The organism is Cedecea sp. Ae19-4, from assembly GCF_059801165.1.
The window spans coordinates 973,268-1,425,456 of sequence record NZ_JBCHWG010000001.1; the positions used below are offsets into that span (position 1 = coordinate 973,268).

433 protein-coding genes, 3 tRNA genes, 1 other RNA gene, 9 pseudogenes and 1 other annotated feature (1 of these 447 cut by a window edge) are annotated in these 452,189 nt (G+C 55.4%); of the genes and pseudogenes, 232 read left to right on the forward strand and 214 right to left on the reverse strand.

The genetic code is table 11. The features are described from left to right. The 8 genes from phoQ to rluE all read right to left on the reverse strand — a co-directional run. Positions 1-536, reverse strand: partial view of a two-component system sensor histidine kinase PhoQ gene (phoQ, locus tag AAIE02_RS04600; RefSeq protein ID WP_039292058.1) — the 5' end (the start) only. The gene continues 934 nt to the left of window position 1, outside the view; 536 of the gene's 1,470 nt are visible here — the first part of the coding sequence; it begins with the start codon at positions 534-536; its stop codon lies off the left edge, out of view. Further along, positions 537-1,208, reverse strand: coding sequence for a two-component system response regulator PhoP (gene phoP / locus AAIE02_RS04605; RefSeq protein ID WP_008453365.1), 672 nt, complete (start codon positions 1,206-1,208; stop codon positions 537-539). 272 nt (positions 1,209-1,480) lie between these two features. After that, complete coding sequence (purB, locus tag AAIE02_RS04610) at positions 1,481-2,851, reverse strand: adenylosuccinate lyase (RefSeq protein WP_008453363.1); 1,371 nt, start codon at positions 2,849-2,851, stop codon at positions 1,481-1,483. Between the two features lie 16 nt (positions 2,852-2,867). Further along, positions 2,868-3,497 (reverse strand): high frequency lysogenization protein HflD, encoded by a 630-nt coding sequence (gene hflD, locus AAIE02_RS04615; RefSeq protein WP_498532065.1) that lies wholly within the window; start codon positions 3,495-3,497, stop codon positions 2,868-2,870. Positions 3,498-3,519: 22 nt separating this feature from the next. After that, a complete protein-coding gene (gene mnmA, locus AAIE02_RS04620) occupies positions 3,520-4,629 on the reverse strand; it encodes a tRNA 2-thiouridine(34) synthase MnmA (protein ID WP_008453359.1) in 1,110 nt (369 codons plus the stop codon). A 53-nt stretch (positions 4,630-4,682) separates the two neighbouring features. Continuing rightward, positions 4,683-5,144: an NUDIX hydrolase gene (locus AAIE02_RS04625; protein ID WP_008453357.1), complete on the reverse strand. Its 462-nt coding sequence runs from the start codon at positions 5,142-5,144 to the stop codon at positions 4,683-4,685. Between the two features lie 13 nt (positions 5,145-5,157). After that, positions 5,158-5,487, reverse strand: coding sequence for a lysozyme inhibitor LprI family protein (locus AAIE02_RS04630; RefSeq protein WP_336982464.1), 330 nt, complete (start codon positions 5,485-5,487; stop codon positions 5,158-5,160). Next, positions 5,484-6,149: a 23S rRNA pseudouridine(2457) synthase RluE gene (gene rluE / locus AAIE02_RS04635; RefSeq protein WP_336982466.1), complete on the reverse strand. Its 666-nt coding sequence runs from the start codon at positions 6,147-6,149 to the stop codon at positions 5,484-5,486. The genes AAIE02_RS04630 and rluE overlap by 4 nt, the downstream gene beginning before the upstream one ends. A 107-nt stretch (positions 6,150-6,256) precedes the next feature. Between rluE and icd the strand changes: the two genes are divergently transcribed. Beyond that, positions 6,257-7,507 carry an NADP-dependent isocitrate dehydrogenase gene (icd, locus tag AAIE02_RS04640; RefSeq protein ID WP_498532066.1) on the forward strand — a complete coding sequence of 417 codons (1,251 nt, stop codon included), beginning with the start codon at positions 6,257-6,259 and terminating at the stop codon, positions 7,505-7,507. Positions 7,508-7,540: 33 nt separating this feature from the next. Beyond that, positions 7,541-8,476 carry a hypothetical protein gene (locus tag AAIE02_RS04645; RefSeq protein ID WP_498532067.1) on the forward strand — a complete coding sequence of 312 codons (936 nt, stop codon included), beginning with the start codon at positions 7,541-7,543 and terminating at the stop codon, positions 8,474-8,476. Positions 8,477-8,480: 4 nt separating this feature from the next. On the opposite strand, the pseudogene AAIE02_RS04650 reads toward AAIE02_RS04645, so the two are convergent. Next, a pseudogene (locus AAIE02_RS04650) lies at positions 8,481-9,213 on the reverse strand (tyrosine-type recombinase/integrase); the annotation flags it as partial. Between the two features lie 54 nt (positions 9,214-9,267). Beyond that, positions 9,268-9,945, reverse strand: coding sequence for a hypothetical protein (locus AAIE02_RS04655; RefSeq protein ID WP_498532068.1), 678 nt, complete (start codon positions 9,943-9,945; stop codon positions 9,268-9,270). A 264-nt stretch (positions 9,946-10,209) separates the two neighbouring features. Between AAIE02_RS04655 and AAIE02_RS04660 the strand changes: the two genes are divergently transcribed. Then, positions 10,210-10,296, forward strand: a complete 87-nt coding sequence (locus AAIE02_RS04660) for a hypothetical protein (protein WP_498532662.1) — start codon at positions 10,210-10,212, stop codon at positions 10,294-10,296. A 600-nt stretch (positions 10,297-10,896) separates the two neighbouring features. Continuing rightward, positions 10,897-11,010 (forward strand): annotated as a pseudogene (locus AAIE02_RS04665) (hypothetical protein); the annotation flags it as partial. A gap of 72 nt (positions 11,011-11,082) precedes the next feature. Here the strand turns inward: AAIE02_RS04665 and AAIE02_RS04670 are convergent. Then, positions 11,083-12,708: an ABC-F family ATP-binding cassette domain-containing protein gene (locus AAIE02_RS04670; protein ID WP_498532069.1), complete on the reverse strand. Its 1,626-nt coding sequence runs from the start codon at positions 12,706-12,708 to the stop codon at positions 11,083-11,085. Positions 12,709-13,078: 370 nt separating this feature from the next. Between AAIE02_RS04670 and AAIE02_RS04675 the strand changes: the two genes are divergently transcribed. Continuing rightward, positions 13,079-13,282 (forward strand): DUF6434 domain-containing protein, encoded by a 204-nt coding sequence (locus AAIE02_RS04675; RefSeq protein ID WP_498532663.1) that lies wholly within the window; start codon positions 13,079-13,081, stop codon positions 13,280-13,282. A gap of 78 nt (positions 13,283-13,360) precedes the next feature. Here the strand turns inward: AAIE02_RS04675 and AAIE02_RS04680 are convergent, their stop codons facing one another. After that, a complete protein-coding gene (locus AAIE02_RS04680; protein WP_498532070.1) occupies positions 13,361-14,569 on the reverse strand; it encodes an MFS transporter in 1,209 nt (402 codons plus the stop codon). Between the two features lie 102 nt (positions 14,570-14,671). On the opposite strand from AAIE02_RS04680, the gene AAIE02_RS04685 reads away from it, so the two are divergent. Continuing rightward, positions 14,672-15,580 (forward strand): LysR family transcriptional regulator, encoded by a 909-nt coding sequence (locus tag AAIE02_RS04685; RefSeq protein WP_336707975.1) that lies wholly within the window; start codon positions 14,672-14,674, stop codon positions 15,578-15,580. A gap of 150 nt (positions 15,581-15,730) precedes the next feature. Here AAIE02_RS04685 and AAIE02_RS04690 read toward each other — a convergent pair whose 3' ends face one another. Both AAIE02_RS04690 and AAIE02_RS04695 read right to left on the reverse strand, forming a co-directional pair. Beyond that, the gene (locus AAIE02_RS04690) at positions 15,731-16,615 is read right to left on the reverse strand and encodes a GGDEF domain-containing protein (protein ID WP_498532071.1); all 885 of its coding nucleotides are present in this window, start codon (positions 16,613-16,615) and stop codon (positions 15,731-15,733) included. A 224-nt stretch (positions 16,616-16,839) separates the two neighbouring features. Beyond that, entirely contained in the window at positions 16,840-17,061 is a 222-nt protein-coding gene (locus AAIE02_RS04695; RefSeq protein WP_498532072.1) for a DUF7661 family protein, read from the reverse strand. Between the two features lie 252 nt (positions 17,062-17,313). Here AAIE02_RS04695 and AAIE02_RS04700 point away from each other — a divergent pair, with 252 nt between their 5' ends. From AAIE02_RS04700 to AAIE02_RS04730, 7 genes are all read left to right on the forward strand, one after another. Continuing rightward, on the forward strand, positions 17,314-17,511 hold the full coding sequence (locus AAIE02_RS04700; protein WP_008456727.1) for a hypothetical protein: 198 nt from the start codon (positions 17,314-17,316) through the stop codon (positions 17,509-17,511). Between the two features lie 141 nt (positions 17,512-17,652). Then, entirely contained in the window at positions 17,653-17,925 is a 273-nt protein-coding gene (locus AAIE02_RS04705) for a hypothetical protein (protein ID WP_008456726.1), read from the forward strand. 293 nt (positions 17,926-18,218) lie between these two features. Continuing rightward, a complete protein-coding gene (locus tag AAIE02_RS04710; RefSeq protein WP_336707979.1) occupies positions 18,219-18,650 on the forward strand; it encodes an ASCH domain-containing protein in 432 nt (143 codons plus the stop codon). A 99-nt stretch (positions 18,651-18,749) separates the two neighbouring features. Then, positions 18,750-18,965, forward strand: a complete 216-nt coding sequence (gene fumD, locus AAIE02_RS04715; RefSeq protein ID WP_008456724.1) for a fumarate hydratase FumD — start codon at positions 18,750-18,752, stop codon at positions 18,963-18,965. 40 nt (positions 18,966-19,005) lie between these two features. After that, a complete protein-coding gene (locus AAIE02_RS04720) occupies positions 19,006-19,359 on the forward strand; it encodes a DUF1304 family protein (protein ID WP_205246474.1) in 354 nt (117 codons plus the stop codon). 338 nt (positions 19,360-19,697) lie between these two features. Further along, positions 19,698-19,856, forward strand: coding sequence for a YqaE/Pmp3 family membrane protein (locus AAIE02_RS04725; protein WP_008456722.1), 159 nt, complete (start codon positions 19,698-19,700; stop codon positions 19,854-19,856). Positions 19,857-20,217: 361 nt separating this feature from the next. Beyond that, a complete protein-coding gene (locus tag AAIE02_RS04730; RefSeq protein ID WP_498532073.1) occupies positions 20,218-21,327 on the forward strand; it encodes an SDR family oxidoreductase in 1,110 nt (369 codons plus the stop codon). A gap of 80 nt (positions 21,328-21,407) precedes the next feature. Here the strand turns inward: AAIE02_RS04730 and AAIE02_RS04735 are convergent, their stop codons facing one another. Continuing rightward, positions 21,408-22,256 (reverse strand): Vmh family MBL fold metallo-hydrolase, encoded by an 849-nt coding sequence (locus AAIE02_RS04735; RefSeq protein ID WP_008456719.1) that lies wholly within the window; start codon positions 22,254-22,256, stop codon positions 21,408-21,410. A 132-nt stretch (positions 22,257-22,388) separates the two neighbouring features. On the opposite strand from AAIE02_RS04735, the gene AAIE02_RS04740 reads away from it, so the two are divergent. After that, entirely contained in the window at positions 22,389-23,267 is an 879-nt protein-coding gene (locus tag AAIE02_RS04740) for a LysR family transcriptional regulator (RefSeq protein ID WP_008456717.1), read from the forward strand. Positions 23,268-23,360: 93 nt separating this feature from the next. Next, positions 23,361-23,666 carry a hypothetical protein gene (locus AAIE02_RS04745; RefSeq protein WP_061272831.1) on the forward strand — a complete coding sequence of 102 codons (306 nt, stop codon included), beginning with the start codon at positions 23,361-23,363 and terminating at the stop codon, positions 23,664-23,666. On the opposite strand, the gene AAIE02_RS04750 is transcribed toward AAIE02_RS04745, so the two are convergent. Together AAIE02_RS04750 and AAIE02_RS04755 are read right to left on the reverse strand one after the other, a co-directional pair. Then, on the reverse strand, positions 23,660-24,013 hold the full coding sequence (locus AAIE02_RS04750; protein WP_336982489.1) for a DUF488 domain-containing protein: 354 nt from the start codon (positions 24,011-24,013) through the stop codon (positions 23,660-23,662). The genes AAIE02_RS04745 and AAIE02_RS04750 overlap by 7 nt on opposite strands. Next, positions 24,010-24,513: a 2-thiouracil desulfurase family protein gene (locus tag AAIE02_RS04755; RefSeq protein WP_166993944.1), complete on the reverse strand. Its 504-nt coding sequence runs from the start codon at positions 24,511-24,513 to the stop codon at positions 24,010-24,012. Before AAIE02_RS04755 ends, AAIE02_RS04750 begins: the two co-directional genes overlap by 4 nt. Before the next feature lie 162 nt (positions 24,514-24,675). Here AAIE02_RS04755 and AAIE02_RS04760 point away from each other — a divergent pair, with 162 nt between their 5' ends. Next, on the forward strand, positions 24,676-25,383 hold the full coding sequence (locus AAIE02_RS04760) for a CTP synthase C-terminal region-related (seleno)protein (RefSeq protein WP_008456709.1): 708 nt from the start codon (positions 24,676-24,678) through the stop codon (positions 25,381-25,383). 233 nt (positions 25,384-25,616) lie between these two features. On the opposite strand, the gene AAIE02_RS04765 is transcribed toward AAIE02_RS04760, so the two are convergent. Continuing rightward, positions 25,617-26,357 (reverse strand): class I SAM-dependent methyltransferase, encoded by a 741-nt coding sequence (locus tag AAIE02_RS04765; RefSeq protein ID WP_336707988.1) that lies wholly within the window; start codon positions 26,355-26,357, stop codon positions 25,617-25,619. Between the two features lie 22 nt (positions 26,358-26,379). Next, entirely contained in the window at positions 26,380-27,582 is a 1,203-nt protein-coding gene (locus tag AAIE02_RS04770) for a CynX/NimT family MFS transporter (protein WP_336707990.1), read from the reverse strand. A gap of 98 nt (positions 27,583-27,680) precedes the next feature. On the opposite strand from AAIE02_RS04770, the gene AAIE02_RS04775 reads away from it, so the two are divergent. After that, a complete protein-coding gene (locus AAIE02_RS04775; RefSeq protein ID WP_336707992.1) occupies positions 27,681-28,481 on the forward strand; it encodes an AraC family transcriptional regulator in 801 nt (266 codons plus the stop codon). Here the strand turns inward: AAIE02_RS04775 and AAIE02_RS04780 are convergent. Both AAIE02_RS04780 and AAIE02_RS04785 read right to left on the reverse strand, forming a co-directional pair. Further along, positions 28,471-29,109 (reverse strand): methyl-accepting chemotaxis protein, encoded by a 639-nt coding sequence (locus tag AAIE02_RS04780; RefSeq protein WP_498532074.1) that lies wholly within the window; start codon positions 29,107-29,109, stop codon positions 28,471-28,473. The genes AAIE02_RS04775 and AAIE02_RS04780 overlap by 11 nt on opposite strands. 12 nt (positions 29,110-29,121) lie before the next feature. Beyond that, positions 29,122-30,006 (reverse strand): hypothetical protein, encoded by an 885-nt coding sequence (locus AAIE02_RS04785; protein ID WP_498532075.1) that lies wholly within the window; start codon positions 30,004-30,006, stop codon positions 29,122-29,124. Between the two features lie 294 nt (positions 30,007-30,300). Between AAIE02_RS04785 and AAIE02_RS04790 the strand changes: the two genes are divergently transcribed. From AAIE02_RS04790 to AAIE02_RS04805, 4 genes are read left to right on the forward strand one after another with little or no spacing between them, the layout of a single operon-like run. Then, on the forward strand, positions 30,301-31,158 hold the full coding sequence (locus AAIE02_RS04790; protein WP_498532076.1) for an ABC transporter substrate-binding protein: 858 nt from the start codon (positions 30,301-30,303) through the stop codon (positions 31,156-31,158). Between the two features lies 1 nt (position 31,159). Then, positions 31,160-31,978, forward strand: coding sequence for an amino acid ABC transporter ATP-binding protein (locus tag AAIE02_RS04795; RefSeq protein WP_498532077.1), 819 nt, complete (start codon positions 31,160-31,162; stop codon positions 31,976-31,978). Continuing rightward, positions 31,975-32,733, forward strand: a complete 759-nt coding sequence (locus AAIE02_RS04800) for an amino acid ABC transporter permease (protein WP_498532078.1) — start codon at positions 31,975-31,977, stop codon at positions 32,731-32,733. Before AAIE02_RS04795 ends, AAIE02_RS04800 begins: the two co-directional genes overlap by 4 nt. After that, the gene (locus tag AAIE02_RS04805; protein ID WP_336982503.1) at positions 32,723-33,418 is read left to right on the forward strand and encodes an amino acid ABC transporter permease; all 696 of its coding nucleotides are present in this window, start codon (positions 32,723-32,725) and stop codon (positions 33,416-33,418) included. The genes AAIE02_RS04800 and AAIE02_RS04805 overlap by 11 nt, the downstream gene beginning before the upstream one ends. On the opposite strand, the gene AAIE02_RS04810 is transcribed toward AAIE02_RS04805, so the two are convergent. Further along, positions 33,399-33,845 carry a DUF441 domain-containing protein gene (locus AAIE02_RS04810; protein ID WP_498532664.1) on the reverse strand — a complete coding sequence of 149 codons (447 nt, stop codon included), beginning with the start codon at positions 33,843-33,845 and terminating at the stop codon, positions 33,399-33,401. The two genes, AAIE02_RS04805 and AAIE02_RS04810, sit on opposite strands and share 20 nt — an antisense overlap. Before the next feature lie 150 nt (positions 33,846-33,995). Between AAIE02_RS04810 and yoaI the strand changes: the two genes are divergently transcribed. Continuing rightward, positions 33,996-34,100 carry a small membrane protein YoaI gene (gene yoaI / locus AAIE02_RS04815; RefSeq protein WP_336982504.1) on the forward strand — a complete coding sequence of 35 codons (105 nt, stop codon included), beginning with the start codon at positions 33,996-33,998 and terminating at the stop codon, positions 34,098-34,100. Here the strand turns inward: yoaI and AAIE02_RS04820 are convergent, their stop codons facing one another. Next, positions 34,101-34,604, reverse strand: a complete 504-nt coding sequence (locus AAIE02_RS04820; RefSeq protein ID WP_166993962.1) for a YbaK/EbsC family protein — start codon at positions 34,602-34,604, stop codon at positions 34,101-34,103. A gap of 93 nt (positions 34,605-34,697) precedes the next feature. Here AAIE02_RS04820 and AAIE02_RS04825 point away from each other — a divergent pair, with 93 nt between their 5' ends. Further along, complete coding sequence (locus AAIE02_RS04825) at positions 34,698-35,501, forward strand: phosphotransferase family protein (protein ID WP_336708004.1); 804 nt, start codon at positions 34,698-34,700, stop codon at positions 35,499-35,501. Here AAIE02_RS04825 and AAIE02_RS04830 read toward each other — a convergent pair. Next, positions 35,498-35,944, reverse strand: coding sequence for an NUDIX hydrolase (locus AAIE02_RS04830; RefSeq protein WP_336708006.1), 447 nt, complete (start codon positions 35,942-35,944; stop codon positions 35,498-35,500). The two genes, AAIE02_RS04825 and AAIE02_RS04830, sit on opposite strands and share 4 nt — an antisense overlap. A gap of 104 nt (positions 35,945-36,048) precedes the next feature. On the opposite strand from AAIE02_RS04830, the gene AAIE02_RS04835 reads away from it, so the two are divergent. Then, positions 36,049-36,474: a GNAT family N-acetyltransferase gene (locus AAIE02_RS04835; protein ID WP_008456684.1), complete on the forward strand. Its 426-nt coding sequence runs from the start codon at positions 36,049-36,051 to the stop codon at positions 36,472-36,474. Between the two features lie 52 nt (positions 36,475-36,526). On the opposite strand, the gene AAIE02_RS04840 is transcribed toward AAIE02_RS04835, so the two are convergent. The 3 genes from AAIE02_RS04840 to ycgZ all read right to left on the reverse strand — a co-directional run bounded on the left by AAIE02_RS04840 (position 36,527) and on the right by ycgZ (position 37,530). Beyond that, positions 36,527-36,805: a biofilm development regulator YmgB/AriR family protein gene (locus tag AAIE02_RS04840; RefSeq protein ID WP_034808453.1), complete on the reverse strand. Its 279-nt coding sequence runs from the start codon at positions 36,803-36,805 to the stop codon at positions 36,527-36,529. 37 nt (positions 36,806-36,842) lie between these two features. Beyond that, positions 36,843-37,121, reverse strand: coding sequence for a hypothetical protein (locus AAIE02_RS04845; RefSeq protein WP_336708010.1), 279 nt, complete (start codon positions 37,119-37,121; stop codon positions 36,843-36,845). Positions 37,122-37,281: 160 nt separating this feature from the next. Beyond that, the gene (ycgZ, locus tag AAIE02_RS04850) at positions 37,282-37,530 is read right to left on the reverse strand and encodes a regulatory protein YcgZ (protein ID WP_336708012.1); all 249 of its coding nucleotides are present in this window, start codon (positions 37,528-37,530) and stop codon (positions 37,282-37,284) included. A 307-nt stretch (positions 37,531-37,837) separates the two neighbouring features. Here ycgZ and AAIE02_RS04855 point away from each other — a divergent pair, with 307 nt between their 5' ends. The 3 genes from AAIE02_RS04855 (at position 37,838) to AAIE02_RS04865 (ending at position 41,034) form a co-directional block, all read left to right on the forward strand. Then, positions 37,838-39,028, forward strand: coding sequence for an EAL domain-containing protein (locus tag AAIE02_RS04855; RefSeq protein WP_166993970.1), 1,191 nt, complete (start codon positions 37,838-37,840; stop codon positions 39,026-39,028). A gap of 129 nt (positions 39,029-39,157) precedes the next feature. Then, complete coding sequence (locus AAIE02_RS04860) at positions 39,158-39,886, forward strand: MerR family transcriptional regulator (RefSeq protein WP_336708014.1); 729 nt, start codon at positions 39,158-39,160, stop codon at positions 39,884-39,886. Positions 39,887-40,284: 398 nt separating this feature from the next. Further along, on the forward strand, positions 40,285-41,034 hold the full coding sequence (locus tag AAIE02_RS04865; RefSeq protein ID WP_498532079.1) for an SDR family oxidoreductase: 750 nt from the start codon (positions 40,285-40,287) through the stop codon (positions 41,032-41,034). 125 nt (positions 41,035-41,159) lie between these two features. Here the strand turns inward: AAIE02_RS04865 and AAIE02_RS04870 are convergent, their stop codons facing one another. Together AAIE02_RS04870 and yeaG are read right to left on the reverse strand one after the other, a co-directional pair. Further along, positions 41,160-42,443 carry a YeaH/YhbH family protein gene (locus tag AAIE02_RS04870; RefSeq protein WP_039292166.1) on the reverse strand — a complete coding sequence of 428 codons (1,284 nt, stop codon included), beginning with the start codon at positions 42,441-42,443 and terminating at the stop codon, positions 41,160-41,162. A gap of 71 nt (positions 42,444-42,514) precedes the next feature. Beyond that, the gene (gene yeaG, locus AAIE02_RS04875) at positions 42,515-44,449 is read right to left on the reverse strand and encodes a protein kinase YeaG (protein WP_008456669.1); all 1,935 of its coding nucleotides are present in this window, start codon (positions 44,447-44,449) and stop codon (positions 42,515-42,517) included. Between the two features lie 424 nt (positions 44,450-44,873). On the opposite strand from yeaG, the gene AAIE02_RS04880 reads away from it, so the two are divergent. Then, positions 44,874-45,620, forward strand: a complete 747-nt coding sequence (locus tag AAIE02_RS04880) for a MipA/OmpV family protein (protein WP_008456668.1) — start codon at positions 44,874-44,876, stop codon at positions 45,618-45,620. Between the two features lie 98 nt (positions 45,621-45,718). Here AAIE02_RS04880 and AAIE02_RS04885 read toward each other — a convergent pair whose 3' ends face one another. Both AAIE02_RS04885 and gapA read right to left on the reverse strand, forming a co-directional pair. Continuing rightward, on the reverse strand, positions 45,719-46,609 hold the full coding sequence (locus AAIE02_RS04885) for a D-hexose-6-phosphate mutarotase (protein ID WP_498532080.1): 891 nt from the start codon (positions 46,607-46,609) through the stop codon (positions 45,719-45,721). Between the two features lie 83 nt (positions 46,610-46,692). Then, positions 46,693-47,688, reverse strand: coding sequence for a glyceraldehyde-3-phosphate dehydrogenase (gene gapA / locus AAIE02_RS04890; protein ID WP_008456666.1), 996 nt, complete (start codon positions 47,686-47,688; stop codon positions 46,693-46,695). A 344-nt stretch (positions 47,689-48,032) separates the two neighbouring features. Here gapA and msrB point away from each other — a divergent pair, with 344 nt between their 5' ends. After that, positions 48,033-48,446 (forward strand): peptide-methionine (R)-S-oxide reductase MsrB, encoded by a 414-nt coding sequence (gene msrB / locus AAIE02_RS04895; RefSeq protein WP_008456665.1) that lies wholly within the window; start codon positions 48,033-48,035, stop codon positions 48,444-48,446. A gap of 39 nt (positions 48,447-48,485) precedes the next feature. Beyond that, positions 48,486-48,767 carry a YeaC family protein gene (locus AAIE02_RS04900; protein WP_008456664.1) on the forward strand — a complete coding sequence of 94 codons (282 nt, stop codon included), beginning with the start codon at positions 48,486-48,488 and terminating at the stop codon, positions 48,765-48,767. Positions 48,768-48,814: 47 nt separating this feature from the next. On the opposite strand, the gene chiD is transcribed toward AAIE02_RS04900, so the two are convergent. From chiD to sppA, 4 genes are all read right to left on the reverse strand, one after another. Continuing rightward, positions 48,815-50,089 (reverse strand): chitinase ChiD, encoded by a 1,275-nt coding sequence (gene chiD, locus AAIE02_RS04905; protein WP_498532081.1) that lies wholly within the window; start codon positions 50,087-50,089, stop codon positions 48,815-48,817. 204 nt (positions 50,090-50,293) lie between these two features. Then, entirely contained in the window at positions 50,294-50,929 is a 636-nt protein-coding gene (gene pncA, locus AAIE02_RS04910; protein ID WP_498532082.1) for a bifunctional nicotinamidase/pyrazinamidase, read from the reverse strand. A gap of 9 nt (positions 50,930-50,938) precedes the next feature. Continuing rightward, complete coding sequence (gene ansA, locus AAIE02_RS04915; protein ID WP_008456661.1) at positions 50,939-51,955, reverse strand: asparaginase; 1,017 nt, start codon at positions 51,953-51,955, stop codon at positions 50,939-50,941. 97 nt (positions 51,956-52,052) lie between these two features. Continuing rightward, a complete protein-coding gene (sppA, locus tag AAIE02_RS04920; protein ID WP_498532083.1) occupies positions 52,053-53,903 on the reverse strand; it encodes a signal peptide peptidase SppA in 1,851 nt (616 codons plus the stop codon). Positions 53,904-54,135: 232 nt separating this feature from the next. Here sppA and AAIE02_RS04925 point away from each other — a divergent pair, with 232 nt between their 5' ends. Next, positions 54,136-54,687: an NAD(P)H nitroreductase gene (locus AAIE02_RS04925; RefSeq protein ID WP_498532084.1), complete on the forward strand. Its 552-nt coding sequence runs from the start codon at positions 54,136-54,138 to the stop codon at positions 54,685-54,687. A 42-nt stretch (positions 54,688-54,729) separates the two neighbouring features. Here AAIE02_RS04925 and phoC read toward each other — a convergent pair whose 3' ends face one another. Continuing rightward, positions 54,730-55,479 carry an acid phosphatase PhoC gene (gene phoC / locus AAIE02_RS04930; protein WP_498532085.1) on the reverse strand — a complete coding sequence of 250 codons (750 nt, stop codon included), beginning with the start codon at positions 55,477-55,479 and terminating at the stop codon, positions 54,730-54,732. 230 nt (positions 55,480-55,709) lie between these two features. On the opposite strand from phoC, the gene selD reads away from it, so the two are divergent. Genes selD through AAIE02_RS04945 form a run of 3 tightly spaced genes read left to right on the forward strand, consistent with a single transcriptional unit; the run spans position 55,710 to position 58,950 of the window. Then, complete coding sequence (gene selD, locus AAIE02_RS04935; RefSeq protein ID WP_498532086.1) at positions 55,710-56,750, forward strand: selenide, water dikinase SelD; 1,041 nt, start codon at positions 55,710-55,712, stop codon at positions 56,748-56,750. A 3-nt stretch (positions 56,751-56,753) separates the two neighbouring features. After that, positions 56,754-58,748: a DNA topoisomerase III gene (locus tag AAIE02_RS04940; protein ID WP_498532087.1), complete on the forward strand. Its 1,995-nt coding sequence runs from the start codon at positions 56,754-56,756 to the stop codon at positions 58,746-58,748. After that, the gene (locus AAIE02_RS04945; RefSeq protein WP_231560128.1) at positions 58,705-58,950 is read left to right on the forward strand and encodes a YnjH family protein; all 246 of its coding nucleotides are present in this window, start codon (positions 58,705-58,707) and stop codon (positions 58,948-58,950) included. Before AAIE02_RS04940 ends, AAIE02_RS04945 begins: the two co-directional genes overlap by 44 nt. On the opposite strand, the gene AAIE02_RS04950 is transcribed toward AAIE02_RS04945, so the two are convergent. Then, positions 58,916-59,326, reverse strand: coding sequence for a pyrimidine (deoxy)nucleoside triphosphate diphosphatase (locus tag AAIE02_RS04950; protein ID WP_498532088.1), 411 nt, complete (start codon positions 59,324-59,326; stop codon positions 58,916-58,918). The two genes, AAIE02_RS04945 and AAIE02_RS04950, sit on opposite strands and share 35 nt — an antisense overlap. A gap of 70 nt (positions 59,327-59,396) precedes the next feature. On the opposite strand from AAIE02_RS04950, the gene AAIE02_RS04955 reads away from it, so the two are divergent. Both AAIE02_RS04955 and AAIE02_RS04960 read left to right on the forward strand, forming a co-directional pair. Beyond that, positions 59,397-59,963: a carboxymuconolactone decarboxylase family protein gene (locus tag AAIE02_RS04955; protein WP_008456646.1), complete on the forward strand. Its 567-nt coding sequence runs from the start codon at positions 59,397-59,399 to the stop codon at positions 59,961-59,963. Continuing rightward, complete coding sequence (locus tag AAIE02_RS04960; protein ID WP_498532089.1) at positions 59,964-60,590, forward strand: CDP-alcohol phosphatidyltransferase family protein; 627 nt, start codon at positions 59,964-59,966, stop codon at positions 60,588-60,590. It abuts the gene before it with no gap. Positions 60,591-60,645: 55 nt separating this feature from the next. Here AAIE02_RS04960 and AAIE02_RS04965 read toward each other — a convergent pair whose 3' ends face one another. The 5 genes from AAIE02_RS04965 to AAIE02_RS04985 all read right to left on the reverse strand — a co-directional run bounded on the left by AAIE02_RS04965 (position 60,646) and on the right by AAIE02_RS04985 (position 66,085). Continuing rightward, positions 60,646-61,935: a sulfurtransferase gene (locus AAIE02_RS04965; RefSeq protein ID WP_498532090.1), complete on the reverse strand. Its 1,290-nt coding sequence runs from the start codon at positions 61,933-61,935 to the stop codon at positions 60,646-60,648. Positions 61,936-62,019: 84 nt separating this feature from the next. Next, positions 62,020-62,643, reverse strand: coding sequence for an ATP-binding cassette domain-containing protein (locus tag AAIE02_RS04970; protein ID WP_498532091.1), 624 nt, complete (start codon positions 62,641-62,643; stop codon positions 62,020-62,022). Continuing rightward, positions 62,643-64,217 (reverse strand): ABC transporter permease, encoded by a 1,575-nt coding sequence (locus tag AAIE02_RS04975; protein ID WP_498532092.1) that lies wholly within the window; start codon positions 64,215-64,217, stop codon positions 62,643-62,645. The genes AAIE02_RS04970 and AAIE02_RS04975 overlap by 1 nt, the downstream gene beginning before the upstream one ends. Next, positions 64,214-65,371, reverse strand: a complete 1,158-nt coding sequence (locus AAIE02_RS04980; RefSeq protein ID WP_498532665.1) for an ABC transporter substrate-binding protein — start codon at positions 65,369-65,371, stop codon at positions 64,214-64,216. The genes AAIE02_RS04975 and AAIE02_RS04980 overlap by 4 nt, the downstream gene beginning before the upstream one ends. A 51-nt stretch (positions 65,372-65,422) precedes the next feature. After that, the gene (locus tag AAIE02_RS04985) at positions 65,423-66,085 is read right to left on the reverse strand and encodes a TVP38/TMEM64 family protein (RefSeq protein ID WP_336982540.1); all 663 of its coding nucleotides are present in this window, start codon (positions 66,083-66,085) and stop codon (positions 65,423-65,425) included. A gap of 207 nt (positions 66,086-66,292) precedes the next feature. On the opposite strand from AAIE02_RS04985, the gene AAIE02_RS04990 reads away from it, so the two are divergent. Continuing rightward, positions 66,293-66,721, forward strand: a complete 429-nt coding sequence (locus tag AAIE02_RS04990; RefSeq protein ID WP_008456632.1) for an organic hydroperoxide resistance protein — start codon at positions 66,293-66,295, stop codon at positions 66,719-66,721. Positions 66,722-66,751: 30 nt separating this feature from the next. Here AAIE02_RS04990 and AAIE02_RS04995 read toward each other — a convergent pair whose 3' ends face one another. Both AAIE02_RS04995 and xthA read right to left on the reverse strand, forming a co-directional pair. Beyond that, complete coding sequence (locus AAIE02_RS04995; RefSeq protein WP_166994000.1) at positions 66,752-67,420, reverse strand: VTT domain-containing protein; 669 nt, start codon at positions 67,418-67,420, stop codon at positions 66,752-66,754. A gap of 78 nt (positions 67,421-67,498) precedes the next feature. Then, entirely contained in the window at positions 67,499-68,305 is an 807-nt protein-coding gene (gene xthA, locus AAIE02_RS05000) for an exodeoxyribonuclease III (protein WP_008456628.1), read from the reverse strand. Positions 68,306-68,749: 444 nt separating this feature from the next. Here xthA and AAIE02_RS05005 point away from each other — a divergent pair, with 444 nt between their 5' ends. From AAIE02_RS05005 to hutH, 8 genes are all read left to right on the forward strand, one after another. After that, positions 68,750-69,970, forward strand: a complete 1,221-nt coding sequence (locus tag AAIE02_RS05005; RefSeq protein WP_166874910.1) for an aspartate aminotransferase family protein — start codon at positions 68,750-68,752, stop codon at positions 69,968-69,970. Continuing rightward, complete coding sequence (gene astA / locus AAIE02_RS05010) at positions 69,967-71,001, forward strand: arginine N-succinyltransferase (RefSeq protein ID WP_039302203.1); 1,035 nt, start codon at positions 69,967-69,969, stop codon at positions 70,999-71,001. Before AAIE02_RS05005 ends, astA begins: the two co-directional genes overlap by 4 nt. Beyond that, positions 70,998-72,476 (forward strand): succinylglutamate-semialdehyde dehydrogenase, encoded by a 1,479-nt coding sequence (gene astD, locus AAIE02_RS05015; RefSeq protein ID WP_498532093.1) that lies wholly within the window; start codon positions 70,998-71,000, stop codon positions 72,474-72,476. Before astA ends, astD begins: the two co-directional genes overlap by 4 nt. Beyond that, positions 72,473-73,804, forward strand: a complete 1,332-nt coding sequence (gene astB, locus AAIE02_RS05020) for an N-succinylarginine dihydrolase (protein WP_498532094.1) — start codon at positions 72,473-72,475, stop codon at positions 73,802-73,804. Before astD ends, astB begins: the two co-directional genes overlap by 4 nt. 10 nt (positions 73,805-73,814) lie before the next feature. Continuing rightward, positions 73,815-74,780 carry a succinylglutamate desuccinylase gene (gene astE, locus AAIE02_RS05025; RefSeq protein ID WP_498532095.1) on the forward strand — a complete coding sequence of 322 codons (966 nt, stop codon included), beginning with the start codon at positions 73,815-73,817 and terminating at the stop codon, positions 74,778-74,780. 334 nt (positions 74,781-75,114) lie between these two features. Beyond that, positions 75,115-75,600 carry an ATP-independent periplasmic protein-refolding chaperone Spy gene (gene spy / locus AAIE02_RS05030; protein ID WP_166874898.1) on the forward strand — a complete coding sequence of 162 codons (486 nt, stop codon included), beginning with the start codon at positions 75,115-75,117 and terminating at the stop codon, positions 75,598-75,600. A 472-nt stretch (positions 75,601-76,072) separates the two neighbouring features. Next, positions 76,073-76,618, forward strand: coding sequence for an environmental stress-induced protein Ves (gene ves / locus AAIE02_RS05035; RefSeq protein WP_008456615.1), 546 nt, complete (start codon positions 76,073-76,075; stop codon positions 76,616-76,618). A gap of 263 nt (positions 76,619-76,881) precedes the next feature. Beyond that, positions 76,882-78,426, forward strand: a complete 1,545-nt coding sequence (gene hutH / locus AAIE02_RS05040) for a histidine ammonia-lyase (protein WP_498532096.1) — start codon at positions 76,882-76,884, stop codon at positions 78,424-78,426. A 29-nt stretch (positions 78,427-78,455) separates the two neighbouring features. Here the strand turns inward: hutH and cho are convergent, their stop codons facing one another. The 3 genes from cho to nadE all read right to left on the reverse strand — a co-directional run bounded on the left by cho (position 78,456) and on the right by nadE (position 81,169). Beyond that, positions 78,456-79,319, reverse strand: a complete 864-nt coding sequence (gene cho, locus AAIE02_RS05045) for an excinuclease Cho (RefSeq protein ID WP_498532097.1) — start codon at positions 79,317-79,319, stop codon at positions 78,456-78,458. Positions 79,320-79,385: 66 nt separating this feature from the next. Then, positions 79,386-80,276: an aromatic amino acid DMT transporter YddG gene (yddG, locus tag AAIE02_RS05050; protein WP_498532098.1), complete on the reverse strand. Its 891-nt coding sequence runs from the start codon at positions 80,274-80,276 to the stop codon at positions 79,386-79,388. A 65-nt stretch (positions 80,277-80,341) separates the two neighbouring features. Next, positions 80,342-81,169 (reverse strand): NAD(+) synthase, encoded by an 828-nt coding sequence (gene nadE / locus AAIE02_RS05055; RefSeq protein WP_008456608.1) that lies wholly within the window; start codon positions 81,167-81,169, stop codon positions 80,342-80,344. A gap of 267 nt (positions 81,170-81,436) precedes the next feature. Here nadE and osmE point away from each other — a divergent pair, with 267 nt between their 5' ends. Together osmE and cedA are read left to right on the forward strand one after the other, a co-directional pair. Further along, positions 81,437-81,778, forward strand: a complete 342-nt coding sequence (osmE, locus tag AAIE02_RS05060; RefSeq protein WP_008456607.1) for an osmotically-inducible lipoprotein OsmE — start codon at positions 81,437-81,439, stop codon at positions 81,776-81,778. Positions 81,779-81,929: 151 nt separating this feature from the next. After that, complete coding sequence (gene cedA, locus AAIE02_RS05065; protein ID WP_008456606.1) at positions 81,930-82,166, forward strand: cell division activator CedA; 237 nt, start codon at positions 81,930-81,932, stop codon at positions 82,164-82,166. 45 nt (positions 82,167-82,211) lie between these two features. Here cedA and AAIE02_RS05070 read toward each other — a convergent pair whose 3' ends face one another. The 3 genes from AAIE02_RS05070 to hxpB all read right to left on the reverse strand — a co-directional run bounded on the left by AAIE02_RS05070 (position 82,212) and on the right by hxpB (position 85,116). Beyond that, positions 82,212-83,603, reverse strand: coding sequence for an L-cystine transporter (locus AAIE02_RS05070; RefSeq protein ID WP_336982557.1), 1,392 nt, complete (start codon positions 83,601-83,603; stop codon positions 82,212-82,214). Positions 83,604-83,735: 132 nt separating this feature from the next. Next, a complete protein-coding gene (locus AAIE02_RS05075; RefSeq protein WP_008456602.1) occupies positions 83,736-84,326 on the reverse strand; it encodes a metal-dependent hydrolase in 591 nt (196 codons plus the stop codon). A 121-nt stretch (positions 84,327-84,447) separates the two neighbouring features. Next, entirely contained in the window at positions 84,448-85,116 is a 669-nt protein-coding gene (gene hxpB / locus AAIE02_RS05080; RefSeq protein WP_008456600.1) for a hexitol phosphatase HxpB, read from the reverse strand. Between the two features lie 168 nt (positions 85,117-85,284). Here hxpB and AAIE02_RS05085 point away from each other — a divergent pair, with 168 nt between their 5' ends. Continuing rightward, a complete protein-coding gene (locus AAIE02_RS05085) occupies positions 85,285-85,821 on the forward strand; it encodes a YniB family protein (RefSeq protein WP_166874878.1) in 537 nt (178 codons plus the stop codon). Positions 85,822-85,857: 36 nt separating this feature from the next. Here AAIE02_RS05085 and AAIE02_RS05090 read toward each other — a convergent pair whose 3' ends face one another. From AAIE02_RS05090 to pfkB (AAIE02_RS05100), 3 genes are all read right to left on the reverse strand, one after another. After that, entirely contained in the window at positions 85,858-86,718 is an 861-nt protein-coding gene (locus AAIE02_RS05090) for a fructosamine kinase family protein (RefSeq protein WP_166874875.1), read from the reverse strand. Between the two features lie 98 nt (positions 86,719-86,816). Further along, positions 86,817-87,098 (reverse strand): type V toxin-antitoxin system endoribonuclease antitoxin GhoS, encoded by a 282-nt coding sequence (gene ghoS, locus AAIE02_RS05095; protein WP_008456593.1) that lies wholly within the window; start codon positions 87,096-87,098, stop codon positions 86,817-86,819. Positions 87,099-87,197: 99 nt separating this feature from the next. Further along, the gene (gene pfkB, locus AAIE02_RS05100; protein WP_336982563.1) at positions 87,198-88,127 is read right to left on the reverse strand and encodes a 6-phosphofructokinase II; all 930 of its coding nucleotides are present in this window, start codon (positions 88,125-88,127) and stop codon (positions 87,198-87,200) included. A 291-nt stretch (positions 88,128-88,418) separates the two neighbouring features. Between pfkB (AAIE02_RS05100) and AAIE02_RS05105 the strand changes: the two genes are divergently transcribed. The 18 genes from AAIE02_RS05105 (at position 88,419) to selO (ending at position 104,643) form a co-directional block, all read left to right on the forward strand. Then, complete coding sequence (locus tag AAIE02_RS05105; protein WP_008456590.1) at positions 88,419-89,177, forward strand: DUF481 domain-containing protein; 759 nt, start codon at positions 88,419-88,421, stop codon at positions 89,175-89,177. A 124-nt stretch (positions 89,178-89,301) separates the two neighbouring features. Next, positions 89,302-89,556: a hypothetical protein gene (locus tag AAIE02_RS05110; RefSeq protein WP_008456587.1), complete on the forward strand. Its 255-nt coding sequence runs from the start codon at positions 89,302-89,304 to the stop codon at positions 89,554-89,556. A gap of 257 nt (positions 89,557-89,813) precedes the next feature. Next, the gene (thrS, locus tag AAIE02_RS05115; protein WP_008456585.1) at positions 89,814-91,742 is read left to right on the forward strand and encodes a threonine--tRNA ligase; all 1,929 of its coding nucleotides are present in this window, start codon (positions 89,814-89,816) and stop codon (positions 91,740-91,742) included. A gap of 3 nt (positions 91,743-91,745) precedes the next feature. Beyond that, positions 91,746-92,288: a translation initiation factor IF-3 gene (gene infC, locus AAIE02_RS05120; RefSeq protein WP_071530481.1), complete on the forward strand. Its 543-nt coding sequence runs from the start codon at positions 91,746-91,748 to the stop codon at positions 92,286-92,288. A gap of 91 nt (positions 92,289-92,379) precedes the next feature. Next, entirely contained in the window at positions 92,380-92,577 is a 198-nt protein-coding gene (rpmI, locus tag AAIE02_RS05125; protein ID WP_006118955.1) for a 50S ribosomal protein L35, read from the forward strand. Between the two features lie 44 nt (positions 92,578-92,621). Beyond that, the gene (gene rplT / locus AAIE02_RS05130; protein WP_000124850.1) at positions 92,622-92,978 is read left to right on the forward strand and encodes a 50S ribosomal protein L20; all 357 of its coding nucleotides are present in this window, start codon (positions 92,622-92,624) and stop codon (positions 92,976-92,978) included. Between the two features lie 240 nt (positions 92,979-93,218). Further along, positions 93,219-93,342 (forward strand) — a sequence feature (Phe leader region). Beyond that, positions 93,224-93,268: a pheST operon leader peptide PheM gene (pheM, locus tag AAIE02_RS05135; protein WP_106120997.1), complete on the forward strand. Its 45-nt coding sequence runs from the start codon at positions 93,224-93,226 to the stop codon at positions 93,266-93,268. It overlaps the preceding feature by 45 nt. A gap of 60 nt (positions 93,343-93,402) precedes the next feature. Next, the gene (gene pheS / locus AAIE02_RS05140; protein ID WP_008456562.1) at positions 93,403-94,386 is read left to right on the forward strand and encodes a phenylalanine--tRNA ligase subunit alpha; all 984 of its coding nucleotides are present in this window, start codon (positions 93,403-93,405) and stop codon (positions 94,384-94,386) included. Positions 94,387-94,400: 14 nt separating this feature from the next. Next, complete coding sequence (pheT, locus tag AAIE02_RS05145; protein WP_336982578.1) at positions 94,401-96,788, forward strand: phenylalanine--tRNA ligase subunit beta; 2,388 nt, start codon at positions 94,401-94,403, stop codon at positions 96,786-96,788. A gap of 4 nt (positions 96,789-96,792) precedes the next feature. Next, positions 96,793-97,092 carry an integration host factor subunit alpha gene (ihfA, locus tag AAIE02_RS05150; protein WP_001229265.1) on the forward strand — a complete coding sequence of 100 codons (300 nt, stop codon included), beginning with the start codon at positions 96,793-96,795 and terminating at the stop codon, positions 97,090-97,092. Between the two features lie 134 nt (positions 97,093-97,226). After that, positions 97,227-98,186, forward strand: coding sequence for a bifunctional helix-turn-helix transcriptional regulator/GNAT family N-acetyltransferase (locus tag AAIE02_RS05155; protein ID WP_498532099.1), 960 nt, complete (start codon positions 97,227-97,229; stop codon positions 98,184-98,186). Positions 98,187-98,288: 102 nt separating this feature from the next. Next, entirely contained in the window at positions 98,289-99,269 is a 981-nt protein-coding gene (btuC, locus tag AAIE02_RS05160) for a vitamin B12 ABC transporter permease BtuC (RefSeq protein ID WP_008456557.1), read from the forward strand. Between the two features lie 26 nt (positions 99,270-99,295). Next, positions 99,296-99,847, forward strand: a complete 552-nt coding sequence (locus AAIE02_RS05165; RefSeq protein ID WP_336982588.1) for a glutathione peroxidase — start codon at positions 99,296-99,298, stop codon at positions 99,845-99,847. A 10-nt stretch (positions 99,848-99,857) separates the two neighbouring features. Then, positions 99,858-100,595 (forward strand): vitamin B12 ABC transporter ATP-binding protein BtuD, encoded by a 738-nt coding sequence (gene btuD, locus AAIE02_RS05170; RefSeq protein WP_498532666.1) that lies wholly within the window; start codon positions 99,858-99,860, stop codon positions 100,593-100,595. A 76-nt stretch (positions 100,596-100,671) separates the two neighbouring features. Continuing rightward, positions 100,672-101,133, forward strand: coding sequence for a C40 family peptidase (locus AAIE02_RS05175; RefSeq protein ID WP_008456552.1), 462 nt, complete (start codon positions 100,672-100,674; stop codon positions 101,131-101,133). Between the two features lie 125 nt (positions 101,134-101,258). Further along, positions 101,259-102,233, forward strand: coding sequence for a LacI family DNA-binding transcriptional regulator (locus AAIE02_RS05180; RefSeq protein ID WP_008456550.1), 975 nt, complete (start codon positions 101,259-101,261; stop codon positions 102,231-102,233). A 168-nt stretch (positions 102,234-102,401) separates the two neighbouring features. After that, entirely contained in the window at positions 102,402-103,133 is a 732-nt protein-coding gene (locus AAIE02_RS05185; protein WP_498532100.1) for an EAL domain-containing protein, read from the forward strand. 64 nt (positions 103,134-103,197) lie between these two features. Continuing rightward, positions 103,198-104,643 (forward strand): protein adenylyltransferase SelO, encoded by a 1,446-nt coding sequence (gene selO, locus AAIE02_RS05190; protein ID WP_498532101.1) that lies wholly within the window; start codon positions 103,198-103,200, stop codon positions 104,641-104,643. On the opposite strand, the gene AAIE02_RS05195 is transcribed toward selO, so the two are convergent. From AAIE02_RS05195 to ppsR, 8 genes are all read right to left on the reverse strand, one after another. Beyond that, positions 104,644-105,423: a heme ABC transporter ATP-binding protein gene (locus AAIE02_RS05195; protein WP_166874848.1), complete on the reverse strand. Its 780-nt coding sequence runs from the start codon at positions 105,421-105,423 to the stop codon at positions 104,644-104,646. Continuing rightward, positions 105,420-106,379, reverse strand: coding sequence for a FecCD family ABC transporter permease (locus AAIE02_RS05200; RefSeq protein ID WP_008456543.1), 960 nt, complete (start codon positions 106,377-106,379; stop codon positions 105,420-105,422). The genes AAIE02_RS05195 and AAIE02_RS05200 overlap by 4 nt, the downstream gene beginning before the upstream one ends. A 35-nt stretch (positions 106,380-106,414) precedes the next feature. Further along, on the reverse strand, positions 106,415-107,230 hold the full coding sequence (locus AAIE02_RS05205) for a heme/hemin ABC transporter substrate-binding protein (protein ID WP_498532102.1): 816 nt from the start codon (positions 107,228-107,230) through the stop codon (positions 106,415-106,417). Further along, positions 107,227-108,258 carry a hemin-degrading factor gene (locus AAIE02_RS05210; RefSeq protein WP_498532103.1) on the reverse strand — a complete coding sequence of 344 codons (1,032 nt, stop codon included), beginning with the start codon at positions 108,256-108,258 and terminating at the stop codon, positions 107,227-107,229. Before AAIE02_RS05210 ends, AAIE02_RS05205 begins: the two co-directional genes overlap by 4 nt. 11 nt (positions 108,259-108,269) lie before the next feature. Then, positions 108,270-110,249: a TonB-dependent hemoglobin/transferrin/lactoferrin family receptor gene (locus AAIE02_RS05215; protein ID WP_008456539.1), complete on the reverse strand. Its 1,980-nt coding sequence runs from the start codon at positions 110,247-110,249 to the stop codon at positions 108,270-108,272. 102 nt (positions 110,250-110,351) lie between these two features. Further along, complete coding sequence (gene hemP / locus AAIE02_RS05220; protein WP_008456537.1) at positions 110,352-110,516, reverse strand: hemin uptake protein HemP; 165 nt, start codon at positions 110,514-110,516, stop codon at positions 110,352-110,354. A gap of 187 nt (positions 110,517-110,703) precedes the next feature. After that, a complete protein-coding gene (gene aroH, locus AAIE02_RS05225) occupies positions 110,704-111,750 on the reverse strand; it encodes a 3-deoxy-7-phosphoheptulonate synthase AroH (RefSeq protein ID WP_498532104.1) in 1,047 nt (348 codons plus the stop codon). 170 nt (positions 111,751-111,920) lie between these two features. Beyond that, the gene (gene ppsR, locus AAIE02_RS05230; RefSeq protein ID WP_008456534.1) at positions 111,921-112,754 is read right to left on the reverse strand and encodes a posphoenolpyruvate synthetase regulatory kinase/phosphorylase PpsR; all 834 of its coding nucleotides are present in this window, start codon (positions 112,752-112,754) and stop codon (positions 111,921-111,923) included. Between the two features lie 327 nt (positions 112,755-113,081). Here ppsR and ppsA point away from each other — a divergent pair, with 327 nt between their 5' ends. Then, positions 113,082-115,460 carry a phosphoenolpyruvate synthase gene (gene ppsA, locus AAIE02_RS05235; RefSeq protein ID WP_008456532.1) on the forward strand — a complete coding sequence of 793 codons (2,379 nt, stop codon included), beginning with the start codon at positions 113,082-113,084 and terminating at the stop codon, positions 115,458-115,460. Between the two features lie 80 nt (positions 115,461-115,540). Here the strand turns inward: ppsA and AAIE02_RS05240 are convergent, their stop codons facing one another. Then, the gene (locus AAIE02_RS05240) at positions 115,541-117,103 is read right to left on the reverse strand and encodes an alpha/beta hydrolase-fold protein (protein WP_498532105.1); all 1,563 of its coding nucleotides are present in this window, start codon (positions 117,101-117,103) and stop codon (positions 115,541-115,543) included. A gap of 151 nt (positions 117,104-117,254) precedes the next feature. On the opposite strand from AAIE02_RS05240, the gene AAIE02_RS05245 reads away from it, so the two are divergent. Further along, the gene (locus tag AAIE02_RS05245) at positions 117,255-119,417 is read left to right on the forward strand and encodes a TonB-dependent siderophore receptor (protein WP_442892760.1); all 2,163 of its coding nucleotides are present in this window, start codon (positions 117,255-117,257) and stop codon (positions 119,415-119,417) included. Between the two features lie 9 nt (positions 119,418-119,426). Continuing rightward, positions 119,427-120,329 carry an alpha/beta hydrolase gene (locus tag AAIE02_RS05250; protein ID WP_498532106.1) on the forward strand — a complete coding sequence of 301 codons (903 nt, stop codon included), beginning with the start codon at positions 119,427-119,429 and terminating at the stop codon, positions 120,327-120,329. On the opposite strand, the gene rprA is transcribed toward AAIE02_RS05250, so the two are convergent. After that, positions 120,326-120,432: antisense sRNA RprA (gene rprA / locus AAIE02_RS05255), an RNA gene on the reverse strand. The two genes, AAIE02_RS05250 and rprA, sit on opposite strands and share 4 nt — an antisense overlap. A 299-nt stretch (positions 120,433-120,731) precedes the next feature. Continuing rightward, positions 120,732-121,850, reverse strand: a complete 1,119-nt coding sequence (gene ydiK, locus AAIE02_RS05260; RefSeq protein WP_494493484.1) for an AI-2E family transporter YdiK — start codon at positions 121,848-121,850, stop codon at positions 120,732-120,734. Between the two features lie 203 nt (positions 121,851-122,053). On the opposite strand from ydiK, the gene ydiJ reads away from it, so the two are divergent. The 3 genes from ydiJ (at position 122,054) to AAIE02_RS05275 (ending at position 126,487) form a co-directional block, all read left to right on the forward strand. Continuing rightward, positions 122,054-125,110, forward strand: coding sequence for a D-2-hydroxyglutarate dehydrogenase YdiJ (gene ydiJ / locus AAIE02_RS05265; RefSeq protein ID WP_166994086.1), 3,057 nt, complete (start codon positions 122,054-122,056; stop codon positions 125,108-125,110). Next, entirely contained in the window at positions 125,107-125,517 is a 411-nt protein-coding gene (gene menI, locus AAIE02_RS05270) for a 1,4-dihydroxy-2-naphthoyl-CoA hydrolase (RefSeq protein ID WP_008456522.1), read from the forward strand. The genes ydiJ and menI overlap by 4 nt, the downstream gene beginning before the upstream one ends. Positions 125,518-125,662: 145 nt before the next feature. Further along, complete coding sequence (locus AAIE02_RS05275; RefSeq protein ID WP_336984892.1) at positions 125,663-126,487, forward strand: CPBP family intramembrane glutamic endopeptidase; 825 nt, start codon at positions 125,663-125,665, stop codon at positions 126,485-126,487. 40 nt (positions 126,488-126,527) lie between these two features. Here AAIE02_RS05275 and AAIE02_RS05280 read toward each other — a convergent pair whose 3' ends face one another. After that, positions 126,528-128,168, reverse strand: a complete 1,641-nt coding sequence (locus tag AAIE02_RS05280) for an ABC1 kinase family protein (protein WP_498532107.1) — start codon at positions 128,166-128,168, stop codon at positions 126,528-126,530. Positions 128,169-128,652: 484 nt separating this feature from the next. On the opposite strand from AAIE02_RS05280, the gene AAIE02_RS05285 reads away from it, so the two are divergent. From AAIE02_RS05285 to ldtE, 8 genes are all read left to right on the forward strand, one after another. Continuing rightward, a complete protein-coding gene (locus tag AAIE02_RS05285; protein ID WP_498532108.1) occupies positions 128,653-129,540 on the forward strand; it encodes a YadA C-terminal domain-containing protein in 888 nt (295 codons plus the stop codon). A gap of 437 nt (positions 129,541-129,977) precedes the next feature. Beyond that, a complete protein-coding gene (gene sufA / locus AAIE02_RS05290; protein ID WP_039292468.1) occupies positions 129,978-130,346 on the forward strand; it encodes a Fe-S cluster assembly scaffold SufA in 369 nt (122 codons plus the stop codon). 8 nt (positions 130,347-130,354) lie between these two features. Next, a complete protein-coding gene (sufB, locus tag AAIE02_RS05295) occupies positions 130,355-131,836 on the forward strand; it encodes a Fe-S cluster assembly protein SufB (protein ID WP_498532109.1) in 1,482 nt (493 codons plus the stop codon). Positions 131,837-131,852: 16 nt separating this feature from the next. Continuing rightward, entirely contained in the window at positions 131,853-132,599 is a 747-nt protein-coding gene (gene sufC, locus AAIE02_RS05300) for a Fe-S cluster assembly ATPase SufC (protein ID WP_008456510.1), read from the forward strand. Beyond that, a complete protein-coding gene (gene sufD, locus AAIE02_RS05305) occupies positions 132,574-133,854 on the forward strand; it encodes a Fe-S cluster assembly protein SufD (RefSeq protein WP_498532110.1) in 1,281 nt (426 codons plus the stop codon). Before sufC ends, sufD begins: the two co-directional genes overlap by 26 nt. Next, positions 133,851-135,071 carry a cysteine desulfurase SufS gene (gene sufS / locus AAIE02_RS05310; RefSeq protein WP_498532111.1) on the forward strand — a complete coding sequence of 407 codons (1,221 nt, stop codon included), beginning with the start codon at positions 133,851-133,853 and terminating at the stop codon, positions 135,069-135,071. The genes sufD and sufS overlap by 4 nt, the downstream gene beginning before the upstream one ends. A gap of 11 nt (positions 135,072-135,082) precedes the next feature. Continuing rightward, positions 135,083-135,499 carry a cysteine desulfuration protein SufE gene (gene sufE / locus AAIE02_RS05315; protein WP_008456507.1) on the forward strand — a complete coding sequence of 139 codons (417 nt, stop codon included), beginning with the start codon at positions 135,083-135,085 and terminating at the stop codon, positions 135,497-135,499. A gap of 109 nt (positions 135,500-135,608) precedes the next feature. Further along, the gene (gene ldtE, locus AAIE02_RS05320) at positions 135,609-136,607 is read left to right on the forward strand and encodes a L,D-transpeptidase LdtE (RefSeq protein ID WP_166874780.1); all 999 of its coding nucleotides are present in this window, start codon (positions 135,609-135,611) and stop codon (positions 136,605-136,607) included. A gap of 66 nt (positions 136,608-136,673) precedes the next feature. Here the strand turns inward: ldtE and AAIE02_RS05325 are convergent, their stop codons facing one another. The 3 genes from AAIE02_RS05325 to AAIE02_RS05335 all read right to left on the reverse strand — a co-directional run bounded on the left by AAIE02_RS05325 (position 136,674) and on the right by AAIE02_RS05335 (position 139,080). After that, complete coding sequence (locus AAIE02_RS05325) at positions 136,674-136,910, reverse strand: major outer membrane lipoprotein (protein ID WP_008456504.1); 237 nt, start codon at positions 136,908-136,910, stop codon at positions 136,674-136,676. Between the two features lie 309 nt (positions 136,911-137,219). Further along, positions 137,220-138,632 carry a pyruvate kinase PykF gene (pykF, locus tag AAIE02_RS05330; protein ID WP_008456501.1) on the reverse strand — a complete coding sequence of 471 codons (1,413 nt, stop codon included), beginning with the start codon at positions 138,630-138,632 and terminating at the stop codon, positions 137,220-137,222. Between the two features lie 371 nt (positions 138,633-139,003). Further along, positions 139,004-139,080, reverse strand: a tRNA-Val gene (locus tag AAIE02_RS05335). A 215-nt stretch (positions 139,081-139,295) separates the two neighbouring features. Here AAIE02_RS05335 and AAIE02_RS05340 point away from each other — a divergent pair. Further along, the gene (locus tag AAIE02_RS05340) at positions 139,296-140,396 is read left to right on the forward strand and encodes an FAD-dependent oxidoreductase (RefSeq protein WP_498532112.1); all 1,101 of its coding nucleotides are present in this window, start codon (positions 139,296-139,298) and stop codon (positions 140,394-140,396) included. Between the two features lie 36 nt (positions 140,397-140,432). On the opposite strand, the gene AAIE02_RS05345 is transcribed toward AAIE02_RS05340, so the two are convergent. After that, positions 140,433-141,356: a LysR family transcriptional regulator gene (locus AAIE02_RS05345; RefSeq protein ID WP_498532113.1), complete on the reverse strand. Its 924-nt coding sequence runs from the start codon at positions 141,354-141,356 to the stop codon at positions 140,433-140,435. A gap of 72 nt (positions 141,357-141,428) precedes the next feature. Between AAIE02_RS05345 and AAIE02_RS05350 the strand changes: the two genes are divergently transcribed. Together AAIE02_RS05350 and AAIE02_RS05355 are read left to right on the forward strand one after the other, a co-directional pair. Then, positions 141,429-142,361 (forward strand): alpha/beta hydrolase, encoded by a 933-nt coding sequence (locus AAIE02_RS05350; protein WP_498532114.1) that lies wholly within the window; start codon positions 141,429-141,431, stop codon positions 142,359-142,361. 64 nt (positions 142,362-142,425) lie between these two features. Then, on the forward strand, positions 142,426-142,824 hold the full coding sequence (locus AAIE02_RS05355) for a RidA family protein (RefSeq protein WP_498532115.1): 399 nt from the start codon (positions 142,426-142,428) through the stop codon (positions 142,822-142,824). A 34-nt stretch (positions 142,825-142,858) separates the two neighbouring features. On the opposite strand, the gene AAIE02_RS05360 is transcribed toward AAIE02_RS05355, so the two are convergent. The 4 genes from AAIE02_RS05360 to mdtK all read right to left on the reverse strand — a co-directional run bounded on the left by AAIE02_RS05360 (position 142,859) and on the right by mdtK (position 144,898). Continuing rightward, on the reverse strand, positions 142,859-142,999 hold the full coding sequence (locus AAIE02_RS05360; protein WP_008456485.1) for a hypothetical protein: 141 nt from the start codon (positions 142,997-142,999) through the stop codon (positions 142,859-142,861). A gap of 200 nt (positions 143,000-143,199) precedes the next feature. Further along, positions 143,200-143,276, reverse strand: a tRNA-Val gene (locus AAIE02_RS05365). A gap of 17 nt (positions 143,277-143,293) precedes the next feature. Then, positions 143,294-143,370 (reverse strand) — tRNA-Val (locus AAIE02_RS05370). Between the two features lie 154 nt (positions 143,371-143,524). Then, positions 143,525-144,898: an MdtK family multidrug efflux MATE transporter gene (gene mdtK / locus AAIE02_RS05375; protein WP_498532116.1), complete on the reverse strand. Its 1,374-nt coding sequence runs from the start codon at positions 144,896-144,898 to the stop codon at positions 143,525-143,527. A 237-nt stretch (positions 144,899-145,135) separates the two neighbouring features. Here mdtK and AAIE02_RS05380 point away from each other — a divergent pair, with 237 nt between their 5' ends. Continuing rightward, a complete protein-coding gene (locus AAIE02_RS05380) occupies positions 145,136-145,780 on the forward strand; it encodes a riboflavin synthase subunit alpha (protein WP_336817672.1) in 645 nt (214 codons plus the stop codon). 59 nt (positions 145,781-145,839) lie between these two features. Here the strand turns inward: AAIE02_RS05380 and AAIE02_RS05385 are convergent, their stop codons facing one another. The 3 genes from AAIE02_RS05385 to punC form a co-directional block, all read right to left on the reverse strand. After that, on the reverse strand, positions 145,840-147,231 hold the full coding sequence (locus AAIE02_RS05385) for a glycoside hydrolase family 1 protein (RefSeq protein ID WP_213715784.1): 1,392 nt from the start codon (positions 147,229-147,231) through the stop codon (positions 145,840-145,842). 226 nt (positions 147,232-147,457) lie between these two features. Further along, entirely contained in the window at positions 147,458-148,606 is a 1,149-nt protein-coding gene (gene cfa / locus AAIE02_RS05390) for a cyclopropane fatty acyl phospholipid synthase (RefSeq protein WP_166994113.1), read from the reverse strand. Between the two features lie 296 nt (positions 148,607-148,902). After that, positions 148,903-150,105 carry a purine nucleoside transporter PunC gene (gene punC, locus AAIE02_RS05395; RefSeq protein WP_498532117.1) on the reverse strand — a complete coding sequence of 401 codons (1,203 nt, stop codon included), beginning with the start codon at positions 150,103-150,105 and terminating at the stop codon, positions 148,903-148,905. Positions 150,106-150,219: 114 nt separating this feature from the next. Here punC and punR point away from each other — a divergent pair, with 114 nt between their 5' ends. Beyond that, positions 150,220-151,251, forward strand: coding sequence for a DNA-binding transcriptional activator PunR (gene punR, locus AAIE02_RS05400; RefSeq protein WP_498532118.1), 1,032 nt, complete (start codon positions 150,220-150,222; stop codon positions 151,249-151,251). Here the strand turns inward: punR and purR are convergent. Then, on the reverse strand, positions 151,154-152,179 hold the full coding sequence (purR, locus tag AAIE02_RS05405; RefSeq protein ID WP_008456478.1) for an HTH-type transcriptional repressor PurR: 1,026 nt from the start codon (positions 152,177-152,179) through the stop codon (positions 151,154-151,156). The genes punR and purR overlap by 98 nt on opposite strands. A 292-nt stretch (positions 152,180-152,471) precedes the next feature. Here purR and cydH point away from each other — a divergent pair, with 292 nt between their 5' ends. Then, on the forward strand, positions 152,472-152,561 hold the full coding sequence (gene cydH, locus AAIE02_RS05410) for a cytochrome bd-I oxidase subunit CydH (protein ID WP_008456477.1): 90 nt from the start codon (positions 152,472-152,474) through the stop codon (positions 152,559-152,561). An 82-nt stretch (positions 152,562-152,643) separates the two neighbouring features. Here cydH and sodB read toward each other — a convergent pair whose 3' ends face one another. Together sodB and AAIE02_RS05420 are read right to left on the reverse strand one after the other, a co-directional pair. Further along, entirely contained in the window at positions 152,644-153,225 is a 582-nt protein-coding gene (gene sodB / locus AAIE02_RS05415; RefSeq protein WP_498532119.1) for a superoxide dismutase [Fe], read from the reverse strand. Between the two features lie 170 nt (positions 153,226-153,395). Next, complete coding sequence (locus AAIE02_RS05420) at positions 153,396-154,241, reverse strand: C40 family peptidase (RefSeq protein WP_498532120.1); 846 nt, start codon at positions 154,239-154,241, stop codon at positions 153,396-153,398. 362 nt (positions 154,242-154,603) lie between these two features. Here AAIE02_RS05420 and AAIE02_RS05425 point away from each other — a divergent pair, with 362 nt between their 5' ends. Continuing rightward, a complete protein-coding gene (locus tag AAIE02_RS05425; protein ID WP_008456474.1) occupies positions 154,604-154,948 on the forward strand; it encodes a Grx4 family monothiol glutaredoxin in 345 nt (114 codons plus the stop codon). A 41-nt stretch (positions 154,949-154,989) separates the two neighbouring features. Here the strand turns inward: AAIE02_RS05425 and rnt are convergent, their stop codons facing one another. The 5 genes from rnt to eptA all read right to left on the reverse strand — a co-directional run bounded on the left by rnt (position 154,990) and on the right by eptA (position 159,871). Further along, entirely contained in the window at positions 154,990-155,649 is a 660-nt protein-coding gene (rnt, locus tag AAIE02_RS05430) for a ribonuclease T (RefSeq protein ID WP_008456473.1), read from the reverse strand. A 275-nt stretch (positions 155,650-155,924) separates the two neighbouring features. Beyond that, positions 155,925-156,332, reverse strand: a complete 408-nt coding sequence (gene gloA, locus AAIE02_RS05435; protein ID WP_039292495.1) for a lactoylglutathione lyase — start codon at positions 156,330-156,332, stop codon at positions 155,925-155,927. A gap of 88 nt (positions 156,333-156,420) precedes the next feature. Continuing rightward, entirely contained in the window at positions 156,421-157,518 is a 1,098-nt protein-coding gene (locus tag AAIE02_RS05440) for an alkene reductase (protein ID WP_336817668.1), read from the reverse strand. A 53-nt stretch (positions 157,519-157,571) separates the two neighbouring features. Continuing rightward, a complete protein-coding gene (locus tag AAIE02_RS05445) occupies positions 157,572-158,171 on the reverse strand; it encodes a TetR/AcrR family transcriptional regulator (RefSeq protein ID WP_498532121.1) in 600 nt (199 codons plus the stop codon). A gap of 71 nt (positions 158,172-158,242) precedes the next feature. Beyond that, complete coding sequence (gene eptA / locus AAIE02_RS05450; protein WP_498532122.1) at positions 158,243-159,871, reverse strand: phosphoethanolamine transferase EptA; 1,629 nt, start codon at positions 159,869-159,871, stop codon at positions 158,243-158,245. A gap of 167 nt (positions 159,872-160,038) precedes the next feature. Here eptA and AAIE02_RS05455 point away from each other — a divergent pair, with 167 nt between their 5' ends. Together AAIE02_RS05455 and AAIE02_RS05460 are read left to right on the forward strand one after the other, a co-directional pair. Further along, positions 160,039-160,278 carry a DUF1289 domain-containing protein gene (locus AAIE02_RS05455; protein ID WP_008456463.1) on the forward strand — a complete coding sequence of 80 codons (240 nt, stop codon included), beginning with the start codon at positions 160,039-160,041 and terminating at the stop codon, positions 160,276-160,278. A gap of 57 nt (positions 160,279-160,335) precedes the next feature. Next, complete coding sequence (locus AAIE02_RS05460) at positions 160,336-161,232, forward strand: aldo/keto reductase (protein WP_008456461.1); 897 nt, start codon at positions 160,336-160,338, stop codon at positions 161,230-161,232. A 3-nt stretch (positions 161,233-161,235) separates the two neighbouring features. Here AAIE02_RS05460 and AAIE02_RS05465 read toward each other — a convergent pair whose 3' ends face one another. Genes AAIE02_RS05465 through AAIE02_RS05475 form a run of 3 tightly spaced genes read right to left on the reverse strand, consistent with a single transcriptional unit; the run spans position 161,236 to position 164,355 of the window. Next, entirely contained in the window at positions 161,236-163,257 is a 2,022-nt protein-coding gene (locus tag AAIE02_RS05465) for an FUSC family protein (RefSeq protein ID WP_008456459.1), read from the reverse strand. Next, positions 163,257-164,114 (reverse strand): efflux RND transporter periplasmic adaptor subunit, encoded by an 858-nt coding sequence (locus AAIE02_RS05470; protein WP_166874735.1) that lies wholly within the window; start codon positions 164,112-164,114, stop codon positions 163,257-163,259. Before AAIE02_RS05470 ends, AAIE02_RS05465 begins: the two co-directional genes overlap by 1 nt. Positions 164,115-164,118: 4 nt before the next feature. Continuing rightward, complete coding sequence (locus AAIE02_RS05475; protein ID WP_008456455.1) at positions 164,119-164,355, reverse strand: DUF1656 domain-containing protein; 237 nt, start codon at positions 164,353-164,355, stop codon at positions 164,119-164,121. Between the two features lie 176 nt (positions 164,356-164,531). Here AAIE02_RS05475 and slyA point away from each other — a divergent pair, with 176 nt between their 5' ends. From slyA to AAIE02_RS05520, 9 genes are all read left to right on the forward strand, one after another. Beyond that, positions 164,532-164,978 (forward strand): transcriptional regulator SlyA, encoded by a 447-nt coding sequence (gene slyA / locus AAIE02_RS05480; protein ID WP_034808293.1) that lies wholly within the window; start codon positions 164,532-164,534, stop codon positions 164,976-164,978. A gap of 219 nt (positions 164,979-165,197) precedes the next feature. Next, entirely contained in the window at positions 165,198-166,199 is a 1,002-nt protein-coding gene (locus tag AAIE02_RS05485) for an MsnO8 family LLM class oxidoreductase (protein WP_166994127.1), read from the forward strand. Continuing rightward, positions 166,196-167,317: an amidohydrolase gene (locus AAIE02_RS05490; protein ID WP_498532123.1), complete on the forward strand. Its 1,122-nt coding sequence runs from the start codon at positions 166,196-166,198 to the stop codon at positions 167,315-167,317. Before AAIE02_RS05485 ends, AAIE02_RS05490 begins: the two co-directional genes overlap by 4 nt. Before the next feature lie 47 nt (positions 167,318-167,364). After that, complete coding sequence (locus AAIE02_RS05495) at positions 167,365-168,678, forward strand: LLM class flavin-dependent oxidoreductase (protein WP_498532124.1); 1,314 nt, start codon at positions 167,365-167,367, stop codon at positions 168,676-168,678. Between the two features lie 20 nt (positions 168,679-168,698). Beyond that, positions 168,699-169,631 (forward strand): ABC transporter substrate-binding protein, encoded by a 933-nt coding sequence (locus tag AAIE02_RS05500; protein WP_166994133.1) that lies wholly within the window; start codon positions 168,699-168,701, stop codon positions 169,629-169,631. Between the two features lie 10 nt (positions 169,632-169,641). Beyond that, positions 169,642-170,151, forward strand: a complete 510-nt coding sequence (locus AAIE02_RS05505; RefSeq protein WP_166874724.1) for a GNAT family N-acetyltransferase — start codon at positions 169,642-169,644, stop codon at positions 170,149-170,151. A gap of 9 nt (positions 170,152-170,160) precedes the next feature. Next, positions 170,161-171,087, forward strand: coding sequence for an amino acid ABC transporter permease (locus tag AAIE02_RS05510; protein ID WP_498532125.1), 927 nt, complete (start codon positions 170,161-170,163; stop codon positions 171,085-171,087). Then, a complete protein-coding gene (locus AAIE02_RS05515; RefSeq protein WP_498532126.1) occupies positions 171,071-171,844 on the forward strand; it encodes an amino acid ABC transporter ATP-binding protein in 774 nt (257 codons plus the stop codon). The genes AAIE02_RS05510 and AAIE02_RS05515 overlap by 17 nt, the downstream gene beginning before the upstream one ends. Before the next feature lies 1 nt (position 171,845). Continuing rightward, a complete protein-coding gene (locus AAIE02_RS05520) occupies positions 171,846-172,739 on the forward strand; it encodes a transporter substrate-binding domain-containing protein (protein ID WP_166994139.1) in 894 nt (297 codons plus the stop codon). A 47-nt stretch (positions 172,740-172,786) separates the two neighbouring features. Here AAIE02_RS05520 and AAIE02_RS05525 read toward each other — a convergent pair whose 3' ends face one another. Further along, positions 172,787-173,251 carry an outer membrane lipoprotein gene (locus AAIE02_RS05525; protein WP_008456437.1) on the reverse strand — a complete coding sequence of 155 codons (465 nt, stop codon included), beginning with the start codon at positions 173,249-173,251 and terminating at the stop codon, positions 172,787-172,789. Positions 173,252-173,542: 291 nt separating this feature from the next. Between AAIE02_RS05525 and anmK the strand changes: the two genes are divergently transcribed. The 5 genes from anmK (at position 173,543) to pdxY (ending at position 178,150) form a co-directional block, all read left to right on the forward strand. Next, a complete protein-coding gene (gene anmK, locus AAIE02_RS05530; protein WP_336709520.1) occupies positions 173,543-174,667 on the forward strand; it encodes an anhydro-N-acetylmuramic acid kinase in 1,125 nt (374 codons plus the stop codon). A 91-nt stretch (positions 174,668-174,758) separates the two neighbouring features. Continuing rightward, positions 174,759-175,082 carry a C-type lysozyme inhibitor gene (gene mliC, locus AAIE02_RS05535; protein WP_498532127.1) on the forward strand — a complete coding sequence of 108 codons (324 nt, stop codon included), beginning with the start codon at positions 174,759-174,761 and terminating at the stop codon, positions 175,080-175,082. A gap of 57 nt (positions 175,083-175,139) precedes the next feature. Next, positions 175,140-175,796 (forward strand): pyridoxamine 5'-phosphate oxidase, encoded by a 657-nt coding sequence (gene pdxH / locus AAIE02_RS05540; RefSeq protein WP_008456433.1) that lies wholly within the window; start codon positions 175,140-175,142, stop codon positions 175,794-175,796. Between the two features lie 140 nt (positions 175,797-175,936). Continuing rightward, positions 175,937-177,211, forward strand: coding sequence for a tyrosine--tRNA ligase (gene tyrS / locus AAIE02_RS05545; protein WP_008456432.1), 1,275 nt, complete (start codon positions 175,937-175,939; stop codon positions 177,209-177,211). A gap of 78 nt (positions 177,212-177,289) precedes the next feature. Then, positions 177,290-178,150 carry a pyridoxal kinase PdxY gene (gene pdxY, locus AAIE02_RS05550; protein ID WP_008456431.1) on the forward strand — a complete coding sequence of 287 codons (861 nt, stop codon included), beginning with the start codon at positions 177,290-177,292 and terminating at the stop codon, positions 178,148-178,150. A 171-nt stretch (positions 178,151-178,321) separates the two neighbouring features. Here pdxY and gstA read toward each other — a convergent pair whose 3' ends face one another. From gstA to ydgT, 11 genes are all read right to left on the reverse strand, one after another. Further along, positions 178,322-178,924 (reverse strand): glutathione transferase GstA, encoded by a 603-nt coding sequence (gene gstA, locus AAIE02_RS05555; RefSeq protein WP_166874700.1) that lies wholly within the window; start codon positions 178,922-178,924, stop codon positions 178,322-178,324. A gap of 109 nt (positions 178,925-179,033) precedes the next feature. Further along, positions 179,034-180,539, reverse strand: coding sequence for a dipeptide/tripeptide permease DtpA (gene dtpA / locus AAIE02_RS05560; RefSeq protein ID WP_336709516.1), 1,506 nt, complete (start codon positions 180,537-180,539; stop codon positions 179,034-179,036). A 607-nt stretch (positions 180,540-181,146) separates the two neighbouring features. Continuing rightward, on the reverse strand, positions 181,147-181,782 hold the full coding sequence (gene nth, locus AAIE02_RS05565; protein WP_498532128.1) for an endonuclease III: 636 nt from the start codon (positions 181,780-181,782) through the stop codon (positions 181,147-181,149). Next, positions 181,782-182,471, reverse strand: a complete 690-nt coding sequence (locus AAIE02_RS05570; protein ID WP_008456427.1) for an electron transport complex subunit E — start codon at positions 182,469-182,471, stop codon at positions 181,782-181,784. Before AAIE02_RS05570 ends, nth begins: the two co-directional genes overlap by 1 nt. Next, the gene (gene rsxG / locus AAIE02_RS05575; protein WP_039302429.1) at positions 182,468-183,094 is read right to left on the reverse strand and encodes an electron transport complex subunit RsxG; all 627 of its coding nucleotides are present in this window, start codon (positions 183,092-183,094) and stop codon (positions 182,468-182,470) included. Before rsxG ends, AAIE02_RS05570 begins: the two co-directional genes overlap by 4 nt. Positions 183,095-183,103: 9 nt before the next feature. After that, positions 183,104-184,156: an electron transport complex subunit RsxD gene (gene rsxD / locus AAIE02_RS05580; protein ID WP_008456425.1), complete on the reverse strand. Its 1,053-nt coding sequence runs from the start codon at positions 184,154-184,156 to the stop codon at positions 183,104-183,106. Beyond that, a complete protein-coding gene (gene rsxC / locus AAIE02_RS05585) occupies positions 184,157-186,325 on the reverse strand; it encodes an electron transport complex subunit RsxC (protein ID WP_498532129.1) in 2,169 nt (722 codons plus the stop codon). Then, positions 186,318-186,896, reverse strand: coding sequence for an electron transport complex subunit RsxB (gene rsxB, locus AAIE02_RS05590; protein WP_008456423.1), 579 nt, complete (start codon positions 186,894-186,896; stop codon positions 186,318-186,320). Before rsxB ends, rsxC begins: the two co-directional genes overlap by 8 nt. Further along, the gene (rsxA, locus tag AAIE02_RS05595) at positions 186,896-187,477 is read right to left on the reverse strand and encodes an electron transport complex subunit RsxA (protein WP_008456422.1); all 582 of its coding nucleotides are present in this window, start codon (positions 187,475-187,477) and stop codon (positions 186,896-186,898) included. Before rsxA ends, rsxB begins: the two co-directional genes overlap by 1 nt. A gap of 77 nt (positions 187,478-187,554) precedes the next feature. Next, the gene (locus AAIE02_RS05600; RefSeq protein WP_008456421.1) at positions 187,555-187,995 is read right to left on the reverse strand and encodes a DUF2569 family protein; all 441 of its coding nucleotides are present in this window, start codon (positions 187,993-187,995) and stop codon (positions 187,555-187,557) included. Positions 187,996-188,073: 78 nt separating this feature from the next. Beyond that, the gene (gene ydgT / locus AAIE02_RS05605) at positions 188,074-188,307 is read right to left on the reverse strand and encodes a transcription modulator YdgT (protein WP_008456420.1); all 234 of its coding nucleotides are present in this window, start codon (positions 188,305-188,307) and stop codon (positions 188,074-188,076) included. A 339-nt stretch (positions 188,308-188,646) separates the two neighbouring features. On the opposite strand from ydgT, the gene AAIE02_RS05610 reads away from it, so the two are divergent. Next, complete coding sequence (locus tag AAIE02_RS05610) at positions 188,647-189,687, forward strand: oxidoreductase (RefSeq protein WP_498532130.1); 1,041 nt, start codon at positions 188,647-188,649, stop codon at positions 189,685-189,687. A 35-nt stretch (positions 189,688-189,722) separates the two neighbouring features. Here AAIE02_RS05610 and AAIE02_RS05615 read toward each other — a convergent pair whose 3' ends face one another. Together AAIE02_RS05615 and AAIE02_RS05620 are read right to left on the reverse strand one after the other, a co-directional pair. Then, a complete protein-coding gene (locus AAIE02_RS05615) occupies positions 189,723-191,438 on the reverse strand; it encodes a ShlB/FhaC/HecB family hemolysin secretion/activation protein (protein ID WP_498532131.1) in 1,716 nt (571 codons plus the stop codon). 89 nt (positions 191,439-191,527) lie between these two features. Then, entirely contained in the window at positions 191,528-192,763 is a 1,236-nt protein-coding gene (locus AAIE02_RS05620; protein WP_498532132.1) for a collagen-like triple helix repeat-containing protein, read from the reverse strand. 445 nt (positions 192,764-193,208) lie between these two features. On the opposite strand from AAIE02_RS05620, the gene AAIE02_RS05625 reads away from it, so the two are divergent. Further along, positions 193,209-194,207, forward strand: coding sequence for a bile acid:sodium symporter family protein (locus tag AAIE02_RS05625; protein ID WP_498532133.1), 999 nt, complete (start codon positions 193,209-193,211; stop codon positions 194,205-194,207). An 18-nt stretch (positions 194,208-194,225) separates the two neighbouring features. On the opposite strand, the gene add is transcribed toward AAIE02_RS05625, so the two are convergent. From add to AAIE02_RS05665, 8 genes are all read right to left on the reverse strand, one after another. Beyond that, a complete protein-coding gene (gene add, locus AAIE02_RS05630) occupies positions 194,226-195,227 on the reverse strand; it encodes an adenosine deaminase (RefSeq protein WP_008456411.1) in 1,002 nt (333 codons plus the stop codon). 118 nt (positions 195,228-195,345) lie between these two features. Next, on the reverse strand, positions 195,346-195,807 hold the full coding sequence (locus tag AAIE02_RS05635; protein ID WP_166994163.1) for a GNAT family N-acetyltransferase: 462 nt from the start codon (positions 195,805-195,807) through the stop codon (positions 195,346-195,348). A 128-nt stretch (positions 195,808-195,935) separates the two neighbouring features. Continuing rightward, positions 195,936-196,766, reverse strand: a complete 831-nt coding sequence (locus tag AAIE02_RS05640; protein WP_336982663.1) for a class I SAM-dependent methyltransferase — start codon at positions 196,764-196,766, stop codon at positions 195,936-195,938. Between the two features lie 281 nt (positions 196,767-197,047). Next, entirely contained in the window at positions 197,048-198,109 is a 1,062-nt protein-coding gene (locus AAIE02_RS05645) for a terpene synthase family protein (RefSeq protein ID WP_498532134.1), read from the reverse strand. After that, positions 198,109-198,678, reverse strand: coding sequence for an isopentenyl-diphosphate Delta-isomerase (gene idi, locus AAIE02_RS05650; RefSeq protein WP_166994169.1), 570 nt, complete (start codon positions 198,676-198,678; stop codon positions 198,109-198,111). The genes AAIE02_RS05645 and idi overlap by 1 nt, the downstream gene beginning before the upstream one ends. A gap of 50 nt (positions 198,679-198,728) precedes the next feature. Continuing rightward, complete coding sequence (locus AAIE02_RS05655) at positions 198,729-199,796, reverse strand: methyltransferase (protein WP_166994171.1); 1,068 nt, start codon at positions 199,794-199,796, stop codon at positions 198,729-198,731. A 379-nt stretch (positions 199,797-200,175) separates the two neighbouring features. Continuing rightward, positions 200,176-201,651 carry a peptide MFS transporter gene (locus AAIE02_RS05660; protein WP_336982668.1) on the reverse strand — a complete coding sequence of 492 codons (1,476 nt, stop codon included), beginning with the start codon at positions 201,649-201,651 and terminating at the stop codon, positions 200,176-200,178. Positions 201,652-201,841: 190 nt separating this feature from the next. Then, positions 201,842-203,272, reverse strand: a complete 1,431-nt coding sequence (locus tag AAIE02_RS05665; protein ID WP_166994175.1) for a CehA/McbA family metallohydrolase — start codon at positions 203,270-203,272, stop codon at positions 201,842-201,844. A gap of 210 nt (positions 203,273-203,482) precedes the next feature. Here AAIE02_RS05665 and AAIE02_RS05670 point away from each other — a divergent pair, with 210 nt between their 5' ends. Continuing rightward, a complete protein-coding gene (locus AAIE02_RS05670) occupies positions 203,483-204,016 on the forward strand; it encodes an Ail/Lom family outer membrane beta-barrel protein (protein WP_498532135.1) in 534 nt (177 codons plus the stop codon). A 58-nt stretch (positions 204,017-204,074) separates the two neighbouring features. On the opposite strand, the gene AAIE02_RS05675 is transcribed toward AAIE02_RS05670, so the two are convergent. Further along, on the reverse strand, positions 204,075-205,247 hold the full coding sequence (locus AAIE02_RS05675) for a MalY/PatB family protein (protein WP_498532136.1): 1,173 nt from the start codon (positions 205,245-205,247) through the stop codon (positions 204,075-204,077). Positions 205,248-205,337: 90 nt separating this feature from the next. Next, positions 205,338-206,927: a maltose/glucose-specific PTS transporter subunit IIBC gene (malX, locus tag AAIE02_RS05680; RefSeq protein WP_498532137.1), complete on the reverse strand. Its 1,590-nt coding sequence runs from the start codon at positions 206,925-206,927 to the stop codon at positions 205,338-205,340. Between the two features lie 186 nt (positions 206,928-207,113). Here malX and AAIE02_RS05685 point away from each other — a divergent pair, with 186 nt between their 5' ends. Next, on the forward strand, positions 207,114-208,148 hold the full coding sequence (locus AAIE02_RS05685) for a Mal regulon transcriptional regulator MalI (RefSeq protein WP_008456398.1): 1,035 nt from the start codon (positions 207,114-207,116) through the stop codon (positions 208,146-208,148). A 550-nt stretch (positions 208,149-208,698) separates the two neighbouring features. Here the strand turns inward: AAIE02_RS05685 and AAIE02_RS05690 are convergent. Both AAIE02_RS05690 and manA read right to left on the reverse strand, forming a co-directional pair. Continuing rightward, positions 208,699-210,282: a YdgA family protein gene (locus AAIE02_RS05690; RefSeq protein WP_498532138.1), complete on the reverse strand. Its 1,584-nt coding sequence runs from the start codon at positions 210,280-210,282 to the stop codon at positions 208,699-208,701. Positions 210,283-210,413: 131 nt separating this feature from the next. Then, positions 210,414-211,589: a mannose-6-phosphate isomerase gene (gene manA, locus AAIE02_RS05695; protein WP_498532139.1), complete on the reverse strand. Its 1,176-nt coding sequence runs from the start codon at positions 211,587-211,589 to the stop codon at positions 210,414-210,416. A gap of 206 nt (positions 211,590-211,795) precedes the next feature. Here manA and fumA point away from each other — a divergent pair, with 206 nt between their 5' ends. Both fumA and fumC read left to right on the forward strand, forming a co-directional pair. Beyond that, positions 211,796-213,442, forward strand: a complete 1,647-nt coding sequence (gene fumA / locus AAIE02_RS05700; protein WP_336982677.1) for a class I fumarate hydratase FumA — start codon at positions 211,796-211,798, stop codon at positions 213,440-213,442. A gap of 53 nt (positions 213,443-213,495) precedes the next feature. Further along, positions 213,496-214,893, forward strand: coding sequence for a class II fumarate hydratase (fumC, locus tag AAIE02_RS05705; RefSeq protein WP_008456388.1), 1,398 nt, complete (start codon positions 213,496-213,498; stop codon positions 214,891-214,893). A 3-nt stretch (positions 214,894-214,896) separates the two neighbouring features. On the opposite strand, the gene tus is transcribed toward fumC, so the two are convergent. The 6 genes from tus to ydgH all read right to left on the reverse strand — a co-directional run bounded on the left by tus (position 214,897) and on the right by ydgH (position 221,356). After that, positions 214,897-215,826 (reverse strand): DNA replication terminus site-binding protein, encoded by a 930-nt coding sequence (gene tus, locus AAIE02_RS05710; protein WP_008456386.1) that lies wholly within the window; start codon positions 215,824-215,826, stop codon positions 214,897-214,899. A gap of 128 nt (positions 215,827-215,954) precedes the next feature. Further along, positions 215,955-217,250: a two-component system sensor histidine kinase RstB gene (gene rstB / locus AAIE02_RS05715; protein WP_008456385.1), complete on the reverse strand. Its 1,296-nt coding sequence runs from the start codon at positions 217,248-217,250 to the stop codon at positions 215,955-215,957. A gap of 28 nt (positions 217,251-217,278) precedes the next feature. After that, the gene (gene rstA, locus AAIE02_RS05720; protein ID WP_008456384.1) at positions 217,279-218,007 is read right to left on the reverse strand and encodes a two-component system response regulator RstA; all 729 of its coding nucleotides are present in this window, start codon (positions 218,005-218,007) and stop codon (positions 217,279-217,281) included. Positions 218,008-218,084: 77 nt separating this feature from the next. Beyond that, complete coding sequence (gene folM, locus AAIE02_RS05725; RefSeq protein ID WP_498532667.1) at positions 218,085-218,816, reverse strand: dihydromonapterin reductase; 732 nt, start codon at positions 218,814-218,816, stop codon at positions 218,085-218,087. A gap of 24 nt (positions 218,817-218,840) precedes the next feature. Further along, positions 218,841-220,223 (reverse strand): amino acid permease, encoded by a 1,383-nt coding sequence (locus AAIE02_RS05730; protein ID WP_008456382.1) that lies wholly within the window; start codon positions 220,221-220,223, stop codon positions 218,841-218,843. Between the two features lie 188 nt (positions 220,224-220,411). Then, positions 220,412-221,356, reverse strand: a complete 945-nt coding sequence (ydgH, locus tag AAIE02_RS05735; RefSeq protein WP_008456381.1) for a DUF1471 family protein YdgH — start codon at positions 221,354-221,356, stop codon at positions 220,412-220,414. 544 nt (positions 221,357-221,900) lie between these two features. On the opposite strand from ydgH, the gene pntA reads away from it, so the two are divergent. The 4 genes from pntA to potE all read left to right on the forward strand — a co-directional run bounded on the left by pntA (position 221,901) and on the right by potE (position 229,089). Then, positions 221,901-223,430 (forward strand): Re/Si-specific NAD(P)(+) transhydrogenase subunit alpha, encoded by a 1,530-nt coding sequence (pntA, locus tag AAIE02_RS05740; protein WP_498532140.1) that lies wholly within the window; start codon positions 221,901-221,903, stop codon positions 223,428-223,430. Between the two features lie 10 nt (positions 223,431-223,440). Further along, positions 223,441-224,829, forward strand: coding sequence for a Re/Si-specific NAD(P)(+) transhydrogenase subunit beta (pntB, locus tag AAIE02_RS05745; RefSeq protein WP_008456379.1), 1,389 nt, complete (start codon positions 223,441-223,443; stop codon positions 224,827-224,829). A 500-nt stretch (positions 224,830-225,329) separates the two neighbouring features. Next, a complete protein-coding gene (locus tag AAIE02_RS05750; protein ID WP_498532141.1) occupies positions 225,330-227,633 on the forward strand; it encodes an Orn/Lys/Arg family decarboxylase in 2,304 nt (767 codons plus the stop codon). Between the two features lie 31 nt (positions 227,634-227,664). Beyond that, positions 227,665-229,089, forward strand: coding sequence for a putrescine-ornithine antiporter (gene potE, locus AAIE02_RS05755; RefSeq protein WP_008456377.1), 1,425 nt, complete (start codon positions 227,665-227,667; stop codon positions 229,087-229,089). A 111-nt stretch (positions 229,090-229,200) separates the two neighbouring features. Here potE and uspE read toward each other — a convergent pair whose 3' ends face one another. The 3 genes from uspE to ogt all read right to left on the reverse strand — a co-directional run bounded on the left by uspE (position 229,201) and on the right by ogt (position 231,745). Further along, a complete protein-coding gene (gene uspE / locus AAIE02_RS05760) occupies positions 229,201-230,151 on the reverse strand; it encodes a universal stress protein UspE (protein ID WP_008456376.1) in 951 nt (316 codons plus the stop codon). Between the two features lie 133 nt (positions 230,152-230,284). Beyond that, the gene (fnr, locus tag AAIE02_RS05765) at positions 230,285-231,037 is read right to left on the reverse strand and encodes a fumarate/nitrate reduction transcriptional regulator Fnr (RefSeq protein WP_008456375.1); all 753 of its coding nucleotides are present in this window, start codon (positions 231,035-231,037) and stop codon (positions 230,285-230,287) included. Positions 231,038-231,229: 192 nt separating this feature from the next. Beyond that, the gene (gene ogt / locus AAIE02_RS05770) at positions 231,230-231,745 is read right to left on the reverse strand and encodes a methylated-DNA--[protein]-cysteine S-methyltransferase (RefSeq protein WP_498532142.1); all 516 of its coding nucleotides are present in this window, start codon (positions 231,743-231,745) and stop codon (positions 231,230-231,232) included. Between the two features lie 438 nt (positions 231,746-232,183). Between ogt and smrA the strand changes: the two genes are divergently transcribed. Then, complete coding sequence (gene smrA / locus AAIE02_RS05775) at positions 232,184-232,747, forward strand: DNA endonuclease SmrA (RefSeq protein WP_008456373.1); 564 nt, start codon at positions 232,184-232,186, stop codon at positions 232,745-232,747. A gap of 24 nt (positions 232,748-232,771) precedes the next feature. Here smrA and AAIE02_RS05780 read toward each other — a convergent pair whose 3' ends face one another. Next, a complete protein-coding gene (locus AAIE02_RS05780) occupies positions 232,772-233,695 on the reverse strand; it encodes a LysR substrate-binding domain-containing protein (RefSeq protein WP_039302512.1) in 924 nt (307 codons plus the stop codon). Between the two features lie 378 nt (positions 233,696-234,073). On the opposite strand from AAIE02_RS05780, the gene hglS reads away from it, so the two are divergent. Together hglS and AAIE02_RS05790 are read left to right on the forward strand one after the other, a co-directional pair. Then, positions 234,074-235,417: a 2-oxoadipate dioxygenase/decarboxylase HglS gene (gene hglS, locus AAIE02_RS05785; protein WP_498532143.1), complete on the forward strand. Its 1,344-nt coding sequence runs from the start codon at positions 234,074-234,076 to the stop codon at positions 235,415-235,417. A gap of 41 nt (positions 235,418-235,458) precedes the next feature. Then, positions 235,459-236,961, forward strand: a complete 1,503-nt coding sequence (locus AAIE02_RS05790; RefSeq protein ID WP_498532144.1) for a carboxylesterase/lipase family protein — start codon at positions 235,459-235,461, stop codon at positions 236,959-236,961. Here the strand turns inward: AAIE02_RS05790 and AAIE02_RS05795 are convergent. Continuing rightward, entirely contained in the window at positions 236,948-237,802 is an 855-nt protein-coding gene (locus tag AAIE02_RS05795; protein ID WP_498532145.1) for a LysR family transcriptional regulator, read from the reverse strand. The two genes, AAIE02_RS05790 and AAIE02_RS05795, sit on opposite strands and share 14 nt — an antisense overlap. Before the next feature lie 118 nt (positions 237,803-237,920). Between AAIE02_RS05795 and AAIE02_RS05800 the strand changes: the two genes are divergently transcribed. From AAIE02_RS05800 to rimL, 4 genes are all read left to right on the forward strand, one after another. Beyond that, positions 237,921-239,090, forward strand: coding sequence for a pyridoxal phosphate-dependent aminotransferase (locus AAIE02_RS05800; RefSeq protein WP_498532146.1), 1,170 nt, complete (start codon positions 237,921-237,923; stop codon positions 239,088-239,090). Positions 239,091-239,102: 12 nt separating this feature from the next. Beyond that, a complete protein-coding gene (locus tag AAIE02_RS05805) occupies positions 239,103-239,879 on the forward strand; it encodes a transporter substrate-binding domain-containing protein (RefSeq protein ID WP_166994236.1) in 777 nt (258 codons plus the stop codon). Positions 239,880-240,133: 254 nt separating this feature from the next. Continuing rightward, positions 240,134-241,789 (forward strand): glucan biosynthesis protein D, encoded by a 1,656-nt coding sequence (locus tag AAIE02_RS05810; protein WP_166874622.1) that lies wholly within the window; start codon positions 240,134-240,136, stop codon positions 241,787-241,789. 194 nt (positions 241,790-241,983) lie between these two features. Next, entirely contained in the window at positions 241,984-242,538 is a 555-nt protein-coding gene (gene rimL / locus AAIE02_RS05815; RefSeq protein ID WP_008456362.1) for a 50S ribosomal protein L7/L12-serine acetyltransferase, read from the forward strand. Here the strand turns inward: rimL and ydcK are convergent. Beyond that, positions 242,535-243,461 carry a YdcK family protein gene (gene ydcK / locus AAIE02_RS05820; RefSeq protein ID WP_205246493.1) on the reverse strand — a complete coding sequence of 309 codons (927 nt, stop codon included), beginning with the start codon at positions 243,459-243,461 and terminating at the stop codon, positions 242,535-242,537. The genes rimL and ydcK overlap by 4 nt on opposite strands. Before the next feature lie 113 nt (positions 243,462-243,574). Here ydcK and tehA point away from each other — a divergent pair, with 113 nt between their 5' ends. Beyond that, on the forward strand, positions 243,575-244,567 hold the full coding sequence (tehA, locus tag AAIE02_RS05825; protein WP_498532147.1) for a dicarboxylate transporter/tellurite-resistance protein TehA: 993 nt from the start codon (positions 243,575-243,577) through the stop codon (positions 244,565-244,567). After that, a complete protein-coding gene (gene tehB, locus AAIE02_RS05830) occupies positions 244,564-245,157 on the forward strand; it encodes a tellurite resistance methyltransferase TehB (protein ID WP_498532148.1) in 594 nt (197 codons plus the stop codon). Before tehA ends, tehB begins: the two co-directional genes overlap by 4 nt. Before the next feature lie 167 nt (positions 245,158-245,324). On the opposite strand, the gene pepT is transcribed toward tehB, so the two are convergent. Beyond that, entirely contained in the window at positions 245,325-246,554 is a 1,230-nt protein-coding gene (pepT, locus tag AAIE02_RS05835) for a peptidase T (protein WP_336982700.1), read from the reverse strand. Between the two features lie 119 nt (positions 246,555-246,673). Between pepT and AAIE02_RS05840 the strand changes: the two genes are divergently transcribed. Then, positions 246,674-248,269, forward strand: a complete 1,596-nt coding sequence (locus AAIE02_RS05840; protein WP_172741887.1) for an ABC transporter substrate-binding protein — start codon at positions 246,674-246,676, stop codon at positions 248,267-248,269. 127 nt (positions 248,270-248,396) lie between these two features. Here the strand turns inward: AAIE02_RS05840 and celB are convergent, their stop codons facing one another. The 3 genes from celB to AAIE02_RS05855 all read right to left on the reverse strand — a co-directional run bounded on the left by celB (position 248,397) and on the right by AAIE02_RS05855 (position 251,479). After that, positions 248,397-249,764, reverse strand: a complete 1,368-nt coding sequence (gene celB, locus AAIE02_RS05845) for a PTS cellobiose transporter subunit IIC (protein WP_008460739.1) — start codon at positions 249,762-249,764, stop codon at positions 248,397-248,399. 91 nt (positions 249,765-249,855) lie between these two features. Continuing rightward, positions 249,856-251,157 (reverse strand): 6-phospho-beta-glucosidase, encoded by a 1,302-nt coding sequence (locus tag AAIE02_RS05850; protein ID WP_498532149.1) that lies wholly within the window; start codon positions 251,155-251,157, stop codon positions 249,856-249,858. A 16-nt stretch (positions 251,158-251,173) separates the two neighbouring features. Then, positions 251,174-251,479, reverse strand: a complete 306-nt coding sequence (locus tag AAIE02_RS05855; RefSeq protein ID WP_008460736.1) for a PTS sugar transporter subunit IIB — start codon at positions 251,477-251,479, stop codon at positions 251,174-251,176. Positions 251,480-251,728: 249 nt separating this feature from the next. Between AAIE02_RS05855 and AAIE02_RS05860 the strand changes: the two genes are divergently transcribed. Together AAIE02_RS05860 and AAIE02_RS05865 are read left to right on the forward strand one after the other, a co-directional pair. Continuing rightward, positions 251,729-252,844, forward strand: a complete 1,116-nt coding sequence (locus AAIE02_RS05860) for an SIS domain-containing protein (protein ID WP_166994216.1) — start codon at positions 251,729-251,731, stop codon at positions 252,842-252,844. Positions 252,845-252,932: 88 nt separating this feature from the next. Further along, a complete protein-coding gene (locus AAIE02_RS05865) occupies positions 252,933-253,601 on the forward strand; it encodes a DUF3313 domain-containing protein (protein ID WP_166874594.1) in 669 nt (222 codons plus the stop codon). Positions 253,602-253,650: 49 nt separating this feature from the next. Here the strand turns inward: AAIE02_RS05865 and AAIE02_RS05870 are convergent, their stop codons facing one another. Beyond that, a complete protein-coding gene (locus AAIE02_RS05870) occupies positions 253,651-254,550 on the reverse strand; it encodes a DMT family transporter (RefSeq protein ID WP_498532150.1) in 900 nt (299 codons plus the stop codon). Positions 254,551-254,722: 172 nt separating this feature from the next. Between AAIE02_RS05870 and AAIE02_RS05875 the strand changes: the two genes are divergently transcribed. Beyond that, complete coding sequence (locus AAIE02_RS05875; RefSeq protein ID WP_498532151.1) at positions 254,723-255,595, forward strand: helix-turn-helix domain-containing protein; 873 nt, start codon at positions 254,723-254,725, stop codon at positions 255,593-255,595. On the opposite strand, the gene AAIE02_RS05880 is transcribed toward AAIE02_RS05875, so the two are convergent. After that, a complete protein-coding gene (locus AAIE02_RS05880) occupies positions 255,575-256,741 on the reverse strand; it encodes a benzoate/H(+) symporter BenE family transporter (RefSeq protein ID WP_498532152.1) in 1,167 nt (388 codons plus the stop codon). The genes AAIE02_RS05875 and AAIE02_RS05880 overlap by 21 nt on opposite strands. 94 nt (positions 256,742-256,835) lie before the next feature. Here AAIE02_RS05880 and AAIE02_RS05885 point away from each other — a divergent pair, with 94 nt between their 5' ends. The 11 genes from AAIE02_RS05885 (at position 256,836) to AAIE02_RS05935 (ending at position 268,039) form a co-directional block, all read left to right on the forward strand. Then, a complete protein-coding gene (locus AAIE02_RS05885; protein ID WP_008460728.1) occupies positions 256,836-257,375 on the forward strand; it encodes a helix-turn-helix domain-containing protein in 540 nt (179 codons plus the stop codon). A 71-nt stretch (positions 257,376-257,446) separates the two neighbouring features. Further along, positions 257,447-259,411 carry a peptidase U32 family protein gene (locus tag AAIE02_RS05890; RefSeq protein WP_166994222.1) on the forward strand — a complete coding sequence of 655 codons (1,965 nt, stop codon included), beginning with the start codon at positions 257,447-257,449 and terminating at the stop codon, positions 259,409-259,411. Positions 259,412-259,779: 368 nt separating this feature from the next. Continuing rightward, complete coding sequence (arnB, locus tag AAIE02_RS05895; RefSeq protein ID WP_008460726.1) at positions 259,780-260,919, forward strand: UDP-4-amino-4-deoxy-L-arabinose aminotransferase; 1,140 nt, start codon at positions 259,780-259,782, stop codon at positions 260,917-260,919. Position 260,920: 1 nt separating this feature from the next. Further along, positions 260,921-261,901, forward strand: coding sequence for an undecaprenyl-phosphate 4-deoxy-4-formamido-L-arabinose transferase (arnC, locus tag AAIE02_RS05900; RefSeq protein WP_008460725.1), 981 nt, complete (start codon positions 260,921-260,923; stop codon positions 261,899-261,901). Then, positions 261,901-263,883: a bifunctional UDP-4-amino-4-deoxy-L-arabinose formyltransferase/UDP-glucuronic acid oxidase ArnA gene (gene arnA, locus AAIE02_RS05905; protein WP_008460722.1), complete on the forward strand. Its 1,983-nt coding sequence runs from the start codon at positions 261,901-261,903 to the stop codon at positions 263,881-263,883. The genes arnC and arnA overlap by 1 nt, the downstream gene beginning before the upstream one ends. Continuing rightward, positions 263,880-264,776, forward strand: a complete 897-nt coding sequence (arnD, locus tag AAIE02_RS05910) for a 4-deoxy-4-formamido-L-arabinose-phosphoundecaprenol deformylase (protein ID WP_336982714.1) — start codon at positions 263,880-263,882, stop codon at positions 264,774-264,776. The genes arnA and arnD overlap by 4 nt, the downstream gene beginning before the upstream one ends. A 4-nt stretch (positions 264,777-264,780) precedes the next feature. After that, the gene (gene arnT, locus AAIE02_RS05915; RefSeq protein ID WP_008460717.1) at positions 264,781-266,442 is read left to right on the forward strand and encodes a lipid IV(A) 4-amino-4-deoxy-L-arabinosyltransferase; all 1,662 of its coding nucleotides are present in this window, start codon (positions 264,781-264,783) and stop codon (positions 266,440-266,442) included. Next, positions 266,439-266,762 (forward strand): 4-amino-4-deoxy-L-arabinose-phosphoundecaprenol flippase subunit ArnE, encoded by a 324-nt coding sequence (gene arnE, locus AAIE02_RS05920; protein ID WP_008460715.1) that lies wholly within the window; start codon positions 266,439-266,441, stop codon positions 266,760-266,762. Before arnT ends, arnE begins: the two co-directional genes overlap by 4 nt. Next, the gene (gene arnF, locus AAIE02_RS05925) at positions 266,762-267,157 is read left to right on the forward strand and encodes a 4-amino-4-deoxy-L-arabinose-phosphoundecaprenol flippase subunit ArnF (protein ID WP_008460713.1); all 396 of its coding nucleotides are present in this window, start codon (positions 266,762-266,764) and stop codon (positions 267,155-267,157) included. The genes arnE and arnF overlap by 1 nt, the downstream gene beginning before the upstream one ends. Before the next feature lie 55 nt (positions 267,158-267,212). Beyond that, complete coding sequence (locus AAIE02_RS05930; RefSeq protein WP_166994226.1) at positions 267,213-267,800, forward strand: flavin reductase; 588 nt, start codon at positions 267,213-267,215, stop codon at positions 267,798-267,800. Next, complete coding sequence (locus tag AAIE02_RS05935) at positions 267,797-268,039, forward strand: DUF2164 domain-containing protein (RefSeq protein ID WP_498532153.1); 243 nt, start codon at positions 267,797-267,799, stop codon at positions 268,037-268,039. Before AAIE02_RS05930 ends, AAIE02_RS05935 begins: the two co-directional genes overlap by 4 nt. Before the next feature lie 62 nt (positions 268,040-268,101). On the opposite strand, the gene AAIE02_RS05940 is transcribed toward AAIE02_RS05935, so the two are convergent. The 3 genes from AAIE02_RS05940 to AAIE02_RS05950 all read right to left on the reverse strand — a co-directional run bounded on the left by AAIE02_RS05940 (position 268,102) and on the right by AAIE02_RS05950 (position 270,696). Next, positions 268,102-268,917 carry a MetQ/NlpA family ABC transporter substrate-binding protein gene (locus tag AAIE02_RS05940; protein WP_498532154.1) on the reverse strand — a complete coding sequence of 272 codons (816 nt, stop codon included), beginning with the start codon at positions 268,915-268,917 and terminating at the stop codon, positions 268,102-268,104. A gap of 95 nt (positions 268,918-269,012) precedes the next feature. Then, positions 269,013-269,681, reverse strand: coding sequence for a methionine ABC transporter permease (locus AAIE02_RS05945; RefSeq protein WP_336982716.1), 669 nt, complete (start codon positions 269,679-269,681; stop codon positions 269,013-269,015). Beyond that, positions 269,674-270,696 carry a methionine ABC transporter ATP-binding protein gene (locus tag AAIE02_RS05950; protein ID WP_336982718.1) on the reverse strand — a complete coding sequence of 341 codons (1,023 nt, stop codon included), beginning with the start codon at positions 270,694-270,696 and terminating at the stop codon, positions 269,674-269,676. Before AAIE02_RS05950 ends, AAIE02_RS05945 begins: the two co-directional genes overlap by 8 nt. 508 nt (positions 270,697-271,204) lie before the next feature. Between AAIE02_RS05950 and AAIE02_RS05955 the strand changes: the two genes are divergently transcribed. Continuing rightward, positions 271,205-272,893 (forward strand): LytS/YhcK type 5TM receptor domain-containing protein, encoded by a 1,689-nt coding sequence (locus AAIE02_RS05955; RefSeq protein ID WP_336982720.1) that lies wholly within the window; start codon positions 271,205-271,207, stop codon positions 272,891-272,893. Then, complete coding sequence (gene btsR, locus AAIE02_RS05960; RefSeq protein ID WP_008460700.1) at positions 272,887-273,606, forward strand: two-component system response regulator BtsR; 720 nt, start codon at positions 272,887-272,889, stop codon at positions 273,604-273,606. Before AAIE02_RS05955 ends, btsR begins: the two co-directional genes overlap by 7 nt. Before the next feature lie 10 nt (positions 273,607-273,616). Here the strand turns inward: btsR and yjiA are convergent, their stop codons facing one another. Genes yjiA through AAIE02_RS05975 form a run of 3 tightly spaced genes read right to left on the reverse strand, consistent with a single transcriptional unit; the run spans position 273,617 to position 277,009 of the window. After that, positions 273,617-274,582, reverse strand: coding sequence for a GTPase (gene yjiA, locus AAIE02_RS05965; protein WP_166874547.1), 966 nt, complete (start codon positions 274,580-274,582; stop codon positions 273,617-273,619). 13 nt (positions 274,583-274,595) lie between these two features. Further along, positions 274,596-274,799, reverse strand: a complete 204-nt coding sequence (locus AAIE02_RS05970) for a YbdD/YjiX family protein (protein WP_008460696.1) — start codon at positions 274,797-274,799, stop codon at positions 274,596-274,598. Positions 274,800-274,855: 56 nt separating this feature from the next. Continuing rightward, a complete protein-coding gene (locus tag AAIE02_RS05975) occupies positions 274,856-277,009 on the reverse strand; it encodes a carbon starvation CstA family protein (protein ID WP_498532155.1) in 2,154 nt (717 codons plus the stop codon). Positions 277,010-277,773: 764 nt separating this feature from the next. Here AAIE02_RS05975 and AAIE02_RS05980 point away from each other — a divergent pair. The 6 genes from AAIE02_RS05980 to cueP all read left to right on the forward strand — a co-directional run bounded on the left by AAIE02_RS05980 (position 277,774) and on the right by cueP (position 283,611). Beyond that, positions 277,774-278,490 carry a hypothetical protein gene (locus AAIE02_RS05980; protein ID WP_498532156.1) on the forward strand — a complete coding sequence of 239 codons (717 nt, stop codon included), beginning with the start codon at positions 277,774-277,776 and terminating at the stop codon, positions 278,488-278,490. A 43-nt stretch (positions 278,491-278,533) separates the two neighbouring features. Further along, a complete protein-coding gene (locus tag AAIE02_RS05985; protein WP_336982727.1) occupies positions 278,534-279,022 on the forward strand; it encodes a CS1 type fimbrial major subunit in 489 nt (162 codons plus the stop codon). Between the two features lie 179 nt (positions 279,023-279,201). Then, positions 279,202-281,634 carry a CS1-pili formation C-terminal domain-containing protein gene (locus AAIE02_RS05990; RefSeq protein ID WP_498532157.1) on the forward strand — a complete coding sequence of 811 codons (2,433 nt, stop codon included), beginning with the start codon at positions 279,202-279,204 and terminating at the stop codon, positions 281,632-281,634. Then, on the forward strand, positions 281,634-282,173 hold the full coding sequence (locus tag AAIE02_RS05995) for a hypothetical protein (protein WP_498532158.1): 540 nt from the start codon (positions 281,634-281,636) through the stop codon (positions 282,171-282,173). Before AAIE02_RS05990 ends, AAIE02_RS05995 begins: the two co-directional genes overlap by 1 nt. A gap of 22 nt (positions 282,174-282,195) precedes the next feature. Further along, positions 282,196-282,909: a hypothetical protein gene (locus AAIE02_RS06000; RefSeq protein ID WP_498532159.1), complete on the forward strand. Its 714-nt coding sequence runs from the start codon at positions 282,196-282,198 to the stop codon at positions 282,907-282,909. Positions 282,910-283,062: 153 nt separating this feature from the next. Next, positions 283,063-283,611 (forward strand): copper-binding periplasmic metallochaperone CueP, encoded by a 549-nt coding sequence (cueP, locus tag AAIE02_RS06005; protein ID WP_498532160.1) that lies wholly within the window; start codon positions 283,063-283,065, stop codon positions 283,609-283,611. A 37-nt stretch (positions 283,612-283,648) separates the two neighbouring features. Here the strand turns inward: cueP and AAIE02_RS06010 are convergent, their stop codons facing one another. Further along, positions 283,649-284,212 carry a helix-turn-helix transcriptional regulator gene (locus AAIE02_RS06010; protein WP_336707363.1) on the reverse strand — a complete coding sequence of 188 codons (564 nt, stop codon included), beginning with the start codon at positions 284,210-284,212 and terminating at the stop codon, positions 283,649-283,651. 698 nt (positions 284,213-284,910) lie between these two features. On the opposite strand from AAIE02_RS06010, the gene pgaA reads away from it, so the two are divergent. The 5 genes from pgaA to AAIE02_RS06035 all read left to right on the forward strand — a co-directional run bounded on the left by pgaA (position 284,911) and on the right by AAIE02_RS06035 (position 291,687). Next, positions 284,911-287,352, forward strand: a complete 2,442-nt coding sequence (gene pgaA, locus AAIE02_RS06015; RefSeq protein ID WP_498532161.1) for a poly-beta-1,6 N-acetyl-D-glucosamine export porin PgaA — start codon at positions 284,911-284,913, stop codon at positions 287,350-287,352. Positions 287,353-287,360: 8 nt separating this feature from the next. After that, complete coding sequence (pgaB, locus tag AAIE02_RS06020; RefSeq protein ID WP_336980937.1) at positions 287,361-289,376, forward strand: poly-beta-1,6-N-acetyl-D-glucosamine N-deacetylase PgaB; 2,016 nt, start codon at positions 287,361-287,363, stop codon at positions 289,374-289,376. Next, positions 289,369-290,697 (forward strand): poly-beta-1,6-N-acetyl-D-glucosamine synthase, encoded by a 1,329-nt coding sequence (gene pgaC, locus AAIE02_RS06025; protein WP_498532162.1) that lies wholly within the window; start codon positions 289,369-289,371, stop codon positions 290,695-290,697. Before pgaB ends, pgaC begins: the two co-directional genes overlap by 8 nt. Next, a complete protein-coding gene (gene pgaD / locus AAIE02_RS06030) occupies positions 290,697-291,131 on the forward strand; it encodes a poly-beta-1,6-N-acetyl-D-glucosamine biosynthesis protein PgaD (protein ID WP_166993004.1) in 435 nt (144 codons plus the stop codon). Before pgaC ends, pgaD begins: the two co-directional genes overlap by 1 nt. Before the next feature lie 169 nt (positions 291,132-291,300). Continuing rightward, positions 291,301-291,687 carry a hypothetical protein gene (locus AAIE02_RS06035; RefSeq protein WP_336980942.1) on the forward strand — a complete coding sequence of 129 codons (387 nt, stop codon included), beginning with the start codon at positions 291,301-291,303 and terminating at the stop codon, positions 291,685-291,687. Between the two features lie 3 nt (positions 291,688-291,690). Here the strand turns inward: AAIE02_RS06035 and AAIE02_RS06040 are convergent, their stop codons facing one another. Further along, positions 291,691-292,779, reverse strand: coding sequence for an AbrB family transcriptional regulator (locus AAIE02_RS06040; RefSeq protein ID WP_336980944.1), 1,089 nt, complete (start codon positions 292,777-292,779; stop codon positions 291,691-291,693). Positions 292,780-292,970: 191 nt separating this feature from the next. On the opposite strand from AAIE02_RS06040, the gene AAIE02_RS06045 reads away from it, so the two are divergent. Then, complete coding sequence (locus AAIE02_RS06045; RefSeq protein ID WP_336707371.1) at positions 292,971-293,603, forward strand: TetR/AcrR family transcriptional regulator; 633 nt, start codon at positions 292,971-292,973, stop codon at positions 293,601-293,603. 57 nt (positions 293,604-293,660) lie between these two features. On the opposite strand, the gene AAIE02_RS06050 is transcribed toward AAIE02_RS06045, so the two are convergent. The 3 genes from AAIE02_RS06050 to AAIE02_RS06060 all read right to left on the reverse strand — a co-directional run bounded on the left by AAIE02_RS06050 (position 293,661) and on the right by AAIE02_RS06060 (position 296,261). Further along, positions 293,661-293,981 carry a hypothetical protein gene (locus AAIE02_RS06050; protein WP_336980946.1) on the reverse strand — a complete coding sequence of 107 codons (321 nt, stop codon included), beginning with the start codon at positions 293,979-293,981 and terminating at the stop codon, positions 293,661-293,663. A gap of 105 nt (positions 293,982-294,086) precedes the next feature. Next, the gene (locus AAIE02_RS06055; RefSeq protein ID WP_008459313.1) at positions 294,087-294,764 is read right to left on the reverse strand and encodes a hypothetical protein; all 678 of its coding nucleotides are present in this window, start codon (positions 294,762-294,764) and stop codon (positions 294,087-294,089) included. 357 nt (positions 294,765-295,121) lie between these two features. Next, complete coding sequence (locus tag AAIE02_RS06060; protein ID WP_336980948.1) at positions 295,122-296,261, reverse strand: DSD1 family PLP-dependent enzyme; 1,140 nt, start codon at positions 296,259-296,261, stop codon at positions 295,122-295,124. Between the two features lie 93 nt (positions 296,262-296,354). Between AAIE02_RS06060 and AAIE02_RS06065 the strand changes: the two genes are divergently transcribed. After that, complete coding sequence (locus tag AAIE02_RS06065; RefSeq protein WP_336980950.1) at positions 296,355-297,263, forward strand: LysR family transcriptional regulator; 909 nt, start codon at positions 296,355-296,357, stop codon at positions 297,261-297,263. Positions 297,264-297,363: 100 nt separating this feature from the next. After that, positions 297,364-297,768, forward strand: coding sequence for a cell envelope integrity TolA C-terminal domain-containing protein (locus AAIE02_RS06070; protein WP_498532163.1), 405 nt, complete (start codon positions 297,364-297,366; stop codon positions 297,766-297,768). A gap of 179 nt (positions 297,769-297,947) precedes the next feature. Here AAIE02_RS06070 and AAIE02_RS06075 read toward each other — a convergent pair whose 3' ends face one another. Then, on the reverse strand, positions 297,948-298,424 hold the full coding sequence (locus AAIE02_RS06075; RefSeq protein ID WP_336707375.1) for a GNAT family N-acetyltransferase: 477 nt from the start codon (positions 298,422-298,424) through the stop codon (positions 297,948-297,950). Positions 298,425-298,938: 514 nt separating this feature from the next. On the opposite strand from AAIE02_RS06075, the gene AAIE02_RS06080 reads away from it, so the two are divergent. Next, on the forward strand, positions 298,939-299,793 hold the full coding sequence (locus tag AAIE02_RS06080; RefSeq protein WP_498532668.1) for an aminoglycoside phosphotransferase family protein: 855 nt from the start codon (positions 298,939-298,941) through the stop codon (positions 299,791-299,793). A 10-nt stretch (positions 299,794-299,803) separates the two neighbouring features. Then, complete coding sequence (locus AAIE02_RS06085; protein WP_336707377.1) at positions 299,804-300,286, forward strand: glutathione peroxidase; 483 nt, start codon at positions 299,804-299,806, stop codon at positions 300,284-300,286. A gap of 207 nt (positions 300,287-300,493) precedes the next feature. On the opposite strand, the gene AAIE02_RS06090 is transcribed toward AAIE02_RS06085, so the two are convergent. The 9 genes from AAIE02_RS06090 to AAIE02_RS06130 all read right to left on the reverse strand — a co-directional run bounded on the left by AAIE02_RS06090 (position 300,494) and on the right by AAIE02_RS06130 (position 310,902). Then, a complete protein-coding gene (locus AAIE02_RS06090; protein ID WP_353621168.1) occupies positions 300,494-301,507 on the reverse strand; it encodes an Imm63 family immunity protein in 1,014 nt (337 codons plus the stop codon). A 35-nt stretch (positions 301,508-301,542) separates the two neighbouring features. Continuing rightward, entirely contained in the window at positions 301,543-302,118 is a 576-nt protein-coding gene (locus tag AAIE02_RS06095; RefSeq protein WP_336710389.1) for a hypothetical protein, read from the reverse strand. Positions 302,119-302,319: 201 nt separating this feature from the next. Then, complete coding sequence (locus AAIE02_RS06100; protein ID WP_166865036.1) at positions 302,320-302,613, reverse strand: YciI family protein; 294 nt, start codon at positions 302,611-302,613, stop codon at positions 302,320-302,322. 173 nt (positions 302,614-302,786) lie between these two features. Beyond that, on the reverse strand, positions 302,787-303,818 hold the full coding sequence (locus tag AAIE02_RS06105; protein ID WP_008459294.1) for a methionine synthase: 1,032 nt from the start codon (positions 303,816-303,818) through the stop codon (positions 302,787-302,789). 25 nt (positions 303,819-303,843) lie between these two features. After that, positions 303,844-304,821, reverse strand: coding sequence for a DUF1852 domain-containing protein (locus AAIE02_RS06110; RefSeq protein ID WP_498532164.1), 978 nt, complete (start codon positions 304,819-304,821; stop codon positions 303,844-303,846). A 243-nt stretch (positions 304,822-305,064) separates the two neighbouring features. After that, the gene (locus AAIE02_RS06115) at positions 305,065-308,133 is read right to left on the reverse strand and encodes an efflux RND transporter permease subunit (RefSeq protein ID WP_498532165.1); all 3,069 of its coding nucleotides are present in this window, start codon (positions 308,131-308,133) and stop codon (positions 305,065-305,067) included. Continuing rightward, complete coding sequence (locus AAIE02_RS06120; RefSeq protein WP_498532166.1) at positions 308,133-309,245, reverse strand: efflux RND transporter periplasmic adaptor subunit; 1,113 nt, start codon at positions 309,243-309,245, stop codon at positions 308,133-308,135. Before AAIE02_RS06120 ends, AAIE02_RS06115 begins: the two co-directional genes overlap by 1 nt. Positions 309,246-309,323: 78 nt before the next feature. Beyond that, positions 309,324-309,941, reverse strand: coding sequence for a TetR/AcrR family transcriptional regulator (locus AAIE02_RS06125; RefSeq protein ID WP_008459285.1), 618 nt, complete (start codon positions 309,939-309,941; stop codon positions 309,324-309,326). An 82-nt stretch (positions 309,942-310,023) separates the two neighbouring features. After that, a complete protein-coding gene (locus AAIE02_RS06130) occupies positions 310,024-310,902 on the reverse strand; it encodes a LysR family transcriptional regulator (RefSeq protein ID WP_008459283.1) in 879 nt (292 codons plus the stop codon). Positions 310,903-311,009: 107 nt separating this feature from the next. Here AAIE02_RS06130 and budA point away from each other — a divergent pair, with 107 nt between their 5' ends. From budA to AAIE02_RS06150, 4 genes are all read left to right on the forward strand, one after another. Then, the gene (gene budA / locus AAIE02_RS06135) at positions 311,010-311,789 is read left to right on the forward strand and encodes an acetolactate decarboxylase (protein WP_498532167.1); all 780 of its coding nucleotides are present in this window, start codon (positions 311,010-311,012) and stop codon (positions 311,787-311,789) included. Between the two features lie 23 nt (positions 311,790-311,812). Further along, positions 311,813-313,492, forward strand: a complete 1,680-nt coding sequence (gene alsS / locus AAIE02_RS06140; protein ID WP_498532168.1) for an acetolactate synthase AlsS — start codon at positions 311,813-311,815, stop codon at positions 313,490-313,492. 19 nt (positions 313,493-313,511) lie between these two features. After that, the gene (locus AAIE02_RS06145; protein WP_498532169.1) at positions 313,512-314,282 is read left to right on the forward strand and encodes a (S)-acetoin forming diacetyl reductase; all 771 of its coding nucleotides are present in this window, start codon (positions 313,512-313,514) and stop codon (positions 314,280-314,282) included. A gap of 143 nt (positions 314,283-314,425) precedes the next feature. After that, entirely contained in the window at positions 314,426-316,318 is a 1,893-nt protein-coding gene (locus tag AAIE02_RS06150) for a potassium transporter Kup (RefSeq protein WP_498532170.1), read from the forward strand. On the opposite strand, the gene AAIE02_RS06155 is transcribed toward AAIE02_RS06150, so the two are convergent. Together AAIE02_RS06155 and AAIE02_RS06160 are read right to left on the reverse strand one after the other, a co-directional pair. Continuing rightward, positions 316,315-316,896: a TetR/AcrR family transcriptional regulator gene (locus AAIE02_RS06155; RefSeq protein ID WP_008459273.1), complete on the reverse strand. Its 582-nt coding sequence runs from the start codon at positions 316,894-316,896 to the stop codon at positions 316,315-316,317. The genes AAIE02_RS06150 and AAIE02_RS06155 overlap by 4 nt on opposite strands. A gap of 41 nt (positions 316,897-316,937) precedes the next feature. Continuing rightward, a complete protein-coding gene (locus AAIE02_RS06160; protein ID WP_498532171.1) occupies positions 316,938-318,443 on the reverse strand; it encodes an MFS transporter in 1,506 nt (501 codons plus the stop codon). 189 nt (positions 318,444-318,632) lie between these two features. Between AAIE02_RS06160 and AAIE02_RS06165 the strand changes: the two genes are divergently transcribed. After that, a complete protein-coding gene (locus tag AAIE02_RS06165; RefSeq protein ID WP_498532172.1) occupies positions 318,633-319,247 on the forward strand; it encodes an alpha/beta hydrolase in 615 nt (204 codons plus the stop codon). A 98-nt stretch (positions 319,248-319,345) separates the two neighbouring features. Here AAIE02_RS06165 and AAIE02_RS06170 read toward each other — a convergent pair whose 3' ends face one another. Beyond that, positions 319,346-320,380 (reverse strand): AI-2E family transporter, encoded by a 1,035-nt coding sequence (locus tag AAIE02_RS06170; RefSeq protein ID WP_008459267.1) that lies wholly within the window; start codon positions 320,378-320,380, stop codon positions 319,346-319,348. A 253-nt stretch (positions 320,381-320,633) separates the two neighbouring features. Here AAIE02_RS06170 and AAIE02_RS06175 point away from each other — a divergent pair, with 253 nt between their 5' ends. The 6 genes from AAIE02_RS06175 to mrdB all read left to right on the forward strand — a co-directional run bounded on the left by AAIE02_RS06175 (position 320,634) and on the right by mrdB (position 325,901). Next, positions 320,634-320,732: a protein YdgV gene (locus tag AAIE02_RS06175; protein WP_442892170.1), complete on the forward strand. Its 99-nt coding sequence runs from the start codon at positions 320,634-320,636 to the stop codon at positions 320,730-320,732. Between the two features lie 106 nt (positions 320,733-320,838). Next, positions 320,839-321,216, forward strand: a complete 378-nt coding sequence (gene mdtJ / locus AAIE02_RS06180) for a multidrug/spermidine efflux SMR transporter subunit MdtJ (RefSeq protein ID WP_157141423.1) — start codon at positions 320,839-320,841, stop codon at positions 321,214-321,216. After that, positions 321,203-321,532 carry a multidrug/spermidine efflux SMR transporter subunit MdtI gene (mdtI, locus tag AAIE02_RS06185; RefSeq protein ID WP_008459264.1) on the forward strand — a complete coding sequence of 110 codons (330 nt, stop codon included), beginning with the start codon at positions 321,203-321,205 and terminating at the stop codon, positions 321,530-321,532. The genes mdtJ and mdtI overlap by 14 nt, the downstream gene beginning before the upstream one ends. A 134-nt stretch (positions 321,533-321,666) precedes the next feature. Beyond that, positions 321,667-323,820, forward strand: coding sequence for a bifunctional diguanylate cyclase/phosphodiesterase (locus AAIE02_RS06190; protein WP_336980975.1), 2,154 nt, complete (start codon positions 321,667-321,669; stop codon positions 323,818-323,820). 192 nt (positions 323,821-324,012) lie between these two features. Continuing rightward, positions 324,013-324,654 carry an ATP-dependent Clp protease proteolytic subunit gene (locus AAIE02_RS06195; protein WP_336980977.1) on the forward strand — a complete coding sequence of 214 codons (642 nt, stop codon included), beginning with the start codon at positions 324,013-324,015 and terminating at the stop codon, positions 324,652-324,654. Positions 324,655-324,788: 134 nt separating this feature from the next. Beyond that, on the forward strand, positions 324,789-325,901 hold the full coding sequence (gene mrdB, locus AAIE02_RS06200; RefSeq protein WP_336980979.1) for a peptidoglycan glycosyltransferase MrdB: 1,113 nt from the start codon (positions 324,789-324,791) through the stop codon (positions 325,899-325,901). A gap of 51 nt (positions 325,902-325,952) precedes the next feature. Here the strand turns inward: mrdB and AAIE02_RS06205 are convergent, their stop codons facing one another. From AAIE02_RS06205 to ynfM, 5 genes are all read right to left on the reverse strand, one after another. Next, the gene (locus tag AAIE02_RS06205; protein WP_008459256.1) at positions 325,953-326,759 is read right to left on the reverse strand and encodes a trypsin-like serine peptidase; all 807 of its coding nucleotides are present in this window, start codon (positions 326,757-326,759) and stop codon (positions 325,953-325,955) included. Between the two features lie 98 nt (positions 326,760-326,857). Next, positions 326,858-326,938, reverse strand: coding sequence for a small membrane protein YdgU (ydgU, locus tag AAIE02_RS06210; protein WP_483862443.1), 81 nt, complete (start codon positions 326,936-326,938; stop codon positions 326,858-326,860). A 115-nt stretch (positions 326,939-327,053) separates the two neighbouring features. Then, positions 327,054-327,479: an acid resistance repetitive basic protein Asr gene (gene asr / locus AAIE02_RS06215; RefSeq protein WP_008459254.1), complete on the reverse strand. Its 426-nt coding sequence runs from the start codon at positions 327,477-327,479 to the stop codon at positions 327,054-327,056. Positions 327,480-327,631: 152 nt separating this feature from the next. After that, positions 327,632-329,116: a carboxypeptidase M32 gene (locus AAIE02_RS06220; protein WP_498532173.1), complete on the reverse strand. Its 1,485-nt coding sequence runs from the start codon at positions 329,114-329,116 to the stop codon at positions 327,632-327,634. A gap of 74 nt (positions 329,117-329,190) precedes the next feature. Further along, positions 329,191-330,441, reverse strand: a complete 1,251-nt coding sequence (gene ynfM, locus AAIE02_RS06225; RefSeq protein WP_008459250.1) for a multidrug efflux MFS transporter YnfM/SxtP(Kp) — start codon at positions 330,439-330,441, stop codon at positions 329,191-329,193. A gap of 99 nt (positions 330,442-330,540) precedes the next feature. Between ynfM and ynfL the strand changes: the two genes are divergently transcribed. From ynfL to bioD, 3 genes are all read left to right on the forward strand, one after another. Continuing rightward, a complete protein-coding gene (gene ynfL / locus AAIE02_RS06230; protein ID WP_336980983.1) occupies positions 330,541-331,443 on the forward strand; it encodes a multidrug efflux transcriptional activator YnfL/SxtR(Kp) in 903 nt (300 codons plus the stop codon). A gap of 125 nt (positions 331,444-331,568) precedes the next feature. Next, a complete protein-coding gene (gene mlc, locus AAIE02_RS06235) occupies positions 331,569-332,786 on the forward strand; it encodes a sugar metabolism global transcriptional regulator Mlc (RefSeq protein WP_008459245.1) in 1,218 nt (405 codons plus the stop codon). Between the two features lie 123 nt (positions 332,787-332,909). Continuing rightward, positions 332,910-333,605, forward strand: a complete 696-nt coding sequence (gene bioD, locus AAIE02_RS06240) for a dethiobiotin synthase (RefSeq protein ID WP_008459243.1) — start codon at positions 332,910-332,912, stop codon at positions 333,603-333,605. Here the strand turns inward: bioD and clcB are convergent. The 9 genes from clcB to AAIE02_RS06285 all read right to left on the reverse strand — a co-directional run bounded on the left by clcB (position 333,558) and on the right by AAIE02_RS06285 (position 342,573). Further along, the gene (gene clcB, locus AAIE02_RS06245) at positions 333,558-334,850 is read right to left on the reverse strand and encodes a voltage-gated ClC-type chloride channel ClcB (protein ID WP_498532174.1); all 1,293 of its coding nucleotides are present in this window, start codon (positions 334,848-334,850) and stop codon (positions 333,558-333,560) included. The two genes, bioD and clcB, sit on opposite strands and share 48 nt — an antisense overlap. A gap of 96 nt (positions 334,851-334,946) precedes the next feature. After that, positions 334,947-336,092 (reverse strand): osmoprotectant ABC transporter ATP-binding protein OsmV, encoded by a 1,146-nt coding sequence (gene osmV, locus AAIE02_RS06250; protein WP_166992781.1) that lies wholly within the window; start codon positions 336,090-336,092, stop codon positions 334,947-334,949. Positions 336,093-336,125: 33 nt separating this feature from the next. Further along, positions 336,126-336,323, reverse strand: a complete 198-nt coding sequence (locus tag AAIE02_RS06255) for a hypothetical protein (protein ID WP_008459237.1) — start codon at positions 336,321-336,323, stop codon at positions 336,126-336,128. 11 nt (positions 336,324-336,334) lie between these two features. Then, positions 336,335-336,973 carry an osmoprotectant ABC transporter permease OsmW gene (gene osmW / locus AAIE02_RS06260; RefSeq protein WP_008459235.1) on the reverse strand — a complete coding sequence of 213 codons (639 nt, stop codon included), beginning with the start codon at positions 336,971-336,973 and terminating at the stop codon, positions 336,335-336,337. 9 nt (positions 336,974-336,982) lie between these two features. After that, entirely contained in the window at positions 336,983-337,888 is a 906-nt protein-coding gene (locus AAIE02_RS06265) for a glycine betaine ABC transporter substrate-binding protein (protein WP_008459234.1), read from the reverse strand. Positions 337,889-337,906: 18 nt separating this feature from the next. Continuing rightward, positions 337,907-338,623 (reverse strand): osmoprotectant ABC transporter permease OsmY, encoded by a 717-nt coding sequence (gene osmY, locus AAIE02_RS06270; protein ID WP_008459233.1) that lies wholly within the window; start codon positions 338,621-338,623, stop codon positions 337,907-337,909. 312 nt (positions 338,624-338,935) lie between these two features. Further along, positions 338,936-339,562, reverse strand: coding sequence for a Tat proofreading chaperone DmsD (gene dmsD, locus AAIE02_RS06275; RefSeq protein ID WP_498532175.1), 627 nt, complete (start codon positions 339,560-339,562; stop codon positions 338,936-338,938). 90 nt (positions 339,563-339,652) lie between these two features. Then, entirely contained in the window at positions 339,653-342,094 is a 2,442-nt protein-coding gene (ynfE, locus tag AAIE02_RS06280) for a selenate/tellurate reductase subunit YnfE (protein WP_336980988.1), read from the reverse strand. Between the two features lie 206 nt (positions 342,095-342,300). Further along, positions 342,301-342,573, reverse strand: a complete 273-nt coding sequence (locus tag AAIE02_RS06285; RefSeq protein WP_008459230.1) for a DUF1161 domain-containing protein — start codon at positions 342,571-342,573, stop codon at positions 342,301-342,303. 106 nt (positions 342,574-342,679) lie between these two features. On the opposite strand from AAIE02_RS06285, the gene AAIE02_RS06290 reads away from it, so the two are divergent. After that, positions 342,680-343,390, forward strand: a complete 711-nt coding sequence (locus AAIE02_RS06290) for a YnfC family lipoprotein (RefSeq protein WP_336980990.1) — start codon at positions 342,680-342,682, stop codon at positions 343,388-343,390. 52 nt (positions 343,391-343,442) lie between these two features. Here AAIE02_RS06290 and AAIE02_RS06295 read toward each other — a convergent pair whose 3' ends face one another. The 4 genes and pseudogenes from AAIE02_RS06295 to AAIE02_RS06310 all read right to left on the reverse strand — a co-directional run bounded on the left by AAIE02_RS06295 (position 343,443) and on the right by AAIE02_RS06310 (position 347,447). Continuing rightward, the gene (locus AAIE02_RS06295) at positions 343,443-344,231 is read right to left on the reverse strand and encodes an HPr family phosphocarrier protein (RefSeq protein ID WP_336980992.1); all 789 of its coding nucleotides are present in this window, start codon (positions 344,229-344,231) and stop codon (positions 343,443-343,445) included. After that, a complete protein-coding gene (locus tag AAIE02_RS06300; protein ID WP_498532176.1) occupies positions 344,218-345,642 on the reverse strand; it encodes a PTS fructose transporter subunit IIC in 1,425 nt (474 codons plus the stop codon). Before AAIE02_RS06300 ends, AAIE02_RS06295 begins: the two co-directional genes overlap by 14 nt. A gap of 10 nt (positions 345,643-345,652) precedes the next feature. After that, positions 345,653-346,568 (reverse strand): annotated as a pseudogene (gene pfkB / locus AAIE02_RS06305) (1-phosphofructokinase). A gap of 24 nt (positions 346,569-346,592) precedes the next feature. Then, complete coding sequence (locus AAIE02_RS06310) at positions 346,593-347,447, reverse strand: tagatose bisphosphate family class II aldolase (protein WP_498532177.1); 855 nt, start codon at positions 347,445-347,447, stop codon at positions 346,593-346,595. Between the two features lie 352 nt (positions 347,448-347,799). Between AAIE02_RS06310 and AAIE02_RS06315 the strand changes: the two genes are divergently transcribed. The 8 genes and pseudogenes from AAIE02_RS06315 to paaY all read left to right on the forward strand — a co-directional run bounded on the left by AAIE02_RS06315 (position 347,800) and on the right by paaY (position 355,435). Next, positions 347,800-348,594, forward strand: a complete 795-nt coding sequence (locus AAIE02_RS06315; protein ID WP_498532669.1) for a DeoR/GlpR family DNA-binding transcription regulator — start codon at positions 347,800-347,802, stop codon at positions 348,592-348,594. A gap of 10 nt (positions 348,595-348,604) precedes the next feature. Further along, positions 348,605-349,558, forward strand: a pseudogene (locus AAIE02_RS06320) (sugar kinase). A 74-nt stretch (positions 349,559-349,632) separates the two neighbouring features. Next, the gene (locus AAIE02_RS06325) at positions 349,633-351,030 is read left to right on the forward strand and encodes an ATP-binding protein (protein WP_498532178.1); all 1,398 of its coding nucleotides are present in this window, start codon (positions 349,633-349,635) and stop codon (positions 351,028-351,030) included. Next, positions 351,017-351,679 carry a winged helix-turn-helix domain-containing protein gene (locus AAIE02_RS06330; protein WP_166992750.1) on the forward strand — a complete coding sequence of 221 codons (663 nt, stop codon included), beginning with the start codon at positions 351,017-351,019 and terminating at the stop codon, positions 351,677-351,679. The genes AAIE02_RS06325 and AAIE02_RS06330 overlap by 14 nt, the downstream gene beginning before the upstream one ends. After that, the gene (locus AAIE02_RS06335; protein ID WP_498532179.1) at positions 351,676-352,494 is read left to right on the forward strand and encodes a DUF2861 family protein; all 819 of its coding nucleotides are present in this window, start codon (positions 351,676-351,678) and stop codon (positions 352,492-352,494) included. The genes AAIE02_RS06330 and AAIE02_RS06335 overlap by 4 nt, the downstream gene beginning before the upstream one ends. A gap of 89 nt (positions 352,495-352,583) precedes the next feature. After that, on the forward strand, positions 352,584-353,771 hold the full coding sequence (locus AAIE02_RS06340; protein ID WP_498532180.1) for a glycoside hydrolase family 5 protein: 1,188 nt from the start codon (positions 352,584-352,586) through the stop codon (positions 353,769-353,771). 126 nt (positions 353,772-353,897) lie between these two features. After that, positions 353,898-354,824, forward strand: coding sequence for a phenylacetic acid degradation operon negative regulatory protein PaaX (gene paaX, locus AAIE02_RS06345; protein ID WP_008459212.1), 927 nt, complete (start codon positions 353,898-353,900; stop codon positions 354,822-354,824). A gap of 14 nt (positions 354,825-354,838) precedes the next feature. After that, on the forward strand, positions 354,839-355,435 hold the full coding sequence (gene paaY, locus AAIE02_RS06350) for a phenylacetic acid degradation protein PaaY (protein ID WP_166874186.1): 597 nt from the start codon (positions 354,839-354,841) through the stop codon (positions 355,433-355,435). Between the two features lie 123 nt (positions 355,436-355,558). On the opposite strand, the gene azoR is transcribed toward paaY, so the two are convergent. Next, complete coding sequence (azoR, locus tag AAIE02_RS06355; RefSeq protein WP_008459208.1) at positions 355,559-356,164, reverse strand: FMN-dependent NADH-azoreductase; 606 nt, start codon at positions 356,162-356,164, stop codon at positions 355,559-355,561. A 213-nt stretch (positions 356,165-356,377) separates the two neighbouring features. Here azoR and hrpA point away from each other — a divergent pair, with 213 nt between their 5' ends. Next, positions 356,378-360,277: an ATP-dependent RNA helicase HrpA gene (gene hrpA, locus AAIE02_RS06360; protein WP_498532181.1), complete on the forward strand. Its 3,900-nt coding sequence runs from the start codon at positions 356,378-356,380 to the stop codon at positions 360,275-360,277. 33 nt (positions 360,278-360,310) lie between these two features. Here the strand turns inward: hrpA and AAIE02_RS06365 are convergent, their stop codons facing one another. Beyond that, positions 360,311-360,967 (reverse strand): O-methyltransferase, encoded by a 657-nt coding sequence (locus AAIE02_RS06365; RefSeq protein ID WP_498532182.1) that lies wholly within the window; start codon positions 360,965-360,967, stop codon positions 360,311-360,313. Between the two features lie 67 nt (positions 360,968-361,034). Further along, the gene (locus AAIE02_RS06370; protein WP_498532183.1) at positions 361,035-363,332 is read right to left on the reverse strand and encodes an FdhF/YdeP family oxidoreductase; all 2,298 of its coding nucleotides are present in this window, start codon (positions 363,330-363,332) and stop codon (positions 361,035-361,037) included. A gap of 186 nt (positions 363,333-363,518) precedes the next feature. On the opposite strand from AAIE02_RS06370, the gene AAIE02_RS06375 reads away from it, so the two are divergent. The 9 genes and pseudogenes from AAIE02_RS06375 to cybB all read left to right on the forward strand — a co-directional run bounded on the left by AAIE02_RS06375 (position 363,519) and on the right by cybB (position 371,137). Beyond that, the gene (locus AAIE02_RS06375) at positions 363,519-364,061 is read left to right on the forward strand and encodes a GNAT family N-acetyltransferase (RefSeq protein WP_498532184.1); all 543 of its coding nucleotides are present in this window, start codon (positions 363,519-363,521) and stop codon (positions 364,059-364,061) included. Between the two features lie 397 nt (positions 364,062-364,458). Next, positions 364,459-364,710, forward strand: a complete 252-nt coding sequence (locus tag AAIE02_RS06380) for an HTH domain-containing protein (RefSeq protein ID WP_008459199.1) — start codon at positions 364,459-364,461, stop codon at positions 364,708-364,710. A gap of 106 nt (positions 364,711-364,816) precedes the next feature. Further along, complete coding sequence (locus AAIE02_RS06385) at positions 364,817-366,466, forward strand: EAL domain-containing protein (RefSeq protein ID WP_166992735.1); 1,650 nt, start codon at positions 364,817-364,819, stop codon at positions 366,464-366,466. A 163-nt stretch (positions 366,467-366,629) separates the two neighbouring features. Next, the gene (locus tag AAIE02_RS06390) at positions 366,630-368,324 is read left to right on the forward strand and encodes a methyl-accepting chemotaxis protein (protein WP_498532185.1); all 1,695 of its coding nucleotides are present in this window, start codon (positions 366,630-366,632) and stop codon (positions 368,322-368,324) included. Between the two features lie 124 nt (positions 368,325-368,448). Beyond that, entirely contained in the window at positions 368,449-368,727 is a 279-nt protein-coding gene (locus AAIE02_RS06395) for a VF530 family DNA-binding protein (RefSeq protein WP_166992729.1), read from the forward strand. Between the two features lie 2 nt (positions 368,728-368,729). Further along, positions 368,730-369,128 (forward strand): annotated as a pseudogene (gene fos / locus AAIE02_RS06400) (fosfomycin resistance glutathione transferase); the annotation flags it as partial. Then, complete coding sequence (locus AAIE02_RS06405; protein ID WP_498532670.1) at positions 369,120-369,575, forward strand: GNAT family N-acetyltransferase; 456 nt, start codon at positions 369,120-369,122, stop codon at positions 369,573-369,575. The pseudogene fos and the gene AAIE02_RS06405, both read left to right, overlap by 9 nt. 86 nt (positions 369,576-369,661) lie before the next feature. After that, entirely contained in the window at positions 369,662-370,456 is a 795-nt protein-coding gene (locus tag AAIE02_RS06410) for a YdcF family protein (RefSeq protein WP_336981019.1), read from the forward strand. 144 nt (positions 370,457-370,600) lie between these two features. Then, on the forward strand, positions 370,601-371,137 hold the full coding sequence (cybB, locus tag AAIE02_RS06415) for a cytochrome b561 (RefSeq protein ID WP_336709606.1): 537 nt from the start codon (positions 370,601-370,603) through the stop codon (positions 371,135-371,137). Positions 371,138-371,147: 10 nt separating this feature from the next. Here cybB and AAIE02_RS06420 read toward each other — a convergent pair whose 3' ends face one another. Next, complete coding sequence (locus AAIE02_RS06420) at positions 371,148-372,044, reverse strand: AraC family transcriptional regulator (RefSeq protein WP_008459185.1); 897 nt, start codon at positions 372,042-372,044, stop codon at positions 371,148-371,150. A gap of 124 nt (positions 372,045-372,168) precedes the next feature. On the opposite strand from AAIE02_RS06420, the gene AAIE02_RS06425 reads away from it, so the two are divergent. Continuing rightward, positions 372,169-373,056 (forward strand): SDR family oxidoreductase, encoded by an 888-nt coding sequence (locus tag AAIE02_RS06425; protein WP_498532186.1) that lies wholly within the window; start codon positions 372,169-372,171, stop codon positions 373,054-373,056. Positions 373,057-373,097: 41 nt separating this feature from the next. On the opposite strand, the gene AAIE02_RS06430 is transcribed toward AAIE02_RS06425, so the two are convergent. The 5 genes from AAIE02_RS06430 to AAIE02_RS06450 form a co-directional block, all read right to left on the reverse strand. Continuing rightward, positions 373,098-375,365 (reverse strand): TonB-dependent receptor domain-containing protein, encoded by a 2,268-nt coding sequence (locus tag AAIE02_RS06430; protein ID WP_498532187.1) that lies wholly within the window; start codon positions 375,363-375,365, stop codon positions 373,098-373,100. A 90-nt stretch (positions 375,366-375,455) separates the two neighbouring features. After that, positions 375,456-377,564 carry a S9 family peptidase gene (locus AAIE02_RS06435; RefSeq protein ID WP_336981024.1) on the reverse strand — a complete coding sequence of 703 codons (2,109 nt, stop codon included), beginning with the start codon at positions 377,562-377,564 and terminating at the stop codon, positions 375,456-375,458. A gap of 81 nt (positions 377,565-377,645) precedes the next feature. Continuing rightward, complete coding sequence (tolA, locus tag AAIE02_RS06440; protein ID WP_336709597.1) at positions 377,646-378,434, reverse strand: cell envelope integrity protein TolA; 789 nt, start codon at positions 378,432-378,434, stop codon at positions 377,646-377,648. A 6-nt stretch (positions 378,435-378,440) separates the two neighbouring features. Continuing rightward, positions 378,441-379,313, reverse strand: coding sequence for a ChaN family lipoprotein (locus AAIE02_RS06445; protein ID WP_336981027.1), 873 nt, complete (start codon positions 379,311-379,313; stop codon positions 378,441-378,443). Between the two features lie 209 nt (positions 379,314-379,522). Beyond that, entirely contained in the window at positions 379,523-380,320 is a 798-nt protein-coding gene (locus AAIE02_RS06450) for an SDR family NAD(P)-dependent oxidoreductase (RefSeq protein WP_336981029.1), read from the reverse strand. A gap of 117 nt (positions 380,321-380,437) precedes the next feature. On the opposite strand from AAIE02_RS06450, the gene AAIE02_RS06455 reads away from it, so the two are divergent. The 4 genes and pseudogenes from AAIE02_RS06455 to AAIE02_RS06470 all read left to right on the forward strand — a co-directional run bounded on the left by AAIE02_RS06455 (position 380,438) and on the right by AAIE02_RS06470 (position 382,753). Beyond that, positions 380,438-381,382 carry a GlxA family transcriptional regulator gene (locus AAIE02_RS06455; protein WP_336981031.1) on the forward strand — a complete coding sequence of 315 codons (945 nt, stop codon included), beginning with the start codon at positions 380,438-380,440 and terminating at the stop codon, positions 381,380-381,382. Positions 381,383-381,453: 71 nt separating this feature from the next. Then, complete coding sequence (locus AAIE02_RS06460; protein WP_336981033.1) at positions 381,454-382,005, forward strand: dihydrofolate reductase family protein; 552 nt, start codon at positions 381,454-381,456, stop codon at positions 382,003-382,005. Positions 382,006-382,086: 81 nt separating this feature from the next. Beyond that, a pseudogene (locus tag AAIE02_RS06465) lies at positions 382,087-382,278 on the forward strand (antitermination protein Q); the annotation flags it as partial. 142 nt (positions 382,279-382,420) lie between these two features. Then, positions 382,421-382,753, forward strand: a complete 333-nt coding sequence (locus AAIE02_RS06470; RefSeq protein ID WP_336981035.1) for a hypothetical protein — start codon at positions 382,421-382,423, stop codon at positions 382,751-382,753. Here the strand turns inward: AAIE02_RS06470 and AAIE02_RS06475 are convergent. From AAIE02_RS06475 to AAIE02_RS06485, 3 genes and pseudogenes are all read right to left on the reverse strand, one after another. Beyond that, on the reverse strand, positions 382,738-383,535 hold the full coding sequence (locus tag AAIE02_RS06475) for a DUF4225 domain-containing protein (RefSeq protein WP_336981037.1): 798 nt from the start codon (positions 383,533-383,535) through the stop codon (positions 382,738-382,740). The two genes, AAIE02_RS06470 and AAIE02_RS06475, sit on opposite strands and share 16 nt — an antisense overlap. Before the next feature lie 186 nt (positions 383,536-383,721). After that, positions 383,722-383,958, reverse strand: a pseudogene (locus AAIE02_RS06480) (integrase core domain-containing protein); the annotation flags it as partial. Then, positions 383,942-384,070: pseudogene (locus tag AAIE02_RS06485) on the reverse strand (transposase); the annotation flags it as partial. The pseudogenes AAIE02_RS06485 and AAIE02_RS06480, both read right to left, overlap by 17 nt. Before the next feature lie 190 nt (positions 384,071-384,260). Here AAIE02_RS06485 and AAIE02_RS06490 point away from each other — a divergent pair. Together AAIE02_RS06490 and AAIE02_RS06495 are read left to right on the forward strand one after the other, a co-directional pair. Continuing rightward, positions 384,261-384,536: a metal/formaldehyde-sensitive transcriptional repressor gene (locus AAIE02_RS06490; protein WP_008459160.1), complete on the forward strand. Its 276-nt coding sequence runs from the start codon at positions 384,261-384,263 to the stop codon at positions 384,534-384,536. A 28-nt stretch (positions 384,537-384,564) separates the two neighbouring features. Next, positions 384,565-385,683 carry an S-(hydroxymethyl)glutathione dehydrogenase/class III alcohol dehydrogenase gene (locus tag AAIE02_RS06495; protein ID WP_008459158.1) on the forward strand — a complete coding sequence of 373 codons (1,119 nt, stop codon included), beginning with the start codon at positions 384,565-384,567 and terminating at the stop codon, positions 385,681-385,683. Positions 385,684-385,758: 75 nt separating this feature from the next. Here AAIE02_RS06495 and katG read toward each other — a convergent pair whose 3' ends face one another. The 3 genes from katG to AAIE02_RS06510 all read right to left on the reverse strand — a co-directional run bounded on the left by katG (position 385,759) and on the right by AAIE02_RS06510 (position 389,218). Further along, positions 385,759-387,933 carry a catalase/peroxidase HPI gene (gene katG, locus AAIE02_RS06500; RefSeq protein ID WP_166874122.1) on the reverse strand — a complete coding sequence of 725 codons (2,175 nt, stop codon included), beginning with the start codon at positions 387,931-387,933 and terminating at the stop codon, positions 385,759-385,761. 263 nt (positions 387,934-388,196) lie between these two features. Beyond that, on the reverse strand, positions 388,197-388,754 hold the full coding sequence (speG, locus tag AAIE02_RS06505) for a spermidine N1-acetyltransferase (protein ID WP_008459155.1): 558 nt from the start codon (positions 388,752-388,754) through the stop codon (positions 388,197-388,199). A gap of 65 nt (positions 388,755-388,819) precedes the next feature. Continuing rightward, positions 388,820-389,218, reverse strand: a complete 399-nt coding sequence (locus tag AAIE02_RS06510) for a DUF1283 domain-containing protein (RefSeq protein WP_008459153.1) — start codon at positions 389,216-389,218, stop codon at positions 388,820-388,822. A gap of 103 nt (positions 389,219-389,321) precedes the next feature. Here AAIE02_RS06510 and AAIE02_RS06515 point away from each other — a divergent pair, with 103 nt between their 5' ends. Then, on the forward strand, positions 389,322-389,648 hold the full coding sequence (locus AAIE02_RS06515) for a YnfA family protein (RefSeq protein WP_008459149.1): 327 nt from the start codon (positions 389,322-389,324) through the stop codon (positions 389,646-389,648). A 78-nt stretch (positions 389,649-389,726) separates the two neighbouring features. Here the strand turns inward: AAIE02_RS06515 and ydfG are convergent, their stop codons facing one another. Further along, a complete protein-coding gene (gene ydfG, locus AAIE02_RS06520; RefSeq protein ID WP_008459146.1) occupies positions 389,727-390,476 on the reverse strand; it encodes a bifunctional NADP-dependent 3-hydroxy acid dehydrogenase/3-hydroxypropionate dehydrogenase YdfG in 750 nt (249 codons plus the stop codon). A gap of 135 nt (positions 390,477-390,611) precedes the next feature. Here ydfG and dcp point away from each other — a divergent pair, with 135 nt between their 5' ends. Further along, on the forward strand, positions 390,612-392,660 hold the full coding sequence (dcp, locus tag AAIE02_RS06525) for a peptidyl-dipeptidase Dcp (protein WP_336981041.1): 2,049 nt from the start codon (positions 390,612-390,614) through the stop codon (positions 392,658-392,660). A 233-nt stretch (positions 392,661-392,893) separates the two neighbouring features. Here dcp and AAIE02_RS06530 read toward each other — a convergent pair whose 3' ends face one another. Further along, on the reverse strand, positions 392,894-393,550 hold the full coding sequence (locus AAIE02_RS06530) for a methyltransferase (protein WP_498532188.1): 657 nt from the start codon (positions 393,548-393,550) through the stop codon (positions 392,894-392,896). Between the two features lie 98 nt (positions 393,551-393,648). Continuing rightward, positions 393,649-394,317, reverse strand: a complete 669-nt coding sequence (locus AAIE02_RS06535; protein WP_008459139.1) for an epoxyqueuosine reductase QueH — start codon at positions 394,315-394,317, stop codon at positions 393,649-393,651. Positions 394,318-394,419: 102 nt separating this feature from the next. Between AAIE02_RS06535 and AAIE02_RS06540 the strand changes: the two genes are divergently transcribed. Then, on the forward strand, positions 394,420-394,971 hold the full coding sequence (locus AAIE02_RS06540; RefSeq protein ID WP_498532189.1) for an AAA family ATPase: 552 nt from the start codon (positions 394,420-394,422) through the stop codon (positions 394,969-394,971). A gap of 32 nt (positions 394,972-395,003) precedes the next feature. Here the strand turns inward: AAIE02_RS06540 and AAIE02_RS06545 are convergent, their stop codons facing one another. Beyond that, complete coding sequence (locus tag AAIE02_RS06545) at positions 395,004-395,393, reverse strand: acyl-CoA thioesterase (RefSeq protein WP_008459134.1); 390 nt, start codon at positions 395,391-395,393, stop codon at positions 395,004-395,006. Between the two features lie 117 nt (positions 395,394-395,510). On the opposite strand from AAIE02_RS06545, the gene AAIE02_RS06550 reads away from it, so the two are divergent. Beyond that, entirely contained in the window at positions 395,511-395,699 is a 189-nt protein-coding gene (locus AAIE02_RS06550) for a YdiH family protein (RefSeq protein ID WP_008459131.1), read from the forward strand. 43 nt (positions 395,700-395,742) lie between these two features. Here the strand turns inward: AAIE02_RS06550 and AAIE02_RS06555 are convergent, their stop codons facing one another. Beyond that, positions 395,743-396,366 (reverse strand): LysE family translocator, encoded by a 624-nt coding sequence (locus tag AAIE02_RS06555; protein WP_008459129.1) that lies wholly within the window; start codon positions 396,364-396,366, stop codon positions 395,743-395,745. A gap of 79 nt (positions 396,367-396,445) precedes the next feature. Then, entirely contained in the window at positions 396,446-397,309 is an 864-nt protein-coding gene (locus AAIE02_RS06560; RefSeq protein ID WP_498532190.1) for a LysR family transcriptional regulator, read from the reverse strand. An 88-nt stretch (positions 397,310-397,397) separates the two neighbouring features. Here AAIE02_RS06560 and AAIE02_RS06565 point away from each other — a divergent pair, with 88 nt between their 5' ends. From AAIE02_RS06565 to AAIE02_RS06575, 3 genes are all read left to right on the forward strand, one after another. After that, positions 397,398-397,853, forward strand: coding sequence for a multidrug/biocide efflux PACE transporter (locus AAIE02_RS06565; RefSeq protein ID WP_166864233.1), 456 nt, complete (start codon positions 397,398-397,400; stop codon positions 397,851-397,853). 102 nt (positions 397,854-397,955) lie between these two features. Continuing rightward, complete coding sequence (locus AAIE02_RS06570; RefSeq protein WP_498532191.1) at positions 397,956-399,374, forward strand: aldehyde dehydrogenase family protein; 1,419 nt, start codon at positions 397,956-397,958, stop codon at positions 399,372-399,374. A gap of 1 nt (position 399,375) precedes the next feature. Continuing rightward, positions 399,376-400,305: an AraC family transcriptional regulator gene (locus AAIE02_RS06575; protein ID WP_008459121.1), complete on the forward strand. Its 930-nt coding sequence runs from the start codon at positions 399,376-399,378 to the stop codon at positions 400,303-400,305. On the opposite strand, the gene tam is transcribed toward AAIE02_RS06575, so the two are convergent. Beyond that, a complete protein-coding gene (gene tam / locus AAIE02_RS06580) occupies positions 400,302-401,060 on the reverse strand; it encodes a trans-aconitate 2-methyltransferase (RefSeq protein WP_166992673.1) in 759 nt (252 codons plus the stop codon). The genes AAIE02_RS06575 and tam overlap by 4 nt on opposite strands. 66 nt (positions 401,061-401,126) lie before the next feature. On the opposite strand from tam, the gene AAIE02_RS06585 reads away from it, so the two are divergent. Continuing rightward, the gene (locus AAIE02_RS06585; protein ID WP_008459118.1) at positions 401,127-401,417 is read left to right on the forward strand and encodes a hypothetical protein; all 291 of its coding nucleotides are present in this window, start codon (positions 401,127-401,129) and stop codon (positions 401,415-401,417) included. A gap of 39 nt (positions 401,418-401,456) precedes the next feature. Here the strand turns inward: AAIE02_RS06585 and ydfZ are convergent, their stop codons facing one another. Then, positions 401,457-401,660 (reverse strand): putative selenium delivery protein YdfZ, encoded by a 204-nt coding sequence (gene ydfZ, locus AAIE02_RS06590; protein ID WP_039296773.1) that lies wholly within the window; start codon positions 401,658-401,660, stop codon positions 401,457-401,459. Between the two features lie 270 nt (positions 401,661-401,930). Here ydfZ and AAIE02_RS06595 point away from each other — a divergent pair, with 270 nt between their 5' ends. Continuing rightward, complete coding sequence (locus AAIE02_RS06595) at positions 401,931-402,833, forward strand: alpha/beta hydrolase (protein ID WP_498532192.1); 903 nt, start codon at positions 401,931-401,933, stop codon at positions 402,831-402,833. Positions 402,834-402,981: 148 nt separating this feature from the next. Beyond that, the gene (locus AAIE02_RS06600; protein ID WP_008459113.1) at positions 402,982-403,239 is read left to right on the forward strand and encodes a MafI family immunity protein; all 258 of its coding nucleotides are present in this window, start codon (positions 402,982-402,984) and stop codon (positions 403,237-403,239) included. Positions 403,240-403,284: 45 nt separating this feature from the next. Here AAIE02_RS06600 and AAIE02_RS06605 read toward each other — a convergent pair whose 3' ends face one another. The 3 genes from AAIE02_RS06605 to ftrA all read right to left on the reverse strand — a co-directional run bounded on the left by AAIE02_RS06605 (position 403,285) and on the right by ftrA (position 405,058). Beyond that, positions 403,285-403,644: an RcnB family protein gene (locus AAIE02_RS06605; RefSeq protein ID WP_008459111.1), complete on the reverse strand. Its 360-nt coding sequence runs from the start codon at positions 403,642-403,644 to the stop codon at positions 403,285-403,287. 192 nt (positions 403,645-403,836) lie between these two features. Then, the gene (gene mgtS / locus AAIE02_RS06610) at positions 403,837-403,932 is read right to left on the reverse strand and encodes a protein MgtS (RefSeq protein ID WP_008459108.1); all 96 of its coding nucleotides are present in this window, start codon (positions 403,930-403,932) and stop codon (positions 403,837-403,839) included. Positions 403,933-404,053: 121 nt separating this feature from the next. After that, positions 404,054-405,058 carry a transcriptional regulator FtrA gene (ftrA, locus tag AAIE02_RS06615; RefSeq protein ID WP_498532193.1) on the reverse strand — a complete coding sequence of 335 codons (1,005 nt, stop codon included), beginning with the start codon at positions 405,056-405,058 and terminating at the stop codon, positions 404,054-404,056. A 65-nt stretch (positions 405,059-405,123) separates the two neighbouring features. Here ftrA and AAIE02_RS06620 point away from each other — a divergent pair, with 65 nt between their 5' ends. Further along, a complete protein-coding gene (locus AAIE02_RS06620; RefSeq protein ID WP_498532194.1) occupies positions 405,124-405,513 on the forward strand; it encodes a rhodanese-like domain-containing protein in 390 nt (129 codons plus the stop codon). On the opposite strand, the gene AAIE02_RS06625 is transcribed toward AAIE02_RS06620, so the two are convergent. Together AAIE02_RS06625 and AAIE02_RS06630 are read right to left on the reverse strand one after the other, a co-directional pair. Continuing rightward, the gene (locus AAIE02_RS06625; protein WP_166992658.1) at positions 405,510-406,253 is read right to left on the reverse strand and encodes a sulfite exporter TauE/SafE family protein; all 744 of its coding nucleotides are present in this window, start codon (positions 406,251-406,253) and stop codon (positions 405,510-405,512) included. The genes AAIE02_RS06620 and AAIE02_RS06625 overlap by 4 nt on opposite strands. Next, complete coding sequence (locus AAIE02_RS06630) at positions 406,246-406,605, reverse strand: antibiotic biosynthesis monooxygenase family protein (protein ID WP_336981063.1); 360 nt, start codon at positions 406,603-406,605, stop codon at positions 406,246-406,248. The genes AAIE02_RS06625 and AAIE02_RS06630 overlap by 8 nt, the downstream gene beginning before the upstream one ends. A gap of 75 nt (positions 406,606-406,680) precedes the next feature. On the opposite strand from AAIE02_RS06630, the gene AAIE02_RS06635 reads away from it, so the two are divergent. Beyond that, complete coding sequence (locus AAIE02_RS06635; RefSeq protein ID WP_498532195.1) at positions 406,681-407,361, forward strand: ArsR/SmtB family transcription factor; 681 nt, start codon at positions 406,681-406,683, stop codon at positions 407,359-407,361. 103 nt (positions 407,362-407,464) lie between these two features. Here AAIE02_RS06635 and AAIE02_RS06640 read toward each other — a convergent pair whose 3' ends face one another. Together AAIE02_RS06640 and AAIE02_RS06645 are read right to left on the reverse strand one after the other, a co-directional pair. Further along, positions 407,465-408,382, reverse strand: coding sequence for a bestrophin family protein (locus tag AAIE02_RS06640; protein ID WP_336707014.1), 918 nt, complete (start codon positions 408,380-408,382; stop codon positions 407,465-407,467). Between the two features lie 124 nt (positions 408,383-408,506). After that, positions 408,507-410,045 (reverse strand): methyl-accepting chemotaxis protein, encoded by a 1,539-nt coding sequence (locus AAIE02_RS06645; protein WP_498532196.1) that lies wholly within the window; start codon positions 410,043-410,045, stop codon positions 408,507-408,509. A gap of 194 nt (positions 410,046-410,239) precedes the next feature. On the opposite strand from AAIE02_RS06645, the gene AAIE02_RS06650 reads away from it, so the two are divergent. Both AAIE02_RS06650 and AAIE02_RS06655 read left to right on the forward strand, forming a co-directional pair. Further along, positions 410,240-411,577: an esterase-like activity of phytase family protein gene (locus AAIE02_RS06650; protein WP_498532197.1), complete on the forward strand. Its 1,338-nt coding sequence runs from the start codon at positions 410,240-410,242 to the stop codon at positions 411,575-411,577. Between the two features lie 144 nt (positions 411,578-411,721). Then, positions 411,722-412,480 carry an alpha/beta fold hydrolase gene (locus tag AAIE02_RS06655; RefSeq protein ID WP_498532671.1) on the forward strand — a complete coding sequence of 253 codons (759 nt, stop codon included), beginning with the start codon at positions 411,722-411,724 and terminating at the stop codon, positions 412,478-412,480. Between the two features lie 195 nt (positions 412,481-412,675). Here AAIE02_RS06655 and AAIE02_RS06660 read toward each other — a convergent pair whose 3' ends face one another. The 4 genes from AAIE02_RS06660 to AAIE02_RS06675 form a co-directional block, all read right to left on the reverse strand. Next, entirely contained in the window at positions 412,676-414,412 is a 1,737-nt protein-coding gene (locus AAIE02_RS06660) for an ABC-F family ATP-binding cassette domain-containing protein (protein WP_498532198.1), read from the reverse strand. 432 nt (positions 414,413-414,844) lie between these two features. Continuing rightward, positions 414,845-416,986 (reverse strand): virulence factor SrfC family protein, encoded by a 2,142-nt coding sequence (locus AAIE02_RS06665; protein WP_498532199.1) that lies wholly within the window; start codon positions 416,984-416,986, stop codon positions 414,845-414,847. Then, entirely contained in the window at positions 416,983-419,955 is a 2,973-nt protein-coding gene (locus AAIE02_RS06670) for a virulence factor SrfB (RefSeq protein ID WP_498532200.1), read from the reverse strand. Before AAIE02_RS06670 ends, AAIE02_RS06665 begins: the two co-directional genes overlap by 4 nt. Before the next feature lie 2 nt (positions 419,956-419,957). Continuing rightward, on the reverse strand, positions 419,958-421,334 hold the full coding sequence (locus AAIE02_RS06675) for an SrfA family protein (RefSeq protein WP_498532201.1): 1,377 nt from the start codon (positions 421,332-421,334) through the stop codon (positions 419,958-419,960). Between the two features lie 279 nt (positions 421,335-421,613). Between AAIE02_RS06675 and AAIE02_RS06680 the strand changes: the two genes are divergently transcribed. The 4 genes from AAIE02_RS06680 to AAIE02_RS06695 all read left to right on the forward strand — a co-directional run bounded on the left by AAIE02_RS06680 (position 421,614) and on the right by AAIE02_RS06695 (position 424,932). Further along, positions 421,614-422,165: a flavodoxin family protein gene (locus AAIE02_RS06680; protein ID WP_008459077.1), complete on the forward strand. Its 552-nt coding sequence runs from the start codon at positions 421,614-421,616 to the stop codon at positions 422,163-422,165. Between the two features lie 147 nt (positions 422,166-422,312). Further along, positions 422,313-422,771 carry a MarR family winged helix-turn-helix transcriptional regulator gene (locus AAIE02_RS06685; protein ID WP_166992629.1) on the forward strand — a complete coding sequence of 153 codons (459 nt, stop codon included), beginning with the start codon at positions 422,313-422,315 and terminating at the stop codon, positions 422,769-422,771. A gap of 48 nt (positions 422,772-422,819) precedes the next feature. Continuing rightward, positions 422,820-423,881, forward strand: coding sequence for an HlyD family secretion protein (locus tag AAIE02_RS06690; RefSeq protein ID WP_166874051.1), 1,062 nt, complete (start codon positions 422,820-422,822; stop codon positions 423,879-423,881). Beyond that, positions 423,871-424,932 carry a DUF2955 domain-containing protein gene (locus AAIE02_RS06695; protein WP_166992624.1) on the forward strand — a complete coding sequence of 354 codons (1,062 nt, stop codon included), beginning with the start codon at positions 423,871-423,873 and terminating at the stop codon, positions 424,930-424,932. Before AAIE02_RS06690 ends, AAIE02_RS06695 begins: the two co-directional genes overlap by 11 nt. 2 nt (positions 424,933-424,934) lie before the next feature. Here the strand turns inward: AAIE02_RS06695 and AAIE02_RS06700 are convergent, their stop codons facing one another. Then, positions 424,935-425,453 (reverse strand): Lrp/AsnC family transcriptional regulator, encoded by a 519-nt coding sequence (locus AAIE02_RS06700; RefSeq protein ID WP_039293892.1) that lies wholly within the window; start codon positions 425,451-425,453, stop codon positions 424,935-424,937. 90 nt (positions 425,454-425,543) lie between these two features. Here AAIE02_RS06700 and AAIE02_RS06705 point away from each other — a divergent pair, with 90 nt between their 5' ends. From AAIE02_RS06705 to AAIE02_RS06775, 15 genes and pseudogenes are all read left to right on the forward strand, one after another. Next, entirely contained in the window at positions 425,544-426,743 is a 1,200-nt protein-coding gene (locus AAIE02_RS06705) for an MFS transporter (RefSeq protein ID WP_498532202.1), read from the forward strand. 89 nt (positions 426,744-426,832) lie between these two features. After that, a complete protein-coding gene (locus AAIE02_RS06710) occupies positions 426,833-427,552 on the forward strand; it encodes a glutamine amidotransferase (protein WP_166992616.1) in 720 nt (239 codons plus the stop codon). Between the two features lie 135 nt (positions 427,553-427,687). After that, positions 427,688-429,286 carry an ABC transporter substrate-binding protein gene (locus AAIE02_RS06715; protein WP_498532203.1) on the forward strand — a complete coding sequence of 533 codons (1,599 nt, stop codon included), beginning with the start codon at positions 427,688-427,690 and terminating at the stop codon, positions 429,284-429,286. A gap of 130 nt (positions 429,287-429,416) precedes the next feature. Next, positions 429,417-429,650 (forward strand): DUF2526 family protein, encoded by a 234-nt coding sequence (locus AAIE02_RS06720; RefSeq protein ID WP_498532204.1) that lies wholly within the window; start codon positions 429,417-429,419, stop codon positions 429,648-429,650. A 12-nt stretch (positions 429,651-429,662) separates the two neighbouring features. Beyond that, positions 429,663-430,535, forward strand: a complete 873-nt coding sequence (locus tag AAIE02_RS06725) for an NAD(P)-dependent oxidoreductase (RefSeq protein WP_498532205.1) — start codon at positions 429,663-429,665, stop codon at positions 430,533-430,535. Positions 430,536-430,744: 209 nt separating this feature from the next. Continuing rightward, positions 430,745-432,541, forward strand: a complete 1,797-nt coding sequence (gene atzF / locus AAIE02_RS06730; protein ID WP_336707037.1) for an allophanate hydrolase — start codon at positions 430,745-430,747, stop codon at positions 432,539-432,541. An 11-nt stretch (positions 432,542-432,552) separates the two neighbouring features. Next, a complete protein-coding gene (gene uca / locus AAIE02_RS06735) occupies positions 432,553-436,173 on the forward strand; it encodes an urea carboxylase (protein ID WP_498532206.1) in 3,621 nt (1,206 codons plus the stop codon). A 4-nt stretch (positions 436,174-436,177) separates the two neighbouring features. Beyond that, positions 436,178-436,858, forward strand: coding sequence for a GntR family transcriptional regulator (locus AAIE02_RS06740; RefSeq protein WP_008459051.1), 681 nt, complete (start codon positions 436,178-436,180; stop codon positions 436,856-436,858). Positions 436,859-436,890: 32 nt separating this feature from the next. Next, on the forward strand, positions 436,891-438,162 hold the full coding sequence (gene urtA / locus AAIE02_RS06745; protein ID WP_498532207.1) for an urea ABC transporter substrate-binding protein: 1,272 nt from the start codon (positions 436,891-436,893) through the stop codon (positions 438,160-438,162). A gap of 184 nt (positions 438,163-438,346) precedes the next feature. Then, on the forward strand, positions 438,347-439,918 hold the full coding sequence (gene urtB, locus AAIE02_RS06750) for an urea ABC transporter permease subunit UrtB (RefSeq protein WP_498532208.1): 1,572 nt from the start codon (positions 438,347-438,349) through the stop codon (positions 439,916-439,918). Beyond that, the gene (gene urtC / locus AAIE02_RS06755) at positions 439,918-440,991 is read left to right on the forward strand and encodes an urea ABC transporter permease subunit UrtC (protein WP_498532209.1); all 1,074 of its coding nucleotides are present in this window, start codon (positions 439,918-439,920) and stop codon (positions 440,989-440,991) included. Before urtB ends, urtC begins: the two co-directional genes overlap by 1 nt. Beyond that, the gene (gene urtD / locus AAIE02_RS06760; protein WP_498532672.1) at positions 440,991-441,788 is read left to right on the forward strand and encodes an urea ABC transporter ATP-binding protein UrtD; all 798 of its coding nucleotides are present in this window, start codon (positions 440,991-440,993) and stop codon (positions 441,786-441,788) included. The genes urtC and urtD overlap by 1 nt, the downstream gene beginning before the upstream one ends. Positions 441,789-441,797: 9 nt before the next feature. Further along, positions 441,798-442,496 (forward strand): urea ABC transporter ATP-binding subunit UrtE, encoded by a 699-nt coding sequence (urtE, locus tag AAIE02_RS06765; protein ID WP_008459042.1) that lies wholly within the window; start codon positions 441,798-441,800, stop codon positions 442,494-442,496. Positions 442,497-442,590: 94 nt separating this feature from the next. After that, a pseudogene (locus AAIE02_RS06770) lies at positions 442,591-443,289 on the forward strand (GNAT family N-acetyltransferase); the annotation flags it as partial. Positions 443,290-443,328: 39 nt separating this feature from the next. Beyond that, the gene (locus tag AAIE02_RS06775; RefSeq protein WP_498532673.1) at positions 443,329-443,769 is read left to right on the forward strand and encodes a GNAT family N-acetyltransferase; all 441 of its coding nucleotides are present in this window, start codon (positions 443,329-443,331) and stop codon (positions 443,767-443,769) included. Positions 443,770-443,783: 14 nt separating this feature from the next. On the opposite strand, the gene AAIE02_RS06780 is transcribed toward AAIE02_RS06775, so the two are convergent. Beyond that, the gene (locus AAIE02_RS06780) at positions 443,784-444,995 is read right to left on the reverse strand and encodes an MFS transporter (protein ID WP_498532210.1); all 1,212 of its coding nucleotides are present in this window, start codon (positions 444,993-444,995) and stop codon (positions 443,784-443,786) included. A 199-nt stretch (positions 444,996-445,194) separates the two neighbouring features. On the opposite strand from AAIE02_RS06780, the gene eamA reads away from it, so the two are divergent. After that, positions 445,195-446,097 (forward strand): O-acetylserine/cysteine exporter, encoded by a 903-nt coding sequence (eamA, locus tag AAIE02_RS06785; RefSeq protein ID WP_498532211.1) that lies wholly within the window; start codon positions 445,195-445,197, stop codon positions 446,095-446,097. A gap of 43 nt (positions 446,098-446,140) precedes the next feature. On the opposite strand, the gene marB is transcribed toward eamA, so the two are convergent. The 3 genes from marB to marR are packed head-to-tail and all read right to left on the reverse strand — an operon-like array spanning position 446,141 to position 447,239. Further along, entirely contained in the window at positions 446,141-446,353 is a 213-nt protein-coding gene (gene marB, locus AAIE02_RS06790) for a multiple antibiotic resistance regulatory protein MarB (RefSeq protein ID WP_008459034.1), read from the reverse strand. A 38-nt stretch (positions 446,354-446,391) separates the two neighbouring features. Continuing rightward, the gene (marA, locus tag AAIE02_RS06795) at positions 446,392-446,784 is read right to left on the reverse strand and encodes an MDR efflux pump AcrAB transcriptional activator MarA (protein ID WP_008459033.1); all 393 of its coding nucleotides are present in this window, start codon (positions 446,782-446,784) and stop codon (positions 446,392-446,394) included. A 20-nt stretch (positions 446,785-446,804) separates the two neighbouring features. Further along, entirely contained in the window at positions 446,805-447,239 is a 435-nt protein-coding gene (marR, locus tag AAIE02_RS06800) for a multiple antibiotic resistance transcriptional regulator MarR (protein WP_008459031.1), read from the reverse strand. A 187-nt stretch (positions 447,240-447,426) separates the two neighbouring features. Here marR and AAIE02_RS06805 point away from each other — a divergent pair, with 187 nt between their 5' ends. Next, a complete protein-coding gene (locus tag AAIE02_RS06805; protein WP_008459029.1) occupies positions 447,427-448,095 on the forward strand; it encodes a MarC family NAAT transporter in 669 nt (222 codons plus the stop codon). 46 nt (positions 448,096-448,141) lie between these two features. Here AAIE02_RS06805 and AAIE02_RS06810 read toward each other — a convergent pair whose 3' ends face one another. After that, positions 448,142-449,341 carry a sugar transporter gene (locus tag AAIE02_RS06810; protein WP_166992588.1) on the reverse strand — a complete coding sequence of 400 codons (1,200 nt, stop codon included), beginning with the start codon at positions 449,339-449,341 and terminating at the stop codon, positions 448,142-448,144. Positions 449,342-449,537: 196 nt separating this feature from the next. On the opposite strand from AAIE02_RS06810, the gene AAIE02_RS06815 reads away from it, so the two are divergent. Together AAIE02_RS06815 and AAIE02_RS06820 are read left to right on the forward strand one after the other, a co-directional pair. Next, positions 449,538-450,329, forward strand: coding sequence for a PhzF family phenazine biosynthesis protein (locus AAIE02_RS06815; RefSeq protein WP_498532212.1), 792 nt, complete (start codon positions 449,538-449,540; stop codon positions 450,327-450,329). 122 nt (positions 450,330-450,451) lie between these two features. Further along, the gene (locus AAIE02_RS06820) at positions 450,452-451,288 is read left to right on the forward strand and encodes an SDR family oxidoreductase (RefSeq protein WP_498532213.1); all 837 of its coding nucleotides are present in this window, start codon (positions 450,452-450,454) and stop codon (positions 451,286-451,288) included. Here AAIE02_RS06820 and ptrR read toward each other — a convergent pair whose 3' ends face one another. Beyond that, the gene (gene ptrR / locus AAIE02_RS06825; RefSeq protein WP_008459022.1) at positions 451,289-452,158 is read right to left on the reverse strand and encodes a putrescine utilization regulator PtrR; all 870 of its coding nucleotides are present in this window, start codon (positions 452,156-452,158) and stop codon (positions 451,289-451,291) included. Between the last annotated feature and the right edge of the window lie 31 nt (positions 452,159-452,189).

Consider the following 452,189-nt stretch of genomic DNA (forward strand, 5'->3'; position numbering starts at 1 on the left):
ACGACCACGGTCAACGCCGGCATGCGCGCCGTCGCCGGGTAGAGGTTGACCGCCACCGAGTGGGTCATCTCGTAGCCGTCGTCGCTTTCGTCATCGTGCATGTCTTTCAACTGGGCCAGGCGATCTTTGTCGTTGTCCAGCAGGGCGCTACTCGTTGCGTAGTCGGCCTCCAGCTCGTGGAAGCCGTTGCCGGTCAGCCACTCTTTCTGGATCTGTTGCACCACGTCCGGGACGTTGCGCTGCATCCACAGCAGTTTGCCGTGCTCGTCGTAAATCAGCGCCATAGTCGGGCTTTGGATACTGATGTTGTCGGGCAAGTCCACCTGCAGCTTGCCGTCCTTCCAGCTGGACAGCGTATAGAACAGGTTACTTTCCCCGCGCAGCAGGCGGAAGGTGGTTTTATCAAAGCTAACGCTGTAGCCCACCAGCGCCACCAGGCCGTAAGCCAGGGACAGCACCATCACAACCGCGGCGGTAGCCAGTAAGAAACGAACCCGCAGCGACAGCGGCAGGATATGGCGAAAAATGTTCAGCATTTAGTGGAGATCGAACCTGTAGCCCTGCCCGCGCACGGTGGTGATCACTTCCTGCGGGTATTCAGCCTGAATTTTTTTACGTAAACGGCCCATCAGCACGTCAATAGTGTGGCTCTCGCGCAGCTCGGCGTCCGGGTAGAGCTGCAGCATCAGCGAGTCTTTGCTGACCACCTTCCCGGCGTTGCGGATGATGGTTTCCATGATGGTGTATTCAAACGCGGTGAGCTTGATCAGGTTGTCGTTAATCGACAGCTCGCGGCGGGACAAATCGACCTGGAACGGCGGCAGGGAAATCACCTGCGAAGCCAGACCGCTGTTACGGCGCATCAGCGCCTGCATACGGGCGACCACTTCTTCCAGATGGAAAGGTTTAGTGACGTAGTCATCGGCCCCGGCGCCCAGAACTTCAACTTTGTCCTGCCAGCCTTCACGGGCGGTTAATACCATGATGGGAATGGTTACGTCATGGCTGCGCCAGCGGCGGATCAGGCTCATGCCGTCTTCATCCGGCAGGCCTAAGTCAACAATTGCGATATCCGGGGTATGTTCATTCAGGAAATAGTCTGCCTCTTTGGCATCCTCGGCCGCATCCACCTGGTGGCCAGCTTCACGCAGCTGCACCTTAAGGTGATGACGCAGCAGGGCATTATCTTCCACGACCAGTACGCGCATTGTATTTCCTCAATCCATTCATAGTATTGATAGTTTAGCGCTAATTATTAATGACAGGAAATAAACCTCGTATAAACAATGCCCTTATGGAGATTAACGCTGAGTCAACAATCCCATTCGGCTGGAGGCCCTCACCCTAACCCTCTCCCAGAGGGAGAGGGGATCAAAATAAACTTTGTCATTTGTTCTCCCCCTCGCCCCTCTGGGGAGAGGGCCGGGGTGAGGGGCAAACTGCAGGCAACAAAAAAGCCCTCCGAAGAGGGCCTTTTTCATTACTTCAGCTCGTCAACCATGGTAATGGCGCGGCCAATATAGTTGGCAGGCGTCATGGCTTTCAGGCGAGTTTTCTCTTCTTCCGGCAGCTCGAGGCTGTCGATGAACTGCTTCATGCCTTCGGCGTCGACGCGTTTGCCGCGGGTCAGCTCTTTCAGCTTCTCGTACGGCTTTTCGATGCCGTAGCGGCGCATCACGGTCTGAATTGGCTCAGCCAGCACTTCCCAGTTGTGATCCAGCTCGTCCAGCAGGCGGTCGCGGTTCACTTCCAGCTTGCTCACGCCCTTCAGGGTGGACTGATAGGCGATCAACGCATAGCCGATACCCACGCCCAGGTTACGCAGCACGGTGGAGTCGGTCAGGTCACGCTGCCAGCGGGACACCGGCAGTTTGCTTGCCAGGTGCTGCAGCATGGCGTTGGACAGGCCGAGGTTGCCTTCGGAGTTTTCGAAGTCAATCGGGTTCACCTTGTGCGGCATGGTGGAGGAGCCAATTTCACCGGCGATAGTTTTCTGCTTGAAGTGGTTCAGGGCGATGTAGCCCCACACGTCGCGGTCGAAGTCGATCAGGATGGTGTTGAAGCGCGCGATGCAGTCAAACAGCTCGGCGATATAGTCGTGCGGTTCGATCTGGGTGGTGTACGGGTTCCACTGAATGCCCAGAGAAGTCACGAACTCTTCGCTGAACTGGTGCCAGTCCACTTCCGGGTAAGCGGCGATGTGGGCGTTGTAGTTGCCGACCGCGCCGTTGATTTTGCCGAGGATTTCAACGTTGCCGAGCTGGCGGAACTGGCGCTCCATGCGGTAAGCGACGTTTGCCATCTCTTTCCCCATGGTGGATGGGGTCGCCGGCTGGCCGTGGGTACGGGACAGCAGCGGGATGTCGCGGTACTGCACCGCCAGATCTTTCACTGCATCGATGATTTTACGCCAGTACGGCAGGACCACGTCTTTACGCGCGGTGTCGAGCATCAGCGCGTGGGACAGGTTGTTGATGTCTTCGGAAGTACAGGCGAAGTGAATAAATTCGGACACCGCGTGCAGGGCAGGGATCGCTTCCACTTTCTCTTTCAGGAAGTATTCCACCGCTTTCACGTCGTGGTTGGTGGTGCGCTCGATGGTTTTGATGCGTGCGGCGTCAGCCTCGCTGAACTCGGCGACGATTTTATCAAGGTAACCGTTTGCGTCCGCATCAAAAGCAGGAACTTCCTTGATCGCTGCGTGCGCGGCCAGCTTTTGCAGCCAACGTACTTCGACCTGTACGCGGAATTTCAGCAGACCGAATTCGCTGAAAATAGCGCGCAGAGCGCTGACTTTGTCGCCGTAGCGCCCGTCAACGGGGGAAACGGCGGTCAGTGAGGATAATTCCATAACAACTCCTGAGAGGTTAACAATGAGCAAGAATTTGTTTGGCCTGATCGGTCAGGCGACGACGAGAAAACATTAACTGCAGGCGGCCACCGCCAACCTGATGCCACAACACGGCGGCACGGATCCCGGCCAGCAGCGCCGCGCGTACTTTACTTTGCACCTGCGGGCTTTGCAGCACGGCAGGGGAACCTGTGACCTGAATACGCGGGCCAAGCGGGCTGATGACATCCACGTAGATCCCGGCCATGGCGCTCAGTAGCGTGTCAGACTCGAGATCAAAGTGTTCCAGCTGGCGCTGCAGGCCATTAATTTTGCTGCCGAGCGTGTCCATCGCGCCTTTGGCAGCGTGGAGTTTACGCTCCAGCACCATCAGGCTGAGCGTATAGCGCGTCAGCTCGGCGTTCAGCCCCTGGCGGCTGCTGGCGTTTAGCACGCCCAGCAGAGTTTCAAGCCCGAGCTTAAGGTTAGCTTCGCTGCCGCCAAAAACATCCAGGGTTGAGCCTGGGTTCTGGTCAATCACGCTGTTGAGCGAGACGTGGAGCGCGTCGCTGTCGCAATGACCCTGATGTGCCAACTGCTGAACCAGACCGGCTGACTGGCAAATGCCGGCCAGCGCGAGAGTAATGTCGTAGTAGTTTTTAGCCACCAGGCTGCGTCCTTGTGTGTAATTAACTGACGAGCGGCAAACGCTGCTCGATAATGCCGCCGCCCAGGCACACTTCGCCGAGGTAGAACACCGCGGACTGGCCTGGGGTGACGGCAGCCACCGGCTCTTCAAAACGCACTTCTATGCGCTCAGCGTCCAGCGGCGTAATCGTGCAGGGGATATCCGTCTGGCGGTAGCGTGTTTTCACCGTGCAGCTCAGCGGCGCGGTCAGCGGCTCGCGATCCACCCAGTGAAGCTGCTGGGCAATCAGCCCGACCGACATCAGACGCGGGTGATCGTGACCCTGCGCGACGATAAGAATATTGTTGGCGACGTCTTTATCGACCACGTACCAGGGATCTTCAGACCCTTCTTTGGTGCCGCCGATGCCGAGGCCTTTACGCTGACCGAGGGTGTGATACATCAGCCCCTGGTGCTCGCCGACGGTTTCGCCGTCCACGGTAATAATTTTACCCGGCTGGGCTGGCAGGTAGCGGCCCAGGAAGTCGCGGAACTTGCGCTCGCCGATGAAACAGATGCCGGTGGAATCTTTTTTCTTCGCGGTGACCAGATCCAGCTCTTCAGCAATGCGGCGCACTTCCGGCTTTTCCAGCTCGCCGACCGGGAACAGGCTTTGGGCAATCTGTTCGTGGCTCAGCGTATAGAGGAAGTAGCTCTGGTCTTTGTTGCCGTCCAGGCCGCGCAGCAGTTGGCTTTTACCGTTCACGTCAGCGCGGCGCACGTAGTGGCCGGTAGCAATGTAGTCGGCACCTAAATCTTCGGCGGCAAATTCCAGGAAGGCTTTAAATTTGATCTCTTTGTTGCAGAGGATATCCGGGTTTGGCGTGCGCCCAGCTTTGTACTCTTCGAGGAACAGTTCGAACACGTTGTCCCAGTACTCTGCGGCAAAGTTAACGGTGTGCAGTTCAATGCCCAGCTTGTCGCAAACGGCCTGCGCATCGGCTAAATCTTCCGCTGCGGTGCAGTACTCCTCGCCATCGTCTTCTTCCCAGTTCTTCATGAACAGGCCTTCCACCTTATAGCCCTGCTGCATCAGCAGGTAAGCGGAAACGGAGGAATCGACGCCGCCGGACATCCCGACGATCACTTTTTTCTGGCTGTTATCAGACATGGAGAGACTCACGACATTGAACTTCAAAGCGGCGTATTCTATCACGCAGGCCGCTACTTGACACCCTCTGTAAACGGCCAGTTAAAAGCCCCCAGCACCGACAGGGGATAACGCGGCTCCTGCTGGTAACAGCGGATGCTTTCCGCCACCAGCGGCGAGCGCAGATTTGCCGCATTGAGAATGGCTTCTGCATCGAGCCACAGGCAGCGGTCAATGTCGCTGTCGTGCGGGGTGGTCGGCAGCTGCTTATCCAGATCGATAGCAAACAGGAAGCGCAGGAAAGGCGTGTTGTCCGGGGCGATCCACTGGTGCATGCGGATAAAGCTCTGCGGCTCGGCGGTAATCCCTGTTTCTTCCCACAGCTCGCGCTTCGCGGCTTCAAGCAGCGTTTCGTCGGCTTCGAGGTGCCCGGCGGGCTGGTTCCACAGTGCTTTGCCGTGAATGGTTTCTTCGACGACTAAAAACTGACCTTCAGCCTGAACAATGCAGGCCACGGTGACGTGGGGTTTAAACATCGCTTCTCCTGGGTTAAAGCGGTTTGTCGATTTTGGCGTAAATGGCATCCAGCGCGCTGAGGCGTTTGTTGTACTGTGCGGTCAGACATGTGGTGTCAGACCCACAGCGTTGGCGCTCTTTGAGCCACGCTTGCTGCTGATCCTGCATGGCGCCCTGGCCACCCATGGCAAACAGCCCTTTTAAGAACTGATATTTGGTGGCCATTTCGACGTCTTTATCATTCAGCGCCCGATGGGCACAAATCGCTTTTTCATCTGGCGCATTGGCTTTGGCGCAGTCAAAACTTGCCGCGCCTGCGGTGGCGGAGCCGATAAGTAAGCTCAGCAGCAATATCTTTTTCATTTTGGTTGCTCCGGAGGGACTTCGCGCCACTCGCCGTTGGCCAGGCCTGCCAGCGTGTAGTCGCCCATGGCGTAGCGAATCAGGCGCAGGGTAGGGTGGCCCACGTGCGCCGTCATGCGGCGAACCTGGCGGTTACGGCCTTCATAAAGCGTGATCTTTAGCCAACTGGTGGGGATCGCCTTACGTTCGCGAATCGGCGGGTTACGCGGCCACAGCCATTCTGGCTCGGCAACCAGTTCGGCGCCTGCCGGCAATGTGGGGCCGTCGTTCAACTCGACGCCGTTGCGCAGGGCGTTAAGCGCTTCTTCCGTTGGCTCGCCTTCCACCTGCACGTAATAGATTTTGCCGGTGCGTTTACCTGGCTGGGTCAGTTTGGCCTGCAGCGCCCCGTCATTGGTGAGCACCAGCAGCCCTTCGCTGTCGCGGTCGAGACGCCCCGCGGCATAGATGCCTTGTAAAGGAATGTAATCCTTTAGCGTGCTGCGCCCGGCTTCGTCGGTGAACTGCGGCAGCACATCGTAGGGCTTATTGAAGATAACCAGCTTCTTTGGACCGTCAGGCTTCTTGCGCCTGGCGGGTTGTGGGCTGCTGAATCGTTTAACTTGGTGATTCCTAAAAGAAGTTTTGTTCATAGTGTTTTCAGCGCGGGTGGATTGACGCATTATAACGGAAAACATGAGTGATTGGCGCGAGCCCGATATTGCAGTAGTATGAGCCCGCAAATTACAAATCATTAACAAAAAACCAGAAGCGCTCGAAGGAGAGGTGAATGGAAAGCAAAGTAGTCGTTCCGGCGGAAGGTAAAAAGATCACCCTGCAAAATGGCAAAATCAACGTTCCAAACAACCCGGTGATCCCGTTCATTGAAGGGGACGGTATCGGTGTGGACGTGACCCCTGCCATGATTAAAGTGGTGGATGCTGCCGTGGCAAAAGCCTACAACGGCGAGCGGAAAATTTCCTGGATGGAAATCTACACCGGCGAAAAATCTACCCAAGTTTATGGCCAGGACGTCTGGCTGCCAGAAGAAACTCTGGACCTGATTCGTGACTACCGCGTGGCCATCAAAGGCCCACTGACTACCCCAGTCGGCGGCGGTATTCGCTCCCTGAACGTTGCCCTGCGTCAGCAGCTGGACCTGTACGTTTGCCTGCGCCCGGTACGCTACTACCAGGGTACCCCAAGCCCGGTGAAACAGCCTGAGCTGACCGACATGGTTATCTTCCGTGAGAACTCCGAAGATATCTATGCGGGTATCGAGTGGAAAGCGGACAGCGCTGAAGCGGACAAAGTTATCAAGTTCCTGCGTGACGAAATGGGCGTGAAGAAAATTCGCTTCCCTGAGCACTGCGGGATCGGCATCAAGCCTTGCTCCGAAGAAGGCACCAAACGCCTGGTACGTGCAGCCATCGAATACGCGATCACCAACGACCGTGATTCCGTGACCCTGGTGCACAAAGGCAACATCATGAAGTTCACCGAAGGCGCGTTCAAAGACTGGGGCTACCAGCTGGCTCGCGAAGAGTTCGGCGGCGAGCTGATCGACGGCGGCCCGTGGGTGAAAATCAATAACCCGAATACCGGCAAAGAGATCGTTGTAAAAGACGTGATCGCCGATGCGTTCCTGCAGCAGATCCTGCTGCGTCCTGCAGAATACGACGTGATCGCCTGTATGAACCTGAACGGGGACTACATTTCTGATGCCCTGGCGGCACAGGTTGGCGGCATCGGTATCGCCCCGGGCGCAAACATCGGTGACGACTGCGCGCTGTTCGAAGCGACCCACGGTACCGCACCTAAGTACGCAGGCCAGGACAAAGTGAACCCAGGCTCCATCATTCTGTCCGCAGAAATGATGCTGCGTCATATGGAATGGTTCGAAGCGGCAGACCTGATCGTTAAAGGTATGGAAGGCGCTATCGAAGCTAAGACCGTAACTTATGACTTCGAGCGTCTGATGGATGGCGCTAAGCTGCTGAAATGTTCAGAGTTTGGCGACGCTATCATTAAACACATGTAATCAGCTCTGCTGGTTAATGATAAAGGGAACCTGATGGTTCCCTTTGTTTATTATTATATTTTGAATGGTTATCAAAAATTTATCAAAACTAGTTATCAAAATGACAATAAGCTCTGGGGCAAAATGTTCACAAAGTTATTTGATACGCTTGAAAGAAAGAAATACTTAAAGCGTCATCAGGCAATTATGAGTGCTTTAAAAATAGGTGCGAAGGATGGCGGTGGTTATACAATAAACCATATATTCGCAAAGGGAGATGAGTTCATCATATATGAAGCCGCTGAATTACCTCCGCATGAATCCATTAGAATATATATTAATACTAAAAAAGATGATGACTTAACTTTAATAAATAATTATAACGAAGTTAAGAAGTATATGGATAAGTATAAGGCGGACTGTTATAAATATAAATGCGGGATTGGATATAAACGGCGAGCTGCTACAGCGTTAGCACATGGCATGAACGGAAAAATTGAAGAATCGAAAGAACTATTTGAGAATATATATGATGATATAAAAATTGATCATGATGAAGCAGTGAGGGCAAAATTATGTTATCAAGCTGGAGCTCTTATGCCGGTACTGCTACTTTCAATATCTCTATTACTAGTCTACATTTTAAGAGATAAAGACTTTTTTATCATCAACCCATTGTTTTTAACACTTCCAGTGTGTTTTTTTTGGGGCTTCACTGGGCGGGTACCTCTCAGTGTCTCTATCAATAAAAAATACAGATCAAGAAAAATCGCTCAAAAAAAGGTGTATTTTTATTATGGCTTTGAGCGATGTTTGATAGCTCTGATTGCTGGCGTTATTACTTATGCCGTTATTAAGAGTGGATTGGTGTTTGATATATTTAAAAAAGAGGATAATAAGTATATTTTATTCATTTTGTATTTACTGTCAGGATTTAGCGAGACATTAATTCCAAACGCGCTGAAGAGCATTGAGCGAAAGGTTGAGTAAGAAGTTAATTAGAAATGTTTAATGTTAACCATCCTTTCCCGCGAGGGTCATTGTAACGATCTGTTTGTTGCTGGGATTTATGTCCCAGCAATTTTCTTGTGTCAACACCTTGCTCTTTATATAGCCGCTCGGATAACGAACGCTGCTCATGAAAAGTTGCCGGCGTCCCTTCTCCCCAATCAATTTCTGCTCTGTCTCTGTCTCTGGCTTTGCTGAAGTTCATGGTGATCGTATTGGATTTCACCTGAGCACCTCGTTCAGTTTGGGACGTTGCCCGGAAAAATGAACCATGTGCGGGCTCACCGCATAATCACGGCAGCGGGCCACCACATCGCGGAGGCACCAATCAATGGCGTTACATCGAAGAGACAAAGGAATAGCAATCTTGCTGCCTGTTTTTTCCTGGGGATCACATGAAGGTGATCATCCCAGATATCGCTAAATTTCATTTTGGAAATATCGCCAAGGCGCTGAGCAGTGAGGATGGCCAATAGCATTGCATTACCCAAATAGCGGTGATTTGCATCAGCGATTGCAAATATCTTCTTCCACTCTTCAAGGTTTAATCGCTGACGAGTAATTTTCCGCCGCGGCTGCTTTGTGGCGAGAACTGGGTTGTATCCTGACGGAACTTCCCCAGCGTGCTGAGCTTCTTTGAATACATCGATTAGAACAGAGCGTATGACCTGAGCCATACGGGCCTGGCCCTCAGCAATATACTTGTCGAGTATTTCGGCTGTTATTACATTAATGAAAGAGGATTGGTTATTTTGAACATAAGGGTTTGCTCTTTATTTTATATTTGATAGTGTTTTTTGATAATGTTTTAACCCAATAAAAGGGAACCAAATTTTTCTGCACAGCAAAGAAAATATACTACAGAACACTATAAGGAAAACTGCTTGACTGAAAGGGTAGTTATCAATGTTATCAATTTTCCATGCGTTGATTATATCAGATGATACAAGGATTATAATTCCCACGTAAATTAAGCAGGCAATGGCTGAACTAAAATTTACGAAGAATGCTGTTGTATAATTTATATGAGGAGTGGGGTGTAGTGTTGTTATGTTTACCAGTCCTCGTGTCTCGTGTTCCGTTATCGTATTACTCAATTCATTTCTAACTGAAATATATAAATTGGCTCGCTCAGGGTTTGAGTATCGAGTGAGGTCCTTTAGCGCTTTTCTTTTTATTAAATCACTTGCAATTTTTACTTCCTTCTCATTAAAGATTTGATTTTTGTTTTCAATTATGTCTTTCCATGTACTGATTTTATCATTCTTCATACTCGTAAACATATCAAAGATAGACTTGAAAGGTGCCTTGTTTAATATGAAAAAAAACAATACAATTACCAAGGAAATTTTTTGTATTGCATCAATGTATGCCGTATTGATACCTGTAATGGTATTGGCTTGAGTAATGAATTCATTGATTTCAGAAATTAAGGGCATTTTTTGTTCCATTATGATGTTTCAATGAATTATTCAGAAAGGTTAGTGGGAAATCAACTACCAATATGTTGGCACAGCAGCGACAGCAAACATTCAACGACATGTAGGCCTGCCAACGTGATGTTGCTGCTCTGGACTCGAAATACACTCAGGAACTGGCAGATGCAAAACAGACTATTGAGCAGCTGCAGCACGATGTTGCTGCTGGTGATAAGCGGCTGCGCCTCAACGCCAACTTTAAGCCAGTGAGTACCTCCACCGCCCCCTGCGTGGATGATGCAGCCGGCCCCGGACTTACTGACACCGCTGAACAGGATTATTTTCGTCTCCGGGAACGAATCGAAACCAGCAACAAGCAAATAGCAGGGCTAAAGGAATACATGAAAACACAGTGTCTCAAGTGAACTAATTCGTTAAAATAGTTCCATGAAACTTAGTGAGTGGAAGTCAAGAGTGTTGGATTATTTTCGTACGATAAAGGACGCCTTTTACTGGCAGAAAAAATTAGGATTAAAGCCGTTGGTGATGTTTATCCTAAAGAGTCTCTTCGCTTACATTTTTCTGGTTGGTTTGTATCTTGTTGTGTTCAGGCTTCTAGTGTATACGCCTTTGATAGACTACATGACAGTAGATATTATCAACGAGATTACTGCTAACGTGCTCATTGCCTTACGAATAATTTTGTGTGTTCCAGTGATATTGCATGTTATCAAGACGACGGTCCGAGGGCTCACAGCAGGCACTCACTGAATGCTTGTGTTAATGCTTCCCATAGCGAGGCGGGTTCAGGAATCTAGTTGCAATATACTGTAGTGCGCACTGCCGTATGCCAAGAGCTGGAGACTAAGCCCGCCACGTTATAGGTTTCACCACAACAACTGGCTTCCACTGGTGATTTTTTTCTGCGCATCGCACTCGCCTATCAGAGAGTCTTTCAGTAGTGAGTTTTGGTGATGTCGTTACCTCTCGGGCACTATCGAAGCTAAGACCGTAACTTATGACTTCGAGCGTCTGATGGATGGCGCTAAACTGCTGAAATGCTCCGAGTTTGGCGACGCTATCATTAAACACATGTAATCAGCTCTGCTGGTGATGTGACAATGGGAACCTTAGGGTTCCCGTTTTTTATTGCAAACATCAGCCATAAGATCATTCAACATGCTGATAGGGGGAGAATTCCCAACCCTTCTCCCCCGCAACCAGCCAGTGTGTTAGCTCAATCTGGCTGAGAAACACCTCATCGTGTGACACCACCATCAGGGTGCCATGATACTGATTAAGAAAAGATTCCAGCGTATGCAGGGATACAATATCCAGATGATTACTCGGTTCATCGAGCAATAAAAAGCTGGCGGGCGAGTCAGCATAAATTAGCATTGCCAGCGCAGCTTTAAGTTGTTCCCCGCCGCTAAGTTCGCCGCAGGGTAATGACACACGAGATGCATCCAGTCCAAGCTGGGCAAGTTGCATACGCAGTTGGGATTCCCCCACCTGAGAGTTCACCGCCAGAAGTTGCTCAAGTGCCGTTTTTTGCCGATCCAGAATGGACATCTGCTGGTCAAGATAAGCCGTTTTGGCCCAGACCTCACGATGACCAGACACCGGCGGCAACAGACACGCTAAGGTTTTTAATAATGTTGATTTACCGCACCCGTTGGAACCGACAACACCGATCCGTTGCCCGCCGTTAATGGTCAGCGTTATCTCGCGAAAAGAGGCAGGAACAAAAGGTAAAACGACCTCGTCAAGGGTGGCGACCTTCTGCGGTAATGCCCCGAATGTAGAGGTGATGTGCATGGCGATGTGCGTAGATACCTCAATTTGCTTTATGGCTTGCTGCACCTGCTGGCTGAGCAACGCCCGCACTTGGGTTTGCTGCTTTATCCGTTTTCCTGCTGAAGTCTCACTCCGGCCTTTTTGACGGCCCAGCAATATTTTTGCCTGATTCGCATTCTTACCCTGCCGGGTACCCCGGGATCCGCGTTTTTCAAGTCGTTCGCGTTGTTCACGCAGCGCCTGCTCTTCGCGCTTACGCTCGGTTTTGAGGCGCACCAGGTTTTGCGTGGCGGAGGCAGTCTCCTGCGCTTTCATTTGCTGGTAAAAATCATAGTTGCCGCCGTAGCTGCGTAAACCGAGCGACGATAGTTCGACCATTCGCTCCATCTGCTGCAGCAACGTCCGGTCATGACTGATGAGTAAAAGACCACGGGGCCATTGGTGCAACTGCCGCATCAGCGTCAGTCGGCTGGCGGCATCCAGATGGTTGGTAGGCTCATCAAGGATAAGAAAATCTGCCTCAGATAGCATCGCGCCGATCAGTGCTACCCGCATGGCTTCTCCGCCACTCAGCTGATTGACCGCTGAACCCGGCGAAAGGTAACCCAATCCCGCGGACTCTAACTGCGCCTGCAGCCGCTGGCGAAGGTCCCAATTATCACCCACAAGGTCAAAATCAGCCGGGTCGGTGCTGCCTGCTTCAATGCGATCCAGCGCGGCTAACTGGCTGTCGACTCCCGCAAGCATCGCCACGCTATGATAATGGTGCGGTGTCAGATGCTGCGCCAGATATCTGACACGACCTGAGCAACTACACTGGCCGGAAGTCGGCGCCACCTGGCCTGAAAGAATTTTAGCCAGCAGGCTTTTACCCACGCCATTTCTACCGACCAGAGCAGTATGTCGGTGGTCAAATTGTTCAGTGAGATCTGAGAAAAGGCGTTTGCCATCAGGCAATACAAATGAAACGCGATCGAGCGTAAGAATAGAATTCGTCATGCGATAATCCTGAAATTAATGCACCAAAACAGCCCCGAGGGAAACTGCATAAAGGCCGTCAAAGATGACGGTGGGCATTAATTGCGCATTGGACGAATACCTCTAAAGAGACGTGAAAGTGGGCCGATTATAAAATTGCCAATTTCTGTCTGTCAAATGACATCCAGCGACCAGACCACGGTATTAGATACAACGGGCAGGGAGCAATGTCGGTTTGTTAAACCTGACACCACAGATGGAGATGCCGTGGATGTTCATTATGTTGACGCCTCTTACGAGGCCCGGTGCATCTCTGGCGCAGCATTTAAGCGCCAATGTGCTAAGTTTAACGCCACTATCGGCTGCTTATTACAGGAGTAAATAAGTCAACATCGACTGGCACAGTGCGGTATTAACACACTCGACTGTAGTGGATAAAAACTACAAAAATACACAAAACGTTCGCCGTTTCATGATCGGTGAGTGTGGGCCGCATTTTCGGTTTGATCGTGAATTTATGGCATGGATACGAAATGGCATGCCCAAAAATTTGGGTGATGTCGTTGATGAGTGGAGGCGCAGACATTCATTCTAGAGAAGGAACGCCCGCGTTTCACATTGCGGAGTCCGTCTGGTTCACGCCCGTCCGCATCGCAAACAATCAGCCGCTAATCTAATCACTCATAAGGCGCTCAGCCTGAATCGTCCGTTTAGCCAGTTTCTTTTGCAGAATAATAACGAGAATTGGAAACCCTGATGCGGAAATGGCACATAGCACCAGCAACATATTAATATTCTGGGGCGCTATTTCATCAGTGGGTAAGAGAAAGGCTGACAGGAAAAATGCGGCAGTAGTCATCAGATACATGATTGATGTCTGCAGGGATGCGAATCCCGCCCGTTGCCCGTTATCTGGAAACTGAATGGTAAGCGCCGAGGATGAAACCAGGCGGCTGTATGATGCCCCGAGAAATAAAATAATAAATAACGCCGAATGCGGATAGCCCAGAGCGGGAATTAGCAAACTCAGTATAAAAATGAGGGTTGCGCCAGTAGCCAGACTCGAAGCAGAAAAACGAGAAGTTAATGCGCCAGTCATTTTGCTAGACAGGTACCCGGCAATGCCTCCGGCGAAGAACAGCCAGGACAACTGCTCCAGTGAAGCACCCAACAGCCGGGTCATTAATGGCACCAGAACCGGGATGACCAGCATCGGGCTAAACTGCACCAGCGCATTACCCGAAGCGAACAGGAGAGTATTTCTATCGAGAGGGAGAGCGGGGGGCGTGTCGCAGCAGACCTGATCCCGAGGGATAAAGGAGACAATAAGTGGCAAGGCTAATAAACACAGGGTACTGATTAACCACAAAGCGGGATGCCAGCCATAATGAGTACACAGAAATAATATCGTGGGCATGCCTGCAATGCTTACTACCGAATATGAAGCAATCACCGTTGCCAGCATTTTTCCGCGCAAGTTAGCCGGGGCGTGATTGATCAATATGCTAATCCCCACTCCCATTGTCGTCCCTCCCACCTGGCCCGCACAGAATCGCAATGCCAGCAGAAGGTTAAAACTGGCGGTGAACGTAGTCAAAAACGTCAGCAGGCCCAGCAGCGCCATATTGGCGATTAAAAAACGTTTCTTGTTGAAACGGCCGATCCAGTAAAAGGCAATAATGCCCGACAGGACGGCCCCGAACGTATACATCCCGGAAACATAGCCGGAGAATGAGACGGGAACAGAGAAATCAGCAGCCATAAAAGCAAAAACAGGGTTGAACATCATGTATTCCAGCGCGTTAGTGAACTGGATAAAAGCCATGATAAGCGCTATCCGCATAAGGGATTTATCGTTAAATGTCTGTGTAACCGGTGGCATAGCAGGCACCTGTGAGTGAAAAATGCCTGAGTTTAACGGCTATCAATACTGGTGATTAGGTGGTAAAAATGGCACTTATTATTATCATTTATGGGATAGTTGATGCGTCCGGCGCTTGATTTTAATACCCTGAAAGTGTTCATTGCCGTGGTTGAAAAAGAAAGTTTTGTTGGGGCATCAAAAGTGCTTGAGATGCCGACATCCAACGTGAGCCGCTGTATCTCTCAGTTAGAAGACAAACTGAATATGCAGCTCATTGAGCGCAGCACCCGGCATATGAAACTCACTCAGGCGGGACATTTGCTTTATACCCGAGCGAAGCCCTTAGTGGAGGCGCTCGAGCAAACTGAGACAGAATTAACTTTGCGGCAAGTGCAACTCAAAGGCCCATTGCGCCTGTGTATTCCTAATGAACTGGGGCCTGCATTGCTCGGGTCTGTTATTGCCGATTTCGCCTGCCGACACCCGGACCTGGAAATCAGCTGTGTCACAAATTTGTCCGGGTTGGAATCCCTGCGCGACGATCTGGATTTAGCTATCATTGTTAGCCGCGGCAAGTTGGATGACAGTGACTACATTGCCCGCCACCTGTTGACTATCCCTTGTACGGTTGTTGCAGCCCCGGCCCTCATTCAGCGCTATGGTACGCCCGAACGCATACAGCAATTTGAAGAATTACCCTGTATTACAACGGTCAGTGCGCTGAAAGGCGCGCCCTGGCAGTTCGTCAATAAAAAGGGAGGATTCGAGACTATCAAGGTGAAAGGTTATTATCGGGTCAACAGCGGAGAGATGGCAGGGCGAGCGGCGGTAGCAGGTGTCGGGTTTGCCATTCTGGCGAAGCAAGCCTGCCAGCCATGGATTGACGACGGCCGGTTAATCGAAATTGAGTTCGAACACTCGGCAGCTCCATTACAGCTGTTCGCCCTTTATTCCGATCGGCGCTATTTGCCCGGTAAAATAAGAGCGCTGATTGATTTTATGCATCAGGAATTAAATCATATAAGTTAAGCTTGAAAAGCCGCAGGAATCAATGAGCCTCTAAACACATAATCTCTCTTTCTCGTTCATAGCTGCAGCGTATTCTCAATACTGTTGTCGGATCGACTATTTGATAACGTTTTCATGGTTTGCCAGAAAATTTCTGCGACTTGTGGCTCATTATGCATAAACTATACGATCTCTGCCGCTTCTCTTGGCCCTATATAATGCTTTATCCGCTGCGGCCAGAGCATACGATGAAGAGCTGTTCATCTGTTTAACGGCAGCACCAATGCTGAGAGTTATAGTCTCTCCGTTACCATCTTTGCATGAAACTGAGTCTTTTATTTCATTGACAACGGCTTCAGCAGCCATGTTATTAAAAATAATTACAGCAAATTCCTCGCCGCCTGATCGTGAGATGAATATATCCTTTGAGAGGAAGTGACTCAGCTGTAAGCCGATATTTTTAAGCGTTATGTCGCCAAAATCATGCCCGTAAGAATCATTTATTTTTTTGAAGTGATCAATGTCGATAATACACAGTGTGCCATATTTAGCATCAAGCTCCCTTAGCTTCATATTAAGATGTCTTCTATTGGGTAATCCTGTAAGTTCGTCAGTTAATGAAAGATCTATCGCAGCTTTATAATTATTATTAATATACTTAATAAATCTCTTGAAGGAAAGAACAATAATAAACATGGCTGGTGCATAAAGCACTGCTGCTATTAAAGAGGTCGTATCGCGATCTAAAATTTCCACTCCACCAGTCAGCGAGGCTAAGCTTGAGTTTAAAAGAAGGAATAACGCAATTCTGAACGACGCTATGTATTTTTCTTCTGATTTAATATGAAAGGATTTTCTGATAAACCATGTTAGCAGGGAAATGGTGCAAGCATTGATAAAGAAATAAAAGTTAAGTCTGCTGACGCTACCCATTGTCAATGTTAAAATCAGGATTATTGCTGTCGCACCGCAGACATAAGCGGTAATCATTCTGTAAAGCAGTCCTTGAGCTGACTCTGCCTCCTCAATAAGTTTGTCATGTATTTTAAAATTCATTTGAAGACCTTAACCGCATGCATAACTCGGAGTGTTATTTAATCACATTACCAGTAGGTTGTTAATCATCTTTGGCAAAGACAAATAGTTAGAAATATTGCTGTTTAGCCGAAGTTTAAGGATTATGTTATTTTTCTGTTATGTTGGGCTGGAAACAAGCGAGTGTTTATATAATTTTTTCTTCGGCTTGTGTTCCGGCTAAATGTATCCTTCCTGGACCAATTTCAGCTATCTGTACGCCGCACATCCGGATGCTTTTCACTCGCCGCTTCATGGTAAATATCTCCGAGCCAGCCGGGGAGTTCTTCTTCCTTTAGCCATCCCGGGATAACCACATCATAAATCCGGGAATATTTACCCTCGTTAGGATCAACGCGATAAAGCAGCCATTGTTCACTGACTTTCTTTACGCCCAAACGCCTACCAAAGACATCAAAGTGCAGCATACTTTCCCCTGGCGTACCCCTATATTTATTAATGATAATCGCTACCGGGCCTGTTGAACAGGCCAGTATTTAGGGGGCATTTTTCCTCTTGTAAAATTCAGACATAAAAAATCCGCGAAATGTTACAGAGTTGTATCAATGAGTTATTTGCCGACGTCGCAAAAGGGCGGGGGATTAGGAAAAGATCCCAGTTTTGTCTGAGTTCTCTTGTGCTAGTTTAGAAAGACAGGGAATTTCATTTATGGAGTGAGTATGGACAAGGACAAGCACGTCTCCGAGGAGCTTCATCCTGAAACGTTGCAGGTGATCGGGGCGGCTGTCGTGCAACTGCTGGCGCGTAAAGAGGCGCTATCGCGGGAGTCGATAGCCGACATGATACATAAGCTGTATGCCAGTGGCCTGGATGACGTAGCGGTGCAGAGGGCGGTTGATGTCCTGATCCTGGGGTAAACGTGTGTTCAGGGCCCTCTATTAGTACGCTATTTTTATACTGCTTTGGCTAATAATCTTCAGTTTTAAACTGATTGTCTTCAAGTGACATGAAGATGTTAAAATTGCAGTTGATTATCATTATCATAAAAGGGATTGTTTATGAATAAGACGCTTATCATCTGCGCTATGTTGTTAACCGCCCACGCCTATGCCGCGAACAAGCCTGCTTCGGAACTCGTCTGGACAGAGGCGGAACAAGACCCGGGCTGCTACGGGAATGTGTGTGTGAGTAACGAAGAAAAGAAACCTCAAAATATGTACGGCAAGCTTGATAAAGGTGACCAAAAGCTGCTGTCCGATCCTTATTCTAAATACGATCGCGATAACAGCAACAGTACCGCCCGGGCTGGCGTGACGTTTAAATGGGATTAAACTCGCTGCTAATTTAAAAAGTGAGAGCCAGATGGCTCTCACCGTTGAGTCACTTACCGACAATGCGCTGAAAAAAAGATACTGTGTGAACCCATCTTTATCATCAAACAGAAATATCTCCTGTTTTCCGTCACAGCTCTGGTAAATTACCCCGTCCACACCCGTTTTTCGATGATGCCGTGACGGGCCATTCCTTCAAATATATTGTTTAAAATGTAGCTAACACTGGGTTGATGATCCATTCTGATGGCTTCGCCTGTATTTCAATCCCAAAAGGAGAGGGAGAATACTTCATGTCTACGCGACTGACTGAATACCAGAAAAAATATCCCAATGCGCAGGTATGGGCATTTGGCGATTCGCCTGAGCTGGCCGACGAGCTGGTGGATTTAGTTTTGAAGGGCCGCAAAACAGCGACATGTTCTGCGGCATCTGCCTATGAGAATGGGGAAGAGGCTCCCGTACCCGGCGGATATAGCATTATTCTTAACGGTAGCGGTGACCCGGTTTGTGTTATCCAGACGCTGTCTTTAACGACTCTTAAATTTTCACAGGTCAGTGCAGAGCAGGCCCGTAAGGAGGGGGAAGGGGACTTAAGCCTCTCGTACTGGCGGCGAGAACATCAGATATTTTTTGAAAGAAATGGCGAATTTTCTGAAGAGATGCCCTTAATTTTTGAAGAGTTTATGCTGGTGGAACGCATCCCACAGGAAGAGAGCCCGTAACGTGAACTGTTCCAAAAAGCGTGAAAATTGTTTTGCTATTTTTAGTCGTCGATGGCGTTAAATGCTACTGTAAGATCAAACAGATAAGCCGGAGGCGAGATGGATAAAAAAGCTAAAGATGAAGCGCTGTACCAGGAGATGTGCCGCGTGGTGGGTAAGGTGGTGCTGGAGATGCGCGATCTTGGGCAGGAACCTAAACATATCGTGATTGCCGGGGTGGTCAGAACCATGCTGGCTAACCATAAAATCAAACGTTCCCCGCTGACCAGCGAAGCGATGGAACACGTGATCGAGGCGCTGGGCTATGAAGTGTAGCCGGTGCCTGGCGACAAAATAACCCTTTCAGGAATTGCCTATGATTGCCAATATTCTTATCGGCCTGGTGGCCGTGATTCACCTTTATATTCTGGTGCTGGAAATGGTGCTTTGGGATAAACCGGCGGGGCGAAAGGCTTTTGGGTTGTCTTCTGAGTTTGCTCAACAGTCGAAAACTCTGGCGGCCAATCAGGGGTTGTACAACGGTTTTTTAGCAGCGGGATTGCTTTATGGACTCCTGGCGGCGAGTAGCGGCTATGAATTTAAACTGTTTTTCCTTATTTGCGTTCTGATTGCTGGTTTATTTGGTGGTTTAACAGCCAGTAAAAAAATACTTTACGTGCAGGCAGCGCCTGCGGCATTGGCATTGATTGCATTATTCGCAGGAATATAATCGAAAAAACCCGGCAAACGCCGGGTCACCATAAGGCTATCATCATTAATATAATTGGTGATCGACCGGATCGTTTTTTGAGTGGTTCCGGCCCCTCCAGTGGAGGAGAAATATAGGCATATTTCGATAGCGGAATGAGGGTTCATCGAGCTACCGAAGGCAAGAAATTATCCTGAGTTGTTATGGTTGGCAAGTGCCGCATGATATTTTTTTCAACATTGAGTTATGAAACTAAATTTTCCAGAATTATCACTCTGAACAAACCTCTGAGATTCGTCTACGCTTTAAGGGCAAGGTGTTTTTTTAGTATGGACTAATCTAATTTATCAGGAGTTTATATGGGGTTTTGGCGCGTTGTTTTCACAATTATCCTGCCACCGTTGGGTGTGCTTATCGGCAAAGGTTTTGGCTGGGCCTTCATCCTCAATATCATCCTCACCCTGCTGGGCTACTTCCCCGGCCTGATTCACGCGTTCTGGGTTCAGACCCGGGATTGACCTGTTGGGCCATTGCTGCGACGCCTGCGCCCGAGAAAAAATGACTGCTTTGGCAACTCACCTCCAGCCCACTGTTGTGGGCTTTTTATTTCCTGTAAATTAAAAAGAGTTCCTGATTACCCAGAAATAACGGTTCTGTTTATCGTTTATTAAGGTTTTCTTAATATTACCGACATCAATAAATAGTCAAAATAATTGCGCCTGAAATTAATTTTTTATTTTTATTTTTCTTTTAAAACAAGGACGTACAAACCGTTACACGAAAGTACTGGGCATTATGTAAAGGTAATCCGCTTTATTGAGGAAACGTTTATTTTTGCCATTTTACTATGCTCGTGTTTTCACTCCTGAGGTTATAATAATGAGTCAACTTTTGATTACCGGTGCGACAGGTTTCCTGGGCGGCGCGGTTTTAGCCCGATCCCTCTCTGAATCTTCTTTCAATACCATATTACTATTGGTACGAGCGAACTCTCCTCAGGAGGGCGTGGCCAGAATCAGAAATAACCTTGCTAATTTTGGCTGTACTGAAGCACAGCTGGCACAAATTAACCCGGAAAATATATTGCTGGGTGACTTAGCCGAGCCTGAACATTTTCTGGATGATGAAAGACTGTCCAGCGTCACGCACGTTATTAACTGCGCCGCGGTGGCGTCGTTTGGCGAGAATGCGCTGATCTGGAAAGTTAACGTGGAAGGCACGCTGCAGTTTGCTCGCCGCATGTCCCAGGTGAAGGGCCTGCAGCGTTTCCTGCACGTCGGCACCGCAATGTCCTGTGTACCGGATGCGGGCACGCTGGTCACGGAAAGCATGTCGAGCAAGCCGGAAGAAGAGCACCTGGTGCAGTACACCTGGTCTAAGTCCACCATCGAACGCATGATGTCCGAGCAGTTCCCGCAGCTGCCGCTGGTTATCGCTCGTCCATCCATCGTGGTGGGCCACAGCGAGCAGGGCTGCCGCCCGTCCAGCAGCATCTTCTGGGTCTTCCGCATGGTGCTGATGCTCGGGAAATTTATGTGCTCCCTGGATGACAAAATCGACGTTATTCCGGTGGACTATTGCGCAGAAGCGCTGCTGCTGCTGGCGAAGAGCGACTCGCTGAAAGAAAAGATCTACCACATCTCCGCCGGGGACGTGAGCAGCATCCGCTTTGCTGACATCGATGAAGCGATGTCCAGCGCGCTGAACCAGACGCCGATCTTCTCCAATTACGAGCAGGTGGATTACAGCGAGCTGGTGAAAAGCCGCAGAAGCTTCAAATCCATTTACGGGCCGTGCAATGAGCGCTTGATGCTGCGAGCGATGCGTCTGTACGGGGAGTTCTCTATGCTGAACGTGCGTTTCTCTAACGAGAAGCTGCTGGATTTAGGCATGTCTCCGCCGCCGCGCTTTGTGGATTACATCAGCCGTTGCGTGGAAACCACCCGGGATTATTCTATTCCCGAGCTGATGAAGGTCGACTTCAAATAATAAAAAGGGAGCGCAGGCTCCCTTTTTAGTTTGCTGATCGTAGTAAAGGGAGCTTTTGCTCCCTTTTTACGTTTAGCGAATCACCACTTCATTTCGCCGGTATTCACTTTGGCGCTCATCTCCAGCGAGCTTTCATCGGCCAGGCCCGGATATTTTTGCTTCATTTCCGCAATGACCGGGGCGCTTTTGCCTTTCTTCAGCGCCAGCTCAAAGTCGGCTAAATAGTCGCCGGTAAAGACCACCGGGGCCGCGCCTGGTTTGACTTCACCAATGTAGTGGCCCGGGATCACGCGTTTTGGCTTCAGGGCCGCCATTTCATCCAGCACATCGCGCCATTCCTGACGGGCAGCTTTTGTCTGGGAATCGGCGGTCCAGACGTGAATACCGGAGCTGACACCTACGCCGCCAAGAATCGTTTTGTTGGCCGGGATCCACAGATATGCAGCGTGAGAAGCGGGCTGGCGCAGCTCAATTTTTTCACCGTCGACGGTGAAGGTTGTCTCGTGCGTCACCTGCGGCACGAAGACTTCTTTTGGCGCGCCATCTTTCAGGATTGGGCCCCAGTATTTGAGCTTCTCTGCTTTGGTTTGGTTGATATGGTCGACGACCAGCGGCGTGGCTTCAATTTTTACCTGCGGGTACGCTTTAACAATGGGCTCCAGGCCAAAGTAATAATCCGGGTCACCGGCGGTGATAAGCACGCGGGTCAGCTTTTTGCCGCTGTGTTGAATCATTTTCACCAGCGCCTCGCCGTCTTTAACGCTGAACTGGGCATCGACCAACGTGGCTTCCGTTGGGCCGCTGATCAGCGTAGAGGTGACCGGGAAGACGCCTTTGTCCTGCGGGTTGTAGACGTCCAGCGTCAGCGGGGCGGCAAAGCTTGCCGTGGAGAACAAAAGGGTGGCCGCGGCCAGGGTCTGTGTCTTCATCTTTTTCTATCCTGATTAACTGAATCAATGGGCCCGTTTGGGAATGAGAAACAGTGTAAATTGCATTTTGTGAATCGTAATGGCCTTATTCAGGTAAGATAAGTTTCATAAATCGAACAGATGGGCGAAAGAATGGACAGAATCATTGCTGCAAAAGTCTATACCCGCATTTGTGAACTGGGCAGCCTGAGCGCCGCGGCGCGGGCGTTAAATATGTCCCGGCCGATGGTGAGCCGCTATCTGGAGCAAATGGAGCACTGGGCGGGAGAGCGGCTGTTGCATCGCTCCTCCCGCAAACTGACGCTAACGCCGACCGGTGAGCGGGTGCTGCAGCAAACCCGAGCGCTCAACGAGGTAGCGGAAAGTATTGCGGCGCAGAAGCAGCAGGATTTGCCTTCGGGGACTCTGCGGGTGGCCTGTTCCCAGTTTGGCGCCCGGTATTACATTGTGCCTTTCTTGTCTGACTTCCTGCGCGACTACCCGGACGTGAGGGTGGAGCTGCACGTCAGCAGCCAGGCGGTGAATATGATTGAGGAGCGTATCGATCTGGCTATTCGCATCACCAACGATCTCGATCCCAATATTATCGCCCGCCGCCTGGGGGAATGTGACTCCCGGCTTTATGCCTCGCCGTCCTACATTGAGCAAAGGGGGATGCCGCGCACGCCGGGCGATCTCGCGCACCACAATTGCCTGCAATATAGCTATTTCCTGCGCAACATCTGGCAAATGGTGGATGAAAACGGTGAGCCGCTGAACGTGGAGGTAAGCGGCAACTTCAGTGCCAATGACTCCGTGGTGCTGATGGACGCGGTCGCGGACGGCGTGGGGATTGCGATGCTGCCGGTTCAGGATGCTAAGCCGCGGTTCGAGAGCGGGGAGCTGGTCAAAGTGCTTGAAGCTTATCCGCCGCGATCGATGGGGATCTACGGTATCTATCGGAGCCGAAGCTACCTGCCCGCCGCGTTGAGGCTGTTCCTGGCGGCGCTGTCGGACAGGCTCGCAAAATAATTTAAGAAAAACCTTAGTTACGGGTGGCCATGCCGTTTACTTTTTGCGCCAGGAATGTTCTGATCTCGCGGCGAAAAAGTGAGGGGAGCAGCAATGTTTCAATTAAAACCGGGCAGCCTGGCGATGATCATCGGCGCTCGTACTGCCGCTGGGCGGGTGAATATTGGTAAAGCGGTAGAACTGTTCGGGCTGTGTCAGCCGGGGGAGCGCTTTGTTAATCCGGTGACAGGCGTGGTAACACAGCTTCCGCCGGAGGCAAACTATCCGCTTTGGCTGGTGACCGGCGAGGTTATCGCCTTTGATGGTCGCCAGGGCTATGCCTTCGTGCGTGCCGAGCATTTAATGCCGCTGGACAAAGATTTTTCCCTACAGGAAGACGAGCTCCACCTCAGCTATTGATCCCCGCAGTGACGTAAAAAGTCGGCCAGCACCAGCGCATGGTTCTGGTCGGTATTTTTTGCGCCATACAGCAATGTCAGCGTGCCGTGTTCGCCGCGTCGGGCAAGCGCTTGGGCTGCGTCCTGATGTTGCCTAAGCTCTTGCCTGTAGAGCTTGCTGAAGGCGGCAAAGTCGATAGTTTCGCTGTGAAAGGCTTGGCGTAGCTCGTTCGAGGGCGCCAGTTCTTTCGGCCATTCATCGTAGTGCAGGTCGCTTTTTTTCATTCCTCTTGGCCACAGTCTGTCCACCAGCACGCGGTAGCCATCATCTTCAGCCGGGTCTTCATAGACGCGTTTACAGCGGATCATGCTCTCTCCTTATCGACGGCCTCAAGCCTGCTCAGCAAGAGTGGGACCTGATGGTCCGCAAAGACTTCGATGCCGTGCTGGCGCAACAGTGCTGCCGCGACGCCCTGACCCGGGATTGTTTTGCCTGCAAAGTGGCCATCGTAAATCTTCTGACTGCCGCAGGTCGGGCTGCCGTCAGTAAGAATAGCAAACAGGCAGTTATTCTCCCGGGCGGTTTGAAGCGCGAGCCAGGCGGCAAGAAGATAAGGTTCGGTGACGTCTGCGCCGTCGCTTTCCAGAATGGCGGCATGTCCGAGTAAAGCGGCTTCACCGCTGCCTCCACTAAGCTCTGCGGGGAGGCGAGGTGTTGGCAGCCCGGCGGCGAGTTCAGGACAGTGGATAACCAGGCGGCCTTCGGCCTGCAGTCGGGCGAGGGCTGCGCCAGTTTGTGATTTTTCGCGACCATCATAGCGGACCTGAAACCCCATCAGACAGGCGCTAACCAGTATTTTTGCTTTCATTTTTTTCTTCGATGAAGTGAACCCGACACGTTACTACATTGTTTGTCCGGGTGGAAAGCGGTGAAAGACTGCCAATTTTTGCGGTTGCCAGCGCAAAGCAAAACGCCTACTCTATCATTCCTTATGTTGTTCTCTTCCCTCAAACATAAGGCCAACCAAAGCATGTCAGACACACAGTTGAAATCCACTTTACGTATTGCGCTTGTCGGCGATTATAACCCGGCGGTGATTGCACACCAGGCCATTCCTCAGGCGTTAGATAATGCGGCCGCCGCGCTTGGCGTCAGCGCGGATTATGACTGGGTCTCCTCGCTGGAAGTGACCAGCCCTGAAGATCTGGTGGGCTATGACGCCATCTGGTGCGTACCTTCCAGCCCTTATCTGAATGAAGATGCCGCTTACCTTGCCGTTCGCTTTGCGCGAGAAAACGGCGTGCCTTTCCTCGGTACCTGCGCCGGGTTCCAGTATGCGGTGGTGGAGTATGCGCGTAACGTGCTCGGCTGGGAAGATGCAGGCCATGCGGAAACCGCGAGCGAAGGGCGACTGGTGATTGGCCGCCTGAGCTGCTCGCTGGTGGAGGTTTCAGACAGCATCTCGCTGCTGGCAGACTCCATCGCCGGGCGAGCCTATGGCAAGACGGAAATTGAAGAGGGCTACCACTGCAACTACGGCATTGCGGAGCTGTTTGCCACCGCCCTTGCCGGTGAACCCCTGAAGCCGACCGGCTGGGATAAGCAAGGTGAGATTCGTGCGGTTGAACTTCAGGGGCATCCGTTCTTTGTGGCAACGCTGTTCCAGCACGAACGTAATGCGCTGAAAGGCAGACCATCCCCTTTGGTTGAGGCGTTCCTGGCCGCCGCTGAGAGATAAATTCGGGGTTTAGGGGTGCGGGTAACAGCCCTCACCCCGACCCTCTCCCAAAGGGAGAGGGAGAAAACATATGTCGGGGAAAGTGCTCCCAGGTAGCTTTATCTATTCCCTCTCCCTTTCAGGGAGAGGGTTAGGGTGAGGGTAAGAAAACAGAAGCGACATGCGGTTGAAGTCACCGTCGGATATAAAGCGATGCCCTGGCTCCTGCTTAAATCGCATCATAGACCTTATCTTTACCGAGGCTTAGTCGCCCGAAGAATCAAAAAGGCCGGACGGCGCATCTCTTTTGCCAGACGTGGATGCTGTGTCAGGGTTTCTGCCGTCGGTTTGGTTTCCAGCATTCGGGTGAGGGCGAAGCCGCTGTCGAGCAGGGTATTGACATAGGTTTCCGTGGTGCGGTGGTACTTTTGCACATCCTCCACGAACCAGCTGGTGTGGCGTAAGCCTTGCTGGTGATAGTGGTTCACCGGCCAGATAACCTCTTCTTTATAGGGTTGCCAGCCTACCGGGAAGGCGGTGCACATTGGGTGTTCCACGGAGAAGATAAACTGCCCGCCGGGTTTTAACGCAGCAAAGATAGCGTTGCTCAGGCGGGCGAAATCTTCGAGGTAGTGCAGCGCCAGCGACGAAATCGCCAGGTCCCAGGTTTCACCCTCCGGCGAGAATTGCTCCAGCGGTAAATTGTGGTAGCTGATGTTTCTGTCCTGGGTCGCGGCTCGCGCCTGGGCGAGCATCTTTTCCGAGATATCAAAACCCGTCACGCTTGCCGCCCCGTGGGCGCGGGCGAAGCGGGCAAAGTCGCCAAAGCCGCAGCCCAGGTCGAGGATCTTCAGGCCATCCAGCGCGGGCAGCAGGGAGTAAAGCTCGGGGATCTCCAGCAGCCCGTTAAGGCCAGAGTCCTGCTCCCGTAACTGACGGTAATTTTCAAAAAATACCGGGTCGTCGAAAATGTTCTGCGGTGCCGATGATGCCATTCGATCCTCCTTGGGGGTCTGTTCAGGCCACGGCTTTCTCCGCCGCGCCAATCTCTTTCTGGCGTCCAGCATAAGCCCCAAAGACGCCCATGACGACCGAAAGTAGCGCGCAACCTAATAAAGGGATCGCCCAGCTGCCGGTAATGTCATGAATCTTCCCCATCACCGGCGGGCCGAAGGCGGCCAGAAGATAGCCTACGCACTGAGCCATGCCGGACAGCGCCGCCGCCTGATGTGCGGAACCGGTGCGCATCCCAATGAAAGAGAGCCCCAGAATCATCGCCGCGCCGGAGCCAAAGCCGCCGAGCGACACCCAGAAGATGGAGAAGGCCGGCAGCAGCCACAGGCCGAGCGTCGCCAGACACCACAGCAGCGCCATCAGAGCGGCAATTCCGCGCTGGTCTTTCAGGCGGCTCAGGATCAGGCCGACAAACAATCCCGGAATGGCGGTGGCGAGCTGCAAAATACCGTGTATCGACCCGGCCTCGGCTTCGTTGTAGCCGTGGCTGATCAGAATGGAAGGCAGCCAGCCGATAATCACGTAATAGACCAGCGAGTTAATCCCCAGATACAGGGTGACCTGCCAGGCCAGCGGCGAAGACCAGATGCCGCGGCTGTGCAGCGCCGGGTTGCCGGACAGATTCATTACCGTGCTGCTGCCAAGCTGCGGCAGCCAGACAATCAGCGCCAGCAGCGGGAAGATCATCAGCGACAGCATGGCGCCGGACCAGCCGAAGCCGTGCAGGGCAATCGGCACCACCATCACCGAGCCCAGCGCGGCGGCCACGCCCATCGTGAGCGAGTAAGCACCGGTGAGTTTGGCGACCTGGCCGGGGAAGTCGCGCTTAAGCAGGCTGGGCAGCAGCACGTTGCCCATGGCGATCCCGCAGCCGATGATAGCCGTGCCGATATACAGCAGCGCGGCGTGGCCGGCGGAGCGCAAAGCAATCCCGGCGCAAATGATCAGCAACGCACCAAACAGGCTGCGCTCGGTACCAAAGCGGCGGGCGATCCCGGCGGCAAGCGGGGAAACAACCGCAAAGGCCAGCAGGGGCAGGGTGGTTAAAATCCCGATCTGCGCGGTGGACAGCGCAAGTGCATCGCGCACCATATCCAGCAGCGGTGCCGCGCCGGTAAAGGTGACGCGCAGGGTGGTGGCAATCATCAGAATGCCGAGCAGAAGCAGAGCGCGGCTCTTTTTGCTCGCTGAAGTCGTGGAAGTCATGTGTCTGAGTCCTGAAAAACGGTAAAACAAAGATACACGCTTCTGCCTTTTTACGAATCAAGCTAAAATGACAGATTATCGCTAAATTCGGACATGCTATGGAACGTGACCTGGATCTCGAAGGGTTTGACCCGGACAGCATCGTGACGCCCGCGCTGGCGTTTCGCATTCGCGCCGCGCAAACCTATAACGAAAAGCCCATCCACACCCATCGAAAAGGACAGCTGATCCTGGCGCTCCACGGCGGTATCACCAGCGAAGTCACCAACTCGATGTGGATGGTGCCGCCGCAGTATGCGGTTTGGGTGCCGGGGAAAATGCCACACAGCAACCGGGTGACGGCGGACGCGCGGCTCTGCTTTTTGTTTATTGAACCGGAGGCGGTCGCCATGCCGCAGGAATGCTGCACGCTGAAGATCTCGCCGCTGGTGCGGGAACTGATCCTGCGCCTGTCCAACGTTCCCCATGAATATCTCGAATGTGCGCCCATTCAACGGCTGGTGCAGGTGCTGTTTGATGAGCTGCCTAATCAGCCGGTGGAACAGCTCCAGCTACCGATCTCCTCACACCCCAAAATACGTGCGATGGCGGACAGCATGGCGAAAAACCTGAAGGAGAAGAAAACGCTGGCCCAGTGGGCGGACGACATGGCGATGAGCGAGCGTAATCTGGCCCGACTGGTGGGGAAAGAAACGGGGCTGAGTTTTCTGCGCTGGCGGCAGCAGATGCAGCTCATCGTGGCGCTGCGGTATTTGATAAGCGGGATGACCGTGCAAAACGTGGCGGAGTCGCTGGGGTACGACTCCACCACGGCGTTTATTACCATGTTTAAAAAGGCGCTCGGCACCACGCCAGGGCGTTATTTAAGCACCCTGGGCGGGGACGATTTTACAGACTAGCCAGCTTAAACTGGGACACGGCGGTATTCAGCTCATAGGTCTGCGCCAGCAGCGATTCGGCCGCCTCGGAGGCCTGATTCACCATCGCCGCGTTTTGCTGGGTGGTGACATCCATCTGGCTGATGGCCGTGCTGACCTGCTCAATGCCGCTGCTTTGCTCATCGCTGGCGTGGGTAATCTCCACCATCAGCGCAGCGACGCGCTTCACGTCCTGCACCACGGTGTTGATGGTCTTGCCCGCTTCGTTTACCAGTCTGCTGCCGCTGGCGACCTGATTCACCGAGTCTTCAATTAACTCTTTAATTTCTTTGGCCGCACTGGCGCTGCGCTGGGCCAGGCTGCGCACTTCGCCGGCAACAACCGCAAAACCGCGCCCCTGGTCACCGGCTCTGGCGGCTTCTACCGCCGCGTTCAGCGCCAGGATGTTGGTCTGGAAGGCGATGCTGTCGATAACGCCGATGATATCGGTGATTTTGTTGGCGGAGCTTGAAATGCCGTCCATGGTTTCCACGACCTGGGCCACTACCGCGCCGCCCTGTTCCGCGCTTCTCGAGGCGGTATTGGCCAACTGGCTGGCGCTTTGGGCATTCTCTGCGTTTTGCTTCACCGTGGCGGTCATCTCTTCCATCGACGACGCCGTTTACTCCAGCGCGCTGGCCTGTTCTTCGGTGCGAGAAGCCAGGTCAATATTGCCGCTGGCAATCTCGCTGGAGCGGGTGGATATCTGGTTGCTGCTTTCGTGCACCAGATGGATGACCATGGTGAGCTGCTGGCACATGGTTTCCATCGCGGCCATGACGCTGCTTCTGTCGCCGTCGCGCACTTTCACTTCTCGGGTGAGATCTCCGCAGGCCACGGCGTTGGCAATCTCGGCCACTTCACTTGGCTCGCCACCCAGTGAGCGGAAAATCGTGCGGTGAACCCACCAGCCGACAACCAGCAGCAGCAACACGGCGGCACCGGAACCGATCAGCTGCCATTGCGTGGAGTTAATGCTGCTGTGTTGGGCTTTTTCTACCGCGTTATCGGCATACTCGGCGGAGGCTTTAACGAAGGATTCAATGCCTTTCTGGTGGGCGAAAAAGTCTTTATCGGCCGCTTTCAGCTTTTCAAACAGCGGCGTCGGGGCGCCCGAACGAATAAGCTCCACCAGGTCATTGGCATCTTTGATCATTGCCATCCCGGCCTGGTATTGTTCCCCGAGCAGATTCTGCTGCAGCTCAGGTGGCAGGGCGGCCTTCCAGTAATCAACGCGCTGGTGCCATTGCGCGCTGAGGCGCTTAATTTCGGCATCGGCCTGATCGACGCTCAGCGTGCCTTCCACCACGCGCGAAAGCACCAGCCGCAGTTCAATCAGGTAAATCGGTGCGGGCTTGATGTCAGACATCAAATCCTTTGCCAGCAGGCCGCTTTCGGTGCTTTGGGCGCTTCGGTGGCTGCCGTAGAGTGAAATGGCGGTAACCAGGGCGGACATCAAAATCGAACAGCAAATTAATAGCAACAAATTGTGAGCCAGTGATTTCATTTTGCCTCTCCTATTATTTGAAAAGCTTATCGGCCCAGGAGAAGGGAAACTTTTTCACCAGATCTGAAAACTAGCGGGTGAGTCACAAATTTATGCCATAAATCGCCAATTTTTTATTTTTAAAATAATCACTTAACTCAATTATTTGTTAAATCTATAAGTAAAAGATTTAACGCAGAATTAACTAATATGTTTTCTGCATATGCAATGCAGGATTAAGCATTGGCGAGGGAAAGGCGCTTGTGCGAGCGTAAAGGCATAGCTCGCTCACAGACGGGATAACAAGGAAAATCAATGGCACAGGTAAAGGCTTTAACGTACACAACTTCACACACAACAGCGCAACGTAAATTAACGCTCTCTGCTTTGGTTCTGGCCCTGTCCGGCCTGGCCTCCGCCGCGGTTCACGCAGACCAGTTGGCGGATATTCAAAAAGCGGGGGTGGTTAAAGTGGCCACTTTTGACGCAAATCCACCTTTTGGCTCTGTAGATGCTAAAACGCACGATATCGTGGGCTATGACGTTGATTTCGCGAAAGCACTGGCTAAATCTCTGGGCGTTAAGCTTGAGCTGGTGGCCACCAACCCGGCGAACCGTATTCCGCTCCTGCAGTCCGGTAAGGTCGACCTTATCGTGGCGGATATCACCATTACGCCGGAACGCGCCCAGGTGGTGGATTTCTCTACCCCTTATTTTGTGACCGGGCAGCAGTTCCTGGTCCCGGCTTCCGGGCCGGATAAGCTTGAGGATTACGCGAAAGGGCGCGTGGGTGCGGTGAAAGGCACCACCGGAGAACAGGCGCTGGTGCAGCGTTTCCCGTCAATTCGAGTGCTTTCTTATGATGATATCCCGCTGGCTTTTACCGCGCTGCGCAACGGTAACGTCCAGGCGATCACTCAGGACAGCACTATTCTTGCCGGGCTGCTGGCCGAAGCGCCGGATAAGGCGAAGTTTAAAATTCTGCCGGACTTGCTGAGCAAGGAAGAGATTGGCGTTGGCGTGAAGAAAGGGGAACCTGCCCTTTTAAAAGCGGTTAACGACGAGCTGGTGAAGCTGGAACAAAGTGGCCAGGCAGAGCAAATCTACAGCGCCTGGTTTGGCCCCGACAGCAAAACCCCGCAGCCGCGCAGCTTTAAAATTGTAGCCAAATAATATGTTTAAACGACCGCCTCTTTTGTCCGCAGCTTCGGCTGCGGATTTTTTGCATCTGCAGTCCGCCAGCGTTGAATTTCGCAAAGCGAGTAAAAATTATGGTGAAACATCCGTCTTGCGCGAGATAGACCTGACTATCGCGGCCGGAGAAGTAGTGGCGATTTGCGGCCCGTCCGGTTCGGGGAAATCGACGCTGATACGGCTCATCAACCAGCTCGAAACCCTCAGCGATGGCGATATTTTTATCGATGGCAAACCCACCCGAGCGCTGAATAACAGGACGCTGCGCCGCCTGCGAAGCCGAATCGGGTTTGTGTTTCAGCAGTTTAACCTTTACGCCCACCTGACGGCTGAACAGAACATTACGCTGTCGCTAACCCACGTTCACGGCTGGAAGCGTGAGGCGGCGCATGAGCAGGCTCTGGCGCTGTTGGCCCGAGTCGGCCTCGCAGACAAAGCGCAGCACTATCCGGCGCAGCTTTCAGGCGGGCAGCAGCAGCGCGTGGCGATTGCCAGGGCGCTGGCGTCATCGCCGCAAATTATCCTGTTTGACGAACCGACTTCGGCCCTTGACCCGGAGATGATCGGTGAAGTTCTGCAGGTGATGAAGGATCTCGCCCACAGCGGCATTACCATGATTGTGGTCACGCATGAGATGCAGTTCGCGCGTGAAATCGCCGACCGAGTGGTGTTCATTGACGGCGGAGCCATTCTCGAGCAGGAGGCCCCGGCGCAGTTTTTCCGCTCGCCGCAGCATCCCCGCGCCCGTCGTTTCCTGCAAAAGGTACTCGACCCGCTACATGCCGGGGCCGAATCATGAACAGCTACTTTGACTGGGCGGGGGTGTTAAGTGGAGCACCGCGAGCCTGGCTTATCTCCGGTTTGCTGACCACCGCGTGGGTGACGTTCGCCGGGATAATCATTGCGACGCTGTTTGCCGTGTTGTTGCTGGGTCTTCGGCTCGCCGGTGGCCGGACGGGACGCTATTTCACGGCAAGCTGGATCTCCATTTTTCGCAATACGCCTTTGCTGGTACAGCTGCTTTTCTGGTATTTCGCGGCGTGGAACGCGCTGCCGCAGAGCTGGCGCGGCTTTATTAATGACGATCACAGCTGGTCTCAGCTGCCCGGCGGCGTCTGGTGGCTGACGCCGGAGTTTCTCTGCGCGGCGTGGGGGCTAGGGGTTTTCACCTCGGCATTTTTGGTGGAGGAGATCCGCAGCGGGTTGCAGGCGGTGCCGAAGGGGCAAACCGAAGCTGCACTTTCTCAGGGCTTCTCTGAGTGGCAGCTTTTTCGCACCGTGCTGCTGCCCCAGGGCGTGGTTAACGCCTGGCAGCCGGTGGTCGGGCAATATCTCAACCTGATGAAGCTCTCCTCGCTGGCCACGGGCATCGGCTTTGCCGAGCTCACCAGCCAGGTGCGCCGTATCGAAAGCTACAACGCCCATGCGTTGGGCGCTTTTGCCGCAGGCACGGTGCTTTATCTGCTGCTGGGACTGGCGATGAGCGGGCTATTTACACTCTTTGCGCCGGGGAAACGCGGGTTACGTAAACCGGAGGTACAGCATGATCGCTAACATTTCGGTTATTACGGACAACCTCGATTATTTGCTGTGGGGAAGAATGGCTCAGGGCGAGCCGGGCGGCGTGTTGCTAACGCTGATGATGGCCGTGGGCGCTGGCGTGCTTGCCCTGGGGCTGGGGTTATTGCTGGCCTGTGTCGCCTGGCGCTACGGCGGTATTGTGCGGCGGGTACTTTTCATTTGGGCCGATTTGATCCGCGGCATTCCGCTGATTTTTGTTATCTTCTGGCTCTATTTCCTGCTGCCCGCCATTACCGGGCGTGATTTACCGGGGCCGTTAACCGTCACGCTGGCGCTGGCCTGGTTTACGTCTGCGGCGGTGATGTACACCACGCTGGCGGCGCTGAATGCGCTGGCGAAGGGGCAAAATGAGGCGGCGGTTGCCGGCGGATTTACGCCATGGCAAACGCTGAGGTTAGTGCTGTTGCCTCAGGCGCTGCGCAACGCTTTACCGTCGTTTGCCGGGCTGTTTATCTCGCTCATCAAAGACACGTCGCTGGCGTTTATCGTCAACGTACCGGAGCTGACAACCGTGGCCGGGCAGGTTAACAGCCGGGTACAAATTTACCCGGCGGCCATTTTTATCTTTACCGGTCTGGTTTATTACCTGCTGTGCAGCGCGCTGGCCTGGCGCATTCACCGTTGGCAGCGGCAGGAGGCTACTGCTTACCCACAATAAGGGAAACCAGCCCGGCGGCGATCAGCGGCCCGACCGGCACGCCACGGAACAGGGCGACGCCAAGGACGGTGCCAACCAGCAGACCGCCTACCAGGCCTGGCTGACTGCCCATCAGCGTCACGCCGCGCCCGCCGAGCCATGAAACCGCAATCCCGACGACAATCGCCACCAGCGATTTCCAGTGGGTGAAAGAGTGGAGCAGGTTGCTGGCGGGCAGGGTGCCGCTGGCTATCGGGGCCATCACGCCGATAGTCAGAATAATGATCCCCACCGTCAGGCCCTGTTTCTCAATCCACGGAAAAAAGGTGTTCAGCGGGGTGACGCGCACAATAATCAGCACGAGGATGGAAACCGCGACGGTGGTGTTATGGCTGACAAAACCTAATCCCGCCAGCGCCAGAAGGATCAAAAGTGTGGGGTCAAAAATCATGATATATCCTTGCCAAATAAGAGGTTTTTAACTTTTATTGTTGTGGCGAATGGCCGACAGTGATTCTGTGGCCGTTCATCATTCTGTCATTTTTGCGGTCAATAATTGAACGATATGAAAGCGAGCAATGGCTTGCGGGAGAAAAGGATGGGCGATCCAGCGTTTTTCGACACGATTTGCATCACTGCCGCGTTCCTCGGGATCGCTTCGGTATTGGTGCTGTCTGTCCTTTATCTCGAACGCCTCGGGTAGCTATTCGGGGCGGTGAAAATTGACCAACTCCGGGCGCGCAATGCGCAAATAATCCTGCGTATCCATCACCACTGACTTTTCCAGCAACCCTGCATTGAAGGCAATCTCTGAAAAACGCTCGAAAATAGACGGGTCGGCCACCAGCCGGAGCTGAGCGTGAAAGCTGAATGGCGGGATAGCGCCAAACACACATCGCGTTAACTCATCTACTTCCGCCGGGCTTGCCAGCGACGCTTTCAGGCCGCCCAGATGCTGCGCCAGCAGGCTCAGATCCGCCTGTTTGTCCGCCGCCAGAATCGCCAGCACGTGCAGCTTGACGCCGTTGCCTTTGACTTTGCAGACCAGCGCTTTTGCGCCCTGGCCAAGTTCGGTGCCACGGATTGCCGAGACTTCTTCACATTTCCCCGCCGCGACATGTTTTACCACACGGTAGCGGGCCTGCTGTTGCTCGAGTAAATCGATAAGTTGCTGATGGACGTCTTCGCCTTTTGCGTGGGATGTCATTGCACTGCCTCTTGTCGTCTTTCTAAGTCTCTGCTTTGAATTTTCATCCTATCGCGATAATAGTTATCTGACATGCAAAAATTCGGGCAAAAGATGGCTAATAATGTACTGACGCAGATGGGAAATGCCCTCGTGCGTGAATGCGTTTTTCAGGGAAAACCTGCTGTTGAAAAGCGAGATGCTTCCGAGGTTGAACTCGATTTTTATCAGCACCACGCCTCCGTGTTCAGGGCGGAGGGACCTGGCATTCCCGACGTTTATTCCCTTAACCGCCAGGCACGACGGCTGATCATCGAATTTATCCCGCAGCCTTGTTCACTGGAAACGCTGACTGCCGACCCCGATTTGTATGAAAAGCTGGCGTTGCTCCATCATTGCCAGATGAAACCCTCAGGGACATTCAGGCGGCATCAGTGGAGGGATGAGCAAATGGCGTTGGCATTAAGCCTGCTGAAATTGCCCCCGGAGCTCGAAGCAGTTTTGCATTATTTCAAAGCTCAAAGTGATGTGCTTTTCGAGCCGCAGCAATGGGTGTCGGGGGATTCAAATGCCGGAAACTGGGGACGCCGAGCCGGGAGAGAGTTGGTTTTATTTGACTGGGAGCGCTTTGGCCGTGGGAGCCCGGCGATAGATTTGGCGCCTCTGATTAAAGGAATGGGGGAACCGGCCAGTATTCACCTCATGGTAGCGCGATATCAACAAGTGGCACCTCAGTGGTCGAAGTCACGCCTGACGCGTCATGTGCTTTTGGCTAAAGCCTGGCTGGTGGTAGAAGTGCTGAATCTTCTTTCCCACAGACACCCGCAAATGTTAACCCGGTATCTTGAGTGGTATCAGGCTAACTTGCCGGCCTGGTTGCCACAGGCCCAGCATGTATGGCGCTCTACGTTCGCTTAGCTTAGCCAGCCGTATTCGGAATAAATCTCGCCGTTGATAATAGCGCTGATGGCTTGTTTAACATAGGGCACGGTGTTCTCCGGCAACTGCCTGATATTTACCCATAGCAGATCAGAATGCTTATTCGGCTCGGCGATATAAGGCTCGCGCTGCCAGTCTGAACAGAGAAAGAAGTGGCCCATCCACGAACGATCTTCGGTTTTAACGTGCATCAAGTGAACTGACCTGAGGGCTTCGGTCTCAATGATCACCCCCGTCTCTTCGTGGGCTTCTCTGGCTGCGGCATTAAGCAGCGTTTCACCGCTTTCAAGACCGCCTGCGGGCAGGCTATAGAAGCCGTCCATCCAGCCGGTGTTCGCTCTGCGGATGAGACAAATTTCGTCTCTGCGGCGCAGGACAACAAATACGGCGACGGAAAGCCGATAGCGTTCTCTTTTCATCATTTTAGACTCTTGTTTTTACGGTCTGTAAATATATACAGTGTTGTCGGCCAGGCTCAACGCAAGAACTGGTAGGGTGATAAGGGGCAATGTCAGTGAGGTATGCGATGTCGGGTTTCAAACTAGAAATTTCTGATCAAATCAGCGAGGAGTATTCGCTGCCCATCGAAGCGGGGCTCGGTGAGTTTAACGATGCGATGAGTGGGATAAACGATCGCCAACCGCTGGCGGTTGTGGTTCGCAGTTCCGAGAGTGGGAAAGTTGTTGGTGGGATGTTGGGGCGTTCGTCCCTCGGTGTACTGTTTATCGATCTGTTTTATTTACCGCCTGAGTTAAGAGCGCATGGATTAGGCAGCGAGATCCTGAGGACGTTTGAAACAGAAGGGCGCAGGCGCGGCTGTGTGGCTGGTTTTTTATATACCATCAGTTTCCAGGCTCCGGACTTCTACCGCAAGCATGGCTGGGAGGCATTTGGCAAAATTGACTGTTTACCCGAAGGCACCAGCCGATATTTTATGAAGAAAACGCTGTAATTCAGAAACAATAAAGGCCGGTTCTGGCCGGCCTTTATTGTTTGCGCAGGCCTTAAATATCGTCCACGGTATGGCCCACAACAATCTCTAAAGCATTGCGATAAACGTCGCACATGACGACGTCTTGAGTCGTTTCCAGGGCGTCAACCAGCCAGATAATGATCGCTTTATTGGAAACGCTCTTATTGGCAGCCAGAATGGCGGTGACGGCCTGACTGATGGCAGCATTTTCCTCTGCGTGTCGGTCTGCTGTGCTTCTTATAAAGTCGGATAATGCGTGGTCTACGATTCCGGTATGCATTGCAGAGGGATTAGAAATTAGCTGTGTCATAGTCATTCACCGTTTTTCAGTTGTTGGCCATGGGCCGCTAGTGGACATTATTTTCGTTAAGCCGTTGAGTCTTAACTGCGCCTGAAAGCGCTTTTTTTTCTGTCTTTCCTGTCAGACTCTGGGAAATATTCCCCTCGATTTCAGCGATAATTTTCTGTAGCGCGTTACGTCGCCGTACTTCTTGCTCCGATATAAACATCGCTTCTAACCTGGCAACTAAAGCGCGGGTATTAATTGCGCTGTTGCTGTTCAGTAACGACAGCGCTGCTTCGCCGATAATCTCGTCCGTTAATTTTTCATCGTCGCTTCTCTTCACTTCGTTACTCCTGATTTCTTCGCCGGGGGTTAAATACCGCTGGCATGAAGTCATTTGCCGGAGTCTGAGAATGAGGAAAATTCAGCATTTATACTTCAAGGTGACTCTCCCACCAGGGAGCGTACGCATTACTCTGATTGAACTCCGGGCTGGTTATTCGCTAGCGAGTAAAAAGCATGCCCAACAGAGCCTGATAGTGTTTTTCTTCTTCCGGTTCAGAAACGCGGTCGAGTCGCGAGAGCAATTTGGTACAGATCGCTTTTCTGTTCAGATTGCGGCCATCGCTGAGAATTTCGAGCACAATTTGCCCCATTGTTTCCTGCTGAGACGGCGGCACAACGCGGCTAAAATAGCGCGCAATGTCATTTTCTACGCTGTTCTGACCTGGTGTAAAAGTGTCCTGTCGCATAAGTTGCTCCTGTAAATTCACACGTTGCAAGATGTTAACTAAGTTATGCAATTGCTATAAAAACTGTACACAAAGGTGTATTAGTTTGCCTGTTATTTTTTAACTAAAAATGCTAATCTTTATTTATCAATTGGTTATAATTTAAATTTTTTAACTTATCGATACGTAAATTTGTACATTTTGACTAAAGGTAAATGGCGAGCAAAACATTCCATGTTGTTAAGTTGTTTAGACTTTGTTGAGTATGTGGCGACGTCAGGACGGGGATCTGTTAAGTTACTCCCTTAACCTTTCGCTGGAACCCGCCATGCTCACGACAGTTATTTACCGAAGCCACATCCACGCCAGCACGCCGTTTGAGGTTTTGGAGGCGATGGTCTCCGCGGCAAATGCAAAAAATATTGACGCTAATGTGACGGGGATCCTGCTATTCAACGGCAGACATTTCTTTCAACTCTTGGAAGGCCCGGAAGAGAGCGTGCAGAAGGTTTATCACGCTATTTGTAAAGACGATCGCCATCACAACATTGTTGAATTGCTCTGTGATTACGCCCCGGCCCGCCGCTTTGGGCGAGTGGGCATGGAGCTTTTTGATTTAAGAGAGCACGATAAAAACGATGTCTTGCAGGTCGTTCTGGAAAAAGGGACTAGCCGATATCAACTGGCTTACGATGACCGGGCCTTGAGTTTTTTCCGGACCTTCATCGAATCGACGGAAAAAGAGAACTATTTTGAGATCCCTCCGGGTGATGCGTGGGAATTTATTCTCGATGCGCCGACTCATTCGGCATCAAGTCCACAAACGCTGCATAAAAAGATAGTTTTTCAACCGATTGTCGACCCAATGGCTCGTACTGTCGCGGCAGTAGAGGTGTTAGCCACGGAAGCTAATTCAGCGCCAGAGGAAGGGGGCGATGTTTACCTGGCTGAACTGCTGAACGCGAAGGCCGCTTTCACCGCAGCATGCGCCGCTAATATTGGCGTGCAAACGCTATGCATCAATCTGCTGCCGATGACGCTGGTCATGATTCCTGACGCCGTGGAACAACTGCTGGCGGATATTGAGGCGAACGGGCTTGTTCCCGAGCAGGTGGTTATTGAGTTTACCGAAAGCGAAATCATGCCGCAGATGGATGCGTTTACCGACGCTATCAGGCAGCTTAAATCGGCCGGTATCAAGCTTGCGATTGATGATTTTGGCGTCGGCTTTGCTGGGCTACAGCTGCTGGCACAGTTTCAACCTGAAAGGCTGAAAATTAACCAGTCGCTGATTCGGGGCATTCATAAAAGTGGGCCACAGCAGGCGATTATCCAGGCCATAATCAAATGCTGCGCCTCCCTTGAAATTGCGGTTTCAGCCACGGGTATTGAGCAACCGGAAGAGTGGATGTGGCTCGAGGCGGCCGGTATTTCTCACTTCCAGGGGAGTTTGTTTGCTAAACCCTGCGGGCACGGCGCTTTCCGTATTGCCTGGCCGGAGCGTAAAGCAGAGTTGTGATATCTGCCGCGTGTCGTGCCTCAAAGGCATCAGATTTCACTTGTACAACTCGTAAAAAAATTGTACACATTGAACAGATTGAGTGATGTTTCAATGGAGACGTGGGATCTGTGTACGGGGAGGGACACTATGGCCTATTACACTATCGGTGATGTAGCAGAGCGATGTGGTATCAACCCGGTCACCCTGCGAGCCTGGCAGCGCCGCTACGGCTTGCTGAAGCCCCAGCGTAGCGAGGGGGGGCATCGCCAGTTCGATGATGCGGATATTCAGCGCATCGAAGAAATCAAATACTGGATGAGCAAAGGCGTTTCCGTAGGCAAAGTGAAAGCCCTGCTGGAGCGCAGCCACGTGCCGGAAGAGCAGCTGTGGGTAACGCTGCAAGAAGAAATGATGCTTCTGGTCAGGAAAGTTAATCCTGGAAAGCTGCGTGAGAAGATTACTTCTCTCAGCCGGGAGCACAGCGCAGACTTACTGATTGATAACCTTTTGCTGCCCGTGAGGCAAAAACTTAGCCAGGATGAATCCACGGCTTTGTTGATGCGCAGCCTGCTGGATGGCGCGTTGATCTGCCATTGTGCCCAGAGCCTGGCGGCGGCGCAGAACCAAAGTTTGGGCGACATCCTGCTGATTGGCTGGCAGACGGACGATCGGGCTGCGTTATGGCTGGAGGCGTGGCGCCTGTCCCGCAGAGGCCTGACCGTGAACGTATTTGCCGAGCCGGTGGATACGTTGCGTCCGGAGCTTTTCCCCGGGCAGCATATTTTCCTATGGGCGGGAAAGACGTTATCGACAGCCCAGCAGGAACAGCTGCTTCACTGGAAACAGTGGGGATACGACATTGAGCTCCATCAATAAGCAGGCGTCAGCCTGATTCAGGTTATTCCCCCGTTTTCTTTTCTCTCAGGGATAAAAAGCCGGTGAAGCGCCGGCTTTAAGCTTTTCCTTATCCGCTGCAAACCGATTCGTTTCAGGTACACCTTTCAACGTGGGATAGCCTTAAAAACATCCAAAACGCCTTCTCCAAATGTTGAAGGCTTGTCATTTCGCGCACCCTATCCGGTTTTGCCGGGCCCGCCATAACGCGTTTATCCATCAATAAGTTAATTAAAAAGCAAGAAACAGAGTTTTTATGGCATAGCCTGGACATAGGCTTACGGATAAGCCGCTGAAATCAAACGGCGACACGCATCAAGAAAATGAACAGAAAGATTCAAAATGAGTTTCGGAATCTCATTAATGAAATGGGGAAAGTGATGAAATTACTTGAAGGTAAAGTCGCTGTGATTACTGGCGCCTCGGAAGGTATTGGACGGGCTGTTGCTATTTTGTTTGCTCAGCATGGCGCTTCGTTGATTCTGAATGCGAGGAGTCAGGCACCGCTGGATGCGCTGGCGGCGGAGCTTCGTTCCGTTGGCAGTGATGTCAGGATTTTTGTCGGGGACGCAGGCGAGGAGCAAACGCATGCTTCAATCGCCGCCCTGGCTGCTGATGCATTCGGCGGTATCGATATTGCGGTCAATAATGCCGGTACAACGGGCACTATCCGTCCACTGGCAGAGATCACCCCTGACGAATGGCAGCATACGCTGACCGTTAACCTGACAGCGGGTTATTTCGGTGCCCGGAGCCAGATCCCGTTGATGCTCAAACGAGGTGGGGGTTCTCTTATTTTTATCTCCAGTTTCGTCGGTACCAGCGTAGGTCTGCCGGGAATGGCCGCATATGCGGCAGCTAAGGCCGGGCTGATGGGGCTGGTGAAGGGGCTTACCGCAGATTATGCCGGGCAAGGCATCCGTGCCAATGCCTTACTGCCTGGAGGAACGGAAACCCGAATGGCTGGTGATGAGCATCAGAAAGCCTGGGCTGCGGGGCTGCATGCGTTGAAACGTCTGGCACAGCCGGAGGAGATAGCCAGCGCGGCACTGTTTCTGGCGAGTAATATGTCGAGTTTTGTGGTTGGTTCAGCCTTGTTTGCTGACGGGGGAAACGCTGCGGTTAAATAGGAAGCCGCTTGAACATGACTTTTTGAGTGTCGGGCGATTTCTTAGAAGGCACTGAATGCATGAACCTGTTGCCAACTGAATCCGTTTGGCAACAGGTTTTCATCGTGCAACTTACTGATTTTTAACTAGCTATGAGAGTCTGAAGTCTGTTTTTGGAACAGTTCCCGGAACACAGGATAAATATCATCCTGATCCCGGATGTGCTGCATCGCGAAGTTCTCGAAAGTGGCCTGCAGATTTTCGTATTCCCGCCACAGGGTCTGGTGCGCCCGGCGGGTGATTTCGATGTAGCTGTAGTAACGCACCACCGGCAGCAGTTTTTTCGCCAGGATCTCATGGCACAGCGGCGAATCGTCTGCCCAGTTGTCGCCGTCCGAGGCCTGCGCGGCGTAGATGTTCCACTGCGCCGGATCGTAGCGCTCCTGCACGACTTCATCCATCAGCTTCAGGGCACTGGAAACAATGGTCCCACCGGTTTCCTGTGAGTAGAAGAACTCGTGTTCGTCCACCTCCTTCGCCTGGGTATGGTGGCGAATATAAACCACCTCCACGTTTTTATAGGTCCGGCTCAGGAACAGATAGAGCAGGATATAAAAGCGCTTGGCCATGTCTTTTGTCGCCTGGTCCATCGAACCGGAGACGTCCATCAGGCAGAACATCACCGCCTGGCTGGAAGGTTCCGGGCGCTTCTCGTAGTTTTTGTAGCGGAGATCGAAGGTGTCGATAAACGGCACGCGGGCAATTTTTTCCCGCAGCTCTGCAATCTCTTTGCGCAGGCGTTCCTCTTCCAGCAGTTGAGCGGGTTCGCTGCGGCTGACGGTGTCTAGGGTCTCTTCGAGTTCGTGTAGCAAACGGCGTTTACCCGCGCTCATTGCCGTACGGCGAGCCAGCGAGTTTTGCAGCGAGCGAACAACGCTGATATTGGCCGGGACGCCGTTAGAGGTGAAACCTGCGCGATGGGATTTAAATTCGGTGATCTGCCGGTGCTGGTTACGTTTCAGGTTCGGCAGCGCCAGATCCTCGAACAGTAAGTCGAGATATTCATCTTTGGAGATCTGGAACACGAATTCATCCTGGCCTTCGCCGTCCTGGCTTGCCTGACCCTGGCCGCTTCCACCGCCGCCGCCTCCGCCCTGCGGGCGCTCAATGCGGTCGTTTTGTACAAAGTGGTCGTTGCCGGGATGGACGCGGTGGCGCAGGCCACCGCGACCCTGATGAAACATCGGTTCGTTGATATCCTCAATGGGGATGGACACGGATTCGCCGCTGTCCACGTCGGTCACCGAACGCTTGTTGATGGCCCCGGAAATCGACTGTTTGATCTGCGCCTTATAGCGGCGCAAGAAGCGCTGGCGGTTGACCGCGCTCTTGTTTTTGCCGTTAAGCCGCCTGTCTATGAAGTAGGCCATAGTTCCCCCAACTGCTTATGCCAGGTGCGCAAACAGGCCACGCCGCCCGGCGTGACCTGCATGAAACTCCCTTAAGAAGACTTACGGACCCGCAGATACCATTCACACAGCAGGCGAACCTGCTTGCGGGTGTAGCCTTTCTCCATCATCCGATCGACAAAATCATCGTGTTTCTTCTGCTCGTCGGTGGAGGTTTTGGCGTTGAACGAGATAACGGGCAGCAGCTCTTCGGTGTTCGAGAACATTTTCTTCTCGATAACCGTGCGCAGCTTCTCGTAGCTGGTCCAGTTTGGGTTACGACCGTTATTATTGGCCCGGGCACGCAGCACGAAGTTGACGATTTCATTGCGGAAATCTTTCGGGTTGCTGATCCCGGCCGGTTTTTCAATTTTCTCCAGCTCCGCGTTCAGGGATTCGCGGTCAAACAGCTGGCCGGTATCCGGGTCGCGGTACTCCTGATCCTGAATCCAGAAATCAGCGTAGGTGACATAGCGGTCAAAAATGTTCTGGCCGTACTCTGAGTAAGACTCTAGATAGGCGGTCTGGATTTCTTTGCCGATAAATTCCGCATATTTCGGAATCAGGTAGCCTTTGAGGTACTCCAGGTATTTCTCTGCCTGATCCTGCGGGAACTGCTCGCGTTCGATTTGCTGTTCCAGCACATAGAACAGGTGCACCGGGTTAGCTGCCACTTCAACGTGGTCAAAGTTGAACACGCGGGAGAGGATTTTAAAGGCGAAGCGCGTCGAGAGCCCGTTCATGCCTTCATCGACCCCGGCGTAGTCCCGATATTCCTGGTAGGACTTGGCTTTCGGATCGGTGTCTTTCAGACTTTCGCCGTCATAGACGCGCATTTTCGAGTAGATGCTGGAGTTTTCCGGCTCTTTCAGGCGCGACAGGATAGAGAAGCGAGAAAGCGTTTCCAGGGTGCCCGGGGCGCAAGGCGCGTGGGACAGTTCGCTGTGGTTGAGCAGTTTCTCGTAGATTTTGATCTCTTCCGAGATGCGCAGGCAGTAAGGCACCTTGACGATATACACGCGGTCAAGGAACGCCTCGTTGTTTTTGTTATTGCGGAAGGTGACCCACTCGGATTCGTTCGAGTGCGCAAGAATAATCCCGTTGAACGGCAGGGCAGAGATGCCTTCCGTGCCGTTGTAGTTGCCTTCCTGAGTGGCGGTCAGCAGCGGGTGAAGCACCTTGATGGGCGCTTTAAACATCTCCACAAATTCCATGATGCCCTGGTTGGCCCGGCACAGCGCCCCGGAGTAGCCGTAAGCATCCGGGTCGTTTTGCGCGTGGTGTTCCAGTTTGCGGATATCCACTTTACCGACCAGCGCAGAGATATCCTGGTTGTTCTCATCGCCGGGTTCGGTTTTGGCAATCGCAATCTGCGCCAGAATGGACGGCCAGACTTTCACCACGCGGAATTTGGTGATGTCGCCGCCAAATTCGCTCAGGCGTTTGGCTGCCCACGGCGACATGATGGTGCCGAGGTAGCGGTTAGGGATGCCATATTCTTTTTCCAGAATGGAGGCGTCTTCCTGCGGGTTAAACAGGCACAGGGGGTGGTCGTTGACCGGGCTACGTTCGCCGTTGGCGCTCAGCACGTAAATAGGCACGCGCTGCATCAAGGCTTTCAGGCGCTCGGCCAGGGAAGATTTACCGCCGCCCACCGGCCCCAGCAGATAGAGAATTTGTTTCTTCTCTTCCAACCCCTGAGCCGCGTGTTTCAGGTAGGCCACGATCTGTTCGATAGCCTCTTCCATGCCATAAAACTCTTCAAACGCCGGGTAACGGGCAACCACCCGGTTTGAAAAGAGACGGGACAGCCGTGGCTCTGTGGCAGTGTCTACCATCACTGGCTCACCAATGGCCGTCAATAGCCGTTCTGCCGCATTCGCGTAGGCACTGCGATCTTGTTTACAGATAGCAAGAAATTCCTGCAGTGTGAACTCTTCGTCCTTGGCAGCTTCATAACGCTGGCGATAGTGATCGAATATATTCATGGCATGCCGTCCTTTCGTTTTTAGCACAGGTTAAAGAGCCGTTGGTATGTGTAATAGAGGCTCCCCGGAAGACGTCTGCTAAATGAACAGCAACCCTTGTGCCAGGTTGATACCGGGCGCTCACGCCGCCGTCTCAGCGTTTCACCTTCCTAAAATAAAGCGTAGATGGCATTTGCAAAACTTGCATACGGCCAACGCTCAATTTCAATGACATATCAATAACTCATCCTAAAAATTTCGTATTTGAGATAAGCGACAGTGTTTGCTTTCATCTGGCTGACATAAAGCTGAAAATCCGCCGTCATCTGATTGCGGGAAGCTAAAAAGTTGGTTGAAGGTTGTGACTAAGTAAATTATTTGGGATGGGAGCCAAGGGCGGTTACACTTCCTGCGCTGATTATTTGATTAAAGGACTGAAAGGATTGTGACCAAATTCAAAATTCTCGCATTAGGCGTACTGTTAGCCTCTTCCGTTACCGCTGCGCACGCAGAGGGCCCATGGTCTATCGGTGCGGGGGCGCTGGTTTCGCCAAACCCTTACAAAGGTGACCAGAACCGCGTCTATCCGGCGCCTCTGCTGGGCTATGAAGGTGACAATTTCTACTTCCGCGGGTTCAACGCGGGTTACTACTTGTGGAATGACCAGGCCGATAAGCTGTCCGTCACCGCCTATTATTCGCCGCTGCATTTCAGGCCGAAAGACAGCAATTACGACAGCATGCGCGCGCTGGACTACCGCCATTCTACCGTGATGGCGGGCCTGTCCTGGGTGCATAACACCGACTATGGCTTCCTGCGTACCGTGCTGGCCGGGGATATCCTGAACAACAGCAACGGCATCACCTGGGATACCGCCTGGCTGTACCGCTACAACGCGGATAGCCTGACGGTCACGCCGGGGATTGGTGTCGTGTGGGACAGCAAGAATCAAAACGACTACTACTACGGCGTGAGCGGCAAGGAGTCCAACCGCAGCGGCCTGAACGAGTACGACGCGGGTAACAGCTGGTCACCGTACGTTGAGCTGTCCGTCAACTATAAGCTGAACGCCGACTGGAACGTGTTCGGTATGGGCCGCTACATGCGTTTGTCCAAAGAAGTGACCGACAGCCCAATGGTCGACAGCAACTGGACTGGTGTGCTGCTGACGGGCGTGAACTACAGCTTCTAATAGGTGCAATCAGTGCACTAAAACGGGGCGCTTGCGCCCCGTTTGCTTTTTAATGGGGCAGAGGTTGACGGCCTTTGCCCTAAGCTGGTGAAAGTCGCTTAGCCTTTCTTCGCCACGCTGATGGTCTGGCTCAGACGGGTCGGTTTTTCCGCGCTGGCTTTCTGTTTTTTAGATGCGCAGGCGGTTTCTACGCAGACGAAGGTTTTGTAGCCGTCGTCCGGCATATCGCCCATCGAAACGGACAGCGCCGGGCCTGGGTTCCAGCCCACCACGTTGTGATGATGGTGATGAACCACGTTCAGGGTGCGCTTCAACTGGCTGGCATCATGAATGACGCTGCACTCTTCCGGCTCCAGATAGAGACGATCGGTGCGGTCAGGGAAGGTTTGTACGCCGTCGGTCAACTGGCCCGGGGCTTCATTCAGCACTTTATCGATATACGGATTACCCAGGCCGCTGACCTTCACATCTGCGATGTCGCCGACGTTGAAGTAGGTGTGCAGGGCAGAGGTAGTTTCGAACTCACCGTGTGCTTCCAGCTCGATTTCACAGGTTTTGCCCAGCTTGAAGCGGGCATACAGCGTGAATTCATGCGGCCACAGCTTCAGCGTCTCGGCATTGTTATGCAGCTCAAAGGTCAGCACCACGCCGTTGGCGTCTTCATTGTGCGCGCTCAGCGTCCACGGCTGGTTGCGGGCAAAACCGTGCGCCGGCAGGCCTGGCTGCTCCGCCGGACCAAACCACGGCCAGCAAATAGGCACACCGCCGCGCAGCGCTTTGCCTTTATGGAACGGGGTGATGTCGCTCAGCCACAGCACCTCATCTTCACCGGCAGGCTGCCAGGAGAGCAGGTGTGCGCCCTGAAGTGCGAAAGATGCCCGAACCTGGGGGTGATCAACGACGATGACGTCCAGCTCATCGTGTACGCGGCGGGTAAGCACAGGGGTAATTTGTTCGACGACCGGAAGTGCAAAAATTTTATTAATCATTTCTTTTTTCCTTAGTCCTGGTGATTTGAGGCAAAAAAAAGAGCGACCGAAGTCGCCCTTTAGGATCAGGTTCTCATCTCAACTTATTTGGAGATGTGAGCGATCAGATCCAGTACTTTGTTGGAGTAGCCAGTTTCGTTATCGTACCAGGAAACCAGTTTCACAAAGTTGTCGTTCAGTGCGATACCAGCTTTAGCATCAAACACGGAAGTCAGTACTTCGCCGTTGAAGTCGGTAGACACTACGTCGTCTTCGGTGTAGCCCAGAACGCCTTTCATTGCGCCTTCGGAAGCAGCTTTGATTGCTTTCTTAATTTCTTCGTAAGAAGCAGCTTTTTCCAGACGAACGGTCAGGTCAACAACGGACACGTTAGGGGTAGGAACGCGGAACGCCATACCAGTCAGTTTGCCTTTCAGCTCTGGCAGTACAACGCCTACAGCTTTAGCAGCACCGGTAGAAGAAGGGATGATGTTCTGAGCTGCGCCGCGGCCGCCGCGCCAGTCTTTGTGAGACGGGCCATCAACGGTTTTCTGAGTTGCGGTGGTAGCGTGAACGGTAGTCATCAGGCCTTCAACGATACCGAAGTTGTCGTTGATAACTTTAGCCAGTGGAGCCAGGCAGTTGGTGGTGCAGGATGCGTTGGAAACGATGTCCTGGCCTGCGTATTTTTCGAAGTTAGCACCGCGAACGAACATTGGGGTGTTGTCTTTGGAAGGACCAGTCAGAACAACTTTTTTCGCGCCAGCAGTGATGTGCTTACGTGCGGTTTCGTCAGTCAGGAACAGACCTGTTGCTTCAGCAACAACGTCAACGTTCACTTCGTTCCACTTCAGGTTAGCCGGGTCACGTTCTGCGGTAACACGGATAGTTTTACCGTTAACAACCAGGTTGCCGTCTTTAACTTCTACAGTACCGTTGAAACGACCGTGAGTTGAGTCGTACTTCAGCATGTAAGCCATATAGTCAGCGTCTAACAGGTCGTTGATTGCAACGATTTCGATGTCAGAACGTTCCTGAGCAGCACGGAAAACGATACGGCCGATACGACCAAAACCGTTGATACCTACTTTGATAGTCATAGTATTCCACCAGCTATTTTTTAGTGAATAAAAGGTTGGCTGTAAAATTACAAAAACCTTACGCAGCGTCAAGCGGAATCGTGTCAATCATTGCGACAAATCAATCCTGTGACCAGGGTTTGTACGACTGAACGCCTCACGCTTCCTTTTGGGCTTAAATCCAAATGGGGACGATGCGGGGGATTTTAAACGCCAGTCCCAACAATAATGTGATTCACGTCACGCTTTGTGCCGTGCCAGAATTTCAGGGCTAAGTTTAGAACAAAAAGCAGCACGGTGTTGTTAATTTTTTGTTAGAATGGGGCCGTGAGCTGTCCCAATTGAACTGACCGAGATGTACACCTATGTCTAATCAATTACCCCCTGATTCAAATAAGAAAAACCTCAGCGAAATGCAATACTACGTGACCCAGAAGCACGGCACTGAACCGCCGTATTCAGGGCGTTTACTGCATAATAAGCGTGACGGGATTTATCACTGCCTGGTGTGTGAGGCCCCGCTGTTTCTTTCGGAAACAAAATACGACTCAGGCTGCGGCTGGCCAAGCTTCTACGAGCCTGTCAGCCCCGATGCCATCCGCTATCTGACCGATAATTCCCACGGCATGGAACGCGTTGAAATCCGCTGCGGCAGCTGCGACGCGCACCTGGGCCATGTGTTCCCGGATGGCCCGCAGCCGACCGGGGAGCGGTATTGCGTTAACTCGGCCTCGCTGAGCTTCACCGACGGGCAAAATGGTGAGCAGGTTGAGGGTTGAAGAATCGATTCAGCTAATTATTCTGCGACGGGGTGCCCAATGAGCAATCTGGATGAGATGTTGAGCGTGATGACGCCGGAGATTTATCAGCGCCTGGCGACCGCGGTCGAGCTGGGAAAGTGGCCTGATGGCGTGGCGCTGACCCAGGAGCAAAAAGACAACAGCCTCCAGCTGGTGATGCTGTGGCAGGCGCGCCACAACACGGAGGCGCAGCACATGACTATCGACACCAATGGCCAGATGGTGATGAAGAGCAAACAGCAGCTGAAAGCGGAGTTTGGCATCGAGCCTGCGCCGTTTGTAACGATGAAGCTGCAGTAAACAAAAGGGAGACTCACTGGTCTCCCTTCGTTTTTCTGCGTTAACCGCTATTTAGCGTGATCGATGCCCAGTGACTCGGCGAGCTGTTTCGCCAACTGGTTGTTGTCATCCGCGCCGTATTCCCAGAACATCGCGCCGCCCAGCCCCTTCTCCTTGATGTACTCGGCTTTGATTTTCACCGAGCGCGGATTCTCATAGGAAATGGCAAACAGCGGTTTACCTTCAGCAGACTTCAGCGTCAGGTACGGCACCTTCGCGTCGTCATCCCACTCTTCGGTGAAGCGCTTCTGCGGGTCGTTCAGCATTTTCTTCACCAGGTCGTTGTATTTGACGTAAGTGTCTTTCGTCAGATCCACGCCCAGCGCGGTTTTAAACAGCTCCAGCTCACGCTCGCCGAAGTAGGGCTGTGTGACCGGGTTTTTCTGCGCGTCGGGTTTTGACCAGTCAATGCCCGGCTCTACGGCACGCTTAGGTACGCGGCCATAGAAGCCGATGCCGAGGTTCATCTGCGCTGGTTTCAGCCCGGCTGCGAGATAGTTATTTACTACGAAATCAGCGCTGTACTTGTCGGCTTCGGCCACGGTCGGCCACTTTTTCGAATCATAGAGATTCGAGTTGAAGTACTGCGTACCGTACGCCATGTCGTAGGTCATCAGGTTGATGTAGTTCAGCACCGGCGCAATGGCTTTCACATCAACCCAGCTTTTCGGGCTTTCGGCATTGGCCCCGACGGCAATGGTAACCAGTTTTTTGTCGCCCACGGCTTTGCGCAACTCTTTCAGCAGGGCGGTGAAATTATCCCGGTCGGCGTCCAGCTTATCCACCAGGCCCCAGGCGCCATTTACCGGGAACTCCCAGTCAAGGTCGATCCCATCCAGGCCATATTTGTCCATCACTTCCTGCACCGAGCGGATAAACACCGCGCGGTTTTCAGGCGTTGCTGCTGCGGCAGAGAAACCGCGAGCCCCCCAGCCACCAACGGACAGCAAGATTTTCAGCTGTGGATTCTGTTTCCGCAGTGCCGGCAGGGTTTCAAGGTCGGAGACAACTTTCGGGGAAAGATAGATTTGATGCAGTTTTGACGAATCTTTCAGCGCTGCGTTGGTTTCGCCTTTCTCGTCGTTATAAATCAGGCCAAAGGAGTAATTGAGGTGGGTAATCTGGCGAACATCAAGCTTATTGATATCCCCCCCGGGACCGGCAGTGACGTCGCCACCGCCGTTGAAGTAACCCACGGAAAGCAAAGATTCAGCCTGCGCAACGCCGCTGCAGGCGAGCGTCACCGCGGCCACCAGCGGTAACATTTTACGTGTGAATGACATAATGATTCCTCTTTGACGGGCACAACATAAAAGCTCCCCGGCCACGCTTAACAGACGAAAACGGCGGAAAGCGAAATCAGCTAACGTGCTGAATAAATTCACTGAATATGATTATGAGAGCGCTCCCAGGTGAGGGCGAGCAAAAAAAGCGTAGAGTGTGAGCGGAATCGATACAAAAGTGCGGGGCGGGGGCCGCCCCTACAATTATTGGCAGGTAAAATCGGCGAAGGTCATTAGCGTGGCGCCTTCAACCGCCATCTCCTGGAATGCCTCCAGGCTGCTCTGGGGCCGCAGGTTCACGCCGCGACAGCCATCGGTGATGACTATCACTTCATAACCCAGCTCCAGCGCGTCCAGCACGGTAAATTTCACGCAGAAATCCGTTGCCAGCCCCAACACCACCAGGCTGCGGATGTCGTGCGCGCGCAGCCAGGCATCCAGCTCGGTTTGCTGCCGATGGCCGTTATCGAAAAACGCGCTGTAGCTGTCGATAGCCGGATTTTGGCCTTTATAGACGATCTTATCGACGCCGGAAGCCTTCAGCAGCGGGTGAAGTTTCGCCCCTTCGCTGTTCTGAATGCAGTGATCGGGCCACCAGGTTTGCGCCAGGCCGTCGAGCATGCCCTCAGAAAAAGATTCAGTGCCTTGCGTACTGGCGAAACTTCCGTGCTTTGCCGGGTGCCAGTCTTGAGTGGCAACCACGTTTTTACCGCGGGCGTTAAACAGTTCGATAAGCTGGTTAGCGACCTCAACGGTGCTGTCACCTTCCGGGACCGCGAGCGTGCCACCGGCACAAAAATCGTTCTGCAAATCAATCAACAGCAAAGCACGTCGCGCCATTGGCGTTCCTTATTCGTCGGGGGTGAGTTCACCACGCAGGTTGCACGACATGGCATCACGGATCGCCTGGGCATCCAGACCCTGGCTCAGCAGATAGTGAAGCTTGGTTAACGTCGCTTCCACCGTCATATCAAAGCCGCTGATAACGCCCGCCTGCGCCAGCGCGTTGCCGGTCGCATAGCCGCCCATGTTCACTTTGCCGGACATACACTGCGTGAGGTTAACCACCACGATGCCGCGCGCGCTAGCTTCCTGCAACTCTTTAATGAACGCGCCCTGCTGCGGGGCATTACCCACGCCGTAAGAACGCAGGATCAGCGCCTTGACCGGCTGACGCAGGAAGTTGCCCACGACGTCGGCAGAAATGCCTGGATAGATGGTGACCACGCCAATCGGCTGCGGCGTGATCGGGTGGACAATCAGTTCGCCTTCGCCGTGCGGGGCCGGCGGCGTATTCAGCTTGCGGATGTGGATCCCGGCTTCCAGCAGCGGCGCAAGGTTAGGTGAAGCAAAGGCATCAAAGCCGTCGGCATGGGCTTTGGTGGTGCGGTTCCCGCGATAGAGACGATTGTTGAAGAACAGCGTCACTTCGTTGATCGGGTAGTTGGCCGCCACGTACAGCGAATTAAGCAGGTTGATTTGCCCGTCAGAACGCAGCTCCGCCAGCGGGATCTGTGAACCCGTGACGATCACCGGCTTGCTGAGGTTCTCCAGCATGAACGAGAGCGCCGAGGCGGTAAACGCCATGGTGTCCGTGCCGTGGAGGATCACGAAGCCGTCATACTCGTCGTAGTGGGCTTTGATGTCGTCGGCGATGTGCTGCCAGTCTTCAGGCGTCATGTCCGAAGAGTCCATCAGCGGATCGTATTCGTGGATCGTGAAGTCCGGCATTTCCGGGCGGTGGAATTCAGGCATCATCGCCAGCTGGCGCTGAAGATGGCCGGAAACAGGAATGTAGCCGTGTTCAGAACGCTGCATCCCGATAGTACCGCCGGTGTAGGCAACGTAGATAGATTTCTTTGGCATAGTTTTGCTCGAGGCTTTCGATATTTGCGGCAGAGTATAGAGAGGATGACGGAAAAAAAAAGCCCGGTTTAACCGGGCTTTGATTCATTTGAGTAAATTAACGCACATCGCCGCAGGTGAGGCAGAAGGCGTAACGGTTTTGCGGATCGTTCATGGTGCCGAATTTGTCATTCTGGGCCTTGACCGCCAGCGCGGCATCCGCCAGTGGCGCTGGCAGGTAAGCCTGAATGGCCTGCGGCAGCGCGGCGCGTACCGAGCCGGTCATGGCGTTAAAGACCATGTCGGTGAAGGTCGCGTCATCCTGCCAGAACGCCAGGTGCCAGCTTTTCAGCTTCGCCAGCTCGGCGGCTTTGGCCACGGCGTCGTCAAAGTCACCCAGGCTGTCCACCAGGCCGTTGGCTTTGGCATCTTCCCCGGTCCAGACGTGGCCCTGAGCAATCTGATCGATTTGCTCCGGCGTTTTCTTACGGGACGCCGCCACCAGGCCAATAAAGCGCTTGTAGCCGTTATCGATGCTGAGCTGCATCATCTGCTGTACTTCAGGCGGCAGTTTCTTGGTCACGGCCACGTCGGCCAGCGGCGACGTTGATACGCCGTCGGTATGCACACCAATCGCATCGAGGGTGTTTTCTACTGTGTTGATGACGCCGAAAATACCAATCGAGCCGGTCAGCGTGCTTGAGTTGGCGATGATGTAGTTCGCCGGGGTGGAGATCCAGTACCCGCCGGATGCCGCCATGCCGCCCATGGAAACCACAATTGGCTTCCCGGCTTCACGCGCAGCCACAAGCTCTTCACGGATGGTTTCGGACGCAGTGACGCTGCCGCCAGGGCTGTTCACGCGGAAGACGATGGCTTTCACCTTCGGATCCAGACGCGCTTCACGGATCTGCATGGCCGTAGTATCGCCGCCGACCTGGCCCGGGGTTTCTTCCCCGTCCATGATCGCGCCGTTGGCGAAGATCACCGCGATGGCATCACCTTGCTCAGACGGTTTTTTCACGCTGTAGTCGTAAATACTGGTGTAGCTAAAGTCTTTGTTGGCTTTGCTCCAGCCGAACTGCTTCACCAGTGCTTTGTCTACAGCAGCACTGCTCGCCAGTTCGTCCACGAGTTTATTGTCCAGGGCATATTTAGCGGTATCGCCACCTAACTTCTGCAGATTATCCAGCAGCGCCTGAGCGCCGGGGAAAGCCTGCTGAGCGGTGATCTGGCGGTTGGCCGCGATGGTGTTCAGGTAGTTTTGCCACAGCTCGCCAATCCAGCGGCTGTCCGCGTCGCGCGCGGCAGGGGACATATCGTCGCGGATATACGGCTCAACCGCTGATTTGTAAGTGCCGACGCGGAAGACGTGGGTCGAGACCTTCAGCTTATCCAGCAGGGTTTTGTAATACAGCGCGTTGGTGGCAAACCCGTGCAGGTCAACCATGCCCTGCGGTGAGAGCCAGATTTTATTGGCAAAGCTTGCCAGGTAGTACTGACTCTGGTTATAGCTGTCGCCCATGGCATAAACCGGCTTGCCGCCGTCGCGGAACTCGCGCAGCGCTTTACCGATGTACTGCATTGACGGCTGGTCGGCACCGGCGAAATCTTTCAGATCCAGCACGATGCCGGTGATATTGCGGTCATCTTTCGCCTGACGAATGGCGTCGACGATGTCGAACAGGGAATTCTCCTGCAGACGGTCAGAGCTGGCGCCCACCAGCTGGCGGCCAATCACGCCCAGCTTATTGCTGACCGACGGTTTGTCTACCACCACGCCGGTGATATCCAGCAGCAGCGCCCCGCGCGCAGGTTCTGCAGGCGTGCTTTTTACCTGCATCCAGATGCCGACTCCGACCAGTATCAGTAGGATAAGGAACAAGTTGAGAATAAATTCCCGAATAAAATTAAGCAGACGCCAGGTCCACTTAAAAAAGCCGCTAATAAATCGCCCAATGGTGCGCATGTTTTCTCCATAACCTTCAACAGGGGTATTACCCGCACGCCGCAATGAAGCTGGCTAAAGCGGCGAAAGTAAAGGCTATCCTAAAGAGAGGGCGAGGAAATGTCAGCAGGAAATCGGGGCGGCGCTGTAACAAAAACTACGGCTGTGTTAATTTTGTGAATGAAAATCATTTGACGGACTGGGGCAACCTCCACGCTTTGCCAGTCATTTCCTGTCAGTAAGGGGCTTTTAAATGGATGCACTTGAACTTTTGATTAACCGCCGTAGCGCCTCCCGTCTGGCCGAGCCGGCTCCGGCGGGTGAAGTGCTGGAAAATATTCTGCGTGCCGGAATGCGCGCGCCGGACCACGGTACGCTCCAGCCGTGGCGCTTCATTGTTATTGAAGGGGAAGGGCGCGAGCGCTTTGCTCAGCTTTTAGAGAAAGCGGCCATTGCGGCCGGCATGGATGAAAAAAGCGTTGAAAAGGCGCGTACATCGCCGTTCCGCGCCCCGCAAATCATTGCTGTGGTCGCGCATTGCGAGACTAACCATAAAGTGCCGGTGTGGGAGCAGGTGGTTTCCGCAGGCTGTGCGGTGATGGCGATGCAAATGGCGGCGGTGGCCCAGGGCTTTAACGGTATCTGGCGCAGCGGCGCGTGGACTGAAAATGATTTGGTGCGCGAAGGACTGGGTGGCCGCGAGCAGGACAAAGTGGTGGGCTTCCTCTACCTCGGCACGCCGCAGTTGAAAGCGTCGACGACCATCAGCACCCCGGATACTTCTGCGTTCGTTTCTCGCTTCTGATTGGACATTATCCTGCCGGGCGCGCCCGGCAGGTTCCATTTCTTATTTCTTCTGCTGTTTCGCAAACTCGTCTTTCGCTTTCTGCAGCTGCTGCTGGAAGGCGGCGTTGGTATGCAGCGTGGCCACTACGGCAGATCCCACGACGCGAGCGGCATCAATATCGCTTTGCCAATGGTAACCGCAAATCACCCGGCTTTGCCCCAGATCAAACCCGCGTTTCAGGATCTCGTTCTGGCGCTGCGGGTTGATTTCCGCCAGCACCAGCGCGGTAGCCCAGCCAATTGAGGTATGCCCGGACGGATAAGAGCCATTTTTCGACAGCTTATCCTGCTCTTTGGTGTTACAGGTTGGCACACCGTAGAAGGCAAACGGGCGGATGCGCATGTACTTTTCTTTTGCACCGCGCGTGGCGAGGTCACCGGCGTCCTCAATCATGTTGGTCAGCAGCTTGTGCAGTTCCGGCGCATCTTTTTCGGTAATTGGCGAGCCAAACGCGCCGGAGAAAGCGTGAGCCACGCCGCCACCGCTCAGGTTGGCATCTTCTTCGGCCAGCTTGCCGCGTTCGGTGGCGCGCAGCAGGCGGCCCTTCTCATACATCGCCTGATCGTTCAGAAACGCAATGCTGCCGATTTCAGGCGGCGGCGGCAGCAGCGCCAGGCTGTCAATGGCCTGGGCGTTGGTCAGGTAATAGAGATCGGGCTTGGTGGTGGCGTCATTTCCCGGAGGGGCAAGGGCAAAGGCCGCAGAGGAGAACAGGCCGGCAATACAGAAGGCTAATACGCGTTTTTTCATTGTTATTCCTTACATGCGTGGGTTGTCCAGATAGTTGCCTCGATGGTTGTAACATTACTGTCATATTTGAGTAAAAGAGCGCATCGGCAAAATGCGGCCTGGCTTCAAAAAACTTCCGCTTTGCCTGCTTAGTGAGCAACGGCACGCGAATTAGGACTGCCAGACTTACCACCAGGGCGTTTGAGCGCTACCATATTGGGTACAGAATTTGGCAAAGAAAGGAAAAGTCCATGAAGCAAACCGTTCGTTTGACCCAGTACAGCCACGGCGCAGGATGCGGCTGCAAAATTTCCCCGAAGGTGCTGGAAACCATCCTGCACAGCGAGCAGGCGAAGTTTGTCGATCCTAACCTGCTGGTGGGGAACGAAACCCGCGACGATGCGGCGGTTTACGACCTGGGCAACGGCACCGGTATCATCAGCACCACCGACTTCTTCATGCCGATCGTGGACGATCCCTTCGACTTTGGCCGTATCGCGGCGACCAACGCCATCAGCGACATCTACGCCATGGGCGGGAAACCGATTATGGCGATCGCTATTCTCGGCTGGCCGATTAATACGCTGGCGCCCGAAATTGCTCGTGAGGTTATCGAAGGCGGGCGTTTTGTCTGCCAGCAGGCGGGGATTTCTCTGGCCGGCGGCCACTCGATTGACGCGCCTGAACCGATTTTTGGCCTCGCGGTGACCGGCGTTGTGCCCACCGAGCGAGTGAAGAAAAACAGCTCTGCTGAAGCAGGCTGCAAGCTGTACCTGACCAAACCGCTGGGCATTGGCGTGTTGACCACCGCCGAGAAAAAATCCCTGCTGCTGCCAGAGCACAAAGGTCTGGCGGCAGAAACCATGTGCAAGCTGAACAAAGTCGGCGCGGAGTTTGCCGACATTGCGGGCGTGACCGCGATGACCGACGTCACCGGTTTTGGCCTGCTGGGCCACCTGAGCGAAATGTGCGAAGGCGCGGGCGTTCAAGCTGATGTCTGGTTTGAATGCGTGCCAAAATTACCGGGTGTAGAAAGCTACATCGAGCAGGGCTGCGTGCCTGGCGGCACCTCCCGCAACTTTGCCAGCTACGGGCAACTCGTCGGCGAGATGCCGGAGGCCTGGCGCAATCTGCTGTGCGACCCGCAAACTTCCGGCGGCCTGCTGCTGGCGGTTCGTGCGGATGCCGAAGCCGAAGTCTTTGCGGCTGCCGAGCGGAACGGCATTAAGCTTAGCGCCATCGGTGAATTGAAAGAGGCCCGCGCTGGCCGCCCAATGATCGAGATCCGTTAATTCATGCGGCTGTTTATTGCGGAAAAACCAAGCCTTGCGCGAGCCATTGCCGACGTGCTGCCCAAGCCCCATCGTCGCGGCGATGGGTTTATTGAATGCGGCAATGGCCAGGTGGTGACCTGGTGCATTGGCCACCTGCTGGAGCAGGCGCAGCCGGACGCCTACGACGGGCGATATGCCCGCTGGAACCTCGCTGACTTGCCCATTGTGCCGGAAAAGTGGCAGCTCCAGCCTCGCCCCTCCGTGACTAAACAGCTCAACGCGATTAAAAAGCTGCTGGCTCAGGCCACCGAAGTGGTTCACGCGGGTGACCCCGATCGCGAAGGGCAGTTGCTGGTGGATGAAGTGCTGGACTATCTCCAGCTTGCCCCGGAAAAGCGCCAGCAGGTGCAGCGCTGCCTGATCAACGACCTTAACCCGCAGGCCGTGGAGCGGGCGATTTCCCGCCTGCGCGCCAACAGCGAATTTATTCCGCTTTGCGTTTCGGCGCTGGCCCGCGCCCGTGCCGACTGGCTGTACGGGATTAACATGACCCGCGCCTACACCATTCTCGGGCGCAATGCGGGCTACCAGGGCGTACTGTCTGTGGGCCGCGTCCAGACGCCAGTCCTGGGCCTGGTCGTGCGCCGCGATGAAGAGATTGAAAACTTTGTCGCCAAAGATTATTACGAAGTAAAAGCCCACATCGTGACGCCAGCGGACGAGCGTTTTGTGGCGGTGTGGCAGCCGAGCGAATCCTGCGAACCCCATCAGGACGAAGAAGGCCGCCTGCTGAACCGCAAGCTGGCGGAGCACGTCGTCGCGCGTATCAACGGCCACCCGGCGCTGGTCACCGCCTATAACGATAAACGGGAATCGGAAATCGCGCCGCTGCCGTTTTCGCTCTCCAGCCTGCAAATCGAGGCGGCGAAACGCTTTGGGCTGAGCGCCCAGAACGTGCTGGATATTTGCCAGAAGCTGTACGAAACCCACAAATTGATCACCTATCCGCGTTCCGATTGCCGCTATCTGCCCGAAGAGCACTTCGCCGGGCGGCATGCGGTGATGAACGCCATCAGCGTGCATCAGCCGGATTTACTGCCGCAGCCCGCGGTGGATGCCGATCTGCGTAACCGCTGCTGGGACGATAAAAAAGTGGATGCCCACCACGCGATTATTCCCACGGCCCGCAGCTCTGCACTCTCATTAAGTGAAAATGAGGCTAAAGTTTATGGCCTGATCGCCCGTCAATACTTAATGCAGTTCTGTGCCGACGCCGTATTCCGTAAATGCACCATCGATCTGGATATCGCCGGAGGCAAATTTATCGCTAAAGCGCGTTTCCTTGCCGAAGCGGGCTGGCGGGCGCTGCTGGGCAATAAAGAGCGCGATGAAGAGAACGACGGCACGCCGCTGCCGGTGGTGGCGAAAGGGGACGAACTGCTGTGCGAGCATGGCGAAGTGGTTGAACGGCAAACTCAGCCGCCGCGCCACTTTACCGATGCGACATTATTGTCAGCGATGACCGGGATTGCGCGCTTTGTGCAGGACAAAGATCTGAAAAAGATCCTGCGCGCCACGGACGGATTAGGCACCGAGGCGACGCGAGCCGGGATCATCGAACTGTTATTCAAACGCGCTTTTCTGGTCAAGAAAGGGCGCTATATTCATTCTACGGAGGCCGGGCGGGCGCTGATCCACTCGCTGCCGGAGCTGGCCGCCAGGCCAGACATGACCGCGCACTGGGAATCAACGCTGACGCAAATCAGCGAAAAGCAGTGCCGCTATCAGGACTTTATGCAGCCGCTGGTGCAAACGCTTTATGAGCTGATTCATCAGGCGCGAACCACGCCGGTGCGGCATGCATTTAAGGGCATCAAAGCCCAGGATGACGGAAAAAAAGCAAAACGTTGGGCCAAAAAAGAGGGAAGTGATGATGTCAGTAAAAAGCCTGCTCGCCGCCGTCGTGGGGCTAATGATGAGTCTGCCAGCGATGGCGGTGCAGCCCCGTCAGCCTGACGTTGACGTGGTGATCCCGCCGGAAGTGTTCACCAACAGCAATCAGCCGCAGACGCCGCCCTGCAACCAGTGCTGTATTTATGAAAATAAAAACTATTCTGAAGGGGCGGTGGTGAAGACGGAAGGCATTTTGCTGCAATGCCAGCGTGATGACAAAGTCTTAGGGACTAATCCGCTGGTCTGGCGCCGCGTGAAGCCATAAACGCCTTCAACAGTGGGACATCCGCCGGGGCGAGGGCATAGCCAAGCGCCTCCGGCGGTTCACACCAGACCAGCTCGCTGTGGCAATGGGCGATGGGTTCGCCGCTAAAGGCCTCAACATGCCAGGCGTGCAGATAAATCATTCTCCCGCTCACTTCGCGCTGATGGCTGGCCACGTAGCCGCTAATTTGTGCCGTAATTCCCAGCTCTTCCAGGAGTTCCCGCGCCAGCGCTTCGGGCTGCGTTTCTCCCCTTTCTACTTTCCCACCTGGAAATTCCCACAGGCCGGGCTGATCGCCATTTTCAGGGCGACGGGCGAGCAGAATTTTGCCTTCGTGCTCGATAATAGCCGCGACAACATCAAGGTTTTTTAGCATGGGTGTCCATTTTCCGTGGGGCTGGCGTGGCATAATACTCGTCCTGAGATGCCAGCAAAAGAGTAACTGAATGATGGAAACGAAAAGCGAGCCCTGGATTGCCCCCCTTAAAACGCTGCCCAAAAGCCTGCGCCCGATTGTGGCGATGCAGGAGAAAAATTTTGGTGCGGTGCTGAACCCGACCCGCTGGTGGGGGCGACTGCCGTATTTATTCTGGCTGGTGGCGCTGTTTGTCGGCTTTCTGGAAAGACGCCGGGCAAAAATCGACCCGGTGATTCGTTCGCTGGTGATGACCCGGGTATCGCAGCTGTGCAGCTGTGAATTTTGTATCGACGCTAACAGCCTGCGTCTTGCAGAGCGTAGTCAGTCGATGAATAAGGTGCTGGCAGTGGCCAACTGGCAAAATGAGCCGATATTTAGTGAGAAAGAGCGGGTCGCATTGGCCTACGCCGAAGCGATGACCGCCACGCCGCCACAGGTGACCGACGAGTTAAAAAACAGGCTCAAGCAGCATTTCAACGACCAGGCGGGGACCGAACTCACCGCGCTGATTGCCTTCCAGAACCTTTCGGCTCGCTTTAACGCCGCACTGGATATTCCCTCCCAGGGGTTATGCCCGACGAAGGGAAAACGCTAGATGTTCGACAGCTACCTTCACCTGCGTATCAAACCCGTGCTTAATCTCCTGGCAGCCGTGCTTGATAAGCCCGCTATCACGCCGGACAGGTTGACGCTGGCAGGATTCGCGATTGGCGTGCTCACTTTGCCTTTTCTGGCACTGCAATGGTATGTCCCGGCGCTGGTTGCCATTATCTTTAACCGGCTTTTTGATGGCCTGGACGGCGCGCTGGCGAGACGCAGAGGGCTAACCGATGCCGGTGGCTTCCTCGATATTACGCTGGATTTTCTTTTTTATGCCCTTGTGCCGTTTGGCTTTATTCTCGCGGACCCGGCGCAAAATGCTCTTGCAGGCGCGTGGCTGCTGTTCTCGTTCATCGGCACCGGCAGCAGCTTTCTGGCGTTTGCTGTCCTGGCGCAGAAGCACGATATCGCGAATCCAGGCTACGCCCATAAATCGTTTTATTATCTGGGGGGACTGACGGAAGGTACCGAAACTCTCCTGCTGTTTGTGCTTGGCTGCCTGTTCCCGGACGGTTTTGCCTGGCTGGCGTGGATCTTCGGCGGGCTTTGCTGGCTTACCACGCTCAACCGCATCTGGGGCGGGTATAAGACGTTAAAACGACTGGATGACTCCACAGATTAATCCCCTCGCCCCGTGGGAGAGGGCTAGGGGGAGGGGGGAAGTCCTCAAGTCGGCATCAGTTCGGTTTACGCTCGCCGCTCACGACAGGATTTTTAGGGTCAGCGCTCCATTCGTACCAGCCGCCGTCATACAAGCCAACGTCCTTCCAGCCCATTGCCCGCGCGTACATCAGCGTTTCGGAAGCGCGCCATCCGGTTCCGCAGTAAAAAGCAACCTGCTGATCCGGCGAGATATTCCAGGTTTTCCACATCGCGGCGATGTCGTCCCCTGCCCGCATGGTACCGTCCGGATTATGGAAGTCTTCCATATGCGTGGAGTCAGAGCCCGCGTGGCCCCAGCGGGCGCCCGCAATCTCGCCTTTGGGCTTGATGTAGCTGTACCCGCTGGTGGTGCCGATAAATTCCGGCCAGGAACGAATGCTGACCAGAGAAGCATCTTTGCGGTGCAGCAGCGCGCGCGCCTGTTCCATGTCCAGCATCAGCTGAGGCTGGCCGGGAATCGGGGCACCGAAGTCGGGGGCTGGTGTTGGCTGGCTGGGCAGGCCACGTTCAACGGGCAGATCCGCCGCGCTCCACGTCGCCCAGCCTCCGTCCAGGAGACGGACGTCTTTCACGCCGGCGTACAGCATGATCGCTGCCACGCGCGCCGCCGCGTAGACATCACGCCCATACAAAATGACGGTCGTATCGTGCCGGATGCCGTGCTTCGCCAGCATGGTTTTCAGCTTGTCGTCGGACACTTTGTTCCACAGCGGCTCGCTCTCCACCTCTTCGGTGTTGATGTAGCCCGCGTCGGGAATATGGCTGAGCAGATATTTTTTCGGCGCGCCCCAGCCCGCTTCAATCACTTTCCACTCCCCGGCGGGCGCTGCGGTGACCGGTTTTTTATTCTGTAAATCATGGATCCATTGCGGGTATACCAGCTGCTCAAAATGCGCCAGCTTTTGCAGGCGGGAAGGATCCTGCAGGGCGTCGGTCAGCATCGCAATCTGCGTAAACCCCAGCTTTTCTAAGCGAGTTTTCACGGCCTGAGCGCCGCTACCATACAGCGCCATCAATCCGGTTTTGCTCAACTGATGCTGCTTAGCCCACGTTGAAAGCTGCTCATCGCTCATTAGCGCCAGCCAGGAGGCCGAAAGATTCAAGGCTGTGGGTTCATGGCCGCCGTTGCCGTTTAAGGTTTGCGGCCAGCCGTTGTAAAACGCGCTCGGCCGAGTATCAATCACGGCACCGTTTACGGCTTTTACGCTGGAGAGGTTCATTTCAGTGGGTACCGAGGCGGCAAAAGTGACCTGGGACAGCCCGGCAAGCAGCAGGGCGGTGGTTAGCTGAGAAACACGTTTCATCTAATAACCTGAAGGATAGCAAAAGAGCCGAAAGTTTAGCCCTCGCTGGCGCTGGCTTCTTTGCGATACCTCATGTTCGATGGGCTAAAGCCGGATAATCTGGCCGTGGGCCGGCGCATCCTGCTCATCGTGAGTAACCAGCACGACCGGCAGTTTGAGCAGTTGGGCTTTTTGCCAGACAAATTCCCGAAAGCCCTGGCGCAGCGGCAGGTCGAGCCGGGAAAAGGGCTCATCCAGCAGCAAAGCTTCGGGTTCGGCCAGCAGGGCGCGCAGGATGCTGACGCGCGCTCGTTCCCCGCCGGAGAGCGTGGCCGGATCTCTGCGAGCATAGTTTGCCAGCCCGGCGCTTTCCAGGACCTCCGAAACAACACGCTGCCGCAGCGAGCGCCCAGCGACGGAGGCGGGAATCGCCATCAACAGATTTTGCCCAACGTTAAGGTGAGGGAATAGCAGCGCATCCTGGAACAAAATGCCGATGCGGCGATGTTCAACGGGCAAATAAGTCAGGCTGCGCTGGTTAAGCTGCAGCGTGCCCTGGGCGCTAAAGTCCGGGGCTAAATCGCCGATCATCCAGTTCAGAAACGTCGATTTACCCACGCCAGACGGGCCCATCAGCGTAACAATCTCACCCGGCGCAACGTCAAAGCTGATATTCGCCAGCAGTGGTTCGCCATTGCGAGAGAGGGAGCAATTTCGCACGCTGAGCATTAGCGCAATCCTTTTCTGTGGATGCCAGCCAGGCGGCTGGCTGAGATTGTGGCGATAAATACGGCCAGCGGCAGCAGCATTTGCAGCAGGGCCTGGATTGCAAACTGCTGTGGATCGCCGCCGCTGCTGAGCGCCACGGCTTCCGTTGTGACGGTGGCAAACCGGCCCGTCCCGGCATAAAGCGTAGGCAAATATTGCGCGATGCTGACCGAAAACCCGACGGCCAGCGCCGCCAGCAAAGGCCGGACAAGCAATGGGATCTGGATAAGGCAGAGAATTTTCCCCGGCGACCAGCCGAAAGTTTGCGCTGTCAGCGCCAGACGAGCGTCAATCCGCTGCCAGGCTGGGGCCAGAATCAACAGCGTATAAGGCACGACCCACAGCAAATGGCTCCAGATAAGCGCGGCCCAGCTTCCTTCCATGTTCAGCCTGAGCAGGAGTTGATACTGTCCGGCGGCCAGCGGCAGCGCAGGCAGCAGCAGCGGCAGATACAGCCAGCGATCGTACCGGCGCGGGCAGCCCTTTAGCCACAATATTGTCACGACTGGCGCGATCAAAGCGCTGATAAGCCCGGCCACAAAACTTGTCCAGACCGGCACCAGTTCAGCCTGCTGCCAACCGCTAAGCGTTAAACTTTCAGGCCAGCGCGCCGGATAGAACCAGCCTTCAGCGAAGGACCAGATGACAAGCATGGCGAGAGCCATAAAGCCGAACAGAGAAAGTGAAGCGCTGGCCACAGTGCCTGCTGAGGTAAGATTCAGGGCATATCGCTTGCCTGAAAAACGCCCGATTCGCAGTTTAAATGCTTCCCGCGCTAACCGCCCGAAAACCATAAAACCGCCGAGCAAGAGCAGCAGCACGCAGGAGGCCGCCAGGCCCATGTTCTGCCGAGAAATATCGCTGTCCGTTAACCATTGCCAGGCCAGCACGGCAAAAGTGGGCGGGTTAGCGGGGCCAAGAATAAGCGCGGCATCCACGACCGAAAGGCTGTATGCCGTCACCGCCACTAAAGCCCAGCCCAGGCGCGGCAAGAGCTGCGGCACAAGCACGTAGAGACGGGATTGTAGCTCGCCGTAGCCGAGCGTTCTGGCAAACGTTATCTGCTGGCTCAGCGGTTCGCTTTGTAGCTGTGCGGCTGAGAACCATAGCAAGAACCAGGCTTCTTTTAGCGCCAGCATGAGGCCGAGGGTAAAGCCGTAGTTATCCGGCGGCAGAGAAAGGTTGAAAAGGCGCGCCAGCCAGCCGCTGGCTGAAAACAGGAAGAAAAAGCCGCTGGCAAGGGCGACGTGTGGCAGCGCCAGCAGCAGCGGCAGGCGCTGAAGATAGCGCTGCCAGCGCTTGCCGGGATACAGGGTGCAGAGAAGGATTAACGTCAACAGCAGCGCACCGCCCACGCTGAGAGTGGTTGAAACCAGCGTGGTCATTAAGGCTTCCGGCCACTGTGAGTCCTGCCAGACGGCAAGCCAGGTTTCACTTTGTAACAATGGCGGCACTATCAGCGCAAACCCCGGCAGCACCGGCACAAACACCAGGCCCGCCGCCAGTGCTCCGGCAAGCGTAAAGCCGCGGCTCATCGCGACCCGTAACGCTGAAGCCAGGCTTGCTCCAGCGCGTTAACCCAGGCGGCGTGAGGTTCTGCCAGGAAAGGAACCGGATGCTGGCTTTTGGGCACCAGATCCTCAAGCTGTGCTTTGTGCGGTGGCGGCAGTGCGTTGCTGCTCAGCACGCTCGCATCCCCCCAGACAGCCGGATCGGCTTTGCGGATTTGTGCTTCCGGGGACATCAGGAAATTGGCCACGATCTGCGCTCCGGCTTTGGCGCTGCTGTTCGCCGGAATAGCGACGAAATGCACGTTGCCCAGCATACCGGCGCTAAAGCCAAAGGATTCTGCCGACGGCTGGAGCTGGCGGCGAGCGATCAGATTGTCGACGTGCGCCGGGTTGAAGGTCACTGACAGCAGCAGCTCGCCGTCGGCCAGCATACGATCCATGCGCGCCGGCGTCGGCGGGAACGTTTTACCTTTTTGCCAGAGGAACGGATGAAGCTGGTTAAGGTAACGCCAGAGCGGGGCGGTGACTTGCTCGAAGGTGCCGGGATCCGGGGCCGTTTTCAGCGCGGCCGGTTTTTCGGTCAAGACAATCAAAAGCTGTTCAAGGAACGCCGTGCCGGTAAAATCCGGCGGGCGAGGGTAGCTGAGCTTGCCGGGATGGGCTTTGGCGAAGGCCAACAGTTGTTCTGCATTTTGTGGGAAGGTCGGCGTGCGTTTCTTATCGCCGATGAACATCAGCTGGGCGCTTCCCCAGGGCGCTTCTGCCCCGTCAACCGGTACCGAGAAATCTTCCCGCACAGGTTTTCTCACGTCAACATATCGCCAGTTTGGCAGATTTTCGGCCCAGTTTTCGCTGAGCAATCCTGCCTGCTTGAGCACGCTAAAATTTTCACCGTTGACCCAAAGCAGATCTACTGATCCGTTGGTTTTTCTGCCCGCAGTCGCTTCGCTTTGAATGCGCCTCACCGCATCGGCCGCGTCCGCCAGCTTCACCACTTTAAGCGTCACGCCGTAATGCGTTTTTACCTCACGGCTGACCCAGTCCAGATAGCCGTTAACGGCAGGATCGCCGCCCCAGGCGTTGAAATAAACCGTCTGGCCGTTGGCCTGCTGGCGAATATTCTGCCAGGACTGAGGTTGGGCGACGGCGCTAAAGCCGATCATCGTCAGGGCAACCATCAGCGCCCGTATGCCAGATATTAAGCGTTGCAAGAGAAAGTCCTCAGCGTGTTATGGGGCGGTTCGTCTGGCCAGCCAGCGCGCGGCCAGCGGCAATAGCCCTAGCAGGGCAAACACCAGCATCATACCGGGGGAGAGAATATCGCCCAGGCTTTGTAGCTGGCTCAGCTGCCTGCCGGTGTTAATGTAGACCACGATGGCAGGCAGCATGCCGAGCAGGCTGATCGCGGCATAGCGAACGACGCCCATTGGCGTCAGGCCCATTAATAAATTCACCAGCACAAAAGGGAAGACCGGCGCGAGCCGCAGGGCAAAGAGATAATGGCCGCCGTCGCGCCGTATGCCCTGGTTCACTTTTTCCATCATGCGCGAGAAACGGCGCTGCACCCAGTCCCGCAGCAGGTAACGGCTGATTAACATGGCGACGGTCGCACCTGCAGTGGCCGCCAGGGCAACCAGCACGGTGCCCTGCACCACACCAAAGATAGCGCCGCCCAGCAGTGTGAGCAGGGTGGCACCGGGAATGGAAAAGGCGGCGGTGAGAAAGTAGCAGCCCAAAAAAATCACAATCGCCAATATTGGGTGCTGCGCATGCCAGTGCGCAAACGCTATCTGAGAGTGCTGAAGTGCCGACAGGCTTATTGTGCCCGGAGGAAGCAGATACCAAAACAACCCCGCCATGATGACCAGCAGCGCAAAGAGACTCTTACGCACATCTACCTCTTCTCTTTTGTTTATCCATCGTCATACCGTACCGCTGCAGTAAAGGCGTGGAGTATAGCGGAGGGAGCGTGACAGCGAGCTTGAGCCAGGTCATGAAGCGGATACAGACTTATACATTTTGGCCTGGCGGAGAACATATGGCAGATACATAGCGGTAGTTAAATGGCGGCTCTTCTTACCCACGATTGAGGAATCACAATGTCCAGCAAACTCGAGAAAGTGCTTTATACCGCCCATACCACTACCGTTGGCGCTCGCAGCGGGCACGGGCGTTCGGACGACGGCAGCCTGGACGTGCAGCTCAGCACGCCGGGATCCGGCAAGCCGGGGACGAATCCAGAACAGCTTTTTGCCGTCGGTTATTCCGCCTGCTTTATGGGGGCGATTGGGCTGGCGGGGAAAAAATTGGCTATCCGCATTCCGGAGGAAACCGCCGTGGACGCCAGTGTTTCGCTGGGAAAAGTCGATAACGACAGCCAGTTTGCGCTGGCGGTGACGCTTCACGTCAGGCTGCCTGGGCTGAGCGAGGCCCAGCGGGAAACTTTGCTCGCGACCGCCCACGCCACTTGCCCGTACTCGCGTGCGATTAGCGGCAATGTTGACGTGACGCTGCTTTCACAAGGGTAACGACAAAACGCCTTCGATAGCCGGGGGCGTTTAACTTTTTAAGCGGGTTCTTTTTATCAGCCAGTGAGACAGGAGCGGCAGCAGGCCAATCAGCGCCAATAACAGCAGCATGGTGGGGGAAATAATGTCCCGCAGGCTTTCTACCTGGCTAAGCTGGCGGCCGGTGCTGATGTACAGCACGATAGACGGCAGCAGGCCAAGCAGCGTCACTATCGCGAAGCGAACGGCGGAAATCGGCGTCAGCCCCATCAGCAGGTTGATGATGGAAAAGGGCAGAACCGGCACCAGGCGAAGGGCAAACAGGCAGTGTGTAATATTGTGCTTAATGCCCTCGTTGATCTTTGCCATGGTGGTGGCAAAGCGCCGCTGTACCCAGTCATGCAAGAAATAACGGCTCAGCAACATCGCCACGGTTGCGCCGCTGGCTGCCGCCGTAGCAACCAGTACGGTGCCTTCGACCAGCCCAAACAGCGCACCGCCCATCAGGGTCATAATGCGCGTGCCGGGGATGGAAAGGGCGGAAATCAGGAAATAACCAAGGAAGAAGGCGCTCATCACCAGCGCCGGGCGTTCGGCGTGCCAGAGACTAAGCTGAGCGTGATATTTCTGCAGCGTCGCCAGGCTAAGGGTGCCCGGCGGCAGCAGGATTAACAGCGAGATGACCAGCGTGGCCAGCAGCAAAAACAGGATTTTACGCATTCTGTTCGCGCCTCGTCAGGGGGAAAAACGGCATCTCGCTATCCTTGTCTGAAGATGTGTCTACCTTCAGTATTTCCCTTACCGCTTAAACTGCGCCCAAACAGGGGCGTGGTCGGACGGTTTTTCCATGCCGCGAATGTCGTAGTCGATCCCGGTTGCCACGCAGTGCGGCGCCAGCCCCTGGCTTGCCAATAGCAGATCTATACGCAGGCCACGGTTATCGTCGAAGCCTTTTGAACGGTAGTCAAACCACGAGAATTTGTCCTGTGCTTCCGGGTTAGCGTGGCGGTAAGTATCCACCAGGCCCCAGCCGAGCAGGCGAGCCATCCACTCACGCTCTTCCGGCAGGAACGAGCATTTCCCGGTGCGCAACCAGCGCTTGCGGCTATCTTCACCGATCCCGATGTCGAGATCCGTCGGGCTGATATTCATATCCCCCATGATCAGCACCGGATTTTCCGGGCGCAGTTCACCCTGCAGGAAGTCCTGCAGATCCTGGTAAAACTTAGTCTTGGCCGGGAATTTGGTTTCATGATCGCGGCTTTCGCCCTGCGGGAAGTAGCCGTTGATCACCGTCAGGTTGCCAAATTCAGACGGGATTTCCGCCATGATAATGCGCCGCTGGGCGTCTTCGTCGTCGGTCGGGAAGCCTTTTCGCACCGAAATCGGCTTCTCTTTGGTCAGCAGCGCCACGCCGTAATGACCTTTCTGGCCATGATAAAACACGTGATAGCCGAGTTTCTCAACGTCTTCCAGCGGGAACATATCGTCGTGCACTTTGGTTTCCTGCAGACCAATAACGTCCGGCTGATGCTGTTCCACGATGGCTTCAAGCTGATGAGGACGGGCGCGCAGGCCGTTGATATTAAAAGAGACAAATTTCATAGTCGCTGCCAGGTTGTCAGGTTAATTGTTGCAGGATGGTAGCAGAAAACGGCGCAGGTTGCTGCGCTGAAGCTAATCGTTGCCATAGGCGCGTCTGGCGGACAAAAATAAAGCAACATTTGCACCAAAATTGATCTCGATGCGCAAAAAGGGGGCGAAAACGGCAGGCAAATCCCGAAGGCGATCACAATTCCAGCATTATATTTTACCACTGCATAATATTTCTTGTTTTCGTGTCGAAAATCAGGCGGCACGTTAAAACTATGCACTTTTTATTCATTTTATATGAATAGTGTGTGTTTTTAAGTTATTGATTTTTCGTTTACCCCTCCGGTTTATGCATTTTTATCGCTGGCTGGCACGATGCCTGCAATCTACATTTACAGCGCAAACACTCAATTATTTAACATTTAATAAACTTTTTGTTTACCGTGAGGGGTCACTATGTCGCAGTCAATTACACGCCAACATTTCGACGAATGGATGATGCCGGTTTATGCCCCTGCGCCTTTTATTCCGGTTCGTGGCGAGGGTTCCACCCTGTGGGATCAGCAGGGAAAAGACTACATCGACTTTGCCGGTGGCATCGCGGTTAACGCCCTGGGACATGCTCACCCTGAAATGCGCAAAGCGCTGGAGGAGCAGGCGGCAAAATTCTGGCACACCGGCAATGGCTACACCAATGAGCCGGTATTGAAGCTGGCGAAGCAGCTCATCGACGCTACCTTTGCGGAGAAAGTGTTCTTCTGTAACTCAGGGGCCGAGGCCAACGAGGCGGCGCTGAAGCTGGCGCGTAAGTATGCCCATGATAATTTTGGCGCACAGAAAAGCGGCATCGTAGCGTTCAAGAACGCGTTCCATGGCCGCACGCTGTTTACCGTCACGGCCGGTGGTCAGCCCGCTTATTCTCAGGACTTTGCGCCGCTGCCGCCGCAGATTAACCACGCGGTATTTAACGATTTACAGTCTGCCCGTGAGCTGATTAACGACGAAACCTGTGCGGTGATCGTCGAGCCTATGCAGGGTGAAGGCGGGGTCGTTCCAGCGACGCCAGAGTTCCTTCAGGGGCTGCGCGAACTTTGCGACAAACACAACGCCGTACTGATTTTTGACGAAGTACAAACCGGCGTGGGCCGCACCGGCTCGCTGTATGCCTATATGCATTATGGCGTGACGCCGGACGTACTCTCGACGGCCAAAGCGCTGGGCGGCGGCTTCCCGATCGGCGCGCTGCTGACCACCGATCGCTTTGCCAAAGTGATGGTGGTGGGCACCCACGGCACCACCTACGGCGGCAACCCGCTGGCCTCTGCTGTGGCCGGACGCGTGCTGGAAATCATTAATACGCCGGAGGTGCTCAACGGCGTGAAGCAGCGCCATGACTGGTTTGTTGAGCGCCTGAACCACATTAACCAGAAGCACCAGCTGTTCAGTGAAGTACGCGGCTTAGGGCTGCTGATCGGCTGTGCCCTGCGCCCTGAACATGCCGGTAAAGCGAAACTTATTCTGCAGGCTGCCGCGCAGGAAGGCCTGATGATGCTGATCGCCGGGGCTAACGTGCTGCGTTTTGCCCCTGCGCTCATCGTCAGCGAAGCAGAAGTTCAGCTGGGCCTGGATCGCTTCGAGCGTGCCTGCGAACGCTTCCTCGCGGGAGTTTCATCATGATGGTAATCCGCCCGATTGAACGAGGCGATCTGCCGGGGTTGCTTAAGCTTGCCGGGAAAACCGGGGGCGGACTGACCTCGCTCCCCGCCGACGAAAAAACGCTGGCCGACCGAATCGAACGCTCGCTGCAGACCTGGCAGGGCGGGTTGCCGAAGGGCGATCAGGGCTATGTTTTTGTGCTGGAAGATACCAGCAGCGGCCAGATGGTGGGGATTTGCGCCATTGAGGTGGCCGTGGGCCTGAACGACCCCTGGTACAACTACCGGGTCGGGACGCTGGTTCATGCCTCCAAAGAGTTGAATATCTATAACGCACTGCCGACGCTTTTTCTCACCCACGACCACACCGGAGCGAGCGAGCTTTGCACGCTGTTCCTCGACCCGGCCTGGCGTAAAGAGGGCAACGGGTATCTGTTATCCAAGTCTCGTTTTCTGTTTATGGCCGCCTTCCGCGAACGCTTCAACGACAAAGTGGTTGCCGAGATGCGCGGGGTAATCGATGAACACGGGCATTCACCGTTCTGGGAAAGCCTTGGGAATCGCTTCTTCTCTATGGAGTTCGCTCGCGCCGACTACTTGTGTGGCACCGGGCAGAAAGCTTTTATTGCCGAGCTGATGCCAAAACACCCGATTTATACCGACTTCCTTTCCAAAGAGGCTCAGGCGGTTATTGGCCAGGTGCATCCGCAAACGGCACCAGCGCGCACCGTGCTTGAAGCTGAAGGATTCCGCTATCGTAACTATGTCGATATCTTCGACGGTGGTCCTACTCTGGAGTGCGATATCGACCGCGTGCGGGCGATCCGCAAGAGCCGCCTGCAAACCGTCGCTGTCGGCCAGCCTGCTACCGACGAACTGCCCGTTTGCCTGGTCGCCAACGAAAATTACCACCAGTTCCGCGTGATGTTGATCAAAGCCGATCCCAAAGGCGAGAAACTGGTTATTGATGCCGCCACCGCCGATGCGCTGAAGTGCGCCAGCGGCGACACCGTGCGCGTGGTGCGCCTGTGCCCTGAGGAGAAAAAAGTATGACTAACTGGATCAACGGACAATGGGTGCCGGGCCGCGGCGAAGCGCTGTTAAAACATAACCCTGTCAGCGGCTCGCTGCTGTGGGAAGGGCTGGTGGCGGATAAAACGCAGGTAGAAGAAGCCTGCCGTGCGGCTCGTGCGTCGTTTCCCGCCTGGGCGAAACGCCCGTTTGCAGAACGCCAGGAGATTGTGGAGCGTTTTGCCGGCCTGCTTGAGACGAATAAAACTGCACTCGCTGAAACAATTGCGCAGGAAACCGGCAAACCTCGCTGGGAAGCGGCCACCGAAGTGACCGCGATGGTTAATAAAATTGCCATTTCCATCAAGTCTTACCACACCAGAACGGGCGAAACGCACACCGCGATGCCGGACGGGGCGGCGACTTTACGCCATCGCCCTCACGGCGTGCTGGCAGTCTTTGGCCCTTACAATTTCCCTGGACATTTGCCCAACGGCCATATCGTGCCGGGACTGCTGGCCGGCAACACCCTGGTGTTTAAGCCGAGCGAGCTAACGCCGCGTATCGGTGAACAGGTGATGAAGTTGTGGGAGGAGGCCGGTATTCCGGCTGGCGTGCTGAACCTGGTGCAGGGGGGACGCGAAACCGGCGAGGCGCTGTCTAATCAGTCGGAACTTGATGGGCTCCTGTTTACCGGCAGCGCGGGCACCGGCTACCACCTTCACCGGCAGTTTGCCGGGCAACCGGAGAAGATCCTTGCCCTGGAAATGGGCGGGAACAACCCGCTGATCGTCGAAGACCCGCAGGATATCGACGGCGCCGTTCACGTGGCTATCCAGTCGGCGTTTATCACCGCCGGGCAGCGCTGCACCTGCGCCCGCCGTCTGCTGGTGAAACAGGGTGAGCAGGGGGATGCATTTATTCGTCGCCTGGTTGAAGTCTCTGCCCGTTTGCAGCCGGGGGAATGGGACGCTATGCCACAACCGTTTATTGGCGGATTGATTTCGGTGCAGGCGGCTGAAAGGGTGCTGACCGCGTTTCAGGCTCACGTAGCCCGCGGCGGTAAACCGCTGCTTGAACCAAAAATGATTCGTCCAGGCACCTCTTTACTGACGCCGGGCATCGTTGAGCTTAGCGGCGTGGCCGACGTGCCGGATGAAGAAGTGTTTGGCCCGCTGCTGGCGATTTACCGCTATGACAGCTTTGACGACGCGATTCGGATGGCGAACGACACACGCTACGGCCTGGCGAGCGGGCTGATTTCACCGTCCCGCGAACAGTTTGACCAGCTTTTACTGGAAGCCAGAGCCGGGATCGTGAACTGGAATAAACCGCTGACCGGGGCCGCCAGCACTGCGCCATTCGGCGGCGTGGGCGCTTCAGGTAACCACCGCGCCAGCGCCTGGTATGCGGCGGATTACTGCGCCTGGCCGATGGCCTCGTTGGAAAGTACAAGCTTCGCGTTGCCACCAACCCTGAGTCCAGGGCTAGATTTTAGCCGCGAGGAGCAGCCATGAAGAAAGCACGTGAGGCCAACTTCGACGGACTGGTGGGGCTGACCCACCATTACGCCGGGCTGTCGTTCGGCAATGAAGCCTCGACGAAGCACCAGTTTCGCGTGTCTAACCCGAAGCTGGCGGCGAAGCAGGGGCTACTGAAAATGAAAGCGCTGGCAGACGCGGGTTATCCGCAGGGCGTGATAGCCCCGCAGGAGCGTCCGAATATTGGCGTGCTGCGTCAGATAGGCTTTAGCGGCAGCGACGAGCAGGTTGTTGAGAGTGCTGCTCGGCAAGCTCCGCAGCTGCTGTCCGCCGCCAGTTCGGCCTCTTCGATGTGGGTGGCCAACGCGGCGACGGTATCACCGTCAGCCGATACGCTGGACGGTAAAGTGCATCTCACCGTCGCCAACCTGAACAATAAGTTCCACCGTGCCAGCGAAGCACCGACGACGGAAAGCGTGCTGCGGGCGATGTTCCGGGATACCGGGTGTTTTGCCGTGCACGGCGCGCTGCCGCAGGTGGCGATGTTTGGTGACGAAGGTGCCGCCAACCATAACCGTTTAGGCGGCGAGTATGGCGAGCCGGGCGTGCAGCTGTTTGTTTATGGTCGCGAAGACTCGAAAAGCGGGCAGGCACCGGCCCGCTATCCCGCTCGTCAGACGCTGGAGGCCAGCCAGGCCGTGGCACGTTTGAATCAGGTACGTTCTGAGCAGGTTATCTTCGCTCAGCAAAACCCGGCGGTGATCGACCAGGGCGTTTTTCACAACGACGTTATTGCAGTTTCTAACCGCGAGGTGCTGTTCTGCCACCAGCATGCGTTTGTGGATCAGCCGGGGCTTTATCAGCGCCTGCGCGAAAAAGTCCCGGGCTTTACGGCCCTGGAAGTCCCGGACGATTTGGTGTCGGTGGCGGATGCGGTTTCGACCTATCTGTTTAACAGCCAGCTGTTGAGTCGCGCCGACGGCGGCATGACGCTCGTGCTGCCGGAAGAGTCTCGCCAGCATCCAGGCGTCTGGCGCTACCTTAATCAACTGCTGGAGGCGGATAACCCTGTCCGTGAGCTGCAGGTGTTTGATCTGCGCGAAAGCATGGCTAACGGCGGTGGCCCGGCCTGTTTACGCCTGAGAGTGGTACTGACGGACGAAGAGCTCAAAGCCGTTAATCCGGCGGTGATGATGAACGACACGCTGTTTATGACGCTTAATGGCTGGGTTGATCGCTGGTATCGCGACCGTTTAATCCAGGCTGATTTAGCCGACCCGCAGCTGTTGCGCGAGGGGCGTGAAGCCCTGGATGAACTGACGCACATTCTGGATTTAGGTTCCGTGTACCCGTTCCAGCAATAGGGGAGAAATAATGATTGATTTTCTGGCGCAGACGCTGGCCGGCAAGGCGCCTGAACAAACCTCCGGGGAGAATGCTTATCTCAGCTGGCTCTGGTGGGATGAAGGTATTCTGACGTTGACGCCGCGTGAGGCGGCAGGGAAAGCGCTGGTCATATCGGCCGGGATTCACGGCAACGAAACCGCCCCGGTGGAGATCCTTGGCCAGTTGACCAACGGCTTGATCGCGGGGCAGCTTCCGCTGCAGTGGCGCACGATGATTATTCTGGGTAACCCAGCGGCGCTGCGCGCGGATAAGCGTTATACCCATAGCGACATGAACCGTATGTTTGGCGGGCGCTGGCAGCAGTTTCCTGAAAGCGTAGAAACCCAACGTGCGGCCAGGCTTGAACATGCCCTCGAGCAATTCTGGTCGCGAAGTGAGGAGCAAACTCGCTGGCATCTGGATATGCATACCGCTATTCGTGGCTCTTATCACCCCCGGTTTGGCGTGCTTCCTGCGAGGCCGCTGCCTTATAGCGAGAGCTTTTTAACCTGGCTGGGCTGCGCCGGGCTGCAGGCGCTGGTGTTTCATCAAAAGCCCGGTGGCACCTTTAGTCATTTCAGCAGTGAGCATTTTGGGGCACTGAGCTGTACGCTCGAGCTGGGAAAAGCCAGGCCGTTTGGGCAGAACGATCTTGGTCAGTTCGCGATAACTAAAGAAGCAATCTCAGCGTTGTTAAGCGGGGCAGAGCCGCCGGTCATGGAGATAGAACCGCAGCGTTACCGTGTCGCTCAGCAAATCACCCGACAGTCGGATAAATTTGTGCTGCATATGTCCGGCCAAACGCAGAACTTTACCGCGTTTTCGAAGGGCACCCTGCTGGCTGAAGATGGTGAGAAGCGTTATGTCGTTGCCGGCGAAAAAGAGTACGTTTTATTCCCCAACCCGGATGTGGCGCTGGGGCTGAGAGCGGGCCTGATGCTGGAGGAAATTTAAACTTTAAGCAGCTCTGAATAATTGAGCTGCTTAATCATTTCGTATTGTTAATTTATTTGCGGATAATTCCTGGGTACAGGGTTTATTCGTTAGGTTAATTGCTGTACACTCTTCATATTGTCTTTATAATCAGTGCTTTGTTATATTTAGTTGCACTATTCCCCGCCTTAATCCTTATTTTCTTCATAATTGATGCATTCTTGTTTTATACCCTTTCAATGATTTACGGATGCCACCGTCTCCTTGACGATAAGACTCGTAAACTCATTCTCGTCAACACGGCATCGTCGTTTTAAGCGAGCCGTCAATTTAATGAAAAGAGAAGGTTAAAAATATGCGTAAATTAACTGCACTGTTCGTCGCTTCTACCCTGGCTCTGGGTGCCGCTAACCTGGCGCATGCTGCAGACGCCACCCCGGCTGCGGCCCCACAAACCGATGCTCCGATGATGCACCATAAAATGATGCGCGGCCCTATGCACGACATGATGTTTAAAGACCTGAACCTGACCGATGCGCAGAAACAGCAAATTAAAGACATTATGAAAGAACAGCGCGGCAAGATGCAGCGCCCGTCCGTTGACGAACGCCGCGCCATGCACGACGTGATTGCCAGCGACAGCTTCGACCAGGCTAAAGCCCAGGCGCAGATTGATAAAATGGCCGAGCAGAACAAAGCGCGTATGCTGGCGCATCTGCAAACCCAGAACAAAATCTACAACATTCTGACCCCGGATCAGAAAAAACAGTTTAATGCGAATTTTGAGAAGCGTCTGACAGAACGCCCTGCGCATGAAGGTAAAATGCCAGCTGCTCAGTAAGCCTGAGCGACTAAATTAAGACCGCCGGTCCTGTTCACAATAGCGAGGTACGCTGTGAACAGGATCGGCGGTTTTCTCGTTTAATCATGTCACTCCACTCTTTCCCCTTCGCTCGACTAAATAATACCGCCCGGCAATAATCACGCCGACGGGATAAGCCATTTTAAACACTCAATTTCAGCAGCTTACATTCAAAATTGCAGTTCACTCCGCAGATTTTACCGACCGGTATTGAGGGCGATAAATTTACTTTGCTTCCCGATAAAAAAGCCGCTAAATCATTGTCACAAAAATAGAACCAGGGCTACAGCAACCGGCCACGGCTGCCGATAACACTGGCGTCAGGCACAGATCTGACGAACAAAACAGAGAACTGATGAGCAGGCCGCCGTGGGAGCTCTTCCTTTGGGGTCGCTCAATTTAAAGAGCAAATGCCAGGGCACACGGATGCCGTGCGTCCTCAGGAGTGGTGATGGAATTCTTTGATATACGAAAGGTGCCGGTTAACCTCTGGCGCAACGGCGCCGGGGAAACGCGAGAAATATGCTGTTTTCCACCCGCGACGCGAGATTTCAACTGGCGTGCCAGTATCGCCTCTTTGGCCCACAACGGCGAGTTTCCGGTCTTTCCGCAGGTTGACCGGGTAATGACTTTGCTGGAGGGGAGCGAGGTCGTTCTCGACGGCGGAAAGGCGTTCAGGCATACGCTCAAGCGCCATCAGCCTTTTACTTTTGCCGGTGAGCAGCCCGTAAAAGCCGAGCTGACTCGCGGCATGTCGATGGACTTTAACGTGATGACTCGCCGGGACCGATGCCGGGCCCAGGTGCGGGTGGCGGACAGAACCTTTACCACTTTTGGTACCCGAGGCGGCGTTGTTTATGTCCTGAGCGGGGAATGGCAGCTGGAAGATAAGCTGCTTTCACCGGACCAGGGCGCCTGGTGGCAGGAGGGCAGCCACACGCTGCGGCTGTTAAAAAACGAAGGGCAACTGCTGTTCAGCGAAATTACCTATTTGTAGACCGAATGCCCGGAAAACTGGCCGGGCAATGCTCTTTCTTCCTGATGAATATCCTCAGAAACTGCTGTGCAACTGCGGTTTTGTTCTTCATTTCCCCTGCCTGTAAACGCCCGGCAGCATCCCGTGCTGGAAAAATTTCACAAGCGCGATCCGGCTCACCGATCGATAAAAAAGTCCTATGACCCGCTGGCGGATTATTTGGTTTATTAGTTAAGTTGTATATACAAATATAGACAAAAACCCGATGCAAACAGGATGCTGACATGTCAACGCAAAAGAAGCTATGCAGTCTCACTCCAGGTTCCGTTTCACTGGCCACTCTGCGCGAGATCTACCATGGAAACGTGCTGCTCAGGCTTGACCCCGGGGCGGTTGCCGCCGTTGAGCGTGCGCTCGGCACGGTAGAAGCGATTGTTGCCCACGGCGACGTGGTTTACGGTATTAACACCGGTTTTGGCAAGCTGGCACAAACCACCATCGCCACCGATCATCTGGCTGAACTTCAGCGTAATCTGGTGCTTTCTCACAGCGTGGGGCTTGGCGAAGCGCTGCCGGATGATGTTGTCCGACTGGTGATGGCCAGTAAAATTATCAGCCTGTCACGCGGGCACTCCGGCGTTCGTCTGCTGGTGATTGATAGTCTCATTGCGCTGTTTAACTCGGGCGTAATGCCGGTGATCCCGGAGAAAGGCTCGGTGGGGGCATCCGGTGACCTGGCCCCGCTGGCGCATCTGTCGCTGATGTTGCTCGGGGAAGGGAATGTCAGGGTGAACGGCGAACAGATCCCTGCCGGTGAAGGTTTGAAGCTGGCAGGCGTAAAGCCGCTGGTACTGGGGCCAAAAGAGGGCCTGGCGCTGCTGAACGGGACCCAGGTTTCGACGGCGCTTGCGCTGCGAGGGTTGTTTGAGGGCGAGAAGGTGTTTGCTGCCGGGCTGGTGGCGGGGGCCTTGTCGCTGGAGGCTATCAAAGGCTCCGTGAAACCATTCGACGCGCGTATCCACCAGGCCCGCGGCCAGGCGGGACAAATTGATGTGGCTGAGGCGGTCACTGCACTGCTTGCCGACAGTAAAATCGTTGATTCTCACGTCCACTGTGGCCGCGTGCAGGATCCTTATTCCATTCGCTGCGTGCCGCAGGTTATGGGCGCGTGTCTGGATAACCTGCGCCATGCGGCGAGTGTTCTGCAGATTGAGGCCAACGCCGCCTCGGACAACCCGCTGGTGTTCAGCGACACCGGAGAAGTGATTTCCGGCGGCAACTTCCACGCAGAGCCCGTTGCCTTTGCCGCCGATATTATCGCGTTAGCGGTGGCGGAAATTGGCGCAATTTCGGAACGTCGCCTGGCGCTGCTGCTGGATACCGGGCTGTCCGGCCTGCCGCCGTTCCTCGTGAAAGAGGGCGGGATTAACTCCGGCTTTATGATTGCGCAGGTCACCGCTGCTGCACTGGCCTCGGAGAATAAATCGCTCGCTCATCCGGGTAGCGTCGACAGTCTGCCAACGTCTGCGAATCAGGAAGACCATGTTTCGATGGCGACCTATGCGGCTCGCCGTCTGGGATCTATGTGCTTTAACACTGCGGCAGTGGTTGGGATTGAGGCTATGGCGGCCGCTCAGGGCATCGAGTTTCACCGGCCGTTGCGCAGCTCACCCCTGCTTGAAAACGTCTTCGGGGATATTCGCGAACGCGTGGCATTTCTGGAAAAGGACCGCCTGCTGGCACCGGATATCGAGCAAATGCGTCTCTGGGGCTGCAGCGACGGCTGGCCGGAAGCTATCACCAAACTTCTGCCTTCGTCGGCGGCTTAGCACTTTTAGACTCCTCTCTTGGGGGGAGTCTACTCCAGTTCTATCACCTCATATTCCCCGCTCAGCATCAGCTTGCAAAGGATCTTGTAGCCGTCGTTATCAAAGCCCTCCGGCGGCTGGCTGCGGGTTGTCGCGTCAGTTAACTGTTGCACGGACCCAAGATAAAACCAGTGATCGATCAGGTGATACTCGGTCATCTCCGGGCTGCGTTCCACGATGGCGACGGCGTTTTTCCATGGCCAGCAAATCAGGCGAACCTGTTCGAGAGCCTGAACCAGGCGGGCATGATGCCCGGCCTGAGTCTCTTTCCCGCAACAGGCTCCGGCGCAGCGTTTGAGCGCTGAGCGAAAACAGGCCCGGCCCTTACTCAGTGATTCCAGGCCCAGCAGGCCGTAACAGAGGCGATGCTCATCGGCCAGCCCTTGCAGCGTTTGCAGCGCGGCCCGGCGGTTAGCGTACAACCCATACAGGCCCGGCTGGCGGGAGAAATCGACATCTTTGGCATATACAACCTGCGGTGTGTCCCCCTGAAGAGACAGGGAACAAAGCTGGCGGTTACGACGCAGGCGTTTGTTGAACAAAGGCTGTTGCTCTTTGATCATTTGCGCTTCGAGCAGCAGCGCTCCGAGTTCGCCGGCAGTGCGGATAAAGGTAATACGGCGAGACTGCCTCAAGAGTGCGGCTTCATCAGGCGTACGAAAATGGGACATCACGCGCGTGCGTATATTGACACTTTTGCCGATATACAACGGCATAACGTCGCTTTCACCGTGAAAAACATAGACGCCGGGTTTTTTGGGCAGGTCATCAAGCCATGACCTGAGATGCTCCGGATATTCATAGACCGCCGCGGCTTCAAACTCTAACCGCGACGAATTTGCACGCCTGACCACATCGGACTCCTGGGTACTGTTTATTTCACCAGTATAGCAGTCGTGAAGGTGAAGAGGGAATCGCCCTTAACCATAGTGTCGCGTGGCAAGCCAGCAAAGCAGAGAGCCGCCTACAACCATCAGTACGCCTTGCCAGAAAGCAAAGCCGGGATGCAGACCCAGCCACAGCGTGGCGAGCAGGGCTGATAATACCGGCGTGAAGTAGGAAGCCGTGGCAAGCAGCGTCATGTTTCCCCGCTGGATACCAACATTCCAGGCTGAATAGGCGACGGCGGTAGAAATCCCCATAAATAACAGCTGCGCCGTACCGGATAGCGTGAAATGCATTGTTGGATGTGCCACAAAGGCGAACTTAATCCACAGCACCAGCGCGGTGGCGCAGAAAAACAGGCTGACGCCGCTTTTAACTTCGCTCCAGCGGCGAGTCAGGTTGCAGTAGAGCGCCCAGATGATGGCGGCGGCAAAAGCCAGGCCGTAGGCCAGTGGGTTATCGAGAATGTTGTGCCACATCACGAGAGGCGACCAGTCGCCGTCTCCTTTCATTACCTGCACAATCCCCGCCAGGGAAAGCGCGAGCCCAGGCCACAGCCATAAATTGCTGCGCTGGCCGTTAATAAACAGGGCGAAAAAGACGGTCAGGCAGGGCCAGAGATAATTGATCATCCCCAGTTCCAGGGACTGAGCGCGGGTGTGCGCCAGGCCAATTGAAAGCGCCAGGCTTATTTCATAGCCCACAAAGAGCAGCCCGCCAACCCAGAGATAACGGGGTGGGAGTTCGCGTATTTTGGGCAAACCTCGGGCGAGGCAAAGACACAGCGCGCTGACGGTGTAGAGCAGGGCCGCGCCGCCGACTGCGCCAAAGTGCTCGCTGATGCTGCGCAACAGGCCAACGGAGGTACTCCAGAGCAGGATTGCGATAAGGCCGATAAGCGTGGCGCGTTGCGAAGAGGTGTCCATGTCCATCCTGTAAAAAAGGCGGCACTACGCCGCCCTGAAAAATGCTAATGCAAAGTTGTTTCTGACTATTTTTTCCAGAAATCATCAAACACGGTAATCGGCGGACGGCGTTTGTGTTCCGTTTTCAGATACCAGCCTTCGATGATTTTTGCGGTTTCAGCCGGTACGGTTTTGCCTTCCAGATAATCGTCAATTTGCACGTAGGTTACGCCGAGGGCCGCTTCATCCGGCAGAGAAGGGCGATCGTCTTCGAGATCGGCTGTCGGGGCCTTCAGGTACAAATGTTCCGGGCAGCCGAGCGTTTTCAGCAGCAGTTTGCCCTGGCGTTTGTTGAGGCGGAAAAGAGGATTAATGTCGGTGCCGCCGTCGCCATACTTGGTGAAGAATCCGGTTACGGCTTCCGCGGCATGGTCAGTCCCCACGACGACGCCTTTGGTCATCCCGGCGATGCTGTACTGCGCTTTCATGCGCTCGCGGGCTTTTTCATTGCCACGAACAAAATCGCTCAGCTCGATTCCCGCTTCGCGCAGAGCCTGCTCGCTGGCAAGCACGGCGCCCTTGATGTTCACCGTTAACACGCGATCCGGCTGGATAAACGCAATGGCATCCTGGCAATCCTGCTCGTCGGCCTGTACGCCAAACGGCAAGCGCACGGCGATAAACTGATAGCTGTCGTCGCCGCTTTCTTCACGCAGTTCGCTGATAGCTAGCTGGCAGAGTTTGCCCGCCAGAGTGGAGTCCTGGCCGCCGCTTATCCCCAGCACCAGAGATTTAATAAACGGGTAGGTTTTAAGGTACGTTTTCAGAAAATCAACGCTGACGCGGATCTCTTCGCTGGCGTCGATCTGTGGCTTGACGCCCAGTGCCTGAATAATCTCTTGTTGCAGAGCCATTTAACCCCTCCAATAAGCTGTACCCGCAACGCGCAGGCCGCAAAATTTAACTGTCCTAAAACTTACCCTGTTGCGCTGAAAACGACAAGGCTCAAAGGCTTACCCGGCCTGCAGACGGCGAGTTTTTCTGCAAACCAGACAGGATCCTTATGAATACTCTTATTGTCCGAATTTTCACGCATTAAGGGTAACGAGTTGAAAAATGTTCTTTTATATTCCAGGCTTATCTAACACGCAGGATCAATACATTCATTGATGAGGATAATTATGAATAATAAATTTGCAGGATTTTTAGGCGCGGCAGCGGTAATGACTATGCTGGCAGGGTGTACCGCTTACGATCGCACCAAAGATCTGGTGACTGAGCCGGTGGTGAAAGATGTGAAAAAAGGCATGACTCGTGCCCAGGTTCAGCAGATTGCGGGTAAACCGTCTTCCGAAATCACCATGATCCACGCCAAAGGGACCTGCCAGACCTATATTCTGGGCCAGCGTAACGGTAAAGCTGAAACCTACTTTGTCGCGCTGGATGACACCGGTCGCGTGATGAATTCGGGCTACCAGACCTGCGCTGAATACGACACCGATCCGCAGGCACCTAAAGCCTAAGCTAGCACGCCGTAAAGGACCCGGCTGCAGTCTCTGCGCCGGGCTTTTTTTTGCCTTACGGGCGGAGACAGAGAAGAGGGGGCGACGAGGAAGGGTGAGATCCGCTATCATGGTGAGGTTGTTCACTAATTCAGTTCCAATCCCGTTGCCTATGAAACCACTGCGCCAACCGAATACACGCCCAATCATTACCTACACGCCCCGCGTGGAGCCAGCTCCGCCTTCTCATGCGTGGCGAGTAGACGGGTTCAAAGATGTCTATCTGCTGCGCGGGCAGTATGTAGCGTTTGTTTTACTGGGTGATGCCTTCCGCCAGTCGCCGCCGTTTACTTTGCCCGAGTCGGCACAGCGCTGGGCGAAACAGGTTCGGCAGGAAAACGAAGTATAAAAAAAGGCCGCTAGTGATAGCGGCCTTTTTGTTTTTCAGTTCAGATTAACGGTGGGCTAATTCCACTTCATCGTCGCTGTTCAGAATCTCTTTGTCGGTCTGCTTCATCAACTGGCTGGTAATGGTCCCGGCGGTCATCGACCCGCTAACGTTCAGGGCGGTACGGCCCATATCAATCAGCGGTTCAACGGAAATCAGCAGCGCGACCAGCGTGACCGGCAGCCCCATCGCGGGCAGCACAATCAGCGCAGCGAAGGTTGCACCACCGCCCACGCCGGCTACGCCTGCGGAGCTAACGGTCACAATCCCTACCAGCGTCGCAATCCAGACAGGATCCAGCGGGTTAATCCCTACGGTCGGAGCCACCATCACGGCAAGCATTGCCGGGTAGAGACCTGCACAGCCGTTCTGGCCGATGGTTGCACCGAAGGAGGCAGAGAAGCTGGCGATAGATTCTGGCACGCCAAGACGGCGGGTTTGCGCTTCCACGTTCAGTGGAATACTCGCTGCGCTGGAGCGGCTGGTGAACGCGAAGGTCAGCACCGGCCAGACTTTGCGAAAGTATTTCACCGGGCTAACGCCGTTGAAAGCCAGCAGAACGGCGTGAACGCCAAACATAATTGCCAGGCCAAGGTAAGACGCCACCACGAAGCTGCCCAGCTTGATGATGTCCTGCAGGTTTGAGCCCGCCACTACTTTGGTCATCAGCGCCAGCACGCCGTATGGCGTCAGCTGCATGACCAGGCGAACCAGCTTCATGACCCAGCTTTGCAGGGTGTCGATAGCCACCAGTACGCGCTCACCTTTAGGGGCATCATCTTTCAGCAGCTTCAGCGCTGCGACGCCCAGGAAGGCGGCAAAAATCACCACGCTGATGATAGACGTCGGGCTGGCACCGGTCAGGTCAGCAAACGGGTTTTTCGGCACGAAGGAGAGAATCAGCTGCGGGACGGTCAGGTCAGCCACTTTACCAATGTAGTTGGATTGAATCGCCGCCAGACGAGCGTTTTCTGCATTGCCCTGCACCAGGCCTTCAGCGGTCAGGCCAAACAGATTGGTGACCAGCACCCCGACCAGCGCGGCAATCAGCGTGGTAAACAGCAGTGTACCGATAGACAGAACGCTGATTTTCCCCAGCGAAGATGCATTATGCAGTTTGGCGACGGCACTCAGAATTGAGGCGAAGACCAGCGGCATAACAATCATCTGCAGCAGCTGCACATAGCCGTTACCGACAACATTAAACCACTGAATGGAATCTTTCAGCACCGCGCTGTCGGAACCATAAATGGTGTGCAACGCCAGGCCAAAGATCACGCCCAGTACCAGACCTGCCAGCACTTTTTTGGCAAGGCTCCATTGCTTGTGGCGAGTTTGCGCCAGCAGCAATAGCAATACAACGAACACCACAATGTTCGCTACCAGTGGAAAATTCATCCCCGTATCTCCTGATTTATTGTCACGCGGCCGCGCAGGGGCGACCGTTATGTTGCAAAGCGTAACAGATGGCAGGGCGTTGGCTTATATTCAAAAGGAATTGATTATTACCAAATGAATGATATTGGCTGTTTAACGCTCAGACTGGTGAGTTATAAAGCTATTAAAGGTGGTTTGCAGCGAATTTATCATCTGCGAAGACCAGCGTACTGCACCGTTTTCGGGCAGGCCCTGGGGCATCCAAACCGCAAAACCAAACAGCGCCATGCACAGGGCGCGCTCAAGCTGATTGCCTTTTTGTGGGCGAACGATGGGGAAACGGAAACGCCAGCGGCACGGCCACAATAGCGGCACCCCGGCAGGCGTTAGCATGTCGGCAAGGATATGGCTGAGGTAACCCAGCACCATACCCTGCAGCGCATCGGCCGGAATGACCCAGCTTTCCGGTACCTTGAGGTAAAACAGTGCCAGCCCGGCGAACACCACAAACAGGCTATGGGTAAACCCCCGGTGGCCGCACATTCGCGCCACCGGTTTTGAGATCCAGCTTAGCCGCTGGCCCAGAAAGGATTTTGGGTGGTCAATATCCGGCAACAGGCAGGTCAGAATCGCGGACGGCACAATATGCCACCAGTCACCCTGGGCGAGGACGGGCGTCAGTTCGGCGTTTTTGGCAAAAACTGCGCAGGCAATAGAAAAGAGCAGGTGGCCTTCCGCCGTCATGATACAACCTGAATGAAGAAACTGTCGATTCATCCAGTATAGGGTTTTTGTACAGTATTCGGAAGAGGTGACGGTGTAACATTTTGTCAGGAAGATGGGCGGCCTGAGCCGCCCGACAGGTTTAGCCTTTCAAGCTTGTTTCCGTTAGCTGAACCAGAGAAGGAAGTTTGACGTCCGCCAGGCACCAGCGTGGGTCCGCAAAGTTCTCCTCGGCAGGCACCACAATGGAGCGCATCCTCGCCGCTTTAGTAGCGATCATACCGTTGACGGAGTCTTCGAGCGTCACGCAGGAGAGCGGATCGATCCCCAGCTTCGCGGCCGCATCGAGATACACTTGTGGATGCGGCTTGCTGTAAGGCAGATGTTCAGCGGAGGCAATAGCGTCGAAGTCCTGGCGCAGGTCGAACATTTCAAGCACCTTTTCCAGCATGTGCAGCGGAGACGCAGAGGCCAGACCAACCTTCAGGCCCAGCGTTTTGCAAAGCTTCACCGCTTCAATAACGCCAGGCAGCAGCGGGCGCTGTTCCTCAACCAACGCAATAGCACGTTCGATAACGCGCGCGGTCACTTCCTCACGGGATGGTCCGGTCCACGGCTGGCGTGAATACCAAAGTTCAACCACCAGGTCGATGCGTAATCCCAGCGTGTCGGGCAGTTCGTGACGACGCGTAATATCGACGCCGATGCTCTCCAGCACGTCCAGCTCCGCACGATCCCAAAGCGGTTCGGAATCTATCAGTAGCCCATCCATATCAAAAATTGCTGCGAGGATTTGGCGCGTTTCGGCCATAAAATGACTCCTTTCTGTTCGTCAAAATAAAATGTTTGTGTATCTTTAGCCGGAAACAAAGCTCGAAGCTACCGCTTTTGCGAATTTAGCCCGCAAAGCTCAGGCGAAATAGCGCCACACAGGGTAGACTTTGAGCGTATAACGTTACGTCCTAATAAAGGGGAGTACATGACGTATCAACAAGCTGGACGCATTGCGATTTTAAAGCGCGTGGCGGGCTGGATTATTTTTATCCCGGCGCTTCTGTCGACGGTAATTTCCATCCTGAAATTTATGTATCAGCACAGCGAAAAACAGCCGGGCATTGACGCCGTAATGATGGATTTCGCCCACGTGATGATTGAGATGATGCGGTTCAATACGCCGTTCCTGAATCTCTTCTGGTACAACTCGCCGCTGCCGGATTTTAACGGCCAGGTGAACGTCTTCTTCTGGCTAATATTTGCGCTGATTTTTATCGGTCTGGCGCTGCAGGACTCCGGGGCCCGCATGAGCCGTCAGGCAAAATTCCTGCGCGAGGGCGTGCAGGATCAGCTGATTCTTGAACAGGCCAAAGGGCCGGAGGGACTCAGCAAAGCGCAGCTCGATGCAAAAGTGGTTGTGCCACATCACACGATCTTACTGCAGATTTTTCCGCTTTATGTCCTGCCGGTGATTGTCATCGTGGTGGGCTATTTCTTCTTCAAGCTGCTCGGCTTTTTATAAAATAACGGGCCACGCCGTTCAGGCGCGGCCTGCTTTTTACGCCGCTAATACTTTCTCCAGCGCTTTTTGCGCCGTCACCAGGTGCTGCCCGCCGAACAGAATCGCCCGGTTAAGCAGGGTATAAAGTTGGTAAATGGGTTGGCGGTCGAGGAAGCCCGCCGGAAGAGGAGAGACGGACTGATAGCCGTCGTAAATTTGCGGCGGCTGGTCGTTGTGCAGCGGCAGCATGGCCAGGTCGCATTCCCGGTCACCCCAATAGCAGGCGGGGTCGTAAATAAAGGGCCCGTCAGGCCCGAGGGCGCAGTTGCCCGACCAGAGATCGCCGTGCAACAGGGAAGGCTGAGGCTGATGCGAGGCCAGCGCCTGCTGGACAAAATCAACGATCAAATCAATATCGCCATAGTCGATGCCTTTTTCCGCCGCCATTTCCAACTGCCAGCCAATGCGCTGCTCGGCAAAGAAGGTCGACCAGCGTCGCTGCCAGGCGTTGGGCTGCGGGGTGGTGGAGAGATCGTTGTCGAAGTCCAGACCGAACTGCGGCTGATCGCTCCATTGATGAAGCCGGGCCAACTGCTGACCGAGGAGAAACGCGTTATGGGCATCGAGGGGTTTAGAAGGCAGATACTCCAGCAGCAAGAAGCTGTAATCTCTGTCGCTGCCGAGCGCCCAGACCTTGGGTACTCTGACGGTTTTACTGCGCGACAGGAGCTCTAGCTGATCGGCTTCTGCCGTGAAGATGGGCAGCATTTCGCGTTCGTCACACTTGACGAAAATCTCGTGGCCCGCATAACGAATATGCCATGCCGCGTGAATTTCGCCGCCGGGTAGCTCAGTGCGCTGTTCAATCTCTGCTTCGCCTAACTGCTCGCTTAACAAATGACGGATGGCTTGCCACATGACTTTTCTCCCCAGGTTGGCTGGTAGACACTGCAATCAATAGCTTATCGCCGTTTGCCGGGCAAAAACACGCGCTGACGCACAACCCCGGCCAGTACTTACTTTTGTTTCTGCCAGGCTTCCCAGCGGGTAACGACGACGTCAGGCTCCGTGCCAAGCGCTACGCTTCCCAGCCCTCTGGCCAACGCTGCAACTTCTTGTTCATCAAGCGGACTGATTAGCCCGAAGCTGCCCGGGCCAAGTTCGTGAATTTTGCCTTGATCATCGGTGAGCGTGAGGGTAAAACCGCCGCGCGTGAGCTGGTTGTTCAGCTCGTTGATGTCGGCCAGGCTTTGCTCTTCAAATTGCACCGTTATCAGATAGCGTTCAACTTCGCTCATAGTCACCCCGTTGTTATCCTGAAGGTTTTAGCATAGTTCATGCTGCCGGAATGGCGATATTCTCGCCCGGCGGCAGCCCGTTTATTCTGCAACGAAACGTTAGCCTCGTAGCCAGGCGTAGATCTTCTGCGTATTTTCCAGCGAGCAGAGGCGGGTGCCTTTGTTCAGCGTAGCGGCACTGCCGGCAGCCACGCCATAGCGAACGATATCCAGCAGAGGCGCGTTTTCCGCAAGCTTGAGCGTCATGGCGCCAACCATGCTGTCTCCGGCGCCGACGGTGCTTTGGCTTTTGACCGGCGGTGGCACAACGTGCACACACTCTTGTGTATCAACCGCCAGGGCTCCCTGGGCTCCCAGAGAAACCACGACGCGTTTTGCCTGGCCGCTGTCGACAAGGTGCTGCGCGGCGGCTCGCACATCGTCCGGCTGCGTAAGTTCGCGCTGAACTAAGGCGCTCAGCTCTTTTTGGTTTGGCTTCACCAGTTCGATGTTGCCTAACGCGAGTGTGGCTTTCAGTGCCTCTCCTGAGCTGTCCACGATGCAGCGTATGCCTTTCTCCTGAGCCATTTTTACCAGGCGGCAGAGCTTTTTGAGATCAACGCCCGGCGGCAGGCTCCCGCTGATCGCCAGAATATCGCCGGAATGAAGGGCAAGGGCTTTTTGTTCCAGGTGCAGGAATTCATCCTCCGTCAGGGCGGCTCCAGGCATAACGAATCGATATTGTTCGCCGGTAGATTCGGTATGTACGTGCAGGTTCTGGCGAGTCCAGTCTTTCGCTTCCACGGTGTCCACGGTGACATGCTCTTCAAGCAGCAGATCGCGAAGGTGCTGGCCAGTCGCGCCGCCAACCGGAAATATCGCCGTGGCGTGTCCCCCCAAATGGACAATGGCACGGGCAACGTTTATACCGCCGCCGCCGGGTTCAAAGATGGGCGAGGTGCAGCGAAGTTTCCCTTCAGGATAGATTTGCGCCGTGACGGTGGCGCTGTCGAGGGAAGGGGCGAGGGTGAGTGTAAAAATAGCGGTCATGTCTCCTCCTTTTTTAGCCATTGTCCTAAAGCGTAGCACCGAAGCGGGAAGTGAAATGTTAATTAAAATCATGATTTATCGAATGATTATCCAAAAACCATAACCTTCGTATCCTTATGAAAATAAAGATATTTTAAGAGCTCTCTTATACAAAAAATGAAACAAGAATCCATTGCTATGTTATTGCGGAGTTTTTATAATTTGTAACCTTTCCGGGGCGGCTTCGATTTGATCCCGAGGAAAGATTCCGGAACCTTAATGGTTTCTTTTTTGTGTTGTACGGATTAATAAATGAAGCTTTTAAAGACAGTGCCGGTTGCGCTTTTACTCACCGGTGGAGCGTTCTTTAGCCATTTCGCAGTGGCAGATGACTCAGTATTTACTGTCATGGATGACCCGACTACCGCGAAGAAACCCTTCGAAGGTAATCTGAATGCAGGCTATCTTGCGCAGGCAGGCAATACCAAAAGTTCCAACTTGACTGCAAACACCAATATGACCTGGTACAATACGGCTACCGCCTGGTCAATTTGGGGTACCGCCAGCAACACCTCTTCCAACGATGTGCGCTCTTCCGAGAAATACTCAGCGGGTGGGCGTGGTCGTTACAACATGACTGACTATGACTATCTGTTTGGTCAGGCCAGCTGGTTGACTGACCGATACAACGGCTACCATGCGCGCGATGTCTTCACTGCGGGTTATGGTCGCCAGTTGCTGAACGGTCCAGTTCACAGTCTGCGTGTGGAATTCGGTCCAGGTGTGCGTTATGACGAATTTACCGATGGTAAAAACGAGACTCAGGCGCTGGGCTATGCGTCTGCGACTTATAACTGGCAGCTGACCGACAACGCTAAGTTTATTCAGGGCGTGTCCGTGCTGGGCAGTGACGACACCACGGTGAACTCCGAAACGGCGCTGGATGTGGCTATCAGTGAGCACTTTGGCCTGAAAGTAGGCTATAACGTGACCTGGAACTCCGATCCGCCGTCTACTGCACCAAACCATACCGACAGACGTACGCAAATTACGCTCGGGTATAAAATGTAAGATTAAGAAGCCGGACAATATCCGGCTTTGTTTTTTCCTCGTGCGCCCACTCTTCGTTTTTTCCTATCCTTTTGAGAACCAAAACCACCTGGCAAAACGCATCGCGCCCTGAGAATAATCGTGCATGACTATCTATCGCGTACGAGTGGGGTTTCATAACCCTTCAGCCCTGACCTTCAGGCAGCTTGATGAAATTCTGGAGCCGCAGCGATTCTGGCGCACTGAGTCCGGCGGTGGGACTTTTCGCTATTTTATGGAATACGAATATGAGTCGGAACTGAGAGACCTTTGTGCGGTGTGCGACCTGGCTTACTCCCAGGCTTGTAAGGTAAAAAAATGCCCGCTGGTGCTGGTGGAAGAGAAAGACAAAGCGGCATAACGCGCCTTGAAAAGGGTGGGCGACGGCCTTATTTATCAAGCTCGTTCACGGCAACAAGGGATGTATTCCCCTTCCTGTTAGTGTTACCATCTGCGATTCAGGTGAGATGGCAGTGATGCCATTTTCATTTGTACACCAGACTGCGTACCAATTCGGCGATTGTTGGTCAAATGGTTACGCAACGAGTTGTTCTAAATCCAATTTCTCTACTGTATGTGATCTTTCGTGTGGGTCACCACTGCAGATAAGGACTTAACATGCCTGTTATTACTCTTCCTGATGGCAGCCAACGCCATTACGACAAACCCGTTAGCCCAATGGACGTTGCGCTGGACATCGGTCCAGGTCTTGCCAAAGCGTGTATCGCTGGCCGCGTAGACGGTGAACTGGTTGATGCTTCCGATATTATCGAAAACGACGCGAAGCTCGCCATTATCACCGCTAAAGACGAAGCGGGTCTGGAAATTCTTCGCCACTCTTGTGCTCACCTGCTCGGTCATGCCATCAAGCAGCTGTGGCCGCACACTAAAATGGCGATCGGCCCGGTTATCGACAACGGTTTCTACTACGACGTTGATCTGGACCACACCCTGACGCAGGAAGATCTTGAGCTGCTCGAGAAGCGTATGCACGAGCTGGCCGAGAAAGATTACGACGTTATCAAGAAAAAGGTGAGCTGGCAGGAAGCGCGTGAGACTTTCGTCAACCGCGGCGAAAACTACAAAGTTGCCATTCTTGATGAAAACATCAGCCATGATGACAAACCAGGTTTGTATCATCATGAAGAATACGTGGATATGTGCCGCGGGCCACATGTGCCAAACATGCGTTTCTGCCATCACTTCAAGCTGCAGAAAACCTCCGGTGCATACTGGCGCGGTGACAGCAACAACAAGATGCTGCAGCGTATCTACGGCACTGCCTGGGCGGACAAAAAGCAGCTGAATGCTTATCTGCAGCGTCTGGAAGAAGCATCCAAGCGCGATCACCGCAAAATCGGCAAGCAGCTTGACCTGTACCATATGCAGGAAGAAGCGCCGGGTATGGTGTTCTGGCACAACGACGGCTGGACGATTTTCCGCGAGCTGGAAGTGTTCGTCCGTTCCAAGCTGAAAGAGTACCAGTACCAGGAAGTGAAAGGTCCGTTCATGATGGACCGCGTCCTGTGGGAAAAAACGGGCCACTGGGATAACTACAAAGACGCGATGTTCACCACTTCTTCCGAGAACCGTGAATACTGCATCAAACCGATGAACTGCCCGGGCCACGTGCAGATCTTCAACCAGGGCCTGAAGTCCTACCGCGACCTGCCGCTGCGTATGGCGGAATTTGGTAGCTGCCACCGCAATGAGCCTTCGGGCGCGCTGCATGGCCTGATGCGTGTTCGCGGCTTTACTCAGGACGACGCCCACATCTTCTGTACTGAAGAGCAGGTTCGCGATGAAGTAAACAGCTGTATCCGCATGGTCTACGACATGTACAGCACCTTCGGTTTCGAGAAAATCGTGGTGAAACTGTCTACCCGTCCGGAAAAACGCATCGGCAGTGACGAAATGTGGGATCGCGCGGAAGCGGATCTGGCTGTTGCATTGCAGGAAAACAATATCCCGTTTGACTATCAGCCGGGTGAAGGTGCATTCTACGGCCCGAAAATTGAGTTCACGCTGTATGACTGCCTGGATCGTGCCTGGCAGTGCGGTACCGTTCAGCTTGACTTCTCCCTGCCAACCCGCTTGAACGCCTCCTATATTGGCGAAAATAACGAGCGTTTGGTGCCGGTAATGATTCACCGCGCCATTTTAGGTTCAATGGAACGCTTTATCGGTATTCTGACCGAAGAGTTTGCTGGTTTCTTCCCAACCTGGCTTGCTCCGGTGCAGGCGGTGGTGATGAATATCACCGACGGCCAGGCAGAATACGTTAACGAATTGACTCGTAAACTCCAAAATGCGGGCATTCGCGTAAAAGCAGACTTGAGAAATGAGAAGATAGGCTTTAAAATCCGTGAACACACGTTACGTCGTGTCCCTTATATGCTGGTTTGTGGCGATAAAGAGGTCGAAGCAGGCAAAGTTGCCGTTCGTACCCGCCGCGGCAAAGACCTGGGGAGCATGGACGTCAACGAATTGATTGAAAAGCTGCAGCAAGAAATTCGCAGCCGCAATCTTCATCAACTGGAGGAATAAAGTATTAAAGGCGGAAAAAGAGTTCAACCGGCGCGTCCTAATCGCATTAACAGAGAGATTCGTGCCACTGAGGTTCGTCTGACCGGTATTGATGGCGAGCAGATTGGTATTGTCAGTCTGAATGAAGCTTTAGAAAAAGCCGAAGAGGCTGGGGTTGATTTAGTAGAAATCAGTCCAAACGCCGAGCCGCCTGTTTGCCGCATCATGGACTACGGCAAGTTCCTCTACGAGAAAAGCAAATCTTCTAAGGAACAGAAGAAGAAGCAAAAAGTTATTCAGGTTAAGGAAATTAAATTCCGACCTGGTACCGATGATGGCGACTATCAGGTAAAACTCCGCAGCCTGGTTCGCTTTCTGGAAGACGGAGACAAAGCCAAAATCACCCTGCGTTTCCGTGGGCGTGAAATGGCACACCAACAGATTGGTATGGAAGTGCTTAACCGCGTCCGTGACGATCTGAGTGAACTGGCAGTGGTCGAATCCTTCCCAACGAAGATCGAAGGCCGCCAGATGATCATGGTGCTTGCTCCGAAGAAGAAACAGTAAGGCCATCAAGTAACAGACCGCGGGGCTTAGGCCTCGCGGGTTTTGTTCGCCTACTGGTTCGTTTTATTAACAATGCGAAGTGGAAATTGAAATGCCAAAGATCAAAACAGTACGCGGCGCCGCTAAGCGCTTCAAAAAGACTGCTTCTGGCGGTTTTAAGCGTAAGCACGCTAACCTGCGTCACATTCTGACTAAAAAGTCTACCAAACGTAAACGTCATCTGCGTCCGAAAGGCATGGTCTCCAAAGGGGATCTGGGCCTGGTTGTCGCTTGCCTGCCGTACGCATAAGTAAACTTTTTTTAATTAATTCAGAATAGAAACAGGAGAGCTAAATGGCTCGCGTAAAACGTGGTGTAATCGCACGTGCTCGTCACAAAAAAATCCTCAAACAAGCTAAAGGCTACTACGGTGCGCGTTCTCGCGTATACCGCGTTGCCTTCCAGGCTGTTATCAAAGCTGGTCAGTACGCTTATCGCGACCGTCGTCAACGTAAACGTCAGTTCCGCCAGCTGTGGATTGCACGTATCAACGCTGCAGCTCGTCAGAACGGTATCTCTTACAGCAAATTCATCAACGGCCTGAAAAAAGCCTCTGTTGAAATCGACCGTAAGATCCTGGCTGACATCGCCGTATTCGACAAAGTGGCATTCACTGCCCTGGTTGAGAAAGCGAAAGCAGCTCTGGCATAAGCCAGTTATAAGAGGGAGCTTGCTCCCTCTTTTAATTTATCCCCGTCATACTTCAATCTGTAGCTGCGTTAACTGCACTTGCTGACCCCAGTCACTTACTTAAGTAAGCTCCCGGGGATAATCGAGCTTGTCGCCTTACTACAAATCGAATTATTAGGGCATAACACAATCAATTTATTGACTTTCAACGCCGTAGCTCGTTCAATAGCCAAAGCGAAATTTGTCAAAACAAGGTAACTGCAAGCATGAATGCTGCTATTTTCCGCTTCTTTTTTTACTTTAGCGCCTGATTCAGGGGGCTTTGCGCGTAAGAAAAGAAACGAAAAACAGCGCCGAAAGCCTCCTGTACGGAGGCTTTTTTTTTGCGTTTCGTTTTCGAATCAGACCAACTACCCCGGCAGTTTGCCGGCATAAGAGGAATACCATGCCACATCTCGCAGAGCTGGTTGCCAGTGCCAAAGCAGCCATAAACGATGCCCAGGATGTTGCCGCGTTAGATAATGTACGCGTCGAATATTTGGGGAAGAAGGGGCATCTGACCCTTCAAATGACCACCCTGCGTGAACTGCCACCGGAAGAACGTCCGGCTGCGGGCGCGGTGATTAACGAAGCTAAAGAGCAGGTTCAGGAAGCCCTGAACGCCCGCAAAGCTGCACTCGAAAGCGCCGCACTGAACGAACGTCTGGCTGCAGAAACGATTGACGTTTCTCTGCCTGGTCGTCGGATTGAAAACGGTGGCCTGCACCCGGTAACCCGCACCATCGATCGTATCGAAAGCTTCTTCGGCGAGCTGGGGTTCACCGTAGCAACTGGCCCTGAAATCGAAGATGACTACCACAACTTCGATGCGCTGAATATTCCAGGGCACCACCCGGCGCGCGCGGACCACGATACTTTCTGGTTTGACGCGACCCGTCTGCTGCGTACCCAGACTTCTGGTGTGCAGATCCGCACCATGAAAGACAAGCAGCCGCCAATTCGTATTATTGCCCCGGGCCGCGTCTACCGTAACGACTACGATCAGACCCACACCCCGATGTTCCACCAGATGGAAGGCCTGATCGTTGACACCAACATTAACTTCACCAACCTGAAGGGAACGCTGCACGATTTCCTGAATAACTTCTTTGAAGAAGACCTGCAGATTCGCTTCCGCCCGTCCTACTTCCCGTTCACCGAGCCGTCCGCTGAAGTGGACGTGATGGGTAAAAACGGCAAGTGGCTGGAAGTACTGGGCTGCGGTATGGTGCACCCGAACGTGCTGCGTAACGTAGGTATCGATCCGGAAGTTTACTCCGGCTTCGCCTTCGGTATGGGCATGGAGCGTCTGACCATGCTGCGCTACGGCGTGACCGATCTGCGTGCATTCTTCGAAAATGATTTACGTTTCCTCAAACAGTTCAAATAAAGGCGGGATATCCAATGAAATTCAGTGAACTCTGGTTACGCGAATGGGTAAACCCAGCCAACAGCAGTGACGAACTTTCCAGCCAGATAACTATGGCCGGGCTTGAAGTTGACGGTGTCGATGCCGTAGCAGGGGCTTTTCACGGCGTTGTGGTCGGGGAAGTGGTCGAGTGCGGTCAGCATCCAAACGCCGACAAACTGCGCGTAACAAAAATTAACGTCGGTGGCGATCGCCTGCTGGATATCGTCTGCGGCGCACCAAACTGCCGTCAGGGTCTGAAAGTTGCCGTGGCGACTGTTGGCGCCGTGCTGCCGGGCGATTTCAAGATCAAAGCGGCCAAACTGCGCGGTGAACCGTCCGAAGGGATGCTGTGCTCCTTCTCCGAGCTGGGTATTTCCGACGATCATAATGGCATTATCGAGCTGCCAGCGGACGCGCCAATCGGCACTGACATCCGCGAATACCTGAAGCTGGACGACAACACCATTGAAATCAGCGTCACGCCAAACCGTGCCGACTGCCTCGGTATTATCGGCGTAGCTCGCGACGTGGCGGTGGTGAACAAGCTGCCTCTGGTTGAGCCAGAAATTACCGCCGTGGCTGCGACTATCAATGACACGCTGCCTATTCGCGTAGACGCCGCAGAAGCTTGCCCACGTTACCTGGGCCGCGTTGTGAAAGGCATCAACGTTAAGGCACCCACGCCGCTGTGGATGAAAGAGAAGCTGCGTCGCTGCGGTATTCGTTCCATTGATGCGGTGGTTGACGTGACCAACTATGTGCTGCTGGAGCTTGGTCAGCCGATGCACGCCTTCGACCTGAACCGTATTGAAGGCGGGATCGTGGTGCGCATGGCGGAAGAGGGCGAAACCCTGGTCCTGCTGGACGGCAGCGAAGCGAAGCTCAATGCCGACACCCTGGTTATTGCCGATCACAATAAAGCGCTGGCCATGGGCGGTATCTTCGGCGGCGAGCATTCAGGCGTAAACGACGAAACCCAGAACGTACTGCTGGAATGTGCCTTCTTCAGCCCGCTGTCTATCACCGGTCGTGCGCGCCGCCATGGTCTGCATACCGATGCTTCCCACCGCTATGAGCGCGGCGTCGATCCTGCGCTGCAGTATAAAGCGATGGCGCGAGCGACTCGCCTGCTGGTGGATATCTGTGGCGGTGAAGCTGGCCCGGTTATCGATGTCACAAGCGAAGCGCACCTGCCTAAGCGCGCTACGATCACGCTCCGTCGCAGCAAACTGGACCGTCTGATTGGTCACCACATCGAAGATGCTCAGGTTAGCGACATTCTGCGTCGTCTGGGCTGCGAAGTGACCGAAGGTCAGGCGCAGTGGACTGCCGTGGCGCCGAGCTGGCGTTTCGATATGGAAATTGAAGAAGACCTGGTGGAAGAAGTGGCCCGCGTTTACGGCTACAACAGTATTCCAAACAGCCCTGTACGGGCAGGTCTGGTGATGGGCACCCATCGCGAAGCCGACCTTTCTCTGAAGCGTGTGAAAACCATGCTGGTGGACAAAGGTTACCAGGAAGTCATTACCTACAGCTTCGTCGACCCGAAAATTCAGCAGCTTTTGCACCCTGGCGAAGAAAATCTGATTCTTCCTAATCCGATCTCTACCGACATGTCCGCTATGCGCCTGTCGCTGTGGAGTGGCCTGCTGACAACCGTGGTTTATAACCAGAATCGCCAGCAAAGCCGCGTGCGTATTTTCGAGTCCGGCCTGCGCTTTGTGCCTGATACTCAGGCAGACCTTGGGATTCGTCAGGATCTTATGCTGGCGGGGGCTATCTGCGGCAACCGCTATGAAGAACACTGGGATCTGGCGCGCAACACCGTTGACTTCTATGATCTGAAAGGCGATCTGGAGTCCGTTCTGGCCCTGACCGGTAAACTTTCAGACATCGAATTCAGAGCGCAGGCAAATCCGGCCTTGCATCCTGGGCAAAGTGCTGCCATTTATTTAGCAGGTGAATGCATTGGTTTCATTGGTGTTGTTCACCCGGAACTGGAGCGTAAGCTGGACCTTAACGGCCGCACGGTGGTGTTTGAGGTGCTGTGGAGCAAGCTCGCAGACCGCGTGGTGCCTGAGGCGCAGGACGTTTCCCGCTTCCCGGCAAACCGCCGCGATATCGCTGTTGTGGTGGCTGAAAACGTCCCGGCAGCAGATGTTTTGGCCGAGTGTAAGAAAGTTGGCGCAAATCAGGTAGTTGGCGTAAACTTATTTGACGTGTACCGTGGCAAGGGCGTAGCCGATGGCTACAAGAGCCTGGCCATAAGCCTTATCCTTCAGGATACGGGCCGTACACTCGAAGAAGAGGAGATGGCCGCTACCGTTGCAAAATGTGTAGAGGCATTAAAAGAGCGATTCCAGGCATCATTGAGGGATTGAACGTATGGCGCTTACAAAAGCTGAAATGTCAGAATATCTGTTTGATAAGCTTGGGCTTAGCAAACGAGATGCCAAAGAGCTGGTAGAGCTGTTTTTCGAAGAGATCCGTCGCGCTCTGGAAAACGGTGAGCAGGTTAAACTCTCGGGCTTTGGTAATTTTGACTTACGCGATAAAAACCAACGTCCCGGGCGCAACCCGAAGACCGGTGAAGATATTCCCATTACGGCGCGCCGTGTGGTGACCTTCCGACCTGGTCAGAAGCTAAAAAGTCGGGTTGAAAACGCGTCGCCAAAAGACGAGTAACCTGAGTTAACAAAAAAGGCCGCATTCGCGGCCTTTTTCTTTTGCTTTTAAGTCCTGTTGCTTAACGACATGTGCTTGACAAACATTTCTGTCAAATGGTTGTATTGTACAACCATATTTCAACGGTATCGATCATGTCTGACAGCACCCTAATCGAATCTATACGCGCCTCATCGCGCCAGGTTGTACGCGAGCTTGGTTTTCTCAACTCAACGCTTGCCGCCACGAACTACTCTGCTTCTGCGGTTCATGCTTTGCTGGAAATTGATTCACGGGAGAACGTCACTGCGGCCGATCTGGTCCAGATTCTTGGTCTGGAGAAGTCTAGCGTCAGCCGAATGATAGGCAAACTGCGCAAGGCGGGAGAGCTTTTCGAGAGCGTTTCAGACGAAGACGCCAGAGCCAGACGACTCCGTTTGACCGCCCAGGGTAAACAAACGGTCAGGGAAATCCACAGATACGGCAGAATGCGGGTAGAGAAGGCTCTGGCGCACCTGAATACTCCGGCGCAGCAATCAGTGGCTGCTGGCCTGTCTAACTATGCTCAGGCGCTGAAAGCCTGTCGTGGTGAGTTGACGGGCGACGAGGGAAGAAAAAACTTCGAGATAATGACGGGATACCTGCCGGGCGTAATTGGCCGCGTGGCGGAAATGCACGCTAACTATTACTCAAAGCACTATAACTTCGGCTATTTTTTTGAAGGGAAAGTCGCCGCCGGGCTGGCGGAGTTTTCAGGGCGGCTGGATCGCCCGTGTAACCGCATCTGGGTGGTGCTCCACAACGGCAAAATAGTGGGCTCTGTATCCATCGATGGTGAGGATCTGGGCAATCACGAAGCCCATTTACGCTGGTTTATTCTCGACGATGAGTGCCGTGGCAGCGGTATCGGGCGAGCGCTTTTATGTGAGGCGATGCGCTTTTGCGATGAGTATGGGTTTTCCGCCGTGCAGCTGTGGACTTTTAGCGGACTGAATGCCGCTCGCCATCTTTATGAGTCGATGGGATTCAAGCTAACCAGGGAATGGCAGGGCGAGCAGTGGGGAAGCTCAATGCTGGAGCAGCAGTTCACTCGTAAACGGCCAGTAGAAAAGTAATTCGGGACAGGTGCGGTATTAAGGCCTTTTCTTTGCTTGTTCTCTTCGGCGAACTCCCCGTAAAATCAGGCGCATAAACGGGGCAGGGGGAGCCTTTACGGAATGCTGAATTTTGTAACCAGACAACGCAGGTTTGAGCGACGCTGGCTAGTTGCCCTGGTCTTTGCCACGGCGACGATGCTGGCCTTGAGCCTGTGCGCCGGGGATGTCTGGTTTTCGCCTCTTTCCTGGTGGAATGATGAGGCCCGGCTCTTTATCTGGCAAATCCGCCTGCCGCGAACGTTGGCCGTCCTGCTGGTGGGGGCGGCTCTGGCCGTGACCGGCACGATTATGCAGTCGCTGTTTGAAAATCCGCTGGCCGAACCCGGTTTACTTGGCGTCTCCAACGGCGCTGGCGTTGCGCTGGTTGTTGCCCTGTTGCTCGGGCAGGGGATGCTGCCGGGCTGGGTGCTGGGGCTGTGCGCCATTCTCGGTGCCTTAGCGATCACTTTTATTCTGTTACGTTTTTCCCGTCGTCATCTCTCCACCAGTCGTCTATTACTGGCAGGTGTCGCCCTCGGCATTATTTGTAGTGCCCTGATGACCTGGGCGGTCTACTTTAGCTCAAGTCTCGACCTGCGCCAGCTGATGTACTGGATGATGGGCGGCTTTGGCGGCGTGGACTGGCGTCAGGGCTGGCTGATGGTGACGCTGCTGCCGGTGGTGGTCTGGCTGTGCCGACAGCATGCGCCGCTCAACCTGATGGCGCTCGGTGAAAACTCAGCCCGGCAGTTGGGGCTTTCCGTCTGGCTGTGGCGCAATATTTTAGTTGTGGCTACCGGCTGGCTGGTTGGCGTCAGCGTGGCGCTTGCCGGCGCAATTGGATTTGTCGGTCTGGTGATCCCGCACATGCTGCGACTCGCGGGGTTAACCGATCATCGCGTTTTGCTGCCTGCCAGTGCGCTGGCTGGGGCCGCGATCTTAACCGGCGCGGATGTGGTGGCAAGGCTTGCGCTAAGTTCTGCCGAGCTGCCCATTGGCGTAGTCACCGCTACGCTCGGCGCGCCGGTGTTTATCTGGCTATTATTGAAAGCCGGACGTTAATTCGGCTCACAGAGGAAGAGGATGATATGCAAAGCAATGTTCTGAATACCGAAGTCACCACCATTGACGGCGAAAACACCACGCTGGAGAGCTGGCAGGGAAAAGTGCTGCTGGTGGTGAACGTCGCTTCCAGGTGCGGCCTGACGCCGCAGTATGAGCAACTGGAAAACCTGCAAAAAGACTTTGAAGCTCAGGGGTTCAGCGTGCTTGGTTTCCCATGTAATCAGTTCCTGGGGCAAGAGCCTGGCAGCAGCGAAGAAATTAAAACCTTCTGCAGCACTACCTACGGCGTGACGTTCCCGCTGTTTAGCAAAATCGATGTCAACGGCGAGCACCGACATCCGTTTTATCAGAAGCTGATTGATGCGCGCCCGGCAGCCATTGCCCCGGAAGGCAGCGGTTTTCTGGAGCGAATGAGCAGCAAAGGGCGTGGCCCGCTTTACCCTGACGACATCCTGTGGAATTTCGAAAAATTCCTGATTGGCCGTGATGGCAAAGTGATTCAGCGTTTCTCTCCGGACATGACGCCGGAAGATCCTGTGGTGCTGGACGCCATTAAACAGGCGTTGGCTAAATAAGTTGTCCCTGCTGCAGCTGACAGGCGTCACCGTCGCGGGCCGGGTTGGGCCAATATCTGCGGCGGTGGAGCCCGGAGAACTTATCCATCTTGTCGGGCCGAACGGGGCAGGCAAGAGCACGCTGCTCACGCGAATGGCAGGGTTAAGCGCCGGGCAAGGCAGCCTTCTGTTTAACCAGCAGCCGCTTGACGACTGGTTGCCTGCCGGGCTATCCCGACATCGTGCCTGGCTAAGCCAGCAGCAGCTTCCTCCTTTTGCAATGCCCGTCTGGCATTACCTGCAGCTACATCAATCCTCGCCTGAGTCCGAAGCGGCAATGCTGCGTCTGGCGGCGTCGCTATGGCTCTCAGACAAACTGACCCGGTCGGTCAACCAGCTTTCCGGCGGTGAATGGCAGCGCGTTCGCCTTGCCGCCGTGCTGCTGCAGATTGATCCCTCGGCCAATCCCGAAGGGCAGCTCTTGCTGCTGGATGAGCCGATGAACAGCCTTGATGTCGCCCAGCAGGCCGCATTAGATCGCCTGTTGCTTACGTTTTGTGAGACGGGTATTGCGGTAGCGATGAGCAGCCATGATTTGAACCATAGCCTGCGTCATGCCCATAAAGTGTGGCTCTTGCGTGAGGGAAAAATGATCGCTCAGGGGCCGAAGGATGAAGTGCTGACGCCAAAAAATTTAGCCGCAGCTTACCAAATGCCGTTCCGACTCTTGCGTATCGAAGGGCACAGTATGCTGATAAGCCCGTTATAACATCGTGGAAAGCTTGCAATAATTCCGGGCGACAGGCTAAATTACTGGAAACAGCAAGACCGGGAGTTGTCTGAAAATGCGTTTGTGGCTTATTGCAGTGGCATGCATAGTGTTGGTGGGGTGTAGTCATAATGCCCCTCATCCGAACGCCAGGCTTTCCGATTCCATCACCGTTATCGCTCAGCTAAACGATCAGCTCCGCAGCTGGCACGGCACGCCGTACACCTACGGTGGCATGAGTCGACGCGGCGTGGACTGTTCCGGCTTCGTGCTGATGACCTTCCGCGACAGGTTCGATCTGATGCTGCCGCGCATGACCAGCGAGCAGGCAGAAATCGGCACAAAAATCGATAAAGACGACCTGCTGCCTGGCGATCTGGTGTTCTTCAAAACCGGCTCGGGCGAAAGCGGCCTGCACGTCGGCATTTATGACACCGACAACACCTTTATTCACGCGTCTACCAGTCGCGGCGTTATGCGTTCCTCTCTGGACAACGTCTACTGGCGTAAAAAATTCTGGCAAGCCCGCCGCATATAGCCTTTCTTGTTTGTTCTTGACTGAAAATCGTGACCGTTCCCGCAAATCTGCGGGCAACGTCAACGGTATTGGCAATATCAGGTAATATCGGGATGCATTGTGCTTTTCCCGCTAAGGATTGTGTCATGGTCACCCTCGAAGATGTTGCTGCTCACGCCGGCGTCTCCCGCGCCACCGTATCCCGCGTGGTGAATGGCGACACTAAGGTTAAATCGCAAACCCGCGTTAAAGTGGAGGCCGCGATTGCTGAACTGGGCTATTCCCCCAATCCTGCAGCCAGAGCGCTGGCGTCCAGCCAGAGCCATTCCATTGGTCTGGTAACCACGTCATACACCGGGGGTTTCTTCGGGACGCTGATGGATACGGTGCAAAGTGAAGCTGAATCCCACGGCAAGCAACTGCTGGTGACGCAGGGGCGTGGCGTAGAAGAGAACGAGCGCAATGCCATTCAGCGACTCTACAATCTGCGCTGTGATGGCTTGATTCTCCATGTCCGTGCCATCGCGGACGAAACGCTGCTTCAACTGGCGGAACGAGGTAACCGGTTTATCATCCTCGACAGAGACGTGCCCGCATTAAGCCCGCGCTGCGTGGTCTTCGATCATCGTCTTGCCAGCCACATGGCCACCCGCTATTTGCTGGATGCCGGCCACCTGGCAATCGCCTGCCTGCATGGCCCGACCCAGCGCGCCTCCAGCCTCTTACGACGCCAGGGCTTTCTCGATGCCATGGAAGAGCAGGGCATTACCCCGGTGGCGGTGGTGGAAGGCGAGTACGATATGCCCAGCGGCTATCGGCAAACCTCGGCCTTGCTGGATGAATATAAAATCAGCGCCCTTTATTGCTGTAACGAAGAGATGGCCGTCGGGGCGATGTTGGCCATTACCGAGCGGGGCTTACGCATTCCTCTGGATATATCCCTTATTTGTTATGACAGTGGCGATCGTGCGGCATTTGTCCGCCCGGCGCTAACCAGCGTTTATTTCCCAATAGGCGACATGGCCCGCTTTGCCACGCGTAAATTACTGAATGAGCATTGTGAGAATGAATCTTTTTTACCTTGCATCATTGCTCGTGATTCCGTTCGGAATTTACGTTAAAAACTGGCTATGTACGGATATCCAGGATAAGCTAAAAGTTATTAAAACATAAAGCTTAAACGTTTCAGGGATGAGTGTGAAATTCACAGCGATAGCAGCTATCCGACTATTTTCGGATTGGCGCTGTATCTCTCTGCCGTCCAACCAGAAATCCACAGGGCTGGCAAAATGATTGTTTCACTTGATAGTGTTTATTGTTCTCACCTCTACTATCGCCCCGCCGTCAGGCCGGACGCTAGCATTTTGGGCGTCGAAATCGTTGCTAACTTCGTGGGGGCCGACGCGCCGGTTCGTATTCCAACCGAATTGTTAATTCCTCATCTTGCGCCTGAACAGCATCTCGAACTGTTTAGAGAAAAATTAACGCAAATAGAAGAACATCAGCATTTCTTTATCACCCGGTACCTTGTTGTCTGGGTTCATATTAATGAAACTATTGTTGATGCGCTAATTAACAGCCAGGATTTATATATCCGGCTAAAGGCTTTGCCGTTTATTGAATTAATGATTAGCGAAAGCTTTCCTGATTTAAATAGCGGCAAAACGAATTTAAGACTGGCCTGGCTGGCTGAACGTTTCCCACTCGGTTTGGCTGACTTTGGTGCAGGCAATGCCACCACAAAATCTATTTTTGATGGTCTGTTCCGGCATGTGATCATGGACCGATTTTTTGTTCAGAAACAGCTTCCGGGCCGCACTTTCTCGCCCTTTATGCTTGCCATTCTTGGGCAGGTTTCGCCGTTTTGTCAGGCATTGTTGATTGCCGGGATAGATACCGCCAGCGCGCGGCGTAAAGTGCAGGGTTTAGGCTTTGCCGCGATGCAGGGCAAACTCTGGTCGCTGGTGCCGCCGGAAGAACTGGCCTCACTTTTCCCCCCTCATGAAGGTCTGGTTCACTAAAGCCCCTGCTGCTCGACTGTGTTTAAAATGCATTACTGGGGCTACACTGTCGGGCGGAGGAACCATGACCAATACTTTAACTTTTCTGAATACCTGGCACGATGAGCTGCCGGGGTTCTATAGCGAATTAACCCCCACGCCGCTGAAAAACGCCCGGCTGCTTTATCACAGCCAGCCGCTGGCAGACGATCTGGGGATTAACGCCTCGTTTTTTGCTGCACCACAGCAGGGGATCTGGAGTGGCGAAACGCTGCTGCCCGGCATGCAGCCGCTCGCCCAGGTTTATAGCGGGCACCAGTTCGGCGTCTGGGCAGGGCAACTGGGGGACGGGCGCGGTATTTTACTGGGAGAGCAGCAGCTGGCGGACGGACGCAAGGTTGACTGGCATCTCAAAGGCGCAGGCTTGACGCCGTACTCTCGCATGGGCGATGGCCGGGCCGTGCTGCGCTCCACTGTTCGCGAATTTCTCGCCAGCGAAGCCATGCATGCTTTAGGCATTCCGACGACGCGAGCGTTAACTATAGTCACCAGCGATACGCCGGTACAGCGTGAAACGGTTGAGCAGGGGGCAATGCTGCTGCGGGTGTCCGAAAGCCATCTGCGTTTTGGGCATTTTGAGCATTTCTACTATCGCCGCGAGCCGGAAAAAGTTCAGCAGCTTGCCGATTACGCCATTCGTCACCACTGGCCGCATCTGCAGGGGCTTGAAGAACGCTATGAGCTGTGGTTTACCGACGTGGTGGCGCGTACCGCCGCGCTCATTGCCAGCTGGCAAACGGTGGGCTTTGCCCACGGGGTAATGAACACCGACAACATGTCGATTCTTGGCCTGACCATGGACTACGGCCCGTATGGCTTCCTCGACGACTATCAGCCTGAATTTATCTGTAACCATTCCGACTACCAGGGCCGGTATGCCTTCGACAACCAGCCGGCGGTAGGGCTGTGGAACCTGCAGCGCCTGGCGCAGACGCTGTCGCCGTTTATTACGGCCGAGAAGCTGAACGCGATTCTGGATGGCTACCAGCCGGCAATTATGCGTGCTTTTGGCCAACGGATGCGTGCCAAACTGGGGCTTTTCACCGAACAGCAGGCCGATAACCTAATCCTGAGTGAGCTCTTCGCCCTGATGAGCAAAGAAGGCAGCGATTACACGCGTACCTTCCGGATGCTGAGCGTGACGGAGCAGCTCAGCGCGGCGTCGCCGCTGCGGGATGAATTTATCGACAGGGCAAGTTTTGATGTCTGGTTTGGGCGCTATCGTGAGCGGCTTCAGGCGGAGCAGGTGAGTGATGCCGAACGCCAGCAGAAAATGCAGGCGGTGAACCCGGCGCTGGTCTTACGCAACTGGCTGGCACAGCGGGCAATCGAAGCTGCCGAAAAGGGCGATACTCGTGAACTGGCTAAACTCCACGAGGCGCTGCTCCAGCCGTTCTCCGATCGTGAGGACGATATGACGCAGCGCCCACCTGACTGGGGAAAACGGCTGGAAGTCAGCTGTTCAAGCTGATCACTGGCGCAGGCCTACCTGAGGAACCGGGTGTTCCGGATGTCGGAACACCCGCAGATCGGCCTGATACCAGCGCTGCAATGTTTGCTCTTCCAGCACTTCATCAGGCGTTCCGTCTGCCACCAGCCTGCCTTTATGTAACAGCACGATACGGTCGGCCCAGAGTGCTGCCAGATTCAAATCGTGCAGCACAACGCAGACCGATAACGTCCCCATTTGCGCCAGGCGACGCAGCAGGCGCAGCACATGCTGCTGGTGGTAGAGATCCAGCGCCGACGTAGGCTCGTCCAGAAACAGCCAGCCGTGAGGCTGCCCGTCGCACCAAAGCTGCGCCAGCGCCCGGGCAAGCTGCACCCGCTGTTGCTCGCCGCCTGACAGACGACAAAAATCTCTGCCGCTCAGAGAGTCGCACCCGGTCAGCGCCATGACTTCCGCCACGACGCCGGCCGTTGACGCCTGCGGCCAAGGCGCACGGCCCATAGCGATCACGTCTTCTACCGTCCAGCTAAACGCCATGCTGCTTTGCTGGCGCATCACCGCGCGTTTGCGGGACAGCGCTTCGTTGGACCACTGATTCAAATCCTGGCCTGCCAGCGCAACGTGCCCGCTGTCAGGCTGTTGAAACCCGGTTAACAGCCGCAACAGCGTGGATTTGCCCGCGCCGTTTGGGCCAATCAGCGCCACAACTTCACCCGGCTTCAGGCTGACATTGACGTTATCAATCAGATAACGGTGGCCCAGCTTTAGCGAAATATCGTGCGTGGACAAAACTTCATTCATCTCGCGCTCTCCTTGCTGCGAAAGATCATCGCCAGGAACCAGGGGCCGCCTATCAGGCTGGTCAACAGGCCTACAGGCATTTCTGCTGGCGCGACAATCGTTCTCGCCAGCGTATCGGCCACCAACAGCAGCATGGCACCGGCCAGCACGGAGCCGGGCACCAGCCAGCGATGATCGGACCCAAGCCACATGCGCACCAGATGCGGAACCACCAGACCAACGAAGCCGATCACGCCGCTGATGGCTACCGCCGCAGCAACCAACAATGCGCTCAGGATCAGCAAATGCCGCTGGGTTGTTTTGACATCCACGCCCAGGTAATGCGCTTCCTCATCACCAAGCTGGAGCAAATTCAGGCGCTTTGAAAGCAGCCAGATGCCCAGGCTTGCAGGAAGAATAAGCGACGCGGTGGCGAGCAGCGTGGACCATTGTGCCTGGCCCAGGCTCCCCATGCCCCAGAGAGAAAGCTGGCGCAGCTGAGTGTCGTTGCTTATCCACGACAGCACGCCAACCGCCGCGCCGCACAGCGCATTGATGGCGATGCCCACCAGCAGCAGGCGAGACAAACTGTTGGTGCCTTTCCGGCTAAGCAGGAAAATCGCCAGCGTCACCGCCAGGCTGCCTACAAACGCTGCCAGCATAGGGGCATAAAGCGCTAAAACCGCCGGCAGAGCCAGCGGCATAACAATCGACAGCCCCACCGCCAGCGCGGCCCCGCTGCTGATCCCAAGCAGGCCCGGATCGGCAAGCGGGTTACGGAACAACCCCTGCATCACGCAGCCCGACAGCGCCAGCGCGCCGCCGATCAGCGCCGCCAGCAGCACCCTCGGCAAACGGATGTTGAGCCAGATGTCACGCAGCGTGTCGTCATGCGTCTGCCACAGCACAGCCACAGACAGCCGCATGGCGCCGAGGTTAGCGGCAATAAGCGCCATTGCCAGCAAAACCAGCCCCATCAAACACAGGGCATGGTGAGGCAAAGGTCGGCGTATCACGGCAGTTGCTCCGCTTTTTTGCGCAGGGCGAGGATCGTCTGCGGGGTATCAATGCCAAAGCCGAGCAGCGCCATGTCATCGACGACCATCAGCTGTTTATTTTTCCCGGCTGGCGTTTGCGCAAGCCCTGGCAATGCCCAGACTTTGGCTTCTCCGCCGAGGGTTTTCAGCCCATCGGTGGTGACCAGGATCAGGTCAGGTTTGCTGGCGATCACGCCTTCCTGAGACAGCGGCTGGTAGCGCTTGAAGCCCTGCATGGCATTGTCCAGTCCGGCGGCGTGAATCGCGGCATCCGCGGCGGTTTCCTGCCCGGCAGCCATGGCGGTCATGCCGCCGTGGCTCATAATGAACAGCACTTTTTTGCCCAGCGGTTTGGCCGGGATCGCCGCTAGCTGGTCGTGAAGCGTTTTGCGCAGCTTGTTGCCTTCGGCTGTTTTACCCAGCGCGGTAGCCACGGCAGCCACTTTGGCATCAATGCTCTCGAGGTTATTTTCCGCCGGAACGGTAACCACTTTCACTTTGCTGGCCTCAACCTGCTTCAGCGCCATGGATGGCTGAGCCTGAGCGCTGGCCAGTACCAGCGTCGGGCGCATGGCTAGAATACCCTCGGCATTAAGCTGGCGCAGGTAGCCCACATCCGGCAGTTTTTTCACGGCATCGGGATGAAGGCTCGTGCTATCACGAGCCACCACATCCTGACCCGCACCCAGAGCCCAGGCAATCTCGGTGACGTCGCCACCGATGGTTACCACGCGCTCGGCCGCACCTGCCATCAATGGCAGGGCGAGGATGGCGAGCAGCAGGCGTTTCATGCCGCTAACCCTTTGCCGATCAGGGCTTCAATTTGCAGACGCCACTGCTCCTGCTCCGGCTGGCCTTCAGTACGCTGGCCGTACAGCTGGGCAATTTGCGTGCCGTCGGCGGCAAACAGCTCGAGGCTGGTCACGTGGCCGTCGGCGGTTGGTTTGCGGGTTACCCAGCTTTCGGCGATGGTGTCGCCCATCAGGTGCAGGGTGAATTCCGGGTTGAACACGTTGACCCAGTTTTCCATCGGGACCACTTTGCGGATTTCACCGGTGAAGATCTGCACGCAGCCGCGGTTGCCGACGAAAATCATGATCTCGTTGCCGTCTTCTTTCGCCTGGTTCAGCAGTTGGGACAGCGCTTCGTTATCTACGCGACAGGCCAGATCGTCTTTCACCAGGCGGAAAGCCTGCTGGCGAGTCAGCTGATGGCGTTTAAGCAGCTGGAAGAACTGGTGTACATCGGTCATTGCGCGCCATTCTGCGTCCACCTTGTCGGCCTCGACCGTAGGCGTCATTACCGCTTCTTCAACGGCTTTGATCGCCAGCGCCGGGTTGTCGGTGTGGATGAAACGGGTCAGTACCTGGCTCCAGGCTTCAACATGGGTGTTGTCGGTGGTGTATACCTTCAGCAGCGCATCACCCTGATGATCAAAGAATTGAATGCTCTGGCGTTCGCCGCGAGCGGTCTCTTCCCGGACGTGGAACACGCTCGCCCACTGGTTCAGGAACAAACGCAGATCCAGCGCACGAGGATTCAGTACCAGCCCGGCGTGGCCGTTAAGGTGCTGGTTCTCAAAGCGGCCTACCTGCTCGTGAACGGCATATTCGTTACGGCAGATGCACTTTGTTTCCCCCACGGCTTCCAGCGCGGCGAAGATCTCTTTCACATCGCCATTCAGGCGCCATGCGTCGTGCCCGACGCGGGCATGGGTCAGTTCCGCCTCGCTGATGTGCATCAGTTTGGCGATATCCCGGGCATATTTTTTCGGGTGTTCTTGCTTAAGCTGGATCCAGCTGTCGTAACGCTGACTCATGAATAACTCCTTTACCATTGATAGCTCACGAAAATTTTACCGTTACGGCCATCCTGCGGGAGACCCTGCGGTGACCAGTACTCTTTATCGAAGGCGTTGCCAAACACCAGCGTGGTGGTTAAACCGCGCAGCTGCTGCTGCCCTTTGTAGCTGACATAAAAATCGCTGACCGCATAGCCCGGCTGCTGTGCATAGGAGCTGCTGATATGGGTGGAACGCTCGGCGAAGGTGCCGACCCAGCCCACGGAGAAGCCGCTGTGTGACACAGGGATGTCCAGGGTGGTGGTGACGGTGTCCGGGTTCAGGCTGGAGATGTACTCGCCGGTATCTTCATCTTTACCGCGGGTACGGTTATAGGCGGTATCCAGGCTGAACAGATCGGCGGTGTACTTCGCGTTGACGTCCCAGCCCCAAATTTTTGCTTTTGGCACGTTGTAGGACATGGTGGTCGCTTTGGCGAAGTCCACGGTGGTAGAGATGTAATCTTTCGCTTTGGTGTCGAAGTAGCTGGCTTTGAATTCCAGGCCGTCGTTAGCCATGGCCAGATTGTCGAAGCGCAGACCGAAGCCGTATTCCTGCGTTTCGTTGGTTTCCGGGCGCAGGTTCGGGTTTGGTACCCAATAGTTGGTGTAGCGAGTGCCGATAGAGAAGTGCTTGGAGTCGTTGTACATCTCGCCCATGGTCGGCGCACGGAACGCCTGCGCATAGGAACCAAACAGCATCAGCCAGTCGGTTGGGGTGACAGAAACCGCTCCGCGTGATGACCACTTGTCGGCATCCACGTCTTTATAACCCTGGCTGCTGCCGCTGTAGTTGTCATAACGCGTCCCGGCCAGGATAGAAATCGGCAGGTCGCGCAGGGTGATTTCATCCTGCAGCCAGCCGGAACCAAAGTTGATTTTCGCCTGTGGGAAACCGGTCGTCAGGCCACCAGGAGCCTGCTCCTGACGATAATATTCGCTGCCGTAGGTCAGCAGGTTAGCCGCGAAGCTGTCGCTAAACAGACGGCTGCGGTTTTCGAGCTTACCGCCTTTGGTCGTCTGTTTACGGAATTCACCCCCCTGATTAGGGGTTTCCGCGTTGATACGAGCTTCGGACCAGTAGGCCGTCGCGGTCGCGTTCAGCCAGTCGTTATCCTGCGGATTGAGGTGGTATTTCAGCTGCGCGTCGCGCTGAATGGTGGAGCGATTGGTCATCGGGTTGCTGGAGGCTGAGGCATCCGGCGTCTGCGGGTTTTTCGGTTCCTGCGCGTTGTTATTGTAGTAGCGCAGGGAGCCGGACAGCGACTGAGCCGAATCGATATACCAGGTGCCTTTGGTCAGCAGGTTGCCGATGTTTTCGTCATTAGGCGCGGTTTCACCGTTGCTCTGGCGCAGGTTACCGCGATCGCGGCTGGACCAGGCGACGACGCCATCCAGGTTATCGGTACGGCCAAAGGCACTGGCGCCCATGCCGATGCTGTGGTCGCCGGTACCGCCGGTGCCGAAGACGCGGAAGCCGCTGTTTTGCCCGTCAAATAGAAGATCGGCGGCGTCTGCGGTTTCATAGGAAATAACACCGCCCAGCGCGCCGCTGCCGTACAGCAGAGCCGCCGGACCACGTACCACTTCAATACGCTTAATCAGCGCGGGATCGAGGAACGTACTGTTCAGGTGGCCGGTGTCGGTGCCCTGACGAATGCCGTCTACCAGGGTAAGTACACCACGGCGGTCGTAACCGCGCATGTTGATGTCCTGGCCGTTGGTGCGCCCGGTGCCGTCGATGGTGATCCCCGGAACTTTGCGCAGCATGTCAGCGGCTGACGTGGACGTCTGGCTCTCTGGCGAATTCGCATCGATAACGCTCACCATCATTGGGGCTTCGAAAGTGCTGCGTTGGTTACCGGTGGCAACCACGGTCATTTGATCGTCTTTTGCGAAAGCGGGCAGGGCGGTAAATACGGCTAACGTGAGTACAGACAGACGAAAACCTGCTGTGTTGGTGCAAGGCATAGCGCAACTCTCCTAAGGAATATCGAAAGCGCTGGCTGCCTGGGTATGACCTGGGTGGCTGGCTAATTTCCCCGTTAGGGTGTGGGGAACGGTTTGTTTAATTTATTTGGTCAGGATCAGCTTCCCGGCCTGAGTCTGGCGTAACAGATATTGCTGTCCTTCATGGACGATAACAACGCGGCCATCGGCACCGAGCAGCGTTTTGCTGTCAACCTGGCGAGGTTCTGTCGCGGGCTGTGGGCGGGCGGGGGTGAATGGTTTGTCCATACGCTTCACTCTGTTTACAAATGACAATCAGTGTAACAATGAGAATCATTATCAGAAAAAGCCGAATCAGCAGCAAGCATTATTTGTAAGAATTGTGTGAATCAGGGAATTTCTTTGCGGGCGAGTTGTCGCGAGGCGTAATGCTATGATATCCGGCGGGTTATCAAGTGCCCGCCGGTGGAAACTATCAGAAGCGTCGGTCAGTGGCCTGCGCCAGCATCGCGACCAGCGTTTCCGTATCTTCCCAGTTAAGGCAAGGATCGGTGATCGACTGCCCGTAAGTCAGGGGCTGGCCAGCAACGATTTGCTGCGTCCCTTCTTTCAGGAAGCTTTCCGCCATGATCCCGGCAATCGCCCTCGAGCCGTTGCGAATTTGCGTGCAAACATCTTCGCAGACATCCAACTGACGGCGGTGCTGCTTCTGGCAGTTACCGTGGCTGAAATCAATCACCAGATGTTCAGGCAAGTCAAACGCGCTCAGCGTGTCGCAGGCGGCGGCAATGTCTTCTGCGTGATAATTCGGCTGCTTGCCGCCGCGCATAATAATATGGCCGTAAGGGTTGCCGCTGGTCTGGTAAATCGTCATCTGCCCCTGTTTATCCGGGGAGAGGAACATATGGCTGGCACGCGCGGCACGGATGGCATCCACCGCAATGCGGGTATTGCCATCTGTACCATTTTTAAAGCCAACCGGACAGGAGAGTGCGGACGCCATTTCACGGTGGATCTGGCTTTCGGTCGTGCGCGCGCCAATGGCGCCCCAGCTAATCAGGTCGGCGATATATTGCCCGGTCACCATATCCAGAAATTCGGTCGCGGTAGGGACACCCAGCTCGTTGACCTGCAGCAGCAGGCGGCGCGCCTGTTCGAGGCCGTAATTAATGCGGTAGCTGCCGTTCAGGTCAGGATCGGAAATTAACCCTTTCCAGCCGACGACGGTGCGGGGTTTTTCGAAGTAGGTACGCATCACGATCTCAAGACGATCCTGATGTTTTTCACGCAGCGTTTTGAGGCGGCGAGCATAGTCCATCGCGGCGTCAAGATCGTGGATCGAGCAGGGGCCGACGATTACCAGCAGGCGCTTATCTTCACCGGTGAGGATCTTTTCGATCCGGCGGCGGGCGGCGGTAACGTGCTGGGCGACCTCGTCGGAAACCGGGAAGCGCTCGGTTAGCTCAGCCGGCGTCACCAGGCTGTCGATGCGCGCGGTTCGCAATTCATCTGTTTTGTTCATTGGGTGTCTCAGAAATTTTGTCTTCTCTGCGGCAGATTTACCGGGAAGTGATGGGGATCACAATAAACCAAAGCTGACCGATTTCAACATTCGACCGGCTTTGGCGAAAGGATTGCCCCACCGCAGTCTGTACACCCTAGCATACACGCTCGATCTTTTGTACTAGTTTCTTAGTACATGCGGCGATTCAGCCCCATAATGTCGAGAATTTTGGTCGCCATCTCTTCAACAGAATAGTTGGTGCTGTTGAGGTAGCGGATCTGGTTTTTACGGAACAGAGCTTCCACTTCGGCGACCTCCAGACGGCACTGGCGGAGAGAGGCATAGCGGCTGTTTTCACGCCGTTCTTCACGAATGGCGGCCAGGCGTTCAGGGTTAATGGTCAGACCAAAAAGCTTGTGCTGCAGCGGTTTAAGCACGGCCGGGAGCTGAATGTTGTCCATGTCATCGGCAATAAAAGGGTAGTTCGCGGCGCGAATGCCAAACTGCATCGCGAGGTACAGGCTGGTCGGCGTTTTTCCACAGCGGGATACGCCCAGCAAAATGACCTGCGCCTGATCGAGATTGCGCATCGAAATCCCGTCGTCGTGCGCCAGCGTGTAATCAATGGCGGCAATACGGGCGTCGTATTTCGTCAGGTTACCGGGGTTAAGGCCGTGCGTTCGGTGGGCGACGGGAGTCGGGTCGAGTTTTAGCTCCTGCTGCAGCGGCGCAACCAGGGTTTGCACGATGTCCTGACAGAAACCTTCGCTCTGCATAATGATGTCGCGGATATTGGGCAGCACGATGGAATAAAACACCAGCGGACGCACCCCGGTTTGTTGGTAAATAGCGTCAATCTGCTCTTTTACCGCTTTTGCGCGGCTTTCATTTTCAACAAACGGCAGCGTAATACTGTTGATAGATACCGGGAATTGTGACATGACCGCGTGACCAAGTACCTCTGCGGTAATCGCGGTGCCATCGGAAATACAAAATACCTGACGATCGACTAAATTATCCATTTTTATTCCTGAGCGGGGAACCGGTTTCCCTAAAGCATAAAGTAAAACAAGGGATTCCGAGTAGCGCTAATCTTAATTTAAAAAGTGAAATAGCGTTTTTAAATTTAATAAACCATCTTAAATATATTCAAATCAATACTATACCCATCTAAACTGTGAGGATTATATGATAATCAATGGTTTATGAAATGAGCGGATCTATCCGAAAACGTCATATTTTATTTTGCTTGAACGATTCACTGGTTTCATTCCCCCCTAAGAATATGCAAAGCTAAATACGAAGTCTGGTGTTTCTTGTACCCATTCATTTAAAAAAGGATTGTTTCGATGTCCAATAACGGCTCGTCACCGCTGGTGCTTTGGTATAACCAACTTGGCATGAATGATGTAGACAGGGTCGGAGGCAAAAATGCCTCCCTGGGTGAAATGATTACCAATCTTTCGGGTATGGGCGTTTCCGTCCCGAACGGTTTTGCGACCACCGCCGAGGCGTTTAACCTGTTTCTCGACCAGAGCGGCGTGAACCAGCGTATCTACGAGCTGCTGGATAAAACCGACATTGACGATGTGAGCGAACTGGCAAAAGCCGGGGCGCAGATTCGCCAGTGGATTATTGACACGCCTTTCCAGCCTGAGCTGGAGCATGCCATTCGTGAAGCGTACCAAACGCTCTCCTCCGATGATGCCGAGGCCTCTTTTGCGGTGCGTTCTTCGGCCACTGCGGAAGACATGCCGGACGCTTCCTTTGCCGGGCAACAAGAAACTTTCCTCAACGTGCAGGGCTATGATGCCGTGCTGGTGGCGGTGAAACACGTTTTCGCCTCGCTGTTTAACGACCGTGCAATCTCCTACCGCGTGCATCAGGGCTACGACCACCGCGGCGTGGCGCTCTCCGCTGGCGTTCAGCGTATGGTGCGCTCCGACCTCGCTTCTTCCGGGGTGATGTTCTCCATTGATACCGAATCCGGTTTCGATCAGGTGGTGTTTATTACCGCCGCGTGGGGCCTGGGTGAAATGGTTGTGCAGGGCGCCGTAAACCCGGATGAATTCTACGTGCACAAGCCAACGCTTGAGGCGGGTAATCCGGCTATCGTTCGCCGCACCATGGGTTCGAAAAAAATTCGCATGGTCTACGCTCCAACGCAGGAACACGGCAAGCAGGTGCGGATTGAAGACGTGCCGGAAGCCGATCGCGACCGCTTCTGTATTACCCAGGAAGAGATTCAGGAACTGGCTAAGCAGGCGGTACAAATCGAAAAACATTATGGCCGCCCGATGGACATCGAGTGGGCTAAAGACGGCCATACCGGCAAGCTGTTCATCGTTCAGGCTCGCCCGGAAACCGTGCGTTCTCAGGGCCAGGTGATGGAACGCTACCAGCTGCACGCGCAGGGGCAGATCGTGGCGGAAGGCCGCGCGATTGGTCACCGCATCGGCGCGGGTCCGGTAAAAGTGATCCACGACATCAGCGAAATGAACCGCATCCAGCCGGGCGACGTGCTGGTCACTGACATGACCGACCCGGACTGGGAACCGATCATGAAAAAAGCGGCGGCGATTGTCACCAACCGCGGCGGGCGTACCTGCCACGCGGCCATCATCGCACGTGAGCTTGGTATTCCAGCCGTTGTGGGCTGTGGCGATGCCACCGAGCGCATGAAAGACGGCCAGAACGTGACCGTTTCCTGCGCCGAAGGCGACACCGGCTACGTTTACGCGGAGATCCTCGACTTCACCGTGAAAAGCTCCACGGTTGATGCCATGCCGGATCTGCCGCTGAAGATCATGATGAACGTTGGCAACCCGGATCGTGCGTTTGACTTCGCCTGCCTGCCGAACGAAGGCGTTGGCCTGGCGCGTCTGGAATTTATCATCAACCGCATGATTGGCGTGCACCCGCGCGCGCTGCTGGAGTTCGACCAGCAGGAGCCCGCGCTGCAGGCGGAAATCCGCACGATGATGAAAGGTTATGACGATCCGGTTGAGTTTTACGTGGGTCGCCTGACCGAAGGGATCGCGACTTTAGGCGCGGCGTTCTGGCCGAAGCGCGTGATTGTGCGTCTGTCTGACTTCAAATCTAACGAATACGCCAACCTGGTGGGCGGCGAGCGTTATGAGCCGGAAGAAGAGAACCCAATGCTGGGCTTCCGTGGGGCAGGTCGCTACGTAGCAGACAGCTTCCGCGACTGCTTCGCGCTGGAATGCGCGGCCATGAAGCGCGTGCGTAATGAAATGGGCCTGACCAACGTCGAAGTGATGGTGCCGTTTGTGCGTACCGTTGCCCAGGCAAAAGCGGTGGTTGAGGAACTGGAACGTCAGGGCCTGAAGCGCGGTGAGAACGGGCTGAAGATCATCATGATGTGCGAGATCCCGTCCAACGCCCTGCTGGCGGACGAGTTCCTGCAATACTTTGACGGCTTCTCCATTGGCTCGAACGATATGACGCAGCTTGCGCTGGGCCTGGATCGCGACTCTGGTGTGGTGTCTGAACTGTTTGACGAGCGTAACGACGCGGTGAAAGCGCTGCTGTCGATGGCGATTAAAGCGGCCAAGAAACAGGGTAAATACGTCGGGATCTGTGGGCAGGGGCCGTCCGATCACGAAGACTTTGCCGCCTGGCTGATGGAAGAGGGGATTGACAGCCTGTCCCTGAACCCGGACACCGTGGTGCAAACCTGGCTCAGCCTTGCTGAACTGAATAAGTAACGTTCAACCCTTCTCTGCAATAAAGAGAGGGGATCAGGCCCGGAGCCTGCCTTATGCGGGGCAGGCCACCGGGCCGACACTTATCCCCGCTTAATCAATTCCTTCATGCCGGTAATAATGGCCTCGCACCACGCCGCATAATCATGCCCGCTCGACCAGGGGTTAAAGCTCACCTCGTAGCCCTTTTCACGCAGCACGGCTTCAAGCTGTTGCGTATTACGGTAAATACCGCCGTCTGCGCCTTTGCTTTCAAAGCGTCCCGCCTGCAGCCAAAATCGCACCGGCAAGCGCGGGGATGCCTGATACTGACGGGTAAGCCAGCCCGGCGCTTCGCCCTCGGGTGCCCACCAGTAAGAGCCGGACAAACTCAGCACGTTGCCAAACGCTTCGGGATGGCGAAGCGCCACCCAGGCTGAAGCCAGGCCGCCGTAGCTGGAGCCTGCCACGATGGTTTTTTGTGCCGGGGTGGTGATGCCCTGGCGGTGCAGCCACGGCACTAACTCTTCGGCCATAAAATCAGCGAAATTAGGATTGGGCGGCAGCTCTTTTTCACGTCGTTCGCCGTCCAGGCTGTCGATAAACACGGCGTTAACCGGCGGCAGGGCATGACGGGCTATCAGGCCGTCCAGCACATTGGCGAGATGATAACGGTCCTGGTACATACGGCCATCGAACAGCATTAGCGTCCAGCGGGCGGGCTGCCCCCCGCGTGGCCGGTAGACGGCCACTTCCCGACGGTTAGCCAGCTTTTTGCTTTCTACCTGATAGCGAACCAGGGAGCCCTGCCTAATCGGCTCGGCGGTTGCCTGCGGGGTAAAATAGCGGTGGGCGGTCAGGTCCAAAAGCGAGAAACGATTCCAGCGGTCGCCTTTGCCTGCGGGGCTGAATTGCGGGTTAAGCGGGTCAGTCTGGGCCGACACCAGAATCGCCCGGCGCTGGTCGCGCGCGGTGCCTTCCACAAGGGGAACGTCGGGGGCAAGTTTGTACTGCATTAGCGTATCAGCCGGTACCACATAGCTGCGATACCAGACGTCGGACTGCCCGAGGCGGAACATCGGGTCATGGTCACCGGCCGGTGAACCGAGCACGAACACGTTGCCCTGTGCGCCTCGCCACAGGAACGTCACGCGTTTGCGGCTGGCATCGATGGGCTCAACCAGCGGCGTGCCCTGCTCGCGCCTTTCCTGCCAGAAAGCTTCCGTACTTGCGCCGTGGCTCAAAGCCTGCTCAAGCGCCAGCAGTGCCGGGCTTTCCGGGGATTGTTCGTCGTTACGCTTGAGCGGCACGGTTTCACGGATCTGCCAGCGAAACAGCCAGCGCCTGCCGGGCTCACCGCGAAGCACCAGCGTAGAAGGCTGACCGACGGGCAGGGCAAAAAGCGGATTGTGCTGGCCATCCACCGGCCCATTTTCCACCAGCGAACGCCAGAGCCTGCCTTTGCTGTCTACCAGGCTGGCGTCGGTTACGCCGCTCAACCGGACGTTGGCGTAATTTTCACCCAGCGCCGGAAGGGCAAAGCAGATTTCGCCGCTGGCGTCGAACTTCCCATCCTGCTCACCCTGGCTGCCGGTAAAAGTACAGGTCGCGGCCACCGCCGACGCTGAACAAAGTCCCAACATTAATGCGCTCCACGCGGCTCTCATCGTGTTTATCATTCCTGATAAAAAAGTGCACACACGCTAATGCAAATGAGATTGATTTGCAATAACATTGCGAGTCGTTGCGTTTTACGACAAAACGTAACAGGAGAGAAAGGCGAACTTAATTCACCTAATCACATGGGATGTTACGGTCATGCACTTTAAAAATAATAAGGTAACCTGCGGCCTTTGGCTGATGGGATTCAGTGCCCTGGGGATGGGAAACGGCGTTCAGGCGCAGGAGCGGCAGGGCAGCGAGGAAACTCTGGTTGTCACCGGCTCCGTTAGCGAGGATCCTTCTGCGCCGCTGAAGGGGATGGTGGCTACCAAAACGCTGTCTGCAACGAAAACCGCGGCTGATTTGCTCCAAACGCCGCAGTCGGTTTCGGTGATTACCCGCGACCAAATGAACGCGCAGGATGTTACCTCCGTGTCGCAGGCTTTGCGCTATTCGGCCGGGGTGCTGACGGAGTATCGGGGCAGTTCGAACCGCAACGATGAGGTGTTTGTGCGCGGCTTCAGCTATGTCCCAAAATATCTTGATGGACTGAGCTACGGCGCAACAGCGTCTTCCCAGACCGGGACGTTTGACCCGTGGCTGCTTGAGCGCGTGGAGCTGGTGCGCGGCCCGGCATCCGTGTTGTTCGGCCAGGTGAACCCCGGCGGGCTTATCAGCATGACCAGCAAGCGGCCGACAAGGGAAGCGATACATGAAGTGCAGTTCCGCTCAGGCAACCAGCATCTGGCCGAGGGGGCTTTTGATTTTGGCGGCTCGCTAAGCGACGATAATCGGGTGCTTTATCGCCTGAACGGCATCGCACGCACGCAGCACAGCCAGGTGGCCGATTACAAAGAGCAGCGCCTGGCGATTGCGCCGGCGCTGCTCTGGTATCCCAACGAGCAGACTCGTTTTACTTTACTGACCAGCTACCAGAAAGACCCGAAGGCGGGCTATCGTAACTTCCTGCCTGCCGCAGGCCTGGTGACGGAAACCACGGCGGGGTATATCCCGCTGGACTTTAACGTTAGCGATCCCAATTACGACCAGTCGTGGCGCGAGCAAACGATGGTGGGCTATGAGTTCGAGCACAGCTTCAACGATATCTTCACCTTCCGCCAGAACGCCCGTTACGCCAGCATCAAACAGAAGTACCGTTACCTCGTGTATTCCACCTCAAAAAGCGAGACGCTACTTTCGCGCCGTGCGCAGCGAGAAACGCGTGATACCGATGAGTTTGGCGTGGATAACCAGCTTGAGGCGCAGTTTGATACCGGCGCGCTGGGGCATACGCTGTTAGGCGGCCTGGATTACAAGTCTAACCATGACCGGCAGCAGCTCAGCCGCGGCACCGGGGCGAAATACGATCTGTACTGGCCGAATCCGGTATATGGCCTCAATGTGGACGAAAGCACCTTCAGTGCGGTGAACGACGACCAGCAGAATCTCGACCAGACGGGCGTGTACCTGCAGGATCAGCTCAGCTGGAACAACTGGCAACTGCTGCTTTCCGGGCGTTATGATTGGGCCGAAGTGCGCACGACGGACAGGTTAAAAAGTAAAACGACGCAGCAGAATGACAGCAAGTTCACCTGGCGTACGGGGCTGCTTTACGCCTTTGATTTCGGCCTGTCGCCGTATATCAGCTACAGCACCTCGTTTGAACCCAATCTGCAGACCAACCGTGCGCCAGGCGCTGCGCCGTTCGACCCAAGCCTGGGCAAGCAGACCGAAGTGGGCCTGAAGTATCAGCCGCTGAAAGAGACCTTCATGACGCTGGCGCTGTTCGATCTCCGCCAGACAAACGTTGGGACCTACAACAGCGCGCTGGGTTGGTTTGAAAACGCCGGTGAAATTCGTTCTAAAGGGCTGGAGGCGGAGGTGCATTCCACGCTGTTTAACAGCCTCAACCTGATAGGCTCTTACACCTGGACGGATGCGGAAACCGTGAGCACCACCGTGGCGGGCACCGAAGGAAAAACGCCCGCGCGTGTTCCAACACATATGGCGTCGGCGTGGGGCAGTTACACTATTCCTGAAGGCCTGCTGAAAAACCTGACGGCAGGTGTCGGGGTTCGCTACATCGGGACCAGCTATGGCGATGCGAAAAATACCTTTAAAGTGGCGGCCGTGGATCTCTATGACGCCATGCTGCGTTACGAGCTGGGAGAAGTGAGCCCTGATTTAAAAGGGGCCGCCCTGCAGTTCAACGTCAATAATCTGTCGGACACGAAATACGTGGCGTCCTGCGCGTCGGATTCAGCCTGTTTCTACGGCATTGGCCGCACCTTAACCGCCACCGTCAGCTATCGCTGGTAAGGAGAACTTTTGCGCTATCTGCTTATGGCGCTTATCGCACTCGCTGCTCCCTCGGGGGCAGCGGTCATTGCGGATAAGCCCTACACGCTGGCGAATACGCTGGTACACAGTCTGCATTCGCCGGAAAACGGTGAGTATAAAATTATGGTTTCCTGGCCTGAAGGCGAAGCGCCGTCAGAAGGCTGGCCGGTGATTTACCTTCTGGACGGTGAGTCCGTCTTCCCCGGCGCGGTGTCGCTGATGCAGCGCCTGAGCTGTGAGCGTTGCCCGTTGGCGCCGGGCGTGGTGGTGGCGATTGACTACCCGGAAAACAGCCGCCGGGAGCGGGATTATCGACCTGCGGTAGAAAAAGTGGTGCTGGAGCCGAATCCGGCAGGGGGCACTTATCCGCCTGGCGTCCCCGGCGAGGCGCAGAAATTCTGGCGGTTTATCGACGCTGAACTCCGGCCCTGGGTCGAAAAGCAGTGGAAAATCAATCCGCAGCGGCAGGCGCTTTTTGGGCACTCCTATGGCGGTCTGTTCACCACCTGGCTGTTTATGACCTCGCCGGGCGCTTTCCAGCATTATTACGCCTCAAGCCCATCGGTGTGGTGGAACGACCGCTATCTGCTGCGAATGGCGCAAAACTGGCGGCCTGATAAGGGAAATGCTCAGCTATCGCTCTCCGTGGGAAGTTATGAACAGTCGTTGCAGCCGCAGGAGGCCAGGCTGTCGGAAGAGAAGCGCGCCACGCTATTAAAACATCGTGGGCAGCGAGCGATGGTAGACGGGAACCGCGAAATGGCTAATGTCCTGATAGCTAACGCCCCGACCCGGGTTGATTTTACGCTGGTAGAAGGGCAGAGCCACCTGACCGTTGCCCCGTTGGTTCTGCATGGGGCGCTTATCAATCACTTTGCGAAATCAGAATAAAAAAAAGCCCATCATCAAGATGGGCAAAGACTACACACAGCAATTCGTTGTTTCACTCAGGGGATTTCGATGTTTATAAATCAACGTGTTGATTCATAACCGTGAGTTAAATAGTAGGCATCTCACTAAGTGGCGTCACTCAGATTCGTCTCAATCGTTAACAGAAGGTAAATAACTTGAGGCAGCATAGCCCGGAATGGGGACTTCAATGGCCGGAATAGCGAAGGGAAAATGCGTTATTGATTAGATTTATTAACCATTTGCGTTAAGTCACTGCTTTAGGCGCAAGCTATTCTGTCGTTAAAAAAGTTCCTGTGGAGATGTAGAGGATGTGAACGGAAACTTAGCTGTTGTTGCATAGAGGGTTTGAGCGAACAGGAACTCCTCAAACCCTCCGCATCCTTATTTCTTCACATTCAGCGTCTGCTGCTCCTCAAGCAGTTCGACCACCTCTTGTGGATCGTCCTGTGGGGCAGGCGCCTCGTGCATCCAGACCGAAATCAGGCGATAAGAAACCGCCAGCAGCACCGGGCCGATAAACAGGCCAATCATCCCGAAGGCAATCAAGCCGCCGATCACGCCGGAAAGAATCAGAATCATCGGCAAGTCCGCGCCCATGCGAATAAGCACCGGGCGAATCACGTTATCCATGGTGCCAACGACACAACTCCATACCAGCAGCACCGTCCCCCAGGTGGTATCGCCGCTCCAGTACAGCCAGATAATGGCGGGCACCAGAATCACCAGCGGGCCAAGCTGAATCAGGCAGCTAAGCACCATCAGCACCGTAAGCAGCGCGGCGTAAGGAATGCCGGACACCGCCAGGCCAATACCGCCCAGTACACCCTGTGCTAGCGCGGTGACAACCACGCCCAGCGCTACGGCGCGAATTGCCTGGCCGGCCAGCAGTACGGCAGCATCACCGCGTTTGTCCGCGAGGCGGAAGGCGAAATGACGAATGCCGTTCCCCAGCGTCTCACCTTTGGCATACAGCAGCACGCTGAACAGCAGCATCAGGCCGAGATGCACCAGCAGAGTACCTATGTGTACGGCCTGACCAAGGAACCAACTGGTCGTCGTGCCGATATAGGGCCGGATCTTTTCCATAATCGCACTGCCGCCGCTGCTCACCAGCGTGTTCCAGCCGCTGTAAAGTTTATCGCCAATAAGTGGGACGCTGTGCAGCCATTCGAAGGCGGGCAGCGCCATGTGCCCTTTGGTCGCCCAGTTAATCACCGGGCCGCTGTTGTCCACCAGGCTGTTCACTAACATCGCGACCGGGATGACAAACAGCATCAGCAGGAGCAGCGTCATCACCAGCACCGCAAGGGAGCGTTTGCCCCACAGCAGCTTTTGCAATTTGATGAGCAGCGGCCAGGTCGCAATGACGATGGTTCCGGCCCAGGCGAAGCCCAAAACAAACGGGCGCACAATCCACAGACAGGCAAGAATCATCACCGAAATAAACAGCACGGACAGCAGGATCTGCAGCAGATCCTTTGGCTGACTGACTTTGATCATAGGAAGAATCACCTCAATAAAATGCACCCGCGCTAAATTCGCATGGCGATAATTTAATGATGATGTATTTCCTCGATTTTTGACAGGTGCATTTCGCATCGCGTTATCTGAAATAACAGCCGCAAATCGCGACGGAATATGATAAAAACAAAACAGACACGCAAACGATAACTCTTACTAAGCAACACAGGGTCGACCCGTCAATGATCCCACAAATTTCTCAGGCACCAGGCGTCGTTCAGCTGGTGCTCAGCTATTTAGCATCACTGGAGCAACAGGGCTTTACCGGCGATACCGCCACCAGCTATGCAGACCGCCTGACCATGGCGACCGACAACAGTATTTACCAACTGCTGCCGGATGCGGTGCTTTTCCCTCGTTCAACCGCCGACGTCACGCTGATTACCCGCGTGGCCTCCGAAGAGCGCTTTAAATCCCTGGTGTTTACCCCGCGCGGCGGCGGCACCGGCACCAACGGGCAGTCGCTGAACGGCGGCATCGTGGTGGACATGTCCCGCTACATGAATCGCATTATCGAAATCAACCCGGAACAAGGTTGGGTGCGGGTGGAAGCCGGCGTAATTAAAGACCAGCTCAACCAGTTCCTGAAGCCGCACGGCTACTTCTTTGCCCCGGAATTGTCGACCAGTAACCGCGCCACGCTGGGCGGGATGATCAACACCGATGCCTCCGGGCAGGGATCGCTGGTGTACGGTAAAACCTCCGATCATGTGCTGGGCGTGCGCGCCGTGCTGATGGACGGTGAAATTCTGGACACGCACCAGATGGCAACCGGGCTTGCCGAAGAGCTGGGCCGCGAAGAGACATCGAGCGGTAAAATCTACCGCACCGTGCTTGAACGCTGCCGCGAGCAGCGTGAGCTGATTATCGATAAATTCCCCAAACTAAACCGCTTTCTTACCGGCTATGACCTGCGCCACGTCTTTAATGACGATCTGAGCAAGTTCGATTTAACCCGCATTCTTACCGGCTCCGAGGGGACGCTGGCCTTTATCACCGAGGCGAAGCTGGATATCACCCGCTTGCCGAAGGTGCGCCGGCTGGTGAACGTCAAGTATGACTCCTTCGATTCAGCCCTGCGTAATGCGCCCTTTATGGTGGATGCTCGGGCGCTGTCGGTGGAAACCGTCGACTCCAAAGTCCTGAATCTGGCGCGGGAAGATATCGTCTGGCACTCGGTCAGCGAATTGATCACCGACGTGCCGAACAAAGAGATGCTCGGGCTGAACATCGTTGAGTTTGCCGGGGACGACCAGGCACTGATCGACGGCCAGGTCACTGAGCTATGTGCTCGCCTCGATGCGCTAATAGCCGCAGGCGAGGGCGGGGTGATTGGCTGGCAGGTTTGTGACGAGCTGGCCGGTATCGAAAAAATCTACGGCATGCGGAAAAAAGCCGTTGGCCTGCTGGGGAACGCCAAAGGCCAGGCTAAACCGATTCCGTTTGCCGAAGACACCTGCGTGCCGCCGCAGCATCTGGCGGACTACATTGTTGAATTCCGCGCTCTGCTGGATAGCCACAACCTGAGCTACGGGATGTTTGGTCACGTTGATGCAGGCGTGTTGCACGTTCGCCCTGCGCTGGATATGTGCGATCCGCAGCAGGAAATGCTGATGAAAAGCATCTCTGACGACGTGGTGGCGCTGACGGCAAAATACGGCGGTCTGCTGTGGGGCGAACATGGCAAAGGGTTCCGGGCCGAGTACAGCCCGGCCTTCTTCGGTGAAACGCTGTATGAAGAACTGCGCCGGATTAAAGCCGTGTTTGACCCGGCTAACCGGCTGAACCCCGGGAAGATTTGCCCGCCGCTCGGCGTGGACGACCCGATGATGCAGGTCGATGCCGTTAAGCGCGGGACGTTTGACCGACAAATCCCGATTGCGGTACGCACCTCCTGGCGCGGCGCGATGGAGTGCAACGGCAATGGCCTGTGCTTTAACTTCGACGTGAAAAGCCCGATGTGCCCGTCGATGAAAATCTCCAGCAACCGTATCCACTCCCCGAAAGGGCGAGCCACGCTGACCCGTGAATGGCTGCGGCTGCTGGCCGAGCGAGGCGTTGACCCGCTGCAGCTTGAGAAACAGCTGCCGGAGCAGCGCGCCAGCCTGCGAGGCCTTATCGAGCGTACCCGCAACTCGTGGCACGCCAGCAAGGGCGAGTACGATTTTTCCCACGAAGTGAAAGAGGCGATGTCCGGCTGCCTGGCCTGTAAAGCCTGCTCGACCCAATGCCCGATTAAAATCGACGTGCCGGAGTTCCGCTCTCGCTTCCTGCAGCTTTACCACACGCGCTATCTGCGCCCGCTGCGCGATCACGTTGTGGCCTCCGTGGAGAGCTACGCGCCGCTGATGGCGCGTGCGCCAAAAACCTTCAACTTCTTTATGAGCCAGCCGTGGGTCCAGAGTTTGTCCCGCAGGCACATCGGTATGGTTGACCTGCCTATGCTGTCCACGCCGACGCTGCAGCAGCAGTTGGTCGGGCACCGCTCAGCCAACGTCACGCTGGAAGAGCTGGAGCATTACTCAGATGAGCAGCGCGCCAAAACCGTGCTGGTGGTGCAGGACCCGTTCACCAGCTATTACGATGCTCAGGTGGTGGCTGATTTTATTAAGCTTGCAGATAAGCTAGGCTTTGAACCTGTGGTGCTGCCGTTCTCACCGAACGGTAAGGCTCAGCACATTAAAGGGTTCCTGCAGCGTTTTGCGCGCACGGCGAGTAAAACGTCTGAGTTCCTGAACCGCATTGCGAAACTGGGTATGCCGATGGTCGGCGTCGATCCGGCGCTGGTCCTGTGCTACCGCGATGAATATAAACAGACATTAGGCGAAGAGCGCGGTGATTTTCAGGTGCAGCTGGTGCACGAATGGCTCCAGACTGCGCTGAAAGAACGGGAAGTGCAGGGCGCGGGAGGGGAAGCATGGTACCTCTTTGGCCACTGTACCGAAGTAACGGCGTTGCCGGCGACACCGAATCAGTGGGCCGGTATTTTTGCTCGTTTTGGCGCGAAGCTCGAGAGCGTGAGCGTTGGCTGCTGCGGCATGGCTGGCACTTACGGTCACGAGGTGAAGAATCTCGCCAATTCATTGGGCATCTATGAACTCTCCTGGCATCAGGCGATGCAGCGCCTGCCGCGCAACCGCTGTCTGGCAACCGGCTACTCCTGCCGCAGCCAGGTCAAGCGCGTTGAGGGCAACGGCGTACGGCATCCATTACAGGCTCTTCTGGAGATTATCGGATGATTTGGCGACGTGAAGCCACGCTTGCCGCGCTCAATAAAATGGGTGCGAACAATATGGTCGGCCATGTAGGCATTGAATTTACGCGTTTTGACGACAACGAAATTGAGGCCACCATGCCGGTGGATGAGCGCACCCGGCAGCCGTTTGGCCTGCTGCACGGCGGCGCGTCGGTGGTGCTGGCGGAAACGCTGGGTTCCGTAGCAGGCTACCTGTGCACCGAAGGCGACCAGAAGGTGGTTGGGCTGGAAGTGAACGCCAACCATATCCGCTCGGCGCGAGAAGGCGTGGTGCGGGGCGTTTGTCGCGCGGTGCACGCGGGGCGTCGTCATCAGGTGTGGCAAATTGATATCTACGATCAGCAAGACCAGCTGTGCTGTACCTCCCGCCTGACTACGGCGGTGGTGTAAAGCAACGGCTAAAATATTCCCACGTTCAGCCCTCGGGGACGTGGGATTGTTTTAATTTGTGATTATTTCTTTAAAAAACTATATATCCACCACCCATTTTGTTAAAAAACCTGCCTCATGATGTTTTCAGGCTTAAGGAAAAATGATGTGGATATTGCTGGCAGCCGCCTTACTGGTTTTACAATTTAATAAAAAAATTTCCCTCGGATTATTACTGGTGACCGTGGTATGGGGTGCCGTTGACGGTGTACTCGACTGGCGGGCACTGGCTTCACTGGCGGTAATGACCGCTCTTGCCGTCGCTTATTTAAAAGCCGCAAACAGAAAGCCCGTGCGCTATGTGCTTGAATTTTTGCTGGTCGCCGCCGCAGTAGCGCTGACCATCCATGTTATTCCCGGTTTCCATAATCCAAAGGTGCTGGACTCGGTGACCGCCGGGCCGCAAAGTGCGCCGTTTTCCATGTATTACAACTTCGACAAAGCGCTGGTGCCCTTTATTTTGCTGGTGATGATGAAGTCGCTGTTCGTCAGCGAGCCGAAATATCAGCCCGCTAAGCTCTGGTGGATCTTGCTGATTGCTTTGATCCCAGGGCTGTTGCTATTGGCGGTAGCTTTGGGTGGCTTAAAGATTGAACCTCATTTCCCGCAGTGGCTGCCGCCGTTCCTGTTCGCTAATATTTTCTTTGTTTCGCTGGCGGAGGAAGCGCTCTTCCGGGGGTATCTCCAGCAGCGTTTATCCGGCTTTATGCACCCGGTTGTGGCGCTGATTATTTCAGCCGCGATATTTGGCGGACTGCATTTCGCCGGTGGCCCGCTGCTGATTGTTTTTGCCGCACTGGCGGGGCTTATTTACGGCCTGGCGTGGATGTGGAGCGGGCGGCTGTGGGTTGCCGTGGCGTTTCATGTCGGGCTGAATATGACCCATTTATTGCTGTTTACCTATCCGGTGCTGCAGCATTCTGTGCACTAATTTTTTACGACATCGGAACCTGGCTCCGATGTCGTAAATCTCATCGCCTTAACAACCGAATAACCAGCCATGCGCTTCCCGCAATAGCAAACAACAAGCCAAGTACAGGGAAAAATGGGATGCCAAACAGCGTCCAGTTCAACCCGAGCAGCCATGGAGCTATCGCGATTGTCAGGGCGGCTAAAACAAGGGCGAGCGCCAGAGTAGAGGCCGCTCGCTCAAGCGACTTTCCGAGCTGGTTAATATTCTCTACGTTAATGTCCGCGTGCAGCTTACCGTGACGAAGCCTTTGCATCACCAGACGTAGGGTCTGCGGCAGCGAATCACCTCCCTCAAGAAGCTGGTTGCCGAGTTTAAGCAGGCGTATGCGGCTCCCGAGGCGGGTATAGCGTTTTAACAGCTCCTGCTTAATCACCGGGCGAAGAATGCGAATAATGTCGAACTGCGGATCCATTCTCAGCAATACGCCGTCCGCGGTGATCAACGCCTTAAACAATAAAACCAAATCCGGCGGCAGCGCCAGCTGGAATTCCCGGACGGTGGAAAGCATATCGGTCAGCGCTTTTCCCAGCTGTAGCGGGAGATTGCCCTGTTTTTGCAGAAAATAGCTGGCTGCAAGTTCCAGTTCGGTAAGATCTACTGTCTCCTGGCCACTCCAGGCGATGAGGGCATCGACAATCCCGCTGGCGTCACGCTCGCTGATGGCATAAATCAGCGACAACAGCTCGTCGCGTCGCGCCTGGCTCAGGCTTCCCACCATGCCGAAATCAATGAAGCCGACCCGGTTGCCCGCCAGGACCATGACGTTGCCGGGATGCGGATCTGCGTGGTAAGTCCGCAGGTCAAAGAGCATATTGATAAACGCTGTCGCGCCTTTACGCGCCAACAAGGGGCCATCAAACCCGGCGGCGGCAAGCTGCTGGCCGTCAACCGGCGCCACGCCGGGCAAAAATGCCTGTACCATCAGCGTCGGGTGGCACCAGTCCCAATAAATCCTGGGGATGACGACGTCGTCGTTGTCGGCGAAAAACTGATAAATCTTTTCCCCGTTGGCTGCTTCATGGCAAAAATCCAGTTCCTGATTCAGGGCGTTTTCCAGATAACGCACCAGCATCACCGGCTGAAAGCGAGCCAGCCCCGCGCTCTGCTGCTCCAGACTTTCCGCCAGGTAACGGAGTAAACGCAGGTCGGCCTTGAGGGTTGTTTCAATCCCGGGGCGCTGAATTTTGACGATAACCTCGTTGCCATTTTTCAGCGTGGCCCGGTGAATTTGTGCTATCGAGCCACTGGCCAGCGGGGTTTCATCAAAGATAGCGAAAACCTCCGCAGGCTGAGCCCCGAGCGTCGCTACAACGCCTGGTTCAAGCTGCGGCCAGGGCAGAGGGCTGGCGCTCGAGTTCAACTGGCTAAGCGCTTCCGTCCATGCGGGGTCAAGCAGGTCGCTACGGGTTGAGAGGATTTGCCCGAGCTTAACGAACGTCGGGCCCAGTTCTTCCAGCGCCGCGCACAGGCGCTGCGGCATCGGTAAAGCATCGTGTTGGCTGCCGCCACGTATTTTGTCATGCAGCGAGGCCAGGCCCAGCAAACGCACAATGTCCTGCAATCCATAGCGAAGGAAAACGCCGGTAATTTCCTGCAGCCTCACGCGATCGCGGGCGGTGACCATAATCATTTTCAGCATCAGGCTAAGCTCCTTTTTTCTTAACAGGAGGATAGTCGATAAATCGGAATATTTTCACGCCATTCTTATCTCAGGGCAGAGGGTTAGCCTGTCGCATACAGGCTGCGGGAAATTTGACGTTAAAGCGATGGAAGGTAATGAGAGTCGTCAATAAAAGCTAACTGATCTTCATCTCATCTATTTATCTTGTTTTTTTTGGTATGTGTATGGTTTTCTCTTATTGCTAAATCTTATTTTTATTATCGATTTTTTACCACTTTTGCCCGAGGTGAATTCTGAAAGTCTGGTGGTTTTTGATGTGTTTGTTTATGTCTAATTTTTTGTTTTTATTGTTTTAGAAACAATAAGTTAATTTTGTTTTTTATGGCTAAGAATATTCACTTCAGGCTATTTTTATCATTATTTCTGTGTTGCCTTGTTAATTCTATTTATTAATAATTTCTCCGCACAGTAATTGTTTAATTATAATAATGGAGCAATTTTAATGAATAATAAGTCTTTGTTGGCCTTTCTTGTTTCTGGATTATTAGTCACCCAGTCTGTCTCTGCTCTTGAATGGGGGGACTGGTCATCAGACGTGACTTCCAGTAACTCCCATGCTGATGCTGATAAAACCAATGGAAATTTCGGTGATATTAAAAATAACGTTGATACCATTGATTCAGCGCTGACTGAAAGCATTCAAAAACAGCAGACAGTCAATGACCAACAAAAAATGCTCAACGATCGGCAGAATGCCACCAACGTCAAGCAGGCCGAGTGGAATGAGAACCAGAACAGCGTAAATAGCCAGCAGAATGCGGTGAATCAACAGCAGTCCACGGTTAATGCGAACCAGGCTAACGTCAACAATCAGCAGGGGGCCATTAATCAGACCCAGGCAAATCTGAACAATCAGCAGGGGGCCATTAATCAGACTCAGGCAAATCTGAACAATCAGCAGGGGGCCATTAACCAGTCTCAGGCAAATCTGAATACGCAGCAGAATACCATTAACCAGTCTCAGGCAAATCTGAATACGCAGCAGAATACCATTAACCAGAGTCAGGCCAGGAGCAATGCTCAGTTCCAGGACTCCATCACCCAGCTTAATGGCGATCTTAACCATCTCGGTAACCGCGTGGATAAACTGGATCACAAAATGAAGCGAGGGTTTGCCTCCCAGGCGGCGCTCTCAGGGCTTTTCCAGCCCTACAGCGTTGGCAAATTCAACCTTTCTGGCTCGCTAGGCGGGTATGAATCTACCAGCGCGATGGCCATTGGTAGCGGGTATCGGTTCAATGAAAATGTCGCCGCAAAGGCCGGGATTTCAACCAATACCGAGGACTTCAAGGCCGTGACATACAATGCGGCAGTCAACTTTGAGTGGTAATGCAGCCCAACATAGCTAACTCAGTTCCCCTGGTTAACCTTATGCCCTGGTAACCAGGGGGCGGATTTTTCTGAACAGATACCTTAATCCCCCTGCGACCGCACCTCTTCTTGTTCCCGTAAAACTGAAAATTACTGGTACTTTATGGCACTAATTTCGCATTCAGTGCGCTTCCAATCACATAAATAGATATTTTCTATACATCTTTTATCTTGCCCGGTTCAGGCGTTTTTCATCTTTGATATTTCCTTTTACACCAGTGGCTTAAACAGCTCTTTTCGCCATCGGCAAGAGTTTCATGACGGTCTATCCTTAGTAAAGACGCCCAAAAAACCAGCGTTTCGCGAATACCCCTGTTTTCATAACGTTGTATTGATAATTGTTATCATTAACATAAGGGTATCGGCCTTCGGGCGCAGAGAATGATGAGGTGAAGAATGGATGTGCAAACCGGTTCCTTTGATCCCAATGATTTTGCCTGGCAGGGGCTGACCCTGACCCCGGCCGCCAGCGCGCATATCCGCGATCTGGCCGCCAAACAACCCGAGCTTAAAGGCATCCGCCTGAGTATCAAACAGACGGGCTGCGCTGGCTTTGGCTACGTGCTGGACACGGTCACCGAGCCGAAGCCGGACGATCTGGTCTATGAGTTTGACGGCGCGCGCCTGTGGGTGCCGCTCTCCGCCATGCCTTTTATCGACGGCACGGAAGTGGATTACGTGCGTGAAGGCCTGAATCAGATCTTTAAATTTAATAACCCGAAAGCGCAGCACGAGTGCGGCTGCGGCGAAAGCTTTGGGGTATAGGCGGTACTATGTCTCGTAATACTGAAGCAACTGACGATGTCAAAACCTGGACCGGCAACCTCAATTATAAAGAGGGCTTTTTCACCGAGCTGCAGACCGAGCAGCTGGCGAAGGGCATAAATGAAGAGGTGGTTCGGGCAATCTCTGCCCGTCGTAACGAGCCCGAATGGATGCTGGAGTTTCGTCTCAACGCCTTCCATGCATGGTTGAAAATGGAAGAGCCGCACTGGCTGAAGGCGAATTACGACAAACTGAATTACCAGGATTACAGCTATTACTCTGCGCCATCCTGCGGGAGCTGCGACGACACCTGTGCGTCCCAGCCCGGAGCGGTGCAACAGCCACCTAATGCTTTCCTGACGAACGAAGTCGAAGACGCGTTTAAGCAGCTTGGTGTACCGGTGCGCGAAGGCAGTGAAGTGGCGGTTGACGCCATTTTTGACTCCGTGTCTGTGGCAACCACTTACCGCGAAAAACTCTCCGAGCAGGGCATTATTTTCTGCTCCTTCGGCGAGGCGATTCACGACTACCCGGAACTGGTCAAAAAATACCTGGGTACCGTGGTGCCGTCTAACGATAACTTCTTCGCCGCGCTTAACGCCGCGGTGGCCTCTGACGGCACCTTTATTTACATCCCGAAAGGCGTGCGCTGCCCGATGGAGCTGTCCACCTATTTCCGTATCAACGCGGAAAAAACCGGTCAGTTCGAGCGCACGATTTTAGTGGCGGATGAAGGCAGCTACGTTAGCTACATCGAGGGCTGTTCTGCACCAGTGCGCGACAGCTACCAGCTCCACGCCGCCGTAGTGGAAGTGATTATTCACCGCGATGCGGAAGTGAAGTACTCCACGGTGCAAAACTGGTTCCCGGGGGACAACAACACCGGCGGCATCCTGAACTTCGTCACCAAGCGCGCCCTGTGCGAAGGTGAGAACAGCAAGATGTCCTGGACACAGTCAGAAACCGGCTCTGCCATCACCTGGAAGTACCCGAGCGTGATCCTGCGTGGCGACAACTCCATCGGCGAGTTCTTCTCCGTGGCGCTGACCTCCGGCCATCAGCAGGCGGACACCGGCACCAAAATGCTCCACATCGGCAAGAACACCAAATCGACGATCATCTCGAAAGGGATCTCCGCCGGTCATAGCCAGAACAGCTACCGCGGCCTGGTGAAAATCATGCCCACCGCGACCAACGCTCGTAACTTCACCCAGTGCGACTCGATGTTGATCGGGCCGGACAGCGGGGCGCACACCTTCCCGTACGTGGAGTGCCGCAACAACACGGCGCAGCTGGAGCACGAAGCCACCACGTCGCGCATTGGTGAAGATCAGCTGTTCTATTGCCTGCAGCGTGGCATCAGCGAAGATGACGCCATCTCGATGATCGTCAACGGGTTCTGCAAAGACGTGTTCTCAGAGTTACCGCTCGAATTCGCGGTGGAAGCACAAAAATTATTAGCCATCAGCCTCGAACACAGCGTCGGTTAAGGATTAAGGGAAAACTATGTTAAGCATTAAAGATTTACAGGTCAGCGTTGAGGATAAAGAGATCCTGCGTGGCTTAAACCTCGAAGTGAAGCCGGGCGAAGTTCACGCCATCATGGGGCCAAACGGCTCCGGGAAAAGTACTTTATCCGCCACGCTTGCCGGTCGTGAAGACTACGAAGTGACCGGCGGCTCGGTGCAGTTCAACGGCAAAGACCTGCTGGAACTGTCGCCGGAAGACCGCTCCGGCGAAGGTATTTTTATGGCCTTCCAGTACCCGGTGGAAATTCCCGGCGTCAGCAACCAGTTCTTCCTGCAAACCGCGCTGAATGCGGTGCGGGAATACCGGGGCCTCGAGTCGCTGGATCGCTTTGATTTTCAGGATCTGATGGAAGAGAAAATCAAGCTGCTGCAAATGCCGGAAGATTTACTCACCCGCTCGGTGAACGTCGGCTTCTCCGGCGGCGAGAAAAAGCGTAACGACATTCTGCAAATGGCAGTGCTGGAGCCGGAGCTGTGCATTCTCGATGAAACCGACTCCGGGCTGGATATTGATGCCCTGAAGATTGTGGCCGAAGGCGTTAACTCGCTGCGTGACGGCAAGCGTTCATTTATCGTGGTCACCCACTACCAGCGTATCCTCGACTACATCAAGCCGGACTTTGTTCACGTGCTGTATCAGGGGCGCATCGTTAAATCTGGCGATTTCAGCCTGGTGAAACAACTGGAGGAGCAGGGTTATGGCTGGCTTACCGAACAGCAGTAACGGCAACGCGCTCCAGCAGTGGCATCATCTGTTTGAAGCTCAGGGCACGGGCCGCTCGCAGGTGGCCCAGCAGCATATGCAGCAGCTGTTGCGCCTGGGTTTACCGACACGCAAGCATGAAAACTGGAAATACACGCCGCTCGACGGGTTGCTGAATAACCAGTTTGTCTTTGCGCCTCAGTCGCCTTTAAGTGCGCAACAGCGTGACGAGCTTGCCCTGCCTGTAGACGCGCTGCGGCTGGTGTTTGTTGACGGGCATTTCAGCGCCGAACTGAGCGATGACATCGCCGACAGCGGTTTTGTGATAAGTATCGACGATAACCGCCAGACGCTGCCCGCGCCGGTTCAGGGCGAAGTGTTCCTGCACCTGACGGAAAGCCTGGCGGAGACCGTGACGCATATCCGCGTGGCGCCTAACACGCAGCCTGAAAAAGCGCTGTTGCTGATGCACGTCACGCGCGGCAGCAAGGCGCAGGAGATGGCGACGGCACATTACCGTCACCACCTGATCCTTGAGCAGGGCGCTCAGGCCACGGTGATGGAGCACTTCGTCAGCCTTGACGAGGCGGCGCATTTCACCGGCGCACGATTTACCGCCGAAGTGGCCGCCAACGCGCAGCTTAGCCACTACAAGCTGGCGTTTGAAAATGCCGCCAGCTACCACTTTGCGCACAACGATCTACTGATTGAGCAGGACTCGACGGTGAGCAGCCACAGCTTCCTGTTGGGGGCCGCAGTGCTGCGCCACAATACCAGCACGCAGCTTAACGGCGAGAACAACCAGCTGCACATCAACAGTCTGGCGCTGCCGATAAATAACGAGGTGTGCGACACCCGAACCTGGCTTGAGCACAACAAGGGCTACTGCAACAGCCGCCAGCTGCATAAAACCATCGTGCGTGATAAGGGCCGAGCGGTGTTTAACGGCATGATCAAAGTGGCTCAGCACGCGATTAAAACCGACGGGCAGATGACCAACAATAACCTGTTGCTTGGCCGCCTGGCGGAGGTGGACACCAAGCCACAGCTGGAAATCTACGCCGATGACGTGAAGTGCAGCCATGGCGCAACCATCGGGCGCATTGATGACGAACAGATGTTCTACCTGCGCTCCCGTGGTATCAGCGAACAGGCTGCACAGCAGATGATAATCTTCGCCTTTGCCGCAGAGCTTACCGAAAGTATTCGCGACGAGGCCTTAAAACAGCAGGTGCTGGCACGTATCGCCCGGCGCTTTGCAGGGGGCGAGGCATGAGTTTTTCAATTGAGCAGGTCAGGGCTGATTTCCCGATTCTGAGCCGCGAGGTCAACGGCCAGCCGCTGGCCTATCTGGACAGCGCCGCCAGCGCGCAGAAACCACAGGCGGTGATTGACGCCGAGCTTGAGTTTTATCGCCATGGGTATGCCGCAGTGCACCGTGGCATTCATACTCTGAGCGCAGAAGCAACCACCCTGATGGAAAACGTGCGCAGTCAGGCGGCACGCTTTATCAACGCGGCAAAACCGGAAGAGATTGTCTTTGTGCGTGGCACCACCGAGGGGATAAACCTCGTGGCCAATAGCTGGAGCAGCGCCAACGTGCAGGCCGGGGATAACATCATCATCAGCGCCATGGAACACCACGCTAACATCGTGCCGTGGCAGATGCTGTGTGAGCGTACCGGCGCGGAGCTGCGCGTTATCCCGCTCAACCGGGACGGCACGCTGCAGCTTGATGTCTTCCCGACGCTGATTGACGAGCGCACAAAACTGTTGGCGATTGCCCACGTTTCTAACGTGCTCGGTACCGAAAACCCGGTGAAGGAGATGATCGCTACCGCGCATCAGGCGGGCGTCAAAGTGCTGGTGGATGGCGCACAAGCGGTGATGCACCACGTCACGGATGTGGCGGCGCTGGACTGCGATTTTTATCTTTTCTCCGGGCACAAGATATACGGGCCAACGGGGATTGGCGTGTTGTATGTGAAAGAAAGCATTCTGCAGGATATGCCGCCATGGGAAGGCGGTGGGTCGATGATTGCTACCGTCAGCCTGACTGCAGGGACGACTTACGCCGCAGCCCCGTGGCGCTTTGAAGCCGGGACGCCAAACACGGCTGGCATTATCGGCCTTGGGGCAGCGTTGAGCTACGTTGAAGGGCTGGGCATGGAGGCGATTGGCGAGTATGAACGCAACCTGATGCGCTATGCTCAACACGCGCTGCAGGCCGTGCCCGATCTCACCGTATACGGCCCGGCAGAGCGCCGTGGTGTGTTGGCGTTTAATCTCGGGAAACATCATGCCTATGACGTCGGCAGCTTCCTCGACAACTACGGCATCGCGGTTCGCACCGGGCACCATTGCGCCATGCCGCTGATGGCGTTCTACAGCGTCCCGGCCATGTGCCGCGCCTCCTTTGCCATGTACAATACCGAACAAGAAGTGGATCGCCTGGTCGCCGGCCTGCAGCGTATCCACAGCCTGTTAGGATAACGGAGACGGTCATGGCCACGCTGCCGGATAAAGACAAACTGCTAAAAAATTTCAGCCGCTGTGCGAACTGGGAAGAGAAGTATCTCTACATTATCGAACTGGGCAGCCGCCTGCCGGAACTGGCGGCGGAGCAGCACAAGCCTGAACATATTATTCAGGGCTGCCAGAGCCAGGTATGGATAGTCATGCACCAGCAGCCCGATGGGGTGATTACGCTGGAGGGTGACAGCGATGCCGCTATCGTTAAAGGGCTGATCGCTATCGTATTTATTCTCTATCAGCAAATGACGCCGCAGGATATCGTGGCGTTTGATGTGCGCCCGTGGTTTGAAAAAATGGCGCTCGCACAGCATCTGACGCCGTCCCGCTCTCAGGGGCTGGAAGCGATGATTCGCGCAATTCGCAACCAAGCCACCAATCTCATTTAAGTTAGCTAAACTTAATCATACCTATGGTCCTGTTTTGCGAGGCGGTTTTCTGCCTCGCTTGTCTTTCAGCCTGCTGGCGCTCGCCAGCGCGACTACAGGAATAAAAAGTATGAAATACGCGTCTTTACTCACACTGGCCATTATCGGCGCTCTGAGCGCCATTCAGCCCGCTTTAGCCCTGGATTATCCCTTACCGCCGGAAGGCAGCCGCCTGATTGGCCAAAACCAGACTTATACCGTACAGGAAGGCGATCGTAACCTGCAGGCTATTGCCCGGCGTTTTGACACCGGTGCGATGCTGCTGCTGGAGGCCAATAACACCATTGCGCCAGTGCCTAAACCCGGCACGGTGCTAACCATCCCCAGCCAGCTGCTGCTGCCGGACGTGCCGCGCGAGGGGATTGTGGTGAATCTTGCCGAGCTGCGGCTGTATTACTTCCCGCCAGGACAAAACATTGTGCAGGTTTATCCGATTGGTATTGGTCTGCAGGGGCTGGAGACGCCGCTGATGACCACCAGGATTGGGCAAAAGATCCCCAACCCTACCTGGACACCTACCGCCGGTATTCGCCAGCGCTCCCTGGAAAAAGGGATCAAGCTGCCGCCCGTCGTGCCTGCCGGGCCTAATAACCCGCTGGGGAGATTCGCCATGCGGCTGGCCTACGGTAATGGCGAGTACCTGATTCACGGTACCAGCGCGCCGGACAGCGTGGGGCTGCGCGTCAGCTCCGGTTGTATCAGAATGAATGCCCCCGACATCAAAGCCCTGTTTGAGCAAACGAAAACTGGCACGACGGTGCGGGTGATTAACGATCCGGTGAAATTCTCCGTTGAGCCAAACGGCGTTCGCTACGTCGAAGTCCATCGGCCGCTTTCTCAGGATGAGCAGCAGAACACGCAGACTATGCCTTACGTGCTTCCCGCGGGCTTTAGCGAGTTCCGGGCCGGTAGCGGCGTGGAGAAAGCGTTAGTGGAGAAGGCGCTATACAGGCGTGCGGGGTATCCCGTTGTGGTCTCTGCGGGGCAAACACCTGCGGCAACGATGGCGGTGCAGTCGGCGAGGAATGGCGTGGTAAATGCAGAAGAGGCGACTAGCGCGACACAGTAGCCGGTGGGGATAAATGACAGGCAAAAAAAATGGCGCACATTGTGCGCCATTTTATACCAGTGACTCTTACTTACGGTAAGAGTGAGCCTGGTTGTCCAGACGCTGGTTAGCGCGAGCGGCGTCGTCTTTAGCAGCCTGAACGTCAGAACGCACTGCGTTCACGTCGTTGCTCAGCTGATCAACTTTAGCGTTCAGAGTCTGAACGTCAGAAGACAGTTGATCGATTTTAGCGTTAGAAGAACAACCTGCCAGCATAGTAGAAGCCAGGATTACCGCGCCCAGTACCAGTTTAGTACGATTCATTATTAATACCCTCTAGATTGAGTTAATCTCCATGTAGCGTTACAAGTATTACACAAAGTTTTTTGTGATGAGAATAATTTTTTGTCGGGAATACCCCTAAATTTGATCGTTCGCTCAAAGAAGCACCGAACGGAGCCGGAAAGTTAAAAAAAAGAGAGAAAACAGGGGAATTTCATCGGATTCATCTTAATTAAGAGTAAGCTTAAATAGTAAAATCCGATTTGCATTTTTATTAAGATCTGACTGCAAGTGATATAAAAAAAGCGCCCGGAGGCGCTTTTTTGTTAATTAAACTTGTTAACAAGTCAATTACAGAACATGGACCGAGGCGGTGTTAGTGGTGCCGCTTGGGACCAGCGCACCAGAAACCATCACCACGATATCGCCTTTACGAGCCAGGCCGCTTTCCAGCGCCACTTCTTTACCCAGGCGGTAGAAGTCGTCGGTGGAGGCAATTTCTTTCACCATCTGGGTGACAACGCCTTTGCTCAGCACCAGCTGGCGCGCGGTTACTTCGTTGGTGGTCAGCGCCAGAATAGTCGCGTTCGGGAAGTATTTACGCACGGCTTTAGCGGATTTACCGCCCTGGGTGGCAACCACGATCAGCGGGGCTTCCAGTTTTTCTGCGGTTTCAACGGCGCCACGGCAAACGGCTTCGGTGATGCGCAGTTTACGGCTGTCGTTGCTGTTGTCCAGGCGGCTGGTCATCACGCGGTCGGTACGCTCGCAGATAGTTGCCATGATGGTCACAGCTTCCAGCGGGTATTTACCTTTTGCAGACTCACCGGACAGCATCACTGCGTCGGTGCCGTCGATGATGGCGTTAGCAACGTCACCGGCTTCTGCGCGGGTAGGGCGCGGGTTTTTGATCATAGAGTCGAGCATCTGGGTTGCGGTAATAACCACTTTACGTGCACGAACGCATTTCTCGATCATCATCTTCTGCGCGAAGATAACTTCTTCCACCGGGATTTCTACGCCCAGGTCGCCACGAGCAACCATGATGCCGTCAGATGCTTCGAGGATTTCGTCGAAGTTGTTCAGGCCTTCCTGGTTTTCGATTTTGGAGATGATCTGGATCCTCTCGCCGCCGTGGGCTTTCAGGTGCTCACGAATTTCAACCACGTCAGAACGCTTACGGATGAAGGAGGCTGCCACGAAGTCAACGCCCTGTTCGCAGCCGAAGATCAGATCCTGTTTGTCTTTCTCAGCCAGCGCTGGCAGCGCGATGGACACGCCTGGCAGGTTAACGCCTTTGTTCTCACCGAGGTCGCCGTTGTTCAGCACTTTACAGATAACTTTGTTGCCTTCGATGGCGGTGACTTCCATGCCGATCAGGCCATCGTCCACCAGAACGGTGTTGCCCACGGTCAGGTCATTGGTGAAGCCTTCGTAGGTCACTGCGACGATTTCGCTGTTGCCAACCACGGATTTGTCGGTGGTGAAGGTAAAGGTCTGGCCTGCTTTCAGGGAGACGTCGTTACCGCCTTCCAGCTTGATGGTACGGATTTCTGGCCCTTTGGTGTCCAGCAGGATAGCGGCTTTTTTACCTGTTTTAGCAACAACGTTGCGCAGGTTTTTGATGCGCTGGCCGTGTTCTGCATAGTCACCGTGGGAGAAGTTCAGACGCATAACGTTCATGCCCGCGTCGAGCATTTTAGACAGCATCTCTTCGGATTCGGTTTTTGGACCGATGGTGCAAACGATTTTAGTCTTTTTCATGACAGTCTTATCTATAAGTTGAGGAGGAATGTTGAAATCGTGTTCCGGGAGACCGGGCTGCCGGAGCTTAAAAGAATACTGTGGTGTTGAAAGTGGCACCTGGTAAGGATAGGTGACAGAAATAAAGCGTGCAGAGGAAAGTGTGCTTGTGGTTCAGCAGGGGAAAGCGTTAGACGATGTTGTTGTATAAAAAAGGAGTCCAATGAGCTGAAACCATTCAAGTTAAGAACGGGCGTAGTATAGATAAATCTGGCTGGAAAAGGAATCAAAACCGTTGATTCAGCGACGGAGTGCACAGTTTTACAGCGAGTTGTTATCAGGGCGTTGCCAGATGTTTGAGCGTTTTCAGAGATGATGAAAATAAAAAGAAATGGTGCGTTCAATTGGACTCGAACCAACGACCCCCACCATGTCAAGGTGGTGCTCTAACCAACTGAGCTATGAACGCATTTAATACGATTTATAAAACGATAACCGACTGAATTGATTATTGTTTTATCTTCTTTGGTGAGAAGTGACAACATTATGACGGGCAATCGGGATGTTGACAAGCCCCGTAGAAACCGTCCGGTGAATGTTTGAGCTTTTTATGCTTGTTCTGGCTGGCGTTTCAATCTGGCTGCTGATAAAACCGTTTCTTCTCCGACAGTCAGAGGCATTTTTATGATAACCATTATTGGCGCTGGTGTAGCGGGGCCGCTGCTGGCGTACATGTTGCACCGCCAGGGTATTGCGGTCTGTATTCTCGAGGCTGATGCTTCTCTCGATTCACGCCATCAGGGTGGCATGCTCAATCTGAACGAAGGCACGGGTAAACCTGCACTTCGAGCGGCGGGATTGTATGAAGCCGCAATGGCTCTGGTGTTGGAGGGGGCGGATGCAACTCTGATGCGTGATAAAAACGGCCATATCTTGTATCAGGATGAAGGTGATGGCTCCCGCCCGGAAGTCGACCGCGGCGCGTTGCGCAAACTAGTGATAGAGGCGTTGCCCAAGGGGATCATTCGTTGGAACAGCCGGGTAAGGTCCGTCGAACGACAGGGCACAGGCTTTCTTCTCCGGCTAGAGAACAGCAGTACGCATGTTTGTGATGCCCTGATAGGCGCCGATGGTGCGTGGTCGAAAGTCAGGCCTTTGTTAACGGGACAGCAACCGCTTTATTCCGGAATAACCTTTGTTGAGCTGCGTTACCCGAACGTAAGTCAGCAATATCCTGCGGTGAAAGCGCTGGTGGGCAAGGGGTCGCTGTTTGCTTTGAGTGAAGGCCGGGGCATCATGGCTCACTGTGAACCTGGAGACGAGGTTTCAGCCTATGCCGCCATACCCGTACCGGAAGCGCAATCGCGCAGAACCTTTACTCGTGATGAATTGGCTGAACACTTCCGTGACTGGGGCGAATGCTACCGCGAGATGTTGATGCAAAGTGAGGGGCCGATGGTTGCCAGGCCAATCTATGTGTTACCTACCGCGGAGTTCTGGAAGGCAGCGGGAAATGTGACCCTGATTGGTGATGCCGCGCATGTTATGTCACCTTTTGCCGGGGAGGGCGTGAATCTGGCGATGGCGGATGCCGTCGATCTCGCCTATGCCATCATTTCCCAGCCTTCCAGCATGGAGGGTGCTTTTAAGGTATATCAGGAGGCAATGGCTGCACGAACCGTTCGTTTTCAGCAGGAGTCTGCCGCGAATTTTGCCATGGGGTTTGCGGCTGATGCGCCGCGGGAACTGCTGGGGTTATTCACCGGGTTAGGATCGCAGGATTAGGGCCTGTCATTCCCAAATCATTTCATCGGGATGTTGTTAATGGTCCATATGCTTCACCAGGCTGTCGATAAACAACCTCACTTTGGCTGCCAGATGTTTCCGATTAGGGTACACCACGTTCACGCTCAGTGGCGTGCCGTCTAATTCAGGCAGTACGGGCACCAGTGTGCCCTCTGCGACATCCCGGGCAACGAGAAAAGCTGGCAGGAAAGCGATGCCTAAGCCTGCAACAGCGGCGGCGCAAATAGCCTCTCCGCTGTCGAAGCGGATCCTGCTGTGCCCTTCAACCAACACGCTCTCATTGCTGGCCGTGAACAGCGTCCAGTTTGTCGTTTGAGGGCTCAGGCCGTAAATCAGCCGCTGGTGAAGGCGAAGATCTTCTGGCGAACCTGGTATACCTGAACTGGCCAGGTAGTCTGGGGAAGCAAACAGATGAGGGCGAATGCGCTGCACGGTTCGTGCAATAAGCTGCGAATCTTTCGGTAAATCACCCAGTCGGAGGCTGAGATCGAACCCCTCCGCGACGAGGTCCACCACGCGGTCGGTGAAATTGACTTCAATATCCAGTCTCGGGTAGGCCGCCATGAAGTGCTTCAGAAAAGGCAGAAGCACTACTTTGCCCCACGTTTCCGGGACGCTGAGCCGAAGCACTCCGCCGGGGCTGGAAAAATTCTGCCGGACACTCGCCTCTGCTTCTTCAATATCCTGCAAAATCTGTGCGCAGCGTTCATAAAAACCGTAGCCATCGCGGGTCAGGGCGACGCTTCGCGTCGTACGATGAAATAGCCGCGTTTCCAGCTGTGCTTCAAGGCGTGCAATCGCTTTTCCTGCGGCGGAACGGGTTAAGCCCAGCGCCTTTCCTCCGGCGACAAAGCTCCCGCTTTCCACGATAGCCACGAAAACTCGCAGGCTACCGAGATCGAGGTCTGAATGGCTTTTAGTGCCTGTGCGGAGTGACATTGGCGAACCTCTTTCGTCAAATCATTAAGCATAATCTTTTTTGTTTAATCACAGTAGACAATGGAGAAATAAATGCTTCCTGATAACGCACAGGCAGCCCTTATGGGCTGGATAAAAGCCGCCGGGCCGGTTGTGAAGAAGGTATATGGCCAGTCTGATGCTGACTGGAAAGCAGTTCGGGCTGACTATGTGAAGCAGCTGGATGAGTTGTTCCCTCCCGTGGAGGGCGTAACCTTTGCCGATGCCAGCCTGGGCGGTATTGGTGCGATGTTGGTCACGCCTGAGGAAGTCACTGAGGGTCGGGTGATGATTTATATTCATGGCGGAGGCTATGTTCACGGTGGGGTCGAAGCTTATCGGGGATTAACCGGGCGTTATGCTCGCGCCTTGAAGGCTAAAGTATATGCGGTAGATTATCGTCAGGCGCCTGAGTTTCCTTTCCCGACGCCAATCGATGATGTCTTTCAGGCCTACCGAGCCTTGCTTGAGCAGGGTACAAACCCGCGCTCGCTGATAATTTCAGGGGATTCTGCCGGTGGGGCGATGGTTGTCACGCTGATGCGTAAAGCGCGCGATGCTGGCCTGGCATTACCCGCCGCCGCAGTAGCTATTTCACCGTGGGCTAACTTAACGCATAGCGGCGTATCTGCAACGGTGCGGGATGGGCTGGACCCTTTATGCAGCGTAGCTTTCCTGAACCAACTGGCCCGAAGTTTCCTTGCCGGAGAGCTGCCCACACATCCGGATGCTTCTCCGGTTTTTGCCGATGTACAAGGCCTTTCTCCCACGCTGATACAGGTTGGTGAAAACGAGGTGATGCTGAGCGACGCCATTCGCCTTGCATCCCACATGAGTGAGAGCCGGGTTCGTACCACTCTAGAAGTTTGGCCGGAAATGTTTCACGTCTGGCATTTGTTTGCCGGGATATTGCCGGAGGCGGACCAGGCGCTACGAAACGCGATAAGATTCTTCGAAGATGCGCTAAACCCGGTCAACATCGGGTGAGATAAAAATGATTCATCTGCAGGCGCGTGAATTGCGCGCCTTTAAATAATGGGGAGAGACAGTCGTGTCAGACAGAGAAATTATTATGCCGCCTTCCATGCAAGTACTTGCTGAACGGGCGGGATATGCACCTGCGGTGGTGGTAGGTAACACGGTTTATTGTGCCGGGCAGGTTGGGCGCACGCCTGATTTGCAGGTGATAGCTGACCCAAGGGTGCAGTTTATGGCCTGCTGGGAAAACCTGCGTCTGGTCCTTCAGGCCGCGGGCTGCAACTTTGAAGACGTTGTGGAAATGACTACTTACCACGTAGACATGGAAGAACACATGGCTGTTTTTCGGGAGGTGAAAGACGAACTGTTTCCGCGGGGACACTGTGCCTGGACCTGCGTCGGCGTGTCTGAACTGGCTCGCCCGGGGCTGCTGGTGGAAGTGAAATGTATTGCCGTGAGAAGAACGGCGTAACATAAAAAAACCGGCTGAGTAAGCCGGTTTTTTATCAGATTTTGCAGGCGTCGCCGCAGTCGTCATCGGCCACAACGGCCTGAGCTTTTTTGTCTGCGTCTTCCTGGCGCTCGGCGTTGCGCGCTTCGGCTTCATCTAACCCGGAAAACACCAGATTATTGAGATCGATTTCCATAAGTTACCTGTCGTGGTTTAGTGAATGACTCGCTTTATGATATGCAACCTTTCGGGTTTTCGCATCCCCAAACACCGGCGGACGCTCAAAACGCTAAAAATGACGTTTTCATGCGCTACGGGCTTGCGTGTAAAAATGAAATTTGGAATTTATCAGCTTGAAGAAAAGCGGGTTAAAGAAGGGAACTGCTTTAGCAAATATGGTGCGTCCGAGTGGACTCGAACCACCGACCCCCACCATGTCAAGGTGGTGCTCTAACCAACTGAGCTACGGACGCACTGATATATTTGAAAATGGTGCGTTCAATTGGACTCGAACCAACGACCCCCACCATGTCAAGGTGGTGCTCTAACCAACTGAGCTATGAACGCATTGTTGTCTTGGCGACAGCGGGGACGAATATTAGCGATACACCTCGGGGCTTGCAAGGGAAAACTCGCAATTTTATTCCAGATTTCACACGATTGCCGAGCATCTGCGCAGAATGGAGAGAAAGTAGCCGCGGATGCGGCTACCGTTGTTTAATTAACGAGCGGCGCGCTGCAGGATTGTGACGGAAGGCTGACGCTGCAGCCAACGCATACGCAACATCATCATGACCGCGGCGGAAGTCAGGCCGATAATAAAGCCGATCCAGAACCCGGCCGGGCCCATCGGTTCGACGACCCAGTCGGTTAGCCCCAGAATATAGCCGGCTGGCAGCCCCAGCACCCAGTACGCGATGAACGTAATAAAGAAGATCGAGCGGGTATCTTTGTAGCCACGCAGAACGCCGCTGCCAATCACCTGGATTGAGTCGGATATCTGGTAAATGGCTGCCAGCAGCATCAGATGCGCCGCCAGCGCGACAACTGCCGGATTGTCGTTGTACAGCAGAGCAATGTGCTCCCGGAAAATAACGGTAAACAACGCGGTGCACATCGCCAGGCAAATGGCCACGCCAACCCCGGTGCGGGCGGCGATTTGTGCATCCAGGGTTGAGCCCTGCCCAAGACGGAAACCGACGCGAATAGTCACCGCGGCCCCTAAAGAGAGCGGCAGCACAAACATCAGCGAGCTGAAGTTGAGGGCAATCTGGTGCCCGGCAACGTCGGTGATACCCAGCGGGGAAACCAGCAGGGCGACAACGGCAAACAGCGTAACTTCAAAGAACAACGCCAGGGCAATCGGCAGTCCGAGCTGGCTCAGGCGCTTGACCACCGCCCAGTCCGGCTTGCTGAAACCTTCCGGGTTTTTGATGTCGCGCATCGAACGCGCTTTTTTGATGTAAGACAGCATGCTGAAGAACATCACCCAGTATACCGCCGCCGTTGCCACGCCGCAGCCCACGCCGCCCAGTTCGGGCATGCCGAAATGGCCATAAATGAAGACGTAGTTGACCGGAATATTGACCAGCAGGCCGATAAAGCCCATCACCATACCTGGCTTGGTTTTGGCCAGGCCTTCGCACTGGTTACGTCCTACCTGGAAGAACAGGTAACCTGGCGCCCCCCACAGCAGTGCTCGGAGATAGCGAACGGCTTTATCCGCCAGTTCAGGATCGATATTGTGCATAGCGTGAATGATATGGCCCGCGTTCCACAACACCACCATCACCAGCACGGAAACCATGCCAGCCAGCCAGAACCCCTGGCGAACCTGGTGCGCAATGCGGTCACGTCGCGCCGAACCGTTGAGTTGCGCAACGGTTGGCGTTAAGGCCAATAGCAGCCCGTGGCCGAACAGAATAGCGGGCAGCCAGATGGAGGTGCCGATCGCCACGGCGGCCATGTCGGTAGCGCTGTAGCCGCCGGCCATCACGGTATCGACGAATCCCATTGCAGTTTGAGCGACCTGCGCGATGATGACAGGTATCGCCAGGGCAAGGAGCTGGCGAGCTTCGGTGAGGTACTTCTGCATGATTACACCTGATTATTTTTATATGTATGAGAGACTAAAAAAGCCGCCAAAACAGGCAGCAAGAAGATGAACTGGGGAAATAACCAGTCTATTGTAGCGGGAGTTTATTTATACGCCAGTCAAAAATAGAGCCAGCGCACGCCCCGCACTGGCAAGCTGATTTTCCAACTGCTAAAGTGCGAAAATGTCTGTTAATGGCGGTAGCGTTACCGTCTGCGAATTGCCAGGAGTTTTTAGATGTTTACAGGTATTGTGCAGGGCACGGCGACCCTGATTTCCATCGATGAGAAACCGAATTTCCGCACCCACGTTATTGATATGCCGACTGAAATGCTGCCAGACCTCGAAACCGGGGCTTCGGTGGCGCATAACGGCTGCTGCCTGACGGTAACCGAAATCAACGGCAATCACGTTAGCTTTGATTTGATGAAAGAGACGTTGCGCATCACCAACCTCGGTGAGCTAAGCGTGGGCGACAGCGTGAACGTTGAGCGTGCTGCCAAATTTAATGACGAAATCGGCGGACATTTAATGTCGGGTCATATTATGACCACGGCCGAAATTTCAAAAATCCTGACCTCAGAAAATAACCGCCAAATCTGGTTTAAGATTCAGGATAAGACCCTGATGAAATATATCCTTTATAAAGGTTATGTGGGCATCGACGGGATCAGCCTGACGGTGGGCGAGGTGACCGCCACGCGTTTTTGCGTGCATCTGATCCCTGAAACACTGGAGCGCACTACGCTTGGTGCTAAAAAACTGGGGCAGCGCGTGAACATTGAAATTGACCCGCAGACCCAGGCAATTGTCGACACCGTTGAACGCGTGCTGGCTAGCCGTGAAGCGGCAATAGCAGCGGCGATTCCCGCTAGCGAATAAACATTCTTCAGCCATAAAAAACGGGGCCAGTTGGCCCCGTTTCTCGTTCTTAACCAGGATTAATCTTCTTCGTTAAACCCGTTTTCGACTGCAGTTTTCATAAACCACTCGCCGCTTTTCTTAATCGTGCGCTGCTGGGTATTAAGATCCAGCGACACAAAGCCATAGCGGTTTTTGTAGGCGTTGCACCATGACCAGTTATCGATAAATGTCCACATGTGGTAACCAAGGCAGTTGCTGCCCTCGCTGATGCCCTTATGCAGCCACTTCAGGTGGTCACGAACGAAATCAATCCGGTAATCATCGTTGATTTGGCCGTTGTCGATAAAGCGCTGTTCGTTTTCGACGCCCATGCCGTTTTCTGAAATATAGCAGGCCGGGTTGCCGTAATTTTCACGCAGATTGGTGAGAATATCGTAGATCCCGCGCTCGTAGATTTCCCAGCCACGATAAGGGTTCATTTTGCGACCCGGCATTTCGTAGGACTCAAAGAACCACTCCGGCATAAACGGACTTTCCGGGTTAACCAGCGTGTCGCGACACTTAATGCGGCGCGGCTGGTAGTAGTTAATCCCCAGTAAGTCTACGACGCCCGCAGCGAGCAGGGCTTTGTCCTCAGGCTGACAGGCAGGAAGTTTATCGTGCTCTTTCAGGAACGCGACCAGCTCAGCAGGATATTCACCGCGCAGTGCCGGGTCGAGGAAACTGCGGTTAAACATCAGGTCGGCCAGGTTGGCGGCCTTTACGTCAGCCGGGTTTTGCGAACGAGGGTAAGATGGTGTCAGGTTGAGAATGATGCCAATCTGGCCGTCATCGCTGCGGGCATGGTAAGCCTTGACCGCTTTAGCGTGGGCAAGCATGGTGTGGTAAGCGACGGTCACCGCGCGGTTGAAATCCACCACGTTAGGGTAGTGGTAGTCATAGAGGTAGCCGCATTCAACCGGAACAACCGGCTCGTTGAAGGTAAACCAGTGCTTCACGCGATCGCCGAAAAGCTCGAAACAGGTATTGGCGTAGGCGGCGTAGGCGTCAACCACTTCACGGCTTTCCCAGCCGCCTTTTTCCTGCATCACCATGGGCATATCAAAGTGGTACAGGTTGATAAATGGCTTAATGCCCTGAGCCAACAGTTCGTCAATCACCTGGTTATAGAACTCAACCGCCAGCGGGTTGACTTCACCCGTGCCCTCGGGAATCAGACGAGCCCAGGAAATGGAGGTGCGGAAAGTATTGTGATTGAGCTTTTTCAGCAGGGCGATGTCTTGCTTCCAGCGCTGATAAAAAGTTGAGGTGTTTTGCGGCCCGACGCCGTGGTGGAAACGGTTAGGCTGCTCGGCGAACCATCGGTCCCAGATGGTTTCAGATTTGCCAAAGTTCAGCGCTTCGCCCTCGGTTTGTGGGCCGGAGGCTGCGCTGCCCCACCAGAAATGCTCAGGAAATGCGTATTTCATCGTTGTCCTCACGGTCTGACCTGCCATCTCCGACAGGCAATCATTGATACGGCTAATGCCCAGATTGTCTGTGATTGATGAAACCGGTTTCCATCCCAGGAAATGATATCTGTTAAGCAGATCAAGCCGCTAAGCGCAGGCAGGGCTAAACCTGTGAGGTTAATCACATTGGTGCGCAAAGAGAGACAATTGCAAAGAAGAAAACCCGGCATTCACCGGGTCTGTTTTAACGGGGTACGCGCAGGCCGTGCTCAATGCCCCGGCTGAAAACAACCTGCCAGAGCTGAATGTCGCGCGCCCGGAAAGCGCCGGCGCAGGCATTCAGGTAGTAGCTAAACATCCTTTTAAAGCGCTCAGAATAGTTGCCTTCGATTTCTGACCAGGTTGCCAGAAAACGCTCGTGCCAGGCCATCAGCGTTTTGTCATAGTCGGCGCCGAAGTTGTGCCAGTCTTCCATCACAAAATGCGGTTCGCTGGCCTCGGCAATCTGCCGCACCGACGGCAGGCAGCCATTAGGGAAAATGTACTTATTGATCCACGGATCGACATTATTGTCGGTCTTTTTAGAACCTATTGTGTGTAGCAGGAAAATGCCGTCCGGCTTGAGGTTGCGGTCGGCAACGTCAAAGTAGGTGGCATAATTTTTAGGCCCGACGTGCTCAAACATGCCGACGGAAACAATGCGGTCAAATTGTTCGTTCAGGTCGCGGTAGTCCTGTAAAAGGATGGTGACATCCAGGCCTTTGCAACGCGCCTGCGCCATTTTTTGCTGTTCTGCTGAGATAGTCACACCAAAGACGGATACGCCATAGTTGCGTGCTGCAAACTCGGCCAGACCGCCCCAGCCGCAGCCGATATCCAGCAGCTTCATACCGGGTTTCAGCTGCAGCTTTTCGCAGATCATTTTGAGCTTGGCATCCTGAGCGTCGCTGAGATTTGTCGCGTCTTTCCAGTAACCGCAGGAGTATTGCATGTGCTTGTCCAGCATCCGGCTGAACAGATCGTTGCCAAGATCGTAATGCTCTTTCCCGACTATCCATGCGCGCTTTTTAGACTGCAGGTTAACCAGTCTTGCCGCCGCAATGCGCAGGGTATCTTTGAAATGGTGGGGGAGTTGGTTTTCCAGCCCGGCACGCAGGACTTTAGTGAAAAAGATATCCAGCCGTTCACATTCCCACCAGCCGTCCATATAGCTTTCGCCAAGGCCGAGAGAACCTTCCTGCAGAACGCGTTTAAAAAAGTTCGGGTTTTTGACCTGAATATCAAAGGGGTTTGGGCCGTTGAGGGTGATACCTGCCCGGCTCAGCATTTCATTTGCGATACGATACCATTCGTTATCTCGTACGCTCACTTCTTCTATACACGATGAACTCATAGCTTCTCCATCACCTTGTTGTGATCAGAACCTTAAAACAGCGTAGACGCTATTCCCGGCTTGTGAGAACTCTCACGGAAAATTCCGCGTGCCTGATATCCGACGTAGAACAGAGAAAGGGGGGATTCTCCCTTACTGAAAGGCCATCCATGGAAAAACGGAAGCGCTCCGGCTTCCGCAAAATAAAATTGATAAGGCTTATCGTAGAACCGCAATTACTATAAGCCCGTTTAATTGAGGGTTCAATGGAATATTGTTAGCAAGCTAATCACACAACATTCACATTATCATGCAGGTTACTGTGCGCGGGACAGCTCGATGTGGCCCTTGTTGGGTGCTTCGCGTTGGGACGCGAGTTGCAGGGCATAGCCCAGACCAGCAAGCAGGACTGTCGCCAGCATCACGCTGGTGGTGGTCAGCAGCGGCGTAGTGACCAGCCAGGAAACCATTAAGCTTGCCAGGAAGCAAAGCCCAAGCTGCAGGGTGTTTTGCAGGGCTGCGGCTTTCCCGGTTGCCTGCGGGAAAGGCAGCAGGGCCGAGGACACCACGATAGGGTAGATGGCGCCGTTCGCCGCGGCCATCACGCAGAACGGAATAAGCAGCAGCGTCAGATCAGCATGGCCGCTCACCGCCACGCCCCAGGTGGCGACCACGCTCAGGGTATACAGCGCCAGCAGCCACGGAAGTAGCTGTTTGCCACTCCACTTTTGCAGCGCGCTGCGGCAGCCATAGCCACCAACCAGGAAAGCGACAGTCTGCGGCATGTAGCTCAGGCCAATCGCCGCGGGGCTGTAGCCCATCTCATTCAGAATAAATGGCGAGCCGGTAAGCCAGGCGAAAAAGCTGGCGGAACAGGCGGCGTAAATCAGCACGTTGCCACCGTAAACGCGGGAACGTAATAAAGAGAAGAAGCTGACTTTATTGTCTTCGGTTTGCCCGTGGTGCTGAGTCCGGGGCTTGAGGCGCAGCGTGGGGATCATCAGCAGCAAAGCGACGGCGAACAGCACGGCAAAAATAGCCTGCCATTCAAAATGGTTCAGCAGCCAACTGCCGAGCAGCGGGGCCAGCGCCGGAGAAAGCCCGACCAGCGGCATGATGGTGGCAAAAATGCGGCCAGCGCGGTTGGCGGGATAATAATCAGTCACCAGGGCCTGCCAGCTAACGGCGGCTGAGCAAACGCCCACGGCCTGAACAAAGCGCAGCACCAGCAGCGTGGTGGCATCCTGCACCCAAAGCATTCCGATACAGCCGGCGGCAAACATGGCCAGGCCAATCAACAGCACAGGTTTACGCCCGAAGCGGTCGGAAAGCGGGCCCCAGATTAGCTGGGCAAAAGCAAAGCCGGCGAGGAACAGGCTCAGGCTGGCACTCACGGCGGAGGCGGTGGTACCCAGATCTTGTTGAATGGCGGCAAAGGCGGGCAGGTACATGTCGGTGGCCAGGAAACCCAGCACGCTCAGCCCCGCAAGCCAGATAAGAAATCCCTTTGATGGTTGCATATTTCACTCTTGATTTTGATAGCAGGTTAACGGGGCAGGAGTCTACGGAGTGCAAAACCGCTTGTGAAACGCTAATATTTGCAAATTGCATTCAAATTTTTTGCAGGCAGAAATATGTGGTCTGAATATTCGCTGGAAGTGGTTGATGCCGTGGCGCGAAACGGCAGCTTTAGCGGTGCAGCCCTGGAGCTGCATCGCGTGCCTTCTGCCATCAGCTACACGGTGCGTCAGCTTGAAGAGTGGCTGGCCGTGCCGCTGTTTGAACGGCGTCATCGGGACGTTGAACTGACCGCCGCCGGGGCGTTTTTTCTCAAAGAAGGTCGGTCTGTTATCAAAAAAATGATGGCAACGCGCCAGCAGTGCCAGCAGATAGCCAACGGCTGGCGTGGGCACCTGTCCATTGCGGTAGACAATATCGTTAAACCTGAGCGTACTCGCCAGCTGGTGCTGGATTTTTATCGTCATTTCCCGGATATCGAGTTAAGGGTTTCCCAGGAAGTGTTCAACGGCGTGTGGGATGCGCTTGCCGACGGGCGAGTTGAGGCGGCGATTGGCGCCACGCAGGCTATCCCGGTCGGGGGGCGTTACGCTTTTCGGGACATGGGGGCGCTAAGCTGGCGCTGCGTGGTTTCCGCTGACCATCCGCTTGCGCAACGGGAAGGTATCATTCTGGATGATGACATTCGTCCCTGGCCATCCCTTGTGCTGGAAGACACATCCCGTTCGTTACCCAAGCGCATTACCTGGCTGCTGGACAACCAACGCCGCGTGGTGGTGCCGGACTGGGCGTCGGGGGCGGATTGCCTGACGGCGGGATTATGCATTGGTATGGTGCCGACGCACATTGCCCAGCCGTGGCTCGTCAGGGGCGACTGGAAAGAGCTGATGCTGGAGAATCCATTCCCGGACGCGGCCTGCTGCTTAACCTGGCGGCAGGATGATGCTTCGCCCGCTTTGAGCTGGCTGCTGGACTATTTGGGTGACAGTGAGACGATGAATCAGGAGTGGCTGCAGGAGCCGGGTAACACATTCCCGGCCCCGAAGAGGCTTAGCGGCGGTAATCGCGGAACGGGCCGTCGGCAACCGAGCGGCGTTCAATCAGACGAGGATGGACTTCAATCGTCTGCGACTCTTCGCGCTTATTAATGATGCGGTCGAGCAGCATGTTAAACGCTGTTTCGCCCAAACGCTCTTTCGGCTGGTGGATTGTGGTCAGCGCTGGAGAGAAATAGCGGGCGTTGCGCACGTTGTCGTAGCCGATGATAGAAATGTCCTGCGGCACGCGCAGCCCCATTTCGTCTGCGGCGCAAATTGCACCCATCGCCATAATATCGCCGCCGCAGAAAACGGCGGTAGGGCGATGCGGCTGGTTAAGCAGTTGCTGCATGGCGCGATAACCAGACTCTGGTTCGAAATCACCCTGAACCACCCAGTTATCCGGCACTTTGATATTGGCTTCTTCAAGCGCCTTCAGGAACCCTGCATGGCGGCCGCCGCCGGTATTTCGCTCCAGCTGACCCGGAATAGCACCGATATCGCGATGGCCACGTTCAATCAGGTAGCGGCCCGCAAGGTAGCCGCCGTGGAAGGCGTTATCGACCACGGAATCGGTAAAGTCCGCACGAGCTTCGCCCCAGTCCATCACCACCATCGGAATATGGCGGTACTCTTCCAGGGTTGAAAGCAGCGTCTCAGGGTATTCGGAACACATGACCAGCAGCCCATCCACGCGTTTTTGCGCCATCATGGACAGGTAAGCGCGCTGCTTTTCAAAGTTGTTGTGCGCGTTACCCAGAATCAGGGTGTAGCCCTTGGCGAAACAGCTGTTCTCAACGGATTCAATAATTTCCGCAAAATAAGGGGCTTCGCTTGAGGTGGCAAGCAGGCCGATGGATTTGGTGTGGTTGACCTTCAGGCTGCGAGCCACGGCGCTAGGCGAATAGTGCAGCTCTTTGATGGCTGCCCAGACGGCGTTGCGTGTCTCTTCCGCCACAAAACGGGTCTTGTTAATGACATGTGACACAGTGGTAGTGGAAACGTTTGCGCGCTTCGCTACGTCCTTAATCGTTGCCATTAGATGTCACTCCAGACCATATCGTAAACTCCTGATAACTCATGTGTTAAACGTTTGCCTTCGCTAACTCCTGGGGCAACACGTTGGTTGCAGGCCTGTCGGGGATGCGACATACAGCGGGAGGAGGGCGTTGCCGGGCGATACGCGGTAAATTAGCGAAGGATTTTGGCTTATCCCGGGGCAAAGTGGAAGAGGGAAAACCGATATCTGTGCAAATCCAGCAGGATTTTTATCGCTAATTGTGGGAAAATCACCCCACATACACTTTGTAGGGAAATAAAAGGAGCTTACGATGAGTACCGATCTGAAGTTTTCCGTGGTGACTACGGTTATCGTACTGAGTCTGATTGTTGCCGGGGCGCTAACCGCCGTCCTGCACTGATTTACAAAGGGCCGCTTTCGCGGCCCTTCTCGTATATAGAAGAAAAGCGTTGCTTCCCTCCTTCGTGGTTAACCGCTAAAAATCAGCCCGCCAGGTTTTGCGCAATAAATTCCCAGTTGACCAGCGCCCAGAAGTGGTCGAGATAAACCGGGCGCGCGTTGCGGTAATCGATGTAGTAAGCATGTTCCCATACGTCCACGGTCAGCAGCGGTTTTGCTCCGGTTGTTAATGGGGTACCTGCGTTAGAGGTCGAGACGATAGCCAGGCTGCCGTCGCTATTTTTCACCAGCCATGTCCAGCCGGAGCCGAAGTTTTTGATGGCCGCTTCGGTGAACTGCTTTTTAAAGGCTTCCACGCTGCCAAAAGCGTGGTTGATGGCTGCCAGCACGTCACCGGTCGGCTCCCCGCCGGCATTCGGCGCCAGGCAGTGCCAGTAGAACGTATGGTTCCAGACCTGGGCCGCGTTATTGAAGATCCCGCCGTCAGATCCTGTCACGATCTCTTCCAGCGTTTTACCTTCAAACGGGCTGCCTTTGATCAGATTATTCAGGTTAGTGACGTAGGTCTGGTGATGTTTGCCGTAATGGTATTCGAGTGTTTCGGCTGAGATATGCGGTGCCAGCGCATCTTTGGCATAGGGCAGGGCGGGTAGTTCGAACGACATGGCTTCACTCCTTGTTATTTTGCTTCACAATATAACTACATTTTGTGTGGTTATAAGGTTAGCAAATTACGAGAGTGCAAAAAAGCGCAATGAAACAACAAAATAAAACAGCCCGTGCCGGGCTGTTAATATTTTAATCAGTCTGATTAGCCCGAAAGGGCGCGATAAGATTAACGAATAGTTTTTGGCGTCATGACCCGGCGGGCGCCCACGTAATGGCGCTGCCAGTAATCTTCGCTCAGGGAGGTGATCTGAATATCGCGGCCGCTGCGCGGGGACTGAATAAACTTCCCGTTGCCAACGTAGACGCCAACGTGATCGGCGGTGCCACGGCCCTGGGTACGGAAGAACACCAGGTCACCGCTTTCCAGTTCGCCGCGGTCAACGGAGGAGGCATCGCGCAGGTGATACATTTCATTGGCGGTGCGTGGAATACGGATATTCACCAGATCTTTATAAGCGTAATAAATCAGCCCGCTGCAGTCGAAACCTGTGCGTGGGGAAGTACCTCCCCAGCGATACGGTTTTCCAATTTGCCCCATCAGCTTGTTCATGGCCGTTTTTTGCGCTTTCTGCACGCGCACTTTATGCGCCTGCGCGATGGTCAGATTTTTTTCCGACTTCACCTTAACGCACTGCTTTTTATGCCCTTTACGATGAGTGCATCTTTCAGTGTAGGCAACGGTGGCTGAGGCTGGCTGTAGGGCTAATTTCTGCGAGGTTTTTTTGCTGCTAGTTTTAGCGAGGGTGCTGCTTTTGCCTGAGGTGGTGTGTTTTGCCACTTTGGCTTTCGCCGGTGAGGTTGTTTTTTTACCGGACTTCTTTGTGGAGGCTGTGCTGACCTTCGGTTTTGCTTTTTCTTTGCCCTTGTTGCTTTTACTGGTTGTTGTCTTGGCCGGATGGCCTTTTTGTGCAACAGGATGGCGGGCGTGCTCGGACGCCTGCGCCAAAGGTGTATAGGGCAAAGCAAATAGCAGAGCACATAGCGTGATAGAGATTTTATTTATCCGCGCCACTCGTCAATCCCCTGATAAATGAAGACACGATGCTAACCATCATGCCTGCGTATGATTTTTGCGAAACCCGACGATTCTAATGCATAAAAGCCGATAATGTTAATAGGCAAATACTATTTAACGGTCAAAAGTGTAAGCTATAGCTAAAAAATTAGCCATTCCAGGGTGTTATCCGCTGTTTAATTGATCTTGAATGAAGCAAATTGCTCATTTTCGCGCGCCGTAAAAGTGTTATTCTTAAGGTATGTTTGCGCGCCAGGCGGGGGAAAGAGAAACCCTGATAAAAATGGTGTTTTCTGCCCGGGGCGCAACTGGCTACAATGGCAGGCTATTGCCGTATCAAGGTTTGAGGAAGCAAGACAATGAGCACTATTGAAAAAATTCAACGCCAGATCGCTGAGAACCCGATTCTTCTCTATATGAAAGGTTCCCCGAAGCTGCCGAGCTGCGGCTTCTCCGCTCAGGCCGTTCAGGCGCTGTCCGCCTGCGGTGAGCGTTTCGCCTATGTGGATATTCTGCAGAACCCGGACATTCGTGCTGAGCTGCCAAAATACGCTAACTGGCCAACGTTTCCGCAGCTGTGGGTGGACGGTGAGCTGGTCGGCGGCTGCGACATCATCATCGAGATGTACCAGCGCGGCGAACTGCAGGCGCTGATCAAAGAGACTGCAGAGAAGCACAAATCTGAAGAGCCAGGCGCAGAATAATTTCGCCAGCCAGTAAAAAAGCGACCCTCAGGTCGCTTTTTTTATGCTTCAGATTCCGGTTCGTCGGCCAGCGGCAGCGGCCAGCCGCCGAGGCGCTTCCAACGGTTGACTATTTCGCAGAACAGCAGGGCGGTTTGCTCGGTGTCGTACAGGGCGGAGTGGGCCTGCGAGCTGTCAAACTTCTGGCCTGCGGCGATGCAGGCTTTGGCCAGCACGGTTTGCCCCAGTACGAGGCCGCTCAGGGCCGCGGTATCAAACGTCACAAACGGGTGGAACGGGTTGCGTTTCAAAGAGGCTCGCTCTGCCGCCGCCATCATAAAGCTGTGGTCGAACGTGGCGTTGTGCGCCACCATAATCGCCCGGCTGCAGCCGCTGTCTTTAATGCCTTTTCGCACGGTTTTGAAAATCGCGTGCAGGGCATCGTATTCGCTGACGGCACCACGCAGGGGGTTATGCGGGTCAATACCGTTGAACGCCAGGGCTTCAGGCTGCAGGTTCGCGCCCTCAAACGGATCGACATGGAAGTGCAGCGTTTCGTCGGGGGATAACCAGCCGTCTTCATCCATCTTCAGGGTAACGGCGGCGATTTCCAGTAACGCATCGGTTTTAGCGTTAAAACCTGCGGTTTCAACGTCGATCACTACCGGATAAAAACCACGAAAACGGTCGCACAGGCCATGCAATTGCGTGTTGTCTGACATCAGCTTCTCTTAATACGGGGAAAATGCAGCGCGCATTATGGCAAATTTCGGGGAGTGTTGCAGTAAAGGCCGCACAACGTGCGCCTTCAGGGTGTGGATAACTCCCCAATAATAGGAGAGGCGGCCCGAAGTCATTATGAAATAAACCAGAAAAATCAATTCATTGATTTTCATCTGTTAACCACAAAGAGGGAAAAACCACGCTTTTTCCCTCTTTAGTTAGCAACAATCAGGGCGCACAACACGCCCCTTGTTTGACGCTAATCGCCTGAAAATCAGTTACCCAGGCCTTTGCCCGCGTGCTTCTCTTCGATCAGCTCGATTTTGTAACCGTCCGGATCTTCAACAAAAGCGATAACGGTGGTGCCGCCTTTTACCGGGCCGGCTTCACGGGTCACGTTGCCGCCGTTATTGCGAATGCGTTCACAGGCGTCTGCGGCGTTATCCACGCTCAGCGCGATGTGGCCGTAAGCGGTGCCCAGCTCATAGCTGTCCACGCCCCAGTTATAGGTCAGTTCGATAACCGCCGTGTCGCTTTCATCGCCATAGCCGACAAACGCGAGAGAGTATTTGTACTCGGTGTTTTCGCTGGTACGCAGCAGTTTCATGCCCAGCACTTTGGTGTAAAACTCGATGGAGCGTTGCAGGTCGCCAACGCGCAGCATGGTATGAAGTAGACGCATAAAATCCTCGTCGAATGAGACAGTTATTTCTGGAGTCGTTGAGTATAGCGGCGTTTGCGCGCCGCTATCAATGAAAGGTACTGCGGAGTTACAGCGTTGGGTAGTCGGTGTAGCCTTCCGCGCCGCCGCCATAGAAGGACTCTGGGCGCTGTGGGTTCAGCTCGGCATTTTTGTGCAGACGAGCGACCAGGTCCGGGTTGGCAATGAACGAACGGCCAAACGCGACGGCGTCGATCAGGCCTTTGCCGATCAGATCTTCCGCTTTCTCCGGGGTATAGGCGCCAGCGCCAACGATCACACCGCTAAAACGCTCACGGACTTTGGCACGGAATGCCTCGGTGTACGGTTCGCCACCGGCCCAGTCCGGCTCGGACATATGCAGATAAGCAATGCCGCGTTTGCCCAGCTCTTCAATCAGGTACAGCGCGTCAGCCTCTTCGTCCGGGCCGTTGTCCACGTTCTGGAAGGAGCCAATCGGTGATACGCGGATCCCGATGCGGTCGGCACCCCATTCTTTGATCCCGGCATCAACCACTTCCAGCACCAGGCGAGCGCGGTTCTCGCGGCTGCCGCCATATTCGTCGGTACGGTGGTTAGAAGAAGGAGACAGGAACTGGTGCAGCAGATAGCCGTGGGCAGAGTGCAGCTCAACCAGGTCAAAACCGGCGTCACGTGCATTGCCAATTGCCTGGCGGAAGTCATCCACGATGCCCGGAATTTCGTTCAGTTCCAGCGCGCGAGGCATGGAAGTATCTTCGCGAACGGCGTTGCCGTTTTCGTCACGCAGGGAGGTACGGGTCCCGGCACTCAGCGCGGAAGGCGCGACCGGAGCCTGCTGGCCTGGCTGGAGGGTAAAGTGGGAAATACGGCCGGTGTGCCACAGCTGCACCGCCATGTGGCCTTTTTCAGCGTGCACGCCAGCGGTGATTTTTTTCCACGCGGCGATTTGCTCTTCGCTGTGCAGGCCCGGAGCGCCGGCGTAGCCTTTAGCCTGGGCGGACATCTGGGTTGCTTCGCTGATGATAAGCCCGGCGCTGGCGCGCTGGCGGTAATATTCGCCCATCAGCGGGGTTGGGATATCCCCTGGCTCAATACTGCGCAGGCGCGTCAGCGGAGCCATAAAGATACGGTTTGGTACGGTAATAGCGCCAACTTTGAGCGGCGTAAACAGTTTATCTGCTGACATGGTGTTTCCTCAAGTAGACCGGTCGTCTAGTAATTCAGTAAATAAAAAACCTGTCAGGCGACAGGTTCTGCCAATAGGATTCTTACGTGTGCCAGCGCGCTTTCCAGCGGCAGCGCGCTGCGGGAAATTTTTGCCTGCAGGCTGGCGCCTACCCACAGCGAGTACAGCACCATGGCCTGCTCGAGCGCTTCGCCTTCAAAGCGCAGGCTTTTTTCGCTGCGGCCTTTCTCCAGGGCATCAGCAAGCAGAGTGATTAGCTGTGAGCCGCCGTTATTCAGCGCGCCGCGCATATCTTCCGAAAGATCGCAGACTTCTGCTGAAAGTTTCACTATCAGACAGTTACTCAGGTTTCCGCTCTGGCAGAAGTAGCTCAGCATATCCTGGTACCACTTCAGCAGGCGCTGGCGATAATTGCCTTCGCCGTGCGAAAAGTGTTCCGCCACGCGCAGATTAGAAGCCTGGTAATAGCGCTCCAGCATTGCCACGCCAAACGCTTCTTTTGAGCGGAAGTAGTGGTAGAAAGAGCCTTTGGGCACTTCTGCGGTGCGCAACAATTCGCTTAACCCCATGCCGGTAAAGCCCCGGGCAAGGCACAGCCGCTCGCCAATGGCGAGGAGATGTTCGCGAGTGTCGTGTTCAGGATGTCGATTCATGCACTCAAATGTAGTAGACCAGTCAGTCTAATGCAATAGGCGGCGGCCACTTTTTTGTGACCACCATCCCATTAGCGCCTGCGGCAGTCGGCAAGAATATCCGTATCTTTTTGATAAACCGAGGTATGAATATTCATCATACCGAGTAGGGTTGAGAACAAATTGTCCTGGGACACGGCGTCGCTGGCGGCCTTATTGGCCAGGCACTCGCTGTCCAGCGCAAAGCTTCGCTGGTAATCCTGTGACAGCCAGAACAGCAGCGGGATATGTGTCTGCTGCGAAGGCGCGAGCATATACGGCGTACCGTGCAGGTAAATCCCGCTTTCCCCGAGAGATTCCCCGTGATCGGCCAGGTAAACCAGCGCCGTATTCAGTTTATCCTGATGCTGTTTCAGCTTGTCGATAGTGCGGCTCAGCACGTCGTCGGTGTGCAGGATAGTATTGTCGTAGGTGTTAATCAGCGCCTGGCGGTCGCAGTCCTGAATTTGATTACTGTCGCAGGTGGGGGTGACGCGGCGAAAGCTGGTCGGATAGCGCTGGTAATAAGCCGGCCCGTGGCTGCCCATCAGATGCAGCACCAGGACGGTATCCCGCTGCAGGCCGTCGAGAACATTGTCCAGGCGGTGGAGCAGCACATCGTCAAAGCAGGCGCCGTCTTTGCAGTAAACGTCCAGCTTCCACTGGGTCATATCCGTATGCGGAACACGGTCGCAGGCGCCTTTGCAGCCGCCGTCGTTATCCCGCCACAGCACGTTCACGCCGCCGTGGGCTAATACGTCCAGCAGGCCTTCCTGGTGCCGGGCGAGATCCGCATCGTAGGTTTTACGCGGCATCACTGAGAACATACAGGGCACAGAAACCGCGGTTTCCGTCCCGCAGGACGAGGCATTCTGGAAGTAAATCACGCCCTGTTTTTTGAGCTGAGGATTGGTCTCACGCTCATAGCCGCCCAGCGAATAGTTCTCGGCTCTTGAGGCTTCACCGACGACCAACACCACCAGCGTTTTCTTCGGCTGCTGTTTAATCAGCGGGCCTCTTTGCGCGTCTTCGCCAATTTTAATCAGCGTCTGATCCCCGGCAAACCAGCGTTCTTTGCTGTAGCGGCTAATGGCACTGATGTAGTTTGCGGGCGTGACCATTTTCACCACGCTTTTATTGTTCCGGAACAGCGAAGCGTAGTCTTTGTAAAACACGGCGGCGATGAGGATTATCACCAGCAGTCCGGCGAGAATGCCGACCAGGCGAGTCAGCACGGTATGCCACCAGCGCGCCGGCTGAACCTTCACCAGGGAAAGCAACAGGGCGGGGATAATACCCAGCAAGGCCAGCCAGCTGACCAGCTGCGGCGTAACCAGCGCGGTGGCTTCCTGGGAATCTGTTTCAAACACGTTGACCATCATGTTTTTATCAATGACGGCGCCGTAGGTGAACATAAAATAGTTGCTGGCAGCGCAGCCGATGACCAGCAGCACCAGCACGGGTTTGCGCAGCCAGGGCAGGTTCACCACGCTGAAAATCATTAGCCAGCCGCAGAACAGTACCACCGGCACCGAAGCGGCAAACAGCCAGCTATGGAGCGAGTCCGGGGCAATTAGCTGCCAGCTGCGGTGGATAAAAAGAGAATTGATCAGCGTAAAGAAAAATGCGCAGCACAGGTTAAACTGCGCATCGTTACACTGTAACTTTTTTAAAAGGTTCATATAAGCCGTGAATACAAAACTGAATATGCGCTATCCTGGAGAGAGAAGATTAGTTGAACCTTAATTTTCAGCCGCTTTCAGTCGAGAGGCGATTTTTTAGCCGCCCCGCTTGCATCCGGGGCAGACTCAGGCTTCAATTGATGCAAAGTCGTTAATGAGGCGGGTTAGTGTCTGAGCAGCTAGAGTTCTTCCCCATTCAAAGCCCCTGCCGCGGGATCTGCCAGTCGGATGAACGCGGCTTTTGCCGTGGCTGTATGCGCAGCCGGGACGAGCGTTTCCAGTGGCAGCAAATGAGCGACGCCCAAAAGCAGGACGTGCTGCGCCTCTGCCGCCAGCGCTTATTGCGCAAGTTACGAGCAAACAAGCCAAATTCTCCTGAAGAACCTGAGCAGCCCTCACTGTTTTAATCATTCACCGCCGTTATACTCGGGGAAGATTTTTTCCTTTTTTGAGGTGATTTTTTTATGGTACAGCGTATTACGATTGCCCCGCAGGGCCCGGAGTTTTCACGCCTGGTGATGGGCTACTGGCGTTTGATGGAATGGAACATGTCCCCGCGCGAGCTGGCGAGCTTTATTGAAGAGCACGTTGAGATGGGGATCACCACGGCGGATCACGCCGATATTTACGGCGGGTATGCTTGTGAAGCGGCCTTTGGCGAAGCGATGCGTCTGGTGCCACATCTGCGCGGTAAAATGGAGATTGTCACCAAGTGCGGTATCGCCACCACCGCGAAGCCAGAAAATGCTCTTGGCCACTACATTACCGATCGCGATTACATCATCAGCAGTGCAGAAAGCTCGCTGAAAAAACTGGCCACCGACTATCTGGATTTGCTGCTGATCCACCGCCCGGACCCGCTGATGGACGCCGACGAAGTGGCGGAAGCCTTCACCGCGCTGCATCACAGCGGCAAGGTGCGCCATTTCGGCGTGTCTAACTTTACCCCGGCGCAATTCTCCCTGCTGCAGTCTCGCCTGCCGTTCACCCTGGCAACAAACCAGGTTGAGCTTTCACCGGTGCACCAGCCGTTGCTGCTGGACGGCACGCTCGACCAGCTCCAGCAGCTGCGCATTCGTCCGATGGCGTGGTCCTGCCTTGGGGGCGGCCGTCTGTTTAACGACGATGAATTCCAGCCGCTGCGCGCCGAACTGCAGAAAGTGGCGGAAGAACTTGGGGCCGACACCATCGAACAGGTGGTTTATGCCTGGGTGATGCGCCTGCCATCTTCCCCGCTGCCGATCATCGGGTCTGGCAAAATCGAACGTGTGCGCTCTGCCATTCACTCTCTGTCTCTGGAGATGACTCGCCAGCAGTGGTTCCGCATTCGTAAGGCCGCGCTCGGCTACGACGTGCCTTGATCGTTACTGACCGCCTGCCAGAGTTCCGGCAGGCGGTGCCTGTTCCAGCTGGGACAGCGAGCAGTAAAGCCGCCAGATAATGCCCGCCAGTTCCCGCGCCGCCGGGTCGTGATGATGCGACAGCGTGTCGCACATTCTTTGCAGTTCTTTCAGTGATTCCGCCAGCGGCCTTTGCAGTACACCCCGTTCACTCATCACATCCCGCAGGGTGTGCAGGCAAACGTCCCTGACCATCGACAGCGGGTCGGAGCGTGTTTCCCAGCCGCGCAGCTGCCAGACTACGTGCGAGCAGTTGAGCAGCACCACGCCCCAGCGCAGAAGCCAGCGGCGGGCCGCCTCTTCTTTGCTACTGCTAAGCTGGCTGATGTGGTGGTACACCAGCGATTCAAACTGGCTCTCGCTGTGCTGCGGTTTGCGGCTGAGCTGGTCGATAAACCCGCGCCGAAGCGCCCGGATATGGCGGCGGCTCCTGCGGGTGTCGGAGCTGGGGCGCAGTACCGAAAAAGCCAGCCATGAAATGCCCACGCCGAGGACTTTGGCGAGGTTGTCATTCATAAACCCGGCAAAGTCGTACACCGGCGGGTTGCTGACCGACAGAAACGATCCCATAAAGACAATGAGCTGCCCCCAAAGCGCGGCGCGCTTTGCCTGCTGGAGTTTCAGTAACTGCATGGTGAGCAGCAGCGGCAGCAGGAAAATAAGGAACTGCCACAGCTGGGTGACCTGAATCATCAGGCCAAATTTCACCAGGAAACTGAACAGCGACAGCCAAAGCAGCGTCCGCATCAGCAGCGTGAGCGAGCCGAGCGGCGAGGCGACTGAAGAGTAGAGCACACAGCTAATGGCGGCGAGGGACAGCGCGCCGCCGCCGGACTCCCACTGGGTACCGATACACCAGGCGCCGGTCAGGACGATCGTTGCAAAAGTGCGCACGGCACTCCACAGCGCTTCGGCATTGTCGGTATGGCGCGCCAGCGGCGGGGCTTCGGGCGGCGTAATTACTGATACCGGCGTGGCGTTTTCCAGCTCTCTTAGCCAGCGGCTGCTGTTGAGATAGAGCCAGCAGAAATAGCGCAGGCGGTGCCAGAATGCTTGATGGCGATAATCGTCCTGAGAATGAGGGGCGATGTGTTGCAGCAGCCGGGCAACGGTGTATTTATCGGCGTTGGGCTTGGCCAGCTCCCGCAGCAGGCTGTCCAGCACCGACCAGATATTGGCGGGTGCCTCCGGCCAGTTGAGCAGCATCCGACGCAGGCTGGATATCACGCTGGTCAGGCGCAATTGCTGGTGAAGCAGGTAGTTCAGCAGGTTGTTCTGGCGGCGGAAGCGATAGTGGCTCCAGAAAGCCTGAATGCGCAGCAGATTCATGGTCAGGATCTGGCCGATAATCCCTTCATGCGCGGTGCGAATGGCGTCGGTGGTTTCCGGCTGCCAGAGCAGGCTGGCGTGTTCGAGCAGCCGGGCGTGCATGTTTTTCAGGGCGCTAACCAGAGCGCTGCCGTCCGAGGTGCTGGGCAGCACCATCATCATAAAGCCGCCGCACAATATCCCGACCACCACCTCGCACACGCGGGCCTGGGCGATATCCCACAGCTCCGTTGATTCCACGGTATTGATCATCGGGAAGGCAATAATGGCGGCAGTGTACCCGGCGAGCATGAAGGCGTAGGCCACGTTATTCTGAAAATGGCTGGAGGCCCAGGTACAAAGCGCCAGCCAGCTTGCCATGGCGAAGGTGAACAGCCAGGGATCGTTCAGCGCGTTGCCGGCAATCATTAACGAGGCTGCCGCGCCGATAAAACTGCCCGCAATCCGCCCCAGACTTTTGCTTATCACGCCGCCAACGGTGGGGAAGCTCACCACGGCGGCGGAGGTCATCGCCCAATAAGGCTCATCCAGATTCAGGCCGTAGGCAATGGCCAGCGCCATGCCCATGGCAATAGCGTTACGCAGCGCATAGCGCCATTGCCCGCCGGTGGCTTTTCCCCACGGCGTGTTATGCCACGCCAGAAAACTGAGATTCATCAGGGCTGAACGCTAACGGTGCAGGTGGTGCCTGACACCAGCGTCACGCCATCAGGAATGGCATCCAGGCTAATGCGCACCGGCACGCGCTGCGCAAGGCGAACCCACGGCACGTTCGGCTTAATGTCCGGGACCAGGTCGCTGTCGCTTTCGATGCTTTGGTCGTAGATCGCGCGGCCAATACTTTCTACTTTGCCGCTCAGCTTTTGGTTGCCGTTGTACAGCACGATCTGCACGGCATTACCCGGCTGAATGCGGCGCAGCTTGGTCTCTTCGAAATAGCCCACCACGTAAAACGAGTGGCTGTCCACCAGCGCGAAGACCGGCTTGCCTTCGCTGGCGTAGTTCCCGACGCGGGAGGTCAGGTTGGTGACCCAGCCGTCTACCGGGGCAGTGACTGTGGTTTGCGAAAGCTGCCACTGCGCCTGCTCCAGCGTGGCCTGGGCGACTTTCACTGCCGCCTGCATCGCTTTAACGTTAATGTTGGCGGTGTCCATGTCTTCGGCAGAAATATAGTTGCGCGGCAGATTCTGGCGGCGATTCGCCTCGTTGCTGGCTTTGGCCAGATCGGACTGGGCCTTCGCCAGCTGCGCCTCGGCGTTTAGCACCGCAATGTGGTAAGGCGTGGCGTCGAGGGTGAACAACGGAGTGCCTTTACTCACAAACTGGTTGTCTTTCACGTTCAGGGTCACGATGGTGCCGGACACCTGCGGCGTGATGCTCACCTGTTCGGCGCGTACTTTGCCGTCCCGCGTCCAGGGCGACTGCATGTAATAGTTCCATAACAGCCAGCCTGCCAGCAGCGCGGCGGCAAAAACGATGAGGGTGGAAAAATATTTTATTGTTTTGATATTCATTGCGTTACCACATCACCAAAAGAGCCATGCCGGCGCTGACGGACAGCGCGAAAAGGGATAAGTCCATTAACGTGGGATGCCAGATTTCGCCGGAATAAATCCAGTCGCGCAGCAAACGGTGGACGATCAGCCAGATAAAAAAGCCGACAAACACGGCCTTAAACAGCGGAGGGAAGTAGACCGATGCCCCGACCACAAGATCCTGAAGCGGGAAACCGGACGGGCTAAAAGTGAGACTCACGTAGTGATAATCCTTTAAAAAACGGGGGTGGCTGCCGTTTCCCCTCACTTAGATGTAGAATAAAAGTATAGCTGGTTGCATAACTTCAGTGAAAGTAAGGGATTTGTTTTTAACAATTAATGCCTGCACAATAGTCTAAAATCAGTATAATAAGTTAGCAAGCTAATTATAAGGAGATGAAATTGGAATCGCCATCGCCATTAGGTTCGGATCTGGCCCGCCTGGTACGCATCTGGCGTGCGCTGATTGACCATCGCCTGAAACCTCTGGAATTGACACAGACACACTGGGTAACGCTGCATAATATTCATCAGCTGCCGCCAGATCAGTCACAGATTCAGTTGGCTAAAGCGATCGGCATTGAGCAGCCATCACTGGTTCGTACGCTCGATCAACTCGAAGAGAAAGGGTTAATCTCACGCAAAACCTGTGCAAACGACCGCCGGGCAAAACGGATTAAATTGACCGAGCAGGCCGCGCCTATCATTGAAAAGATGGAAGGCGTAATAAACGAAACGCGGGGAGAAATCCTGTCGGGTATTACTCGCGAAGAGCAGGCGCTGTTAAGCAGCCTGATTAATCGGCTTGAGCAAAATATTATTGAACTGCAGGCCCGGGATTAATCTCCCTGGTTGAACCCAAGCCTCGCTGCTTATCCAGCGGGGCTTTTTTTTACCTGACGATGCCTTACCCGCAAAAATATTCGCCCGGTAGCAAAGAGTTGGGCAGGCGTGTGAGTTTGTTTATCTCTATTTCAGAAGTCTAAATGTAAATTAATTGTTTCTCACCGCCGTCTCCCGCTTTTAATAATGCAGGCATGTTTTTAACAATGAGCCTGCATTATGTCTTATCGCATCAGTATCCTGGATAAAAGCCCGCTTGCGCCCAACGACAGCGCGACGGATGCCCTGGCCCGTACGCTGCATCTCGCGCAGCAGGCAGAGACCTGGGGTTATCACCGCTTTTGGCTGGCCGAGCACCACAACACGCCCCAGCTTGCCAGCCCTTCGCCGGAAGTGCTGATTGCCTGGATTGCCGGGCAGACGCGCCGCATTCGCGTGGGCTCCGGCGGCGTGATGCTTCAGCATTACAGCCCTTACAAAGTGGCCGAAAACTTCAATCTGCTGTCGTCCCTTGCGCCTGGCCGCATCGATCTCGGCGTCGGTAAAGCGCCGGGGGGCTTGCCGCTCTCGACGCAGGCGCTGCAGCACGGGCAATCGCCGTCGATAAAAGGCAGCTTTGATGAACAGCTCACGCAGCTCGACGACTGGCTCTCGCGACGTGAACCCGCGACGGACGAAAGCGTTCGCGCCACGCCGCTACCGGCCCAGCGCCCGGAAGGTTTTTTATTAGGCGCCAGCCTGCAAAGCGCCAGGCTGGCGGCCAGCCTGGACTGGAACTTTGTTTTTGCCGCCCATTTAAACGGCGATAAAACACTGCTGCGCGACGTAGTGACTGACTGGAAAAAGAACAGCCGCCGCGACGTGCTGGTGGCCGTACAGGCTATCGTGGCACGGGATGCAGGCCGCGCGGAAGAGCTTGCCCGACAGGTGGAAATCTGGGGCGTGGAACTTGAAAACGGCCAGCGCGTGAGCGTGGCAAGCGAAGAGCAGGCCCACAGCTTTGCCCGCCAGTCCGGCAGCACGCTGCGAAGCCTGACGCGCCGTGAACCTTCGCTGTTCAAAGGCACGCCTGAAGCGGTGCGGGAAGCGCTGCAGGCGCTGCACGAAGAGTACGGCATTGATGAATTTATTATTGATACGCCGGTGGCAGAAGGAGCAGAACGTCTGGCTTCGCTGCAGCTGCTGGCCGAGGCCCATGCGGCTGCGGAGGTGGCTGTATGACGTTTGCTCAGCAACTGATCGACTGGCGTCGCGAGCTGCACCGGTTCCCGGAATTATCCCTTGAAGAAGTGGCAACCACCTCGCGCATCCGCGACTGGCTGCAAAGCGCGGGTATCCGCCTGCTGCCGTATTCGCTACACACCGGCGTAGTGGCGGAAATTGGCGAAGGCGAGAACGCGATTGCGCTGCGGGCTGATATCGACGCGCTGCCCATTGAAGAAGCCAGCGGCGTGGCCTTTAGTTCGCAGAATCCGGGTGTAATGCACGCCTGCGGGCATGACGTTCACAGCAGCGTGATGCTGGGCGCGGCGCTGTTGCTTAAACAGAACGAAGCGCAGCTTAACGGCCGGGTTCGCATCCTGTTTCAGCCCGCAGAGGAGCGTTTTGGTGGGGCCAGCACGCTGGTCAAGGCCGGCGTGCTGGAGGAGATCTCCGCCATTTTTGGCATGCACAATGAGCCAGGCCTGCCTGTCGGGGCGTTTGCCACACGCGGCGGCCCGTTCTATGCCAACGTTGACCGGCTGGTCATTCATGTGCGGGGCAAAGGCGCGCATGCGGCGCGCCCGCATGAAGGCAAAGACGCGATATTGCTTGCCAGCCAATTAGTTACCCTGCTGCAAAGTATCACCAGCCGGGAGGTCAACACGCTGGATTCAGCCGTATTGAGCATTACCCGTATTGCGGGCGGTAACACCTGGAACGTGCTGCCGGAAAGCGTTGAGCTGGAAGGCACGCTGCGCACCCACAGCGCCAGCGTGCGAGAGGCGGTTAAAGCTCGCGTTATTGAGATTGCGGCCGGTCTTGCCAGCGCCTTTGGGGCGGAAATCGACGTCACCTGGCATTTGGGGCCTGACGCGCTGGTTAACGATGAGCGCTGGGCAGCCTTTGCCAGCGAAGTTGCCGCCGCGGAAGGTTACGCCACGCATCATGCCGATCTGCATCTGGGCGGCGAGGATTTTGCGGTTTATCTCCAGCACATTCCCGGCGCGTTTGTCAGCATCGGCAGCGACAGCCGCTATGGGCTTCATCATCCGGCCTTCGATCCCGATGAAAGACTGATTGAACCCGCAGCGCGTTATTTCGCCCGGTTAGCCCAATCGGCGCTACAACAACTTTAACTCTAATCAGCGACGGCGGATTTTAACGTTCCGCATAAGGATAAGGCATGTCTGCAACACGACAATTAAGACTGGGTACGATATTACATGGCGCGTCGGGAAATATGTCGGCCTGGCGCCATCCTGCTGCGGTAGCCGATGCCAGTATTAATTTTGAGTTCGTCAAACAAACGGCATTCAAGGCGGAAGAGGGGAAGCTGGATTTTATCTTTGTGGCCGACGGACTTTATATTAACGAAAAATCTATCCCGCACTTTTTAAATCGCTTTGAGCCGCTGACGGTATTATCTGCCCTGGCGAGCGTGACGAAGCATTTGGGCCTGGTGGGGACATTGTCGACGTCGTACAGCGACCCTTTTACCACGGCGCGCCAGTTTGCGAGTCTCGATCATCTGAGCAACGGCCGCGCCGGCTGGAACGTGGTCACGTCTCCGCTGGAAGGATCGGCTAAAAACTTCTCCAGACCCCAGCATCCTGAACACGCGCTGCGCTATCGCATCGCCGATGAATACCTGGACGTTGTAAAAGGGCTCTGGGACTCATGGGAAGAAGATGCTTTTGTGCGCAATAAAGAAAGCGGGCAGTTCTTCGCCCCTGAAAAGCTGCACGCGCTCGATCATCAGGGGGATTTCTTCCAGGTCGCGGGGCCGCTGAACATTGGCCGCACGCCGCAGGGCAGACCAATTTTGTTCCAGGCCGGCGCCTCGGAAGACGGCAAAAAGCTGGCGGCAAAACATGCCGATGCCATTTTTACTCACCATGAATCGCTCGATGAGGCAAAAGCCTTTTACCGGGATGTGAAAAACCAGCTGGAAGGGCAAGGCCGTGGGGCTGACTCGCTGCACATCTTCCAGGGCGTGAGCGTCATCGTTGGCACGGATGCCGAAGACGCTGAACGGCAGTACCAAACCACCGCCGCGCTGGTCTCCGTCAGCGATGCCCTGAATTACCTGGGCCGCTATTTCGAACACCATGACTTTAGCCAGTACCCGCTGGATGAGCCTTTTCCCGATATCGGCGATCTGGGCCAGAACAGCTTCCGCAGCACCACCGATGAGATCAAACGCAACGCCCGGGAGCGCGGGTTAACCCTGCGCCAGGTCGCGCTTGAAGCCGCCAGCCCAAGGCCGCGTTTTTCCGGTTCGCCGGAACAGGTGGCGGACGGCCTGCAACAGTGGTTTGACGAGCGAGCGGCAGACGGATTCATCATTCAGGGCGGCACCCCGGACACCTTCCCGCGTTTTGTGGAGCAGGTTGTGCCGGTCCTTCAGGCACGCAGCCTGTTCCGCACCGAATACCCCGGCATCACGCTGCGCGAAAGCTTTGACCTTGCGCAACCCGAAAATCGCTACGGCAAATAAAACAAATAAAGAGAAAAACGATGCAAAAAACATCCCTGCTGCTGGCGATTGCGCTGGCGTGGACGCCGCTTACTTGGGCGAACGACGTGACCATCAACGGCACCGGCGTCAGCCTGGAAGCCAACAAAGCGCCGATCAATACCGCTAAAAATCCGCAGGCCATCGCGCAGCTGCCTAAAGATTATCGATTTGCCGTTCCCGGTAAATTTACCGTGGCAGTGGCGGCGCTCAATTCGCCGCCGCTGACGGTTTTTTCTGATGACAATAAAACCCTGCTAGGCAGCGAAGTCGACATTGCCCGCCTGGTTGCCGACAGCCTTGGGCTGGAGCTGAACGTGGTCCCGACCTCCTGGGAGGACTGGCCGCTCGGCGTAGCTTCCGGGAAATATGATGCCGCGATCAGCAATATTACCGTCACCAAAGATCGCAAAGAGAAGTTCGATTTTGCCACCTACCGCAAAGACTCGCTGGGCTTTTATGTGAAGTCCAGCAGCCCGATTAAATCGCTCACCCACGCGGAAGATATCGCCGGGTTGCGCATCGTCGTTGGGTCCGGCACCAATCAGGAAGCGATCCTGCTGGCGTGGAATGCGGAAAACGAGAAAAAAGGGCTGAAGCCGTTTACGCCGGTGTACACCAAAGACGATGCCGCGCTCACGCTGGCGCTGCAGTCCGGGCGAGCCGATGCCTGGTTTGGGCCTAATGTCACCGGGGCATGGAAAGCGGCGCTGACCGGTAAAACAAAGCTGGTGGGCAGCGTGGACGGCGGCTGGCCAAAAGCGGCACACATTGCGGTGACGCTGAAAAAAGGCAGTGGCCTGGTGGAACCGGTGCAGACGGCGCTCAACGGCGCGATTCAACAGGGCGACTACGACAAAGTTTTAAAGCGCTGGGGCGAAGGCGTGGAGCGTATTCCAGCCTCGGAAGTTAACCCCGCCGGTTTGGGCGATTGAGGAGGCGTATATGAGCGAATATTTTCGCGTTTTGTCCCCGGAAGCGCCAGAGCTGCAGCCGATCATTAGCGGCCTGTTTGGCGAGTATGCCGCCCGCTACGGGGATTTTTTCTCCCGTGATGCCGAAGTGGAGCTGACCGAATGGTATCTGCCGCCGCAGGGTATTTTTATCGTACTGGAGCGTGAGGGCGAAATTATTGCCACCGGGGCCTACAAGCCCTACGACCAGCAAACCGCCGAGATCAAACGTATCTGGACGAAAAGTACGCTGCGCAAGCAGGGTCTGGCCGGACGAGTGGTTCGCGAACTGGAGCGCCTGGCCCTTCAGGCTGGCTACAGCCGCATCTATCTCACCACCGGCTTTCGTCAACCGGAGGCCGTCAGGCTTTATCTGAGCGAGGGCTACGATCCGCAGTTCAGCCTGGAAGTTGACCCCGAAACGTTCAGCCTGCCGCCCTACGACGGGCGGCTACGGTTCACCAAAATCTTAGCGCTGGAAAGCCTGAGTAAAACGGCCTGAGGAGTGACGATGAAAACGTCTGAAACCATTAAAGTGGTGCCCGCGCGTTACCCGCTGCGCACCGTGGGGGCAGTGGTTGCTCTGTTTGTGCTGGCGGTGGTGGTGCAATCCGTCGCGTTTAACCCTCGCTGGGAATGGGGCGTTTTTGCCCACTGGTTTTTTGATCCGGTCATTCTGGAGGGATTGGGGCAAACGCTGTTGTTAACGCTGCTGGGCACGGCGCTGAGCGTGGTGCTCGGGGGCTTACTCGCGCTGGCAAGGCTCTCTTCTTCCTGGCTGTTGAGCAGCCTGGCCTGGAGTTACATCTGGCTGTTTCGCTCCCTGCCGCTGATTGTCGTGCTGATCGTGCTCTACAACTTCTCCTACCTGTACGACACGCTGTCGATTGGGGTGCCTTTCACCAGTATCGTCTGGGGCAGCTACGACACGATTAACGTGCTGGGGCAGTTTTCGACGGCAGTAGTGGGGCTGACGCTGGTACAGAGCGCCTACACCGCAGAGATTGTTCGAGGTGGTTTTCTGGGGGTGGATCACGGGCAATACGAAGCCGCCGCAGCTTTAGGCCTGCCCGCGTGGCGGCGCACCGTGCGGATTATTTTGCCGCAGGCGCTGCGCACGATCCTGCCCGCCGGGTTCAACGAAATCATCAGCCTCGCTAAGGGCACGGCGATGGTTTACGTGCTGGCGATGCCGGAGCTGTTTTACACCATTCAGATGATCTACAACCGCACGCAGCAGGTGATCCCGCTGCTGATGGTGGCGGCCGTCTGGTATCTGGTGATCACCAGCGTACTGTCGGTGATTCAGTACCTGGTTGAACGCTCGCTGGCCCGCAGCGAACGCCGCTCCGCCATCAACCAAACGCGCACCGCCCGCAGCGCTGCGCCGTCCACAGCCCCCGTTGCCCAGGAGCCGGTCCATGCCAACCTCTCATAACGGCCATATTTCCATTACCGGCGTCAGCAAATATTTCGGTCGTCATAAGGCGCTGGATGATGTCTCTCTTGAGATCCCGCCAGGCACGGTGACGGTGATCCTCGGGCCATCGGGCTCCGGTAAATCTACGCTGTTGCGCGCCATCAACCACCTTGAGCGGGTGGACGAAGGTTACATCCAGATTGACGGCGATTACATTGGCTACCGCCTGAAAGGGGACAAACTGTACGAGCTGAAAGAAAAGGAGATCCTGCGCCAGCGGGCCAACGTGGGCTATGTCTTTCAGAACTTCAATCTGTTTCCCCACATGACGGTGCTGGAAAACCTGATTGAAGCACCGGTGGCTCATAAACAGCTGAGCCGCAAAGAGGCGATTGAGCGTGCGTATGATCTGCTGGACATCGTCGGGCTGCGCAATAAAGCCGATGCCTGGTCGCGGCACTTATCCGGCGGGCAGCAGCAGCGTATTGCCATTGCCCGCGCGCTGGCGCTGAGCCCACGGGTGATGCTGTTTGATGAGCCAACGTCAGCGCTTGACCCTGAGCTGGTCGGCGAAGTGCTGGACGTAATTAAAAGACTGGCCCGTTCGGGCACGACGCTTGTAGTCGTCACGCATGAAATCGGCTTTGCACGGGAAGTGGCCGATCAGGTGGTGTTTATGGTCGACGGCAAAATTGTCGAGCAGGGAAGCAGCGACGAAGTGCTGAATCGCCCGCAGCACCCGCGCACCCGTCAATTTTTATCGAAGGTGCTGTGAGATGAAATATGGCTTTATCGCGCTGTTGATCTCTTTTTCCGCTTTGTCCGCGCAGACGAATATTGACCTTGTTGCCAATGAAAAGCCTTTGAGCGTGGCGCGGGATGAAAAGGCGATTGCCAAAATCCCCGCAGGCTACAGGTTTGTCGAGCCCGGTACATTAACGGTGGCGATCTCCGCGCTTAACTCTCCGCCGCTGGCGCTGCTGGCCAGCGATAACCGCACGCGCATAGGCAGCGACCCGGACATAGCACGCCTGCTGGCCGGTAGCCTTGGCCTGAAACTGAAACTGGTGCCGACCGCGTGGGAAGACTGGCCGCTGGGCATCACCTCCGGGCGCTATGATGTGGCGCTGGTAAACATTGCCGTGACGGAGCAGCGGAAAGAGAAATTTGATTTTGCCACCTATCGCGTGGACTCGCTCTCTTTTGCGGTGAAGGCCAGCAGCCCGATTCAGTCTATCGCTAAGGCAGAAGATCTCGCCGGGCGGAAGGTTATCGTCGGGTCAGGCACAAATCAGGAGCGTATTTTGCTAGGCTGGAATGCAGAAAACGAAGGTGCCGGGCGCGAGCCCGCCTTGCCTGTGTATGTGACCGACGATGCCTCCGCCAACCTTTATATTCAGTCTGGCCGGGCCGACGTGTTCTTTGGGCCGCAATCAATCACCGCCTATAAAGCCGCGTTAACCGGCACTACGCGTGTGGTTGGGCTGGGGCCGAAAAAGGCCTATGTGGCGACGACAACGAAAAAGGGCAACGGGCTGGTGTACGCGCTGCAGGCGGCGCTGGATGGCGCTATTCAGCGGGGAGAGTATCAGCAGGTGCTTGCGCGGTGGGGGGAGCAGGGGGAAGAAGTTGCCCAGTCGGAGGTGAATCCGCCCGGCATTACTTACTAACAGAAAAGGCCCGCTATGCGGGCCTTAATTCATTTGGCGATGTTGTCTTAGCGAGGAGCAACGGTGATGTTGTTGCCGCTGCCGGAGATGGCTACACGCTGGCCAACGGAGTAACGGGTGTCACCCTGTTTCTGCACGGCGATGATGGTCTGCCCGTCATCTTTACGGATTTCCAGCTCAACGCCTTTGCTGTTGCCCATTGCGCCGCCGACGGCATCACCCGCCAGGCCACCGGCTACGGCGCCGCCTGCGGTGGCCAGAGTACGTCCGGTGCCGCCGCCGACGGTGTTACCCAACAGGCCACCCAGTACCGCACCGCCGATAGCCCCGATAGTGCTATTGCTGTCGCTGCCTTTGATGGTCACCGCGCGAACGTGGGTAATGGTCCCGTAGGTCACGGTTCTTACCTGTTTAGCTTCAGACGCGTTGTACACATCGCCGGACAGCCCTTCGTTGGCGCAGCCAGCAAGGGTGAAAGCAACCAGTGAAACTGCCAAAATACGTGAAATCATTTGTACCTCTCCTGTGAACCATCAACGCTCGGTGAGCATCCGTTATGACTAAATTATATGGCAATTCCTGGCCATAGTTCATGTTTGTTCTACAACAATCCTGTAAAAATAGTAAATCAAATGTCTTTAACAACAATTAAACCGCCGCGCTGTGCGAGTTTGGCTTAAATGCCGTACTGCTTTCTGCCGCGACTGACACAGATTATTAATTAATATTATTAATAAATCATAATATTGCGTGCTAGTTTAACCACATTAATTTACCGCCCCGGCGAGAATAAGGAGTGACGGATGAAGTCAGGTCGTTATATAGGCGTGATGTCAGGCACCAGTCTGGATGGTATCGATGTGGTGCTGGCTGCTATCGACGAACATCTGGTCGTTCAGCAGGCGAGCTACAGCCACCCGATGCCGCTGGCCATCAAAAACGCGGTTCTTGCCGTTTGCCAGGGGCAGCAACTCACGCTGTCCCAGCTAGGCCAGTTGGACAACCGGCTGGGTAAATTGTTCGCCGAGGCGGTGCAAATCCTTATTAAGCGCGAAGGGCTGCGGCCTGAAGACGTCACGGCCATTGGCTGCCACGGGCAAACGGTGTGGCATGAGCCGCAGGGCGAGGCCGCCCACACTATGCAAATTGGCGACAACAACCATATTGCCGCGCTGACCGGTATTACCGTCGTCGGTGATTTTCGCCGCCGCGATATGGCGCTTGGCGGGCAGGGCGCGCCGCTGGTGCCGGCGTTTCACCAGGCGTTGCTCGCTCATCCGGTTGAGCGCCGAATGGTGCTCAACATCGGCGGCATTGCCAACCTCTCTTTGCTGATCCCAGACCAGCCGGTCAGAGGCTACGACACCGGGCCCGGTAATATGCTGATGGATGCGTGGATCTGGCGGCAGCGTGGAAAAGGCTATGATAAAGACGCCGAATGGGCGAGCCAGGGCAAAGTCGTTCTTCCTTTGTTGCAGCAAATGCTGAGCGATCCTTACTTCGCCTCACCTGCGCCCAAAAGTACGGGCCGCGAATACTTTAACTATGGCTGGCTTGAGCGCCAGCTTGCGATGTTCCCGGCGCTTGCCGGAGAAGATGTGCAGGCCACGCTGACTGAGCTGACGGCGACGACTATCGCCGAGCAGGTACTCCTGAGCGGCGGCTGTGAACGTCTCATGGTGTGCGGCGGGGGCAGCCGTAACCCGCTTCTGATGGCGCGCCTCGCTGCGCTGCTGCCGGGTACGGAAGTGACGACGACCGATGAAGCCGGGATAAGCGGGGACGATATGGAAGCGCTGGCGTTTGCCTGGCTGGCCTACCGAACAATGTCCGGCCTGCCGGGCAACCTGCCTTCGGTAACCGGTGCCTCTGAGCCGACCATCCTCGGTGCCATTTATCCTGCTAATCCGCGTCATAATAAGAGTTAACTGAAATTATCTTCATCCCGCAGCCGCTAAACTGCTAGCGTTAAGGAGGGCGCATGCCCTCCAGGGATAACAAGATCTTCAGGATACTCAGATGAAAAAACTGCTCGTTGCCACCTTGCCAATGCTGCTCGCCGGCTGTAGTTACTACAACGCTTTTCTCGAAAAAATGCATACCGATACGCTGGCGTATCAGTGCGATGAAAAACCGCTCACCGTGAAGCTGAATAACGACAAACAGCAGGTTAGCTTTGTCTACGATAACCAGATGCTGACCCTGACGCAGGGGCTTTCCGCGTCCGGCGCACGTTATACCGACGGCGTGTACGTCTTTTGGTCGAAGGGCGACAGCGCAACCGTCTATCGCAAAGACACAATCGTGCTGAATAATTGCCAGCTACAGACGGCCAAACGTTGAGATTTCTCAGGGTGGAGAGCACAATAGCTCCACCCGAGGATAGCCTGATGTAACGCCATGTCTGATAACGACTCTTTGCAACAGATTGCGCATTTGCGCCGCGAATACACCAAAGGTGGCCTGCGCCGCCACGATCTCACCGACACCCCGCTGCCGCTTTTTGAACGCTGGCTGGCTCAGGCCTGCGAAGCCAAACTTGCCGACCCGACCGCCATGGTCGTGGCCACGGTTGACGAAAACGGCCAGCCGTATCAACGCATCGTCCTGCTAAAGCATTTTGATGAAAAAGGGCTGGTGTTTTACACTAACCTGGGCTCCCGCAAGGCGCACCACATCGAACACAACCCCCGCGTTAGCCTGCATTTCCCGTGGCATATGCTGGAGCGCCAGGTGATGGTGCAGGGCACCGCCGAGCGGTTATCCACCCTCGAAGTGTTGAAATACTTCCACAGCCGCCCGAAGGACAGCCAGATAGGCGCCTGGGTATCGAAGCAATCGAGCCGCATATCCGCGCGCGGCGTGCTGGAAAGCAAATTCCTCGAGCTGAAACAGAAGTTTCAGCAGGGGGAAGTGCCGCTGCCGAGTTTTTGGGGCGGCTACCGCGTCAGCATCGACCAGATGGAGTTCTGGCAGGGGGGCGAACACCGTCTGCACGATCGCTTCCTCTACCAGCGCGACGGAACTGCCTGGAAAATAGACCGCCTCGCGCCGTAAAGTCAGGATTTTCACCTTAAGCGCTGGTGCTAACTGCGCCAGCCCTTTATTCTATGTCCCCTAAAAAATGAATTCTTTCGCCAGTGGGCGAAAAGCCGTGTACCGGCAAAGGTGCAGTCGTATTAGAGATGGAGAATTTGATGTCGAACATCAATTTGATCAAACAATTGCAAGAGCGGGGCCTGGTGGCCCAGGTGACGGATGAGGATGCGTTAGCAGAGCGACTGGCGCAAGGGCCAATTGCACTCTATTGCGGCTTCGATCCGACCGCCGACAGCTTGCATTTGGGCCATCTGGTTCCACTGCTGTGCCTGAAACGCTTTCAGGAAGCAGGCCATAAGCCGGTTGCCCTCGTGGGCGGCGCCACCGGTCTTATCGGCGACCCAAGCTTCAAAGCCGTTGAGCGTAAGCTGAACACCGAAGATACCGTGCAGGAGTGGGTGGAAAAAATCCGCCGTCAGGTTGCGCCGTTCCTCGACTTTAACTGCGGGGATAATTCTGCCGTCGCCGCAAACAACTACGACTGGTTCGGCAGCATGAACGTGCTGACCTTCCTGCGTGATATCGGCAAGCACTTCTCTGTTAACCAGATGATTAACAAAGAAGCGGTAAAACAGCGTCTGAACCGCGACGACGTGGGGATCTCCTTCACCGAGTTCTCTTACAACCTGCTGCAGGGTTACGACTTCGCCTGCCTGAACAAACTGCACGGCGTGGTGCTGCAGATTGGCGGTTCTGACCAGTGGGGCAACATCACCTCCGGTATCGATCTGACCCGCCGTCTGCATCAGCAGCAGGCTTTCGGCCTGACCGTGCCGCTGATCACTAAATCCGACGGCACCAAATTCGGTAAAACCGAAGGCGGCGCGGTCTGGCTTGATCCGAAGAAAACCAGCCCGTACAAGTTCTACCAGTTCTGGATCAACACCGCGGATGCCGATGTGTATCGCTTCCTGAAGTTCTTCACCTTTATGGACATTGCAGAGATCAATGCCCTGGAAGAAGAAGACAAAAACAGCGGGGCTGCACCTCGCGCCCAGTACGTGCTGGCCGAGCAGGTCACCCGTCTGGTGCACGGTGAAGAAGGTCTGACCGCGGCCAAGCGCATTACTGCCAGCCTGTTTAACGGCAACCTGAGTGAACTGAGCGAAGCCGACTTTGAGCAGCTGGCTCAGGACGGCGTGCCGATGGTCGAAATGGATCGCGGTGCCGACCTGCAACAGGCGTTGGTGGATTCCGAGCTGCAGCCATCCCGTGGCCAGGCGCGTAAAACCATCTCGCAGAACGCAATCACCATCAACGGTGAAAAACAGTCTGACCCGGAATACTCCTTCACCGAAGGCGACATCCTGTTTAACCGTTACACCCTGCTGCGCCGCGGTAAAAAGAACTACTGCCTCGTCTGCTGGAAATAAGTTATCGGAATAGAAAAGCACGGCTTATGCCGTGCTTTTTTTTAGCAAGCACAACACCTGGCGATACCTGAGTCGAAAATGAAAAACATTCTTGCCATCCAGTCCCACGTGGTATTTGGTCACGCCGGTAACAGCGCCGCCGAATTCCCGATGCGCCGCCTGGGCGCCAACGTCTGGCCGTTGAACACGGTGCAGTTCTCCAACCACACGCAATACGGGCAATGGACCGGCACGGTGATGCCCGCCAGCCACCTGAGCGAGATTGTGCAGGGGATTGCGAATATCGGCCAACTGGAGCGCTGTGATGCGGTTCTTAGCGGATATCTGGGCTCGGCTGAGCAGGGCGAACATATTCTTTCCATTGTGCGTCAGGTAAAAGCGGCTAACCCGAAGGCAAAATACTTCTGTGACCCGGTGATGGGTCACCCGGAGAAAGGCTGTATCGTGGCGCCTGGCGTGGCGGAATACCACACGCGCTACGCCATGCCTGCCAGCGATATCATCGCGCCGAACCTGATTGAGCTGGAAATTCTCAGCGGCCACAGCGTAAACAACGTGGACGAAGCCGTGGCGACGGCCCGGGAGCTGATTGCTCAAGGGCCGGAAATTGTGCTGGTGAAGCACCTGGCGCGCGCAGGCTACCAGCAGGATCGTTTTGAAATGCTGCTGGTGACGGCGGACGAAGCCTGGCACATCCATCGCCCGCTGGTGGATTTTGGCGAGCGCCAGCCGGTTGGCGTGGGTGACGTGACCAGCGGCCTGCTGCTGGTTAAGCTGCTGCAGGGGGCAACGCTGCGTGAAGCGCTGGAGCACGTTACGGCGGCGGTGTACGACATTATGGTCGTCACCAAACGCATGGCCGAGTACGAACTGCAGCTGGTCGCGGCTCAGGACGGGATTGCCAAACCCGAACACTATTTCACCGCGGTGAAGCTCTGAAATAAAAAACGCCCTCATTTGAGGGCGTTTAGTTTCTGACAAAGAGGAAAAAAACGTGGTTTTTCCCTCTTTGTAGTTATCAGCCGAAAATCAATGAATTGATTTTCCTATTCTTTTACCGAACTGACTGGTATCACTTCTCTCGCCGACGTTTTGCTATCCAGACCTGATTTAAATCCCTTCGGCGGTCAGCGCCGCAGACACAGCCGGGCGCGCCTTCATGCGCTCAACGTAGGCTTCGATGTTTGTCAGCCCGGCCAGATCCAGCTTCAGGCCATAGGCCCAGCGCAGCACGGTAAACAGGTAGGCGTCCACCACGGTGAAGCGGGTCCCCATCAGCCACTGCTTATCCTGCAGCGACTCGTTCACATAGTGGAATTTCTTCTCCATCTGCTTGCGAACCACGGCCTTGAACTCTTCAGGGGTTGCCGGGTTGAACAGCGGAGAAAAGCCTTTATGCAGCTCGGTTGCCACATAGTTCAGCCACTCCAGCGTGTGGTAGCGAGTCATGCTGCCTGCTGGGGCCAGCAGATGGCGATCGGGCACTTTATCCGCCAGGTATTGCACGATAGCCACGCCCTCGGTCAGCAGAGAGCCGTCATCCAGTACCAGAGCGGGCACCTGTCCTTTGGGGTTAATGGCGAGAAAATCGTCACCGTTTTCGGTGCGCTTGGTCGCGAGGTCAACTTTCACCAGCGAAAAGTCCAGGCCAGATTCACGCAGGATAATGTGTGGGGAGAGGGAACAGGCACCGGGCTTGAAATACAGTTTCATGACGAACTCCTTTAGGGCGCTAAGATAACTTATGTTAGTGCGGACACAGGGAAAAAAAAAGCCGCCAGCTGTGAGGCCGGCGGCTAAATAATCATTTTTCCTGGAGAAATTACGCGGTAGCGGTTTCGTTAACCTTTTCGGCTTTGTCTTCGCTCAGCGTCATGCGGTTCAGCTTCGGCGCGGTCAGCAGCATCAGCACGGCAATCACGCCGGTGACGATACCGATCTGCATGAAGACACGACCGTACACTTCCAGAGACTGCAGCGGGTCAGTCACGTTTTCCGGCACCGCCATTAGGCCTGCAACTTTACCGGCGATGATTGCTGCACCCGCAGTCGTCAGGAACCAGCTGCCCATGATGAAGCCCATCAGGCGCTGTGGTACCAGCTGTGCCACCATTGCGAGGCCCAGGCCGGAGATCATCAGCTCACCAATACTCTGCAGCGCATAGCTCAGAATCAGCCAGTTTACGGACACAATACCCGCTTCGTTAGCGAACTTCGCGCCAACCGGCAGAACCAGGAAGGCGAAGGAGCACAGCACCATCCCGATTGCGAACTTGTGCGGCATCGGCAGGCGGTCGCCCATTTTGTTGTAGATAGCGGCAAGAATCGGGCTACCGATCATGATCCAGAACGGGTTCAGCGCCTGGAACTGCTCGGCTTCGAAAGTGATGCCCAGAATTTCGTGGCCCACGTTGCGAATAGCGAAGAAGTTCAGGGAGGTTGGCATCTGGCTGTAAAGCACGAAGAAGACGATAGCTTCAACCATCAGGATGAAGGCCACGATCATCTTGCGGCGAGCCGCGCCTTTCATCGCAAAAGCTTCTTTCGCGAAGATAATAACGATACCCAGTGCAACGAAGCCCAGCACGGCGCGAGCAATGCCCTGGTTGTGCAGCAGCCAGGTTGCCACGGCAATAAGCACTACAACGCCTGCGATGGTTGCCATCAGCTTACCGAAGTGCACCGGTGCGAAGTCAGGCTTAGAGCCATAGTTCTTCACCCACCTCTTACAGAAGATGAAGTTCACCAGCGTAATCAGCATGCCCACGAAGCTCAGGGAGAACGCGGTGCTCCAGCCATACTGCGCCGCAAGCCATGGGGTGGCGAGCATAGAGAAGAAGGAGCCGATGTTGATGGACATGTAGTACATGGTGAATGCACCGTCCAGACGCGGGTCGTCTTTCTCATAGCAGGTTGACAGCAGCGCGGAAGGGTTAGCCTTGAACAGGCCGTTACCTACGGCGATGGTCGCCATCCCGATATACACCACGCTCACGTCGTGGCCGGAGTAAGCCACAAGGGCGTAACCGATAGCCAGTACGACGGTACCAAGCATGATAACGCGTTTGGTGCCGAGGACTTTATCGCCCAGCCAGCCGCCAATCGCGACCAGGCCATAAACAAGGGCGCTAAAGGAGGAGAACAGCGTGATGGAGTCCGCTTCGGACATGCCCAGCATTTTGACCAGGTAAACGGCCATGATGCCTTGCAGGCCGTAATAGCCGAAACGCTCCCAGAGTTCGATAGAGAAAATCAGGTAGAACGATTTAGGTTGCTTAAAGGCGTTTAGACTAACGCTTTCTGCTGGTTCTTTGTTTGCAGTCGACACATATACCTCTTTTTTTACATCCCGCTTTAATTAAGGGGCTTACTTATGTCTTACCGCATGGGTAAGCATTTTTCTTGTTATTAGGAAGGAAAAACGGGGGGTAATGTTCACTATCCAGGGGTTGCAGGCAAGTGGTTTGTAATATTCTGTTACATATATCCATGGCAAGATAATACGCCATCAGGTGAATTGTTATTCAGCGTTAAATTTTACCAATTCATTTATTATCGATTTTTTGTCTTTTTTCAAAGCGATTTTTTAACATTGTAGTTATATATTCTGCTTATGAAGCTGTGATGCAGTGTTAATGACCACTATATTCAATATGTCTGGCCTATTGTATGGCCGTAGATCCATTATTGCTAACGATAGCAAGGCGTTAGTGGTGATTTCGTTACCTTTACGCAACCTCAGGTTATCAAAGTGATGCAGATCACAAATTTATAGAAATTTCTTATCGCAAAAAAACGATTAACCTGGTGAGCCGATTATTGAGCGGACAATATAAAATCATCCCGCGTTATTTCCGGCATAAAAGTGTGCAAAAAGGGCGTTTATAAGGCAGGGAAGTACAGAGGAAGCCCGAGGCTGGCCCCGGGCGAGGCGATCAGGCGTCAACCTTCTCTTTAAATTCGCAGAGATCTTCGATAATGCATGAGCCACAGCGCGGCTTGCGCGCGATGCAGGTATAGCGGCCATGGAGGATCAGCCAGTGATGGCAGTTGACCTTAAATTCTGCCGGAACCACCTTCAGCAGTTTTTCCTCTACCTGCTCGACGTTTTTCCCGGCAGCAAACTGAGTGCGGTTACACACCCGGAAGATATGGGTATCGACGGCAATCGTTGGCCATCCGAAGGCCGTGTTCAGCACGACGTTGGCGGTTTTACGGCCTACGCCCGGCAGCGCCTCAAGCGCCGCCCGGTCCTCAGGGACTTCGCCACCGTGCAGGTCAAGCAGCATGCGGCAGGTTTTGATCACATTCTCCGCTTTGCTGTTAAACAGGCCGATGGTTTTGATGTACTCCTTTACGCCGTCTACCCCAAGCGCCAGCATCGTCGCCGGGGTATTGGCGACAGGGTACAGCTTTGCCGTCGCCTTGTTGACGCTGACGTCGGTGGCCTGAGCGGACAGCAGAACCGCAATCAGCAGCTCAAAAGGGCTGCTGAAATTGAGTTCGGTTGTCGGATGAGGATTGTTGTCTCTCAGGCGGGTGAGGATCTCAACGCGCTTGCTGTTATTCATTAAGCCTTCTCTGCATTGCCTGCTACGGCGGCGGCGCTTTCGCGGGCGCGACGTGCCTTCATTTTTTCATCAATGAGGTATTTTATCGCCAACAGCATACCGAGGCCAATAAAGGCGCCCGGCGGCAGCATGGCGAGCAGGAAAGGCGTGTCGGTATGGAAGACTTCAATGCGCAGCACTTTCGCCCAGTTGCCAAGCAGACCGTCCGCGCCGTCAAACAGGGTGCCGTTACCAATAATCTCGCGAATCGAGCCTAAAACAAACATTGCGCTGGTCGCGCCCAGCCCGGTGGCAAACCCATCCAGCGCGGCATAAGGCACGCTGGCTTTTGCCGCGTAGGCTTCGGCTCGCCCGACGACGATACAGTTGGTGACGATGAGCGGGATAAAGATCCCCAGCGACTGGTAGAGCCCAAATGCATAAGCGTTGATCAGCATCTGCACGATACTGACCACCGAGGCGATGATCAGCACGTACACCGGAATACGAATCTCAGCGGGCACCCAGCGGCGCAGGGCGGAAATTGTCCCGTTGGTCAACGTCAGTACCAGCGTGGTTGCCAGCCCAAGCCCGAGGGCGTTGGTGGCGGTGGAGGTGACGGCCAGCAGCGGGCAAAGGCCCAGCAGCTGAACCAGCGCCGAGTTATTTTTCCACAGCCCGTTTACCAGGACGCGTTTTGTTTCGCTCATTGTTGTTCTCCACAGGCCGGCAATTCGTTGAGCTGCGCGGGCAGGGTTTCTGCAAACAGGCCAGCGCGCTTAACGGCATTGACTACCGCGCGCGGGGTAATGGTTGCCCCGGTAAACTGCGTGAACTGCCCGCCGTCTTTTTGGACCGCCCAGCTCGGGTCATTGCTGCCCTGAATGCGTTTGTTAGCAAAGTGGGTGATCCAGTCGCTGAGACGCAGTTCTATTTTATCCCCAAGCCCCGGCGTTTCGTGGTGTTCGGTCACGCGGGTGCCGAGGATGGTGCCGTTAAAATCGGCGGCAACCAGAATCTGTATAGCACCAGAATAGCCGTCCGGCGCGGTGGCTTCCATGACAACGGCAACGGGCTTATCGCCTTTACGCGCCACATAAATATGTCGGGCGCCTTTGCCGAGCGGGGAGTCCTTCACCACCAGGCAGCTGTCCTGAATAGGGTTATCGTAGACGTCATCGGCAATCACCTGATCAAATAACATTTTTTGCTGCAGCGCCGATTGCTGGGCAATTGTCGGTTTGGTGAGTTCGTTGACCAGCGCCGTCAGCCCGGTAAACAGAGCGGCAAACAGCGCCAGGGCTACGCCATGCTTTTGCATTGTTTTAAACATAGCGTCTCCTTAGCGGTGGCCGTACGCGCGAGGGCGGGTGTAGTAGTCGATCAGCGGCACGGTAATATTACCTAGCAGCACGGCGAACGCCACGCCGTCCGGGTAGCCGCCGTAAGTGCGAATCAGCCAGACCAGCAGGCCAACCAGCGCCCCGAAAATCAGTCGTCCACGGTTGGTCGTCGAGGCGGTGACCGGGTCAGTCAGGATAAAGAACGCACCGAGCATGGTCGCACCGGAGAACAGATGCACCATCGGCGACAGGCATTTTTCCGGGGCAATAACCCAGCCGAGCGTGGAGCAGACGACCAAAGCTACCAGGAAGCCCGCCGGGATATGCCAGCGAATGGTGCCGCGCCACAGCAGGAACAGACCGCCCGCCAGATAAGCCAGGTTAACCCACTGCCAGCCGAGGCCCGCCAGCGCGCCGCCATAGATTGGCGCACTCAGAAGTTGCTCTGCGGAGTGCCCCGCGTGCAGACCGGTTTTGAAGGTGTCCAGCGGCGTGGCCTGGCTGATGCCGTCCACGCCCATGCGCAGCGTATCCATGGTACCGCCGGTGGCGGTTGCGCCGTGGAAAATCACCTGCAGGCTGTCAACAAAACCCGGTACGCTGGCGGCAATGGACTGCGGCGGCAGCCAGGAGGTCATCTGCACCGGGAAAGCAATCAGCAGCACAACGTAGCCAATCATCGCCGGGTTAAACGGGTTGTTGCCAAGGCCGCCATAGAGCTGCTTGGCAATGATGATGGCAAACACCATCCCGACAACCACCATCCACCATGGCGCGAGAGGCGGAATACTGATCCCCAGCAACAGGCCGGTGAGCAGCGCCGAGTTATCGGCAAGGTGGTTTTGTACGGATTTTTTGCGCAGACGCAGCACCAGCGCTTCGGCGACCATAGCGCTGACGATCCCCAGTACAACCTGAATCAGCGTTCCCCAGCCAAACCAGTACCACTGCATCGCGATGCCGGGCAGGGCTGCGAGACAAACCAGCATCATAATCCGCGCGGTGCTGCGCTGATTATGGGTAAACGGGGAGCTTGCGATTTTAAAAACCATTTATTCCTCTGGAGACATCTGAGCGGCTTTACGCGCCTGAACGCGGGCAATTGCCGCAGCCACTGCAGCTTTGCGTGGATCTTGTTCTTCTTGTGGGGCTGATTGTTCGCTTTCCGCTTTCTGCGCCGCTTTGCGAGCTTTGGCTCGGGCAATGGCAGCTTCAACGGCGGCTTTGCGCGGGTCAACGACTTCTGGCTCAGGGCTTTCTGCGTTTTGCGCCGCTTTGCGGGCCTTGGCTCGGGCAATGGCAGCTTCAACGGCGGCCTTACGCGGGTCAACGGCTTCTGGCTCAACGGCAGCTGGCTCAGGGCTTTCTGCGTTTTGTGCGGCTTTGCGAGCCTTGGCACGGGCAATGGCGGCCTCAACGGCGGCCTTACGCGGGTCAACGGCTTCTGGCTCAACGGCAACTGTCTCAGGGCTTTCTGCGTTTTGTGCGGCTTTGCGAGCCTTGGCACGGGCGATCGCGGCTTCAACGGCAGCCTTCCGCGGATCGGTTTCGGTGCTGCTCGCCGATTCTGCCTGTAGCGCTTTCTCTGCCTGGCGCGCGCGCGCTTCAGCTTTACGGGCTTCGCGGGCGGCAATCATTTCGCTATTATCCGGCGTACTGCCGGCTTTCACCACTATATTCACCACTATAGGTTCGTCGCTGGCCTGCGCTTTTTTGCTTTTTACGCGGGCAAGTGCGGCCTGAATGGCATCGTTATCTTTTGCCGTCGGCTGAACCGCGGCATTTTTATGGCGCTCAAGGCGAGCAGCTTTCTCACGCTCCAGCCTTTCCTGCCGTGCCTCAAAGCGAGCCTTAGCCTCAACGGTGCGTTTGGCTTCCAGCTCAATCTCACGGATTTCGGCCTTTTCCTGGCGGAAGTACTGCACCAGCGGAATATTGCTCGGGCAAACGTAGGCGCAGGCCCCGCATTCGATACAGTCAGACAGGTTGTAGGCGGTGGCTTTGTCGTGCTGCTGGCCTTTGCTGAACCAGTACAGCTGCTGCGGCAGCAGATCGGCCGGGCAGGAGTCCGCGCAGGCGCTGCAGCGAATACAGCCTTGTTCTTCTTCCTGCTCGCCCATTTCAGCCGGAGACGGGGCCAACAGGCAGTTGGTAATTTTCACTACCGGCACATCAAGCCACGGCAGGGTGAAGCCCATCAGCGGCCCACCCATAATCACTTTCTGATCCTGTCCTGGGCGGAAGCCCGCAAAACTGAGCAGGTGGCTGACCGGCGTGCCCAGACGCGCCCAGACGTTGCCCGGCTGAGTTATGGATTCACCAGTTAAAGTGACGACACGCTCGGTCAGCGGTTCGCCGTCGATGACCGCACGTTTAATGGCATACGCGGTGCCGACGTTCTGCATCAGAATGCCAATGTCGGACGAACGGCCCCCGTGGGGCACCTGCTTGCCGGTTAAAATCTGCGTCAGCTGCTTGGCGCCGCCGGACGGGTATTTCGTCGGGATGACCCGCAGCTGCATATCGTGGCTATTAGCCAGCACCGCCCGCATCATGGAGATCGCCTGCGGCTTGTTGTCCTCAATGCCAATAAGAATGCGCTGTGGCTTTAGAATATGGGCCAGAATGCGCACGCCTTCGATAATTTGCGCGGCACAGTCCTGCATCAGGCGGTCGTCGGCGGTAATGTAGGGCTCGCATTCGGCGGCGTTCACGATCAGCGTGTCAATTTTATCGCCGCCGCCCTGCAGTTTGCTGCCGGTCGGGAACCCTGCGCCGCCCAGCCCGGCCACGCCGAACTGGTGAATGCGTTCAATAAGGGCTTCACGGCTCTGGCAGCGGTAGTCGCTCCAGCCGTCTCGTTCAATCCAGCGGTCCTCACCGTCAGCATCAAGAATGACGCTAAGTTCGGCGAGGGCAGAAGGATGCGCGGTTGAGTGCGGCTCAATAGCCTTAATGGTGCCGGAGGTTGGAGCGTGTACCGGCAGCATACGCCCGCGTCCACGGGTCAGAGGCTGGCCGCGCAGCACATAATCACCGGGTTTGACGCACAGTTCACCTTCCGCGCCGATGTGCTGCTTCAGCGGAATCACGAGCTGGGAGGGCAGCGGAACCTGGCGCAGCGGCGTGCCGTTGGACTGGGTTTTCATCTCCGGGGGATGAATGCCGCCGTCAAAGTCCCAAATTCTGTCTTTTTTAAAGCGATTGAAGATATTAAGCATGGTTATCCGCCGGGATCATACGCACCGGGATGGTCTGCAAATCCCATTTCCAGCTTTCGGTCGTCGGGCTGACGGGGATCAGGTCGATGCAGCGGGTAGGGCAAGGGTCGACGCAAAGGTTACAGCCTGTGCACTGGTCGCTGATCACGGTATGCATGGCGCGGGTCGCGCCTACAATCGCGTCAACGGGGCAGGCCTGAATGCATTTTGTGCAGCCGATGCAGTTTGCTTCGTCAATCACGGCGAGCATGCGCACCGGCTCTGCGGCGGTGGCATCGCCGTCAATCGGCTGGGGCTCCACGTTCAGGGCGCTGGCAATCTTCAGCATTACGGCTTCGCCGCCCGGCGCGCAAAGGTTGATTTTCGCGCCCTGGTTGCCAACGGCCTCTGCGTAAGGACGGCAGCCTGGGTAACCGCACTGGCCGCACTGGCTCTGGGGCAGCAGTTCGTCAATGCGGTCAACAATCGGATCTTCTTCTACTTCAAAGCGGCGAGAGGCATAGCCCAGGATCAGGCCGAACAGCAGCCCCATCAGCGTGACCGAAATAATAGCCATCCACAACGTTGTCATCAGAACTTCACCAGCCCGCTAAAGCCCATAAAGGCGAGGGCCATCAGGCCTGCGGTTACCAACGCGATAGCGTTGCCGCGAAACGGGGCTGGAATATCGGCTACAACCATACGCTCGCGAATGGCCGCGAACAGCACCATCACCAGCGAGAAGCCAAGCGCGGCGGAAAAGCCGTACACCGCCGACTGCAGGAAGTTATGGCCCAGATTGATGTTGAGCAATGCCACGCCGAGTACGGCGCAGTTGGTGGTGATCAGCGGCAGGAAGATCCCCAGCAGGCGATAAAGCGCGGGGCTGGTTTTACGCACCACCATTTCGGTGAACTGCACGACAACCGCGATAACCAGGATAAACGCCAGGGTGCGCAGGTAGATCAGGTCCAGCGGCACCAGGATAAGTTCGTCAATGATCCACGCAAAAATAGAGGCGAGCGTCATCACGAAGGTGGTCGCCAGCCCCATGCCGATGGCGCTTTCCAGTTTTTTGGAAACCCCCATAAACGGACACAGACCAAGGAACTTCACCAGCACGAAGTTATTGACCAGCACGGTACCCACAAAGAGCAACAAATAATCTGACATGATTCGACCTGAAACAAAAAAAGCCGCCTATTATCGACGAATCGGCGGGCGGCGACAACGGGCTATCTATAGGGTTATTACGGGTTAATGAAGGTCTGCTTCACTCGCTTCGAACGCTTCAAATAAGGCACCAGTAATGCCGCTGCAAGCAAAGAAGGCAGCAGCAGTTGAACCGCGACCTTGTCGCTGACCGGCGAAAATGCGAAGGATTTAATCGCCAGCAGCACGGTGAGCAGCAGCCACAAAATATAATGACGGACCACATTCTGGCGGCGTTTAAAGAACGCGATAGTCAGCCAGAGGGTATAGGCCCACATTGCCATCGCACAGGCGACGGACAGGCTGAACAACAGCGTTGTTTTTGCGTCTGCGCTGCCCAGCGCCTCGCGGGCTGCCGGGGACAGAATCATCATCAGGAAACTTAACAGCGCCACCGAGCTGCTGAGCAACGACATCAGCAGCCAGGCCAAAGGGGCAAGGAGCCAGCCGGCAATGCGCGGGGGTTGGGGCGTCGTCATGTGTCCTCCCGATTTTAAATAAGGTGAATAAAGCGGGGGGATTATAAGGGATTTTGCCGCTAATGCTACCGGCAGCGGCTATACAACGTAACGCCAGACCGTTTTCGGCACACATCCAAGGTCAAAAAGACGTCCGCCGGAGGCCAGTTCGGCCCTGCGGTGATCGGCCGCGCGGTACATATTCATGATTTCCTGGCTGTCGGTCAGGGTGTAATTCAAGTGATCAAAAAGCTTTTCCAGATTTTCCTGTGAGCTTATTTTGCGGAATTTCATCAGGTAGTCCAGGGCACTGAGAGGTGTTGCATTTTCCATGGCGGGTATCAATTAATCACGGTCGGCGGATTGAGAGGCGATGATAATCGCAAACTCGGTCGCGACTTAGCGCTATTATTACTCAACGGAACAATTAGGAGTTTTCTTTGCAATATCCAGGAATATCGCGTCCTGGACTACATAAAAATCTCCTTAATTTTAATTTACCCTGGCCGTTCGGGCTAAATGAAGACAGTCATTTAAAGCCATAATAACTGTCTGGATGATTAGCAATAATGGCGGTCTTATGCCTGGGCAATGCGCAATCCAGAAACTTGCTGTTGTCGCCCACCGGGGGATAAGGTGAAATGCCGGAGTTCATTAAAGAGAGGAAAACACATGAGTGATACCATCCGCGTCGGGCTTATCGGTTACGGTTATGCCAGCAAGACTTTTCATGCACCGCTGATTTCCGGTACGCCAGGAATGATCCTCGCCGCAGTTTCCAGTAGCGATGGTGAAAAAGTGCACGCTGACTGGCCGGGGATGACGGTCGTGTCCGATCCTCAGCACCTGTTTAAAGATCCCGCCATCGATCTGATTGTCATTCCTACCCCGAATGACACCCACTTCCCGCTGGCTAAAGCTGCGCTGGAAGCCGGAAAACATGTCGTCGTTGATAAGCCTTTCACCGTCACGCTATCCCAGGCGCGGGAGCTGGATGCGCTGGCTAAAAAGCTCGGCCTGCTGCTGTCCGTGTTCCACAACCGCCGTTGGGATAGCGACTTCCTGACGGTGAAAAATTTGCTGGCGGAAGGGACGCTCGGCGAAGTGGCCTATTTTGAATCCCACTTTGACCGCTACCGCCCGCAGGTACGTAACCGCTGGCGTGAACAGGCGGGCGTCGGCAGCGGTATTTGGTACGATCTTGGGCCGCATCTGCTTGATCAGGCCATCACTCTGTTTGGGCTGCCAGTCAGCCTGACCGTGGACCTCGCGCAGCTTCGCGCCGGGGCGCAGGCGACCGACTACTTCCACGCCGTGCTGGCTTATCCGCAGCGTCGTGTCGTGCTGCATGGCACGCTGCTGGCGGCGGCGGAAACGGCGCGTTACATCGTGCACGGCACGCGTGGGAGCTACATTAAATACGGCCTTGATCCGCAGGAAGATCGCCTGAAAGCGGGCGAACGACTGCCACAGGAAGACTGGGGTTACGACATGCGCGACGGCGTGCTGACCCTGGCACAGGGCGAGATAATGGACGAGCAGACGCTACTGACCGTGCCAGGTAACTATCCGGCTTATTACGCGGGAGTGCGTGATGCTCTGGCCGGTAAAGGCGAGAACCCTGTCCCGGCAGCCCAGGCGATTCAGGTCATGGAACTGATTGAGCTGGGCATCGAGTCCGCGAAAAAGCGCGCGACGCTGAACCTTGTCTGAAAATGCCCCTCACCGCGCCCGGTGAGGGTTAACCGTTAATGCAGATTGTTAAAGTTGTAGGTGAAAGTCAGGCTGAAGCGGACATCGCGGCGGCTGCTGTCGCTGGGTAAATCAGCCAGTGGCCTCGCCGCCTCAACGGAGACAGTATAGTGGCGGCTGTCGCCCACCGTTACCCCGGTTGCAATCGAGGCCAGACGCTGATGACGGAAGCCCGGCTGATTGAACCAGGTCTGGGCGGTATCGGCCACGACATAGGGCTGCACCGTGTTAATCCACACGCCCTGATCGAGACTATGGAGATAGCGCATTTCAACCTGCCCGCCGTAGCCGTAATCTCCGCTGGCCTCGCCGTCAGGATATCCCCGGCCAAAACGCTGCGCCCCGAAGCTTACGCGCTCAGCTTCGGGCAAATTATTGTTTGACCAGTCCCCCTCCAGCGACGTACTCAATCGCCATTTAGGCGCGACCAGCCAGGCGGCATCGACGTTGCCCTTCCAGCGCGTAAAGTTGAGATTAGTGTTTAATCCCGGCGTGACGCTGGCCCCAAAGGCATCAATACCCTTACGCAGGGTCAGGCGTGCGCTCCAGTTGGCGGTGTCGTACTCGCGGTAGCCCCAGGCCGAAAACTCTGCCGCCGGGTAGCGAGCGCGCTGGCTGACGCCGGGCAAATCAATGGTATTGCCGAAGCCGCTGGCGCGCAGCGCATAATCGTCGCGCTTATCGACATAATCCAGCCCGCCGCTGACCGAAAACTGCTTCTTGCGCTCAAGCAGCAGCGGGTAGCTGAAGGCTATTCCCCCGGTGTACTGGGTGGTTTTTTCCTTTGCGTCGATAGAAATGTTCTGCGGCAAATAAAGCAGCGGCGTGTAGTCGCTGGGGTTTTCACGATAGAAGCTGCCTTTCAACTGCATCAGCAGGCCGTTATCGGTGAGGTATTGCTGATAGTTGGCCCCAAAGTAGGTTTTTTTCGTGCTGCTATCCAGCGGCACCAGCGTGGCAAGCCCCAGCTGATCGCCGTGGCTGGTGAGGTTGCTGAGCGTGCCGTTAATCAGCGCCAGGTTTGAGCCTTTGCGCGTGTCTATCGTGGAGGAAATATCCCAGATATGCGGCTGCGTGGCGTCGACTTTCATATCCGCCGCGCCATAAATGTTGTCAGGTAGCGCGGCATTGGCCTCCACTTTTGTCGCCGGCGTGCGCTGCATCAGCAGGCTGTAGCGGTCAAATGTGGCCTGACTGAGGGGTTTTTCATTCATCATTAGCGCCGACAAACGGCTTAAGCGTTCGCCCGTATTAGCGTTATCGCTTTTGATGTTGCTGTGCGCAATATAGCCTTCAACCAGCACAATACGCACCGTGCCATCATGGAAATTGTCGCTCGGCAGGTAAGCGTAGGACAGCGGCAGGCCATCCTGCTGATAGCGCTGGGTAATGTTATTGGTCAACGTTATCAACTGGGCCAGCGGGACTGTTTTGCCGACCAGCGGCATAAACGGCTGAACCAGCGAGTCGAGTTTATAGCGCGTGCCGCCAATAAACTGCAGATGTTTCACCGTAATCGGCGTCTGCGGGGTTAACTTCGGAACCGGCAGCGGGGTTTTTACTTCTGGCTGTTTTTGCGGTGCAGCAGGTATGGCAAGAGAACGAGCAGCTTTTGCGGGGTTATTAGGGTCGATAAGCGTGGGGGACATATCGGCATAGCTGATACTCAGCGTAGCGCCATAAAGCAACACGATACCCAGACGAGTGTCCATAGTGATCTCCCTTAACTGCGCAGCGAAGAAGATGCTGTGAAAAAAGTGCTCCCGCCGTTACCACGGGAGCACATGTGCCATAGTGAGCACTATTTGGTTTTCAAAAGACCGCTGACCGCGCCGGTAAGCCCGACTTGCTGGCCTGAACTTGTGCTACTGCCTGTCGCACTGGCGTTGACATTGGTGGTTAGCGAAGAGGTCAGGCCGCTCACTGTGGTGCCAAGGCCGGTCACCAGGCCATTGCCCCCCACGCCGAGCGAGCCAGAAGCCCCCGCTGAAACGGAGCCTGAGCTGCTGCCGGTTTGCACTGGTTTCACCAGCGCTCCGCTGTCAGTCACCACCTGCCCGGTATTCTGGACAACCTGGCCCACGCCGCTGAGAGAAGGGTTGCTGCCGCTTATATTGGTCCCCAGACCGCTGACGGCTCCCCCTGTGGTGGTCAGCAGGTTACTGACTGGCGTACCCAGCCCGGTAGCCCCGCCCACGGCCTGAGTGGCTTTCTGCGTATCTGAAAGGGTGGTGTTAACCAGCCCCGTAGCGCCAGTTGTCAGGTTGGACACGCCAGGGCTTTGTACCGTTTGAGTCAGGGCATTCCCTGTACCGGTCACGACTTGCCCCGCAGTATTGACCAGTCCACCTGCGGCACCAGTTACCCCGCCGACTGGCGTATTGGCTGTGGAGCTTGCGAGATTAGTCCCGACTGCTGAAACGGTTGTCCCAAGGCCAGACACGGCATTGGTCGCACCGGTCACGGTGGTGCCCACCCCGTTAGGGTTGTTAGCATTGCCAAGGCCATTCACTACGCCGTTGCCGACGGTTGAAATGGCGCTGCCGGTGCCGTCCACGGCCACGGCAACCGTGGAGGTGACAGGATTATTCACCGGTAACTGAGAACCTACGCCGCTGACGGTACTGCCAACGCCGCTTACGACGCCGCCGGCATCGCCGATAATGTTATTACCTGCACTATTAGCGACGGTTGTTCCGCCTCCTGTGCCTCCACCAGTACCGCCACCGGTTCCACCTCCGCCCGAACCGCCACCTGTTCCAGTACCTGTACCAGTACCTGTACCAGTACCTGTACCTGTTCCAGTACCTACACCTGTTCCAGTACTGCCACCCGAGCCGGTTCCTCCACCGGAACCGCTACTCCCCGAGCCGCTACCGCCATTGCTTGCGGTGTCTGTGCCCGTGGTGCCGGCAGACCCGGCTGTTTTCGCCGTATTGTGCGAACTCCCGCCGCCGCCGCTACAGGCCGACAGGGAGAAGGCAAGAAGTACCGCCATCGCAATAGCGCTGAGGCGGCCAAAGTTATTTGAGCGCATAGCAATACTCCACTATTAGCACGCCGGACGGCGTATTAATAAGTGTATGGCGTATTTGAATCACTGCCACATCACGGCTCATATAATATGAATTTAAATTTCCAAATGAGATTTTTGTCGTATTTCTGCATTTTGAAATTGAATGGTTTTTATATTAAATTTTTAATTATCATTAGGTTATATTTTTACCAAAAGGTAAAAAAAATTTTATGGCAATTACCTTGATTTACGATGAAATGTCTTCTTTAAATAGCTATAAAATTAAGCCGTGCTGTATTCATATTTTAGTTTCAGTTTCGCTTAATCGATAACGTTTCGCTTTAAGATAAAGCGACATGAACCCACTGTGCATTTTTTGGAAGTTTGCAGAATTGTTAACTCGCCAGCGCGGCCGATTTGTTGCAAAGTAACAGCCAAAATGATGTCTGGCAGGTAGAGGAACAGGATGGGTTGGCTACAAAAACTAAAAATTGATAATTTTTTACTGATAATGATTGGCGTGGTGATCGTGGCATCGCTGTTCCCGTGCGAGGGGATAGTGAAAACCGGGTTTGAATACCTGACGACGTTTGCCATCGCGCTGCTCTTCTTTATGCATGGGGCAAAACTCTCCCGCGATGCCATTGTGGCGGGCATGGGGCACTGGAAACTTCATTTAGTGGTGTTTCTCAGTACCTTTGCGCTGTTCCCGCTGCTGGGGCTGGCGATGGGATTCCTCTCTCCGGCTATTCTGAGTCAGCCGCTGTATATGGGCTTCCTCTATCTTTGTGCGCTGCCCGCCACGGTGCAGTCAGCCATCGCCTTTACTTCGGTTGCCGGGGGTAACGTGGCGGCGGCTGTGTGTAGCGCTTCTGCATCCAGCATCCTGGGGATCTTCCTCTCGCCCGTTCTGGTTGGGGCGCTGATGCAGACTCAGGAAGGGGCAACCGACACGCTGCATGCCATTGGCAAAATCATTATGCAGCTGATGGTGCCGTTTGTTATCGGGCACCTTTCCCGGCCGCTGATTGGCAAATGGGTGGATCGTCATAAAAAGCTGATTGGCCTGACCGACCGGTCGTCCATTTTGCTGGTCGTCTATGTGGCGTTTAGCGAAGCGGTAGTCGAAGGCATTTGGCATCAGGTCAACGGTTTCTCGCTGCTGATGGTGCTGGCCTGCTCGCTGGTGCTGCTGGCGATTGTGCTGGTGGTGAATACGCTGGCGGCGCGCCTGCTGGGCTTTAATACGGCTGACGAGATTACTATCGTGTTTTGCGGGTCGAAGAAAAGTCTGGCCAACGGCGTGCCGATGGCAAATGTGCTGTTCCCGGCAAGTGCGGTGGGGATGATGGTGCTGCCGCTGATGATTTTCCACCAAATCCAACTGATGGTTTGCGCCGTTCTGGCTCAGAGCTATGCCCGCAAAACGGCCGAACAAAAACGGCAGCTGGAATCCGCGTCCTGACGCCAGCCGCCGGTATTTTTACGCCGCCTTAACCTTAGCGATAAGCGCCTGTTTTTCGGCTTCGCTCAGGAACGCAATCTTCAGTCCATTCTCCTGCGCGGTGCGAATGTGCGCCGCGCTGAGGCCGGCCTGAGGTGCCGCGACGTTATACTCATGAATAATATCGATGCCCTGAACCGCCGGGTCATCGGTATTGATCGTGGCCAAAACGCCGCGATCGAGGAAGGCGATCAGCGGGTGTTTGTCCAGGGCCGCAACGGTGCTGGTCTGAATATTCGACGTCAGGCAGGACTCAATCCCGATTTTATGTTCCGCCAGGAAATCCATCAGCGCCGGATCTTCAACTGCTTTTACGCCGTGACCGATACGCTCCGCGCCCAGCTCGCGGATAGCCTGCCAGATGCTCTCCGGCCCGGCAGCTTCGCCGGCATGCACGGTGATCCGCCAGCCAGCATCCCGCGCACGATTAAAGTGATTCAGGAACAGGCTGCCCGGGAAGCCAAGTTCGTCTCCGGCTAAGTCCAGCGCGGTAATGCTGTCGCGGTGGGCGAGCAGGGCGTTCAGTTCCGCTTCACAGGCGGCTTCACCAAAGGTTCGGCTCATAATGCCGATCAGGCGGGCTTCAACGCCAAAGTCGCGGCAGCCCTGGCGTACACCTTCAATTACGGCTTCAACCACGCCGGCCACCGGCAGGTTATGGCTCATCGCCATATAGCCTGGGGAGAAACGCAGCTCCACGTAGTGCAGGCCGTTGCGAGCGGCATCTTCAATATTTTCCCAGGCGACGCGGCGGCAGGCCTCGAGATCGCCCAGCACTTTTACGCCCCAGTCCAGCTTCTGCAGGAAACTGACCAGGTCCGGTGCAGTCTCAACGACCTGAACGTGTGGACGCAGGGTTTCGAGGGTGTTGGCAGGTAAAGATAAATTAAACTGGCGGCCGAGATCGAGGATAGTTTGCGCACGAATATTGCCATCAAGGTGGCGGTGCAAATCGGTTAACGGCAGGGTGGTATCAATCATGGTCGCACTCTTTTTTTGATTAAAGTGCGGCGTATTATAAAAAGAAATGGGGGGCAATTGCTACGGCTGTCAGCATTTTGTTGCGCAAACGTCCCTGTCGCGCTTTTGCCGAGAAAAATTACTGCAGCGTTAGCTTGTAGCCAAGATGGCTGGCCTCAAAACCAAGGTTGTCATAAAAGCGGTGCGCATCCGTCCGTGTTTTGTCCGTAGTGAGCTGTACGAGGTGACAGCCTCTTTCTTTGCACTGCTGGACGGCCCAATCCACCATCTGTTTGCCAAATCCCGTCCCTCTCTGTGAACGCGCAATGCGTACCGCTTCAATCTGGCCGCGCCACGCGCCTTTGCGCGCTAAGCCCTGAATAAAGGTCAGCTGTAACGTCCCGATGACCTCATCTCCGGATACGGCTACGGCAAGTAGCTGGTTTGGGTCGGCATCGATGGCATGAAAAGCCTCAATGTAGCGCTGATCTAAGGGAAGGCTGGGATCTTCTCTCAGGCGGCCCAGAATGTCGTCGGCTAACAGCGTGATAATGGCGGGAACATCGGCAAGCTGTGCTTTACGAAAAAGTATCTCGTTCATTGGCTGGTTTCCATCAGGGGAAAGAAGGCTTGTGCCGGCAAATGTTAGCACAGCCAGCTTTAGGGGCTGGCTGTTTTTGGGTTTTATAAAAAGTTGTTTGTAAGCATATTTAAATAAAAAAGATCTTTTTATTCGCCTGTTTCACTGACGGCTGCCAACCCATATTTAATCGCGCAGGTAGCTATAAACGTCGGCATAAACTGGTCAATCAAGAAACGCGGGTTGGGCTGCTTATCTTCATAAAAACCGGCCAGTGCGAAACCCGCTTCAAGCTGTCCGCCGATCTGCTCTTCCAGTGAATGGCCGAAGACGAACGCTTCTCCCCGAGCCTGTTTCGCGGCCAGCTCGTCGGCCGTGAGATCATTGACGTCAGAATAGGGCAGGCTGAATCTTGGACGGATAACGCCTTGTTCGGCATAGTTGGCTGCACGATCGCCGATGAAAACAACCGGATTAAAAAAGCTGGATAACAGCTTTCCGCCGCTTGCTAAAATCCGGTAACAGCCGTGCCAGATGGGGCGAATATCCGGCACGTACTGGTTAGATATCGGGTGGATAATGTAGTCAAAGCTTTTATCCGCGAAACGGGACAGATCGCGCATATCGCCCTGGACAAATGTCAGCTTCAGATTGTCCCGTTGCGCAACAAAGCGGTCTTTATTGAGCTGCTCCTGCGATAAATCATATACGGTGACTTCCGCCCCGGCGGCGGCGAGCACCGGTGCCTGCTGCCCCCCGGCAGACGCCAGGCAGAGAATGCGTTTTCCCTGCACGTTCGGTAGCCAGCTGGCAGGGAGCTTGCCTGGCGTTAAATGAATCTGCCACTCGCCGCGGCGGGCTTGTGCAATGATGTCGGCACCGACAGGCCGGGACCATTCGCACTGCTGGCGGGCAAGGGCATCCCATGCGGCGCGGTTGTGCTCGAGTAAGTCGGAAGAGTGGGTAAATGTATCAGGCATCTTATTTTCCTCTGGGGAGTGAAAAGCAGAGCCAGGGAATAGTGGCGAGATGTGCGGCATAAGCCGCAGCCGAAACTGGAATAATAAACAGCAATGCGTATTCACACTGGCATAAGTCAGGCAGAGCGCATTAGTTGTTCATTTCGTTGCAAACCTCGGGAGGGATTCAATAAAAAAACTGAGTCTAGTTTCGGCAGGCGGGACTGTCAACGGCCTTACGTGGGGAAAGCGTTTGGTTATTCCCGGTCGGGCTCAGGCACTTTTGCACCTGAGCCACCTCCTCAATCTTTCCGTAATGGCGCCTGGAACAGCTCGTGCTGCATGGCGCTTATATTCTCCAGCCAACTGAGCGGTTTTCCCGCCCGGCTGTCTTCAATCTCGGCATACCGCGGCGTCGAGAGTGAAAAATCGAGGTTGGCCCGCATCCAGTGCGCCATCCCCTCAACGTACCGACGAATGCTTTCCCGCTGCGTCTGCGTCAGCGGCGTCTCTTCCAGCAGCGTTTCAAGCCGATGGCGTGTTTCCATGAACAGGTTCTGTCGGTCGAGAACGAGACCATAAATGCGGGTCACCGCCTCTGCGCGGGAGCAGCCTGCGTTTTGCTCCAGGACCAATACCAGGTTATTCACATCCCCGCGTGATCGCTCTTTCTCGAAAGAGAAGAGGTCATTACTCATGCAAATCACGTCGATGGTGCAGTTTTTTAGCAACTGTAGCTCGAGGCTGTCGGCAATGATGGCCGGAATTTCATCATTGAGGCAGAACTCAATGATATCCAGCACGACCCTCACGGCACCGGTATCACGGCGTATCTCAACAAAAGTCAGCAAGCCCGGTAAGGCACTTTTATTTCTGGCCGTGACTTCCCAGCGCAGCGAGCTGAGATAGTTACGAATATTTTGGCTAAAGCGCCGCTGCTGTTCTGTACTCAGGCGCCGGGCATATTCCTGCCAGAGTGAAACAAAAGCGCGTTCAACCGGGCTTTGCGGCGAGAGTTTGCCTTCCGCGTTCGGCAGGGCAAGTCGCAGCAGACGGTCGAGGATCAGATCGGCCTGATCTTTCTGATGGCCCAGGCAGCACTCATCTAACTGATCGTCGAATAAAAATAGCCATACCAGCCAGTTAATCGCTACCTTCAGATCGTCTTGTGCGGCGTATGGATAAGCTTTGGCGGTAAGTTGTGAAAACCCTGAGCGATCAAGTCGCTCGATGGCCTGTTCCCCCTGGACTAAACCCATCTCGACTAACCAGCGGCGGGATTCCGCCCAGCTGTTATCGTGGCTGGGATTCATATGGGTGGTGAAAGGGCAATAGAATTCGGGGAGAGGAAGTGCGCTCATCATTATTTTCCCAAAAGTAAGTCTGAGTCAGCAGTCTGGAGCTGGTTATGCCAGTTTTCAGGGCGTAATGAACGGGACTTCTCCATGATGGTCATAAACCAGGCGGCAAACGTTTCTGGTCGCTGAGCCATCTGACGCTGAAGGTTTTCGAGCGTCAGCCATTGCCAGGCGTCGACTTCTACCGGATTAGCATGAGGCTGCCCGCTGAACAGCCCGATGAACAGATGATCAAATTCATGCTCCACCATCGTCGGGGAAACCTCGACTCTATAGGTAATGTTCCCAACGGAAAGCAGGGGGCAGTCAAACCCCATTTCCTCTTTTAGCCTACGCCGTGCGGCATTGACGTTCGTTTCGCCCGGGCGGGGGTGGCCACAGCAAGTGTTAGCCCATAGCCCGCCAGAATGGTATTTACTTTTCGCCCGCCGCTGGAGCAACAGCTCCCCCGTTGGGTTAAAGATAAAGATCGAAAAAGCACGATGCAGCTGTCCCTCAAGGTGCGTTTGTATCTTCTCGCCTTCACCCGTTGGCCTGTCGTGGCTGTCCACCAGAATCATTTTCTCTGTCGGCATTATTATATCTCCCTGTCGGGGCCTTTCGGCGCCCACACGATTGGCTGAGGTTACCGAGGCTTGACGATTAGCAGAGTATGGAAGCCTGGCGTTTTCACTAGCCGCTCAATGCGTAAATCTGCCTTTTCAAGCAAATGCCGGTACTCAGCCTCGCTGCGCTCTCTACCGTGCAGGAACGTTAACATGACCAGATCCAGAAACTTGGCGTAATCGGGCTGGTTATCGCCGGTAAGCAAATGTTCGAAGATCAACAGCTGTGCGCCCTCATGCATAGCCTGGCGGCAGTTGCGCAGGATCTGCAGTGCCTGTTCGTCTGACCAGTCATGCAGGACATGCCGCAGAATGTAGGTGTCCGCCCCGGCAGGGATCTCATTGAAGAAGTTTCCGGCCTGCCAGGCCAGGCGAGGATTACGCTCGCTGGTTTGGTTTTCAATCTGAGCAATCACCTCAGGCAAATCAAACAGCGTGCCAGTCAGCTGCGGATTTGCATCGAGAATGCCGGACAGAAATTTACCTAATCCGCTGCCGATATCGAACAATCGGCCAGCGTGGCAGAAATCAAAGGCCGCCAGGGCATCGTCAATGCCCGAGGCCGAATAAGAGGTCATGGCGCGGGCAAAAATGTCTCTGGCTCCGGCGTCCTGGCCCAGATAGTCAAAAAAGGGCTGACCATAGATTTTATCAAATACGGGGCCGTCCTCCGTCAGGGCGACATCCAGCTGTTCAAAACAGCGGTTAACCTGCTCTGACCCCATAAAGCAGGCCCATCCGTGCAAAGAATCCGGTCGCTCGCTGTTCAGCATGGCACTCAGCGGCGTGTTGCGATACCCCTCTCCGGTTTCAAAAAAAATGCCGCAGCCCGCAAGGGCGCGCAGCAAACGTTTCAGCGCCTGAGGTTGGCAACCGCTTTGCCGAGCCAGCGCCTCCAGACCGAGGGTTTGATCTCCGAGAATATCTGCCAGCTTCAGCCGGGCTGCGGCCGTAATGGCATGCACCAGCAAAGACTGCATGCCCAACAGGGCCAGCAGATTATTACGTGGCGTGGCGGGGACCGGTGTGTTTTGCTGCTCTGGCGACGTGCTGTCGGCAGCAGAGGGGAAGGCAAGGGTTTGGCTCATACAGCAGTAACCTGAAAGAGTACAACAAACATTGGAAATGGCCCGCTAATGACAAAATGCATTAACCATGGCCGTCGTATCGGCTTATCCTTGCAGACTGAGGATCCTGAACGTATACCGCGTCGTGACAAAATAAAAAATCATTAAAAATAGAAGGTTAGGAACTTGTCAAACACGCGGTGACAAGCTACTTCAGGCCCTGTCGGGCAGGTAATAGCGTTTGTTTATGGCTTGAGGTGAGTCGCAAAATTGCGCGGTAAGTTCCGCTTAGATGAACATAAAACAGTCATCCACACGGGTTCAGGCAGGAACAACAACGGGTGAATCAGAAAATGGTGAGCAATAAAATCTGGCGCGAGTCACACCCGCGCCTTATGTGTTAAGCGTGCGGGGTACGTTTTTCTTCGATCAGGCGGCGCAGCAGCGGGATCAGCAGCAGTAAAATAACGCCGGTAGCGACGGAGCCCCAGCCCAGCTGGCTAAAGACTTTGCTGTAGCCCGGGTCGGTCAGTATCGGCGTGCTGCCGCTGTTTTGCGGCATGCGGCCCGAAACATAGCCCGCCAGCACGGAGGCCACGCCCGTGACCATCATCCAGCAGCCCATCATCAGGCCCTGCAGGTTGGCCGGGGCCAGTTTGCCGATCATCGAGTAGCCCACCGGGGAAATCAGCAGTTCGCCGATGCTTTGCAGAATGTAGCTCAGCACAATCCATTTCAGCGCCACCATGCCGTCCGCACCTGCCATGGCGATACCCAGCGGCAGCACCAGCATGCCAACGCCCATACAGAACAACGAAGAGGCAAACTGGGCGGGAATGTCGATGCGCACGCCGCGATCGCGCAGGCGTTTGAACAGCCAGGCCATCAGCGGGCCGCCGATCACGATGACGACAGTGTTGATGTTTTGCAGCCACTGCGGAGAGACTTCCCAGCCAAAAGCGTTCAGGGTGACGTTATGCTCGGCGAACAGCGTCAGCCCCATGGGTGCCAGCTGGTACAGCGACCAAAACACCAGCGAACCGGCGGCCAGCAGCAGGTAAGCTGCCATGCGGCGACGCTCGTGCTTGCGAGGGTGTCGGACGGTCATGACGCACAGTGCCAGGAAGACCAGCGCCCCCAGCACGATAACAAACGTGCTGCTGAATTCGGTATGGCCAAGCAGCAGGCGCAGGACAGGGACCAGAAGAATCAGGATCAGCAGCCCAAAAGCCATGCGCAGATAAAACCCTTTCCCCTTGATGTGCTGCAGCGGCGTGCTGATATCTGCCAGCACCGGCCAGCGGAGCAGGGTAATGACTACGGCGGCGACGTTTCCGAGGGTGGCAAACAGGAACAGCGCCCGGTAGCTTTCGGTCAACTGGTAGTAGCCCGCCACGGTAAAGCCGATAAAGAAGCCCAGGTTCATCCCGGCGTAGTTCCACAGGAAGGCGGCTTCACGGCGATCGTCGTCCGGCGCAAAACGCTGGGTCAGCATCATGTTCAGGCAGGTCACGTTCAGCCCGCTGCCGCTCAGGAACATCGCCAGCCCCCACCACAGGCCCGTCAGGCCCGCGTCGGCAATCAGATAACAGCCCGCGACCTGCAGCAGCATCCCCAGCACAAACAGGTTCCGGTTGCTCAGATAGCGGCCCCCGAGGCAGCCGCCAAACAGGTGCAGCCCGTAGTTGAATGCCCCGAAGATCCCCATCATGGCATCGGCCTGGCCTTCGCTAAAGCCCAGTCGCTTGGTGACGTACAGCACCAGCGTGGAGTAAAGCACCGCAAAGCCCAGGGTGGCGAACATCTGAATAAAGAACAACGCGCCTGAGCCGGGAGGAATGGCCTGATGCGAGGCGTGGCCGGAAGATAAACTCATATTGTCTCTCTCAACAACAAAAAGACCCGGGAAGCGCGGCGTCACCGGGTCTTAATTTCTATGACTATGATGAGGGAGCATTTTCGTCGCTTTTAGCGGTTTTATGCAAAGCAGAACGACTAAATATTCACATTAAATAATTTCAAAATTTTACAAACCAAAAAGATAACCAGACGAAAGTGCTTAAAAATCACTCCGAATCGGTGCTGCGGGGAAATTCAAGGTGGCCGGTCACCTCGCCCCAGGTGGCGCCGACAGGCGAGAGAAACAGCGGATGCTTAGCACAGTAAACCGGGTTGATCATGCCCTCCAGCGAGCCGTCCTCACGGCGGATATCCCAGCGAATCCACGCATGTTTTTTCATATCTGCGTGAATGTCTTGTGGCGTGTTTTCCAGGGGATATTCAGCCAGAATACCCGCTTCCGACACGACCTGGAGCGTGTAGCGCCGTTCGCTATCTTTTACCGCTACAGTCAATACGATCTGTTTGCCGTCAGCAGCGTCGCCCGGCAGCAGCGCGCCGTCATTCAGGCTGAATGTCAGGCCGCAGCGGCGCTCAAAGTAACAATGCCCGCTTTTGATGGCGGCAAGAATGGCCTCTCCGCTGAGCGCCTCGGCATAAACCCAGGTTGCCGGGTCGCCGTAAATAGACGGCTCTGTCGCCTGCGGATAGCGCTCGTGGGGCTGCATATGGCAGTCGCTGCCGCCGACGGCATAAATCCGGTGCCCCGCGTTCCACAGCGTGGTGAAGATCTCGACCACCTGCTCGTTCGCGGTGGTGGCGTTTTTCCAGGTTGGGTCGTTGAGCACTTCCAGTACGTCGATATCCGCCATCGGCATGTCGTTATAGAGCCAGCTCCACGGGTGCAGCATGGCGTGGTTTACGCTCAGTACGCTTTCTGGCCGCTTGAGCGCAATGCCCTGAGTGAGCAGACCGCGGCTACTGTAATCCGCATGGAACATATTCAGCGTGGCGGCGGGGCCGTGCACGTTCAGGTGGCCTTTGTCGGCGGTGACTTCAATGCTCGGCAGCAACAAAACGCTGTCGTGGCGTGGGAGACAGGCGTGGGACAAGTTGTGCTCGGTCAGGAAAAAGAAATCCAGCCCCTGCGAAGCCATGATATCCAGCGCTTCAGGCAGCGTGTTGTTGCCGTCGGACAGCGTGGTATGGCCGTGCAGGTCGCCGCGATACCAGCCGGGACGATCGCTGAGCGTGCGCTGGTAGTCAAAAATGACCTGGTGATCCGGGCGTAAAACGTCTTGTTTTTCAAAATCAACGGAGGCGGCCAGGGCGTCGAAAGTCACATCCAGCCGATAGCTCATGGGCTGCGGCGAACGGCTTTCACCGATGACGTTATAGATATGCAATTGCCATTCTCCGGCGGGGAGTTCGCCGGGGAGAGCACCGATGGAAGCCCAGTCCGCGCAGACTGTCAGCACCTTTTCCGGTTTTTGCAGCATCACCGAGGCTCTTAGCTGCCGGCGGCTGTCGTAAAGGTAGCAGTAGAGGTGTCCGGTACGCAGCGTCGTGCCGGTCAGGCTAATCGCCGGGGCATTGTCTGCTACAGAGAAGGTGTGGACGGCATGACCGAAGGGAATTTCACCGGTAAAAACGTGCATGATTTGCTCCTGTTCTTAATTGTCACGAGCTTAAGGGGAGCGAGTGAAGATTGTGTGTCGATTGGGTGTCGGAAACATGACGAAGTGATGAATGGACCGGCAATTGTGCCGGGAATTTTGATTGCTTCAACTACCAATTAGCGTAGTTACACTTTGTTACGTCCTTCATGATAGAGTGCGTCCGCTTTAAACAACTTACGGAAAAATATAATGAAAAAGGTATTAGCCCTGGCCATTCTGGCCGGTTTATCTGTTGCGTCTGCAAACGTCTACGCGGAAGGCGAAAGCACAATCTCTATCGGTTATGCGCAGAGCAATGTGAAAGTTGATGGTGAAAAGCTCGACGACAATCCAAAAGGCTTCAACGTCAAGTATCGCTATGAAATCGATAGCAACTGGGGCGTGGTTGGCTCTTTCGCTTATACCCATCAGGGTTATGACTTCTACTACGGCGGCGAAAAAATTGGCGATGGCGACCTGGATTACTACTCCGTCACCGCGGGCCCTTCTTACCGCTTTAACGAATACGTCAGCGCCTATGCACTGATCGGTCTGGGGACCGGGAAAGTGAAAGTGTCTGCCTTCGGCGATTCTGAAAGCGAGAGCAAAACGTCTGCGGCTTACGGCCTGGGCCTGCAGATTAACCCGGTTTCCAACATTGCTATCGATGCTTCGTACGAATATTCGAAGCTCGACGAAGTGAAAGTGGGTACCTGGATGCTGGGCGTAGGTTACCGTTTCTAAGCCTCCGCACAGTAAAAAGCCCACTTTAGTGGGCTTTTTCAATTCAGCATTCACACGGCTATTTCAGTGTACGGATCCCATTGATAAGCCGCTCAACGCCAGCCTCAAGTTTGACGCGCGGGCACCCGGCGTTCAGGCGCACAAAACCGTTGCCTTCAGGGCCGTAGGTGTAGCCCGGCATAATGGCGACCTTCTGCTCTTCAATAAGCACTTTCTGCAGCGCTCTGTCGTCCAGCCCCAGCGGGCGTAAATCAATCCAGGCCAGGTAGGTTGACTGCGGCGGCTGCCAGTCCAGCTCCGGGAACGCCTGGTTCAGCCTGTCGGCCACGAACTGTAAATTGCTTTGCAGGTAGTCCCGCAGCGCGTCAAGCCAGGGTTGGCCCTCACGGTAGGCGGCAATATGAGCCACAATCGCCAGCACCGCCGGAGAGGAGAGGCCATCCTGCCCTTTGAGCACGTTCAGGTATTTTTGGCGGTCGTCTGCATGATTAATCAGCCCGTAAGCGCCGGTAAGTGCCGGGATGTTGAAGCTTTTCGAGCCGGATGTGAGCAGCGCCCAGCCGCCGAGGCCAACTTCGCACCACGGAATGTGACGGTTATTGCCCCACACCATATCCATATGAATCTCATCGCTGATAACCCGCACGCCGTGGCGTGCGCAGAGTTCAGCCATGGTGGTCAGCTCTTCCCGTGTCCAGACTTTGCCCGTTGGGTTATGCGGGCTGCAAAGCAGCATGATTTTACATTCAGGCCTGGCGAGCAGGGTTTCCAGCTCCGTCATATCACAGTGCCAGCCTTCCGCTGTTTTATGCAGCGGCGCGCTCAGAACCTGACGCTGGTTGCCTTCAATTGCTTTGTAGAACGCATCGTACGCGGGGGTATGAATCAGCACGCCGTCGCCCGGCTGCGACCACTGGCGTATAAGCTGCGAAACCATGTAAATCACCGAAGGACCGTAGACTACGCTCTCCGGATCGATGCTGTTGCCGAAACGCTGCAGGTACCAGTGGGCGATGGCGGAGAGAAAATCGTCGTTCTTCCAGCGGCTGTAGCCGAGTACGCCGTGGGCCAATCTTTTTTGCAGGGCAGCAAGAATGCAGGGCGCGGTAGAGAAGTCCATATCGGAAATGGTGAAGGGCAGCAGGTCAGCGGCGCCGAAGCGGTCGGCCACATAATCCCACTGGGTGCACCAGGTGCCGTGGCGGTCTACCGGAACAGAAAAATCAAACATAAAACCTCACAGCTTTTAACCACAAAGAGGGAAAACCGCACTTTCCCTCTTTGCATGATAATGAAGAGCGCTGAAGCGCTCCTGGGTGAATTAAGCCTCGACGGTACGCATCAGGCCGACCATCTCATCTTTTACCGACTGAACCTGTGGCCCGATAACCACCTGCAGGTTGTGCTCGTTGAGCTTCACTACGCCGATGGCGCGGTTGGCCTTCAGCGCCGCGGTATCCACCAGCGACATATCTTTAACCGACAGGCGCAGGCGGGTGATGCAGTTATCCAGCGTCGAAATGTTATCGCTGCCGCCCAGCGCCGCCAGAATCGCTGGTACGTTGTAGCCAGATTTGCCCGTGTGGCCGCCAACCGGTTTTTCTGCAGTGGTGGTTTCAATATCACGCCCTGGGGTTTTGATATTGAAGCGGGTAATGGCGAAGCGGAAGATGGCATAGTAGCCAGCAAACCATACCGCGGCCACAACCGGGACCATATACCATTTGGTGGACAGGCCGTGCAGCACGCCGAAGACGAAGAAGTCGATAATGTTGCCGTCGGTGTTGCCGATAGTCACGCCCAGCACGGACATCATGGTGAAGCCAATCCCGGTCAGCACGGCGTGAATCAGGTACAGCACCGGCGCGACGAACAGGAACAGGAACTCGATAGGTTCGGTGGTGCCGCCCACGACGCAGGCAATCACGCCAGAGATCAACAGCCCTTTAATTTTATGGCGGTTTTCCGGGCGAGCACAGTGGTACATCGCCAGCGCTGCACCTGGCAGGCCGCCGAGGAACGCCGGCATTTTACCCTGGGACAGGAACTGCGTTGCGCTTTCAGAGAAGCCGTGGGTGGTCGGGCAGCTCAGCTGCGCCTGGAAGATAGTCAGCGCGCCGCTCACGGTATGACCGCACACGTCCATGGTGCCGCCCGCTTCGGTGAAGCGAATCAGGGCCACCAGAATATGCTGCAGGCCGAACGGCAGCAGCAGACGTTCCCCGGTACCGAAGATCATTGGCCCAAAGATACCTGCGCTGTGGATCATGTAGCCCAGGGCGTTGATCCCGGCGGCAAAAATTGGCCAGATCAGCGGGATAACCAGGCCAACCAGGCCCATCACCAGGGTGGTAATAATGGGCACAAAGCGGGTGCCGCCGAAGAACGCTAATGCGTCCGGCAGGCGGATATTGTGAAAACGCTCGTGCAGCAGATAAACGATAATCCCGGCAATGACCGCGCCGAGAATACCGGTATCAATTGACTGCACGCCGAGCACGCTTTGAATGTTATTGGCTTTGAGGATTGCCGCATCGGTCGTTGGCAGGATGCCTTTGGCGGTCAGCCAGAAGTTAACCGCGAGGTTCATCACCATATAGCCGACAAAGCCGGCGAAGGCGGCCACGCCTTTATTTTCACGCGCCAGGCCCAGCGGGATGGCGATACAGAACATCACTGGCAGGAAGCTGAACGCGAATGAGCCCATTTTGCTCATCCAGGTAAAGATCAGCTGTAAGACCGGGTTGCCCAGCCACGGGATCTCGGTAACAACGTCATGGCTGCTCAGCGAACTGCCAATCCCCAGCATGATGCCGCAGAACGACAGCAGCGCCACCGGCAACATAAAAGTTTTGCCGAGGTTCTGGAAAAACTCCCAAAGCGATTTTTTTTGTGGTGTATTAGTCGCCATCACGACTCCTTGACCCGGTTAAAATGAAGTGTTGTGTAAGTAAAGTTTGAAAATGATAAAACGTTTTACCCAATTTTATCGTGAGGACGATCGCAGAATTACCGCGCATAATGACGTTGAATATGCCAGCATAAGTAAAACGTTTTATCTTTATATTTATCGATTCACGGAGGATCTGACTTAACGATGTCGACGCTGACCAAAAGAATCACTATCAACGAGGTTGCCGAGGCCGCAGGTGTCTCGGTGACCACGGTATCGCTGGTGCTTAGCGGTAAGGGGAGGATCTCCACCGCCACCGGTCAGCGGGTGAATGAGGCTATCGAAAAGTTAGGCTTTGTGCGTAATCGCCAGGCCGCTTCGCTGCGCGGTGGCCAGAGTGGGGTGATTGGCCTGATTGTCCGCGACCTCTGCAATCCTTTTTATGCGGAGTTAACCGCCGGGTTAACGGAAGCGCTGGAGCAACAGGGCCAGCTTCTGTTTCTCACCCAGAGCGGTAGCCAGGGGCAGCATATGCAGCGCTGTTTCGACACGCTGGTGGCCCAGGGCGTGGACGGCATTATTATTGCCGGTGCGGCAGGTCAGGGCGCGGATCTGCGGGATATGGCAGTACAGAATAAGGTGCCGCTGGTGTTTGCCTCACGAGCAAGTTATCTGGACGAGGTTGATATCATTCGCCCGGATAATATGCAGGCGGCGCAACTGGTGACCGAGCATCTGATTAAGCGCGGGCACCAGCGTATTGCGTGGCTGGGCGGGCGTAGCTCGTCATTAACACGTGCGGAGCGGCTGGGCGGCTTTTGCGCCACCCTGATGCAGCATGGGCTGCCTTTCCACAGCGACTGGATCCTTGAGTGCGAGCCGAGCCAGAAGCAGGCGGCGGATGCCATCACCGAACTGCTGCACAACTTCCCGACCATCAGCGCCGTGGTTTGCCACAACAGCACCGTGGCGATGGGGGCGTGGTTCGGCCTGACCCGCGCGGGTTGGCAGATGGGCGGCGGCAGCGTGGACAGTTATTACGACCGGCACATCGCGCTGGCAGGCTTTGCCGAAGTCACAGAAGATGACCTGGACGACGTACCAATGACGTGGGTGACGACGCCTGCGAGAGAAATTGGCCGCAGCGCGGCACAGCGTATTCTCCAGCGAGCCCAGGAAAGCGACGTCGTGTTCAGCAATCAGATTATGCCCGCCCGGTTAATCACCATTAAAAACTAACTTTTTCAGGAACAGCATGAATTAACCATGCCGATAGCGCATCTGTCGCTTATACAGATTTTCCTTTGAAATCTTACGGGAGAGATATTTCGCTTCGCAGTGATTCCGTTCACCCGTAGATCAATTTCCCTTGTACGTTCAGAGCACGGTGAACGTGTCAGGGGGAATTACGCCATTCCCCCTGACAACCCCCGGCGCCCGGCGAGCTCATCGCCGCTGAAGCGGTAAACCCACCGGCTATCACCCAAACATTCGGGGTCGTGCGCGATTCGTTCCCGACGATCGCTCTCTTTCGCTGTTCCCGACAGCTCAACCCCGCCTGTTTGGGTCATAGCCGGGGGCGATGAGAGCCGGGAACAAGGGAGTGGCTTGTAGGACTTGCAGCAACGTTAACGTTCCATGTGGCTGCGGGTATAAAGCGAGGCACGGTTTCGGCTTAAATCGCCTCCGTTTTCTCTCCGACTGGCTAAGTGCCTGCTTGGGAATGAAGTATTTACTGTTGACCCGACAGAAACTAAAAAACCCGCCAGATGGCGGGTTTTTGTATGGCTTACTGCTGAGGTGCAGGGGTGGCGTCCGGAGATGCATCATCCCCCGGTGCTTCGTCCTGCGGCTGCGGCACGGCATCGCTGTCGTTATCCTGCAGCGCCGGGCCACCCATGCCTGCCGGCAGGGCGAACATGCTGAACAGCTCGCCCAGCGACATCTGCTCGCCGTTCAGGGAGGCTTTGCCATTGCCGTATTGCAGGCTGGTGGTGATGTTATCGCCGTCAACTTTGGTGACGCGGAACATCTGGCCCATGGCAGCGAGGCCCTTGATCTGCTGGCTGGCGAGTTTGTCTGACTCTTCCGGACTATAGCCTTCCAGCTGCGCCACCTGGGACATCAGCCCCGTAGCCATTGGCATAGGGATAACCAACTTCGCGTCGAGAGATTTCACGTAGCGATCCAGCTGTTCTTCCGCCGAATTGGCTGGGCCGGTTGCGCCCTGCGGATCCTTCATAAACAAGGACAGGTTAAAGGTCGATTCGCCTTTCGCGTTCTTCCAGCTCAGTGGGGCGACGGTAATGATTGGGTTGCCCTTCAGCAGCAGCGGCAGGTTAGCGCTAATCAGCTCCACGGATTTTTGCTGGTAGAGCTCAGGGTTTTGCTGCAGCGCTGGGTCGGCCATCAGCTGCTGTACGCCCGCGTTATATTTCTGGGTAAACTCGCGCAGCGCGGCGGCATCAATATTGCCGAGCTTGAGCGTCAGCTTGCCGCTGCCCATGTTCTGGTTCTGGACTTTCAGCGCATCAAGGCTGTAGTCGAACTGGCCGGTGAAGTGTTTTTTGTCGTCCTGCACGTCAGATTTTGCGTTCAGGTTAAAGCCTTCCACGACGGCAATTTCTTTGCCATCCACAACCATAGACAGCTTATCGATGGTCGCTTTCTGAGAGCCTACGCGCTGGTCAAACAGGCTGCGTTTGCTATCGCCGTCGGTTTTGATCCCGTTGAAAGAGAGCTGCACGCGCTGGCCGTATTCGTTAACGGTGTTGACAAGGCCGCTGTCGGCCGAGCCGGACAGGGCGATTTCATTGCCCGCGCCATCAACGTCGGCGGTAAATTTGCCGCCGCTGAAGCTGAACTTGTCTTCACCCTCGGTGGCATCAATGGCCGCCAGGGCGATATCCGAAGACGTTGCCCCGCTGTAGCCCACGCGGGTTTCCACGCCGATAAGCGGCTTATCTTTGGTGAGCGTGAAGAGGTGTTTGGTGGTGTCGTTATTCACCAGTTCGGTGTGGATCGACGCCATGCTCGGGATCAGGTTGAATTTCTTCAGCTGTGCGAACGGGAAAGGACCATGGTCGATGGTTTCGTTGAATAACACGCTTTGGTCTGGCGTGAGCAGGGCGTTTTTCGTCCCGGCAGCCTGTTTAACCACCAGCTGTACCGAACTGTGGAAAAGCCCACGCTTGTAGTCCTGATAGCTGAGGACCAGCCCTGATTCCGGTGCTGAATTTTTGATTTCAGCATTGGCGTTATCAATCATTTCGGCCATACGGCCTTCGAGCTGTTTACCCGTAAACCAGGCCCCACCGGTCCATACCACGCCCAGCGCAACAATTACCCCAACCGCAACCAGAGATTTTTTCATCGTGTCATTATCCATGTCATGTATAGAAGCCGGCAGCCGTCCCCCACCGGGCGAAAGAAAAACGCCTGTTATCAGGCGTTTTCGTCAACATGCTTACTAGCTTAGCAATACGCGCTAAAAAGATCAGTAAGTTAAAGTTTATTAAACACTCGTGCTACCCGGCCAACGCCGCTGACGGCAATCGGGGATTCTGCGGCGCTAATAAAGGCTGACTCGCCCGGCTTCAGCACCAGGCGCTGGGCGTCTTTGGTTAGCACGGCTTCACCTTCAACGCAGAATACAATGGCAGCGCTTTGTTGTGCCAGCGCGGCTTCCTGCGTGCTCAGGTCGTGCAGGGAGAAGGCAAAGTCATCCACTGGAATAGGGAAGTCCAGCTCGCTGCCGTTTATCTGCGGCTCGGTCAGCAGTTGATTGGCCGGTTTTGGCTCAAATTTGACGTTAGCCACCAGTTCAGGGATGTCGATGTACTTCGGCGTCAGCCCGGCACGCAGCACGTTGTCAGAGTTAGCCATCACTTCCAGCGCGACGCCGTTCAGATAGGCGTGTGGGGTTTCGGCGAACAGGAACATCGCTTCGCCCGGCTCAAGCTTAACCACGTTCAGCAGCAGCGGGGAGAAGAGGCCGCTGTCGTCCGGGTAGAACTCGGAGATCAGGCGAATGGTTTCCCACGGCTCGCCCTGCTGATTATTCAAGGCAGCTTTTAGTACGCCAAGGGCCAGGGCTTTTTCTTCGCCCTGCATATTTAGCAGGCCGGCAAACAGCTGCGCCAGGGTTTCGGCCCCAGGCTGCTGGAGGAAATGCGCAATCAGCGGATGTGCGCCAGAAACCGGCTGCAGCAGCGACACAATGTCGGAGAATTCGCGGAAAGCGTTCATCGCGAGGAACGGCGTCAGGGCAAAAACCAGTTCAGGTTTGTGGTTAGGATCTTTGTAGTTACGCTCTGGGGCATCAAGCGGAATACCCGCTGCATTTTCTTTCGCAAAGCCGATTTCAGAGGCTTTTTTGTTCGGATGAACCTGAATGGAGAGAGGCTGGGCGGCGCAAAGGACTTTGAACAGGAAAGGCAGCTCGCCAAAACGCTCGGCAACGGCTTTCCCCAACAGCGCTTGCTTATCGGCGTCAATCACATCGCGCAATGCGTGCGGTTGCCCGTTGGCATCGAGCACTTTTGAACTACTCTTTGGGTGAGCGCCCATCCACAGTTCGGCCATGGGCTTATGCTGCGGGTTGGCGATGCCGTACAGTTCCGTTAGCGCCGTTTCACTTCCCCAGGCATAATTTTGTACCGCATTGATCAATTTTTGCATCTCAGGTCCCTGTCATCATTGAATCGAAGTTTCAGTTATTAAACCAATTATCCGCGGGGAAGTAACCAGGGCAACAAAAAGTCGTATTAGTCTCAGTTTCTGTTAAAAAATTGTGTAGCATGTTATGACTTGTTTTTGGAACGCAGCGTAAGATCCTGCGCTGAAATATAAAAATTAACGTTACTGTTGTCGCAAGTGAGAGAAATATGTCGAATAAACCCTTCCATTACCAGGAGCCTTTTCCGCTCCAGAAAGACCCGACCGAATATTACCTCCTGAGCCCCGACTATGTTTCCGTCGCCGAGTTTGACGGCCAGCAAATCCTCAAGGTTGATCCTCAGGCCCTGACGCTGCTGGCTCAGCATGCCTTCCACGACGCTTCGTTTATGCTGCGCCCGGCGCATCAGCAGCAGGTGGCGGACATTCTGAGCGACCCGGAAGCCAGCGAGAACGATAAATACGTTGCGCTGCAGTTCCTGCGTAACTCAGATATTGCCGCCAAGGGCATTCTGCCGACCTGCCAGGACACCGGCACCGCTATCATCATGGGTAAAAAAGGCCAGCGCGTCTGGACCGGCGGTGGCGACGAAGAAGCGCTGTCTCGCGGCGTCTACAACACCTTTATTGAAGATAATCTGCGCTACTCCCAGAACGCCGCGCTGGATATGTACAAAGAGGTGAACACCGGCACCAACCTGCCAGCGCAGATCGATCTCTACAGCGTGGACGGCGACGAGTACAAATTCCTGTGCATCGCCAAAGGCGGCGGTTCGGCTAACAAAACCTATCTCTATCAGGAAACCAAAGCGCTGATCACCCCGGCGAAGCTGAAAGATTACCTGGTGGAGAAAATGCGCACCCTGGGCACCGCGGCCTGCCCGCCGTATCACGTGGCGTTTGTTATCGGCGGAACCTCTGCCGAAGCGACGCTGAAAACCGTGAAGCTGGCGTCAACCAAGTACTACGACGGCCTGCCAACCGAAGGCAACGAATACGGCCAGGCATTCCGCGACGTGCAGCTGGAAGAAGAGTTGCTGAAAGAAGCGCAGAATCTTGGCCTGGGCGCGCAGTTCGGCGGCAAATACTTTGCCCACGACATCCGCGTTGTTCGTCTGCCTCGCCACGGCGCATCCTGCCCGGTTGGCATGGGCGTGTCCTGCTCCGCCGACCGCAATATCAAAGCCAAAATTAACAAAGACGGCATCTGGCTTGAGAAGCTGGAGCACAATCCGGGCAAGTACATCCCGGAAGAGCTGCGTCAGGCGGGCGAGGGGGAAGCCGTTAAGGTCAACCTGAACCGTCCGATGAAAGAGATCCTCGCCCAGCTGTCCGACTTCCCGGTGTCCACCCGTCTGTCGTTAACCGGCACCATTATTGTGGCGCGTGACATCGCTCACGCTAAACTGAAAGAACGTCTCGATAACGGGGAAGATCTGCCGCAGTACGTGAAAGATCACCCGATTTATTACGCAGGCCCGGCCAAAACGCCGGACGGCTACGCATCTGGCTCCTTAGGGCCGACAACGGCGGGCCGTATGGACTCCTACGTGGATCAGCTGCAGGCCAACGGCGGCAGCATGATCATGCTGGCGAAAGGCAACCGCAGCCAGCAGGTGACCGACGCCTGTCACAAACACGGCGGGTTCTACCTGGGCAGCATCGGTGGCCCGGCGGCGGTGCTGGCGCAAAATAGCATCAAGAGCCTGGAGTGTGTGGAGTACCCGGAACTGGGTATGGAAGCTATCTGGAAAATCGAAGTGGAAGACTTCCCGGCGTTCATCCTGGTGGATGACAAAGGCAACGACTTTTTCCAGAAAATTCAGGCCTCACAGTGCTCTCGATGCGTTAAGTAATACTCAAGCCGCCGCCTATAGTGGCGGCTTTTTTTATCGCAAAGGAGAAAGGCATGACATCCAGTCGCAGTGAAAAAGACTCAATGGGCCCGATCGACGTCCCGGCAGATAAGCTGTGGGGGGCGCAGACCCAGCGTTCACTTGAGCACTTCCGCATTTCTACCGAGAAAATGCCGACCGAGCTGATTCGAGCGCTGGCGCTTACCAAGCGCGCGGCGGCGAAGGTCAACGTTGACCTCGGCCTGCTGCCTGCAGAGCGCGGTACGGCCATTATCGCCGCCGCAGATGAAGTGCTGGCAGGAAAGCACCCCGGTGAGTTCCCGCTGGCTATCTGGCAGACCGGCTCCGGCACCCAAAGCAACATGAACATGAATGAAGTGCTGGCGAACCGCGCCAGTGAAATTCTGGGTGGCGTACGTGGGATGGAGCGACTGGTGCACCCTAACGACGACGTGAACAAAAGTCAGAGTTCGAACGACGTTTTCCCGACCGCCATGCACGTGGCGGCCATTATCGCGGTTCGCGAGCACCTGCTGCCGCAGCTAAACGTGCTCAGGCAAACGCTGGCCAAAAAAGCCGATGCGTTTAAGGATATCGTCAAAATTGGCCGTACCCACCTGCAGGACGCCACGCCGCTGACGTTGGGGCAGGAGATCTCCGGCTGGGTGGCGATGCTTGAGCACAACCTGAAGCACATCGACCATAGCCTGCCGCATCTGGCGGAGCTGGCGCTGGGCGGTACGGCGGTGGGCACCGGGCTGAATACCCACCCTGAATATGCGGTGCGCGTGGCAAAAGAGTTGGCTGACTTCACGAAGCAGCCTTTCGTCACGGCGCCAAACAAGTTTGAAGCACTGGCCACCTGCGATGCCCTGGTTCATGCGCATGGCGCGCTGAAAGGGCTGGCCTCGTCGATGATGAAAATTGCCAACGACGTTCGCTGGCTGGCTTCCGGCCCGCGCTGCGGCATTGGCGAGCTGTCGATTCCTGAGAACGAACCGGGCAGCTCCATCATGCCGGGCAAAGTGAACCCGACCCAGTGCGAGGCCGTCACCATGCTGTGTTGCCAGGTGCTGGGGAACGACGTGGCGGTGAATATCGGCGGTGCGTCCGGTAACTTCGAGCTGAACGTTTATCGCCCGATGGTCATCCATAACTTCCTGCAGTCCGTTCGCCTGCTGGCCGACGGCATGGAAAGCTTCAACGAGCACTGCGCGGTGGGCATTGAGCCTAATCGCGATCGCATCAGCCAGTTGCTGAACGAGTCGCTGATGCTGGTGACCGCGCTCAATACCCATATTGGCTATGACAAGGCGGCAGAAATTGCCAAAAAGGCCCATAAAGAAGGGCTGACCCTTAAAGCATCGGCACTGAAGCTCGGTTATCTGACCGAGGATGAGTTTGACGCCTGGGTTCGCCCTGAGGATATGGTCGGCAGCATGAAATCGTAAGTTTTACGTTTCGCAGTACAGATGCAGCCGCGGGATAATCAGTCTCAGCGGCTGCGCTTGAGGCTTATAGCGGTGCTGAATGTTTTCGGCATCGTAATTCAGCAGTTCGCCTAAATCGGGCGAGGTTTCACCACTTTCCTGCTTACACAACACAATCAGCGGAGAAGGGCAGGCATACTGCACCTGTTTCTGCTGCGCCTGATACCACACGCGGGCCACGGGCTGAACCTTCACCGGGCGCTTGATTTTCAGCCGTGCGTTTTCCGGCAGCCTTTGCACTTCATCCATTTCCTGCCTCACGCGCTCGGCCCACTGTTCCTTCGTCCACGGCGGCACGGCTCGACCGGCATTCAGGCTTTTTTCCAGCATCTCCAGCACCTGCTGGCGGCTAAGGTTTTTGACAATCTGTTTATTCGCCCAGCCAAAACGCACGGTGTCCGGCGTTTCAAGCAGGGTAATGGCGCGGTATGCGTTCAGGGTAAGCAGGCCGGGAATATGGCGGTGAACCCATTCAAAACGCTGGGCGGAGGGAAGCGTCGACTCGACACTGATAATCTGCTCCAGCGCGTGTTTCAACTGATTGATGTTTTCCAGGAGCCCCGAAGTTTGCTGGTATTGCTCTTCGCTGACCGAATAACAGAGCGCGCCGGGTAGGCGCACGGCGGCCTTGGTGCTGATTTTTTCCGACTGCTGCTGGATAAACAGCCGCGTAAAGTGGGCGACGGCGGCGTGATGCGCCTCCAGCCCGACGCGCTGGGTGACTTCAATCTTAGAGAGCGGATCGTGCTCTTTGCTTTTTTCTATCTCCGGCAGCGTAAAGACCCGCCCGCTGAGCAGTCGAAGCTGACCGAGCTGTGCCCTGAGCACAGCCAGGTGCTGCTCCAGCTCCCGGCAGGTGGACGTTAAACGTTCAATAAGATCGTAGCGTGGCATAGCGACTCACATTAGTTACAACATACTTATGAACTGTAGCAACGGGAGACCGCATCAGCAACTATGAACGTGGCGCTTAACAGGGAAAAATCGCCCGGTAGGGGTTACCGGGCTGGCGAATTCAGGATTCAGGAAAGGTACGTGGTATTGACCGGCCATGAAAAGCGGAAGCTGGCGCCGCCCAAAGAGCTGCTTTCAATGGTGACGTGTCCACCCATCGCCACGGCAATAGAATGGACTATCGCCAGGCCAAGCCCGCAGCCGCCGGTTGCCCTGTCCCGACTGGGGTCGAGGCGAACAAAAGGCTCGAATACGCGGGCGCGCTCTTCCTCAGGAATGCCCGGGCCGTCATCTTCTACCTGCAAATGGGCGATATCATCTTCACGCCACAGGCTGACGCGCAGCTGTTGCTCACTGTAGCGCAGGGCGTTATTGATCAGGTTGTCCGTGACGCGTTCCATGAGGCGCAGATCCAGCGCGCCATAGTCAATGGCGGTGAGGGTATCTGTCTCCAGGCTAATCCGGCGCTGACGGTGAATGAGCTGTACGTCGGCAATATGCGTTTCCATCCAACTGGCAAATTTGACGTGCGCCAGATGAAGCTCGGTCTGCGGGCGGTCGAGGCGTGCGTAGGTCAGCAGTTCGTCAATCAGCGCTTCTAGCTGGCCAATATCCCGATTGAGCGCCAGAGATTCCTCTTCGCTGAGGTTGTCGCTCATTTCAAGACGGTAACGCAGGCGAACGAGCGGGGTACGCAGCTCGTGGGCAATGCCGTCAATCAGCTGCTTCTTGCTGGCAATCAGGGCGTTGATGTTATCGGCCATTTGGTTAAAGGCGATGCCCAACCGTTCAAAGCTTGAGGCGTTATCAAAATGGATGTGCTCATCCAGATGCCCTTTACCAAATCGCTGGGCGGCGCTTTCGAGTTTGAGCATGTCCTGCCAGTGCGGGCGCATCCAGATGAACACCGGGAAAGCGAGCGAAATGGCGATAAATGCGATCAGGCCAATATCCAGCAGCCGCATCTGATGTAGATAAAAGAGATACGGAATTGGGCCGACGGCCAGAACGTAGTGGCTGCGTGGAATGCGCTGGATGAATGTATATTCTTCGTCCAGCGCCACAATCTCGCCTTCTCGCAGGTGGCGAGCGGCAACGTCATCGAGTTTGAACTTGCTCATCGGCTCAATATTGAGCTTGAAGGAGAGGTTCAGGTCGAGATCGTTGATCGTTTTATTCCAGTCCCGCGGCGGAATTTCACGTAGCTCGCTGCGCATCAGGTACAGCGAACTTTTCATTAAGTCATCGAGCGACTGTCGTCCCGCCCGCTCGGCGGTGAACTTATACACCAGCCCGACCAGCATGGTCATCACCAGGAAGCAGACAAACAACAAAAGATAAAACTGTACAAACAGCTTTTTCATTGAGCGTTACCGTCAAATCCGTATTTCATTAAGCTTCGCTTTCCCAGGCGTGAGGGGCAAATAAATAGCCTTTGTTGCGCACGGTTTTGATACGGAAGGGCTCAGTCGCATTATCCAGCAGCTTTTTACGCAGGCGGGAGATGGCCACGTCCACGCTGCGATCCATGCCGTCATAGGTCACACCACGCAGATTTTTTAATAAGGCATCACGGTCCATTATCTGGCCTGCGTGGGTGGCTAGCTCCCACAACAGATCGAAATCCGCAGTCGACAACACAACGTTTTCATCCCCAAGCGTGACCTGGCGGTTCAGCGGGTCAATACACAGCGTGCCAAAACGTATAGCTTTATGCGGCTTGAGGTTACTGGCCGTTGTGTCTGCCGTTTGTTGGGCTGAAACACGTTGACGGAGGTGTAACCGTAAACGCGCCAGCAGCACCGCAGGCGGCGTTGTTTTTAAAATGTAGTCATTTGCGCCCATTTCCAGCGACAGAATATGGTTCATGTCGCTGTCCAGAGATGTCAGCAGAACAATCGGGCCGTCCCACTGTGGGCGAAGGTCGCGGCATAGCGTCATCCCGTCTTTCCCTGGCAGCATAATATCCAGCAAAACCAAATCCGGCTGCTGCTGCTGGATAACCGCTTCGGCGCGGTCACCGCGGGTTTCAACGATAACGTCAATGTCATGTTTCCCGAGATAGGCGGCTATCAGGCCGCCAACTTCCGGGTCGTCTTCCACGTAAACTATTTTGCTCATAATCCGCCGCGTCGGCTTTTAAAATTTGAACATACAATGATGCAATAGATTACACCATTAATGGTTGGTAAACAGTGTTAGCGTAGGTGCCGGCCACCGTCTACGGCATGGCTTCTGCCGGTGACATAGCGGCTGGTCAACAGATACTCAACCAGATGCACAATTTCCTGTTCACCCGGGGCGATTTTCATCAGCGATTTGTTAAGCGAGCGCTGGCGGTAGTCGGCATCGTCGTCGGTGTTAAACATGATCAGGGCAGGCGCGATGGCGTTGACCTTGACTTCCGGAGCCAGTTTAAGCGCAAAAGAGAGCGTCATATTTTCCAGTGCCGCTTTACTGGCGGCGTAAGCGATATGTTTGTCGCTGCCGCGCTCCGCCACGTAATCGGTCAGATGGATGATATCGCTGCCCGCCTGACCGTGTCCGCGCAGCAAACTCTCCAGCTCATGGTTAAGTAAGTAGGGCGTGGCAACATGAACCTGCATCATTGCCTGTAGCGTATCGCACAGGGCCGTGTCGCGGGTTTCTGGCTTCCATTCGCTGGCATTATGAATGATGGCGCGCAGCGCGGGCGTGAGTGACTTCACCCGTTCAGCGAATTCAAGGATACCTTCATTCGTTGAAAAGTCGGCGTACAGGCAAGTGACACCGGCCTGTTCAAGTTTATCGACAGCGGGATGGCGAGTGCGATAGCTGACAATTACCGGCTGAGATTTAGCCAGAAAATGCTGAGCCAGTGCCAGGCCAATACGCTGGCCTGCACCGGTGATAAGAATAGGTCGGTTAATAGCTTGGCTCCCCTCATCCAGAATAGTTGCCGGGGAAAGGATTCGTTACCCCACCAGCATCCACGTTGCCGGAAATGCTGCCAGCAGCATCAGGCAAATCATCGTTCTTTCTTTTAAATTTAGCGACTTTTCGTGCGTATGGGTACGACGCGCGTAAATAAAGACTAATAATCCAGGCGCATACAATACGACCGAAAGCAGCAGATGCATCGGGCCTGACGCATAAAGCAGCCACAAACCGTAAAGGCAGGCTCCAAAACCAATCGCCTTGTGTAGAGGGCGGGTCGCGATTTTTAGCAGGTATGCACCCACCAGGAAATAAGGCACCAGAATCATTTCTGAGGCGATGGTTAGCAGCGTGTTGTAGTCCGACCCGGTCAGCCAGATCAGCACGAGGCACACCTGCACGCTAATATTCGTCAGCCAAAGAGAAGCCGACGGTGCGTTGTTTTTGTTCTGACGGGCAAACATTTTGGGGAAAGCTTTATGGGTTGCCGCCAGCAATGGCACTTCTGCAGCCATAATTGTCCAGCTCAGGTACGCGCCGCACACGGAAACAATCAACCCGGCAGCAATAATCACTTCCCCCCATGGGCCCATCATTTCGACCATCAGGCCAGCCATCGACGGATTGCGCATTGCAGCAAGCTCAGGGCGAGCAACTACGCCGAGTGAAAGTAGCGTGACCAGCAGGTAGACGCTGAGTGCGGCAATGACAGCCAGAAGCGTTGCTCTGCCAACGTCTTTTTTATTTCTTGCTCGTGCGGATACCACCACGGCCCCTTCCACGCCGATAAAGACCCAAAGGGTAATCAGCATGGTGTTTTTCACCTGTTCCCAGACGGGAACGCCGAGTTTAATACCGGTAAAATCGAGAGAGAAGGTGGATAGCTTAAAAGCAACTGCCGCCAGTACCACAAACATCCCCAAAGGCAGCAGCTTCGCAAGCGTTGCGACCAGGTTGATGCTGGCCGCCGTTTGTACGCCTCGCAGCACCAGCCAGTGCACCATCCATAACAGAACGGATGCGCCAACAATGGATTGCCAGGTATTGCCGTCGCCGAACAGACGCAGCTCAGGCGTGTCGGTAAAGAAGCTAAGGGCGGAGAAAACAATGACCAGGTAAGAAACGTTGGCGATCACCGCGCACAGCCAGTAACCCCAGGCCGAGAAAAAGCCGATAAGCTCCCCAAAGCCCTCACGCGCGTAGGTGAATATTCCGCCGTCCAGGTCGGGGCGGAGTCGGGTAAGCACCAGCATCGCCAAAGCCAGCAGGAGAATACCTACGCCAGTGATCGCCCAGCCGATCAGCAACGCAGCCGGACTCGCAACGCTTGCCATATTTTGCGGCAAGCTAAACACGCCTGCGCCGAGCATGGAGCTTAATACCAGCGCGGTGAGCGCTGCGAGGCCAAGTTTCTTTTCCATACGCATCCTGTTGAGGTCAGAAGTGTTCCAGCATAATTATTATGCTTTTTCGCATATAAATGGAGGATCACGCTAAGGCGCGGGATTTTACGGAGTGTGCACACTGCTTGCAATGCGTGTGGTGCGATAAAATGATTTGAGTGCAAAAAAAAGGGCAGCGGAAGCTGCCCTTTGATTGATGGTGTATCTTATTTAAACAGGTCTGCGCTGACGGTTAAGTTGTTACCTTGTTCCTGCCACTGGCGAGTGATGTGGTAGAACTTAGCCCCTTTATCAGCTGCACGCTTCGCAACCTGGTAGGAAACTTCGGTCATGCTGCTGAAGTTACCGGTGAACTTAATGCTGTCAAATGGCACCATTTGAGCAGCCGTTATCTTGTTGACTTCCTGTACTTTGGTGCCGTTTGGTAGCGTTACGGTATAACGTGAACCCTGAGATGACTGGGTTTCAAAGAAACGGCCAACGTCGGAAGACGGCGTTTCTGAAGAAGCAACACCTGGAATTTCCACATTTTTGGCAGCAGCGCCGCCCGCGGCTAGCGCGGCTTTACCTGCTTCGGAGTTTGCTGGCAGCAGGTCCGGACTTTGCACAACGCGTTTTTTAGCGTCAGCTTTATAGATAAACGCCGTTACGCGCTGGTTGCCGCCCTGGTTGGTATCGACCTGGCGCACGATAAAGAAGGAGGCAGCCCCTTTTTCGCGTGCAGCTTTAGTAATGGCATCATTAACGTCCGGTTGGGTACGGAAGAAACCCTGAACGGTGACGGTATCAAAGGGTTCAAGTCGATAAGCCTGGTCTTTCGGCAGCTCCATCACGCCATTGATGACGCGGTTCTTAGGCGCATCGGCTTTAGGTGCATCATTCTTATAAACATCAGCCACGACGCGGGAGTTGCCGCTTTCGCCCATTGCGCTGGTGTCCAGCACGTAGAAAGAAGCGGCCCCGATAGCATCTGCGCGGCGAGATACGGCGGCCACGGCATCGCCGATAGCATTAAAGCGGCCTGTGATAGTGATTCGATCGTACGGCTTAAGTGCGGCCGCCTGCTCTGGTGTCAGTTCGGTCGCCGCCTGAGCGGACAGCGAGGTGACGGAAATAAGAGCTGACGCCAGAAGGGTGTTCTTGAGATTCATAAAAATAATCCTTCGCCTTGCGCAAAATGAATACAGGTACTTCTCTGATTAGGACCGATTAGATGCCGATTATGGCTGGAAATAACGTCCTTGTCTGCGGCATTTTTCGCGCCTTGTGCCTTCCCGGCGATGAATAACCGCGACAAACGTTATTAAGTTAAAAAAAGAGGCATTCACCGCTAAAACTGATAAAGCTTATGACTTATTTGGTTAAAATGTTGTTAAAATTGGTTTTTGTTGCGGCGTAGAATCATGTCTTACCGTCTCAGTTAAGCGTATTATCAGGCCTCGGCGTGTAAATAAAGATTAAAACAACTGTCTGAGCGCCTGATGACTGAATTTTTGCGATAAAAATAGAAATACCAGGATGCGGATGTAGATCACAGTCGTTATTTTCAGTAGGTTATAAAAAGTTTGTTACAGATGTATTTTTTGTTGAAGTGGTAATGGAACAGATATCTGCCTGCGCGTGCGGGCGGATGCTTGCGTCTGGCCATGGCAAGGTCTGGCAAACCATCATCAAAAACAGATGGAAGGGAATACTATGCGTATTGGTGTACCAACAGAGCGGTTGGCCAATGAAACCCGTGTAGCCGCCACGCCGAAAACGGTAGAGCAGCTGATTAAACTGGGGTTCACTGTCGCCGTTGAAAGCGATGCGGGGAAACTGGCAAGTTTTGACGACGAAGCGTTTGAGCGCGCGGGGGCGATCGTTGCCAGCGGCGCGGATGTCTGGCAGTCGGACATTATCCTTAAAGTGAACGCCCCGCTGGATAACGAAATTGACCTTGCTCGTGAAGGTTCGACGCTGGTCAGCTTTATCTGGCCGGCGCAAAACCCGGAGCTGCTTGAAAAACTGGCGGCGCGGAACATCACCGTTATGGCGATGGACTCAGTGCCGCGTATTTCACGTGCGCAGTCGCTGGACGCGCTTAGCTCCATGGCTAACATCGCCGGTTACCGTGCGATTGTCGAAGCCGCACATGAGTTTGGCAGGTTCTTCACCGGGCAAATCACCGCCGCCGGTAAAGTCCCGCCAGCTAAAGTGATGGTTATCGGCGCGGGTGTTGCGGGCCTGGCGGCGATTGGCGCGGCCAACAGCCTCGGGGCAATTGTTCGTGCGTTTGATACCCGGCCTGAAGTGAAAGAGCAGGTGCAAAGCATGGGTGCCGAATTCCTGGAGCTGGACTTCAAAGAAGAAGCCGGCAGCGGGGATGGCTATGCGAAGGTGATGTCCGAAGCCTTTATCAAAGCCGAAATGGCGCTGTTTGCGGCTCAGGCGAAAGAGGTGGATATCATCGTCACTACGGCGCTGATTCCGGGCAAACCTGCACCGAAGCTGATTACCCGTGAAATGGTGGATTCCATGCAGCCGGGCAGCGTGATTGTCGATCTGGCGGCACAAAACGGCGGCAACTGCGAATACACCGTTGCGAACCAGGTCACCGTGACGCCTAACGGGGTGAAGGTCATTGGTTATACCGATCTGCCGGGTCGTTTGCCGACCCAGTCCTCCCAGCTTTACGGCACTAACCTCGTCAACCTGCTCAAGCTGCTGTGTAAGGAAAAAGACGGCAATATCACCGTTGATTTTGATGATGTGGTTGTGCGCGGCGTGACCGTTATTCGCGAAGGTGAAGTCACCTGGCCTGCGCCGCCGATTCAGGTTTCCGCTCAGCCGCAGGCCGCTGCAAAACCAGCTGCTGAGCCGGTCGAAGAGAAAAAACCAACGTCTCCGTGGTTTAAATATGGCCTGATGGCGCTGGCAATTATTCTGTTTGGCTGGTTCGCAAGTGTGGCGCCAAAAGAGTTCCTTGGTCACTTCACCGTCTTTGCGCTGGCCTGCGTGGTGGGCTACTACGTGGTATGGAACGTCTCCCATGCTTTGCATACGCCGCTCATGTCGGTGACGAATGCTATTTCAGGGATAATCGTGGTAGGTGCGCTGCTGCAGATTGGCCACGGTGGCTGGGTCAGCTTCCTGAGCTTCATTGCGGTACTGATCGCCAGTATCAATATTTTTGGTGGTTTCACCGTCACTCAGCGCATGCTGAAAATGTTCCGGAAGAACTAAGGGGTAACACATGTCTGGTGGATTAGTTACAGCTGCATACATTGTTGCCGCGATCCTGTTTATTTTTAGCCTGGCTGGCCTGTCGAAACACGAAACCTCAAAGCAGGGTAACCTGTTTGGTATCGCGGGGATGGCGATTGCGCTGGTGGCGACCATTTTTGGCCCGGAAACTGGCAATGTCGTATGGATTATCATCGCGATGGTGATCGGCGGGGCGATTGGTATTCACCTGGCGAAGAAAGTCGAAATGACTGAAATGCCGGAGCTGGTTGCCGTGCTGCACAGCTTTGTGGGCCTGGCGGCGGTGCTGGTTGGTTTTAACAGCTACCTCGATCACGGTCCGGGCCTTGAGCCGATCATGGAGAATATCCACTTAACGGAAGTCTTCATCGGGATCTTCATCGGGGCAGTGACCTTTACCGGCTCTATTGTCGCCTTTGGCAAGCTGCGCGGTAAAATTTCGTCTAAACCTCTGATGCTGCCAAATCGTCATAAGCTCAATCTGGCGGCGCTGGTGGTTTCCTTCGCGCTGCTGCTGGTGTTTGTGCGTACCGAAAGCGTTGGTATGCAGGTTCTGGCCGTGCTGGTGATGACTATCATTGCGCTGGCGTTTGGCTGGCACCTGGTGGCGTCCATCGGCGGGGCAGACATGCCGGTTGTGGTGTCGATGCTTAACTCTTACTCCGGCTGGGCCGCAGCGGCTGCGGGCTTTATGCTCAGCAATGACCTGCTTATTGTCACTGGTGCGCTGGTGGGGTCTTCTGGTGCCATCCTCTCCTACATTATGTGTAAGGCGATGAACCGCTCGTTTATCAGCGTGATTGCCGGCGGTTTTGGAACAGACGGTTCTTCAACCGGTGAAACGGAAGAAGCGGGTGAACACCGTGAAATCAGCGCGGAAGAAACGGCTGAAATGCTGAAGAACTCCACGTCGGTGATCATCACCCCAGGCTACGGCATGGCGGTGGCCCAGGCGCAGTATCCGGTGGCGGAAATTACCGAAAAACTGCGTGCCCGCGGAGTCAAAGTACGTTTTGGTATTCACCCTGTCGCGGGGCGTCTGCCGGGCCACATGAACGTACTGCTGGCTGAAGCCCGGGTGCCCTACGACGTCGTGCTGGAAATGGACGAGATCAATGACGACTTCGCCGACACCGACACCGTGCTGGTTATCGGGGCGAACGACACCGTTAACCCGGCTGCTCAGGACGATCCGCGCAGCCCAATTGCCGGTATGCCGGTGCTGGAAGTGTGGAAAGCGCAGAACGTGATTGTGTTTAAGCGCTCAATGAATACCGGTTACGCAGGCGTGCAGAACCCGCTGTTCTTTAAAGAGAACACCCAGATGCTGTTTGGTGATGCCAAAGCCAGCGTCGAAGCGATTCTGAAAGCGCTGTAAGCGTTAGCCGTCTTGTGAATGCCGCCCAAATGGGCGGCTTTTTTTTGGGGGTACGGGACAGGAACGAAAACGCAGGTTCAGGCGCAATCAGAGCGAAGCCGCAGCGTGTGATATTTTACAAAACAAACAGATCTGGAGGACGAAGGTATTGAGAGGATCTCAAGAAGATATTTTTAGTTTTAGAAATAAACAATCACGCCATTTGTCATCATCCTGTAAAAATATTGATTTCAACGAATTGGGTTATCGTCGGGAAAAATCGTCTGTATATCCTGAAAGCCACTAAGTTTATTCAGGCCTTTCTACGAGGCTGTTAAACATCCCGTAGCTGTAGATGTGAAAATACGCAAGAAATGATTTGAGCATTTCTGTTAACGCTATCTGATCCAGCATGGTCTATATTGGAGAGTGGTATACGATAAAGGTGATTCAACATTTCATTTTGAATATAAATTGTCTGTTTTTATTGAAAATAAAATCGCACAATTCCGGAGGTTACTATGGATATTCGCAGTGAAAGGATAATATCGCTAAAGGCGTTAATTGTTCATAATTCTGCCTGTCATGTTAGCGTAGTCAATGATTCTATTTCTAATCTTATTAATGCGTTAAACGGTAAGGATGTCGCCACTGTTTTTGCCGATTCTGCTGATGACGCCGCCGCGGTTTTAAATAATGATGAAACCATTGAGCTCGTACTCCTCGATTGGGTAATGAGTGACAGTGAGCAGAATAATGAATCGGCAAAGAGAGTAATACAATCTCTTCGACGTAAAAATCAGTCCATCCCTTTATTTCTATTATTAGATAATCGACAGGCTGAGAATTTAAATCATGAAATAATGCGTGAAACTGATGAGTTAATTTGGGTTCAAGAAGACACGCCTTTTTTCCTGGCAGGTAGGATTCATTCGGCTATTTTATCTTATCGGGATAAAATTGTTCCGCCGCTGACTCGTGCAATTTTTGAGTTTGCGGAAAAATATGAATATTCATGGCATACCCCAGGCCATGCCGGGGGGACGGCATTCATGAAATCGGCCGTTGGCCGGGCATTCCATGATTATTTTGGGGAAAATCTTTTGCGCTCCGATCTTTCTATTTCCGTCGGAGAATTAGGGTCTCTGCTGGATCATAGCGGTCCGATTGGTGATAGCGAAAAATTCTGTGCCCGGGTATTTGGCGCGGACAGGGCCTATACCGTTACCAATGGATCTTCTATGTCCAACAGGGTCATTATGATGTCTTCCGTAGCCCGTGACGACTATGCCCTGTGCGACCGCAACGCCCATAAATCTACGGAACAGGCCCTGACGATGACGGGGGTCATCCCAACGTATTTAATGCCTTCGAGAAACTACCTCGGCATTATTGGGCCGGTATATGCCCGTCAACTGAGTGGTGATGCAGTGAAAGAAGCTATCGCCTCAAACCCTCTCGCCACAGATAAGAACAAAAAACCGCTGCACAGCATTATCACAAATTCGACCTATGATGGCCTGACCTACCATGTGCCTACGGTTATTAAGCAGCTCAATAGCAGCGTCGATCGTATTCATTTTGATGAGGCGTGGTACGGCTATGCGCGATTTAACCCCCTCTACGCAGAACGTTTTGGCATGTATGGAGAACCCGATGATTATCCAAGGGATCTGCCGACAATTTTCACTACAACCTCAACGCACAAGCTGTTAGCTGCACTTTCGCAGGCATCGCTGATTGGGGTGCGGGATGGACGAAATTCGGTGCCTCATGAACGCTTCAACGAAGCTTATATGATGCATGCCTCGACGTCGCCGCTGTATCCGATAATTATGGCTAACGAAGTTTCGGCTGAAATGATGCGGGGGCAAAGTGGTCAGCACCTTACCACAGAATCAATTACTGAAGCGGTTCGTTTTCGCCAGGCCGTCAGGCGTATTCGAAGAGAACTTCAGGAAAATGATGACTGGTTTTTCTCCACCTGGAATGCAGACTTCGTTCCCGACCCGGAGTCCGGAAAGAAAATTTCTTTTGAAGATGCGCCCCTGTCTCTTTTAGTTACCGACCCTCGTTGCTGGGAATTGCGAGAGGGTGATATATGGCACGGTTTTAAGGGAATCGAAGACAGCTACTGTATGCTGGATCCGATAAAAGTGTCCGTCGTGATGCCTGGCGTGGCGACGGATGGCTCACTTGAGAACGCCGGCATTCCTGCTGCACTGGTGACGGCTTTTCTTAGCCAGAAAGGCATTCAAGTTGAAAAGACCACTGATTTTACCATTCTGTTTCTTTTCTCCCTTGGTATTACCAAAGGGAAATACGGAACATTGATCAATGCATTACTCAAATTTAAAGATGCATACGATAACAATATTCCGGTCAAACACCTCCTTTATGCACATGAAAACGAATGCCCTGAGGCGTTCAAAAATAAAGGATTGAAAGATCTTGCTAATGAAATGTTCCTCTTTTTCAAAGAAACAGATCTCATAAAGGTTCAGGAGAAAGCGTTCACCATATTACCGAAACCGGTACTCACTCCAGCCGAGGCTTATATCAGGCTCGTACACAACGATATTGAAACAGTTAGCATGGATGATCTTTACAACCGCACTCTTGCGACCGGTGTTGTTCCTTATCCGCCTGGAATTCCAATGATCATGCCAGGCGAGAACGCGGGAGATAAAGATAGCCCATACATCAAATATTTGCAGATTCTGCAATTATGGGATCGGCGATTCCCTGGTTTTGGCCATGATATCCATGGTGTAGAGAATAAAAATGGGGTTTATTACGTTCAATGCCTAAAAGAAAGCATCTAACGGTAACCCAGTTAGCTGCAGGAGAGTGAATATGGCAATTAAGAAAATGAGTGTCACTCAGCTAACAATGTTGACTGCCATCAACATGTTAGGATCGGGAATAATATTACTACCCACTAAGCTGGCTCAAGTCGGGAATATTTCGATAGTATCCTGGGTGATTACTGCCGTGGGTTCAATGGCGCTGGCCTGGGCTTTTGCCTGCTGCGGTACGATGAGTAATAAGCTTGGTGGCATGGGCGGTTACGCTGAGTATGCCTTTGGTAAGGCGGGGAATTACATTGCAAACTACACCTATGGCGTTGCGATCGTCATTGGTAACGTCGCGATCTCCATCACTGCCGTGGGTTATATTATTGGGCTATTCAATATTAATCCTAATCCTCTGCAAATTGGATTAATGACGATAGGACTTTTATGGTTAACCACGTTTGCTAATTTTGGTGGAGCCAGCATAACCGGTAAAATTGGTGGCGTCACTGTTTGGGGGGTGATCGCGCCGGTCGTGGTGGTATCGACGGTGGGATGGTTCTGGTTTAAACCCGAAATATATGCCGCAGGCTGGAACCCTCATAACAGCACGCTACTTGATGCCGCAGGCTCTTCCGTAGCAATCACGCTGTGGGCCTTTCTTGGGCTCGAATCGGCCTGCGCGAACAGTGATGCGGTGGATAATCCTAAAAAGAATGTACCCATCGCCGTGCTCTTCGGGACATTGGGCTCTGCGGTTATCTATATCGTGTCGACCAACGTCATTGGCGGAATTATTCCAAACGCTGAACTTGCCAGTTCAAACGCGCCGTTTGGCCTGGTCTTCGCCACGATGTTTACTCCCATGGTAGGGAATATCATCACGGGCCTGATGATTATCGCCTGCATCGGTTCCTTACTGGGCTGGCAGTTCACTACTGCACAAGTCTTCAAGAGTTCTGCGGAAGTGGGCTATTTTGTGCGAATTTTCGCTAAATGTAATAAGAGTGGCACCCCCATCGCAGGAATGCTGATTCTGTTGGGGATTCAAACCATTCTGGGTTGGTTTTCAATTCCCGCCAGCCCTGACGGGACTCGCTACGGCTGGATTCATCATGTAGCCACTGGTAATCTGGGTGTCTCTGACCAATTTTCAACCGTAGTTGACCTGTCGGTCGTCACGAATCTTATTCCCTACATCCTGTCTATGGCAGCCCTGGTAACAATTCAGGAAATCAACCGGGTACCCAGCCATAAGGCTCTGTTGAATAACGCAATCGCTGGGGTTGGGGCTGCGTACAGCTACTTTGCGTTAGTGAATTCTGGTGATAAGGCTTTGATGTACGGGGGCGTAGCCACCATTCTTGGCTTTACATTGTTTGGCGCCGTCAGTGCCAGATTTGTGAAGGGGGAACAACTCGTACATCCTGACCGGGTTATCACTGGGGAAGAGGATGTGCCGGCTATCCCGTACCGGGATAAGTAAAAGGCCCGTGCTCGGGCAGAATAGCTGGAACGTATTCGGCTCCAGCCACTGACCAATAAAAACCCCGCAGGTAAATGGACTGCGGGGTTTTTGCCTGAATGGATGGCGACATCAGTCGTCTTCCGGGTCGTCCATCTCAACCGGCGTCTGGTAATCGTCCGGTTTTATCACCAATAAATCACAGCGCAAATGGTCGATAACCTGTTCCGCGGTGTTGCCCAGAAACGCTGCGGAAAGTCCCGTTCGCCCGACGGTGCCGAGTACCACAATCCCGGCCTGAAGATGCTCGGCCAGGTCAGGGATCACCTCTTCCGGCAGGCCTTTCTCGACGTGCGTCATTTTTTCGTCAATGCCGTATTTCTGACGCAGCGCCTTCATGGCCACCAGATGCTGGCCGCGAATGGCGTCGTTATACACGCTCGGGTCAAAATCAGGCAGCTCAATGGCAATGTTGATGGGGGTAACCGGATACGCGCCAATCAGGTGAACTTCGGTGTGGTTGACATCATCCGCCAGCTTCAGCGTCTCTCTCACCAGTTTTTCATTCAGCGCGTTGTGGTAAAGCTCTTCGCTGGCAAGGTTCACCGCCACCAGCGCCTTGCCGCCTTCCGGCCACGGCTGGTCTTTGACCATCCACACCGGGCAGGGGCATTTACGCAGCAAATGCCAGTCGGTTGGAGTGAAAATCACGGCTTCCAGCTTGTCATGCTGGTGCGCCATTTTTAGCAGCAGATCGTGCCCGCCGGCGATCACTTCCTGGATGATGGCTTCGAACGGTCGGTTATGCCACACCACCTTGATATCAATAGGAATACCGGCTTCGATATAGTACTGCGCCTGTTGCTTAATCCAGGCCGTGCGCTGGCTGATAACCCCTTTGCGCATTGCGGTGCGTTCATCGGGGGACAGAAGCGTGGTCATTTCGTAGGAAAAATCATAGATAGGCAGGAAGGCTTTGATCCTGCCGCCAATCCGTTGATGCAAATAAACAGCTCGCCGCAGGGCAGGCTGATCGTCCTGATTAGGATCAATCGCGACTAGCATGTTTTGGTAGTTTGCCATACAGGTCTCCTTACAACTGCTTAACCACAGTCTGTGAAGTAAGATTAACCCATAAGAAAGGAATGAAACAGGTGAAGAGCCCTTGCCGGATCAATAAAAGGGATAAAAGCCGATCCGGCAAAGGGGAGGGTTATCAGGCAACGCTGCGCGACTGGCCCGCGAGGTCGGATAACAGATCGATATTCTCGATAGTGATGTACTTGCCTTTCACCGCCAGCATACCGTTTTTCTGGAAGCGACCCAGCAGGCGGCTGATGGTTTCTACCGTCAGACCCAGGTAGTTACCGATATCGCCACGGGTCATGGTTAGGCGGAACTCACGCGGTGAGAAACCGCGCTGCGCAAAGCGGCGAGAAAGATTGTAGATAAAAGCCGCCAGGCGCTCTTCGGCATTCTTTTTGGACAACAGCAAAATCATGTCCTGATCGCCTTTAATTTCGCCGCTCATCAGGCGCATCATCTGCTGGCGCAGGCTCGGCATTTTACCGGACAAATCGTCGAGCGTTTCAAACGGGATTTCACAAACCATCGACGTTTCGAGTGCCTGAGCAAAGCTCGGGTGATGGCCAGTGCCGATGGCGTCGAAGCCGACCAGGTCGCCCGCGAGGTGGAAACCGGTGATTTGCTCATCGCCTTGCTCGGTAATGGTGTAGCTTTTGATGGTGCCAGAGCGAATAGCGTACAGCGATTTCAGTTCATCACCTGCTTTAAACAGGGTTTGACCCTTTTGAATCGGCTTTTTACGCTCGATGATATTATCAAGCTGATCGAGTTCATGCTCATTAAGCGTGAAGGGAATGCATAATTGACTGATGCTGCAATCCTGGCAATGGATAGCACAACCGCCAGACTGAATTCGTCGAATAATACGCTTTTCAGGGATCATAGATATGCTCGGACCGTAATTGATATTGGTCAATTTTAACATCTTTTTCGCGATCAGGTAAGTCTGGCAGAACGTTATTCGGACAATAATAAAGGGAGGGGGTTAAAAAAGGGTCTTCATCTTGTTGAATTCCCTGAAACATTAAAATGCAGCTACTCTTTTTTGAAATAAATAGCCGCACTTTTGGCACCATCACAGTAATAAATAACCTTCATGGCGCAGCAGCCACTCTTTCCGCGCCACGCCGCCTGCATACCCGGTCATCGTGCCGTTTCGACCAATGACGCGATGGCACGGCACCACAATGCTCACCGGGTTTGAGCCGTTCGCGGCGCCGACAGCGCGAGCGGCCCCGGCGCGGCCTAGCTGTTCTGCCAGTTCGCCATAATGCATCACTCGTCCACAGGGGATATCGCGCAAAGCCTGCCAAACCTGACGCTGGAAATCCGTGCCAGCCGTCGCCGTGGGCAGAGTATCGATCACCGCCAGATCGCCAGAAAAATAGTCACGCAGCTTGTCACTAAGGCCCCCAGGGTTACGGCTGCTGACGCGTTGAAACCCTTGTTTTCCATAGTGAATATTCAACAGCTGCTCCATGCGGTCGCTGTGTTCTTCCCATTCCACGGCCCGAAGCCTGAATTGTTCGTCGCACAAGATCCACAGCGGCCCAAGCGGGGTGTCAATCTTATCTTCCAGTATTGTCAGCACGGTATTACTCCGTTTTTTGTCAGGCCTGAACGAATGCGCGGCCCATTTTGAGGCTGAAAAGATAACATGCCCCCAGCGGCGTCAGCCAGACCTCAAAAGGATTATCACCGCATCTAAATTTCCATGCGAAGACGGAAAATAATGGCCGGAAGTAGAGAAAAAAGTTTGATAACTTCCCTGACTTATCGCCCGAAATAGTTAGCGACTGACCGTCTGATTACGGCGGTGATTATTTCCCCGGTGAAGGGAATAATAATTTCTTTTACGGTTATTTGATTTACTTTTTTTTAACGTAAATGCAAACTTTATATTTTCATTTTAAAGATCCGGTGACATAAATAATTTGCCAACTATTCTGAAATATCTCCCACGGCTGTCCCGTTGAGCCTCAGGCAGGGCGAGGTTATAGTAGCGGCAGCTAACTCAGGAGGATTGACCGTGAACCTTGACGACAAATCGCTGTTTCTTGACGCCATGGAGGATGTCAAACCGCTGAAAAACTGTGCGGACAGCCAGTGGATCAAACCTCAGAAAGAGCACATTGGCGTGAAGCCAGACCCCATCCAACTGGACAACTTTCTCACCACCGACTTTTTGGACATCATTCCCCTCGACACGCCGCTGGAGTACAAGCGAGAGGGTCTGCAGAGCGGCGTCCTGGACAAGCTCCGGCTCGGAAAATACGGCCAGCAGGCAAGTCTTAATCTGCTCCGCCAGCCCGTGGAGCGCTGTCGGCAGATGTTGTTTGCCTACATTATGCAGGCTAAGCAGGATGGCCTGCGTAATGTGCTCATCGTGCACGGCAAAGGACGAGAAGATAAATCCCATGCCAACGTGGTGCGTAGCTTCCTTGGGCGCTGGCTGGCCGAGTTTGACGAAGTGCAGGCTTTTTGCGTGGCGATGCCGCACCACGGCGGAAGCGGGGCCTGCTATGTTGCTTTAAAAAAATCAGAGCAGGCCAAACTGGAAACCTGGGAGAAACACGCCAAACGAAGCCGTTGAGCGGCGGGATGGCGGCGAGCTCCCTCAGGACGGCATTGATTTACGAATCGACGACAGCAGAATTTGCGCAGCCGTTGAGAGCTGAGTGTCCACCCGCGTAAGGATCCCGATAGGTTCCCCGACGCCCGGAATCGGGACAGGAAGCGCGGTCAGCGTGCCCTGGCGCAAATCGTCCTTCACCGCGCCAGAAGGCACAAACCAGACATAGTTGTAGTCGACGGTCAGCTGGCGGGAGAGCGAAGCCGACAGCGTTTCGATGCAGGTTGAAGGCAGCTTGCAGCCCTGTGACGCGAGCAGAGATTCCGCGTTATCGCGTGGCACCGTGCCCTGAGGGGAGACCACCGCGGGCCATTCCATCACCCGGCTAAGGGTAATATTTTCATGCAGCAGTGGGTGGTTAGGGCGAACAACCAGCTTGAGAGACTCAAGGAACAGCAGTTCATAGTTCAGGCCCGTCATTAGCTCAGGATCGGACATGCGCCCGATGCCTAAATCCAGTTCCCCGGACTTCAATCCCGCCAGCAGCATGGTGTTATTCATGGTGCCAACCTGCAGGGTGACGTCGCTCTGCTGCCTATGAAACTCGCCGATCACCGCCGGTAAAATACCCAGCGCGGCGGTAGGCAGCGCGCCAATCCGTATCACATCAGAAGGCCGGTCTTCCCGGCGTACAAACGACTGCCCGGCATGATTCAGGGCATCAAGCACTTTTACCGCATGGGTTAAAAACTGCTCGCCGGTGAGCGTTAGCTGAGCGCCTAACCGCCCGCGTTCGAACAGACGTGTGCCGGTAAGCTGCTCCAGCTCATTGAGGGTTTTGGAGAGCGCCGGCTGGCTCAGGTTAAGAGTTTCAGCCGCGCGACCCAGTGTTCCCTGCTGAGCGACGGCCACGAAAGTATGTAAATGGCGCAAGCGAATGCGCTGACTGAAGAGACCATTTTTTTCCATGAGCAATGTTAAAAACAGTCCGGCTTCGCTGACAAGCCTCGGTGTTGAATTTTGATAACTTCATTGCAAAATATTATTAACATTTTGTTATGGCCAGGCACATAACCACTTTAAATCAGAGAAGATTTTTTCGACAAAAGGGCGCTATTTTGCTGAAAAGTGATGCCGATCTGCAGATTTTAACGCGGCCTGTTTTAGTTAATTTTTTGTTAATTTATACTCTTTATGGCAGGCATTCTGCATAACGCTGCGTTATGTAATGCGCTGAAAAAATTACTTTTTAGGTGCTGCAAAGCAGATCACAAAATGGAAATTCTTCCTGATAAGTGATCCACCAGGTTCTACGCTTTCAGCACTATCCACTGGAGGCATGACATCATGGCGAACACCCTCACGGCCGATGAGATTCGGGACAAATTTTCGCAAGCTATGTCGGCGATGTACCAGCAAGAAGTTCCGCAGTACGGCACGCTGTTAGAACTGGTGGCGGATGTAAACCTGGCCGTGCTGGAACACGATCCTGAGCTGCACCAGCAGCTCGAAAATGCTGACGAGCTGGCAAGGTTAAACGTAGAACGCCACGGCGCGATTCGCGTAGGTAAGGCCGAAGAGCTGGCGGTGCTGAAGCGAATTTTCGCGGTGATGGGCATGCATCCGGTGGGTTACTACGATCTTTCCCAGGCCGGGGTACCGGTACATTCCACCTCTTTCCGCCCGATTGACGACCAGGCGCTGGCACGAAATCCCTTCCGCGTGTTTACCTCTTTATTGCGTCTGGAGCTTATCGACAACCCGACGCTAAGGGCTCGCGCTGCCGCAATCCTCGATAAACGCGACATTTTCACTCCCCGCTGCCGCGAAATGCTCGATCTCCACGACAGGCAGGGCGGATTCAGCGAGGCAGAGGCGAACACCTTTGTGGCCGAAGCGCTGGAAACCTTCCGCTGGCATCAGCATGCCACGGTTGACGCCGACACTTACCGCGCCCTGCACGACGAGCATCGCCTGATTGCCGATGTGGTTTGCTTCCGTGGCTGTCACATTAACCATCTCACGCCGCGCACGCTGGATATCGACCGCGTTCAGGCAATGATGCCGGAGCGGGGCATCTCGCCCAAAGCCATTATTGAAGGCCCACCTCGCCGTGAACGCCCCATTTTGCTGCGTCAGACCAGTTTTAAAGCGCTGGAAGAGCCTATTTTGTTTGCCGGTGAGCACCACGGCACGCACACCGCCCGATTTGGTGAGATTGAGCAGCGCGGCGTGGCGCTGACGCCTAAAGGCCGCGCGCTGTATGATGAATTATTGCTCGAAGCGGGAAACGGCAAGGACAACCTAAGTCATCAGCAGCATTTGCAGGAAGTCTTCAGCCGCTTCCCGGACAGCGATGCGCTGCTTCGTCGCCAGGGGCTGGCCTATTTTCGCTACCGCCTGACGCCGGTGGGCGACATGCATCGCCAGTCCATCAAACCAGGCGACGATCCGCAGTTGTTGATTGAGCGCGGCTGGCTCATCGCCCAGCCTATCATCTATGAAGATTTCCTGCCGGTTAGCGCCGCGGGCATCTTCCAGTCAAATTTAGGCAGCGACGGTGGCCAGCGGCAGCACGGGCACTCCAGCCGCAGCGAGTTCGAAATGGCGCTGGGTGCGGCGGTGGCCGATGAATTCAGCCTTTATCAACAGGCGGAGGATCGCAGCAAACGCCGTTGCGGTTTACTGTAAACGCGTTACCCTGCTGGGATGTCAGCTACAAGGAACAGCAGATGGAACACGTTGTTAACGTCGCTCAGGGTCAACTGAGCGGCGTCCTTCAGGGGGATATTGCGGTGTATCGCGGTATTCCCTTTGCCATGCCTCCCACTGGAAACCTGCGCTGGCGAGCGCCTCAGCCGCCAGAAAACTGGCAAGGTATTCGCGTCGCCGATACCTTCGCTCCGGCCTGTTGGCAAAGCCTGGAATACTGCAAAGCCGTCGGCGGCGGCGATCCGGGCCAGTTTTCAGAAGACTGCCTTTACCTCAATATCTGGACTCCCGCCCGGCGAACGGGCAAACCCTTGCCGGTGATGGTCTGGCTGCACGGGGGCGGCTACACTATTGGAGCCGGTTCTTTACCTCCGTATGATGGCGCCGCGCTGGCCTCGCGGGGCGTGGTGTTAGTGACGGTGAACTACCGGCTTGGGCATCTGGGCTTTTTTGCTCATCCCGCATTGGATGAAGAAAATCCGGCTGGGCCGATCCACAACTTTGCCTTGCTCGATCAGATTGCCGCGCTGAAGTGGGTGCAGGCCAACATCGCTGCTTTTGGCGGAGACGCCAGCAACGTCACGCTGTTTGGCGAGTCAGCAGGCGCCCGCAGCGTGCTTTCTCTGCTGGCATCGCCTTTAGCCAGCGGCCTGTTCCACAAGGGGATTATACAAAGCGCCTACACGCTGCCGGATGTCGATCGCCGTAAAGCGTTGAAGCGCGGCGTGGCGGTGGCAGAACATTTTGGGCTGAAGAATGCGAACGCTGAAGCGCTGCGTTCCCTTCCCGCCAGTGAATTATGGGCGCTGGAAGCCCCGCTAAACATCGGGCCGACGCCCATCAGCGGCGATATTGTTTTGCCTGAACCCATGCTGGACACGTTTTTTGCCGCACGACAGCACCGGATGCCGCTGATGGTGGGCAGCAACAGCGATGAGGCGAGCGTGCTGAGCTACTTCGGGATAGATCCCGCCGGGCAGGTTGCGCTTCTGCGCCGGGAAAAGCGTCTCGGTCTGGGGCTTATCAAATTGCTGTATCCCGGCGTTAAGGGTGACGCTGAGCTGGGCCGTCAGGTGTGCCGGGACATGGCCTTTACCACGCTGGGGTTTGTGGTGATGCAGGCGCAACAGCGCGCAGGCCAGCCCTGCTGGCGGTATTATTTTGACTACGTGGCGGAGGCCGAGCGTGAAACCTACGCCAACGGCACCTGGCACGGCAACGAAGTGGCTTATGTCTTTAACACGCTGCAGCTTTCTCCGCCTGCCAGTGAATACGTGACTGAACGCGACCTGCAGTTTGCCGCTCAGATTGGCGATTATTGGGTCAGCTTCGCCCGCAGCGCCAGGGCGCACAGCAAAGCGTTACCAGGGCCGTTGAGCTGGCCTGCCAGCACCAAAGGGCGGGACCGCACGCTGCGGCTGGGCGTTCATCTGCGGGCGCAGTTTAAGGTCGAAAATCGCTTTATGCGGCTGAGAATGCAGTTATTTAAGCGAGTGATGAAACACCACGTCAGCCTGGACTGAGCAACGCATTGCAAAAGGCCTCCAGCCCGGCGGCGCCTTCGCTGCCGGGCTTCACCGCCAGCCTGTAACTGGCCCCGGTTTTTACGCTCCCGGTAAAAGGCCGCACTAACCGCCCGGTACGAAGATCTTCGGCCACCAGCGTTTCGTCTGCGATGGCTATCCCAAACCCCTGAATAGCGGCGCTGATCGCCAGATCCATGGTGTCGAAATGCTGATTTTTCTGCATCGCCAGCCAAGGCGGTGAAGGGTTCTTTCCAAGCCATAATGACCAGTCGGTACGATCGCGAGTCGGGTGCAAAAAGGTCAGCCGCTCCCAGTTGCTCGTCTCCGGCGGAAGCAACGCCTGACTGATAACCGGCGTCAGACGCTCTTCAAACAGCAGCGCGCCGCTTTTGGCCTGTTGACCAAACACAATGGCGGCATCAAACGGCTCGTTTTTGAAATTGACGCCGTGCTCCACGGTCGTGGTTAACGCAACCTGGATCTCCGGCATACGCTGCTCAAGCTGAATCAGCTTCGGCACCAGCCAGCGCATGGCGCAGGTGGGGGCCTTAAGACGAATAATCTCAGGCTTATGGCAGGCCCGGTCGGCCACGTCCAGCAGCGTGTTGAAGGCGTTCTGGAGATCGGGCAGCAGGGCGCTGCCCTGGGGCGTGAGGCGTAATCCGCGTGCATGGCGCTCAAAAAGCGCGAACCCCAGCCACTGCTCCAGCGCCGCAATTTTACGGCTGACGGCGCCCTGGGTCAGGCAAAGCTCTTTTGCCGCCCGGGTGAGGTTCAGGTGCCTGGCCGTGACCAGAAAAGCATCGAGAGTATTTAGGGGAAAATTACGCCGGGTCATGATGCTCTCCGCTGAGCTATGCATTTTTTGCATGGCTATTATGACAACAATTCGATTGTCGTGGCAATGACGGCGATATTGAATAGTTATGCAAATCGCATCAAGTTCAGGAGCCGCTATGGCCATACAAACCCCGGTACAACAACGTTCAAAATTGCCGGACGTCGGAACCACGATTTTTACGGTGATCGGCCAGCTTTCCGCGCAGCACAAGGCGATAAATCTTTCTCAGGGGGCACCCAACTTCCCCTGCGACCCGAAACTGGTCGCTGGCGTCACCAAAGCCATGCAGGAAGGGCATAACCAGTACGCCCCGATGACCGGTCTGGCGTCCCTGAAACAGCTGATTGCCGACAAAGTGGCGAGCCTTTACGGGGCCGTGTATGACCCTGCAGAGGAGGTGCTGGTCACCGCCAGCGCCAGCGAAGGGCTTTATTCTGCGATCGGCGGTCTGGTACATCCCGGCGATGAAGTTATCTACTTTGAGCCTTCTTTCGACAGCTACGCGCCGATTGTCCGCCTGCAGGGCGCCAAACCGGTGGCGCTCAAGCTGAGTCTGCCTGATTTTACCGTTGACTGGGACGAAGTGCGGACTGCGATTACGCCACGCACGCGGATGATCATCGTGAACACGCCGCATAACCCAAGCGGGCAGGTATTTAGCACCCATGATCTGGAAATGCTGGCGGCGGTAACTCGCGACACCGACATTGTGATCCTGTCTGATGAAGTGTATGAACACATCGTCTTTGACGGCAAAAAGCACCACGGCATGGCGACGCACCCGCAGCTTGCCGAGCGCAGCGTGATTGTGTCGTCGTTCGGTAAAACCTTCCACGTCACGGGCTGGCGGGTCGGGTATTGCCTGGCCCCGGCGGCGCTGATGGATGAGATCTGCAAGGTGCATCAGTTCCTGATGTTCTCCGCCGACACGCCGATGCAGTATGCGTTCGCCGACTATATGAGCGATCCGCAAACTTATCTTTCACTGGCGGCGTTTTATCAGCGCAAGCGTGATTTAATGCAGTCTTTGCTGGCTGATTCACCGTTTGAACTGCTGCCGAGCGGTGGGTCATTCTTCCTGCTGGCCCGCTTCGGGCACTTCAGCGATGAGTCCGACAGCGAGATGGTGAAGCGGTTAATCACTGATTACGGCGTGGCGACCATTCCGCTCTCCGCGTTTTATACCGACGGTACTGACAATAAAATTATCCGGCTCTCATTTGCCAAAGATGAAGCCACACTTCGGGCGGGCGCTGAAGCGCTGTGCCGGGTTAAGCCACGCTGATAAGGGGTCATGATGAAAAAAATGTATGCGTTAAGTTTGCTGCTGGGGCTGTGTTCTTCGTTTTCTGCGCTGGCCGCCGGCGAGCTGCGCTATGGCCTCGAAGCGGAGTATCCCCCGTTTGAAAGCCGCAACAGCGCGGGCGAGCTGGAAGGGTTTGACGTCGAGCTGGGGAAAGCCATTTGCCAGGCGGCCAGCCTGAAATGTACCTGGGTTGAAACGTCGTTTGATTCGCTGATCCCGGGGCTGGTGGCGAAGAAGTTTGACGCCATCAACTCGGCAATGAACATCACCGAGCAGCGTCGTAAAAGCATCGACTTTACCCAGCCAATCTACCGTATTCCGTCTCAGCTGGTGGGCAAAGAAGGCAGCGGCCTTGAAGCCACGGCGGAAGGGCTGAAAGGCAAAACCATCGGCGTGCTCCAGGGCTCCATTCAGGAAACCTATGCCAAAGAGCACTGGGAAAAGCAGGGCGTGAACGTTGTGTCTTACAAAGACCAGAACATGGCCTGGGCTGACTTGCTGAACGGCCGTATTGATGCCTCTCTGGTGATGTCCGCGGCAGGTCAGGCGGGCTTCCTCAGCACGCCGCAGGGCAAGGGCTTTGGCTTTATCGGCAAGCCGGTGAGCGACGACACCATTCTCGGCAGCGGGATTGGTTTTGGTCTGCGTAAAGGTGACGCTGTCACGAAAAAAGAGCTGGATGCGGCCATCGATAAGGTGAAAGCCGACGGCACCGTGACTAAGCTCGCGCAGAAGTTCTTCCCCGGCATCGACGTCAGCGTGAAGTAACGTTGACCAGGGCTCGTCGGCACACAGGCTGACGGGCCTTTAGCGTTTTTTTCGCCAGGCAATGGCGAATTTTTCGGTGATATCTGGTTTCCTGAAAAAAAACTTTCGTTCCTCCCCCAAACGCCTTCTCCGCCCATTGGATTCACTGTGAATTTTGTCTAGAGTGTGCGGTCGTACAGGTAGCAGTCTCTTGCCGCTGTTCTTCCCGTCGGGAGGAACAAAACACATCGACACATAAGGACGATTTCTCAGGCATGAATCGCAGACGTTTTATCCAGGCCTCTATGGCTCTCGCCGCTGCCTGCGGCACGCCAACCCTTGCCACGCTATTCTCCCGAAGCGCCTTTGCTGCCGAATCAGGCATCGCTGACGGGCACTCCACCGCCTTCGATTTTGCGGTGCTTCAGGGCATGGCGCACGACCTGTCGAAAAAACCATGGGGCGGGGCACCGCGCGCGCTGCCCAACACGCTGGCTAACCTGACGCCTCAGGCTTATAACGCCATTCAGTACGACGCCGATCATTCGCTGTGGAACAACATCGAAAACCGCCAGCTTGACGTGCAGTTCTTCCACGTCGGCATGGGGTTCCGCCGCCGCGTCAGAATGTTCTCGCTGGATTCCGCCACCCATCAGGCGCGCGAAATCCACTTCCGCCCGGAATTGTTTAACTACAACAATGCTGGCGTAGACACCAGGCAGCTCGAAGGCCAGACGGATCTCGGCTTTGCCGGCCTGAAAGTCTTCAAGGCACCGGAGCTGGCGCGCCGTGACGTCGTCTCCTTCCTCGGCGCGAGCTATTTCCGTGCCGTAGACAGCACGTACCAGTATGGGCTGTCCGCCCGTGGCCTCGCGGTGGACACCTTCACCGACACGCCGGAAGAGTTCCCGGACTTCACCTCGTTCTGGTTTGAAACGCCGAAAGCCACCGACACGACTTTTGTGGTCTATGCCTTACTCGACAGCCCAAGCGTGACCGGCGCGTACAAATTTATTATCAGCTGTGAAGCCGAGCGCGTGGTGATGGAGGTGGACAATCACCTTTATGCCCGGAAAGACGTCAAACAGCTGGGTATCGCGCCGATGACCAGCATGTTTGCCTGCGGCACCAACGAACGCCGGACCTGCGACACCATTCACCCGCAAATTCATGACTCCGACCGCCTGGCCATGTGGCGCGGTAACGGCGAGTGGATTTGCCGCCCGCTGAATAACCCGCAAAAACTTCAGTTCAACGCCTTTATGGACGAGAACCCGAAAGGCTTTGGCCTGCTGCAGCTGGATCACGACTTTGCCAGCTATCAGGACATCATGGGCTGGTACAACAAGCGTCCAAGCCTGTGGGTAGAGCCGCGTAACAAGTGGGGCAAAGGCACCGTTGGCCTGATGGAAATCCCGACCACCGGCGAAACGCTCGACAATATTGTCTGCTTCTGGCAGCCGGAGAAACCGGTCAAAGCCGGGGACGAATTCGAGTTCAAATATCGCCTCTACTGGAGCGGTTTGCCGCCGGTGACGACGGATCTGGCCCGCGTTTACGCCACCCGCACCGGGATGGGCAGCTTCCCGGAAGGCTGGGCGCCGGGTGAACACTTCCCGGAAAAATGGTCCCGCCGCTTTGCTATCGACTTTATCGGGGGCGATTTGAAAGCCGCCGCGCCGAAGGGGATTGAGCCGGTGATTACTCTCTCCAACGGCGAAGCGAAGCAGATTGAGATCCTCTACGTCGAACCGTTTGACGGCTACCGCATTCTGTTTGACTGGTATCCGACCAACGACGCCACCGACCCGGTCGAGATGCGCATGTTCCTGCGTTGCCAGGGCAAAGCGATCAGTGAAACCTGGCTGTACCAGTATTTCCCACCACCGCCGGACAAACGTAAATACGTTGACGACCGCGAAATGCGTTAATCATCCAGCCCCGCCGCGTAAAAGCCGCGGGGCTTTTTTATGCCCGTTTCACCATCTCGTCCTCTTATTGCATAAATACTCTTTCATAACGAATTTCTATGTATTCACTTTTGGCGGTGTTTTAAATCTCGTGCGTTGCCACAAAAAAGTGACATAAGATAACTGTCACCTTCTAACAAAAGCAGGAGTCACGAGTGGAACAACAGCAGGCCTGGCAGGATGAAGTGATTGCGGTTAATGATGATATCGAACTGCATTCGGTGAACGAGCGGTTCGTGAAGGACGTTTTTGCCCTGGTGCAGCGCAATAAAAGCTGGCTGCAAAAGGCGATGAACTGGCCGCAGTATGTTGTTTCCGAGGACGACACCCGCAAAACGCTGCAGGGGAACTATGTTCTCCACCATAAAGGCTACGCGAAGATGTTTATGATCCTCTATCGCGGCGAGCTGGCGGGCGTCTTTTCCTTTAACCAGATAGTCCCGACCGACAAAACGGCCTACATCGGCTACTGGCTAAGCGAGGATCGGCAGGGCAAGGGGATCATTTCCGCCGTGATTGAGGCCGCGATCGGCAAGTACGCGGGGGAAGGGACGGTGCGTCGGTTTGTCATCAAATGCATCGTCACTAACCAGGCCAGCAACAGGGTGGCCCAACGCAACGGCTTTGCCCTTGAAGGCTGCCTGAGGCAAGCCGAGTTTCTGAACGACGAGTTCCACGATCAGAATATTTACGGGCGCATTGCTGATTAAAAAATGCCATGAAACGGCGTGCGGGTAATTCGCTGTGCGCCGTTAATATCCTTCATGCCGCGAAGATGAATCAGTTCGCCGCCAAAGCCTTCCACCGCCGCCTCATCATAAATCTGCACGTTGTTTTCGATGAGCACGTTACCCATCACTTTCGCCTCGCCATACACCTGTACATTGTTGTCCAGCAGAACCGGGCCGCCGATAAGCGCCGCATTACCGTAAACCTGGACGCGGTGCCTGAGCACGCAATCTCCTTCAATAAGGGCGTTGCCGTAGACTTTAGATGAGTAGCGGATGGTCGGGATCTGGCTGTCGCCGCTGCCGGCAATAATACGTGCGTTACCGGACACCTGCGCGCAATCACAAACCCAGACATTGTTCTCTGCATTGCCTTCAATAACGGCATTATCAAAAATGGCTGAGCGGTGTTCGACAAAGGCGTTGTTCACGCGCGCGTGGCCGTAGATTTGTGCCTGATGGACGATGCGTGAGGCCAGCACCGTGGCGTTCCCGTAGATTTGCAGCCGCATTTCTGTATCTTCGGTCAGCCCCAGCACGGCAATCACCTGGCTCTGCTGCAACACGCGGGCCGAGCCCGAGATAAAGCATTCGCCGCTGATGCGGGAATCCTCGACCAGCACCTTGCCGCCCACTTTTGCGTGATGGCAAATTTCAGACTCGCCGAGGATTTTTGCGTCATCTTCAACCGTCGCACCGTTCCAGATCAGGGCGTCAGGCTCAAGCCAGCAGGTTCCCTCGTGGCTCAGGTTCGCTTCTTCCTCAATCCAGCCGCCGCCTTGCCCGGCCACGACGTTGCCAAAAGCGCAAAGCGCCTCAATTTGCCAGAGTCGAACTTGCCGCTGTTCGCCATCATGCTGATAATCATGAAGCCGCGAAACATCGGTGATCCGGTATTTTTTCATGGTGATTTCTCGCTGTGCACTGCTGATAAACGTAGCAGGTAATTCACCGGCGTAGCGTTTGGCGGCGTAATCGCATAAAATGTATTTAAAATACATTTTAAAAAATAAACAAAATGAATAAACCAATCCCCGGTAGCTTTATCAATCTCCCCGCAGGCTACTTTGGCATGGTGCTGGGCACCATCGGCATGGGGTTTGCCTGGCGCTATGCCGCCACGATTTGGCCGGTGCCGTCGGTTGTTGGTGAGACTCTTGTGGCGCTTGCCGCCGGTATCTGGCTGCTGCTGGCGTTAGCATTCCTGACGCGGCTGGTGCGCTACCCGCACAGCGTGATTGCAGAGATTTATCACCCTTTAATGAGTAGCTTCGTGAGTCTGTTCCCGGCGACGACCATGCTGGTGGCCATCGGCGTAGCCCCTTATCTGCGCCCGCTCGCTGCAGTGATGTTTGGCTTTGGCGCCGTGGTGCAGCTTTGTTATGCCGCCTGGCAGTCCGCCGGATTATGGCGAGGTACGCACCCGCAGGATGCCACGACGCCGGGGCTGTATTTGCCCACCGTCGCCAATAATTTTATCAGCGCGATGGCCTGCGGCGCGTTGGGTTATCACGACCTGGGGATCTTGTTCCTTGGGGCCGGTGTTTTTTCCTGGCTCAGCCTGGAACCGGCGATTTTGCACCGTATGCGCAGCGCCGGGGAACTGCCCACGCCGGTACGCACCTCGCTGGGCATTCAGCTTGCCCCTGCGCTGGTGGCCTGTAGCGCTTACCTTGCCGTGAACGGCGGCGTGACGGATTTCTTTGCCAAAATGCTGTTTGGTTACGGCCTGCTGCAATTGCTCTTCATGCTGCGCTTAATGCCCTGGTACCTGGCGCAGCCGTTCAATGCCTCCTTCTGGAGTTTCTCATTCGGTATTTCTGCACTGGCAACCACGGCGCTCCATCTGAGCGCGGGCAGTGGGGACGGGCTGTTTCACGTCATTGCCGTGCCGCTGTTTATTTTTACTAATGTGATTATCGGCCTGCTGCTGTCACGTACTTTTATCCTGCTGATGCAGGGGAAATTGATTTTGCGCACCGCGCGGCCTGAAAATAAGGATCTGTCATGACCGAGAAGTCTGAAAGCTACTACAGCGAAAAATACGGCTTAACTGCCACACATTCTGACGTGCTGAACGCCGTGAAGTACGTTGCCCCCGGTAAAACGCTGGATCTTGGCTGCGGCGGCGGGCGCAACAGCCTGTACCTGAACCAGAAAGGGTTCGACGTTACCGCCTGGGATAAAAACCCGATGAGCATTGCCAGGCTGAATCAGATTATCGAGACGGAAGGGCTGAAAGATATTGCCACCGCCGAGGTTGACCTGAACCAACTGAGCTTTGACGGCGAGTACGATTTTATTCTCTCCACCGTGGTGATGATGTTCCTCGAGCGCAGCACGATCCCAGGACTTATCGCCAATATGCAGCGCTGCACCAAACCCGGCGGCTACAACCTGATTGTGGCGGCCATGGATACCGAGGATTTTCCGTGCACGGTCGGTTTCCCGTTTGCCTTTAAAGAGGGTGAACTGCGGAACTACTATGAAGGTTGGGAACTGATTAAATACAACGAAGATGTGGGGCAGTTGCACAAGACTGATGAGCACGGCAACCGCATCAAGCTGCGTTTTGCCACGATGCTGGCACGTAAGAAGTAAAAATTAACCCTCACCCCGGCGCTCTCCCTGAAAGGGGGAGCGCTAAATCAGAGCTATACAATAAAATTGTGCTGTTTCTTTCACCGCAAATCGCGGGAGTGAAGCTAAGTGGGATTTCTGTCCTGATACCCCCTCCCTTAGGGGAGAGGATTAGGGTGAGGGGCAAACTACTTCGCCGCCAGCAGGCAAAGCTTCAGCGCCACATTGTAAGACGCCTCAAACGCCCGCAGCGGTAAAAACTCAAAGCGAGAATGGAAATTGTGCGCGCCGGTAAAGAAGTTCGGCGTCAGCAAGCCTTTAGCCGACAGCGCCGCGCCATCCGTGCCGCCGCGCATGGGGATCACCTTCGGCTCAATCCCCAGCTCATCCAGAGCGGCAAAAATCAAATCAATGGCCCGGCGGTCATCGGTAATGGCGTTACTGATGTTGCTGTAGGTATCGCTGAGGCTGAACTCCACGCGTGCGGTCGGGTACAGCGCGGCAATCTTCTGCGCCACTTCGCCAATTTGCTGTTTGCGGCGTTCAAAGTTGGCCAAATCGAAGTCGCGAATATTGGCCTTCAGCAGCGCTTCGCTTTGTGAAGCCTGCATCCCGTTAAACCAGACATAGCCTTCGCGCCCTTCGGTGTGTTCAGGCGTTTGTTGGCGGTCAAAATGGCTAATGTAGTCCATCGCCATCAGCAGCGGGTTAACCAGTACGCCTTTGGAGGACATCGGATGGCTGGTCACGCCGGTGAATTTCAGCTCCGCGTGGGCGGCGTTGAAGTTTTCATACACCACTTCGCCCAGCTCGCAGCAGTCAATGGTCCACGCGAAGTCCACGTCAAAACGTGCCAAATCCAGCGCTTTGGCGCCACACAGGCCAATTTCTTCATCCGGGACGAAGGCCACCACGATGTCACCGTGCCGGTGCTCTGGCGTCAGGTTTTCCAGCAGCGTCATCACCACCGTGACGGCGGCTTTGTTGTCCGCGCCCAGCACGCTGGTACCGTCGCTGAAGATAATCTCTTCGCCAGGATAGGCGTTGATTTCCGGGTGCTCCGCCGTGCGCAGCCAGATGTTCTCTTTGGCGTTCAGGCATAAATCTTCGCCGGTGAAGCGCAGGATCTGCGGATGAATGTCCGGGGAAAGGCCAACGTCAACGGTATCAATGTGCGTAATAAACCCCACACGCGGTGCGCCAGCGACGTTGCCTTTCTTCACGGCGGTTACCGTGGCGTGCTCATCAATCACAATATTTTCAAGGCCCAGAGTGCGCAGTTCTTCCGCGAGCAGGCGGGCCATTTCGTGTTGTCCTGGGGTACTGGGCAAGCTGCTGACGCGCGGATCGCTTTGGCTGGTCACCGCCAGATAACGAAAGAAGCGCCGGGTGAGCTGCTCGCTGAGCGACGAAGACATAGTGTTTCCTTATTGTTCGATGTTGTTTGTTGGCAATGTAAATTTAATGTTATTTATTAAGGCGCTTTGCACAAGCTTTATTCATTCAGGGTCAGGACAAACACCACAGGAAGACAGCGATGAAAACAAAGATTACAACGCTTGCACTTGCCGTAGCGGCGCTCTCCATCAGTACCAGCGTGGCGGCCAGCACGCTGGTTTATTGCTCCGAAGGCTCACCGGAAAACTTCAACCCGCAGCTTTACACCTCGGGCACCAGCGTGGATGCCAGCGCGGTGCCGGTTTATAACCGGTTGGTAGATTTTAAAGTCGGCACCACGGAACTGCAGCCCAGCCTGGCGGAGAGCTGGGACGTCAGCGAGGACGGCAAAGTCTATACCTTCCATCTGCGTAAAGGCGTTAAGTTTCAGAGCAACAAATACTTTAAGCCCACCAGAGACTTCAACGCGGACGATGTCATTTTCTCGTTTATGCGCCAGAAAGATCCTAAGCATCCGTACCACAACGTTTCCAACGGCAATTACTCCAACTTTGAAAGCCTGGAGTTTGGCAAGCTGATCACAGCGATTGATAAAGTGGATGACAACACCGTGCGCTTCACGCTGGCGCACCCGGAAGCGCCGTTTGTCGCGGATTTAGGCTGGTATTTTGCCTCGATTCTCTCTGCCGAATACGCCGATGTCATGATGAAGGCCGGCACGCCGGAACGCGTCGATTCCGACCCCATCGGCACCGGGCCGTTTGAGCTGAAGCAGTACCAGAAAGATTCCCGCATTCTCTATACCGCTTTCCCTGATTACTGGCAGGGCAAATCAAAAATCGACCGTTTAGTGTTCTCGATCACGCCGGATGCGTCGATCCGCTACGCCAAACTTGAGAAAAATGAATGCCAGGTTATGCCGTTCCCGAACCCGGCGGATTTGCCGCGCATGAAGGAAAACAAAGACATCACGCTGATGCAAAAAGCGGGTCTGAATACTGGTTTTCTGGCATTTAACACCCAGAAACCGCCGCTCGATAACGTGAAAGTGCGCCAGGCGCTGGCAATGGCGATTAACAAACCGGCCATTATCGAAGCGGTGTTCCACGGCACGGGCATCGAGGCAAAAAACCTACTGCCGCCGGGCGTGTGGAGCGCGGACGATAAGCTCAAGGATTACGATTACGATCCTGAAAAAGCAAAGGCGCTGCTCAAAGAAGCCGGGTTTGCCAACGGCATGAGCATTGACCTGTGGGCAATGCCGGTTCAGCGTCCGTATAACCCGAACGCTAAACGTATGGCAGAGATGATTCAGGCCGACTGGGCGAAAGTTGGCGTGACGGCGAAAATTGTCACCTACGAATGGGGCGAATACCTCAAGCGAGTGAAGGGCGGTGAGCACCAGGCGGCGCTGATGGGCTGGACGACGGCCACCGGCGACCCGGACAACTTCTTCGGGCCGCTGTTTACCTGCACGTCGGCCAACGGTGGGTCTAACTCATCCAAATGGTGCTATCAGCCGTTTGATAAACTGATTCTCGAAGCCCGTGCCGAGGGGAACCACGATAAGCGAGTTGAGCTCTACAAAGAAGCGCAGCAAATGATGCACGACCAGATGCCTGCGGTGATGATTGCCCACTCCACGATTTTCGAGCCGGTGCGTAAAGAGGTGACCGGGTATGAAATTGATCCGTTCGGGAAGCATATCTTTTATCAGGTGGATGTGAAGAAGTAACTGGACGGAAGGTCCCTCTCCCAGAGGGAGAGGGAATAAAGAAGATTACATGTTGTTTTTCCGCTCTCTCCCTTTTGGGGAGAGGGTCGGGGTGAGGGCTTTCCCTCTTTCGGACACCAATCAACCGCTACACCGTACTACGCTCGCTCACCGCCTCCACTGGCGCAGTTGCCGTCGCCTGATTCGCCTGTTGCTCCTCGCGGAATTTCAGGTTATCCCAGACCCGGAAGAACGGGTAATACATCACCAGCGAGATAGCCAGGTTCACAATCTGCAGAATAGAGCCGGAAACATGGCCGCCAGTCGCTAAATAGCCGCTGACGATAATCGGCGTGGTGAACGGCAGCGCAATCCCCGCAGGCGGCGCTACCAGACCTGTTGCCATCGCCGTGTAGGAGACAATCACCAGCACCACCGGGGTCAAAATAAACGGCACCACCAGGTACGGGTTCATCACCAGCGGAATGCCAAACACCATCGGTTCGCTGATGTTAAACAGGCTGCCCGGTGCGGCAATTTTACCCAGCTGCTTCATTTGCACACTGCGGCTGCGGATCAGCATAAAGATCACCAGACCTAACAGCGCCCCGGTGCCGCCAGGGGCGATCCACAGGTCATAGAACTGCTGGGTAATGATGTGCGGGATAGGCAGGCCGTTCTGGAATGCCGCCAGGTTCTCGGACATATTGGTCAGCCAGACCGGGCGGATAAACACCAGCACGATGGTGTCGCCGTGCAGGCCGAGCGTCCACAGAATACCAATCAGGATCACCGACACGATCATTCCCGGTAACGAGCCGCCAATGTGGCTCATCGGAATGCCGACCAGATCGGTGATCATAGTGTTGATGTCACCAAACGGCGTGGCTTCCACCAGCAGGCGAAGCGCCAGCACCACGGCCAACACGCAAAAACCCGGCACCAGCGCGAGGAACGATTTTGCTACCGCAGGCGGCACGCCCTCCGGCATGCGGATCACCAGATTACGGTTGCTGATAAACCGGTAAATTTCGGTAGAAAGCAGGGCGATCAGAATGGCGACAAACAGCCCCTGGCTACCAATTTGCCCCATGGGCAGCACACCCTTCACAAACTCAGCGGGCCCCCCGGACGGCGGAGTGAACATAATGTTCTGCGGGATGGTCATGATAAAGGCTACCAGCGACACCGCCCCGGCGGTGAGCGGGTCGATGGTGCGGTATTTTTCGGCCAGACGATAGGCGATCCCGAAACTCGAAATAATCGCCATGATGTCATAGGTCGCTTTGACCGGATAAAGCAGCTTGGTCTGCCACGTGGCACCAAACAGATCGGTCATTAGCTGGGGGTAACCCGGCACCGGCAGATAGGCGAAAATCAGGAAGAACGAGCCAATCAGCATGAACGGCATGTTCAGGATGATCCCGTCGCGGACGGAAAGCACGTGCTTTTGCCCGGCGATCTTCAGCGCCACGGGCAGCACATATTTTTCAAGAAACGATTTCTTTGCGGACACGGTTACCCCTGTCCCGGCGCATGGCCGGGCATTATTGTTATTGATTTCTGTTGTGGGGTGGACGTAAAGCATCGCCCACCGGTAAGCGGCGCTAATTAAACTGCGGCAGCCACGCCTTGTTGCTTGCAAGCACTTCATCGAGCAACGCCTGAGCGATATTCACGTCAGCCACCAGCGGGTTCGCTATCAGGGCCAGGAGCGCCTGCTGCTTATCGCCGTGGACCGCCGCTTCAATCGTCAGTCGTTCAAAGTCTTTCACCTGCTGGGTCAGGCCATTCATCAGGGGAGGAAGTTTGCCGAAGGCCAGCGGATGGGCCCCCAGCGCGTCGATCACGCAGTTGGTTTCAATCACCGCGTCGTCCGGCAGCCCCTGAATAGCGCCGTTGTTGGCGGTATTCACCACCATCTGCTTGCCGAGGTTATTGTGCAGGGCGTCGATAAGCTCCAGGGCCACTTCGGAATAGAACGAGCCACCGCGCTGGCTCAACTGCTCCGGCTTTTTGTCGAGCTGCGGGTTGGCGTACAGCTCAAACAGCTCGGCTTCGACTTTCATTACCTGTTCGGCGCGGGTGCCTTTCCCGTTCGCCGCATCCGCCAGCTCGTCTTTGAGCATGGTGCGGGTTTGCCAGAAATAGCGGTGGTACGGGCAAGGGATCGCTTTCAGGGCACGCAGCAGGGCTGGCGGCCACGGAATCGCTTTGATGTTGTTCATCGACAACTGCTCGCCATCGCACAACATCTCAATCACCTCGGCGGTCGCGTCCCGCCCATCGGCAATCACCTCGTGCACCCACACCATGTGGTTGAGCCCGGCGAAGCGCAGCGTGACTTTGTCGTAAGGCAGTTGGAGCATGTCAGCGATGGTGTGGTGCATGGTCACCGGCACGTTGCACAGGCCAACAATGTTGGCGGCGCTGTAGCGGGAAACTGCCTCGGTGACGATCCCCGCCGGGTTGGTGAAATTAATAATCCACGCATTCGGGGCCAGGCGCTCCACGCGTTTAGCAATGTCCAACATCACCGGAATAGTACGCAGTGCTTTTGCAAAACCACCGACACCGGTGGTCTCCTGGCCTAGCAATTCGTGGCTGAGGCCCAGGCGTTCGTCGGCGGCGCGAGCGGGCAGTTGCCCCACGCGAAGCTGGGTCAGCACAAAGCTGGAACCCACAATCGCAGCGTCTGGTTCGTAATGCACCGTCACTTTGACCTGTTCCAAACCTTTGCTGTCGAACATGCGGCGAGCCAGCGCGGCGATGATTTCAACCTTCTGGCGGCCCGCTTTTACATCCACCAGCGCCAGCTCCGTCATCGGCAGGGCGGCATGGCGCAGAATCAGGCCTTCAATCAGTTCCGGGGTGTAGCTGCTGCCCCCGCCCACAACGGTAATTTTCATTGGTTTCTCCCGGTTATCAGGCCATCAGAGTTATGGCTTTATCCAGCACGCGGTCGCCGCGCATGGTGCCGTAATCCATCATGTCGATCACCGCCACGGGTTTGCCGAGAGGAGCCGAAAGCTCGGAAAGGCGGGCCAGTTCGAACTGCACCTGAGGGCCGAGCAGCACCACGTCGGCGCTCTGCAGGTGACTTTCAATTTCGGCCACAGACACCGCGTCAATTTGAATGTCCAGGGCGCGTTTTGTGGCCTCGGCACGCATTTTTTGCACCAGCATGCTGGTGGACATCCCTGCGGCACAACACAACATGATCTTTTTCATTACCTTTATCCTTCAAATTGAAAACGCGTTTCAAACAACAGCGCGTTTATTCAGCATGTATGAAAATTATTTTCATGACCGTGATCTGCGTTGGATTATTGGTTTCCAGAATGTTAAAGGAATAACAAGACTTTTACGGAGGAGGGTGAAACGGCGGCAAGGCATCGCGGCAAAGTTAATTGAAAAATAATTTCAACGCATTATGATGATTTATCCGCCTGTGACGCAGACACAAGGAACCTTTCAGCGATGGATATTGTTTATCACCTGGTCCATGGGTTAGCCGACTCTTCTCCCCAGGAAACGCGGCTGGCCCGCTTTTTTCTGGAGAATTTCTTCCAGCTACCGGATGCCACCATGGAGCAGCTGGCGGCGCGCGCGGGTGTCAGTCAGGCTACGCTCCAGCAGTTCGCGCGTACCATCGGCTGCAGCGATATGAATGATTTCCTCGGCCAGGTTCGCCACCAGCAGCACGACAGCCGGGTACAGGATTTGCTGGCAGCGCCGTCTCAACTGCTGGGGGATGCCGCCTGGGTGGATAATGACACGCTGCAGTTTCTGGCCAACCGGGGCGGCGTGGCGAAAGACGTGCTGGAGCGCTTTTCTCATTCCATAGGGCGGGATGCTGAGGGCGACATTATCAGCCGGATCCGCCAGCGGCTGGCGGAGTTTAGCCAGCAGGAAGCCAGAGTTGCGCAGGCTATTTTGCACGATCCGGGCTTTGCGTCGTCGGCGACAATCGACCAGCTTGCCCAGGCGGCGGGCGTCAGTCCGGCCACTATCACGCGCTTTGCCAGAGCCGCAGGCTGCGACGATATTCGAGATCTACGCATGAAGCTGGCGCAGGCCAGCACCGCCATACCGGGTAGCGAGCTACCGGCTTCCTGGCAACAGCGGTTGAGCGGCATCCAGCAGGCGCTAACGCAGCAACTGGAAACGCTTCCGGAAGCTAATGTTTCGCGCGCCGTTTTGCTGCTGAAGCAAGCGAAAGCGATTCATATTTTCAGCGCAGGCGCGGCAGACACGCCTTTTGCCAGCCTTTTGCAGTACCGCCTGCTGACGCAGGGCCAGCCCGCCAGCGTCTGTTATGATCCTGCCCTGATGAGCTTCACCGCCTCAATGCTGAATCGCGAGCAGGCGATGATCGTCTTTGCCAGCTCGACGCCGGACAGCACCTTGTTAGCGGCCGTGCAGCAGGCCAGGCGGCAGGGCGCAGCCATCGTTATGGTGACGAAAGATCCCGCCAGCGCGGGGCAGGCCGGTGACGTCTGGCTGCCTCCCGGGGAAGGGCATTACGGCGCATTATTGATTGTTGACCTGCTTTGCGATGGGCTTGCCGCCCCCGGCGATGAGCGCGCGATCTGAGTTTTGACGTCAAGGCCGCTTAACCCCCACACAAAGTGTCGTTTTTTGCTATACCTGAAAGGCTTATACCCACAAACAGGATCAAACGATGCGGAGCAAAACGTATTTTAAAGTGGCTTGTCTGGCAGGTTTATTAGCGCTGGCGGGGTGTGCTTCAAAAACCACCGCGCCAGAAAAATACTCTGGGTTTCTAAAAGATTACTCCGGTCTGCAGGAGACAAAATCAGCTACCGGTAAAACCGTTATGCGCTGGGTTGACCCGAACTTCAAACCCGGCAACTACGACAGCCTGGTCTACAATCCGGTGGTCTACTACCCGACGCCAAGGCCCACGACCCAAATAGGCCAGAACACGCTGGATGGTCTGCTGGCGTACACCAACACCAAATTAAAAGCCGCGGCGGCGCAGCGGAAACCGCTCGTCACGACGCCAGGCCCGCACAGCCTTATTTTCCGGGGCGCGATCACCGGCGTGGACAGCAGCAAAGAAGGGCTGCAGTTCTATGAGGTGATCCCGATTGCGATGGTTGTCGCAGGCACGCAAATGGCCACCGGGCACCGCACCATGAATACCGATCTCTATTTCGAAGGCGAACTGATTGATGCGGCAACCAATAAGCCCGTTTTACGCGTGGTCCGTAAGGGCGAAGGGAAAACGCTCAGCAACGAAAATGCCAAAGTCACCGTCGATACCCTGAAACAGGTTGTGGATGATTTGGCCACCGATGCCACGATGTTTGACGTGCCGAATAAATAACCTTTTTTGCAAACAAAAACCGCAGCCCTGAACAAGCTGCGGTTTTTTATTACGCCAGCTTTCTCCGCCACGGCAGCCACTGTTCCGGCTTAGCAAACATCACCAGGTTACCCAGCAGGATCATCACCAGCCCAAGCACGGCGTTCGCGTGCCAGACGTACCCTTCGTAAAGCGTCGACAGCGTCAGCGCCACCAGCGGGAAGAGCAGCGTACTGTAGGCGGCCTGGCTCGCCCCGATGCGGCCTACCAGGGTGAAATAGGCGCCAAAGGCTATCACCGAACCAAAAATCGCCAGATAAAGCAGCGAGCCAAGGTAGCGCACGGTGAAATCCGGCATAAACGATTCGCCGCTCGCCAGCGCCACGACGCCCATAATTGCCGTGCCGTAAAACATCGCATAGGTATTGGTGGACAGCGTTTCCAGGCCCCGGCCTTGATGACGGGCACTGATCATATTCCCCAGCGAAAAACCAAAGGTGCCGAGCGCGCTAAGGCCGATGCCGATCAGCAGCGAAGGCGCCAGTTGAGTGGCTGCAAGATCGTGCCAGAACAGGGCCACGATGCCGGCAATGCCCAGCGCGGCAGCGGGCAATACGCGGGGAGACGGTTTCTTGCGGAAAAACAGAAAATTGTTGAAGGCGTTGAACAGCACCGCCATTGAGAAGATCACCGACTCCAGACCGGAGCTGATATAGGCCGCCGCGTGGTAGAAGCAGAAGAAGTTGAAGCCGAACACGCACGAGCCCTGCAGGACGCAAAACAGGTGGTCTTTGAGCCCGATACGCTTCAGGCGGCCCAGCGCGAGCAGCACAACAAGCATCACCACGGCCGCCACGGCAAAGCGCCAGAAAATAGACACGGGAACTGAAACGACCCCCTGTTGCATATAAATGGCAATCCAGGTCGTTCCCCAAATCACCACCACCAGAATATAAAGCAAAGCGTTCATTGTTGTTCTCGTCAGTCAAAACCAGATGACGAGTCTCCTTTTTTTTCCGCTCTGCGACTTTCATCCGGGCCAGCGACTTGCATATTCTTGCGGTTTTTTTTCACGGCGGCAGTGGCGACGGCGGCGCGCAGTCCTTACACTAGCCATTATGTTCCAGAAGCCGACTCCCGCTATGACCGCGCCATACCACGCCTTTGAAAACCTGCAGCAGCACAAAGCCCGCCTGAACGGCAGCGTTCAGCTTGGCTCAGGGATTCAGCTGGCCGCCTGGTCCAACGGAAATGACTGCATTACCCAGCGCTGCGATCACCACACGCTGAGCCTGTACGTGACCGAAGGGTACGAAACGTATCAAAAAACGAGCTCAGGCTGGCGCAACGGCGGCGGCCCGGATCGCTTCTGCATTATGCCGGAAGACAGTGAGTCAACCTGGGACGTGCGGGATGACTTCTCGTTTGTGCACCTGTACTGCACCGACGAGCATTTGAAAGAGATTGCCGTGCAGATTTGGGACCGCAGCCCGGCGGCCATCAACCTTGATGAAAAAACCTTTGCCGACGACCCGCGCATAACCCTGCTTTATCGTCACTTTCTGCTGAGCAGCGACTGGCAGCAGCGGGCTAATCACCTGACGCTAAGCACGGCTTCTACGCTGCTGTTGACGCATCTCGTGCAGCATTACAGCAGCGTGCAGTGGAAACTGCCGACGGTGCGCGGCGGGCTGGCGCCGGCGGTACTGCGCAATGCCCAGGCGTATATCGAGCAGAACCTGAGTGAGGCGCTGACCCTGGGTGAACTTGCCCGGCTGGCGGATCTCAGCGAATACCACTTTGCACGTATGTTTAAACAGTCCACCGGCCTGGCGCCACATCAGTACGTGATGCAGCGCAGAATGGCAAAGGCGGAAATACTGGTTCGTCAGGGAAAACTGCCGTTGACGGAGATCGCGATGGCCTGCGGGTTTAGTTCGCCCAGCCACTTCAGCACCCGCTTTAAAAGCGTCTTTGGCGCAACGCCCTCGCAGCTACGCGCGCTTCAGCCTTGAAAGCGCGGTGTAGCAAATCCCCCCGGCGATCACCCCCCAAAATGCAGAGCTGACGCCCAGCAGATTGACGCCTGAGGCGGTCACCAGAAACGTCACGACGGCGGCGTCTCTGTCGTGCTCGTGGTTCAGCGCCTGATGCAGGCTTCCGGCAATGGTGCCCAGCAGGGCCAGCCCGGCAAGGGTATGGATCCAGGCGAGCGGCAGGGCCGTCAGCAGCGTCGAGATCGCCCCGCCAAACAGGCCGGCCAATAAGTAAAATACCCCAGCAGCAGCGGCGGCAAGCCAGCGTTTGTCTTTGTCGGGATGGGCTTCAGCGCTCTGGCAAATGGCGGCGGTGATGGCGGCGATGCAAACCGAAAATACCCCGAATGGTGCCAGCAGCAGGGCTATTAACGCCGTTACGACAATCAGCGGTGAAACCGGGACTTTGTAGCCGGAGGCCGCCAGCGTGGCGACGCCGGGGGCGTTTTGCGAGGCCATGGTCACCAGGAAGAAGGGTACGCCGATGCCCAGCAGGCTGGCGAGGCTAAATGAGGGGGCGATGAATTCCGGCACCACGACAGAAACCGGGACGCTCCCGGCGTGAAGCTCGCCGCTGATAAAGCAAATCAGCAGACCAACCAGCATGGCGACAACCACGGCATAGCGCGGGGCAAACACCTTCGCCAACAGCCAGCCGGCCAGCATACTGATGCACAGTAAGAAGTGACCCTGTAACGATGTGAAGGTGTCGAGGCCAAACCGCAGTAAAACCCCGGCCAGCATGGCGGCGGAGAGCGTAGGCGGGATCAGGCGCATCAGCCTGGCGAACAGCCCGGTGAGGCCGCAGATCAGGATCAGCCCAGAGGCGAAAATAAAAATGCCCACCGCCTCGTTCAGGCTGTAGCCCGGCAGGCTGGTGGCCAGCAGCGCCGCGCCCGGCGTGGACCAGGCTGTGAGTATTGGCGCGCGATACCATAGCGTTAACCCCAGCGTGCTGATGCCCATCGCCAGGCCCAGCATTGTCAGCCAGCCAGCGATTTGGTGTGGGCTGGCACCTGCGGCATCTGCCGCCTGCCAGATAATGGCGGCGGAGCTGGCATAGCCGACCAGGACGGCAACAAAACCGGCCAGAACGGTGGGAAACGGGGGCAGAGAAAGGCGCATGGTTGGCTCGCTGTGCGTTATAACGTCCGGGGAATATAGCATCGTGCGTTATAGCGCACAAGGCGCTATACTGCGCCCTTAACGGGAGGAGAGAATGGATATAGCGCAACATCTGGCAAACACCCTGAAAGGCCTGCGTCAGGCCAGAGGCTGGAGCCTGACCTTCGCGGCGGAACAAACCGGCGTGTCGAAAGCGATGCTCGGGCAGATCGAGCGCAACGAATCCAGCCCGACCGTCGCCACATTATGGAAGATTGCCACCGGCTTTAACGTGCCGTTTTCGGTTTTCCTCGAAGCCGGTTCCGCACCCGTGCGCCCGGTCTTTGACCCGCAGCACCGGGAAATGGTGGTGGTGCCGATTTTTCCTTACGATCCGCACCTGCGTTTTGACCACTTTTCTATTCGCCTCGCCCCCGGCGCGCTCAGCGAGTCGTCGGCGCACGACAGCGGCGTTATCGAGCATGTGGTGGTGATAAGCGGCGTGTTGGATATGAATGTTGACGGAGAATGGCAGACGTTGCAGGCCGGAGATGGCTTAAAATTCTACGGCGATAGCCCTCACGCGTACCGTAATTCAGGTGCCGATGAGACGCATTTTCACTCGCTGATTCACTATCCGGTGACGACGGCATAATCCCTCTGTTTTTGCGCGGGGGAAGTGACTACAATAGCCGCCTTTCGCCATTACAGAACACGACAAATTTTATGCGCCTGCACGCAAATCAACTTGAATTACTCAGCCCTGCCCGTGATACCGCCATCGCCCGCGAAGCCATTCTCCATGGCGCGGATGCGGTTTACATCGGTGGGCCTGGCTTTGGCGCTCGCCACAACGCCGGTAACAGCTTGCAAGACCTGGCCGAACTGGTGCCGTTTGCCCACCGCTACGGGGCGAAAATTTTTGTTACCCTGAACACCATTCTGCATGATGACGAACTGGAGCCTGCGCGCTCGATGATCGTCGACCTGTACGAAGCCGGGGTTGATGCGCTGATCGTGCAGGATATGGGCGTGCTGGAAATGGATCTGCCGCCGATCGAGCTGCACGCCAGTACCCAGTGCGACATTCGTAGCGTGGAAAAAGCGAAGTTTCTGTCCGATGCAGGTTTCTCGCAAATCGTGCTGGCGCGCGAGCTGAACCTGCAGCAAATTGCCGCCATTCACCAGAATGTTGACGCGACGATTGAATTCTTCATTCACGGCGCGCTGTGCGTGGCGTATTCCGGGCAGTGTAATATTTCCCACGCCCAGACCGGGCGCAGCGCCAACCGCGGCGACTGCTCGCAGGCCTGCCGCCTGCCGTACACCCTGAAAGACGATCAGGGCCGCGTCGTAGCCTACGAAAAACACCTGCTGTCGATGAAAGACAACGATCAGAGCGCCAACCTGGCGGCGCTGGTCGAGGCGGGCGTGCGCTCCTTCAAAATTGAAGGGCGTTACAAAGACATGAGCTACGTGAAAAACATCACCGCGTACTACCGCCAACTGCTGGACGAGCTGATGGAAGGGCGCAGCGACCTGACCCGTGCGTCTTCCGGCGTGACATCGCACTACTTTATTCCGTCCCCGGACAAAACGTTCCACCGCGGCAGCACTGACTACTTCGTGAACGAGCGCAAAATCGACATCGGTGCGTTCGACTCGCCAAAATTTATTGGCCTGCCGGTGGGCGAAGTGCTGAAAGTGAGCAAAGACCACCTCGACGTGACCACTACCGATACGTTGACTAACGGCGATGGCCTGAACGTGCTGATCAAGCGTGAAATCGTCGGCTTCCGCGCTAATACGGTGGAAAAAACCGGAAAAAATCAGTATCGCGTCTGGCCAAACGAAATGCCGGAAACGCTGAAAAAAGTGCGCCCGAACCACCCGCTGAACCGTAACCTGGACCACAACTGGCAGCAGGCGCTGCTGAAAACCTCCAGCGAGCGCCGCGTGGCGGTGGATATCGAACTGAGCGGCAGCCAGCAGCAGTTGGTGATGAAAGCCACCAGCGAAGAGGGCGTCAGCGTCAGTCAAACGCTCGTCGGCCAGTTTGACGTCGCCAATAACCCGCAGAAAGCGTTCGACAGCCTGCGTGACGGCCTGACCAAGCTGGGCCAGACCATGTACTCCGCGCGGAAAGTGAACATCTTGCTGGAAGAAGCTTTATTTGTGCCAAACGCCCAGCTTAACCAGCTGCGCCGTGATGCCATTGAAGCGCTGACCGAAGCGCGGTTGCAAAACTACCAGCGCGGCATCCGTAAAGCGGTGAGCGTGCCGCCGCCGGTCTACCCGGACAGCCATTTAAGCTTCCTGGCGAACGTGTATAACCATAAAGCGCGTGAGTTTTATCACCGCTATGGCGTGCAGCTGATTGACGCTGCCTATGAAGCACATGAAGAGAAGGGCGAAGTGCCGGTGATGATCACCAAGCACTGCCTGCGCTTTGCGTTTAACCTTTGCCCGAAACAGGCAAAAGGGAACATCAAGAGCTGGAAAGCGACCCCAATGCAGCTGGTGCACGGCGATGAAGTGCTGACGCTGAAATTTGACTGCCGCCCGTGCGAAATGCACGTCATCGGCAAGATGAAGAACCACATCCTGAAGATGCCGCTGCCGGGGAGCGTGGTGGCATCCATTAGCCCGGACGATTTGATGAAAACGCTGCCGGGGAAAGCGAAGCGTTAATTTCATTGCTTATTATTTAAAACCGCCTGCTTCAGGCGGTTTTTTTAACCACGCAGGGAGGATGCATTATTATTTGTCACTTACGGAATTATTCCGCTATTCAACAAACATGCCTTAATCATGATATTCAGATGACAAGCAGGGGTTGTGAAGGGCATAGGCTCGCCAGCCGACGCTTAACGTCACGATTTTTCGTTATATCTCATTTTCTTAATACTGTTCTAAGATTTCTTTGTTAAATTCTTTTCATTGATAAGATGTTTAGCTAAACAGGCCGTACTTCCCTAGTGTTGTGCTTTTATTTAATTAGCCTGATTCATTATCCCGTCAGCTTTTGGCGTTTAGCGATTTAATAAGGAATCCACGTAATGAGTGATTTTCTGCCTTTTTCACGCCCGGCGTTAGGTGCGGAAGAAATTGCAGCGGTAACGGAAGTCATGCAATCCGGCTGGATCACAACCGGGCCGAAAAACCAGGCGCTTGAGAAAGCATTTTGCGACTTAACCGGCAATAAACATGCCATTGCGGTAAGCTCGGCCACCGGCGGGATGCACGTTACCCTGATGGCGCTTGGGCTGCAGGCGGGTGACGAGGTGATTACTCCCTCGCTGACCTGGGTCTCCACGCTCAACATGATTGTGCTGCTGGGCGCCGAACCGGTGATGATCGACGTCGATCGCGACACGCTGATGGTTACGCCAGAAGCCATTGAAGCGGCCATTACTCCACGCACTAAAGCGATCATTCCCGTGCACTACGCGGGCGCGCCTGCCGACATCGACGCTATTCGCGCCATCGGGGAACGTCACGGCATTCCGGTGATTGAAGATGCTGCGCACGCCGCGGGCACCGAGTATAAAGGCAAGCACGTTGGCGGCAAGGGCACGGCTATCTTCTCTTTCCACGCCATCAAAAACATGACCTGCGCCGAAGGCGGCCTGATCGTCACCGACGACGACCAGTTTGCTAACCGCATTCGTAGCCTGAAATTCCACGGTCTGGGCGTAGATGCCTTTGACCGTCAGACGCATGGCCGCGCGCCGCAGGCTGAAGTTATCTCCCCGGGGTTCAAATACAACCTTGCGGACATTAACGCGGCTATCGCGCTGGTGCAGCTGGGCAAGCTGGAGCAAATCAACGTCCGTCGGCAGGAAATCGCCGAACGCTACCTCAAAGAGCTGGCCGACACGCCATTCCTGCCGTTGGCCACCCCGACCTGGCAGCATCGCCATGCCTGGCATCTGTTTATCATCCGCGTGGATGAAGCCACCTGCGGCATTTCCCGCAGCGGCCTGATGGAAGCGCTGAAAGAGCGCGGCATCGGCACCGGCCTGCACTTCCGCGCGGCGCACACCCAGAAGTATTACCGCGAGCGCTATCCGCAGCTTCAACTGCCGAACAGCGACTGGAACAGCGAGCGCATTTGCTCTATTCCACTGTTCCCAACCATGACCGACGATGACACTTCCCGCGTCATTACCGCTTTACGTGAAATAGCAGGACTCTAAGATGACGACCCCGGAACCGATCAAGAAAGTTTCCGTTGTGATCCCGGTGTACAACGAACAGGACAGCCTGCCTGAACTGCTGCGTCGTACCACTGAAGCTTGTCAAAAGCTGAACCGTGATTACGAAATTCTCCTTATTGATGATGGCAGCAGCGATGACTCTGCCGCCATGCTGACCCGCGCGGCAGAAGCCCCGGACAGCCACATCGTCGCGGTGCTGCTGAACCGTAACTATGGCCAGCACTCGGCCATTATGGCGGGCTTTAGCCACGTCACCGGCGATCTTATCGTCACCCTGGATGCTGACCTGCAGAACCCGCCGGAAGAGATCCCGCGCCTGGTTGAGAAAGCCGACGAAGGCTATGACGTGGTGGGCACAGTGCGCCAGAACCGTCAGGACAGTTGGTTCCGCAAGCGTGCGTCAAAAATGATCAACCACCTGATCCAGCGCACCACCGGTAAAGCGATGGGCGACTACGGCTGTATGCTGCGCGCCTACCGCCGCCATATCATCGACGCGATGCTGCACTGCCACGAACGCAGTACCTTTATCCCGATTCTGGCCAACACCTTTGCCCGCCGCGCCATCGAAATCCCGGTGCACCACGACGAGCGTCAGTTTGGCGACTCGAAGTACAGCTTCATGCGCCTGATCAACCTGATGTATGACCTGATCACCTGCCTGACCACAACGCCGCTGCGTTTACTTAGCGTCGTCGGCAGCATTATCGCACTGTCCGGTTTTGCCCTCGCGGTACTGCTGGTGGTGTTACGTCTTGCTCTTGGCCCGCAGTGGGCTGCGGACGGGGTGTTTATGCTCTTCGCCGTTCTGTTCACCTTTATTGGCGCCCAGTTCATCGGAATGGGGCTGCTGGGTGAGTACATTGGCCGTATCTATAACGACGTGCGTGCTCGCCCTCGTTACTTTATTCAACGCGTAGTTAGCAGTGAAACCGCTTTATCTTCAGAGGAAAATCAATAATGAAAGCAGTTGTTTTCGCCTATCACGATATGGGCTGTGTGGGTGTTCGTGCCCTGGTTGAAGCAGGCTATGACATTGCAGCAATTTATACTCACCCGGATAACGCCGCTGAGAATAACTTCTTCGGTTCTGTGGCCCGCACGGCGGCAGAATTCGGCATCCCGGTTTTTGCTCCTGAAGATGTGAACCACCCGCTGTGGGTCGACCGCATTAAAGACGCACAGCCTGAAGTGATTTTCTCCTTCTACTACCGCAACCTGCTGAGCGAAGAGATTCTGGACTGCGCTTCCGTCGGGGCATTTAACCTCCACGGCTCCCTGCTGCCTAAATTCCGTGGCCGCGCGCCGCTGAACTGGGTGCTGGTGAAAGGTGAAACCGAAACGGGCGTTACCCTGCATCGCATGGTGAAACGCGCGGACGCGGGCGACATCGTTGCTCAGGAACGCGTGGCGATTGCCGCAGAAGATACTGCCCTGACCCTGCACCACAAACTGTGCGAAACCGCGAAATCCCTGCTGGCGAAAAGCCTGCCGGTGATCAAAACCGGTCACTTCCCGCAGACCGCTCAGGACGAATCCAAAGCGACCTATTTCGGCGGCCGTTCGCCTAAAGATGGCGCGATCAGCTGGGAAGGCTCTGCAGCAGAAGCTAACAACCTGGTGCGTGCGGTGACCGAACCGTGGCCAGGCGCGTTCAGCTACGTGGGCGGCGGCAAATTCATCATCTGGAAAAGCCGCGTGCTGGAAAGCAACAATGGCGCGAAAGCCGGGACAGTTATCTCCGTTAACCCGCTGGTGATTGCCTGCGGCACCGGTGCTCTGGAAGTCGTGACCGGCCAGGCTGAAAACGGCGTGTACATGCAGGGTTCCCAGCTGGCACAGTCTCTGGGCCTGGTTAGCGGCGCGATTCTGAGCAGCAAACCTGTTTCCGCTATCAAACGTCGTACCCGCGTACTGATTCTGGGCGTGAACGGCTTTATCGGTAATCACCTGACCGAACGTCTGCTGCGTGATGACAACTTCGAAATCTTCGGCCTGGACATCGGTTCCGACGCGATTTCTCGCTTCATCGGCAACGAGCGTTTCCACTTTGTGGAAGGTGACATCAGCATTCACTCCGAGTGGATCGAATACCACATTAAGAAGTGTGACGTTGTTCTGCCGCTGGTAGCCATCGCGACGCCAATCGAATACACCCGTAACCCGCTGCGAGTGTTCGAACTCGACTTCGAAGAGAACCTGAAGATCATCCGCGACTGCGTGAAATACAAAAAACGCATTATCTTCCCGTCCACCTCCGAAGTGTACGGCATGTGCACCGACAAGTCGTTTGACGAAGATAACTCCCCGCTGATCGTTGGGCCAATCAACAAACAGCGCTGGATCTACTCCGTGTCCAAACAGCTGCTTGACCGTGTTATCTGGGCATACGGCGAAAAAGAAGGGCTGCGCTTCACGCTGTTCCGTCCGTTTAACTGGATGGGCCCGCGTCTGGACAACCTGAACGCCGCGCGTATCGGTAGCTCCCGTGCCATTACCCAGCTGATCCTGAACCTGGTAGAAGGTTCTCCGATCAAGCTTATCGACGGCGGCAAGCAGAAGCGCTGCTTCACCGACATCGGCGACGGCATCGAAGCGCTGTTCCGCATTATTGAAAACAAAAACAATAACTGTGACGGCCAGATCATCAACATCGGTAACCCGGACAACGAAGCGAGCATCAAACAGCTGGCAGAAATGCTGCTGGAAAGCTTCGAACGTCATCCGCTGCGTAGCCAGTTCCCACCGTTCGCCGGTTTCCGCGAAGTGGAAAGCAGCGCCTACTACGGCAAAGGTTATCAGGACGTTGAGCACCGTAAGCCAAGCATCCGCAACGCCCAGCGCCTGCTGGAGTGGACGCCTGAAGTGCACATGGAAAAAACCATCGACGAGACGCTGGACTTCTTCCTGAAAACCGTTGAGCTGACGGACCCTGCTTCATGAGAAAAGTCGGCCTGCGTATTGATGTCGACACCTGGCGAGGCACCCGTGAAGGGGTGCCAAACCTTCTGGAGACGCTAAGTTTACACTCGACTCAGGCAACCTTTTTCTTCAGCGTTGGGCCAGACAACATGGGGCGCCACTTGTGGCGCCTGATCAAGCCTAAATTCCTGTGGAAGATGCTGCGCTCCAACGCAGCATCGCTGTATGGCTGGGACATTCTGCTGGCGGGTACCGCCTGGCCGGGGCGCGTGATTGGCGCAGGCAACGCAGAGGTTATCGCGGCGGCGGCGGACCACCATGAGGTGGGCCTCCATGCCTGGGATCACCATGCCTGGCAGGCCTGGGCGGGCGTCTGGGAACAGGACAAGCTCGAACAGCAAATTCGCCGTGGGCTGGATGCGCTGCAGAAAATTGTCGGGCAGCCTGTAAACTGCTCGGCCGTGGCGGGCTGGCGTGCTGACCAGCGCGTGGTGAAAGCGAAAGCCGCTTTCCCGTTCCAGTACAACAGCGACTGCCGTGGTACTACGCCGTTTATCCCCGTTCTGTCTAACGGTAGCGAGGCTGCGGTGCAAATTCCCGTGACGCTGCCAACGTGGGACGAGGTGATTGGTACCGAAGTCAGTAAAGAGAACTTTAACCGCTTTATCCTGGATAAAATTCACCAGGACAGCGGCACACCGGTTTACACCATTCATGCCGAAGTCGAAGGGATGGTGATGCGAGATTCCTTTAGTGAATTGCTGGCGATGGCTGCCGCCGAGGGGGTTCAGTTCTGCCCGCTTAGCGAGCTTCTGCCGGACGATTTATCCACGCTGCCGAGAGGCAAAATTGTGCGCGGGACAATTCCAGGCCGCGAAGGCTGGCTGGGTTGCCAACAACTTATAGAGTCGTGAACCGATGAAATCTGCAAAATATGGAATGACCCTTCTGGTCTGTTTTGCCTTGCTTTACCTTGTCCCTCTGGAGTTTCGTCACCTGTGGCAGCCGGATGAGACGCGCTATGCGGAAATCAGCCGTGAAATGCTGCTGTCTGGCAACTGGATCGTTCCTCATTTCCTTGATCTGCGCTATTTCGAAAAGCCGGTGGCGGGGTACTGGATCAACAACATCAGCCAATTCATCTTCGGTCATAACAATTTTGCCGTGCGTTTTGGTTCCGTGTTTTCGGTGACCCTGAGCGCGCTGCTGACCTACTGGCTGGCGTTCCGCCTGTGGCGCGATAAAACGATCGCGGTGCTGGCCGGGGTTATTTTCCTCACCTGCCTGCTGGTCTACGGCATCGGCACGTATTCCGTGCTCGACCCGATGATCACCCTGTGGCTGACGGCGGCGATGTGCAGCTTCTGGCTGGCCAGTACCGCACAAACCACCGGCGGCAAGATGGGTGGCTACGTGCTGCTGGGCCTGGCCTGCGGCATGGGCGTGATGACCAAAGGGTTCCTGGCGCTTGCGGTGCCGGTGATTGGCGTTCTGCCGTGGGTGATTGCACAGAAACGCTGGAAAGAGGTGTTGTTGTTCGGGCCGCTGGCGGTGCTGAGCGCCGTGCTAATTACGCTGCCGTGGGCGATTGCGATCGCCAAAGCCGAGCCTGACTTCTGGCACTACTTCTTCTGGGTGGAGCACATTCAGCGCTTCGCTGAGAAAGACGCGCAGCATAAAGCCCCGTTCTGGTACTACATTCCGTTCCTGATTGCAGGCTCTCTGCCATGGCTTGCTCTGCTGCCGGGCGCGCTGAAAAGCGGCTGGAAAAGCCGAGGCGAGCAGGGCGGCGCGTTCTACCTGCTGGGCTGGGTTGTGATGCCGTTGCTGTTCTTTAGCATCGCTAAAGGCAAACTGCCGACCTACATTCTGCCGTGCTTTGCACCGCTGGCGATCCTGATGGCGCGTCACGCCGTTGAGCTGGCGAAAAGCGGCTCCGCTATTTTACGTGTCAACGGCTGGATTAACCTGCTGTTTGGGGCGGCCTGCGTGATCACGGTGGCATTCTTCCTGGCACCGTGGGGTCTGGCAAGACATCCGGTGTATGCCGCCAATGAAACGCTGAAAGTGGTGCTGGCGTGCGTGGCCTTTGCCGTCTGGGGGCTGTTCGGTCTTTTGACCCTGAGTCAGACCGCGAAACGCTGGTACTGGGCGGCGCTGTGCCCGCTGGGTCTGGCGCTGCTGGTGGGTGTGGTGATCCCATCGAAAGTGGAAAACTCCAAGCAGCCGCAGGCGTTCATTCATGAAATGCGTCCGCAGCTGGAAGACAGTCGCTACATCTTCACCAACAACGTCGGCATTGCCGCCGGAGTGGCATGGGAGCTGAAGCGGAGCGATATCAATCTTTATAATCAGGCGGGCGAGCTGCGCTACGGCCTTGATTATCCGGATGTATCTAACCGCTTTGTTTACGGTGATGAGTTCGCATCCTGGCTGGCGGAACACCGCAAGCTGGGCAAAGTGTCGCTGATGCTGCTGGTGTCGAATAACACCGATCTCAATGACCTGAAGCTGCCGGAGCCGGATCACCGGGCCAACAGCGGGCGCTTTGTGCTGTTTGAGTACGACGCGCAGCCATGAATATTGCGCTGATTATTCTGGCCAGTTTGCTTAGCTGCGGCGGGCAGCTGTGCCAGAAGCAGGCGGCTCAGGGGGCGGGGCGCCGCCACCTGATGCTGTGGCTTGGGCTGAGCGTTCTGTTATTAGGGCTGGGGATGCTCGTCTGGCTGCTGGTGCTCCAGCACGTCGAGGTGAGCATCGCTTACCCCATGCTGAGCCTGAACTTTATTTTTGTCACCCTTGCCGCGCGCTGGATCTGGAAAGAGAAAATTTCGGCGCACCACTGGCTGGGCGTGATGCTGATCATTCTGGGGATTATCGCGCTGGGAGGGCACGCCTGATGGGCTATATCTGGGCGTTAATGAGCGTGCTGCTGGTCAGCGGGGCGCAGCTCAGCATGAAATGGGCGATGGTTCAGTTTCCTCCCGCCGCCGCGAGCCTTGAGTTTATTCAGGCCGTGTTGTTTGGCGGTTACGGGCTGCTGGCGCTGATCGGCGGGCTCGCGGCCTACGCGTTTTCCATGGGCTGCTGGTATATGGCGTTGAAACGCATTCCGCTCAGTAAAGCGTATCCGCTTTTAAGCCTGAGCTATGTGCTGGTGTGGTTCGCGGCTATTAATCTGCCGTGGCTTAACGAAGCGTTCAGTCCGGGCAAACTTCTCGGCGTGGCGGCGATTTTCGTCGGCCTGGTGCTGATTTGCCTGCCTCATCAGCTACGCCACAAAAAGGAAAAGTAATGCGCTAGTTGTTCAGGCAAACTGACGGCAACCTGATGAAAACTGGATGCGAAGTATGAACCCACATATCATTGAAGTGCCGTTAGAAAAGTCTTATCGCCTGATCAACCACGGCCCAACCGTGCTGGTGTCTGCCCACCACAATGGCGTGGACGACGTGATGACCGCCGCCTGGGCCTGTGCGCTGGATTTTACCCCATCCAAGCTGATGGTGGTGCTGGATAAAATCACCGCCACCCGCACGCTTATCGAAAACAGCGGCACCTTTGTGATTCAGGTGCCCTGTGCCGCCCAGCTCAAAATGACCCATTTTCTGGGTACCCACAGCCTGAAAGAGATGCCCGACAAGCTCGAACAATCCGGCGTGGAGCTGTTCCGCGCCCCTGGCCACAGCGTACCGCTGGTCGCGGGCTGCACGGCCTGGATGGTCTGCAGGCTTATCCCCGAACCGCATAACCATCAGGCCCACGACCTGTTTATCGGCGAAGTTATCGGTGCCTGGGCTGACGACCGGGTGTTCCAGAACGGTCACTGGTCGTTTGAAACCTCCCCGCCGGAATACCGCAGCCTGCACTATATTGCCGGCGGCCAGTTCTACGCCATCGGCGAATCGCTGGTGGTACCGGGCGTGGAGGCGTCATGAAGAAGATTGAATTACCCGCCGAAGACTACCGCAAGCTGAGCGACTTTATCAGCGACTGGCTGGACGACAAGAACGACCTGCAAATAGGGCAGTTTGAAGCCGAATTCTTCCTTGACGAGCTGGTGAAAAAAATGGCACCCGCGCTCTACAATAAAGGACTGGACGATGCGCTGGCGGTAGCCCAAAGCAACATGCTGACGCTGGAAGAGTTGCTGGATCTGGAAAAAATCGTCGATTAGTTTTGCCTGCGATCTTGCCATTATTGAATGACTAAAGGGGCGCATTGCGCCCCTTTTTCGTATTACTGATTAACCGGCACAACCGCACCGTGATATTTCTCGTTGATCCAGTCCTGAATCTGCTTAGAGTGCAGGACTTTCACCAGCTCGACGATGTCATGTTTATTCACGTCGGCGCGGTGCACGGTAATGATATTGGCATACGGGTTGCCTTCGGCGCTTTCGACGGCAATCGGATCTTTAATCGGGTTCAGGCCCGCATCCAGCGCGTAGTTGGCGTTGATCACCACCGCATCGCCTTCGTTGTTGGCGTACATCTGCGGCAGCAGGGCGGCTTCAATATCCGCTTTGAACTGCAGGTTTTTCGGGTTGCTGGCAATGTCGCTGATGCGCGCGTTAACCGGCTTCACGCCAGGTTTCAGGGTGATCACGCCTTCGCGCTGGAAGATAGCCAGAATACGACCTTCTTCGGCCACCGAGTCACGCAGAATGATTTTGCCGTTCTGCGGCAGATCCTTCAGGCTTTTATATTTCTTCGAATAGATGCCGATCGGCTCTACGTGGATTGCCCCGGCGCTGACGAAATCGTAGTTTTTATCGCCTTTATGATCCTGTAGCACCGAATCCAGATAGGGCTGATGCTGGAAGTAGTTGGCATCAATCTCATGCTCGGCCAGCGCGGTATTCGGCAGGATATAGTCCTGGAAGGTTTTGATCTCAAGATCGATGCCTTCTTTCGCCAGAATCGGCTTCGCCTGCTCGAGAATTTCCGCATGCGGGACGTTGGAGGCGCCCACAATCAGTTTTTCAGCGGCGTTGGCGTGAAGACTTAACGCGGTTAAAGAAGCCAGAGCTAACATCATAAACTGTTTTTTCATTATTTCGTCCAGTCGTGATTAGTGATTAAAAGTGCATTGCCGTGGAATTCCAGGCGGCAGTGTGTGCTTCTGTCGCCCGAAAGGTGTGAAAGCCGTTAGCGTTTATCGAGCAGGTGTGTGATGCGGTCGCCGATAAACTGAATAATAAAAACGATCGCCAGAATAGTGGCCGTGGCCACCAGCGTGACGTCATTATGGTTACGCTGGAAACCTTCCAGATAGGCGAGGTTGCCTAAGCCGCCAGCACCGATAACCCCAGCCATGGCGCTGTAGCTCACCAGCGCAATCAGAGTGACAGTCATCCCGGACACCAGCGCCGGAGAGGATTCAGGCAGCAGCACGCGGAAGATCAGCGTGTGGGTTTTGGCCCCCATTGAACGCGTGGCTTCAATAACGCCTTTATCGACTTCGCGCAGTGCAATTTCCACCAGGCGGGCGTAGAAGGGGGCCGCCCCGACGATCAGCGCCGGCAGCGCGGCGTTGGTGCCGAGAATGGTGCCAACCAGCGTTTTCGTGAAGGGGATCAGCAGGACGATCAGAATGATGAACGGGATCGAGCGGAAGACGTTGACCAGCACGGTCACCACCGAGTAAACCAGTCGATTCTGCAACAGTTGACCGCGAGAAGTGAGAAACAGCAGCACGCCGAGGGCGATGCCAAACACGAACGTTGCCACTCCCGACCAGGCCGTCATGTAGAGCGTTTCGCCTGTGGCGGCCCACAGTTTGTCCAGTTTTAAATGCGGGAAGTATTGCTCAAGCATGTCGAATAACCTCAGTCTCTACCCGCTTTTGATTCAGGTATTGCACAATATTTTCTAGCTGGCTGGCGTCATCCATATGGACGTACAGCTCGCCAAACGCGCCGTCTACCGTCTGGGTAATGTTGCCGTGCAGGATATTCAGCGCGACGTTAAAATGCTGAATGACATCGGCAATCACCGGCTGCTGGGCTTCTCCGCCAGGGAAAATCAGCTTCAGAATGCTGCCGCCAATGCCCTGAACCCAGAGTGGATTGAAGGGTTCTCTGGGCGTATTTTGCCCCGCAATCTGACGCACAAAAGTTTGCGTGATGGGCTGCTTCGGGTGGGTGAAAATATCCAGCACCGGGCCTTCTTCAACGATTCTGCCGTTTTCCATCACCGCTACGCGCTGACAAACTTTGCGCACCACATGCATTTCATGGGTGATGAGCACGATGGTTAAGTTGAGCTGGCGGTTAATGTCGAGCAGCAGATCGAGAATCGCGTCGGTCGTTTGCGGATCCAGCGCCGAAGTGGCTTCGTCGCACAGTAAAACATCCGGGTTATTGGCCAGCGCGCGAGCAATGCCGACTCGCTGCTTTTGGCCACCGCTTAGCTGAGCGGGCCAGGCGTTTTCGCGCCCCTCCAGCCCCACAAGCTTAATCAGCTCGTTAACACGCTGCTGAATCTGGCTTTTATTAACACCGGCAATTTGCAGGGGAAAGGCAATATTCTCGGCAACGGTCCGGGACCACAGCAGATTAAAGTGCTGAAAGACCATGCTGACTTTTAGGCGAGCCTGACGGAGCTGTTCGCCTCTGGCCTGGGCAATATCCTGCCCGGCGACAATGATCGATCCTGACGTGGGTTTCTCCAGCCCATTTAATAACCTTATTAATGTGCTTTTACCCGCGCCGCTGTAGCCAATAATGCCGTAAATCTGGCCTTTATTGACGTTGATATTAATATTATCTACGGCGGTAATGGCGCCATGTCTGCTGGCAAATATTTTTGATACGCCCGAGAGAACGATCATTATCCTGGTCCTTACCTGCTGAAATTTTCCGCAATGCAACAGCATGATATGCTGCCAATTAGCGCACGAATGCCGTGTTATGGGCGTTGAATCGTTGTTATTTGGCTGATACTACCTGCTAATACCGTTGCTCAGAAGAATATAAAGATATGACTTATAGCCATAAGAAATATAAATCCATGATGGTTCTTTCCTGACCGGGATTAATACGCTTTAGCAAAAACATGGCATTGCTTATCGTTAAATTGATTAACTGCGTTTGTTTAAATAATAATCAGCGGAGTGTGGGGGGGGGGATAAATAATGAACGGGCTGTTAATCGATTTTATTAACGATATGTTATTGGTCGATGATTGTTCTGCCTGGTTTTTTTAGTTTTATATTGGTTCTCCCTGGTGCCGTTTTCGCTGTTATTTTCGTACCAAATTTAACAAATCTGCGCCATGCCCCGGAAATTCTAGTCTCATCAAGGTATCTTTCCCGCCTCGAGAGCGGAGATTGTCTGAAGATGTACGAATCCAATTTAGTCCTGCTGCTTCTGCAGCAGATGTGCGTGTTCCTGGTCATTGCCTGGTTAATGAGTAAAACCCGGCTGTTTATCCCCCTGATGCAGGTGACCGTGCGCTTACCCCACAAGCTGCTGTGCTACATCACCTTCTCGGTTTTCTGCATTATGGGCACCTATTTTGGTCTTCACATTGAAGGCTCCATTGCCAACACGCGCGCCATTGGCGCCGTGATGGGCGGCCTGTTAGGCGGGCCGGTGGTGGGCGGGCTGGTGGGGCTAACCGGCGGGCTGCATCGCTATTCTCTCGGTGGAATGACGGCGCTGAGCTGCATGATCTCCACCATTGCGGAAGGACTGATTGGCGGGTTAATCCACAGCGTTTTAATCCGCCGGGGCAGGACGGACAAACTGTTTAGCCCGCTGGTCGCCGGAGCGACGAGCTTTGTCGCCGAACTGGTGCAGATGATCATTATCTTGCTTATCGCGCGGCCCTTTGAGGATGCGCTCCACCTGGTGGAAAGCATCGCTGCGCCGATGATGGTCACCAACACGCTGGGTGCCGCCATGTTTATGCGCATTCTGCTGGATAAACGCGCGATGTTTGAGAAATACACTTCCGCGTTCTCCGCCACCGCGCTAAAGGTCGCGGCCGCAACCGAGGGGATCCTCCGGCAGGGATTCAACGAACAAAATAGCCTGAAGGTGGCGAAGGTGCTGCACCGGGAACTGGACATCAGCGCCGTGGCGATCACCGACCGGGAAAGGCTGTTGGCGTTTATTGGCACCGGGGCCGATCACCACCTGGCGGGCAAGCCTATTTCGTCGGGTTACACCTGGCAGGCCATCGAGAATAACGAAGTGGTTTACGCCGACGGCAATGAGGTGCCTTATCGCTGCTCGCTGCATCCTAACTGCAAGCTGGGGTCGACGCTGGTTATCCCGCTGCGGGGGGAAAATCAGCGGGTGATCGGTACGATAAAACTCTATGAGGCGCGTAACCGGCTGTTTAGCTCGATCAACCGCACGCTCGGCGAAGGGATTGCGCAGCTGCTGTCGGCGCAAATCCTCGCCGGGAAATATGAACAACAAAAAGCGCTGCTGGCGCAGTCCGAGATTAAGCTGCTGCATGCCCAGGTGAACCCGCACTTCTTATTTAATGCGTTGAACACGCTGAAAGCGGTTATTCGCCACGATGGCGACAAAGCCGGGCAGCTTGTGCAGTACCTCTCGACATTTTTCCGCAAAAATCTCAAGCGCCCGTCTGAAATTGTCACGCTTTCCGATGAAATTGAGCACGTGAATGCCTATCTGCAAATTGAGCTGGCGCGTTTCCAGACTCAGTTGGCGGTGGACTGGCAGGTGCCCGACGAGCTGGCGAATCAGCGTTTGCCAGCTTTCACGCTACAGCCGATTGTGGAAAACGCCATTAAACACGGCACCTCTCAGCAATTAGGCCACGGCATGATTACTATTCGTGCCCGTACAGAGGGAAAAGACGTGCTGGTGGATGTCGAGGATAATGCCGGGTTGTACCGGCCAAAAGAGAACGGTAACGGACTGGGAATGAATCTGGTGGACAAGCGGCTGCGGGCGAAGTTTGGGGAAGATTATGGTCTGGCCGTGAGCTGCGACCCCGACCGTGTTACCTGCATCACCGTGCGCCTGCCCACCGAGGAGTTGGTATGTTAAGAGTATTGATTGTGGATGATGAACCGCTGGCGCGTGAGAACCTGCGCGTCCTGCTTGAGAACGATGGCGAGATTGAGATAGTCGGGGAATGCGCCAACGCGATAGAGGCGATTAGCGCGGTGAACAAACTGCGCCCGGACGTGCTGTTTCTCGATATCCAGATGCCGCGTATTAGCGGGCTGGAAATGGTGGGGATGCTCGACGAACGCCATCGGCCACGCATTGTGTTTCTCACCGCTTTTGATGAATACGCGGTACAGGCGTTTGAGGAGTGCGCATTTGACTATCTGCTCAAACCTATCGAAGCGCAGCGGCTGCAAAAAACGCTGGCTCGCCTGCATCAGGAGAGCGAAGCGCAGGATGTTTCCCGCCTGCCGGACAGCCAGCAGCCGCTAAAATTTATCCCGTGCAGCGGCCACAGCCGCATCTGGCTGCTGCAGATGGAGGAGGTGGCCTACGTCAGCAGCCGGCTAAGCGGGGTGTATGTCACCAGCCGGGATGGCAAAGAAGGCTTTACCGAATTAACACTGCGCACGCTGGAAAGCCGCACGCCGCTGCTGCGCTGCCACCGGCAATATCTGGTGAACATGAATTATTTGCAGGAGATCCGCCTGGAGGATAACAGTCAGGCGGAGCTGTTGCTGCGGGATGGCCGCACCGTGCCGGTGAGCCGCCGCTATTTGAAGTCGTTAAAAGAGGCGGTAGGGCTTTAAGGTTATTGCTCTACGCGGCAGGTTTTAATCCGGCAAAAGCGTCGCGGATTTCGGCCTCCGGGAGCGAGACGCCGATGAACACCAGCGTGCTCTCCGGCGTTTCGTCCGGCTGCCATTCGCGGTCCCAGTCGGCGCTGTATAGGCGCTGCACGCCCTGGAACAGCAGGCGGCAGGGCTGGTCTTCAATCCACAGCATTCCTTTGTAGCGGAGCAGGTTGTTGGCGAAGCCGGACAGCAGGTTCTCCATCACGGAAGAGACGGCGGACAGCGCCACCGGGTAGTCCAGCGTCACCACAATGGATGAGACTTCATTTTGCTGCGGGGCAATGCGGTGGAAGCGAGGTTTTGTCGCCACGACGTTTTCTTCCAGCATAAAGCCGCGGGTGTTAAACAGCAGCGGAAGATCGATATTGCCGTGCAGGATAGGGTACACAGGCGCGCGTGCGTTAATGCGCTGCAGGCGTTCAGTCAATGCAGCGGATTCACCGGCTACATCGGTTTTGGTCAGTAAAATACGATCGGCGTAGCCGATTTGCGACTGGGCGAGCGGGAACTGATCCAGCTGTGAATCGGCATGTACCGCGTCGACCAGGACGATCACGCCGTCAAGCAGGTAGCGTTCGCAGATGATTTCATGGGCGAAAAAGGCCTGCAGGATAGGGCCAGGGTCGGCCATGCCGGTGCATTCGACGATGAGCCTGTCGAAGTGGATTTCACCTTTGTCCCGGCTATCAAGCAGATCCAGCAGGGCATCTTCCAGCTCGCTTGAGCGCGTGCAGCAAATACAGCCGTTGCTCAGGGTCGTTATACGTGTGGCGCGGTCGCCAATCAGCTGACTGTCGATAGGCGTTTCGCCAAATTCATTTTCAATAACGGCAATCTTCTCGTCCTGCTGGGTATGCAGGATATGACGTAACAGGGTGGTTTTCCCTGCACCCAAAAAGCCGGTTAATACGGTTACTGCAATCGGTGTCATCGCGTCCTTCCTGTTAACAGCAGCGCATGCCGCCTTTACCGTCTCCGCCGTAGCGCGCCTGCTGGCGTTCACGGAAGAATTCTTTGTAGGTCATGGGCGGCTGATCCGGGTGGTTCGTCTGCATATGCAGCACGTAGGTATCATAGTCCGGAATGCCAACGAGCATTCTTGCCGCCTGGCCGAGGTACTTTTTTGCAGCACCTAAGTTATCAAACATTCGTCGCTCCTTTAGTGATTTAAGCCCCGCTAATGCGGGGCTGTCAGATGAAGCGATCAGTGTCCGGAAGAAATCTTAATGCCTTCTTTCGGCACAGGCTGGTAAGGCGTTTCTTTGTCCGTCGGCTGGTCGGATTTACGCGCCTCTTTCCAGGCCTTAATGCCGTAGAAAATAATGCTGTAAACCACCACCAGGAACAGAATGCTCAGGCCCGCGTTGGTGTAGTTATTGACGACAATGTGGTTCATGTTGGCGAGGTCTTGAGCCGTCAGATCCGCCCCACCGGCGGCGATACGCGCCTTATACTGGTTGGCCATGAAGAAGAAGCCTTCCATCTGCGGGTTGCTGCTAAACAGCTTCAGGCCCAGCGCCCAGGTGGTACAGATCAGCAGCCAGACCGCAGGCACCACGGTGACCCAAATGTACCGGGTACGTTTCATCTTCACCAGCACCACTGTGGCCAGCACTAATGCAACTGCCGCCAGCATCTGATTGGAGATGCCGAACAGCGGCCACAGGCTTTTCACGCCGCCCAGCGGATCGACCACGCCCTGATACAGCAGGTAGCCCCACAGGCCTACGCAGCCAGCGGTGCCGATGATACCGGCCACTAGCGAGTCGGTTTTCTTCAGGAACGGGATAAAGTTACCCAGCAGATCCTGCAGCATAAAGCGGCCAGAACGGGTGCCGGCATCCAGCGCGGTAAGAATAAACAGCGCTTCAAACAGGATCCCGAAGTGGTACCAGAAGCCCATGTCGGCGACGGGCACAATTTTGTGGAACACATGTGCAATACCGACGGCAAGCGTAGGCGCGCCGCCTGCGCGGTTAAGCACGGAAGGTTCCCCGATATCTTTTGCCGTCTGCAGGATCTGCTCAGGCGAAATCACAAAGCCCCAGGAACTGACGGTGGCGGCCGCGTGCGCGGTCACTTCCTTCAGCTGCGCCATAATCACTGGCGCGTTTTCCCCGCCCAGCTCGTGCAGGTTTGGCATGGTAAAGCCCAGACCCGCCGGTGGCGTATTCATGGCAAAGTACAGACCTGGCTCAATGATGGATGCCGCCACCAGGGCCATAACGGCCACAAATGACTCCATCAGCATCGCACCGTAGCCGATAAAGCGAGCATCGGTTTCACAGGCCAGCAGTTTTGGCGTGGTGCCGGACGCGATAAGCGCGTGGAAACCGGATACTGCGCCACAGGCAATGGTGATAAACAGGAACGGGAACAATGCACCTTTCCACAGCGGACCGGTACCATCCACGTATTGGGTAATCGCCGGCATTTTCAGCTCTGGATTGAGGATAACGATCCCAATCGCCAGGCCGACGATAACGCCGATTTTCAGGAAGGTCGCCAGGTAGTCGCGCGGGGCGAGGATCAGCCAGACCGGCAGCAGGGCGGAGACAAAGGCATAGCCGATGAGCGTAAAGGTAATGGTAGTGTCTTTAAAGGTCAGCGCCGGGCCCCAGTAAGGGTCGTGGGCAATCACGCCCCCGAAGTAAATCGAGGCGACCAGCAGCACAATCCCGATAACGGACACTTCACCGACCCTGCCTGGACGAATAAAGCGCATATAAATGCCCATAAACAGGGCAATCGGCACCGTCGAGCAAACGGTAAATACGCCCCACGGGCTTTCAGCCAGCGCTTTCACCACGATAAGAGCCAGCACGGCCAGGATAATTATCATGATCAGGAAGCAGCCAAACAGGGCAATCGTCCCCGGCACGGGCCCCATCTCTTCTTTGATCATCTCGCCAAGAGAAGCCCCGTTTCGGCGCGAGGAGATAAACAGCACCATAAAGTCCTGCACCGCCCCGGCCAGTACAACGCCTGCCAGTAGCCAGAGCACTCCGGGCAGATAGCCCATCTGCGCCGCCAGCACCGGGCCGACCAGAGGCCCGGCTCCGGCTATCGCCGCGAAGTGGTGGCCAAACAGCACGTTACGGTTGGTCGGGACATAGTTCAGCCCATCGTTATTGATCACCGCCGGTGTGGCGCGGGTAGGATCCAGCTTCATCACCTTCTGGGCGATATAAAGGCTGTAGTAGCGGTAAGCCACCAGATAGACCGACACCGAGGCGACGACGATCCACAGGGCGCTGATGTGTTCCCCCCGTCGCAGGGCGACGACGGCCAGACAGCAGGCCCCGATGATACCCAGAATCACCCAGGGTATATGTTTGAGAAATTTATTTTTATTCATAATTCATCCGTTTGTCAGCCCTGGCGTCATGCCTGTTCGCCGTCTCGCTGAACCTGGTTGTTGTAAAAGAAGGGCATAAAAATAGCCCAGCCATAGCGTGACGATTTTTGCGGTAAGAGGGGGAAAAGAGTGGCCGAGTGGTCGTATACAGGAATAAGCGGTTGCGAGGCAGGCTAAGCGGTTTTTACCTGGCGCTAACTCACTGAAAAGTGTGATTAAGATCTCATGATAAGCAGAGAGAATTTAATGATATAGCCGGGTTGGTTTCCATTGGGCTGAGCGTAAACTTCGCTATGGGCGTTGAAATAAATAATAGGATGGCATTTACGGAAATTATTGATCGTAACGTGTTATTACGACTGAATTTAAATTCCATTTCATGCGCTTATTAATACATGAGGTGGTGTTAATTGTTTGGCGTTTTTGTTTGTTCGTTTTTTGCAAAGACAGGTTGTGGTATCTCAGGACGGCGGAAGTAAGCGTGCTGCCTGCCTTAAACTGAATGTATGTCAATATATTATTAATGAATGCTTTTGTTATTAGCGTTTAAAAACATAAGGTTGCATGACTCTTTGTGGTTACATATTAATTGATGAGATTTATTATTTGTTTCTTAATTAAGCTGTTTAGCGTTGTGCAAATCGTGCTGGCAGACATAATACGCAGCAATGAAATTAATTTATGGCGATGCTTTTATGTCTTTATCTGAAAATAAATCGACTAAAACAAAAAGAAATGCGATATCCACAGCCTTGCCTTTGACAATGTTAATTACTCTGGCTATGCCGGCAGTCGCTGGCCCGGTGATTAATGTGGGGCCGTTAAATGAGTATATCTATTCCGGTAAAAACACCCTCGCCAAACGCATTCATAACTCCGGGGATGCCACGGCATTTGTACGCGTTGAGGTTAGTGAAATAGTTTATAACGAGCACAGCCCGGCAAAGGAAATTCCGCTTGATAATGCGGCCATTGTTAACGGGCAGGGCGCCGGGGTTATTTCGTCCCCGCCGCGGCTAATTATCCCTGCGGGCGGAATGCAAACCAACAGACTGGTCTATACCGGCGCCCGCAATAAAGAGTCTTATTATCGCGTGCGTTATATTCCCGTCGTGCCGAAAAACAGGGATGAATTTACGCTCAGCAAGGATGAAGTTGAAAAGTATCAGGATGCCATCAACGCCAGCGTCAGCGTACTCACCGGGTTTGGCACCATTGTGACCGTTCATCCCGATAATGTTCGCTTCGATACGCAAATTACGGATAAAGATAAAAAACTGCTTATCAGCAACAAGGGGAATGCCTCCGTGGTTATCAGCGACCTGAAATCCTGCGATGCAACACTTAAAGACTGTAGTCCACCCGTCAATATTCAATTAAGGCCCGGCCGGAGCCTGGAGCGGGACATTGTGCCGCAAAAAATCTGGCACTACACGCTGAATGAAGGTGGTCAAAAAAAGGCGCTGAAATCAGGTTCGTAATTTGAAGTAACCCTGTTCTCTCTGTTATCAAAAGGAATGATATATGTACGCAAAAAAAATGACTTTACTCGGTGCCCTTCTGGCGACGGCATCGGCGGTTCACGCTGCTCCTCTGCAGGTTGATTTCAACGTAGAGGCGGCGATCCCTGATACTGAGTTCTTTGTCACGCCAGTTAACGGCTGGAATGCCCAGACGCAAAAAATGGCATGGAATGCGGCGACGGGCTCTCTGGATGGGTTTTCTCAGCAGCTGCAAATGAAAAATTCCGGCGGGGGCATCAAAGCCTATCTGTCCGGGCAGCCTGTGCTCAGCTCGGCCAGCGGTACGGATACTATCGATCTCCAGGTGAATATTGCCGGCCAGACGTTGCCGGTTGACGCCGTGTCAGCGGTCACGCTGTACAACACGACCGAAGCCGCAGCAGAGAAAACGGCCACCCTGACGGTAAGCCAGAAAGCGGCTGGCTCTAAACCAACGGCCGGGACCTACATCGGGGCCGTGACCATGATGTTTGATACCGTTACGCCTTAATTTTAGCGGCAGCAGTATTCATGGTGTGTTCGGTTACCGAACAATCGAGCATTGAGGAGAAAAGAGAGAGGGATTTCTCTTTTCTTTCTTCGGAAAGAAAATTTCAGGCGTTTGATATTATGGGATTTTTGCGTCCATTAACAGGGTCGTTATGTCTGCTTTTCAGCAGTGTAAATGTTTTGGCTCAGCCTGCGACGCTTGCCAGCCAGGCAGCGGCTATGCCGGATGATTTTCAGGCGTATTTCTTCAATGCCCCGCTTTCAGCCCGCATCATGGTAGATAACCGGGTCCTGGGCGATGCCATGATCATCGTGACGGAGGATAACCGGGCCAGGATTATCCATTTTACCGATAACGGCGACAGTGAGTTTAGCGAGGCCGAACGCCAGCGCTGGTTAAAGGCGTTCACTGACTTTGTTCCGCTTGGGAAGTGCAGTGACCATGCCTGCCCGCCGGGGCTGCTGGCGGCGGATTACAGCCTGAGCGATGCCCGCCTCGTTTTACTCACGCAGCAACCGGGAAACGACGCGAATAAATACTGGTATACCTTACCCGAAGATGGGGATTCAGGCCTGCTGCTGAATAACCAGCTTAACCTCAGCGGCAGCGAGCAGCAGTCAAGCATGAGCTGGAACGGGGGCCTGGAGGCCGCGCTGGGGAGCTGGACATTAATGAGCCAGTTTCAGCATGACCAGACCCGCAGCAACAGCCTCGGCAGCACTTCCCGCCATGCCATAACCTCTCTCTACGTTCAGCGTGAATTTCAGCAACACTTTCTCCGTACCGGGCTATTTACGCCGGACAGTCAGGGCCTGATACGCCAGCTTTATACGCCGGGAGGCGGTATCAGCACGCTGGCGGGCATGATGGCGGGCAGCGGCGATGCACTACTGAAGGGCGGGGACATTCCGGCGCTTTATCCCGTCTACGTCTCCGCCAACCGTGAAGGTGTGGCTGAAATTTACCGCGACGGTACCCTGATAAATTCTCAGCCTGTTGAACCCGGCCTGCAAATGTTAGACACCGTGCCGCTGCCGGCCGGTATCTATGAAGTTGAAATTCGCCTCATTGAAGACGGCCGTGAGAGCAGCAGGGTCACTGAAACGATTAATAAACCCACCCGCTGGCGAACGCCGGGCCAGCGCCTGCGCTATAACGTGTTCGCCGGGCAGCAGCAGACGCTGTGGAACAGTGACAAAAATGAAGATAACGGTGAATTTGCGGCCGGGGCCAGCGTCAATTACCTGTTGCATCCGCTGGCGACGGTCGGCGTGGCCGTGCAGAAGACGGGGGAAGAGCGTCAGGCCGGGGTTTCACTCGACTGGCAGGCGGCAAAGCCGGTGCAGCTGTACGGTAATATCTGGCGGAGCAATCTCACCGGTCACGGGTTTGATACCCAGGGAATATGGTCGCACGCAAAGGGTAATGTCGCCCTCAGCCACAGCCGGAGCTGGTATCGCCAGGAAGATGAACCCTACCGGTATACGGCTCGCCCTTCGCTGGAACACAGCAGCGTGCTGTCCACCACCTGGCGCCTGAACAGCGAGAACAGCCTCACCGCCCGTCTGACGCACAGAAGCCGTCACAGCGGTATCGGTGCCGACGTGGGCTTTAATACCCGTACCGTACTTGCCGGGAACGCCATTAACTGGCGGCTGGCCGCGTTTGATCGCCCCTACGGCAATGGCAGCACGTTACGCAACCGCGGCGTGAGTCTCTCCGCCAGCTTCGCGCTCGGCGGGCAGAAACGCAGCGGCAATATCAGCGTCGGCAGCCGCACGGACACCAGCGGCAGCCGGGATCTCTATACCTCCGCCTCGGTCAATCAGACCTGGGACAAAGGCCCCGTGAAGATGACGACGGCGACGCTGACGGCGGACCGCCACGGCGCAGGGTTCAGCACTTACAACCAGTTTGATACGCCGATGATGGCGGGCACTTTCTGGGGGCAGAGCTCAACGCTGGACGGCAGGCTGTCCGGCGGCCTCAATACCGGCAGCCTGCTGGCGTTGGGTGGCGGGCGGGTCACAATGTCGAAACAGGCGGCACATTATCAGGGCGGCGGCATGATAGTGGATGTCTCCTCCGACGATAAAAATGCCGAACTGGTGGCGCTTTATCCGGGTGGTACAGTGCCGCTCAAACCGGGCAGGAACTTCATTCCGGTCGATGCCTGGCAACCCGGCACGGTGCAGATTGACTTCCCCGGCACGGAAGCCCCGGCGCTGAAAGTCGAGCCTGAGTACCTGAGCTACCAGCATATTCGCGGGGGCGTCAGTGCGTATTCCGTGAAAGTGATGAAAACGGTGACGGTGATGGGGCGCCTGGTGGACGGCGATGGCCACGCCCTGGGCGGTGCTCAGGTGGTGAATCATGCCGGCAGGACGGTCACCGAATCCGACGGGCTGTTCACCCTCGAAGTGCATGAAAACAACCCGGTGCTGGCGGTGGAGTACCGCGCAATGAACCAGTGTGAAATACGCCTGAATCCCACCACGCAGAAAACGGCCGATGAGATTATTTTCCTCGGCAATCTGACCTGTGACGAATTACCGCTGGCGGGGAACGCAGGCTATGCGGCCAGCAAAGCAGCCAGGAATAAGGACATATAATGTTTACCCGACAGATGTATATTATCGACTTCATTAATAACGCCCTGTTTCGCAGAAGAAATACGGCCGCACTGTCCGCGCTGCTTTTATTGGCGATGATATCCACAGTCAACGCTGCAACGGTGAACGTCACTACGGAGTTTATCGCCGACCTGCAGCAGCCGCAGAAGAATGCGTTTGTGAATACTACCCCGGTCACAGGATTTTGCTCTCAGCACCCTGCGTATTGTAATGCGGGGGAGTTCAGTATTTTGATCCCTGGGTTATCGGCGGAAAAGTATTTTGACTCTACGAGCAATAACGCACGCAATTATACAGCAATATCCCTTGATGGCACGAAAAAGAATATTGTTTTAAGAGATGATAAAACAGGGAATCAAATTACAGGGGTATTTCGTCTGGCTTTTTTTGGTATGCAACACACGTCGATAGATAGATATAACATATTTAATGCAATGCAATGCAATGCAAGGCACGGGTCTTTATCCTCAGGGCGGGTGCTCGGGGCGGGTTGGCGTTGGCCTTGGTTCTGCGTATAGTGAGTTCAGACATGGATGGGGAGTGCCAGAAAGAATTCTGACCTGCTACAGAAAGCTTAGTAATTCTTTTCAAGGTGATGTTCGTATTTCCAATTTTAGCTTTGGCTATACGTTAGAAACACCCAATCCATTAGGTGTTTACAGCGGTGAGTACGAAGGTGAAGTGGTTTATACCGTTGGTGAAGGCGAAGATATTAACTTTCATGCCGAAACGACCTCTGACACTGAAATTAGAATAAAAATAAAGGCGACCGTACGTCATGCCTTCCAGGTGAAGTTTCCCTCCGACGCGGAATTGATCAAGGTCAGTCTGGCCCCGAAAGGCGGCTGGAGCCAGTGGACAAACGGTGGGCGTGTCCCTGACTCCCTGAGTCAGGAAGTCCCCTTCACCCTGTCGTCTACCTCCGGCTTCACTGTCAATATGCGCTGTGAGTATGATTTGGATGGGGCCTGTGCGTTACGCGAAACAACATCCCCCACCGGAGAAAAAATACCGCTGGAGGTTTCTCTCACCTTACCGGGTTATAAAACGGAAAACGGAAGAGAAGCCAGAAATCTGCTGTTGAATTCGTTACCGGCTGGCCATGTTATTTTACCTCCCGGCGAGTTTGTTGTTCATCGTCGCTCACAGGTTGATTTTAAAGTCCGGAAACCCGGGGTTGAAACGATGGTGAAATCCCCAGGTTCAACCTGGAAGGGAGTCGTGACGCTATTGTTTGATGCTCAGGCGGACTAGAAATGTCGAAAAATAGCTGATTGAGATCAATTAAAACTTTATAAATACAGAATCTTACCGTTCTTTACTGCCATGCCTTTGACCTTCCCCCTGGGGGAAGGTGTAACGTCCGCGTCAGTGGTTGTTAAACCTTACTCTGGAAAAGGAAACAGGATGAAAATACGTATCATGGCGGCGTGGCTGGCGCTGGCCCTTAGCGGGTCTGCACTGGCGGCCACACCTGAGGCAAATGTCTTTCTGGCGAAACACGGGCTGGCGGGAAAAACTACCGAGCAAATGGTTGAGGCTATCGATCAGTCCCCGCAGGCTCGCCCGCTGGGTTTTAGCGCCGGTGTGACCAGCCGTGCGCTGGTGCTTTCGGACGGGCAGCAGAAGTTTAGCTACCCGCTGGGGGATAAGTTCTATCTGTCGTTTGCGCCATACCTGCAGCAAACGCATCCCTGCTTCAATCACAGCCTTTCCGGCTGCCAGGGTGAGATGGTCAATACGCCCTTTGAGGTCAAAATTACCGATAAATCGGGCAACGTTATCCTGAATAAAACGCTGACCAGCCAGCAAAATGGCTTCATCGGCGTGTGGCTGCCGCGCAATACCGAAGGGACGGTCAGCGTCAGCTATCAGGGCCGCACCGCGCAATCCGCGTTTGCCACCTTCGACGACAGTCAAACTTGTATGACCACCTTGCCATTGCAGCAATCATAAGCCCGACGGGCGGCGGCCTCATGTCACACTGCCAAAACTAGGGGTACTGTTGCTCTTCGTCGGTATAAATGAGCAGGCAGGCCTCATTAAAGTTGGCCAGTCCCAATCTCTCGTAAAGTTCATTCCGTCGGCGATAAAGACTTTTCAGTGACGTGCAGAGCTTTTCCGCCACGGCTTCCATTGGTAAACCCTTTCTTAGCCACATCATCATCTTCCGCTCCTCCTGACTCAGGCGCATGGCATAAAACCATTCCCCGGCCTGGCGGTCTAGCTTCACTTTTTGCAGCAGCCAGAACAGTCCTTCAATGTCCCGGTACGGCATCGACATATCGAGGCTCCACTTAAGTCTCAGTGGGGAGAGTTCACTGTGGCGCATATCCAGCATGATGCAACGTACCGGTGCCTCCGCTTTCTCTGCGCTGGTGATGATGTTTTCCCACTGCTCCAGTGGTAACCGGCTATCGACCAGGACAGCGTACTCTTTGTAGCCATAGCTGAAGCTTCTTCTGTCGACGGAGTACAGCCGAATAACATCAGGAAAATAGTTTTTTATTCCCTGGTAAAGATAGCGATCTTGTGTGATCAAAATTGTCGCATTCACCGCAGTGTATTCCTTTAATATCATGCAATCCAAATGCCTGGCCATTGAAACCAGAGGTATGTGTTTTCACAGCGTGTCACTATTATTTCTTTAAAAATGAGCTAACTAACCTTTAGGTAAGTGTTGGGGTTGATATTAATTGTTGGTGAAGCGTTAGGGTCAAAGAGATATCCTTCTTTATTCCTGGCGCGGGAAATTATAAATAAAATGAAATAAGAGAGAAGTCTGTGGTGTGGAAATTAGGAATCTTTGCCAGGAAATGTCCTGATTAATACATTGATTTTCACTTAAACATATTGATAGAAACATCTCCCATATCATTTTTATATTTTTGATGTGGTTTTTTTTCATTTTAAATCAGTTGCTTGTGTTTTTGTTTTGTATTGAAAGTTATTCATTGAAAAGTCGGTACAGAGTATTCTTAAAAGCATGTTTTTGGCCGTCAGGAAGTGTTCACAAAATTATTCATGGTGACTTATCATTCTTGCTGTCTGACCTAATGTGTAATCTCCGCTATTTTGAGTTTGTTCCTAAAGCCAGATGCAGAAAAAGACGTTAAGTGAGGAGTGCCCGTTTAAATAAATACTCTGCATATCAAAAGAGTGTTTTACCGTGTGAATTACATCCGCTAGTGCCGATATCCGGCATTTAACGCGGCGGATAAACTATGCTCATTCATAATGGAATAATAGATATTTATGGAACAGCGGCTGAGTATCAATAAGTTATTCTTTTATCGTGGCTTGAAGCTGTCGTTATTGTTAATCATGCCAGGGCTGCTTTCAGCGCAAGGGGTGGGGGCAACATCACGCTATGACAGTCAGGTATTACAGGCACGAAATGGGGATTATCAACCCCTGCTTGACGCCTTAAAACATAAGGCACAGCAAAGAGCATTGCACCCGGAACAGGTGGCCGACTGGTTGCAGGTCGCCTCCTGGGCCGGGCGTGATGATGAAGTGGTCAGCGTGTGGCAGCGTTATCAGGAGCGTACTGCTATCCCGGCTCGTGGGGTCGCCGCCACGGCGCAATCCCTGCGTAACCTTCATCGCTGGACGGAATCACTTTCCCTCTGGGAGCGGGTGCTTCAGCTCTCGCCTGGAAACGATGACTATCGTATAGGGCAAATTAAAACGCTGGCCGACGGGCAAAAAGCCTGGCAGGCCAGAGATGAAGCCCTGCGTTTGATCGGGGAAAAGCCGACGCTGGCGCATTGGCAGACGCTCTCTTATGTCTATCTTCGGCAGGGAAAAACCTGGGACCAGTTGCTAAGCGACATACAAGCCATCGCGCTTGCTCCAGGGGATAAAACGGCACTGCAAAACCTGATATCCAGCCTGACCGTGAACAGAGTGAATACGCCAGCGCTGGCGTTTGCCAGGCAAGCGAACCTTCCGGCAAATGAGCGCAGAAGTCTGGAACTTAACGCGTTGGCCGAAAGGGTGCGCATGGCTGAGATCCCTCCAGGAGAGGAAAAAGCTCGTTTTACCGTCGCGCAGCGGGCGTTGGATCGTTACGACGTTTTGCTCGCCGAATGGCGTGGTAATCCGCAGGCTCAGCAGGACGTTACCAGAGCGCGAATAGACCGGCTTGGTGCACTTTATGCCCACAATCATTACCCAAAGGTCATTCAGGAATATGAAGCCCTGGCCTCAGAAGGCGTGCGCGTTCCACCCTGGGCTTTACGCTGGGTTATTGCGTCTTACCTCGCGGTAAAGCAGGTAGAAAGGGCGCAGGCGCTAACGCCGCAGCTGTTCAGCGGCGCGACGAATGAGAATGAGCAGGCGATGTTTTATGCCTTGCTGGACAGCGGACAGTACGACGCTGCCGCTCGTTATCTGCAAAACCTGACTCAGACAACGCCTTATCGTCGCTACGTGCCGGGTTCCCCGAATCCCGAACCAAACGATCGCTGGCTGGAAGCTAAAACGCTCTCGCTGCAATACCTCCTGTCAACCAATGCGCTGCCAGCAGCAGAAACGTTGTCCCAGCGCCTGGCCAGTACCGCGCCGGGCAACCAGGGGTTACGTATTGATTATGCCAGGGTGTTGCAGGCGCGCGGGCTGCCGCTGGCCGCTGAACGAGAGTTAAAAAAGGCGGAGGTGCTTGAGCCATCCAACCTTGAGCTGGAGCGGCAGCAGGCTTATGTCGCGCAGGATCTGCACGAGTGGCGGCAAATGGATTTGCTAACCGACGATGTGATGCTGCGCGCTCCGCTGGATATCGCTTCTCAGCGGCTGAACCGAACGCGCGAAATTCACCGAATGTCCGAACTGCGTCTTAACGGTCAGCAGGGGATCCACTCTGATACGCCCGTCAGCGGGGCGCACGATTTTAGCTGGGATATGGCGATTTACGGCCCACCGGTAGCCGACAGCTGGAGGCTGTTTGGCGGTCATCGCTTTGAGCGCGGTCGTTTTGAAGAAGGTAAGGGCTTAAGCCGCAGCGTGTTTGGGGGGATAGAGTGGCGGCCGCGCAATAGTTGGGTCGAGCTTGAACTGGCGAACAATAACTTCAACGGTGGCAATAAGCCTGGCGGGCGGGTTTCGGCCTGGCACAGCTTCAACGACAGCTGGCGAGTAGGAGGTGAAGTGGAACGCCTGGCCCGGGCAACGCCGCTGCGGGCTTTACGCAACGGGGTAAGTGCGAATCAGGCCAACCTGTGGGTGCGCTGGCATCAAAATGAACGGCGTGAATATCAGCTCGCGACCGCGACCAGCTGGTTTTCGGACCATAACCACCGGCAAGAATACACCTTCCAGGGCAAAGAACGGCTATGGCAGACGGCGCGGATCACGCTCGACCTGCAGCCCGGCGTGGCATACAGCACCAACAGCAAGACCGACACCGCCTATTACAGCCCGAAATGGGACTTATCCGCCGCGCCGACGCTCGCCGCTAATCACGTGCTGTACCAGCGCTATGACACCGTCTGGAGCCAGCAGATTAGCGCCCGAGCGGGTATTTACCGGCAAAAAAATTATGGGGCGGGGGCGATGACAACCCTGGGATATGGCCAGCGTATCCGGTGGAACAACGTCCTTGACACCGGGGCCATGCTGAACTGGGAAAAGCGCCCCTGGGACGGCAAGCGGGAAACGCATCTCGCCGTCGCTTTTGATGCAAATTTACGATTTTAAGGACAAACATGCTGACCAACAGTTTTCGCCTCGGCCTGATCGTTTTTGGCTGGTTATTGACCTTTTCTGGCCTGGGCGCGCAGGAGATTCATTTTCTGCCGCCAAAAGCGCGGCCGCTGCCTGAAGCCAACCAGCCCTGGCCGAAGAACCATTTTCTGGTGCTGGCGTACCATGACGTTGAAGACCGCGATCCCGATCAGCGTTATCTGGCGGTGCGCACCAGCGCCCTTAACGAGCAAATCAGCTGGCTGCTGCAAAACGGCTACCGCGCGGTAAGCGTGCAGTCGATTCTGGACGCTCACCGGGGCGGCACGCCGCTGCCGCCAAAGGCATTTTTGCTCACCTTCGATGACGGTTACAGCAGCTTCTACACCCGCGTGTGGCCGCTGCTTAAAGCATACAATGTGCCCGCACTCTGGGCGCCCGTGGGCAGTTGGGTAGACACCCCGCCGGGGAAGAAGGTTGATTTTGGCGGGCTGATGACCGCCCGCGATAAGTTTGCCACCTGGGATATGGTGCGCGAGCTTAGCCAGTCCCCGCTGGTTGAAATAGGGGCGCACACCTGGGCTTCACATTACGGTATTCAGGCGAATCCCCAGGGAAGCCGTGAGCCTGCGGTGGCCAACCGGGCGTGGAATAAAGTCACCGGTCAGTATGAAAGTGACGAGCAATTCACCCGCCGTATTGACGACGACGTGCGCCAAATCAGTCGCAAAATTCAACAGCTCAGCGGGAAGGCCCCTCGCGCCTGGGTCTGGCCCTATGGCGCGGCCAACGGCACCTCGCTTAGCGTGCTCAAAAAGCAGGGCTACCAGCTGGCGTTCACGCTCAATGATGGTCTCGCTGACGCCCGCGACCTGGACAATATCCCGCGCGTGCTGATCTCGGGTAACCCGACGCTCAAAGCGTTCGCCAGCATGGTGAGCCGCGTCCGGGAGCCCGATCCGGTGCGCGTTATGCATGTGGATCTCGACTACGTCTACGACCCGAACCCGGTGCAGCAGGCGAAGAATATCGATGCGCTGGTGCAGCGGGTGTATGACATGAAAATCAGCCATGTCTTTTTGCAGGCGTTCTCAGACCCGCTTGGCGACGGCAATATCAAGTCGCTCTATTTTCCCAACCGTTGGCTGCCCGTACGCGCTGACCTGTTTAACTTTGTCGCCTGGCAGTTACGCACCAGGGGCGATGCCAAAGTCTTCGCCTGGCTGCCGGTGCTCTCTTTTGATCTGAACGCCGCGCTGCCCAGGGTGCAACGCTGGGACGCCGCCAGCGGGAAGACGCAGCGGGCCACCAGCCCTTATCTACGGCTTTCCCCATGGAACCGACAGGTTCGTCACCAGATAATCGACATCTACGAAGATCTCGCCCGACATGCGGTATTTGACGGCATTCTTTTTCACGACGACGCGCTCCTCACGGACTTTGAAGATGCCGGGCCGGACGCCATGGCCGCCTACCGGCAGGCAGGGTTCCAGGGCAGCATCGGCGACATTCATCAAAACCCTGCCGAACTGCGAAGCTGGACGCGCTTTAAAAGCCAGACGCTGATCTCATTCACGCGCACGCTGACCGACGCGGTGCGGAATATTCGTGGCCCGCAGATAAAGACCGCCCGAAATATCTTTGCACTGCCGATTCTGGAGCCAGAGAGCGAGACGTGGTTCGCCCAGAACATTGACGATTTCCTGGCCGCTTACGACTGGACGGTGCCGATGGCGATGCCGCTGATGGAGTCCGTGCCGCCGGAAGAGAGCAATAGCTGGCTGGAACGGCTAATTAAAGCCGTCGCGGCGAAGCCTTCGGGAATGAATAAAACCATTTTTGAGCTTCAGGCGCGCGACTGGAACCACAAGACGCAGAAAGGCATCGCGGATAAACAGCTGGTGGAATGGATGCAGCTGCTGCAGCTGAATGGGGTGAAACACTACGGCTATTACCCGGACGACTTCATCAATAACCAGCCTGATATTTCACATATCAGACCTGAAATGTCCTCTTACTGGTACCCAAACAATGACTGATCGTCTTCTTTCCTTGCTGATTCTGGGCCTGGTCTTTGGGCTGCCGCTCGGTATGGCGGCGGTATTTACCGGGAAAATCCTGCTGGATTTTGTGTTCTTCTGGCCACTGTTTATGTCGGTACTGTGGATGACCGGCGGGCTCTATTTCTGGTACCGGCTGGAGCGCCACTGGCCGTGGGGCAAAGATGTGCCGCCGCTGCAGCTGGAAGGTAATCCGCTGATTTCTATTCTGATCCCGTGCTTTAACGAAGGCAAAAACGCCCGGGAAACGATAGAGGCCGCGCTGGCCCAGCGCTACACCAACATCGAGGTTATCGCCATCAACGACGGCTCTCGGGATAACACCGCCGAGATCCTGAACCAGCTCGCGGTGGAATACCCAAAACTACGAGTGATTCATCTGGCGGCGAATCAGGGAAAAGCCGTAGCGCTAAAGGCCGGGGCCGCCGCCGCACGCGGAGATCTGCTGGTGTGCATCGACGGGGATGCCTTACTCGAGCGGGACACGGCGGCTTACCTTGTGATGCCGCTGATTCGGCATCCCAATGTGGGCGCCGTGACCGGAAACCCAAGGATCCGCACCCGCTCGAACCTGATTGGCCGGATCCAGGTCGGTGAGTTTTCTTCGATAATTGGGCTGATTAAACGTACCCAGCGTATTTATGGCCGTGTCTTTACCGTTTCCGGCGTGATAGCCGCCTTTCGCCGCCAGGCGCTGGCGGACGTCGGCTACTGGAGCCCGGATATGATCACCGAGGACATTGATATCAGCTGGAAACTGCAGCTGCATCACTGGACGCTCTATTTTGAGCCGCGTGCGCTGTGTTGGATCCTGATGCCGGAAACGCTCAAAGGGCTTTGGAAACAGCGACTGCGCTGGGCGCAGGGCGGGGCGGAAGTGTTTCTGGTCAACCTGCGTCGCCTGTTGCGCTGGGAACACCGCCGGATGTGGCCGCTGTTTATGGAGTACGTGTTGTCGACGGTGTGGGCCTTCGCCTACGCGATCACCATCCTGCTGTTTATTGCCAGCCACCTGACCACGCTGCCGGCAAACCTAGTGGTTGAAACGCTCTTTCCGCCGGCGTTTACCGGGCTGCTGCTGGGCGTAATGTGCCTGATGCAGTTCCTGATCAGCCTGTTCATTGAGCGGCGCTATGAAAAGCAGATCGCCGGGTCGCTGTTCTGGATCGTCTGGTTCCCGCTGATGTACTGGATGATAGGCCTGTTTACCACTCTGGTGTCGTTCCCGAAAGTGATGCTTAAACGCCGCCGCGCCCGCGCGCGCTGGGTAAGTCCTGACCGTGGAAAAGGAAGAATATGATGCAGACCAACACGCTGATTTTGACCGAAGATCGACTGGGACCGCGCCTGTTCGATGGCCTGATAACCGCTATTGCCTGGGCTGGTTTTTTGTACTTTGTATGGAAAAACTTGCTGCTGCAGCTGATGTTATTGCCCGACCAGCGCGGGGAAATCGTCGCGCAGTCGCTCAATTCCGTGCTGCTGTACCTGCTGATTGCGGCCATCAACGGTTGGTTGCTGATCCTCTGGTATCAGTACAGCCTGCGCAGGTACAGCGACCGATACCTCGATGAACACAAACCGTTTCAGCCTGGCGACCTGGCCCGCAGCTTTAACCTGCCGACGCAGCTGGTGTCCGAGATGAGCCGCTATAACCAGTTAACGGTTTATCACGACCAGATTGGGCAGATAATCGATCTTAAAAATAATCGTGCAGAGAGCGAAGCGGATTAACCCCGGTTTCCCGTCAGTATTCTGAACAGCGGCAATACCCGGACTCAATAATGAGTTCGGGTGGCCGATAATCTTAATTGTTCGCTGAGTCAGATAAAAATTGTGGGTGGCTGGAGAGGTTTTAGCATCTCTTGTACGGGTGAAAAAGAATCAAAAAAGAGGGGGAGTCGTGCAATCAGTTCGATTATTGGGTGATGGGTGGGAACCTCATGTGAATCAGGAGGGGGAGCGACTGATTTACTCGCAACCCGTTGAATCAGGGTTTATAAGCCACTCTTTCGACTTTGAGATTCTCCCAACTGATTTGGATGTTCTGCGTACGGATGATTACAGGCGCGCCGCCCTTGAGGTGATTGCACACACTTTGCTGCAGCATTCGACATTGAGGGGAAATCTTCGTTTCACTCAGCGTGATTTTGACTGCCTTGTCGCGAATACGCTTCACACTTCGTCCGACTTCCTCCCGGTATTTATTGCGCGAGTGAACAGGGAGCACAACATTCATATCGAAAGTTATATTGAAGAGACGATGAAACGGCGTTCAGCCAGAAACTGAGTTTCACCTCTTCGCCTGCCGCTGCATGATATTACCGATGATCGGCCCGAAGGCGACCAGAATAATAAAACGGGTCATCTGCATCGACATCACAAAGGCGATGTCGATGTGCTTGCTGGAGGCGGCGATAATTGCCACGGAATCGGCCCCGCCGGGGCTCATGGCTAAATAAGCGGTGAGCGGGTCGATATCGGCCACGACCACCAATCCCGCCGCCATCAGGCCGCAAAGGGCAATCAAAATCACAATGCTGACCGCGATGCGCGGCAGTACCTGGGCGGCATGTTTTAACAGCGGACGCGTAAATTTCAGCCCAATGCGCCAGCCGACGATGGTGTATGCCAGCACCAGCACCCACTGCGGAAGCGCGATCTCAATCCAGTTATTTTGCGACAGCACCACGCCAGCGACCAGCGTGATCAACAGCGCGCCGGCAGGCAAACGCAGAAGTTTGGCCGCAATACAGCCGAAGGCAATAAGCCCGAAAGTTTCAGCCAGCGCAACGTAAGAGCCGTGTGCAAAAAGATCGATCGTCGCAGATGTGGCCGGGACGTGCTCACCTGAGACTTTCATCAGCACGGAAGCGACGCTTGCTACCATAATCACCCGCAGATATTGCATGGCGGCGACAAGCTGTGTGTCTGCGCCGTTGGCTTCGGCCATCAGCGTCATGGCCGTGGCTGCGCCGGGGCTTAATCCCCAGAGCGCGGTGGTTCCGGGCAGGATGCGCATGCGGGTCATTATCCAGCCGAGCAGCATGCAGATAAAAATCACCGAAAAGACGCAGACAATAAACAGCAGCCAGTGAGAGCCGAAGGTGTCGGCGAGGCTGCGGGGCATTTTGCTGGCAATCATGCAGCCGATGATGCCCTGGGCGATGAGAAACAGCGTGCCGTTGGGCTGAATTTTTGCGCCGTTCAGCGAGACCACAATCCCGGCGGCCATCGGCCCGAGCAGCAGGGCGGCAGGAATATTCAGCCAGGTAAGCAGCCCGCCGAAAAGCGCGGTGGCAATAATCAGCGTGCTCCACTGCATACGCTGCGGTGACAGCAGGCGATAACCGTTAGGTGTGGCAGGATCTTGTTTCTTCATCGTTGTATAGCCGCCCGCAGCGCGGAAGAATATTCGGTTTAAGCTGGCTCACGCCGGAGTCGTGGCTTACACTCTGGGAGAGTTAAGTTATGCGAGGATGTTCTCGCCTAACTCAGATTCTAGAGGATGCCCTCGCATATCTCAATGGGCGTTATGCGAATAAATGTTAGCGGATTGATACGAAATATTTTATGACGAAACCAGCGCCCTTAGCGGCAAACCAGCCTAAACGCCTGCGTGGCCATCTTCGTGTGGCGGCGATAACCGAAGCGGCCACACGACTCTTCGGCGAGAAGGGATTTGACGCCGTAACCATGACCGAGATCGCCGCCAGCTCCGGCACGGCCATTGGCTCGCTGTACCGGTTTTTCCCCAACAAAGAGTCGCTGGCCGACGCGCTGCTGCTGGAGTACACCCGCGAAGTGATCGACCGGCTGGAAGTGCTGGAGGCCAGCGTTACCGGGGTAGACATTCCCACCGCAGCGGATCTGTTCACTCGCTTTGTGCTTTCGCTGCAGTCACAGCGAACCTTTGCCCTGAGGCTGGTGGAAGAGCGTGGCGAGCATGAAGCGGCCCGCCTTCAGTTCAGGGATGCCATGCGCGGCGGGTTCTCCACCGCGCTGCAGGTTGTGATCCCCAGTTTATCCGCCGAACGTGCCGGCCTGATGACCATTGTTATCCTGCAAATGCTCAAAGGTGCGGCGGCGGCCAATCTGCAGAATGACGCAGAGCGTAAAGCGGTGCTCAACGAAGCGCAGACGCTGCTGGAGCTGTACCTGACGACGGAAAAAACAAAGGGCGCCGCGTCGAAGCCGATGCGCTGAGTCGTTAAAAAATGGCGGAATAAACCGCCATCCTTATAAGGTTTTTTTCAAACAAGATTAATTATTCCTTTCAGGGTTTAATACCCACTCAATGGCCAGTTTGAGTGGGGCGACAATAGGCCACTGGCTAAATCGCTCGCAGGCCTGCCGCAGCTTTTCCGGGTCGATTGTCTGGTTGGTACCCACGGTTTCATTTTTAGATGATCCGACACTCAGATTAGTTTTTCCATTAGAAAAAATATGAAAGTGAGGGTATTTGGTGGCGGTTGGTGGGTTGCCTATATAAGTATCGCCATTATTTTCTATTACTTTACAATCATGTTTCTTAGCCCAGGATGTAAGGTCGTCGGCATTGACAAGATCATTTTCTTTTAACATTGAACACCTCATTTAAATGCTATTGTTTGATGATAAGCAACAGGCCATAAAAATAAAGAGCTTCTGCAGGGGTAATAAATCCGTGCAGAAGCTCAATATTTATGTTTAACAGCTCGATACCACGGTCCAGGTACCGTCGGCATTATAAGTAACGTCAAAAATTGACTCTCCTTCGGTGGCGTCACAAAGCGCAGCGCTGTTGGATGAGCTGGTGAAGTTCATTACAGTGCCGGACTGGTATGACCCTGTCTGGATGTAGTATTTCAGAATTGGCTGGCAGTCCAGGTTTTGGTTTGGTAACACCGTGGTGAAGTTTGACAGTACGACGCTGCCATCGCCCAGCATAACGGCAGAGCCGCCGTTGACGTGGTTTAGATTAGGGCTAAAGACCGGCGAGACTATGCGAAACGATCCCGGTTCCGCCTCCGCGTCTGTCACTGGCGAGCTTAACCCAAAGGGATTCAGCGACAGGCTGGTGGAGTTTCCTTTCGACGGGGTGCCGGTGGCCGGCGTCAGGTCGATAGGACGGATAGCGGATAAAAATCCTGATTGTTTTCCTACCACAGGAGGCGTATTTGCCTGTTGAACTCCGGCATAAAATTGCATATTAATCAGAAAAGTATAAGTGCTGCTGCTGGTCGAATAAGGTGCCAGTACAATACTCTGGATACTATTTGAGTAGACATTACTTCCACCACTGTATATAGCGGGTTTTTGAAAGAAGAAAAAGTCCTGCTGAGTGCTGCTCTGATTAGTCAGATTAAATTTAATCATTGTGCTCATGATATATACCTTTTGCTGAGTGAATGTAATAATTACAACCTGAATTAAGTAATGCATAATATATTTGTGTTGTTGTTATGCCATAGGCAGTCCTCCCGATATATTAGGGGACGATTGAGGTCAGAGAAATAAATAAAAATAATTTCTGTCGTATTCAAATTAATATCACTGGCAAAACATAAAACAAACTAATTTATAGATCGTTACAATTGACACCATAAATCAGAGGTCGTTTTCAACAACATATAAGATTTAGTTGTGAAATATATGTTCAAACCTTCGGGCGTGGGAGCACAAAGGCATGGCAAAAAAGGGAACCTTTCGGTATCCCCCGCCGTTGATTAGCCTGACTGACGCTTACCAGCCCACGATCCGCGACCAGACCTCGTGCCCCTCGCCATCTTCGCTCAGAACCTGATAGTGCTGATGCATGGCGGCGGTGGCGCAGGCGTGGTTGGGCAGAATGCGCACCCGGCTGCCGACGGGGAAATCATCGACGGTCAAAGTTGAACTGTCCGGCAGGGCAACGATGCCGTGCTCCTGGTTGGTCGTGGTGACCAGCAGGTTTTCGTAGGGCTCTCCGCTCAGGCTGCACACCTGACCGTAACCGTAGTCCTGGCTTTGCGCCGCCGTGCCCCTGTCGCGAGAAAGTGCCATCCAGCCGGCATCAATAAATATCCAGCCTTTCTCCCTGTTGTGGCCAATCACCGTGGCGACAACGCTAAGCGCAATATCCTCCAGGCGGCAGACGCCGACGTTTTTCATCACCAGGTCGAAGGTGGTAAACACCCCGGCTCTGACTTCACTGATGTCCGTGAGATCGTCCGCAAAATGGGCTGTCGGCGTGGCTCCTACGCTTAATACGGGACAGGCATAGCCCTGCGCGCGCAGGCGGCTTCCGGCGGTTTTAATAGCGGCACATTCGGCTCTGGCGGCCGCGAGAATAGCTTCGTCCGTGCGGCAGCTATAGGATTCTCCGGCGTGAGCCAGCAGTCCGGTCAGCGTCGAGCCGCTTGCCTCAATGATGCGGGCCAGGGTCAAAAGAGCGTCACTGTGCGGCGGCAATCCGCCCCGGTGGCCGTCGCAATCCACCTCAATAAATACCGAAAACTTGAGGCCGTGCGCCCGGCTATATTCGGCCACGGCGCTAGCCTGTGGTTCGCTGTCGAGCAGAATGTGGAGGTTCACGCCTTTAGCCATCAGCGCCGCCACGCGGGGAAGTTTATGGGGCGCGATGCCGACGGCGTAAAGCAGGTTGGTGTAACCCGCAGCGGCAAAGGCTTCCGCTTCGGCGAGCGTGGATACCGTGGCCGGGGAATCACTTTGTTTAAGCAGGTAGCGGGCGGCCTCAATGGAGCGCAGGGTTTTCAGATGTGGCCGGACCTCGCTGCCCAGGGCGTGAACGCGCGAGTACAGGCGCTCAATGTTGCGCAAATATTTGCTTTTCTCGATCAGCAAAAAGGGGGTATCACGGGTGGTGAGCCATTCGGCGGACATAGCGGGTCTCCTGTGGGGTGAGGCTGTATCTTGTCATCCGGCTAATTAGGTATAAATTAATATAAAATCAATTAATGATTAGGTTCAGGCTTAATGATAAACAGCGACGATCTGGCTTTCTTCCGTACTATCGCTACTCACGATACGCTGGCCGCCGGCGCAAGGGCGATGAATGTCACGCCGCCCTCCGTTACGCAGCGGCTGCGCGGGCTGGAACAAAAGCTTGGCGTCGACCTTATTCTGCGGCCCTCGCGGCAGGTTTCACTCACCGATGAAGGATCGCTGCTGCTGAGCCGGGCGGAGAAGATCCTCACCGAGCTGGCTGGCCTGCAGTCTGCCCTGGACGACAGGCGGCAACAGGTCAGAGGCAAGCTGCGCGTGCTGGCCCCGCTGGGGTTTGGTAACGACTATATTGCGCCGCTGCTGGGGGAATACGCCGCGCAGCATGAAAACCTTGAGGTGGAGTTGACACTTTCCGACGACCCACATTGGGCCAGGCTACACAAATGGGATCTGGTGATTTTCATCGGCGAGCTACGCGATTCCAGCATGCACTGCATCAAGCTTGCGCCTAACCAACGCTTTATCTGCGCTTCCCCGGACTACCTGAACCGAAAAGGCACCCCGCTGACGCCGGAACAGCTGGTGGATCACGACTGCATTGCACTGCGGGAAAACCGCGAAGACGTGACGCTGTGGCGCTTCTCCGGCCCCAAAGGGGACTGCCCGCAGCGGATCTCGCCCAAATTGTCGAGCAACGAAGGGCGAGTGGTAAAAGAGTGGGCGCTGGCGGGCAGGGGGATCATTATGCGGTCCGAATGGGATGTGTTACCGCAGATTCACCGCGGCGAGCTGGTGAGACTTCTGCCGGAATACACGCTGCCGGATGCCGATATCGTGGCGCTGAGCGGCACTCCGCAGGCAGAACGAAGCCCGAGGGCGCAAAAGTTTATCGAGCTGCTTAAGGCGCGGCTGGCGGGGAGGCCGTGGGCTGAGTATTAATATTGGTAGGTCAAAAAGTGAATCGTTAAGTTGGGTGAAGTGGCATAATCCAGCGGTGGCAAAAGCCACGTAATGCAATGCTTCATAAAAGGATTTATGGATGACTAAATTATCGATGCTGGTCATGTTCGCAATAATGCTTTCAGGATGTGCTCCATTAGCCCCGAAAGAGTGTATAAAAAAGAGCGCGCTTGATAGTTGCACCTACGATCGCACGGGAAAAGTTTCCGATACGGATATTTATGGTCAACAGGCTTCGGGGATAAAGAAAGCACTTGATGCCGCGCTTGCTGAGCCTCATGCCTGGAATGGAAAAAGGTGCAATGTGCACCTTGATTTTAAAATAGATGGAACCTTGCAAAATTTCATCGTGAAAGGTGGAGACCAGAACTACTGTGACGCTTTGCTGGCAGCCTCCAGGCACGCAAAATTCCCGGCATTTACCGATCAACACGTTTACGACGTTATGGGATCGGCTGGTTGGAATATGGAAGGGCAGCCCTGAGTTTTTGATTTTTTATGGGACTGGTTTCTATGCGTCCGGTTTGTGCCAGGAGCAGACATTTCATACATCTTTTTGCATTTGTCATCAGAGGAGTTGCCAAGCTTTAGAGAGGGAGATGGCTGCTCAATAGAGTGATTATTGAGCAGCTAATGCGGGGTTATACTCGAAAAGACTGAAGATTAGCTCGCTTTCTTCGAGAAAACGTACATGCCAACCCCATCATTTCCCATGTCCTCGACGCGCACAATGGTAAAACCGCACTTGTTTACGTAAAAACACACATTATTAATCAGGCATGTCGGTGTTCTCAGTGTCCATTCTTTAGCATCAGGATACATATTTTCAATTTCTATCCATGCCTGCAAACCGTAACCTTTGCCCTGTTCTTCAGGCAGAATGAACAATCTGTCAAGAGTGAGTATTCCTGTAGAATTGTCAAAAATAACAGCACCTCCGATGAGGCGATCATTTACCCATAATCCCAGCACTGTTTTGTCAGGCATCATTAATGCTGACTCAAATGAAAATTCCTCTTCACTCTCGTTATCTTCTTCCTCCATATCATCAGGAAAAAAAGAGGCGTTTGATTCAAATGATAATGAATAGATTTGTTCAAGTTCTGTAGCATTAGCAGAAATAGCTGCTTTAATAACCATATGATTTTACGTCGCATATATGAAGAAGGAGTAGTTTTAAAGCCAGTCAGTCAACGGCTGGCATCCGTCGTGGGCAATCAGTTAAATTATTAATCAGCACTGCTGACGGACATTCCTCCGGAGGCATATACACGAACGCATGTTAACAGGTTTCAATATTCAAGTTAAAACATAAAGGGAGCATACTGCCAACCTTTCAGGTCTCTTAATTAAAACAATTTTGTTAAGTTTGGAGAAATTTCTTGAGGTGAGAACGCTGTATATCTGAAAACGCACTGTCCGCAACTCGCTCGTAGCGGACCGTCAGTTCAGGTAAGGTGTCCACCATGTGCCAGTACCTCGCTTAACCTGCAAACCATTAAGCGTCATGAACAGTGTCGCCAGTTCAATCCGACAGCATAAGGATTTCATCTCTCGCTCAAAGCAGCCTAATATTCGTTTGGCAATTTCTTGGCTGTGCTAGCGACAAACACCAGTCTGGCAATCTGGCATGATGGGAGATAAAAACCGCCCTATGGATAAAGACAAACTAAGCTGCTGGCTGAAACGCTGGGATCTGATTCCGGACGGCACTCCCTTTCAGACCCATACGTCGCAGCTGCTGCCGGTGAAAACCGCAGCTGATGGCGCTGAGGCTATGCTGAAAGTGACTGCCGACAGGGATGAACAAACGGGGAACTCGCTGCTGGTCTGGTGGGCAGGCAGGGGCGCGGCGCAGGTTATTGCCCATGAAGATGAAGCCATTCTTCTCGCCCGGGCCACCGGCTCCGCGTCATTAGCCACAATGTCCAGAGAAGGTCAGGATCTCGAAGCCTGCCGTATATTATGTGCTACGGCAAACAGGCTGCATCGCGTTTGGCAAAAGCCTTTGCCCCAGTTGCCTTCGCTGGATGATTGGTTTGCTTCGCTAAAAATAGTGGCGCAGCAGCGGGGCGGCTTGCTGGCATTTTGTTCAGATATCTCCCAAGAACTACTTACCACTCCGCAGGATGTTGTGGCCTTACATGGTGATTTACACCACGGCAATGTGCTTGATTTTGCATCATCGGGCTGGCGGGCGATCGATCCTAAAGGCGTCATAGGGGAGCGAGGATTCGATTTTGCTAATATTTTCACCAACCCGGATTTGGATAACCCAGCTCCGCCGGTCGCTACCGTGCCGGAGATTTTTAAGCGCAGGCTGCGTGCCGTGAGTGAGATAGCAAATCTGGACAGAGAGCGGCTTCTCAAATGGATCATTGCCTGGGGCGGACTGTCCGCAGCGTGGTCATTGGAAAGTGAAAGCACTAACCCCACTGCATTAGGCGTTGCTAAGCTAGCGATAGAAGAATTACGGCCCGCGCTGCGTGGCCATTTTGACGTGCACTGAGGAACCCAACATGCAGCCTTTTCATCAACTGACGGCCACGAGCCTGACTGGCCAGCAGATCGCTCTGTCCGATTACGCCGATAAGCTGGTGCTGGTGGTCAATACCGCCAGCCAGTGTGGCTTCACGCCGCAGTACGCAGGCCTCGAGGCGCTCTATAAGAAGTACGCCGCGCAGGGGTTGGTGGTGCTTGGTTTCCCCTGCAACCAGTTTGGTAAGCAGGAACCCGGTGACGCCGACGAAATTGCCCGGACGTGCCATATTAACTACGGTGTCAGCTTCCCGATGTTCGCAAAGGTCGAGGTCAACGGCACCGCAGCGCATCCCGTGTTTCGTTATCTGAAGAAAGAATTGCCTGGCGTGCTGGGCGGGCGGATCAAGTGGAACTTCACAAAGTTCCTGATTGGCCGGGACGGAAAACCGCTGAAGCGTTTTGCTCCGTTCACTACCCCGGAGAAAATGGAAGCTACAATCGTGGCGGCACTTAAAATCTGAGGTGCCCGTCATTGGAAAAGTAATGCTATCTGTGCGACGTGAAAGGGCTAAGTGAAGAACAGGGTGATGCAAAAAACTGGCGATCTCTCAATCAGGTGCTGCGGATATACGTTGCACAAGAGCTTGGCCTCGGAAGGCTTGTCGGCCCCTGGCCGGAAGCAGCCTATAGAGTAATACCATTAAGGTGAATAATGACTATTCCAGAGGTTATACGTGAAGATGAGATTTGATTTCATTTTTCTCTCTGGTTGCCCACGCTGTTTTTATTGAAAGCATCAAGTAAAACCGCTTTCTAAAATACGCCGTCCTGAACTCTTCATCAGGCGAGGCGTGTGTAGCAGCGTAACTTGAAGCTAACGCATTGACGCCGCAACTAGTAAACCAATAAAGAATTTCCTCATCACTTGGCGTTACCTTTCGTGTGATCTCCATACCTCGCTCGTTCACCACAAAATGATATTCCTGGTCATGAATCTCCAGGTAGGGTGTCGCGAAATAGTCAGGCTTATCAGGAATAATAAAGTAATGGTTTGGCCTGACGCCGCCCCCGAGTTGCTCGCCAATAGCCAGAAGCTCAGCTCTCAGCGTTTCGATAGTTTTCATTGTGCGATGTTCAACATGTCGGTTCTCCCTCACTCCAGGCTGGGTGTTTAAGTTTTTTATTAATACACCAGTGTTCAATGAAAGTTTGAAGTCTACCCATCCACCAGGAGGATCCCATTCTCCCCGAGCAGAAATGATATCGCCATCAATATCATCTATCACTACGCCATCAATAGCGCACATTTGGGACTGCCAGAGAATACCTTTAGTGAGGTTGAGCAAAAAAACGTAGCAGTAAGTTGCGACCAGGAAATTCTCGCTAAGCTCAGTGCTGGCAGGGTTATAGATTGAGTAAATATGCCCGACAGAGTCGCCAGGTCGTATGCTTTTGACCTGTTTTGAAGATATTTCAACGATATGTACGTGCTGGCCTGACAGGATAACCACGTATTCATTATTACTTAGCATTTCACAAAAACAGCTATCCGTAATATAGCCGTCATTATCCACCTCAACATAAACGTTGATCAATAAAACAGGGGCGCCATGCTCACAGACTAACACCTTCGTTCTTAAGTGATGGGATTGTGGATTTGGGTCCGCATCTATATTCGAAATGGAATGGTGAAGATAACCATCATCGTTAGATGTGTCTAAGAAATGAGCGCTGTATCGCATTGCAAAGGACTCCATCTGGAAGAGAAAAGTAATGCCTATGAAAATGTTACCTGCATTTCTGGTTGAGATTTAGCCCATTCGATAACCTCGTCTGAGGACACTGTTTTTCCAGAACAGAAATCGACGAGATAACCCTCGGATAATTTTGTCAGGCAGCTTGCAGCTGCGAGTGCAGCAATGGCTTCAGCAGCAGGCGCCCCGGCGCAAAATGAGATATCGAAGTTCAGGGATCTGGATAAGTTAAGTTCATTGAGCACCTCGTTATCCAGGTCGCTGGCGTAATATTCGAAGCCAGAAATTACGCCGTTAACTGAACAGGGCAGGAATCCACTGAACGTTAGTAAGGCGATATCGCTGTCAAGCTCACAGGGAAACCCTTGCTGTAATATCTCTTCTTTCCACTCTTCTGGCGTCGGTAGGTTGTGCGTGTGTAAATAAACACCGAAATCACGAGACATATTTAACTTGCCCTGATTTGAACTTAGTTTTTCGACGAAAAATAGGAGCGTGCCGAACCGCAGATAACGAAAGCGATAATGATGCTGATCAACCAGGGAATCTTCGAACCATAAAAGAAACGATTGCCAATCTCGTTTCCCAGAGTAAAACACGTAAATATCGTAGCACCTGAGTACCAGGCTCGGATAAAGTCTCTTTTCTTGAGCATCTTATAACTTCTCGAATGTCGAATACCAGGATGCTACTGCTGACGCGGGTAAAAAATCAATGACCACAACCTGACAATATTGGTAGTTATCAAACGTTATGCGCAATTATGTTTGGCATCGCTGGAATGCTGATTCGGACTTAAGTTAAAAAACAACGTCCAGTAACTGCGTTTTCATTGTGGCTTCAAAGGGCAGAATTTCAGCTGTAGCAATGTTGAGTTTCTGGAATGGATCCTGGCTAAGGCGGGCTTCCAGAGACTCAATGCTGTCACATTTTGCAAGAATAACGCCGCCATTACGGGGAATTCGTCTTCCTGACGCAAGAAATACTCCCTCTGCGTAACCTTTCTTCAGCCACTCAACATGAGCAGGAATTTGAGCGTCAACTTCTTCTAACGGTTTTATATAAGTGAGAACAACAACGTAAATGATGCTCATCATAAGATCCTGATGTAAGAAACCGCGGGTTTGTGAGTCATTTATAAATGGACAGACGTACGAATGCAAAGCCCGGCAGGTTGCTCGTTTTAAGCTATGAGAGTAGACGCTATCGTACGGAATAAAAAACCTGGCGATCTCTCAATCGCCAGGCGGGTTGCAAAGACTTTAGGTTATTTACCCAGAATCTCTCTGCGGACGATCTCTGCCCCAGCGCTCAACGCGTGCAGTTTGCCTCTGGCCACATGGCGCGGCAGCGGAGCCATACCGCAGTTGGTGGAAGGGTAGAGATTTTCGGCATCAACGAACTGCAGCGCTTTGCGCAGCGTGTTAGCAACTTCTTCCGGGGTTTCAATGGCGTGGTTGGCCACGTCGATGGCGCCCACCATCACTTTCTTGCCACGAATCAGCTCGAGCAAGTCCATCGGCACGTGGGAGTTGTGGCACTCCAGCGAGATGATGTCGATGTTTGAGGTCTGCAGCTTTGGAAACGCCTCTTCGTACTGGCGCCACTCCGAGCCCAGCGTTTTCTTCCAGTCGGTGTTGGCTTTGATGCCGTAGCCGTAGCAAATATGCACGGCGGTTTCGCACTTCAGGCCTTCGATGGCGCGTTCCAGCGTGGCGATGCCCCATTCGTTAACTTCGTCGAAGAACACGTTGAAGGCTGGCTCATCGAACTGAATGATGTCCACGCCGGCGGCTTCCAGCTCTTTCGCTTCCTGGTTCAGGATTTTGGCGAATTCCCAGGCCAGTTTTTCACGGCTTTTGTAGTGGTTGTCATACAGCGTGTCGATCATGGTCATCGGGCCAGGCAGCGCCCATTTGATTGGCCGATCGGTCTGTTTGCGAAGGAACTTCGCATCTTCCACAAACACCGGTTTTTGACGAGCCACGGCACCGACCACGGTCGGGACGCTGGCATCGTAGCGGTTACGAATGCGCACGGTTTCGCGTTTCTCGAAATCCACGCCGTCCAGGTGTTCGATAAAGGTGGTCACGAAGTGCTGGCGAGTCTGCTCGCCGTCGCTGACGATGTCGATATCGGCCAGCTGTTGTTCGTGCAGCGCCAGGCGCAGGGCGTCCTGTTTACCCTCAATAAGTTCCTGATCCTGCAGCTTCCACGGCGACCACAGCGTTTCAGGCTGGGCCAGCCAGGACGGTTTTGGCAGGCTGCCGGCAGTGGACGTAGGCAATAATCTTTTCATGTCGAATAACCTTGTATTTGGTGTCTCAAAGAGGGTAGTTAGCAGACCACTGCTCTAAAATTGTTTGGTACGGTTTGATGAAGTGCTCTTCAGTAAACTTCCCTTGTTCGATGGCCAAACGGCTGCGTTCTTCACGATCGTAAACAATTTGAGTAAATGAATGATCCTGGTGGTTCAGGCTTGGCTGGAAGCACAGCCCGGCCGGAGAATTCGCGTTGTAAATCTCAGGGCGGTAGATCTTCTGGAACGTCTCCATGGTGCTGATGGTGCTGATAAGCTCGAGGTTCGAGTAGTCATTCACCAGGTCGCCCGTGTGGTAGAAGGCAAACGGCGCCACGCTGTTGGGCGGCATGAAATAACGAGCCTTCAGCCCCATTTTGTTGAAGTAGAGATCGGTCAGGGAAGATGAATCCTGCTCATATTCAATGCCGAGCACCGGGTGGCGGTTTCCGGTCTGGCGGTAAACGTTTTTGCTGGAAACGCTCAGGCAAATCACCGGCGCTTTATTGAAATTTTCTTTGTAGGTGTCTGACCCAACGAAGTGTCTGAACAAGTTCCCGTGCAGCACGCCGTAATCTTCCGGGATGGTGAATTCTGCGCGATCCTGGTTGTACGCTGGCAGCAGAACGCTGAAATCATAGTCGCGAACGTAGGAAGAGAAATTGTTCCCGACAATGCCTTCGATGCGCTGGCCTGTGTTCTTATCCAGCACGTGAGTTTTTAAAATCTCAATCGCCGGGAAGGTCTTGCCGTTGCCTTCAACATCCAGCTCAACGGAAATAATTTCAAGTTCAACGCCGTAGCGGTCGGAGGTGGGGTTGTCCCAGTTCGCCAGGGAGTTGAAGCGGTTATCAATCATGATCAACGCGTTACGCAGGTTCTCCTGACGCTTCTCGCCGCGGGCCAGGTTAGCAAAATTGGTTGTGATGCGCGTATTCCCTGACGGGTTGTAATTCTCATCAAAAACAATGCTCTTAAGAGTAAAAGTAAACGCTTTAGTCATGGTAATCCGGCACCTTAGTTCTGTTTTTTGCCTGTATCTACTGCTTGATTTCTCACAGATAACCTTTGGTTAGCTGTGGTTTTACCTGTCAGTAATCTTCACATTGCATGTCGTTAACAATATTGCATCTTTTATGCCTGAGTCACAGTTTTAGTAAAAGTGATTTAATTTCATTAGAACATGAGCGGTGTTCATGATTTGGAATATGGCCCGGAGAGGAGTCCTCCGGGCCTGATGAATCGGTCAGTTATCAACCTTTGGCGGGCGAATTTTGAAGCAGATCGCATACATGGCGGGCAGGAACAGCAGCGTCATAAAGGTGCCGCCAAACGTCCCGCCGATAAGCGTGTAGGCCAGCGCTCCCCAGAACACGGAATGGGTCAGAGGAATAAACGCCAGAATCGCCGCCAGGGCGGTCAACAGCACCGGGCGCGAACGTTGGATCGTCGCCTCAACCACGGCATCAAAAGGCGTCAGCCCGGCCTGCTCGTTATGCTTAATCTGGCCGATGAGGATCAGCGTGTTGCGCATCAAAATCCCTGAAAGCGCAATCAGCCCCACCAGGGCGTTGATGCCGAACGGCTGGTTGAAAATCAGCAGCGTCGGTACCACGCCGATAAGCCCCAGCGGGCTGGTGGCGAACACCATCAGCATGGCTGAGATCGACCTAACCTGAAGAATAATCACCAGCAGCGTTAGCGCGATCATGATCGGGAACAGCGGAGCCATTGCCGCCGTGGCCTTGCCGGATTCTTCAATGGCGCCCGCTTCTTCGATGCGGTACCCCGCCGGAAGCTCTGCCACAATAGGTTGAACTTGTTTCACGATCGCCGTCGACACATCCGGCGGCTGAAGGCCATCGGCGACATCGCCCCGCACGGTAATGGTTGGCGTTCTGTCGCGACGTCGGAGCACCGGATCTTCCATCACAACTTCAACCTTACCGATTTGCGAGAGCGGCACTTTTTGCCCGTTCGCGCCAATGAGCGTTAGCGCGGCGAGCTGTGCCGGGTCGTCCCGCACGCTGCCGCGCGCCCGGCCCGTGACCTGCACGGAGCGAATATCTTCCCGCACTTCGGTCAACGGCGCGCCGGAAAGCAGGAATTGCAATTGCTGCGAGACGGAGGCGGTGGTTAAGCCCACGGCGTAAAGCCGGTCCTGGTTCAGGGTGAAATGTAGCGTAGGCACCCGGGAGCCCCAGTCGATGTTCACGGTGCGCATCAGCCCGCTTTGATTCATCACTTTTTCAACCCGTAACGAAATCGTTCTGAGCACGTCCGGGTCTGGCCCCATCACGCGAAACGCTACCGGGTAGGGCGTATAAGGCCCGAAGACAAGTTGGGTGACGCGCACCTGAGCCTCCGGAGCCAGGCCGTTGCTGATGGCCTGCCGCAGCCGCATTTTCAACGCTTCTCGCGCATCAGGATCGGGCGTGAGAATCACGATTTTTGCGAACGAAGGGTCGGGCAGCTCCGGAGCCATGGCCAGGTAGAAACGCGGCGCGCCCTGGCCAATGTAGGAGGTGACGATTTTTGACTCTTTCTGCGCGCTGAGCCATTGCTCAATGCGCTCGGTAGTCTTCGTCGTTTGCTCGATAGACGTCCCGTAAGGCAGCTGAACTTCTACCAGCACTTCCGGGCGGTCTGAGATGGGGAAGAACTGCTTTTTCACCACGGCCATTCCGGCTATCGCCAGCACAAACAGGCCGACGACTGAACCGGCGGTCAGCCACTTGCGGGCGATGACTTTTTTCAGCAATGCCCGGAAGCGATTGTAATTTTTGCTGGTGTACAGCGCGTGTTCCGCCAGCGCGGCTTTGTGCATATCGGGTAGCAATTTCACGCCGAGATAGGGCGTGAATACCACGGCCACCAGCCAGGATGCTATCAGCGCGATACCGACGATCCAGAACATGTTGCTGGTGTACTCCCCGGCGGTGGAGTGGGCGAAGCCGTTCGGCATAAAGCCGATGGCGGTTACCAGCGTGCCCGCCAGCATGGGCGCGGCGGTGTGGCTCCAGGCGTAGGCGGAGGCCTTAACACGGCTGTAGCCTTCCTCCATTTTCACCACCATCATTTCAATGGCGATGATAGCGTCGTCCACCAGCAGGCCCAGCGCCAGAATGAGTGAGCCTAAGGTTATCCTGTCGAAGTTTTTATCGGTGGCGGCCATGACGATAAACACCACCGCCAGTGTCAGCGGTACGGCGGCGGCAACCACGATGCCCACTCGCCAGCCCATGCTGATAAAGCAGACCACCATCACCACCAGCAGGGCGACAAAAAACTTCACCATAAACTCATCCACGGCGGAACTGATGTTCACCGACTGATCGCTGACTTTACTGAAGCTCATGCCGAGCGGCATCGTGTCGTTGATTTTACGGGTTTCCTGATCCAGGGCTTTGCCCAAATCAAGCCCGTTCCAGCCGTCGCGCATGACCACGCCGAGCAGCAGGGCCGGCTCGCCGTTGTTTCTGACGAGGAACGTAGCCGGGTCTTCATACCCGCGCTCGACGTCAGCTACGTCGGACAGTTTCAGCGTTTTCCCCTGGGCCACAATGGGGGTATCGCGGATTTTTGAGAGCTGATCCAGCGCGCCATCCACGCGGATAAACACCTGCGGGCCGGCAGTTTCTATTGAGCCTGCGGGGGTAAGCAGGTTCTGGTTACTCAGCGCCTGAAAGATGTCCAGCGGCGAAACACCAAGCGTGGCAAGCCTGTCATGAGAGAACGAAACAAAAATGCGTTCCGCCTGTTCACCGATAATATTCACCTTTTTCACGCCGGGGACGTGCAGCAATTGCTGGCGCAGGTTCTCGGCATCGCGCACCAGCAGGCGCTGCGGCTCGCCTTTTGCTTTCAGGGCAAACAGCGCGAAGGTGACGTCCGAAAATTCGTCATTTACCAGCGGGCCTATAACGCCATCCGGCAGATTTTTGGCCTCATCGCTGATTTTTTTCCGCGCCTGGTAAAACGCCTCCGGCACGTTGGCGGGCAGCGTGCTGTCTTTTAGGGAGACAACGCTGTAGGCAAGACCCGGACGGGTATAGGTTTCCGTGCGGTCATAATCGTCCAGCTCCTGCATTCTCTTTTCCAGCGGCTCGGCCACCAGATCCTGCATTTGCTGCGCGGTGGCCCCCGGCCAGGCGGTGATCACGGTCAGCTGTTTCACCGTAAAAGGCGGATCCTCGGCTCGGCCCAGTTTAAAGAACGCGATGATCCCGGCCAGCGTAATGAGCAGGATCAGGAACAGAGTGACTGATTTTTCACGTACCGCGAGGGCGGAAAGGTTAAAGCGAGAGTCGCTCATTACGGTGCTCCCGCCAGATCGGTGGCGCCCAGTGCAAGCAGTCTTACTTCTTCGCCGTCATGCAGCAGATGTGCGCCGAGGGCAACGATGCTGGCGTGGCTGTCGATTTGGGTGGCAACAATGGCGGATTCATCGGTGATGCGGCGGATGCTCACCGGGTGCCAGCTCACTTTGGCCGGTTTACCGCGTACCACCCAAATGCCGGTGCCTTTCTCTTTCCCGGCGTCATAGAGCGAGGCCAAAGGCACAATCACGTTTTGTGAGGGAGTGCCTGCGTCAGGAATGGTGACGGTCACCGTGCTGCCGAGCGGCGCCTGGGCAAGTGCGCCAGCGAGCACAAACTTCGCTTCAAATGTGCGGGTTTGTGGGTCGGCGGCGTCGGAAAGCTGACGTAAGGTAGCGGCCACGGGAGCGCTATCTGAACCGTAAAGATGAGCCTGAGCTACGGTGCCCAGCGCCGGGCGCAGCGTTTCCGGCAAATCGACGACCGCTTCACGCTGGCCCGCCCGGGCGAGACGAATCACCCCTTGCCCGGCGGCGACAACCTGGCCTGGCTCGGCCAGCGTATCCACGATCACGCCGTCAGAATCAGCCGTCAGCACCGCATAATTCATGGCGTTTTTAGCCACATTGGCCTGGGCCATGGCCGCCTGCAGGTCCGCTCTGGCGCTGTCGGCCTGGGCTTTGATTTGATCGTACTGCGAGGCTGAAATCGCGCCGCTGCCGACAATGCTTCTGTAGCGGGCCTCATCGGCGGCGGCCTGTTTAGCGCGGGCTTTGGCAGCGGCGACGGCCTGATCCTGCGCTTTAGCCTGCAGGCTTAAATCCTGAGGATCGAGTCGGAGCAGGGGCTGGCCGTTTTTTACCGTCTGGCCTTTGTCCACCAGGCGCTCAAGAATTTTTCCCGGAACGCGAAAACCGAGGTCGCTTTGGATTCGCGAGGCGACAATGCCGGTAAAAGCCCGGGTGTCATCATTGGCGGACTGAACCGCGACAACGCGAACCAGCGGAGGCTCGGTACGCGGATCCTCTGGCTGAGATGAGTCACCGCAGGCGGTGAGCGCCGAGCACAGCAGCGCCACGGCGGCTGGAAAAGGCTGAAGACGAAACATACGTTCCCTTATAAACGCGGAGCAGGAACGCAGATAATTATTCAAGTGACCAATTTAGTCAATGGTCACAAGATGCGATCAGGGCATTAAACTTTTCAGGATCAGCGCGGGCAAAAGCTGTTCGGCTTGCTTAGCCAGTTCGAGGTTGTATTGCAGCTGTATCGGGCTGATATACGGCAGCATGACGAGAAAAACGGCGTTAACGGTTTCATCCATCGGGCTGCGGCGCTCAAATTCACCGGACTGGCGGCCGGCATGAATAATGGCGGTAAGCACTTCCCGCAGCTGCAGCTTGTAGCGTTCGGCCGAGGGCCAGTTTTCCAGGCAGGAAACAATGGCGATGTCGTGGAGCTTACGGTCGTAGAAAAACAGATCGCTGCCTGCGGCAATGAGCGCGCTGAACATCGCCCGCAGCTTAGCCGACGCACCGGGGGCGTCATCCACCGACTGACTGACGATTGCCATCATCTTTGTCAGGCGGTTGTCGCAGATAACTTCGCCGATTTCCTGCTTGGATTTGAAGAACTTGTAGATATAAGCCTTGGAATAGCCGATGGCTTTGGCGAGATCGGATACCGTCGTTTTTTCAAACCCGTAGTGGCCAAAGAATTCGGTCGCTGCCTCGATGATCTGTTCCCTGACGCTGTGTTCCGCAGGCCCTCTGGTTTCCCCGCCCTGAACGTGAGTTTCAGACATATTTTCTCCCTGTGTTCGGATTTGTGAATGGTGACTATTGTAGCATTGGGTCACTCAGGGAGCGATGTCGTTGCGGCCAGGCTCAGTGGGCGAACAGCTGGATAAAGCGTTTCACCGTCGGAGAGCGTTCAAACTGCCGCCAGGCCAGCGCAATGTCCGTTTTCACCTGGTCACCGCGAATCGCGTGGAAGGTGACGTTCGGGCAGGCGATGCAGGTCATCGATTGGGGAACTAAGGCGAACCCGAAGCCTGCCGAGACCATGCTTAACGAGGAAGAAATTTGCGAAGCCTGGCAGGCACTTTTCAGATCGATGCCCGCTCGCAGGCAGGCGTTATACATCAGTTCATATAATCCGGGGGCCACTTCTTCCGGGAACAGCACTGGCGGCACATCGGCCAGCGCCTGCAGGGCCAGCTCTTTCTCGCCGGAAAGAGGATGGTCCTTGTGCAGGGCAATCATCATCGGCTCTTCGTCAATTAGCTTGAGCGTAAACCGCTTGCTGCTTTCACAGGGCAGGCGCACAAACGCCACGTCCAGCAAGCCATCATCCAGCTCCTGCATCAGGCCCGCCATATTGGTTTCTCGCTGGCGCAGTTCGATGGCCGGATAGTGCGCCTGAAACTGGCGCAGCAGGGAAAAAATCTTTGGATTGAACGCGTTTGAACTGGTTATCCCGAGCGACAGCTTGCCGTTAATACCGCGGGCGATCCCGCGGGCTTTCTCCAGCGCGGCATCGCTGTGGGCCAGAATCTGGCAGGCATCCTGATAAAACGCTTCTCCCGCATCCGTCAGCTCTACACCTCTGGTCAAGCGGTGCAGCAGGGGCGTGCCCACTTCACGCTCCAGGCGCTGAATCTGCTGGCTAAGAGGAGGCTGCGAAATACCCAACAGCTCGGCTGCCCGGGTGAAATTATGCGTCTGGGCAACGGCGACAAAATAGCGGAGATAGCGAAGTTCCATATCGAAAACGTCTCAAACCAGAAGGGCTTTTATATTGGAACTGTGAGCTGGATCACGTCAACATTTAATTAATGTTTCTTAACCTTCAGCCCGAGGTGACAGACGCCATGAGCGATATAACTCTATGTTCCTGCGAAGAAAGTCTTTTAGAGATGGTCGAGACCTTCGCCGCAGCCAATAAAGAAAACATGATATATCAGACTTCATTGATGAGCGCATTATTGAGCGGCGTCTATGAAGGGGAAACCACCATGGCCGACCTGCTTAAGCACGGTGACTTTGGCCTGGGGACCTTTAACGAGCTGGACGGCGAGATGATTGCCTTCAACAGCAACGTGTATCAATTACGGTCAGACGGCAGCGCCAGGGCGGCCAGCCCGCAGCAGAAAACCCCGTTTGCGGTGATGACCTGGTTTAAACCTCAGTACCGCTTGCGCATCAATAGCCTGACCAGCCGTCAGAAACTGCACGAGATTATCGACGCAAAAATTCCCTCCGATAACCTGTTTTGTGCGCTGCGCATCGACGGTCATTTCCACCACGCACATACCCGCACGGTACCGCGCCAGAAGCCGCCATATCGCGCGATGACAGACGTGCTGGACGACCAGCCGGTGTTCCGCTTTAACGGCCGTAAAGGCGTGCTGGTGGGGTTCCGCACCCCACAGCATATGCAGGGCATTAACGTGGCGGGCTATCACGAACACTTTATTACCGATGACCGCCAGGGCGGCGGGCATCTGCTCGATTATCAGCTGGAGCAAGGCGAGCTGACCTTCGGTGAGATCCACAAGCTGATGATCGATCTTCCGGCAGACAGTGCATTTCTTAACGCCAACCTGCACCCCGAAAATCTCGACGCGGCTATCCGCGCGGTTGAAAACTAGCGTTCCCTGAGGAGATGTGAGCCATGAATAATAAAAAATCTTTGCGCCAGTGGGCGCACGGCGCTGACATGGTGGTCAGCCAGCTTGAAGCTCAGGGCGTGAAGCACGTCTTTGGGATCCCCGGGGCGAAGATCGATAAGGTCTTTGATTCGCTGAACGACTCGCCGATTGAACTTATTCCGGTCCGCCACGAAGCCAATGCAGCCTTTATGGCGGCGGCGGTGGGGCGCATCACCGGGAAAGCGGGCGTGGCGCTGGTGACCTCCGGCCCAGGTTGCTCAAACCTGATCACCGGCATGGCAACAGCCAACAGCGAAGGTGACCCGGTTGTGGCGCTGGGTGGCGCGGTAAAACGTTCAGATAAAGCCAAACTGGTACATCAAAGCATGGACACCGTGGCGATGTTCAGCCCGGTGACGAAATACTCGGTGGAAGTCCCTTCTTCGGACGCCATTGCTGAGGTGGTTTCAAACGCCTTCCGCGCCGCCGAGCATGGTCGCCCCGGTAGTGCCTTTGTCAGCCTGCCGCAGGACATCAGCGACGGCCCGGCAACCGGGAATATTTTGCCAGCCAACGGGGCGGTGAAAGCCGGTGCAGCGCCTGACGCCGCTATTAACGATGTGGCGAAACTTATCTCGCAGGCTAAAAATCCTGTATTCCTGCTTGGGCTGATGGCAAGCCAGCAGGAAAACAGCGCGGCGCTGTTCCATCTGCTGGAAAAAAGCCATATCCCGGTCACCAGCACCTATCAGGCCGCAGGCGCGGTGAATCAGCAGCACTTTGCTCGTTTTGCCGGGCGCGTGGGGCTTTTTAATAACCAGGCCGGTGACCGCCTGTTACAGCTTGCGGACCTGGTGGTTTGTATCGGCTACAGCCCGGTGGAGTATGAGCCGGCGATGTGGAATACCGGTGATGCCACGCTGGTGCATATCGACGTTCTGCCCGCCTATGAAGAACGTAACTACGTGCCGGACGTCGAGCTGGTGGGCGATATCGCCAGCACGCTGGACAAGCTCACCGCCCGTATAGAAAAACCGCTGGTCCTTAGCCCACGTGCGTCAGAAATCCTTGTTGACAGGCAGCATCAGCGTGAACTGCTGAGCCGCAGGGGCGCACAGCTGAATCAGTTTGCACTCCACCCGTTGCGCATCGTCCGGGCGATGCAGGACATCGTGAACGACGACGTGACCCTGACCGTCGATATGGGCAGTTTCCACATCTGGATCGCCCGCTATCTTTATAGCTTCCGCGCCCGTCAGCTGATGATCTCCAACGGCCAGCAAACCATGGGCGTAGCGCTGCCGTGGGCCATTGGCGCGTGGCTGGTGAATCCGGGCCGCAAGGTGGTTTCGGTGTCCGGCGACGGCGGGTTCCTGCAGTCCAGCATGGAGCTGGAAACGGCGGTACGTCTGGGCGCTAACGTGCTGCACATCATTTGGGTGGATAACGCCTACAACATGGTGGCGATTCAGGAAGAGAAAAAATACCAGCGTCTGTCCGGCGTGAACTTCGGGCCGGTGGACTTCAAGGCTTACGCGGATGCCTTTGGCGCTCGAGGCTTTGCGGTGGAAAGCGCGGAAGCGCTGGAGCCGACTTTACGCGCCGCCATGGATGTGAAGGGTCCGGCGGTGGTCGCCATTCCGGTTGATTACAGCGACAACCATTTGCTGATGAGTCAGCTGCACCTCAGCCAAATTCTTTAAACTACAGAAGGATATTGTGATGAAAAAAGTAGCATTGGTTACCGGGGCCGGTCAGGGGATCGGGAAAGCTATCGCGCTGCGTCTGGCTAAAGATGGCTTTGCCGTCGCCGTGGCGGACTACAACGCCAAAACCGCAAAAGAAGTGGCGGACGAAATTAACCGCAATGGCGGCCGCGCGCTGGAAGTGACTGCGGACGTGTCCGACCGCGATCAGGTCTTCGCCGCCGTTGAGGCTGCCCGCAAAGGACTGGGCGGGTTTGATGTCATCGTCAACAACGCTGGCGTAGCCCCTTCCACGCCTATCGAGGACATCACCCCGGAAATCGTCGATAAGGTCTATAACATCAACGTGAAGGGCGTGATTTGGGGTATTCAGGCCGCGGTTAAAGCCTTTAAAGCCGAAGGGAACGGCGGGAAAATCATTAACGCCTGTTCCCAGGCTGGGCACGTGGGTAACCCCGAGCTGGCGGTTTACAGCTCCAGCAAATTTGCCGTGCGCGGCCTGACCCAGACCGCGGCGCGCGACCTGGCCCCGCTGGGCATCACAGTGAATGGCTACTGCCCAGGGATCGTCAAAACCCCAATGTGGGCCGAAATCGACCGTCAGGTGTCTGAAGCAGCGGGTAAACCGCTGGGTTATGGCACCGCAGAATTCGCCAAACGCATCACTCTGGGACGTTTGTCCGAGCCGGAAGATGTGGCTGCCTGTGTGTCTTACCTGGCCAGCGCGGACTCTGACTATATGACCGGGCAGTCGCTGCTCATCGACGGCGGGATGGTCTTTAATTAAAAAAAGGTTTTAATGTGGAGTACCTTTTGGCTTGGCGGGGAACCGTTGGGCCTTTTTTATTTGCCACTGTTTATCTTAAGTTTTTTATCCACCTCTATACTTTGTGATAGCAACAGCCAGAAAAATCACAGAAAGGACTGGACATGACAAACCTGTCGCAGACGGACGGCGCGGAAGCCTCCGGGACAACGCCGCATAAATTTATCCTCGCGGGAAGCGCCCTCGGCGTGGTGTTTGGCGATATCGGCACCAGCCCGCTTTATACCCTGAAAACGGTGCTGCTGTTATCCGGCAACGATCCGACCCCGTCGGTTATCCTGGGTCTGCTGTCGCTGATTATCTGGACGCTGATCCTCATCACCTCGGTGAAGTATGCGATGTTTGCGATGCGCATCGACAACCACGGGGAAGGCGGCATTATGGCGCTGATGTCGCTGCTGGTGGCGAGAGACAAAGGCTCGCGTTGGGTGGTGCTGGCGGCTTTATTGGGCGCGGCGCTGATCTACGGTGACGGAGCGATTACGCCCGCAATTTCAGTGCTCTCCGCCATTGAAGGGCTGAATATTATCCTGCCGGAGGCCGAAACCTGGGTGCTGCCAATTGCGGTGACGATTCTGGTACTGCTGTTTGCCGTGCAGCCTTTCGGCACGGCTAAGATAGGTAAAGTTTTCGGGCCGATTATGGCGCTGTGGTTTATTGCTATCGCCGGGCTTGGGATTTGGGGTATCGCGCAGCATCCGGCCGTGCTGCTGGCTATCAATCCCTTGTACGGCCTGCAGTTTCTCGTCTCTAACGGTTTTGTCAGTTTTATGGTGCTGGGCGGCGTGTTTCTGTGCGTCACCGGGGCGGAAGCGCTGTATGCCGACATGGGGCATTTCGGTAAAAAGCCTATCTGGATGGCGTGGTACGGCGTGGTCTTCCCGAGCCTGCTGCTGAACTATGCGGGGCAGTCGGCGCTGATCCTTTCCGGGGCCGATATCACCCAGAATATCTTCTTCCGCCTTTGCCCGCCGGCACTGCTGATCCCGCTGGTGATCCTTGCCACGCTGGCCACCATTATTGCCAGTCAGGCGATTATCACCGGGGCATTTTCGATGACCCGGCAGGCGATTCAATTGGGCTGGCTACCGCGCCTGCGCATTCGCCAGACGGCGGCGGAGAGCTACGGGCAAATTTATATCGGCGTGATCAACTGGCTGCTGATGGGCGTCACGCTGTTCCTGACGGTGTTCTTCAGGTCGTCTGAGAACCTGGCGGCGGCTTACGGGATTGCGGTATCTCTCACCATGCTGATGACCTCCGGGCTGCTGTACGTGGCGATGCGTCACATCTGGCAGTGGCGGCGGCGGACCAGCGCGCTGGTGGCGGGGGGCTTTTTGATCGTCGATACCTGCTTCCTGATCGCTAATCTGATCAAGGTACTGGAGGGCGGTTATATTCCACTGCTGCTGGCGGCGATTGTCTGCACGACGATGCTGGTCTGGCACCGTGGCGCGGCGGCGGCGTCCAGGGCGGTGAACGAAAAGGTGATCGATGTGAACACCTTCTTCGCCGCGCTGAAAGAGCGTGGCGTGCCGCGCGTGCAGGGTTCAGCGGTGTTTCTGACCAAAACGCGCAACGGTATTCCGCCGGTGATGCGGTGGCATGTGGCGCGCAACCACGCGCTGCAGGAGCAGGTACTTTCGCTGACCATTTCTATCATGAACGTCCCGCGCGTACCGGCTGGAGAACGGCTGGTAATTGTGGAGCAGGCACCGAATTACTGGCGCGGTATCGCCCAGTACGGCTTTATGGAAAGACCGCATATTCCTGAGCTTATGGCGAGACTGGGAGAGATGGCGTGTGCCTTCCGCGTGGAGGATGTGACCTACTATCTGGGCCATGAAACCATCGTGGCCCGTGAGGATGGGCAGGTGATGCCAGCCTGGCAGCGTAAGTGCTTCGCGTTCATGGTGAGAAACGCCACGCACGTGACGCACTATTACCGCCTGCCGAGCGACAGCGTGGTAGAGATCAGCCGGCGGATAGCAATTTAACCCGCCCGCAGGACCAGGCGAATAAAACTGTCGATATCGTCCAGCGCCAGCTGCCTGTCGGCAGGGGCTGAGGCGACCAGCAGTTTGTCGGCATAACCGTTGAGCAGGGCGCTAAACTGGCGCGTAGCTCTGGCGGCATCCACCGCTTTAAACACGCCGGCCGCAATGCCGTCATCGACGATATCGGCCAGCACTTTTTCCCATTTTTGCGTCATCACCAGCGCGAGCTCGGCCCATACGCTGCTGTGCGCTGCCTGGTGCCACAGCGCGCCGTAAAGCTGCCAGACAGCGTCCGGCGCGTGAGGGAGATACGTGTGGATCAAGCGTTGCAGCTTATCTTCCGGGGAAAACGTGTTGGTTTCAGCGGTAAACTTGTGCAGATCGGCCATCAAAAACGCGGTCATTGCTTCAATGCAAAGCGTTTGCCAGTCGCTGAAGTAGTGGTAAATGTGGCTCCGTGAAATACCCACCCGCTCGGTGAGTTCGCGGGTGGTCACCTTTTCAATGCCTTTCTCAATGAACAGCTCAATGGCCCCGCTCAGGATTTTGCTTCTTAGCGTGTCCGGTGCTTCTTTCATGACGTTTCCACGGTTATCTGAATCGCTGATGGAGCATCTTATCAGTTTTTAACTCGCTGGCTGGACAGCTTTTCCGGCTGGCGCAGCACATATTTCAAGATCGCGGTGCTGACGGCGACCAGCACGGCGGCGCAGATAATCACCGTCAGATAGGCATGGCTGAAGGCGTTTCGCGCCAGCTCTTTCAGCACGGCGGCGCTTGCCGTGCTCATCGAGCCTGCAAGGTGCAGAGCCTCATCCAGACTGTCGTACGCGCTGTTGCCTGTCACCAGGCCTTCAGGCAACACCAGGCTTGCGCTGTAGACCGCGGTCATCAGGCCGCCCAGCAGCGTCACGCCAAGTACGCCGCCCATTTCCCATGAGACATCCTCAATCGCCGCGACCATGCCGGCTTTTTCTTCCGGGGCATTGAGCATGATGGATGTTGATGCGGCGGTAAACGCCACGCCGAGCCCAAGCCCGATGACAAACAGCGCGGCGAGCTGTGGCGTCAGGCTGTAATCGGCCAGCAAAGCCATACTCGTCATACCCATCGCTGTCACCAGCAGGCCGAAGACCATAAGTTTTGCGCCGCCCCAGCGTGGCAGCACGACGCCGGCCAGCGGTGAAGCCAGGGCCGAGCCAATCGGAATAGGCAGAATCGACAGCCCGGCTAACAGCGGCGTCAGGCCCAGGACAAGCTGCAGGCGCTGGGTCAACACCAGCTCAATGCCGGTTAGCGCGATCATGGTGATAATCGCCACGCTAATGCCGCTGGCAAACATGCGGTTACGGAACAGCGAGAAATCGATCATCGGCTGGGCCGAACGCTGTTGGCGACGAACAAACAGCGTTAAAAAGACGACGCCAGCCAGCAAAGAACCGGCCACGGTTAGCCACGAGGCATCCATCTTGCTGAGTTCCTTGAGCGCGTAAATCACGCCTACAAGGCCAAGCATAATCAGCAGTGAAGCGGTGAAATCACAGGGACGGTTGGCGTTCCCCGCATCCCGTGGGATCAAGAACCAGGCAAAAACGATAACCAGCAAGACGACCGGCACGTTAATCAGGAAGACCGATCCCCACCAGAAGTACTCCAGCAGCACGCCGCCAATAACCGGGCCAAGCGCCGCGGCGGCAGAAGCCACGGCAGACCAAATGCCGATGGCCAGCGCCCGTTCGCGCTCGTTGGTAAAGACCTGACGCACGATGGCCAGCGTGGCTGGCATCATCATCGTGGCACCTATAGCCAGAAACACGCGTGAAGCGATCAACAGCTCAGCCGTGGGCGAGTAGGCCGCGCAGAGCGAAGCGAGGCCGAAAATAGGTAACCCGGACATAAAGAGCAGCTTGTGGCCCAGGCGGTCACTCAGCATGCCCGCGCCGGGTAGCAGGCCCGCCGCCACCAGCGGGTAGGCGTTAATGATCCACAGTTTTTCAGACGCCGTAGCGTTTAAGGCCTGGGTGAGCCTGGGCAGTGCCGTGTAAAGCACCGTCATATCTATAATGATCAGGAAAAGGGTGCTGGTCAGGATCGCCAGAATCAGCCAGCGGTTAGTGAAGCGCATGTTGAATGCCTCTAAAATAATCCAAATTTGAGCGGTTGCTCAAGCGCGAAATATACTTGAGCGATTGCTCAAAAACAAGCTCGGTATTGCCGCGTATTTAGCGGCGGTTGACTTGTTGTGAAGGGGGGGATCGCGATAAGGTAGCCGCCTGCGAGGATATTCATTCAGGTTTGAGCACAGGGCAGGGAAATGAAAAAACTGATCGTGATGTTACATGGGGTAGGGAGTTCCGGGGCGGATCTCGAAGGGCTGGGGCTTTTCGTCCAGCAGGTTATGCCGGAAGTGCTATTTGCCTCCCCGAACGGCAGCGAGCCTTTTGACGGCGGCGGCGATGCCTGGCAGTGGTTCAGCCTGGAAGGCGTGACAGCACAAAACCGCCCGCAGCGCGTGGTAGAGGCCCGGGCCGCGTTTGATGCGAAGCTGGAAACTATTTTTAAGCAGCATGACGTGGCGCCGGGTAAAGATCAGGTCATTCTGCTGGGCTTCTCTCAGGGATCTATCATGGCCCTGGATGTTCTGGCCACCTCCCGTTTTCCACTGGCGGGCGTAGTGGCATTTTCCGGGCGTCTTGCTTCACCCAAACCGTATCACGTGGCGGCAGATGCGTCGGCGCTGTTGATTCATGGTATGGCGGATCAGGTGATTCCGTGGGCTGAAAGTGAAGCGGCTGCCGCGGCATTAATTGAAACTGGCGCGGAAGTTGAAACGCTGTTTGAACCCGGCGTGGTGCATACCATTAGCGCGGATGGCGTGTCGCAGGCGCTGGGGTATATTGCGGAGCGTTTTGAGTTAGATCCGGAGTGATTTTTTCCCTCACCCTAACCCTCTCCCAAAGGGAGAGGGGATAAAATATATTGCATGTGATCTTACCTCTCCCTCCTTTTGGGGAGAGGGCAAAATCTTCAGGACTTGCTCATATCACTCAGCAGCACCGCAATACTTTTCCCGCCTTCCGTTTGTTCCAGCGCAATCTTCACCGCAATCGTCAGCGGCACGGACAGCAGCATACCGACCGGACCGAGCAGCCAGCCCCAGAAGATGAGTGACAGGAATACCACCAGCGTAGAGAGCCCAAGCCCTCGGCCCATCATGCGCGGCTCCAGGATATTGCCAAACACCAGGTTAATCAGAAGATAACCCGCGACGACAATCAGGGCCTCGTACAACCCGTTAAATACCAGAACCTGCACCACCGGCGGGATGGCCGCCAGCACGGAGCCGATGTTTGGAATATAGTTGAGTGCGAAGGCCAGCAGCCCCCAGATAAAGGCAAAGCGGACGTCAAGGGCGGCAAGCATGCCCCATACGACAAGGCCGGTGACGATGCTGATGGCCGTTTTTAGCACCAAATAATGGCTGACGCTGTCCAGCGCACGCTGAATGGCGCCCATACCTTCTTCCGGGCGAGCCATCAGCTGCTGCAGCTTGCGCGGCAGTTGTGGGACCTCAATCAGCATAAACACCACGGTCAGCAGCAGTAAAAAGATAGACGTCATCGCGTTGGAAAGTTGCGTCAGCAGACCGGTAACCAGCGTCATCAGGGCATTAGGATCGACATACTTCATTAACTCATCGACAGAAACAGAAATTCCCGCGCGCTGCAGCCAGGGTTCAAGGGTTTTTAACGGCACCACCAATGAAGAGCGGTACTGCGGCAGGGTCCGCGCAAGTTCGTTTAGCGAAGTGCCGAGATAGGCCAGCAGCAGCACCATGCTCAGGATAATGACGACAATTACCAGGCTGATGGCCAGCACGCGCGGCACCCGAAGCCGTTCAAGACGACGAATTAGCGGGTTTAGAATAACGGCAATAAATAGCGCCAGAATAAATGGCACAATGATGTCGGCAGCCGCTTTAATACCCACCAAAATAATGACCAGCATGCCCAGCATGATCACGGCCTTCAGTGCTTTGAGTGTAATAATTGGTTTTGCCATCGTGGCGGGTTCTCCAATGTGCGGGCGGGGGAATAATACACCACCGTTAAAACAGGTGTCCCTTTATTACGTTATTTTAAACGTTAAAAACAGTTTGATACATTGTGTTTTTGCTGTCGTTTTGCGTAAAGGAGTGTAAAGGTCAGCCGCTAACATACCGAATTATGGTATAAAATCACCGTGTTTAACTACTGAGGACAATTTTCTATCCGCAACTGATGAGAAGCAACACCGCGGGTAAGTTGGAAATATTATGGACAATACGTTCAGCACTTCATTCAATCAGCATTCTGTTTTTATCACATCTACATCTTCACTTTCTGGTGAGCAGCACTGGCGCAACGCGCTATAGTCCCTTTCTTCTGACATTTTTTTTCTGGTTTTCAAATTTTCGCTTGCTCGTCGTGTGACGTGGCTTGTCGGTTTTTTGTATCTTTATTTTCTCTGTCAGGAGAGAAATCATGATTTATTGGGTTTTATTGGGATTAGCCATCGTTGCCGAAATTACCGGCACCTTGTCAATGAAATGGTCAAGCGTAAACGAAAGTAATATGGGGTATATTTTCATGCTGGTCATGATCGCGATCTCCTATATTTTTCTGGCGTTTTCGGTGAAAAAAATCGCCCTTGGCGTGGCATATGCCATGTGGGAAGGCATCGGTATTCTGTTTATTACCGTCTTCAGCGTCATGCTGTTTGATGAGTCCATTTCACCGCTAAAAATACTTGGCTTAACTACGTTGGTTATTGGTATTGCGCTGATTAAATCGGGTACGCGAGAGAAAAAATCACGCCCGGTGATATCAGAGAAAGGGGAGCATCATGCAGTCGTTTGAGTGGGTACACGCCCTGTGGCTAACGTTAGCCATTATTCTGGAAATCGTCGCCAATATCTTTTTAAAACAATCTGATGGTTTCAAACGCCCGATTTACGGTGTGCTGTCTCTGCTGGCCGTGCTGGCCGCGTTCAGCGCCCTGGCTCAGGCCGTTAAAGGCATTGAGTTATCCGTCGCCTATGCGCTCTGGGGCGGGTTTGGTATCGCCGCCACCGTGGCCGCGGGCTGGATCCTCTTCGGCCAGCGCCTTAACCGCAAAGGTTGGGTTGGACTAAGTTTGTTGCTGGTAGGGATGGTTATTATCAAAATTGCCTGATCCATCACGCTGCCCGTTAATGATTCGGGCAGCGCTTTCCTCAGGGTGTATTACGCTTATTTTACGGTAAAAGCACTTCTCTAAATCAAAAGCCTAAAAACCTTCACGTTATTTCACTTAGAAGAGAGCTGAAATTGCGTAATCCTCTTAGCTGGAAAAGCACGCCCGTTGCTGGAGCCCTGTTTGCCATGGTGTTTATGGCAGGCATCGGGCTGATCGTGTCTATTATCGCGCTCCTCTACCTTTCACTTCACCTTATTAGCAGTAAAACCAATGAGATAGATGAACACCGAAGCGCCCTGTCGGTACAGGGGGCCATACAGACTTCGGTCAACCGCGTGTGGGCGTTGGTTATTGATAATGCGGTCTGGGACGATGCCGTAAATCAAGTTTATCGCCCTGAGCTGGACGTTAACTGGCTGTATAACACCTGGGGCGCGGGTTACAAAATCAATAACCTCTATGATGGCGTGTACGTGCTGGATGAAGGGTTCAATGTGCTTTGGGGCTCGTTTCGTGGGCAACGCGTAACGGGGCAAAACATTTCTCAACTTGGGAAGGGGTTTGCGTCCCTCGTCCACCAGAACGCGCAAACGCTTAAAGACGACAAAAAAATTTTTGCCGGGATCACGCAAACCGAGAGCGGCGTTTCGTTTATTGGCATTGGGCTGATTCGGCCCATGTTGGGGCGGCTTCAGGTTCACGACGCCACGCGCCGTTACCTGGTGATTGGCCGTCAGATTAATAACTCAATGCTAAAAGAGCTGGGAAACACGTTTCAGATTGAAAACCTACGCCTGACGCCTACGCCATCTGATTCTTCAAGTGTCCCGCTGAACAGCGCCTCCGGTGAAACGCTGGGATACCTTAGCTGGCAGCCGCGGCAGCCTGGAGCAGAGGCGGCCCGCGCCGCTTCGGCAGATATTATGCGCATTACGATGCTTGCGGCGGTGCTAATCCTGGTCTTTATCGTCATCAGCAGCCTGGGGCTGTACAAGCTGGCTCGAGGTGAAAAGCAGGCGAGAAATATCGCGTTAACCGACTGGCTCAGCCATTTACCTAACCGACGAGCGCTCATCGAGCGGCTGGAAACCATCAGTAAACGGGGAGATAGCGACGAAAAAAGCGTGGTATTTATCGATCTCGATGGTTTTAAGGACGTGAATGATATTTACGGGCACGATAAAGGCGACCAGTTAATCGTGACCATTGCTCATGCTCTTCGCGATCGCGTGCCACCAAACGGCATGCTGGTGCGCATGGGAGGGGATGAATTTGCCATGATGATCGGCGGGGAGAGGGCCGGGGAACACTCAGCCGCCTTCGCGGGTTCAGTCCTGGATTTTCTTAGCCAGCCTGTCCCCGTGGGAGAAAGTACCCTTCATATTAGCGCCAGTATCGGAATAGCTTCGGGCTCGCTGGTGGATTGCAGCAGCTCGGAGCTGTTCCGCCGGGCCGATATCGCTATGTATCACTCTAAAATTACCGGAAAAGGTCGCACGACTTATTATGATGCCGCGTTGAATAACGTTCGTGAGCGCCGTTTAACCATCGAAAATGACATTCGCGCGGGCCTTCTACGGAATGAGTTTGAGGTTTGGTACCAGCCGATTATGGATGCACGTAGCCAGGCGATGGCCGGTGTGGAAGCGCTGGTACGCTGGCCGCGTCGCCCAGGAGGAGAACTGTTGCCAGATGAGTTTATTCCCGTGGCTGAAACGAGCGGTCTTATCTATTCGCTCGGATTGTTTGTGCTCCGCCAGGCGTGCTGTGATTTAGCTCCCCATGAGGATCTGCGGCTGTCGGTAAACATTTCTCCGGCGCAGTTCCGCGACCCGGAATTTGAAGACAAGGTTGCCCGGGTGCTACAGGAAACGGCGTTCCCGGCGCAAAGGCTTGAACTGGAAGTGACGGAAAGCTATGTGCTGGAAAACCCGGAGCGCGCCCTGACGGCAATTCGCAATCTTAAGTCTCAGGGCACGGCGGTGGCGCTGGACGATTTCGGCAACGGTTATTCGAGCATCGGCTATTTGCGCCGTTTTAACTTTGACACCATCAAAATAGACAAGTCCCTGGCCGGACTGGTGGACAGCGATGAACAAGCGCTGGCGCTGGTGAATGGAACGGTACGTATTGCCACCGCGCTGGGGATGGCAGTGACGGCGGAGGGCGTGGAAAACGAAGAGCAGCTCAAGCTGCTTGGCCGGGCAGGCTGCGACCGGCTGCAGGGCTATTATTTCAGCCCGCCTAAGCCGCTGGAGGTCATTTTGGCGCTACGCCCGGCGTAGTGGTCTATTAAATTATGGGTTAATATTCCTGCTATTACAGAGGGTTATTTTATTTTTTAAGTTATTGGGTTTTTTCTTTTCAATATTAACTCTTTGTTTAATTACTGGTTATAAATCACCTTGCTTTTGCAATCCCATGTTATAAGCTATGAAGAAATGGAATGTTAAGTTGAGTTTATCAAGGAGAGACATGTGAAAGCCGCAATACACCTGATCATTACAGTGTTAATTTCGTATTCTTCATTTGCTGCAGCGCAGCCAGTGGAAGATAAAAATAAAATAGCCAAAATTTATTATACCGGAGAAATGCAACCTTCCGCCGTATCGAGGCTGGTCAGCGCTTTTGATGAAGTTAATAAAAATAATGATGTAGAAAGAATTTATCTCTACATCAATAGCTATGGCGGTGATATGGATGCGGGCTTGATGGCCGCCGCTGCCGTCAGAAGCTCTGCTATCCCCGTAACAACCGTGGCTATGTCCACCGTCGGCTCTTCAGCAACGATCATGTTTTGCGCCGCAGACGACAGGCGCTCATTGCCTGAAGGCAGCCTGTTCCTGCACCCGGCCTCTATCTCACATCAGGGAGATGTCAGGCCAGCAGATGTGGCTTACCTTGAAAAAGAAACACGTCGTTTCAATGAGATGTTTAAAAAAACGTATCGGGCATGTACAAAACTTGATGATGCCAAAATAGCCGAGATACTGCATAGCGAGTATAACCTTACAAACTATTCTCCCAGTGAAGCAATGGCCATAGGGTTAATATCCTCCGTGGATAAAAAAATAATTCCGGCCAACTACAGCTACGCTATCACCAGCAGCTCAAATTAATAGTCAAATATTACCGGGTAAACTATCGGGTCATGATGTGGATATGGAAATAACGCTGAGGGCAATCCGCTAGTTTGTCCCGTGAATATATCAGGAACCATGCCTGAATTACCTTGTGGTGGCAGAGGTATTACATGGAAAATATTCATCAGAAAAGAATGTTTTGGCTAAAGATTCATCTTGATGCTTCGCTGCTGCTGTTGATTATGCTGCTGCTTGCCTACAGCGCGTTTGTGATGTGGAGCGCCAGCGGCCAGGAGCCTGGGATGATGGAGCGCAAAGCCGGGCAGATAGCGATGGGGCTCATCGTGATGATCGCCATGGCGCAAATCCCTCCTCGCTTTTATGAAAGATCCGCCCCCTGGCTCTTTGCCCTGTGCGTGATTTTACTGCTAATGGTGGATAGCATCGGGCAAATCAGTAAAGGGGCTCAGCGCTGGCTGGATCTCGGCGTTATCCGCTTCCAGCCTTCTGAAATCGCAAAGATTGCCGTCCCGCTGATGGTGGCGCGGTTTATCAATCACAATCCCTGTCCTCCATCGCTGAAACATACCGCCATCGCCCTGGCGCTGATTTTTGTTCCCACCTTGCTTATTGCGATGCAGCCCGACCTCGGGACCGCCGTTCTGGTGGCCACATCCGGTCTTTTCGTGTTGTTCCTGTCCGGCATTAGCTGGCGGATTATCGCCGCCGCTGCCGCGCTGATTGCGGTATTCATTCCGGTGCTGTGGTTCTTTCTTATGCATGACTATCAGCGTGAACGCATCATGATGCTGTTGGATCCGACCCGCGATCCGCGTGGGGCGGGCTATCACATTATTCAGTCAAAAATTGCTATTGGTTCTGGCGGTATGGTAGGGAAAGGCTGGCTGCACGGCACACAGTCGCAGCTGGAGTTTTTACCGGAGCGGCACACCGACTTTGTGTTTGCCGTTCTGGCGGAAGAACTGGGCTTTATCGGCATTTTAGTGCTGCTGGCGCTGTATCTGCTGGTGATTATGCGCGGGTTGATCATCGCCGCTCAGGCTCAGACGCTTTTTGGCCGCATGGTTGTCGGCAGCCTGATACTGATTTTGTTCGTTTATGTGTTTGTGAACATCGGTATGGTCAGCGGAATCTTGCCGGTAGTAGGTGTTCCGCTGCCGTTAATAAGCTACGGAGGCTCGGCGCTGATTGTGCTAATGGCCGGGTTTGGCATCATTATGTCAATACATACGCACCGCAAGATGATGTCAAAAAATGTTTAGCTGCCGGGCAACCGTTATTGCTACGGTGCCCGACGGTATCGGGTTGAGCGCTTATTGTGCCAGCGCTTCCAGTCTGTCGCGGAAGCCGGTGACTGAGATGGCGCGGTTGTCAGCTCTGTATCTGTCTTTGGCTGCCGGGGCGGAACTTTGCACCGCAATCAGTTGCCAGCCCTGATCGGTTTTCAGCAACAGCGGTGAACCGCTATCGCCGGGGAGCGTATCGCACTGGTGCGACAGCACGGACGCTTGCGCCCAGCCCGTCACCAGACAGTTGCTGTGGGTATACAGGTCGTCGAGATGATCCAGCGGATAGCCGGACTGCGTCACTTTGCGATCCTGCGCCTTTAATGCTTCGGTTAGCGCGTCTTTGTCGCCGGTAAACAGCGGCAGTGGCGTGATACCTGAAGGCGGATTACGGATAATAATCAGGCCAAAATCGTAAGGCGCTGCGTTAGACGGAACCAGCCACCCGTCACCGTCCGGCTTAAGGCGGCGACCGAGGGACTTGTCCACGCGGCCTTCGATATCATGGATCTCATAGCGCCATTGCCCTTTGTGGGAAATAAAGCGCAGGGCGATGGCTTTGTCTGCCTTACCACGCGGTGGCTGCAGCAGGCAGTGCCCGGCAGTTAAGGCCAGATGCGGTGAAATCAGGGTGGCGGTACATAAGTTGCCGCTGGCGGTTTCCAACTGGCCAATGGCATCCCAGGGGGCGTCCTCAGGGTTGGTCACGCGAATACGGTCATCTTTGCCGAAGAACAGTGTTTTAACGTTCGCCGGGCTGTCGTCTTCGTCCGCGTGAACGAGTTGAGGTAAAAGGATCAATGCTCCTAAAAACAACACAACACTTTTGCGCATAGCTCTCTCTGAAGGGGCTAATAATTATGGTTTTTATAGATGCAGTAACTATAGTCGGAACGGACCGAAAGTGGGAGTGAAAACAGCAGACTACGCTATCAGAGCCAGAAGCTCAGCGTAATAATACCGCAGATGATCAGCAGGGCGAGGATTAACTCGAAACTGTAGCGTCGCAACATTATCCGCACTCCAGAAATAAGTACGTGCTAAAGGCTGTGCCTTATTCCTAATAAAACACCCGGCAAGCCGGGTGTTTATGTAAACGCTTCAAGCTAACGGGTCGCCCCGTTTAACTTATGCTGCTGGCTGTGCAGCTGGTTTAGCAGCGGCTTTGTGATGTTTTTTCACGTGTTTTTTAGCAGCCTGAGCTTTCTGTGCAGCTGGTTTTACTGCTTTTTTGTGGTGTTTTTTAGCAGCCTGGGCTTTCTGAGCCGCTGGTTTGGTTGCTTTTTTGTGGTGCTTTTTAGCAGCCTGAGCTTTCTGCTCGGTGGCTGGTTTAGCGGCTTTTTTGTGTTTCTTTTTAGCAGCCTGAGCTTTCTGAGCGGCAGCTTTTTTGTGTTTCTTGTGATGCGTTACTTTTGCAGCTGGCGCTTTAGCAGCAGGAGCAGCAGCGGTGGTTGCTGGAGCAGCAGCTGGAGCGGTAGCGGTGGTGTCAGCAGCGAAAGCGGCAGAAGACAGACCCATAGCAGCGGCAACAACCAGAGCTAATACTTTTTTCATTTCGACATCCTCGAATTTGTTTGTGTGTCAACCCCACTGCGGGGCCGTTGAAATGAACTATAGGCTGGGGAATCAAAGTGTTCAGTGAGTGATTGGTATCGGCATGTAACGTAATGTACAACGCCGGGTACAGACGACCCGGCGTGAGGGGATTACAGGTAACGTGATTCTAAATGTTTGCGGAAATACAACGGGTTAAGATCTTCTCCGGTGGCGTTGGTTATCAGCTGTGAGGTGGTGAAACGGCTGCCGTGCTGCCAGATATTTTGCTTCAACCAGTCAAATAAGGGGGTGAAATTCCCGCTGGCGATTGCCTGCTCCAGGTCCGGCAGCGCGCGTGATGCCGCGCTAAAGAGTTGCGCCGCGTACATCGCGCCCAGGGTGTAGGACGGGAAGTAGCCGAAAGCGCCGTCAGTCCAGTGAATATCCTGCATACAGCCGTGGCGGTAATTGCCTTCGGTGGACAGGCCCAGCCAGGACTGCATCTTCTCATTCCACAGCGCCGGAATGTCATCCACCTCGATATCACCGTCGATCAGCGCCCGTTCAATTTCATACCGCAGCACGACGTGCGCCGGGTAGCTCACTTCATCGGCATCGACGCGAATATAGCCGCGTTCTACCTGCTGGTTGACGTTGATAAAATTGTTCAGCTCGAACGCCGGCTGCGGACCAAAACGCTCAATCACTTTGGGTAACAGCAGTTTCAGAAACGGCGCGCTGCGCCCAAGCTGCATTTCAAAGAACAGGCTTTGGGATTCATGAATGGCGGTAGAACGCGCCAGCGCAACGGGCTGGCCGAGCCATTCCCGGGGCAGGTTTTGCTCATAGCGGGCGTGGCCGGTTTCATGAATCACGCCAAACAGCGAGCTGAACATCTCTTCTTCGTTATAGCGAGTCGTGATTCGCACATCTTCAGGCACGCCGCCGCAGAAGGGATGCGCGCTGACGTCAAGGCGGCCGCCGTTAAAGTCAAAGCCGAGCAGCGCCATAGTATCCAGCCCGAGCTGACGCTGGGTTTCGGTGGCGAAAGGGCCCTGTGGCGTCAGCATTTTTTCTTTGGATTGCTTATCAACCACCTTCTGGAGCAGATCCGGCAGCCAGCCGCGCAGATCGCCAAACAATACGTCGAGCTTGGCGCTGGTCATGCCGGGTTCATAGATGTCCAGCAGCGCATCATAGCGGGAAATGCCTTTTGCCTCTGCGCGCAGACGTGCCTCTTCGCGGCTGACGCGAACGACTTCCTTCAGGTTCGCGGAGAAACCCTGCCAGTCGTTCGCCGGGCGCTGGGTACGCCAGCCGTGCTCACAGCGCGTACCTACCAGCGATTTCTCTTCTACTAACGCATCCGGAAGCAGCACTGCTTCCTGGTAGTGGCGAGTCATTTCACGCAGGTTGGCACGCTCCACATCGTTCAGATCTTCCTGAGCTGCGGCCTGGAGCAGGGTGGCAATTTTCTTGTCGGTCAGGATCTGGTGCTTAAGCACGCTGAGTTCAGCGAGAGCCTCGCCGCGCGCCTGGCTACCGTTAGCGGGCATCATGGTGGACATGTCCCAGCCGGCAATGGCTGACAGATGATCAAACCGGGACAGACGCTGGAAGGTACGGGTCAGGTGATTATAGTTTTGCTTTTCCATATGGCCTCGTGAACAGGTTGTTAACGCCAAAGAAAATAGCATTAAGCTTGCCTGAACACGAGAGCGGCAGCAGGTTAGTGCGCCTTATGGTGCAAACGAGTGGCAACCAGCAGGGCGACCAGCAGCAGCGAGCCGATAAACGCCGCCACGCCGTTCCAGCCAAACTGGTGCCAGAACACGCCGCCAAGGGTACCTGCCAGGCTGGAGCCCAGGTAATAGCTGAACAAATACAGAGACGAAGCCTGGCCTTTGGCCCGACGTGCGCGTGGCCCAATCCAGCTGCTGGCAACCGAATGGGCGGCAAAGAAACCGGCGGAGAACAGCAGCATCCCGGCAAAAATAACGATAAGCGAGGAGAAAACGGTCAGCGTCAAACCAAGGAACATAATGGCCGTGAAGCCAATCAGCACGGGGCCGCGGCCATATTTCGCGGTCATGGCGCCTGCTTTAGGTGAGCTCCATGTCCCGGTCAGATAGGCGACGGACAGCAGGCCCACCACCGCCTGGCTCAGAAACCATGGGGCTTCCATCATGCGGTAGCCAATGTAGTTAAAGAGGGTGACAAACGCCCCCATCAGCAGGAAGCCTTCCGCAAACAGCAGCGGTAACCCCTGGTCCCGCCAGTGCAGGCGGAAGTTAATAAACAGCGTTTTAGGGCGAAGGCTGGAGGCGCGAAAATGCTGCGACTGCGGCAGAATCTTCCAGAACATCAGCGCTGAGGCAAGGGCAAAACAGCCGATAGCCGCGACGGCCACGCGCCAGGTAAAGAAGTCGGTGAGTACCCCGGTGATCAGGCGGCCGCTCATTCCGCCGATTGAGTTCCCGCTGATGTACAGGCCCATCGAAAACGCCACCACGCTCGGGTGCATCTCCTCGCTGAGGTAGGTCATGCCCACGGCAGCAACGCCGCTAAGGGAAAGGCCGATGAGCGCGCGCATGATCAAAATGCCGTGCCAGCTGGTCATCAGCGTTGACAACAAAGTACAGCAGGAAGCCAGCAGCAGAGCCGTAACCATGACCTGTTTACGGCCAATGGCGTCCGACAGCGGGCCGGTAAACAGCAGCCCGATAGCCAGCATGGCGGTAGAAACCGATAGCGAAATACTGCTGCTTGCCGGGCTGACGCCAAATTCATGAGAGAGCACCGGTAAAATAGGCTGGACGCAATAGAGCAGGGCAAAGGTAGCCAGCCCGGCGGAAAACAGCGCCAGCGTGACGCGCATAAACTGAGGGGTACCGCGTTTGATATAGCTGACAGAAGGGGCAGACCGGCTTTCGTCAACATCCTCTGTCGGGGCTGTGCTGACGGTAGTTGTACGACTCAAGGGAGATCCTTACGCAGGTGTTAACTTATTTTTTACAGAGTAGAAAAGTGTAAATGTTATGTCTAATATATTAATAATCTCAAATGATACTTTAAACATATGAATATCGAGCTGCGCCACCTGCGCTATTTCATCGCCGTTGCCGAAGAGCTGCATTTTGGCCGGGCGGCGGCACGGCTGCGGATCTCCCAGCCGCCTCTTAGCCAGCAAATTCAGATCCTTGAAGAGCAAATCGGCGCTCGCCTGCTGGCGCGCACCAACCGCAGCGTTAACCTCACCGCAGCCGGCCAGCAGTTTCTCTCTGATGCCAGGCAAATTCTCGGCCAGGTGGATGCCGCAGCCGCGCGTGCTGCCCGGCTGCATCAGGGCGAAACCGGCGAGCTGCGCATTGGCTTTACCTCATCAGCACCGTTTATTAAGGCCGTTTCTGACAGCCTGTCTCGCTTTCGCAAGCGCTACCCTGACGTGCATCTTCAGATGCGGGAAGTGAACACCCGGGAACAAATTGCTCCCCTGAATGAGGGCGAGCTTGAGCTGGGATTGATGCGCAATACGCGTCTGCCGGATACCCTGAACTGGACGCTCATCCTGCGTGAACCGCTGCTGGCGATGGTGCATCGCGATCATCCGCTGGCAGGCAGCCGTTCGATATCGCTGACACAGCTTGCTCAGGAGCCGTTTGTTTTCTTTGACCCACACGTAGGCACCGGGCTTTACGACGACATTGTTGGGCTGCTCCGCCGCTATAACATCGTGCCGTACATCACCCAGGAAGTTGGCGAGGCGATGACGATCATTGGGTTGGTGTCTGCCGGGCTGGGGGTTTCCATCCTGCCAGCTTCGTTCCAGCGCATTCGCCTGAGTGATGTGGTTTGGCTCCCCATTGACGAGCCAGAGGCACAGTCTGAGCTGTGGCTGGTCTGGCCAAAGCATCGGGAATTATCGGAAGCAGCGAAGCGAATCTCGGCGCTGCTGACTGAGGCCTCATGGGCGTTAAAATAGGCCAAATGTGGCGGGAATATGTGCGGTAAATCACAACCCTACGTAAATATTTGACGACCCCACTTGAAGTGTTTCACCATAGCCTAAAAGTTTATTTCGAAGCGCGAAAATAAAGGGAGTACCACGTGGTTGCTGATAGTCAACCGGGCCATATCGATCAGATTAAACAGACCAATGCCGGCGTTGTTTATCGTTTGATTGATACCCACGGTCCGGTGTCGCGAATCGATCTTTCCCGCCTGGCGCAGCTGGCTCCGGCCAGTATCACTAAGATTGTGCGGGAAATGCTTGAGGCGCATCTGGTACAGGAAACGGAGATTCAGGACCCCGGCAGCCGTGGTCGCCCCGCGGTGGGCTTAATGCTTGAAACAGAAGCCTGGCATTACCTCTCAATTCGCCTGAGCCGCGGTGAAATTTCACTGGGACTGCGCGACCTTAGCAGCAAACTGGTGGTGGAAGACACGGTAGACTTGCCGACGGACGACCCGCAGCCTTTACTGGAACGCATCATCTTTCAGGTCGATCAGTTCTTTATTCGCCATCAGCAAAAGCTTGAACGCCTGACCGCCATCGCCATTACGCTACCGGGCATCATTGATACCGTTCATGGTGTTATTCATCGCATGCCGTTCTACGATGTCTGCGATATGCCGCTGGGCGAGGCGCTGGGCAATCACACCGGCGTCCCGGTCTTTATCCAGCACGATATCAGCGCCTGGACCATGGCAGAAGGGCTGTTTGGTGCTTCTCAGGGCGCAAGAGATGTGATTCAGGTGGTGATTGATCACAACGTTGGCGCAGGCGTTATCACCGATGGGCGTTTGCTTCACGCGGGCAGCAGCAGCCTGGTGGAAATTGGCCACACGCAGGTCGATCCTTACGGAAAACGCTGCTACTGCGGCAACCACGGCTGCCTTGAAACCATTGCCAGCGTCGAAAGCGTGCTGGAGCTGGCGCAGCAGCGTATGAGCCAGTCAATGGGCTCAATGTTACACGGCCAGCCGCTGAGCGTGGAATCCCTGTGCGACGCCGCGTTAAGCGGAGATCTGCTGGCAAAAGATATTATTATCGGCGTCGGGCAAAACGTGGGGCGTATTCTGGCCATCATGGTTAATCTGTTTAATCCTCAAAAAATTCTTATCGGTTCACCGCTTAACCGCGCCGCCGCCATCCTTCACCCTGCGATTACGGACTGTATTCGCCAGCAGGCATTACCCGCCTATAGCAGTCATACGGTGGTTGAAGGGACGCAGTTTGATAACCGAGGCACCATGGCCGGCGCGGCGCTGGTAAAAGATGCAATGTATAACGGCTCTTTATTAATTCGTCTGCTGCAGGGCTAATCTTCGGCCCTGATTCACCAAAAATTGCGCTATCTCAATCTGGCTACAGCGCCATTCTTTTAGACTTTCCCGCGTTAGTTTTTCTCTTTATTTATCTGGCTAGCATTACCTCGGGAGACAGCCATGCTTAAGCGTTTCTTTATAACGGGTACGGATACTGCCGTAGGGAAGACGGTGGTGTCACGAGCCTTACTGCAGGCGCTGTCGGCCAGCGGGAAAAGCGTCGTTGGCTACAAGCCGGTCGCGAAGGGCAGTAAAGAGACGCCAGACGGGCTGCGCAATAAAGATGCGCTGGTACTGCAAAGCGTCTCCACGATTAAACTGCCCTATGAAGCGATCAATCCTATCGCGCTCAGCGAAGAAGAGAGCAGCATCAGCCATCACGGGCCGATTAACTACTCGCTGCTGTCGAGCGGCCTGCAAAGGCTGGCCGACCAAATGGACCACGTCGTCGTCGAAGGCACGGGCGGCTGGCGCAGCCTGATGAACGATCTTCGCCCGCTGTCGGACTGGGTGGTACAAGAGCAGCTGCCGGTGCTGCTGGTGGTGGGGATTCAGGAAGGGTGCATCAACCATGCGCTGCTGACGGCGCAGGCGATTGCCAACGACGGGCTGCCGTTTATTGGTTGGGTCGCGAACCGTATCAACCCAGGCCTTGCGCACTACGCGGAAATTATCGAGGTGTTGAGCAAAAAACTGCCGGGGCCGCTGGTCGGTGAACTGCCGTACCTGCCCCGGGCCGAACAGCGTGAGCTGGGAGCCTATATCGACCTAACCCGGCTGCGTAGCGCTCTGACGGTAGACCGACTGCGGGCGTAGCCAGCGCGAAAGCGTTGAGGCTATCACGCAGGTCAGCAGCAGGCCGGGGAGCAGCGTAAACTCCCCGGTCATTTCACAAATCATCAGCGTCGCCATGATCGGCGCGTGCGTCGTGGCCGCCAGCAAAGACGCCATTCCCGTCAGCCCCAGCAGGATCATCAGCGGTTCACCGCCGCCCCACAGGCCACAAACCTGGCCAAACAGCATGCCCAGTGCCGCCCCCATAAACAGCGTGGGCGTAAATACGCCGCCCGGCGCGCCGGAGCCGCTGCTTGCCATCACCGCCAGCAGTTTGCACAGCAGCACGCCACCGACAAACAGCAGCGCAGGCGGGCTGGAAAGAAACGACTGCACCACGCTGTAGCCGTTGCCCCATGCCGTCGGGGTGACCAGCGAAAGCAGGCCGACAATCAGCCCGCCGAGCGCCAGCTGCAGCGGCGGCGACAGCTTAAGTGAACGAAACAGCGCGCTGCTTCGCGCCAGCAGCCAGAGAATTAGCGGCCCGAGCACGCCCGCGGTTAAGCCGAGCAGCGCCATTAGCCCATAATGCGAAGGCTGAGGGGGATCAAGAAGCGTGACGATATACAGCGGAGCCTGCCCGCCGTTCAGCAAATGCGTCATCAATAGGGCGCTGACGGCGGCAATCACCACCGGCCCCAGCGAGGCAAGCATCAGTGAGCCAAACAGAATTTCCGCAATAAACAGGCTGCCCGCCAGCGGTGCATGATAGGCGCTCGCCATCCCCGCAGCCGCGCCGCAGGCGACCCACAGCTTCCACTCTTTGTCCGGAGTAAAGCGCTGGGCAAACAGCGAAGCAAAAACCGTTGCCAGCAGAATCATCGCCCCTTCGCGTCCTATTGCGCTCCCGCTGGCGACGACTATCAGCGAAGCGGCGGACTTCACCAGGCTGGACGGCACGTCCAGACGACCATCGCCGGTTTCGATGGCTTCCATATAGTCGGTGGGGGCAGAAGGGCGTTGGCGAGTGGCTCGTTGCCAGCTCCACAGCAAAAGCCCGGCCAGCAGGCCACCTGCGGCAGGCGTCAGGACGCGTCGCCAGGGTTCGAGTGCCGCAGCGGCTGCAACCAGGCTGCCGCCGTGATCGCCGAGGAAGACGTTTTCAAGCAGGTACATGGCCTGCCGAAATAGCCAGACCACCAGCGCGGAAGCCAGGCCAATGAAGACCGCAATCACCAGTCGGGGAAGCATCACTCTGATGTCAGGCAAGGCTTGTATTCGGTGCATAGCGCATAAGATGGCGAAAGAATGGCGCTATTGTGGGGGAGAACGTCGCTAAGCTCAAAGGAAAATGCGCCGCCACAAAGCAGCGCATAGGATTGATTAACTTTGTTGGATATTCAGCGCCCGACGGGTGCGGCCCGAGCTGAGATAATCGGCAATATAATCCTGCGAAATTTCGCCACTGTAGCGGCCATCTTCATCGGTTATCGGCATCCAGACCATGTTGTGCTCATAGAGCTTAGAAAGCACGATGCGCAAGTTTTCCTCCGCGCGGCCGGTGACGCGGAACGGGTGAAGGAGGTCGGTGCAAGTGCCCGTCGCGCCTCGCGCTTCACGCCGCTTAACGAAGCCCAGCGGTTTACCTCCGGCGTCAACGACGGTGATGGAACGCATGTCGTTGTCATCCATGGTGGCGAAAGCTTCCGCCAGCGGCGTGGATTCACGAGCCGTAATGGTCGGCTGCTGGTCGGTTACGTCTCCGGCCTGCACCAACAGGAGGCGCTTCAGCGTGCGGTCCTGGCCAACAAACGAGCCGACGAAGTCATTGGCCGGTTTCGCCAGCAGCTCGTCAGGGCTGGCGCACTGCACAATTTTACCCTGGCGGAAGACGGCAATCCGGTCGCCAAGCTTCAGCGCCTCGTCGATATCGTGGCTGACCAGCATTACCGTTTTCTTCAACTGGCGCTGCATCTCCAGAAACTCGTTCTGAATGGTTTCGCGGTTGATCGGGTCAACCGCGCCAAAAGGTTCATCCATCAGCAGCACCGGAGGATCCGCCGCCAGGGCTCGGATCACCCCGATACGCTGCTGCTGGCCGCCAGACATTTCGCGCGGATAGCGGTTGAGGAAGCGGTTAGGATCGAGGGCGACCATGCTCATCAACTCCTGGGCACGTGCTTTACAGCGCGCTTTGTCCCAGCCCAGCATACGTGGCACAACAGTGATATTCTCTTCAATTGTCATGTTCGGGAACAGGCCGATTTGCTGGATAACGTAGCCGATATTGCGGCGCAGTGTGACGGAATCCAGATCGTTGGTGTCCTGGCCGTTGATTAAAATCTTGCCGCCGGTGGGTTTTATCAGGCGGTTGATCATTTTCAGGGTGGTGGTTTTACCGCAGCCGGAAGGGCCGAGCAGCACGCACATTTCACCTTCTGGCACGTTCAGGCTGACGTTATCGACAGCGTTAAAAGTCTGCCCGTTTTTCTGTACAAATTGTCGCGTGAGGTTTTCAAGTTTTATCATTATCGGATCCTCTTTGGCGCTGGTCTCAGCGCCTTAATTCATAAGCTTGCGGCGGGAGTCTTCACACTTTTGTTTCAGACGCTGTACCGCGTCCGGCAGCATAGGTGCGGTCATCATATGGCGATAGTTCATGCACTCTGGGGTGTCCTGAGGCGGTTCTGGCGCTGGCCGGGAAGAGCAGGCGGTCAGCAGCGCCAGCGTTGAAAGTATGCAGAGTGGGATAAAACGCATAGCGGCCTCTTTTACCATTTAGTGAAATGCAGCTGCAGACGATGCAGCAGCCAGTCGAGCACGATGGCTAACAGGCAGATCATCACCGCCCCGGCAATGAGCATGCGGATATCACTCCCGCCAATACCGTTAAGCAGCAGCAAGCCCAGACCGCCCGCGCCAATGACGGCGGCAATGGCCATGACGCCAATGTTCATCACCACCGCGGTTCGAATTCCGCCAAAAATCACCGGCAGCGCCATAGGAATTTCCACCCAGCGCAGGCGCTGCCAAAACGTCATCCCGATGCCTCGCCCGGCCTCACGTAACCCCGGCGGCAGGCTGTCCAGCGCGGTGTGGGTATTGCGGACAATCGGCAACAGCGAATACAGGAACACCGCCGTCACCGCAGGGACTACGCCAATACCCTGACCGATCAGCGAAAACAGGGGAATCATCAGGCCAAACAGCGCCACGGACGGAATGGTGAGCAAAATAGTGGCAAAACCGAGTATTGGCGTTGCAAGCCATTTATGGCGCACGATAAGAATGCCCAGCGGCACGCCAATCAGGATTGCCAGGCCGACGGCGATCAGCACCAGCCACAGGTGATGCAGGGTGAGAGAGCCAATATACCCTGCGTTATCAATCATATAATGTAACGTTTCCACGATACCTCCTCAGAGCAAGCCTTTCTGCTGCAGGAATTCACGGGCCACCTGCTGCGGGGTTTCATGGTCGATATCAACTTTAGCGTTCAGGGTTGTTATCACCTCATTGTTCAGCTCGGACGATAGGGTGTTCAGCGCCGCCTCAAGGCCAGGATGCGAGTCCAGCACGTCTTTACGCACCACGGGCGTGACAGCGTAACTTGGGAAGAAGCCCTTATCGTCCACCAGCGCTTTCAGGTCAAAGCCCTTCATACGCCCGTCGGTGGTGTAGATCAGACCGGCATCAACAAACCCGTCGCGGATGGCGTTATAGACAAGGCCGGGGTCCATCTGGCGAATTTGCGGGCGGTCCAGCGGCATGTTGTACACCTGCTGCAGCGGCTTCAGGCCGTCGCTGCGCCCGGCAAACTCCAGATCCAGGCCCAGCATCCAGTTATGTTTTGGGTCGGTCTGGCGCACATGTTCGATGCGCTCCACCAGCTGCGACATTGTGGTAATGCCTTCTTTTTCTGCCCGTTCGCGCTTCATGGCAAAGGCGTAAGTGTTGTTCATCTCCGCGGGTTTAAGCCAGACGAGGCCCAGCTTTGCGTCCAGTTTTTTGACCGTGTTGTACGACTCTTCCGGCGTCATTCGCTGATTAATGTGGTTAAAGATAATCAGCGAGGTGCCGGTGTACTCCCAGGTCATATCAATCTGCTTGTTGATCATCGCATTGCGGGAAATTACGGTGGCAATGTTGGTCTGCGGCGTCACCTGAAAGCCCTTTTTAGCCAGATACTGCGTGGTCATGGCCGACAGAATATGCTGCTCGGTAAAGCTTTTGGTCGCCAGAATCAGTGGTGCGGCCTGGGCCTGGGTGGCGATAAGGGAGGCTGCGGCAAACGCCGTAGTTAGCATCCGTGAAAGCAGTTTCATACACGCTCCTTATTGTTGTTATTGGGCGGTGTGGGGGCTGAGCACCCGCCCCAGGCTGGCAAGCGCTAAGTCGAGGATGAGCGCAAACAGGGCCGTCGCCACGGCGCCGAGTATCAGCGTTGGGAAATCGTTCAGGTAAATCCCCGGGAAAATAAGCTCTCCGTAGCTGCTCGCGCCGATAAGAAAGGCCAGCGGGGCGGTGCCGACGTTGATGGCGGTGGCAATCCGCACGCCGGACAGGATCACCGGCCAGGCGTTGGGGATCTCCACCTGACGCAGCCGCTGGAATTTGGTCATGCCAATCCCATTGGCGGCTTCTATCAGTGACGGAGGAACGCTGCAAAGCCCGGCATAGGTATTACGGACAATCGGAAGCAGTGAGGCAAGAAACAGGGCGACGATCGCCGGTTTGTCGCCAATGCCGATAATCACCATCGCCAGAGCTAACACCGCCAGCGGCGGCAGCGTGTTGCCGATATTAAAAATCTGCATGACGTACTCGGCCCAGCGGCGAGCCGCAGGGCGGCTGAGCAATATTCCGCTGGGGATACCGACCAGCAGGGCGAGTGCCATTGAGCTGAACACCAGAATCAGGTGCTGCTGCCCGAGATAGAGTAAATCGACCTGCCGGGCTTTCAGTGTGTCGAGGCCGATGCCCCAAACCACCAGAGCAAGCACTAAAATCAACGCCACTAGCCCAAGTAAGAACCGTGTTGCGAAGGATGCGTTTTGCATTGCAGTGTGTCTCCCTGTGTGCACGCGTTATCGCCGCCGGGGAGGCGGCCTGTTGTTATGCCATGTGTCGGCAGGGTGTCTGGAGCTATAGCAACGCAGCGGGAAGGATTCCAGTTTAAGGGACAATTAAGAGGCTAATGATTCAGTCGATAAACTGATGCTCAGGCCTTATGGCATCTGGCCTGTGGATGAAAAGTAAAGATTTGTCTTAAAAATGTTAACGTAAGGTGACGTTGTCACATTCACGGAGTGCAGAAATCCTCGTTTTTTCAGGAAACCGGATGCGTCCGGCTTCCTGAAAGCCCAGGATTCTTAGAAATGTAGTTCTTTGCTGGCGACGGGCATCAACATGCCGTTTTGCCAGCCTGAGAGGGTCAGTTTTGCCAGCTCGCCCAGGCCACGATAGAAATCATTCGCTGTGTTTTCGGTTAACAGGCTCAGATAACGTTCGGCCCAGGGCAGCAGATGCCAGGCCAGCAGCTCATCCAACGGCTGCCGCAGCCCCTGGTCGGCCAGCCAGGCCGCCAGCATCAGCATTAAGCCAAAATGATCTTCAGGCTCGTTTTGTTCCGTCTGTGGGGCAAAGTCTTGGGTCCGCATCCACTGGCGAAGCTCAAGCAGCGAGTCGCCAAACAGCACATTTTCTTTGTCGAGATAGACCGAGCCCCACGGCGGGGCCGGCAGCGCATAAGGGCCGATGAACAGGCGCTGGAACTCTTCGTTTATCGGCGTGGCCTGATCCGCCAGGCCTGCAGCCATGAGAGGCGCAACTGCCGCCAGCGTTGGGGTCTGGAACGGCCATTCGCTCACCCAGCCCGGTGCGGCAAGCATCGCCATCAGCGCGGCGCTGTCCGGGTGGTTGGGGGCATGATAAAACAGGGCTCCGAGCACCCGGCCGCTAAGGGCTATCGCCGACAGGCGTTGTTGTTCAGAGAGCATTTTCATTCCTTTTCGTCGGGCACCCGGCTCCGCTGCACGTCGCTGGAGCCGGGTGAATACAGGCAAAGCGATAAGCCTTTGCCATCACGCTTAAATCTTCTTAATTTCAACCAGATTGGTATGCTGCGGGTTGCCTTTTGCCAGCGGTGAAGGGCGGTGCGTGGTTAGCGTATTAATGCAGGCGCCGTGGTCAATGCGGTCGCCGTTCATGTCGGCGTCATGCCAGGCGCCCTGGCCCATAGCGGTAACGCCAGGCATGATGCGCGGGGTGACCTTCGCCTCAATATGCACTTCACCGCGCCCGTTAAACACGCTGACTTTGTCACCGTTGGCAATGCCGCGACGTTTTGCGTCGAGCGGATTAATCCAGACTTCCTGACGCGCGGCGGCCTGCAGGACGTCAATGTTGCCGTAGGTTGAGTGGGTCCTGGATTTGTAGTGGAAACCAAACAGCTGGAGGGGAAACTCGCTGCGCTGCGGAGAGTCCCAGCCCTCAAACGTCGAGGCATACACCGGCAGCGGACTGATGGTTTCATCTTTTTCCAGCTCCCAGCTGGCGGCAATTCCGGCGAGCTTGCTGGAGTAGATTTCAATTTTCCCGGACGGCGTTTTGAGTGGGTTGGCCTGAGGATCTTCGCGGAATTTTTTGTAAGCCACAAAATGGCCAGCCGGATCTTTGCGCTTGTAAATGCCCATCGCCCGCAGATCTTCATAAGCAGGCAGCGCCGGGTCTTTCGCCAGCATTTTCGCGTACAGATATTGCAGCCACTCGCGCTGGGTTCGTCCTTCCGTGAAGGCCTGATGCACCTCGTCGCCCAAGCGTTTAGCCACTTCGCTCATCATCCAGTAGATAGACTTGCGCTCAAACTTAGGCGCGGTGGCGGGCTGGATGAAAATCAGGTAGCCCATATTACCGGCGTAATCGTTAGGAATAATGTCCTCCTGCTCGACGGTCATCAGGTCCGGCAGCAGGATATCGGCGTATTTCGCCGACGAAGTCATAAAGTTCTCGATCACCACAATCATTTCGCACTGCTTATCGTCCTGCAAAATGGCGTGGGTTTTATTGATGTCGGAATGCTGGTTAATAATCGTGTTGCCAGCATAGTTCCAGATGAACTTGATCGGCACGTCCAACTTCTCTTTCCCGCGCACGCCGTCTCGTTTGGCCGTCATTTCGGGGCCGCGAGTGATGGCGTCCGTCCAGCTGAAGCAGGAGATCTGCGTTTTGACCGGGTTTTCCAGCACCGGCATACGTTCAATGGTGAGGGTATAGGTGGATTCACGCGCGCCGCTGTTGCCGCCGTTAATCCCCACGTTGCCGGTCAGGATCGGCAGCATGGCGATGGCGCGTGAGGTCAACTCGCCATTGGCCTGGCGCTGCGGCCCCCAGCCTTGGGCAATGTAAGCGGGTTTTGCACCCGCAATCTCTCGCGCCAGCTTGATGATTCTGTCCACCGGAATACCGGTTATCCGGGAGGCCCAGTGCGGCGTTTTCTCTGTCCCGTCATCGCCTTCACCTAAAATATAGGCTTTGTAGTGACCGTTGCGTGGGGCATCGGCGGGCAGGGTTGTCTCGTCATAGCCGACGCAGTATTTATCCAGGAAGGTCTGGTCGACCAGATTTTCGCTAATCATGACGTGGGCAAGCCCGGCCACGAGCGCGGCATCCGTTCCGGGGCGAATAGGGATCCATTCATCTTCCCGGCCTGCCGCAGTATCGGTGTAGCGCGGGTCGATAACGATCATGCGGGCGTTGGAACGTTCGCGAGCCTGTTCAAGGTAATAAGTGATACCGCCGCCGCTCATCCTCGTTTCTGCTGGATTATTGCCGAACAGGACGACCAGTTTACTGTTTTCGATATCCGAAGTGCTGTTGCCGTCATTGCTGCCGTAGGTGTACGGCATGGCGCAGGCAATTTGGGCGGTGCTGTAGGTGCCGTAGTGGCTCAGAAAACCGCCGTAGCAGTTCATCAGCCTGGCGACCAGCGAGGCGTAAGGGGAAGAGCGGGTGATATTCCCGCCAACCACGCCGGATGAGTAATTAATGTAGACCGCTTCGTTGCCATATTTTTCAACGGTCTGCTTCAGGCTGTGGCTGACAATCTCCAGCGCTTCGCCCCAGCTGATGCGTTCAAATTTACCTTCGCCCCGTTTGCCCACGCGCTTCATCGGATAATTCAGGCGTTCCGGGTGGTTGATCCTGCGGCGGATGGAGCGCCCGCGCAGGCAGGCGCGAACCTGGTGGTCGCCATAGGTGTCCAGCCCGGTATTGTCCGTTTCAACCCAGTAAACCTCTTCGTCGCGAACGTGCAGCCGCAGGGCGCAGCGGCTGCCGCAGTTAACCGAGCAGGCTCCCCAGACAACTTTGTCTTTATTTTCCGGCGACAGGGCGTCGGCAACCGCGGCCGCGGCGCTGCGCATACCAAAAGGCAGCGAAATGCCGCCTGCGGCGAGGGCCAGGCCGCCAATGGCTGATGATTTTACCAGGCTGCGGCGGCTAATCCCGCCTGGATGATTGAGGTTCGACATCGCTCTCTCCATGACTTTTTGTCGTGTGGAAGACGTTATTATTTGTATTTTTTGTGGTTCGGTGATTGCTGAGCCTGCCCGTCAGGGGGCGCTCGGGGGAAGAGTGTTACTTAATTAGGAGTAGACGTTATTAACGCCAGTCAAAGTTGCGGTGGATGAGGGGAAATAGATGAAGGAAAGCAGGGTGCCCGGCACCCTGCAGGGGATTATTGCGGTTCATTTTCCGGCGCAGCACCGCCCGCGATACGGGTATAAACGATTTTTTGCGTGTCGTTCGCACAGTGGCCGACGACCTGGCCGCCGGCTTTGTCTGCCTGATCGTTAGGTACGATAGTGAGCGAGAAACCTGACTCAGGCACGCCGTTATTGACAATTTTCTGCTGAATATCCGCTTTCACTTTTTCGCAACTGCCCTGTGCGGCCAACGCCGGTGCGGCAGCGATCAGCAGTATCGTGCTTAACCAAACGGTACGTTTCATCATCCCTTCCTTATGTTGAGTTGAACGTTAAGAATAGCGCTTTTAGTGTAAAGTGTTGTATTTGCTTATATCATGTTATGACATAAAAACAGGAGAGCGGCAAAACGTGAAGAAAATCATTACCCTCGGTGCGCTGGTTTTTAGCCTTGTAGGCTGCGATAACTCGACGTCGCCGCAGGCGTACACGCCGGAAATGGCCAGTTTTTCTAACGAATTTGATTTCGATCCAATGCGCGGCCCGGTAAAGGATTTTAGCCAGACGCTGATGAACGACAAAGGTCAGGTTTTGAAAAGGGTCAGCGGTACGCTTTCGGAAGAAGGCTGCTTCGACACGCTGGAATTTCACGATCTGGAGAACAACAGCGGGGCATCGCTGACGCTCGATGCAAACTACTATGTTGATGCGGTCAGCCTTGAAAAACGCGTTCGGCTGCAGGGGAAATGCCAGCTTGCTGAACTGCCTGCCGCGGGCATCAGCTACGACACCGACGACAACGACTTTGTGACCGCCGCCAAAGGCAAAGATGTGCTGGTGACCTATGAGTACGACAGCGAAGGCTATCCGCTGGGGAAAATCACCAAATCGAAAGACAGCGAGCTTGCCATCGTGGCGAAAGCGGGTGTCGATAAAAAGAAAAAGCTGGATTACAGCGCGACAACCAGCCTGAACGGCAAAATCATCGGGGTCGCAAAGCAAAGCTGTGACTATGACCGCCATTACAACTCGCTGTCCTGCGATCTGGAAATGACGGATGATTCCGTCACGCCGCCAAAGGTGGACCGTTACACCATTAAAAATACGGTGGAGTATTATTGATCGTATCAATGTTACAAATACCGGATGCCACAATGACATCCGGCAAATGAAGTTAACCAAACAAGCGGGATAACCAGCCGCGCTTCGGTTGTTCTGGCGGGGCGACAGGCATCTCTCCCAGCCCCTGTTCAATACTTTGCCCAATGGCTGCAAGCGCCGTGCGGGCATCGGTGCCATTCGCCGTGAACCGTATACGGTGGCCCGTTTTTACCCCCAACGAAACCATCTTCATCAGATTCTTGCCGTCAACGGGCCCCGCCGGACTATCCATATTCTCAACGGTGACACGGCTCTGAAACTGTTTAATCAGTTTCACCAGCACGGCGCTCGGTCTGGCATGTAGCCCGTGAGGATTACGGACAACAAACGTGGCCTGTTCTCCTTCCGTGTGGGATGTTTGTGGCTCACTTTCGGCGTTATTACCGGTCAGAATCGCTAAAACCTCAGCCGGCGTTGTGGCCTTCGCCAGCGCGTGCGGCACGCCTTCATCGCTCAACGCCCGGGTGAGCTGACGCAAAATATCGAGATGTTCGTTCGACCTTGCGGCAATCCCGGCCACCATATACGCCACATTATCTTCTCCCCAGTCCACGCCCTGCGGGAATACAATCACTTTTACGCCAGTGCTCAGCACCGCATGACGGGTATCCGGTGTGCCGTGGGGAATGGCAATGCCGTGGCCCAGGTAAGTGGAAATCTGCGCTTCTCTGGCCAACATGCCTTGAAGATATTCCGGCGTGGTATTGCCCGCTGATACCAGCCTGTCGCTGACTTGCTCGAGCGCAGTGACTTTATCGACCTGCTCATGGCTGATGAAAATATCCTGTTCACAAAGTTGCATTCTGACCTCCTGTCTGCAGCCCGGCTGTAGGCTGTTTGCGGTTATTCCAGAGTCGCCACGTACCTAGCATCACCGCACCGCAGGCGGAGCCGGCCAGGATGCAGAGCACCCAGATTAATGGTTTGCTGACCAGCGGCAGGATCAGGAACCCGCCGTGCGGTGCCGGGACTTCTATATGCATGCTGTAGCTGAGTACGGCCGAGATGGAAGAGGCGATCATCATCATCGGGATCACGCGCAGCGGATCTTTCGCTGCAAAGGGGATAGCACCTTCGGTGATATGCGTGCAGCCGAGAATATAGTTCACCATCCCGGCCGCGCGCTCCTCTTCGCTAAAACCTTTGGGGAAGAAAGTGGTTGCCAGAGCGATGACCAGCGGAGGCGTAATACAGGCGGCGGACACGCCGGCCATAAAGAAGAAGTTCCCCTGGCCGAGCAGTAAGGTTCCCGTGACGTACGCCGCTTTGTTGACCGGGCCGCCAAAATCGAAGGAACACATCGCCCCTACAACAATACCCAGCAAGATCGGGTTGGCTTGTTGTAGCGAACTCAGCCAGTCCATCATGCCGCTGTTGATGGCCGCGACGGGCTTGCCGAGCAGCACCATAAGTACGCCAATCACCAGCACGCCAATCAGCGGCATAATGAAGATCGATTTTAAGCCTTCATACTGACGCGGCAGCCCGTCGAGCAGGCGTCGGACAAGTAGCATGAAGTAACCGGCGGCGAACCCGGCAATGATCCCGCCGAGAAAGCCCGCCCCGGTGGCGTTAGCCAGCAGGCCGCCAACGAACCCGGCAACCATCCCGGCGCGGCCGGAAATCGACCAGGCAATATAGGCCGTAAAAACGGGCACCATAATGGAAAATGCCTGCTGGCCGACCTGCATTAAAGTTGCGGCAATCGCGTTGTACTGAGGTGAATTGGGGTCGGCGGAATAAATGCCCCACAGAAAAGAAATGGCAATTAAAATACCGCCTGCTACCACGAAAGGCAGCATGTTGGAGACGCCGCTCATCAGGTGTTTATAAATTTGCCTGCCGAAGGATTCTTGTTCATATTTTTCTGCTGTTACAGAAGCAGAAGATATCCCCTGGCGGCGGGAAAGTTGCCCGCTGATGACTTTATCAATAAGGTCTACCGGGTGGTGAATCGCTTCTTTAACCGGGACTTCAATCACTGGCAAACCATTAAAACGTTCGGCGTTGACATCTTTATCTGCGGCAATGATGATGCCGTAAATATTTTTTAAGTCTTCCGGCGTTATTTCATTTTCAACGCCGGATGCGCCATTAGTTTCTATTTTTATTTCGACATTTAATTTTTTTGCTGCGGTCTTCAAGGCTTCTTCAGCCATAAACGTGTGGGCAATACCCGTAGGGCAGCCGGTAACGGCAATGATTTTTTTCATAATCAGACCTTTATAATTGGACGATTTGAACCTGTTGTAATAATGCTTCCAGACGATTGAGTTTCCCGAGGCCGGCAGACGCGGCGACGTCCGCACCTGTGGCGCTGGCGAGGGCTAGTGCCTCGGGAATGTCTTCACCATTCAGCCAATGGCTGAGAAATGCCGCTAGCGCGGCGTCCCCAGCACAGGCTGAACTGACCAGCTCTATTTCGGGCGCGGAGGCGAACCACAGCTGACAACCGTCGGAAAAATAGAGCCCTTTTGCGCCGAGGGTTAATAACACATTACGTGCGCCCAACTGATGTAAGGTCTGCATCGCCTCGCGCACCTGTTGGATGCTTTCCACCTGAAGATTGAATATTTCTTTTAATTCATCGTCATTGGGTTTGATCAGCAGGGGATTAAGCTCAAGTAACTGCCGCAGCGCAGGGTGGCTGATGTCCAGAATGACTTTTCCCCCGTGCTGTTCGCAGAGTGACATAACCTCCACATAAAACTGGCTTTCAATACCCGGCGGCAAACTGCCGCTAATCACTAAATAATCGCCGGGGCGGATGCAGTCCAGATGCTGAATAATCTGTTGTTTACATTCATCATCAATATGCGCCCCGGCATTGACCAACTTATATTCATTGTTGCCGTCATTTATAAACACATTAATTCGCGTAGGGGCCTGCACCCAGGATGGGGTAACGTTAATTTTTTGTTTTTTAAGTTCCTCCACAATATAGCGCCCGGTAAATCCGCCGAATATGCCCATGACGTGGGTCGGCTGCTGAAAGTGCTTCAGGACCAAAGAAACGTTAACGCCTTTGCCGTTAGGGCCAATATTCCGTGCGCTGGGTGCGGTTCACGCTAGAAGGCTGCAGAGAGCCGCAAAAAATATTCATATCAATCGCGGTGTTTAAAGTCAGGGTATGGATCACGACATTGCTCCTTGCGTCCGTGGGTTAGCGCTGTCCTTCACAACCACAGACATGAATGACTTTACGGACGACTTCTTTCATCGCCTGTTTGGCAGGCTGCATGTAATGCCGGGGATCGTTAGCCCCAGGCTGCTCGATGAAGTACTGCTTTAGCGCGTCTGAAAACGCGATTTTCAGTTCGGTAGCGACGTTGACCTTACAGACACCGAGCGAAATAGCCCGACGAATATCGCCCTCTGGCAGACCAGAAGCACCGTGTAATACCAGGGGAACATCCACGCATTCACGGATCGCCGCCAGACGATCGAAATCGAGCTTTGGTTCGGCGGCATACAGTCCGTGAGCCGTCCCGATAGCTACTGCCAGGGAATCAATCCCGGTTCGGGAGACAAACTCACGAGCCTGCTCCGGGTTGGTATACAGCGCATCTTTAGCGTCAACGACCAGATTGTCCTCTACGCCGCCCAGCCGCCCAAGCTCCGCTTCTACGCTGGCATCGTAGCGGTGACTCAGCTCTACAACGTTTTTCACCAGCGCAACATTCTCTTCAAAAGCATGATGCGACCCGTCAATCATTACTGAGCGGATCCCGGCCTGCACTTTACGGGTGATGTCCACGAGGTCTTCGTGGTGATCAAGGTGCAGCGCGAGTGGCTGATCCCAAAGTCTGGCCAGATCGCTGGCGATGGCGACAACGTTGCCGGTCCCGGCGTAGCTATAAGTGCCCGGCGTCCCGGCAAGGATCAGCGGGGAACGCATTTCAGCAGCCGTTTCCACCACCACCTGCATCGTTTCCAGATTGTGAATGTTAAATGCCGGTACGGCGTACCCCAGACGCTGAGCTTTTAACAACATGTTTTTGCTGGAAATAATATACATATTTGCTCCTTTTTGTTTAAAAATGAAATCGTTATTTGAGTAATAACTTACGTTTTGAAAGTAATTTAGCGATCCTATGCCTGTGTCGCTGTGATCGAAGCCACACAACGGCGATTTTATTTACTAAATGAAAGTTATTCGGCATTGATAATATTCATTTTTAAACATATTGTTGAGAGGTGTTTTCTGTTAATGCATTGAAATAAAGGCTATTTGTTTGTTTTTATTTGTTGGGTGACAGACAGGAGTTTGACAAGAGAAAAGATAAATTTAAAAATGAAAGTTATTACTCGAATGACTTAAAAGGCACTCTACTGTGGCAAAACCGTCAACCAGCCTGCTGAAAAGACGCCTGGATATTGCAGAGATCGTCCGTAAAAACGGCGAAATTAAAGTAGATGATTTGGCGGAGATGCTTGCTGTGTCTGGCGTCACCATTCGAAACGATCTCAATTATCTGGAGCAACAAGGCTACCTGAAGCGCTCGTTTGGTGGCGCAATTTATACCGCCCGGCAGGGGGCACCGGTGGCTCAGCCCCGGGAACCTGCCGCCGTTATGGATAAAGAGCTGGAAGCCGAAATGGCGCGCCAGGCTGCGGCCTTAATCAGCGAGGATGAAACCGTATTTTTAGGCCCTGGCTCTATTTTACGTAAAGTGATTCCTTTCCTTACGGGCTATGACGATCTGCGACTGTTGATGAATGACCTGGCGCACGTCTGTTTTGCGCAAGAGTTTCTTCCCGGTGAAAAGATCCTGCTTGGCGGCGTATTGAGCGGGGATGGAAACAGGGTCGAGGGTGAGGTGGCATTAAATGCGCTTCGCCATTACCGCCCGAGCCGCACGTTGATTGCCGTCGACCATATTGCAGAAGATGGCACGCTGAGCGTCAGAGATGCACCAGGCGCACGTCTGTTGGGTGAGGCCGTTAGGCAGAGCAAACACCTGATTGCCATCGTCGCCAACCGGCCCGTTTACGGCGAAAAACGCTATGCCGTTGGCCAGCTCGCGCAGGCAAGCGGCCTCATTACGCCCCAGGTTGTGGCAGCGGAATACCATTCCCGCTTTCTCGCTGTGGGGCTGAGCAATAGCTACACCAACAATGAGTGCCTGACGTGGCTCAACCCAGCGCTGCAAAAAGCAAAATGAAGGAGCGGTGATGAACGTGACGATATGTACCATCGGCGAGCTGTTGGTGGAGTTTTTGGCCAAGAAAGAAAGTCAGGGCTTTTCGCAGCCGGGCGAATTCTGGGGGCCTTATCCCAGCGGTGCGCCAGCCATTTTTGCCGATCAGGTGGCTAAATTAGGATTCGGTTCGGTGCTGTTCAGCTGCGTCGGCAGCGATGCCTTCGGGGAGATGAATATTGCCCGGCTGGAAAAAGATGGGGTCGACGTGAACGGCATTACCGTCCTGCCAAAAGCCACCACCGGCAGCGCCTTTGTCAGTTACCGCACCCAGTCGCAGCGTGATTTTATTTTTAATCTGCCGAACAGCGCCTGCGGCTCGCTTACTGCCGACCATATCGACGACACCTTGCTTAACCAGTGCAATCATTTTCATATTATGGGCTCGTCGCTGTTTTCGTTTCGCATTATCGATGCCATGTGAAAGGCGATTGAAAACGTGAAGTCACGCGGCGGCACCGTCTCCTTCGATCCTAACATCCGGAAAGAGATGCTTAACATCCCGGAAATGTCACAGGCGTTTGAATATATCCTTGATTACACCGATATTTTCCTGCCAAGCGACGGGGAGTTAGATTACTTCGGGCGGCATCAGGGGGAGGATGAGCAACGGCTGGTGGACAATCTGCTCAAGCGCGGAGTGAAACACGTGGTAATCAAACGAGGGCCGCGAGGGGCGAGCTACTTCAGCGATCGGCAGACCTGGCATATACCCGGCTTTAACGTGTCGGTGGTTGACCCTACCGGGGCAGGTGACTGCTTTGGTGCCACGTTTGTCAGCCTGTTTTTGTCCGGCATTCAGCCACAGGAAGCGTTGACCTGGGCCAATGCCAGCGGCTCGCTGGCAATTTCGCAGCGTGGTCCGATGGAGGGCACCTCCACCCGCTCGCAAATTGAAGCCTTTCTTGCGGCACAATCGGCGAGATAAACATGCTGCCAGCCAGGCAGCTTTCCACTTCCTCATAAATTAAGGCCTTTCTCGTGACCCGGAGATTTGTCCCGTTGTTTCGTTACGCGATACTCTGGCTGTGTGCTGCCCTTTGGCTGCATGCAGGTTCGACTCGTGCGGCGGAACTTGACGAGGATCTGGCCCGCTTTAGCGCGGCGTTAAGCCGGTCAACCCCGGCGGCGCAAGTCTCGCTGCAAACCCTTCAGCAGCTTGATGCTACGTTGCTCAAGCCCGAATCCATGTATCCTCAGTTTCAGGCCTGGTCGCTGCCGGACCTCACGACGTTTTACCACCTGGACAAGCGCTGTGCCAGCGGGGACGAGCTATCACCCTCGGTGAAATCATTTCTTGCCGCCTTATGCCAGCCGGACATTCCGCCTGCATCTTGGTTCGCCGCGAATCCGCTCTATCCGCTTGGGGGAAGCAGTGCCTGGCAGTACATCTTGCGTCATCCGGGCGCGGCAGAGGTGCTAAGAAACTCGCTGCATGTGCGGGAAAGACCTGACGACCTGGCGGGCATTGGCAGGCTGTCCGATGACAATCTTGAGGCATTGCTTGGGGGCCAGCGCTGGCTGCTGCAAAACGGCCAACTCTGGCGATTCAGCCAGCAGCAATGGCAGCGTTATGAGGCAAAGGTCTGGCAGCCTCTAGCCCGACAGTCCGATATCGAACTGGTTAATGCCGGGGAGCGCTGCGATATGCGGGCAGGGGCGCTGTGCGTCAATGCTCGGGAAGGTTATCGCGATGTCTGGCGCTGGCTTTTTGGCCTGCTGGCGCTGTTTACCGCGTCGGGGTTGATATGGATGGCCTGGCAGCGAAGGCAACTGCGTGAGCGTCAGCGCTTTATTACGCAAATGCTGACCCATGAGCTGCGTACGCCCATTGCCCAACTGAGCAACGTGGTCGAACATTTTCGCCGTGACTTCGACCAGTTGCCGGAAGGTGCCCAGCTTAATTTTGTGGCTCTGGCCGACACGCTGCAACGGATGCGGCAGATGGCCGATACCAGTAAACACTACCTGATAGCGGAGCATCAGCGGGAGGCGCTGGAAACACCCACTCAGGTCCGGCTCAGCGACTGGCTCGATCACCTTTGTGCGGATCGGGACGGGCTGACGTACTGCCTGGAAGAAAACATGATCGTGGGCGTGTCGCTCTACTGGGGCAGCCTGTGTCTGACGAATTTACTGGATAATGCGTTCCGTCACGGAAAGCCTCCCGTGCACCTGACGGTGCATAAAAGTAGAACTCACCTTATTTTTCAGGTTAGCGATAGCGGAAACATCACTCAAAACCCGCTGCTGAACAGCCGCCGTTTACGCTGGTCAAGCAGCAGTCTGGGTCTTGGATTGACCATTGTTCAGCGGGTTGCTCGTCGCCTCAACGGAAAGTTGACGTTCAGCCCCGCGCCAACCACGTTTACCCTGGAGTTGCCGTATGAACCCGACTAAAGCGCATACTTTATTGTTAATTGAGGATGATATCGCGCTGGGCGAAGGGCTGGCGACATTTTTGCAGCAGGAGGGGTTCAGCTGCCGCTGGCTGCGCAGCAGTGAACATGTTCTCGACCATTGGTATCAGGCGGATTTGGCGATTCTCGACCGCCAGCTTCCCGAAGGCGACAGTCTTCGGTTTTTGCCTCAGTGGCTGGCAAAAAAAGCCCTGCCGGTGATCGTGCTGACGGCAAAAGTGAGCATTGAAGAGCGGGTGGCGGGGCTGGAGGCGGGCGCGCGTGACTACCTGAGCAAGCCGTTTGCCCACGTTGAACTGCTGGCCCGCATCCGGGCTCAGCTTCGCCCTTTAGGCGACGGGTTGCTGGTCTGCGGTGAACTCAGCTTACTTCCGGCGCGGCAAATTGCTACCTGGCAGGGTAAAGAGGCCGCGCTGACGGCAACCGAGTTTGCGCTGCTGGCGATGCTGATGCAGATGGCGGGACGCGTGTTTACCCGGGATGAATTGCTCAATCAGGTTTGGGGCTATCAAAGCTTTCCGTCAACCAGAACGGTGGATACGCATGTTTTACAGTTACGGCAAAAACTGCCGGGCCTGCCGATTGCGAGCGTGCGCGGGATTGGCTATCGGCTGGAGCTAGCGGAATGAAACTTCTCCTGTCAGCTCTGCTGATCGTCTTCTCGTTCAGCGTCGGTGCAACGTTGCCCCAAACGCCGCTGGAGCCCGTATATCATCAGCTGTTTAACCAGCGAGGCGACCTTGCTAACAGTCAGCTGATTGATGTCTGGCCGCGGCTGAATAGCGCGGCACAGCGGCTGGCCTGGAAAGAGGCGCTTAATGCCGTGGTCAGTCGGCAATGCGGCAAAGATCTTACTCCGGCGGTTCCTGAGTGGCTGGACGACTTAACGCTCACGTTGATGCAGCGTGATATGCCGCTTAACCGAATTTATCGCATAACTTTAAGTGGAAAGAGCCCCCGCCAGGATATTAACGTTGCCCTGATGCTGCCCGATGGCAAAAAAGCGCTCGCCGCAATGCCGGTGCAGTATGAAGCGGCAGGTGAGTTTCGGGTCGAAAGCGAAGAGTTTACTCAGCCGCTGAGCGAAGGGGTTTATCTGCTGACCGTATCGAGCGGCGGGCAGCAATGGCAGCAGCCTCTGGCGTTACAAGGCCTTGACGGGTTAACGCAGATCCAGCTTCACGATCGCGCCATTACGCTCACTTCGCCGCAGGTGTCTCCTGCTTGCCCCAAACCCTGGCTTGAGCAAACGCTGCTTAATCGCAGCGACTATAGCCAGATTTGGTGGGCAAAAAGCGACCAGCTGACGCTGATACCCTGGCCTGCGAAGCCTGCCGAAAGCGTATGGGCCACGGTGGCCGTGGTCAGTGCGGAAAATCGGGGCAGCGTGGCGGTAAGAACCGAACACCGCCTCGCCGGTCCGCTGGCAACGATGAAAAACTAAGGCCTATACCGCTATCCTGACATTCCTCTGACAATCGACGCCCGCTAACCGGCAATACTGCAGCCTCTTTCGTTACTGAGGTATTTGTCATGAAACTCAAAGCACTTTGGGCAGGACTGGCGCTGCTCTCTGGTTCCGCCTTTGCCATGGACAGCATCGCCTTCTGGAATTCGCCGCAGCACGGAGGCAACAGCTTTAACCGTCTGCCGCCCGATCAAGCCTATTTCACCGCTCTCAAAGGCTACGGTGCCAGTTGGGTAAGGCTTTCGTGGGACAAATGGCGACCGGAACAACGTGATTTTTTGCTGGGTAATGCCGACAACTATCGGAGGCTGATGACGCAGGATCTCCGCATCCTCAAAGAGACGCTGGCGCGTGCTCACGCCGCCGGACTTAAAGTGGTTATTACGCCGCTGTCGCTGCCCGGTATGCGCTGGGCGCAAAACAATGATGGCCGCTTTGACGACCGGCTGTGGCAGGATAAACGTTACTGGCAGCAAAGCGCGCAGTTCTGGCGTGACCTTGCCGGACAGCTAAAAGATAACCCGGCGATTGCCGCCTACAACCTGATCAATGAGCCTGCGCCGGAGAAGCGGGCTGGTCTCCCCGAACACGCCTCGCTGGAGGAAATGAAGGCCTGGTACAAAGCGCACCAGGGCACGGCCAGAGACTTGCCAGAGTTCTATCAAACCGTGATCAACGCGATTCGCGAAGTGGATAAGACGACGCCCATCATGGTGGATAGCGGCTGGTACGCCGCCGCCGACAGCTTTAGCTACTGGCCTTCCGCCCTGAGTGACGATCGCGTGCTTTACAGTTTTCATATGTACGAACCCTACGACGCGACCAGCGCGCCAAACCTCAAACGCCTGAAGCCGTATGTCTATCCCGGCGTTGTCCCTTTTGGCGGTAAGCAGGAAAAATGGAACGGAGAGCGCGTGGCCGGGTATCTGCAGCAGCCATTCTGGTGGGCTAAGCAGCGAGGGGTGGCGCAGAATCGTATGGTGGCGGGGGAGTTTGGCTGTATGCGCCAGTTGGCCGGGTGTCGCCAGTATCTCGAGGATGTCCTCAGCGCGCTGGATAAAACACAGGCGCACTGGGCATTCTACAGCTTTCGCGAAGATGCCTGGGACGGCATGGATTATGAGCTGGGAAAAAGGAAAGTGCCCTGGTCGTACTGGCAGGCGATGGATGAACATAAGCCGGACACTTTACCGCGCCATGCCACGCCTGAGTTTGAGCCGATTAGCCGCCGACTGGGGCCGTCGACGCGTTAAGTTATGCGTTACGTTAAGATGAGTGATTTGAGATTTTTTGAATCATAACACCTAATTCAATGTGGGCCGTCCGCTTTATTATGCTATGTTTTTTCTCTGAAATTCCCATAGCGGCAATGAGGCAGGATGAGCAGCAAACTCGACACTTTTATTCAGCAGGCCGTCAGCGCCGTGCCCATCAGCGGCACGTCGCTGATTGTCTCTTTGTACGGCGATGCGCTGGCTCATCGAGGCGGCGAAATCTGGCTGGGTAGCCTCGCGGCGATGCTGGAGCCTTTGGGATTCGGTGAGCGTTTTGTGCGCACGTCGCTTTTTCGCCTCAATAAAGAGGGCTGGCTGGACGTGGAGCGAGTGGGGCGCCGCAGTTTTTATCGCCTGACCGATATGGGCCAAAGAATGACCCGCCGCGCTGAGTCGAAAATTTATCGCGCCGGACAGCCGGCCTGGGATGGAAAGTGGCTGCTGCTGCTTTCCGAAGGGTTGGAAAAAACCACGCTGCAACAGGTGAAAAAACAGCTCATCTGGCAGGGTTTTGGGGCGCTCGCGCCGAACCTGATGGCTTCGCCCTCGCAAAACCTCGCGGATATCCAAAGCCTGCTCCATGAGGCAGGCGTGGCTGAGCAGGTCATCTGTTTTGAGGCTGAATCCCCGCTGCAAACGTCCCGCGCAGCGCTGAGATCCCGCGTGGAAGAGTGCTGGTTGCTGACCGACAAAAACGAACGTTACGCTGAATTTATCAACTCTTTTCGCCCGCTTTTACCGCTGCTGCGTGAGGCGGGAAACGATGAGCTAACGCCGCAGCGCTGTTTTCACATTCAGCTGCTGCTGATCCACTTCTACCGCCGTGTCGTGCTGAAAGATCCGCTGTTGCCGGATGAACTGCTGCCGCCGCACTGGCTGGGGCAGAATGCCCGCCAGCTGTGCATCAATATCTATCAGCGGGTCGCCGCCGGCGCGCTTACCTACGTCAGCGAGCTGGGCGAAACCTCGGTGGGCGACTTGCCCGCCCCGGTGGGCGGTTACCAGAAGCGATTCGGTGGACTCAACCCCTAAAATAAGGAGCCCGTATGTCAATTTATCAGATTGATGGCCTGACGCCTGTCGTCCCGGAAGACAGCTATGTTCACCCGACGGCGGTGCTGATCGGCGACGTTATTCTCGGGCACCGCGTTTACATTGGCCCCAATGCTAGCCTGCGCGGTGATTTTGGGCGGATTATCGTCGAAGACGGAGCGAATGTGCAGGACAACTGCGTGATGCACGGTTTTCCTGAACAGGACACCGTTGTTGAACAGGATGGCCACATCGGGCACGGCGCCATTCTGCACGGCTGCCGGATTGGCAAAAATGCGCTGGTGGGCATGAACGCGGTGATCCTGGATGGGGCACAAATTGGTGAGAATTCGATTGTCGGCGCCGCGGCTTTTGTTAAAGGCAAGGCGGAATTTCCGGCGAATACGATGATTATCGGCAGCCCGGCGAAAGCGATACGTGAATTACGGCCTGAAGAGCTGGCCTGGAAGAAACAGGGCACGAAGGAGTACCAGGATTTAGTGATTCGCTGCCAGCAAACGATGCATCAGGTGGAGCCGCTGCGGGAGGTTGAGGCGGGGCGGAAGCGTCTGGTGTTTGAGGATTTGCATCAGCCTAAGAATAGCTGTTAATTCCCCTCACCCCGGCCCTCTCCCCAAAGGGGCGAGGGAGAAAGCGGACCTGGAGAATAGTGTTTTTCCCCTCTCCCCTTTGGGGAGAGGGCAAGGGTGAGGGCCAGTCACCCAGAGCAAATCTTACGCAGCAACGATGCTGTCGATAGCCGCTTTCGCGTCAGTCTGTGCTTTAGCCGCTACTTCCGGGCCATAGCCAAAGCCTTCGGCAAACACGTAATTCACGTCGGTGATCCCGATGAAGCCCAGGAACACGTTCAGGTAAGGCACCAGCAGATCGGTTGGGGTGTCTTTGTGGATCCCGCCGCGGCTGGTCACAACCAGAGCACGTTTACCGGTTACCAGGCCTTCAGGGCCTTTCTCGGTGTAGCGGAAGGTCACGCCAGCGCGAGCCACCAGGTCGAAATAGTTTTTCAGCTGGGTAGGGATGTTGAAGTTATACATTGGCGCGTTGAAGACAATCACGTCGTGCGCTTTCAGTTCGGCAATCAGTTCATCAGACAGCGCCAGAGCTTCCTGCTGACGTGGGGTCAGCGCGGCATCGGAAGGGCGCAGAGCACCGACCAGTTCACCATCCAGCACTGGAATTGGGTTTGCTGCCAGGTCACGAACGGTGATTTCGTCAGCGCTGTGTTTTTCACGCCATTGTTCAACAAAATAGTCGGACAGTTGGTTGGACTGAGAGTAACCTGCCAGGATGCTGGATTTCAGAACTAATACTTTGCTCATGGGGGGATTCCTTAGTGTTTGGTCAGTCGGACAGTGTGCCCGTTCGTTAGGACTTACTGTATTCACAATCCGATGACAGAGATAGCGCAATATATCGAACCCTATATTCGAATTTATTGAACAAGGCGCTCGAAATCGGGGTGTGGTAAAATAGCGGAAATTGACGCCGTGACTTATCCGGTTGTGCCCGGTAGCGAAATAACGATAGATAAAATGGAAATGACAAAACCCTCGCTGTCCTCTTTGTTCGCCCGTCTTGACGGGCTGATGCTCCGCGACAGACAACGCTTTTCTCGCCGCCTGCACGGCGCGAAGAAAATTAAAAATGCTGACGCTCAGCAGGCCTTATTCGACACGCTGGCCGCAGAAATTGACGCCGCAGCGGGCAAAGTACAGCTGCGTGAAGCCGCGCGCCCGGCGATTACCTACCCTGAAAATCTTCCGGTCAGCCAGAAGAAACAGGACATTCTGAACGCCGTGCGCGACCACCAGGTGGTGATCGTGGCGGGTGAAACTGGCTCCGGCAAAACCACTCAGCTGCCAAAAATTTGTATGGAGCTGGGGCGCGGTGTTAAAGGGCTGATCGGCCACACACAGCCTCGCCGTCTGGCGGCGCGTACCGTGGCTAACCGTATTGCGGAAGAGCTACAAACCGAACCCGGCGGCTGCGTAGGTTATAAAGTGCGTTTCTCCGACCACGTCGGCGACAACACGATGGTCAAACTGATGACGGACGGGATCCTGCTGGCGGAAATTCAGCAGGACAGGCTGTTGATGCAGTACGACACCATCATCATCGATGAAGCGCACGAACGCAGCCTGAATATCGACTTTCTGCTGGGTTACCTGCGTGAACTGCTGCCGAAGCGGCCCGATCTTAAAATCATTATTACCTCGGCGACTATCGATCCGGAGCGTTTCTCGCGCCACTTCAATAACGCGCCAATTATCGAAGTGTCAGGCCGCACTTACCCGGTGGAAGTGCGCTATCGCCCGATGGTGGAAGACAATGACGATGTCGATCGCGATCAGCTGCAGGCGATTTTCGACGCGGTGGATGAGCTGGGCCACGAAAGTTCGGGCGATATCCTGATCTTTATGAGCGGCGAGCGTGAAATTCGCGACACCGCTGATGCGCTATCTAAGCTCAACCTGCCGCATACGGAAATTCTGCCGCTCTATGCGCGTCTGTCCAACAGCGAGCAGAACCGCGTTTTCCAGGCGCACGTCGGGCGGCGCATTGTGCTGGCGACCAACGTCGCGGAAACCTCGCTGACGGTGCCGGGGATTAAATACGTTATCGACCCAGGTACGGCACGTATTAGCCGCTACAGCTACCGCACTAAGGTTCAGCGCCTGCCGATTGAGCCCGTGTCTCAGGCTTCGGCCAACCAGCGTAAAGGCCGCTGTGGCCGCGTATCAGAAGGGATCTGTATTCGTCTTTATTCCGAAGATGATTTCCTGTCGCGCCCGGAATTTACCGACCCGGAAATTCTGCGCACCAACCTGGCGTCGGTCATTCTGCAAATGACGGCGCTGGGCCTGGGGGATATTCAGGCGTTTCCGTTCGTAGAGGCGCCGGACAAGCGCAACATTCAGGACGGCGTGCGCCTGCTTGAAGAGCTGGGCGCCATTACCAGCGATGAAGACCATAGCGTTTACAAACTGACGGCCTCTGGCCGCCAGCTTTCGCAGCTGCCCGTCGATCCGCGCCTTGCCAAAATGGTGCTGGAAGCGCAGAAATTTGGCTGCGTGCGTGAGGTGATGATCATTACCTCCGCGCTGTCGATTCAGGATCCGCGCGAGCGGCCGATGGATAAACAGCAGGCATCTGACGAGAAACATCGCCGCTTCCACGACAAAGAGTCTGATTTCCTGGCCTACGTGAATCTGTGGAATTACCTCGGCGAGCAGCAAAAAGCACTCTCTTCGAACCAGTTCCGCCGCCAGTGCAAGCTGGACTTCCTCAACTACCTGCGCGTCCGCGAATGGCAGGATATTTACACCCAGCTGCGCCAGGTGGTGAAAGAGCTTGGCCTGCCGGTGAACAGCGAGCCGGGGGACTTCCGCTCGGTGCACTCGGCGCTGCTGACGGGGCTGTTGTCCCACATCGGGCAAAAGGACACGGAAAAGCAGGAATACACCGGGGCGCGCAACGCCAGATTTTCCATCTTCCCTGGCTCGGGCTTATTTAAAAAGCCGCCGAAGTGGACGATGGTAGCCGAGCTGGTGGAAACCAGCCGCCTGTGGGGGCGCATTGCCGCCCGGATAGACCCGGAGTGGATTGAGCCGCTGGCACAGCATCTGATTAAGCGCTCCTACAGCGAACCGCACTGGGAGAAAGCCCAGGGCGCGGTAATGGCGCAGGAAAAAGTGACTCTGTATGGCCTGCCGATTGTGGCGGCGCGGAAAGTGAATTACAGCGATATCGATCCGGCGCTGTGCCGTGAGCTGTTTATTCGTCATGCGCTGGTTGAAGGCGACTGGCAAACCCGTCACGCGTTCTTCCGCGATAACCTCAAGCTGCGGGCGGAAATCGAAGATCTGGAGCATAAATCCCGCCGCCGCGACATCCTGGTGGATGACGAAACGCTGTTTGAGTTTTATGACCAGCGCATCGCCCATGATGTAATTTCCGCACGCCACTTCGACAACTGGTGGAAAAAGACCAGCCGCGAAACGCCGGATCTGCTGAACTTTGAAAAAAATATGCTGATCAGGGAAGGCGCGGAGCAGGTCAGCAAGTTGGACTATCCGAACTTCTGGCATCAGGGCAACCTCAAGCTGCGGCTGACCTATCAGTTTGAACCAGGCGCTGACGCCGACGGCGTGACGGTGCATATCCCGCTGCCGCTGCTGAACCAGGTTGAAGAGTCTGGTTTTGAGTGGCAAATCCCAGGCGTGCGCCGCGAGCTGATTATTGCCCTGATCAAATCGCTGCCGAAGCCGGTGCGCCGCAATTTTGTGCCGGCCCCGAACTATGCGGAGGCGTTTTTAGGCCGGGCTACGCCGCTGGAACTGCCGCTGCTGGACAGCCTGGAGCGCGAATTCCGCCGCATGGTGGGCGTCACCATAGACCGGGAAGACTGGCACTGGGATCAGGTACCCGATCACCTAAAAATGACCTTCCGCGTGGTGGACGAGCACAACAAGAAGCTCAAAGAGGGCAAAAACCTCAGCGAGCTGAAAGGCGGCCTGAAGGATAAAGTGCAGCAGACGCTGTCCGCCGTGGCGGATGACGGCATCGAGCAGAGCGGGCTGCACATCTGGAGCTTCGGCTCGCTGCCGGAAAGCTATGAGCAGAAACGCGGCAATTACCGGATGAAAGCCTTCCCGGCGCTGGTGGATGAAAAAGAGAGCGTGGCGATTAAGCTGTTTGATAACCCGCTCGAACAGCAGCAGGCGATGTGGCGCGGGCTGCGCCGTCTGCTGTTGCTGAATATCCCGTCGCCGGTGAAATATCTGCACGAAAAGCTGCCGAACAAAGCCAAGCTGGGTCTTTATTTTAACCCGTACGGCAAGGTGCTTGAGCTTATCGACGACTGCATTTCCTGCGGTATTGATAAGCTGATTGCGCAAAACGGCGGGCCGGTCTGGAGTGAAGAAGGCTTTGCCGCACTACACGAGAAAGTGCGCGCCGAGCTGAACGACACGGTGGTTGAGATTGCTAAGCAGGTGGAGCAGATCCTCACGGCGGTGTTTAACATCAACAAACGGCTGAAAGGGCGCGTGGACATGACCATGGCGCTTGGCCTGTCGGATGTTAAGGCGCAGATGAGCGGCCTGGTCTACCGAGGTTTTGTCACCGGCAACGGCTATAAACGCCTCGGCGACACGCTGCGTTATCTGCAGGCAATCGAAAAACGGCTGGAAAAAATGGCTATCGATCCGCACCGCGATCGCGCGCAGATGCTCAAGGTGGAAAGCGTGCAGCAGGCCTGGCAGCAGTGGCTGAACAAGCTGCCGCCGGCCAGCCGCGAAAACGAAGAGGTGCAGGAGGTCCGCTGGATGATCGAGGAGCTGCGCGTCAGTTATTTTGCTCAGCAACTTGGTACCCCGTACCCGATTTCCGATAAGCGTATTTTGCAGGCCATGGAGCAGGTCGCACTTTGAACCCAGGCCCTTTCCTCAGGAAAGGGCCTGCCGCTATTTCACTCTTGCCAGCGTAAAACCATCCCAGCCTTTACTGCCGACCGTTTGGAGTGCGGTGGCAGAAAGGCGCGGGTTGTTGCCCATCAGGTCAATGAAGGTGCGTACACCCTGGACACGGTCATCAGTGCTTTCGGGGTTGGCAACCTCGCCGTCGCGGACCACGTTATCACCGATGATTAACGTCCCGGGACGCGAATATTTCAATGCCCACTCCAGATAAACCGGGTTGTTCGGCTTATCGGCATCAATAAAAATCACATCGAACGGTGCGTCGTGGCCTAAACCGGCCAGCGTTTCTGCCGCTGGGCCAACATGCAGGTCAATCTGTTTTTCCAGCCCGGCAAGCTGAATGTTCCTTTGCGCAACTTCGGCATGATGAGGGTCGGCTTCAAGGGTGATTAGCTTCCCGTCAGCGGGCAATGCTCTTGCCATCCAGACGGAGCTGTACGCGCCCAGCGTCCCAATTTCCAGAATCTTTCTCGCGCCGGTCATCTCCACCAGCAATTGCAGAAATTTTCCCTGGTTCGGGGCCACATCGTGGGCAGGCAGCCCGGCGGCATGATTATTGGCCAGAATTTGCTGGAAAACAGCATCGGAAGGGGTCAGGGAATGAACGAGGTACTCATCAACATCGGACCATTTTTTCTGCATCGCTTACTCCATGTTTAGAGATAACGTTTTCCCTCTCGCTTTGCGGGAGAGGGAATGGGATATCCGATCAGGCAATACGCTGCGTATGCTCCGCTTCGCTGCGGGTGATTTTCACCGGCACGGATTTTGACGTCGGCGTGCCCGTCCCGTCCCCGACGCTGCCGAGCGGCACCAGCGGGTTGGTTTCCGGGTAATAGGCCGCGAGATTACCACGCGGGATATCATAGGCCACCAGCTTAAAGCCGCTAACTTTACGGGTGATACCGTCATGCCAGATGGTTTCTATATCAACCTTATCGCCATCGTTCAGACCGAGCTCACCCATATCATCAGGATGAATAAACAGGATTTCACGCTGGCCGTACACGCCGCGATAACGATCGTCGAGGCCGTAAATCGTGGTGTTGTACTGGTCGTGAGAGCGCAGCGTTTGCAGCGTGAACGGGGCTTCCACACCTTGCCACAGCGAATCCGGCAGCGGGGCATTGCTGAACTCAGCCTTGCCGCTTGGCGTATTAAAGCGCAGTTCTGCCGCCGCGTTGCCCAGGTAGAATCCCCCTGGCTCTTCGCAGCGCTGATTGAAATCTTTAAAGCCAGGTAATGTGGCGGCGATGTGATCGCGAATCAGGTTGTAGTCGTCGGCCAGCGCCAGCCAGTCCAGTTTGCTTCTGCCCAGAACGGCATCAGCGATGCTGGCCACAATCGCGGTTTCAGAGCGCTGGGTGTCCGCAATCGGCTTGCCGATGCCTTCGGAGGCGTGAACCATGCTAAAGGAGTCTTCGACGGTGACAAACTGGCGGCCAGAAACCTGCATGTCTTCTTCGGTACGGCCAAGCGTCGGCAGGATCAGCGAGGCTTTACCCGGCACCAGATGGCTGCGGTTCAGCTTGGTGCTGATGAACACGGTCAGGCCGCAGCGGCTGATGGCCTCTTCCGTGCGCGGGCTGTCCGGCGCCGCAGCGGCGAGGTTGCCGCCAAGCGCAATCAGCACTTTGATTTCGTCGCGCAGCATCGCAGCCAGGGCTTCAACGGTATTGTGGCCATGTTCGCGCGGAGGCGTAAAATCAAAGTGTTTGGCCAGGTTATCGAGCAGGCTTACCGGCGGCTTTTCATCGATCCCCATCGTGCGGTTGCCCTGCACGTTACTGTGGCCGCGCACGGGGCAAAGGCCCGCACCCGGACGGCCTAAATGGCCGCCCAGCAGCTGCAGGTTAACGATTTCCCGCACGGTATTCAGCGAGTGTTTGTGCTGGGTGATGCCCATAGCCCAGGTGAAAATCACCCGTTTTGAATGCTGCCAGATAGCCGCGGCGTCGCGAAGCTGGAGTTCGCTCAGGCCGGACTGCCGGGTAATTTTCTCCCAGCTGGTTTCATCGATGGCGGTAAACCAGGCTTCAACGCCGTGGGTATGGGCATCGATAAACGCCAGGTCAAACACGCCGTCTTCACCTTCGGTGATGAGGCGACGATGGGTTTCCAGCAGGGCTTTTGCCATGCCGCGTACCGCCGCCATGTCGCCGCCCAGATTTGGCTGGTAGTAGTTGGTGCTGATGGTGCCCGCCAGCGGGGTGATCACTTCCAGCGGTTTTTGCGGATCGGCGAAGCGTTCCAGGCCGCGCTCGCGCAGCGTATTGAAGGTGACTATTTGCGCCCCGTTTTCTGCCGCATGGCGCAGGCTGTGCAGCATTCGCGGGTGGTTGGTGCCGGGATTCTGACCAAACACAAAAATGGCATCGGCTTTGTCGAAATCATCCAGCCGAATAGTGCCTTTCCCGACGCCGATACTGCGTTTTAGCCCGCTGCCGCTGGCTTCATGGCACATGTTTGAGCAATCCGGGAAATTGTTTGTACCCAGCATGCGGCCAAAAAGTTGGTAAAGATAAGAGGCCTCATTGCTGGCGCGGCCGGAGGTGTAAAGTTCAATCTGGTTGGGGTTATTCATCGCCTGAATATGTTGCGCAATCAGGCTCAGCGCGCTGGCCCAACTGATAGGCTCGTAGCGATCGGTTTGTGGATTGTAGCTGAGCGGTTCAGTCAGGCGGCCCTGATATTCAAGGAAGTAGTCGCTTTGCTGATAGAGTTTGCTGACGCTGTGCTGGGCAAAAAAATCGCTGTCGATAAAGCGGCGAGTCGCTTCCCAGGTGACGGCTTTGGCGCCATTTTCGCAGAAGCTAAAGGTGCTTTTGTTATCATCCCCCCAGGCGCAGCCCGGGCAATCAAAGCCTTTGGCTTTGTTCATGCGCATCAGGTTGCGCAGGTTTTTCAGGGCATGTTTGCTGTCGATGACGAAGCGGGTGGTCGCTTCGAGAGAACCCCAGCCGCCCGCTGCGGCCTGGTAAGGCTTAATCGCCGATTTGAATTTCATATGGCAGGTGTCACTTGTTATGGTTGATTGCGCAATAACACAGATGAGTTGCTTACCTTTAGTTTACTCCTGATTAACATTTGTGGAAGCGCTAACGTCAATCGGCCATCAACGAAACGGCCAGGATTCACGGCAGCAGGCTGTTAAAATGCCTTGCATTAATGCCAATCAATGAAGGGAATACTGATGTTGTATGCCAGTGATATTAGGGATATTGAAGAGCTGCAGCGCGTTGAGACAGCCGCTGCGCACCGTTTTCTTACCGTGCCCGAACTGGCTTTTTTAGCCTCCGCTGGGGTAACGAGCAAGCAGACTCACGCCTCTGCCATCGAAAATAAGCTCGCCTGGAAGGTCGTCGGGAGCGACGGCAGGATCCAGGGTTTTTGCTACTGCGAGCGGCACGAGGATTCGCTTTATCTGGCGGAGATATCTACCCACCCGGATTTTCAGCGTCAGGGCGTAGGGGCTATGCTGCTGGCTGAGGTCAAACGCATGGGGCAGGCGCTTGGCGTAAGCCAAATCACGCTGACAACTTACAGAGATGTGAGCTGGAATGGCCCCTGGTATGTACGCCACGGTTTTGTCGTTATAAATGATGCAGAGTTAACGCCGGCGCTTGCTTGCTGCCTTGCGCACCAGCGCGAAGAAGGCCTGATGATTTTACCCCGTTGCGCAATGCGGTATTTACTCGGGGAGGGGAAGCCCCCGGTCGGTAAACCATTTTTGTAGCCGCGTGAGCTGGCGGATGTGGTAGCCGATGGCCAATTCTTCGTACAGCGTCGAGGGAGGCGTCAGCGGCGCGACATCGGGTCTGCCGCTCAGGATGGCCCGTCGTGCCTGACGCCAGGCCCGTTGTTTCATCTCAATTTCATCTGGCCTTGTTACCCGATGTTTACTCACGGTCATAGTCTGCCTACTTATTGTGAGGCGCGATTATACCCTGCAAAGCCGTCAATATGTTGTCCGATCTCCACGTGTGTTAATTTTCGTTCAAAAAAATCTAGTCTTGTCATAATGTTGCGTAATAATTACCCAGCAGACGCGCGATATATTCTGTCAATGGCTGACACGACCTGTCATTTGTTCGCGCTAACATTCCTGACACCGACTTGCAGGAGAAACACTCATGACCCCCCCCGAAAAAAGCACGCAGCTTGCCAACAGAATTGCCGGTATTTTTTGTGAAATGCTGAGCTGTGAGCGCGTGTCCCGTCATCAACTGGCCAGTAAATTTGGCGTAAGCGAACGGACGATATACCGGGATCTCCGGCGGCTAAGCAACTATGTTTATCATGTGGGGGACGATCAGTATGCCCTCAGCCTGGAAGTCACCCAGCAACTGGAAAACTATCTGCAACGAGTGAAGCGGGAAAAATGATCGGCTACAGGCGATAACGGGCTTAAAGCTTCATGGCTCCGCCGCCGATAATGCGATAAATTATTCTTTTTATTAACAAAATAACCACAATTAACTCAAGGGTAAGATGCGTACTGAAAGCTTAACTGATATCGCCTATCGTCACTTTGTGGAGAGCGTAAAAGATTACGCTATCTACATGCTGAACGTTGATGGCACCGTAGCCACCTGGAACGAGGGGGCGCTGCGAGCAAAGGGATATCTGCGCGAGGAGATTGTGGGGCAGTTTTTTGGCGTTTTCTACAGCGATGCGGAGCAAAAAAACGGGCTGCCCGAGCGTAATCTGAATATCGCACTTAAAAATGGAAAATTTGAAGGGGAAGGCTGGCGCTATCGCAAGGATGGCAGCCGGTTTTGGGCTCATGTGGTGATTGATGCCATCTATGATGAGCATCACACGTTGTTGGGCTATGCCAAAATTACGCGGGATATTAGCGAGCAGAAGGTCGTGATCGACAAAATCTCGTGGCTTGCTCGCTACGATGCCCTGACCGGGCTCCCTAACCGAGTCGAATTCTTCAGTTTTGTGGAGAAACTGTTCGCTGAGTCTGACTATAACCACATTGCTATTTGCACGGTTGATCTCGATAAATTCAAAGAGATCAACGATACCGAAGGGCATCTGGTGGGTGACCAGCTTTTGCAGCGGGTTTCGTCCTCAGTGCTTAAAGCGATGGAAAAAGATGAGATAGTTGCCCGCTTTGGTGGCGACGAATTTGTCGCCGCGAAGCCTTACAACCACGACGACGAACTGCGTAATTTCACCGAGCGCTTGCACAGCTGTTTTGTCGGCAAACAGATTTTTGCCCACAGCGAAATTACCGTTAGCGCCAGTATCGGCGTGGCGGTTTACCCGGATGACGCCACGGACATCAATACGCTTATCAGCAATTCAGATCTGGCGATGTACCGTGCCAAAGCTAATCTGGATAACAAGATCTGCTGGTATGAAAAAGACATGGACGAAAAAACGCGGCTGCGTAACCTGATGGCCGCGGATATTCGCCGTGGGATCAAAGAAGGGCAGTTCTTCATTCATTACCAGGAGAAACGCTCGCTGAAAGATAAGGCGATTACCGGCTATGAAGCGCTGCTTCGCTGGAATCACCCGGAGCAAGGACTGATTCCCCCTGATGAATTTATCCCTATTGCCGAGGAAAGCGGGGCCATTGTTCCGCTGGGCTATTGGGTGATTGAAACGGTATGTAAAGAGTCGCTTGCCAACAAGCTGGACAAAAAAATCTCGATCAATATTTCTCCAGTGCAGCTGCGTAATCTCAGCTTTATCGACAATGTCCGTGACATTCTCATGCGAACGGCGTGGCCAATAACGCTGCTTGAGTTTGAGGTGACGGAGACGGCGTTCATCATTAATAAAAAGCTGACGTTTAATATCCTGCATCAGTTCCAGAAAATGGGGATCAGCATTGCGCTGGATGATTTTGGTACCGGATATTCTTCTTTGAGCACGCTGCGGGAATTCCATTTTGACGTCATCAAGCTGGATCGCAGCTTCCTGACGAACGTTGAAAGTAACTTCCAGGCGCGTTCCTTCGTTCGGGCGATCATTTCGCTCGGCAACTCCATCAATACGCCGCTAATCGCCGAAGGAGTGGAAACCAACGAGCAGCTACGTATTCTGGAGGAAGAAGGGTGTACCGAAATTCAGGGCTTCCTGTTTGGACAGCCGGTTGATATCAAAAATATTCATCGCTGAAAGGGCGGCAGAACAGCGGCTGGTACAAACCTGTGATCCACTTAACTCTCCGGGACTTCTGTGAGCTTCATTAACGCAAATCTGTGACGTGGCGCGTAATGTTTTTCTGCGCCGGGGCCGATGACCTTTGAAGGGAATTCCCCATACAAAGAGAGTCACGGACATGTCGATAAAAACTCTGACCCCACAAAACGGCGTGCGCTTCTGGCATCACATCCGGCTGGTGCCGCTGTTTTCCTCTATCCTCGGCGGCATTCTGCTGCTGTTTGCGCTATGCATCGGTTTCGCCAGCTATTTTCTCATTCAGAGTGACCGTGCGCTTCAGGACGTCACCGAAGAAATCCAGGTGCGAATGGGGCTGGCGGACAGCGCCAACCACCTGCGTACGGCACGTATCAATCTGATCAACGCCGGAGCCGCAAGCCGCGTGGCGGATATGGATCAGGTTAAGCAGAACGTGGCCAATGCCGAAGGGCTTATCAAACAGGCGCAGGCTGGCTTCAGCGCCTATATGGCCCGCAAGGTAAAAACGCAGGCAGACCAGGCACTGGACAAAGTGCTGCAGGATGACTTTGCCGCCTACCTTGAAAAAGGGATGAAGCCAATGCTGAAGTTCGCCAAAAACGGCATGTTTGAGGCGATCATCACCCATGAAAGCGAAGTGGTGCGCAAGCTGGACGGCGATTACGATGCCAAACTGCAGCAGGCCGTCAATATTCGCACCGACCGCGCAAACGCCCTGAGAGAACAGGCCGACAGCCGCACCCGCACCAGCGTGGCGTTGATGGCCGGGGCCTTTGCGATTGCGCTGTTTATGACCGTGTTCACCTTCATCATGCTACGTCGCGTGGTGATTGGCCCGCTGCAGCGCGCCGCGAAGCGAATCGAGCACATCTCCGGGGGGGATTTGACGCTGCCAGCAGAGGCGACCGGCAACAGCGAAATTGGCAAACTCAGCCAGCACCTGCAGCATATGCAGCAGCAACTGGTCAGCACAGTCAGCACGGTGCGCGAAGGTGCCGAGGCTATCTATCAGGGCTCGAGTGAAATTTCCGCCGGCAATACCGATCTCTCTTCCCGCACCGAGCAGCAGGCGGCGGCCATTGAACAGACCGCCGCCAGCATGGAGCAGTTGACCGCCACGGTGAAACAAAACGCCGACAACGCCCACCACGCGACAAAGCTTGCGGAAGATGCCTCCCAGAAAGCCAGCGACGGCGGGCGTATTGTGTCGGGCGTGGTCAGCACCATGGACAACATTTCAGCCAGTTCGAAGAAAATCTCTGAGATCACCGCGGTGATTAACAGCATCGCTTTCCAGACCAACATTCTGGCGCTGAACGCCGCTGTGGAAGCGGCAAGGGCGGGGGAACAGGGGCGAGGTTTCGCCGTGGTGGCAAGCGAGGTGCGAACGCTGGCACAGCGTAGCGCCCAGGCGGCAAAAGAGATCGAGGGGCTTATCAGCGAATCCGTGTCGCTGATCGACAGCGGCTCCCGCCAGGTGGAGCAGGCCGGTACCACCGTGACCGGGATTGTGGAAGCCGTTCGCCGCGTGACCGATATTATGCTGGAAATTGCCGCCGCTTCGGATGAGCAAAGCCGGGGCATTCAGCAGGTTGGGCAGGCGATACACGAAATGGATAACGTCACGCAGCAAAATGCCTCACTGGTGGAGGAGGCGTCAGCCGCCGCCGTTTCTCTGGAAGAGCAGGCCGCTCGCCTGACGGAGGCGGTCGGTACCTTCCGGCTGACGACAAGCTTCGCCGCTGCGCCGCAAAAACATCCCGTTATTTCGTCTCCAACATCTGCCCCGCCGCGCCCGGCGACGGCGTCTGCCGATAACTGGGAAACTTTCTGATTTACCTCTCGCGGCTCAGCAATGGGCCGCCTCTCACTTCTTTTAGTTTCGCTCCGCACGCTGTTGCGCCATGCCTTTAGAATCAGTAAGGTGTGCGCAAATTGACGAAATAGCCGGAAAAAACATGAGTTCAAAAGATCCGCTGCACGGCGTGACGCTTGAAGCGTTGCTTAACGCTCTGGTCGAACGTTACGGCTGGGCCGAAATGGCGCGGCAGGTAAATATCAACTGCTTTAAAAGCGATCCCACCATTAAGTCCAGCCTGAAGTTCCTGCGCCGTACGCCCTGGGCGCGCAAAGAAGTGGAAGAGATGTACATCGCCTCTCTGGATGAGCCTGAGACCGAAAACGACTTACCTGCGGACAGCCCCTGGGCTAACTGGCAGGCCAAAAATAAGGAATAATCATGCTAACCGGCCTGAATCACCTGACGCTTGCGGTGCGCGATCTGGCGCGGAGTCTGGCGTTTTATCAAAGCCTGCCGGGCATCAGGCTGCATGCGCGCTGGGACGCCGGGGCTTATCTTTCCTGCGGTGACTTATGGCTGTGTCTTGCTCTGGACGCAAAGGCCGGTGAGCGGCCCGCGCATTATACCCACTACGCGTTCAGCGTGAGCGCAGAGGCCTTTCCCCGAACGGTTAAGGCGCTGGAACAGCAAGGCGCGCGGGTCTGGAAAGACAACCGCAGCGAAGGGCATTCCTTCTACTTTCTTGACCCGGACAACCACCAGCTTGAGCTGCACGTCGGGGATTTAGCCAGTCGGCTTACGGCCTGCCGGGCAAAACCTTATCAGGGTATGACTTTTCAGGGCGTTGGCCTGACGGTGCGGCATGCCTCGCTGGAGGAGATCCTCGCGCTTTACCACCGCCTGCCCGAATTTGATGATTGTAAAAGCGTGGCGGATCTTCAGACTCGTCTCGCAACGAACCAAACCAGCCAGCTTATCGCCTGTGTCAACGGCGTTCCCGCCGGGTTTAAGCTCGGCTACGCGCTCGGTGAGACGGCGTTTTACAGCTGGCTCGGCGGCGTTTTACCTGAGTTCAGGCGGGACGGCGTCGCTCAGGCTTTACTGGTCGAGCAGGAAAAATGGGCGATGGAACAGGGCTTCTGCACGCTGACCGTGAAAACTCGCAACAAATTTTGCGGCATGCTAATGATGCTGCTTAAAAACGACTATCAGCTTATTGAGATTGAGCCGAAGGGCGACACGGACGATTACCGCCTGCTGCTGCGCAAGTCGCTGGCAGCCTGAAACAGCCCTTTCAGTCGCATCTGATTGGCGTATAGCCTTGACCGGGCTAGGCTACACGCTGGTTTTTAACCGGGAGGATCCCGCTCATGATGACATCTCCAACCTTGAGTCAGCCGACAATTCAGGCCGTTAATACGCTCGGCCAGTGGCTGGCGCAAAGCGATTTTACAGGCGCGCCGCAGGCACAGGATGCCGATCTGATTATCCTGGCCGGTAACGCCGTGATCCCAACCCTCGAGGCCGCGTGTGAGTTTGCCGCCAACAGTGAAAAACCGCTGCTCATCGCCGGCGGCATAGGCCATTCCACAACATACCTCTACGCGGAAATTGCTCGCCACCCGCGCTACAACACGATTCCAACCACCGGCCGTGCCGAAGCGGCGATCATCCAGGACATTGCCCACCAGTTCTGGAAAGTCCCGAACGAGAAAATTATTACCGAAGAGAAATCGACCAACTGTGGGGAAAACGCGCGGTTTAGCGTGGAGAAAATGGCCGAACATGGCCTGAGCCCCGAGCGTGTGCTGATTATTCAGGATCCGACCATGCAGCGCCGCACCGTGGCGACTTTTGCTCGGGTTTGGCAGGGCGACGCGCAGGCGCCGGAATGGCTAAGCTGGCCCGGTGTGGCTCCTGAATTAGTCGAGGGAGAACAGGGCACTGTTTTTGCCGGAGAAGCTGAAGGTTTATGGCCGATTGAGCGCTACGTTTCGCTGGCGCTGGGTGAAATCCCTCGCTTACGTGACGACGCAACCGGCTATGGCCCGCAGGGGCGGGACTTTATCGTTCACGTCGATATTCCCCCGCATGTGATGGCCGCCTGGCATGCGCTCCAGCAGGACATGGCGCTAAGCGCATTGATTCGCCAGCGGGGGCTGTAATCCCTCGATCTTGCCCTGATAAACGTTATGGCTAAAAAATCACACGCTGAAACAAATTAACGCCCATAATATGTTGATGTTAATACTCTTTTAATGTTTCTTCGTTATCCTGGCATTCAACGTAATTTCAGGGCAGGGTCTCTCATGCGGACTAAATATACCTCGGTACAGATTTCGATCCACTGGCTGGTTTTTCTGCTGGTCGTGGGGGCTTATTGCGCCATGGAGCTGCGTGGCTTTGCCCCGCGCAGCTACCGGCCACTGATCAACGCCATTCATTTCACCTGCGGCATTTCCGTGCTGGGGTTGATGGTTGCCCGTCTGCTGGTTCGCATCAAATACCGCGCCCCGGCCATTGTGCCAAAGCCGCATCCGGCGGCGATCGGCATCTCTCATCTGGTCCACACGATTGTCTATCTGATGTTTATTGCGCTGCCGGTGCTGGGCTTCCTGGCAATGTACTATCGCGGCAGTGACTGGGTGGCCTTTGGGTTAAACATGCCGGTGGCGGCGGTGCCGGACGAAGACATGGAGTTTAGTCTCAAGTCCTGGCATGAACTCCTCGCCAACACCGGCTATTTCGTGATTGGCATCCACGCCTTCGGCGCGCTGTTTCACCATTACGTCTGGAAAGACAATACGCTGCTGCGGATGATGCCCGGCAAGCGCCAGCGGCCCTGAGCGCCAGCCGCTAGCCTTTTGAATACTGCCGGGGTGAGCAGCCCATCACCCGCTTAAAAGCTTTACCGAACGCGCTTTCAGATTCATACCCCAATGCCACCGCAATACGCGCCAGGGAATCACCCGACTGGCGCAGCCTGTCGCAGGCCAGCATCATGCGCCAGCGCGTCAGGTAATCGATAGCGGATGCGCCCGTCACCGCTTTGAACCGGGCGGCAAACGCCGACCGCGACATTCCCACGCGCTCAGCCAGTTTTTCCAGCGTCCAGTTGAAAGCGGGCTCTTTATGCATGCAGGTCAGGGCCAGACTAAGCTGTTTATCCGCCAGCGCATACAGCCAGCCCACGGCGGGTTGCTGAGCTAAGTGCAGCCTCAAAGCCTGAATCAGCAGCATCCACGCAAGCTGCTGAATAATAAGCGCGCTACCGGGGCGAGGCTGGCGGACTTCATCGGACATTTGATCCAGCGCCCAGCGCATGGCGGCCTTACTTTCAGGTTTCTGAATGCAGACCACCGGCGGCAAAGAACTCAGCAGCAGATCGGCCGCTTCCCCGCTCAGCACAAAATGGCCGCCGACCAGGAAACAGCTTTCCTGCTGGCCGGGGACAACGTCAGGCCCCAGCTTGCCCGCCTGGCGCAGCGTGTAGAAATCTACAGGTGCGGCATCAAGCCCGGTCGCGAGGCAAAAAGGCGGCCCCGGCGGCAGGAGATAACAGTCCCCCGCCTGTAGCAGCAGCGGCTCGTTCATACCCTCAACCGAAAGCCAGCAGCGGCCTGACACCACGGCATAACACTTGATGCCGGCATGCTCAGGCCACTGAATGGCCATACCTTCATGCAGCGCCACGCCGCCGGAGGCATAGCTCTGGGGTTTCAGCAGAGAAAGCAGTTCAGACAGCGGATCCATAGCAACTCCGGACGATGAGACCAAAAATGGCGACTTTTGAACATTGTTCGTCTTTCTTCCCCTGTTTACAGTAAATCCCGTCGGACGGCAACTCAGTCCTCAGTGACGTTTTGGGGTAATGACTATGCGTATTTTTGTCACCGGTGCGACCGGTTTTCTTGGCTCGGCCATCGTGCAACGGCTGCTCGCCGCCGGGCATCAGGTACTGGGGTTAACGCGTTCTCAGCGCGGAGCCGAGGCTTTATCAGCCTGGGGCGCAAAAGCACATTATGGCGATCTGGATGACCTCGCCAGCCTGCAGCACGGGGCAGATCTTGCTGATGCCGTGATTCACACTGCGTTTAATCATGATTTCTCTAACTTTGTCGCCAACTGCGAGGCGGACGGGAAAGTGATTACTGCCATGGGGGACGCGCTGGTGGGCTCGGTTCGCCCGATGGTGATCACCTCCTTTGTGGCAATGGGCGCCACTGAACCGGGCCAACCGGCGACGGAAGCGGGGTATAACCTTCAGACGCCAAACCCACGCAAGGCCACGGAAATTGCCGGTGCCAGCCTGCTTGAGCGTGGCGTTATCGCCTCGTTTGTGCGGCTGCCACAGGTGCATGACACCTTCAGGCAGGGGCTAATTACGCCGCTTATTGAGCTGGCTCGCGACAAAGGCGTGGCGGCATATGTTGACGAAGGCAAAAACCGCTGGTCGGCGGTGCATCTGAGCGATGCTGCCCGTCTGTATGTTCAGGCGGTGGAGAGAGGCGTGGCCGGGGAGCGCTACAACGCCGTGGCGGAAGAAGGGATCGCGACTAAAACGATCGCCGAAACGATCGGGCAGGGGCTTGGTGTGCCGGTACGCAGCATTGCCGCCGACAAAGCCAGCGATCATTTTGGCTGGCTGGGAAATTTTGCCGCCCACGACATGTCGGCCTCCAGCGCCATCACGCAGCAGAAAACAGGCTGGCGGCCATCGGGACCCGGTCTGATTGAAGACTTGCAGAAGATGAAATACCGCTAATTACCCATCGCCCGGCCTAAAACCGGGCGATGGGCTGACAATCAGAAGCGAACTTCGCCACCAAAAATCCAGGTTCTGCCGCGGGCGGTATTCGCCCGGCTGGCGTCATCTCCAGGTCCGGGCATCATATTGAGCTTGTTCAGCGCCTCGGAGTAATCCCGGTTCATCAGGTTTTGTACCGTGAGTTTCAGCATCAGATTGCGGTTCACCTCATAAGTGCCGTAGAGGTCGATAATCGTCGGGATCTGCGGTAAATCCTCTTTAACGATGGCCCCGGTACGCTCATCGGTTTCGAAATCAGGCGACAGCCGCCGTGCTTTACCGGTGTACTTCACTATCGTCCCGAGGGTCAGAGCCTTATCGAAGAAGCGCACGCCGGCATCCAGCGTCATGTATTTCCGTGGCAGCTCGGTAATATCCCCCGCGCCAAAGTAGGTGCTGGCGATAGACGTGGGCTGGTCGGTCTGCTGCTGGCTGAAGGAGAGGCGACTAAAGGCGAAGCCTGCGTCGTAGTCCATCTCCAGCTCCACGCCGTGAGCGGTGACGCCGGTGGCCGAGTTCACGTAAATGTACATATTGTCGCTGTACTCGTCGCTGATGTCCGCCCAGTCATTGCCCAGGACCTCGGTCATATTGCATTTTCTACCGCCGGTGCAAACCTGATAAGACTCGCTGAAGATATAGTTCTGGATCCTGCTGCGGTAGGCCAGCGCCTTAAAGCGCAGCGAGTCCTGCTGAACGAGCAGATCTTTGGTGTTGATATTAAATCCGGCCTGCCAGGTTTCCGCGAGTTCAGGTTTTAAGAACGGGTTCATGGATGCGCCGCCGGAGTTGGAGAAAAACATCTCCTGAATATTTGGCGCACGCATCGATTTACTGTAGCCGACAAATGGCTGAAGCCACGGCGTAGCTTGGGCCGACAGCTGGACCGATGGGTTAAAACCACTTTCTCGTTGGTCAACGTCGTAACTTCCCTGGGGGACGCAGACAACGCGTTCGTCACAGGGCGGCTTATGCCCGGTAATTCGGTTGCGCGTGTAGTTGAGGTTAAGATCCGCCTGCCAGATACCGCGCGTCACCTGCAGTCCGGTGTATAACGCCGAAATATCCTGCCGCCCGGAAGGTGCGAATGGATTGTTTTCTATAGCCTCCTTGTTGGTTTTCTCATCCCCTGCGGCGGCATTAATAAGCCTGGTGTAACGGGTGCGCATTAGCTTACTGCCCAGCGTAAACGCCAGATCGTTATCGCCCAGGCTAAAACGGCTGGTATTGTTTATATCCAGCGCATCGGAACGGTTTTGCGCGGAGGTGCTGTAAAAAGTAAACAACGAATCATCCCGGTATTTCTGATCGCCGCGGCTGGTGCTGGCCGCGACGTTAAAATCAATTAGCTCAGAGAACGGGGCATAGTGATATTTAATATAATAATCGTTGCTGGTGATGTCCCGGCGGGAGAATCTATTTTTATAGGTTCTCGCCGACAGCTCGACACTATTAAATTCGTTGGGCTTAATATCCATTTTATAAAGCTGGGATTTCGGGTTCTGCTTCATGAATTTATCGTAACCAAACTCTTCACTATTAATGCCTGAGCCGTTCGAGAAATTAGAATAAATAGAACTGCCGCTGATGGCGGCCATTGCGCCCAAGCTCCCGGTGTCGCTAAAGGCGTCTGTTCTTCCGGCCGTCGCAATCATCCCGCTGCGCCCGATCCCGTTGCTGCCCACCGAGAAGCGCGACCGCAACCCGTAATCATTCCCCTTAAAAATCACGTCATCGACGCCGAGGGTGCGCATGTTTGCGCTGCCGGCAAGGGCGTTGATTCCCGCAGAACCACTGCTGTCCCCACGCGTAACGTCCACGCCGACCAGGAAATTCGGGTCGATAAGCACCCCGGCCTGGTTGTTAGTGGAGCCGTGAACGGTAGTGCCGGACGTTGTGGTGCCGTAAAAGCTTTGGGTAATGCCGTCCACCATTGTGTTAACCCGGCCAAAACCGCTCATCCCGCGAATGTTCACGCTCACCGTCCCCTGGCCAGGATCGATTTGGGTATAGGTGCCAGGCATACTGCGGAGCGTGGCATCCAGAGATTGCAGGTTTTTATCCGTGGCGCGGGAGCTGGTTGCGCCAGGTTTTTCCAGCGCCTCTTGTTCGCGGGTAATATTTCCGGCGGAAACATTAAGTGGGCTAAATACCGCCGAGCCTTTTTTGTCCCCGTTAGTTATTTCATCACTATTTTTTGCCAATCCGCTGGCGCTGAGCAATAACATGCCCGAGCCGAGAGTTACGGCCAGTTTATTAACGTTCATACGTGTCCTTGAAGTATTGTAATAAAATAAAAGTTATTTTTATTATTATGTTGCCTGAGTAGGCCTTCCCATTAAGGGAAGGCTTCCAGGTTAGTGCTGTTTATCTGCCTCCAGAATAAAACTGTATTCGAGGGCGGTATTCTCCAGGCGTTTTATTCGGCCTGATTTACCGCCGTGCCCGGCCTGCATCTCGGTCATCAGAAGGATTTTGCCGGAGCCCCGCTGGTTTTCACGCAGCTTCGCGACCCACTTTGCTGGCTCCCAGTATTGCACCTGCGAGTCGTTGAGGCCGCTGGTCACCAGCAGATTTGGGTAGTGCGAAGGCTTAACGTTGTCGTAAGGACTCCAGGATTTGAGCCGCAGATAGTCCGTCTTACGGTGTGGGTTGCCCCATTCGTCATATTCTCCCACCGTGAGCGGCAGGGATTCGTCCAGCATGGTTGTCACCACATCCACAAACGGCACCTGCGCCACCACGGCATTAAAGAGTGTGGGCTGCTGGTTAATCACGTTGCCCATCAGCAAGCCGCCAGCGCTTCCGCCCATGGCGTAAAGTCTGCCAGCCTGCCCGAAGCCCAACTTAACCAGGCCGTGGGTTGCATCGAGAAAATCATTAAAGCTGTTGGGCTTGTTTTCCAGCTTCCCTTGCTGATACCAACGCTGGCCAAGCTCACCCCCGCCGCGAACGTGCACAATAGCGAACACAAAACCGCGGTCCAGAAGGCTGAGTCTGTTGGCGCTGAAGGCCGGATCCATGCTCATTCCGTAGGCACCATAGCCGTAAACCAGCAGCGGGCTGTGGGCCGGTTTGAACATTTTTTTGTTATACACCAGCGAGACGGGCACCTTCACGCCGTCGCGGGCGGCGATCCAGATCCGCTCGCTGTGGTAATTCTCCGGCGAGGTGTTATTGACCTCCTGGCGTTTTAGCAGGGTACGTTCGCCGCTGGCCAGATCCCATTCATAAGCGCTGGTGGGCGTGGTCATCGAAGAGTAGCCATAGCGCAGCTTGCCGGCCTGTGGCTCCGGGTTATAGCCGAGCCAGGCCATATAGCTGGCGTCATCAAACTGTAGCGTCTGCTCACTGTGGTTCAGCCAGTTAATCTTGCGTATCTGGCTCAGCCCGTCCCGGCGTTCAGCCACCACCAGCCAGTCTTTAAACAGGGTGAATCCTTCCACCATTTTATTGGGTTGGGGCGCAACCACTGCCTGCCATTTGTCGCCGGGTGCGTGGCTTTTATACAGCCCAAAATTGGCGCTTTCCTGGTTTGCACGCAGGTAGAACTCTCCCTCAAAATGGTCGAGATAATATTCAATCCCCGGCCTGCGGGTGACGAAAAGTACCGGGGGTGTTTCGGGTTTATCCGCATCGATCAGGCGGGCTTCTGATGAGGTGCTGGCACTGAGCGTGATGATTAAATAGCGGTCCGAAGCCGAACGGGAAAGCCCAAGATAATAGCCGCCGTCAGCCTCTTGATAGACCAGCACGTCCTCGGCAACAGGCGTGCCGGGACGATGCCGCCAGACCTGCGAGGGCACCAGGGTTTGTGGATTATTGCGGATATAAAACAGGTAGCGCCCGTCATTAGACCACACCATATTCCCGGAGGTGTTTTCGATCGCATCCGGGAGCCATTTTCCGCTGTTCAAATCGCGCAGCGAAAGGCGATACTGGCGGCGGCCCGTTGTGTCCTCGGCAATCGCCATCATCTGATTGTCCTGACTGACGACCAGGCCATTTAGCTGGTAATAGGCCTGGCCTTTGGCACGCAGGTTGCCGTCCACCAGCGTTTGCCAGTCACCTTCGCCCCCGACGAGCTGCCGCTGGCTGACGGCGTATTCTTGCCCGGCCAGATAAACATCCTGATAGCGATAACCGTTTCGCTGGAAGGGTACAGAGCGGTTTTCCTGGCTCATTCGCGCCACCATTTCCCGATACAGCGTGTCCGTTAACGCTGCGGACGGCTTCAGTACCTCGCGGGCGTAATTATTCTCCTCCTCAAGATGACGCAGCACTTTCGCGTCGCTGCGGCTGTCATCCCTGAGCCAAAAATAGTTATCCACGCGAACATCGCCATGCTCAATAAGCTGGTGGGGAATTTTGGGCGTAGCCGGGGGCTGCGGCGCGTCGGCGATTGCCCAACGGGCAGATAGCGAACAGACGAGGAGCAGCGGGGTGGCTTTCCATAGTTTTTCCATGAGGCGTCCTTAATGTCGGGCGATGGAGCGCCCTGCCGAATATTCAGCATAAAGTTAACGTTCAGGTTGTGGGGCTTAGCGCTAGCTTCGGCTAAGTTCCGTCAGGTCGAAATTGATTGGCATTGTGACGTTATACACGCCTCCCTTTAAGCGCTCGACGGGCGGTTTCGGCAGCGGCTGGGCACGTTCTAAAACGGCCACGGCTTCCCGATCAAGCGAGCGCGTTCCCGATGAACCGGTTAGAGAACTGGCAACAACTTTGCCCGCAGCATCCACGGTAAACGTCACCACTGCGATGCCCGTTCTGGCACGCTGACGGGCGTCGCCGGGGTAGCGTTTGAAGCGGTTGAGATGGCCTTTGACCCGGCTCTCCCAGCTATCCTGCTGGCTGTGTTGTTTCTCGGCATCACTGTGGTAAGGCGCGGCAATACGCGAGGACACCACGCTGGGCTGAGGAGCGGCATTGGTCGAGATGGCCGCCTGGCTGCTGTCGCTGGTTTGCTCCCTGACGTTGCGCGGTGGGCGAGGTTTTTTCTTTTCACCTTCGGCAGCTTTTTTCCGACGAGTGACTTCAATCACCGCATCTTTGGCTATCGGCAAAGGCTGCTGTTGCTTGTCTTCAGCCTGCTGCTTTTCTTCTGCTGCCGCTGACTCCTGCTGGGCAATGCCCACCGGAAGCGGGACTGGTGTCGGCGGGGCTTCGATATCGTCGGCCCATTGCAGCATCACGGCGGGCGCAGGCTCCAGGGCAGAGGGCGTGTCAGACACCTGCCAGATTAGCGCTAAAAAAAGGCCTCCGTGGAGAAGCAGAGACAGCGTAAAACCCGTGCCGCTTCTGCCCGCCAGAGAAGGCGTCAACGTGTCTGTCATCGACGGTTACCGTTTTGCCGGAGCAGGCGCAACAAACCACACATAATCAGCCTGCTCTGCCGTGATATTCATGCCTTTTTCCGCCAGCATCAGCACTACCGGCTTCGAGGCGGGAGACAAGTCCTCCATATGCAGCGGCACGCCGATGCTCCTGGACGCATGATATCCGCCCGCAATCAGTAAAGCGGGCGTTGGGGCGCTCAGCAACTGTTGGGCCATATAGCGATCGCGCTGCTGCTGAATCGCCAGCATTGACGTCAGCTGTTGGCCTTCGATGTTGCCCCCGTGCATGGCAATAATCGTTTCTTTCAGCGCGGCCTGTACGGCGGGCACGGTTGATTTTTTCCCTTCCGGGAAGCGCGGGTCTTTATAAAGACGCATTATCTCATCGCGGTTGATATTGGCGTTGAGTAAAGGTGAGGGCGCGTGCAGGGCTTCGGTCACGACGCCGCCATACATCTCCCACGGCCAGCCTTTCTGCCAGTGAAGCAGTTCCTGAATGCGGCTGTCCCGCACCTGCGGCTCCTCTTTGAGCCAGGCCTTCACCTGGGTGACGCGCGGCTGTTGGCTGGCGGTTAGCATCTCCAGCAGGACGCTGCCCTGAGGACGCTCTTTTTGCAGATTCTGCAGCAGCCAAAGCTCAATCTGGTGATGTTCGGCGTTATCGTGCTTTTCGCCGACGATAAGCCGCTGAGCGCTGGCGAGTTTGGCCAGCAGCTGTCGTTCTGTCAGCGTTTCGCCACTTTGTAAATCAATGATTTGCCCATGCGTGACGGCGACATGGCTTGCCGCTTGAGGCGAGGGAGAGGTTTGGCTGCAGGCGCTGAGGCCCAGGCTGGCTAACGCTATCAAAGACGTAAGGATCAATTTTTTATGCATATCTTTTGCCCGGAGGTAGCCTTCACTGGCTGTTAGTCTTGATGTCGATCAATTTACCGCGGGCAGGATGTTAACAAATAAAATATTTAAATGATACTCATTATCATTTAAATATTCTTACAGGCAGGTGATTTGAGCGACAGTTAGCGTTGATAACAGCAAAAATGCCGCCTGAGGGCGGCATCTGTAGAGCAAAATAGCGTGATTGCTTAGCGAGTGTAACGCGGTGCTGGCTGAGAAGCGCTCAGATGCGAGCTAATCACCCGGCGTTCAGCCTCCCAGTTATCCCATTCGTGGCCATCCTGCAACGAAGGAATGGTCACCTTTTCACCGGCATCAAGGCCGACCAGCGCGGCATCCACCATATCTCCGGTACTCATCACCCAGCTTTGCGGCAGATTTTCGTGCCCGCCCACGCCGGCAATATTCCAGAAATCCGTGGCCGTGGCGCCAGGCAGCACGGCCTGAATGCGCACGCCGGACTCCGCCAGCTCCTGCTGCAAAGAGTGACTCAATGCCAGCACGAACGCTTTACTGGCCCCGTAAACACCGTTCAGCAATTCAGGGGCAATAGCGACGACCGAAGCAATGTTAATAATGGTGCCGTGCCGGCGGGCAGCCATTGCCGGGGCCGCCGCATAGGTCAGGCGAGTTAACGCAGTCACGTTGAGGTCTATCATCGCGGTCATTTCATCCACGCTGGCTTCCAGCACGCTTTCTTTTGAGCCAAAGCCCGCGTTATTCACCAGCAGCGTAATAGACTCGTCGTTTTTTAGCCGCGTTTCGATCTGCTGCAGCTCTGTCGCGTTACCCAGATCGGCGGGAACAACCTCCACCGATTGCCCGCTTTCTTCACGAATGCGCTGGGCGACCTGGTTCAGGCGGTCCGTGTTGCGAGCCACCAGAATCAGGTTATAACCGCGTTTAGCCAGGCGGGCCGCGTAGACGGCGCCGATCCCGCCGGATGCCCCGGTGACGAGGGCTGTGCCTGTAGATGTGTTGCTCATTGTGTAGCTCCTGAAAAGGGGGTTAATTGACGAAAGCAACATTAACACTGGCTTTTTGTGTCTCAAATGTCATATAACCGTCTTTTTATGACACCATCAATCACGGCGGTCTGCCACATGCAAAAGGTCGGTTTTGTTGTTACCCCCGGGTATTCCACCATGGGATTCGCCGTCATTACGGCATTTGAAGTGGCTAACCTGATGGCGAGCGAGCCGGTGTATGAGCTGCATTTGCTGTCTGAGCAGGGCGGCGGGGTGCCTACGTCGGCAGGGTTTGAGGTGATGACTGAGCCAATGGCGGATACGCAGTACGATCTCCTGCTGTTCGGCGCCACGATGGAACAGGCTTCCCCCGCGACGATTGATTTTGTTCGCCAGGCGGCGGTCTATGCGCGCCGCGTGGCCGCAGCCTGCCTCGGAACCTTTTTATTGGCCGAAGCCGGGTTGCTTGAGGGGCGGCGAGCCACCACGCACTGGATGTATGCGCGAGATCTGCAGCAGCGTTTTCCGGGCATCAGCGTGGAAGAAGATAAGATTTTTATTTGCGACGGGCCTTACTGGACCTCTGCGGGGATGACGGCGGCCATCGATCTTGCGCTGGCGCTGATTGAAGACGATCTGGGGGCTGATATCGCCCGCACCATCGCCAGGAAGCTGGTGCTCTATCATCGGCGCGCCGGTGGGCAGTCTCAGTTTTCCTCCCTTCTTGAACTGGAGCCTAAATCTGATCGTATTCAAAAAGTGATGACTTACGCCCGCGCACACCTGGAAAACGCCTTGAGCGTGGAAGAGCTGGCGGCGGTGGCGAATTTATCTCCCCGCCAGTTTAGCCGCAGCTTTCAGGCTGAAACCGGCCAGTCGCCCGCTCGCGCGATCGAACATTTGCGCCTGGAGTCCGCCCGTATGCTGCTTGAAACCAGCGCCCGCTCCATCGACGAAGTGGCTCGGCAAACCGGGTTTGGCGAGCGGGATAGAATGCGCCGGGCGTTTCTTCGTGCCTACGGCCAGCCACCGCAGGTGATACGCCGCCAGGCGCGAGGAGATGAAGAACTGCAAGCCTAAAATTGGCAGTGGCGACAGGTTTTTATCTCTGTACACTCAGTCGGATAATGGCCTGACTGAGAGGGAAAAACATGGCGAATTTAGTCTATTACGTTGCGGCGACGCTGGATGGTTACATTGCCGATCGGCAGCATCAGTTGGACTGGCTAATGAACTTCCCGCTGGGGGATGACGCCACACCATACGATGAGTTCTATCAGACCGTAGGGGCGGTGATCATGGGGGCGGAAACCTACAGCTGGATCCTGGAAAACTCGCCAGAGGCCTGGCCCTATGCCGATGTCCCGGCATTTATCGTCACGCACCGTTCGCTATCGGTGCCGGAAGGGCAAAATATCACGCTGGTACAGGGCGAAGCCGTCGACATTACCGCGCAAGCCCGCGAAGCCGCCAAAGGCAAAGATGTCTGGCTGGTAGGCGGAGGTAAAACTGCCGCCTGGTTCGCCGAAGCCGGAGAGCTGCAGCGCCTGTTTGTCACCCAGATCCCGGTCGTTATCGGGGCGGGGATCCCGCTGCTGCCGGTGAGCCAGGCGTTGAGTTTTTCTACAGTGAATCAGCGCGTGCTAAAGAGCGGGGCCATCGAGTTTATTGCTGATGTGAAAATAGTATCGGAAGCCATTTAGTCGACGGGCTTTTTTTTCGATAGAGCCGGGCATTAGGTAGGCGGGACAGAATACGCCGTCGGAGATGATAGGCCTTTAGGTGCGGGAAACGGGGTCAGCGTCGTATCGTCAGCTACCGTTCACCGGGCAATACTGAAACGCCTGCCGGATCTTCACCAGTCTTCATGGTCGCGTAACTGGAAGCGGTTTTATGAGGGACTGGTGAATGTCTCTTGTGTAGAAGAGGAAAAGGCCGAGACCGCTTTTAGGGTTGTGGCGCGATCAGAATTCTGAATTTGCTTTCTGATGCTGCGAATAATGGAACCCTGCCGCATTACGGAGGTTTTTTGCTGATTAAGTTGCAGTCAAAAACGCTACATTTCATTATAATAACACGTTACTATATAGTGTGATTTTATAAAGGGATATAGCTGTCATGGACAAAGAAGAAATTCGAACTGTTTTATTCTCGCGTGGCTTTACCAAAAAGGAAAGTGCATTTATAGCGCATTGGGTAGACAAGGAGGGCGTATCTTATATTGTTATATTGAGGCAGTTAAGAAGAGCATTTTTGGGGGGCGTTTTCTTGAGGCTTTTAATTTTAGCCTTCTGTGTTGTTAGTTACATCAATGATGGTGTCGATTCGTTCTATGGGATTATTTTTGTTGGTGTCTTTTCATTTTTTGTTCTTGAGGTTTTCGCCCCTTTTAAGCTAGGGGCGAAGATTTTTTTAAATTATAATAAAATTATAAATCAGTTAGATTTATAGCTATCCGCAATTGATTTGAGTGCAACTCCATCACCGCCTCCTTCAATAAGTAATGCGGTTGTGCTCATATTTTTATAGTTTCTTACGAAATCAGACGGTAAATGCCTGAATAATCGCCATGCATCAGCTTTCATGATTTGTCTTGCCAGGCCGTATCCAGACAAGGCCAAATCCATACCGCTGTATGCCAAGAGTCCTGCCTTGTCACTGAATCCCATAAACTCAGCGACTCTTACATAGCCTTTTTTTACTGCACCAGTCGTGTCAGATCGCCCTGTCGAGATATTCGTTACCCCCTCATAAAGTCCATTAACCCCATGTAAAATCAGTAGCGAACCAGCAGTAAGCCCTATCATATTTCCATGAGTTATAGATGCGATAGTGATGCCAGCCCCTGCAATTACCTGAAATCCGCTCAGAACGACCCCAACCCCATTAATCACATAGCCCCACGCATCCAGTTTATTCACCAGTTCTGCGGAAACAACGATTTTAGTGCTACCCATTTTTAGTTCGGTATTTTGCTGCTCGATAAGTCTTTTTTCTTCCCTGATATTAAATAAGCACTCTTTACATTCACGTTCATTCTTTGCAGTTGTTATCTGTTTTATTTGTGCGTCAATAAATTTATCAATTTCATTATTGAAGTTAAGTCGGGGAACTAAGGTTTTAAGATGTAGTGATGAAATCTGTCTGGCGTAGCGCTGGAGGCTATTTGCTTCTCGCTGTGCAAGCATAAGGTAATAGTTGTTAAATCGTTTTTTATCCAGATAGTTATCCATAACGCAAATCCTGTAACATCGTTTGTTTGGAGTTGAAAAAGGTTGCAACGGTATAACACAATGAAAAGGGGAACGGTGCAGTCAAAATGGTTGACTTTGCATAATATTGGCGTGTAGGGTTCAAATTATGGAATGTCTCGCCCGCAGGTAATTAACCTTCGAAACCCTGCTGTAAGCACACCCGTTTTAGTTGATCGCACTTTTTGAGATTTCCGGGTTTTCAGTTATCAGCCGGTATTCTTCCGGCGTCAGGTTATTCAGGGATTAATGAGGGCGCTCGCTGTTATATTCAGCCAGCCAGCGTTCTGTAATTTCCCGTCCTTCATTCAGCGTTCTGAACAGATAAAAATCCAGTATTTCTGTCCTGTACGTGCGGTTGAACCGTTCGATAAAGGCATTCTGCGTGGGCTTTCCAGTTGTAATCCGAGGCTTCAGAGATCCCGGCCTCGCGGCAGATATCCTTAACGGTGCGCCCGGCTTCGATGGACTTCAGAACGGCGATGATCTGGTGTTCGGTGAATCGGGCTTTGCGCATGGCGATCTCCTCCGGGGACATAATCGGTATCCCGGAAGATCTCTAAATGTGAATGGTCCGGTTTGCCGGGATGCTTCCATATGTCTTTTAGTGTGAGTCCTTAATTCATTGAAATTTAGATAATATTTAAAATTGTCAATAACCTAAAAATTACGTTACTATACCCCCCTACAGTATCAAAGGGGCGGTTATGCCACACTCTCCGGAAGACAAAAAACGTATTTTGACCCGCGTCAGGCGCATTCGCGGCCAGGCCGAGGCGCTTGAGCGCGCGCTGGAAAACGGCGATCCGTGCCTCGCCATTTTGCAGCAGATCGCGGCCGTTCGCGGGGCAGCCAACGGCCTGATGGGCGAAATGATGGAAATTCACCTTAAAGACGAGCTGGTCACCGGCGACACCTCCGAAGAGCAGCGCGCGCTGCGGATGGCGGAAGTCGGGAATTTGCTGCGCTCTTATCTAAAATAAAAACACCCCCACCAAAAGGAACAAAACAATGAAATCACGTGCTGCGGTGGCCTTTGGGCCGGGTAAACCTTTGGAAATTGTGGAAATCGACGTTGCGCCACCGCAAAAAGGTGAGGTGCTGGTGAAAATCACCCACACCGGCGTTTGCCATACCGATGCTTTCACGCTGTCCGGCGACGATCCGGAAGGCGTATTCCCGGCGGTGCTGGGCCACGAAGGCGGCGGCATCGTGGTGGAAGTGGGCGAGGGCGTGACCAGCCTGAAGCCGGGCGACCACGTTATTCCGCTCTATACCGCAGAATGCCGCGAGTGTAAGTTCTGTAAATCCGGCAAAACTAACCTCTGCCAGGCCGTTCGCGCCACGCAGGGCAAAGGCCTGATGCCGGATGGCACCACCCGCTTCTCCTACAACGGCGAGCCAATTTATCACTACATGGGTACCAGCACTTTCAGCGAATACACCGTAGTGGCGGAGATCTCTCTGGCTAAGGTCAACCCTCAGGCGCCGCTGGATAAAGTGTGTCTGCTTGGCTGTGGCGTGACCACCGGCATCGGCGCGGTGCACAACACGGCAAAAGTGAAAGAGGGCGATACCGTGGCGGTATTTGGTCTCGGTGGGATCGGCCTGGCGGTGATTCAGGGCGCGGTGCAGGCTAAGGCCGGGCGAATCATTGCCGTTGATACCAATCCGGAAAAATTCACCCTCGCGCGTGAAATGGGCGCCACCGACTGCATTAACCCGAAAGATCACGAGAAGCCGATTCAGGATGTGATCGTTGAGCTGACCGACGGCGGCGTGGATTACAGCTTCGAATGTATCGGCAACGTGAACGTGATGCGTTCCGCGCTGGAATGCTGCCACAAAGGCTGGGGCGAGAGCGTGATTATCGGCGTGGCCGGGGCGGGGCAGGAAATTAAAACCCGCCCATTCCAGCTGGTGACTGGCCGCGTCTGGCGTGGCTCAGCGTTCGGGGGCGTTAAAGGCCGCACTCAACTGCCGGGCATGGTAGAAGATGCAATGGCGGGCAAAATCAATTTGGATCCGTTCATTACTCACCGCATGCCGCTGAACAAGATCAACGAAGCGTTTGACCTGATGCATGAAGGAAAATCGATTCGCACCGTGATCCACTTCGGCGAAGAGTAAGCAGTAAAAAGGGAAGGCGAAATGCCTTCCCATATAGCGTTAAACCAGGGGGAGGCCAAAAGCCTCCCTTTCGTTTTACTGCTGTAGGTCGAAACGGTCGAGATTCATTACCTTTGTCCATGCGGCGATAAAGTCTTTGACGAACTTCTCTTTGGCATCCTGGCTGGCATACACTTCCGCCAGGGAGCGCAGCACGGCGTTAGAGCCAAAGACCAGATCGGCGCGGGTGCCGGTGTATTTTACTTCTCTGCTAAGGCGATCGCGGCCCTCAAACACTTCGGAGCCTGCGTCAGCGGCTTTCCACTCGGTACGCATATCCAGCAGATTGACGAAGAAATCATTCGTCAGCTCACCCGGACGAGAAGTCAGCACGCCGTGCTGGCTTTCATCGTAGTTAACGCCCAGCGCGCGCAAACCGCCGATTAATACCGTCAGCTCAGGAGCCGTCAGCGTCAGCTGCTGCGCCTTGTCGATCAGCAGCGCTTCGGTTGAGGTGGCATTCGCAATGCGGCGATAGTTTCGGAAGCCGTCAGCGGCCGGTTTCAGCAGCTCGAAGGACTCGATGTCGGTCTGCTCCTGAGTGGCGTCCACGCGCCCCGGCGTGAACGGTACTTTGCTGTGGCTGGCCTTCTCAATGCCTACCACGCCGGCCAGCACGATGATGTCCGCCAGCGACGCTTTGCCGGATGCCTTCTGAATTGCTTCAAGCACAGGCAGAGCACGGGCCGCCACGGCGTTCACTTCCCAGCCGCGCTGCGGAGCAAGTGCCAGCCGCGCCCCGTTGGCACCGCCGCGTTTGTCCCCTCCGCGGAAGGTTGAGGCAGATGCCCATGCCACCGAAACCAGCTCGCTGACGGACAGGCCGGAATCCGCAATCGCTTTTTTCAGCGCGTCGATATCGGCGCTGGACGGCGCGTGGGTAGCTTTCGGCAACGGATCCTGCCAAATCAGATCTTCTTTTGGCACTTCCGGGCCGATGTAGCGCGCTTTTGGCCCCATATCGCGGTGCGTCAGTTTATACCAGGCGCGGGCGAAGGCTTCGTTGAAGGCCTGCGGATCGTTCAGGAAGCGGCGAGAAATTTTCTCGAACTCTGGATCGAAGCGCAGCGTCAGGTCAGTTACCAGCATCGTTGGTTTGCGTTTTTTGGACGGATCAAACGGATCGGGAATGATATCCGGGCCGTTGGTCGCCTCAAACTGAATGGCGCCTGCCGGGCTGCGGGTTTGTACCCAGTCGTAGCCGAACAGGTTTTCGAAGAAGTAGTTGCTCCACTGGGTTGGCGTTTGCGTCCAGACCACTTCGAGGCCGGAGGTTATGGCATCCGCGCCGACGCCGCTATTGTAGCTGTTTGCCCAGCCAAGCCCCTGCGCCTCAAGCGGAGCATCTTCCGGGTCTGCGCCAACGTGGGTGGCGGCTGCAGAGCCGTGGGTTTTACCGAGCGTATGGCCCCCGGCAATCAGGGCGACAATCTCTTCGTCGTCCATCCCCATGTTACCGAAGGTGGCGCGAATAGCAGGCGCTGCGGAAAGCGGGTCGCCGCTGTGCTCAGGGCCTTCCGGGTTGACGTAAATCAGACCCATTTCGGTCGCACCGAGCGGAGCCTGTGCCAGAGATTCCGGGTGGCGGTGCTCAAGCCACTCTTTCTCTGCCCCCCAGTTAACGTCGAGATCGGGTTCCCAGACATCTTCGCGCCCGGCACCAAAGCCGAAGGTGCGGAAGCCCGCATTTTCCAGCGCCACGTTACCGGCGAGAATAATCAGGTCTGCCCAGGAAATTTGCTGACCATATTTTTGTTTAATGGGCCAAAGCAGGCGACGGGATTTATCGAGGCTGACGTTATCCGGCCAGGAGTTAAGAGGCGCAAAACGCTGTTGACCGCGTCCGGAGCCACCGCGACCGTCGCGGGAGCGATAGGTTCCTGCACTGTGCCACGCCATACGGATAAAGAGACCGATATAGCTGCCCCAGTCGGCAGGCCACCAGGATTGAGAATCCGTTAACAGCGCTTTGATGTCGCCTTTCAGGGCGTAATAATCGAGTTTGCTAAATTCTTTGCGGTAGCTGAAGTTTTCATCCAGCGGGTTGGAACGATTGGAGTGTTGATTCAACAGGTCGACGCGCAACTGGTGCGGCCACCAGTCCTGGTTGCTGGTTCCCTCGCCGGCAATGTCCGTGCTCTGGCCGTGGTTAAATGGGCACTTTCCTGCGCTCGCTGAGGAAGCATTGTGTAAGTCAGTAGAATTGCTCATTTTGCTCTCCGTTATATGTATGCCCGATAACGATAATCTGTACGATCAATAATTAATATCTGGATGGGCCTACGAATTTGATAGCCGTTGCCTTTTAAACGCAAAATTTTACAGCCCTATTATTTTAGTTCTGATTGAGTGGTTTGCAGAAAAAACCCGTCTGATTGTCTGGAAAATAGACGAAGCGGCAAGAAGGCTGGCGGGAGAAACAGGGAAGGACAGATGAACGCTCACGCAGGGCGGCATTCATCTGTGAAAAGCGGTTACTGAGCCGTCGGCTTCAGCAGGGTTTTTTCCGGGGTTTTCTGCGCCAGGAATTGCTGCTGGAAGATGCACATCCGAATGGCATCGCGGTACTGGCCGTTAATGAAGAACTCGTGGATCAGCTCGCCTTCCACGATAAAGCCCAGTTTTTTATAAATATGTACCGCTTTTTCATTCTCTTTATCGACAATCAGGTAGAGCTTATAGAGATTGAGCACGGTAAAACCGTACTCCATGGCCAGTTTGGCCGCGCGCGAGGCGAGCCCTTTGCCCTGGAACTCCGGCGTGATAATTATCTGAAACTCCGCCCGGCGGTGGATGTGGTCGATTTCGACCAGCTCAACCAGCCCGGCATTAACGCCGTTGCAGTCGATGACAAAGCGGCGCTCGCTCTGATCGTGAATATGTTTGTCATACAGGTCAGACAGCTCCACGAAGGCTTCGTAAGGCTCTTCAAACCAGTAGCGCATGACGCTGGCGTTATTGTCCAGCTGGTGGACGAAGCGGAGATCTTCGCGCTCAAGCGGGCGAAGACGAATAGGCAGTTCGTTACTCATAGCAAATCCTTGCGCTGATGATGGTGAGGCTTCTTAAGCAGAAGCCTCGTTTGAGAGGGGGACTATTATGGATTGATCGCGCGGCCGGTGCGGCGATCCAGGCAGCGCAGGGTGTTCGGCTCCCAGTAGGCGTTCACGTTGGCGCTCTGCTGGCATTTGTCGAAGGTATCCTGGGCGGCATCTTGTTTGGCCCAGTCTTTGTCTCCGCGCGCCGACTCACGGTCGAACACTTTTTCGTTATGGCGGTTGATCTTCTGGCGCAGGGTACGGGTGTCATTCCACTGCTCTTTTTCTTCCGCTGCGCGCTGGCGGGTCAGGGAGTTCTCCTGACCACCGACGCCGTTCGTTCCGCCCGGAACAACGATCACGTTAGTATCGGCCTGGGTTGGCATAGAAACCATGAATGCAGCTCCCAGCAAGGCTAACGGCATCCATGACAAAGACTTACGAAGGATTGAGTTCATTGCGATTTCCTTTTTAGTTTAATAAAACTAATCATATCATTGAGGCTGATTCGCGCCTAATGTCAGAGTTAGTGGGCATCATTATTACTGAAGAAAAGACAATATGATCAAAACAACGTTGCTATTTTTTGCCACCGCTTTGGCGGAGATTATTGGTTGTTTTCTGCCCTGGCTATGGCTTAAACGCAACGGTTCTCCGTTGTTATTGCTGCCAGCGGCGCTGTCGCTGGCGATTTTTGTCTGGCTTTTGACGCTGCATCCGGCGGCCAGCGGGCGCGTCTATGCGGCCTACGGCGGGGTTTATGTGGTGACGGCGTTGCTCTGGCTGCGCGTGGTCGACGGCGTGAAGCTCAGCGTTTACGACTGGACCGGAGCGGCCATTGCTTTCTGTGGGATGCTGATCATCGTTGCTGGCTGGGGCCGGGCCTGATCGCTCCGCGTTTTAGCGTGCCGTAAGATGAAAAAACGGGGCTGCAAAGGCCCCGTTTCAGCATGACTTCCGCCAGAATTACCCTTCGCGATGGACGCTCAGACCGGCAAACGTCTGGCTGACCGGCATCATTTCCAGGGTGTTGATATTGACGTGTTTCGGTAACGTCGCCACCCACCAGACGGCCTCGGTAACGTCTTCCGGCGTCAGCGCGTTGGCGTTTTCGTAGGTTTTGCCGGCTTTGTCATCGTCGCCCTTAAAGCGCACGTTGGAAAACTCGGTGCCGCCCACCATGCCCGGTTCGATGTCGGTCACGCGAACGGCCGTTTTATGCAGGTCGGTGCGCAGGTTCAGGCTGAACTGGCGCACGAAGGCTTTGGTCGCCCCGTAGACGTTGCCCCCGGCGTAAGGCCAGCTGCCCGCGGTGGAACCGATGTTAATAATGTGGCCGCGATTGCGCTCGACCATGCCCGGCAGCACGGCGCGGGTCATATAAACCAGGCCTTTGTTGTTGGTGTCGATCATGTTTTCCCAGTCATCGACGTTGGCTTTATGCGCAGGCTCCATGCCCAGCGCCAGCCCGGCGTTGTTGACCAGGATATCAATCTGTTGCCAGTCGGCCGGCAGGGAAGCCAGCGCTTCTTCTATTGCCGCGCGATTGCGCACATCCAGCTGCAGCGTAAACAGGTTGTCACCCAGCTCTTCTTTAAGCTCGAGCAGGCGTTCCTGACGGCGGCCGGTGGCAATAACCTTATGGCCATTCTTAACGAAACGGCGGGTAATGCTTTCACCAAAGCCCGCGGTAGCACCCGTAACCAGTACAATCATCTCTCTGTTCCTCAACGCTTTTGTCCGGCACTACCTTAGCACGCTAACGGGCCACGGTAATCTTAGTTTTTCTTTTAAGAAACGAAGCTAAATGCGCTATAACTAACCCACATTTCAGGTCACCGGGAGTAGAGGATGTTGCAGAGCAACCCGTTTTTCCAGCCGAGTTTATTGCCTTATCAGGCCCCGCATTTCGACGAGATAACTAACGACCATTACCGACCGGCTTTCGATGAAGGTAAGCGCATCAAGCGTGCAGAAGTCGCCGCCATTGCCGGTGATCCGGCTGAGCCTACGTTTGAAAATACTTACCTGGCGCTGGAGAAAACCGGTGCGATGTTGGGCCGCGTGACTACCGTGTTCTACGCCATGACGTCGGCGCACACCAGCGATTTCCTGCAGCAGCTTGATGAAGAGTTCTCCACCGAACTGGCTGAGCTTGCCGATGAAATTCGCCTGAACGACACCTTATTCGCCCGGCTGAATCGCGTTTATCAGCAGCGCCACGACCTCAATCTGGATGCGGAATCCCTGCGGCTGGTGGAGGTGACCTGGCAGTCGTTCAAGCTGGCGGGCGCCACGTTAAGCCAGCAGGATAAAACGCAGCTGAAAGCGCTGAACAAAGAGAGCGCCCAGCTCACCAGCCAGTTCAATAATCGTCTTCATGCGGCGGATAAAGCCGGTGGTCTGGTGGTTGACCACGCTGAGGCGCTTAACGGCCTGACCAGCGCGGAAATTGCGGCTGCTGCGCAGGCTGCGGCTGACAAAGGCCTGCCGGGGAAATGGCTGCTTCCGCTGCTGAATTTTACCCAGCAGCCGGCTTTACAAAGCCTGAGCGACCGCGCCACGCGAGAAGCGCTCTTTGAGGCTGGCTGGACGCGTGCCCAGCGCAACGATGCGAACGATACTCGCGCCATCGTCGCTCGCCTGGCTACGCTGCGGGCTGCACAAGCTCAGCTTTTGGGCTTTGAAAACTACGCGGCCTGGAAAATGGCCGACCAGATGGCGAAAACCCCCGATGCGGCGCTGCGCTTTATGCGGAACATCGTCCCTGCGGCCACCGGGCGGGCGCGCCGCGAACTGAAAGACATTCAGGACGTTATTGATGCCCAGAACGGGGGATTCCAGGCCACGGCATGGGACTGGCAGTTTTACGCCGAGCAGGTGCGTAGTGCGAAGTACGATCTCGATGAAGGGCAGATTAAACCGTATTTTGAACTCAACGGTGTGCTGACTAACGGCGTATTCTGGGCCGCCAGCCAGCTCTTCGGGCTGCGTTTCGTGGAACGTTTTGATATCCCGACTTACCACCCGGATGTGCGCACCTGGGAGATTTTTGATAACGATGGGCGCGGCATGGCGCTGTTCTACGGTGATTTCTTCGCCAGAGACAGCAAAGGCGGCGGGGCGTGGATGGGGAACTTTGTCGAGCAATCCACGCTGTTTGACGCCATGCCGGTGATCTACAACGTATGCAACTACACCAAACCGGCCAGCGGCGAGGCTGCCCTGATTTCATGGGACGATGTCATAACGCTGTTTCACGAGTTCGGCCATACGCTGCACGGCCTGTTTGCTACCCAGCGCTATGCGAGCCTTTCGGGGACCAACACGCCGCGAGATTTTGTGGAGTTCCCTTCGCAAATTAACGAGCACTGGGCGAGCCATCCCGAGGTCTTTGCCAATTATGCCCGGCATCACCAGACCGGCGAGCCAATGCCAGAGTCGCTCCGCAGCAAACTGTTCCGCGCCGCGCAGTTTAACAAAGGCTATGACATGACCGAGCTGCTGGCGGCGGCGCTGCTGGACATGAACTGGCACAGCCTGGCGCCAGACACGGCTATTGACGATGTGGCGCGCTTCGAAGCTGAAGCGCTGGAAAAAGAGCACATCAAGCTGGCCGAGGTGCCGCCTCGCTACCGCAGTAGCTATTTTGCCCATATTTTTGGCGGCGGCTACGCGGCGGGTTACTACGCCTATATCTGGACGCAAATGTTAGCGGACGACGGCTATCAGTGGTTTGTGGAGCAGGGCGGGCTCAGCGCCGCAAACGGTCAGCGCTTCCGGGAAGCTATTCTCTCAAGAGGCAACAGCAGCGATCTGGAAGCGTTGTACCGCGACTGGCGAGGGCACGATCCGCACAGCGAACCGATGCTGAAAAACCGCGGGCTGGCGGAGCAATAATGGCAAAGAAAGCGCTCTCACTAGTGTAGCCGCAGTGAAATCGCACTTAACGCAAACTGCAAAGCCCTGATTTGCGTTAAGTGCCTTAAAAATCAAACAGAATATATCCGTGCAATGTCCAGGGTTGCTGGCTATAAATTTCAAACCTGCTCGGGAAAATGCAGGGTACTTCTGGGTTACTTTGAACGATTACGGGGCCTGATCGATGTCGGCAGGCTCCCGGATTTTCCCTCTTAATCGCGGCGTCCGCTGGCGATAAATAACGCGACTGTTCCTTCAATTTTTACGTCGACCTGTTCGAATCTCGCGGTCAAAACATCCCTGAGCAGCCCTGCTGAATCCTGCCGATTAGAAAAGATCCCTTTCTTGTTATAAACGTTCATTAGCTTGCGGCCAAAAGCATTGTGCGCCACGCCTTCACCCAGAATCGTCGCGCCAAAGAGCGTGCCTTCTGTTTTAAGCGCACGGGCAATGTTATCTATCGCCAGCGCTTTGTCGTTTAGCGAGCCGGGCAGGCAATGCAGTAAATAGAAAAGTGAGATGGAGTCAAAACGATCGTGCCAGCTCTGCGGCAGGGGCTTAAAAACGTCATGCTGCAGATGGTCTTTGATTCTGTGGCCCGCTTTCGCCGAGGCCGCCTGCAGGCTGCTGGTGTTCAAATCCATCAGGGAAAGTTCAACGGTGGCAGGCAGGTGAGGCAGGTAATAGCCCGTTCCCACGCCGATATCCAGATGATTTTCGCCGGTGTGGGCCTTGAAATGCGGGAGCAAAACGGTGTCTGTCGGGCAACGCCAGGCGTACTGATTTGAGATCTTTAACACCCACCAGTCGTAAAGTTTTAGAGTGATAGGGTTGTAAGCCCTGACGCCAGCGTGAGTATTATTTTGCATAGTTCCCTCTGGTAATAATTTAAAGAGGAAATTAAAACAGCTGCCCTTACTACGGGCAACCGTTAATTAATGCAAAAATGTGTCAACCATTCAGTGGGTTAAGCCTGAGATGACTCGTCGTCCTTGCCGTAGAACAGCTTGCCGATTTTAATCATCGGCCGGTTATTGGCTTTCCGGTGCAGGTTGGTGTCGCGCAGGGAATAGACGCAGCCGCAGTATTCCTGCTGGTAGAACTGTTCGCGCTTGCTGATTTCAATCATGCGAGCGGAGCCACCCTGTTTGCGCCAGTTGTAATCCCAATAGCTCATGCCTTCATAAGGCGCGGCGGCGCGGTGCCCGCAGTCGTTAATCTGCTGCATGTTTTTCCAGCGGGAAATCCCCAGCGAACTGCTGATGACATTAAATCCGTGCTCATGGGCGTAAAGTGCGGTACGCTCGAAACGCATATCAAAGCACATGGTGCATCTCACTCCACGCTCCGGCTCCCACTCCATCCCTTTCGCACGCTCAAACCAATTATCGGTATCGTAATCCGCATCCACAAACGGCACGCCGTGCTGTTCCGCAAAGCGAATGTTTTCATCCTTGCGCAGTAAATACTCTTTCTGCGGGTGAATGTTTGGGTTGTAGAAGAACACGGTGTATTCGATACCGGACGCGTGTATGGCCTCCATGACTTCACCCGAGCAGGGGGCGCAGCAGGAGTGCAGCAGCAGTTTCTTCTCGTTGTTAGGCAGGTTCAAAACCGGCCGGATAAATTCTTGCATGCGGGTGATCCTAAGTCTTATTCACTTTTTTGCCAGAGGGTAGCAGGAACGAGGGTGTGGAATCACCATAAATCAGTAAAGAAAATAATGTTTGGGAGGTTTATGAACAATATTCAGGTGAAACGTGTGGTGCTTACCGGCGGGCCAGGTTCCGGGAAAAGTACCCTCATTAATGAGCTCAAACGCCGGGGTTTTGATTGTCAGCCGGAGGCCGGGAGGAGCATTATTCAGCACCAGCAGCAAATTGGCGGGCACGCCTTACCCTGGCAGGATCCTGAGGCATTTGCTGAGCAGATGCTTGGGTGGGAAATGCGCTCCTGGTATGGCGCAGACGAAAAACAGACTTATTGTTTTTACGATCGCGGCGTGCCGGACATCCTGGGTTATCTCACCCTGATGCAGTTGCCCATTCCCGATCATCTGTTGGAAGCCGTTAGACGGTTTCCCTACCATTCTGATATTTTCCTGGCACCGCCCTGGAAGGCTATTTATGCCGGGGATGCAGAAAGAAAGCAGAGCTGGGAAGAGGCGGTGCAGACGGCTGCAATCATGGCTGACACTTACGGCAAGCTGGGGTATCGGATAATCGTGTTGCCGGAGGGGAGCGTGGAGTGGAGAACAGATTACATCCTCCAGGCGCTGGAGGAAGGCTAGCGAAGAGCACGGTTGCCCTTCGCTAATCGATGTTAAAGCTGTTCCAGTGCGTTCAGTACGGCTTCCGGCATGGAAGGGCGGCCATTGGCCAGGCAGGTGGCGACAAACGTCGCTTCGGCATAAACCACGCCATCAACTTTGATCTGCTGCGCGAAGTTCACGCGGTTGCGTTTTTCGTTGCGCTCAAGCTGGCAGGTGACCTCAACGTTGTCGCCTTTCTGCAGGCTCTTACGAAAGCGCAGGGAGTATTCCAGTACCATATAGAGTTTGCCCTGGCGGAACTCTTCCTCGATATCAATACCAAGCGCCTCGCGCATGTAGGCGTGGCGCGTCCACTCCATGTAAAAAGGATAGTACAGGCCGTCGACTACGCCCTGAAAATCAATATGGCTTTCATCCACTTCATAATGCTTAGAAAACATGTTTCAGTCCTGATGTTGTTATAAAAGTTAAGCGCCAGAAATCCTGCTCTGGCTGTTTTTTGAACAGCGCGTTGGTGGTACAATACTGTTGATTTCACAACCCAACAGAGGATTACCATGGACACCGAGATAACCCCAACCACCTTAGCGTTTGAATTTCTTCGTCGTGAACAAGAGCAGTTAACCCCCGCGCAATTCCTGATCCGCCTGCAGCAGCTCAAGCTGGAGTTTGCCGATCTGCTGGGTTTAACCCACCTCGAACTGCGTGAAGAGATTTTCCATGCGCACCGGTTGGGGATTCACTGATCCCACTCTGTCTGAGCCACCGCTTGCGGTGGCTTTCTGTTTTTTAGCGTGAGAAGAAAATCAGCTTCAGCCCCAAAATCCCCATCACGCCGCCCGCTAAGCGGTCAATCACAGTTTTAAAACGCAGGTAGGCATTGCGCGGTTTCTCGGAAGAGAGCACCAGCGTGACAATCGAATACCATCCCGCATCAATCACAAAGCACAGCACCGGCAACACGACGTAGTAGAATGCCGGGATCTCGCGCGGCAGCAGCGCGGTAAAAATACTGGCAAACACGACGGCGGTTTTCGGGTTGCTCAACTGGGTGAACAGCCCGTCACGGAAGGTGGCTATCATGCTTTTATCGCTTTTTCCCACGGCGCCCACGTGCAGCGGCTCGCGAGAGTGTTTGATTATCTTATAAGCCAGCCACAGCAGATAAAGCCCGCCGGCTATCTTGATCCCGGTATAGGCCACCGGCACCGCCAGCAGAAAAGCCTGTAAACCCAGCAGCGCCATCAGCGAAAATGCCGCCGCCCCGACGCCGGTTCCCAGCGCGGTCACCAGCCCATGCGCGCGTGAACGCGCTACGGCATTTTGAGCGACATAAACAAAGCTTGGGCCGGGGCTCATGGCGCCCAGCGCGATGGTGGCGGTAATAGCAAAAAGGGGAGTGATAACGCTCATTTACGGGATCCTGTTGGTGGAATAACGTTTTTTAACCTGAAAGCCGTGCGGGTGACAACCGCAAGTGTGTGCCGAGTTATTACCGCCGCTCGCGTAGTCGGTCGATCATCCAGCGGCCAGCCGGGCCGGGCGGCGTTTTGTTCGACCAGGCGACATCCACCTCAAGATTTTGCGGCCAGCCTTCCACCTTTAGCGGCTTAAGCACGCCGTGTCCAAACTGGTTAACCAGCCAGCTCGGCAAAATTCCCCAGCCAAAACCCTGTTCCGCCATCTCAAGCAGCAGCAGTAAAGATGGGGACGACCAGATAGGGCCGCGTGCGGCGACCTTACCGGGGCGCACAAAGGTTTTAAGCACCAGTTGCCGCACGGTATGTAGCTCATCCATCCGCACCTCTGTCTGCTTCGCCAGCGGGTGATCGCGATGAATAAAAATGGTCATTTCTGCGCCGACCTGAAGGCGGGCGACGGTGATATCCGGCGGGTAACTCTCCTGAACCCGCAGGACGCCGACGTGGGCGCGGCCAATCTGCAGACTATCAATCACGTCTTCATCCTCAGCAATAATGCATTCAAATTCGATGTCCGGGTAACGCTCGGAAAACTGCTGCAGGATGGATTCGTGGTGGGCGGTTTGCCACATGTCGGAAAGCACAAACGTCAGGCGCGGCTCGACGTTGTCCGCCAGCCTGACGGAAACTTCATCCAGCCGCTCGCTGGCGGCAAAAATAGCCTGTACATAGGGCAAAACGCGCTGCCCGTGCGGGGTAAGCGTGGGCTGCCTGGCGTGGCGATCGAACAGCGTCACGCCGAGGTCAACTTCCAGGTTGGCAATAGCGCTGCTGATGGTGGACTGGCTCTTTTTCAGCTTGCGTGCGGCGGCGGAAAAAGAACCCGTTTCAACGGCCTGTAAAAAGGCTTCCAGTGATTCCGGGGAGTAACGCATAAACTATCGCTTTTATCGATGGCTGTTAGCTATATTATATCAATAATTGCGATGATAATGGCGACCTTGTGAAAAAGGAGTCATCAAAATGAAATCGCAAAACAACAGAAGCCTGTCTGAGCGCATTGTGCATGCCGTCGGCTTCGAGGCTATCGCCATCGGTATCTGTGCGCCAACCGCCGCCTGGCTAATGAACAAACCGCTTTTCCAGATGGGTGCGCTGGCTATCATGCTGTCCACCGTCGCGATGGTCTGGAACATTATTTACAACGCCGGGTTTGATAAATTTTACCCGCCGTCACTCAAGCGTGGTATGGGCTTGCGCGTTGCGCACGCGCTGGGCTTCGAAGGGGGCTTTATCCTGATTGGCCTGCCGCTTGCCGCCTGGATGCTGAATGTCACGCTGCTGCAGGCGCTGATGGTAGAGATTGGTTTCTTCCTGTTCTTCCTGCCGTACACCGTGGCTTATAACTGGTGCTACGACTGGCTGCGCGCCAAACGCTTTCAGAACGTGGCCAGCAGAGAGATGAAAAAGCAGTCCTGATTTGCAGGATTGTGCAAGCATCAAACAGGATTGCGCTACAGGAAAACGGCCGCGTTCGACGACACTTTAAGTCGTCAGACACAACCCCCTGGAGCGCAATAAATGAAAACCATCGACACCCTATATATTAACGGTCAGCACGTCACGCCCCACGGCACTGAGGTGCTGACCTTAATTCATCCCGTCAGCGAACAACCTGCCGCTCAGGTTCGCCTGGCAGACGAAGAAGACACCCGCCTCGCCATTGCTGCGGCAAAAGCCGCATTTCCGCAAATGCGCCTTTCCAGCCGCGAACAAAGAATGATTTGGCTGCAGCTGCTGCACGACGCCGTGAAAGCGCGTGAAGACGAGCTGGTGGAAACTATGGTGGATGAATACGGCTGCCCGATAGCTTTTGCCCAAAGCACCGTGGCTCGCTCGTACAACAGCTTCCTCCAGGCAATCGATCTGCTGAAAGACTACTCTTTTGAATCTCAGGCGGGGATGGCGAAAGTGGTCATGGAGCCGCTGGGCGTGGTGGGGCTCATTACCCCCTGGAACGCTAACTACGGCTTTATCGCTGGCAAACTGTCGATGGTGATTGCCTCCGGCAGCACAGCGGTTATCAAGCCCAGCGAGCTCAGCGCCCGTCAAACGGCGATCATCACGGAATGCCTGCATGCCGCCGGGCTGCCCGACGGCGTGATTAATATCGTCACCGGCCTGGGCAATGTGGTTGGTGCGGAAATCACGCGCCACCCGGACGTGGCTAAAATCTCGTTCACTGGCTCAACGGCGGTGGGCAAAACGATTGCCCGTGACGGGGCGGCAACCATGAAGCGCGTCACCCTTGAACTGGGCGGCAAGTCTGCCAACGTGCTGCTGGACGATGCCGATCTCGATACCGCTATTCCGCTGGCGCTGCAGGTCATGAGCTGGAACAGCGGCCAGGCCTGTATCGCAGGGACTCGCCTGCTGGTGCCAGAAAGCAGGCTGGCCGAGGTCAAAGCGCAAATTCTCAAACATCTGGCTATTCTGGTACCAGGCAACCCGCGGGATCCGAAAACGAACATCGGGGCCGCCGTGACCGCCCGGCAGTACCAGCGCGTGCAGGAGTATATTCGTAGCGGGATTGCCGAAGGGGCGGAGCTGCTTTGCGGCGGAGAAGGGCGTCCCGAGGGGCTGGCCAGCGGTTACTTTGTGAAACCGACGGTGTTTGTGAACGTGCGCAACGACATGACCATTGCCCAACAGGAAATTTTTGGCCCGGTGCTGTCGGTGATTACCTACCGCGATGACGCCGAAGCAGTGCAGATCGCCAATGATACGGTTTATGGCCTGCAGGCCTACGTTAGCGGGAAAGATACAGTGCGCACGGCGGCCGTTGCCCGGCAGCTTATCGCGGGGCGTGTGTTCGTCAACGGCGTTTATGACGAACCGCTCGCGCCGTTCGGCGGTTTTAAACAGTCCGGTCTTGGCCGCGAATTTGGCACTTACGGGCTGGAAGCGTATCTTGAACCCAAAGCCATTATGGGGCAGTAATATGCAACCAACCGAGCGGCCTTCGGGCCGCATTATTGACGAACTGCACCAGCGTGTCGCCCGTCGTTACCCGGCGGGCGGCGGTGGGGTGAAGGAGCTGAGCTGCGCGCTGCCGTGGCTCAGCTTTATTCGCATCGAACAGCCGACGCTGCTCAATCGCGGGATGCTTTCTCCGTCCATGTGTATGGTGCTGCAGGGCAGCAAAAAAATGCTTATCGGTGACAACGTCACGGAGTACGGTCCCGGCAGCTATTCGCTGGCAGCCGTGGATATGCCGGTGTCCGGGCAGGTGACCCGCGCCAGCGAAGCCGAGCCTTACTACGGCGTACGCATCGACCTTGACGGGAAAGAAATTGCCGACCTGATCATGAACATGAACGTGGTGCTGCCGGACGGCAACGGGGAGAAAACCGGGGCCTGGGTCGCCGCCGCGGAAGAAGAGCTCCAGGGCGCTTTTCTGCGCCTGGTCACGCTGCTGGACAGCCCGCAGCATCTGCATGCCCTCGCGCCGCTCATCAAGCAAGAAATTCTCTACCGGCTGGTCATCGCTCCCGCCGGGGCTTCATTCTGGAAACAGGCGCTGGGCTGGGCGCAGGGCAAAGGCGTGGGGGAAGCCATTAACTGGATCAAACAGAATTATGCCGAGCCGCTGGTCATTGATGAGCTTGCGAAGCGCGTCGGCATGAGCGCTTCCAGCCTGCATCACCGCTTCAAAGCTCTGACGATCATGAGCCCACTGCAGTACCAAAAACAGCTTCGCCTGCTGGAGGCCCGCCGGCGTTTATTGAGCTGCGAAGGCGATGTCGCCAGCGTCGCCTGGAAGGTGGGCTATGATTCCCCCTCCCAGTTTAACCGGGAGTATCGCCGGGCATTTGGCGCGTCGCCGCTGCAGGACATTGATGCCCTGCGTCAACAGGGCACTTCATTCTAGGCCGTTTTCCGCGCCACAATAAACAGGCGGGGGAACGGCATCAGCACGTTGCCGTCATGCTGCTTGCGGTAGGCGCGCTGCAGCAACTGGTGATAGCGCTCAAGAAACGCCTCCTGCTGAATGGCGTCCAGCCCGTGCAGGTAAGGGCGCAGGCCGGTCGAGCTTAACCATTCAATGATGGCGCGGGCGGACGGCATAACGTGGAAATACGTCGTGCGCCAGATATCCACCGTGCAGCCGCTTTCGGCCAGCAGATCGTAATATTCCTGAGCCGTTAGCAAGGCTTCGCGGCTCGAGCGCGAGATCCCCAGTTCGTCGGCAACCTGGCGCATTAATGTATGCGTGGGCTCCTGCCAGTTATCGGGCATTTGCACCGCCAGCACGCCGCCGTCTGCCAGCTGTGCCGCCAGGTGTGGGAAGACCTGCTTATGGTTGGCTATCCACTGCAGCGAAGCGTTGGCGAAAATCACATCCTGTTTCACGGCGGGCTGCCAGGTGGCGATATCCGCCTCTTCAAAGCGGCAGTCTGGCAGTGCGGCACCGGCTTTGGCGAGCATCGCGGGAGAGTTATCCAGCCCGGTAATCGAAGCTTCTGGCGCCAGATTACGCAGCAGCGCCGTGGAGTTGCCGGGGCCGCAGCCCAAATCGGTAAAGGTGTTTGCGCCAGGGTGGTTAATTCGGGCAACCAACTCAGCGGCCGGGCGGGTACGTTCAGCTTCAAACTGCAAATAGAGCGTGGGGTTCCAGTCCTGCATCGTTTTATCCTCGTTGCTTTGCTAACATTGCCGACAAATTATTTTATACGCTATTGAAGGTAACGCATGGCTAAACATCCGGTTGGCAAATATTTGAGACTAGAGCTCACCCATAACGACAATGATCTGCTGATTTATGTGGTGAAGGGCAGCCGCATCGAAGACATGCCGCCTGACGAGGATGAGGATTATCCGGGGGAAATGCACCTGGCGATGCCGAAAATGAACCGGGAGCTGGACGCCGAGCTGGCGCGTTTGCTGGAGGAAGCATCCGGTGGCGACGTTATCGTGATCATCTGTGCCGCTGACAGCGTGTTTGAGCACGGTTTTTCGCAGGTCAGGGCACTGCGTAAATAGCATCCGTTACCCGGCGGCAGGCCGGGTAACTTTTAGCTATCAGTGTAAGCCCAGGCGGAATAATTCCGTCGGTTCAAATTGCCCTTCACAACCTTCCACTTCCACGCATTTGCTGCGGCGAATTTGCTCGGCATTTTTACCTTCACCGTGAATGGCTTTAATCAGCCCGGTTTTGCCTGTGCCGTTAATCAAAACGCGGCTGCCGGTGGTAATGGCATTCCTGTTGCGGTCCCAGGTCATCATCATGTTGAGCACTCCTCTTAACGAATGAAACAGTTTAACCGGAGCCTATTTAAGGCCGATACGCGGCAGGATTCATTAATCAAAATCAAATTGTATGATGAATTGGTTGTTATTTTGCGATGAGTAAAGTGGACAGAATGATTTCCACCAGGCGGTTTTTCTCCATAATTAACTCAAGCGAAACGGCTGGTTACGTATTGCTGGTTTAGAATATGACTTTAGACACACTCTTTTGGCATAGTGATTAACCTGTATTGTCAGGAGTTTACTATGGATCGTCGCCATTTTATTACCTGTGTTACCGCCGGATTGCTCGCGGCTAAAGCGGGCATCTCGTTTGCTGCATCAGGCGTGAAGCGTTCGGCTATTCCGCTGTGGAAAGGCACGCCACCGGGCGGTGGTGGGCCGACAGGGAGTATTCAGACGTCGGCGCGCGGGGCGCAGAGCAATATTGCGCTCCCGATTCTGACCGTGATTGAACCCGAATCACCTAATGGCCAGGCCGTGCTGGTGGCGGCGGGCGGGGGCTATAAGCGCATTGAAATGGGGTCAGAAGCCTGGCCCGCGGCGGAATGGCTGGTGGCGCGGGGATATACCGCGTATGTGCTGAGCTACCGTTTGCCGTCGGAAGGATGGACTGATGGCAATCTGGTTGCCTTGCAGGACGCGCAGCGCGCGTTAAGAATCGTGCGCGATCGTGAACATAACGTCAGCGTGCTGGGCTTTTCCGCCGGTGGGCATCTGCTTGGCCTGGCCGCCACGCGACCCGATTACCGCTCGTATCCAAAGCAGGATCGTTTAGACGAGAAACCCGCCTTTGCCGATCGGGCGGCGTTAATTTATCCGGTCATTACGCTGGAAAAACCTTATGAGCACACCTCTACGCATAAAATTCTGGTCGGCAAAGATGCTTCATCAGCCGAGAACGCCGCCTGGTCCGTGCAGAATTATGTCACCCCGCATTCGCCGCCGTTTTTCCTGGTCCAGGCCGAAGACGACCCAATTTCTGACCCGCAGAATACGTTAATTATGGCCGCGGCCTGTGAGCAGCAGCATGTGCCGGTAGAAATGCACCGCTACAGCAGCGGCGGCCACGGTTTCGGCATTGGCAAACCTGGCACACCGACCGTGAAATGGCCCGATCATTACGCGAAATGGTTGGCGAAAAGTTAGTGTCGGATCGTTATCTGAAATAAGTATTACGCACGCCCCTCAAGAAATTTCCCCGCAATCCGATATCCATAGGGATGTATTTCGGCAGGATGCCGTTTCCCATTCCCAATGATGGCACGCAAATAACAATTAACTTTACGTGGTCAATATGGATATCAACGAAAAAATCAAAACCTTTGGTGAGGCTCTTAAAAACCGGCTCGATTCGTCACTCATTGACTTCGCGCTGGAATATATCGACTTCTCAGAAAATGTACTGGCTTTTGAAACGCTGTGTGGACATATCGCAAATTATCAGGTGCGTATTAGCCCTGATGAGTACAGGCAGGTACTGGATATTGCGGGGTTACTGGAGATCGACAATCAATATACTGAAATCGATCCCCTGAGAAATTTATTAAATTAAACCCTTTCGCTGTTAAGGATATCCAGCCTCAGGGTTGGATTATCCTTAGTGCTGATAAAATATATCGCCAGCCATTGCCTGAAGGATCTTTCCTTCGGCGTCGGTAATTAAGACATAATTGCCGCCCATGTAGGTCCAGTGGCTACCGGCCTGCGGCGCAGGGAGATGGCGAAGCTGCCAGCTTTTGATGTTATAGGGTTCGGTCCGGTAGATGTCGGGCGCAATGTCGCCGATCTTGTACATTTTGAAATCTGAGGAGAATTCTTTCAGTTCATAGGACTGTGCCGACGTGCCCGGTGCCGTCGCCTTTAGCTGCTTATCACCTGAATAGGCAAAGGCCAGAGAGGGCAGCGCGCCCGCGAGCCATACCGCTGTTAATACCGCTACTTTTGTTGACTTGCGCATAAATTCTCCAGAGTGAATCCAGTCTGCTTTTGTTGATTCCGTATAGGAAGACAACAAATTGTGCCGATTTACTCATTACGCGCTGTATTTTTTTGTTAGCAAATCCTCCACCGCAATGGAGCAGAAATGAAAACGCCTCCCGGAAAGTTTATTTCGCGAGAGGCGTCGTAGGTGGGGGAAGGTCACCGTTCATTAGTCATCCCATTTGTGGCTAAACCAGGCAGCAAGAAAACCGGAAAATAAGATGAATCCCAGTACTGCCATAAATACGTTCATGTTCCCTAACATAGTTAATCCTCCAGATTACTGCATTTCTATAGAAATACCTCGCGTGATAAAAAAGGGTTTACTCAGATGAGTGGAGCTATCATACCGTACACAACTTAAACAATCCCTAACCGCAGGTAAATTATTCGTTTTGTGAAGTAAATGCGTTTCTGTATGTGGCGGGAGACGTTCGAAGATGTTTCCGGAAATGATGACGCAGCGTCGCCGCTGAGCCAAATCCCGTCTGTTCGGCAATATGCTCTATCGGCAGCGTGCTGTTTTCCAGCAGCTCCCGGCAGCGTTTAAGGCGGGTTTGCAGCAGCCAGGCGGCGGGCGTGAGGCCCGTCGCGGCTTCGAAGCGGCGTAAAAAAGTTCTCGGGCTCATGCCGACATAGGCGGCCAGGCTTGCCACGGAGTGCCGCTCGCTTAAATGGCGCTGCAGGTGATCAAACAGCGGCGCAAACCGCTCTCCTTCGTACTCTACGGGGACTGCTTGTTCGATAAACTGCGCCTGGCCGCCCTCGCGATGAGGCTGCACGACTAAGCGCCGGGCAACGCTGTTGGCCGCTGCGGCACCAAAATCCCGGCGCACCAGATGCAGGGCGAGGTCGATGCCCGCCGCGCTGCCCGCCGAGGTCAAAACATCCCCGTTATCCAGATAAAGCACGTCCGGGATCACTTCGATCGCCGGGTAACGCGCCTGCAGCGCTTCCGTGTAGCGCCAGTGGGTGGTTGCCCGCTGGCCATCAAGCAGACCAGTTGCCGCCAGCACAAACACGCCGGAGCAAATGGACATCAGGCGTGCACCGCGCGCATGTGCCGCCCGCAATGCCGCAATAAGTGACTCTGGCACGGATTGATCGATCCCGCGCCAGCCAGGAACCACGATCAAACTGGCTTCAGCCAGCAAATCCAGTCCGCCATCCACCACCAGACGAATACCGCCCATCGCCCGTAGCTCGCCGGGCTCAATGCCGGCGACAGCAAAGCGATACCAATTCTCACCCAGCTCGGGGCGCGGCAGGCCGAAAATTTCCACGGCAACGCCGAATTCGAACGTGCAAAGGCCGTCGTAAGCCAGCGTGACGACAAGAGGGTTTTTAGGCAGGGGGGTTAATTTTGTCATGATATTTACGCTAATCGTCATTCGTGTCAGCTGTCAAGCCTCCGTCGCGGCGTCAGAATCAAAGCTCAAACCAAAAGGAGATAAACATGAGCTACGTGACTGACCACCCTGCGGCAGCCTCAGAAACCGTCGCCGCGCATTACCTGCACAAACTGTCGCTTGAAACCGACTGTGCCGACGTCAACGCGGCGATCCAGAGCGGCGATCCAGATTTTGTGCTGCTGCACGTGGTGGGTTCTGATGAAACATTTGCCCGACGGCACCTGCCGGGGGCTATTCATTTACCCCATCGGCTGATCACCGAATCCCGCATGGCCGAATGGCCCGAGGACACGCTGTTTGTGGTGTACTGCGCCGGGCCGCACTGCAACGGTGCCGACCGGGCGGCCCTGAAACTGGCGCAGCTCGGCAGGATAGTGAAGGTGATGCCCGGCGGCATCACCGGCTGGGAAGATGAAGGTTTGCCTTTCGCCTAAATCAGCGCGCGGAGCACCATATCACCGCCAAGCAGAACGAGGCAGATCAGGAAGCCGCGCTTGAAGGCTAATGGGCTGATGCGCCTGCGGATACGCTGGCCTGCAAACAGGCCGATAAGCGCGGCGACAACCGCCATGACGGACGTGCTAATGGCTATTTCCTGCAGCGCGCCGTGCCACCAAAGCCCGGCGGCCAGCGCAAGGGTTGAAAAGGTAAAGGACAGCCCGAGCGCCTGCACCAGTTCATCGCGCTCAAGCCCAAGCGACTGAATATAGGGCACGGCGGGGATTACAAATACGCCCGTGCCACCGGTCAATAAACCGGTGAGGAGGCCGATCAGCGGCGAGAGCCAGCGCTCGTGGCGGGCGGGAACGTGCAGCGGCCTGGCAAACAACGTCCATAAGGCATAGACGATCAGGGCAATGCCCAGCGCCACGGTGGTTGCATGACTACTGCCCGAGGCCAATAAACTGCTGCTGCCAAGGGTACCCAGCACAATGGTTAGCATCATCGGCCACAGGCGTTGGAGCAATGCCGCCAGGTTGCCCCCTTCATAAAGCTGGAAAATATTGGTCAGGAAAGAGGGTAAAAGCAGCATGCCCGCCGCCGCCACCGGGGAAATCAATGACCCCAGAATCCCCATGGCGACGGTAGGTAACCCCATCCCCGTGACGCCCTTGACGGTGCCAGCGAGAACAAAAGTAGCGGCAATGGCAAGGCTCAGGCTGAGATCATTCATTCGTGTTTTCCTTATGTGCGTTGCGGCTATCCTGCGGAGCCTGTTCACGTTCAAACATGCCGTAATCGCGGATCACGTCCGCCACCCTGAGCCGGTAATCGCTAAAGACCGAGTGGCGGCCCTGGCGCTGAACGCTGCGGTGTAATTCCTGATTGCGCCATTGCAGCACGGCGGCCTCATCGCGCCAGAACGAAAGCGACAGGATTTTTCCAGGTTCGCTAAGGCTTTGAAAACGTTCAATGGAAATAAACCCATCAATATCGGCAAGCACGGGTTTTAGCTCTGCCGCCAGTTCAAGATAGCGGCTATAGTGTCCTTCTGCAGGCAGGACTTCAAAGATTACGGCGATCATCAGGTTGCTCCTTATTGTTATCTCCTGCTAACCCTAATCCATCGTCAGACAGGACGCTTCGCTGAGCATCGAAATATGGAAACAGATTTTCTCGAAACCCGGCTTGCCGCCGTTGCCGCCGCCATTGCGGACAAAACCCGAGCCAGCATGCTGTGCACGTTAATGGATGGCCGGGCCTGGACGGCAACCGAACTGAGCATCATGGCTAATGTGGCACCGTCCACGGCCAGCAGCCATCTGGCAAAGTTAATGGAGCAATCGCTGATTGCCTGCGTGCAGCAGGGGCGACATCGTTACTACCGGCTTCACAGCAGCCAAATTGCCGGGGCGCTGGAAGGATTAATGGGGCTGGTTGGCCGCGATGACGCGACTATGCGCACCAAAACCCCCGGCAATCTTCGCTACGCCAGAACCTGCTATGACCATATGGCGGGAGAGATCGCCGTGGCACTCCATGACGCATTATTTCGCCTTCGCTGGCTGGAGGGGGAAGAGTATGTGGTCACCGCCAGGGGGGAAGAACAATTGCTGCTTCTGGGCGTAAACGTGGAAAGCGGGGCCTCGCGCCGGCGCTACGCCTGCGGCTGTCTGGACTGGAGTGAAAGACGCGAACATCTGGGAGGACAGCTAGGCAAAGCGTTGCTGCACACCTGCGAACAAAAAGGGTGGATGCGGCGGGATCTGGTCAGTCGTGAGCTGCACGTGTCCGAGAGCGGGAAGCGTAAGCTGGCAGGATTGTTTGGGGTGGCGTTTTGACAGAGTTTTCACCTCTCCCCAAAGGAAAAGGGAGAAAATAGCCGACGGGGAGCATGAGTGATCCCCTCTCCCTTTGAGGGAGAGGGTTAGGCTGAGGGTAAAATCAGCTCAGCCGATAATGCCTGTTCGGCTGCAGCGCCTCTGGCTTCTCCGCCTCATCGTTCATATCCCGTAAATCACGCTCAATCGCCACGCAAATAGCATCCAGCGGCAGGTCGTTGTCCTCGGTACCAAACGGATCTTCCAGCTCTTCGGCCAGCGAGTCGAGGGAAATAAAGGTATACGACACAAACACGGAAACAAACGGCGTCATGTAGTGGAGGTCGGTCACCAGAGCAAACGGCAGCATGATGCAGAAGATATACACCGTGCGGTGCTGAATCAGGCTATAGGCGAAGGGCATCGGCGTAGAAATAATGCGTTCGCAGCCGCCGGACACCGCCGACAGTTCGTTCAGATGATTGTCCAGGCTGCGCCATAGCACGTCGGAAATCACGCCTTGCTCGCGCTGCTGGTTCAGCCAACTGCCCATCAGCATCAAAATACGATTACACGGCGCATGGCTTGCGCTGACCCAGGCCAGATCCTGCGGGCTCAGGTAACGACTAAGCGTTTCCTGCTGCGGCTTTTTGCGCAACGTCATGCGCAGGCTGTTGCAAAAGGCGACCTGTAAATTCACAAACCGCTGCACCGTTTCGGGCTGATCCCCCGCCAGCGTTTTCACCTCGCGTAACAAAGAGCGCGACGTGATGGCCAACTGGCCCCACAGCAGACGCGCTTCGTTGAAGCGTGCGTAGCAGGCGCTGTTGCGGAACCCGAGAAAAATGGCGATAGCCACGCCGAGAATGCTGAATGGCGCGATGGTGAGCTTGATTCCGAGGGTTTCGTACCACGGCAGGAAAAAAATAACGCTAATAGAAAGCAGCAGATTCAGCAGCAGGCGGGAATAAATCTTTTCCAGCACTGAGCCGTGCCAGACGAAGAGGCGAGCCAACCAGTGTTGATGCGGGCGAACGATCATGATGAGTAACAGACTAGTAACAAGAGACTGTATTTAACGGCAGACTGTGACGCAGATCAATCTTTATCGCTACAGAAACTTAACAAAGGCTACCCCAAAGCGCGTTGAGGTAGCCCCAGGGTTATCAGGCGAGTTTAAACACTGAAACCGACTCATTGAGCCGCTGCGACTGATCTTTTAGGGAATGCGCGGCGGCAGAGGCCTGCTCAACCAGCGCGGCATTTTGCTGGGTGACCACGTCCATTTGCAGCACGGCCTGATTAATCTGCTCAATGCCGCGGCTCTGCTCATCGGTAGAGACGGCAATCTCAGCCATCAGCGTGGTGACCTGGGTAATCGAGGTAGCGATGCGTTTCATGCTTTCCCCGGCCCGGTTGACCAGCTCGCTGCCGTTGGTGACCTGCTGGCCGGACAGCTCTATCAGCTCTTTAATTTCTTTTGCCGCCACGGAAGAACGTTGGGCGAGATTGCGTACCTCCGCTGCGACCACCGCGAAACCGCGACCTTGTTCCCCGGCTCGTGCGGCTTCAACCGCCGCGTTAAGGGCAAGAATATTGGTCTGGAAGGCGATGTCTTCGATGATGGAAATAATGCTGTCGATTTTGCCGGAACTGGTTTCGATATTGCGCATAGAACCGATGACCTGGTCGACGATTTGCTGACCTTCGCTGGCCGCCGCGCGCATACCGTTAGCCAGCGTATTGGCCTGATGCGAGCTTTCTGACGTCCGTTTAACCGTGACGGTCAACTGTTCCATGCTGGCCGCCGTTTCACCCAGCGACGCCGCCTGCTCTTCGGTGCGAGCGGACAGGTCGGTATTGCCCGCCGCAATCTCTTCTGATGCATAGCCGACGGTGGTGCTGGACTCGCGTACCTGGCTGATGATTTCGGTGAGCGACAGGCGCATTTGCTCGAGGCTGTGCATCATCTGGCCGATTTCATCATTGGATTTGATATCAATGGAACGGTGCAGCAGGCCGTTGGCAATTTCAGCGCAGTGTGCCTTCGCGGTGTCCAGCTCTTTGAGGACGCGAACTTTCAGCAAAACAAACGCGGCGGCAAGAATCGCGATAAACAGCGCGGCAAACAGGCCGATGGCGACAAAACTCGACTGAAAACCTGCCTGTGCCTCGGCGTTGAGCTGGTGTGCGTGTTGCTCCCGGAATGCCAGCAGCTTATCCAGCGTGATTTCGAACCCCCGATCGAGCGCCGGGATGGTGCCCGTGACCAGTTCCGCGCTGCGGGCTTTGTCATTGGCCTGGGCGGCCTCTAACAGAGGCAGCAGCCCTCCGTCACGATAGGCGAGCCAGGCGGCTTTATAGTCATCGGCGAGCGCTTGTTCCCCGGACTGCTTCGTCGCTTCAAGGTAAGCCTTAAAGCTGGTGTCTGCTTTACCCAGCGCTTCTTTTGCCCCAGCCAGGCTCTGGCTAGCCTGCTCGGCGTTGCCGGATTCCATCTCCTGAATGGCCTGCATGGCGCGAACGCGCATCGTGCGGCTGTGGTTAATGGGGTCAATGACGGATAACACTAGGCGTATTTCGCTGTTGACGTCATTGAGGGCATGGTTGCTGCGGGTAAGGGACCAAATATTGGACGCCGTGCTGGCGAGAAAAATAAGCAACAGCGTGCTGAAAACCAAAATCGAAAAACGCCTGACTGACATACTAAATCCTTAAGTCGGTGAAATATTCTTATCCCAGCCGCGCTGAAGAGCATTCAACACTGCTGGCTGTAGGGTTATCGGCAGCTGAAAGGGGATATTTACCGGGCGGGAAATTTAGAGCACAAAGTGTAATCTTACTGTCATCTGGCTATTTTATAACTCCGGTACCTCAACCACCGATATATATAAAAACCATGAAATTAAAAACACTTGCCTTACTTTGCAGTACCGTATTCCCTCTGGCTGGTCACGCTGCGGATGCGCAGGTTGACCGTTACGTTGTCACGTTCCCGCAAGGGGACAGCGTGGCCTACAAAGGTGAATACGCCGCTAACTTCCCGCACGGACTGCCGGTAGGTGTTGGCTCAGGCCTGACCTTTATGGGCAAGCAGGGCGACGACCTGATCTTTACTACCGTGACGGATCGCGGGCCCAATGCTGACTCGCCGAAAGCCGGGAAAAAAGAATCCAAGATTTTTGCAAATCCTGACTTCACGCCGCTGCTGATGACCATCCGCGTGAGCAACGGTAAAGCCGAAGCTATCGACGCGAAGCCGCTGCATGATGCGCAGGGGCCGATTAGCGGGCTGCCGCTGCCGGAAGGGCTGATTGGCGCAACCAATGAAATTGCCCTGAGCGATACGCTCCAGAAGTTGAAGAGTGACCAGCGCGGGCTGGACACCGAAGGCATCACGCCGGACGGCAAGGGCGGTTACTGGCTGTGCGACGAGTACGGCCCGTTCGTTATCCATGTGGATGCTGACGGCAAAATCCTGAAAAAATATGGCCCGCAGGCTGAGCACGGTGAACAGGGCGTGGCGGGCGGATTGCCGAATATTGTCAAATGGCGCCAGCCTAACCGTGGGTTCGAAGGCATCACCCGCATGCCGGATGGCCGGATTATTGCGGCGGTGCAGAGCACGTTGGATATTGACGGCAAAACCAAAAACAGCGCGCAGTTCACGCGTCTGGTCAGCCTCGACCCGGCGACCGGTAAAACCGAAATGTACGGCTACCCGATCGACGTGGACGTCTATAAAAAAGCCAAAGATGCCAAAATTGGCGATATCGTGGCGCTGGACAACCACCGCCTGCTGCTGATTGAGCAAGGCGGTGACAAAAACAAACAGATGCGCAACCTGGTCTACGTGGTTGACCTGAACGGCGCGTCCGATCTGGCCGGGTTCGATAAAGAAAAAGCCCCGGAGTTTGATGATGCTGAGCAGCTGAAGGCGCGCGGCATCAAGCTGGCGAGCAAAAAAGAGGTTGTCGACCTGCGCAAGCTGGGCTGGCAGCAGGAAAAAGCCGAAGGCATGGCGCTGATTGATAATCAGACGATTGCCGTGATCAACGACAACGATTTTGGCCTGCAGGCCGTGCTGGCGAACGCCGATGACTACCAGGTGGACGGCAAAGGTCACCTGCTGAAAGACGGCGCGGAAGTGGCGACCAAAATTGAGCTGAAGCCACTGGAAAAACCAGAATCACAAAACGATTTCTGGGTGATTAAGCTGCCCGAACCCCTGAAGTAATTTTTGCCCTTGCTCCTTTGTCGCCTGCGGCAGAGGAGCAAGCCAATGATGCCAGGCGGGCCAGGCGCATTTTAGAGAAAGGAGTGGCAGGAAAATACGGTATACTGTATATAAACACAGTTATTGTAAGAAAAGGGAATGCTGATGCAAAACTTCTTCTCCGCCACGGCGCAATGTCGGGTGCGCTATCTGGATTTACCCGGCGGGGGTGTGCCGCTCCTGTTCATTCATGGCCTTGGCTGCGCTTCCTCTTATGACTATCCCCGCGTGGTCAGCGATCCGGCATGGAGTTCCCGGCGTAGCATTCTCATCGATCTCCCCGGCAGCGGGTACAGCGACAGGCCGCAGTCTTACGGCTACAGCACCCGTGAACAGGCAAGTGTCGTGGGCGAACTGGTGGAACATTTAGGGTTAAATCGCTTTTTTCTTTACGGGCACAGCATGGGCGGCAGCATCGCCATTGAAGTGGCGGCGTCGATGCCGGGGAAAATTGCAGGGTTGATGGTGTCGGAGCCCAATTTCCGCGCCGGCGGCGGGATGTATAGCCGCATGATTGCCGCGCAGACCGAAGACGAATTCGTGGCTCATGGTTACCAAAAAGCAATCGCGGCTAACGCGGAAAATCCGTGGTCCGGCAGCTTGCAAAATAGCGATCCCAGTGCTGTATGGCGCGCCGCCGTTAGTCTGGTAAGCGGCATCGAACCGGACTGGTATCAGCTTTTTGCTCAGCTAAAAATCCCCAAAATGCTTATTTTCGGTGAGCTTTCGCTGCCGGATGAAGATTTTACCGCATTCGAGCAGGCCGGGGTGACGACCACCATCGTACCGAGCGCCGGGCACGCTATGTCCTGGGAAAACCCCGCCGGGCTAGCCAGGGTGCTCGCCGAGCAGTGCAGGGCGTAATAAAAAAGCCATCCCGAAGGATGGCTTTTGGTGACAGACGGAGAGGAAAAAAGCGTGTTTTTCCCCTCTTCGTGGTTATCAGCCGAAAATCAATGAATTGATTTTCCTGTTTCTTTTGACGGATCGTCGGGTATTTCTTCTATTGATAGAGGTTTGTCAGCGGCCTGAAAGCCATCCCGAAGGATGGCTTTGGCTTTAAATCGCTAACTTTTTATTTAACGCCTCAATTTCTTCCCGCCACTGTTTTTGCAGCGCCGGTTTCTGGTGCTTTTCCTTGCGCGTCACGTCCTCCGCCAGCTTTTCCTCCAGCTCGATAAGCCGTTCCAGCAGCGCATCGCTTTCTCTATAGTGCGGTGCTTGCTGGATGACTTGCTCTGGCTGGGATTTCACTTCGGTCAGCGGCAGCCCGCTTTCCTCTGCTGTAAGCAGGGCGTACAGCGCGTCCAGGTCGTGCCACTCGCTCAGCACGCCGTTGTTCACCAGCCAGAAGCGGTTGCAGCCTTTGGCTATCAGCTCGCGGTCGTGGGTCACTAACAGCACGCCACCTTCAAAGGTTTGCAGCGTTTCCGCCAGCGCCTCTTTGCCTTCCATGTCCAGGTGGTTGGTCGGTTCATCCAGCATCAGCAGGGAATAGCGGGCCAGCGTCAGGCCAACGAACAGCAGGCGCGAACGCTCTCCGCCGCTCAGCGTACTGACGGCTTGCTGGTGTCGCAGCCACGGAAATCCGGCGCTGATTAACGCCATTTTCCTGTCCTGCTCGCTGAGCGGGGCAAACGGCTCCAGCGCCTCCAGCAGCGAATCACCGTCGTTAAGCTGGTGCAGCGTCTGGTCGTAATACCCCAGATGCACCCGAGGATGCAGGCGAATAGCGTCCTCACGCTCTGACTGCTGGTACTGCTGCCAAAGCAGGCGCAGCAGAGACGACTTGCCGCAGCCGTTCCGGCCTATCACCGCCACGCGGTCGCCGCTTTTCACTTGCTGCAACGGCAGAGTGAATAGAGGTTCACACTCCGGCGCAGGCCGAACGTTAAGCGCTTCCAGCTCCAGCAGCCTGTCGGCAATCAGCGCTTCACCTTTCAGCTTAAGCTGCCACTGGCTGCCCGCCGTGAGCTCAGTTTGCTCGTCCTTCAGCCGATCAATGCGCTTTTCCATCTGCTTGGCTTTTCGGGAAAGATCTTCGTTGTCGTAGACCCGGCCCCAAATTGCCAGCCGTTTGGCGCTGGCGGTAATGCGGTCGATTTCCTTTTGCTCCGCCTGATGGCGGTGGGCATCGGTTCTGTCCCGTTCCTCCAGCGCACTGCGCGCCTGAGAACACGGTAGCGCAAAGAAATGCAGTGAACGATCGCGCAAAATCCAACTGCCGTTGGTGACGTTATCCAGCAGGCTGCGGTCGTGCGAAACCAGCACGAAGCTGCCGCTCCAGCCGCGCAGGAACTGTTCCAGCCACAGCAGCGTGGGCAAGTCCAGGTGGTTACTGGGTTCATCCAGCAGCAGTAAATCTGGCTCACTAATTAGCGCTCGCGCCAGCAGCAGGCGAGTATGCTGCCCGCCGCTCAGCGTGCCGGAAGTCAGTCGCCAGTCCGTTTCGCTAAAGCCCATACTTGCCAGCAAAGCTTCTGCCCGCCAGCATTCGCTATCTCGCTGGTTTTCCTCAATTTGTGCCAGCACAGCATCGAGCATGGTCATCGTATTGAGGCTTTCCGGCAGATGCTGTTCAACCCTTGCCATCAGGCAGCTAGCCGCCTGAGTCACCGAGCCGCTGGTGGGCGAAAGAGTGCCGTCCAGCAGTTTCAGCAGGGTGCTTTTGCCACAGCCGTTATGACCGATCAGGCCAATACGGTCGCCTTTTTTCAGGGTAAAAGTGATGGACTCCAGCAGCGAACCGAAAGCGGTGTCGAGGTGCAGAGATTGGGCGGTTAATAAAGTGCTCATATGTGCTTACTCAAGAGTTATGGCGTGCAAACGCCTCGTCGTATAACGCTGACGATAACCCGGTAAGCCCGAGAGAAGGGATTCAGTAAGTTTCTTCGCTCAAGCCGAAGTTATCGCAGCACGGAACCGATAACGCTTGAGCAGAGACGATCGCCAAAAGTATGCGAACGGTTAAAGCGCTCACAAGACATCATGGGGATCCTCCTTATATATATTGAGTGAATAGGTGGGCGGATTGTAGCGGGAAAGTGAATGGGTTGCCACCTGCCAGAATTTGTTACGAATGCATTCGACGGCGGCGTCGCTGCTTACCCTCACCCTAACCCTCTCCCACTGGAAGGGAGAGGGAATAGATGACCTACTGTTTTGACCTGCTGTTTCTCCCACGCCCCTTGGGGAGAGGGCCGGGGTGAGGAGCTGACGCCCCCAAATTCATCCCAGCAGCTTCACCAGCGTCTGCCGCTGCTTCTCATTAATATCCAGCGGGTTTTGATAGCCGATATTCTCCGTGGCCCGGGTATATAGCGCGACCAGCCAGTCGTACACGTAGCTGGCGTTGCCGCGCGTTGGCTGCTCGCCCAGTTTTGTCAGTCGACGGCTGATATCCGCCTGGGCAGGGGGGGCAAACACGGCCTGACCTTTATTGACGCGGCTTGCCGGGCGATCGGCAACCGGCACGCTGGCGTAGCCCAGCCAGGCAATAAAATCACCCAGCACCGTGCTGGCACGGGAAATATCCAGCTCAAGCCCGGAGTCGCCGTTTTGCATGCTGCGTTCCAGCCTCATCGACACATCCAGCCGGTAGCTGGCGACGATCAGTGTGTTGCACAGCGCCTGAAGCTGAACGCTGTCCAGGCCAAACTGGTGTGCGGCTTCCCGACGCTGGCCCAGCAGGCGCAGGTGGTTAACCCAAAGCTGATGCACGGCGCGGGCGTAGCTGATGCCTTCGGTCTGAGGGGCAACATGCTCGGCTGCGTCGGCAAACAAGTCTATCTCCAGCGCAAAGCCTTCCGGTTTAGGCTGATGCTGCTGTTGGTGCTGCAGCCAGACCTGCTGCAGAGCATCCCGGGATGGCACCAGGCTTGCCAGCAAATCACCGTGCTGGGTCGCCCGGGCCTGCAGAGCACGCACCAGATCTTCTGCCTGCTGGCGAGCCTGCTGTGGGGTGGCCTGCTGCGCGTCAATAAAGCGCTGGAACAGTTCGACGGTTTGCGTTTCCAGCTCACCGCGCAGGGCAGCGAGGCGCTGTTCACGGCGGGTGGGATTTAGCGCATCGGTCAGCCATTCCAGCAGGCGATGCATGTTTCTGCTATCCAGCGCCTGCAGCGTGCCCCAGCGCTTGCCCGGGTTGCCAATCAGACGCTGAACGCCGTCGTCCAGGCTGGCACCGAGCGTAAACCGGGCGTCAAACGGCGTGATGGCCCAGACCAGGCCCGGCAGCGAGCTGTGCCCCGGGCTTTGGGTGCTGTCTACCCACCATGCCAGCGCTTTCCCCGTCGCCTGAACTTCACTGCGTTCGCTGACGGCGTTACACACCAGCAGCGTGTCCGGCTGAAGCCGGGTGGTGTACCAGCTAAGCTGATTCGCCGGGATATCCAGTAAATCCACGTTGCTCAGCGCAGTCGGCAGGCTGAGGGTGAAAATAACCTCGGCGCACAGCAGCGCCAGGTCGTTCTGCGGCAGGCTGAGGTGAGAACCAGGCTGATTTCCCAGCAGTGGGCAAACCATCACATCCGCCTGTTCCGGTGCGTCTTCCGGGCCGGAAGGAATGAGAAAACCTTCGGCAGGCAGCAGGAAACTGTCCACCACGAGGCTTGCCGGAGCCAGAACCTGTTCCACGCAGCCCAAATGCTGCAAGGCCTGCGCCAGCCGCAGCCAGGTTTCCGTCAGGGCGCTATCTTCGCCCCACAGCAGGGCGAACAGCAAGGCGCGATCTTCTGTCGAAAGGTAAGGTGCAAGCTCGGCCATGCGGTAAACCAGGCGCTCATCCAGGTGATGCTGACGGCGCTGGAGGCGGTGGTAGCCGTACAGCAGATCGGCCGTTTGCTCACGGGTTAATCCTGGTGCGGCGGCAGACAGACGGCGGGACTCCAGTTCGGTCAGCCGCAGGGCAACCGCGCTGGACGTTGCCAGACGGGGCGCGTCAGAGGCGTGATACCTGTTGATAAACTGCTGCGCCAGTTCGGCCTCGCTAAACAGCGTCAGCAGCAGCGGGTAATTCTCTACTTCAGGGGGCCGTTGGGCGCTGAAGCGCACCGCCATCGCCGCTGGCGTATGGCCTGGGTTGATGTGCGTCAGGTAGTCCAGCCGTTTATCACCGAGCTGAATATCAATGCGGCTATTCGGGCTGCCCTGCAGGGTATTCAGCAGATGATTTTTGCCGTCCAGGGCGTGGCCATAAATGCCTAGCGTCAGCGGAGCGTCCTCCAGCGCGCTGATGCGACGGTGGCGTTCGCTCAGCTGTTGGAGGCGTGCCAAAAGACTGTCCGCTTCATTGTCGAGCAGCGGGGAGAAAGTGCGGGTCATCTGAACCCAGTTCACCAGATGGCTGAGCGTGGTAGTTAGCTGCTTCATTTTTGGTATACGCTCCCGCTGTCTATCCAGTAATGCGTCGCCCCGCTGTAGCTGCCGGCGAGGGTATTCAGTTTAAAACTCAGTTGTTCGAGGGGGACTTTGCTGCCGTCCGACAGCCAGGCTTCGGCAAGGCTGAATGACTCGGCCTCGCGGGTCTGCTTCAGGCGCACGTTTAGCACGCCGTCTCCGGCAATTGATTTCGCCAGCTGCGGCGAGTTGATTGCCAGCGTGTAGAGCGGCGTGGCTGGCCAGCGGGCGTTATCCAACTGACGGAAGCCCAGGCAGGCGTTGCCGCGCAGCGGAAAGTGGACTCGGGTGTCCAGGTTCGCCTGCGGGCTGTCGAGATCGATATCCCGGTACCAGACGTTGTCTTCCAGCAGCCGGTCGTTGCCGTCCAGCATGCCCAGGTAGCGCACGGTGGAATAGGCCTGAATATCGGCGGCTTTAAAGTTAAAGCTCGGCAGACGCAGATCCATCGCCAGGCTGCACAGCATTGCGCCCACCGCGGCGGTAGATTTCGGGTTACCGATGCGCCCTTGCTGGCTGAACGGATACCACTCGTGGGTCTGGTAGTTATCGAGCCAGACAATGCGGTTAACCGGTACCGGCTGCAGGTGACGCAGAAGCGCCTGCACGCCAGGCAGACAGCCAGGGCGACCGGTGACTAACAGCACGTCGCAGCAATAATGGTTGATCACTTCGCACAGCGCCTGCAGCGGCGCGGTGAGGGTGAACTGGCCCGCCAGCAGCGCATCCTGCAGCGCGGCAATTTCCGCCTGCACCGGCACGCTCATGATGTCAAACTGCGGCGCGTCGGCTGGCAGCTCGTGCTGCACGGCCTGCTGAACGTAGTTGATCACGTTGCGGGTTGGCTGCTGGGTCAGTAGCTCGCCGAAGGTTGCTTCCAGCACCGAGTCCGGCTCTTCCGGGTCGCTCTCTTCCCAGAAAGAAAGCACCGCATGGCCGAGCGGAATAAACAGCTGGAGCGCAGTTTGCTGGCGTAGCGTGGCGCGGGTGTCCATGCGGCCGGATTCCCCAAACAGCGTGGTCATCAGGCCTGGCGCGTCAGCTACGCCCGCTTTGTGGATGTGGGCCTGCAACGCAGGCAGGACGCAGCGCTGAATCACGTCCAGCAAAATATCGTCCCCGGCGACTTTAAAGCCTTCACGGAACAGCAGGCGCGGCGCGATTTTCACGTTGCTGCCCACGCCGTCGTCCAGTTGATACTGGGTGATCGCCATATCGGTTGTGCCGCCGCCGATGTCAATCGACGCCACGCGCAGGGTTTTGCCGACGGGTTCGTCCGGCGTCAGGGCGCGGTCAGGGCGGGCGAGGCTTTCAAAGAAGCGCCCGGTTTGCCCGGCGTAGTTCACCAGCGCCTCGTTATACAGCCAGACCAGCTGGCCGCAGGTGGCTTCGTCCCACTCCATCTGCACTTCCGGCACCGGCACGATACTTTTCTTTTTGTCTCGCTCGAGGGTGAAACCTTCGTCGGTCGGGTGCCAGTCCATCGCTTTCCACACCAGGCCGACCGCCTCCTGCATACGCTGGCGGAACAGCTCGCGTTCCGGTTTTGGCATAGCGGAAGGTAAAGTCAGAATCAGGTTGCGCAGCTGGCGAGGCGAGGTCGGGTGCCCCATGCTCTGGCGGGAGCCAATACTGTTGATTTGCATCAGCGCCTGGGAGAGCAGCTCGCACAGCATCAGAGTCATCAGCGAGCTGCGGCTGTACTGCGGTGAAAACACCGGCAGGCGTTCGTCCATCGGCAGGGCGTACAGCGGCTGGCCGTCGTCGTTCATCAGGTTCATCAGCGGGAAAGCGGTCGCCAGCGGCTCACGCTGGGTTTTCACGCCCATCTGGCTGAAGCGCCAGTCCTGGCTGGCTGGCGTGACGTCCCACAGATAGCGGCGCGGGCTGGAGATCCCGCTGGCGCCTTCGGTACCCAGGCGAGCGCAGGCCATACGGCGAGCTTCGTCGCCCACGCGGGCAATAGAAGGCCAGACAAAGGCGTCGTCGCGCCCGCTTTCAACGGAGAAATGCTGCTTGCCAAATTTTGCCTCGCTGAACTCCAGGCGGCTGGTAAACATTGCGTCGTTGATCAGCTGTGGTTCGCTCAGGGAGCGGATCTGCAGCTCGGCAGTCTGGCGCAGACCGTCGTTTTCTTCGCCGTGATCTTCGATCAGGACGCCGCAGGTGTGGGTGTTCCCCACATCCAGCACCAAATCTACGTCAATCGGCGGGGATTGCAGCGTGGCGGTGACGATCTTCACTTCCGGCACGGCGAGCTGGTTACCGATAAGCTCCAGAATATTCAGATAGTGAGCCTGATATTCAAAGGCTTTCATAGCGGCGGCGAGCTCACGCTCGGTGCGCTCTTCCACGCGGGTGGCAAACTGGGTGAAGGTTTCGCGCAGCCAGCCGTCCACCCAGGTCTGGTCGAGAAAATCTTTGATCTCGTGGTTGTGCCAGGCCAGCGCAAAACGGGCACCGTTGCGGACGTCGTTTTCCGTCGGTGCCAGATGCGCGGCGGGGTGATCGTCCGCGTAAATTTTGCTGTCCAGCGCGAGGCTGATACGCACCGTATTCCCGGCAGAATCGGGCGTCTCCAGAACACGCACCTGCACGCGGGCCCAGTTATCCGGTCCACCCACAAAGGTACGCGGCGGGTTAAAGCGCAGGAACGGCAGCGGCAGCCAGGTTTTGTCCATCACCCGCAGGGAGTGGCCAAGCGTAATGGTGCTTTCAGGTTTCACCACTTCTGGCGCGGTACCGTTTTCGCCCGGTAGGGTAAATTTCCCGGGCACAACATCGTAATCAAGGCGTAGCAGCGGGCCGTTGGCCGTCTGACGCACAAAGCGCCCGGCGTGGGCGGCGTTAGTCTGCGGCGCAAGGCCAAAGTCCAGGAACTGAATGCCGCTGTCTTTGATGAGCGTGACGCTCGGCTTGTAGTGAAAAAGGGTCGCCAGCATGATCAGTTACTCACTTTTCGGAAGGTGATCGGTATGACTTTGTCGCCTTCATAGCGGCCGGTGCAAACGGCGGCGCCGTTGCTGCCGGTTTTACAGGTCACTTCCGGCATCGGGTAGCGGCTGCCGTCACCGCAGCGCGCGCTGCCGCGGGTTTTAATCATCAGCGCGCCATTTTGATGCAGGCCGGAAAACACCTCGGCTTTACAGACAATGTTATCGCCGTGCACCAGGCGCACCGTGCCTTTGTTGTTGGCTATCTGGTAGCGCAGGCTTGGCGCTTTACCGGTGATCGGGTCACTGAAATCGATCTGTGCTCGCCAGGTGCCGTTGAGGAATTTAGTGGAGCCAATTTTCACGGCTTCTGCCGGTAGAATTAACGCATTTTTCGGCACGTCTGCGGCAACGGTAATTGGCTCAGGATTTTCTTCCGGCGCGGCAACCGGCGCTGGCTCAGGCTTAGGCGGCACCACAACTTCGGCTGGCGTCAGCGGCAGGGTAGTTTTGGCCACATCGACGGCCTGTATTGGCGCTGGCGCAATAGGTTTAGGCGGGACTTCGGCCTGGGCGGTTGCCACCGGCGCGGTCTGGCTCCCGCTAAGCAGCAGATAACCCACCGGGGCCGCAATGGCGACGGCAATCACGGCGGCGACCGGCAGCAGCCAGCGGCGACGCGGTTTCGCGGCTACGGCGACAGGTTCCGGGCTCGGGGCCGGTTTTTCTTCTTCGACTGCGGCTTTTTTCACTGCGGTGAGGCTATAAACTGGAGAATCATCATCCACCTGAACCGCCATCGGGGCTTCAAGCAGCGGCTTTTCTGGCTCGCTAATTTCTACCGGCAGTGGCTCTGGCTCCGGCATCGTTTCTTCAGGGATAAACGCAATTTCAGGCTCGCGCGATTCCACCACCCGCAGGCACTCCAGCACATCGTCCCGTGCGCCCTGGTTAAGATTCACGAACCCCCAGAAGGTGATCACCGGCTTGCCGTTCACCAGGTAGACGTGCTGGCTGCCGGGGAACTGCAGAGCTTTTTCCATCAGTGCGCCAAAGAGGCGAATCGAGGTTTTCTCCGCCTGCTGGCAGCGCGCGCTGAGCGAGGCGACGTTGGATAAGCAATTATCCAGATAGCGAAGGGCGGTGCGGCGTTCTTCGTCGCTGGCGGCGGCCCAGCTGGTGACGCTGCCTTCCTGAGGCGCATACCAGTCGACGCGGTCGCCTTCGTCGTTGGGCTGGGGAATGGCCAGCGCGTCGGCGACGGCCTGCTGTTTACGAAGGCGTAATGTTTCGCGTATTTGAAACGCGGAATCAAACACTGCCTGACCGTTTTCGCCCAGCGCGAGAAAGTCATCCAGGCATCCGCTGCGCAATAATGTTTTTGCCACGTCATCAATCCTGCTGTTAACGGCTCACCCGAGAGCCATCTTCACGCTTTACAGTTTAACGAAGCGGCCCTAAGTCAAACGGCAGAAGAGACGGCAAAATGGGTAAATTATCTGGCTATTAGACAAAATGGGGCGGTGTGAAGCCGGCGATACTTACCCGGAAGTAAGTCACTTACTGGCAGGTAACTTCTTGACCAGAAAGAAAAAGACAGACACGATGAACCCCTATTTTGCGGCCTTCTGGCCGGGGCTTTCCCTCTAACCATGTCGAGAAAAATTATGGCTAAAATCGTTGTTATTTACTTTTCCGGATACGGTCACACCAAACGTGTGGCAGAACATGTTGCACAAGGGGCAAACGCCGACCTCGTCGCCGTGGACAGCAATGGCGATATTCAGGAAGCAGACTGGCAAAAACTGAACGATGCCAAAGGGATCATCTTTGGGGCGCCGACCTACATGGGCAACGTGCCGTGGCAGTTCAAAAAGTTTGCCGATGCTTCCTCCAAAGTGTGGTTCACCCGTGGCTGGCAGGACAAAGTGTTCGGCGGTTTCACCAATAGCGCCAGCCTGAACGGCGACAAGCAGGTGAGCCTGCAGTGGATGCAAACGCTGGCCTCTCAGCACGGCGGCATTTGGGTGAGCCTGGGCCAGTTGCCTTCGAATACCCTGGCGGCAACCCGCGAAGACGCGAACAACCTGGGCGGCTCGGTCGGGCTGCTGGTGCAGTCTCCGTCTGACGCAGGCGCCGAACAGATTGCCCAGGGCGACCTCGACACCGCCGTCAAATACGGCGCACGCGTGGCGGATATTGCTGCCCGCCTGAGCTAAAAAATCCTTTCTTTTCTAAAGCGCCTGCGGGCGCTTTTGTCTTTGCCACTTCCTCAGTAATTACCCCTGGTTATTGTCAGTTGTATTCATCAAATAAATACTTATCATGATAATTATCATAGTAACTATTTACATGGGGATTACCCGATGCATGACGATAAATACGACATTGTCGATTTTCCCGATCGCCCGCTGGGAATGCGCCTGGCGATGCTGGTGCGCCTGTGGCGTGGCATCGTGGATGATGCCGTGGCGTTTACCGGCCTGACCCAAAGCAGCTGGACGACGCTGATGCAGCTCAGCGTGGCGGGGGAAAAAATCACCGTCACGGATCTGGCCCGGGCGCAGGGCATCGACCTGCCGCCCCTGACGCGCACGCTGGCACAGCTGGAAAAAGAGGGCTATGTCACCCGCACGCCGGACGAAAAAGACAGACGGGTGAAATTTATCTCCCTCACGCCTGCGGGCCAAAAAGCAATTAAGGCGGTAAGTGAAACGGTGGAGCGGTGCCAGGCCCAGGTTGCACAGGGCATTCCGGCGCAGCAAATAGAACAGTTCAGCCAGACGGTAAACCTGCTGGCCGCCAACATGATCAAAATTCGATAGTTCTTTCACGCCTGGTCTCCCGGCGTGTTTCTCATTTAGCGAGTAGTTATGACCCCTGAACAACGATTTACCCGCTGGGTAAAAGTCACGCTGGCGCTGTTTGCCGCGATGTTTTGCTATTTTCTGGCCGCCGACATCTGGGTGCCGCAAACCCCGGACTCCACCGTGATGCGCGTGGTGACCCCGGTTTCATCACGCGTATCGGGCTACGTGACGCATATCTACGTCAGCAACAACAGCGTGGTGAAGAAAGGGGATGTGCTGTTCGACATCGACAATAAGCCTTACCAGAATCAGCTCGAACGCGCGGAAATTGCTTATCAGCAGGCGATTCTCGACAACCAGCAAATTGACGCCCAAATCAGTGCCGCGCGGGCAAAAATTAAAGCCGCCCAGCTGGATGCCGACAACGCCGGGCGCAGCTATCACCGGTTTAACGGACTTAGCAGCGGTAACCTGATTTCTAAACAGGATCTGGACGGGGCTTTTACGCGCTGGCAAAGCGCGGTGCAAAATGTCAACAACCTCCAGGCCGCGCTGGCACAGCTGGTGATTTCGCGTGGGGAACGCGGGGATCAAAACGTCACGCTGCAAAAATACCGTAACCTGCTGAACGACGCCCGGCTCAATCTGGATTACACCCGCGTGGTTGCCAGCAGCGACGGCATTATCAGCAATTTACAGCTGAAAGAGGGCTGGTATGCCGGGGCGGGATCCCCCGCGCTGGCGCTGGTTAACGACAAGCTCGATATCGTGGCCGACTTCCGTGAGAAAAGCCTGAGTAAAACCCGCCCAGAAACAACGGCGGATATAGTATTCGACGGGCTGCCGGGGCAGGTTTTCAAAGCCAGAGTCACCAGCAAAGATGCGGGGGTTTTGCCGGGGCAGCAGGCTATCAACGGGCAGCTTTCCGCACCGGAAACGTCAAACCGCTGGGTGAGGGACGCGCAGCGCATGCGTATTCATTTGCTGCTTGAAGACGGGAAAACGCCAGATCTGCCGGCTGGCGCACGGGCCACGGTGCAGCTTTACAATTCGCCTTCCGCTTTCGCGTCGTTTATCGGCGGGATGCAAATCAGGCTGGTGAGCTACCTGCATTATGTTTATTAAATTTATTCTTGGCCCGCTGAAACGCAATGCACCGACGCCGTTCAGCGGCAATGATTTCCGCCATATGCTGCGCATCGTCATGGCGGGTTGCGTGGGGATGTTTGTCTACAGCTGGGTTAACACGCAGTACGGGGTGTTCTACGTGGTTTACCCCATCATGCTCACCGGGCTGGTGCCCATTTTTAACGGCCATATTGCCCGGCAGATGATCGCTAACGCGCTGCTGAACTGTGTGGAAATGACGCTGCTGTTTGCGGTGCTGGCGAATTACCCGCTGCCAATGACGCTGATTGTGTTCCTGATGTACATGACGCGCTTCTACCTGATGAGCCGGGGGCCGCTCTTTCTGTTTGGCTCGATGGGCGTGGTCTGTTTAAGCGTGATGGCTAATTTCCTGAGCTACCCGACCACCGACATGAGCGACCTGATGTTTTCTAACATCATTGGCAGCCTTTTGGCGGTGGGGCTGTCGGCGCTTAGCTGTTATTTGCTGCCGGACGTGGAGCCGCGCAAGCCGCCGCCTGCGATTCAAAAGGACGGGCCACGGGTGATGCATGAAACACTGCTCGCCTCGTTAACGGCGACTCTCTTATTCACCGTGTTCCAGGTCTATACGCTGAATGACTCCCTGGCCGCGCTGATGGCGGGCATTTTTGCCCTGTTCCCCATGCATTTTCGCGGGGCGATCCTTTCGTCCTGGTGGCGCATTGTTGGGGTGATTGCCGGGTGTCTTTACGCGATTCTGGTGCAGTTGGTGATCTATGATTTCAGCCGTCACCTGATCCTGCTGATGCCGCTGATTAGCCTCGGCCTGCTACTGGCCGCGCGAATTCACGTGTTTGAGAAGGTCGGGCCGGGCGTGGGCTTTTCTATTCTGACCACGCTGGCGCTGATGTTCGGGCAATACATGCACCCTAATCAGGATATCGTTTTTAGCGCGCTGTACCGTATTTCATCGGTGTCGGTGGCGATTGTCGGCACCCTGGCCGTGACCTTTATTATCCATAAGATACTGAATAACTTTGCCTCAACGCGCTATATCGTGAAATGACGTTAGTCCTGTTCCGGCCAGTCGCGGGTAATGCCCGGCTGGACAGGGCGCTCAAGATAGGTGGACAACACGATATACGTCCTGGTCGCCACCACGCCGTTGATCTCATACAGATGCGCCAGCAGGGCCTCAAGCGCCCTTGAATCCTCGGTGCGGACCTTCAACAGCATGGACGTGTCCCCGGCGACGGAATGGATCTCTTCCACTTCCGGGTAGGCGGAAATTCGCAGCAGATCCGGCGTTTTTCCCCAGCCTTTGGTATCAATGTGCACGAAGGCCAGCAGGGATTTGCTGATGGCCTTTGGGTCGAGCAAGGCCGCCGTCTGCTGGATCACCCCGGAGCGCTTCAGGCGTTTGACTCTTTCGTGTACCGCCGGGGCGGAAAGCGCGACCTTTTCGCCGAGCTCGGCGTAGCTGATGGTCGCATCCTCCACCAGCGCGCCTAATATTCTTCGGTCGGCGGCATCGAGAGTTCGCTCTGCCGCACCGTTCTGCTTAATACTGTCTGTTTCTTTTTTCATATTGCCCCTGACTAATGACGCTGAATTTCATTCGGATAAAATTGGTTTTTATCGAATGTAAGTCAAGTTTAATCCTTGTCAGGAAGAAAAATGAAAAACAGCCAGTGTCTGGAACTTCATCCAGAGCCGTCTCTGTCTCCCGCCAAAGCCGTGTATGTGCTGACCGGCTGCGTCGGCGTTATCGGTGCTAACTCAATGGTGCTGGGGCCTATTGCGCCGGCAGTGGCATCGTCTATAGGCGCGGGAGTGCCGACGGTGATGATGGCCGCGGCGGCTTTTGGCCTGGGCACGGCGGCGAGCGCACTTTTTCTGGCTCGTTTGATCGACTTAGTCGGCTCGGCGCGGATGCTCAAATTCACCATGCTGCTGCTGGGCGCGGCGCTGCTGCTTTGCGCGGCTTCGCCTTCCGTGGCGGTATTTATTGCTGCTCAGATGATTGCCGGGATGGCTTCCGGTATCGCGCTGCCCGCGATTTACGCCAGCGCGGCCGCCATTGCGGAGCCGGGGCGTGAAAGCCGGACCATCGGCAAGGTGCTGACCGGCTGGACGCTGAGCATGATCGCCGGCGTGTCGTTTTCCGTGGTGCTGACCGAGTTGTTCAGCTGGCGCGCGGTGTATGTGTCCGTGAGCTGTCTGGCGGCCCTGGCGCTGATCGCGCTCGTCAGGTTGAACATGCAGGATCGCCCGGCGGCGGGCATTGCGCCTTCACCGCTGTCTGCCCTGGGGCTGCCAGGCATCAAGTCGTTGCTGGTGGTGTGCGGGGCGTTTATGACGGCGTTTTACGGGATTTATGCTTATTTGGGCGACCATCTTCATCAGGATCTCAGCCTGCCGGTGACGGCCAACGGCGGGGTGGCGATTGCCTATGGGGCGGGATTCGGCTGTGCCGCTTTGCTCAGCGGGATAGTGGATCGGTTTGGCCCTAAACGCCTGATGCCGCTGGTGCTTTTGGTGGCAGCCTTTGTTTACCTGGGCCTGGCGATGCTCGGTGGTTCGCTGGTGGGGGTTATCTGCCTGCTGTTTGTGCTTGGCCTGGTGAACCACCTGGGGGTGAACTTACTGATTCAGCGCCTGACGGCCATCGACCCGGCCAGGCGCGGCACATTGATGGGATTGAACAGCGCCGTGACTTACCTGGCTGTGTTTGCCGGCAGCAGTAGCTACGGGCCGCTTTATACCGAGCACGGCTTTACTACGATTTCGCTGCTTTCCCTGGCGCTGATGGTCATTGCGGTGCTGACCTGCCTGTGGCGTGATTTTGCCGGGCAGGGCGTGAATGTTGTGGGCTAAAGCTTCTACGTTATCGCTTTTTTATCTGAGACAAGCCGGGTTGCCTGTGCTAATTCTGAAGCCATTATATGGCTGCAGAGGTCCGAAATATGAGTCAAAGATTGCCGGTTTTGTTGGTGCAAATGGGGCGGCCCCCCGAGGAAATTCAGCAAGCCGTAGGGGATCAGCCGGCCTGGTTTGCGCAGGCGCTAAAGCACCCGGATGTCGAACTTAACATCGTCAGGCCGTTTCTGGGCGAGCCTTTGCCCGCGCCAAAAAGCTTTCAGGCGGCGGTGATTTCGGGTTCATGGTCGATGGTGACGGAGCATGAAGCGTGGAGCGAGCGCACGGCGGAATGGGTTAAAACCGTTGTTGCCGCCGGTACGCCGCTATTTGGCGTCTGCTACGGGCATCAATTGATGGCTTACGCGCTCGGCGGGAAAGTGGATTATCACCCGCAGGGCAGTGAGGTCGGGCAACTGCCGGTGGCACTGACAGAGGCAGGGCGAGACGATCCGGCGCTGAGTCATCTGCCTGAGTCGTTCCCGGTCTTTTTAAGCCATGCGCAGAGCGTCCTGGCGCTGCCGCCCGGGGCCGTTTGTCTTGCGTCGTCGGCCCACGATCCTCACCAAATCATCCGCTACACGCCCAATGCGCTGTCGGTGCAGTTTCACCCGGAATTCACCGCCACGGTGATGAACAAAATTCTCGCCAGCCGAAGCGAGCAGGCATCGTTACGGCAAGAAAATAAACAGACATTGTCGAACGATGTCAGCGCTACGCCCGGGGCAAGAGCAATTTTGCAGCGTTTTGTTTTGCCTTCGGTCTGAACGCCCGCCTTAACCGCCACAATTGTATAGAAAGGAAGGGTTTGTCATTTGCTTGTCGCTAAGGGCTGTGCTGTTATTACTGTGAGAAATAATAAGTAGCTCAACCATTTGGCAAGCAAATAAAAGGCAAACACTATGTCTAAAGGGAAAACACTGCTCGGCCTGCTGCTGAGTGCGCTCCTCCCGGCAGGAAGCGCGATGGCGGCAGCCAACAGCACGCTGGTTTACTGCTCCGAAGCCTCTCCTGAATCCTTTAACCCACAAATTGCCAGCTCTGGCCCAAGCTTTGTTGCCAGCTCGCAAACCCTCTACAACCGCCTGATTGATTTCAGCCTGACCGACAACACGCCGGTGCCGTCGCTGGCGACGGAATGGAAAATCAGTCCCGACGGTAAAACCTATACCTTCACCCTGCGCAAGGGCGTGAAGTTCAACAGCAACAAATTCTTTAAGCCAACGCGCGACTTCAACGCCGACGACGTGGTGTTCTCGGTCATGCGCCAGAAAGACGCCAATAACCCGTATCACAAGGTGTCGCAGGCGAACTACGAATACTTCAACGACGTCGGCCTCGACAAGCTCATCGTGGACGTTAAAAAGCTGGATGACTATCACGTCCAGTTTACCCTGAGCGAGCCGAATGCGGCGTTTCTCGCCGACTGGGGCATGGACTTTGCCTCTATTTTGTCTGCGGAGTACGCGGATGCGATGCTGAAAGCCGGTACGCCGGAGCGGGTGGACAACAACCCGATCGGCACCGGGCCTTACGCGCTGCAGGACTACAAAGTGGATTCCGTGATTCGCTACGTCGCCAACCCGAATTACTGGAAAGGCGAAGTCCCGACCAAACACCTGATCTTCTCCATCACCCCGAACGTACAAACCCGGCTGGCGAAGCTGCAGAAAAATGAATGCCAGATTATCCCTGCACCAAGCCCGGTACAGTTCGACGCCATTAAAGCGGACAAAAACCTGGCGCTGCACAGCATTGATGGCCTGAACGTCGGTTACCTGGCGTTCAACACCAGCAAGAAGCCGTTCGATAACGCGCTGGTGCGCCAGGCGCTGAACTATGCGGTGGACAAAAAAGCCATCGTCAACGCCATCTTTATGGGATCCGGCTCGGTAGCTAAATCGCCGATCCCGCCAACCATGCTGGGCTACGACAAGGATCTGAAAGACTACGGGTACGACCCAGAAAAAGCCAAAGCCTTGCTGAAGCAGGCCGGGATGGAGAAGGGCTTTGATACCGATCTGTGGTCTATGCCGGTGCAGCGGCCGTACAACCCGAACTCGCGGCGCATTGCGGAGATGATCCAGAGTGACTGGGCGAAAGTGGGTGTGAAAGCCAAAATAGTCACCTTCGAATGGGGCGAATACCTGTCCGGGATGCGGAAAGGGGAACACTCCTCGGCGCTGTTTGGCTGGATGTCCGACAACGGCGACCCGGATAACTTTGCCGATACCCTGCTGGGCTGCGGCAGCGTTGCCAGCGGCTCGAACGTCGCCCGCTGGTGTGACAAAAGCTACGATTCACTGGTACAGAAAGCTAAGCTGACCAGCGACCCGGCCGCCCGCGCGAAGCTCTACGTCCAGGCGCAGGAAATTTACTATCAGCAGGCGCCGTGGATCGCGCTGGCGAACGGTAAAACCTTCTATGCGACCCGCAGCAACGTGAGCGGTTATACCGTTAGCCTCGCCGGGAGTGATTTCTCCAAAGCGAAGCTGGATTAAATTTTATTAACCCTCACCCCGGCCCTCTCCCAGGAAGGGAGAGGGGGAATGCGGACGTCGGTGTTTTTATCCCCTCTCCCCGCTAGGGAGAGGGTTAGGGTGAGGGGCAACACATGATAAGGAACATGCCATGACCCATCTCGCAGACGTTATCAGCCGCGTAGACGACGCCATTGCCAAAGACATCATCATTCCGATGAACGAACTACTGATTGAACTCAGCGACGACGCAGCGCTCACGCGGGAAGACCGCTACGCCCAGCAGCAGCGGCTGCGTATCGCCATTGCCCACAAAGGCAATCACCACACAGAAGAAGCCGAAGAACGCCGCGAGCAGTTGACCCGCAGCGGCACCATTATCTAGCCGGGAGTTATTATGCGTATTGGATTTATCGGGCTGGGCGGTATGGGCCAGCCAATGGCCGAAAACCTACTGAAAGCCGGGCATCAGGTTGCCGTCTGGAACCGCTCTCAGGCACCGGCTGAAGCCTTAAAAGCGAAAGGGGCGACGATACACGTCACGCCAGCCGCTTTCACCGACAGCGAAGTGTTGATCACTATGCTGGCCGACGACGACACCAGCCGCCGCGTGGTAATTGAGCAGGGCGCGCTGGAAGCACTGCCGCAGGGCACAATCTGGATCAACATGGCCACGGTTTCCGTCGCGTTTACCAATGAGATGGCGGAAAAAGCCAGCGCAACCGGGCATCGGTATATTGCCGCGCCGGTACTGGGGCGTGTGGACGTTGCCGCCGCAGGCAATCTCAACATTCTTACCGCCGGGCCAGCGGCGCTGCTGGACAGCGTGCAGCCGATCTTCGATGTGCTGGGGCAAAAAACCTGGCGCTTTGGCGACAGGCCAGAGCAGGCTGCGGCGGTGAAGCTGGCGGCTAACTTTATGCTCGCCAGCGCCATCGAAGCGATGGGGGAATCTTCTGCGTTGGTGGGGGCCTATGATGTGGCCGCCGGGGATTTCCTCGGTATGCTGACCAGCACGCTGTTTGCCGCGCCAGCGTATAAAAACTATGGCGCGATGATCGCCGAATCACGCTACAGCCCGGCCGGGTTCACCATGAAGCTGGGGCTGAAAGACGTGCGCCTGGCGCAGCAGGCGGCGGAAAATAAAAATGTGCCAATGGGCTTTGCGGGCGTGTTGCGGGACAACTACCTCGATGCGCTGGCCCACGGCGATGAACATCTTGACTGGGCGGCATTAGCCACCGTTTCCGCGCGCCGCAGCGGGAAATAACCTTATCTGGCGGCGAGGATATTACTTTCGTCGCCAGATATATCCCTCTAAATATTCACCCGCACTAAAATAACGCCCCGTCGCGGTGCTTTAAATATAATAAAATCTTATTTCTTAATATGAAGTCATTGATAATAAACAAGTAATATAATCTGGCATCGTAATTGCTTTATCTATTCCATCTTGTATACCAGGTGGGATGCCAGCTTATGTCAGTCGCTTTATTGTCGCAGTGGGTAGCCGATTACCAGCCTCAGCCGGAAAGGTTGTCAGACGCTTATCAGCAATTAATGGCCAATGTTTCACGCCAGGATAATGCGTGGATTTATATCGCCAGCGAACAGCAAATTAATGAGCAAATAAAGGCTTTATTGCAGGTCATTAAGGCCGGAGACAAAACGCCGGCGGATTTCCCCTTATTTGGCGTGCCGTTTGCGGTCAAAGACAATATAGACGTGGCCGGGATGCCAACCAGCGCCGCCTGCCCGGTGTTTACTTATCATCCCTCTGAAGATGCCACGGTGATTGCACGCCTTCGCGCCGCCGGAGCCATTGTGGTGGGCAAAACTAACCTCGATCAGTTTGCGACCGGCCTGGTCGGCACCCGCTCGCCGTATGGCGCGGTGGTGAACAGCTTCAACCCGGACTACGTCAGCGGGGGCTCGAGTTCAGGCTCCGCATCGGTGGTGGCGCGCGGTTTGGTTGGCTTCTCACTGGGAACGGACACCGCAGGCTCCGGGCGCGTACCCGCCGGGTTCAATAACATCGTTGGCTTAAAACCGACCAAAGGCTGGCTATCGACGACGGGCGTAGTTCCGGCCTGCCGCCTCAACGACTGCGTTTCTGTCTTCGCCCACTCGGCGGCGGATGCGGCCCTCGTCGCCAACGTTGCAGGTGGGTACGATCCGCTCGATCCCTACTCCCGAAGCAACCCTCACACCGCCCCGGCTCGCTTTAGCCCGCGCTTGCGCTTTGCCATTCCAGACCGCCTGACCTTCTTCGGCGACAAACTCAGCGAAGAGGCCTTTCAGCTGGCGCTGGACAGGTTAATGGCAATGGGTGCGGAGCTGGTGGCGATAGATTTCAGCGATTTCACCCGGCTGGCCGAGCAGCTGTATAACGGCGCGTGGGTGGCCGAGCGAACCGTTGCGGTGAGAGAGACCCTCGAAAAGCATCCTGACGCCATGGATCCTACCGTACGCGGGATCGTCGCCAGCGGGCTGAGCTTCACGGCCTGCGATGCCTGGCAGGCGGAATATACCCGCGCCGAGCTTGCCCGCCGTATTCAGCGGCAGCTTGCCGCATTTGATGCCCTTGTGGTGCCGACGTCGCCGACGATTCACACGCTGGCTGAAATGCGCGACGAGCCGGTGGCCTATAACTCGCAGTTTGGCACCTACACCAACTTCACCAACCTGGCTGACCTGAGCGCGCTGGCGCTTCCGGCGGATTTCCGGGCCGATGGTCTGCCAGCAGGAATAACGCTGATCGCACCCGCCTGGCATGATGCCGCGCTCAGCCATTTTGGTGCGCAGTGGCAGGCGCGACTTGATCTGCCCGCCGGAGCAACGTCCCAGAAAGTGCCCGACCAGCAGACCATGGCACCTGCCAGCAGCTTCGTGCGCGTCGCTGTTGTGGGGGCTCATCTGCGTGGGATGCCGCTTAACCACCAGCTAACCGACCGTAACGCTGTCTTCGTAGAAGCAACCCACACTGCAGAAACCTATCGCCTTTACGCCCTGGCGAATACTAAGCCGCCGAAGCCGGGCCTGGTGCGCGCCGCCGAAGGGCAGCCAATCGCCGTTGAGCTGTGGGATATCCCGCTCGCGCGCTTTGGCGAATTTGTTGCCGAAATTCCCGCCCCGTTGGGGATCGGCACGTTGACCCTGCAGGACGGGCGCAGGGTGAAGGGCTTCATTTGTGAACCGTGCGCGACAGAAGGCGCTACGGACATTACCCCATGGGGCGGCTGGAAAGCCTGGCTTGCTCGTCAACCTGGCGCTTGAGGAGAAGGATTATGTTTAGCAAGGTTTTGATTGCCAACCGCGGTGAAATTGCCTGCCGCGCCATTCGCACGCTGAAGAAAATGCACATCACCAGCGTGGCCGTTTATTCCGATGCGGATGCCAGCGCGCAGCACGTGATTGATGCCGATGAGGCGATAGCGCTCGGCGGAGATAAAGCCAGCGACACTTATCTGAATATCGAAAAAATACTGGCGGCGGCAAAAGAGAGCGGCGCGGAGGCGATTTTCCCCGGTTACGGATTCCTTTCCGAACGCGCGGAATTTGCCGAGGCTTGTGAAGCGGCAGGCGTTGTTTTTATCGGGCCAACGGCGCAGCAAATCAGCGATTTTGGGCTGAAACACCGCGCCCGCGAGCTGGCCTCCGGCGTAGATGTGCCGATGACGCCGGGCACCGGGCTGCTGACATCCCTTGCTGAGGCGCAGCTGGCGGCAGCGGAAATCGGCTATCCGGTGATGCTCAAAACCACGGCGGGCGGGGGCGGGATCGGCCTGACCCGCTGCGACAGCGAACCGGCGCTGCTTGAGGCCTGGGAAAGCGTGAAGCGTATGGGCGCGCAGTTTTTCAGCGACGACGGCGTGTTTATCGAACGTTTTATTGATAAAGCGCGGCACCTGGAAGTGCAGATCTTTGGCGATGGCAGAGGCAAGGTGGTTGCCTTGGGGGAGCGTGATTGCTCGCTGCAGCGCCGCAACCAAAAAGTGGTCGAGGAAACGCCCGCTCCAAATCTGCCGCAGAGCACGCGTGAAGCGCTGCACCGTGCCGCCGTGGCGCTGGGTGAATCCGTTGATTACCGCAGTGCGGGAACCGTGGAGTTTATCTACGACGCAGCGCGGGATGCATTTTACTTCCTGGAGGTGAACACGCGCCTGCAGGTTGAACACCCGGTAACCGAATGCGTCACGGGGCTGGATCTGATCGAATGCATGGTGCGGGTGGCGGCAGGCGCATCGCCGGACTGGCAAAAAATGGTCGAAGCGCCTCAGGGGGCGGCGATTGAAGTCCGCATTTATGCCGAGGACGCGCTGAAAAACTTCCAGCCTTCGCCGGGCGTATTAACCGATGTTTATTTTCCTGAGGGCGTGCGGGTTGACGGCTGGGTCAGCACCGGCAGCGAAGTCAGCGCGTTCTACGATCCGATGATCGCCAAGATCATCGTTCACGGCGATGACCGCCTGCAGGCGTTAAGTAAACTGAACGAGGCGCTGGCCGCTACCCGCCTGCACGGGATCGCCACCAATCTGGATTATCTGCGCCAGATCGTCCGCCTGCCGGAGTTCAAAGCTGGCGTAATGTGGACGCGGCTGCTGGATAGCGTGAGCTATCGGGCGCAGGCCGTGGAAGTGCTGGAGCCGGGCACCTGGAGCAGCATTCAGGACAGCCCTGGCCGCCTTGGATATTGGGATATCGGCGTGCCGCCGTCCGGGCCGATGGATGATTTTGCCTTCCGTCTGGCGAACCGTATTGTCGGCAACCATCCGTCGGCCGCCGGGCTGGAATTTACCCTGCAGGGGCCGACGCTGCGCTTCCACAGCGAGGCCATCATCGCGCTGACCGGGGCTCCTTGTCCGGCCACGCTGGATGATCAGCCGGTGACTTTCTGGCAGCCCACAGTAGTGAAAGCCGGGCAGATCCTGACGCTGGGCAGGGCGACCAGCGGGTGTCGTACCTATCTGGCGGTGCGTAACGGTTTTGACGTGCCGGTGTATCTCGGCAGTCGTTCCACTTTTGCCCTTGGTCAGTTTGGCGGCCACGCCGGGCGCACGCTGCGGGTGGCCGATGTGCTGGCTATTTCTCAGCCTTGCCTGCCTGCCTGCACGACGCCGGCGCCGATTAGCCTGCCGCAGGCCCCGGAACCGGCGCTGATCCCGCACTATGGCGAGCTGTGGGAGATAGGCGTGCTGTACGGGCCGCACGGCGCACCAGACTTCTTCACGCCGGAGTCGATGGACACCTTTTTCAACGCCGAGTGGCAGGTTCACTACAACTCTAACCGCCTCGGTGTGCGCCTTGTCGGGCCGAAGCCGGAGTGGACCAGGGCCGACGGCGGCGAAGCGGGGCTGCATCCTTCCAACGTGCACGACTGCGAATATGCTATCGGTGCGGTGAACTTTACCGGTGACTTCCCGGTGATCCTGACGCGCGATGGCCCAAGCCTCGGGGGATTTGTCTGCCCGGTGACGATTGCCAAAGCCGAACTGTGGAAAGTCGGGCAGGTGAAGCCGGGCGACCGGATTCGCTTTCACGCCATCAGCTTTGAGCACGCGCAGTCGCTGGAAATTGCCCAGCAGGTGGCGGTGACCAATCTGTGTGCCGGCACAAGCCTGCCGGATCTGCATCCTTCTATTGCGCCAGGCGCGACGACCAGTGCGGCGATTCTGGCGGAAATCCCCGCTCAGGCTGAGCTTCCGGCTGTGGTTTACCGTCAGGCAGGCGACAACTATGTGCTGATTGAATACGGCGATAACGTGCTCGACCTGGCGCTGCGGCTGCGCATTTATCTGCTGATGAAGGCGATTACCCAGGCGGCGCAGGCTGGCATTGAGGAGCTTTCCCCCGGCGTGCGTTCGCTGCAGATCCGCTATGACAGCCAGCGTATTTCCCAGAGCCAGCTGCTCACGCTGCTGCTGGGCATTGAGCAACAGCTGGGCGATGTGACCCAGCTGAAAATTCCTTCACGCATCGTGCATTTACCGCTGGCCTTCGAAGACAGCGCCACGCTGGCGGCGGTGGAGCGTTATCAGCAAACGGTGCGGGAAGACGCGCCGTGGCTGCCGAACAACGTGGACTTTATTCAGCGCACCAACGGGCTGCAAAGCCGCGACGAGGTGAAGCAGATCCTGTTTGACGCCAGCTATCTGGTGCTCGGCCTGGGAGACGTGTATCTCGGCGCACCTTGCGCCGTGCCGCTCGACCCGCGTCACCGGCTGTTGAGTTCGAAGTACAACCCGGCGCGGACGTGGACGGCAGAAGGCACGGTAGGGATCGGCGGGATGTATATGTGCATCTACGGCATGGATTCGCCGGGGGGCTATCAGCTGGTGGGCCGCACGCTGCCCATCTGGAACAAATTTCTCAAAAACGACCAGTTTGGCGACGAGCCGTGGCTGCTCAAGTTCTTCGATCAGGTGCGTTTCTACCCGGTAAGCGAGGAAGCGTTAACTGCGTTTCGCACGGCGTTCCGGGAAGGGCGTGCGCAGATTGAGATCGAAGAAGTTGAGTTCGATTTTGCCGAATATAGCCGTTTTCTTGCGGACAACGCCGACGATATTGCCAATTTCCGCAGCCGTCAGCAGGCGGCTTTCCTGAGCGAAGTGGCGCACTGGAAAGAGCAGGAAAGCGCGGCGGTGGAGAGCGCGCTGATGGCGGCGGATCTGCCGGAGGAAGAGCAGGCCGGGCAGCTCGTCAGCGCCGACCTGAACGGCAATATCTGGAAGATTCTGGTTGAGCCGGGGCAAAGCGTGAAGCAGGGCGAGCCGCTGCTCGTCGTTGAGGCGATGAAGATGGAGCTGCTGGTTAGCGCCCCGTGCGACGGCAAGGTGGTGCGGATCCAGTGCCAGCAGGGCCGACCAGTGGGGCCAGGGGATGCGCTGCTGTGGCTGGAGGCGGTGTAGCACTATGCCAAAGCGACCAGAAGCCGTAGCCGAGCGCATCTACCAGCAGCTCAAAAAGGAAATTTTCGACTTCCTGCTGCTGCCGGGGGACCGCTTTAGCGAAAACGAAATTGCGGAGCGCATGAGCGCGAGCCGCACGCCGGTTCGCCAGGCGCTTTATGCCCTGCAGCAGGAAGGCTATGTCGATGTACAGCCCCGCAGCGGCTGGCAAATCCGCGCCGTGGATTTCGATCATCTCGAAGCGCTTTACGATCTGCGTATCGTTCTGGAGCTGGAGGCGGTGAAGCGCCTTTGCCTGCGGGCAGACTCCGTTTTCCCGCTGTCGCTGCAGGCGCTGAAACAGTTCTGGCTGGATGAACCACCGCTGGCTGAGGGAATGAACGTCGCGCCGCACGACGAGGCTTTTCATATGACGCTGGTCTCTGCGGCGGGCAACCCTGAAATGGCGAGGGTTCACCGGGAGATCACCGAAAAAATTCGCATTGTGCGCAGGTTGGACTTTACTCGTCAGCCGCGCGTCAGCGCGACGTATGCCGAGCATGGGCAGATCCTGCTCGCCGTCCGGGACCGTAACCTTGAGGAGGCCCAAACCCGACTACACGACCATATCGCCGCCAGTCAGAAAGAGGTTCGTCAGATAACGCTTCATATGCTGCACCAGGCCCGGCAATTCAAGCTGAGCTAATCACTTATTGTTTCTTCAGGGGAGTCAGACTTATGCAACGTCGTACCTTTGTTAAAGCTTTCGCGCTTTCCGCTTCGTTTGTCAGTTTCGGGTGGGCCTTCGCCGCCCAGGCGGCGGACACCATCAAAGTCGGGATCATGCACTCGCTGTCGGGCACCATGGCTATCTCAGAAACGCCGCTGAAAGACGTGGCGTTAATGACCATCGACGACATTAATGCGAAGGGCGGCGTGCTGGGGAAAAAACTTGAGCCGGTGGTGGTTGATCCGGCGTCTAACTGGCCGCTGTTCGCTGAAAAAGCCCGCCAGTTGCTGAGCCAGGACAAAGTGGCCGTGGTTTTTGGCTGCTGGACGTCCGTGTCGCGTAAATCCGTGCTGCCGGTCTTTGAGGAGTTGAACGGCCTGCTGTTCTACCCTGTGCAGTACGAAGGGGAAGAGATGTCGCCGAACGTGTTTTATACCGGGGCGGCACCTAACCAGCAGGCGATCCCGGCGGTGGAATACCTGATGAGCGAAGACGGCGGGGCGGCTAAACGCTTCTTCCTGCTGGGCACGGACTACGTTTATCCGCGCACTACCAACAAGATCCTGCGCGCCTTCCTGCACTCTAAGGGCGTCCAGGACAAAGATATCGAAGAGGTCTACACGCCGTTTGGCCATAGCGACTACCAGACCATCGTGGCCAATATCAAAAAATTCTCCGCTGGCGGTAAAACGGCGGTGATCTCCACCATCAATGGCGACTCCAACGTACCGTTCTACAAAGAGCTGGCGAACCAGGGCCTGAAGGCGACCGACGTGCCGGTGGTGGCCTTCTCCGTGGGTGAGGAAGAGCTGCGCGGCATCGACACTAAACCGCTGGTGGGTAACCTCGCGGCCTGGAACTACTTCGAGTCCGTCGATAACCCGACCAACAAACAGTTTGTCAGCGAGTGGAAGGCCTACGCCAAAGCCCACAACCTGCCGAACGCCAATACCGTGGTCACTAACGATCCGATGGAAGCGACTTACGTCGGCATACATATGTGGGCGCAGGCCGTAGAGAAAGCGGGGACGACTGACGTGGATAAAGTCCGCGCGGCGATGGCCGGACAGACCTTTAAAGCGCCGTCCGGTTTTACCCTGACGATGGACGCCACCAACCACCATCTGCACAAGCCGGTGATGATCGGCGAAATCGAAAGCAACGGCCAGTTCAACGTGGTGTGGCAGACGGATAAGCCGGTGCGCGCCCAGCCGTGGAGCCCGTTTATTCCCGGGAATGATAAGAAATCGGATCTGCCTGTGAAGACTGCCAGCAACTGATGTTCGACCTTCGGCGCATTAACCCTCACCCCGGCCCTCTCCCTGGAAGGGAGAGGGAGAAAGAGGGAAAGCCCTCTCTGAAAAGGAGCTGGGGAAATCTTTTATTCCCTCTCCCCTTTGGGGAGAGGGTTAGGGTGAGGGGCTGGCCGAGGGGCATCAGGGTAAAACCATTCAGGAGAACGCCATGACATTAGCAACACTGGCCCGGCTGCTGCTGGTTGTGGCCGCAATATTGCCGGGACTAGCCGCCGCCGGGGATGCAGAAACGTTTGCGGCGGCAAACCGCACGGCGCAGGCTGACCTGCTGCAAAGCTGGACGCTGGCGCCCGATCCCGCTCGTTTACCGCTGCTCAATGCGCTGCAGCAGGAAACGCTGGTCACCGACGGGCATTCGGCTTTCAACCAGACCGGAGCCGTGCTGACGCCGTTGGGCGACGAAGCCCAGCCGCAGGGCGAAACCAAAAAACTCCGACTGACCAACCGGCTGCGCGTTTTGGTCGCCGGAGCGCTGGCCAGCCATCAATTGATAAGTGACAACGTCACAGCTCGTTTAAACGCCGCGAAAGCTTTGCAGAAAGAGGCGCCGCCGGAGCTGCTACCCGTTTTACAGAAGCGGATGAGCGCAGAAAAAGAGCAAAGCGTGCGTGATGCGCTGACGCTGGCCGCCGCCCGCCTTGAGCTAGCCAGCCCGCAGGCCGCCGTGCGCCTGGAGGCGGTTAAGCTGCTCGGCAAGTCCACCGACCCGGACACGGAAGCGTTACTCAAACCTTTAACCGATGCTGGCGCAGAGACGGATGCCAACGTGCGCCAGGCCGCCGCTGACGGGCTGCATCAAATCGAACGCCGGCAGATGCTGGGGGATATTCTCGGCCAGGCGTTTATGGGGCTTTCTCTGGGGTCGATTTTGCTGCTGGCCGCGCTGGGGCTGGCCATCACCTATGGCCTGCTAGGCGTGATCAATATGGCGCACGGCGAAATGCTGATGCTGGGCGCGTACTCGGCGTGGGGCGTTCAGGCTGCTTTCCAGCAGTTTGCCCCGGCATGGCTGGCGCTTTATCCCCTGGTTGCGCTGCCGGTGGCTTTTGCGATCACCGCCGGGATTGGCATGGCGCTTGAACGCACCATTATCCGCCATTTGTATGGCCGCCCGCTGGAAACGCTGCTGGCGACATGGGGTATCAGCCTGATGCTGATTCAGATCGTGCGCATGCTGTTTGGGGCGCAGAACGTGGAAGTGGCTAACCCGGCCTGGCTGTCCGGTGGGCTGCAGGTGCTGCCGAACCTGATCCTGCCGTGGAACCGCCTGGTGGTGCTGGGCTTTGTGCTACTGGTGCTGCTGTTTACCTGGCTGCTGCTGAATAAAACGCGGCTGGGCATGAACGTGCGAGCCGTGACGCAAAACCGCGCGATGGCGGCCTGCTGCGGCGTTTCGACCGGGCGCGTGGATATGCTCGCGTTCGGGCTTGGCTCCGGCATTGCTGGGTTGGGGGGCGTGGCGCTTTCTCAGCTGGGTAACGTCGGCCCCGAGCTCGGCCAGGGCTATATCATCGACTCCTTCCTGGTGGTGGTGCTGGGCGGCGTCGGGCAGCTTGCCGGGAGCGTGGCGGCGGCGTTCGGGTTGGGCATCTTCAACAAGATCCTCGAACCGCAAATCGGCGCGGTGCTGGGCAAAATTTTGATTCTGGTGCTGATTGTACTGTTCATTCAGAAGCGGCCACAGGGGCTGTTTGCGCTCAAAGGGAGGGTCATTGACTGATGAGTATGCCGCTGACTTTAACGCTCGGACGTAAAGCCCCGCGCCTGACTTTGGTGTTGGGGATGCTGCTGGTGGTTTTGCTGCTGACGCTGCCGTTTCTGGCGCTGTTGCCTGCCAGTAATCCGTTCAGCCTGTCGACCTACACCCTGACGCTGATCGGCAAAATCCTTTGTTATGCCATCGTCGCGGTGGCACTGGATCTGGTCTGGGGCTATGCCGGGTTGCTTTCCCTCGGGCACGGTCTGTTTTTCGCTCTCGGCGGCTACGCCATGGGCATGTACCTGATGCGCCAGGCCGCCGGTGACGGGCTGCCCGGCTTTATGTCGTTTCTCTCCTGGAACGACCTGCCGTGGTACTGGTCCGGCACACAGTACTTCGCCTGGGCGCTGCTGCTGGCGATGGCGGCCCCGGGGCTGCTGGCGTTTGTGTTCGGCTATTTCGCCTTTCGCTCAAAGATTAAGGGCGTGTACTTCTCGATCATGACGCAGGCGTTGACCTATGCGGGGATGCTGCTGTTTTTCCGCAATGAAACCGGCTTTGGCGGCAATAACGGGTTTACCGGCTTCACCACTCTACTGGGGATGCCCGTTACAGCGGTCGGGACGCGTATCGGGCTGTTTATCGCTACCGTGCTGCTTTTAGTGGCGAGCATTGGCCTCGGCTTCTGGCTGGCGCGCAGCAAGTTTGGTCGCATTCTGACGGCGGTGCGCGATGCGGAAAACCGCCTGACGTACTGCGGGTACGATCCCCGGGGCTTCAAGCTGCTGGTGTGGACGCTTTCTGCGGTGCTGTGCGGCCTGGCCGGGGCGCTGTACGTGCCGCAGGTGGGCATCATTAACCCGGGCGAAATGTCGCCGACCAACTCTATTGAGGCCGCTATCTGGGTGGCGCTGGGCGGGCGCGGCACGCTGATTGGCCCGGTGCTGGGCGCGGGGCTGGTGAACGGGGCGAAAAGCTACTTCACCATGGCGGTGCCGGAGTACTGGCAGCTGTTCCTTGGCCTGATTTTTATTCTGGTGACGCTGTTTTTACCGCGCGGGGTGATTGGCCTGCTGCGCAAAGGAGAGAAATGATGCAGCCTGCCGAATCTCTGTTTACCCGCCAGTACGCCACGGATCGCTTTCGCGAACAGACCGACCCGGTGCTGGCGCTGGAAAATATCAACGTTAACTTCGATGGGTTTCAGGCGTTAACCAACCTGTCGCTGAACATCGGCGTGGGGGAGCTGCGCTGCGTGATTGGGCCGAACGGTGCGGGAAAAACCACGCTGATGGACGTGATCACCGGCAAGACCAAACCCCAAAGCGGCAAGGCCTTTTACGATCAGTCCATCGACCTGATGCGGCTGGAACCCATTGAAATCGCCCGGCGGGGCATTGGCCGTAAATTTCAAAAGCCCACGGTATTCGAGGCGCTGACGGTCTTCGAGAACCTGGAGATCGCCCAGAAAAACGAGAAGTCGGTATGGGCAAGCCTGCGGGCAACACTCAGCGGCGAACAGCGCGACCGCATTGATGACATGCTGGTGACGCTGCGGCTGACCGGGGAGCGCCATCGCCGGGCCGGGCTGTTGTCCCACGGGCAAAAGCAGTTCCTCGAAATCGGCATGTTACTGGTCCAGGAGCCGCATTTGCTGCTGCTGGACGAGCCTGCGGCGGGCATGACCGATGCCGAAACCGAATACACGGCGGAGCTGTTTCGCAGCCTGGCGGGGAAACATTCGCTGATGGTGGTTGAGCACGATATGGGGTTTGTGGAAACCATTGCCGACCACGTTACCGTGCTGCATCAGGGGCAGGTGCTGGCGGAAGGTTCCCTGCGCGAAGTGCAGGCGAATGAGCAGGTTATTGAGGTCTACCTTGGCCGTTAAGGAGCAAATATGCTGCAGGTGAATGAGCTTAACCAGTATTACGGCGGCAGCCATATTCTGCGTGGGGTCAGTTTTGAGGTACGCGTGGGGGAAGTGACCTGCCTGCTCGGGCGTAACGGCGTGGGGAAAACCACGCTGCTGAAAAGCCTGATGGGGCTGGTGCCGGTGAAAGGCGGCAGCGTTAGCTGGCAGGGGAAAACCATCACCCAGCGTAAACCGCACCAGCGTGTTCAGGCCGGTATTGCCTACGTGCCGCAGGGGCGGGAAATCTTTCCGCGGCTGACGGTGGAAGAAAACCTGCTGATGGGGCTGTCGCGCTTTTCCGGGCGCGAGGCAAAGGCCGTCCCGGACGAGATTTACCAGCTCTTTCCGGTACTAAAAGAGATGAAGCTCAGGCGGGGCGGCGATCTCTCCGGCGGGCAGCAGCAACAGCTGGCGATTGGCCGCGCCCTGGCCTGTAAGCCACAGCTGCTGATTCTGGATGAACCGACGGAAGGGATCCAGCCGTCGATCATCAAAGAGATTGGCCAGGTGATTCGCCACCTCGCCGGGCGTGGGGATATGGCAATTCTGCTGGTGGAACAGTTTTACGATTTTGCCGCAGAGCTTGCGGACCAGTATCTGGTGATGTCGCGCGGGGAGATAGTCCAGCGCGGGCACGGCAGCGCCATGGAACAGGAAGGCGTCCGGGGGCTGGTGGCGATATAAGTGGTCTGCCAAAAAATACCGATTGTGGTACTTTTGGCTGAACCTCTGTGCGCCTATAGTTTTCGACATTCACCATCGAATTCCAGAGGTTAGCATGTCTTTTACCGTCAACAGTTTCCAACAGCCGATTGGCTTATCTCTTCCTGACTGGCAGCGCCGCCCGCTGCCGGAACGCGTCACGTTAAACGGACAGTTTTGCCGCCTCGAGCCATTAAGTGCGGCTCGGCACGGGGCGCAGCTTTGGCAGGCCTGGGGGCAGGCTGAAGATGCGCGAGGCTGGACTTATCTCAGCGTTGGACCGTTCGATACCGAAGCCGACTTTATGCAGTACATTGCCGGGGCAGAAACAAGCGCCGATCCTTTTCATTTTGCCGTGGTGGATACCGCCAGCGGCCAGGCGCTGGGCACGCTGTCGCTGATGCGCCTTGACCCGGCGAACGGCAGTATTGAAGTCGGCTTTGTGGTGTTTTCGCCGTTGCTGCAGCGTACCGCTCTGGCCACGGAAGCCCACTTTTTGCTGATGAAGTATGCGTTTGAAACGCTGGGCTACCGCCGCTATGAGTGGAAGTGCGACAGCCTGAACGGGCCATCTCGCCGCGCGGCGCTGCGTCTGGGCTTCCGTTTTGAAGGCGTGTTCCGTCAGATGGGCATCTACAAAGGGCGTACCCGCGATACGGCGTGGTTCTCTATCACCGATGGCGAGTGGCCGCTGGTGAAAAGCGCGTTTGAACGCTGGCTTGCCGCGGACAATATGCCTCACGGCGTACAGCGTGTTGGGTTGGCGGCTATTCGCGACGCACTTAGCCGCCAGAAAAGTGAACCCGCTCGGCAGGTGAATGTCCGCCTGCTAACGGCGGGCGACCGGGCGCAGTGGCAGGCGCTCTGGCAGGGCTATCTGACCTTTTATGATGCCCAAATAAGTGACAGTGTCACCGATTTGACCTGGAAACGTATGCTGGATGTGCAGGAGCCGCTGTGGGGATTCGGGGCTTTTGACGACCAGGGAACTATGCTTGGTTTCACCCACTTCCTCTATCACCGCAGTACCTGGTCAGCAACCAACTACTGCTACCTGGAAGATCTGTTTGCGACGCCGCAGGCGAGGGGCAAAGGCGTTGGTCGGGCGCTAATTGAAGCGGTACGCCAGCATGCTGCAGCCAACAGCAGTTCGCGCCTGTACTGGCATACCCATGAAACCAACGCCACTGCGCAGACGCTGTATGACAAAGTGGCGAAGAAATCCGGCTTTATCAAATACGAAAAAGACGTGTAATCACGAGCGCCTCGTCAGGCCGTTATGGGCTGGCGGGGCGGCGTATTCATGCCGATCACGATGGCGTAGTAAGCCAGTACAATTGTCGCCATCAGCACCACGAACAGCATGTAAGGCGGCAGCCAGCTCAATAACAGCCCGGTGACCAGCGGGTTGCAGGCTCCACCAAGCCAGCCGAGCTGCTGGGCGGCAAAGTAGCTTGATTTCAGCCCCGACGGCGCGATGTTGTCGACAAGCATGTATTCCCCGGGCGCGTAGATCAGCTCCCCAATGGTAAACACCAGCGAAGACAAGCCCCACAGCCACAGATTAGTGCCAGAAATCATAAAGCCGCCGAGGCCGCAGACGAAAAACAACGTGCCGTAGAACATCATCTTTTTGATGTTATCGGGACGAATGTTTTTACCCAGGAAGTACTGGAAAGCGACAACCACAATGGCGTTGACCGACAGCACGACGCTGACCACCTTTTCCGCCAGCCCGGTATCGCCGATAACAATCGCATATTGCGACAGGCAGCCGGCGAACGCGCCGTAAACCATCGAGCCTAAAAATGCCGAGGTCGTGAACCACATCAGCTGTTTGTCGCGCAGCATCATACGCGGCGACGGCAGCACCTTGTCTTCCACTTCCGTAGCGCGGCTGCTCACCGGCTGGCTTTGTACGTAACGGGCAATCATCAGAATCGGCAGCAAAGCGGTCATGGCGGAGAGCCAGAACGGCAGATTGGTGCTGTACATCACCACGAAGGTGCCTATCGGCGGGCCAACCGTCCAGCCAACGTTGACGAAGGTGTAGTTGAGGGAGAAGATTTTGGGCTTCAGGCTGATGTCCAGCGTTTCGGAAAACCAGGCTTTCACCACCACGGAGAACACGGTGTAAGAGCAGTTGATAATCGAGTAAAACAGCACCACCAGCCCGGCGTTGTGCACCAGCGGGATAACCGCAAAACCGCCGAGGAAGATGACGATAGCCAGCAGCATCGCTTTTTTCTTATCAAATTTATCCGCAAGGATGCCAAACCACAGGCTGAAGATCACCCCGGCCACCAGTGCGACGGTAATCGCCAGGCCGATATCCGTCAGCGCCATCTGGTATTCGCGCGAAAGATAAATGGTCATAAATGGCAGCGTCAGACCCCGCCCGATAGTCAGCAGCAGCGAAGAAATAAGTAACACAGTTGTTGCAAGTTGTTTGCCTGCAAACAGATTTCTGAGGGCGGTCATGGCGGCCTGTTTTAGTCATCGTGAGGTAAGAGAACAAGAAAGATTTATCACGAAAAATCAGCCTGGTATAGCAACCAGATCTGACATAAGCACGATACATCACATCTGTACTCCTGACAAAAAGTGGGATCTGTATCTATTTACTCAGGGGGATAAGGTTTATTTTTTTACAAATCGATAATAAATACAGGGCGGGACAATGACGCGTAAAGATGGATTGCTGGCGTTGCTGGTGGTGGTGATTTGGGGCGTGAATTTTGTGGTGATTAAGCTGGGGCTGCACAATATGCCGCCGCTGATGCTGGCGGGGCTGCGCTTTTTGCTGGTGGCGTTTCCGGCGCTGCTGTTTGTGGCCCGGCCAAAGCTGCCGTTCCGGCTGCTGGCGGGCTATGCGCTGACCATCAGCTTCGGGCAATTTGCCTTCCTGTTTACCGCGATCAAGTTTGGTATGCCCGCCGGGCTGGCTTCACTGGTGCTGCAGTCTCAGGCGTTTTTCACCATTATTCTGGGAACGTTTTTCTTTGGCGAGCGGCTGCAGGCTAAGCAGCTGGCCGGGATCACCCTGGCGATCTTCGGCGTGCTGGTGCTGATTAAGGGCAGTTTCGAAGGCCAGCACGTCGCGCTGCTCGGCTTTATGCTGACGCTGGCGGCGGGCATGAGCTGGGCGTTCGGCAATATCTTTAACAAGATGATCATGCAGCATGAACAGCGCCCGGCGATCATGTCGCTGATTGTCTGGAGTGCGCTGATCCCGGTGCTGCCGTTTTTTGCGGCAAGCTGGCTGTTGGATGGCCCGGCAACGATGCTGCAAAGCCTGGTGAACATCGATACAACGACCATTCTGTCGCTGATCTACCTGGCGTTTATCTCTACCATTGTGGGCTACGGGATCTGGGGCACGCTGCTGGGGCGCTATGAAACCTGGCGCGTAGCTCCACTGTCGCTGCTGGTGCCTGTGGTGGGTATGGCCAGCGCGGCGTTGCTGCTCGGTGAAAAGCTGACGGTAATGCAGTTGCTGGGCGCGATGCTGATTATGGGCGGGCTGTATATCAACGTCTTTGGTCTGCGTTTTGGCCGGTCGGTGAAGCGGGCCTCATCCTGATATTCGCGGCACCCGCCCAGCATCGGGCGGGTCAGCCTTTATCTTACGAACGCGAATGACCGTGGTAGTACGGGGAGCCCAGCTCTTCTGAACGTTCAGCCGCCGTTTGCTGCGGGCCTTTAGACAGTTGACTGCCGGAGCAGGTGATCATGTTGCCGTAGTTGGCCTGGGTGGCGTTGAAGCTGCCGGACTGCTCCGCAAGAGCGTTGGTTGATGCCAGCGCCAGAAGGAGCGCGGCTGCGGAGATGACTTTCATATTTCCTCGGTTACGTCTGTAAAACGGACGGTGATGCGTTAGTTACACAAACTGCAATACTGGTTGTACGGGTGCAGATATTTGCCTTCGCCAGCGAGACGGGTTACGCGGTACTTGTGCGGCGGCACCGAGAAGTAGTTCTTGAAGGTGCGGGTTAACGTCTGCTGCGATTCAAAACCGTAGCGCTCGGCCAGATAAAGGATCGGTTCGTTGCTCTCTTTTAGCTTCAGGGCGATTTCGGTCAGCTTACGGTTGCGGATGTACTGGCCCATTGAGTGGCCGGTTTCTTTTTTAAACATCCGCTGCAGATGCCACTTGGAGTAGCCTGAGCGCTGAGAAACCTTCTCCAGCGAGAGCGGGGTTTCCAGGTTCTCTTCAATCCACCCCAAAATGCTTTGAATTGTGACCGCATCATTGTTGCGTCTGGACATCGTTTCACCTCTTTGCAGGTTTACGGCAATACCTTTTTCAACAGGCGATAAAGCGTATCGACTTCGTCGTCCGTAAGGTTTTTAGTGAGTTCTTTATGGAGGCTAAGCCCCACCAGGTTTCGGCATTCTTCACACAGCGCCACGCCTTCCGGCGTCAGCCTGATCAGAACGCCGCGCTTATCGTTGGGGTTCGGCAAACGCTCGACCCAGCCTTTGCACAGCAGGCGGTCCAGCATTCGGGTTAACGCACCGAGGTCAACGGAAAGCACTTTTTTCAGCTCGACTGGGGTAATACACACTTCATAGTGAATGGAGCACAGCACCTTAAACTGGGTCGCGGTGATATCCAGCGGGGAGAGAGAATCGTTTAACAGGCGATCTTTATGCTGATTCACCATGTGGATCAATCGCCCGAGGGGGATCATTTCGTTAAACAGATCACAGGTGCTTTTCACTATGTTTGCCCAGGCAAGTAGATTAGTCACGGCAGATACTATTGCCGAGGCAAGTATAAGTCAACGTGATGATTCAGCCGATGCCACGAAAAGCTAAAACGCTTCAACAGCGGTCAGTAAACTGCGGGCTGCTATAGTCTAACCTGCGCTATAGCTGTTCAATAAAGGACAAAAAAAGGATAAAAATATGATGGATTTACTCAGGGCTATCGGCCTTGGCCTTGTGGTACTGCTGCCGCTGGCGAACCCGCTCACCACCGTGGCACTGTTCCTTGGGCTTTCCGGGGACATGAACAGCCGGCAGCGCAATCGCACGGCACTCATAGCTTCGGTGAATGTGTTCGCCATCATGATGGTGGCGTATTACGCCGGGCAGGTGGTGATGAACACCTTCGGGATTTCGATTCCCGGGCTGCGTATTGCCGGGGGCTTGATCGTCGCCTTTATCGGCTTCCGTATGCTGTTCCCGCAGCAGAAAGCACATGAATCCCCGGAGGCGAGAAGCAAGTCGGAAGAGTTAAGCGAAGAGCCGGAAGCCAATATCGCTTTTGTGCCGCTGGCGATGCCGAGCACGGCAGGGCCGGGCACCATCGCGATGATTATCAGCTCCGCGTCTACGGTGCGGGCGGGCTCTGACTTCCCGAGCTGGGTCATTACCGTTGCGCCACCGCTGATTTTCCTGGCCGTGGGCGTGATTCTTTGGGCCAGCCTGCGAAGCTCCGGTGCGATTATGCGTCTGGTGGGTAAAAGCGGCATTGAAGCGATTTCCCGCCTGATGGGCTTCCTGCTGGTATGTATGGGCGTGCAGTTTATTATTAACGGCGTGCTGGAAATTATTAAAACTTATCCCGCCTGATTTGAGCGTGATGGAAAAAAATGCCCTCGTGATGAGGGCATTTTTGTTACTGCGTAGGCTGGGGCCGCTCTTCCAGCGCCACCGGCCAGCGGCGGAACACCAGAATGGACCAGACCAGCGCGATAAGCGCCGGAATCGCGCCGATAAAGCCGATATCTGACATGGAAATATGCAGGCTGACCTGGTTCCCCACCAGCGCGCCCGCGCCAATGCCGATATTAAAGATCCCGGAGAACAGCGACATCGCCACGTCGGTGGCATCCGGCGCCAGGGCCAGGACTTTAACCTGCATCCCCAGGGCCACGATCATAATTGAAATGCCCCAGAACAGGCTGAGCCCGGCAAGGGTGAGTTCGCTTTGCGCGGCGGGCAACAGAAGGACCAGACAAGCGGCCATCAGCGCAATCGCGCCGGACACCAGCCCCGAAGCGTATTTATTCCCCCATTTGCCAAACAGCACGCTGCCGATGATGCCCGCGCCGCCAAACAGCAGTAAAAGCAGGGTGGCGAAGTTAGCGCTAAGCCCGGCAATTTGCTGGACGAAAGGTTCGATATAGCTGTAGGCGGTGTAATGCGCGGTGACCACCACCGCGATTAAGGCATAGATATTGACCAGCGCCGGGCGGCGGAACAGTTTGGGCACGCTCGACAGCGAGCCAGAATGCTCGCTCGGCAGTTTGGGCAGCAGTTTCATCAGGCAAAACAGCGTGATGGCCGCCACGACGCCAATGACGAAGAAGGTGGTACGCCAGCCGAAATACTGCCCGACGATACGCCCGATCGGCAAGCCCAGCACCATTGCCAGCGCCGTGCCGGTGGCGAGCAGGCTTAACGCCTGCGCTTTTTTGCCCGCCGGAGCCATACGAATGGCCAGGGAAGCGGTAATCGACCAGAAAATGGCGTGGGCGAAAGCAATCCCAATGCGGCTGATGACCAGCACGGTAAAGTTCCAGGCGAGGAACGACAGCACGTGGCTGGCAATAAACAGCAGGAAAATGCTAATCAGCAGGCGGCGACGTTCAACCTGGCTGGTCATCAGCATAAAGGGCAGCGACATCAGGGCCACCACCCAGGCGTAGATAGTCAGCATGATCCCGACCTGCGCGGTTTCCATGCCAAAGCTTTGCGCAATGTCGGACAGCAGGCCGACGGGCACAAACTCGGTGGTGTTAAAAATAAAGGCGGCGACGGCGAGAGTGACGACCCGCAGCCACGCCGTTTTGCGTGAAACGGTAGCAATTGTCATAAGGGAATATGCAGGTAAATAAGGGGTAGGAATGGGGCGATCATAAAACCATCAGATCGACGACACAACCCATTTTGTGATTTATGTCTCATTTGGGGCTGGCGCCTGGGTACGGTAGAAAAAAAACAGCACAGTTCGGGCGAGTATGTCATGGTAGAGGTGAAGAAAATAACAATGAAAAGCAGGAGTAACGCCAATGCAAGCAATTGACTTTTATATGGTAGACGCCTTCGCAGACGCAACGTTTGGCGGCAACGCGGCGGCGGTTTGCCCGCTCAGCGAATGGCTGCCGGATGAAACGCTGCTGAAAATGTCGCAGCAGCATAATCAGTCGGAAACGGCTTTTTTTGTGACCACGGATGAGGGCTTTGAGCTGCGTTGGTTCACCACCCAGGGGGAGATCAACCTTTGCGGGCACGCTACTCTGGCGGCCTCCCACGTTATTTTCGAGCATCTGGATTACCCGGAGGCGACGATCCGTTTCAGCACGCGTTTTGTTGGCCCGCTGACCGTGACGCGTAGCGGTGAGTGGCTGACGCTGGATTTCCCGGCCTGGGAAACGCAGCCGATTGCGCCGCTGCCCGAGCTACTGGCCACGCTGGGTATTAGCGAGTGTAAAGAGATGCGCGTCGGGCGTGATTATATGGTGGTGCTGGAAAGTCAGGCGCAGGTTGAGGCGATTCAGCCCGATATCAGCGCCATGATCCCGCTGGAGAAAATGGTCTGTATTACCGCCGCAGGCGAAAGCGAGTATGACTTTGTCAGCCGCTTCTTTTGCCCGGGAGAATCGGTGCCGGAAGATCCCGTCACCGGCTCCGCTCACAGCATGCTGATCCCTTACTGGGCGGATAAGCTGAATAAAATCCATCTGCTGGCGCGGCAGGTCTCTTACCGCGGCGGGGATCTGCGCTGCCAGTACAAGGGCGACCGGGTGTTGATTGGCGGCAAGGCTGTGACCTATCTGGTGGGGAAAGTGCTGCTGCGTTAACTTGCCGGGCAAAATTCCCCGGAATTAATGAATGCAGTTCATAAAGGCTAGCACGTCGGAGGCGATTATTGATGAATCCGGCCGTGCTAGCCTTATTGCATTCCATTATTCAGGAGAAAAACATGCCTTCTTCCCAGGACGTTATTGTTGTTATCGGCAGCGGATCGATTGCTCAGGCGATTGCCCGCCGCGTCGGCACCGGCAAACATATTTTGCTGGCCGATATCACGCCGGAAAATAGCCAGACCGCGCAGCAAACGTTGCAGCCGGCGGGTTTCCGGGTCAGCACCACCGTGGTTGATGTTCGCTCGCGGGAATCGATTCAAAATCTCGTGAGTCTGGCTTGTGGCCACGGAGAAGTAAAGGGCGTGATCCACACCGCCGGGCTTTCACCTTCCCAGGCTACCGCTCAGGATATTCTCCGGGTCGATCTTTACGGGACGGCAGTGGTGTTTGAGGCGTTTGGGAAGGTTATTGGCGCGGGAGGTTCCGGGGTGGTGATTGGCTCGCAGTCCAGCCACCGGCTGGATGTGGACGCGCTGACGCAGGCCGAGGCCGACGAGCTGGCAACGCTGCCGCCGGAAAAGCTGCTGGAATTACCGCGAGTCAAAGCCATTGACGACAGCCTGTATGCCTACCAGGTGTCAAAACGGGGCAATGCGCTGCGGGTGATGGCCGAGGCGGTAAAATGGGGGCGGCGAGGCGCGAGAATCAACTGCATCAGTGCCGGGATCGTGTATACCCCATTGGCCTATGACGAGCTGAACAGTGTCGAACACGGGGAGTTCTACCGAAACATGCTGGCGAAATCCCCGGCGGGAAGAGGCGGCACGCCGGACGAAATTGGCGCCCTGGCTGAGTTTCTCTTTGGCCCGAACGGCACCTATATCAGCGGGAGCGATATCCTGATCGACGGCGGGGTGACCGCCGCTTATAAGTATGGGGATCTCAAGGCTTAGTTAAGGCACCTGCGAAGGCAATTCCAGCAGCGAGATAAAAGCATCCAGCTGGCGGGTTTTGGCGTCTCTGCGCCACAGCAGCCAGGTATCAAGATAGCGCTTATCCTCCGGCAGCGGCCAGGTGCTCACCTGATGGCTGCCCGGCATACTCTCCAGCATACTCCGTGGCATCAGCGCCAGCCCCGCGCCGGCAATCACACAGGCCAACATCCCGTGATAAGACTCCATTTCGTGGATCTTGCCCGGCATAGCCTGGCTGTCGTGAAACCAGCTCTCAAAGTGACGGCGATAGGAGCAGTTGGCCCGGAAAGCGTAAATACTCTCGCCGTTCACGTCGGCCCCGCTGAGAATAGGGGCATGATCGGCGGGCGCGACGACGGTCATCTCTTCGCGATACACCGCCAGGCCCTCAAGGGACGGATGCAGCACCGGGCCGTCAACAAAGGCGGCGGCGAGGCGGCCTTCGAGCACGCCGTCAATCTGGTCGCCTGAAGGCCCGGTGGTGAGAGAAAGGTGGATTTTCGGGTAACGCTGGTTAAAGTTTGCCAGTACGCCAGGTATGCGCACCGCCGCCGTACTTTCTAACGAACCCAGCGCCAGCGGGCCCTGAGGTTCATCGCCGGACACCACCATGCGTGCTTCATCCACCAGCGCCAGAATACGCTTGCTGTAGGCCAGGAAGCTGTGGCCGGACGGGGAGAGCTTCAGGCGCTGGTTCTCGCGAATAAACAGCGCCACGCCTAAATCGGCCTCGAGCTGCTTGATGCGGGTCGTGAGGTTCGACGGGACGCGGTGTACCTGCTGCGCGGCGGCGCTGATGCTGCCGGTTTCAGCGACGGCGTTAAACATTTCCAGCTGAGTGAGGTCCATAGCTTTCTCAAATCGTGAAGGGTTTGCTTAG

Bases quoted from the DNA above. Each gene is read 5' to 3' on its own strand.
- phoP (WP_008453365.1), bottom strand. From the start codon at position 1,208: ATGCGCGTACTGGTCGTGGAAGATAATGCCCTGCTGCGTCATCACCTT.
- purB (WP_008453363.1), bottom strand. From the start codon at position 2,851: ATGGAATTATCCTCACTGACCGCCGTTTCCCCCGTTGACGGGCGCTAC.
- mnmA (WP_008453359.1), bottom strand. From the start codon at position 4,629: ATGTCTGATAACAGCCAGAAAAAAGTGATCGTCGGGATGTCCGGCGGC.
- AAIE02_RS04625 (WP_008453357.1), bottom strand. From the start codon at position 5,144: ATGTTTAAACCCCACGTCACCGTGGCCTGCATTGTTCAGGCTGAAGGT.
- AAIE02_RS04630 (WP_336982464.1), bottom strand. From the start codon at position 5,487: ATGAAAAAGATATTGCTGCTGAGCTTACTTATCGGCTCCGCCACCGCA.
- rluE (WP_336982466.1), bottom strand. From the start codon at position 6,149: ATGCGTCAATCCACCCGCGCTGAAAACACTATGAACAAAACTTCTTTT.
- icd (WP_498532066.1), top strand. From the start codon at position 6,257: ATGGAAAGCAAAGTAGTCGTTCCGGCGGAAGGTAAAAAGATCACCCTG.
- AAIE02_RS04645 (WP_498532067.1), top strand. From the start codon at position 7,541: ATGGTTCCCTTTGTTTATTATTATATTTTGAATGGTTATCAAAAATTT.
- AAIE02_RS04655 (WP_498532068.1), bottom strand. From the start codon at position 9,945: ATGGAACAAAAAATGCCCTTAATTTCTGAAATCAATGAATTCATTACT.
- AAIE02_RS04660 (WP_498532662.1), top strand. From the start codon at position 10,210: ATGCAGCCGGCCCCGGACTTACTGACACCGCTGAACAGGATTATTTTC.
- AAIE02_RS04670 (WP_498532069.1), bottom strand. From the start codon at position 12,708: ATGACGAATTCTATTCTTACGCTCGATCGCGTTTCATTTGTATTGCCT.
- AAIE02_RS04680 (WP_498532070.1), bottom strand. From the start codon at position 14,569: ATGCCACCGGTTACACAGACATTTAACGATAAATCCCTTATGCGGATA.
- AAIE02_RS04685 (WP_336707975.1), top strand. From the start codon at position 14,672: ATGCGTCCGGCGCTTGATTTTAATACCCTGAAAGTGTTCATTGCCGTG.
- AAIE02_RS04690 (WP_498532071.1), bottom strand. From the start codon at position 16,615: ATGAATTTTAAAATACATGACAAACTTATTGAGGAGGCAGAGTCAGCT.
- AAIE02_RS04695 (WP_498532072.1), bottom strand. From the start codon at position 17,061: ATGCTGCACTTTGATGTCTTTGGTAGGCGTTTGGGCGTAAAGAAAGTC.
- AAIE02_RS04700 (WP_008456727.1), top strand. From the start codon at position 17,314: ATGGACAAGGACAAGCACGTCTCCGAGGAGCTTCATCCTGAAACGTTG.
- AAIE02_RS04705 (WP_008456726.1), top strand. From the start codon at position 17,653: ATGAATAAGACGCTTATCATCTGCGCTATGTTGTTAACCGCCCACGCC.
- AAIE02_RS04710 (WP_336707979.1), top strand. From the start codon at position 18,219: ATGTCTACGCGACTGACTGAATACCAGAAAAAATATCCCAATGCGCAG.
- fumD (WP_008456724.1), top strand. From the start codon at position 18,750: ATGGATAAAAAAGCTAAAGATGAAGCGCTGTACCAGGAGATGTGCCGC.
- AAIE02_RS04720 (WP_205246474.1), top strand. From the start codon at position 19,006: ATGATTGCCAATATTCTTATCGGCCTGGTGGCCGTGATTCACCTTTAT.
- AAIE02_RS04725 (WP_008456722.1), top strand. From the start codon at position 19,698: ATGGGGTTTTGGCGCGTTGTTTTCACAATTATCCTGCCACCGTTGGGT.
- AAIE02_RS04730 (WP_498532073.1), top strand. From the start codon at position 20,218: ATGAGTCAACTTTTGATTACCGGTGCGACAGGTTTCCTGGGCGGCGCG.
- AAIE02_RS04735 (WP_008456719.1), bottom strand. From the start codon at position 22,256: ATGAAGACACAGACCCTGGCCGCGGCCACCCTTTTGTTCTCCACGGCA.
- AAIE02_RS04740 (WP_008456717.1), top strand. From the start codon at position 22,389: ATGGACAGAATCATTGCTGCAAAAGTCTATACCCGCATTTGTGAACTG.
- AAIE02_RS04745 (WP_061272831.1), top strand. From the start codon at position 23,361: ATGTTTCAATTAAAACCGGGCAGCCTGGCGATGATCATCGGCGCTCGT.
- AAIE02_RS04750 (WP_336982489.1), bottom strand. From the start codon at position 24,013: ATGATCCGCTGTAAACGCGTCTATGAAGACCCGGCTGAAGATGATGGC.
- AAIE02_RS04755 (WP_166993944.1), bottom strand. From the start codon at position 24,513: ATGAAAGCAAAAATACTGGTTAGCGCCTGTCTGATGGGGTTTCAGGTC.
- AAIE02_RS04760 (WP_008456709.1), top strand. From the start codon at position 24,676: ATGTCAGACACACAGTTGAAATCCACTTTACGTATTGCGCTTGTCGGC.
- AAIE02_RS04765 (WP_336707988.1), bottom strand. From the start codon at position 26,357: ATGGCATCATCGGCACCGCAGAACATTTTCGACGACCCGGTATTTTTT.
- AAIE02_RS04770 (WP_336707990.1), bottom strand. From the start codon at position 27,582: ATGACTTCCACGACTTCAGCGAGCAAAAAGAGCCGCGCTCTGCTTCTG.
- AAIE02_RS04775 (WP_336707992.1), top strand. From the start codon at position 27,681: ATGGAACGTGACCTGGATCTCGAAGGGTTTGACCCGGACAGCATCGTG.
- AAIE02_RS04780 (WP_498532074.1), bottom strand. From the start codon at position 29,109: ATGGAAGAGATGACCGCCACGGTGAAGCAAAACGCAGAGAATGCCCAA.
- AAIE02_RS04785 (WP_498532075.1), bottom strand. From the start codon at position 30,006: ATGAAATCACTGGCTCACAATTTGTTGCTATTAATTTGCTGTTCGATT.
- AAIE02_RS04790 (WP_498532076.1), top strand. From the start codon at position 30,301: ATGGCACAGGTAAAGGCTTTAACGTACACAACTTCACACACAACAGCG.
- AAIE02_RS04795 (WP_498532077.1), top strand. From the start codon at position 31,160: ATGTTTAAACGACCGCCTCTTTTGTCCGCAGCTTCGGCTGCGGATTTT.
- AAIE02_RS04800 (WP_498532078.1), top strand. From the start codon at position 31,975: ATGAACAGCTACTTTGACTGGGCGGGGGTGTTAAGTGGAGCACCGCGA.
- AAIE02_RS04805 (WP_336982503.1), top strand. From the start codon at position 32,723: ATGATCGCTAACATTTCGGTTATTACGGACAACCTCGATTATTTGCTG.
- yoaI (WP_336982504.1), top strand. From the start codon at position 33,996: ATGGGCGATCCAGCGTTTTTCGACACGATTTGCATCACTGCCGCGTTC.
- AAIE02_RS04820 (WP_166993962.1), bottom strand. From the start codon at position 34,604: ATGACATCCCACGCAAAAGGCGAAGACGTCCATCAGCAACTTATCGAT.
- AAIE02_RS04825 (WP_336708004.1), top strand. From the start codon at position 34,698: ATGGCTAATAATGTACTGACGCAGATGGGAAATGCCCTCGTGCGTGAA.
- AAIE02_RS04830 (WP_336708006.1), bottom strand. From the start codon at position 35,944: ATGATGAAAAGAGAACGCTATCGGCTTTCCGTCGCCGTATTTGTTGTC.
- AAIE02_RS04835 (WP_008456684.1), top strand. From the start codon at position 36,049: ATGTCGGGTTTCAAACTAGAAATTTCTGATCAAATCAGCGAGGAGTAT.
- AAIE02_RS04840 (WP_034808453.1), bottom strand. From the start codon at position 36,805: ATGACACAGCTAATTTCTAATCCCTCTGCAATGCATACCGGAATCGTA.
- ycgZ (WP_336708012.1), bottom strand. From the start codon at position 37,530: ATGCGACAGGACACTTTTACACCAGGTCAGAACAGCGTAGAAAATGAC.
- AAIE02_RS04855 (WP_166993970.1), top strand. From the start codon at position 37,838: ATGCTCACGACAGTTATTTACCGAAGCCACATCCACGCCAGCACGCCG.
- AAIE02_RS04860 (WP_336708014.1), top strand. From the start codon at position 39,158: ATGGCCTATTACACTATCGGTGATGTAGCAGAGCGATGTGGTATCAAC.
- AAIE02_RS04865 (WP_498532079.1), top strand. From the start codon at position 40,285: ATGAAATTACTTGAAGGTAAAGTCGCTGTGATTACTGGCGCCTCGGAA.
- AAIE02_RS04870 (WP_039292166.1), bottom strand. From the start codon at position 42,443: ATGGCCTACTTCATAGACAGGCGGCTTAACGGCAAAAACAAGAGCGCG.
- yeaG (WP_008456669.1), bottom strand. From the start codon at position 44,449: ATGAATATATTCGATCACTATCGCCAGCGTTATGAAGCTGCCAAGGAC.
- AAIE02_RS04885 (WP_498532080.1), bottom strand. From the start codon at position 46,609: ATGATTAATAAAATTTTTGCACTTCCGGTCGTCGAACAAATTACCCCT.
- gapA (WP_008456666.1), bottom strand. From the start codon at position 47,688: ATGACTATCAAAGTAGGTATCAACGGTTTTGGTCGTATCGGCCGTATC.
- msrB (WP_008456665.1), top strand. From the start codon at position 48,033: ATGTCTAATCAATTACCCCCTGATTCAAATAAGAAAAACCTCAGCGAA.
- AAIE02_RS04900 (WP_008456664.1), top strand. From the start codon at position 48,486: ATGAGCAATCTGGATGAGATGTTGAGCGTGATGACGCCGGAGATTTAT.
- chiD (WP_498532081.1), bottom strand. From the start codon at position 50,089: ATGTCATTCACACGTAAAATGTTACCGCTGGTGGCCGCGGTGACGCTC.
- pncA (WP_498532082.1), bottom strand. From the start codon at position 50,929: ATGGCGCGACGTGCTTTGCTGTTGATTGATTTGCAGAACGATTTTTGT.
- ansA (WP_008456661.1), bottom strand. From the start codon at position 51,955: ATGCCAAAGAAATCTATCTACGTTGCCTACACCGGCGGTACTATCGGG.
- sppA (WP_498532083.1), bottom strand. From the start codon at position 53,903: ATGCGCACCATTGGGCGATTTATTAGCGGCTTTTTTAAGTGGACCTGG.
- AAIE02_RS04925 (WP_498532084.1), top strand. From the start codon at position 54,136: ATGGATGCACTTGAACTTTTGATTAACCGCCGTAGCGCCTCCCGTCTG.
- phoC (WP_498532085.1), bottom strand. From the start codon at position 55,479: ATGAAAAAACGCGTATTAGCCTTCTGTATTGCCGGCCTGTTCTCCTCT.
- selD (WP_498532086.1), top strand. From the start codon at position 55,710: ATGAAGCAAACCGTTCGTTTGACCCAGTACAGCCACGGCGCAGGATGC.
- AAIE02_RS04940 (WP_498532087.1), top strand. From the start codon at position 56,754: ATGCGGCTGTTTATTGCGGAAAAACCAAGCCTTGCGCGAGCCATTGCC.
- AAIE02_RS04945 (WP_231560128.1), top strand. From the start codon at position 58,705: ATGATGAGTCTGCCAGCGATGGCGGTGCAGCCCCGTCAGCCTGACGTT.
- AAIE02_RS04950 (WP_498532088.1), bottom strand. From the start codon at position 59,326: ATGCTAAAAAACCTTGATGTTGTCGCGGCTATTATCGAGCACGAAGGC.
- AAIE02_RS04955 (WP_008456646.1), top strand. From the start codon at position 59,397: ATGATGGAAACGAAAAGCGAGCCCTGGATTGCCCCCCTTAAAACGCTG.
- AAIE02_RS04960 (WP_498532089.1), top strand. From the start codon at position 59,964: ATGTTCGACAGCTACCTTCACCTGCGTATCAAACCCGTGCTTAATCTC.
- AAIE02_RS04965 (WP_498532090.1), bottom strand. From the start codon at position 61,935: ATGAAACGTGTTTCTCAGCTAACCACCGCCCTGCTGCTTGCCGGGCTG.
- AAIE02_RS04970 (WP_498532091.1), bottom strand. From the start codon at position 62,643: ATGCTCAGCGTGCGAAATTGCTCCCTCTCTCGCAATGGCGAACCACTG.
- AAIE02_RS04975 (WP_498532092.1), bottom strand. From the start codon at position 64,217: ATGAGCCGCGGCTTTACGCTTGCCGGAGCACTGGCGGCGGGCCTGGTG.
- AAIE02_RS04980 (WP_498532665.1), bottom strand. From the start codon at position 65,371: ATGGTTGCCCTGACGATGATCGGCTTTAGCGCCGTCGCCCAACCTCAG.
- AAIE02_RS04990 (WP_008456632.1), top strand. From the start codon at position 66,293: ATGTCCAGCAAACTCGAGAAAGTGCTTTATACCGCCCATACCACTACC.
- AAIE02_RS04995 (WP_166994000.1), bottom strand. From the start codon at position 67,420: ATGCGTAAAATCCTGTTTTTGCTGCTGGCCACGCTGGTCATCTCGCTG.
- xthA (WP_008456628.1), bottom strand. From the start codon at position 68,305: ATGAAATTTGTCTCTTTTAATATCAACGGCCTGCGCGCCCGTCCTCAT.
- AAIE02_RS05005 (WP_166874910.1), top strand. From the start codon at position 68,750: ATGTCGCAGTCAATTACACGCCAACATTTCGACGAATGGATGATGCCG.
- astA (WP_039302203.1), top strand. From the start codon at position 69,967: ATGATGGTAATCCGCCCGATTGAACGAGGCGATCTGCCGGGGTTGCTT.
- astD (WP_498532093.1), top strand. From the start codon at position 70,998: ATGACTAACTGGATCAACGGACAATGGGTGCCGGGCCGCGGCGAAGCG.
- astB (WP_498532094.1), top strand. From the start codon at position 72,473: ATGAAGAAAGCACGTGAGGCCAACTTCGACGGACTGGTGGGGCTGACC.
- astE (WP_498532095.1), top strand. From the start codon at position 73,815: ATGATTGATTTTCTGGCGCAGACGCTGGCCGGCAAGGCGCCTGAACAA.
- spy (WP_166874898.1), top strand. From the start codon at position 75,115: ATGCGTAAATTAACTGCACTGTTCGTCGCTTCTACCCTGGCTCTGGGT.
- ves (WP_008456615.1), top strand. From the start codon at position 76,073: ATGGAATTCTTTGATATACGAAAGGTGCCGGTTAACCTCTGGCGCAAC.
- hutH (WP_498532096.1), top strand. From the start codon at position 76,882: ATGTCAACGCAAAAGAAGCTATGCAGTCTCACTCCAGGTTCCGTTTCA.
- yddG (WP_498532098.1), bottom strand. From the start codon at position 80,276: ATGGACACCTCTTCGCAACGCGCCACGCTTATCGGCCTTATCGCAATC.
- nadE (WP_008456608.1), bottom strand. From the start codon at position 81,169: ATGGCTCTGCAACAAGAGATTATTCAGGCACTGGGCGTCAAGCCACAG.
- osmE (WP_008456607.1), top strand. From the start codon at position 81,437: ATGAATAATAAATTTGCAGGATTTTTAGGCGCGGCAGCGGTAATGACT.
- cedA (WP_008456606.1), top strand. From the start codon at position 81,930: ATGAAACCACTGCGCCAACCGAATACACGCCCAATCATTACCTACACG.
- AAIE02_RS05070 (WP_336982557.1), bottom strand. From the start codon at position 83,603: ATGAATTTTCCACTGGTAGCGAACATTGTGGTGTTCGTTGTATTGCTA.
- AAIE02_RS05075 (WP_008456602.1), bottom strand. From the start codon at position 84,326: ATGACGGCGGAAGGCCACCTGCTCTTTTCTATTGCCTGCGCAGTTTTT.
- hxpB (WP_008456600.1), bottom strand. From the start codon at position 85,116: ATGGCCGAAACGCGCCAAATCCTCGCAGCAATTTTTGATATGGATGGG.
- AAIE02_RS05085 (WP_166874878.1), top strand. From the start codon at position 85,285: ATGACGTATCAACAAGCTGGACGCATTGCGATTTTAAAGCGCGTGGCG.
- AAIE02_RS05090 (WP_166874875.1), bottom strand. From the start codon at position 86,718: ATGTGGCAAGCCATCCGTCATTTGTTAAGCGAGCAGTTAGGCGAAGCA.
- ghoS (WP_008456593.1), bottom strand. From the start codon at position 87,098: ATGAGCGAAGTTGAACGCTATCTGATAACGGTGCAATTTGAAGAGCAA.
- pfkB (WP_336982563.1), bottom strand. From the start codon at position 88,127: ATGACCGCTATTTTTACACTCACCCTCGCCCCTTCCCTCGACAGCGCC.
- AAIE02_RS05105 (WP_008456590.1), top strand. From the start codon at position 88,419: ATGAAGCTTTTAAAGACAGTGCCGGTTGCGCTTTTACTCACCGGTGGA.
- AAIE02_RS05110 (WP_008456587.1), top strand. From the start codon at position 89,302: ATGACTATCTATCGCGTACGAGTGGGGTTTCATAACCCTTCAGCCCTG.
- thrS (WP_008456585.1), top strand. From the start codon at position 89,814: ATGCCTGTTATTACTCTTCCTGATGGCAGCCAACGCCATTACGACAAA.
- rpmI (WP_006118955.1), top strand. From the start codon at position 92,380: ATGCCAAAGATCAAAACAGTACGCGGCGCCGCTAAGCGCTTCAAAAAG.
- rplT (WP_000124850.1), top strand. From the start codon at position 92,622: ATGGCTCGCGTAAAACGTGGTGTAATCGCACGTGCTCGTCACAAAAAA.
- pheS (WP_008456562.1), top strand. From the start codon at position 93,403: ATGCCACATCTCGCAGAGCTGGTTGCCAGTGCCAAAGCAGCCATAAAC.
- pheT (WP_336982578.1), top strand. From the start codon at position 94,401: ATGAAATTCAGTGAACTCTGGTTACGCGAATGGGTAAACCCAGCCAAC.
- ihfA (WP_001229265.1), top strand. From the start codon at position 96,793: ATGGCGCTTACAAAAGCTGAAATGTCAGAATATCTGTTTGATAAGCTT.
- AAIE02_RS05155 (WP_498532099.1), top strand. From the start codon at position 97,227: ATGTCTGACAGCACCCTAATCGAATCTATACGCGCCTCATCGCGCCAG.
- btuC (WP_008456557.1), top strand. From the start codon at position 98,289: ATGCTGAATTTTGTAACCAGACAACGCAGGTTTGAGCGACGCTGGCTA.
- AAIE02_RS05165 (WP_336982588.1), top strand. From the start codon at position 99,296: ATGCAAAGCAATGTTCTGAATACCGAAGTCACCACCATTGACGGCGAA.
- AAIE02_RS05175 (WP_008456552.1), top strand. From the start codon at position 100,672: ATGCGTTTGTGGCTTATTGCAGTGGCATGCATAGTGTTGGTGGGGTGT.
- AAIE02_RS05180 (WP_008456550.1), top strand. From the start codon at position 101,259: ATGGTCACCCTCGAAGATGTTGCTGCTCACGCCGGCGTCTCCCGCGCC.
- AAIE02_RS05185 (WP_498532100.1), top strand. From the start codon at position 102,402: ATGATTGTTTCACTTGATAGTGTTTATTGTTCTCACCTCTACTATCGC.
- selO (WP_498532101.1), top strand. From the start codon at position 103,198: ATGACCAATACTTTAACTTTTCTGAATACCTGGCACGATGAGCTGCCG.
- AAIE02_RS05195 (WP_166874848.1), bottom strand. From the start codon at position 105,423: ATGAATGAAGTTTTGTCCACGCACGATATTTCGCTAAAGCTGGGCCAC.
- AAIE02_RS05200 (WP_008456543.1), bottom strand. From the start codon at position 106,379: ATGGGGCTGGTTTTGCTGGCAATGGCGCTTATTGCCGCTAACCTCGGC.
- AAIE02_RS05205 (WP_498532102.1), bottom strand. From the start codon at position 107,230: ATGAAACGCCTGCTGCTCGCCATCCTCGCCCTGCCATTGATGGCAGGT.
- AAIE02_RS05210 (WP_498532103.1), bottom strand. From the start codon at position 108,258: ATGAGTCAGCGTTACGACAGCTGGATCCAGCTTAAGCAAGAACACCCG.
- AAIE02_RS05215 (WP_008456539.1), bottom strand. From the start codon at position 110,249: ATGCCTTGCACCAACACAGCAGGTTTTCGTCTGTCTGTACTCACGTTA.
- hemP (WP_008456537.1), bottom strand. From the start codon at position 110,516: ATGGACAAACCATTCACCCCCGCCCGCCCACAGCCCGCGACAGAACCT.
- aroH (WP_498532104.1), bottom strand. From the start codon at position 111,750: ATGAACAAAACAGATGAATTGCGAACCGCGCGCATCGACAGCCTGGTG.
- ppsR (WP_008456534.1), bottom strand. From the start codon at position 112,754: ATGGATAATTTAGTCGATCGTCAGGTATTTTGTATTTCCGATGGCACC.
- ppsA (WP_008456532.1), top strand. From the start codon at position 113,082: ATGTCCAATAACGGCTCGTCACCGCTGGTGCTTTGGTATAACCAACTT.
- AAIE02_RS05240 (WP_498532105.1), bottom strand. From the start codon at position 117,103: ATGAGAGCCGCGTGGAGCGCATTAATGTTGGGACTTTGTTCAGCGTCG.
- AAIE02_RS05245 (WP_442892760.1), top strand. From the start codon at position 117,255: ATGCACTTTAAAAATAATAAGGTAACCTGCGGCCTTTGGCTGATGGGA.
- ydiK (WP_494493484.1), bottom strand. From the start codon at position 121,850: ATGATCAAAGTCAGTCAGCCAAAGGATCTGCTGCAGATCCTGCTGTCC.
- ydiJ (WP_166994086.1), top strand. From the start codon at position 122,054: ATGATCCCACAAATTTCTCAGGCACCAGGCGTCGTTCAGCTGGTGCTC.
- menI (WP_008456522.1), top strand. From the start codon at position 125,107: ATGATTTGGCGACGTGAAGCCACGCTTGCCGCGCTCAATAAAATGGGT.
- AAIE02_RS05275 (WP_336984892.1), top strand. From the start codon at position 125,663: ATGTGGATATTGCTGGCAGCCGCCTTACTGGTTTTACAATTTAATAAA.
- AAIE02_RS05280 (WP_498532107.1), bottom strand. From the start codon at position 128,168: ATGCTGAAAATGATTATGGTCACCGCCCGCGATCGCGTGAGGCTGCAG.
- AAIE02_RS05285 (WP_498532108.1), top strand. From the start codon at position 128,653: ATGAATAATAAGTCTTTGTTGGCCTTTCTTGTTTCTGGATTATTAGTC.
- sufA (WP_039292468.1), top strand. From the start codon at position 129,978: ATGGATGTGCAAACCGGTTCCTTTGATCCCAATGATTTTGCCTGGCAG.
- sufB (WP_498532109.1), top strand. From the start codon at position 130,355: ATGTCTCGTAATACTGAAGCAACTGACGATGTCAAAACCTGGACCGGC.
- sufC (WP_008456510.1), top strand. From the start codon at position 131,853: ATGTTAAGCATTAAAGATTTACAGGTCAGCGTTGAGGATAAAGAGATC.
- sufD (WP_498532110.1), top strand. From the start codon at position 132,574: ATGGCTGGCTTACCGAACAGCAGTAACGGCAACGCGCTCCAGCAGTGG.
- sufS (WP_498532111.1), top strand. From the start codon at position 133,851: ATGAGTTTTTCAATTGAGCAGGTCAGGGCTGATTTCCCGATTCTGAGC.
- sufE (WP_008456507.1), top strand. From the start codon at position 135,083: ATGGCCACGCTGCCGGATAAAGACAAACTGCTAAAAAATTTCAGCCGC.
- ldtE (WP_166874780.1), top strand. From the start codon at position 135,609: ATGAAATACGCGTCTTTACTCACACTGGCCATTATCGGCGCTCTGAGC.
- AAIE02_RS05325 (WP_008456504.1), bottom strand. From the start codon at position 136,910: ATGAATCGTACTAAACTGGTACTGGGCGCGGTAATCCTGGCTTCTACT.
- pykF (WP_008456501.1), bottom strand. From the start codon at position 138,632: ATGAAAAAGACTAAAATCGTTTGCACCATCGGTCCAAAAACCGAATCC.
- AAIE02_RS05340 (WP_498532112.1), top strand. From the start codon at position 139,296: ATGATAACCATTATTGGCGCTGGTGTAGCGGGGCCGCTGCTGGCGTAC.
- AAIE02_RS05345 (WP_498532113.1), bottom strand. From the start codon at position 141,356: ATGTCACTCCGCACAGGCACTAAAAGCCATTCAGACCTCGATCTCGGT.
- AAIE02_RS05350 (WP_498532114.1), top strand. From the start codon at position 141,429: ATGCTTCCTGATAACGCACAGGCAGCCCTTATGGGCTGGATAAAAGCC.
- AAIE02_RS05360 (WP_008456485.1), bottom strand. From the start codon at position 142,999: ATGGAAATCGATCTCAATAATCTGGTGTTTTCCGGGTTAGATGAAGCC.
- mdtK (WP_498532116.1), bottom strand. From the start codon at position 144,898: ATGCAGAAGTACCTCACCGAAGCTCGCCAGCTCCTTGCCCTGGCGATA.
- AAIE02_RS05380 (WP_336817672.1), top strand. From the start codon at position 145,136: ATGTTTACAGGTATTGTGCAGGGCACGGCGACCCTGATTTCCATCGAT.
- AAIE02_RS05385 (WP_213715784.1), bottom strand. From the start codon at position 147,231: ATGAAATACGCATTTCCTGAGCATTTCTGGTGGGGCAGCGCAGCCTCC.
- cfa (WP_166994113.1), bottom strand. From the start codon at position 148,606: ATGAGTTCATCGTGTATAGAAGAAGTGAGCGTACGAGATAACGAATGG.
- punC (WP_498532117.1), bottom strand. From the start codon at position 150,105: ATGCAACCATCAAAGGGATTTCTTATCTGGCTTGCGGGGCTGAGCGTG.
- punR (WP_498532118.1), top strand. From the start codon at position 150,220: ATGTGGTCTGAATATTCGCTGGAAGTGGTTGATGCCGTGGCGCGAAAC.
- purR (WP_008456478.1), bottom strand. From the start codon at position 152,179: ATGGCAACGATTAAGGACGTAGCGAAGCGCGCAAACGTTTCCACTACC.
- cydH (WP_008456477.1), top strand. From the start codon at position 152,472: ATGAGTACCGATCTGAAGTTTTCCGTGGTGACTACGGTTATCGTACTG.
- sodB (WP_498532119.1), bottom strand. From the start codon at position 153,225: ATGTCGTTCGAACTACCCGCCCTGCCCTATGCCAAAGATGCGCTGGCA.
- AAIE02_RS05425 (WP_008456474.1), top strand. From the start codon at position 154,604: ATGAGCACTATTGAAAAAATTCAACGCCAGATCGCTGAGAACCCGATT.
- rnt (WP_008456473.1), bottom strand. From the start codon at position 155,649: ATGTCAGACAACACGCAATTGCATGGCCTGTGCGACCGTTTTCGTGGT.
- gloA (WP_039292495.1), bottom strand. From the start codon at position 156,332: ATGCGTCTACTTCATACCATGCTGCGCGTTGGCGACCTGCAACGCTCC.
- AAIE02_RS05440 (WP_336817668.1), bottom strand. From the start codon at position 157,518: ATGTCAGCAGATAAACTGTTTACGCCGCTCAAAGTTGGCGCTATTACC.
- AAIE02_RS05445 (WP_498532121.1), bottom strand. From the start codon at position 158,171: ATGAATCGACATCCTGAACACGACACTCGCGAACATCTCCTCGCCATT.
- eptA (WP_498532122.1), bottom strand. From the start codon at position 159,871: ATGAACCTTTTAAAAAAGTTACAGTGTAACGATGCGCAGTTTAACCTG.
- AAIE02_RS05460 (WP_008456461.1), top strand. From the start codon at position 160,336: ATGGTACAGCGTATTACGATTGCCCCGCAGGGCCCGGAGTTTTCACGC.
- AAIE02_RS05465 (WP_008456459.1), bottom strand. From the start codon at position 163,257: ATGAATCTCAGTTTTCTGGCGTGGCATAACACGCCGTGGGGAAAAGCC.
- AAIE02_RS05470 (WP_166874735.1), bottom strand. From the start codon at position 164,114: ATGAATATCAAAACAATAAAATATTTTTCCACCCTCATCGTTTTTGCC.
- slyA (WP_034808293.1), top strand. From the start codon at position 164,532: ATGAAATTGGAATCGCCATCGCCATTAGGTTCGGATCTGGCCCGCCTG.
- AAIE02_RS05485 (WP_166994127.1), top strand. From the start codon at position 165,198: ATGTCTTATCGCATCAGTATCCTGGATAAAAGCCCGCTTGCGCCCAAC.
- AAIE02_RS05490 (WP_498532123.1), top strand. From the start codon at position 166,196: ATGACGTTTGCTCAGCAACTGATCGACTGGCGTCGCGAGCTGCACCGG.
- AAIE02_RS05495 (WP_498532124.1), top strand. From the start codon at position 167,365: ATGTCTGCAACACGACAATTAAGACTGGGTACGATATTACATGGCGCG.
- AAIE02_RS05500 (WP_166994133.1), top strand. From the start codon at position 168,699: ATGCAAAAAACATCCCTGCTGCTGGCGATTGCGCTGGCGTGGACGCCG.
- AAIE02_RS05505 (WP_166874724.1), top strand. From the start codon at position 169,642: ATGAGCGAATATTTTCGCGTTTTGTCCCCGGAAGCGCCAGAGCTGCAG.
- AAIE02_RS05510 (WP_498532125.1), top strand. From the start codon at position 170,161: ATGAAAACGTCTGAAACCATTAAAGTGGTGCCCGCGCGTTACCCGCTG.
- AAIE02_RS05515 (WP_498532126.1), top strand. From the start codon at position 171,071: ATGCCAACCTCTCATAACGGCCATATTTCCATTACCGGCGTCAGCAAA.
- AAIE02_RS05520 (WP_166994139.1), top strand. From the start codon at position 171,846: ATGAAATATGGCTTTATCGCGCTGTTGATCTCTTTTTCCGCTTTGTCC.
- AAIE02_RS05525 (WP_008456437.1), bottom strand. From the start codon at position 173,251: ATGATTTCACGTATTTTGGCAGTTTCACTGGTTGCTTTCACCCTTGCT.
- anmK (WP_336709520.1), top strand. From the start codon at position 173,543: ATGAAGTCAGGTCGTTATATAGGCGTGATGTCAGGCACCAGTCTGGAT.
- mliC (WP_498532127.1), top strand. From the start codon at position 174,759: ATGAAAAAACTGCTCGTTGCCACCTTGCCAATGCTGCTCGCCGGCTGT.
- pdxH (WP_008456433.1), top strand. From the start codon at position 175,140: ATGTCTGATAACGACTCTTTGCAACAGATTGCGCATTTGCGCCGCGAA.
- tyrS (WP_008456432.1), top strand. From the start codon at position 175,937: ATGTCGAACATCAATTTGATCAAACAATTGCAAGAGCGGGGCCTGGTG.
- pdxY (WP_008456431.1), top strand. From the start codon at position 177,290: ATGAAAAACATTCTTGCCATCCAGTCCCACGTGGTATTTGGTCACGCC.
- gstA (WP_166874700.1), bottom strand. From the start codon at position 178,924: ATGAAACTGTATTTCAAGCCCGGTGCCTGTTCCCTCTCCCCACACATT.
- nth (WP_498532128.1), bottom strand. From the start codon at position 181,782: ATGAATAACAGCAAGCGCGTTGAGATCCTCACCCGCCTGAGAGACAAC.
- AAIE02_RS05570 (WP_008456427.1), bottom strand. From the start codon at position 182,471: ATGAGCGAAACAAAACGCGTCCTGGTAAACGGGCTGTGGAAAAATAAC.
- rsxG (WP_039302429.1), bottom strand. From the start codon at position 183,094: ATGTTTAAAACAATGCAAAAGCATGGCGTAGCCCTGGCGCTGTTTGCC.
- rsxD (WP_008456425.1), bottom strand. From the start codon at position 184,156: ATGGTTTTTAAAATCGCAAGCTCCCCGTTTACCCATAATCAGCGCAGC.
- rsxC (WP_498532129.1), bottom strand. From the start codon at position 186,325: ATGCTTAATATCTTCAATCGCTTTAAAAAAGACAGAATTTGGGACTTT.
- rsxB (WP_008456423.1), bottom strand. From the start codon at position 186,896: ATGACAACGTTGTGGATGGCTATTATTTCGGTCACGCTGATGGGGCTG.
- rsxA (WP_008456422.1), bottom strand. From the start codon at position 187,477: ATGTCAGATTATTTGTTGCTCTTTGTGGGTACCGTGCTGGTCAATAAC.
- AAIE02_RS05600 (WP_008456421.1), bottom strand. From the start codon at position 187,995: ATGACGACGCCCCAACCCCCGCGCATTGCCGGCTGGCTCCTTGCCCCT.
- ydgT (WP_008456420.1), bottom strand. From the start codon at position 188,307: ATGGAAAATGCAACACCTCTCAGTGCCCTGGACTACCTGATGAAATTC.
- AAIE02_RS05610 (WP_498532130.1), top strand. From the start codon at position 188,647: ATGAGTGATACCATCCGCGTCGGGCTTATCGGTTACGGTTATGCCAGC.
- AAIE02_RS05615 (WP_498532131.1), bottom strand. From the start codon at position 191,438: ATGGACACTCGTCTGGGTATCGTGTTGCTTTATGGCGCTACGCTGAGT.
- AAIE02_RS05620 (WP_498532132.1), bottom strand. From the start codon at position 192,763: ATGCGCTCAAATAACTTTGGCCGCCTCAGCGCTATTGCGATGGCGGTA.
- AAIE02_RS05625 (WP_498532133.1), top strand. From the start codon at position 193,209: ATGGGTTGGCTACAAAAACTAAAAATTGATAATTTTTTACTGATAATG.
- add (WP_008456411.1), bottom strand. From the start codon at position 195,227: ATGATTGATACCACCCTGCCGTTAACCGATTTGCACCGCCACCTTGAT.
- AAIE02_RS05635 (WP_166994163.1), bottom strand. From the start codon at position 195,807: ATGAACGAGATACTTTTTCGTAAAGCACAGCTTGCCGATGTTCCCGCC.
- AAIE02_RS05640 (WP_336982663.1), bottom strand. From the start codon at position 196,766: ATGCCTGATACATTTACCCACTCTTCCGACTTACTCGAGCACAACCGC.
- AAIE02_RS05645 (WP_498532134.1), bottom strand. From the start codon at position 198,109: ATGATGAGCGCACTTCCTCTCCCCGAATTCTATTGCCCTTTCACCACC.
- idi (WP_166994169.1), bottom strand. From the start codon at position 198,678: ATGCCGACAGAGAAAATGATTCTGGTGGACAGCCACGACAGGCCAACG.
- AAIE02_RS05655 (WP_166994171.1), bottom strand. From the start codon at position 199,796: ATGAGCCAAACCCTTGCCTTCCCCTCTGCTGCCGACAGCACGTCGCCA.
- AAIE02_RS05660 (WP_336982668.1), bottom strand. From the start codon at position 201,651: ATGAGTTTATCTTCCGGCCACGCCTCGCATCAGGCCATTCCTCCCGGC.
- AAIE02_RS05665 (WP_166994175.1), bottom strand. From the start codon at position 203,272: ATGCACGTTTTTACCGGTGAAATTCCCTTCGGTCATGCCGTCCACACC.
- AAIE02_RS05670 (WP_498532135.1), top strand. From the start codon at position 203,483: ATGAAAAAGGTATTAGCCCTGGCCATTCTGGCCGGTTTATCTGTTGCG.
- AAIE02_RS05675 (WP_498532136.1), bottom strand. From the start codon at position 205,247: ATGTTTGATTTTTCTGTTCCGGTAGACCGCCACGGCACCTGGTGCACC.
- malX (WP_498532137.1), bottom strand. From the start codon at position 206,927: ATGGCGACTAATACACCACAAAAAAAATCGCTTTGGGAGTTTTTCCAG.
- AAIE02_RS05685 (WP_008456398.1), top strand. From the start codon at position 207,114: ATGTCGACGCTGACCAAAAGAATCACTATCAACGAGGTTGCCGAGGCC.
- AAIE02_RS05690 (WP_498532138.1), bottom strand. From the start codon at position 210,282: ATGAAAAAATCTCTGGTTGCGGTTGGGGTAATTGTTGCGCTGGGCGTG.
- manA (WP_498532139.1), bottom strand. From the start codon at position 211,589: ATGCAAAAATTGATCAATGCGGTACAAAATTATGCCTGGGGAAGTGAA.
- fumA (WP_336982677.1), top strand. From the start codon at position 211,796: ATGTCGAATAAACCCTTCCATTACCAGGAGCCTTTTCCGCTCCAGAAA.
- fumC (WP_008456388.1), top strand. From the start codon at position 213,496: ATGACATCCAGTCGCAGTGAAAAAGACTCAATGGGCCCGATCGACGTC.
- tus (WP_008456386.1), bottom strand. From the start codon at position 215,826: ATGCCACGCTACGATCTTATTGAACGTTTAACGTCCACCTGCCGGGAG.
- rstB (WP_008456385.1), bottom strand. From the start codon at position 217,250: ATGAAAAAGCTGTTTGTACAGTTTTATCTTTTGTTGTTTGTCTGCTTC.
- rstA (WP_008456384.1), bottom strand. From the start codon at position 218,007: ATGAGCAAAATAGTTTACGTGGAAGACGACCCGGAAGTTGGCGGCCTG.
- AAIE02_RS05730 (WP_008456382.1), bottom strand. From the start codon at position 220,223: ATGGAAAAGAAACTTGGCCTCGCAGCGCTCACCGCGCTGGTATTAAGC.
- ydgH (WP_008456381.1), bottom strand. From the start codon at position 221,356: ATGAATCTCAAGAACACCCTTCTGGCGTCAGCTCTTATTTCCGTCACC.
- pntA (WP_498532140.1), top strand. From the start codon at position 221,901: ATGCGTATTGGTGTACCAACAGAGCGGTTGGCCAATGAAACCCGTGTA.
- pntB (WP_008456379.1), top strand. From the start codon at position 223,441: ATGTCTGGTGGATTAGTTACAGCTGCATACATTGTTGCCGCGATCCTG.
- AAIE02_RS05750 (WP_498532141.1), top strand. From the start codon at position 225,330: ATGGATATTCGCAGTGAAAGGATAATATCGCTAAAGGCGTTAATTGTT.
- potE (WP_008456377.1), top strand. From the start codon at position 227,665: ATGGCAATTAAGAAAATGAGTGTCACTCAGCTAACAATGTTGACTGCC.
- uspE (WP_008456376.1), bottom strand. From the start codon at position 230,151: ATGGCAAACTACCAAAACATGCTAGTCGCGATTGATCCTAATCAGGAC.
- fnr (WP_008456375.1), bottom strand. From the start codon at position 231,037: ATGATCCCTGAAAAGCGTATTATTCGACGAATTCAGTCTGGCGGTTGT.
- AAIE02_RS05780 (WP_039302512.1), bottom strand. From the start codon at position 233,695: ATGGAAAAAAATGGTCTCTTCAGTCAGCGCATTCGCTTGCGCCATTTA.
- hglS (WP_498532143.1), top strand. From the start codon at position 234,074: ATGGCGAACACCCTCACGGCCGATGAGATTCGGGACAAATTTTCGCAA.
- AAIE02_RS05790 (WP_498532144.1), top strand. From the start codon at position 235,459: ATGGAACACGTTGTTAACGTCGCTCAGGGTCAACTGAGCGGCGTCCTT.
- AAIE02_RS05795 (WP_498532145.1), bottom strand. From the start codon at position 237,802: ATGACCCGGCGTAATTTTCCCCTAAATACTCTCGATGCTTTTCTGGTC.
- AAIE02_RS05800 (WP_498532146.1), top strand. From the start codon at position 237,921: ATGGCCATACAAACCCCGGTACAACAACGTTCAAAATTGCCGGACGTC.
- AAIE02_RS05805 (WP_166994236.1), top strand. From the start codon at position 239,103: ATGAAAAAAATGTATGCGTTAAGTTTGCTGCTGGGGCTGTGTTCTTCG.
- AAIE02_RS05810 (WP_166874622.1), top strand. From the start codon at position 240,134: ATGAATCGCAGACGTTTTATCCAGGCCTCTATGGCTCTCGCCGCTGCC.
- ydcK (WP_205246493.1), bottom strand. From the start codon at position 243,461: ATGAAAAAATACCGGATCACCGATGTTTCGCGGCTTCATGATTATCAG.
- tehA (WP_498532147.1), top strand. From the start codon at position 243,575: ATGAATAAACCAATCCCCGGTAGCTTTATCAATCTCCCCGCAGGCTAC.
- tehB (WP_498532148.1), top strand. From the start codon at position 244,564: ATGACCGAGAAGTCTGAAAGCTACTACAGCGAAAAATACGGCTTAACT.
- pepT (WP_336982700.1), bottom strand. From the start codon at position 246,554: ATGTCTTCGTCGCTCAGCGAGCAGCTCACCCGGCGCTTCTTTCGTTAT.
- AAIE02_RS05840 (WP_172741887.1), top strand. From the start codon at position 246,674: ATGAAAACAAAGATTACAACGCTTGCACTTGCCGTAGCGGCGCTCTCC.
- AAIE02_RS05850 (WP_498532149.1), bottom strand. From the start codon at position 251,157: ATGAAAATTACCGTTGTGGGCGGGGGCAGCAGCTACACCCCGGAACTG.
- AAIE02_RS05855 (WP_008460736.1), bottom strand. From the start codon at position 251,479: ATGAAAAAGATCATGTTGTGTTGTGCCGCAGGGATGTCCACCAGCATG.
- AAIE02_RS05860 (WP_166994216.1), top strand. From the start codon at position 251,729: ATGGATATTGTTTATCACCTGGTCCATGGGTTAGCCGACTCTTCTCCC.
- AAIE02_RS05865 (WP_166874594.1), top strand. From the start codon at position 252,933: ATGCGGAGCAAAACGTATTTTAAAGTGGCTTGTCTGGCAGGTTTATTA.
- AAIE02_RS05870 (WP_498532150.1), bottom strand. From the start codon at position 254,550: ATGAACGCTTTGCTTTATATTCTGGTGGTGGTGATTTGGGGAACGACC.
- AAIE02_RS05875 (WP_498532151.1), top strand. From the start codon at position 254,723: ATGACCGCGCCATACCACGCCTTTGAAAACCTGCAGCAGCACAAAGCC.
- AAIE02_RS05880 (WP_498532152.1), bottom strand. From the start codon at position 256,741: ATGCGCCTTTCTCTGCCCCCGTTTCCCACCGTTCTGGCCGGTTTTGTT.
- AAIE02_RS05885 (WP_008460728.1), top strand. From the start codon at position 256,836: ATGGATATAGCGCAACATCTGGCAAACACCCTGAAAGGCCTGCGTCAG.
- AAIE02_RS05890 (WP_166994222.1), top strand. From the start codon at position 257,447: ATGCGCCTGCACGCAAATCAACTTGAATTACTCAGCCCTGCCCGTGAT.
- arnB (WP_008460726.1), top strand. From the start codon at position 259,780: ATGAGTGATTTTCTGCCTTTTTCACGCCCGGCGTTAGGTGCGGAAGAA.
- arnC (WP_008460725.1), top strand. From the start codon at position 260,921: ATGACGACCCCGGAACCGATCAAGAAAGTTTCCGTTGTGATCCCGGTG.
- arnA (WP_008460722.1), top strand. From the start codon at position 261,901: ATGAAAGCAGTTGTTTTCGCCTATCACGATATGGGCTGTGTGGGTGTT.
- arnD (WP_336982714.1), top strand. From the start codon at position 263,880: ATGAGAAAAGTCGGCCTGCGTATTGATGTCGACACCTGGCGAGGCACC.
- arnT (WP_008460717.1), top strand. From the start codon at position 264,781: ATGAAATCTGCAAAATATGGAATGACCCTTCTGGTCTGTTTTGCCTTG.
- arnE (WP_008460715.1), top strand. From the start codon at position 266,439: ATGAATATTGCGCTGATTATTCTGGCCAGTTTGCTTAGCTGCGGCGGG.
- arnF (WP_008460713.1), top strand. From the start codon at position 266,762: ATGGGCTATATCTGGGCGTTAATGAGCGTGCTGCTGGTCAGCGGGGCG.
- AAIE02_RS05930 (WP_166994226.1), top strand. From the start codon at position 267,213: ATGAACCCACATATCATTGAAGTGCCGTTAGAAAAGTCTTATCGCCTG.
- AAIE02_RS05935 (WP_498532153.1), top strand. From the start codon at position 267,797: ATGAAGAAGATTGAATTACCCGCCGAAGACTACCGCAAGCTGAGCGAC.
- AAIE02_RS05940 (WP_498532154.1), bottom strand. From the start codon at position 268,917: ATGAAAAAACAGTTTATGATGTTAGCTCTGGCTTCTTTAACCGCGTTA.
- AAIE02_RS05945 (WP_336982716.1), bottom strand. From the start codon at position 269,681: ATGCTTGAGCAATACTTCCCGCATTTAAAACTGGACAAACTGTGGGCC.
- AAIE02_RS05950 (WP_336982718.1), bottom strand. From the start codon at position 270,696: ATGATCGTTCTCTCGGGCGTATCAAAAATATTTGCCAGCAGACATGGC.
- AAIE02_RS05955 (WP_336982720.1), top strand. From the start codon at position 271,205: ATGTACGAATCCAATTTAGTCCTGCTGCTTCTGCAGCAGATGTGCGTG.
- btsR (WP_008460700.1), top strand. From the start codon at position 272,887: ATGTTAAGAGTATTGATTGTGGATGATGAACCGCTGGCGCGTGAGAAC.
- yjiA (WP_166874547.1), bottom strand. From the start codon at position 274,582: ATGACACCGATTGCAGTAACCGTATTAACCGGCTTTTTGGGTGCAGGG.
- AAIE02_RS05970 (WP_008460696.1), bottom strand. From the start codon at position 274,799: ATGTTTGATAACTTAGGTGCTGCAAAAAAGTACCTCGGCCAGGCGGCA.
- AAIE02_RS05975 (WP_498532155.1), bottom strand. From the start codon at position 277,009: ATGAATAAAAATAAATTTCTCAAACATATACCCTGGGTGATTCTGGGT.
- AAIE02_RS05980 (WP_498532156.1), top strand. From the start codon at position 277,774: ATGTTAATTACTCTGGCTATGCCGGCAGTCGCTGGCCCGGTGATTAAT.
- AAIE02_RS05985 (WP_336982727.1), top strand. From the start codon at position 278,534: ATGTACGCAAAAAAAATGACTTTACTCGGTGCCCTTCTGGCGACGGCA.
- AAIE02_RS05995 (WP_498532158.1), top strand. From the start codon at position 281,634: ATGTTTACCCGACAGATGTATATTATCGACTTCATTAATAACGCCCTG.
- cueP (WP_498532160.1), top strand. From the start codon at position 283,063: ATGAAAATACGTATCATGGCGGCGTGGCTGGCGCTGGCCCTTAGCGGG.
- pgaA (WP_498532161.1), top strand. From the start codon at position 284,911: ATGGAACAGCGGCTGAGTATCAATAAGTTATTCTTTTATCGTGGCTTG.
- pgaB (WP_336980937.1), top strand. From the start codon at position 287,361: ATGCTGACCAACAGTTTTCGCCTCGGCCTGATCGTTTTTGGCTGGTTA.
- pgaC (WP_498532162.1), top strand. From the start codon at position 289,369: ATGACTGATCGTCTTCTTTCCTTGCTGATTCTGGGCCTGGTCTTTGGG.
- pgaD (WP_166993004.1), top strand. From the start codon at position 290,697: ATGCAGACCAACACGCTGATTTTGACCGAAGATCGACTGGGACCGCGC.
- AAIE02_RS06040 (WP_336980944.1), bottom strand. From the start codon at position 292,779: ATGAAGAAACAAGATCCTGCCACACCTAACGGTTATCGCCTGCTGTCA.
- AAIE02_RS06045 (WP_336707371.1), top strand. From the start codon at position 292,971: ATGACGAAACCAGCGCCCTTAGCGGCAAACCAGCCTAAACGCCTGCGT.
- AAIE02_RS06050 (WP_336980946.1), bottom strand. From the start codon at position 293,981: ATGTTAAAAGAAAATGATCTTGTCAATGCCGACGACCTTACATCCTGG.
- AAIE02_RS06055 (WP_008459313.1), bottom strand. From the start codon at position 294,764: ATGAGCACAATGATTAAATTTAATCTGACTAATCAGAGCAGCACTCAG.
- AAIE02_RS06060 (WP_336980948.1), bottom strand. From the start codon at position 296,261: ATGTCCGCCGAATGGCTCACCACCCGTGATACCCCCTTTTTGCTGATC.
- AAIE02_RS06065 (WP_336980950.1), top strand. From the start codon at position 296,355: ATGATAAACAGCGACGATCTGGCTTTCTTCCGTACTATCGCTACTCAC.
- AAIE02_RS06070 (WP_498532163.1), top strand. From the start codon at position 297,364: ATGACTAAATTATCGATGCTGGTCATGTTCGCAATAATGCTTTCAGGA.
- AAIE02_RS06075 (WP_336707375.1), bottom strand. From the start codon at position 298,424: ATGGTTATTAAAGCAGCTATTTCTGCTAATGCTACAGAACTTGAACAA.
- AAIE02_RS06080 (WP_498532668.1), top strand. From the start codon at position 298,939: ATGGATAAAGACAAACTAAGCTGCTGGCTGAAACGCTGGGATCTGATT.
- AAIE02_RS06085 (WP_336707377.1), top strand. From the start codon at position 299,804: ATGCAGCCTTTTCATCAACTGACGGCCACGAGCCTGACTGGCCAGCAG.
- AAIE02_RS06090 (WP_353621168.1), bottom strand. From the start codon at position 301,507: ATGCGATACAGCGCTCATTTCTTAGACACATCTAACGATGATGGTTAT.
- AAIE02_RS06100 (WP_166865036.1), bottom strand. From the start codon at position 302,613: ATGAGCATCATTTACGTTGTTGTTCTCACTTATATAAAACCGTTAGAA.
- AAIE02_RS06105 (WP_008459294.1), bottom strand. From the start codon at position 303,818: ATGAAAAGATTATTGCCTACGTCCACTGCCGGCAGCCTGCCAAAACCG.
- AAIE02_RS06110 (WP_498532164.1), bottom strand. From the start codon at position 304,821: ATGACTAAAGCGTTTACTTTTACTCTTAAGAGCATTGTTTTTGATGAG.
- AAIE02_RS06115 (WP_498532165.1), bottom strand. From the start codon at position 308,133: ATGAGCGACTCTCGCTTTAACCTTTCCGCCCTCGCGGTACGTGAAAAA.
- AAIE02_RS06120 (WP_498532166.1), bottom strand. From the start codon at position 309,245: ATGTTTCGTCTTCAGCCTTTTCCAGCCGCCGTGGCGCTGCTGTGCTCG.
- AAIE02_RS06125 (WP_008459285.1), bottom strand. From the start codon at position 309,941: ATGTCTGAAACTCACGTTCAGGGCGGGGAAACCAGAGGGCCTGCGGAA.
- AAIE02_RS06130 (WP_008459283.1), bottom strand. From the start codon at position 310,902: ATGGAACTTCGCTATCTCCGCTATTTTGTCGCCGTTGCCCAGACGCAT.
- budA (WP_498532167.1), top strand. From the start codon at position 311,010: ATGAGCGATATAACTCTATGTTCCTGCGAAGAAAGTCTTTTAGAGATG.
- alsS (WP_498532168.1), top strand. From the start codon at position 311,813: ATGAATAATAAAAAATCTTTGCGCCAGTGGGCGCACGGCGCTGACATG.
- AAIE02_RS06145 (WP_498532169.1), top strand. From the start codon at position 313,512: ATGAAAAAAGTAGCATTGGTTACCGGGGCCGGTCAGGGGATCGGGAAA.
- AAIE02_RS06150 (WP_498532170.1), top strand. From the start codon at position 314,426: ATGACAAACCTGTCGCAGACGGACGGCGCGGAAGCCTCCGGGACAACG.
- AAIE02_RS06155 (WP_008459273.1), bottom strand. From the start codon at position 316,896: ATGAAAGAAGCACCGGACACGCTAAGAAGCAAAATCCTGAGCGGGGCC.
- AAIE02_RS06160 (WP_498532171.1), bottom strand. From the start codon at position 318,443: ATGCGCTTCACTAACCGCTGGCTGATTCTGGCGATCCTGACCAGCACC.
- AAIE02_RS06165 (WP_498532172.1), top strand. From the start codon at position 318,633: ATGAAAAAACTGATCGTGATGTTACATGGGGTAGGGAGTTCCGGGGCG.
- AAIE02_RS06170 (WP_008459267.1), bottom strand. From the start codon at position 320,380: ATGGCAAAACCAATTATTACACTCAAAGCACTGAAGGCCGTGATCATG.
- AAIE02_RS06175 (WP_442892170.1), top strand. From the start codon at position 320,634: ATGGACAATACGTTCAGCACTTCATTCAATCAGCATTCTGTTTTTATC.
- mdtI (WP_008459264.1), top strand. From the start codon at position 321,203: ATGCAGTCGTTTGAGTGGGTACACGCCCTGTGGCTAACGTTAGCCATT.
- mrdB (WP_336980979.1), top strand. From the start codon at position 324,789: ATGGAAAATATTCATCAGAAAAGAATGTTTTGGCTAAAGATTCATCTT.
- AAIE02_RS06205 (WP_008459256.1), bottom strand. From the start codon at position 326,759: ATGCGCAAAAGTGTTGTGTTGTTTTTAGGAGCATTGATCCTTTTACCT.
- ydgU (WP_483862443.1), bottom strand. From the start codon at position 326,938: ATGTTGCGACGCTACAGTTTCGAGTTAATCCTCGCCCTGCTGATCATC.
- asr (WP_008459254.1), bottom strand. From the start codon at position 327,479: ATGAAAAAAGTATTAGCTCTGGTTGTTGCCGCTGCTATGGGTCTGTCT.
- AAIE02_RS06220 (WP_498532173.1), bottom strand. From the start codon at position 329,116: ATGGAAAAGCAAAACTATAATCACCTGACCCGTACCTTCCAGCGTCTG.
- ynfL (WP_336980983.1), top strand. From the start codon at position 330,541: ATGAATATCGAGCTGCGCCACCTGCGCTATTTCATCGCCGTTGCCGAA.
- bioD (WP_008459243.1), top strand. From the start codon at position 332,910: ATGCTTAAGCGTTTCTTTATAACGGGTACGGATACTGCCGTAGGGAAG.
- clcB (WP_498532174.1), bottom strand. From the start codon at position 334,850: ATGCACCGAATACAAGCCTTGCCTGACATCAGAGTGATGCTTCCCCGA.
- osmV (WP_166992781.1), bottom strand. From the start codon at position 336,092: ATGATAAAACTTGAAAACCTCACGCGACAATTTGTACAGAAAAACGGG.
- AAIE02_RS06255 (WP_008459237.1), bottom strand. From the start codon at position 336,323: ATGCGTTTTATCCCACTCTGCATACTTTCAACGCTGGCGCTGCTGACC.
- AAIE02_RS06265 (WP_008459234.1), bottom strand. From the start codon at position 337,888: ATGAAACTGCTTTCACGGATGCTAACTACGGCGTTTGCCGCAGCCTCC.
- osmY (WP_008459233.1), bottom strand. From the start codon at position 338,623: ATGCAAAACGCATCCTTCGCAACACGGTTCTTACTTGGGCTAGTGGCG.
- dmsD (WP_498532175.1), bottom strand. From the start codon at position 339,562: ATGCTCTCTGAACAACAACGCCTGTCGGCGATAGCCCTTAGCGGCCGG.
- ynfE (WP_336980988.1), bottom strand. From the start codon at position 342,094: ATGTCGAACCTCAATCATCCAGGCGGGATTAGCCGCCGCAGCCTGGTA.
- AAIE02_RS06285 (WP_008459230.1), bottom strand. From the start codon at position 342,573: ATGAAACGTACCGTTTGGTTAAGCACGATACTGCTGATCGCTGCCGCA.
- AAIE02_RS06295 (WP_336980992.1), bottom strand. From the start codon at position 344,231: ATGCAACTTTGTGAACAGGATATTTTCATCAGCCATGAGCAGGTCGAT.
- AAIE02_RS06300 (WP_498532176.1), bottom strand. From the start codon at position 345,642: ATGAAAAAAATCATTGCCGTTACCGGCTGCCCTACGGGTATTGCCCAC.
- AAIE02_RS06310 (WP_498532177.1), bottom strand. From the start codon at position 347,447: ATGTATATTATTTCCAGCAAAAACATGTTGTTAAAAGCTCAGCGTCTG.
- AAIE02_RS06330 (WP_166992750.1), top strand. From the start codon at position 351,017: ATGAACCCGACTAAAGCGCATACTTTATTGTTAATTGAGGATGATATC.
- AAIE02_RS06335 (WP_498532179.1), top strand. From the start codon at position 351,676: ATGAAACTTCTCCTGTCAGCTCTGCTGATCGTCTTCTCGTTCAGCGTC.
- AAIE02_RS06340 (WP_498532180.1), top strand. From the start codon at position 352,584: ATGAAACTCAAAGCACTTTGGGCAGGACTGGCGCTGCTCTCTGGTTCC.
- paaX (WP_008459212.1), top strand. From the start codon at position 353,898: ATGAGCAGCAAACTCGACACTTTTATTCAGCAGGCCGTCAGCGCCGTG.
- paaY (WP_166874186.1), top strand. From the start codon at position 354,839: ATGTCAATTTATCAGATTGATGGCCTGACGCCTGTCGTCCCGGAAGAC.
- azoR (WP_008459208.1), bottom strand. From the start codon at position 356,164: ATGAGCAAAGTATTAGTTCTGAAATCCAGCATCCTGGCAGGTTACTCT.
- hrpA (WP_498532181.1), top strand. From the start codon at position 356,378: ATGGAAATGACAAAACCCTCGCTGTCCTCTTTGTTCGCCCGTCTTGAC.
- AAIE02_RS06365 (WP_498532182.1), bottom strand. From the start codon at position 360,967: ATGCAGAAAAAATGGTCCGATGTTGATGAGTACCTCGTTCATTCCCTG.
- AAIE02_RS06370 (WP_498532183.1), bottom strand. From the start codon at position 363,332: ATGAAATTCAAATCGGCGATTAAGCCTTACCAGGCCGCAGCGGGCGGC.
- AAIE02_RS06375 (WP_498532184.1), top strand. From the start codon at position 363,519: ATGTTGTATGCCAGTGATATTAGGGATATTGAAGAGCTGCAGCGCGTT.
- AAIE02_RS06380 (WP_008459199.1), top strand. From the start codon at position 364,459: ATGACCCCCCCCGAAAAAAGCACGCAGCTTGCCAACAGAATTGCCGGT.
- AAIE02_RS06385 (WP_166992735.1), top strand. From the start codon at position 364,817: ATGCGTACTGAAAGCTTAACTGATATCGCCTATCGTCACTTTGTGGAG.
- AAIE02_RS06390 (WP_498532185.1), top strand. From the start codon at position 366,630: ATGTCGATAAAAACTCTGACCCCACAAAACGGCGTGCGCTTCTGGCAT.
- AAIE02_RS06395 (WP_166992729.1), top strand. From the start codon at position 368,449: ATGAGTTCAAAAGATCCGCTGCACGGCGTGACGCTTGAAGCGTTGCTT.
- AAIE02_RS06405 (WP_498532670.1), top strand. From the start codon at position 369,120: ATGACTTTTCAGGGCGTTGGCCTGACGGTGCGGCATGCCTCGCTGGAG.
- AAIE02_RS06410 (WP_336981019.1), top strand. From the start codon at position 369,662: ATGATGACATCTCCAACCTTGAGTCAGCCGACAATTCAGGCCGTTAAT.
- cybB (WP_336709606.1), top strand. From the start codon at position 370,601: ATGCGGACTAAATATACCTCGGTACAGATTTCGATCCACTGGCTGGTT.
- AAIE02_RS06420 (WP_008459185.1), bottom strand. From the start codon at position 372,044: ATGGATCCGCTGTCTGAACTGCTTTCTCTGCTGAAACCCCAGAGCTAT.
- AAIE02_RS06425 (WP_498532186.1), top strand. From the start codon at position 372,169: ATGCGTATTTTTGTCACCGGTGCGACCGGTTTTCTTGGCTCGGCCATC.
- AAIE02_RS06430 (WP_498532187.1), bottom strand. From the start codon at position 375,365: ATGAACGTTAATAAACTGGCCGTAACTCTCGGCTCGGGCATGTTATTG.
- AAIE02_RS06435 (WP_336981024.1), bottom strand. From the start codon at position 377,564: ATGGAAAAACTATGGAAAGCCACCCCGCTGCTCCTCGTCTGTTCGCTA.
- tolA (WP_336709597.1), bottom strand. From the start codon at position 378,434: ATGACAGACACGTTGACGCCTTCTCTGGCGGGCAGAAGCGGCACGGGT.
- AAIE02_RS06445 (WP_336981027.1), bottom strand. From the start codon at position 379,313: ATGCATAAAAAATTGATCCTTACGTCTTTGATAGCGTTAGCCAGCCTG.
- AAIE02_RS06450 (WP_336981029.1), bottom strand. From the start codon at position 380,320: ATGAGCAACACATCTACAGGCACAGCCCTCGTCACCGGGGCATCCGGC.
- AAIE02_RS06455 (WP_336981031.1), top strand. From the start codon at position 380,438: ATGCAAAAGGTCGGTTTTGTTGTTACCCCCGGGTATTCCACCATGGGA.
- AAIE02_RS06460 (WP_336981033.1), top strand. From the start codon at position 381,454: ATGGCGAATTTAGTCTATTACGTTGCGGCGACGCTGGATGGTTACATT.
- AAIE02_RS06470 (WP_336981035.1), top strand. From the start codon at position 382,421: ATGGACAAAGAAGAAATTCGAACTGTTTTATTCTCGCGTGGCTTTACC.
- AAIE02_RS06475 (WP_336981037.1), bottom strand. From the start codon at position 383,535: ATGGATAACTATCTGGATAAAAAACGATTTAACAACTATTACCTTATG.
- AAIE02_RS06490 (WP_008459160.1), top strand. From the start codon at position 384,261: ATGCCACACTCTCCGGAAGACAAAAAACGTATTTTGACCCGCGTCAGG.
- AAIE02_RS06495 (WP_008459158.1), top strand. From the start codon at position 384,565: ATGAAATCACGTGCTGCGGTGGCCTTTGGGCCGGGTAAACCTTTGGAA.
- katG (WP_166874122.1), bottom strand. From the start codon at position 387,933: ATGAGCAATTCTACTGACTTACACAATGCTTCCTCAGCGAGCGCAGGA.
- speG (WP_008459155.1), bottom strand. From the start codon at position 388,754: ATGAGTAACGAACTGCCTATTCGTCTTCGCCCGCTTGAGCGCGAAGAT.
- AAIE02_RS06510 (WP_008459153.1), bottom strand. From the start codon at position 389,218: ATGAACTCAATCCTTCGTAAGTCTTTGTCATGGATGCCGTTAGCCTTG.
- AAIE02_RS06515 (WP_008459149.1), top strand. From the start codon at position 389,322: ATGATCAAAACAACGTTGCTATTTTTTGCCACCGCTTTGGCGGAGATT.
- ydfG (WP_008459146.1), bottom strand. From the start codon at position 390,476: ATGATTGTACTGGTTACGGGTGCTACCGCGGGCTTTGGTGAAAGCATT.
- dcp (WP_336981041.1), top strand. From the start codon at position 390,612: ATGTTGCAGAGCAACCCGTTTTTCCAGCCGAGTTTATTGCCTTATCAG.
- AAIE02_RS06530 (WP_498532188.1), bottom strand. From the start codon at position 393,550: ATGCAAAATAATACTCACGCTGGCGTCAGGGCTTACAACCCTATCACT.
- AAIE02_RS06535 (WP_008459139.1), bottom strand. From the start codon at position 394,317: ATGCAAGAATTTATCCGGCCGGTTTTGAACCTGCCTAACAACGAGAAG.
- AAIE02_RS06540 (WP_498532189.1), top strand. From the start codon at position 394,420: ATGAACAATATTCAGGTGAAACGTGTGGTGCTTACCGGCGGGCCAGGT.
- AAIE02_RS06545 (WP_008459134.1), bottom strand. From the start codon at position 395,393: ATGTTTTCTAAGCATTATGAAGTGGATGAAAGCCATATTGATTTTCAG.
- AAIE02_RS06550 (WP_008459131.1), top strand. From the start codon at position 395,511: ATGGACACCGAGATAACCCCAACCACCTTAGCGTTTGAATTTCTTCGT.
- AAIE02_RS06555 (WP_008459129.1), bottom strand. From the start codon at position 396,366: ATGAGCGTTATCACTCCCCTTTTTGCTATTACCGCCACCATCGCGCTG.
- AAIE02_RS06560 (WP_498532190.1), bottom strand. From the start codon at position 397,309: ATGCGTTACTCCCCGGAATCACTGGAAGCCTTTTTACAGGCCGTTGAA.
- AAIE02_RS06565 (WP_166864233.1), top strand. From the start codon at position 397,398: ATGAAATCGCAAAACAACAGAAGCCTGTCTGAGCGCATTGTGCATGCC.
- AAIE02_RS06570 (WP_498532191.1), top strand. From the start codon at position 397,956: ATGAAAACCATCGACACCCTATATATTAACGGTCAGCACGTCACGCCC.
- AAIE02_RS06575 (WP_008459121.1), top strand. From the start codon at position 399,376: ATGCAACCAACCGAGCGGCCTTCGGGCCGCATTATTGACGAACTGCAC.
- tam (WP_166992673.1), bottom strand. From the start codon at position 401,060: ATGCAGGACTGGAACCCCACGCTCTATTTGCAGTTTGAAGCTGAACGT.
- AAIE02_RS06585 (WP_008459118.1), top strand. From the start codon at position 401,127: ATGGCTAAACATCCGGTTGGCAAATATTTGAGACTAGAGCTCACCCAT.
- ydfZ (WP_039296773.1), bottom strand. From the start codon at position 401,660: ATGATGACCTGGGACCGCAACAGGAATGCCATTACCACCGGCAGCCGC.
- AAIE02_RS06595 (WP_498532192.1), top strand. From the start codon at position 401,931: ATGGATCGTCGCCATTTTATTACCTGTGTTACCGCCGGATTGCTCGCG.
- AAIE02_RS06600 (WP_008459113.1), top strand. From the start codon at position 402,982: ATGGATATCAACGAAAAAATCAAAACCTTTGGTGAGGCTCTTAAAAAC.
- AAIE02_RS06605 (WP_008459111.1), bottom strand. From the start codon at position 403,644: ATGCGCAAGTCAACAAAAGTAGCGGTATTAACAGCGGTATGGCTCGCG.
- mgtS (WP_008459108.1), bottom strand. From the start codon at position 403,932: ATGTTAGGGAACATGAACGTATTTATGGCAGTACTGGGATTCATCTTA.
- ftrA (WP_498532193.1), bottom strand. From the start codon at position 405,058: ATGACGATTAGCGTAAATATCATGACAAAATTAACCCCCCTGCCTAAA.
- AAIE02_RS06620 (WP_498532194.1), top strand. From the start codon at position 405,124: ATGAGCTACGTGACTGACCACCCTGCGGCAGCCTCAGAAACCGTCGCC.
- AAIE02_RS06625 (WP_166992658.1), bottom strand. From the start codon at position 406,253: ATGAATGATCTCAGCCTGAGCCTTGCCATTGCCGCTACTTTTGTTCTC.
- AAIE02_RS06630 (WP_336981063.1), bottom strand. From the start codon at position 406,605: ATGATCGCCGTAATCTTTGAAGTCCTGCCTGCAGAAGGACACTATAGC.
- AAIE02_RS06635 (WP_498532195.1), top strand. From the start codon at position 406,681: ATGGAAACAGATTTTCTCGAAACCCGGCTTGCCGCCGTTGCCGCCGCC.
- AAIE02_RS06640 (WP_336707014.1), bottom strand. From the start codon at position 408,382: ATGATCGTTCGCCCGCATCAACACTGGTTGGCTCGCCTCTTCGTCTGG.
- AAIE02_RS06645 (WP_498532196.1), bottom strand. From the start codon at position 410,045: ATGTCAGTCAGGCGTTTTTCGATTTTGGTTTTCAGCACGCTGTTGCTT.
- AAIE02_RS06650 (WP_498532197.1), top strand. From the start codon at position 410,240: ATGAAATTAAAAACACTTGCCTTACTTTGCAGTACCGTATTCCCTCTG.
- AAIE02_RS06655 (WP_498532671.1), top strand. From the start codon at position 411,722: ATGCAAAACTTCTTCTCCGCCACGGCGCAATGTCGGGTGCGCTATCTG.
- AAIE02_RS06660 (WP_498532198.1), bottom strand. From the start codon at position 414,412: ATGAGCACTTTATTAACCGCCCAATCTCTGCACCTCGACACCGCTTTC.
- AAIE02_RS06665 (WP_498532199.1), bottom strand. From the start codon at position 416,986: ATGAAGCAGCTAACTACCACGCTCAGCCATCTGGTGAACTGGGTTCAG.
- AAIE02_RS06670 (WP_498532200.1), bottom strand. From the start codon at position 419,955: ATGCTGGCGACCCTTTTTCACTACAAGCCGAGCGTCACGCTCATCAAA.
- AAIE02_RS06680 (WP_008459077.1), top strand. From the start codon at position 421,614: ATGGCTAAAATCGTTGTTATTTACTTTTCCGGATACGGTCACACCAAA.
- AAIE02_RS06685 (WP_166992629.1), top strand. From the start codon at position 422,313: ATGCATGACGATAAATACGACATTGTCGATTTTCCCGATCGCCCGCTG.
- AAIE02_RS06690 (WP_166874051.1), top strand. From the start codon at position 422,820: ATGACCCCTGAACAACGATTTACCCGCTGGGTAAAAGTCACGCTGGCG.
- AAIE02_RS06695 (WP_166992624.1), top strand. From the start codon at position 423,871: ATGTTTATTAAATTTATTCTTGGCCCGCTGAAACGCAATGCACCGACG.
- AAIE02_RS06700 (WP_039293892.1), bottom strand. From the start codon at position 425,453: ATGAAAAAAGAAACAGACAGTATTAAGCAGAACGGTGCGGCAGAGCGA.
- AAIE02_RS06705 (WP_498532202.1), top strand. From the start codon at position 425,544: ATGAAAAACAGCCAGTGTCTGGAACTTCATCCAGAGCCGTCTCTGTCT.
- AAIE02_RS06710 (WP_166992616.1), top strand. From the start codon at position 426,833: ATGAGTCAAAGATTGCCGGTTTTGTTGGTGCAAATGGGGCGGCCCCCC.
- AAIE02_RS06715 (WP_498532203.1), top strand. From the start codon at position 427,688: ATGTCTAAAGGGAAAACACTGCTCGGCCTGCTGCTGAGTGCGCTCCTC.
- AAIE02_RS06720 (WP_498532204.1), top strand. From the start codon at position 429,417: ATGACCCATCTCGCAGACGTTATCAGCCGCGTAGACGACGCCATTGCC.
- AAIE02_RS06725 (WP_498532205.1), top strand. From the start codon at position 429,663: ATGCGTATTGGATTTATCGGGCTGGGCGGTATGGGCCAGCCAATGGCC.
- atzF (WP_336707037.1), top strand. From the start codon at position 430,745: ATGTCAGTCGCTTTATTGTCGCAGTGGGTAGCCGATTACCAGCCTCAG.
- uca (WP_498532206.1), top strand. From the start codon at position 432,553: ATGTTTAGCAAGGTTTTGATTGCCAACCGCGGTGAAATTGCCTGCCGC.
- AAIE02_RS06740 (WP_008459051.1), top strand. From the start codon at position 436,178: ATGCCAAAGCGACCAGAAGCCGTAGCCGAGCGCATCTACCAGCAGCTC.
- urtA (WP_498532207.1), top strand. From the start codon at position 436,891: ATGCAACGTCGTACCTTTGTTAAAGCTTTCGCGCTTTCCGCTTCGTTT.
- urtB (WP_498532208.1), top strand. From the start codon at position 438,347: ATGACATTAGCAACACTGGCCCGGCTGCTGCTGGTTGTGGCCGCAATA.
- urtC (WP_498532209.1), top strand. From the start codon at position 439,918: ATGAGTATGCCGCTGACTTTAACGCTCGGACGTAAAGCCCCGCGCCTG.
- urtD (WP_498532672.1), top strand. From the start codon at position 440,991: ATGCAGCCTGCCGAATCTCTGTTTACCCGCCAGTACGCCACGGATCGC.
- urtE (WP_008459042.1), top strand. From the start codon at position 441,798: ATGCTGCAGGTGAATGAGCTTAACCAGTATTACGGCGGCAGCCATATT.
- AAIE02_RS06780 (WP_498532210.1), bottom strand. From the start codon at position 444,995: ATGACCGCCCTCAGAAATCTGTTTGCAGGCAAACAACTTGCAACAACT.
- eamA (WP_498532211.1), top strand. From the start codon at position 445,195: ATGACGCGTAAAGATGGATTGCTGGCGTTGCTGGTGGTGGTGATTTGG.
- marB (WP_008459034.1), bottom strand. From the start codon at position 446,353: ATGAAAGTCATCTCCGCAGCCGCGCTCCTTCTGGCGCTGGCATCAACC.
- marA (WP_008459033.1), bottom strand. From the start codon at position 446,784: ATGTCCAGACGCAACAATGATGCGGTCACAATTCAAAGCATTTTGGGG.
- AAIE02_RS06805 (WP_008459029.1), top strand. From the start codon at position 447,427: ATGATGGATTTACTCAGGGCTATCGGCCTTGGCCTTGTGGTACTGCTG.
- AAIE02_RS06810 (WP_166992588.1), bottom strand. From the start codon at position 449,341: ATGACAATTGCTACCGTTTCACGCAAAACGGCGTGGCTGCGGGTCGTC.
- AAIE02_RS06815 (WP_498532212.1), top strand. From the start codon at position 449,538: ATGCAAGCAATTGACTTTTATATGGTAGACGCCTTCGCAGACGCAACG.
- AAIE02_RS06820 (WP_498532213.1), top strand. From the start codon at position 450,452: ATGCCTTCTTCCCAGGACGTTATTGTTGTTATCGGCAGCGGATCGATT.
- ptrR (WP_008459022.1), bottom strand. From the start codon at position 452,158: ATGGACCTCACTCAGCTGGAAATGTTTAACGCCGTCGCTGAAACCGGC.